This window comes from Chryseobacterium sp. StRB126, assembly GCF_000829375.1.
Classification (GTDB): domain Bacteria; phylum Bacteroidota; class Bacteroidia; order Flavobacteriales; family Weeksellaceae; genus Chryseobacterium.
The window spans coordinates 1-461,373 of record NZ_AP014624.1 but is presented as its reverse complement, the minus strand read 5'-3'; the positions used below and the strand labels follow the sequence as shown (position 1 = coordinate 461,373).

Below are 461,373 nucleotides of genomic sequence, written 5' to 3'. Positions count from 1 at the left end.
GGTAGACTTACCAGCTCCGTTTGGCCCCATAATAGCGTGAACTTCTCCTGGTTTTATTTCAAGGTTAATCCCTTTTAATATTTCTGCGCCATCTTCAATTTTGGCGTGAAGGTTTTTAATTTCTAACATTTTATTTGCTTAAACAAATTATTTTTGAATTCTATATACTAAACTTTCAGGCTGACCAGGAACGTCATTTAGCGTCCCGATTTTGATCATACCTGCCTTTTCCAAAACTTTAACAGAAGCTATATTGCTGGGGCGTACAATGGCAAAGATATCTTCTTCATTGCCCTCATTAAATCCCAGATCTATAACTTTCTTTGTGAATTCTGTGGCGTATCCTTTCCCCCATGCCTGGGAAGCAAAACGATAGCCTAAATTCAATTTTTCTTCTTCTCCATAAAGTCTGTAGCTCAGTCCTCCAAAACCTATTACATTCTCAGGGCTGTCCTTTTCAGCAATTGCCCAGCTTCCAAAATGATAGGTTTCCCAATGATCAAGCATTCTGGTAAATGTACCTTCTGCTTTTTCAAAACTCATCGGTCCGCCAGGATTATGGATATTGGTTTGAGGGTCATGATTAATTTCGAAGAATCTTTCAAAATCTTCTTTTACAGGTTTTCTTAAAATTAATCTTTCTGTAGCTATCATCTCTTTTTTATCCTACTGATCCTTCTAGTGAAATTTCAAGAAGTTTTTGTGCTTCTATAGCAAATTCCATCGGAAGTTTATTTAAAACCTCTTTACTGAAACCGTTTACGATCAAAGCAATGGCTCTTTCCGTATCAATACCTCTTTGGTTACAGTAGAAAATCTGATCTTCTCCAATTTTCGAAGTGGTTGCTTCGTGCTCCAATTGAGCAGTAGGATCTTTAATTTCAATGTAAGGGAAAGTGTGTGCCCCACATTCGTTGCCCATCAATAAAGAGTCACACTGAGAGAAGTTTCTGGCTCCTTTTGCAGAAGGCATTACTTTTACCAGTCCTCTGTATGAGTTTTGAGATTTTCCTGCAGAAATACCTTTAGAAATAATCGTTGACTTGGTGTTTTTTCCAATGTGGATCATTTTTGTTCCTGTATCTGCATATTGGTGATTGTTCGTTACCGCGATAGAGTAGAACTCTCCAATTGAATTGTCACCTTTCAGAATACAAGATGGATATTTCCATGTTACAGCAGAACCTGTTTCAACCTGTGTCCATGAGATTTTTGCATTTCTTTCGCAAAGACCTCTTTTCGTCACAAAGTTGAATACTCCCCCTTTTCCTTCTTCATTACCCGGGTACCAGTTTTGTACCGTTGAATATTTAATTTCAGCATTATCTAATGCAATCAGTTCTACTACTGCCGCGTGAAGCTGGTTTTCGTCTCTTGATGGAGCTGTACATCCTTCAAGGTAAGAAACATAACTTCCTTCATCTGCAATGACAAGCGTTCTTTCAAACTGTCCTGTTCCTGCCTGATTGATACGGAAATAAGTGGAAAGTTCCATTGGACATCTTACGCCTTTAGGAATATAACAGAAACTTCCGTCAGAGAATACTGCGGAGTTCAGTGCTGCATAGAAATTATCTCCTCTAGGAACTACTTTTCCAAGATGTTTTCTTACTAAATCTGGGTGATTTTTAATAGCTTCAGAGATAGAACAGAAAATAATTCCTTTTTCTGCCAATGTATCCTGGAAAGTGGTTTTCACAGAAACTGAATCTATTACAATATCTACAGCAACTCCTGAAAGTCTTTTTTGTTCCTCAATATTAATCCCTAGCTTTTCGAAAGTTTTCAATAATTCAGGATCTACCTGATCTAGGCTTTCCAGTTCTGGTTTAGCCTTTGGAGCAGCATAGTAACGGATTGCTTGAAAATCCGGTTTTTCATATTTGATATTAGCCCAGGTAGGCTCTACCATTTTCAACCAGATTTTGAAAGATTCCAAACGCCATTCAGTCATCCATTCCGGCTCTTCTTTTTTAGCAGAGATGGCACGGACGATATCCTCATTTAAACCAATTGGGAAATCCTCATAATCAATTTTGGTTTCCCAACCGAATTCATATTTTTTATTTTCTAGATCGACTCTTAAATCGTCTTCAGTATATTTACTCATTATAATTTTTTAGATTTCAGATTTAGGCCTCATATTTTTCTGATGCCTATGATCTTATGTCTTTTCTCTAAAGACTAAATGATTCTCCACACCCACATGTTCTGGATGCGTTCGGGTTGTTAAAAACAAACCCTTTTCCGTTCAATCCTCCTGAATATTCAAGAGTAGTTCCTGCTAAATAAAGGATGGATTTTTTATCGATAATAATCTTAATGTTATTATCTTCAAAAATCTGATCTGCGTCTGTTTTTTGGTTGTCAAACTTTAAAACATACTCTAAACCAGAGCATCCGCCGCTTTTCACCCCAACTCTTATATAATCTTCAGCAGGGTTAAAACCATCTTCTGTCATAAGTTGGATGGCTTTCTCCTTTGCATAGTCTGATACTTTTATCATTGTATTTATTTAGAATGATTTAATGACGCAAAAATACGAACAAAAATCAGGATATAAAAATCAGCATTTTTATTTTATCGATTTTTATCATTGATGAGTTTAACCTTGGTAATGTTTTGAAATCCAAAACATAAATTGACTCGAATATGAAAAGAATAGGTATTATTGCTCTGGTACTGTTTATACAGCAGGTTTCTGCACAAACTAACCGATTTGTATATCAGGTAACGATGAAGCCAGACGCTGAAAATAAAGCAGATACTAAAACTGAAAATGCATATCTTGATATTTCTCAGGATAAATCGATTTTTTATTCTGAAAACAGGATCAAAAGAGATTCTATCATGCAGAAAGCCTTTCAGGGCGGCGGCGGAAGAGGAAGTATTAACAGAGATCAGATGGAAGGCTTACGATCCAATATTAATTATTCCGTAGAAAAAGATAAAACAAATCAGAAAACGTATTTTAAAGATCGAATAGGAAGAGATATTTATTCTTATGAAGAAGATAGACCTTTAAACTGGAAAATTTCTTCGGAAACAACAAAAATAGGGGAGTATAAGGTTCAGAAAGCAGAAACAGATTTTGGGGGAAGAAAATGGACTGCATGGTTTACAACAGATCTGCCTTATCAGGATGGACCCTATAAATTTGGTGGTCTTCCAGGATTGATTGTAAAAGTGGAGGATGATAAAGGAGATTATTCTTTTGATCTGATGAAGAACTATAAGATTGGGGAACTGCCTACATTAAATCAGTTTGGAAATACTCTAAAAGTAAAAAGAAGCGATTTTATAAAACAACAGCAAAAATTTAAAACAGATCCAATGTCATTTATGAACCAGGGATCTGGCGGTATGGCTACTACGATGAGAATAGATGGCGGCGGAAGAGGTCCTGGCGGTGGGAATCAAAATCCTGCTGATATGAAAAAGAGAATGGAAGAAAGGATGAAAGAAGAAGTTAAAAAGAACAGTAACCCGATTGAACTACAATAAATAAGGAGGTATTCTAAATAAGCCTAATATAGGTTTAAAATCAATAGGAAAACGGGATGATGGATCGTCCTAATTCAACCCGATTGAAATAAAATAAAAGCGCCAGTGAATCTGTTCACTGGCGCTTATTGTATAATGTAAGTCTATCGATTATTTTAAAAGTTGGTTGAAGGTATCACCCTGTCTGATATCACCAGTGTTATATCCTTTCATAAACCATTCTTTACGTTGTGCAGATGATCCGTGGGTAAAACTTTCCTGATTCACATATCCCTGTGCTCTTCTTTGGATATTGTCATCACCTACGGCTTGTGCTGCATCTATAGCAGACTGAATATCTCCCGGTTCCAGAATTTTTTTAGAATCGTCCGTGCGTTTGGCCCAAACTCCGGCATAGAAATCTGCCTGTAATTCTGTAGCTACGGATACTCTGTTCATTTCTGCTTCGGAATATCTTCCACTTCTTCTCAAGGCATCTACTTTTTGGGTGGTTCCCAAAAGAGTTTGTACATGATGGCCCATTTCATGAGCAAGAACATAGGCCACTGTAAATTCAGTTACTTTTGCTCCGAATCTTTGTTGAAGCTCACTGAAAAATTCCATGTCCATATAAATTTTCTGATCGGCTGGACAATAAAAAGGCCCCATAGCAGATTGTGCTGTACCACATCCAGAATTGGTAGTGCTTTCGAAAAGTACAATTCTAGGTTCAGAAAAAGTCATCCCGTTTTCTTTAAAGATCTGATCCCAGGTTAGGGTATTCCATCCGGACATCATATCCACCATTTCTCCGATCTGTTTTTCCTGTGCGGTAAGTTCTCTTCTTTCTCCTGTGTTTCCTGAAGACTGTATGCTGCCGGAATTCAAAATACCGGAAGGATCACCTCCCAAAAAGAAAACAATGGCTGCTATAATTAAAGTTCCGAGCCCGCCGCCTACAATCATACCACCACCTCCGCCTCCGGAGCCACGGCGATCATCAACGTTACCGCCTCTGTCGTCTGTCCATCTCATAATAATATCTTTTTTGTGTCGTAAATTTATAAAATTAAATCTTACAATAATTAAAATGTTATGAAGGGAAAGTTTTTATCAGGATAATTATCAAACTTTTGAATGATATTTTTACTATTCTTCATTAAACTTTTCTCTGAGAACTTTTTTATAATATTCTTTATTGTGCCCATTGATGTGTTCCAGATAGTTATATTTTTGCTGAAAATACTGTTTTTGGCAGTTTTGTGGCAGGTATTGATTAATATTATCATCGTCTGTATGCTCAACAATTGGGTAAATTGGTAGTTCTGTCTGCAATAAAGACTTGTTTTTTGCTAAAACTTCAATGACGCTATAAGGTAATGATGTTGTACAGCTGAATCTGGAAATATCTGTTTCTATATATTTTTTGAAATAATAATTAATGACATCTTTTTTAAAGGCTGTTTCTCTTCGGTCAACTGTAGAAAATATTGTACTGAGCCAGTTATATTTGATATAATTTTTTAAGCTTCTGGTTGAAATTTTATCTTCCGGGGAAATCACAATGTTAGATAATTGGACTTTCTTTAAAATATCCAGAAGAAGCAACTCTGATATATTTTTTAATTCACCACTATTTTTCTTCTGACTTATTAGTTCATAAGTATTGATTTTGCCAAAAGTATCAACATTTAATGTTTCAGTAAGGTACTTGTGAAGGGCGGCTTTATCTCCGGAGTAAATCATTTCATTATTTTTACCCATGGTTATCTTTAGCTTATCTATAGGGTCAAGAAATAAATTAATATACCTAAACTTATTGTCTGATATTTTTATCTCGATTCTATTAGTCTCAGTAAACTCTTTCTTACCCTGATTGTTTAGAGTTACCTCCTTTTTGCCATTTTTTACAATGATAGGGATTCCAATGTTATTGGTAATGATAAGCGTCTGAGCTCTTACTCCTGAAAATAAAAATAAGAGGATGAAAAACATCCTCTTATGTATAAATGAATACTTCATATGCTAAAGTATAAAACTCATCAGTAATTAAATCCTGTTATTTATTTACAGTTTTTAATTCTCTTCCTGAATTTTTTATTATTGTTTTCTTCTTTCAAATATAACTAAAATACCTTCTGAAGGAAGTTTTTATTAAGCTTGTTCTTATCGGTTAAGCTGTTTGGTTTTCAGCCAATAAGATGTTGATTGGTACGCTGAAATAGCGTCATTTATCAGTTTCTGATCTTTGTTTTTCAACAGCTTTTCATCGTAATACAATTTAAACTCAGGAGCAAGATCACTTTTTTCCAGTTCCAGAGAATATTGTTTTGCCTTTTTAACAGGAGAAATAATGGTTAAACGATTGTCCTTTACAAAACCAAGATCCTGATAAGTGGCAATATATGCCTTAGGCTGGAATTCTGGTTTGAAAACATCCTGCCCCAGGAACTTAGATTGATAATTGAAATTCAGCAATCCGAAAAGGGTAGGCATTACGTCAATCTGAGACATCAATGCATCAAACTTCTGTGGCTGAATAAATCCTTCTGAAAAGATCATTGCAGGAATTCTGTATTTGTCCATTGGAAGTTCTGTTTTTCCGGCACTGGAGGCACAGTGGTCTGCAATAATAACAAAGACTGTATTTTTATACCAATCCTGCTTTTTTGCCATATCGAAGAAAAGTTTCAGTGAATAGTCTGTATATTTTACACCTCCTTCACGGGATTTTGAAGTTCCCGGAATATCAATTCTTCCATCAGGATAAGTGAAAGGTCTGTGGTTGGAAACGGTCATCCAATGGTTAAAGAATGGTTTTCCTGACTTAGCTTCAGCATTCATAACCTTAATGGCTTTTCTGGCCATATCTTCATCTGCAACCCCCCAAACATTGGCAAAGGTAATTTCTTCCGGTTTAAAGTTATTTCTGTCTACAATATCATATCCGTTTCCAACAAAAAAGTCCTGCATGTTATCAAAATAACTGTATCCACCATACAGGAATTTAACATCATATCCTTTTGATTTAAATACATTTCCTGTAGTGAATTTATTCTTGTTGTCATTTCTTTTGATGATACTTTCTCCAGCAGTAGGAGGAATACAAAGTGTTAAAGCTTCCAACCCACGTACGGTTCTGTTTCCTGTAGCATAAAGGTTAGTAAACATCAAAGATTTATCTGCAAGGCTATCCAGAAACGGAGTGATTTTTTGAGTATTTCCATAATGTTCAAGGAAATCTGCAGAAAGACTTTCTATAGAGATCAATACTACATTTTTCTTTACTTCCGGTTGTTCTGCTACAATGTTTCTTGATAAAGTATGTTGTGGATATTGGCTCAGAAAATTTTTCTCTGCCTGTTGTTGATTAAGCTGTGAATAAAACTGGAAATAATCAAGTTCATTATGGGTAAAAGCCCAGTAAAACTTAGGAAGTCCATTGGCTTCGATTTCATCAGCAAAAACATTGTCAGACTTAATTTGCATTAATGATGGAAGGGTCAGTAAACTGATGCCACAAAGTACAGCAAAAGATCCCAGTAAAATCAATTTCTGTTTAAAGTTAGGAAGCTCCAGCAATTCATCTTTAGTCTTTTTGTAGATAAACCAGGTAATGGTTAATGTAACAAGCATTATGCCTGAAAACAGGGGAATAACAGGATAGCTTTCCATGATATTTCCAATAACTTCATTGGTATAGATTAAGTAATCTACTGCAATAAAGTTATAACGCACTCCGAATTCATTATAGAAGAAGTACTCACTTACCCCATTGAAGATGATCAACAGTACATATAGCAATAATGTGATGAAATATAAACCATTACGGATTTTTATCCTTTGGGTTGGAAGGAAAAGCATTAATCCAAATAGGAAAGCCTTTATCCCTACAAAACTAAGAGCTACTTCCGTTACAGAGCCTCCGTATTGCTTGAAAATATTGTTTGGAATAAGCCAGATATACAGGAAAAAGGCAGCTAATGCTCCAAAAATAATATATCCATACGGCTTTTTATATTTCGAATTGGAAAGGAATAAAAAGTAAAGGGCAAGGATAGTACTGGCGAGGATAAAAACAAAAATATCGTTGATAAGACCTACAAACAGTACTTTAATGATCTCAAAAAATCCAAAACTGGCTGTGGTGATAGGATGGAAAAAGAATATTGTCCTTACAAGCAGGGAAATAATCAGATAAAAAACTCCTAAATATAGGAAAGGTTTTATTTTTTTTAGAAACATGGATTTATGGTCTATACGATTTTTCACAAAGATAGTTGTTGTATACAAATTTTGGGTGAAAAAAAGTAAAACCTGATATTTATTAATAAGATTTTAAGAATTATGAGGCATTATTTAAACGTACGTTTAGTAAAGATTGTTTTAGTTTTAAAGTCTTCCAACAAAAAAGGACTATTAAAAAATAGTCCTGATATATTGCTAAAATAGGTCAACGATTAAGAATGTCCAAAACCGATGTTTCCTTTTTTATCAGATAATTTCTTTTTGAAATCAATCATTCTTAAGGCTGTAACTGCTGCTTCTACACCTTTGTTTCCAAGGTCGCCCCCGCTTCTTGCGATGGATTGCTCTTTGGTATCATCTGTCAGAACACAGAAGATGGTAGGAGTATCAGTCATGACATTACAGTCTTTGATTCCCTGTGCTACAGCAGAACAAACATAATCAAAATGAGGCGTTTCTCCACGAATTACACATCCGATAGAGATTATAGCATCATATTTTCTTTCTTTGCAAAGCTGCATACTTGCATAGTTTAATTCAAAGGCTCCTGGAACAGGGAAAAGTTTGATGTTTTCTGTTTTTACTCCTTCTTTTTCAAGGATTTCCAAAGCTGCATCACGAAGCTTGTACGTTACAAAATCATTCCACTCAGAAAAAACAATGCCGATAGAAAAATCTTCGGCATTCGTTATATGAAGTGGCTTGTAATCGGAAAGATTAACTGTTGCCATTTTTTAATAATATTTAGTCATTTCAATGTAAGAATCAGACATTCCGTTGTCATAATCCTGATATTTCTCGTCAATTGAAGAGAAGTATTTTTTAGCTTCTGCATTTTTCTTTAATCCTAATGCTAAGATACCTGCTTTTCTTGTGAAGAAGTAAGTTGTATAAGGATCATCAGAAGCAGTAGCTGCTTTGTCTAATAATGATAAAGCTTCGTCATTTTTATTCAATCCTGATTTCGCATCAGCCATAGCTCCATATTTCATTGCCATTAGCGTCTTGTTGTCAGAAGAGAATTTATCTAAAAGATCGTAAGCTTCTTGGAATTTACCTTCTTTGAATTTCAATAAACCAGCATTGTAAGCAGATAGCTGACCGATGCTTGTTCCCGAATATTCGTTAGAAGTTCCGATGAAACCTGGGTTTGCAGCAGACTTTCCTCCCAAAGCTTCAGCGTTTTTATTTTCTGTAAGGTTTTTCTGAGCAGCAAGGAAGCTTTTTACAGCTTCAGCATTTTTAGGAGCAACTACAAATTGCTTATATCCGAAGAATCCTAAAACTCCCAAAACTAAAACTCCAAATACAATCCCTAAAGGTTTTGAATATTTTTCAAGAAATCTCTCAGTGTTTAAGGCCTCTCTGTCAAGATCTTTGAAGAACTCAACCGTTTCTTTACCTTCTTGCTCATTCTGAGCATTCTTTCCCAATTTTGCCATAAGTTTTTAAAAATTGAATTGCAAATTTAATTGTTTCTTAGAGATTTACAAAATACTTTTAGAGCATTATTCTATAAATGTTATGAATTATCAATCGTTAATAATAAAAATGCCTCGAAAACATAGTTTACGAAGCATTATTTTTTTATCTATACAGACTAATAGTCTAAAATGTGATAGACCTCTGCACCAAACTTTTTCAGTTTTTCATCTCCATTCAGTCCTTTTAAACCAATCAGGAAACTGAATTGAGAAACGGTTGCTCCTTGTTTTTCTACCAATTTAGCGGCTGCCTCTGTTGTTCCTCCTGTTGCCAGAAGGTCGTCATGGATTAAAACCCTTTGCCCTGGTTTTATCTGCCCTTCTCGGGTTTCAATTATAGCACTTCCATATTCCAAGTCATACTTTTCTGAAATGACAGGTGGTGGAAGTTTTCCTGCTTTTCTGATTAAGATAAAAGGAACTTCCAATGCTACGGCAATCGCAATTCCAAAAAGATAACCACGGCTTTCTATTCCGCATACTGCATCTATTTTTCCTTTACTGTTAGCCGCAAGGTCTGTAATTACATCTTCATAAAGTTTCGGATCTAAAAAAATAGGTGAAATATCCTTAAACTGAATTCCTGGAATAGGAAAGTCCGGAATATTTTCAATTGTTTCTTCTAGTCTTTTGATTAGTTCAGCTGAAGCCATTTATGGGTTGATTTTATAGCTGGAAATTTTCCAGTCTCCGTTTACATTTTTAAGTCCGAAAGTTACTTTTAATGAAGTAGTCTTTCCGTTTTTATCCGTTACATCATAAGTAGCGTTTACACTTGCCCCGTTAGCATTAGTTGCACTTGTGGTAATGTTTTTAACGCTTACATTTTTTACAGCTCCAAAACCTGAATTAGGGTTGGAGAAAGACTCATAGCTTCCCCAGCTTGGATTATTGGATGTATCATAAGCTGCTTTTAGGTTCTGAGAACTTACGCTGCTTAGAAATTTACTTACTGTATTTTTTGGATCTGCAGTTGGCTGTTTTGGAGCAGCTGGTGTTGCAGGAGTGGTAGTTCCAGGCTCTGTAGTTGCAGGTGGAGTAGTAGTGGTCGGATTATTCGGATCTACTACTGCACTTGGCTGTTGTGGTACAGCGGCTGTATCTGTTTTTGGAACGGCAGGAACCTTCAGGGCTGCTGCATTTACATCCAAGCCGATTTTAGACATTTTGAATGTCTTTGCCGTTGTTTTTACAGAAACGGTGATGTCAATTTTGTTATCTACCACTTTTGAAGCAGGAATAGAAGAGAATTTAAGGTTAAATCCTTTAAAGTTGTTATCCTGCATCAGGTTTTTAGCTGTTGAAAGTCTTACTCCATTGCTGAAGACTTCTAAAGTAGCTTCCAAACCGGCACCTGTAAATGATACTGGTTTTCCGGCAGCATCTACTAATCTTGGTACGATCTGGATTGCTGTTGGTGCACCATTTCCGTCATCACCCGTTGGGTTTGTTACAATAGATAATGCTCCTGCTTTTACGTCATTAGGATCGCTTTCTTTAGCTTTATCATCACCGAAGATATTCATTTCACCTAATGAAGGTGGATTAGTACTGGCCCATTCAATTCCGTTTTTTTGTGCAACTTCATCAGCCAGGGTCATAATCTCGGGAACTTTTTTCCCGTTAATCAGTTTTCCAAGAGCTTTAAGTTCATTTACATCCCCATCAGCCTCCACGCCAAATGTTTTAAGAATATAAAGAGCTTCATTAAACTTAATCTGTTTAATGGTAGGTAGGCTGGAAGTCATATCATTGATACTTGACTGCAGCGTTTTAGTATTCGTAGCATCTACATGATCTTTCTTACATGCTGTAAAAAGCAACAGACTGAAAACAAGTAGAAAAGAAAACTTTTTCATTTTTATTTGGTTTGTTGCAAATTTACTAAAACCTTTATTAATAGTAGATTTTATTTTTTGTTTTGTTTTTTTCATGATATCATCTTTAAAATAGTCTGTATACTTTTGACAAAAAAAAGACTGATTGTTTAAACAATCAGTCTTTTAAAGTTTTATTGTATTACAAGTCCTTAGAAAGGATACTCATAAATTTCAGATTCGTGTAAGTAAGGGTTTCCTGTAGGAATCAACTTCAGTTTAGATAAAGCTGAAAGTACAGTAAACATAAATAGTCCAGCTACGAATAGAACTGCTCCTAGGATTAACAAGAATACTTCAGGAGTGTTCCAGAATGGTCCTACTGTTCCCGGCATTACCATGTTGAAGTAATCTAAAAGGTGTCCTAAGATAACTACTACTGCCATTGTGGTAACCACTTTGTAGTTTCTCTTGATGCTGCTACTTACTAATACCAATAGTGGTAATAAGAAGTTAATAATCAGCATTGGTAAGAATGTAGTTCCATAGTGTTGGAATCTTCCAAAGAAGTAGTTAACCTCTTCCGGAACGTTGGCATACCAATAAAGCATGAACTGAGCGAACCATGTATATGTCCAAAGCATACTTGTAGCGAAAAGGAATACTCCTAAATCATGCAAGTGGTTGTCATTGAACTGTGGTAGGAATCCATTTTTCTTAAGGTAAACACTTAATAGAATGATTACAGCAATACCACTTGAAAGGCAGCTAACCATTGAATACCAGATATACATTGTAGAATACCAGTGAGGGTCAATAGACATCAACCAGTCCCAAGCCCAAGCAGCAGAAGCAAATCCGAAGAATGCAATATATCCTACTGCCCATCTGTAAAGCATTTGATACTCAACTTTAGATTTAGTATCATCCACTTTTTTAGACTGAGCTTTAAGTTTCCATGCGAAGAAAGAAGCACCTACTACATAAATGATCGTTCTGATAGCATAGAAAGGTATGTTTAGGAATCTTTTCTTTTCGAATAAAATTACGTCAAAGTGTGCTGATTCAGGATTCGTTAATTCCGGATCCATCCAGTGGAATAGGTGGCCATTATGAGTGATATTTAAAATCATCATAATAACCAGAATAGCACCTCCGTAAGGAATGTAAGAAGCGATAGCTTCCATTACTCTTGTAATAATAATTGGCCAACCAGCGTGGGCAGCATGCTGAATACAGTAAAAAAACAATACAGCACAACTTACTCCAAAGAAGAACACAGCTACAAAATGCAGCGATGCTAAAGGCTGGTTGTGGACTTGCATAGTAGCATGCTCTAAGTGAGCAGCATGATCCTGCGGTCCAACCATTTCACTTGAGTGTGTAGGAGCATCATGTCCAGAAGCATGAACCGCTTCCATCATGTGTTCTATTTGCTCAGTAGAAAGTCCTTTGTTCATAAAGAAACCAATACCAAACAGAACTAAACCTACAACAAGAAGTATGATAGAAGTTGATTTTAATTTTGGTGAAAAACTATACATTTCTTTTCTTATTTTTTAGTTTCGGTAGTCGTTTCAGTTGCTGGTGCCGCCGCTGTAGCTGCTGCCGGTGCTGCTGCTCCTTTTTTGAAAGCACTCATCACATACATAGCTACTCTCCATCTGTCTCCTGCGTTTAATTGTCCCGCATAAGATCCCATGGCATTTCTACCGTTTGTTAATACATAATGAACAGACCCTACTGTAAGTTCTCTATCTGCATAGTTCGGCACTCCAGAGAATGCTCCTGTTTGTACAATTGGTCCTTGTCCATCACCTCCTGTTCCGTGACATGCAGCACAAGTGTGGTCGAACAATACTTTCCCTCTTTCAAGATCCTTAGCTGCATTAGCTGGGTTTAGAGGAGAAGCTGTTAGTTTTTTAGAAGCATCATAACCTGCGTTGTACTCGTCAACATTCTTTGGTTTTAATCCTTCTTCAAAAACTCCATCTTTATTTTGAGCAACTGATCCTTCTACTGGAGAAAGACCTGTTGCACCATTATTTCTAACAAAAGCCGGAATTTCATTTTCATGATCTGAATACGCATCCTGAGCTTTCATCAATGGATCATAAGCTACCGGAAAATACATGTCCGGGAAATATACCAACGGAGTATTCTCCTTTGGTCCGCAAGAGTTAAGTAAAACTGTTGTTAAACCTAAAACTGCTGCAATTCTTAATACGTTCTTTTTCATTTTAAGCGTCTTTAACAGTTATTTCTTCAACTCCAGTTTCAATTAGCAACTGCTTTACAGATTCTACATCTTCAGTTACGAATTCCATCATGAATTTATCGTCAGTAGTTCTTGGATCTGGATTCTGCGCTGGAGCTCCTGGATACATTTTGTTTCTAACTAAGAAAGTTAAAGACATCATGTGAGCTGCACAGAATACCATTAATTCAAACATTGGAACTACGAATGCCGGCATGTTGTGTGCCCAGTCAAAAGCAGGTTTACCACCAATGTTCTGAGGCCAGTCATGATTCATCACATACCAAGTTATTGTAGCACCAATAGTAACACCATAACAAGCATAGATGAAAGCAGCATCAGAAATTCTGGTTTTCTTTAACCCTAAAGCTTTGTCTAGTCCGTGAACCGGAAACGGAGTATAAACCTCGTTTATTGCGATTCCTTTATCGTTGAATGCTTTAACGCCGTTCATTAAATCGTCGTCGTCAGCATAAAGTCCGTATACAATTTTAGTGGTGCTCATCTCCTTCTTTTGCTTTATAAGTTTCACCTGAGATTTTCAAAATCGATTTTAATTCAGCCTGTGCAATTACAGGGAATGTTCTTGCATATAATAAGAATAATACAGAGAAGAATCCGATTGTTCCTAAGTATACACCCACATCAATGATCGTTGGCTTAAACATTGTCCAAGATCCTGGTAAGTAGTCTCTAGAAAGGTTGATAACAATGATGTCAAAACGCTCAAACCACATCCCGATGTTAATAATCAATGCAACAATGAATGTCCAGATAATGTTCGTTCTAGCTTTTTTGAACCAGAAAGAAGCAGGAACCACAAGGTTACAGATGATTAGTGACCAGAATGCCCACCAGTAAGGTCCTACTGCAGCACCTGGAGAAAGGTAAGTAAAGTCTTCAAATCTAGATCCGGAATACCATCCGATGAAATACTCGGTAGCATAAGCTACAGTTACCATACCACCTGTAAGAACGATTACGATGTTCATAATTTCGATATGATACATTGTAATATACTCTTCTAAGTGACACACTTTTCTTGCAACCAACAATAGTGTCTGTACCATTGCAAATCCTGAGAAGATCGCACCAGCAACGAAGTAAGGAGGATAGATCGTTGAGTGCCATCCTTTAATTACTGAAGTCGCGAAGTCAAAAGATACGGTTGTGTGTACTGAGAATACAAGTGGAGTTGCTAACCCTGCAAGAACCAAAGAAAGTTCTTCGAATCTTTGCCAGTGTTTTGCTTTACCACCCCAACCGAATGCAAGGAAAGTATAAATCTTCTTAGTCCAAGGAGTCTTCGCTCTATCTCTGATCATTGCAAAGTCAGGGATCAGTCCCATGAACCAGAATACAGTTGATACTGAGAAATACGTAGAGATTGCAAATACGTCCCAAAGTAGAGGAGAGTTAAAGTTCCCCCAAAGAGAACCGAATTGGTTTGGTAATGGGAATACCCAGTATCCAACCCAAACTCTACCCATGTGAATTACAGGGAAGATTGCTGCCTGTACAACCGCAAAGATCGTCATCGCCTCTGCTGATCTGTTTACAGACATTCTCCATCTCTGTCTAAATAATAATAATACTGCTGAGATTAGGGTTCCGGCGTGACCGATACCTACCCACCATACGAAGTTGGTAATATCCCAACCCCAGTTAATAGTTCTGTTAAGCCCCCATGATCCAATACCTGTCCCGATAGTATAAGCGATACATCCGAATCCATAGATGAATAGAACTAAGGCTGCATATAATGAAATCCACCATAATTTACCTGCTCTTTCTTCGATAGGTCGTGCAATATCTTCTGTGATATCGTGATAAGTTTTGTGACCAATAATTAGAGGTTCCCTTATCGGAGCTTCGTAATGTCCTGACATTTTTTACCTATTTATTATTTAAACTTTATTTTTCTACTCTGTTTCTTACTTTAGTGTGATAGAACACGTTTGGTTTTGTTCCGATCTCCTCTAGTAAATAATATCTTCTGTTAGAGGCATATACCTTTCTAATTGAAGAATCTTTATCATTCATGTCTCCAAATGTCATTGCACCAGTAGAACAAGCTTTAGAACAAGCTGTCTGGAATTCTCCATCCTTCACTCTTCTTCCTTCTTTCTTAGCCTCAAGAATAGTATTCTGAGTCATTTGGATACACATTGAACATTTCTCCATTACCCCTCTAGTTCTTACAACTACGTCAGGGTTAAGTACCATTCTTCCTAAATCGTTGTTCATATTGTAGTCGAACTTGTCATTTAGGTTATAAGTAAACCAGTTGAAACGTCTTACTTTGTACGGACAGTTGTTTGCACAATATCTTGTACCGATACATCTGTTGTAAGCCATATGGTTTTGACCTTGCTTACCGTGTGAAGTAGCCGCTACCGGACATACAGTTTCACATGGAGCGTGGTTACAGTGCTGACACATTACTGGTTGGAAGATTACATCTGGATTATCAGCCGGGTGGTTTAATGCCCCTCCGTCTCCGAATGCAGTACCATACAATTCAGGTACAGCCATTCCTTCTTTTAATCCTTCGTATACTTCAACTTTCTGTCTTGAAGAATAGTAACGGTCAATTCTTAACCAGTACATATCTCTAGACATTCTTACTTCTTCTTTACCTACTACAGGAACGTTATTTTCAGCCTGACAAGCAATGATACATGCTCCACAACCTGTACAAGAGTTCAAGTCAATAGATAAGTTGAAGTGAGGACCGTCAGTATCATCAAATGCATCCCAAAGGTCGATTTTTCTTGCTGGAAGAGCTCCACTGATGGTGTGGTATTCCAAAGGCTTATTCCATCCTTTGTGCTCATCATCAAACGGTACGTTGATGAATTCAGCTAAAGGAACTTCCTTAGCGATTTCGTAACGACCCATTAATGTATTTTGAAGCTGGATACCTGCGAATTCGTGATCTTCTCCTGTTTTCTCGATTTTAACACCGGAAAGAACAAGGTTAGAACCATCAAATAAAGGATAAGCATTTACTCCTGTATCAGCAGTTGCTCCTGAGTTTTTCTTACCGTAACCAAGCGCAAGACCTACTGATCCTTCTGCTTGACCTGGCTGTACGAATACCGGAACATCTTTTATTGTAACTCCATTTACAGTAAGGTTTACGATAGAACCATCTAACTGCATTCTTGCATTAAGATCGTTATCGATAGCAAACTTTTCTGCGTCTTTTGGAGAAATTGTCAAGTAGTTATCCCAAGACATTCTAGTGATTGGATCAGGTAATTCTTGCAACCAAGGGTTGTTTGCCTGAGTACCATCTCCCATTGAAGTCTTAGTGTATAATACTAATTCTAATTCAGAAGCTTTGAAGTTTCCTAATTCAGCAACAGCTTGAGCAGCGTTTCCACCTGCATAAGATAATGTTGTTGAGTTCGTAGAAGCATTGATACCATTATATAATGCTTTGTTGAAAGAAGTACTACCTAAAAGAGAAGCAGAGTTTGCCTTTAAATAATCGTAGTAGTTGTTTGCAGCGTTGTTCTTACCATTCTTCCAAACCAATAGAGATTCCTCAATCTGTCTTGATTTGTAGATCTTCTGGATGGTAGGCTGCATTAATGCATATACTCCTGTCTGTGGTTCGATATCTCCCCAAGACTCTAACCAGTTAGCAACCGGAATAACAGCCTTAGCTGCTTTGTACATTTCATTTTTCTTATCAGCAACAGCAATTACGTAAGGAACTTTGGATAAAGATTTTTTGAAATCTTCTCCTTTTGGATGAGCATAGATAGGATCTACGTTGTTGGTAACTAATACTCCAACTTGTCCACCGTTTACCCAACCTAGGAATTCCTGATATCTTGCCCCGTTAAATTCTTTTAGGAAGTTTGCTTTACCAGTGAAAGCAACTGAACCTAATTTTTGGTTGATTAAGTGTGCTAAAACCTGTGCTCCTTTAGAACCGTCAGCGAAAACAACAGCTTTGCTTCCTTTTGCTTTCAATTCATTTGCAATTTCAGTAGCAGTCTTATCAGAAGTACCACCACCTACGATTGCATTGTAAACTTCAACTAAAGTTTTGTTTACTGCACTTGGCTTTAATCTGTATCTTGAGTCAGCGTTAGCCCCAGTTAATGACATGTTAGATTCCACTTGAATGTGTCTCAACATGGTTGCACTTGGTTTTCTAGCCGCTGCGTAAGAAGACTCTAAGCTGGAAGCATTATAATCTCCTAAGAAATCAGCCTGGAAAGAAACTACCAATTCAGAACCGTTAAGGTCATAAACAGGTAATGCTCTTTGTCCGAATACTTCCTGAGCAGCATCTAGTCCTGCAGCATACGGATATGCATCGAAAGTTACTAATTCAGCTGTAGGATATTTAGCTTTGAATTCAGCGAATAACTTTTTGAAAGTTGGTGAAGCAAAAGAGTGTGATAAAACCACAATCTTTTTGCCTGACGCTTTAGCTTCTTCTAAACCTTTAATAACGAAACTGTCTACTTTATCGAAAGTTTCATCTTTACCGTCTAGTTTAGGCTGTTTTACTTTATCATTATCATAAAGAGAAAGTACACTTGCCTGAGCTCTTGCGTTAGTTTTACCTAAATCGCCACCAGCCGGGTTTGGTTCAATCTTGATTGGTCTACCTTCACGAGTTTTTACTAAAACACTAGCAAAGTCGAACCCATCAAAATATGTTGAAGCGTAATAGTTAGGGATTCCCGGAATAATATCATGCGGCTTTACCACATAAGGAATCGTTTTGATTACCGGAGCTTCGCAGGCAGCTAAAGTAACTGCTGCTGTAGAGAATCCTAATAATTTAAGGAAATCTCTTCTTGAAGTACTTGATCCGTTTGTCTCAGCATCTCCAAGGAAATCTTCTACCGGAATTTCTTCCTGAAACTCTTTCTGAGCCAGCTTATTATTTAAAGCTGGATCTTTAAGTTCATGAATACTTCTGAATTGTATTTTGTTTGAAGCCATTTATACTTCTAATTTTTTAGTTATTAATAATGACATTTACCACACTCAAGACCTCCAATTGCATCTACAGTGATTTTACCTCCATCTTGTGGATATTGTTTTTTCAACTTGTCGTGTAGATTCTTGAAGTATTCTTTATTATAACCGTTGTTCATATCAACCTCAGTCGTTCTGTGGCACTCGATACACCATCCCATAGTAAAGTCGTTAGCCATTTGAACAACATTCATTGTATCAATTTTTCCGTGACAAGCTTTACAAACAACATCAATTTTGTTGTTAGGGTTCTTTTTGTTGAAAGAATTGATGATCGCTTGTTCACCAGCAATTACGTGCTGAGAGTGGTTGAAGTACACGAAGTCTGGCATATTGTGAATTCTTGTCCACTCAACCGGTTGTGTTTTTCCTGTGTACTGTTGTTTTGCAGGATCCCAACCTGTTGCGGCGTAGATCTTCTGGATTTCTCCATCATAGAATGCCTTATCTTTTCCTGGCTCCATGTAGTGATCTGCGTTGTATTCAGAAATTGTTCTGTGACAGTTCATACAAACGTTCATAGAAGGGATTTCAGATACTTTTCCGTATTTAGCACTAGAGTGACATAACTGACAGTCAATTTTCTGTTCTCCAGCGTGGATTTTGTGAGAGAAGTAGATGGGTTGCTCAGGTTTGTACCCTTTGTAAACCCCGATCCACATTAACCAGTTCCAAACTCCGTAAGCGGCAAGAATAGCAAGAATAGCTAGTAAACCTTTACCAATGTAGTGGAACTTCTCGTACATTTCACTGAAAGAACGAACTCTGGTTTCGTTAAGCCCTGATAACTCTTCAGATTGACCTAGTTTTACTAATTGTCTTAGTTTAACCAAAATCCAAACTAATAGACCCGCAATGGCTAAAAGTGAAATAATAACGATGTTTGTTGTGCTTTTGTCTGCAGGAGCTGCCGTAGCTGTGCCAGCTGCAGGAGTTGCTTCCGTTTTTTTCTCTTCCGGAGCCGGTGGATTAGTAGTGAAAGCTAAAATGTCGTCTATATCCTTATCTGTAAGATTTGGAAAGACCTGCATCTCAGTCTTATTAAACTTTTCAAAAATCTCATTGGCGTATTTATCCCCCGAAGCTCTAAGAGCTTTGTTGTCTTTGATCCACTTGTGAAGCCAATCTTTGTCTACACCACCTTCTGTCTTTACACGTTCTACAACCCCCTTCAATGGCGGTCCTACAACTTGTTTGTCCAGCGCGTGACATGCAGTACAATTCGCTTTGAAAAGTTTCTCTCCGTTTTTAGGATCGCCGTCTTGCCCGTAAAATGAAGCACTGGTTGATAGCAATAAGCCTATCGCGATCAACGTTTTTTTATAATGCTTTCTCCAACTAATCATTTAAATTATCTTATGTTAGTAAATTATTGAACATTCAATCAATTCCGCAAAAATAATATTTTTAACAGGAATTTAACGGTATATCGAAAAGGGAAAATATCATTTACGTTTAATTTGTATTGATTCTAAATAACCAGTTTGGTATAGTTTTTTAATTTGTATAAATTTGCGGAAACAAGTTTAAATGAGAAATTTGATTAAAATATTTTCGATATTATCATTATTTAGTTTTTATAGTATTGAAGCACAGCAGGTTGTTAAAAAGGATACGCTTTCAGGAACAGAGCTTGTCATCACAATGGATTCCAAAATAAATGCTGCTTTGGAAGGAGTTGAAGATAAATGTTCAAAGGTTGTTACCAATAATCCAACAAAAGATTATAGTACTAACGACTCTGGTATTTCTCCAGGAACGAGTACAAAACCAAATAAAATCTATGTGCCGAATAGGGAATTGACCAATGCTGAAATTTGTAGAAAAAATCCTCGAATTTTAGGATATAAAATTCAGATTACAACGGTTAAAAGCAATGAGGAAGCCAATGAAGTGAAATCTTATTTCAGAAAAAGATTTCCTAACCTGAAGGTGGAAACAGATGCTTCTCTAAGACCAAACTATAAAATTTTAGCAGGAAGTTATTTTACTAAACAAAGTGCAGCAGGTGATCTTTCAAGAATAAGAGAGTACTTTAAATCTGCGGTAGCTGTACAGTACAGAATTTTCTGCTCAGAGGCAAAATAATATTGAAAATTTCAAAAATATAAAAGCCGAGAATAGTCTCGGCTTTCTTTATTGATAATAGGTTTCTAAAAACTCAAAAAACTCCGACATTCTAAATAGATTATTGGAAAGCAAATAAACCAATAATAAGCAGACAATAACTGTTAAAAAAGCCATCATTTTAGTAGAGGATCTATAGGCATAAAACAGCCATCCAATAAGCAATGGGTATACAAAAACAAAGTGTCCGCCATAGATGTATGAAGTATGAAGTCCGAATCTCATAATGCAATGGATGAAGATGTCAAAGAAGAATGAGATCATAATAATCTGGACCCATTTGTTTTTAAAATTTTTAAAATAACTCCAACTTATCAGTGCCAGTAATATCACGATAAATATATAAGGAATTACAGATGAATAAAGATCCATATAAAGGCCTTTAAAGGTAAAACCCTTCATATTATGTTTGTCGGAAATAATGAAACTTGGGAATAGGATATTGCCTCCAAAAAAGAATGATAAAATCATATCCCAGGTCGGCATAGATTCTACATTTGAGAATTTTTCGTACTGCTGATTCGTCTTTGAAAAAATATTCTGGTATTTGAAATCAATCCTGTAGAGGTAGAGCAGTGCATATATCGTGAAGGCTATTATTCCTCTTAAAATGGCGCTTCCTATTTTTTTCCAGCTTTTGAAAAGACCTTTTTCGAAGAATACCGGTATGAAAACTTTTACAATGTTGGTGATGGTAAGCCCCCCAATGGTAATACCTGCCAATGACAGTGCTGCTGCTGGAGTCTTTTCGCCCTTTCTTAGTTTTATTGCTGCATAATAGTTATATAATGAAAGTAAAAACAAAGTATAGGTAAAATTTTCCGGAGTGAAGGAAAGGATAATATTGGTAGAAAATATTCCGAAAAATAATGTAATCAAAAGACTGTAAACTAGTGGAAGTCTGATGATATTCTTAAGATATTTGAAAATCTGTACAACGTTTAGGGTAATGACGATATTACTGAGCCATGCCAGGGTTAGCCTGAAAGTCATATCCATTTTTCCTCCTGAAATAAATAAACAGAATTCTCTGATCCAGTTGAAGAAATAATAGGATAGAGGGTGTCTTTCAAAGCTGCCGCCGGTCATCAGTATAGATTTGTTGTCAAAGCTGAAGTAAGCATCCCATGGAATTCTGCTGTCAAAGATGATTCTGTAATGGATGGCAATGTAAGAGCCAAGGATTCCGTAGCAGGTAATGAAGAACAGGAAAACGCCCAGTTCTGTATAAGAGGATGGAAAAACCAACCTGAAAAAGTTTAAAAATTTTGTTTTAATAAATGACACGTGTCGTTTTTTTTGCAAAAGTAAAATAAAAAACCACCAGAATTGGTGGTTTTATGAAGATTGTATACACGTGGTGATTATTGTTTGATTATACTTCTTGTAGAAGAAGTTCCATCTGTAAATATTATTTTTAATAAGTAAGTTCCTTTTGGTAGCGAAGAAATGTCTGTTTTTTCATTGTTGGTTTGTAACAATGCTTTTCCTGTCATATCAAATAGGGTTGAAGATTTAATATTCTTATCTGTTTTGATACTTATCTGTCCTTTTGTAGGATTTGGATAAATTTCTAATGAAGCTTTTTTAGACGAAACATCATGAGTTCCTAATGTTCCGTTTGTAAGAACCTGTACGTCGTCTAAGGAAACAGCGTCAGCATCTGTTGCCGCGTATTGGAATCTTATCTGAACATTAGTTTGTCCTGCATAGGCAGATAAATCTTTCTGAACCGATACAACATTGTATAAGTCGGTGTTTGCATTTCCGTCACCATCGTCAATAAATCCTGTTTCAGTATCTTCTGTCCATAATGTAGTCCAGGTTGTGCCTCCATTTGTAGATATTTGTGCAATAAGATCTCCTAAGTTCTGATTAATCATATATGACCAGCCTACCACTACTTTAAATTTTAGAAGAGGGGTTGTTGTTCCTGCTAAGCTGAAGACAGGGCTTGTGAGATTAGCTGTATTAGAACTGGAAGCATAATCAATTGCGGCAGATGTATTATTAATAGAATAGGTTGTTATGGCAGCTGATCCACTCGAAGGGAACGTTGCTGCTACATTGGAAGGTCCCCAAGGCCTTGTTGATAATGTGGCAGACCTTGTCCATCCTGTTGGTGGAAACGTAGCTCCTTCAAAATTTTCTGAAATTAAGGTTTGTGCATTGCTATAAAAGCATGATACGATTGCTAAAGAAAGTATAAGTTTTTTCATATTAAAAGATTTCTCTAAAATTAGTGAAAATATTTAATACGATATTAATAATTCAATATTTATTGTATTTTATTAATGTTTTTATTAAGAACTACACGAAAGGGTAGTGCATCCTGCAGTGTCATCATATCCAGATGGTCTTTTGATGGAAAACTCAGGAAATATTTCTTTATAAGGGTTTTCCAGTGCTTTAGTGAGTTTCTCCAGCATTGCTTTTTGGCCATTGTTGATTTCCTCAATACATTCATAGAGCAGATAGTTTCTTAGAATAAATTTTGGATTTGATTTTGCCATCATTTGTAAAGATTCTTCTCTTGAGATGGCATTTGAATTCAGTCTGGACTCATAATTTTCAATAAAGTTCTTGAGCTTCCCAAGTTTTTCTTCATTTAAAAAAGTATAAGATATATTGCTGAAATGTTCTTTTAAATCGGTACCAACCGTTAATTTTTCCAATTGACTAAAAAATAAAGTATGATCCAGCTCCAGTTCCTGCATTAATCCCTGCCAGTTGGTAAAAAATTCTTCATCGTCTTTTCTTAGTTCATCAAACCCGAACTTTCTGCAAAGCATTTTGTCATGAGCTTCCCAGAAATAGGTACCATATCTGTTTAGGGTATTCTCTAAAAATTTCTCATCCTTGATTAACGGATGAAGTGCGTTGGCAAGCTGCCAGAGATTCCATTGAGAGATCTGTCCCTGTTTTCCAAAGGCATATCTTCTTCCTGGAAGATCAGTAGTATTAGGAGTGAAATTTAAATCATATTCATCCATCATAGAATAAGGCCCGTAATCGATCGTTAGCCCCAGGATTGACATATTATCTGTATTCATCACTCCATGTACAAATCCAACCCTGAACCATTCAACCATAAGATCTGCGGTGCGGGTGCATATATTTTCAAAGAAGTCTTTATATTTTTGGGTGTCTGATGATGTGATTTCCGGATAATAATTTTCAATAATGAAATCCAAAAGGTTCTGTAGGGTTTTATACTCCTGTTGGGCAGACATCAGTTCAAAATGGCCAAAGCGGATAAAGCTTTCGGCAGTTCTGATGACTACTGCTCCTTTTTCCAATTGTGGATTTCCACTATACATCATATCACGAACAACATCTTCTCCCGTAAAAGCAAGACTTAAAGCTCTGGTTGTGGGAACGCCTAAATGATACATGGCTTCACTCATCAGATATTCTCTTACAGAAGATCTGAGTACGGCTCTTCCATCCGCATGTCGGGAATAAGGAGTTGCTCCGGCTCCTTTCCATTGAATTTCTGTTTTTTTTCCTGAGGTATTGGTGATTTCACCTGCGATGATGGCTCTTCCGTCTCCAAGCTGGCCTGCCCAGTTCCCAAACTGATGTCCTGCATAGGCAGTAGCGTAAGTCTGAACATTGTCGGTAAGGTTATTTCCAACCAGAAAATCAAGGTCTTTTTCTTCGAACGTGCCTAATCCTATTTCTTCGGATAGCGTTTCATTAAAGGCGATTAATTGAGGTTTATCAAAGCCTGCCGGTTTGATTGTTGAAAATAAAACCTTTGGAGTATTCCTTTGCATAGGGTTATTGGAAAAGTCTCCCGGAAATTTCTTTATAAAAGGCTGGCTGATGCGTTCGATATTCATGCTTCAAAGGTATTAATTATAAAAGAAAAGACCTTCCAAATTACTGAAAGGTCTTGTGTATTTCTAAAAGAGAATTTATTTATTAAAATCTACCTCATCGTTTGAATGAAGATTTTCATTGATATTTTCCTCTTTTTTTTCTGTTGGTTTCTTAGGGGTATGATCTGCCGGTCTCGGATTCTTGATCTCATCAATGGTCTGAAGACTTCCATCATCACCATATCCGCCACCTAACCCTTTAAGGTTGGAACAGCCGTCTTTCCAGTCCGAAGGTTTGATAAACTTGTCATCCGGCGTAATTCCCAATGTTTTGTCTGCCCAAACTTTCTTCATGAAGATTGCCCATATCGGTAATGCCATTCTCGCACCCTGACCTTCACCGGTTCCGAAGAAGTGGGTTGCTCTGTCTTCCCATCCTACCCAGGCTCCTGTTGCCAGTTTTGGTGTGATTCCCATGAACCAACCATCGGAGTTGTTCTGTGTGGTACCTGTTTTAGCAGCAATTTCAACACCTTTTGAGATTCCTCTTCTTCCCAGTTCTCCTGAAGCTGTACCATATTGTGCAACACCTTTCATCAATTCAATCATGGTGTAAGCATACATTGGGTTCATTACTTCTTTAGGCTCTACATTAACTTCCTTAATTACTCTACCGTTAGCATCCTCAATTCTCCAGATCATTTCCGGTTTATTGTGATTTCCGTAGTTAGCAAAAGTACTGTAAGCACCTAGCATTTCATAGATTGTAATATCTGATGAACCAAGGGCAATGGTATTGTTTCTTGGAATATCTTCTGTTACTCCCAGGTCTCTTGCCGTTTGGATAACAGCATCTACACCGGTCATTTCAATAAGTCTTGCAGCTATCGGGTTCTGAGAATGTGCTAAACCATCTTTCAGGGTAAGCATTCCTCCTCTTCCCGGAACATGCCATCCATTATGGTCATAAGTTCCGTTAGAAACAGTTGAGCAAGGAGTCATCCCCAGTTTCATAATGGCAGTTGCATATACGAAAGGCTTGAATGTAGATCCTACCTGTCTCTTACCTTGTTTAATGTGGTCATACTGGAAGTGCTGCCAATCGATACCTCCTACCCAGGCTTTGATCTCTCCGGTTCCTGGAACCATAGACATTAACCCTGCCTGTGCAATTTGTTTGTGATATCTGATAGAGTCCCAAGGTGACATTTCAACCTCTTCTTCTCCCGCCCATGTAAATCTTGAAGTTTTGATTGGTTTTTTGAACTCCATCATAATAGAATCATCAGGCATGCCATCTGCTTTTAACAGCTTGTACCGGCCGGTTCTTTTCATAGCCTGAACCATCACATCTTTGATTTGCTTGTCTGTAAGATAATAGAAAGGTCTGTTTTTTCTTCCTCTTTGTTCAGCATCAAATCTTTTCTGAAGGTCAGTTAAGTGTTCCTTGATTGCTTCCTCTGCATACTTCTGCATTTTAGAATCAAGAGTAACATAAATTTTTAAACCGTCTTTATAAAGATTGAGTTTTTTACCGGTTTCTTTTTCGTGAGACTCAAGATATTTATCAATCTCTTTTCTCAGATAGAATTTGTAGTAAGCAGAATATCCGTCAGTAATACTTTTAATAGGGTGGAAATCTACTTCCACAGGGGTATTGATTGCTTTTTCATAGGTGGCAGCATCAATATATCCGGTTTTCTGCATTTGATCCAATACAACATTTCTTCTTTCCTTTGCTTTTTCAGGATATCTGTAAGGGTTGTTCTTTCTTGGGTTTTCCAGCATTGCTACAAAAGTTGCTGCTTCCGGAAGGGTAAGTTCAGAAGTTTTTTTATTAAAATAAACTCTGGATGCCATTTCAACACCATTGGCATTGAATAAGAAGTCAAACTTATTGAAATAAAGAGTGATAATTTCTTCTTTGGTATATCTTTTTTCAAGACTTACAGCCACCACCCATTCTTTCAGTTTCTGAAATGCTCTTTCAAATTTATTCTGAGAAGCGGTTCCTGTGAAAAGAAGTTTGGCCAACTGTTGAGTGATGGTAGAACCTCCACCACGTCCTCCACCATAAGCAACGGCTCTGGCAATAGAGTATAAGTCGATTCCTGAATGTTCTTTAAAACGCTCATCTTCTTTTGCCTGAAGGGCGTAGATAAGGTAAGGAGGAAGGTCCTTATAAACGATAGGCTGAGTTTTTTCTTTCTCAAATTTACCCAACGTTACCCCATCTGAAGATATGATTTCAGAAGCTACGAAGATGTCCGGGTTCTCAAGTTCTTTAACATCGGGCATCTCTCCAAGGAATCCCTGGGAAACCGCAAAGAAAAGTCCTGAAATCCCTAAAACTACCGCAATGAGTCCAATCCAAATAAATGAGACCCATTTTTTCCAAGAGGTGTTCTTTTTTTTGGGAGGCAGAGGAAATGTTTTCCCCTTGTTTCCTGCATTTTTATTGTTTACTTCCATTTATGGTTACGGTTTAGCCGTTTCTATTTTTATCCCAACATCCTCAATTCCAGGAAGGTTATCGTTTCTCATTGCCTGAGTTAAGCCGATTTGATATTTTCCTTTCGCTGGAAACTTGTAATTTACCTTATATTGAAAAAAGGTTTCCTTTGTGTCTCCAAAGCCTGTACCAAGCCATTCTCCGTTTGGTTTGGCCAAAACGTAATTCAGGGTATCAGTTTCCTTTTTCTTGTTCTGAAGGTTGGTAAAATTCACAATAAACCTTATATTGCTGTAAGGATAATTGTTGTTATTTCTTACGACAAATATAATATTTTTAGGATTCTGCGGATCTGAAATTTCAAGATTAAATTTTTGTTCACTTTTCTTATTCCACTTATTATCAACGGAATTCATAATAACATCTTCTCCGGAAGAAGAGTTACAGCTAAAGAAAAGGATAAAGGTGAATAATCCTAAAATTTTACGCATTTTTATCTTTTTTTGGAGGATATTTCTTTTTAAATTTTTTCTTGTGTGGGTTGCTTTGTTGTGCTTTATCTGCATCAGGATTTGCTTCAGCTTTTACCTTTTCCGCAGGTACTTTTGGTTGTTGCTGTTGCGGTTTTGGTTGTCTTGGCTGATTCCCGGAATTTGCATTAGGATTTTCAGATTTCTCAGGTCTGCTAGGTCTTTCCTGTCTTTCAGACCTGTTTTTCTTTTGTCCCTGTGGTTGTCCTTGTCTTTGTTCCTGTCCCTGATTTTGATTGTTGTTTGGTTTGTTCTGATTGTTTCTGTTTCTGTTGTTTCTGTTTTTCTTCTCAAAGCGGTCTACATTGTTTTCCTGAATCAGGTCAATGCTTTGAGATGGTGTTTCAGGTTGTTTCAAATCTTCTAAAGGAAGAATTTTTTCTCCTCTTTTGTTCTTTGAAATCAGTTTTTTAACAAGATCAATATCAAAATCATACCATGCAATGGAATTGTCCACATAGGCAAACCACATTTTCTTTTTGAAAACATCTATTTTAATACAGAATGCTCTTCCTTTTTCTGTATCAAGTGTTGTAGACGAAGACGGGAAGTTGCTTAATGCATCCAGATAACTATCAAGTTCGTAGTTAAGACAACATTTTAGCTTACCACACTGTCCTGCAAGTTTCTGAGGGTTAATACTTAATTGCTGGTATCTTGCTACGTTAGTATTTACGGATCTGAAATCTGTTAACCATGTAGAGCAGCAAAGTTCACGTCCACAAGACCCTATTCCTCCTACTTTTGCAGCTTCCTGTCTGAACCCGATTTGTTTCATGTCAATCTTGGTTCTGAAAGCTCCGGCGTAATCTTTAATCAACTGTCTGAAGTCTATACGGCTATCAGCCGTATAATAAAACGTGATTTTTGAAGAATCACCCTGATATTCAACATCAGTTACCTTCATTTCAAGGCCTAATCTTTGAGCAATTTTTCTTGCTTCAAGCTTTACACCGTCTTCTTTTTTTCTTGCTTCCTGCCATACCTCAAGATCCTTTTGGTTGGCCTGTCTGTATATTTTAAGGGCCGATTCTTCAGAAAACTTTTTCTTTTTCATCTGAATCTTTACTAATTCTCCCGTAAGGCTTACTACGCCTACATCGTGTCCCGGACTAGATTCTACTGTAATTACGCTACCTATATGTAAAGGGATATTATTTACATTCTTATAAAACGATTTTCTGTCATTTTTAAACCTAACTTCTACAAAATCACACCTGTTTGGTGCTGGATTGTTGATGTTAGAAAGCCAGTCAAAAACACTTAATTTATAACTATTCCCGCAGGTATTTACATTTTCACAGCCATTTGCGGTTTTTTTAGGACCACAAGAATGTGCAGAATCGCCGGATGTTTTGCATCCACAACTCATATTACTATTATTTATAATCTTGCAAATTTATGTATTTTTATCTTTATGCAATTCTAAAATACTTAAATAACCCGAATTCAGGCCAAAACATTTCTATATTTTAATGAGATCATGATTGAGGAGTTGCAAAAAAGTTAAGTTGGGTGGGTTTTACGAACGTTTTTTGAGTAATTTAAATTTGCTGAAATATCTCGCCAATAATTTTAACTTTTTTTCAGACTTTATCTCATTTCGGAATTTATAATGAAGATAATTCACTTACGTTAAACACTTGTTTAATGTTAAACGGTTTTACTATTGTTTGATTTGTCTATTTATAATCATTTGTAAATTATAGTTTTGTGGTTTATTATGTCTAGAATGCTATTTTAAACATAGTTTTCTTTTTGTATATTGTTTAAAATGTTATGAAATATTAACAGGGGTATTCAAAATAATTTTATATTTGGGTTATATAATAATAGTCTATGAAAAAAATATTAGTATCAACTGCTTTATTGGCGGGCGTTTTATCCTATGCGGGGGGCTTCAGAGTTTCTTTGCAAGGGGTAAAGCAATTGGCAATGGCGCATACTAGTGCTCATGCCGAAGATGCCAGTGTGACATTCTTCAACCCGGCAGGTATGTCATTTATTCCTTCCAAGCTGAGTGTAGTAGCAGGAGGGTTTGGTGCAAGTAATAAAGTTACTTTTCAAAACTTAAATACTTTGCAGAGTACAGAAACGGATAACCCTTTGGGAACCCCTATCTATGCTGCGATTACTTATAAACCAATAGAAAAACTATCCGTAGGTTTCAGTTTTTCAACCCCTTTCGGAAGTACGGTTAAATGGCCGGAAAACTGGGAAGGTAAGGAGATGGTGCAGAAAATGGAGTTGAAAAGTTATTACTTCCAACCGATGGTTTCTGTGAAGTTAGCTCCTTGGTTGGCTTTCGGGGCAAGTTATATCTACGCAAGAGGAAAGGTAGACTGGGATAAAGCGGTAACACAATTTAATGGAACGGTTAATATCAATGATGAAAAAGCAAGCGGACACGGATATGGGTTCGGTTTTTATTTCAGACCTGATCCAAAATTGGATGTGAGTATTGCTTATCGTTCAGCAATTGATATGAAGGCTAAAAATGGAACAGCTACATTTAAGTTCCCAACTCAAACACCTTATTCATTATTAAAATTAAATGCTGCAGGTCAGGATGGATTCTCTGCTACCCTTCCATTAGTTGAAGAATATACAATTGGTCTTACCTATAAAGTAACGCCGAAGTGGCAGGTTTCTGCAGACTTTAACTATCACGGATGGGAAAGATATAGCAAGCTGGTGTTGGATTTCGACAATGCACCACTTGCAACCAATAATCCATCAGATCCTACGGTTCTTGTAAATCCTAAGAATTTCAGAAATTCTAAAACTTTCAGACTGGGTACTCAATATGCATTCACTAATATGATCTACGGACGTTTAGGAGCATATTATGATGAGTCTCCTTATACTAATGAGAACTTTATTCCGGAAACACCTTCTTTTGATACTTATGTAATTACTGGTGGGGTAGGATTTAAACTGAAGCAGTTTGGAGTTGACATTGCAGGAGGATATGCAATGCCTCAATATAGAAATGTAAATAATGCTAATCTTGGATTTTACGGACAAGCAAAAGCAAGAGCATTCTATTTTGGTCTAGGTTTATCTTATAATCCTTTTTAATTTAAAAGACTATGAAAAAAATTATAATATCGACAGTAGCAGTTTCTGCGCTTCTTTTTACCGTAACAAGCTGTAAAACGGATTTTGATACTGATGTAAAAGATATACAAGTGTCAAAAGGAAGTGCTGATTTCTCAAAGTATGTTGCTTTAGGAAATTCACTGACTTCCGGATATAGAGATGGAGCTCTTTATATAGATGGACAAAATGAATCTTATCCTTCAATGTTGGCAGGGCAAATGAAACTTGTAGGAGGAGGAGAGTTTAAGCAACCTTTAATGGGGGATAACAACGGAGGATTACTTCTGCCTATAGGAGGGGGTGCTACAGCTCAGATTCAGGATACAAAACTTTATATAAAAGGTTTTGTTGATGGAGCACCTGATATTGGTCCAATTAATAATAATAAGGCGGCAAATTTAGTTAGTAATATTCTTAAGGGGCCCTTTAATAATATGGGGGTTCCTGGAGCAAAGGTAGCTCATTTGTTAGCTCCAAAATATGGTGATATCGCAGGAATAGCAGGAAAAACTGCAAATCCTTATTTTGTTAGATTTGCTTCGTCACCTAATGCTTCTGTAATAGAAGATTTTGCCAGCCAAAATCCTACATTCTTCTCATTGTGGATTGGGAATAACGATGCTTTACTATATGCTTTAGCAGGTGCGGACAATTCTATTGAAACTTTAACGCCTCCCGCTCAGTTTAAAACATATTATGATATGTTGATTTCTAAAATTGAAGCGACAAAAGCGAAAGGAGTTATTGCTAATATTCCAAGTGTAACATCTATTCCTTCTTTAACAACAATACCAACAAATCCTTTGACAGCAGCTGTTTTAGGAAAAGGGAATGTTGCTGCTGGAGAGGCTGCAATTGATGATTTAAATAAAAATGTATATGGGCCATTAAGCCAGATTTTAACAGCATTAGGAGCTGGAGACAGAATTAAACCTCTTTCTAAAACAGCAGCTAATCCATTGTTGATTAAAGACGAAAGTATTCCAAATTTAGGCGCGCAAATTACTGCAGCAGCAGCTGGTTCTGGAAATCCAACTTTAGTGATGCTTTCTGCTTACCTTGGTGCTACTTATGGGCAGGCAAGACAGGCGAAGTCCGGAGATCTTATTCCTTTAACAACAAAGGCGGCCATTGGCACACTTGAGACACTTCCTGCACCTATTCCTGCATCTCTTGGTGCTAGAGGAGTAGCTTATCCGTTTGCAGATAAATATGTTCTGATTCCGTCTGAGGTTAAGGAAATCAATGATGCTATTGATGCTTATAACGTAACTATTAAGGCAGCAGCCACTGCAAAAGGATATGCTTTTGTAGATGCTAATGCTAAACTTAAGCAGTTAGCTGGAGATTCTGGTATTTCATGGGATGGTGTAAAATACACCGCTAAATTTGTATCTGGAGGTGCATTTTCATTAGATGGAGTGCATTTGACAGGTAGAGGATATGGTGTTATTGCTAATGAATTTATTACTGCAATTAATGCAACTTATAATTCGTCATTACCTCTTGTAGATCCTAATAAATACTCGGGAGTTACACTACCATAATTATTGATTAAATAAAAACTTAGAAACCACAGGAGTAAATCTTGTGGTTTTTTTTTAAATTTGCAAAATCTTTTAAAAAGTAAAAATGGCCGATCAGTTAAGTTATCTATTTTGTACAAGAACCAGCAGGGACTTGGCAGAGAAAATTGCCCAGAGTTATGGGAAAGAATTAGGAAAAATCAACTTTCAGGAGTTCAGTGACGGGGAATTTGAGCCTGTTTTGGACGAATCTGTAAGAGGAGGAAGGGTTTTCCTAATCGGATCTACATTCCCGCCTGCAGACAATCTTTTAGAACTTCTTCTAATGATTGATGCAGCGAAAAGAGCTTCTGCAAAGAGCATTACCGTTGTAATTCCTTACTTCGGACTTGCCAGACAGGACAGAAAAGACAAACCAAGAGCGCCGATCGGTGCTAAGTTAGTTGCAAACCTTCTTACTGCAGCGGGTGCAACAAGAGTAATGACAATGGATCTTCACGCAGATCAGATTCAAGGATTCTTCGAAATTCCGGTAGATCATCTTTATGCTTCTTCAATTTTCGTTGATTACATTAAGTCTTTGCATCTTGATAATCTTACGATTGCTTCTCCGGATATGGGAGGTGCAAAAAGAGCAAAAAATTACGCTGGTCACCTGGGTGCAGAAGTAGTAATTGCTTATAAGGAAAGAAAGAAAGCAAATGTTGTAGAAGAAATGTTCCTTATTGGAGATGTTACAGGTAAGAACGTAATTCTTATTGATGATATGATTGATACTGCAGGAACACTTTGTAAAGCAGCTGATATCCTTATAGAGAAAGGAGCAAAAACAGTAAGAGCGATGGCAACTCACGGAGTGCTTTCGGGTAAAGCTTATGAGAATATTGAGAACTCAAAACTTTTGGAAGTTATTGTAACTGACTCAATTCCTGTTAAAAATAATTTGTCATCTAAAATAAAAGTGCTATCTTGCGCCCCATTATTTGCGGACGTTATGACGATGGTTCATGAGCACAAATCAATCAGTAGCAAGTTTGTTATTTAATTGATTTTAAATAGTTTGCAAATTAAAATGACAACAATTTTTTAAATTTTTATAAATGAAATCTATTACAATTCAAGGTACAAAAAGAGAAAGCGTGGGCAAAAAGTCTACAAAAGCTTTACGTGATGCTGAATTAGTTCCTTGTGTTGTTTATGGAGGTGAGGCGCCTTTAAACTTCTCTGCTGAAGAGAAAGCTTTCAAAGGATTAGTATACACTCCTGAAGCACACACGGTATCTATTGAAGTTGACGGAAAAACAATTCCAGCAGTTCTTCAAGATATTCAGTTCCACCCAATTACTGACAAAATTCTTCACATTGACTTCTACCAACTATCTGACGATAAGCCAGTGGTTATGGAAGTTCCAGTAAGAATTACAGGACGTTCTAAAGGTGTTGTTGCTGGTGGTGTTTTACGTCAGTCTTTCAGAAAGTTAAAAGTAAAGGCTATCCCTGCTAACCTACCAGACGAAATCGTTGTAGATGTTACTCCATTAAGAATTGGTAACAAACTTTACATCGGTGGTATCAAAACTGAAGGATATTCTTTCATGCACCCAGACAATGCAGTAGTAGTTGCTGTTAAGATGTCTAGAAATGCAATGAAAGGAGGTGCAGCTGCAATGGATGATGAAGATGAAGAAGAAGTTGCAACTGAAGAAGGAGCAGCTCCAGCAGAAGAAACTGCAGCAGAATAAGAATTACTTATTTAAACAATATAAGACCCGTCATTTTTTTGACGGGTTTTTTATTGATGTTATTATTAGGAAAGGCTATAAGTAATTTTAGTTTTTCTCTCTTAATTTTCCTTGCTTCATCAGCTTCCTTCGTTATTCCTTATTGAATATTTCTATTAACTGACAAGTATCAGCTCGTATCTCCATGCTTCCTTTCGAAAAAAAAGCCGTAAATTTGAAGAGTTCTAAATAAGAACGTTTTAATTTTAAAAAATAAATAAATGTTTGACATTCAGGAAATAAGAAGCCAGTTTTCTATATTGGACAGAGAAGTGAATGGTAAGCCATTGGTTTACTTGGATAATGCAGCTACATCTCAAAAGCCAAATTCGGTTTTGGACGTCTGTCACGCATATTATACGGAACTTAATGCCAACGTTCACAGAGGGATTCATACATTAAGTCAACTAGCAACAGAAGAAATGGAGCTTTCCAGAAGAAAGATCCAAAAATTTATTAATGCAGAACATGATTTCGAAGTTATTTTTACCAAAGGAACAACAGAAGGGTTGAATCTCATCTCTTATATTCTAACACAAAAATTACAAAAAGACGATGAGATCATTATTTCTTATCTGGAGCACCATTCCAATATTGTTCCGTGGCAATTACTTTGTGAAAGAACCGGAGCGAAGCTTCGTGTAATTCCTATCGATGAAAACGGGATCCTTCAATTGGATTATCTTGATCAGTTTCTTAGTGAAAAAACAAAAGTAGTTTCTGTAAACCAGGTTTCTAATGCATTGGGAATTGTAAATCCTATTGAAGAGATCATTGCAAAAACAAGAAAAAATTCGGATGCTTATGTTGTTATTGATGGAGCGCAGTCTGCTCCCCATTTCAATGTTGATGTTCAGAAACTGGATTGTGATTTCTTTGTGTTCTCCGGACATAAAATGTATGCTCCGATGGGAACTGGGATTCTGTACGGAAAACGTGAGATACTGGAAGCTTTACCACCATTCCATGGAGGAGGAGAGATGATTGCAACATGTTCTTTTGATGGAACAACATATGCGGGACTTCCGTTTAAATATGAAGCTGGGACACCCAATGTAGGCGGAAATATTGCTTTAGGAGCGGCGGTTGATTTTATGAATAGCGTGGGACATGAAAACATTCAAAACCATGAAAATGCTTTGTTGGAATATGCTCAAAGGCATCTTTTAGAAATTGAAGGCCTGAAAGTATATGGTGAGAAAGCTAAGAGAACAGGGGTGGTTTCTTTTAATCTGGAAGGAGTAGGGATTTCCTCTGATGTAGGGATGATCCTGGATAAAATGGGGGTTGCTGTAAGAACAGGACACCATTGTACACAGCCAATTATGAACTTCTTTAATATTGCAGGAACGGTAAGAGCAAGTTTTGCAGTATATAATACCTTTGAAGAAATTGATATTCTGGTTGAAGGAGTTAAAAAAGCACAAAGAATGCTGAGCTAGTAATTAAGCAAATAAATAAAATATAAAAAGCCCTGTCGGTAATGATAGGGCTTTATTATTATCTTAAACTTTCAGGGTGAAAGTTAATTTTGTTTTTAAAGATTAGGTTTCCAGTCAACAACTGCTCTGATGAATGCCTCAGCATTTTCAACAGGAACATTGGGCAGAATTCCGTGTCCAAGGTTTGCAATATATCTATCCTTTCCGAAACGGTTAATCATTTCATTTACCATTTTCTTGATGGTTTCAGGAGTTGAATGCAATCTTGCAGGGTCAAAGTTTCCTTGTAAGGTCATGGTGTGGTTAGTCAGTGTTCTTGCGAATTCCGGCTTAATAGTCCAGTCGACACCAAGAGCAGAAGCTTTAGACATGGTCATATCTTCCAATGCAAACCAGCATCCTTTCCCGAATACTACCACATGGGTAAGTGGGCTTAATGCCTCAACAATCTGATTGATATACTGCCAAGAGAATTCCTGGTAATCCGTTGGTGAAAGCATTCCACCCCATGAATCAAAAATCTGTACAGCGGAAACCCCTTTTTCTACTTTTCTCTTAAGGTAAGCAATCGTAGTATCAGTAATCTTTTGAAGTAATAAATGAGCTGCTTCAGGCTGCTGGAAGCAGAAAGACTTAGCAATATCAAAAGCTTTACTTCCTTTTCCCTCCACACAGTAGCAAAGAATTGTCCATGGAGAACCAGCAAAGCCGATCAATGGAATATCATTATCTAATTTCTGTAGCGTTAATTCAATAGCATCAAAAACGTATCCTAAAGTATCGTTCACATCCGGAGTTACAATATTCTGAACCTGTTCCATTGTTCTGATCGGAGTATCCAACCAAGGACCAACAGATTCTTTCATTTTGAAATCAATTCCCATAGCCTGAGGAACTACCAAAATATCAGAAAACAGGATCGCAGCGTCTAGAGGAAATCTGCGGATAGGCTGTAAGGTAATTTCAGCAGCAAGTTCAGGGGTCTGACATCTTGTAAAGAAATCATATTGGTCTCTTAAAGCAATGAATTCCGGCAGATATCTTCCAGCCTGCCTCATCATCCAGACAGGAGGTCTTTCAACGGTTTCTCCGCGAAGTGCTTTTAAATATAGGTCGTTTTTTATCATAATCTATTTAAACTAATATCACCGTCTAAATCCGGTAACAGATATTCTAAAGTTTGCTCACAATTTCCTGTCTTATCAGCTCAAATATAGAGCTCAGCGTGTTTTCTTCAGACGTAAAAATGTTCTTGTGAGTATAATTTCTTAATTCCCCGGATGTAGTTTCTCCAATCGAAAACAGCTTCATATCTTCTAGGGAATTTTGCTTTGCAAAACTACGAACTCCGCTTGGACTAAAAAATACTGCAGCATGATATTTTTCAGGAATTAAAGGATTGATTTCCTCGGTATTGTAGATCGTAATCTTTTTATACTTAATATTTTGAAGAGGAAGTTCCTTGTCCAGTACATTAATGGCAAGATTGCCGCAGAAGTGGAGAAACTGTTCGTGTTGGCAGTGTCCTATAATAAATCTTGAAAGTGCATCAGCATTCCTTAATACCTTAAAGGTTCCAAAGCCATGTTTCCTCAATGCTTTCTTAGTTTTTTCACCTACACAGTAGATCTTGTTGTAGTTTTTAGCCGTGAAATTCTCATTAGGCTTAAATCTGTTTTTAAAAAAAGAAGCTACTCCATTTACGCTGGTGAAAATCAAAGAATAATTTTTCAGATCAAACGGGCTGATCAAAATAGGTTTGGTCTTAATTACCTCAACACAGTCAACCGAAATATCCTCTCCTAGTTCTTTGGATATTGTTGATAGGTCTATATTTTTGGTAAATAAGATTTTCATGTTTATGGGTTGGAAGATAAAAAAGGAGTTAAAAAAGAATCTGAAATCTAAAGATAGAATAATCTTAGATTTGGCTTTTGATTTCTGTCATCAATTCTTTTCCACCATTTTCCAGCACTACTTTTGCAAATTTTTCTCCAAAATCTTCTGTAGAATTATACTTGAAGTTCTCGTCAATCGCAATGCAGTTTTTACCGTCCAGTGAGCAAAGTGCTGCTGTAAAGCGGATCTGATCCTCAATAATTTCTGCAAAAGCTCCAATAGGTGCTGTACATCCACCTTCTAAAGTACTTAGGAAGTTTCTTTCAATCTCTACACAGACCTGGGTTGGCTGGTGATTGATTTGTCTTAGTATTTCATTGATCTCCGGTTTGTGGGAATGTCCTGCAACAGCAATAACGCCCTGAGATGGGGCAGAAATCATTACCGGAAGCATTTCATAATCAATTTCCATTTTCATTCTTTTGATCCCGGCCAAAGATAAAATGGTCGCGTCGAAGTCTCCATCTTCAAGTTTTTGAAGACGGGTCTGGATATTTCCACGGATATCTGAAAACTCAGTATTTGGGAAATGTCTTAACCAGAAAGCTCTTCTTCTCAAGCTGCTTGTAGCAAGCTTTAGCTCGTGAAGTTCTTTGTTTTTAGCAGATTTTTTTCTGATCAAAATGTCCTGTGGATAGTCTCTTTCCAGATAGGCTATCATCTCAATATTCTGAGGTAACAGGGTAGGGACATCCTTTAAAGAGTGAACAGCAATATCAATCTCATCATTCAATAAGGCTACATCAAGGTCTCTTGTGAAAACCCCGGTGATTCCTAATGAATATAAAGGCTGATTAAGGTTCTTATCGCCAGAAGAAACGATAGGAACGATTTCCGTTAAATAATTGTTGTTCTGTAGGTGCCTCGCAACCTCTCTAGCCTGCCAAAGTGCAAGTGCGGAATTTCTTGTTCCGATTCTAATGCTTTTCATTGAATTCGTTGTTTGGTTGTTCAACTAATATTTCGTGCATTAATTTACTAATTTCTTCGGCTTTTAAAGGGTTATCGATGATATATTTTGCAAAACGGTTGGTAATTTTCTGGATCATCTTGTCAGAAAGTTCCATGTCCGTGATGTCTATATATTTATTTTTCTTATAAAAGTTATGCATTTCATTGCGTTCCATGTTCTTTAAAACAGCTTTGAAATGATGAATGTTTGGTGCTAGTTTTCTTTTTTTCTCCCACTCAATAAAATCTTTCATCAGCTCCTTAATGATCTTTTCAGCTTTAGGAATTTCTTTTTCCCTCTGTTGAATTGTTTCCTGGATCTGTTTTGAAAGCTCATCAACATCAATTAAGGTTACATTTTTATTTTCTGTAACATTCTTTTCAACGTTGTGAGGGATAGAAAGGTCAATCACCAATGTTTCTTTTCCGTTCGGGAAATGAGACTGGTTGATGATTGGATGTTTTGCCCCAGTAGCCACTATAAGAATATCCGTGTTTCTTAATTCCTTGTCAACATCAGAATAATCAACGTGAGGAATATTATATTTCTGGGAAATCTTTTCAGCTTTCTCCTGAGTTCTGTTGGCGATTTTAATTTTCGGCTGATAAACATGTTTTACCAGGTTTTCCACTGTATTCTGTCCAATCTCACCTACTCCAAGAAGAAGAATGTTCTTTTCGGTAATTTTCTTTTGGCTGTTTAGGATATAATGAACGGCCGCATAAGAAACAGAAGCGGCTCCATTGGATATTCCGGTTTCGTTCTTTATCCTTTTGGAAATCTGAATAGCAGCATTAATGGCTCTCTCAAGATAGGGATTAGAATTCTGTCTTTCCTTTTTAAAGCGGCTGTATGCTTTTTTGATCTGACCGATAATCTCAAAATCTCCGATAATCTGGCTTTCAAGACCGGCAGCTACTCTGAAAAGATGTATTAATGCCTCTTCTTTAGTCAGTATATTAGCAAACTGAAGAAAATCTGTAAGGTTTACTCCGATGGTTTTGCAATACTCTTCTGCTACTAAAAGATAATTAGACGAAGTAGTGTAGATCTCGGTCCTGTTACATGTGGAAACCACAAATGCATCCCCAAGGTCTTCCTGATGGACGCGGGAAACAAAGTTTTTGATGTTTTCATCAAAGAATGCAAACTTTCCTCTCGTTTCTACATCGGCCTTTTCGTAGCTTATAGAAAGCACGGCAAAATTCGATGTTTGATGGATGTTGGAATACTGTAACATAAGCAGTCGCAAATTTACGCTTTTTTTAATTAATCATCCTCTGATAGTATATATGATAATTATCGTAAAAAACTATAGAGTGGAAGTAAATCGTACAAATAAAGAGAATGCTCAAAACTAAGGTTGTTAGAGAAAATTTTACAAATCCATTTATTTTCTGCTTTTCTTTATGTTTTTATGGTCCAAATTCCCCGGTTAATTTTAGTTGAAATCAAACTCTGTAATTATCTAAACAGAAAGTTAATAAAGAATTATAAATTTTAATAAAATTTTAACCAAATTAAGTTGTGATGAAATTTCTTTAGTGGTGTTAAATTTATATCTTTGTAAACTTAAAATCAGAAGAAAAATATGAGTTTATTTGATATGTTTACGCAAGAAATTGCGATAGACCTGGGAACAGCCAATACCCTTATCATCCATAATAATAAAATTGTTATAGATCAACCGTCAATTGTTGCAATTGAACGCTCTACGGGTAAACCCATTGCTGTAGGTGAACAGGCGAAGCATATGCAAGGCAAAACTCACGAGGATATCAAGACGATCCGTCCTTTGAAAGATGGGGTTATTGCAGACTTCCACGCTTCTGAACACATGATTAAGGAGTTCATTAAAAAAATTCCCGGAATCAAAGGTAAATTCATACAGCCTGCATTAAGAATTGTAATCTGTATTCCTTCTGGTATTACTGAAGTTGAAAAAAGGGCGGTAAGAGATTCTGCTCAGAAAGTAAACGCAAAAGAGGTAAGATTGATCTACGAACCAATGGCAGCTGCTATAGGAGTTGGGATTGACGTACAGAAGCCTGAAGGGAACATGATTATTGATATAGGTGGAGGTACTACTGAAATTGCTGTAGTAGCTTTAGGAGGTATCGTATGTGATAAATCTGTAAAGATTGCAGGAGATGTATTTACCAATGATATTGCGTATTACTTAAGAACTCACCATAATCTTTATATCGGAGAAAGAACTGCTGAAAGAATTAAAATTGAAGTAGGTTCTGCCGTAGAAGATCTTGATGTAGATATCGAGGATATCCCGGTGCAAGGTAGAGACCTTATTACAGGTAAGCCTAAAGAAATTATGGTTGGGTATAAGGAAATTGCCCGTGCATTAGACAAGTCTATCATCAGAATTGAAGATGCTGTAATGGAAACGCTTTCCCTTACGCCACCGGAATTGGCTGCTGATATTTATAAAACGGGTATTTATCTTGCCGGAGGAGGAGCGTTGTTAAGAGGTCTTGCGGACAGAATCCACAAAAAGACAGGTCTTCCTGTATTTGTTGCAGAAGATCCGTTGAGAGCTGTAGTTCGTGGAACTGGTATTGCCCTTAAGAATATGGATAAATTCAATTTCTTAATTAAATAATTTTAACTTTTTACGACTATATATCTGAATGGGATTTTTGCTGAGATTATTTTCGAAGAACACACTTTTTGTCTTCTTTATATTCCTGCAAATTATTGCTCTGGTTCTGATATTCTCTAGAAATGCCATGCAGAGATCCTGGGTTGCAGGTCAAACGGCTGCGTTAAACTCATGGATTTCCGGGTATATCGATGAAGGGGTTTCTTACCTGAAGCTAAAACAGATTAATGAAGATCTTGTCGTTCAGAATAAAGCTCTTATGACAGAGCTCTATGGAAAAGATGGAACTAAAAACCCTGTTTTCAAAAGAGTACATGATACCATTGGAGGTGGTCAAATCTATACTTTTGTTGATGGAGAAATTGTTTTCAATAGTATCAACAGAAGAAATAACTATTTTACAATCAACCGTGGCCGTAGAGACGGAGTTTTCCCTCAGATGGGGGTAATGGCGCCTAGAGGTATTGCGGGGATTGTTATCAATTCTACAGACAGTTATGCATTGGTTCAGTCAGTATTGAGTGTCAATAAGATCAGAATTAATGCGGCACTAAAAAATTCCGGATATTTTGGAACCTTAACGTGGAACGGAGATAACTCCAGGGTAATGCACCTTGCAGATATTCCTAAATATGTTGCTTTAAAAGTAGGAGATACCGTTGTTACAGACGGCAAATCAGCCATCTTTCCGAAAGGGGTGATGATTGGAACCATTGCCGGATACTCAGTAGATAACAAAACCGGTTTCTGGGATATTTCCGTGGAGCTGAGTGAAAAAATGGGTGCATTGAATAAAGTGTATGTCGTGAAAAACCTGAAAAAAGCCGAAGTGCAGAAAATCCAGGACACGATGCAGGCTGTAATAAAAAAAGAAAATGATTAGCAGGACTTTATTTACCGATATATTAATCATGATTTTTCTTGTTGCATTACAGATTTTTGTATTGAACAGGATTACCATTTTCGGGAAGTATACTCCGGTATTATATCCTGTATTTGTTATGTTCTATCCTTTTTTCAGAAACAGATTTCAATTTCTGGCATTAAGCTTTTTAATAGGATTGTCTATTGATGGTTTCCTCTATTCATGGGGGATTAATGCCTTTGCAACAACGTTGATTGCTTATTTCAGAACGTTGATATTCAGAACGTCTACAGATACGTCTACAGACTTTTTCTCTTTTCAGTCCTTGCAATGGGCGCAGTTTTTGCTGTTTTTATTTTCAAGTATCTTCCTGCATCAGCTTTTAGTACAATATATTGAGTTCTTTAAGTTTAGTAGGTTTTTTGAAATATTATTTAATGTTTTGGTGACTAGTGTAATTTCATTTATATTTATCGTTATCTACGCATTAATATTTAAAATCAAACAAAAAGTTTGAACACACGTTATTTAAAAATTTTTTCCATTCTTATTGTAATCGCCCTTATTTTTGTGGCGAGGCTTGCATATTTACAGCTGTTTACAGACCGTTATGCACTGAATGCAGCCAATACTTCCATTAAAATTGAATATGTAATTCCTCAGCGTGGGGTTATTTTTGACCGAAACGGTAAGATCATGGTAGGAAACCAGCCTGCTTATGAAATTTCCTTTACGCAAGGTTTGATGAAACCTGATTTTGATACATTGGGCTTTTGTAGCCTTATGAAGATTTCTAAAGCGGATTTCATCAACAAAATCAATTTTATTAAAAAAGAAAAATATTATTCTAAGCTGACTCCTATGACCTTTTTAAAGGATCTTAGCAGAGAAGATATTGCCAGAGTACAGGAGATTATTTTTAAATATCCGGCTTTTAATATTGTACAGAGACCTCAGCGTCAATACGAAGTTTCTACTTCCGGAAACCTGTTAGGATATACCAGTGAAGTAAATGAAAAAGAGATTAAAAAAGATTCTATTTACTATTTACCGGGAGATTTTATCGGAAAAACAGGAGTGGAAAAGTCTTATGAAAAGGAACTTCGCGGGGTAAAAGGAATGAAGTACATCCAAAAAGATATCAGGCTTCGAAATATCGGCTCTTATAAAAATGGAACGTTGGATAAAGACGTAGTGACCGGTAAAGATATTACCCTGACTATTGATTATGATCTTCAGAGAACGGCTGAAGAAATGCTTGTCAACAAACACGGTGCAGTGGTTGCGATAGATCCTAATAACGGCGAAGTATTAGTGGCTGCAACCGGACCTGATATCGATCCGAACCTTTTCACCGGACCTTATAAATCTAAAAACTTATATGCTTTGTCAAAAGATACGCTTTATGAAAATAAACCTACTTTTGACCGTTCTTTACAGGCAGGATATCCTCCGGGTTCCACTTTCAAATTATTAACGGCCTTGGCTGCAATGCAAATGGGAGTAATGGATGAAAAGACGATCTTCCCTTGTGGAGGTGGATTTTTCTATAAAGGAAAAAGAATTAAAGGGCACGGTGGAGCAGATCCGCTGATTCCTTCCATTCAGGTTTCCAGTAACTGTTTCTTTACGTATGCATTTATTGCCATCATTAAAAAATATCCTGGAAATCCTTCAAAAGGTGTTGATGAATGGAAAAAGATCATGAGCAGCTTTGGAGTTGGAGAGTTTTTAAATAATGACTTTGCAGTGGGTGCGAAAGGAAGAATACCTTCCGGAGATTTTTATGAAAAAAGATTTAAAGCCATCATGAAAGCAAGCGGATCCCAGAGAACAGATTTTAAAAACTGGGATGAAATGTCAACGGGTGCTATTTATAACGGAATGGGACAGGGAGATGTGTTGGTAACTCCTATTCAGCTGGCCAATTATGTAGCTGCTATCGCAAATAAAGGATGGTATTACACTCCTCATATCGTAAAAGCAATTGACGGAAAACCAAATCCTGATCCAAGATTTAAGGTTAAGCATAAAACTTTAGTAGATCCAAAACATTTTGAACCTGTTCTAAAAGGGATGGAAGCTGTAGTTTTGAGAGGAACAGCAAGAGGATTGAAATCCAATGATTTTACCCAGTTAGCTAAAACAGGTACGGCACAGGTTCCACAAGGAAAGGATAATTCTATCTTTGTATTGATTGCTCCTGCTGATAAGCCTAAAATTGTTGTAGTTGCAGTAATGGAGCATGCAGGATTCGGAGCTACTTGGGCAGGACCAGCTTGTACAGTGATTGCGGAAAAATATATTACCGGTGATTTGAAGAGGGAGAATTTGTATAAGAAAATGATTACCTCGAGTTTCATGCCGGAATACAAAAGGCAATGGATTGCAGATTTGAAACGTAAAGGGCTTTATAAAGACCCTAAACCTGATTCAATTAAACAAAAAAGAATAAAGGATAGTCTGGATCTTATTAAGCAACAAAAAGCCAAGCTCCAAAAGAAAATAGAAGAAGAGAAGGCTAAAAGTAATAACACTGCTAAAAAAACTGTGAAGCAATGAAATGGACAGAAGGAATAGATAAACTTGGTCTAGGGCTGTACTTCATGCTTTGCATTTTTGCTATTGCTAATATTTACAGTGTTGACCAGAAGCTGGGAGAAAAACAGTTGATGTTTTTCTGTATCTCTGTATTTGTAGGGCTTATCATATTTGTGGGGAGAAGTAAGTTCTTCGAAAATATGGCAGGTATTATTTATATAGGTGGAGTACTCCTGTTGATAGGACTTTTCCCTTTTGGAAAAGAAATCTTGGGGCAGAAGAACTGGTATAAGTTTGGAAGTTTTACCATGCAGCCTGTAGAATTCGCAAAAATTGGGACGGCGTTAATGTTGGCCAACTATGTTTCAGGACCTGATTTTAATCTTAAAAATAGAAAATCTTTATTTACAGCTTTGGGAATCATTGGAGTCCCGGCCGCTGTCGTACTGGCTATTCCGGATGTAGGCTCCATGTTGGTGTTTATTGCATTCTTTATTGCATTATACAGAGAAGGATTAAGTGGAATGTTGTTTGGAGTAGGTTTCATTTTCGCTGCTGTTTTTTTAGTAGCTCTAGCCATTCCGCCAATATATGTAGCAGGAGCTATTTTAATCATCGCTGGTGTTTTGATTGCGATGAATTATCATAGAATGTCATGGGACGTGATTTCAATTTCTGGAATTTCCGGATCTATTCTTTTATTATGCGGACTAGCATTTGGTTCTCCTTATATTTTAGAAAAATTACCCAAACACCAGAGAGAGAGAATTGAGGTTCTTTATAAAGGTGAAAAGGCATTTAGAGATACTTCAGGATACAACTTATTATATTCCAAAACAGCAATCGGATCCGGAGGTCTCTTAGGAAAAGGATACCGTGAAGGATCAGTTACCCAGGGGAAGTTCGTTCCGGAACAGGAAACCGATTATATTTTCTGTACGGTAGGAGAAGAATGGGGATTTCTGGGAAGCGCTATCCTTATTTTATGCTATATGGTATACATCGGACGAATCTATTACTTAGCAGAACGACAGAAGTCTACTTTTAACCGCGTATTTGGATATTGTTTTGCTTCGATCCTTTTGATGCACTTTTCCATCAATTTGGGGATGGTTATGGGGCTTTTCCCGACGGTAGGTATTCCGCTTCCGTATTTCAGTTATGGAGGAAGTTCTTTGCTGGCATTTTCCATGATGACTTTTATTTTCTTTAAACTTAATTATTCAGATAAGAACAGCTTAGTATAGCTATTTCCCAAACGATTTGTCTTACTTTTAGATCTGCAAAATTTGTGGACGCTATTGTTATAACTATAAATCACTACTATTAATGAAAGACACTTATATTTTAGATCAAAATTTTGAAAATACAGATTTTATACAATTCACATTGGAAAAAGGTGAGTATGAGAATTGTACTTTTAAGAATTGCAGTTTTGAATATGGAAACCTATCCGGTTTTAGTTTTACAGACTGTGAATTTATAGGGTGCAACCTCAGCATGGCAAAGCTTGTTTCAACTGCCTTTCGAGATACTTCTTTCAAAGAGTGTAAAATGCTTGGGCTGCCTTTTAATGATTGTAATGCCTTTGGACTTTCTTTTAAGTTTGATGGCTGTGTACTCAATAATTCTGTTTTCTACAAGACCTCCATAAAGAAAACTGTTTTTAAGAACTCTAAACTGATTGAGGTGGATTTTGCAGAATGTGACCTTTCTGGTGCTATCTTTAATAACTGTGATCTTTCAGGAGCTGTTTTTGAGACCACTAATCTTGAAAAGGCAGATTTGAGAACTTCTGTTAACTATTCTATAGATCCTGCTTTAAATAGGCTTAAAAAGGCCAAATTTTCGCTTTCGGAAGTGTATGGGCTGTTGTATAAGTTAGATATTGAAATAGACAGAAATAGCTAGGTTTTAGGAGTTGATGCTAAGACATCAAGGCTTCTTTATAAAAGAGCCTTACTATTATCAATAATAAAATTCAATAGGAGCGGGCTTTAGCCTGCTTTTTTATATGAATCTATTCCATTGGCTTTAGCCAAAACTTAATAAGAAAGTATGATACATAAAAAAGCCATCAGAATTCTGATGGCTTCATTATTTAAATCAATTATTTATAAAATTAAAAATTTGCTGGGGTAGCTTGAGTAGTAGAAGCTAGATTGTTGTAAGCTTCTCCTTCTGCATTGATAACTCTTTTTGCGAATCTGAATTTAGGTCCCCAATAAGAATCATTCAGAGAAGAAACCATTACTCCTTTAGATGTTGCTGCGTGAATAAATTTAATCTCTCCTTCTTCAGTAACACTTTCTACAATACCTACGTGAGAAATTCTTCTTCCATGAGAAAAGAAGATTAGGTCTCCTTTTTGTAATTCTCCTTTTTCAACTCTTTCACCCTCCTGAGCCTGAGAAGCCGCTACTCTTGGTAAAGTAAGACCTGCTGCAGCCCCGAAAACAGAAAGAACGAAAGCTGAACAATCAATACCTCTTCTTGTCGTTCCTCCATATCTGTAAGGAGTTCCAAGGTATGTTTCAGCTTCTTCAAGTATACCGTCAATGGTTTTATTGTGTTTGATTGCTTTTGCAATCTCAGAATTCTTAACAGTTTTTTTAGCGTTTGCTATAGAGGCAGCCTTTTCAGCAAGAAAAGAGTCGATTAATTTCTGCTTATCCTGCTCCATTTTTTTGTTATCAATAGAAGCTAGTTTGGCATCTGTTTTGTATTCTTTACTGTAAGTTGCTGGTTTTGACACTACATAATTGGTAGCACACGATTGCAATGATACTGTAGTAACTAAAGCGACTAAATAAAACAAAACTCTTTTCTTCATATATATTTGATTAACCGTGTTAAAATGGAATATTTATTTTCAAAAGCAATACAAAAGTAGAGATTCCGAGCAAAAGACCCCTGATATGATAATTGTCAGGATCTTATTTTAACACTATTTAACATATTGTTTGCATATGTTAAAGAAAAATAAACCGCAACTGCCTCTTTTTGGCAAGCCTGCGGTTTTTTTTATTAAGATTCTTTAACAAAATCTATCGATTTTCTTCTATAAATCACGTTTTGTATTTTAAAACTCTAATTTTTATGGTTGTTAAAAAAACAAAATAAATTTCTTTAAAATTCTTTATTGATGGGGCTTTTGTGAATGTTTTATAGGTGGCTTTAAATCTTATGTCTCTTTTCCATATAAAACCAGATTTGAAAAAAATGTTTCAGTGAAGAGATTATAAGATCTCAACAAAGAGAATCTGTTATGCAGAGGCTGGGTAATAAAAAATTCCTCAGAAAAACTGAGGAATTTGAACTAATATGGAACTTTACAGAGTTATTTTGTAAATAACATCTCTCTGTATTTTGTCATCGGCCAAAGCTCATCGTCTACCATCATTTCAAGGTTATCAGAAGCTTCTCTGATACCGTCAAATAAAGGTTTTACTTTGTTGCAGTATGTTTCTGCCTGCTTTTGGCTGTCTGATATGCTTTTGGCCGCTTCTCTGGCTTTGATAAGATCTTCAACACCCAGCTTGATTTTAGAAACATTTTCAGAAATACTGGTGATTAGGCTCATTTGTTCTTTTGCCAACGGTTTAAACTCTTTCTCTCCGAAGATATCCTTAAGGCCTCTAACGTTCTCAATTAATCGGTTCTGATAATTTAAAGCGGAAGGAATAATGTGGTTTCTTGCGATATCACTTAACACTCTTGCTTCAATATCAATAACGGTAGAGTATTTCTCTAATTTGATTTCGTTTCTTGCTTCCACCTCTCTGTGATTAAAGATTCCCATTTCCTCATAAAGATCAAGGAATTTTTTATCCATTTCTTGTTTAAGAGCTTCTGGAGTGGTTTTCAGATTGTTTAATCCTCTTTTCTTAGCTTCTTTAGCCCAGTCATCAGAATATCCGTCACCTTCAAACATAATGTTTTTACACTGCTTGATGTATTCTCTTAATACATTGAAAATAGCTTCGTCTTTCTTCAGTCCTGTTTCGATTAAAGCATCTACTTCTTTTTTGAAATCACCTAATTGTTTTGCTGCAATCGTGTTCATTACCGTCATAGATTCTGCACAGTTTGCTGATGATCCTACCGCTCTGATTTCAAATTTATTTCCTGTAAATGCAAATGGAGAAGTTCTGTTTCTATCTGTATTGTCCAGTAAAATTTCAGGGATTTTTCCAACTACATTTAATTTTAGTTCTGTTTTTTCTTCCGGAGATAGTTTTCCGCTGGTTACTTTTTCAAGCTCTTCTAAAACACTGAACAACTGACTTCCGATAAATACGGAGATAATTGCCGGCGGAGCTTCGTTGGCCCCTAATCTGTGATCGTTGCTTGCTGAAGCAATACTTGCTCTTAAAAGGTCTGCATATTCATGAACAGCTTTAATCGTATTCACGAAGAATGTTAAGAACTGTAAGTTTTTCTTAGGGTTTTTTCCCGGGCTTAAAAGGTTTTCACCAGTGTCAGTAGCTAAAGACCAGTTGTTGTGTTTTCCACTTCCGTTTACTCCAGCGAATGGTTTTTCGTGGAATAAGATGTGGAAGTGGTGCTTGTGAGCTACTCTTGCCATGATATCCATCAATAAAGAGTTATGATCTACAGCAACGTTTACTTCTTCAAACATTGGAGCCAGCTCGAATTGGTTTGGCGCAACCTCGTTGTGTCTTGTTGTTGCAGGAATTCCTAACTTCATACATTCAATTTCCAACTCTTTCATGAAGTTCATTACCCTTGTTGGGATAGAACCGAAGTAGTGGTCGTCTAATTGCTGTCCTTTTGCAGGAGAGTGTCCTAATAATGTTTTTCCTGTTAATACAAGATCCGGACGTGATTGGTATAGCGCCGAATCAACAAGGAAATATTCTTGCTCCCAACCTAAAGTAGGAGTTACCTTAGTTACATTTTTATCAAAATACTGCATTACATTGGTTGCGGCCTCATCCACAGCATTCAAAGCTCTTAATAAAGGAGCTTTATAATCCAACGTCTCTCCGGTATAAGAAATGAAGATGGAGGGGATACATAATGTTGTTCCCATAATAAATGCAGGAGAAGTAGGGTCCCAAGCTGTATAACCTCTAGCTTCGAAAGTATTTCTAATTCCTCCATTCGGGAAAGAAGATGCATCAGGTTCCTGCTGAATCAATAAGTTACCGCTGAATCTTTCGATAGCTCTACCTCCTTCGATGGGGGTGAAGAAAGAATCGTGCTTTTCTGCAGTTGTACCCGTCAAAGGCTGAAACCAGTGAGTATAGTGAGTTACTCCTTTGCTCATTGCCCAGTCTTTCATTGCTACGGCAACCTGATCTGCAATGTGTCTCTGGATTTTAGTCCCTTTTTTTACCGCATCCATAATAGACTGGAATGCTTCTTTCGTTAAATATTCTCTCATTGTTTCTTCAGAGAAAACATTTTGACAGAATAGTTCTGATAATTTCGCAGGGACTTCGATATTGTTGTCTTTTCTGAAATCCTTAAATGGAAGGGTTTCTAATGCTTTGAATCTTAAGGTTGACATATTTGGGTGAATTTTGATAGGGCAAATTTACAAAAAAAATGAATAGAAAATTATTTGACCCTAAAATTTTTAGGGGTGTTTGTGGATTTTGTATAAATTAAACAGTTGTTTGGTGTGTTTTGAATAGGGGTGTTTGTTTTTGTAAGGATTAAAATGTAATATTCATGGGTGTTTTTAAAGGATTCAGACCATAAATGCATTTTACATGAAACATCCTGCAATCCTATGCGGATTTAAGCTACTTATTAAAAGATAGTTAAAATAAAATGCACAAAGATTTTGTATATTTGTGTGAAATTTATTTTATGACAAATTCTAGAGCAAGAGAAACAACGGAGGCTATTGAAAGATTATACATTTCTATGAGACACTTATTTTATAGAGGATTTTTCAAACCAGGAGGTGTTTCAGGAGAAAGTATCAGAAGCTTGTTGAAAACCATCAATCCGGAAATTTATGGTACCATGAATATCCCGAACAAATTGGAACTTGATGGTTTAATGTATGTACTAGACAGGCTTCCGGAAGGGATTGAAGAATGTGCTTTTATTCATCTTACATCTGATGAAGGGTTTGATAAAGGAAGTTTCGAACCTATTGTTCCAAAGAAAAGAAGAAGAAACTGTTATAGAATAGACGAACACCAGATGAATATTGAGGTTCTTTTGGGCCGTTCCGAAATTTATGACATTCTTACCCACCTTACATTCCTATTTATAGAAGCTGATAAAATCCGTAACCTGGCATTCATTCAGGATGAAAACTGGAAACCGATACGTGCCTTCAAAATTATTGAAGAAGTAGTGAAGGGTGAAAAGAAATTCAGCAGAAAAGAAAAAGAAGTGGCTTTAATCCACCTTTCTTCTTTAATAGGAAGATCTTTTGATGAAACCTTAAGAGCTTATAATACTTTTGGAGATGATGATAATCCTGACCGTTTATTTAAAATCATCTATAACTTGGGAAAAGTAAGTCTTGAAGATGCAAAAGGATCAAGAGAAAGAGAAATTCATTTCAGCGCGATATTAAAGGAAAGAGTAGGGCACCACTATTTTGGTGAGAAATGGGCTAATAAAGTGAAAGAAGTTTTATTTGAAAACAATCTTCATACTCGTCCGTTGCATATCATTTCTGCCAACATGCACTCTGTGAAAAATATGCTGTATGCAAATGATGCTCTTAAAAAGAAGCACAACAATGAGGTGGATTATAAACTGTACGAAGAGATTTCCAATAAAAAAGAGCTTCGTGACAAGGTATTAAAATTTGCCATGGATGAAGGGATGATCCATATTACTGATAAAAGCGGAAGTAATATTGATGTACAGATCATTGACCTTAGTAAAATGAATCTGAAAAATACTCCATTTGCAGATATTAAATTTTCAGGCGATGATGTGGTGATGGTATTTGATTATGCTTTCGGAGAACAGGCTTTTGAAGTAATGGATGAATTGCTGAAACCTTACGAACATAACGGAGAAGTATACATGATGCATGTAAGATCTGTTTCCATTATGGGGAAAGCGGGAATACTTACCGGAGCAAAAGGAGATATTATGATCCCCACTTCTCACATTTTTGAAGGAACTGCTGATAACTATCCTTTTGAAAATGCATTGAAGCTTGATGATTTTAAAGATAATGAACTGAAAGCTTTTGAAGGTCCAATGATTACGGTTTTAGGAACTTCTCTTCAGAATAAAGATATCCTTTCGTACTTTATGAATACTTCATGGAAAGCGATTGGTCTTGAAATGGAAGGTGCTCACTATCAGAAAGCCATTCAGGTAGCCTCTAAGATCAGACATCATATTTCACCGGATCTGTTCGTTTGTTATGCGTATTACGCATCGGATAATCCTTTGGAAACAGGAAGTACTCTGTCCTCAGGTGGTTTAGGTCTTACAGGAGTAAAACCAACATATCTGATTACTTTAAGAATCCTTGAAAAGATATTAAGAAGCGGAAAGAAAGAGATTTCTGCTAAGAAATAATTTTGATTTCTAATGATAATATAAGCCTCAAGTGTAAAAACACTTGAGGCTTATTGTTTTTAAACATAGGGAGGTATTTAAATGAGCCTTGTCAAGGTTTTAAACCTTGACAAGGCTCTTCAGGGTTCCCAAAGATCTGCATTATCTGCAAAATCCGTGAGAGCTTAAAAATCAATGCTTTAATTTTTTATCTTTAGAAAAACATATCGATTATGAGTTCAGTATCACAATTAGCTAAAAGGTTCAGAGAAGTTCTTCTTGAGGGTCTTTGGATTGCCAATACCAATTTTAAAGATCAGCTTTCTGATGTAACCTGGGAACAGGCGATAACCAGGGTGGGTTCTTTAAATACCATTGCCTTGCTCACTTTTCATATTGATTATTATATTGCCGGAATTATTCCTGTTTTTGAAGGCGGAACACTGGAAATAAAAGACAAATACAGTTTTGATCTAGCACCTATTGGGTCTCAGGAACAATGGGAAACGTTGTTGAACAAGCTATGGTCAGATTCTGAAAAGTTTGCAGAATTATTAGAAAAGATGCCGGATTCGAAACTCAACGAGGTATTTGTAGATGAAAAATATGGAACCTATCAGAGAAATATTGACGGGATGATAGAGCATGCCTATTATCATTTGGGGCAGATTAGATTGATAAAAAAACTGTTGAAAAATTAAGACTTTCAATACAAATGATAAAACTATATTTTCTTCTTATATTAATATTGCCCTGCTGCTGTTTTTCCCAATTCAAAATTCCCAAAGGGTTTTCAGAGTTTACTGAAAGTCCTTCTAATGGGAAAGAAATGAAAAGGATGGTTGTAGATTTTGATAAAGATAAAAAAGATGATGTTATAACGGTTATCTACCAATCAGAATATGAACTGCATTCTGCTAAAAAATATTTAATCATCTATCTTTCTTCAAAAAATAAAATCTTCAGTATTGATTTTGATCTGTTCAATGGTGTTTTTGTTATCCCATTACGATATAAAAATGATGTACTGGATTTTTTAGTATACCAGGAAGGAACCGGAGTGTATGGACATGGTTTAAAATTAAGATTTAATCAAAAGGGTAAAGAGATACAGCTCATAGGGTATGATTATAGTTACCGAACTCCAGGCGGGCATTGTTATAAAACTTATAATCTTCTTACCGGAAACTACACGGTGACCAATGATTATTACAATATACAAACAGGAAAGACTGAGATCGAAAATTTTAAAGGGTATAAAAAACCGGCTGGGAAAATATTGATTAATATGTTCTCGCACAAGCTATTTGACGATTTAAGTTCAGTAGGAAAAGAGTTTGAAAGAGATTAAGAAAGTGTGACTCAAGATCTGTGAAAATTTTTGTAATCCACAGCCAAAAAATAATTTTATACTCTTTTAACCCTTCAGAATTATATTCATCTAAAACGATATAAAAACAGAACAAAACCTTGTTATAACTCCATATTTGAGGGTTTTGTTTAAATTACCTACCTTTAGAAAAAATAAAATTTTAAATGAGAAAATCGGCTGCAATCCTTTTTGCGTTTATCATTTCACAATTTCAGGCTCAGCAAGGAGCTTATTATCAGCAGGCTGCGAAGTACAAGATGGATATTGATGTCAATGCTGAAAAATTTACCTATCAGGGAAAACAAACTTTAGAATACACCAATAACTCTCCAGATGAGCTTAATGTGGTGTATTTCCATCTGTATTGGAACGCTTTTAAGCCCAATTCTATGATGGACCAGAGAGTCTCTTCTCAAGGGAAAAATGGTGACGGAAGGTTGCAGAAAAACGGTATCTCAACACTGTCTACTATTCCGAAAGATCAGGAAGGGGCACAGAATATTCACTGGATCAAACAAAATGGCAAGGACTTGAAATTTGAAGTTCAGGAAACCATTATGAAAGTGTATCTGGCAGAACCTATCAAACCAAATTCTACTACAACCTTTACCATGGATTGGGATGCGGTGATTCCTCAGCAGATCAGAAGAAGTGGAAGAAACAACAGAGAAGGAGTGGATATGACGATGACGCAATGGTACCCTAAAATTGCGGAGTATGATTATGATGGATGGGCAACTTTTGATTACCTGGGAAGGGAATTTCATGCGCCATTCTCAGATTTTGATGTGACCATTAAAATTAACAAAGACTATGTTGTTGGAGCAGGAGGAATTCTTGAAAATCCAACAGAAGTAAAAGGGTACGATGCTGCTGCTAAGATTAAAGCAGAAAAAGATAAAAAAGCAACCTGGAAATGGACTGCTAAAAATATCCTTGATTTTGCATGGAGTGCAGACAGGGATTATTCTGTAGAAAGCTTCAATGTTCCGGAAGGTCCAAAAGTATATTTAGTCTATCAGAAAAATGATAAAACTAAAGTGTGGGGTGAGGCTCAGCCTTATATTACCAAGTATTTCCAGATCATGAATTCTCATTTCGGGAAATATGTATATCCAACGTATGCTTTCATCCAGGGTGGTGATGGTGGAATGGAGTACGGAATGTGTACCATGATTCTTGGAGAGGCTAAAAATATTAAAGACTTAATGGGCTTAATGGCTCACGAAGGTTCTCACTCTTGGTATCAGCAGATGCTCGCTACTAATGAATCTGTACGTCCATGGATGGATGAAGGGTTTACGAGCTATGCGGAAGGGTACACGATGTATCAATTGTTTCCAGAGCAACTGCCAAATCCTTTTATGGAAAGATTGGATGCTTACAGAAACTTTATTAAAAAAGGAATTGAAGAACCTGCAGTTTGGTTAGGAGACCATCACGATAACGGAACATCTTATACTTATGCTTCTTATGTGAAAGGAGAGTTGTACCTGGTACAGTTAGGGTATATTATGGGAGAACAAAACCTTGCAGAAACTTTAAAACAATATTATGACCAATGGAATATGAAACATCCTTCAGACAGAGATTTTCTTCACATTGCTCAAAAGGTTTCAGGAATGGATTTAAAATGGTTCCATAATTACTGGATCAATACCACCAAAACAATTGATTATGGAATTAAAGATGTAAAGTATGATGTTAAATCTACCACAATTACCCTTATCAATAACGGGCAGGTTCCTATGCCGATAGATTTCAGTGTAATGACTACAGATAAAAAGGTAGTTACGTATCAGATTCCATTGAATATGACACATACTTGGAAGGAAAAAGATGCTTACGGTGAATTCAAGACAATGCCTTACTGGCCTTGGACCCAGAAAGAATATACAATCACCATTCCTTATACAAAATCTCAATTGTCTGTACTGGGAATTGATTTCAGCCAGAGAATTGCAGATGTAAATATGGCGGATAACTTTGTAGAAGTAAAATAAAAAGATAAACATAGAGATAAAAGGAGTATTTGCAAGTACTCCTTTTATTTTTTTATAAATTTGGGACTCAAATTTTTTTAAATCATAGCCTGTTTAAATATAAATGAATTCAATTGTAATTAACGTAGGGAACAGCAATATCAGATTCGGTCTTTTTAATGGTGATAATTGTGATATTTCATGGGTAATCAATACAAAACCTTACAGAACGGCAGACGAGCTTTATGTACAGATGCTGATGCTTTATCAGACTTATAAAGTTGAACCAAAAGATATAGAGAAAGTAATCATAGGATCTGTAGTCCCTCAGCTTACCAAGGTAATGAGCTCGGGAATTAAGAAGATCCATGGAATTACTCCGGTTATTGTTGACCGCGCTACCCCATCTGGGGTACAGGCAAAGTCAAAGCAGATGGGAACAGATATTTATGCCAACCTGGTAGCTGCCCATAATCTTTACCCAAACAGAAAGAAGATCGTTATTGATTTCGGAACAGCGCTTACAGCAAGTTGTGTAGCTGAAACAGGCGAAACACTGGGGGTAATTATTGCTCCGGGGATTGTAACGTCTTTAAATTCTTTAATCAGCCAGACAGCTCAGCTTCCTGAAATTGAACTGAAAAAACCGAAATCTGTGCTTGGATTGGATACCGTAACCTGCATGCAGAGTGGAATGGTATATGGTTTTCTGGGTATGGTGGAAGGTTTCATTGATCGTATCAATGATGAGGTGAATGATGATTGCTTTGTTGTGGCAACAGGTGGTGTTTCCCATGTATATAAGCCTTTAACGGACAAAATTCATGTGATGGACAGACTGCATACTTTGAAAGGACTTTATTTCCTTGGAAAAGATTTATAAATATAATCCGAAGCCTTTGGGCTCCAATATAACCATGAACAAAATGAAAAAATTGAAAGAGTTTCCAAGAATAGAAACCGAAAGATTGATCCTCTCTCAATTAGAAGAGAAGGATATTCCTTTTATTGTAGAATTTCTTAAACATAGAATTTATTCAGATCTTACTTCCAATATTCCTTATCCCTATACTGAAAATGATGCTAAGCTCTGGGTAAAAATGTCCAAAGAAGCTTTTGAAAGCAAAACTGGCTTTACATTCGGGATCAGAAATAAGGAAGAAGGGCTTATCGGAGCGATCGGGCTTCATGACAGGGATGATGATAAGGCAGAATTAGGTTATTGGATAGGAATTCCTTACTGGAACAAGGGATATGTTACGGAAGCAGCGAGGGCTATTGTAGATTTTGGTTTTAAGGATTTAGATCTTAATAAAATTTATGCTACTCATTTTCTTCACAATCCTGCCTCAGGGAAAATTATGGAAAAAATAGGAATGGAGCAGGAGGCAATTTTGAAACAACATGCCAAGAAAGATGAAGAATATTTTGACCTTGCGATGTATTCCATCTTTAAAGATTAATCTGTATAACACTTTATAAAAGAGAAATCAGAGAACATTATATTCTCTGATTTTTTTATGTTTGTCAAAAGGACTTTTAAAGAAAAAACTATCTTTTACTTTTAAAAAAGTCTTTAACAATAGAGGAACATTCGTGTTCCATAATACCTGTAATTACTTCTGTTTTCGGATGAAGGGTAAGATGTTTATTGATAAAACCTCTTTGTTCATCCCTGGCTCCAATCACTACTTTGGAAATCTGTGACCATGATAAGGCTCCTGAGCACATCACACAGGGTTCCATCGTAACGTAGAGTGTACAATCTTTTAAATATTTACCTCCTAAAAAGTTAGCAGCAGAGGTTATAGCCTGCATTTCTGCATGGGCAGTAACGTCGTTTAATGTTTCAGTGAGATTATGGGCTCTTGCAATGACACGGTTGTTGGAAACTATCACGCATCCAATTGGCACTTCATCCTGTTCCAAAGCCGCCTCTGCTTCCTGCAGGGCTATTTTCATATAATATTCGTCTGTAAACATCTAATCTGTCATCGTTAAAGTGAGAGGAATTCTGAAACGGAATCTTGCCGGATCCCCTTTGACCACAGCGGGAGAGAACTTTTCAGAAATAGAGTAGAGGGCAATTTCAGCTTGTCTGTTGAAGGTGAAATTATCTCCCTGAGCATGAACATTGCTGATGCTTCCATCTTTTTCTACAATAAAGACAACATCTGTTTTTACTGTTTTGGAGTCAGAATTCACACCATCTACATACAAAAGATCTGCAACCTCCTGTCGTAGAGTATTGATCCCGCCGGGATAGTCTGCCATCTTTTCTACATTCGCAGATTTATCATTAAAATCCTGAGAGATTCCTATGGTTGTTTTTAAAATCTGAAGGTCCTCAATATTCCTTACTCTCAAGAGGGCTCCAATTAAGGCTGTATTTTCAATACTATCCATCTTTTTCATAAAAAAGAGAAAATCTCCTTTGATCACATTCTTTTTAATAACATTGGATTCTGCATCAAATTTTTTCTTGAATTCGTTATTCAGCATACCTCTGTGCTGGTTGTAATAATTTTTCACCAACCGAAATTCTTCCTTCTGCTGAGATAAGCAAAATGAAGAAATAAAACAAAGGATACAAATGAATAAAGTTCTCAATAGCGTATATTTATGTAAATATAACTAAAAAATATGAGATTGATTCACGATCTGTTAACTTTCAAGATAGCGGTTTAAAGACTCCTGGAGATGGGTTCGAATGTCATCAACTAAACCTTTCGGTTCTAGAACGGTTACCTCTTTTCCATAAGATAAAATCTCCTGCATGAAATCATAAGTAGGGTGAAGAAAAAACTCAAAATAGATTTCTTCCGGAGTTTCTTTCGTCTCTTTTTGGGATTGATGAAGCGGAAAACTTCTGATGTATTCTCCCTGATGACGGCTGCATTTTAATACAATGTTCTGAGGTTTCTGTTCTGCCAGATTCATTACTCCGAAAGCATTTTTAAAGTGTTCTCTGAAGTTGTATTTATACTTTTCTCTGTATTGGTTTTTAGCCACATCCAGATAATTGATTCTGTCTAATCCGAAGGATTTTAAAACCTTATCCTTGGTATCAATCGCGATGAGGTACCATCTGTCTTTGGATTCTTTTAAGGCCAAAGGATGAACCTTTCTGGAGGTCATCAGTTTGTTTTTGTAATTGTAATGTTCAAAGCTTACCACTCTTTTATTACGGATGGCAAAGAACAGATCATAAAAATGTTCTATACCGGTTGGTTTACGGCTTTCAAAGAAAATAAAATTTGAAAAATCCGGATGAAGATTCAGGGCATTGCTTACCTGGAAGGATTCCAATAGTTTTTGATTGTATTCATCCACTTCCATAATCGGGCGGCTTTCGATATAGTAGCGGTTGTCCCCTTTTTTCTTATTGTGAATGGAAAGGTTGAAAAGATCGGAAATCTCACGAATATCTCTCTGCAAGGTACGGATAGAGTAGCTTTTGATCCCTGCATCCTGAAATTCAAAAGAATTTAAAAGATAGTCCTCCAGCTGAGAATAGGTAGCCGGAGAACTTTCTAATCTTTTAATAATTAGGGCATATCTTGTCAGATAAAAATCTTTCTTCATGGTAAAATTTTGTACCACAAATATATGGGCTTAATGCGACAAAACGTGTCGTGTTTTATTTTTTTCGTGAAGTATTTTTATGAAAAAACACTTTATGATTCTGGATTTGTTTAAGCATTTATCCAGTATTATTTTGATGGTTTTACAGTTTATCTTATTTAATGAAATATTCTATATCTTGTGCATAACTATAGTTATTATCTGTAACTTCTTTGTTTGTTGGTCTTACATTTTTAACACGAAGTATTTTCTCTGTTTTGCCATTAGAAACCAAGTACAAAATAGCGTGTTGCTGATCCCTTTCAATTTCTAGTTTTAAATGAATTTGTTTTAATTTTTTTAGCTCTATCCAGTTGTTAAAGGTTTTTGGTAGAGGTATTTTGCAACAATAATCATTGTCTGATTCATCTAGCCAGCATAATTCTATTTCAGTAGGAAGCTTTTGATAACACTTTTCAGCTACTCCCTGATAAAAAGTACCATCCTTAGAAACATAGCTGAGGCCAATTTTTCTTTTATTGGGTTGATTAAAATCAAAATACAGATCATATTCCTTCTCATTATTTGCCCAAGCATCATAAGGAATACCGTGATATTGCCAGTAGGTATAATATTTACCCCAATTTTCAAAGTTTTTCACCTTATATTTTTCATTGGTAGTGTCATCATATTGGCCTTTTAGCTGGGATTTTACCACTTCAACTTGTTTGTCAATAGTTTTGAACCAAACCCGTATCCATCCTCCAGGGGCCATTCCAACTACTAAGTGAGCCCATTTGTTTTCACCAATATCATATTTTTTAAACAGACTGAATATTTTTTCTTGTGGGAGCTTTATTTTACCTTTATAGACATAATTTTCAGCACTGCTATTATATCTTATTGTAACTTCTTTAGGAATATCCTTATATTCATCTCCTGAAACCACTCCACCATACTCAGTACCCCAGCCGCTGTCAAAAGGCATTTGGGTACCATTTCCTGCATTTTCAAAATTTATAGCAACATCTGCTATCGGGTAATACTTTGGTGCTGAGAGGCCGGGTTGCCATTTGAATTTTGTTTTTTGACAAGAGGATAGTACTAGGTTAAGAAATATCATACCTATCCAGTATAGGTGTATAGGATTCCCTTTGATAAGGTGGAGTTTTAAATTCTTTTTCATCAGTAAAATGAGGTACGTTTGCATAGGCTAAATTATAATGATCTAACATATCTGCTAAAGGAGTATTGAAGTTGGCTGATAAATGTACAAAATTGCCCATAATATATTCATACATTCCTGAAGAAATAGTATAAAGATTATTTTTATCTATCAGATCTGGATAAGTAATGATTTTTCCATTTTTATCTGTCCACCCATGCTCTGCAACCTTTATCAATAACTTTTGATAATTTTCAAGATCATTTTCTTTTTTATCACCTTCTGGTAGTTGATATTCTTTGGGATGAGGAGGAGGAGGAACCAAACTAATACTATTGGGCTCTAAAAATGGAACGTTAGCATATTGTGAAGCAATATATTTCATCACATTCATATACACCAAGGACAGTTTATTATTCAGTGGGCGTGTTGAAAGAAGTTTATGATGATAACCTTGTAATACATAAGTTCTATTTCCTACAATTTTTTTGGTATCATTTCCCATGAAACTCTCTTCCAATAATTCTTTTTTTTGCGTAGATGGATGTTCACCAATATATCCTTCAAAAGATAATACATGATGAAAAACTTCCCATTTTATTTCGTATTGATTGTTCTTGCAAAGTTTTTGAGAAATATACCAATTACGTAATAGCTCTTTTTGTTGCTCAATTCTTTGTTTTTCTGTAGGATCAGCATCGACTCCCAAATCAAAAAAATGTAAGGTATTCATCTCTGCTTTGGTTTGCCAGTATGCTCCTCCCACATCGGAATGGGCACCAAGTACAGAAATTTCTCTTGCAAATATGCCATTAAATTCTCCTATAGGAGTAACAGGGAAGTTATCCCGCCATTCAGTTTGAGCTTTGAGATGTAATATTTTCTTAATATTCGGGTTAGAAAGATCTGGATTTACTTTTTGAATCAAAGCGATTTCTTTTGCTGCAATGGGTAATACTGGACTGAATGGAGCGAGTAATGCTTGAACAATGGGGTTTCTTGCCCCATCTATAATTCCCTTTTTCTCTAACATCTGTGAGATTACTGTGTCAAATATCCCTAAAAACTCTATACTTACATAATATTTTGGATATTTAATGTTTTTTTTCTGTAGAAGTTTTCCTAAAGCACCTCCAGTAAAAACATTCCGGACAGGGGCATTGATTTGGCGTACAACTTTTGTATTATCTGCTAACTTTTTAGTTCCTTCAGCTTTATACTGTTTAATTGTTGGATGAGTATCTTTCGTACTCTCATTCTTTTGTATGACAGGTCTTTTTATGTTAACAGGGGTTGTAACTTTCTTTTGCTGGCTTTTGTCTATTCCGGACTTTAAAACTTCATTACTGAAATGTCTGGCAGCAGCAGCTCCTCGGCTAAATCCAAATACATCAAATTGTATAGAAATAATTTCCAAAGGTTTTTTAGTGTTTTTATCTTGTATGTCCTTTAATACTATTTCTATTCTGTCTGCAATTTGTTCACATGCTTGCTGAACTCTTAAGATAACTCCTCTGTTGCCTTCTCCCATTCCTGAACCTAGCATATCATCTTCTTTATCTTGTAGAGTGCCTATTCCCTCAATATAAAATTTCAATTGAAGAGCTTGATATTCAACATTCTGTTTGTTATTTCTTGTGAGTTTCTCTTCATACAAATCGTGAAGTAACGCTATATTAGAATAAGAGTTCCAATAGCTGCTTCCAGATTCAATTACAAAACTCTTAAGGTTTTTAATCTTGGCAATCTTGTCTTCTTCAAGGGGAAGAGTACTGTATTTTTTATTGTAATAAACACTATCAGAATTAAATCTATTATTTCCAGTGCCATCAAAAAATACCCCAATCCGCAATTTTACTTTTTCAGTTTCCTGAAGGATTGCTTTTACCTCAGTTTCATTAATATTAGTAACTCCAATTCTTGCCGGTTTTTTGATGTCTATTTTTTCCATTTTTCATTTTTGGGTTAAAATTTTGAAAAAAATAGCGGTGATATTTCACACCGCCATGTAAGGTTATTACTATCCAACGATGGTTGTAGGTAATGTTGTTGTTTTTTCGTCTGCTCCTTTAAGTGTAACATTATCTAAAGAGAAAGAAGTTGTGGATTCAAGCTCTTTAGGATTTTCACAGTTTTCAGGTTGATCTTCACGGAATATTGGTAAAGGTTGATCCGGACTTACTTTTAATCCTACAGATTCAGCCTGTAGAATGGTTAAAGTAGTAGGTATTCTGGTAATCCAGTATTTACCCTGTGCAACTCCTGTAGGTTGTCTCAATTCATCTACAATAGACATGTATAGTGGATCTCCGATTACCGGAACTTCTCCGCCATTCCAGATTTTTCCTGTAGACATAAAGAACTGTACAGCATCTTCAAAGCCAGGTTTTACGGTAACAACCACTCTTGCCATACCTGCCTGAAGGAAGCTTCTGAACAATGAATCTGTACTTTGCGATAAATACATTTCCTGCCATTTTGCTCTATTTCCCCAGTAATATGGATAGAATGTATAATCCATGATGCTCCATTCAAAAGCCTGTTCCATAAATTTGGCCAAAGCTGTATATTGTTCAAGATCTTCACTCAGAACAATACTGAAATCCTGCATTCTTTTGGCTCCGTTCGTAAAGTTTACTCCCAATGCTCCATAATCCTGTAACAGATAAGCGATACAGTTGTGCTTCAGAATAACAGATTCCATATCACGGTAGAAATTATTGGAATTAAGTTTTTCTCTGTTCTTTTCTTCCTCTTCTTTCGCTTTGTCTTCAAATTCTTTCTGTTTCTCAAGGAAGATGGCATAAGCCTCGTCATAAGCTTTGATAATTGCTTTGAAATTTTCAAGGAACCATGACTGCAGATAAGCTGCTGAAAGTTTACATGTGATTTCAAATGCAATATTTACGGAGTCAATATTTTGACATTTGTACACGAAATCATATGAACCTGTAACATTCTGTGGCGTAAAATAAGCTGTCCTGTCAATTGAAGGTCCACCGGTATCGTTTGGTAAAGCGATCATAGTACCGGCAAAGTTACTTACGTGCAGAACATTTGCCCCTCTACTATTTCTTTCGAATCCATAGAACATTTTTACTGCACTGGCTTCGTAATTATCAGGGATGTCAATCTGTCTGTGTCTGTATTCTTCATTTCCGTCAACTTTTTCCCACACTTTTCCTAAAACAAGGTTAATTGGAGATTTAGGCTGCTCTGTAAGTTTAACATTATAGTAGTTTGCCCAGAATTCGATCTGCAGTTTTGTTGCTTTCTGAGGGGTAAGCATTTCCCATTCATCTTTCGAAGCTCTTGGATCTATTGGTGGAACCAAAGTGTTTGCTCTTGAAGTATTGGCTGCTAATGTGTGTAATCTTGCAGGTTCAGGAACCATAAATTCAAACATGGTACGTTTTCCATAATTGTAAATCTGGTTCTTCATCTTTTTATCTACCCATCTGTATACTCCGGTAATGTGCTGAGGAGGGACAGTTCCTGTTTTGCTTCCTCTGTTGTCAAATTCATGAACGTTGGTTTCTGTAAATTCTTTGATGATTTTTTGAACACGCTCTTTATTTACTTTTGTAAGAACACGTTCCATAGCACGTTCTGTAATTTCCTGGGATTTGGCAACTGCCTGTCTCGTACTGTCATGCTGTGCCGTATTGTTGGCATATCCTGCTGAGATGTCAAGCGTATATCCTCCACTGTATCCAAAATGAGTACTTCCGGTAAAACTTTGTTGTTTTTCAAGCTCTTTAGCCACTTCTGTTTGCATTTCGGCTCTCTCAGCTTTTGAGGTATCAGAAATTTTTTCTGTTTCAATGCTTTCTGAAACGGTATCTGTTATTTCAGAATAATCTCTTGCAACGGAAGATTTGTGACGCAGCTCACTTGCCATTACGTTTTCAATATTTGAAACTTCACCTGGTACATAAGCATGAACACTCTGTTCTACTTTCAGATAATCGGCAATACCTAATCTCTTTACTCCAAAATGCTTAGGAATGAAAACACCAGGCTGGGAAGTTCCGCCTTCAGAAGGTACTTCTGTTTCGTCTTTTGTTTCTTCGGTATATAAGATTCCTGTAAAAGGTTGGTTGATGGCTAATTCACTAAGTTTTAATGACGCTTCTTTCCCATTATTGAAATAGATTTTTATCTCCAATGATCTGATGAATTTTCCAAACTTATCAATCAGAAATAATGGTAAAGTAACTTTATTATCTACAACATCAATATTTGAAAAGCTTTCTTCATATAATCCAAAGTCTGTGCTGGCACTTACCTTTACAGAAGCAGCTCCCCAGGCATTACTGTCTGCCTGATAATAGAATGTAGCAGTAGCCGGCATTCTGGAATGTATTGGTTCATAAGATGTTTTTAAATAATATGATTTTGAAACAATTCTGGCAGCTGCACTATATGAATCTACAATAGGAACAAGAACTCCTCCAATACTGGCATACGTTTTTTCCTGAAGTGGAGTTTTCTCAAACAAAGCCTGTGTTGTAGCAGATGTTTCTTCATCCAGTTTTTCATAGATCTCTGGATAAGTATCAAATTCTTCAGTAATAGAGACTACAACATTTCCGAGTTGAAGGGTCTTATCTGTTAATACAGTGATTCTTGAGAAATCAAATCCATCTTGTGGTTTTTCACCGCTGGTGACTTTGGTGAAAATATTAACGAATAACTTGAAGGAATTTAATGAAAGCTTATCTTTCATATCTCCAAAGTTAATCTCGTTTTTATATTCAAAAATGAATGGTGGAACTTTGATTCTTTCCAATGAGGTGTAAAGTGCATCAATTTGTTCTTTAGTTAACCCACCCTGGGCAATCTGTTCCTTAATACTTTCAGATAATTCATTATATTTCTGAATACTTTCCTGATTAGCTTCTAGGTAGGATTTATGAGCAGCAGCATATGCTTTAGCTCTTAAATTGTTGAATGTTTTTTGAACACTTTCCAGTTCAGTTCTTAATTGAATTAAACCGTCTTTTTCAAAAGAAAGATAGGATAGTTCAGAGATTCTTTGCCCTTCATCCTTTAATTGTTCTTTTTCTGCAACGGAAAGTGAAGTTCCACTAATCACTCCATCTCCAATTTTAGAAACATTTACCTGAAAAGCGTTTCCGGTAGGATTGGAAGTTGGCCCGTCTCCTTCATAACCGTCTCCGAAGAACTTCATAGGGAGTACAACTCTGGCTTCGAGAGCCTTAGCTTTTAAGTCATCACCATTAATTTTTACTAATTCTGGTGTTGCAGGAAGATCAGCGACATATCCGTAATGAATTGCTTTTAAAATGTGAATTAAAGCTTCTTTTACATAAAAATTCTTTTGGGTTACAGTCTGATAAATCAAATTGTCCCATACTTGTCCCATTTTGTTTTGAACAGCACTGCTATTGTATAGGTTTTTGGCTGTATTTTCATCAACCGAAGAAAGCACTTCTTTTTTTGCAATTTTTCTGCCAATTTTAAGTGCTTCAGAAAGGCTTCCTGTCTCAATCTGGTTTTCGCTTTCATATCCTGTAGCATTGAATGATTTTGCAACACGCTCTAATGCTTTAAACTTTAAAAGAGCTGTGTCTCCGGGGTTGATTGCTGCATCAAAAGAGCTGGATAAAGTTGAAGGTCTGTGAATAAAACCTAAGTTTTTTGTCTTAGTTTCTGTTAACTGTGGATTCCTTAAACTTACAAATCTGAACAGAGTTTGTGATGCATTATTTTGTGTATCGTTTGTTGCCATTTTTAATATTTTGTTTTTTGATTGTTTTGTTGTAGCTTTTCTGTGATTTTATACCACAGGGAGATCACTTTTTTTCGTGTATTCAAGGGTTAGGGTGAAGGAATTAATTGCAGAATAATTATAATTAGGATTGCTCTTAAGCAGAAACTGTACATACTCTTTCTGTAGTGAGATAAATGCTTCTCCTCTTAATTGATTACCCGAAAAGTCTGCTTTCATATCATACCATTCTGTAAACATTTGATTGGAAACAATCATTTCCATATCTTCGAAAATCTTGTCTATCCTAATGATTCCTTCATCCGGAATCTGAGAGAAAACAACTGTTTTTCTATAGATTGGTTTATTATCAATCCACAATCCTTCAGTTTTTACCTCTTCTTTTGTATAGGAATGTTGTTTGTCTGCATATTTTTTCTGGATATAATCGAGATCTTTTACGTTGTAAGTATAATCAGAAGCACCGGAGATACCTCTGGGGTTAGATCCATTAGATGTAATTAGATAAGATTCTCCAGCAGTGATTCCTGTTGGTGAGATTTCTGCTATAGTACCTGTTCCTGCCTCAAGAAATTTAATGGAGGATGGATCTACAAAAGTTCCGTTATTCATAACATCTGAGCAGAAAATGTTTCCTGAAGATAATCTTGTAGAGCCCAGGCTGGTGCTGCCACCGCCTTTGATAAGGATATCTCCTGTTACAGGTTTTTTGAAACTTGTTCCGGCTAAAGGAATAAATTCAGAAAAGACTTTATCTTCCCATCCAAAAGTTCCATCTGGTCTTGCAACAATATTTTTAGTATAACTTGAGTCTGCTGTTGGAATCTGATCTGGAGTAATTGAAAACTTACCATTCAGATTGACATATCGATCTACGAAGTTTCCAGAAATTAAAGCATCAGATAATGTAGTAGGATTGCCTGAATTGTTATTATGGAGGTATAAACTATTTTGTAATTGTGAGTTATTAAAATGTGAATTATTTCCAATAATGATATTGTTTCTGGAATCTTCTGAAAGATAAGAACCTGCACTTTGTCCCAGAATAATATTTAAGCTCTTTTTATCTCCACCTCCACTACCTGCGTAAGATCCAATAATTGTATTATTGTTGGAATTTTTAGCATTGTTAAAAGAGGAATATCCAATTACAGTGTTTTCATTTGAATACAAACTATTTGAATAGCTTGAATGACCAATAATTGTATTTCCAATAGAACTGCTATCTGCAAACATATTTGAGGAGTTTCCAATAACAATATTGTCTGTACCGTAAGGCCTTGTATTGATTCCAATAGAAATGGTATTGTTTGAATTTTTATTCAAATTTTCTACATTATCACTAATCAGAATATTAGTCACCTGAGAAGATCCACCATAGTTTATCCCCTGTACTTTAATAGATTTTGTGGTTTCGTTTCCTCTATCCGTAACAGACTGCAGAGTACCAAGCTCTCCTTGGGTAATATCAATATATCTTGCACCTGTCCATCTATAGATTTTGTTTGAATCTTTAGTGATGTAAATTTTTCCGGATTCACCTTGCTGAGGTAAATTGGAAAGAGAGTCAAACTCTAAGACATCATCTACATAACTTGGTAGTTGTGAAGCGGGAACCACTCCGTTTACAAGATCTGCCTTTTGAGAAAAATCATAGGCTAATTTGTCTGATGGAATCTTTTCCTCTTTATGCCAGTATGAATCCTGCCAATCCCAGAATTCTTCCTGTTTGGGAATATCTCCGTTTTCGAAATATTGTTTTAATTCTTGTTTTGTCTTCATTTTTTATTGATTTGTTTTTACATTTCACTAATGAGCGTTCCCCCTGATACTGTTGTTTTAGGATCAAATGAATCAGGATAATACTGGGTGTATTTGTCCAGCTTCACCATGCTTAAATTCGGGTTGTTATTGAATGCTTTAGGGCCAATTTTTGATACTGTAGCCGGAATGTATAGCGAGGTAAGCTTATTGTATTCGAAAGCAGATTCTTTAATTTCGGTTACGCCTTCAGGAATGATTAATGAGGCAAGCTCGTTACCCATAAAGGCTTTTTCATTAATCGTTTTCAACTGCTGAGGAAGTGTTACTGATTTGAAAGAATTAACAGCGAAAGCTTCTACCCCAATGCGGGTGACACTATTGGCAAAATATACTTCATTGATATAATTGGCATAGACAAAGCGGTCAGGAATATATAATGTTCCAGGTTCGATGTATAATTTTTTGACTAGAAGATGGGCGAAAGTAGCATTGCCTTCAGCATCTATTTTTGCATAATAATCATTGAGACGGGGAAATCCATTTTCAAGACCTGCGATTTTAGTCATGTCAATTTTTTCCTCTTTATGCCAGTATGAGTCCTGCCACGCCCAGAAATCTTCCTGCCTTGGGATATCTCCATTTTCGAAATAGAGCTTTAGTTCTTCTTTTGTTTTCATAAAAGATTGTGATTTGGTTAATGAATAGGTTATATATGAAGCTTTATAAGATCGCTTCAGAATCTTTGGCCTTGTTTTTAGTGGTCACAAACCGAATTTCCACATGATTTATATTTTCAGACATAGCTCTGGCTGTCCAGCATTTTGTGAATGGTGAATTCAAAGGTGTTGAGAATGTTTAATGAGACTGCTGTACGCGTATTATAGAGATTTCAAAGGTAATGGTGGACAGCGTCAGAACTTGTCGTGTTTTAAAACTTTATTTAAAAGACATCTTCTTCAAGAATGTCTTCTTCAAAATCTTCTCTGAAGAAATTTTCAATGTCATTGAGATAGTTTTCATAATCCATCTCAGCATTTTCGATGTCACTCCATTCCACGGTGTAGAGATCTTCATCGAAGAGTATATCTGTATTGTGATTGGGTGTTTCCATGTTGGGTGTTGTGATTGGTTGGTGGTTATATTTTGAACATATTTTTGGCTGTTCAGCATAAATGAATGTTGAATTCAAAGGCGTTTTTAAGTTTTTGTTGATGATTGTTTTGTGTCTTTTTTGATACTCCAAAGATAGTGGGGGAAAGCGACAAAACTTGACGTGTTAAAAAGTGATTTTAATTTTTTTTTGAAAAATATAATCTCCAGGGCTTATATTGATTTATTATAAGTTAAAAAGCTTATACTTTGTTCCTGATGAGCTTCTGGACAATCTGATTCAAGGTTTCCCTGTTATCATCAATATAGCTTAATCCAGCCTGTATCAAATTCTCAATATTAGAGCGCCTTACATTATCCATGGCCGGAGAAGCATTTTTTAATGATGGATTCAGACGGTAGTAATTTTTCTGATTTCTCAATCCTAAAGTCTGGAACATTTGAGAAAGCTGATAATCTACGGTTTCTGCGTTGGCAGACATTAAAATATCGATGATTGGGCTTACCCAGCCAATTTTTCCAGCCTTTTCCAGCCTTTTAAAAGGATAAGGTCTGGCTTCAATTCCTGTTCCGATAGATATCATAATCATATCGTTTACTCCGGGATGATTGGCTTTCTGATGATTTTTTAAAACCTCTGCAAAAGGAATCTTTCTGGCTTCCGCATAAGCACAAAGAGCAGGATTATTGGCAAACATACCCCCATCAATCAGGCTGAAGATCTGCCCATACATAGATTTGATCTGTACCGGGCTGAAATAGGTAGGCGCTGCGGATGTTGCTCTGCAAACATCTTTTACATAGAAATTATCTGTGCTGAGATGGGCTTCACATGAGTTGAAAAGCTTTGCTCTTCTGTTTTCTATATCATAACTTGTTATTAAACAGGGTTTTATTAATTCTTTTAGTTCTAAATTTCCAAAAAAGTCGTTCAGGTTTTTCTCAAGTGCTTCCTGAGAAATTTTTTCATTCAATAATCCAAATGGATTAACCAGTTTTTCCCAAAAGGAAACCTGGAAGATATCACCGCCCTTTTCAGCATACAATTCTAATCCTTTCTGGATAGAATACTTTGCTTTACGAACTTCATCGGGACATAGAATAATAGAAGCAATCAGCCCTCCTGTGCTGCTGCCTGCCACCAGATCAAAATAATCTCCAAGTTTAGCACTTGGTTTATCATAATACTGGAGCTGTTCTTCTATGTAACGCAGAATAATACAGGTAATAATTCCCCTTATTCCGCCCCCGTCCAAAGAAAGAATGGTTGTCTTTTTCATGTTATTTTGTTAATTGTTTTTTTAAGAATACATTGCAATATGACCCCTGAGGAATTGATGATTTTGGTCAGAAAAATAATTGAATTTCATGCTTGGATCTTCTTGCTTTTAATGATTTTCTTATAAAACAAAGGTAGGGCGGGGAAGCGACAGAACTTGACGTGTTTTATTTAATTTCCAATAAAAAAGTATTAAAAAACAACATAATTTTGTGGATCTCTGGGCATCTTCAAAAGTGCTCTCCAGCTTGTTTTTACAAGTCCTTTTTTCGATGGAATTGTCTTTTTTTCAAAGTGGGGAAGGTCTTTAAACGTTTTCCAGTTTCCGCCCCAATCCCAGCCATGTTTTGCGAAAATTTTCACACATTCATACCAATCGGCTACCTTATCATTATCCCAGTCTTTTACAGTGTCCCAGCTGGCTGTTTTTCCATCAATCATCAGGCAGATGTCTACGGCAAGACCATAATTGTGAATACTTTGTCCTGCTTTGGCATTTGTCACCTTTTTTCCGGATGTTATTCTTCCGATCGCGTAAAGTTTTTCCTGCTCTTCAAAAGATCTTAATCCCTGGGTGATTCTTATCTTGGCTCTGCCGGTAAGTGCTTGGTCACATTCTTTAATGATCTGCTTTACTTCTTCCCTGACCAGTGGGTGAAGGAATTGGATTCTTTCTGATGTTACTTTGTCCATATTTTTTATTATTATAGAACAAAAGTATAGGATGGAAGCGACGAAACTTGACGTGTTTTAATTGATTTTTTACTATTTTAAATCTTCTTTTTTATAAGGAAAGATCGTATTGTACAGTTTTTATTTAAGTTTGGATAAGGTTGAAAAAACGATAGTAAAAGTATAGATTGATTGTATATTTGTAATAGAAATTGTCTTCAGATAGGGAATAAAGATAATAGATGAAAAATTAAAAAACACAATATCAATGCACACCGTTTTACCCTTTTTATTGGCCATGATAGCTGCTATTGTATTATTAAACATGTGGGCTGCTAAATTAAAAATTGCTTATCCGATTTTGCTGGTTGTATTTGGACTTCTTGTAAGTTTTATACCCGGTTTACCCGCTGTAAAGATCAATCCGGATCTTATCTTTTTTATATTTTTACCCCCATTATTATTTGAGGCTGCTTGGTCAATTTCCTTTAAAGAAATGAAGAGATGGTGGCGTATCATTGGAAGCTTTGCTTTCCTTGTTGTATTTTTTACTGCGTTCTCAGTTGCCATCGCTGCCAATTATTTTATTCCGGGATTTACTATTGCTCTGGGGTTCTTATTGGGAGGCATAGTGTCTCCGCCAGATGCTGTAAGTACAGGAGCTATTATGAAATTTGTGAAAATCCCCAATACGACTGCCGCTGTTTTGGAAGGAGAAAGTTTACTTAATGATGCTTCTTCACTTATTATTTTTCGTTTTGCATTAATCGCTGTAGGAACCGGACAGTTTGTATGGGAGGATGCTTCTTTAGAGTTCTTATGGATGATGATCGGAGGATCAGGAATTGGACTATTACTGGCCTGGATTTTTGTACAGGCCCATAAAAATCTCCCTACGGATGCTTCTTCAGATATTGCATTAACTTTAATTGAACCTTACTTAATGTATTGGGTGGCAGAACAGTTCCATAGCTCCGGAGTATTGGCTGTTGTATGTGGTGGATTATATATGTCTGGTAAAAGATTGATATTTTTAAACAGTACCAGTCGCATTAGAGGATATAGTGTCTGGGAAAGTTTTGTATTTATACTGAATGGGATTGTATTTTTAATTATCGGATTGGAGCTTCCCGAAATTGTAGGAGGGTTGCGCTCTGAGGGAATAGCTTTAAAAACGGCAATTAATTATGGAGTATTAGTGACTGTTATTCTTATTGCAGCCAGAATAATAAGCTCCTATGCTGCAATGATTGCCACGATTATTTTTCGTCCCTCTGTAGCTCTCAGAGCGTCTTCCATGAGAAGACGCCTGATGATGCCTATTTTACTTGGATGGACGGGAATGCGAGGAGTGGTATCTCTGGCAGCTGCACTGGCTATTCCTATAACTCTCGAAAATGGGACTCCTTTTCCAAATAGGAATCTTATATTATTCATCACTTTTGTAGTGATACTACTTACCCTTTTGGTACAAGGGCTTACATTACCTTATTTTATAAAATATGGAAAAGTATTTGAGGATTTTATAGATGAAGAAAAAGAAGAACTGGCCCGGAAGGAAATCAAACAAAAATTAAGACAACATGTTTATCATTTTCTTAAGAATAAACATGAAAGTGAACTTTATAGCGATGCAGGAATAGAACGCTTGTTAAGACACTGGGAAGAAAAAAATAAAGCCAATGATGCAGAATGGATGAACGAGAAAGTGAAAGCTGTTTTTATCGAAATGCTTGAAAGCCAGAGACAGTTTCTCACAGAACTTAATAAGGATGTATCAATTGATGAAGAGATCATTCGTCATCAGCTTTTCCAGCTTGATTTGGAAGAAGAGCGTTTGAAAATGATTTAATCTACGGTATTGAGGTGAATAAATAATGTTTTTGAAGACAAAATTAAAGTGCTAATACGACAAAACATGTCGTGTTTGAAAATAATATTTAGTTGTTTTTCAATGTGTTAAATATGATGTTAATTCAGGATTAAAAAGTGATTTTATTCCTGAAAAATAATAATTTTGTAGTGATAATTCACGATCATCATGTATGCTCTGGTAGATTGTAATAACTTTTTTGTTTCCTGTGAAAGGACTCTGGATCCTGACCTTGAAGGCAAACCCGTTGTGGTACTTTCCAACAACGACGGATGCGTTGTGTCCCGAAGTAAGGAAGCAAAAGATCTGGGAATCCCTATGGCTGCTCCGGCCTTTAAATACAAAGATCTTTTCAGAGAGCATGATGTAAAAAGCTTTTCTGCAAAATTTGAACTTTATAATTACAAGAGTCAGCAGGTCATCAATATAGCCCGTTCTTATGTTCTGGATTATGAAATATACAGTATTGATGAGCTTTTCCTTGATTTAACAGGCTTCAAATATATTGATATACACGAATACTGTACTAAAATCAAAAATGAAATTCAGGAAAAAGAAAATATTCCTGTAAGTATAGGCATTGCTCCCAGTAAAACCTTATGTAAAGTGGCTAACAGAATTGTAAAGGATTTTCCGGAACAATTTAATGGGGTTTATATCATGGACACTCCGGAAAAAATAGAAAAAGCATTGAAATGGCTGAATATAGGAGATGTTTGGGGAATAGGAAGAAAGTTGGCTGCCAAAATGAATGACAGTGGGGTTTATAAAGCCTGGGATCTTCTTCAAAAACCGGAAATGTGGGTTCGGAAAGTGATGGGAATTCATGGGGTGAGAATGATTCATGAATTAAGAGGAGTTCGCCAGCTGGAATTGGATGCACCATCTTCTAAAAAATCAATTGCCGTTACCCGAAGCTTTATGGAAATGCTTACTGATAAAGAAGCGGTCCGGGAACGGGTAGAAACCTTTGGAATGTATTGTTCGGAAAGATTACGAAAGCAGAATACCTGCTGTAAAATGATAACGGTCTTCGTACAGACCAACCGATTCAGAAAAGATCTTCCTGAATATAGAAATGCAATGACTCAGATTCTTCCCAATCCAACCAATTCTTCCATATTAATCGGAAGAGTGGTGAATAAACTTTTTGAAGCTGTTTACAGAGAAGGATTTCATTATAAAAGGGCAGGAGTGATGGTGAATGATTTTGTACCGGAAGATCAGAGACAGATCAGTCTTTTTGAAGAAGATATACAAAACCAGCACCTTCCCGTGATGAAAGCCATGGATGCCATGAACAAGAAATTCGGAAAAGATAAAGTCCGTCTCGGAAGCATGAGCGGTGAAAATACATTTGGCCGCGCACAATTATCTCCGGAATATGAAGCGTTCCTGAAAAAAAATACGCTGCCTGAAGCTAATTTTAGATTTCATTAGATTTCATTATTCTTTATCAGTATATGGGTTATTGTACAAAATTGAATATTAATATTGGGAAGCTTATCATGTATGTCCTATAATTAAATGAATAGGGGCATTTTCTTGTGTATTAAATTTTATTATTGGCTGAAAAATATTTTGTATTGTGGAAATTATGACATGATAAAATTCAGGTTTAAGCAATATATTAAATCTTTTTACAGTGAGGTAAAAAAGATATTTTTGTGAGAAATTAGTAACTACTTAAACTAAAAACTGACATGAAGAATCGATGCATTATTCGTTGTTTCTATAGTATATTCTTAAAAATTATCCTTCGGGAAAATATTAAATTCTTTTTTATAGGGTGAGTTTCTCAAACAACTGTCTGATTTTCATTTTCAATACTTTTATACGGGTTATACTCACATAATAAAATATTCATATTGAGAAATATTTTAAAGCCGCTTATAGTGTGCTAAAAAAACTAATAACAACTTAAATTAAATACTGACATGAAGAAATTCTATATCAGTGCACTATTCTTATGCACTGTTTCAGGGTTGTATGCTCAGGAAGTAGTCTGGCAAAAAGATATAAAGTCCTCTACTCAGGACTTTTTAAATCAGGTCACTACAACCATCGATCAGCAATACCTTATTACGGGGAGCTCTATTCAGAGCGATGATAAATCCCAGACTTCCGAGAATAAACAGAACAATGGTTATGATTTTCACCTGATAAAACTGAACCAACAGGGTGAAAAGGCCTGGGAAAAATATTTTTCCGGACAAAACCATGATTATTTAACAGCTACAGTGTCCACTCAAGATGGTGGTTTTTTACTTGCCGGGACTTCTTATTCAGGAAAAGGGCTTGATAAAAAAGAAGATTCCAAAGGAGGATCAGACATCTGGCTTATCAGAATCAATGAATTTGGAGATGAATTATGGCAAAAGACCTTAGGTACTTATTCGGATGAAGAGGCCCGAGCTGTCATTCAAACAACAGATTTGGGGTTCATGGTGGCAGGAAATGTACAAGGGGCATCCAAAGGTTATGGTTCAAAAGATGTCTGGATTACCAGATTGGATAAGGATGGAAAGGAATTGTCTCAATTGATTTTAGGTGGAAGAGGACTTGATGAGGTTGAAAAGATGATTCCAACGAAAGATGGGGGAGCTTTACTTGGGATTTATTCAAGAAGTTCTGAAGTTCGTGTTTCGGGATCAGGTGACAAGTCTCGTGGGAACATATCATCTTCCGAATCCCGTACTCCGAATCTTGTATCCCGCACCGGAAAATCCACAGAAAATTTCGGTGAAGGTGATTATTGGATCGTTAAACTTGATAAAAACGGAAAGGTAGAATGGGAAAAGAATTTTGGAGGTAAAGGAGATGATCATATCAGAACGCTGGCCCTTGCTTCAAATGGCTTTATCATTGGAGGAGAATCCAGATCAGACAGGTCCGGAAACAAATCTGTGGGAATAGAAGAAGGTACAGATCTGTGGCTGATTTCTTTGAATGAAAGAGGCGAAGAAAAATGGCAAAAATCATACAATTTCAAGAACAGAGATATTCTGATGAGTATGAGTGTTCTTCATTCAGCAGATGATGGAACTTCAAAAGGAATACTGTTAGGCGGTTACACCCAGGCAGAAGGAAGAATTGAAGAAAATGATGAAACGTTCTGGATGCTGTACCTGGACCATAGCGGAAATGAACAGTGGAGAAAGCATGTGAAAGGAGAATCCAGAAAGAGAGAGGAACGGCTTTCAGATTTGAAATTAAACAAAGATGGCTCTATTGTACTGGCAGGAACCAGTGCAAAGGAATTAGGTAAGGAAAACTGGAAGATTGTAAAGCTGGGAGATCAACAGGTAAAAGAGCTTGTAGAGAAGTATGATATCAAAATCTATCCTAATCCAGTATCTGACTATGCGTATGTGGAGATTGGTTTTGACTTCAAGGAAGCTGATATTATGCTCTATGATATGAGTGGAAGACAGATTCAGAATTTGAAGACTAAAAATAATATAACTAAAATCAATACAAATTCTCTAGTACAGGGAGCTTATCTGATTACAATAAAAACGGATAGTAACAAAACAGCGAATGCTAAGCTGATAAAAAAATAACCAGTGAAAAGAAAAATTATAACCTTAGGAACAATCTTATTTTTAACTACAGTTGTTCAGGCTCAGCAAAATCCAAGAGCCAGCTCTATAACAAATAATCTTCAGGAGTTATCAAGAATTAGTGAAGCTTCAGGAAGTCCCAATGTTGAGATTCCAATTGCAAAGCTGGAAATTAAAGACTATACTCTTCCATTGTCTCTTAGATATGATGGAAGAGGGGTAAAAGTGAGTTCAGAAGCCAGTAATATTGGGCTTAATTGGGATGTGAATGGAGTGGGTGTTATTACTAGGTTAAGAAGAGGGGTTCAGGATGAATCTTCAGATGGTGTTGTATATGCTACATATAAGACATATCAAATTCCTATAGGAACACCTCCTGGTCAGGTTAATCCTACAATAGAATGCATGGGATTGAGTTATTATCCGGAAAACAAAGGACTTCTGGGAGTGCTTGCGAATAATATTAGCATGATTAATCAATATAAAACCAACCCCAGGCCGATTACAGGAAACACAACTGTTAGTTCTAAATTTTTTAGTGCTTATCATGACAATAATGATCTTTTTGTAGTAACAATCCCAGGAAAAGAAACCTTCGAGTTCTATTTTGGATTAGATGGTAATATACATGTTATTAATGATGAAAATTATAAAGTTGTAGGAGATAAAAAAGGAGCAGACATATTTCAGGAATTTACTCTTACAGATGAGAATGGAGTGAAATATATATTTGCAGCTATCGAATTAGATTTACCGGGAACAGATTATGTCAATTTCACTCAGAAGACTTTTGGGGGGGTAATTATGCCTGTAACTTCTGCTAATGATATTAAGCCGACGAATACAGACTTTACGGTAGATCATCCTTATTGTGCTCCCAATGATCCGATATATCCTGCACCATTGGATTTAAGAGCAAGATATGAGAAAAATAAAAAAATACCGATTAGCTGGTATTTATCAAAAATTGAAAATAGGTATGGTGAAGTTATATCTTTTGATTATGAAACAAAAAAATCTCTAACATTTAAAAGAGCATCAGGATCTTATTATCCCTACCCTGCAAATTCGTGGAGCACTAGTAAAATAACATTGGAAACGAAGCGGAAACTGAATATGGTACCTATCATTAAGAGTATTCAATCTTCATCTTCAAAAATTGCATTTAATTATGGGGAGGTTCGAAAAGATATTTATGATGCAGGTAGATCCAGTACCTTACAGAAACTCAATGAGATCGTGGTGTCCAGTATTAATAAAACAAATAATACAGAGACTGTTGTTAATAAAGCTCGTTTAGTACAGGTGGATATTGAATCTACTGAAAAGAATATTCATGCAGATCCTGGAATAGATAAGGCAGTATATACCAGGATGTTTTTAACAGAAATAGCGCTTAGTGATAAAAACGGAGTCCCTGTTAATAAATATAATTTTAAATATAAGACCCCTCGAAACCTTCCTAATAAACAGTCTTTCCAGATTGACCATTGGGGCTTTTATAAAGCAGGAGATCCTAAACGTTTCATACCCAACCTATTTTATTACCCAACTGATAATAAAATAAATATTGATATTTCTCCTTTTTCTCTCTATAAAAGAGATCAGTTTACAGGAACAGAGCTTCAAACAGCTGGTACTTCATATACCAAAGATAGTACCCCAAAGCTAGAAGATGCAGTCTCGGGATCATTAGAAAGTATCTCAAGTTTAGGAGGGAAAGTGTTGTATACTTATGATTTGAATTATTTTACTTATTACAATCAAAAAAGAGAAGGACCTGGTCTTAGAGTGAAAGAATCTACTACAGATTCAGGAAATGGGCAGTTTACAGAGGAATACACATATGGTGCTAATGGAGATGGTACAGGTACTTTACTGGAAGTTCCTAAAATCAGCGGTGTAACCTGGGGCGGGCAGTCCGAGTATGCTGAACCTGAGAAATATGTAAGTGCAAGTGGAGATAATGAGTATTCTTTCTATTATGGTTCTGTAAAGAAAACAAGAAAAAAAGATAATACAACTCTTGGATATACCATTAATGAGTATAGTACATTTACCCCAATCTATACAAAGCAGATTGATATAGATGACTTTCATTATAAATCCCCAATGATTTATGATTCCTATGCAACCAGAACAACAAATATAGATACGGGGAATGGGGGTATTATTTATATTGGGCTAGACAACAGGTATTATTATTATATTCCGGAAGCAGATTTTAAAGGAATTAATGGAAAACTAAAATCCAGTAAAGTTTATAATTCAGGCAATCAGATTGTTAAGTCTGTTTTACATGATTATAAGTTAAAATGGAAAGAAACTGACCTTATTGTTGATGGCTGGTATGGAGGAGGATTAGGAAAGTTCTATTCTTTCAATTATGATCTCAGTAAAACAGAAACTACGGAATATTTTGGTAATGGAAGTGTTTCGTCGTCAGTTAATTATGTGAGAAATAATGAAAGGAAAATTAAAGATATTTTCAAAACAATCGGAGGAGCAAACGAGGAAGAACATATCAAATATGCATATGAAGGAAACGATAGTAATGCATTGACGATTAAAAATGAGAATAGGTTAAATGAAATAAGCGAGCATACTATTATAGATCAGGGAAAAACTACTTATACTAAGAATGTATTGAATCAATTTTCAGTTCCATTTTTAGTTCCAACAGGTGGTTTTGTCAATAAACCTCTTATTGAAAAAGCATATAGTCAGAAAAGTTTTGACGGAGTAGATTACAGAAAGGGAGCCCAAACATTACGACAAGGTATCTATGGAAATGTGATTGAATCAATCAATGAACAGGAGGTATCTTCTACAACTATTTGGGGATACAACCATACTCAGCCTATCGCAAAAATAGAGGGAGCAAGTTATGCACAGGTAATGCAGGCTTTTGGCTTGGATGGAAACGATAATAAAGCTTATCTGCAACTGGAAATCGTAAAGAAATCTGATGTAGATATTGATGAAAATTCGGAGAATGCTCTGGCTTTGGAGCTGAATAACTTTAAAAATAAGCCGGAACTGAAAGATTTTCAGATTACCACCTATACCTATGATCCGCTTATAGGAGCAAAAAAAGATTACACCCCCTTCTGGAGTTAGCGAGCAATATAAATATGATGATGCAGGGAGGCTTGAAAAAGTTATCAATGCTGATAATAATATCGTAAAAGAATATAAATATAATATTACTCCTACTTATTATTACAGTGACGAAGCAAGCAAAACTTTTACAAGTGTTTGTGGGCCCGGGACTCTGCCTTCACCTGTAACTTATGTTGTTCCTGCGGCTAAATATGTATCTACAGTAAGCCAGGTAGAGGCAGATCAGATGGCACAGAATGATATTAATGCTAATGGACTTAATTATGCCACTACTAATGGAATCTGTACTCCATATGTATGTACTATTACTCCTACCCATCTTGCCGATATCTATTATTCTTCTTTCCAGGAAACTGCTTTTGGCCATATAAAAGTAACTCTAAGCTTTCCTATAACTGGGTATAACGGATCTACACCTAATTGGTCTAATGGAGTGTTTATAGGAACATTAGATAGTTTATGCAGACCAACTTCTTATAAAAATTTCAATGTATCCTCAAATGGTGGAGGCTGGAGTGTATCATTGGGGCCAGCTGGAGATGTTACAGTAAGGTCTACAGGAGGAAACTCAGGAAGTTCAGCCACTTTATATTTTGAATATGATAAATAAAAACTAGCCATGAAAAAAATAATAATCCCAATCGGTTTAGTGCTTTCTATAAGTACTTTAAAATCACAATCAAACCTCGAGAATTATGTACAGGCCCGTACCTATCTTGAACCCGTAACCACCTCCCAGCCCAACGCAAAGCAAATGCGTAAAGTTGAGTATTATGATGGATTAGGAAAATTAAAACAAATTGTAAATGTAAAAATAACTCCGCAGGGAAGAGATGTTGTGATCCCGGTTATCTATGATGGATTTGGAAGACAAACAAGAGAATATCTTCCCGTACCTCAGTCAGGAACACAAGATGGACTTATTTATACCCAGAACTCTGGATTAGTTCCGTTCCCGGTAGGAGATCCACAAAACCTTTATACAAATGAGAGAGCATTTTCAGAAAAAGTATTGGAAAGCTCTCCGCTGGATAGGCTTCAGCAGCAGATCCAGATAGGGACTGATTGGATGGGAAAACCGATAAAATATGATAATGAGGCCAATACAGCAGCCGATGCAGTAAAGAAATTTACTACTTCTACAAGCTGGGTAGGAGGAGCTACCAAAAGTATTCCTTCTAATGCTGGTGTCTATGGAGCCAATCAGTTATATAAGAACACAGTTACCGATGAAGATGGAAACAAGACGATTGAGTTTAAAAATGGTAAAGGACAGGTTATTCTGATAAGGAATGTCGTAAGCAGTTCAGAAAATGCAGATACTTATTATATTTATAACGAATATAACCAGTTAGCTTTTGTAGTTCCGCCAATGCTATCCAAAATCCAGAGCTGGACTCCTGCAGATCAGGACAATCTGGCTTACGAATATCGGTATAATGGTGGAAACCTTATGGTAGAAAAAAAGCTTCCGGGAAAAGACTGGGAGTATATGGTATATGATAAATCGGACAGACTAATATTATCTCAGGATGCTAATTTGAGAGCTCAAAATAAATGGGTGATCTCTAAGTATGATAAGTTGGGAAGAGTAGTGTACACAGGCTATTTAACAGGAGGAGAAAGGGCTGACAGACAAAATGAAATAAAAGATCTACTGATTATCGAAAGCAGAAATTCCACCGGATTTACCCGAAATGGAATAACTGTTTATTATACAGATAATAATTTTGTTGGGCAAATTCCTACTCTACTAAGTGTCAATTATTATGACAGCTATCCTCCATATAATTTTAATCCTGATCTTACTATTCCGGGAAAGACTGTGCTTACAGAGGTTCCTAATGCAGACGGAAGAAGCACCAAAGGATTACCTGTAGCAACTCTGTTGAAGAATGTTGAAGATGATAATTGGACGAAGAATTACACTCTTTATGATGATAAAGCAAGAGTGATAGGATCCCATTCTATTAACTATTTGGGGGGATATACCAGAATAGAAACGGATCTGGATTTTTCCGGAGTTACTCTGAGTACAAAAACAAAGCATTTCAGAAGAACTACTGAACCAGAGGTTAATGTGAAAGAACGTTTTGAATATGATAATCAGAACAGATTGTTAAAACATTATCACCAGGTAGATTATTGGCCGGAACAGTTATTGGCAGAGAATATTTATAACGAGTTTGCTCAGTTAGCTACCAAAAAGGTGGGAAACAACCTGCAAAGTATTGATTATGCTTACAATGTTAAAGGCTGGTTGACAGATGTCAACAAAGATCAGATGGGAATTCCTGACTTGGGTGGAAAACTATTTGCATATAAAATTAAATATAACCAGAAGAATGGTATCACAAAGCCGGACCCTGTTTTATTTGCAGGAAAAGATGTGCAGGCTAGATATAACGGAAATATTGCAGAAGTAGACTGGAGGGCTGTGGAATCGATAGGAGCAAATCCTCCAATGGAGCCTAAAAGATATGGATATGTTTATGATAGCTTAAACAGAGTGACAGCCGGATATTATCAAAATCCGAATAATCCCTATTCCAGAGAGCATACAGAATCCATCGACTATGACTTAAACGGAAATATTACAAACCTTTACAGAACATCTGTGATGGAAAACGGGAATACAACAGCTACTGTAATTGACAATATCGAATATACCAATGTAGGAAACCATGCGGTAAAAATGAAAGACCTCAGTAAGAATAAATCCGGGTATGAAGGTACTGTAGGATCTCTTATTGAATACGACCTGAATGGGAATATGAAAAATATGTTCGATAAACAGATCTCAGATATTGGTTATAATCATTTAAATTTACAGAATTCATTGGTGATAGGTGGTGGACAAGTCACTACAGAGATAAATAGTAAGTTCCGATCTGATGGGGTAAAAGTTCGTAAAGAGAATACCCTCACAAGTATAGGAATTACGAGTACAACCTGGACTAAAGAGATTACAGACTATCTTGACGGATTTCAGTATTTAAATAAAACCGCTTCAAATAATGGCGGCGGCGGTAGTACTGATATGTTTTCTAAAACATCTTCGGAATCTCAGGTCGCTCTTGAGATGGAAGCCTTCAAAAAAATACCACCAATTGATCTGGATCCTCTACCGATTGATCCTATTGTTAAAAACCCTCATAATCCAGAGCTCCAATTCTTTGCAACAACCGAAGGATTCTATGATTATCAGAAAAAATCCTATATTTACCAGTACAAAGACCATTTGGGGAATGTAAGGGTAAGTTTCAGTAGAAATAACCAGAATGGGGCTTTTGAAATCACTGATGCCAATGATTACTATCCTTTTGGAATGAATCATTTAAAAACAGGAGGAGCTTATTTTGGAGCAGGAAGTTATAAAAACTATAAGTATAACAGAAAAGAGCTCCAGGAGACAGGAATGTATGATTACGGATGGCGTCATTATATGCCTGATGTTGGTAGATGGACTACATCAGATCCGCTGATAAAAGATCTTGATTTTACCTTTAATCCAAATGAAGCAGATGATGATGATGACGATGATATCTCTGCAGGAATACTTCTTGCTAATGGGGGCGGAGTATTTAACGTAAAGAACCTAAACCCATACGCCTATGGATATAATGATCCGATCAGGTATGATGATCCGGATGGAAGATGTCCCAACTGTCTGACTGCACTGGGAGGAGCTCTGATTGGGGGTGGTCTGGAATTAGGTGGACAGCTTTTGTCAGGAAAATCATTCAAAGAAGTAGACTGGGCTGATGTTGCTATAGAAACAGGTAAAGGAGCATTAGCCGGTGCAGGCCTTGGTGTTGGAGCCAAATTCCTTGTAGAGGCAGGATCAGTAGTCGCTAAAGCAGCTGTAGATTATTCCGGAAATGAAGGAAATCAGAATATTTTCAATGGTAAAAAGTCTGGTAGTAAAGCTTGGGCTGACGGTTTAATGGATGTTGCAGCTGGAAAAGCAGGCGGGGCTGCAGCGAAACAGTTAAATAAAGTATCAGGTAAGTTTTTGGCAAAAGCCACTGTAGCAGAAACAAAGGCCTTAAGAAATGTAACGCTGGCTACCAATAATTTTAATAGACTAACCAATGGAGGAAGGAATATGTATGGAGTAAATGCAACGTTAGCTACCTCTAAATTAGCGAAATCAAAGGCTGTAGCTCAAGTAGCAAGAAAAAATGCTGCTGCTGCCAAAATAACGAAAACCGTAGTGAAAAATGGAGAAATTGTTAATAAAGCCATTCAAGGATCGTTAGGAGATAAAATAAAATCATGGTTTGGGTTTTAATAATATGAAAGATAAATTAAAAGTTTTTGCTACTATAGCAGTCTTAATGTTAGGAATATATTTTATAGCAACTACAATCCGAAAGAATGTATTGGAAGATATTGACTATGTGAACCAAGACTATGAAATTACCAATGGAATAGTAACAAAAAAGTCTACATACAAAGGTAATAATGTATGGGTAAAATATACTGTTAATGGAACCGAATATATCGAATCAGATGGTTTTTCTGAGTCTGAAAACTTTAAAGTGGGAGATACAGTCAAGGTAAAGTACTCAAAAACTAAACCTGAATTAATGATAACCCAGTTTAATGATCAGTTTTAATGGATAGTATGAAAAATATATTGAGAATCTTGCTGATATGTTTGTCAGGAATTTTACACTCACAAAATTTCAAAGGAGAAATAGTGTATTCCAATACTTATGAAAGTAAAGTGGCACAGCTTAGTAATAACCAGCTGAATGTAATGCTGGGAACCACTCAGAATTACTTTACCCAAAATGGAAATTATAAATCTATTTCCAATGGAAAACTTATTCTTTGGCAATTGTATATCAATAAAGAAAATAAGCTTTACAACAAGATGGGAAACTCTGAAACGGTATACTGGAATGATTGTAGCATACAAGGAGATGAGGTATTGAAAGCAGAAGTCAAAAAGAATGCTGCTACAATACTTGGTAAAACATGTGATGAAGTGATCTTAGTATGTAAAAGTGGAATTCAGAAATATTATTTCAATTCCTCAGTTAGTGTAGATCCGAATCTTTTCAAGAATCATAAATTCGGTAATTGGTATGATTATATTTCCAAAGCAAGAGCTTTTCCATTAAAAATGATTATTGAAAATCAACAGTTTAAAATGGTAAGTATTGCAACCAAGATAGATAATAAAGATGTAGCCGATTCTTTTTTTGATCTTCCGAAAGATGTAAAACTTGAACAGAGTAAATAATAATACTATTATTCAAATCAATAAAGATCCCCCTAAATTTGGGGGATCTTTTGTTTGATGTTAGTATAAATTTTGAAACTCTTACTTCCTCTCATACTTCCAATTCCTTCCTTTTCCTTCTGCAATCCATTCCAAAGCCTGCTCCATTCTTTTATTGCGGGTAGTTTCTGTTTTCGCATCTATAATCCATGTGATATATTCTTTTCTGAAGGATGGTGAGGCTTTTTCAAAAATGGCTAATGTTTTTGACTGAGCTTCTAATGCAGATTGAAAATAATCAGGAATTTCTACTTCTGTTTTGGAAGGGGCTGCTTTTTTCATGGTAACCCCCATATCTGTAAGCTCCATAGCTTCTTTAATGGCTTTTTTCAGCTGAGGTTTTGAGGGAAGATCTTCAATCCTGGTGATTCTGCCTAAGCTAAACATAGAGCTCTTCTCAATATCTTGAGTAATTTCCTGAATGGTTTTTATCTCTTTTTCCAGCCAGAACCCGAAGGTACAGTGTTGTTTGAAAGAAGCCATAGCACAAAGGTTTTTCCCTTTGTAAATAAAATGTGGAAAACTCCACTTCATGGTTTCTTCTGCGTCTGGGCAGTACTCATGAACGGTTTCGCGTAAATAATTCAGAATCGGCCTTGCAAAATCCTGCGACTTTTCAATATAAGTATCTATTGTTGAGCTGTATTTTTCCATGTTTTTATTGGAATAATTGTACGGCTTCATTAACCAAAAACTTCACCTGATCCGGTCTTCCTCTATCATTTTTAGGATTATTAGCATAGCTTCCTGTTTTCACGATCACCATATTATGTTCCGGAACCATAATGATATATTGCCCCTGAAGACCTAGAAAATAATAATGTTTGATTGGGTTGTCATGATTGGTCCAAAGCCCCATTCCGTAAATGTTTTCCGATTTTTCTGTCGGAGTTCTCATCTGCTCAATAAAATCTGTATTAAGGATCTGCTGATCTCCAATTTTGCCATCATTCAGAAACAGCTGTCCAATTTTTGCAAAGTCCCTTGTATTGGAATGAATACAGCAATAGGTTTTTTCCATTCCATGGTCATCAGTGCTCCATTTCGCATTTTGTTCCATTCCCATTGGAATCCAGAATTTTTCAGATAGATAGCTTGCCAATGGCTGCTTCAGTGCTTTTTTCAGAGCAAAACCAAGAAGCTGAGTGGTTCCGCTTTGATATTCAAATCTTGTTCCCGGCTGCTCTTTGAATTTTCGTGAAAATACAGCCTTTACCAGACTCTTTCCATAATAAGCTTTGGCATTGGGCAGAAACGGATTATTATAGTTTTCATCCCAATCGAGGCCGGATTCCATCTGAGCCAGATTTTTAAGAGTGACTTCATTTCCGAAAGTTTTCTCTTTAAATTCAGCATGAAAGTCAGAAAGCTTTTCATCAATGTTGTTGATAAGTCCTTCTTCCAGAGCTTTCCCCAAAAGCATGACAGTCACAGCTTTGGCCATAGAAAAAGAATTGGTTTGTGAAAGCTGATTATAGCCGTCCCAATATTGTTCGTGAATAATTTCACCATTCTTTATCACTATAAAAGATGCTGTTTTAGACTGTTTTAAATCATCAACTAAAACTTTAGGTAGTTCTTTTTTATTATATTCAGCATGTTCTTCCCATTGTTTGGGAGATCCTGCAGCAATAGAATTACTGGGAAATAGATTTCCATCATCAATATGGGCACTTGATCTTCCTTTAAGGTAGGTTTTGGAAATACCACTGAATAAATAATCATATCCGAAAAAGTAAGCTGCCGCAGCTCCGGCTGCAGCTCCTCCTATCATGTATTTTAGTATTCTCATTTTTTGTCAATCGGTCTTTAACAAATTTAAAATAATTTGGGTGAAAAAATAAAAATGAATCATCAAATACATTATTTTTGTTTAATTGATGAAAAACATGACCAGAAAACTTATTGTATTGATGTGCTTCCTGCTGTCAGCAGCAGGGATTTCCCAGACCTATAAAGCGATAGATACTGCAGATTACCTTCAGCGGAAAGAATTCTTGAAAAATTTTACAGCTCACAACGAAAGCCTGATAAAAGGGCTAAGGTCACAATATTCAGGAAGAACGGGTTCTGAAATGTCTAAAATTTATAAAGAATTCGGAACTGATTTTGAAAATCAGGTGAAAAACAAAGACTTTGTGTTCAAGTCTGAATTTGATGCGGTCATTAAATCTTTGGTAGAACGTCTCAGAAAAAATAACCCAAAAATACCTCAGGATCTTAAAATTTTGATTGCAAGAGATAATACTCCTAATGCTTATTGTCTGGCAGATGGAACTTTTGTTATTAACATGGGACTGTATAACTGGATGGATAATGAAGCTCAGGTAGCGGGTGTAATTTCCCATGAACTAGGGCATAAAATAGAAGATCATACGCTGAAATCTGTCCTGAATATTGTTGAACAGAATACATTGGATAAATCTGCAGTACAAAATATCAAGGAAACAACAGATCGACTCAGCCTGGGGCGTAATGAAAAAGCATTTGATATTCTTAAAAACAGGATTTACAAAAAAAGTGTAGAGAAGAGAAAGCTTGAAATGCAGGCAGACAATCTGGGATATGTTATTTTTAAAAACAGTGATTTTAAGAAGAGTGAATTTATCAACGGACTACAAAAACTTCAAATATTTGATACAATCTCTCCAAGAGAACTTAAAATAGAGACCTATAAGAAGCTTTTTGATCTTCCAAAGCAGGCTTTCAGTGAGAAGTGGATGAAGAAAGAAGATTTTTCACTCTACAATTATAACTTTTATAAAGAAAAACTGAATAAAGACTCTTTAGCATCTCACCCTGAAATGGTAAAAAGAATAGAGAGTCTTAAAAAAACTTTTCCTGAGCTGAATATTTCCGAAGAACCGGAAAAACCGTCAGAGGCTTATCTTGCTCTGAAAAAGACCGCAAGAATGGAGATCCTTCCAAATTATTTTCATTCAGAAGATTATGGATTGGGGATTTATGTAGCGATGCAATTCCTTCAGGATGGTGAAGAAGAAAAATACTATAAAAATTGGCTGGGAAAATGTTTTTCTAAAATTTATGAAGCCCGAAAAAATTATAATCTGAACCGCTATCTGGACAGGGTGGAGCCTAAGGGTCAAAGTGAAAGCTATCAACAATTTCTGAATTTCATGTGGAACCTAAGCCTGGATGAGATTAAAAATATTTCAGATTATTATCAGGCTGCCGGAATTGCTACAACATCAAAATGATAGTAAAGACGAATAATGCTCCCACAAATCTGCGTGATCTCCTTGATCTGTCAGGCCATTAAAACAGCAGCGAATTTTTAGAAATAAAAAGCTATCTCAAACAGGAGATAGCTTTTGTTTTAGCAACGAATGCACGAATAGAAAATGCTGTGGATTAGTAGTTCAGTTTTTCTAAACGGATCTTATTGTATTTGTCTTTTGTGTTGTATTCGCGGAGAAGAATATAGCCTTCTTTGGCAACATAAGGTGTTACCTGATAGTTGTCTTTTTCGGAGATAGGAATAATTTCCTGCTTGAACTTCCCATCAATAACCGTATTGATGAATAGATTCCACTTTTTCTGTCTTGTTACTTCATCTTTCTGGTAATCGCGGTAGAAGAAAACCACGTCTTTTCCACCGTTGAGGTATTGTGAGAACAGATAATCACTGTTTACCCATTTTGATTTTTCTTTTTCAAAAACCTGAACATTTTTCACCTTGAAATCTTTATCTGTATAGATGTAAACGAGATCTGTTGTTTTGGGAGCATTATATTGTCCTGCTGGTTTATATTTTTCAGATAAAATTCCCACACTTCCATCATTCATAAAATACATATCCTTGGTCTGAAGGATATAACCGTTTTCCACCATTCCGTTTTTATTCACTTTTGGAAGGAAGGCTGCAATATTAGGCTCATAATTGATTGTTTTAGTATCTGTAGTAAAATCTTTTTTGTCTACCATCATTCTTGCAAATCCTACAGACTGAGAGTCATCATAGTTTCTTCCCACAAGAACTACTTTATCATCGAAAGTTTTGTCATTATCTATTTTTCTGTAATCAGAGTAGAAAGAATCAATATTAGCTGTTGTATCATCAGACAGTCCGGTAACCAGTTTGTTGGAAGTTTCTTTTCCGGTTTTCATATCAAGAACCAAGAGAGTGAATGTTTTCTGCTTTTCATTTACTTTTTTCATGATGCAGTACATATAATTATCATCTCTTTCCAGAACAGATAAGGTGGTGTAAATTTTCTTGGTTCCGTCAGTATTGTATTTATATCTCCAGACCTCCTTTTTATTTTCATCAAACTTCATAAGGCTGTTGTTATTTTCATACTTTCCATAATCTTTGTACTCTACAGCAAAATAACCGCCTTCTTTTAGCTCACCTACGGCAGAAACGTAGTTGTACCCTTTATCTTTTTTCTCATCACGGTTTTCCTTACGCTGTTCCTTCCAACTTTTAGGTTCGTTGATTTCTTTGAAGCTTCCATCTTCGAGATAATCATAATATACCTTTCTGGTAATGGTATTGGTTTTCGGATTGATGACCATGGAAACAGGAGTGAAGACTTCTCTGCTTTTTATCAGAGAATAATCCATCATGGATGGCTTTAGAATAATTTGTCCTTTGAAGTCCACATATCCCCAATAAGAGGTTGCGGTGATATCGCCTTCAAATTCCTTATTGGCAACAGGATTGAGGTTCTTATCCAATATAACGTATTCAAATTTCTTGGTTTTATCCCCAGATTTTCCGTAAGAATAGATGGAAACATAGCCGTAAAGATTGTCTTTATCATCAAACAGCGCATTCATTCCTACATGGTCTCCTGCCGCTAATGTTGTTAAATCCTGGGTTTGGGAAAATGCAAATGTCTGGATGAGCCCAAACACCAATAAAGTGATTTTTTTCATGGTTGAATTTTGGACTAAAATAATAAATTATAGGATATATTGAAGAAAAATAAAAAAGCTCTGAAACCAGAGCTTTTTATTTGAAAAATTATTTATTGTATTCGTAGTTATATGTATGAATATTTGTCCCGAAAGTTGAGGTTGTGTAAGTCATGACACTCTTAGTAGGGTAAGCAGCATTATTAAAAGTATGAGCTGCAGTTGTTTTGTTTTTACCATTTACAGTTCCTGTATAATCTTCATTTCTGCTAATTAAATTATTATAACTCAGTTCGCCGTCACTTAAATAAAATAAATCAATTTTCACATAGCCCTTTACATTTTTCATTGGATGATTGGAGCTATCATAGGTATTAGCAACATTATAGGTTGTTCCATGATAAGTATAGTTTGTGGAAGCCACATTCCCATTATTGGTTAGATATGCATCTACTTGGGCAAATTCAATATTTGAATATGTTCCTGTTGATGGGTTATACGTAGATCCTTTATATTCATTAAACTTAACGTGAGTATCACTTACGTATTGATAGTTTTTTGTGTAAACCAATGTACCGAAATCTGTTCGGGTTACTTTTTCAGAGGCTATCTTTCCATTAGAATAAGTGAATTCTCTTACTTGTCTTATTTTTCCACCTTCAAATTCCTCAGTTTTTACAATGTTATCACCACTATAGGTATATACTGTTTTTTCATCATCCGTAGTACTGAAAGATTCTGTGATCTTGTCACCATTGTATTTGAATTCAAGTATAAAAGTATCTCCATCATCTGTAGTTTCGGTGACCTTTTTTAGAAGATAAGGAGTTGGAGTGGTATTATTGTCATTGGTAGTATCATCGTTTGAAGAGCTACAGCTTACAATTACGGCTATAGTTAGCGATGAAATGATTAATTTCTTCATAGTTTATAATTAGTTTTTTTTTAATAGCTTCAAAAGTAATCATTTTCACAATATGGATATATTTTTTTTGAAAATGAAAAAAGCCCTGAAAAATCAGGGCTTTAATGTTATATTTTAGAAAGTAGATTTCTGAAGTTGGTTTTCTCATCAATGATTCTTCTCAATTCTGAAACCGGAACTCTTTCCTGCTGCATTGTATCTCTGTCTCTGATGGTCACCGTATGATCCGTTAATGAGTCGTGATCTACAGTGATACAATATGGAGTACCAATAGCATCCTGTCTTCTGTAACGTTTTCCGATCGCATCTTTTTCTTCGTAGAATAAGTTGAAATCATATTTCAGATCGTTAAAGATCTTCTCAGCATATTCAGCTAAACCGTCCTTCTTCATCAATGGAAGGATAGCAGCCTTAATTGGCGCTAATGCCGGAGGTAAGGATAAAACTGTTCTTTCTGAACCGTCTTCCAATACTTCATCTCTTAAGCAATGGGAGAAGATAGATAAGAATAATCTGTCTAAACCTACAGAAGTCTCCACTACATAAGGAACATAGTTTTCGTTTCTTTCAGGATCAAAGTATTGAAGTTTTCTTCCTGAGAACTTTTCATGAGCTTTAAGGTCAAAATCTGTTCTGGAGTGAATACCTTCCAATTCTTTGAAACCAAATGGGAAGTTGAATTCAATATCCGCTGCAGCATTGGCATAGTGAGCTAATTTTTCGTGATCGTGGAATCTGTAGTTGTCACTACCTAATCCTAATGCCAAGTGCCAGTTCAGACGTTTTTGTTTCCATTGCTCGTAGAATTCAAGTTCTGTACCCGGAGCTACGAAGAACTGCATTTCCATTTGTTCGAATTCACGCATTCTGAAGATGAACTGTCTTGCAACAATCTCATTTCTGAAGGCTTTACCAATCTGGGCAATACCGAAAGGAAGCTTATGACGTGAAGTTTTCTGAACATTCAAGTAGTTTACGAAAATACCCTGAGCCGTTTCTGGTCTCAAATAAAGATCCATAGCGCTGTCTGCAGAAGCTCCTAATTTAGTTCCGAACATTAAGTTGAACTGTCTTACTTCCGTCCAGTTTTTAGAACCTGTATCCGGATCAGCAATTTCAAGCTCTTCAATTAAAGCTTTTACATCAGCAAGGTCTTCATTTTCTAAAGACTTTGCCAGTCTTGAAAGAATAGCTTCTCTTTTTGCTCTGTATTCTAAAATTTTTGGATTCGTAGCAACAAACTGATCTTTATCGAAAGCTTCCCCGAATCTCTTCGCTGCCTTTTCGATTTCTTTATTCTCTTTATCTTCAATTTTCGCGCAGTAGTCTTCCACCAAAACATCTGCTCTGAATCGTTTTTTAGAATCTTTATTATCAATCAATGGATCGTTGAAAGCATCTACGTGGCCTGATGCTTTCCATGTTGTTGGATGCATAAGGATCGCCGAATCAATACCCACAATATTTTCGTTAAGCTGTACCATAGCTTTCCACCAGTATTGTTTGATATTATTTTTAAGTTCAGCCCCATTCTGTCCATAATCATAAACAGCGGATAAACCATCATAGATCTCACTGGAAGGGAAAATAAATCCATATTCTTTAGCGTGAGAAATTACTTTCTTGAAAACATCTTCTTGCTTTGCCATAATTTTTTTACGTCTGATGTGCAAAAATATGAATTTGGATTCCAAAATCATGAAATTCAACAAAAAAAGCTATTAATAATACTGTAAATACTTTTATTTTCATTTTTAGAAGCCGGGAACCTGCTTTCGCTACTCGCTTTTTCTGGAGTTTCGCGGCGGCAAAGCCGCCGCGAAACTCCAGAAAAGAGCTCAAACATACCGCTCAATCAGGGCTAATAAAACCTAACGGGTTTCAAAAACCCGTTAGGTTTAGAATAAATCTATCATTAAACGTTGAAGGTTTTCTCATCTGAAATAAGAATCAGTAGAAAAATTTCTACTTTTGCCCCATGTTAGAAATTCTTTATCGTGACGAGCATATTATTGCCATCAACAAACCCAGCGGACTATTGGTTCATAAATCCTTTTATGCCGGAGAAGCAGATACTTATGCTATTCAGGAACTGAGAAACCAGATTGGGCAAAAAGTGTTTCCTGTACATCGGTTAGACCGAAAAACTTCGGGTGTTCTGCTGTTTACTTTAGATAAAGATACCCTTAGAATCATGAGCGAACAATTTGCATCACGCGAAGTGGAGAAGAAATATCTGGCCATTCTTCGTGGTTGGACAACAGAAGAAGAAACCATCGATTACGACTTGGTTAATGAAAATGAAGTTACACAAAATGCAGTTACATACTACCGTCGTTTGCAGACTTCGGAAATAGATTTACCCTTTTTAAAGCATCAGACTTCGAGATATTCTTTGGTAGAAGCAATTCCTGAAACGGGAAGGTTTCATCAGTTAAGAAAACATTTTAAACATATTCTGCATCCTATTTTAGGCTGCCGTAAACATGGCTGCAATAAACAAAATAAGTTGTGGCTTCAAACATTTGGTATCAACAAAATGACACTTCATGCTCATCAATTAATATTCAATCATCCTGTTTCTGACGAAAGAATTACCGTCAATGCAACTATAGATGAAGAGTTCAGAAGAGTAGGAGATATTTTGAATTTTGATTTGAGTCAGTATTCTTAATTTATAACGAAAGGGAAAGTCAATCCTTGTCAAGGTTTTAAACCTTGACAAGGATCCAGGGACAAACTCTGTAATTAGTTTTTAAGCTGCTGCTTAGAGATAATGATAATGAAATTCCTTTATTTACCGTGACGTTCACAAAATTTTATTGCGAAGTGATTTTTATTTTTCAGTTGCTAAAGCACTTCGTTCAGCAAATGGGAACAGATTCTTAGCTTTGTGAAACACCCTTGCGAATAAAAATGTTTTCAGGATGGTCATGCTCTTTTGCGATCAAAGCATTTAAAAAAATCACTGAGTTTGCAGAGTATATAGATCTTATTAGCCTTATAGATGTTATGTATTAATCATTTTGATAAAATATCATAGGTTAATCCACGATTAATTTTAAAATGAGTAATTTTGTAAAACTTTTTTTCAATGTACAAATCGCTCATTCGTCCAATTCTTTTCAAATTTGATCCCGAAGAAGTGCATCACTTTACTTTTTCGATGCTTAAAAATTTTGGATTCCTTACTAAATTATTTTTCCCAAAACCTATTGAAGACAAACGTCTGGAAAGAGAAGTTTTCGGATTGAAGTTTAAAAATCCTGTAGGATTGGCTGCCGGTTTTGATAAAAATGCTGTTTTATTCAACGAATTGGGAGACTTAGGTTTCGGATTTGTAGAAATCGGGACTGTAACACCAAGGGCTCAGGCAGGAAATCCTAAGAAAAGATTATTCCGTCTTATTGAAGATGGGGGGATCATCAACAGAATGGGATTCAACAATGATGGTCTTCAGGCTGCTATTGAAAAGTTAAAATCTAATAAAGGGAAAATAATCATCGGCGGAAACATCGGAAAAAATACAGATACAAAACCTGAAAACTATACACAGGATTATCTGGATTGTTTTGAAGGTCTTCATCCTCATGTAGATTATTTTGTACTCAATGTAAGCTGTCCGAATGTAGGAAGCCACGCGAAATTGGAAGATGTGGAATACCTTCGTGAGCTAATTACGGAAGTAAAGAAAATCAATCTGTCAAAATCTGTACAGAAACCCATACTACTTAAAATTGCTCCCGATCTTAATAACACCCAGTTGGACGAAATTGTAGAGCTGATTGCAGAAACAAAAATAGATGGAGTAATTGTTTCCAATACTTCAGTAAACAGAGAAGGGCTGAAAACATCTCCTGAAGTTTTAGAGCAAATAGGAAATGGGGGATTAAGCGGAAAACCTATTCGTGAGAGAAGTACAAAAATGATTAAGTATCTTTCCGATAAAAGTAACAGAGCATTCCCAATCATTGGAGTAGGAGGAATTCACTCAGCCAAAGATGCTATTGAAAAATTAGATGCCGGTGCAAGTCTGGTTCAGTTGTATACCGGATTTATCTATGAAGGCCCGGAATTGATTAACGAAATCAACAAAGAGATTTTAAAAAGAGCAAGCAGATTGCCTAGATAATATAAAAAGAGGGCTCAGAAAATGAGCCCTCTTTTATTTTGATTTTATTACAGATGCATTTTTAAGATCAACCGTCAATGTATGAGACGGAGAAGAATCCGATTTTCTTATTTTATACTGTATCGTTTTACCATCCTTTGATTTTATCTGTGTAGTATCATACATATTTTCCAGGCAGCTTTCGGTAAGGAATTCCTCATAGTGTTTATAATTCCAGTCTTTGGTAAAATAAAGAACCCTGTAGCCTTTTTCTCCTTCGCTGGCCCCACACCTTCCACACGCATTAAGGTTGGAAGAGTGATCAAAATATAATAAAACTCGGTTTCCTTTCTCGCCGGAAACGTAAGAGATTAGTTCATTTCCGCCATACAGATTAATAACATCAAAGGTGTTGATTCTTTTGTTATTGGGTAAAATCAGATAATTATTGTAACGGTAGATCATATCATTACCGGTAAATAGCTTTGCAGGTTGAACTTTGTCTTTATTCCCTAAATAAAAACTCCCAGGAATAGGGTTTTCCTGAGTTTGATATTGCCCAAATAAGATGGTTTCTTTTGGAGTAAGAGCTTTTGCCATTTCAGCTACTTTTTCCACATCCTGTGGCGACTTGATTTTTTCTTTAAACTGTTTGGAATTCTGTTGATGCTTCGGTCCGAAATTGTATAATGACAGTTTCCCATAATCATAAAGTCCGGTTAGTGGAATTTTCTTCTGATATTTATCATAATAATACCAGCCATCTACAAAATGCTGATATAAGTTACAATCCGGAATGCCATCATAATGAAGCTGTAACGTAACAGGAACTCCTGCAATTTCTCCCTTAAAGATCTGGGAAGAGTCTGTAATCTGCTTTAACTGAACTTTCTGGCAGAAGAAAAACGTCAGATAGAAAGATAATAATAGAGTGAAAATCTTTGTCATAGCTGGATATTGCTGTTTTAAATAAAAAAGTGAGCAATGGTATAGATAATCAAACCTACCAGACCACCTACTAATGTCCCATTAACACGGATGAACTGGAGATCTTTTCCTACTTCCAGTTCCAGTTTTTCACTTAGCTCTTTACCCTGCCAGTTGCCCACAGTGGTACTGATGAGGTTCCCAAATTGATGGGTATTTTTGAGAATATATTTATAAGCCGTTACCCGAACCCAATGATCGATTTTATTCTGAAGATTTTCATCCGTTTTTAAGTTTTGTGAAAACTCATTCAGATTTTTGGAAAGATAACTTTTCAATGCAGAATGATCTTCCTGAAGTTCTTTCATCAGTGTTTTCTTGATGGAAACCCAAATGTCATTGGAATATTCTTCAAGCTTATCATTTTTAAGAAGCCCGTTTTTGATGGTTTTAAATTCCTCATCCCATTTGGGATCTTCTTTAAGGTCTACAGAAAATTCATGAATTTTTTGAGTAATCAACCCTCTCACTTCATGTTCTGGATTCTCTTCTATTTCTTTGAAAAAATCAGATAAGCCATCCGCGATCTTATCGGCAATTTTATTATCAACAAAAGATGGGATAAAAGTATAACTTCCTTTTTTTACCCGGTCCTTAATCATTTCATCATTTTGAATAATGTATTCCTTGATCTGTTTGGAAAGGTTGGTGATGATTCTCTGATGGTCATTCTTTTCCAGAATATAATGGATTCCGTTTCCTACCACCTTGTTGAGCTTAATATCATCCGTCATTTCTGATACCTTTTTACTAATGAACTGACTCACGGTAGAATCATCAAGCTTAGTGAGAATATCAAGAACAATATCAGACAGGTTTCGAATCAGAATATCCTGGTTTTTTTCTTTAGCCAGCCACTCTCCGGCAAAACCGGAAACTTTTATTTTTTGAATATACGGCCGGATATTTTGAGGAGAAAGAAAATTGCTGACTACAAAACTTCCCAGATTATCTCCCAGCTTTTGCTTACTGTTTTCAATCAGATTGGTATGAGGAATCGGAAGTCCGAGTGGATGACGGAATAACGCGGTAACTGCAAACCAATCGGCCAACGCTCCTACCATGGCCGCTTCTGCAAAAGCACGAACATACCCAATCCAATGAGAGGAGCTGGACTTCTGCATAATGGTTGTCACAATGAAAATAAGGGCCATCAGAACAAATAGGCCTGTGGCAAATGCCTTATATTTTCTAAGCTGTTTTCTTTTTGCTTCGTCATTCATATTCTCAAATTTACTAAATTTGGTTATCAAATCATTCAATATTTGAACTACAAAAGGTCCAAGAGTTTTATTTTAAACAGTTTAGAGTACTTTAGGATGTTTAATATGATGTCTCATGAGTTTGCATAAGATGAAAATCAAAGATTTTCATAAACTAAAGTGCACTTTAAAACAGTTAGTATGTTACTTCTTAAACTTAAGTGTTTTAAATAGGCCATCACTTTTGTCGTTAAGAAATAAATGATTAAAATTTACGATGAAATTTTTAGTTTCAGCTATCATATTAATTTTTCTGCAGGAATGTACGCAGAAACAGAAACCTATTAAAATCACTTCTATGGAAAATACAGAAGCAAAAAACAATCCATACTATTCGAGAATCGATACTGCCAAGCTAAATATCTCCAATGAGGAATGGAAGAAAATTCTGCCCCCGGATCTTTATGCAATCTCAAGAGAAGCTGCTACAGAAAGAGCTTTTACTGGAAAATATAATGATTTCGATGAGTTAGGAGATTATTATTGTGCGGTTTGTGGTAATCATTTATTTCGCTCCACTTCAAAATTTTCAAGCAGCTGTGGATGGCCAAGTTTCTTTGAAGCAGATAAGGAAGGGGTTTACTATAAAAGAGATACGGCCTATGGAATGGAAAGAGTAGAAGTGCTTTGCAAAAGATGTGATTCCCATCTGGGGCATGTCTTTGATGATGGTCCAAAACCTACAGGATTGAGGTATTGTATGAATTCTATTAGCTTGGAATTTGTTGGCGATTCGCAAAAATAATGGGCTTTATTTCACAGAATCAGGACGTTAAAGTTTCTTAAATTCAGTTAAACTTTTTAGACTTATAAGTGGCTGATAGCGATGTTTTTATAATTTTGCCCCACTAATTTGGTACTAATATATTATTGAATGAAAGGATTTTATGGCGTAATAGGCCTTCTTTACATGGTGACGACCTCATTCTACATTTCTCCAAGAGCAGAGGTGAAGAATGTAAGTATCACCACAACAAAAACAAAAAGAGTAACGGACACGAAATCTGAAAAGAGTGCTGCAGAAACAGTCTCTTCGGCAGAAGCATTATACAAAACAATTGAATTTGATCCTGAACATGAACTGAACTATGAAGTTTTTTCCAAGGCATTAACAGGATTTGAAAATCTCAAGAAAGCAGGATTGCTTACGGATGAGTCGCATTTATTAACGGTATGCGATTTTTCTATGTCTTCCAATACCAAAAGACTTTGGGTTATTGATCTTAACGACAAAAAAGTACTGTTCAACTCACTAGTTGCCCACGGTAAAAATACAGGTGAAGAATTTGCTACGAATTTTTCTAACACGGAAAGTTCGCAGCAAAGCAGCATGGGGTTTTATATCACGGATGCAACTTATCAGGGAGATAACGGTTATTCATTGAGATTATTAGGAATGGATAAGGGATTCAATGATGCAGCGTATAAAAGAGCTATTGTAATGCATGGAGCCGATTATGTAAGTGATACATTTGCAGCAGTGCATAAAAGAATCGGAAGAAGCTGGGGCTGCCCTGCAGTACCTAGAGAGCTGTCGCAATCCATGATTAATACGATAAAAGGTAGAAATTTATTATTCATCTATTATCCCGATCAAAATTACCTTTCCTCTTCGGAATGGTTAAAAGCGTAGTAAAAAGCAGTCGTTCAGACTGCTTTTTATTTTTTTGAAAAAAAATCTACCGTAAATACACTTCCTTTAGACATCTCAGAATCTACATAAAGGCTTCCTTCATGAATTTCCACAATTCTTTTTACAATAGAAAGTCCTATTCCGTTCCCTTTTTCAAAACTTTTATTGGAGCCCCTATAGAACAAATCAAATATTTTTGAAAGATCCTGTTCTGAAATTCCTACACCATGATCTACAAAGCGGATTTTTATAGATGGGCTGTACGCTTCAATTTCTACACGGCAACTTTTATCTTTGGAATACTTGCAGGCATTTTCCATAAGATTTGAAAAGGCAACTTGTAATAAATAAGGGTTACCATACCAATCGTAATTGCTTTTCTCTTCGTCATTACTTATATAGTTGATTCCAATTTTATAATGGACATTTTTTTTGATCAGTGCCAGCTTCGCCTCTGCTAAAATTTCATCTAAACGAATATGGGTAAAGCTGATCTGTGAAACATCATAACTGGCTCTGGCAAAGTCTAGAAGTGCTGATGATAGTTCTGAGGCATCATTAGCATCCTGAAGGGCATTGTCAATGGAAATTTTATAGTCATCTAGTGTCACATTCAGTTCTTTTGCAAGCTCTAATTCTGCAATAAGTGTAGATAACGGTGTCCGGAATTCATGGGAAATGGTCGTAACAAATTGTTTATGATTGTTAAATGATTTTTCCAATCGGTTAAAGGTAGAATTGAAAGTTTCGGTAAGTTCGTAAATTTCATCTTTGGCCTTTGGCACATCAAGGCGCCTGTTGAGATTGTGTTCTGAAATATCACGAATTTGAAGGATGATATCTTTTAAAGGTTTCAAAGTATAATAGGAAAAAAGAAACCCGATAATGAAAATAAAAATAATCGAACTGACGTAAATGATAATAATATCTTTCTTAAACTCTGCGATATGCGCATTTCCCGTTACATCCACGGCACTTCCGATGATATAATAATCTTCTCCTGCTGATTTGAATTTGATGGCAATATACTGACGGTCACCCTGCTGCCAGAATATTCTGTTTTTGTTGGATTTAATAATTTTATCTAGATACTTTTCATTGCTTTTCAATGGCGGAATATCCGTAAATGTCAGTTTTTTTTGGCTGTTGTAAACGCTGATATCAGCTTCATTCAGCAATTTTTGATTTCTCTGATGAAGTTCACGGATCTTTTCATCACTGATTCGTACATCAAAAATAAATTCAGAGCGCCAGATGACTTTATATCCCAAACGATCATTAAACTCATCTTCCCTGTTTTTTTCAGAGACAACATACAGTACATAAGCAAACATAAAGAGAATGCCTGCCGTAAGAATGGCATAAATTAATGCTGTTCTGGTTGCTATTTTCATAATTGTGAGGCAAAAATAAATCCGACACCCGGTTTGGTGTGAATGAGTTTGGTATCGAAATTCTTGTCTATTTTTTTTCTTAAATAGGCAATGTACACATCAATATAGTTAGTTCCGGTATCAAAATGATTTCCCCATACATTATCAGCAATTTCTTCACGGGTGAGAATTCTTTCTGCATTGCTTACAAGAAAAACCAGGAGTTTGAATTCTTTCGGAGTAAGTTCTATTTCTTCATCATTTCTAAAGACACGATTAATTTTTCGATTAATCTTAAGATCATGATATTCCAGATCAGTAAGGTAAGTTTCTTTGGCTTTGTTTGAGCTTCTTTGGAGAATAGCCTTTATTCTGACAAAAAGCTCCCTTATTTCAAATGGTTTTACCATATAGTCATCGGCTCCGGCATCAAACCCTTCTACCTTCTCATCAATTGTTCCTAATGCTGTAAGCATGATAATTGGGAGATCAGTATATTTCTGTTTAATGAATTTACATAGGTCTATGCCGTTCATTTTGGGAAGCATAATATCTGTAATAGCCAGATCAAAAGTTAATTTACCAAGCAGCGTAATAGCATCCTCTGCATCTTCAGAAATATATACCTGATAGCCCTGGCTTTCCAGCCCTCGCTTTAACAGACTTGAAACACGTGAATTATCTTCAATTATTAAAATTCTCATAAGGAAATAGTAAGCAGGTTGAAGGCTGATATTCAGTTCAGTATTTTGTTTTTAAAATATTGATTTCCAGATTGCCTTAAGCCCTTTGCAAAGGTATTTCTTATTTTCTTTTTATAATAGTGGATTAACTCTTTTAATAGTTTTCTATAAGGTTTCTAATAGATTTCTAATAATGGTCCCGGCTTTCCCTATCTAATTTTGTCCTGTTGAAATCAACAAAAAGATTAGAACAGAAAAATATGAAGACAAGATCTTTCAGAACCGGAATCGCTTTATTTGCCCTATTGGGAATGATGGGAAAATTAGAAGCTCAGAAAAAAAATGACTTTAATAACCCGGGATTGACGCATTATTTTAATGATGAACACTCACGTTATATCTCCCTAAGTGGTTATGCAGAATTATGGGCAAGATATACCCAGCTTAACCCTGGGAGCCTTATCAATAACGAAGCTAAATCAGATGTTTCAGACCTTTCTCTTCGAAGAGTCCGTGTCAAAATGACGTACAAGCCTACTGAAAAACTAATGTTTGTCCTACAGGGTGGAACTACCAATGTGAATGCCAATGCAAAAGGGAGTAATTATTTTGACCTATTGGATGCTTATGCAGAGTATGCTTTCAGTGATAAAATAGCTTTTGGAGCAGGGCGTTCTACCTGGAGAGGACTTTCAAGATTCACCACAGGTCCTTTGAATACATTACTGTATGATTTGCCGGCTTATGCAACATCCAACGCAGGGGCTACTGATTATACCGTACGTGAGCTCAGTGCATATATTAAAGGACAACTGGGTAAATTTGATTATCGGTTGGTGGTTGCAGATCCATATACCATGGCCACTTCAGATCCTAAATTTAATGTGGCCACTTTCAGTAAGAATTCTCCGGGGAAAGATTTTTCAGGGTATTTCAGATATGCTTTTTTAGATAACGAAAATATTTCAACACCTTTTAATTCAGGTACCTATGTTGGGAAAAAGAATGTGTTAAGCTTAGGAGCCGGTTTTGATTATATCCACAATGCGTTATGGCATCAGGATGCTGCCAAAAATACGGTGAATGACGATATGAAGAGCTTTGCTGTAGATTTATTTTATGATGCTCCTTTAAATAAAGAGAAAGGAACCTCAATAAGTGCTTATGGAATGGCTATGCATAATGACTACGGCCCTAATTACATCCGCTACGTAGGAACGAATAATCCGGCTACTTCCGTAGATGTTACACAAGCGAGTCTAAACGGTGCTGGAAATGCAATGCCGGTTATTGGAACAGGAAATACGTATTATGTACAATTAGGAGGAACGCTTCCTTACCTGAATAAAGAAAAGAAAAATCTACAGCTTCAGCCTGCTGTTGGGGTGCAGTTGTCTGATCTAAAAGGACTTCATGATAATGCTGTAGTCTATGATGCAGGAATATCATTGCTGATGAATGGAATGTCTTCCAGATTAACTTTTGATGCTCAGAATAGGCCTGTTTATACCAATGATCCATCAAATAATGCAGTTGTTTCAGATAGAAAATGGCAGTTTGTCCTTAAATACAGAATTGATTTTAATTAAAATATATGACTATGGAAAGAAGAAAGTTTTTATTCCGGTCAGTACAAGCTTCAGCTTTGCTACTTATTTCCGGAAATATGTTCGCATCTGCTTTACCTATGTTTAATCCTATAAAAAAGAAAAAAATGTACTTCCATTATTTATTATTCTGGCTGCGAAAAGATCTTTCAGAGCTAGAAATGAAAGAATTTGAAAATTTCTTTGAAGGTCTTAAAAAACTTCCTTATCAGAAGAATCTCCGTTATGGAAAACCTGCAGCATCAAGCCCTAGAAATGTGCTGGATAATACGTTTACCTATAACGCATCTATGGAATTTGACAGCCTGGAAGAGCTGGAAGCTTATGGCCAACTTCCTGAGCATCTTGCATTGGTACAAAAATATAAACCATTCTTTGAGAGGATGTTAGTTCACGATACTGTATATAATTAAAAATAAAAGTTAAATTTATAATGAAAAATATCATTAAAGGCCTTAGCCTTGTTTTAGTAGTAAGCACCGTAGGATTTATGAATGGACAGCATAAGAATCATAAAAATGTGAGTGTAACTCCGGAAACCTCTACAGAGTTTATTCCTGCTATAAGATTAATTAATAATCCGGATGGTTCATGTACTTTCGAAAAAGGGAAAATCCCAACTCTTAAACATATGAATACAACTACTTTCTGGATGAGTAATAAGACGGAAGAGTGGGAGAAAAATGCTCATCCAGCTCCAAGAAGGCAGTATGTTATTACCATCAAAGGCAATATCAGATTTAAAGTAACAGATGGTTCTACTTTTATGATTAAGCCGGGGGTGGTACTTCTTGCTGAAGACCTTAAAGGAACGGGACACAGCTGGGATATGGTGAAGAGTAAAGAATGGGAAAGATTGTACATTCCTATTTCAGAAAATGCAGATGACTTTTTTGTGCGTGATGCTCAATAGTCTTTAATATAACTCTTTTTAAAGAATATATAAACTCGTTATGTTTTGAAGCAGCCAACCGGCTGCTTTTTCTTTTAAATAAAATATAAGGTATTTGTTATCCGTTTAATTGAAGAGATAAAATAAAAAATCCCTATGCAAAAAAGCATAAGGATTACAAATTATCTTCATTTCAGAACTAGCTGAACTTTTTGAAAACTAAAGTAGCATTATGGCCTCCAAAACCAAAAGCATTACTCATTGCAAAATTGATTTCTTTTTCCTTAGCTTCACCGAATACAATATTAATATCCTTCGGAATGCTCTCATCAATACTGTGAAGATTGATGGTTGGTGGAATAATACCATTCTGAATTGCCTTAATAGAAAGGATCGCTTCAACTGCTCCGGCAGCACCTAATAAATGCCCAGTCATTGACTTCGTTGCACTGATATCAAGATTTTTGCTTCCTTTAAATGCATTATTGATAGCTTTTAACTCGATAAGATCTCCTAATGGAGTAGAAGTGGCATGTGGATTAATATAATCTATATCTTCCATATTTACACCAGCTTCTTTTACGGCTAATTGCATAGCTTTGATGGCTCCAACACCTTCCGGATGAGGTGCTGTCATGTGATAGGCATCTGCAGTCATGGCTGCCCCTGCTAATTCTGCATAGATTGTTGCTCCTCTCGCTACTGCATGTTCATATTCTTCAAGAACTAATGCACCTGCGCCTTCACCCATTACGAAACCGTCTCTGTCTGCATCATATGGACGGCTGGCTGTAGCAAAGTCATCGTTTCTCGTAGACATAGCTTTCATAATAGAGAAGCCCCCTATTGAAGCAGGAGTAATAGCTGCTTCAGAACCGCCACTGATGATTACTTTCGCTTTTCCAAGACGGATATAGTTGAAAGCATCCATTAAGGCAGTATTTCCTGTAGCACATGCAGAAACTGTTGTATAGTTGATTCCTTGAAGTCCATATTTCATGGAGATCATTCCTGAAGCCATATTGGCAATAAACTTAGGGACAAAGAACGGATTAAAACGTGGGGTTCCATCACCATGTGCAAAATCCATTACTTCCTTTTCAAAAGTCCACATTCCACCCTGTCCTGTTCCCCAGATTACTCCTGAGTCAAAAGGATCCATATTCTCAAGATCTAAACCTGAATCCTGTATTGCTTCTGCTGAAGCGTACATTGCATATTGTGTAAAAAGGTCACTTCTTTTAATTTCGTTGTGGGTAAGATATAGCTTTGGATCAAAACCTTTTACCTCACAGGCAAAGTGTACCTTAAATTTTTCTGAATCGAAATGAGTGATTAATCCCGCTCCGCTAGCTCCGTTAATACTGTTGTGCCAAAATTCTTCGACATTATTTCCCAAGGGTGTCACTGCGCCCAATCCTGTAATGACAACTCTTTTCATATTAGTTAATTATTTAAAACTGATTAGATTTTCATGAGGTAAAGTGTTTTTACCCATGTTTCATTTCACTACTTTTCTTTATCATTCTGTTTTCCGTTTGCAATATTATCATTTTTCTTTCGCTATGAACGAATAAAGGAGTGTATTATTTATAGCATAATGAATATTTTATCGATAAAATAGCTGGAAATTATTTTTCTAAGATCATTGTTACACCTTGCCCACGAGCCGCACAGATAGAAATAAAGCCTTTTCCGCTGCCTTTTTCATTCAGGAGTTTGGCTAAGGTGGCTATCACTCTTCCGCCTGTTGCTGCAAAAGGGTGAGCTGCTGCAAGACTGCCACCTTTTACATTAAGCTTGCTTCGGTCTATTTTTCCAAGGGCTTTTTCCAATCCGAACTGTTGAGCCAGATCATCATTTTCCCAAATCTTAATGGTTGCTAAAACCTGAGCAGCAAAAGCTTCATGAATTTCGTAATAATCAAAATCTTCCAGATTCATTCCTGCTTTTTTCAACATTCTTTCAGCTGCAAAAACAGGAGCTAATAATAAATTCTGTTGGTTTTCTACATATTCTATCCCTGCAAGTTCTGAAAATGTAATGTAGGCCAGAATAGGAAGATTATTGGCTTTTGCCCATTCTTCACTTGCTAATAAAACAGCGGAGGCACCATCTGTAAAGGGGGTTGAATTTCCGGCTGTTAAAGTTCCGTTTTGCTTATCAAAAGCAGGTTTGAGTTGAGAAAGCTTTTCAAGGCTGGTATCACGACGCAGATTATTGTCTTTTTCGAGGCCAAAGGCTGGAGTTATCATATCTTCAAAAAATCCTTCATCATAAGCTTTTGCCATATTTTGATGACTTTTAAAAGCCAGTTCATCCTGATCTTCTCTTGTGATTTTATAATATTTTGCGGTTATTTCAGTATGTTCTCCCATCACAAGACCTGTTTTAGGCTCCTGACCCTTGTATGGAATAGGCATCCAGTCTTTGAGTTTTGGGCTTAATAATTGTTTGAGTTTTCCAAAGGTAGATTTCTCTTTATTAGCCTTTAAAAGAGCTTTTCTTAATCGGGGGGAAGATTCAAAAGGAATATTACTCATAGCTTCTACACCACAGGCAATACCACTTTCTATTTGTCCGAGGGCAATCTTATTCCCAATATAAATTGCAGCTTCAATTCCTGTATCACAAGCCTGTTGAAGATCACAGGCAGGAGTTGCCGGATTCAGGGAGGTATTCATTACGGTTTCTCTGATGAGATTACTCTCAGAAATGTGTTTGATGACGGCACCGCCAGCAACTTCGCCAAGTAATTTACCTTTTAATTGATAGCGATCTATCAATCCATTTAAGGCAACCAGTAAAAGATCTTGGTTCCCTTTTTCGGAATAGGCGGTATTCATTCTGGCAAATGGGATTCTGTTGTATCCTACGATAGCCACTTTTTTTGTTTCCATATTATATAATTTATGATGGAAGAATGGTGAGTTCATGATCGATCATATCTTTGACCTTATCTAGCGCTTGATTCAGGAATCGTTCGTCATCCATTGTTTTGGAAAGTAGGATTCCCCCTTCAATAAGCATAATAAAAAGAGAAGCGTATTCATCAGCATTCACTGAAGTTTTCAATTCTTCATTTTTTTGCCCCTGAACAATTACTGAAGATATTCTTTCTGTCCATAGGGTGAATGATTTCTGAACATGTTGTTTAAGCTCAGGAAAAGAATCATCGGCTTCTGTGGCTGCATTCATTAAAGGGCAGCCTCCATTTGAAAAGACAGTTCGCCAGTTTTTTCTGTAAAATACTACAAAAGCATGCAGTTTATCCGTTGAGGTTGGGTACTGATCTCCAAGCGAATGGCTCATTATCTTACTTAGAAGTCCAGCATTGTATTTATATACTTCAATAGCTACCTGATCCTTATTCTGAAAGTTTCCATAGATACTTCCTTTGGTAAGTCCCGTGGCCTGGGTGATATCTGACAGGGATGTAGCATTATAACCTTTGGTGTTGAACAAAGTGGCTGTTTTCTCAATGATAAATTGTTTTGTCTTTTCTGCCTTTGACATTTTAAATGCTTAATTATAATGCAAATATACAAAAATATACCAAATGGTATATTTTATTTTAAAATTAAGCCTGAATCCTTTTCAGAACTCAGACTTATTGCATGGGTAGGTATGCTTTTTTAAGCTAAAGTTGCATTCAGAGTGATCTCAAAGTTGAATGCTGCACTTACCGGGCATCCTTCTTCTGCGATCTTGGCATATTTCTGAAATTCTTCTTCAGTAATTCCTGGAATCTTTGCAGTAAGAGTGAGCTCAGATTTTGTAATTTTTCCAATGCTTGGATCAAGGGTGATTACCGAAGTCGTAGTTAATTCTTCAGGAGCATAACCGGCTTGGGAAAGTTCAGCGCTTAATTTCATTGTAAAGCATCCGGCATGGGCAGCCGCCAGTAATTCTTCAGGATTGGTTCCCACGCCATCTGCAAAACGGCTGTTGAAAGAATATTGAGTTTGGTTTAAAGTTGTACTTTGAGTAGTGATATGTCCTTTTCCTTCTTTAATGGTACCGTTCCAAACGGCTGTTGCATTACGTCTCATATTATTGGGTTTTGATTAATATTAATTGATGTTGATGTAAAAAATTATTTTCCTGATTAAAAACTGTTCTGTATAAAGATACGAAAAAGCATTGTTTGAAGCATATTAAATTACATAAGCCGGATTTTATTCTGATAGGCATTTCAAAAATGAGATGAAAAAAACAGCAAATCTGTTTTTACATTGATATTATTTTATCAAATTTACAAATAATTGTACTGCGAACAATATCTTAACCCTTTTTCAAAAATGCCTTCATGAACGGACTAGAAAATATTCTTAGAGAAATAACTCCACTATCTCCAGAAGATAGTTTTCTGGTATTTGACAGGATTAAAGAGTCTTTTGATTTTCCTTACCATTATCATCCGGAGATTGAAATTAACTTTGTGTATAAAGGAAAAGGGTATCGCAGGATGATTGGAGATCATACAGGGGAAATTGGAGATCTGGAATTGGTATTGGTTGGTCCTAATTTACCACATTGTTGGGCAAATTATAGATGTAAGTACGAAAAGACTCACGAAATTACCATACAGTTTAATCAGGACTTTTTTAATCAGGCACTGATGCAGAAAAACATCCTGAAACCTATTAATAATCTAATTAAGGATTCGATTAAAGGAATTTTATTTTCTACAGCAACGGCTGAAAAACTAAAAGATTCGTTTCTTAACCTTTCTAAGATGAATAGTTTTGAATCCTTCATAGAAATTATGAAGATTCTCAATGAATTAGCTGTTGCAGAGGATAAGATACTTTTGTCTTCCTACAGCATTGATTCTGAAACTTTTGATGATAATGATAAGATGAAGGTCATCCATGATTTTGTTCATAAGCATTTTGAAAATAAAATAACCCTGGACAATGTAGCTTCATTGGCTAATATGAGTAATGTGACCTTCAACAGATTTATTAAAAAAAGAACGGGGAAAACGTTTATCAATTATCTTAATGAAATCAGAATAAGTTATGCTGCCCGCTGGCTGATGGAAAAGAACCTTACCGTTTTTGAAATTGCTTTTGAAGCCGGGTTTAATAATATTGCTAATTTCAATAAAGTCTTTAAATCTATTAAAAAGACCACTCCAACCGAGTTCAGGGAACAATTTAAAGGAGTGAAAAAGATTGAATAATTTCTTTTCAGATATTTTTTTACTGCTTGAAAGTTTTTCATAAAATTCTTCTCTCATTCTGAATACAGACTAAAGATCTGCGAACGTAGTTCAGAAGTTGGGTGAAGAATCTCTATGTAAAAACCGATGTTCAGCTCTAGTATTGTTCATTTTTATGTTTCAAAATACAACCGATTCCTAGATTGTGTTTTCTTATTTCAATTTTAAAAAAAACAAAATAATTCCTCTTTTTTTAATTCCTGTAATTGTATTTTAATTAATTGATATATAATTGTTTATGTATTGTTAAATTAAAGCACTGAAAAAATAATATCGTTTTATGATAAAATAGTATTATATCGGACTGATTACAAAATTTAGATTTGTTAATGTGAATTAAATCTTAACAAAACTTTAAATAATTTAATACATAAACCGCAAAATATTGCTAAAAAAACAATAAACTTTTTAGTATTAAAATATAAAGTAATGTCATTGATTCTCAATTAAATCTAACTAATCTAAACCTTATGAGAAAAGCAGTTATACCGGTTCTATTTGTTTTTTCCCTTTCTGCCACTGCACAGGAAAAAAAAGCGGCCGACACTACGAAGACAACCGATATTCAGGAGGTCGTAGTTACCTCTTTGGGGATTAAAAAGCAGGCCCGTGCTCTTACTTATTCCAGTCAGCAGATTGGCGGAGATGAGCTGACAGAAGTGAAAACGCCCAATTTTTTAAACTCTATCAGTGGAAAAGTTTCCAATGTACAGATCAATAGAACTAACGGTGTAGGAAGCTCGGTTAGGGTTTTAATGAGAGGGAATAAATCAGCAAGTAGCAGTCAGCCTCTATATGTAATAGATGGTATTCCCATTATTAACAGTGTTGGGAAATCTGCCGAGGCCAGCCAATATTCTACAATGCCAGACGCAGGAGATGTTTTAAGTTCCATCAATCCTGATGACATTGAAAGCATCAACTTCTTAAAAGGAGCTTCGGCTTCTGCTCTTTATGGCTCTATTGGGGGAAATGGCGTTATTCTGATTACCACTAAAAAAGGAAAAGTAGGTAAAAGCTCTATAAGTTATAATACAAGTTTTACAGTAGATCAGGCATATAGTCTTCCCAAGCTGCAGCATAGTTATCTTTCTTATGATCCTGCAGTTTCTGGCCAGGCTCCTGGTGTTTCGAATGAAAGCTGGGGAGCAAAAGGAGCTTCTAAGGATTATTTAAAAGACTTTCTGCAAACAGGTACAACATGGGTTAATAGTCTTTCTTTCCAGTCAGGAACCGAAAAATCAACAAATTATTTCTCAATAGGAAATACTACCAATAAAGGGATTGTTCCTTCTTCTTATTTCGATCAGTACAACATCTCTTTTAGAAATTCCAGTAAATATCTGAATGATAAATTAACGTTGGATGCTAATTTTATTGGTTCTATACAAAACAGTATCAACAGACAGACTCCCGGTGTTTCTTTTTCACCGTTAGTAGGTTTATACTGGTTGCCAAGAGGAGTAGATTTTGATCAATATAATAATAGTAACTACTACTACATAGATAAATCGAGATTATTGCCAGGTCAAAACTGGTGGGCTATAGGACCAGACGGGAAGTTCAATGGAAACCCTGCAACACAAAACCCTTACTGGATATTAAACAGAAATAAAGTTACTGTTAATAACAAAAATACATATAGTGCTTTATCATTGGCATATCAAATCAATCCATGGTTGTCAGCAAGAGTAAGAGGGAACTATAGCTGGAATATTACGGATAGCCAAAGAGGCGTTTCGGCATATTCTGATCCAAATCTTATAACGAGCAATGGAGAAAATGGAAGATTTCTTCAAAATAAATACGAAAACTCTTCTACTTATGGGGATGTTTTATTGGTAGGGAGTCCAAAATTAAGTGAAGACATTTCATTAGATTTTACAGTAGGAGGAAGTATCAATACTTCAAGAAATACAGTTACAGAAATTGATAATGCCTATTTAGCAGCTCCAAATTTGTTTACTGTAAGTAATCTGCAATGGAATGTAAACAGAGGGGTAGGAGATGGCTTTCATAATATAATTTATAGTACTAAAAAACAAATCCAGTCGGTTTTTGCAAGTGCATCTTTGGGGTATAAAAATATGTTCTTTGTGGATATGACTTTTAGAAATGACTGGGATTCCAGTTTGGCTTATACAGGAACCAGTGGATATGATTATGAATCTGTGGGTGCTAATGCTGTATTATCTTCAATTTTTAAACTTCCTGAAGCCATTAGCTTTTGGAAAATAAGAGGTTCCTATGCTACCGTAGGATTAGGATTGCCTCCCAATTTAACAACTGCAACAAATCCATATAATACTGCTTATGGATATATTGTTGATGCCGGTCAGATTATATATCCTAAATATTCACTTGTGACAGATCCAGCTTTCAAGGAATTATTTGTAAAGCCAGAGCTTAATAAAACTTTTGAAGTTGGTACTGAATTAAGATTGTTTAAAAACCGGTTAAGTTTTGATATCACTTATTACAATTCAAATGCAACCAACCAGCTTTTACCTATTACCATTTCTTCTAACTTAGGAGGGTTGCCGTCTGGTTCATACTATGTAAATGCTGGAAAGATACAAAATACAGGTTTTGAAGCTTCTCTATCCTATAAAATATTGGATTCAGAAAAATTAGGTTGGACGGCCAGTTTAAATGGTTCTGCAAACAAAAACAAAATTGTAGAATTATTTCCTGATCGATTAAATGTTAAGGAAGATTTGCTCCTTGCGCTTACTGGTGGTGGAGCTTATACAAAACTTAGAGTTGGCGGGTCTTTCGGAGATATCTATGGTATTAAGTTCCTGAGAGATGGCCAGGGAAGAATTTTAGTAGATGCTCAGGGAAAGCCAATAGCAGATAAACAACAAATTGGTTATTTGGGTAATCCGAACCCTAAGTTTATGTTAGGGTTTAATAACTCTTTTAATATTGGAAAATTGGGGATCTCTTTTCTTATTGATGGGAAGTTCGGAGGTCAGGTTCTGTCTCTTACAGAAAAAGCAAATGATATGCTTGGGGTAAGCCAGAACAGTGCTTCTGCCAGGGATGCGGGTGGAGTATCTATTCCGAATGCGGTATATGCACCAGGAACTCCAAATGCAGGAGGTGCCTATACTGGGTTAACTGATGCCCAAGCTTATTATAAAGCGGTAGGCGCAAATCAGGAAGGAGCAGGAATTGATGAAGCCTATATCTACAGCGCAACCACTGTAAGATTGCGTCAGGCATCTATAGGATATACTTTTGATATTAACTCTAGCTACCTGAGGAATGCAACGGTAAGTATCGTGGGAACAAATCTATTTTTCTTTTATAAAAAAGCACCGTTTGATCCTGAGCAGGTTTCAGGAAACACACCTGGGGGGGTAGGAGTGGATTCTTTTGGTATACCTATTACCAGATCTATTGGATTATCGCTAAAAGCTAACTTCTAAATTACAATACTACAATGAAAATAATTAATATAAAAACCTATATGCTTGGAATGGCAGTGTTTCTCTCTGCCTCCAGTTGTACCGGAGATTTTGAACAGTTTAATCAAGAGAAGGTTGGCGGTCCGGAAAATTTTTATGCAGACTTTAAGGCAATTGTAGATCCTATGAAATCCATGCAAAGAGGTTTTCAAGCAGATTATCAGTTAGCTACCAATCTCAATGCAGATATGTATAGTGGAATGTTTAGTACAGCATCACAGTTTAATGGAGGTACAAATAATCTTACTTATCTAATGATGGATAACTGGAACAATAGGATCATTTCGAAACAGCAGGATACTTTTAATAATTCTATTATCATTGATAACGCTGCAAAAAATAACTATCCAGGGATAGATTTTACTGCAACTTTCGCCGTTAAAAAAATATTGAAAATCCTTACGGCGGCAAGAGTTTCAGACCGCCATGGACCAGTAGTATACAGTAAATATGACACTCCTAATGCAAACGGGGTTACAGATTTCGATTCTCAACAGGACGCCTACAACAATTTTATTAATGATCTTAGCATTGCCATTTCTGATTTGCAAAAAGTACAAAATACTTCAGCAACACAGAATGTAGAAGATAAAAGTGTTGTGAAAAAAGCAGATTTGATCTATGGTGGAGACATCGCCAAGTGGGCAAAATTAGCCAACTCTCTTAAACTGAGATTTGCTTTGCGTATGAGCTATGCTGATCCGGCAAAATCAAAAAAATATGCTGAGGAAGTCTTTGCTTCGTCCGCAGGATTAATCTCTGATAATGCAGACAATGCATTGATAAGTGTTGGTCAGCATGAATTAAGTTTTATTATCTATTCGTGGGGTGACTGTTATATTGGAGCTCCAATAATGGCTTATATGAATGGTTTTAAAGATCCCAGGCTTGCTGCGTACGCTAATCCGGCAACAGATCCGGCAACATTTGTAAATAATAAGCCACAATATATAGGAATACGTCAAGGAATTGATTTAATTAATGGGAAACCAACCTATGGTGGTTATTCCCAACCTGCTGCAAGATCTGCAAGTGGAGATTATTTCTCAAGTAGTGATGGAAAATTCAAATTATTTACTGCTGCTGAAACCTGGTTCCTGAAAGCTGAAGCGGCTCTCAGAGGATATGCGGGAGCAGGTGACATCCAGACTAATTATACAACCGGCGTTCAACAGTCCTTTGGAGAATGGGGGAAAAGTTCTGATGTAGCGGCTTATCTTGCAGATAATGTTTCTACAGAAGCTCCTTATATTGATCCTAAAAATGCAGCCAATAACATCCTTGCCGGAGATTCTCAATTAAGTACGATAACAATTGCTTGGAACAACAGCGATTCTAACGAGAAGAAATTGGAAAGAATCATTACTCAAAAATGGTTGGCCCTTTACCCGGATGGTCCTGAAGCATGGGCTGAACAAAGAAGAACAGGATATCCGGTTTTATTCAAGGTCAGAAAAAATGATAGTGGAGGACTAATTAGCACAGATCAGATGATCAGAAGAATTCCGTTTACAAATGATACAAAAAATTCAACTTTTAATTACTCACAGGCAGTTCAGCAATTAGGCGGCCCGGATAACGGAGCTACCAAGCTATGGTGGGATAAAAAATAATCAAATCACTTCAATAATACAGAGACATCTCATAAAGGATAATCATTCAGGTAGGGGGTGAGCGTAGGATCTCCAAAAAATTTATAGTTTCGTTTTTTAGCCAGAATGAACCTGAGATGTTCTCTTTTTCTTTTGAATTTTATTTTTAAATATGGGAAAAAACAACTCCGGAACCCGTCGGATTCAGCCTATTCTCTGGATATCCACATTATATTTTGCAATGGGTGTGCCCTTTGTAACCATTAATGCAGTTTCAGGAATTATGTATAAAGACATGGGTGTTTCGGATTCACAGATCACTTTTTGGACGGCTCTTATCATGTTTTCATGGACGTTAAAGCCACTCTGGAGCCCTTTTTTGGAAATCTATAAAACCAAAAAATTCTTTGTTGTTACTACCCAGTTTGCCATAGGAATTCTGTTTGCTCTCGTTGCATTAAGTCTGCCTATGCATGATTTTTTCAAATACAGCATTGCTCTTTTTGCATTAGTTGCATTTTGTGGAGCTACCCATGATGTAGTAGCAGACGGAACCTATATTGGTTTTCTTACCAATAAGGAACAGGCCAAATACATTGGTTGGCAGGGAGCATTTTATAACCTTGCCAAAATTATCAGCAGTGGTGCTTTAGTGTATGTGGCCGGAGTTTTAGAAAAAACAAAAGGAGTTACCAATGCCTGGATGATCATTATGATAATCTATGCATTATTATTCTTTGCGTTAGCCATTTATCACTATCTGATTTTGCCTAAAGAAGATAAAGAGGCTCAGAAAGATGAAAAGACCGCAGGAAATGTCCGTAAAGAATTGTTGGAAGTCATTACCTCTTTCTTTACCAAAAAGAAAATACTGTGGTGTATCCTGTTCATTATTTTGTATCGCTTTGCAGAGGGATTCGCCATAAAAATTGCGCCTTTATTTTTTAAAGCACCAAGAACTTCAGGAGGGCTAGGATTATCAACTTCAGATATCGGGCTTATCTATGGAACGTATGGTTCTGCAGCGTTTATTCTGGGTTCTGTTTTAGCTGGATATTTTATTTCAGCCCGTGGATTGAAGAAATCTTTGATATGGCTTTGCTGTGCATTCAATATTCCATTTGTGGTATATGCATTACTGGCTTATTATCAGCCGGTGGATCTTTTACCCGTAGGAATTGCTGTTGTAGTAGAATATTTCGGTTACGGATTCGGTTTTGTGGGGTTAATGCTTTATATGATGCAGCAGATTGCTCCCGGAAAACATAAAACAGCCCATTATGCCTTTGCAACAGGAATTATGAACCTTGGAGTAATGATTCCGGGGATGTTCAGTGGGATGATTAGTGACTGGATCGGATATAAAATGTTCTTTATCTGGGTGCTGATTGCTACAATTCCTGCGTTTCTTGTCACCCTGTTTGTACCTTTCCCTTATTCAGAAAATCAAAAGGAAGAACCTATCAATTAATAAACAAATTTTAAATAAAAAGTAAAAATACTTTATGACAGCTCAATCAGTAATGATCCCTTGGCAGGATCGCCCGGAAGATTGTAATGATATCATGTGGAGGTTTTCCGAAAACCCGATCATTAACAGATATGCAATACCTACCTCCAACAGTGTATTCAACAGCGCCGTAATTCCATTCGAAGACGGATTTGCCGGAGTGTTCCGTTGCGACAATAAAGCGGTGCAGATGAACATTTTTGCAGGGTTCAGTAAAGACGGAATCAATTGGGAAATCAATCACGATCCTATTGAAATGCAGGCAGGAAATACCGATATGATTGAATCCGATTACAAATATGATCCCCGAGTTACCTTTATCGAAGACCGGTATTGGATCACATGGTGTAATGGATATAACGGACCTACCATTGGAATTGGGTATACTTTTGATTTTAAAGAATTTTTCCAATGCGAAAATGCATTCCTGCCTTTTAACAGAAATGGGGTTTTGTTTCCAGAAAAGATCAATGGTAAATATGCCATGTTGAGCCGTCCGAGTGATAACGGGCATACCCCTTTCGGAGATATTTATATCAGTTACAGTCCTGATATGAAATATTGGGGAGAACACCGTTGTGTAATGAAAGTAACGCCTTTCGAGGACAGTGCATGGCAGTGTACAAAGATCGGTGGCGGGCCGGTTCCTATCAGAACAGAAGAAGGGTGGCTGCTTTTCTATCATGGAGTAATCAATACCTGTAGAGGTTTCAGATACTCAATGGGAGCAGCTTTGCTTGATCTTGAGGATCCTACGAAAGTATTGTACAGAACAAAACCTTATTTATTAGCTCCGGCAGAGTTGTATGAACTTACAGGCGATGTGCCTAACGTGGTTTTCCCTTGTGCAGCATTAACAGAAGGCGATAAAGTGACCGTATATTATGGAGCTGCTGATACTGTAGTAGCTATTGCTTTCGGATATATTTCAGAAATTATCGATTTTATGAAAAAGAATTCAATATAAGTGAATGATGTAAGTTTTAAAGGCATGTAAATTCGTTTATTTTTCCCATTTTTGGGAAGTTTATAATGGTTTTCATAATTTTAAACCACCTTTTAAATTTTAAAAAATCCCTGATACCTCTTATCATGAAAAAAGAATTGTTGATCTGCTTTTTTACCTCTCTGATTTCCATAACCAACGCCCAGCAAAATAAAAATGACATTTTATCCTGGGTAGACCCATTCATTGGAACAGGAGGGCACGGGCATACATTTCCGGGGGCCACTACACCCTTCGGGATGATTCAGCTGAGTCCGGATCAGAATACCAAAAGTGGAGACTGGGACTGGTGTTCCGGATATCATTACAGCAGCAAAACGATCATGGGATTCAGTCATAATCACCTTAGCGGAACTGGTTGGGCAGATCTTGGAGATATTCTGGTGATGCCAACGGTAGGGCAGGTAAAAATGGTTCCGGGGTCAGAAGATAAGCCTGAAACAGGATACCGCTCAGCATTCACTCATGATAAAGAAACTGCAGCACCGGGATATTATTCCGTAATGCTGGACAGCTATGGAGTTAAAGCAGAACTTACAGCTTCTCCAAGAGTAGGATTTCACAAATATACCTTTCCGAAGACTGATGAAGCTAATATCATTATTGATCCTACGAATAAGATCTTCGGAAATATTTATCACACATTGGTAAGTATTGAAGGCAATAACAAGATTAAAGGATATTGTTATAGCAACGGCTGGGGCGGAAAGAGATTTGCTTATTTTGTGATGGAGTTTTCCAAACCATTTAAATCTTATGGAGTGTATGCTGAAGGAAAAATAAAAGATAACGAAAAAATTGCGTTGGCTAAAGATGCAAAAGCATTTGTAAGATTCGCTACGGAAGATCAGGAAAGTATTGAAGTGAAAGTATCTCTATCTCCGGTAAGCACGGAAAATGCTCAGGAAAACTTTGATGCGGAAGCAAAAAACGTGGATTTTGCAAAAGCGAAAGAAACCGCACAAAAGACATGGCGCGACCTTATTGGAAGATTTCAGGTAACCGGAGGTACAGATAATCAGAGAAAGATATTCTACACAGGAGTATATCACACATTTATCGCTCCGAACCTTTATATGGACGTGAACGGAGATTATGTAGCTGCTCAGGAAAATATGAATACAAAATGGTTTACGAATTACAGTACATATTCATACTGGGACGGATTCCGAGCAACTCACCCATTGCTGACCATTATGGATCAGAAACATACAAAAGAATTTGCCAACTCTCTCATCAGCAGATATACAGATCGTAAGGATCACATGCCAATTTGGGAACTATGCGGATATGATAACTTCTGTATGTTGGGCTATCACAGTGCATCCGTAATTTGGGATGCTATTTCAAAAGGAGTACCTGGTATTGACCCTGAAAAAGCATTTGCAGCTATGAAAGATGCTTCTCTTACTGATAAAATGAGCAGCAGCGATGGTGGTGGCGGCCTTAATGATTATATTAAACTTGGGTATACTCCTTCAGAAAACGGAGCCTCTGTTTCGGCAACCTTAGAATATTCTTATGACGATTGGTGTATCCAACAGTTGGCAGAAAAACTAGGAAAGAAAAATGAAGCAGAAGTGTACAAAAAACGTTCAATGAACTTTCTGAATACTTTCAATAAAGAAAATAATCACTTTTGGCCAAGACAGAAAGATGGCAAATTCTTAACAGACTTTACTCTTAATGACTGGAAGAAACTTCAGCCACACTGGGTTTCCGGAAATATCTGGGCATATGATTTCTTTGTTCCCCATCAGATTGATGAAATGATGAATCTGTACGGTGGGAAGAAAGGATTTGAAGAAAAACTGGATAAAACATTTACTGAAAATCTTAAAATGGAGGGAGAGCAGCATGTTGACATTTCGGGATTCATCGGATCTTTAGGATTTGGAGACGAGCCGGGACATCATGTTCCTTATCTGTATAATTATGCAGGAAGCCCTTACAAAACACAGAAAATGGTAAAATACATCCGTGATAATATGTATGCTGCCAAACCTGATGGAATTGTGAATAACGAAGACTGCGGACAAATGTCAGCATGGTATATTTTCTCTTCATTAGGATTCTATCCTGTAACTCCGGGAAAACCGGTGTATGCCATTGGAGCTCCTCAATTCCCGAAAGCTTCATTGCAGCTGGAAAATGGGAAAACATTCACGGTAGTTGCAGATAAAATTTCAGATAAAAATATCTATGTACAGAAAATGTTCCTGAACGGAAAAGAGTACAAGAGCTGGGAACTGAACCACAGTGATATCATGAACGGTGGTGAGCTGAGATTTGTAATGGGAAGCAAACCTGTAAAATAAAGATTTATAAAAAATAAACGAAATAAAAGTATCAATGGAAAGGAGAGATTTTATTAAAACAAGTGCATTGGCAGGAGCCGGATTGCTGTTTACTCAGAATGTTTTTGCAAAAACCCTTACTACGGAAGGTTTTCCTGTGGTTCGTGTTCCTAAAGATAAAAGACATTTTACCAGTGAATCCGTAGAAAATGCTATTGCAGCCTTTAAAAAGAAAGTAAACAATAAGGAGCTAAGCTGGCTTTTTGAAAACTGCTTTCCGAATACATTAGATACTACTGTTTTCTACAATGAAACCAATGGTACACCGGATACTTATGTGATTACAGGAGATATTGATGCGATGTGGCTTCGTGACAGTTCTGCGCAGGTTTTCCCTTATCTGCAGTTCTCGAAGAAAGACGAGAAGCTTCACAAATTGATTTCCGGAGTGATCCATAAGCAAACAACTTTCATCCTTAAAGATCCTTATGCGAATGCGTTCTATAACGATGATAAAAAGATCAGCAAATGGAAAGAATATGACCATACTGATATGAAACCGGGAACTCATGAAAGAAAATGGGAAATCGACTCTCTGTGTTATCCTATCCGTTTGGCATATCACTTCTGGAAAACAACAGGAGATACAAAACCTTTCGATGCTAGCTGGCTGCAGGGAATTAAACTTACTTTGCAGACTTTCATTGAGCAGCAAAGGAAAAAAGATTTAGGACCATACAAATTTGAGCGTACAACATCCTGGGCTACTGACGGAGTTCCTATGGGCGGATATGGCTATCCAACAAAGCCGGTAGGTCTTATCAGCTCTATGTTCCGTCCAAGTGATGATGCTACGATCTATGGATTTTTAATTCCATCCAACTTATTTGCCGTAGTAAGTTTGCGCCAGGCAGCAGAAATGGTGTCTCAGATTAAAAATGAAAAGACTCTGGCTCAACAGCTGAACAACCTTGCTGATGAGGTAGATGCAGCCATTAAAAAATACGGAATTTACAATCATCCTGAATTTGGGAAAATATATGCTTTTGAAGTCAATGGCTTTGGAAGTTATAACCTGATGGATGATGCGAACTGCCCAAGTTTGCTGGGATTACCTTATCTGGATGCGGTGAAAACAGACGACCCTGTTTATCAGAATACGAGAAAATTCGTGTGGTCGGAAAATAACCCGTTCTTTTTCAAAGGAAAGCTGGCAGAAGGGATAGGAGGTCCACATATTGGACTGGATATGATCTGGCCAATGAGTATCATTATGAAAGCGCTCACTACAAAAGATAAAAGTGAGATCAGATGGTGTATAGATACCTTACAGAAAACGCACGGCGGGACAGGCTTTATGCATGAGTCCTTCCATAAAGACAATGACAAAAAATTCACCAGAGAATGGTTTGCATGGGCCAATACTTTATTTGGAGAATTGCTATGGAAAACCTTTAACGAAAATCCTGAGCTACTGAGCTAACCCATTCATGTATATGGCTTATTTACTTAAGATACTTTCCTAAAAAAGAAAGGATCAGGGGAATGCTATATCAGATTCACACACCAAAACACCTTAAAAAAATTATACAATGAAAAAAAAATCAATTCTTACTGCACTGATGGCCATGGCGCTTCAGTCTGGCGCTTTTCTTAACGCACAACAGCTTAATCCTAAAGGAATATGCTATGTGGAAGTGAACAACAACAACATCCTGAATGCAGGAGCGTACAAACTGCAAACATCCAACAGTTACCTGTTTAATGTGGTAAATATTTTCGCGGCTAATATTAATTACGATACCAGTCGCGGAAGAGCTTATCTGTATTCTAACAATAATGTCACCAAGGTTCTCACCAATGCAGATACTTACATAAAACCACTGCAGCAAAAAGGAATGAAAGTGGTGTTAACCATTCTTGGAAACCACCAAGGGGCCGGGATCTGTAATTTTCCTACCCGTGAGGCAGCTAAGGACTTTGCATTACAGTTGGCGAACACAGTAAATACGTATGGTCTGGATGGAATTGATTTTGATGATGAATATTCGGACTATGGAAATAACGGAACAGGACAGCCTAATGACAGCTCCTTCGTCATGCTTGTTCAAGAATTAAGGGCGTTACTTCCAGATAAAATCATCTCATTCTATTATTATGGAGATGCTGCTTCAAGGCTTTCCTGGAACGGTACCAGAGTAGGAGATCATATCAACTACAGCTGGAATGCCATGTACGGAACATTCTCTGCACCTAATGTTCCTCCCCTTACTAAAGCTCAGATTTCTCCTGCGGCAGTCTGGTTGGGAAATACATCTAATTCTACCACAACAAGTTTGGCTACTCAAACGAAAAACGGAGGTTATGGATTATATCTTTGGTATGACCTTAAAGGAACCAATCAGACATCACAGCTTACAGCAGGGACCCAAACATTATATGGGGAAGCAACCGTGCTAAGCGGTACTTTACAATCATGGACACAAGGGACCAATTGTGATGCTCCTATCGGATTATACACCAGCAATCTTACCGGAACAAGTGCAAAACTAAACTGGTCTACCGTAGGAACCAATACTTATGATATTGATTATAAACCAGCCTCTTCAACAACTTGGACGAGTGTTGCCACAGCTGTTAACACTAATTCATTAACAGTTTCAGGATTAACTGCTAATACCGAATACGACTGGAGAATCAGAACAAACTGCAGTGTAAAAAGTGCATATATGTTCGCTCCAAGATTCAATAGTGGATCGGGAACAACAACGCCTACAGGTTCTTATGCTCTTTCTTTGGACGGAAGCACTGAATCTGGAGCTGCCGGAAATATGAATTTAAACAGTTCAGCATTATCTTTTGAGGGCTGGATCAAACCTTCATCCTTCAAAGCTGCTTCTCCATACATTTCATCCATTATGGGAACAGAAGCAGGTGATGCTAATTCAGCGCTATTAAGACTTGGAGATGCCGGTCTTGCCAATAATAAGCTTCAGTTTGTATTAAGCATTAATAATGTACAGCAAAAACTGGCTTCTGCTACAGCTTTGAATGCCAATACTTGGTATCATGTGGCAGCAACTTATGATGGAAGTTCTATGAAACTTTACATCAATGGGGTGTTGGATGCCAGCAAAGCACAAACCGGAAACGTAAGTTCTAATGGAGCATTCAATGTAGGATATTTATATAATACTTCCAGAAACTTCAATGGTAAAATTGATGAGGTCAGAGTTTGGAAACGGGCATTAAGCCAAACGGAGATCAGTCAGAATATGTGTAACGTGTCTGTTCCGGCTACTTCTCTTGCAGCCTATTGGAAATTCAATGAAGGAAGCGGTTCTACTGTTCAGGATAGCTCTGGAAATGGGGTTAGTTTAAGTTTAACAGGAGTGGATGCCTCCAATTGGGGAACAGATTTACCATGTGCAACCGGAACTTCAATAGTAGCAAAAACGATAGCCACCCAGAGAGGAATAAGTTCAGGAGAAATTCAGACTAAGAATCAGATCAAACTATATCCGAATCCTGTCAGTAAGTCTTCTTCATTTACAGTCTCTGTTCCTGATGAATACAATAAAGGAAAATTGACCATCTATGATTTTAACGGAAGAGTTGTAGGGACAAAATCGTTGAATGCCGGAGATAATCATTATGAATCTTCAGGATTTTCAACCGGAAATTACATCCTCCAGTTTGAATCCCTAAATGGAAGTAAAAAGCAGACAGAAAAACTAATAGTAAAATAATAAATCAGTCATTGGGCTTAGGCCCAATGGCTTTTCCTATTCTAATAAAATTAATATACAATGAAAAAAAAATCCTTTCTTATTCCCTTGATGGCCTTGATGATTCAGGCAGGATCGCAACTTAAAGCACAGCAGCTAAACCCTTTGGGAGTCTGTTATGTGGAAGTCAATAACAACAACATGCTGAATGCAGGTTCTTATACTTTGCAGAATACCAACAGGCAGCTTTTTGATGTGGCCATTATCTTTGCAGCTAATATCAATTATGACGTTTCTAAAAGCAGAGCCTATATCTCAAGTAATAATAATGTTACTAAAGTACTGAACGATGTAAATACCTATGTAAAACCTTTACAGCAAAAAGGAATTAAAGTATTGCTGGATATTTTAGGAAACCATCAGGGAGCCGGAATCTCCAACTTTCCCAATCGTGAAGCAGCCAAAGATTTTGCTCTACAGGTAGCTCACACAGTATATACTTATGGTCTGGATGGTGTAGATCTGGATGATGAATATGCAGGATATGGAAACAACGGAACAGGACAACCTAATAACAGCTCTTTCGTGATGTTGTTACAAGAGCTTAAAGCAGCAATGCCTGATAAACTAATTACATTTTACTATTATGGACCTGCCACCTCAAGACAAAGTTATAATGGGGATCTGGCAGGAAATTATATCAACTATAGCTGGAATGCGATGTATGGTACTTATGTAGCTCCAAATATTCCTGGTCTCGACAAAACAAAGCTTTCTCCTGCCGCAATCTGGATACAAAATACAAACCCTCAGTCTACTCCTGCATCTGTTGTTGCCTCTTCAGCAACCAGCACCAAAAATGACGACTATGGTGTTTTCATGTGGTACGATTTAGCAGGAACTGATGTAGCCAGCTATCTCAGTACAGGCTCCAATATTCTTTATAATGAAAATACCCAGTTAAGCGGACAGCTCTATTCATGGAGTCAAGGGCAATCTTGTGATCCGCCGTTAGGATTGGACGTTACCAATGTAACAGGAACTTCTGCTAAATTAAACTGGATATCTAATGGCTCTCAAACTTATAATATTGATTATAAACCAGCCAGTTCAACAACATGGACTAACGTTGCCAGCAGCTATTCCGGCAGCAGTGTGGTGATCAATAATCTTACGATGAATACGGATTATGACTGGAGAATACAGTCTAACTGCTCTTCAACCTTAACAAGTACCTATCTTTTTGCTCCAAGATTCAATTCAGGAAACGGATGTACAACGCCTTCAGGATTGGTATCAGGAAGCTATCTGGGAAATTCAACTCAATTGTCATGGGATGCAGGAACCGCATCTTCTTATACATTGCAATACAAAACAGCAGCAGCTACTGCATGGACTGAAGTTCAGAATATTACCACCAATAATTATTCACTGCAAAATCTTTTGCCTAATACAAACTATATATGGAAAGTACAGGCAGCATGTAATGGCGGAACGGTAAGTACTTATTCAGCAGAAGGAGTATTCAACAGTGGTTTTGCTTCGGTTATAAGCCCTGGTCCAAGATCACTTTCTTTTAACGGAAGCACAAATTATCTGAATGCCGGACAGTTTAACCTGAGCGGAAATGCAGTAACCATTGAAGGTTGGGTAAAAGTAAATGCATTTAAAACAGCTTTCCCTAACATTTCATCAGTGCTTGGGATTGAAGTGGGAGATAGCAACTCTGCAATGCTTAGATTCGGGGATGGTAACCTGGCCAATAACAAACTTCAGTTTATCTTGAGCTTCGGTTCTTCTCAAACGAAAATTAACACCAATACAGCATTCAACACTAATACATGGTATCATATAGCAGCAACCTATGACGGAACTGCGATGAAGCTGTATGTTAACGGAAGTCTAGATACAAGTACCCCGGTTACAGGCAATTTTACAGCAAACGGTATTATGTACTTAGCAAGAAATTACGATAATTCCCGCGCACTCAACGGGTCTTTGGATGAATTCAGAGTATGGAAAAGAGCATTATCAGCTCAGGAAATTTTGGATAACAGCTGTAATGTGCCGGCAAACTCACAAGGTTTGGAAGCGAATTGGAAGATGGATGAAGGAAGCGGAATAGGAGCTTTGGATGCTACAGCAAATACTCATTTTGCAACCTTAGTCAATATGACCAATACCAATTGGAAAACGGAAGTTCCCTGTAACACCTCATTATTTGTAAGAGATGTTGAGAATATAAAAGACAACCATTCAGTGTATCCGAATCCTCTAAAAAGAGGAAGTGATATTCACTTTACGGTTACCGATAATTCCAGCGAGGTTTCTTTTTACGATATTTCAGGAAAACTCTTGAAAAAACAGGAGATTAATCAAAATAATAACACCGTGAATACACAGGATTTCGCTACAGGTACTTATATTTACAAAATCACATCTTCAAAAAATAAAGGAGTATCATCAGGTAAGATCATAGTGAAATAAAACTCATTGAATGAAGATTTTATCTGAAAAACAGATAACATATTGCAAAGCAGGCAGACAGGCAGTATCTACTTGTTTGTCTGTTTTTCGATACAATAAAACAGTTTGAATTTAAATTAAAAATGATGCAGAATATACTCGGAATCGATATTGGAGGGTCACATATTACACTCGCGCAGGTGAATCCTGAAAAACGTGAAATTATCACTTCAACGTATGTAAGAGAACATGTTAATTCCTTTGATGACAGAGAAACAATTTTCTCCGCCTGGGCTTCAGCCATTGAAAAAGGAGCCCATAATCTGGCGAAATCAGATCTTTTAATAGGAATTGCTATGCCGGGACCTTTCGATTATGAAAACGGAATATCGTTAATGGAGCAAGGGAAGTTTATTGATATCCTTCATGTCAACATAAAAGAAGAACTGGCCAAAAGATTATCCATTTCTACAAAGCAGATTTACTTTGTTAATGATGCGGCGGCCTTTATGGAAGGAGAAGTATTTGGGGGCTGTGTGCAGGGTTTTCAAAAGGTTTTTGGAGTCACTCTCGGAACAGGATTAGGAACAACATTTTATAACGGAGAGTTGGCTACCGATGAAGACCTTTGGGATTCCCCTTTTAAAGAATCCATCTTTGAAGATTATCTGGCCACACGTTGGTTTGTTAAACGGTATGAAGAACTTACCGGAGAGCAGATATCAGGAACGAAAGACCTGTTGGATAAACCTTTGGAAATACAGAAGCAGATATTTGATGAATATGCAGACACCTTTTCTGAATTCGTAGTGAAATATGTAGATCATTACAAACCGGAAGTTTTAGTTATAGGAGGAAATATTGCAAAAGCTTACCCTCATTTTGAGCAAAGATTTATTCAGAATCTAACAGCGAATAATATTAACTTGCAGGTCAAAATTTCTGCCATTTTTGAAGATGCAGCCATTCTGGGAGCTGCCAGTTATGCACTAAAAAAGCTTATATAAATTGATAAAACGAAACGATACAATGAAGTCTATTTTTTCTACTTGCTTTCTTTTATTACAGGCCCTGGTTTTTGGTCAGAACACATCTCCCGTAGACTATGTAAACCCATTGATGGGAACCCAGTCCAAACCTTCATTATCCAACGGAAACACTTATCCGGCAGTCGGACTTCCATGGGGAATGAATATTTGGACGGCACAAACCGGAAAGATGGGTGACGGATGGGCCTACACTTACGATGCTGATAAAATAAAAGGATTCAAACAAACCCATCAGCCTTCTCCCTGGATGAATGATTATGGAGCATTTTCCATGATGCCGGGAGTGGGGAAGTTGAAATTTAAAGAAGACGACAGAGCGAGCTGGTTCAGCCATAAAGCTGAGGTTACCACTCCTTATTTCTACAGTGTTTATTTAGCGGACATTAATGTAACCACTGAATTTACGCCTACCGAAAGAGCCTCTTTTTTCAAATTTGATTTTCCGAAAACAGATAGTGCTTATGTAGTGATTGATGCCTTGAATAAAGGTTCATACATCAAAATTTTGCCGAAAGAAAGAAAAATTCTGGGCTATACTACCAGATATTCTACCGGGAAATATGACAATTTTAAAAACTATTTTGTAGTTCAGTTTGATAAAGACTTTGAGCTTACAAAAACCTGGAAAGACGATAAACTGGTTAATGATAAGCTTGAAATTACCAGCGATCACACCGGAGCGATAGTAGGCTTTAAACTGAAAAATAAAGAAACAGTGTACGCAAAAGTAGCCTCTTCATTCATCAGCTTTGAACAGGCTGAAATCAATCTTAAAAGAGAGATTGGAAACCGAAATTTTGAACAGGTAAAAACCGATGCTAAAAATGTCTGGAACAAAACCTTAGGAAAAATAGAAGTAAAAGGAGGAACAGATCAACAGATGAGAACCTTTTATTCCTCACTGTACAGAACATTATTCTTTCCTCAGAAATTATACGAGATTGATGCTCAGAATAAAATAAAGCACTGGAGTCCATACAACGGAAAAATTACAGACGGAAAAATGTTCGGAGGAACAGGTTTCTGGGATACTTTCCGTGCATTGTATCCTTTCCTGAACCTGGTATATCCAAGTATCAATGTAGAAATGCAGGAAGGATTAGTTAATGCTTACAAAGAAGGAGGATTCTTACCGGAGTGGAGCAGTCCTGGATATTCCGATATTATGATCGGAAACAATTCTGCTTCCGTGGTGGCAGATGCTTATATCAAAGGTCTTCGCGGATATGATGTAGAAACCCTTTGGCAGGCTGTAAAACATGGGGCCAATAACGAAGGTCCTTTAAAAGCAGTCGGCCGTGCGGGAGTAAAATATTACAATGAATTGGGCTATGTTCCTTACGATGTAAAAATTAATGAGAATGCAGCCAGAACATTAGAATACGCTTATGATGACTTTTCAATTTATCAATTAGGAAAAGCACTAGGAAAACCTGCCTCAGAAATTGATATTTACAAAAAAAGAGCGTATAATTACAAAAATCTGTTCGACAGGGAAACAGGATTGATGCGCGGTAAAAATAAAGACGGTAATTTCCAGAAACCATTCAATCCTTTTAAATGGGGCGATGCCTTTACAGAAGGGAACAGCTGGCATTACAGCTGGTCCGTTTTCCAGGATATTGATGGCCTAGCTGAATTGATGGGCGGTAAAAAGAAATTTGAAGCCAAACTGGATGAGGTATTTTCTTTACCACCGGTTTTTGATGACAGCTATTACGGTGGAGTGATCCATGAGATCAGAGAAATGCAGATTATGAATATGGGGCAGTATGCCCACGGAAATCAACCGATACAGCATATGATCTATCTGTATAATTATGCAGGAGCACCATATAAAACCCAATATTGGGCAAGACAGGTGATGAATAAGCTATATCAGGCTACTCCGGACGGTTATTGCGGTGATGAAGATAACGGGCAAACCTCTGCATGGTATATTTTCTCAGCATTAGGTTTTTATCCGGTAACACCGGCAACAGATCAGTATGTATTGGGAGCGCCGTTGTTTAAAGAGGCAACCATTCATCTTGAAAACGGCAAGAAAATTGAAGTAAAGGCAGCAGAAAACAGGGCTGAAAATTTATATGTAAAATCATTGAATGTAAATGGACAGCCATATTCCAAAAACTGGTTGAGTCATAAAAATTTAATGAATGGAGCTGTTCTGGATTTTAAAATGGACAGTAAGCCAAATACAGACCGGGGATCACAGGAAAAAGATTTCCCTTATTCAATGTCAAAAGAAGAGTCAGATCAATAATTTTAATTAAGAGAAACAAGATATATGAGCACGGAAAAAAAAGAAATATTTGATAGAGTTGAACAGACTCTACAAAGCCAGGGGTTTACCATTGCGGCAAAAGACGAAACCAGACCATGGGGAGGTTTTTTTGTGATTGATGAAGCTCAGGCACAGGATTTTGCCAACCAGTACTTTGATGGAATTGATGTGGAAAACCTTAGAATAGGAGGAAAGTTAAGTCCGAAAATTCTTATTGTGGCTCCGGAAGCAAGACTAAGCTGGCAATATCACCACAGAAGAGCAGAAATCTGGCAGGTAGTGGAAGGAACAGTAGGAATCAAAAGAAGTACTACAGATGAAGAAGGAGAAGTAGCAGAATATAAACCAAAAGATCAGGTAAAACTTCAGCAGGGCGAGAGACACAGATTAATAGGGTTGTCAGGCTGGGGAATCGTAGCCGAAATCTGGCAGCATACCGATGCATCCAATCCTTCGGACGAAGATGATATCGTAAGAGTACAGGATGACTTTGGAAGATAAATAAAAAAGCAGCATCAATTCTGATGCTGCTTTTTTATTTTGGTAAGGAAGCTGGAAGAGGGAAGAGGGAAGTTACTGAAGGTTTTCAAAAGCATTATTTCAGCTATTGAATTGATGCTTCAAAGAGAATTAAACAGATAAAAAAACAAACGTTATAGAAGTCCTATAACGTTTTGTTTATATTAATTTATCCTAGCTAAAGAAGTATGTCGGCGAAAAGTACTTCCAGGCTCCATCTTCCAGCTTTTAAAATGTTACATCCAGTCCCACATAGAAATTTGCTTTCATAATTGGAGCATATACCATTCCACCATCAAAATAATTTCCGAAAGGATTTCTAAAATCGATGATTGCATTTTTCTGATAATATGAAGTAAGGTTTTCTCCGCCTACATAAGCCCTGATCTTTTTGTTGAAATTTCTTGAGATCTGTGCATTTAATACTGCATAAGAATCAGAGTATGTTGATAACTGAAACTCTGCTGGATTGTCTGACATATCAGGAAGTCTTTGCTTTCCTACCCAGTTTAAAGTAGTATCAAAGCTCCAGAAACCACCTTTGTCATTCTTATTGGTTGCATAGGCAAGGTTTATAAATCCTCTGTGTTTTGCCATAAAAGGAACCTCTCTTCTTCCGCCAATATAATCTGCCTGTACATCATAATATTTATAAGCCAGTCTTACATCAAAGTTCTTGAAAGGCGTAAAATCCCATTGTGTCTGGAATGAATTGGCAAAAGATTTACCCTCCAGATTATAGAATGTAAGTTGCTGAGGGGATCTGTCTAAATCCACTAATACCTGATCTTGGAAGTCTGTTCTGAAAAAGTCTGCAATGATCGTAGATTTTCTTCCGAAAAGTTTAAACTCCTGTTGTAAACTTGCTCCATAGTTCCATGCAATTTCAGGTTTTAAACCATAAATATTTCCTCCGTTAGGTAAAATATTAATGGCTCTGTTGGATGCAAAATACTGTTGGCTTTCTGCAAATACATTCGCCGTTCTAAATCCTCTTCCTGCAGAAAGTCTTAAAATAGTCTGTGGTGTAAAATCATATTTAAAATTCACTCTTGGAGTAAACTGAGTTCCTGCAAGATTGTGGAAATCGACTCGGGTTCCTGCTACTAAAGTATATTTTAAACCTGTTAAAGTATATTCAGTAAAGATCCCCGGAACAATTTCGTTTCTTTTAATATTATCTACCAAATAAGTCTCCTCATAACCATCATATAAGAAACTTGCTCCCGCTTTATATTTGTGGTTGGTATTTCCAATAATACTTTCAAAGATTAAATTTGAATAATAGGTATGCTGATTTCCAGAATAATTTCTCAATCCAAAGAAGCTATCCTGCTGGTGATAAACATATTGGTTCATCCAACCGATACTTTGATAAGGCTTTCCTTTAAAAACATATCCTGTTTTGTTCCAAATCTGAAATCTTGAAATATCAATTCCAACACCATAAGCCGGTTGCTTGTCCTGCGCTAGTTTCTTGTCAAAAGCCGTTTGCCCTGCAGTTCTTTCATCACGGATAAAATTAATCCCGAAATGAGATCCGAACCCAGACTTTTCAAGGTCATTATAATTCAAGAGATAAGCGGCATTGATCTGTGTTCCTTTGGGTCTGTCAAGAAAACCGTCATCATTCATATCCGTATCTCCGAAAGTTCCGTTTCCGTGAAGTAGGAAAGTTTGTGACCATTTATCATTAATGGGAGAAACATTGGTAATATTTATTTCAGCTCTTCCGTTAAAATCCGAAAAAAGATTTAGAGAAGTTTCAGGCTCCTTAGCATTCTTCAACAATTCAGTATTGATCTGCCCTGTAATACTTTCATACCCGTTAGTTACTGTACTTCCGCCTTTTGTCAGCTGAATACTTTCAATCCATCTTCCCGGAATAAAATTCAATCCATAAGCAGAAGCCAATCCTCTGATTTCAGGCAGCTGTTCTTTCGTTAAGCTGGTATATTTTTGATCCAACCCAAGCATTTTAAGCTGCTTTGTACCTGTTACAGCATTGCTGAAAGATACATCTACAGTTGCATTGGTTTCAAAACTTTCAGATAAATTACAACATGCCGCTTTTAACAGTTCTTTTTTATCAATATTAAAAACAAGTCCTGCTTCTTTCTTGCTTAAAGATGTAGCCGCTTTAGAGCCTGTTACTACTACTCCGTCAATACTCTTCTCATGGTTGTTGTGAGAATCATTTTCAGCTGGAGCTGCATGATCTTTATGGTCTTCATGTTTTGCCTCTTCTTCATAATGAACCTTTGGATTAGCCTCTCCAAAAGTGAAATCTCTGTCATAAAGGCAACATCCCGGAAGACCATTATATGTGGTGTCTAAAGCCTTGTATTTCTCGTTATCATGTCCCGCATCGGCAATAGCCTTTAAGATCTTATCTGATGAGGTTTTGGAAGCATCAAAATGTAAAGCAACCGTTTGCTTTTCTGCATTCCACTCTGCTGAATCTGCACCTGCACCTTTAGCTGCTTTTTCAATTCTGGCTTTGCATGACGCACAGTTTCCTCTTACGTAGAACTCGTTATCCTTTTTAGCAGGAGTTGTAGCTGTGGGGTGATGATCATGGTGAGATTCCGCTTGTACTGGCTGTAGATCTCTGTCATACAAACAACATCCCGGAAGACTTTTGTAAACATCATCAGAAGCTTTGAATTTTTCATTATCGTGGCCAGCTTCCGCTACTTTTTTAAGAATATCGTCAGCAGAAACCTTATCCGTTTCTAGAGTTAGTGTTTGGAGGTCAATAGAATAAACAGCAGTTTTCGCTCCTGCTTTTTTGGCAGCTCCTTCAATTCTTGTTTTGCACATTTCACAGTTCCCTTTTACTTTGAACTGATTTTTCTGAAGATTTTGAGCCGATATAAATTGGGTAAATAAGAATAATGCACCAAGTATGAACCTGGAAATATATAATTTCATTTGTTTAAAGTTTAGATTAAATAAAATACGGTTCGATATAATGTATAACGAACTCACAATGTTTTAATTAACCTATTTTAGGCGGTTGCCAGATTTCCTTTAAACGGTCGGAAAGGTAAGGGTCTGAATGCTGAAACTGAGGATTCTTATTCGCTTTGTAATAAGACAGTTCCAGACGCAGGTTTTTTGAAAAAGGAGTCTCAATAAAAGTAAAGCAGGCAATACATGACGAACAACAATCATCATTACATGACTTTGTAGCATCATCTTTACCCTCTTTTTTTGAGGAATGATTTTTACAGCAGTCGCTCTTCTTTCCGGATTCTGCTTTGCAGCAGGTTTCCTGCATAGATTGAGCGTAGAAACTATCCTTAGGAACCAGAAAAATTCCCAAACAAAATACTATTGCCAGTATGTGAAATAGCTTCATAGCTGCAAAAATACAAAATTTATGGCAAAGGATCACCAACTTTTAGAGAACAGCTGTGCCAAGGTTCTCCGTGAGCAGGGTTCACTTTAGGCTTTTCTCCCATAGCCAGATTCTGCGAAGCGGCTTGAGCCTGAGCTGGAGTTGGTGTAGGAGTAACCTGTATATTGTTTTGTGCAGATTGAGGGGCAGCAGCCGGTTTACTGCTCAAAGGCTGTCCTACAGGGATGTCACATCGGTGTCCCGGTTGTCCGTGTGCAGGATTCATTCCCGGAGCTGTTTTCACTGATTGAGCACTGTTATTCATCGTTACTTTTGCTGGAGATGCTGTACCAGGGTCAATTTGAATAGTGTTGTTCGCTCCTACACTGATATTTTGAGATGCAGGAGTTGCTGTTGGCTGGCTGTTTAAAGGCTGTCCTACAGGAATATCACATCGGTGTCCCGGTTGTCCGTGTGCAGGATTCATTCCCGGAGCAGTGGCCATTGCAGCTGGAGCCGTGTTGGACTGGATTCCCGCCTGATCCAGCAGTGAAGCTTTTGGAGCATTGTTGAGAGCTACAGAAGGCTGTTGCGAACCAGCTTCTTCTTTTAAATAAGTTGCTTTCTCATCTTTCTTACAAGAGACAGCTAATATTGATACTGAGATCAAACCTAAAAACGTATTCTTCATATCCTTGATTGGGTATGAAACAAAATTAGCAAAACATTTTCAATTGTTTTGCTAATTTTATATTTATAATACGATTTTTAGATTAATTTTTAACTAAAAGTCTGAATCCTTCTCCGTGAACGTTGATAATCTCCAATCCTTCGTCATCTTTCAATAGTTTACGAAGCTTGGCGATATATACATCCATACTTCTTGCAGTAAAGTAATTTTCCTTTTTCCAGATCTTTCTCAGTGCAAGATCTCTCGGCATAAAATCGTTTCTGTGGATGCAAAGAAGCTTCAATAACTCATTTTCTTTTGGAGAAAGTTTATATTCTTTATCACCTACTTTCAGCTGTCTCAGCATAGAATCGAAGAAGATATTGCTGATTTTAAACTGCTCCTGCTCTTCATTTTCAAGAGTAGAGCTTCTTTGAAGAATTGCTTTGATCTTGTATAAAAGAAGTTCTGTATCAAATGGTTTTGTGATATAGTCATCAGCTCCCAGTTGGTACCCTTTCAGGATATCTTCTCTCATATTTCTTGCAGTAAGGAATATGATTGGTGTATTTTTATCAATCTTTTTTACATCTTCAGCTAATGAAAACCCATCTTTTTTAGGCATCATCACGTCAAATATACAGATGTCGAATTCATTTTCTGTAAATTCTTTCAATCCCTGTTCTCCATCAGTAGCAAGGGTTACTTCAAAATTATTGATGGTTAAATAATCTTTAAGCACCGCACCGAAACTCTGATCGTCCTCTACTAATAATATTCTGTTGCTCATAACTTTTACTAATTAATAATTAACAATTAAGAATGAACTGTCTCACTCTCTCTTCTTATATTTTGTTTTTTGGTTTCTTATTTTATAATTGATGAATGTATGGTTGATGTGAAATATTTTTTTATCACCAATATATTATCACTCATCACTTATCATTTATATCTTAGCTCATTGGCAGCTTAATTGTAAACGTACTTCCATCGCCTTTGTTGGATTCTACAATAATTTGCCCTTTGTGCAGTTCTACAATTTTTTTCACGTAGGAAAGGCCTAATCCCTGTCCCTTTACATTGTGAATATTTCCTGTTTCTTCTCTGAAGAATTTTTCGAAAATTTTTGTTTTATTCTGGGTTTCCATTCCCATTCCTTTATCTGATATTTCGATAACATACCAGTGCCCTTCATTTCTGGTTTCCACATGAATTTCCGGGGCTTCAGGAGAATACTTGTTGGCATTATCTAATAAGTTGACCAACATATTCGAGATGTGGAATTCATCAATTTTGAAATTATAATGAGTGGCATTGAATTTTTGAGTCAGACTACCGTTTCTCTGCTGTACAATCAGATTGAAGGATTCTGTTGTCCTTTTAATCAATTCCCTTACATTCGTTTCTTTCAGAAATAGTTCTACCTCATTTCGTTCAAGCTTAGACATGTTCAGAACATTTTCTACCTGCTTTTTCATCCTTAGATTCTCCTGTTTAATCAATTCTGAATAATACTTTACTTTATCCGGATTGGTAGCAATTTTATCATTGGCTAATGAATCAGTTGCCACAGAAATGGTTGCCAGCGGGGTCTTGAATTCGTGAGACATATTATTGATGAAGTCTGTTTTCACTTCAGCCAATTTTTTCTGTCTCATCATATAATTAATAGAAATAATATAAATCCCAAGAATCGTAAGCAATGAAAGGAAAGTTCCCAACAGCATCGGCCAATTGTTCATCGCTAAAGAATATTCTTTCTTAGGAAAAACTAAAGCCAGATTATATAGGGTATTGTACTTTTTATCAGTAAAAAGAGGATAGCTATAGGTATTGTTGTCCTTTTTTTCTTTGTAGGCTTTATTGGCAATACTGGTAAGTTTGTTGTCTTTATCAACAATTCCATATCCGAACTTGGCTGTAATTCCTCTGATTTTCAATTCTTTTGTGATCACTGAATCTAGAGTAGCCGGGCTCACCCTTTGTGCAATGGGTAAATTGTTTCCGTATACCTTTACAAATTCTTTTACAGCATAATCCCCGGTTTCAATATCCTGATTGATATCCGAAGTGAGAATTTCACGGTTGGTGGTATCTCTTTTTATCTTGTAAGCAGCTTCATCCGTGTATAGAGTAGTCAGTTTTACAGAATCTCCTTTTTTAGAAATAGGAAGCTGTGCGTTCGAGATAATATTTTTGGAATAGATAATTTGTCTCTGCGTTCCGGAATCTTCTACCTGTTGAATGGTAGTAAGCGAAGGATTTTTGCTGTTGGCAAGAATGGTGTTTCTGTTATCCTTGGTCAGATATTTATCGGCTTCAATTTCTTCAATTGTCTTTGAAGTGCTTTCCAAAACGGAATAAACTTTATTTGAAAAGTCCTGTTCCAGTACTCCGTAATAGCCTTTCAACCAATAAAATTGGAGCGTAACGAAGACAATAAGCGAGATCGTCATAAACACCGAAATTATTGGGATGAATTTATTATTCATTATTTAATTATATATGTTTTGGAAAAATGAATGTTAAAATTAATTGTTTTAAGACTACGTAAACAAAAAACGAGCCAAAAAATTATGTTTTTTTTCTTAAAAGACTGTTTTTTAACAATTATTTATGAATTATTGTTTACTTGTCATAGGAAAAGTCCTTTCTGTAAATAAAGAGCTAACTTTAATCAAAATTATTACTTTATGGAATCTAATATCATTTTCAACAAAGACTTTGATTCGAAAAGCGTCTATGTAATGGTTATTTACAAGGCTGATGTTTCGAAAGTGTGGAACTATTTTACCCAATCCGAATTATTGGATCAGTGGTGGGGGCCGAGACCCTGGAAATCTGAAACGGTAAAACAGGATTTTAAAGAAGGCGGAATCTGGCTGTATGCTATGGTAGGTCCGAATGGTGAAAAAGGATATTCTCAATCCCAATACGGAGAAATCATAGAACATAGAAGTTTTGATTGGACGAGTGCCTTCTGCAATGAAAAGGGAGAGGTTAACGAGGATGGCCCAAGATCAAAATGGCTGATCGGTTTTACTGGAGTAGAAGAAGGTACCAAGGTAACGGTTAATATTCACTACCAATCTGAAGAAGTAATGAGGAAAATGCTGGATATGGGATTTGAAGAAGGCTTTAAAATGGGGCTCAGCCAGCTTAAGGAAATTATTGAATAATAGATTCTTACTTTTATAAAAAATGAAAATCGGGTGCCTCAATTGAAGTACCCGATTTAATGAAATATGGAATAAAAAATGTTTTGTGTTATTTCAGACTTATAGTTTTTCTATGCTGATAAAAGTTCCGTCTGTTGGGACAATTTTGTAGACATCGGCAACCGTCAGGATAGAAACCCCTCCAGAAACCTGAACTTTAAGTTTATCTCCTTTGTCGAACATGGCTAAGAACTCCATCGTTCCCACTCTGTTGGCCCCAGCTGTAATCAGGATCGCTTCATTTAAAGGAATATCATTTCGGGCAAGGATCGCTCCATTTTTTAAAGCCCTGAACGAAATCACGGGTGGGCTCACATGGATACCTGAAGTTTTTACTTTTAAACTGATAAGAATCTTATAAAATCCGGATTCCTTGAATGTGAAATTGTTGAAGTCGCTGTTTACCGCTCCCTGAGGATCAATAATACCAAGCTTATCTCCATCCAATGTGTTATTATAGAATCCAAAAGGAACATCTTTTTGTCCACATCCGATAAGAATACATCCTACAGTTGGAAAGTCACTTTCAGCGGTGCTCGGATTCATGCTGGCACGGGTTGTTCTTCCTCCACTTTCATAAAAAGTAGGCTTCCATATATCGCCATCATATACTACCACTCTTTGAATGTCTTTTCTGTACATAATCATACCCTGCATAGAAGGATCCTTGTCAAAACGATTAGATTGACTGGCATTGTACAAGGGTAATTCTGTTTCATTGTTTACCGTGGGGATCATTATACCTTTAGATTGTGCTGAATTATCTTCTTTATTTACAACACTGAACATGGAATTGGAACTTGGATTGGATGCACTACCAATGATAACCTGGGAAAATGCCATCTTGGCTGTGATTAAAAGTGCTGCGATATATATTTTCTTTCTCATTTTAGTTCAATTTTTCTATATAGATAAAAGTATCTTTATCATTCATTTTAAAATTTACACCAGCTCCCACATTTAATCCTGTGTCAGCCTGAATGCCGGCTCTTATTCGAATCTGGTCTCCTGCATGCAGATATTTTGTTGTGGAAAAATTGTTTACAGAGTTTGAACTGCCGCCTGTTACCAATAATCCGTAAAGTAGAAAACTGTTTTCATGAATTTTTTGCCATCCTTCTCCAGAGGCATTGGCATATAGAGCCTGTAACGAAACAATGGTAGCGGCATTTCCCACAGAAAGTCCTCCGGCACTGCTTGTTTTTATAGATGGATTGATTCTGTAAAAACCATCTGCCGGAATTGTAATTTCTCCATTAGCATTTACTGTAACCCCTAAATTATTTATATTATTTCTATCAAAATCGTTTAAAATATTAAAAGGAAGGGTAGGGCGTCCTGTAATTCCCAATACATTGGCAACAGATACATCAGATGAATTGGATCCCAGAATACTTACGTTTTTATAATTTTTGATACTTCTCTCTGTTGCAGCAATCCATCTGTAACCATCATATTTTACTACATCTTTAACCTCCTTGTTGTAAAATACCAAACCATTATCTTCAGGTTTGTTTTCATACAGATCCGGATGTGCTGCATTGTAATTAGGAAGTTCAGTATGGTTTTCAACAACAGGAAGCATAATTCCTTTTGCATTGTGCTCTATCTGTAAAACTGCTCTTGGATGAACTGTTTCAGGTTTATTACCCATTTTTACCTGAGCAAATCCCAGTGTGCTTATTGCTGTTACAATAAAAACTTGGAGCGTAATCGTTTTTCTGATCATTTTAATCACTTACTTTGGTGAACATTATTTCTCTTGGATAGTATTTGGCGATATTGGTACTGGTGGCAGCCGTAAGAGTAACCACTACAGATACTGTTGCCAATGGGGAATGTATTCTTGATACAATATAATCTCCAGGATTCAAGCGGATTCTTGTAGTGGTGAAAGCTGCTGTATTGGTGTCCCCGCCAATTCCCAGAATACCATAATAATCAGGGAAGAATGTGGTAAGTTTTACTTCATTGTAGCTTCCATTACTTTGTTTCAGGTAGGCTCTCAGCTGATATTGAGGACCACTTGTCAGGGATACGGCTCCTCCTGTTTTAGAAGGGACATTCAGGTAAATGTCATAAACACCCGGTTCATTAATGATGAATTTGGCATTGTCAAAGCTTTTGTCTCCGTAAAGACCTCCTCCTGCCACTACTGCAGTTTCCCTTGTTATATTAAGACTATTATAGGATTGTTTCCCGTCAACAGGAGCGCTGAAACCCAATCCTACATGTCTTCCACATCCAAGAAGTATACATACAACACTGGTCTCTTCATCTGCATTGGATAAAAATCTGGATTGTTTCATTTTGAATTCGGCGGCGGTAGGCTCATTGTTCCATTTTTCTCCGTCATAGGAATAAAATGTAGCATGCGTTTTTTCGAACATCATCATTCCTGTCATCTCAGAATCTGGGGTAGTGGTGTTATATAATGGAAGGTTCTCCGGTGCTGATACTTCAGGAAGCATCATCCCGTAATTTTTTCCTTCATATTTTCCGTCTACCTGTAAAATGGCCTTGTTGTGGATTTCGACCGTTGGGTTTTTCGAAATACCTACTTGTGAAAAGGCCATACTGACAATGAGCAACATTAAAGAAGTGCTAATTTTTTTCATGGTTTGATTTCTATTTAAATTGTAATCTGTCTTATTCAGAAGAATTTTTTTGAAATACATAGTTCTTCAGTCATTAATTTTTTCTGTTTTTTCAAATTTTTATCCTGCCCGGCTCATGGTGAGTCGGGGTAATCATTTGGCTGTGTCTTTTTTCAGTACTATACATAAAGTGTAAGTCTGAAGAATTGACCATAGTATTCTGAGGGAAATTGACCATAGTAGCAGGTCAAAAGAATGTGGTCTGGAAGCCTCTAAATTACAACTCTAATACGGAATATGCCTAGCAAATCCTGAATATTTATAAAATATGAATAAGTAATTCGTAAAAATATTTGTAAGGGCTTGGGAATGAAATTGTTTAAAAAATTAATCAAAAATAAAACAATTTAAATTTTTTTTAAACGATGATGTTGTTCTTGTTTAAAAAAAATAGAGACAAGTTTTTGACTTGTCTCTATTTGTATAAAGGATGCTGTGTTTTAGCTGGGTTTTGGCAATGATGGTATGGTTTCATTGTCAAATTTCTAAACGACTGCATTTTTGGATTTAAATCAGCTCCTCTTCCTGAAAGTATTGGATAATCGCCTTTTTCATAAGCAAGGTCTGCTCATTAGGTTTTAACTCCGGAAGATCTTCCAATTTTTCAAACTGTGGCCACCCATCTTCATAGTGCGTAAATTTGTAATATCCAAAAGGCTCAAGCAACCTGCAAACAGCAATATGGATGAGATTTACTTTGTCTTCTTTTGTGTATTTCTGCTGCCCGCTGCCAAGTTCCTGTAGCCCTATTAAAAACAGTAAAGTCTCAATAGGTGGGTTCTTCTCAGTCTCGAAATTATCTTCGAAGAACTGTTCTATTTTTTTCCAATATTCGGACTCGTTCATATAATTGATAAATGATGATTGATAATTGATGTTGTTTAACGTTTAAGTTCTTCTCCTAGTTTCTTTTTATAGGCTGAAGTTGCTTTTAAAATTTCACTGGCTTCATTAATAAGGTATTCCATTTTATCTTTTTTAAGTAAATGAAGTTCATCTATTAATTCCAGCCAAAATAAGGTTTCATCGGCTTCTTCCACAACAATACATATCTTAGAGTATTTTTCTTTTGTGGACCGTGCCCGGCACATTGCTCTGTAATTGCTTGCTGTTGATGAGACAGATCTGAAAATTTGTTTTCTGATATTTGATATCTTATCGGAATATGGAATTTCAGACAACTCATTAATAATTGTAATTGTTAATGTTTTAGTTCTTTTTGAAAAGATCTGGTTATAGTCGTTCATGAAATCCATATCAATTATCATTTATCGATGATCATTTATCTTCAATAAGAACGCATACTCAAGTGCATCTTCTTTTAGAGATTCAAATCTTCCACTTGCACCTCCATGACCTGAACTCATATCTGTTTTAAAGATCAGAATGTTGTTATCTGTCTTTAGTTCTCTAAGTTTTGCCGTCCACTTTGCCGGCTCCCAGTATTGTACCTGAGAATCATGGAACCCTGTTGTGACAAGAATGTGTGGATAGTCTTTGGCTTCTACATTGTCATAAGGAGAATAACCTTTCATATAATGATAGTATTCTTTGTCATTAGGATTTCCCCATTCATCATATTCCCCGGTTGTTAATGGAATAGTGTCATCTAACATAGTAGTAACAACATCCACAAAAGGAACCTGTGCTACAATACCGTTGAATAATTGAGGTTCATAGTTGACAACAGCTCCTACCAAAAGACCTCCGGCACTTCCTCCCATAGCATACATATGATTGGATGAAGTATAGTTTTCCTTAACCAGATATTTTCCTGCATCAATAAAATCAAAGAAGGTATTTTTCTTGAACAGCATCTTCCCATCCTCATACCATTCTCTTCCCAGATATTCACCACCACGGATGTGAGCAATGGCGTAAATAAAGCCACGATCAAGGATAGATAATCTTACATTTGAAAAGCTGGCATCCACGGTATGTCCGTAACTCCCATATCCATATAATAAAAGTGGAGTATCTGCTGATTTCTTTGTGTCTTTGTGGTAAACAAGAGAAATAGGGATTTTTGTTTCCCCATCTCTGGAATCTGCCCATATTCTTTCCGAAATATAATTTTCCGGGAAGAACTTACCTCCTAAAACCTCTTGTTGTTTCAGAAGTTTTGTAGTTTTGTCCTTCATGTTGTACTCGTATGTTGAACCAGGCTGAGTAAGGGAAGTGTAGCCGTAGCGTAGAACTTCGGTGTCAAATTCCAGATTAATTCCGATATAAGCTGTATAAGTTGGATCTGAGAAAGGAAGGTAATAAGACTCTTGAGTTTTTTCATCAATAATCTTGATTTGAAGCAGTCCTTTTTCTCTTTCTTCAAGAACCAGATAATCCTGGAAGATTTCAAAGCCTTCCAATAAAACTTCAGGACGGTGAGGGATAACGTCTACCCAGTTTTCCATACCACAATTGTCAATCTTAGTTTTTGCAATTTTGAAGTTCGTAGCATCATCAGCATTGGTAATAATGTAGAATTCATCTTTGTAATGCTCTACGGAATATTCAAGGTCGTCTATTCTTGGCTGAATTACTTTCCAGTCTGCAAAAACATTATCTGCAGGGATAAAATGATGCTCATCAGAAATGGTGCTTGAGCTTGCAATGAAAATATATTGCAGGGATTTTGTTTTGAAAACATTTACATCAAATGTGTCATCTTCTTCATGGAAGACCAGAACGTCTTCCGAAGCATCAGTTCCCAGTTTGTGTCTGTAAACCTGGAATGCACGAAGGCTTTTGTCTTTTCTGATGTAAAATACATGTTGATTGTCATTTGCCCAAACAGCCTTTCCTGTAGTGTTCAGAATTTTATCGGGAAGAATTTCTCCGGTCTTTAAGTTTTTGAAGTTTAAAGAGTAGATTCTTCTTCCTACATTGTCTGAAGAAAAAGAAGCCAATTCATTATTAGGGCTTACCGCAACGCTTCCTACCTCGAAGAAATCTTCACCTTCTGCCAAGCTATTAACGTTAAGTACAATCTCTTCCTCGTTATCCAGACTTTTATACTTTCTGCAGAAAATAGGATATTCTTGGCCTTCTTCGTAGCGTACAATATACCAGTATTCATTAAAGAAATAGGGAAGGGATTCATCGTCCTTTTTATAACGGGCTTTCATTTCTTCGAAGAGTTCTTCCTGTAGTTCTTCGGTGTCTTTCATGATGAATTCTTCGTAAGCATTTTCTTCTTCAAGATATTGGATAACTTCCGGATTTTCTCTTTCATTAAGCCAGAAGTAATTATCAATTCTTCTGTCCCCGTGGGTTTCTAGTATTTTTTCTATTTTTTTTGCCTGTGGAGCTTTCATCAGAATATTTATTTTTTTGCAGAGTCTGATATGCTTTATCAGATCATGCTATGTAATGTTAATTTTTGTTCAAATGTAGTTAAAAAAAAACCATCTTTTCTGTATTGAAAAGATGGTTGAGCTTATTTTTTTGTATTAAAGACTATTTGTGTAGCGCTTTAATATATTTTTCTAGGGCCATAGTCATAGAAGGTGTTTCCTTTGTAGGAGCCATTAGATCTACTTTTAATCCCGCTTCTTCCGCTGCAGCCAAAGTAGTGTTTCCGAAAACTCCGATCTTTGTTTCATCCTGTTTGAAGCCAGGGAAATTCTGTTGCAGAGATTTGATTCCTTGTGGGCTGAAGAAAATCAACATATCATAATCTTGAATGTTGATATCTGTCAGGTCACTACATACAGTACGGTACATAATTGCTCTTGTCCATTCAATATTTGCAGAATCCAAAGTTTTTACAATATCCGGACTTAAAACATCTGAAGATGGCAACAGATATTTTTCAGTAGGAAACTTCTTGAACAGAGGAAGTAGATCTGAGAAGTTTTTCTCCCCAAAGCTAATCTTTCTTTTTCTATACACAATGTGCTTCTGAAGATAATTGGCAATTGCTTCCGACTGGCAGATGTATCTCATTGTATCTGGAACTGCAAAACGCAATTCTTCTGCAAGTCTGAAATAATGGTCAATAGCATTTTTACTGGTAAAAATGATACCGGTATATTGCGTCAGATCTATTTTCTGAGTTCTGAGCTCTTTATTGTCAACCCCTTCGACGTGGATAAATGGACGGAAATCAATCTTTATTTTTTCCTTCTTCGCTATATCCAGATATGGAGAAGACTCACTAGGCGCTGGTTGAGAAACCAATATAGACTTTATTCTCATCTTTGACTTTATTAAAAAAATAACAACTTCCAAAGCAGTAATAATGGTGCGATTTGGAGCGTGCAAATATACAAAAATTTATAATACCATTTCTCCGGAAGAATCTTGTTCTTGTGAAATAAATAGAAAAAAACTTTGAAAATGAATACAAAAGAAAAGAAGAAGAAATAATATAGGAAGATTTTATTTCTGTCTATAGGGAAGTAATAATGGGTAATACACAAAATTATCAGCAAAAAAGACAGGATAAAATAGAACTTGGTGGAGGTGAAATAAAAAATAGCCCATTTTTTTCCATCCCCTATACTTTGATAAAATAAATAACCTAATGTTGATTTTATCAGATAAAAAAACATAACTGCCAGCAGGGTATACCCAAACTTATTAAGCTGGTATCCCAAAATCTGCAGATCTGCAATAAACTTAGGAACTACTGGAATATACTGAGAGATCAGTACGGATAAAGTAAGCGTAACTACACAGGATGTAATAATCCAGCTCGGAAGGTTATTGCTTGCATCAAAATACTTTTGAAGCAGAAAATCTTTAAGACTGGCATCTCTCTCTATAATGTTCATCATAAAAACATATAAAAAGATACAGCCTATAAGTATAAAAATTACCCAATCGTTATTCTCAGGTATTCTTACATGATTGATGTAGTTTGGTGATGACGGCAAATTTTAAGTTTTTTATTTTTTTATTTAACTATAAATAACACAACTTGGCATAGAATTTCTTTATTGCTTCATCTGTTAAATCTAATCTTACAATCTGTTTTTCATTGATGATACGGAGCATTCAAAACTGCAGAAAACAATTTTTGTCTAATACCAGGATCTTTGAAAAAGATTTTTGCAAAATTATAGATTATTTTGTATAAAATAAAAAGGTTAAATAAACTATCTTTGCAAACTGAAATGAAAAAACTCGTCATAATCCCAACATATAACGAAAAGGAAAATATTGAAAATATTATTTCCGCGGTTTTTGCATTGGAGGATGACTTTCATATCTTAGTAGTGGATGATTCTTCTCCAGACGGAACTGCGGATGTAGTAAAGGAATTACAGAATAAATATCCACATTATCTGCATCTTTCGATAAGACATATTAAAGATGGTTTAGGGAAAGCCTATATTCATGGGTTTAAGTGGGCAATCGAAAATAAATATGACTACATTTTTGAAATGGATGCCGATTTTTCGCATAACCCTAATGATCTACCTAAACTTTTTGAAGCCTGTCTGAATGCAGATATGGCCATCGGTTCCCGTTATTCAAAAGGAGTGAATGTGGTGAATTGGCCAATGGGAAGAGTTTTGCTATCTTATTTTGCATCAAAATATGTGAGATTTATTCTAGGACTTTCTATCCATGATACCACAGCCGGTTTTGTCTGCTTTTCACGAAAAGTATTAGAAGAAATCGGATTGGATAATGTAAGATTGAAAGGATATGGATTTCAGATAGAAATGAAATTCAGAGCCTTTAAAAAAGGGTTCAGAATTGTAGAAGTTCCTATTATATTTACCAATAGAATTTTAGGAGAAAGTAAAATGAACGGTGGAATTATCCATGAAGCTGTTTTTGGTGTTTTAAACTTAAAATGGAAGTCAATCATCAATAGATTATAAAATAAAACATGACCAATTCTTCCGATAAAAAATTTAAAAATAAGCTGATGAAAAATTTGATCCTTGTTTTTGTTTTTCTGGGGCTGTTTTCATGTAGTGATTATATTGATAAGCCTAAAAATCTGATTGATCAGGACGTGATGGCAGAAGTTATTGCAGAGCTTGTAATGAACGATCAGGTTAACTTTATGTATCAGAACAGAAATATGGAAGCTGGTACAAGGTTTATTTTAAAATCTCATAATATAAAACCGGATGACTTTGTGGAAAGTTTTAAATATTATGTGATTAAAGAAGAAATGGAAGGTATCGCAAATGATGCCCAGCAAATTTTACTAAAGAAAGATCCCAAGGCGGATCAATATGTAAAAGATAAACTGAAAAAGGCTGAATTGGGAATGCCTCAAAAATAAATAATGATGTAGCGGGTTTTGCCCGGACAATGATAATTGCTGATCGCAGTGAGCTAAAAAAGTGTACAGATGAAATTTTTTAATATCGAAAAAACCTCTGAAGGAAAAGCTAGGGCAGGGGAGATTACTACAGACCACGGGAAGATTCAAACTCCCATTTTTATGCCGGTAGGAACTGTTGCAAGTGTAAAAACAGTTCATCAGAGAGAATTAAAAGAAGACATTAAAGCCCAGATTATTTTGGGGAATACTTACCACCTTTATCTTCGCCCAGGAATGGAAACAATGCAGGATGCCGGTGGTCTACATAAATTCATGAACTGGGATCTTCCTATTCTTACAGATTCAGGAGGTTTTCAGGTATTCTCGTTAGCGAGTAACAGAAAAATGACCGAAGAAGGAGCAAGATTCAAGTCTCATATTGACGGAAGCTATCACATGTTCTCTCCTGAAAGATCAATGGAAATTCAAAGACAGATTGGAGCAGATATTTTCATGGCTTTTGACGAATGTACACCTTATCCATGTGATTACAACCAGGCGAAATCATCTATGGAGCTTACCCACCGTTGGCTGAAAAGATGTATCGAATGGACTAATGATAATCCTGAATTATATGGACATAAGCAAAGACTTTTCCCAATTGTTCAGGGATCTACCTATTCAGACTTAAGAAAAATTTCTGCGGAAGTAATTTCTGAAGCAGGAGCTGAAGGAAATGCTATCGGAGGACTTTCTGTAGGAGAGCCTGAAGAAGAAATGTACAGGATTACTGATGAAGTAACGGATATCCTTCCAAAAGAAAAGCCGAGATATCTGATGGGAGTAGGAACTCCTTGGAATATTCTGGAATCTATTGGATTAGGAATTGATATGATGGATTGCGTTATGCCTACCAGAAATGCCAGAAATGCAATGCTTTTCACATGGCAGGGGGTAATGAATCTTAAAAACGAAAAATGGAAGCGTGACTTCTCGCCTTTGGATGAATTCGGAACCAGCTTTGTGGATCGTGAATATTCAAAAGCGTATCTTCGTCACCTGTTTGTATCCAAAGAATATCTGGCAAAACAGATTGCTTCAATTCATAACCTTGCATTTTATCTTGATCTGGTAAAAGTAGCAAGAGAGCACATTGTAGCAGGAGACTTCTATGAGTGGAAAAATTCTATAGTACCTGTTCTTAGACAAAGACTGTAAAAGACGTATGCTTAAGATTGTAGACAGATATATCATTAAAAAATACCTTGGAACTTTTAGTTTCATGCTGGTACTATTGTCTATAGTGGTACTTGTTATTGATGTTCAGCAGAAGATCCCAAGGATAGAAAATGCAAAAGCTCTTGATCCCAAATTAGATCTGGGGTATTTTCTGATTCATTTTTATCCTTTCTGGATTATTAATCTTGTGGTGACATTCCTTTCCATTCTGGTATTTATCACTGTGATCTATTTCACGTCCAGAATGGCCAATAACACTGAAATTGTGGCTATTATTAGTAGTGGTGCCAGTTTTTACAGATTTTCAAAACCTTATCTCTATACTTCGATTCTGATTGCATTGATGGCGCTCTTGGTGTATCATTTGGTGCTTCCTTGGGCAAATATCAAGAAAAATGAGCTGGAAGCATATACTTATAATGCTGCTAATAAAGAAAAAATACTTGGAACAGCTCCGGCCTCTTCACAGCTAAGCAGAACTGAATATATCTTTGTAGATTCCTGGAATAAAAGAGAAAAAAGAGGATCCAGTTTTGTATATCAAAAATTCGATACCCATAGAAAAATGGTGTACGAATTAAAAGCCAGTGAAGTATATTGGGATCAGGATAAAAAACAATTTGTCTTAAATAATTATCTTGAAAAGACCATCAATAAAGATAATACAGAAAAGTTGAATAATGGGATAGAACTTAGAAAAAACTACAGCCATTCTCCTGAAGAACTTTTTCCGAATGAACTTTTAGGACAAAATAAAACCACACCGGAACTTTTAAAATTCATAGAAAGAGAAAAAGCCAGAGGAAACAGTAACCTGAATTCTTATCTGAATGAGCTTCATCAAAGAACTTCAATGCCTGTTTCTATTATTATTCTTACCTTCCTTGCTCTTTCCCTTTCTTCTCAAAAGAAAAGAGGAGGTTTGGGGATTAATCTTGCTATAGGAATTTCATTGGCCTTCCTTTTTGTCTTTTCATTTGAAGCTTTAAAGGTGGTTTCAGAGAATAAGAGTTTGTCACCGGCTTTGGCGATGTGGCTGCCTAATTTGGTATTTCTTCCGCTTACTCTATATCTTTATATCAAAAGAGCGAATCAATAAAGGAGTTTTACTTCTTTGTGGTAGAAAGAACGCAGACCGTCATTTTCCAATTCGATCCAAAGTTCACCCTTTTTATCGGCATTTCGGATGATGCCATTTTGTCTCTCTTTTTCAATTTCAAAGACTGAAATCTCATCCTTTCGGAATAAGTTTTTATTGAAGTTGTCTAGAATTTCCTGGTCAGAAGGAATATTTTTCAGTTTTTCTGACAAGAATTCATGAAGGTTTAAACTGAGCTTTTCAAGATCAAATTCCTTTCCTGTCTGCGTCAGAAGTGAACCAGCATTCGATATTTCTTCAAATTTGTCCTGAAGAATATTAATTCCCGTTCCGATAATGAAGTAATTATTTTGATTAATTTTTTTCTTTTCAATCAAAATTCCAACGATTTTTTTACCTTTAAGGATAATATCATTCGGCCATTTGATTTTTACATCATTATCAGCCAAATTGGCAAGGAAATCCCTTACAAGCATTGCGGTATAATAATTGAAGATAAAGTAGGAGCACAAGATGTTTTGAGTATTCACAGCCAGCGTATAAGCCAGATTTTTTCCGGCGGTAGGAGCCCAGATATTTCCATACTGACCACGGCCTTTAGTTTGATTGAAAGTATGCAATCCAATAAAATCTGAATCTTCGTAAAGTAAAAACTTTGATATTTCGTCATTAGTAGAAGAACATTCTTTCAGATAGAAGAGTTGGCTCATTTAAGAAAACTTTAAGACATTAAGGGGGTAAAAGTAAGGTTAAAGTAAAGAAAAAACAATAAATTTGCAGATTATAGTATTTTTTTAATGAATAAAACAGCAGAAAAACAAGCACTAATAGATAAAATCGTTGAAGCACTTCAAGATGTAAAGGGAGAAGATATCATGATCTTTGATCTTTCAAACATTGAAAACTCAGTAGCGGAGACGTTCGTAATATGTAGCGGTAACTCAAATACACAAGTTTCAGCATTAGCTGGAAGTGTAGAGAAAAAAGTGAGGAACGATCTGAAAGATAGACCTTGGCACGTTGAAGGAACTGAAAATGCAATGTGGGTATTGGTAGATTATGTTTCAGTAGTGGTTCACATTTTCCAGAAAGATGTACGTGAATATTACGATATCGAAGAACTTTGGGGTGACGCGGTCATTACCAAAATTGAAAATGAATAATAAAAATTTTAAAAAGTCTAAATGAATAACAAAGGATTCAATTGGTTCTTTCCTATTGCAATCATAGCTCTTTTGCTTTTCTTTGGTTCCAATTTCCTTGGTGGAGATACAGCAAAAACTATTGATGAAGATGGTTTCTTTAGAGAAATGCAGGCGGGGAAAGTCCAAAATATTATTATATACAAAGACATAGAGAAAGCTGATGTTTTCCTTACCAAAGAAGCAAAGTCAGCAATGGTTTCCAAAACCGGAAAGGAAAATAATCCTTTTTCAGCTTTAGATATGGCTCCAAAAGCAGATTATTCTGTAAAATATGGAGATCTTCAACTTTTCTTACAGAAATTTGAACAGATCAAAGCAACCAATCCGGCTATTAAAACAGCTAAAGATTATGGAACAGGTAAGAGTCCTTTCACGGATATTCTTATATCTGCACTAATCTGGATTGCTATTTTGGGATTATTCTACTTCCTTCTTTTCAGAAAGATGGGTGGTGGCGGAGGCCCTGGCGGACAGATCTTCTCAATCGGGAAATCTAAAGCTAAGCTTTTCGACGAAAAAGAAAGAATTCAGGTAACATTTAAAGATGTTGCAGGATTGGAAGGTGCTAAAGAAGAAGTACAGGAAGTGGTAGACTTCTTGAAAAACTCTGAAAAATATACAAAATTAGGAGGTAAGATTCCTAAAGGTGTACTATTGGTAGGACCTCCGGGAACAGGTAAAACTTTATTGGCAAAAGCTGTTGCAGGAGAAGCTAAAGTTCCTTTCTTCTCTCTTTCAGGATCTGATTTCGTGGAAATGTTTGTTGGAGTAGGAGCTTCAAGAGTAAGAGACCTTTTTGCTCAGGCTAAAGCTAAATCTCCGGCGATCATCTTTATTGATGAGATTGATGCCATCGGACGTGCAAGAGGAAAAAATAATTTCTCAGGCGGAAACGATGAAAGAGAAAACACCCTGAACCAGCTTCTTACTGAAATGGATGGTTTCGGAACAGATGTGAATGTGATTGTAATGGCGGCTACCAACAGAGCGGATATCCTTGATAAAGCCTTGATGAGAGCAGGACGTTTTGACCGTTCAATCTATGTAGACCTTCCGGAATTACACGAAAGAAAAGACATTTTTGATGTTCATTTAAAGAAAATCAAACTTGATGATAATGTAGACAGAGATTTCTTAGCAAAACAAACTCCTGGATTCAGTGGAGCGGATATTGCTAATGTTTGTAACGAAGCAGCGCTGATTGCGGCAAGATACAACCATACCTCTGTTACAAAACAGGACTTCCTGGATGCGGTAGATAGAATTATCGGTGGACTAGAAAAGAAAAATATGGCGATTAAGCCATCTGAGAAAAGAAGAGTGGCTTATCATGAGGCAGGTCACGCTACAATCTCTTGGCTGGTTGAACATGCATCACCACTTTTAAAGGTAACCATTGTTCCAAGAGGACGTTCATTAGGTGCAGCATGGTATCTTCCGGAAGAAAGACAACTTACCACTACTGAACAGATGCTGGATGAAATGTGTGCAACATTAGGAGGTAGAGCAGCAGAGCAGGTGATCTTCAATAATATTTCAACAGGAGCACTTTCTGATCTGGAAACTGTTACGAAAAGAGCGCAGGCTATGGTTACGATCTATGGTTTAAGCCCAAATATCGGAAACATTTCTTATTACGACAGTTCAGGCCAGTCTGAATACTCTTTTGGAAAGCCTTATTCTGAAGAAACGGCTACAAAAATTGATGTAGAGATCAAAGCGATCATCGAAAATCAATATGAGAGAGCGGTAAGAATCTTGGATGAGAACAAAGATAAATTAGATGCTTTAGCGAATAAACTTTTAGAAAAAGAAGTGATCTTCCGTGAAGACTTAGAGGAAATCTTTGGTAAAAGAGCTTGGGATCCTGAATTGACAGAGAAACCGGTTACCAATACAATTCCTGAAAAAGATCAGCCTGAAGTGTTGGAAGCGCCTCAGATTAAAGAAAAAGAGGAGGAAAGCGAAATACAGGCTCCAGAAAGCCCAACGCAGCTTTAAAATCCTTAAAAAATAGGAAATATAAAACCTGACAACTTTAAAATTGTCAGGTTTTTTCATATTTAAGGAGATATTTTGGAATCTATTGTAATTTATTTTCTATTTTTGTATAAAGTTGACTAAAAATAGATTAAGTTGAATTTATTCAAGAGGATTGTAAGCAAACTTACCAACCAGCCTGAGGAAGAAGAAAAACAGAGCCTGGAGAAGCTTGGGGATTCGCTAAAAAATGCGGATCTCGACTATAAGTTTGCGCAATTATTTACGCATTCGGGGGGATTTTTTAATTATTGTGCAGATGAAGCGGAGGCTCTACAAACTTTAAATCAAATTATTAAAATAGAAGGTATTAACAATCTTTTCTGTTGGGATAAGGAACTTCAGAACTTCTTAAACGTTGTGAAATCTCCTTATACTTCAGAATTACAGTCATCCAATGATGCTGCATTTATTACTTGTGAATATCTGATTGCATATGATGGCAGAATTATGCTTTCACACAATAATATTCTTCATTATCATTCTTCAAGGCTGCCGGATAGAATTATCATCATTGCCAATGTTTCACAGATTGTAAACAACCTGAATGATGCCATGGGGAAGATAAAAAGAAACGGAAATATCAAGAACCTTACTTCCATCAGTGGAAGCCAGAATAAAATGGACAGTTCTTCGAATTCCAATACAAAACTGTTTTTATTGCTGCTTGAAGATTAAGCACCCACTATTAAATTTTAAATTTTGGACAAAAACCTCATTCAAAGAACCGTTTCAGGTCTCGTTTATGTAGCCATTATCATTCTTTGTTCGACTCCGTTAGGGGCGCAACTTATCAACAGCATTCTTCCTGGCCTTATTCAGCAACAATATCTTTATCATGGTTTGATAAGTCTTTTATTGATTGTTGGTACATGGGAGTGTGTGAAAATAATGAAGTTTGGAAAAGGGTATGAAAAATGGGTGGTATATCCATTGGTCATTTTTATATTTTATATTTTTTCCAAAAGATACTTCCATCATGATTTCTTTTTTGATTTCAGATTGAGTGAGATATTAGCTCTTGCCTTAATTGGCATTGCTGTAGTCACCTTATTTAAGTTTCCTAACGAATTATACTTTGACAGCGGAAAATTGATTTTTACTGTCATTTACGTGGCTCTACCGTTCAGTTTTGCATTAGGATTACCAAAGTATTCCAGTTATAGCGATAGTTTTTCTCTGGAAGTTCTTTTCCTTTTTATTCTGATATGGAGTAGTGACACTTTTGCTTACCTTGTTGGAAAGTTCTTCGGAAAACATAAGATGGCTCCTAAGATTTCTCCTAAAAAAACATGGGAAGGTTATATAGGAGGAGTTGTTCTTACATTGGTGTTGTCTTATTTTGTAGAGCACTATCAACCTGAGCTCAGAGGAAACTGGATGGTTGTAGGATTTTTAGTGGCAGCTTTTGCTCCACTGGGAGATTTGGTAGAAAGCCAGCTGAAGAGAAACTTCGGTGTGAAGGACAGTGGAAACATCATTCCAGGGCATGGCGGAGTATTAGATAGGTTGGATAGTTTTATTATCTGCGTTCCTGTCGTATATTTGTACTTTATTTTAGAAAAATTTATTTAGTCTCATGAAATTGCATAGAGAATCAAAAGGAACGATTACGGTAGCAACAGTACTTTTTTTTGTATTGGGAGCTTTAGCCATCTATTTCCTTAAAATATGGTCTTTGTTGATCATCGTACCTTTGTTGGTAATTTACGGTCTTATATTCTGGTTTTTCAGAGTTCCAAACCGTAGTATTCTTGACCACAGAGAGAATGTGATAGCTCCGGTTGACGGAAAAGTGGTAATGATCAAAGAAGTGGAAGAAAATGAATTCATTAAAGGGAAGGCCATTCAGGTTTCTATCTTCATGTCTCCATTGAACGTACACATCTGTAGATATCCGGTAACCGGAAAAGTGATCTATAAAAAATACCATCCGGGAAAATATCTGGTAGCATGGCATGAAAAGTCTTCTACAGAGAATGAAAGAACAACGGTAGCTGTTGAAACGGAAACCAATCATAAAGTAGTTTTCAGACAGATTGCAGGATACGTAGCCAGAAGGATCGTATTCTACTGTAATGAAGGAGATCAGGCGAAAGCCGGGCATGAGTTCGGGTTTATCAAATTTGGGTCAAGAATGGATGTATTCCTGCCTTTAGATACTGAAATCATCTGTAAGATCGGAGACATCACCAAAGGAGGTTTAGATGTCATCGCTAAATTGAAAGATTAAGATTTTTATCATCATATATAAGACTGTTCTGAAAAGAATGGTCTTTTTTTGTTTTTAAGCACAACATGCACAAATACATTTACACGAATACCACAAATAAAAACCCGAGGATAAATCCCCGGGTTTCATCTTTTATCCTGTTTTAATTGAAGGTTATTTCCTTATCACTTAGGCCTTAATATATTGTTTTATCTCATCCAGTAAGCTCAATATGAATTCTATTGGCAAATCTTCTTCCACATCAATTAAAAGAATCTTAAACTTTTTCCTTCCATCCTGTGTCAGTTCCGGATAATCCAGTTTATCGCCATGATAAAAACTGAGGTAGTGTTTTTTATATTTTTTGCTGTAATAAAAATAGCACAGCATTTTCTTTTTGTATTTGATGAACGGAAGCCCGAAACTGAAAGTTTCTGTAATATTTTCAGGGTCGGAAGCCAGAATGGTTTCCCGTAAAAAAAGAAGAGTACTTCTTTCAGGCTCTTCGATTCTGTAGAAATACTCTTGTATAGGATTCATTTTTATTTTGATTTAAAAATATTAGTCAAAGTTTTGAAGTTCAACCAGTTTGTTGTACATACCTTTTTTAGCAATAAGGTCATGATGGGTTCCTTGTTCTACAATAGTTCCTTTTTCCATGACTACAATCCAGTCTGCTTTTTGGATCGTTGAAAGTCTATGGGCAATCACAAGGGAAGTTCTGTTTTCCATCATTTTTTCCAAAGCGTCCTGTACAAATCTTTCAGACTCTGTATCTAACGCTGAAGTGGCTTCATCCAGAATCATAATCGGTGGATTTTTCAATACAGCTCTTGCAATGGAAACCCTTTGTTTCTGACCTCCGGAAAGTTTATTTCCGTCATCTCCGATATTGGTGTCATAACCTTCAGAAAGCCCCGTAATGAATGCATCCGCATTAGCGATTTTCGCTGCTGCAACCACTTCTTCCCTGGTAGCATCAGGTTTACCCATCAGGATATTATTGTAAACAGAGTCGTTAAACAATACAGATTCCTGAGTTACCATTCCCAGAAGCTGGCGGTATTCCTGTAATTTCAAATGTTTGATATCTACACCATCAATAAGAATTTGTCCTTCAGAAACATCATAGAATCTTGCTAAAAGGTTGGCAATGGTTGTTTTTCCACTTCCACTTTGCCCTACCAAAGCAACGGTTTTTCCTTTCGGAATTGTTAAATCAAAATTTTTAAGAATCAGATTGGCTTTATCATAATAGAATCCAATATTTTTGAATTCAATATTTCTGTTAAGGGTTGAAATAGAAACCGGCTCAGCTATCTCTTCAATTTTTACATCTGCGTCAAGAATTTCCAATACTCTTTTTAAAGAAGCTTCTCCTTTCTGTACATTGGAAATGGATGTTGATAAGGTTTTTGCCGGAGGTAAGATCTGGAAGAACATTCCTAAGAAAACCAGAAAACCTGCAGGGGATAAACTTTGGTCAACAATAATTTGTTTTCCTCCATACCATGCAATAATCAAGAAGGTAATAGAACCTAGAAATTCACTCATTGGCGATGCTAATTCTTTCTTTCTTCCCAAACTCATTGAGCTTGAAATCCATCTTCCCATAGATTGCATAAAACGGGTATCCATGATCTTCTCAGCATTGAATATCTTAATAACTTTTGAAGATTTCAGTGTTTCATCTACAATAGAGAAAATAGTTCCCAATTCGTGCTGTGCTTCATGAGAGTCTTTTTTAAGACTTTTCCCGATCAGGGCGATCATTGTTCCCATTACAGGAAGTACCAGTAAAGAGAAAAGAGTCATTTCTGGGCTTACAATAAATAAAGAGATCAAAGTACTGATCAACATAAAAGGAGCATTGATTAGCTCAACTAAGCTACCTAGAATGTTTCCTTCAACTTCTCCCACATCATTAGACATACGGGACATCATATCTCCTTTTCTGCTTTCTGTAAAAAATGAAACAGGTAATGATAGTATTTTTCTATACATTGCACCACGTAGATCTTTGGTAACACCTACACGGTAATTAATCAAAAGTAATGCTCCTAAATATCTGAAAACATTTCTTAAAAGGAACATAAAGGCTGTAATGATACACAACCAGGCAAGAACTTTCAGAGAACCATGTTCAACAACTAAAGATTGTATATAGTAAGTGGAATATTCTTTTGCATAGGAGAATAAATCTATGATCTCACCGGAATAAACAGGTTCTGTTTCTTGTTTTTCTGATGCGATAGTACCGAAAAGCATTCCTAAAACCGGTAAAATAGTCCCTAAGGAAGCAATCTGAAATAAAGAATACAGAATGTTGAAAAATAAACTTCCGTAGATATATTTTTGATGGGGCCTTGCGAACCTCAGAATTTTTTTATACTCATTCATTCAATGAAAAATTTGGATAGCAAAATTACGTAAAATTAGAAGATAAGACGTTCTTAATCCTGTTTTACTTTAATTGATAAGTTTCAAAATGAAGTTTTTTGTTACAACATGCTGAAATAAAGTGGAAAAGAAGTGAAAAACACTACAAAATCTGAAGAATAAAGACATCAGGTTCTCAGATAAAGTCAAAGTCAAAATAAAACCGCCCAATAGGCGGTTGTTGCATGAAGGTCAAAAATTAATTGAATTTTACCTGATCGTTATACTGAGGTGTAAAATTTTTAGGATTTAGCTTCTCCAATGTCTTGCCAAAATTATTGATGATTTGGGTCATATTATCTACATCCACAATGTTGATATCATCATTTACGTGGTGATAGTGAGTCGCTTTAGTCATGTCAACTGTTGAAAATGAATGAGCGATGATTTTCTTTTTTACAAAGCTGACATTATCTGAACGATAGAAGAGTTGCTGCTTTGCATACGGATCAGCATTGATTTTTAAACCATTGACAGCATATGTATTGAAGAGTTCATCAAGATCTGAAAAGCCGTCTCCAGTCATATATAATGCATTTTTCCCCCATTGTGATTCTGTGGCAACCATTTCAAAATTGAAAAGAGCCGTCATGTTTTTGTATATTTTCTCAAGGTTTTTGTCCTCAGAGATAGCTTTTGACCCAAGCATTCCTTTTTCTTCTCCATTAAAAGCCATGAAAGCCATAGAAAAATCAGGTTCCTTATCTTTGAAATAATCTGCGATCCCTACCAATGTGGTAATTCCGCTGGCATCATCATCAGCGCCATTATAAATATTGTCACCACTTTTTTTGTTGGTTCCGATATGGTCAAAATGTCCTGAAAAGCCGAGAGTTTTATCAGATTTACCTTTTTTTATGCCACAAACATTATAAGCTGTTTTACCATTATAATCAAAGGGAATCAGATACGAATTTCCTGTACAGTATTTAAGATTATTTTCTTTGAAAAGAATGGCAATATAATTAGCTGCATTTTCATTTTCAGGAGTTCCGATTTCACGGCCTTTCATTTCATCAGAGGCCAAAGTGGAAATAACGGTTTTTACCCTTTCTTTTGAAATTTCCTGTGCAAAAACAGATATAGAGAATAGTGATAAAGTAAGATACGTTAGCTTTTTCATAGTCTTTAATTAAAAGTTATAGGATCTGTCGTCTTTTATATTAAAATGTTGCAGGAAAGGTACATAAATTAATTGATCAGTATAGATTACTGTTTGGAATAACGGAATACAGATAGGGCAAATAAAAAACAGCTCCTAAAAGGAACTGTTCTTACTCAAAAAATCGTTGTAAGGTTATCGAAGTCTGTCTACAGATTTCACGAGCCTCTCATCTTTACGGATGTATACATTTGCTATCAGCAGACATATCATCGCGATTAATGGGAAAATCGGCTCAATACCCTTCTCAGGAAACTGAATTCCTCCGGATAAGCTTAGCAGCCAGTACGCCAATACACCAATCAACAAAGCGTTTATAATGATGCTGATGGTATTCAGCAAAATTTGTCTTTTTCTGTTTTTAAAACTGAAGATACTTAATGATCCAATAATGACAAGGATAATGCATCCTATATTAAGTACAGGAATACTGTCGGAAATCACAACATCCTGTCCTGTTATAAAAAGGAAAACAGCAGCTATAACTGCTAATAAGGTCCATATAGTTTGTATTCTCTGTAGCATTGAATATTAAATTCTTGGCAAAAATAACATAAATTTTGCACAATTCAAAAATAAGTGTAGATTTGCATTATACAATGTACTTGAAAACCAAAGTCACCGGACTTACTTTTCTTACTCACAATTAATTACATTTTTACATTAAATATGTTTAACATAGAAACGTTAAGGTCAAAATCCGTAACGGAACTGACTAAAATCTTGAAGGATTTGGGCGTTAAAGTTGCAAGAAATAGCAATGATAATGACAAAATCTTTGCAATTCTTGACTTTCAGGCTTCCAATCCTAAAGTTGCGAAAGATTATTTCAACGCCACGGAAACCAGCTCCAATACTGAAGAAGCCCCAGCAGAAAAAACGGCAAAGGCTCCTGTAAAAAAAGCTGCTCCAAAGAAAACCCCAGCAAAGCCTAAGGTAACTGCTAAAGTTCCGGAAGAACAGAAAGTAGAGGAAAAAGCAGAAGAAACAATGCCGGTTGCTGAAGAAGTAAAAGCTGAAGAGCCTAAAACTGAAGCAGTAATAGCAACAACAAATGAAGAAGCATCTGCAGTTAACGCAGCTAAGAAGAAAAGAAAAAGAGTTTCTCCCAATACAGGAAATATAGAAACTTCTCAGGAAAAACCTGAAGCTCCTAAAAACACAGAACCTCAAGAGCCTGCACAGGCAGAAGAAAAGCCTCACAACCCTCAACAACAACCACAGGCTAACAGACCTCAGAAGGGACACAACCATCCACAGAACAGTGGAAACCAACATAAAAATCAAAACCAGCATCAGAATCCTAACCAAAATCAGAATCAAAACAGACATTCTGAAAGAGTAGAGGAACAGCAAGACCATAAGAAGGAATTTAATTTCGACGGAATGGTAAGCATTGAAGGTGTTTTGGAAATTTTACCTGATAACTACGGATTTTTACGTTCGTCAGATTTCAGTTATATTTCTTCTCCTGATGATGTGTATGTATCTACAGCACAGATTAGAAATTATGGATTAAAAACCGGAGATACCGTAAAAGGTATTGTAAGGCTTCCAAAAGAAGGTGAGAAATATTTTTCATTATTAAAACCTACAGAAGTAAACGGACGTGACCTTGCATTCATCAAGGACCGTGTAGCTTTTGAATATCTTACTCCGCTTTTCCCTGAAGAGAAATTTAATCTGGCGGGAAGTGATTCTACAATTTCTACTAGAATTGTTGATTTATTTGCACCTATTGGAAAAGGACAAAGAGCAATGATTGTTGCTCAGCCTAAAACGGGTAAGACGATGTTGCTTAAAGATATTGCTAATTCTATTGCAGCTAACCACCCGGAAGTATACATGATGGTTCTTCTTATCGATGAGCGTCCGGAAGAGGTTACCGATATGGAAAGAAGCGTAAATGCAGAAGTAATTGCTTCTACGTTTGACGAAGCAGCTGAAAAACACGTAAAAGTGGCTAACCTTGTTTTAGCAAAAGCTCAAAGAATGGTAGAATGTGGTCATGATGTTGTTATTTTGTTAGACTCTATCACCAGATTGGCAAGAGCATACAACACGGTAACTCCTGCATCAGGTAAGGTTCTTTCCGGAGGGGTGGATGCTAATGCGCTTCACAAGCCGAAGAGATTCTTCGGGGCAGCAAGAAAGATTGAAGGAGGTGGTTCTTTAACGATTATTGCAACTGCACTTATTGATACAGGTTCTAAAATGGATGAAGTGATCTTTGAAGAATTCAAAGGTACAGGTAACATGGAACTTCAGTTAGACAGAAAAATTGCCAACAGAAGAATCTATCCTGCAATCGACTTAATTTCTTCAAGTACTCGTAGAGATGATCTTCTTCTGGATGAAGTAACTTCTCAGAGAATGTGGATTTTTAGAAAATATCTTTCTGAAATGAATCCTGTAGAAGCAATGGAATTTGTAAATAAAAATATCAAAGGAACTCTTAACAATGAAGAATTCCTGATGTCTATGAATAAATAAATTTAATATTGTTAAATAGAAAGCACGGGTCTCAGGATTCGTGCTTTTTAGTTTTAATAATTTACATGGTGAAAAAAATATTTTAGAATTTAATTCATTCTAAATCAATATATCAATGTTAAAGATTTATTAAAGTAATCCCCAATCTTTGATAATACCTTAAATATTGGCTAATTTTGAAGTATAACATTAAAAATAAAAATTATGTCATTTGAATTACCAAAATTAGGATATGCATACGATGCATTAGAGCCTACGATCGATGCAAGAACTATGGAAATCCACTATACGAAGCACCACCAAGCGTATATTGACAATTTAAATAAAGCAATCGAAGGAACTGATCTAGCAGGAAAATCTATTGAAGAAATCTGCAAGACAGGAACTGATAAACCAGCTGTAAGAAACAATGGAGGTGGACACTTTAACCACTCTTTGTTCTGGGAAATTTTAACTCCTGGTGGAAGCAAAGAACCGGTAGGAAACGTGAAAGCTGCTATCGAAAACTATGGCGGTCTTGAAAAATTCAAAACTGATTTCTCTGAGGCTGCTAAAACAAGATTTGGTTCAGGATGGGCTTGGTTGGTAAAAAATGCTGACGGGTCTGTTTCTATTTCTTCAACTCCCAATCAGGATAACCCATTAATGCCTGTAGCAGACGTTAAAGGAACTCCTGTTTTAGGGCTTGACGTTTGGGAGCACGCTTACTACCTAAACTATCAAAACAGAAGACCTGATTATATTTCTGCATTCTTTGAGGTAGTAAACTGGGATAAAGTAGAAGAATTATTCAATAAATAATTTTCAGCTATTATAAAAATAAAAGGTTCAGAATTTTCTGAACCTTTTTTAGTTTTATATTTTAAAAATTTATCTTTTTATCATTTTCTGTGTGAACACTTCGTTCCCTGAATTTACTTTTATAATGTATGTATTAGATGGTAATGAATGAATATCAACAGCTATTTCTCTTTCATTGCTAAAAGTCTTTTCAAAGACTACCTTACCATTAATATCATTAATGTGTAATGATCCTGAACGTACTTTGTCAAGCGACACTATAAATACCCCATTGTTAGGGTTTGGTGAAACCTGAATATTTTTCTGCTGAACTTTTTCTTTAAGCATCGATTTCGTGTTGTTAGGATCTGCATTAAGATCAATATGATACTCTTTATCTTTTGGTTTTGCAAATTTGGCCGCAGGATTGGAAATATTTGTGTTAGTACGAAGAGTCTCACAGTACATGAAATCATATGGCGAGTTGATGCTGTTTTCAGCATGAATGCCGTCATTATTACCACCTAGAGAGTAAACCAATTCAATAAGGAATTTGTATTGTCCAGAAGGTGGATTGGTGAGATCTGCCTGATTTACGGTAAAATCAAATTCATTAGGGTTAGGGAAATTAACCGCTGCAGATGTTGGATAAACTGTACTTGTTGCAATATCTAAAAGCAATAGCTGAAAGTTTACGATGCTTGCGCCTTGTGGAATGGCGTAATTCCCATTTATATGTAACGGAAAGCCTATAGGATCTTTACACGAGCGGGTCTGATAGGTGAAATCAACATAAGCAGTGTTCATTTTGCAAATGTCATTACTTAATGAAGATATTTCAGAATTCGTTAACGTAAAATTTGTCTTGTTCAGATAGAATCTAGGGAGCAGATTGTGATCCGGGTCATCATTATACTGTTCAATAGGTCCGTTGTATGAACCTCCACGGCTTGCAATGTTGGCTGCAGCTTCTATGTATGGCGAATAATCGCTTACATGTACTACAATAAATTTTGCATTTCTGTCCGTTTTAAACTTTGTAAAAGTAGCAAAAGCATTGTCCTCATGTAATCCGTTTGGAGGATTGAAATTAACAAGATAAGAACCACTGCTTAAGTTACCATTAGCCCTTTCAGCATCAGAGAACAAGACAATCACTAATGGTCTCTCACGATGCTTATCTAAGGTTTTTTGTGGACTTACAATATCAGGATGAGGATTATGATCAAGAGCTGCTCCTATTAAGTTAACTGCATCATGAAAATGATCACCGTTTTTTAATCTTCTTGAGAACGTTTGAGCTGTTGCCAGATCACTGGTGAAATTAGATTCTATATAGATCCGTGGAAGAGAAGGGCTCATGTCCTTATAGTCTGTTCCATAATGAACAACAGAAACCCGATTATCACGATTGCACTTTAAAACCTGCTCCATAAGTTTCATCGTAGAAACAGTCATTTGATTGAAAGCTACATCACTTATGGAACCACTGTTGTCCAGGCAGAAAATGATATCACTTCCTGTTTGTGAGTAGAGAGGTTTCCAGGATAATAGAATTGAAAACAGAATAAGTTTAATTGTATTTCTCATATTTCATTGATTTTCAAGCATTGTTAATTTGAGAATTGATTAAATCGCTTATCCGATATTTGGATGTTGACAGAGGAAAATGTCTGTAGGGTAGAACATGGCATGGCTGAAAAGCATGCTGTACAAGATGTTTTTTTCATGGTTTTAACTTTTGTTATGGTTAGTAGACACTGAAATATAAAAATTCAGTGAGATACAAATATATTAAAACCTGAATAAAATGTTAAAAATATTTTTAAAAATTAAATAATTATAGAATTTATTTTTGTTTTTCTTTTGAAATAATATTTTTTGTTAATATGTTTTGATTTTTTTCTGTATGAAAAGGATTGGTTGATCATCTTACCTCACTTCCAGACAATCCATTCATTTTTAATCCATATTTCCAGCTTACGTAAGAAAATACTTGGTAAAGCTTGTACTCAAATTTTATCCCATAATTTTCTCTGGGATTATAATCTATTCCGGATTCTATGATATTTCTATATTTTCCGGTGTTATAATAGCTGTTCCATTCATTCACCAGGAAGGTGTTTTTTGTTTTCAGAAAAGATTCTGAATATTGGCTGATAGGTTTAGCTATGGCATTGAGAAAATAATCAAATTGGGTATCCATAACGGTAAGATCCCATTCTCCGTCGTCATTTTTAGACGGTTTCATCTCATGCTGTTCTTTATCCTTTTTAGAATTGTTTTGCTGTGAAAGGCAACTGAAAGGAATAAGAGCAATAAACAGTAGTAGAATAAAATTTCTCATGACTCAATTATTTATTAAAAAAGCACTCCAATAAGAGTGCCTTTCTGTGTTATTTTTTAATATATTCTTTCTGAACTACGGAAACCGCAGGGAAGTGGTCACTGTACCCACCGGTGAATCGATCACCATCCCAAGAGCGTAAAGGATATCCTTTCCATTGTCCTTCTTTGTTTACCAGATAAGCCGGAGCATAGATCTCAGCTTTGAAAATAGTATAAGTAGGAGTAATTTTTTCAGGAGAATAAAGGTTTCTTGAAACAATAATCTGGTCAAACAAGTTCGGAGCATCTCTATAAGCAAGAGAAGCAACACCCGCCTTATATAATTTATACATTAAGTTATAATAAGGCGTTTTATCAGATAATTCACTTGGGTCACCTACGGCTGCTAGATGTTTTTTCAAACTTGGGCTTACTGGGTCATCATTATAGTCACCCATTGAGAATAATTTAATACCTGGATTTTCAGCTGTTACTTTGTCCATTTCTTCTTTCAATACAGTAGCGGCTGTATTTCTTTTAGCAAGAGAAATAGCTTCTCCGCCTCTTCTGGACGGCCAGTGGTTCATAAAGATCCCTACTTTTTCTCCGTCTAATAATCCGATAGCTATCACAATATCTCTGGTGTATTCTCTTTTTCCGTTTTCGTCATAAATCTTAATTTCTTTTTTATAAGAATCTAAAACAGAGAATCTTCCTTTCTGATAAATAATGGCTACATCAATTCCTCTGGCATCATAAGAGTTGAAATGTACAATTCCATAGTTGCTTTTTGCTAGAGCCGGCTGTTTGATAAGGTCTTCAATGACCTGTCTGTTTTCCACCTCAATCAATCCACAGATGGCTGGGTTATCGTTGGTGTATTGTCTTCCAAGTTCGGAAATAACCTTAGCTTCATTAGCTAGTTTTTGGTTATAATATTTGGTACCCCATCTTTTAGGGCTGTTCGCAGTAAAATCTTCAGATAAAAACTGTTTTCTGATAACTTTTTTTCCAATTAAAAGATCATCACTCCATTCCCCTTTATAATCTTCTGTAGTTTCAAGATATTTAAGAGAATCTACGGGTACACTTCTGTGGAATTTAGGGTTGGAACGCGGTAGGGTCCCATCAATATAATCTGCAGAAGGGATTGTGTCCCAAAGGTTTTCAACGTTCAGGAATGCGACAGCTGCTCTCTTTACCTGCCTCTGTTGTGAGAAAGCAGAACCAACGCAAAATAGGGCGGCGATGATTAAATATTTTTTCATATTCTTAGTATATTCAAAAATTGAGGGGTAAAATTACTAATTTTATATAAGAATAAAGATTAAAATAATCTGAGTTTAATTTAATAAAAGGTTAAGGTTGAGATGGAAAGTGTGAAACAAATGTAGTATCATTCATTATTTTGATATTGCGAAGTGTTATTTATTATTTATATAATGCTAAAAAATAGGCTGTTTGTTTGGGATTAAAAATATTCTATCATGATTGTTGAATACTTTTCCTAAAATCTATTATCCTTTTTTGTGATTGATTAAAATTGCCCCATTTTTTTAGGATAATGAATGCAGGTTAAGAAAAATTAATAGAATAAATAGCTAAAAATGTTTGAGTTAATGAAAATAGTCCTAAATTTGTTGCCCCTTAAATAAAGAAGGAGTTAAAAATAAGTTTATTATGATTAAAAAACTATCCCTAATCTCTTTGTTTACTTTAATGCCTGCCTCTTTTTATTTTGCGCAAACTACTGTTTTTGCGTATGTTAAAGATCAGGATGGTAAGCCTTTAGAGAAAGCAGAAGTAGATCTAGCACAGTCCACCGATGATACATCTGTGGATAAAATTGGATACTTCCAGTTTGTGGATTTAAAACCTGGCCACTATCTTATCACAGTGACAAAACCAAATTTTGAGTCTAAAATCTTAGAGTTTGATGTTACTGCAGATGAGAAGAAAAAAGATTTAGGTGTTATTACACTTAATTACAACTTAGGATCAGATGCAGGAGTAATAGTTATTGACGACTCGGCAAATGATACTGAAGATGGAGGCTCATCCATGCAGCCTACTGTAGGACTTTTAAGCTCAGGAAGAGATGCTTTCCAAAACGTTTCCGCTTTTGAATTAGGTGCTTACTGGTTCAGACCAAGAGGAGTAGACAACAGATTTGAGGATGTACTTTTTAATGGGGTATCCATGTCTAAAAATGATGACGGAAAAGTAGATTTTAACAATTGGGGAGGGCTTAACGATGTAACAAGATATCCTTATGAAAACGTTGATAATATCACTCCTTCAGAATATACATTTGGTAATTTAGGTGGTGCTGTTTATTATAATACTAGAGCATCCAGCTATAGAAAGCAAACTTCATTAGCTTATTCATTTACAAACAGAAGTTATTTACACAGAGCAATTGCTACTTATTCTTCTGGCCTTTCTAAAAATGGTTGGGCATTCACGTTCTCTGCAAGTAGAAGATGGGGAGACAGAGCGATCCTGGATGGTGTATATCAAGATGCTTATGCTTACTTTGCATCTATTGAGAAAAAATTCAGTGACAGACACTCTCTTAATCTAACAGCCTTTGGATCTCCTACTTACAGAGCTTCCAATGCGCCAAATACTCAGGAGGTTTACGACCTTATGGGTAAAAATTATAATTCATACTGGGGATGGCAGGATGGAGAAAAAAGAAACTCCAGAATCAGGAATGTGTATGAACCGGTATTCATGTTAACGGATTATCTAAAAATAGGTAAAAACTCTAACTGGATCAATACGGTTTCCTATCAGTTTGGTAGCGATGCGAGAAGTAGATTAGACTGGTTCCACGCTGCTGATCCAAACCCAACATATTACAGAAAATTACCAAGTTACGGCCTTCTGACAGCTGACGAGTTCAGACAACAGTCTCAGATCGACTGGAATTATCTATATAACACCAACCGTATTAATAAAACTAATATGGATGGTTCTGAGAGAGGAGCATCTTATACATTGATTGATGATGTGAATAAAGATAAAACTTTCAATTTTTCATCACACTTTGATACAAAGCTAAAAGATAACTGGAAGTTGAACGTTAACTTTAACTATCAGAATTTAAAATCAGACAATTTCAGAAGAATTAATGATTTATTAGGAGCAAACTATGCTAATAATCTTAATCCTTTTAATAATGATGTAAGATATAACCTTGATGATGAGAATACTAAAGTAAGAGTAGGAGACAGAACTCAATATTCTTATCAGTTGACCAGAAATCATTATTCATTAAATGTTTCTACTGAAATTGATTTCAATAAATGGAATGTCGTAGCTTCCGTATTTGCATCACAATCTGAGTCTTATAGAAATGGAGATTACAGAAGTGGAATTGCACAGTTTACAGACAATTCCAAAGGGAAAAGTGCAGTATATAATGCTTTAGATGCTGGTATTAAAGGAAAAATCACCTATAAGATCAATGGTAAAAACTTTATTGTATATAATGGAGCTTTCTTTAGCCTGGCACCAACACTTAATGAAATTTATATCAACCCTAGGGTTTCGGATTTCTTAACCCCGGGTGTTAAAAATCAAATTATCAACTCTAATGATATCAGTTATATCATGAGAGGCCAGATCTTAAAATTAAGATTATCAGGATACTATACTACAATCAGTAACTCTACCGAATTAGCAAGATATTACGCAGCAGTTTCTACAGACTCAGGATCATACAATACACTGATTAATGAGGCAATGAGTGGTGCTGATAAGAGATATATCGGTGCTGAATTAGGCTTTGATGTAAAAATCACACCTACTATTAATGCTGTAGGGGTAGCAAGTGTTGGGGAATACAAATTTACAAACACTCCGCAGGTATATTCAGTTGATGATCTTAATGGTTTCAGAAGCTATGGTGCTGCCAATGTAAAAGATTATAAAGTGGCTGGTACCCCTCAAAAAGCATTCTCTTTAGGATTAAAATATAATTCACCTAAATACTGGTGGGTAGGAGCTTCCGCTAATTATCTGATGGATCAGTATCTTGATTTTTCTGCATTGAACAAGACAGCTGCAATGTATACAATCCCTGATTCAGGCGGTCTTATTTATGATGGCGCTACACCGGAAGTTATTCAGCAACTTACTGCTCAGAAGAAGTTTGATGATCAGTTTATGCTGAACGCTAATGCCGGTAAATCTTTCCAATTTGGAAAATATAGAATTGGGGTAAGTATTTCTGTGAATAACATCTTAAATAATAGAAATTATGTAACAGGTGGTTTTGAACAGGGAAGAGCTGCTAACTTCACGGATGCACTTGCAGAATCCCAAAGAGCAATTCCCTATTTCGGACCAAAGCTTTGGTATGACAGAGGAAGAACTTTCTTTACTAATGTTTATTTAAGATTCTAACAAAGACTACAATGAAAAAATATAATTCAATTTTAAAATATATTTTTATCACGGCAGCTTCTCTATGGATCACCGTAGGATGTGTACATGATGATAAATATGATGAACCCAATCTTGACGGGTATGCGTGTGTTGCCGATTTTAAGGCTAATGTAACCCTAAGTGAGTTAAAAAAGAAGTTTACTGAAAATAATCCTTCAGGAGCTGCGTATGTGTTCCCGGCAGATAAACCTAATGACCCAAGTGATGATTTGTTTATCGAAGGATATGTTTCTTCCACAGACGAAACTGGGAACATCTATAAAACAATCTATATTCAGGATGCATTGAAAAATCCTACTCATGGTTTTACCATTAGTGTAGATATGGTAAGTTCTTATACAAGATTTCCTCAGGGATCTAAAATATATGTAAAGCTTAACGGGCTTGCAGTAGGTACTTATGGAGGTGTAGTTCAGCTTGGTGTAAAGACAGGTGCTGAATCTGCTGCAAATGGAGTATCCAGAATTCCTGAGAAATTAGCTCCAAGTGTAATTTCAAGATCTTGTACTACAAGAGGGGAAATCACCCCAAGAGTAATCTCTATAGCAGATCTTAAAGCTAATGAAGATCTAATCGGTTGTTTAGTTCAATTGGATAAGGTAGAATTTGATGCAAGAGCATTATGCTCAAACTATGCACCTAATGGTCAGACCGTAGATAAAGTAATCGGTCAGGAATGGGATAAGGATAAAAAAGCTTATAAAAATACTGCGGTAGTAAGAAACAGTGGATATTCTTCTTTTGCGAATCAATATATTCCAGCTGGACAAGGAACTTTTAAAGGAATATTCAGTAAGTTCCAGTCAGGATCCAATACAACGTATCAATTCTATATCAATAAAGTAACTGATCTTGATATGGAAGGTGGCCCACTGAATGCTGAAGGAAAAGATCCGCATTTTCCACGTCAGGACGAAATTAAAGAAAATCCTTGTAAATTCACTAATGCCAATCTTACAGCTAAAACTGTTGCAGATATTAAGCAACTTGCCGCTGGATTAGCTCCAAACGGATTGGTACAGATTACAGGAGATTTCTACTTGAAAGCTCAGGTTACTGCCAATGATGAAGCAGGAAACTTATTTAAATATTTTTATGTAGAAGATGCAACCGGAGGGATTAAAGTAAATATCAATAAAACAGACTTATTCCAGGATGCAAGATTTAAAGTAGGAAAAGATCTGAATATTAAATTGAATGGATTGTATATTAGAAATGTTGCTGGTGAATTGCAATTAGGATCTAATGATGCTGCCTCTGCTATTGCATATAGAATTAAAGAAGAAGATGTTTATAAATATTTATATGACTCCAATGAACCCGCTAGAGCAGTTGTAGCTTCCGAGAGAGCAATTTCTCAGTTAACAACAGCAGATGTAGGAAGATGGATTAAAATAAAAGATATTGAATTCATTAATGGAGACCTAGGTAAAACATATGCAGACGGTACAGCTGTTTCAAACAGAACATTAGAAGATTGTTCAGGAAAGACAATCATTCTGAGAACCAGCGGAAGAGCTGTATTTGCAGGAAAAGCGGCAAGTACTATTGAAGTAGCAGGTGGAAAAGGTGATGTATATGCTATTTTAAGTGTATTCAATGGTACATATCAATTATGGTTCACAAAACTTCCGGATCTTCAATTAACTAATCCTAGATGCGATGGAAGCATTTACACACCACTTCCAGTTCTTTATAAGGATGATTTTGCTTCAGGAGGATTTAATAATACCGAGTGGACAGCCGTTAATAAAATAGGACCAAACCAATTCTGGAATACATCCAACCAAGGAAACGGAACAAATTATTATGCCATGATGAATGGGAATGCAGGAGGTGCAGGTAATAATTTTGCTAACGAAGACTGGTTAATTTCTAAAGCGGTAAGTTTAGCTGGAAAATCTAAAGCTATAGTAACGTTTACTACAGATGTAAGATATGCAGGAAATCCTTTAGAAGTATATGCTACTGATAACTACACTGGAGATGTTGCAACTACTAACTGGACTAAGCTTCCGGCAGTACTTGATACGAATTCCAATGCATTTGGAGATTGGATCAGTTCTGGAAATGTAGACTTAAGTGCTTTCTTAGGTAAGAATGTAAGAATTGCATTCAAATATACATCTACAACAGCTGCTGCTGCAACATGGGAAGTAGATGATTTCAAAATCAAAGGACAATAATTATTGTTGCTATAAAATATGAAGCCGGCTCGGAAGAGCCGGCTTTTTGATGTTATAATTTTGAACATTCTGTTGTTTCATTAATTTATATTTCTTGTATTTTAGTATTGGTTACCAGCTTATTGTTATAACCACGTATTCTTAAATAAATATGACTAATAAAGCCAAAATGATCATCACATTTGTATGTTTTATAGGATGGATTTTTTACATCTATAAATTTGTCTATATAGGTCCTCCCAAAGAAGACATGCTTAAAAATACAAAGTATACCATAGGAAAAGTAACGTCTGAATATTATAATGCAAAACCAAACGGATACGGATATGATTACAGATTTAAGTATCAATCAGAAGTAAGGAAAGGCCATCGCAATGGGGAATTTAAATTAGGAGGGCGATATCTTATATAGCCTATGATTCTACTACTATTAAGAATGGTTATGTAATACTAGACAAATTTGATATAACAGATTCTCTAGCAAAATATCATATTGAAGAAAAGTATGGAGATTATCCACAAAGCTGGTCTTTAGAAAAAATACCTTTTCAGTATGATAAAAGTGATATTGAATATGAGGTAAGAATGTATGTATTGAGTAAACAATAAGTCTAGAACAAAAAACCACTGCAAAGCAGTGGTTTTTATATTACAAAATTATTTATTTAAAAAGAAACCTCATTCACTTCTTTTCCTCTTTGGAAGTTCATCATTTTCTGGCTGCCTTTGTAGGCGATACTCACCAGGTTGATTTGCTTCGGAAAAGCGCTTAAAAGGATTGTATTTTTAATTTTTAAGGTACTGATATCCGAAACCCCTCCGGTCTCAAAATATACCCATACAGTTTCTCCGCTGATCTGACTTCCCGTGAAGGTAATTGTTTTGGGAGCACCATTGACAAATACATCAAAATTATTGTTCACATATTTTTTCACTTCAGCTTCAAATCCTGCTGTGTTAGGATTAATCTTAATAGCGTCCGAGATATGGCTTGTATTCATTTTTGTGGTAAACTTCAATGTCTTGCTTCCATCAATATAATCCACTTTGGTCATTGAAGAGAAAAAGTCTACATACATAAAACTCATTAACACAAAAAATGTTAAAATTCCTGATATATATAAAAGTTTTTTCATCTTAATTAATAGATTTACAATCATTCTTGCTAGTTATAGTTCACAAATAATATGCCAATTAAAAGTTTACGTTCACAGAATATTTATCATAGAAAGCCTTAATGTGTGCTACCGCTTCATCAGCACTGTCTACGACTCTGTAAAGTTCAAGATCATCTTCTGCAATCATACCTTCTTTCAGTAGGGTAGCTTTGAACCAGTCTAATAATCCACCCCAGAATTCACTTCCTACCAAAACGATCGGGAATTTACCAATTTTATTGGTTTGAATTAAAGTCATAGCCTCAGTCAGTTCATCCAAAGTTCCAAAACCTCCGGGCATTACAATAAAACCCTGAGAATATTTTACAAACATTACTTTTCTCACGAAAAAGTAATCGAAGTTCATGGAATAGGACCTGTTGATATAAGGATTGAAATGCTGCTCAAAAGGAAGGTCAATATTAAGTCCTATCGATTTTCCTTTAGCATTGAAAGCTCCTTTATTTCCGGCTTCCATAACTCCAGGGCCTCCACCGGTAATAATTCCGAAACCTAGTTTGGTGATTTTCTCAGCAATTTCCACCGCCATTTCATAGTATTTATTTTCCGGCTTCAGACGTGCTGAACCGAATATAGATACACATGGTCCTATTTTGGCCAATTTTTCGTAGCCATCTACAAATTCAGCCATGATTTTGAAGACCATCCAGCTGTCTTTGGTAAGTGTTTCATCCCATGTCTTTTGTCTGAAACTGTTGTGTAGCTTTGTTTCGTTGATATCTAATTCCGGGTTTACCAGGCTTTCATCCCTAATTCCATCCATTTCCATTTGCATAAATTATTTAAAATGTTTTTCGGCTTCTATTACAGATTCAGGTCTTCCAACATCTATAAGAATGCTGTCATGCAGAAAACCATGTATATGTTCGGTCTGCATCAGATCCAGATATTCTTCCATAACAGAGAATTTGCCTTTTCTTTTTATTTTTCCAAAGATGACAGGGTTAATACAGTGAACCCCACTGAAAGCAAAAGCTTTAAAGCCTTTATTGAATTCAGCAAGCCTCTGTTCACCTGTTTGTACATTCAGCCAACCTCTTAACACCATATCATCATTGAAAAGAAGCTTTCTCGAACTTTCACGGTCCGATACCGCTAAAGTAGCAAAATCTTTTATTTTTTTGTGATATTCTACCAATTCATTAATATTGAGATCAGTTAAAATATCAGCATTTAAAATTAAAAAATCTTCTCCATGATCAAGAAATCTTCTGGCAAAAATCAAGCCGCCTCCGGTTTCCAATAGTTCGTTGGTCTCATCAGAGATTTCAATCTTACAGCCGAAGTTATCATTTTTATTTAAAAAATCAACAATCTGATCCCCAAAATGATGAATATTAATCACAAAATCCTTTATTCCGTAGCTTTTAAGATAATTGATATTTCTCTCCAGAAGGGGAATATCATTTACCTTAGCCAAGGCTTTAGGGTGATGGTTTGTAAATGGTTTAAGCCTGGTGCCTTTTCCGGCAGCGAAAATAAGAGCCTTCATATTGTATAAATGATAATAGATGAATGATAATGTTTCTGTACATTAATAAATGAGCGTTAAAATTAAAGGATTACGCTATCATTTATCAATGATCGCTTATCCTTTATTGATTCAGTTGTGGTTGTTCGTCGTGATGAATCGTTATCAGAGTTCCGTTAGGGTATTTTTCTCTGATGAATTCAGCGATTTTTATCGCAGAATAAACAGATCTGTGCTGCCCGCCAGTACATCCGAAATTGATCTGAAGGTTTTCAAATCCTCTTTCCAGGTAATTGTCAATATTGATAGATACAAGAGATTTTATGAGCTCTAAGAACTTTGGCATTTCAGTTTGGGTTTCTAGATATTCCTGAACGCCGATGTCATTTCCGGTTTGAGTTTTATATTCTTCAACTCTTCCGGGATTTAAAATTCCTCTGCAGTCAAAAGCAAAACCTCCTCCGTTTCCTGAATTGTCTTTAGGGATTCCTCCTTTTTTATACGAAAAACTGTGTATGTCTATGTGTAGCATTTTCTTCTTTATTTTATTTTAAACCATTAAGGTATTTTAAGTTTTTAAGGTAAGTTAAGATTTTGATAAATCAAAATTTAGTCAGGAAGTTCCCTGAAATATTCATTGATAAATGGTTTTAATGACTTTGTAATGTTGTTGGTGAAAAAGTTAATTAATAATCCTTGTGGCTTTTTAAGAACTTTCATATAAGTGAGTAGTTGGGCTTCATGAATCGGTAGTAACTCTTCTACAGCTTTTAATTCTATAATAAGAGTATCATTAACAAGCAAATCTACAATAAGGTTTGTTTCAATTTCAACTCCTTCATAATTAATAGAGGTTACTAATTGTTGTTGAACATTATAACCATTTTTAAGGAGCTCAATTTTTAAACATTCTTCATAAACGCTTTCAAGAAGACCCGGACCAAGAATTTTATGGACTTTAATAGCAAAGCCAGTAATTTCAGATGATAGCTGTGTAATTTCTTTTTTGGTCATTCTCTTAATATTCTTAAAACCTTAAAGCAGCTTAATGGTTCAAATTTAATATTTCTTTAATCTTCTGTTCTGTTTTAGAAGAAGACAACTGTTCTATGACTTTGCTAAGCTCCGGATAGTTTTTCATATTCTCCCAGGATGAGGCAAATTCTGTGATATTTTGGATTCCCTTTTCAAGGCTTGCTATAAAATGTTGCTTCCTTTGAATTAATCCCCTAAAGCCGTATGCTCCTAAGACTTGAAGGAATCTCATCATCTGTATTGGCTTAACTGAATCTTTTAGTTGAAGCTGAGTTTTTTGATCTTCAAAGAGTTGGATGTAAAAATCCAGCATTTCATTTTTAAAGCTTTCAGGGAAATTGGCTTTGGCTTGAAACAGAAATGAAATGACATCGTACATCAAAGGGCCTTTCATTGCCGATTGATAATCAATAAATGAAACTTCATCTTTTTCATTAACCATGATGTTTCTGGCCTGAAAATCCCGAATCATGATACCTTTAGGTTCAAGGTTCTCTACCAATGCTGCAATTTTTTTAAATTCTTTCAGTAAGGTAGATTTATTATATTCCAGCTCCAGAACATCAGCCACAAAGTTTTTAAAATAATACAGATCATGAATCACCGGAAGTTCATCATAAATTTCGTATTCAAATGTTTTGGAAAAATCAATTTTATCCTGTGTCTGGATCTGTAATCTGAAAAGTTTTTCAAGGGTTTGCTTTACCAAAGATTTTACGTGAGGTGATACATGTTCTTTTGTAATTACCTCCGATAAAGTTTTTGCCCCTAAAAATTCCTGTACATACATTTTCCTGTCTTCTGAGATCGCAAGAATGGCAGGTGTATTCAGGTTAAGTGCAGAAAATAGCTCGGAATAATAAAGAAAACTTTCATTTTCCGGAAGGTTCTCATTGTAGGTGATGATGTATTTTTCAGTATCGGTTATGGCCAGAAAGTTGACCCTAGCAGAACCGCTTTGAGCTAATGTGATGAATTCAGTGGATTTTTTGCCTAATTGGCTTTCAAAAAATCGATTTGCGTTTTCAGAAGTCATAATTAATATGGAAACAAATATACTAATTTAACATGAATAGTTTTTAAGAGGAAAACTGGAAGCTGGGAGAGGGAAGGACTGGAGGCTTAAATAACGGGTAGTATATATTTTATAGGCTTTATTTGATGTTTTTTGACCGATTTATCACTTAAGAGTGTAATGTAGGTTCTCTGTGTCCGGTATTCTGCTTTATATTTTAACTTTCTTACTTCTGCTTCAGGTTATTACAACCTAATTTTTATCTTTGTAGTATGTTAAAGGACTTTAAGCCGGTGTTAGGAATTTTACTGCGCTTCATCATGATCTATCTGGTGTTGCTTTTTGCGTATCAATTTTACCTGAATTCGAATAAGGATTCCGGTTTGGATCCTTTTTCTACAATTATTGCCAACCAGGTAAATGCGGTACAAAATGTTTTAGGCTATCCCTCTCAACTTTACAACGATGTGAGTAACGAACAGGTGTGGTTTTATGTAAAGAAGCAATATGTAACAAGAATGGTGGAAGGGTGTAATGCTATTTCTGTCATGATCTTGTTTGTGTCCTTTATTTTTGCTTTTTATAAAGGTTCCAAGACCTTTGTTTTTGTTTTGGCAGGACTGGTTTTATTGTATATTATGAATCTTTTACGGATTGTAGGATTGAATATTGTAATGGCAGAGCACAAAGAATATGGTAAAATGTTCCATGATTTTGTTTTCCCGGCAGCTATTTACGGCAGCGTTGTTTTACTTTGGTTAATCTGGATTAAATTCTTTGCTTTAAAACATGAAAATTCTTAGCTGGCTTCTTGTTATTTTAGGAATCTGCGGTCTGATAGGAGTCAGAATGGTGGAAAATAAGATGTTTTATGATCCTTTTCTGGATTATTTTCATGAGGGTAATAAAAACATTAGTTTTCCTGCGTTTGAGTGGGGAAAATTAATGGGTGGGCATGTGCTTAGATTTGTCCTTAACCTCTTTTTTTCCTGTCTGATTATTCAGGGATTATTTAAAAATAAACGGTGGACGATGCAAGGGGCTTTAATGATGGTTATCGTTTTCGCGATTGCGTTTCCTATTTATCTGTTTTGTATTCAAAATAAATTCGAAATAGGGTATCTCTTTTCTTTTTATATGCGAAGGTTTGTGATTCAGCCTTTAATCATACTTCTGATCGTTCCGATGTTTTATTACAGGAAACAGATGGAAAGAAGATAAAAAAGAAGGCTGAGAAAGCTATTAGGGCTGTAATGTGCCTGTATTTTTTGCTTTCTCAGCCTTTTTTTTATAGTATGCCTTCTATTCTAGAGAATGTTTATCCACCCTTGTTACATTTTCTGCGGTCCATTCCACTCTTTTTATGAAGTTCTTTTGACGAACAGGGCAGTTTTCTATCTGACATACCGGACATGAAATGGGTTTGCAGTCATCCATATGAAAATTGAATTCAATGCTTCTTTTGATATTGTTAGCCAAAAGGATGATAACTTTTTCCATTTCGTTATGGGCATCCCGAAGATCATAATACCAGGGTAGGGTGATGTGGGCATCAATATGCAGAGATGCTCCAAACTGTTGAATTTTCATATTGTGAACATCAATCCACTCTGTATGCCTGTTTGCTTCAAGGATTCTGATGACCTGATGCAGTATTTCCGGATCCTGTTCGTCCATGATACCGCTTAATGATTTTCTTACAATTTTATAGCCTACGAATATGATATAAAGCCCAAATATCAAGGCAACAACAGAATCCAGCCAATAAATTTTGGTGAAATAAACAATCACTAAACTGGCGACTACTCCAAGGGTTGTGATGGTATCAGACTGAAGGTGCTTTCCGGAGGAAATAAGAACAAGGGAGTTCTCTCTTTCCCCTTTCTTTATGGAAATATAGCCCAACAGATAATTGATAATAGCCGTGGCCAGAATGATCCAGATTCCTAAATCAATTTTGCTTAGGGTTTTTCCTATAATAAGACTGTTTATACCTTCATAAATAATCATTAACCCGGCAATGGAAATTAAAGCACCTTCAATACCGGAAGTAACAAATTCAACCTTTCCATGACCGTAAGGATGGTCTTCATCCTTTGGTTTTGCTGCGAGATGAAGTGAATACAATCCCATAAATGCACTGATGACATTCACAATGCTTTCCATGGCATCGGAGAACACAGCATCGGAATTGGTAAGCTTCCATGCAATAATCTTTCCTACAAAAAGAATAACTCCAAATGCTGCAATGATTTTCTGGAATCCTATTTTTTCTTTGTGGGTACTCATAAATGTGTTTGATAAAAAAAAGAATCTCAATTCTGAGACTCTTTTTTATTTTGTTAGTTTATACTAAGTTATTTGCTACAAGGTATTCTGCAATTTGTACAGCGTTTGTTGCTGCTCCTTTCCTCAGATTGTCTGCTACAATCCAAAGGTTGAGCGTTTTCGGCTGAGACAGGTCTCGTCTTATTCTTCCTACAAAGACTTCATCTTTTCCTTCTGAATACAGCGGCATCGGGTAGTGGTTGTTTTTTACATCATCCATTACGACTACGCCAGGAGTTTCAGATAAAATTTTTCTTACTTCATCTAACTCAAATTCGTTTTCAAATTCGATGTTTACACTTTCTGAGTGACCTCCCTGAACCGGAACTCTTACTGCAGTAGCTGTTAAATTGAATGTATCGTCACCCAGAATTTTCTTAGGCTCTTTCATTAATTTAATTTCTTCTTTAGTATAATCATCATCAGCAAATACATCACAATGAGGCAATGCGTTCTTGAAGATCTGATATGGATATACTTTAGCAGCAGAATCATCCCCGTTGATTTCTCCGTTTAATTGGTCAACAGCAGCTTTCCCTGTACCTGTTACAGATTGGTAAGTAGAAACAACTACTCTTTTTAAATCATATTTTTTGTTCAAAGGTCCTAAAACCATTACCAACTGAATGGTAGAACAGTTCGGATTTGCAATGATCTTGTCTTCTTTAGTCAGTACATCTGCATTAATTTCAGGAACGACTAATTTTTTATCAGGATCCATTCTCCATGCTGAAGAGTTGTCAATAACTGTTACTCCAGCTTCTGCAAATAAGGGGGCAAATTCCAGAGAAGTAGAACCTCCGGCAGAAAAGATAGCAATGTCCGGTTTGGCAGCTATAGCGTCTTTCATGCTTACAATCGTAAATTCCTTCTGTTTATACTTCACCTTTTTACCTACAGATTTTTCGGAAGCTACCGGAATTAATTCTGTTACAGGGAAGTTCCTTTCTTCCAAAACTTTCAGCATAACTTCTCCAACCATTCCTGTTGAACCTACTACAGCTACTTTCATTGATTTAATTAAAAATTTAAGATTAAACTATTTATAAATTATAACGCATATAATTTCTTTATCTTTTTTAAGCCCCAAAGACTCTTGTCCAAGGGAAAGCGAATGCAAATAAACCTACTGCAATTAATCCCATAATGGTAATACCCAGAGAAATTGTATCGTTTGATTTTACTTTTTTGTTGATGATGGTCATTAATATTGCTGCAATTAACATAGAGAACGGATGTTCAACAAATGTCTGTCTGCTGTAGGCATCCTTCATTAATGTTCCTGAATCTAATGCAGCTTTGAAACCTGGTGAAAATATGAATAACAAGCATATTCCTAATAGAAACTGAACGTGGAAGAAAATCATTGTGAAGAGAGTGGTCTTCTTTAAAAATTTGTTCACTTTTCCACTGTAACCGAACATTGTAGCTAAAAGTGCAATAGTAAATAATGCCACTAAAAGTAGTTCTAAATATCCGAATCCTTTGTGTGCACTAAGAAAAATCTTGTAAAAATCCATAATCCTATTTTTTTTGTACACAAAGATAACAAAAATCCCGGCTCAAAGCCGGGATTCATATTTATAAAATCTAATATTGTGATAATTAGAAGTTGAAAGATAAGGTTGTAGACCAAGTTCTTCCGAATCCGAAGAATACTCTGTTTCCATCTGCAATACCTTTATAAACTCTTCCAGCTTGTTCATAAGTAACACCATAATCAGCTGCTCCCGGCTTAGCTGTTGGATTTACTAGATCCGTTGTTTTGATATTTGTTACACCATCCTGGATATAAGTAATATCAAACAGGTTGTTTACGTTAACACCAAGAGTAAAATATTGATTTGGGTTTTTCAATTTAAGTTTGTAAGATGCCCCTACGTTAAATAAATTGAAATCAGGTAATTGTAAAGCTGTTTTATCAGGAGTAAGGAAATCTGTCATATTAACAGTAGAGTAAAGTTTTCCTACATATTGCCAGTTACCATATATTTTAAGGTCTGTAACAGGAGTTGCTGTAAAGCCTAATGAAGCCGTAGTTTGTGGGATACTGTTGTTGTTTGTACCTCCCACTTTTACTTTATCTAGATAAAGTGTAGATGTATTTTTCCCATTTGTTGCAATTGGGGTATTGTCATCCTGGAAGTTAGCACCTGTAGCATTTCCTTTGAATTGATAATCTCCCCAAGAGAACATACCTTGGAATTCTATGAATTTGTTTAGTCTGTAGTTCGCTTCAAATTCTGCTCCTTGGTGAAGTTGGGTAATTCCACTGATTTCCGAGTATCCTCTAACATTGTTGTCGAAAATTACATTGCTTCTTCTGAACCATCTGTCTTTCCACTCAGTTCTATATAAGTTAACTTTAGCGTTGAAGTTAGATGTTTTGAATCCATAACCTAGTTCCACAGAGAAAATTTTCTCATTAGTTAAAGTAGGGTTTACTACTTGCTGGTTACTTGGATATACAGAGCTCATTAAAGGTTGCTTACTATAATATCCAACATTAGCAAACACGTTATGATTGTTGTTGATGTTATAGTTGGCCCCCCCTTTAATATTAAATCCGAAAAGGTTTTTAAATCCTGTCTTTCTGTCAACAGTTTGACCTTGTTGAGTTGATCCCGGTTTTATAAAGTCATCAATTCTCTGGTAAGCCTGGTTAGATACTGATCCTTGTACATAAGCCGTTAACTTTTCAGTAGAATATTCTACCTGTCCGAAACCACTGTACCAAAGAACCTCACCATCATTACTGAATGAAACTCTATCTTGTAGTGGTGCATTTGATCCACCGAAAGGATTCCATGTTAGTTTTTTGTAGTCATATGTATTACTAACAATATTGTTTGTTGGTAAGTTCTTGTTGGTGTCATCTGTATATCCTTTTGCTCCGTATAGATCAGAAAGCACCTGATAGTGATATCCATAGTAATATCTATCATCTGTTCCTACAGAGAAATTCCAGTTATCGTTGATTTTGTGTTGGAAGTTCATCAAGATACCATACCAGTTGTGAGAGTTCACACTTGAAGTACGTACTAGTGTATTTCTTGCAGCACCAAGAGTAGGGGTTACAGCTCCGTTAGCAGCAAAGATTGCATCATAGTTATAATGTCCGTCTGTATTATCAACAAAGCCACTCATTCCCTGTCCACCAACAGCACCAAGGTTTCTTGCTCCACCACCACGTCCGTTAGACATGTAAGCTACTGTACTTAAAGTAGATTTTTCACTCATTGTCCAGTCCCAGTTTACCATTATTACAGGCTTGGCATAATAGTTCATAGCATTTGCTATTGGAGTTCTTTGCCCGTCTATTGTACGGTAACCATAGTCGGCATTGTATGGTCTATATGGTGAACCATCATGATCAGGATTATATTTGATATAATTACCAATTGTTGGAGCGAAAGATCTTTGGTCATGCCATTGTGGAGAAGAAGTGATCATAAACTGTACGTTATGCTTCTTGTTTGGCTGATATCCTAATGCAAAGAAATAAGTATATGATTCGTAATCTGTATTTTGTACGTATGTACCTCCTGCCTGTCTTGCCATTAAGAATGAAGCAGCCCATCCGTTTTCAGATTTACCTGTGTTATAAGCGAAAGATGTTTTTAAGAAATCATTATTACCAATACCTAATCTTATAGCTCCACCTTGTTTCATATCTGCAGAACGGGTAAGGAAGTTCATTGTTCCTCCTACAGAAGCAATTGCTAATTTGGAAGAACCAAGTCCTCTTTGTACCTGCATAGTACTTGTTACATCTGATAAACCTGTCCAGTTTGACATGTACACAGCACCTGTTTCCATATCATTTACTGGCATACCGTTTACCATTACGGCAATGTTTCTGGTTTCAAAACCACGAATAGTAAGTTGTGAATCCCCAAAACCACCACCACCTTTTGTTGCATATATTGATGGTGTTGTGTTCAATAATTCTACAAGCTCCTGGTTACCTTGTCTTTCAAGAATCTGTGCAGCTTTAATAGTAGAAACTGCTACCGGTGTCTTTCTATCTTTAGCGATATCTGTAACACCTCTTAGGATTACCTCCTCAATGTCTTTAGATTTAGCTTTCGCTGAATCCTGAACTTCTTGAGCGTAATAGACGCTAGCTGTTGATAATGTAATTACAGCAGTTAGAATCGATTTGTTGATTAATTTCATAATCGTTAGTAATAATTAGATTTAATTTTCTGCAAAATTCGCAAAATATATTTTAACTATTATTAACTCAATGTTAATTTTTAATCAGTCTTAATAGTGTTAAGTGTTTGATAGTCAGGTTTATCAATAAAAAACGGTTTTTTATATGAAAAAAGTCATGTTATTGAGTTTTTAATAAAGGGGGGATGTTTTTGTTAAAAATTCAACGCTATTTCACAGCTTTGAGACTCAAATCTATATTCTCAGCCGAGTGTGTTAAAGCTCCCACAGAGATATAGGTTACTCCTGTAGATGCAATTTCTTTAAGCATATCACGGGTAATTCCTCCTGATGCTTCAGACTCACATGAGCCGTTGATCATTTTTACAGCTTTCTTCATGGTCTTAACATCCATGTTATCAAGCATAATTCTGTCAACTTTGGCATTAATGGCTTCCTGAACTTCTTCTAGATTTCTGGTTTCCACTTCAATTTTTAACTTTTTCTTAGTTTTTTTAACGTAGTCTTTAGCCATTTTTACAGCATTGGTGATGCTTCCGTTGTAGTCGATATGATTATCTTTAAGCATAATCATGTCATAAAGACCATATCTGTGGTTGGTTCCACCGCCAATAGCCACTGCCCATTTTTCACACATTCTGAAATTTGGGGTTGTTTTTCTGGTATCTAAAAGCTTAGTTTTTGTTCCTATCAACCTTGAATCCCAGTCATGAGTAAGCGTTGCAATTCCACTCATTCTTTGCATACAGTTAAGAACAAATCTCTCAGTAGAAAGAATTGATCTGGCACTTCCAGTTACAATAAGGGCAATATCTCCTACTTTACAAGGGGTACCATCTTTAATGAAAGTTTCAATCTTAAGCTTTTTATCGAAAGCTTTAAAAATAATTTCTGCCAATTCTACACCTGCAAGGATGCAATCCTGCTTTACCAACAATTTCGCACTTTGCTGAAGGTCTTCAGGAATCGTGGAAAGGGTAGAGTGATCTCCATCCTGGATGTCTTCTTCAAGGGCATTTTTTATAAATGTTTTTAATGCTTTATCTGTAACGTATACTGGTCTTTTCATATTTTTGATTTTAGTAATAAAAGGAAGATCTTTTTCCGAATAATAAATCATGAATGATGAAGAGCAAAAGAACTTCATTTTCCTTTGCATCTATTTTTTCAAAATCTATACTATCTTTTATTTTTATATTGTTTTGATTAGTACCTTGAAATTCTAATATTTGTTTTTCATTTCGTCCTTGGGGGATGACTTTATAACTCCATTTAAAATTATTCCAATTGTATTCTTGAGTATAATAAATGATTTTCTCTCTATTGAATGTTAGAATTGGATATTGAGGATTATTGACATAATATAGAGTTAAGTTTAGCTTATTGTCTTTAATTATATTATTTAAATTGAATTTTAAACTTCCATAATAATCCGGTTTTCCTAACCCTTTCATATTACATAACAGGTTTAAAACTAAAGGATATTTAGATGTGGGAACAATAATTTTTTTTAATAATGTTATTCCATATAATCCCAAAATAGCTCCTAAAAGTATTATCACTGCAAGGATGACTATATTTGAAAAGTTATCATTTTTTCCAACTTTCACCCAAAAACTTAATAATGCAAAACCACAAATCAATGAAAGAATCATTCTTGAATAGAATAAAATATTGACTGTTGTAAGAATATTTAAATTCAGGGCCTTCATTTGTTTGATTAAAATTAAACCAAATCTTTATTGTAAAATGCTCCTTTATTTTCTGTCATTTCCATAGATTGGGTAATGATGAGATGAGCAACAGTGGTAAGGTTTCTTAGTTCGGATAATTGAGGAGAAAGAATAGAGTAGTGGTAAATTTCATCAACGGCTGCCGCAATTTCCTGGTGTTTTTGTAAAGCCATGTTCAGACGTCTGTTGCTTCTTACAATCCCTACCAGATCGCTCATCATTTCCTGAAGCTGTTTTCTCAGGTAGCTGACAATGACCATTTCATCCATGATTTTCATTCCCTCTTCATTCCACTCCGGAACTGCTTTTAAATCATCAAAATTGAATAAATTTTCATTAAGAAGAGCTACTGTTTTCATCGCAGCATTATGTCCGAAAACCAATCCTTCAAGTAAGGAGTTTGAAGCTAATCTGTTGGCTCCGTGCAATCCGGAATTTGTACATTCTCCTACCGCAAAAAGATTTCTGATGGAAGATTGTCCGTCTCTGTCTACTTCTATGCCTCCCATCAGATAATGGCAGGCTGGAACAACAGGGATTAATTGAGTGAAGGGATCAATACCTTCGTCTTTACATTTTTTATAGATATTGGGGAAGTGTTCAAGGAATCTTTCCTGATTCATTTCTCGGCAATCCAGGCCTACATATTCATCTCCTGAAATTTTCATTTCATTATCAATGGCTCGGGCGACAATATCTCTGGAGGCTAATTCTTCACGTTCATCATATTTCTGCATGAACTTTTCACCTCTTTTGGTTCTTAGTTTTGCGCCGTCTCCTCTTACTGCTTCAGAAATAAGGAAAAGCATTCCGTCAATCTTACTATAAAGAGCGGTAGGATGAAACTGGTAATACTGCATATTGGAAACCTTTCCTTTTGCACGGGCTACGAAAGCAATTCCGTCTCCTGTTGCAATAGAAGGATTGGTGGTGTTTTTATAAACATGCCCGGCCCCGCCTGTAGCAGCCAGTGTAATTTTGGATGTGATTTTTTTGATGGTTTTGGATTTTTCATCCAATATATAAGCACCATAGCAGTGGATATCTCCTTCATTAAGTTCTTTCCCCGGAACATGGTGCTGAGTAATGATATCAATTACATAGTGGTGGTCTAGAATTTCAATATTCGGGCTGTTGTTGGCCGTTTCCAATAATGCTCTTTCAATTTCAAAACCTGTAATGTCTTTATGATGGACGATTCTGTTTTCGGTATGGCCTCCTTCTCTTCCCAGTGCAAATTTGCCATTTTTCATATCGAATTGGGCACCCCATTCTACAATTTCATTGAATCTTGCAGGGGCTTCCTTTACCACCATTTCTACAACATCACGTTTGTTTTCACCGTCTCCGGCACGCATGGTATCTTCTATATGTTTTTCAAAATTATCGTTCTGAAAGTCAGTCACTACAGCAAGACCGCCCTGTGCGTATTTGGTATTGCTTTCGTCTTCATCAGACTTTGTTACAATGATGATTTTGGCATCAGGGAGTTGTTCAGAAACTTTAATGGCATAAGAAAGTCCGGAAATGCCGGAACCGATTACTAATACATCCGCTTTTATCATGTGCTTGCTTTAGGTACAATCATTTAAATATTAAATAAATTTAAACAATTTTTCGTTTGGTTTTCTTACTTTTTTCATGTACTGGAAGTGATCTTCCTCAGAACGGTAGCCTAAAGCGAGGGTAACGGTTACTTTTTCTGTTTCTGGATTAATATTCAGAATTTCTTCTATTACATCCTGTCTGAAGCCTTCCATAGGGCATGAGTCTATGTTTTCTATAGCAGCGGCGTACATCAGATTGGCTAATACGATATATGACTGCTTTTCTGCCCAGTTGAAAATTTCATCCTGTGTTTTTTGATTAATATGCTGATTGATGCTGTTCTTGAATGGACCAAGTTTCTCAAGAGGAGTTTCTCTTACCTCAGAAATGTGTTTGAAATATCCTTGGATATAATTTTCCTCAATGTTTTTCTTTGAAATAATCACAACAAGATGGGAGCATGTGGAAATTTGGGATGGATTATAGAAAGCGGGAATCAGTTTCTGTTTCATATCCTCGCTTTCAACAATAATAATCTTATAAGGTTGAAGTCCCAGAGAGCTTGCAGACAGTTTTCCTGACTCAAGAATGTTGTGAAGGGTCTCCTGAGGAATAATTTGATTATTAAATTTTTTCACAGAATATCTTCTGCTTAAAGCTTCCAAATAATTCATAGCACAAATTTAAGAATTGAATATGAATAAAGGGTCTTTAAAATGAAATATATCCTTTTAAATTAATACAAAAAAATCACCCCGCATAACGGAGTGACTCTTCTAATATGAATGATAAACGTGATTAATTTCTGTTTTTAACAATAATCCAGCCTGCAAAGTTGATAGGTGTTGTTCTGTTCATGTTGTTTTTTTCATTCCATGAAACGGAATACCAATAACTTCCTGTAGGAACCCTTCTGCCGTTGGCTGTCCCATTCCATCTGTATCCGTTGCTTTTGTCTGCCCTGAAAACCTGTACGCCGTACCTGTCGAAAATATTAACTTCAAAATTAGGTTTGATAGCCAGTGCTGAGTAATCAATGAAATCATTGATGCCGTCATCGTTAGGGGTAATAATATTAATGAGGTTAGGTATAGTGACATTAATCATAATGGGCTCACAATTGTAACTGTCTTTTACATATATTTTGGCAACGCCTCTCGTAACATTGGTGAACACGTTAGAATCCTGCCAGGTGATATTGTCTGTAGAATATTGATAAGGAGGCATTCCGCCATTTACGTGAACAGTAACAGTTTCTCCTGAAACATCTACACTGGAGATGACAGGGATTTCTGATGGGAATACCGTTACAGTCTGAGTAGTGAAGCATTCTCCGGTTTTTAGTTTCACCCAATAAATACCAACGCCCACATCTTTGATAGATTGTGTTGTGGCTCCGGTACTCCATTCATAACTTTTGAATCCTGGGCCGGCATCCAGCGTTGTTTTGCTTTCTACACAAATAATTTTGTCTTTTAAAACTCTGGACGGAGCCGGAGCCTTGACTGTTAGAGTAACTTTAGCGATTGAAAAGCATCCGGTAGCATTGAAAACTTTAACATAGGCTACCCCATTGGGAGCAATATAAGCGCCCGGAGTGGTTATTTCATTGGTTCCGTTAAGAGCGTCTGTTATGGATGGGTAGTATTTTTTTGTAAATCCTGCCGGATTTGGAACAACGCCGGCATTAATAAGATTAAAAGAGGCTGTTAATGGGTTGCTCTCTATAAAGCATGATTCTATCGGAACATCATAAACGGTTATAACAGGATGGGTATTCAGTGTGATTTTTGCAGTGCTTACACATCCCTGTGCTGTAATAACCCTTACGTATATAATCCCTGGAGGAGAAACATAGGCAGAGGGCGTTGTGATCTGATTGGTGCTGGCGTTCAGATCGTGTATACTTGGATAGAACTCTTTAGTAACGCCGGTTAATGTGGTTACTGCTGCGGTATTGAGATCAAAGATACCGACTCCTCCATTATTATTGTTACATTCTGTAAGGCTTGCATCGGTTGCTGCAAATGGAGTGGGGTTCAGTTCTATAATGCCGTCTCCATTATCACAAAGTGTTGATGTAGGGTCTTTAACAACTACTTTAATGGTGGTGTTTCCCGTATATTGAAAACTAGTAGGGTTGGCTATAGGAGTAGCAACTCCCAATAGGTAATAGGTGAAAACATAATTTCCGGGATTATTTACAAATTGGGTATTGTATGAAGTAAGGTCTACAGTTCCACTTCCGGTTGCAGGGTTGGTGCAAACGAAAGGTTTTATGGTATTATTTAAAATAGGAACTTTATCTACAAAAACTTTGGCATTCTGGATGGAATGTCGGGCGCTGGCCCCTCCTGTTGCTGCAGAAAAACCAAAATATCCTTGTGTCATTCCTACTGCATTCCCGGAAGGAGCAAATGATTGATCAGTAATAAGTACTCCGTCTATTTTAATTTTAATAATCCAGTTGGTTGGATTAGTAAGATCTGTTTCTCCATTTACTTCAACGTGTTTGTAGTTGTTGCCTACAAATGGCTGAGTGGCATTCAGATCTGGGGAGTGAAAGGTACTGCCGGGAGTATTGTTGAATTCTATATTGTTGCCGGCGGTATTGTTTGTGCCATATAAAACATGTACTTTACTCATCTGGCCTTCAGTGGTATTGTTAAAGATATCAAAACCAACCATTAGTCCTGATGCATTGGCCGGAATTCCAAGACCACCACCTGATACAAATCCTGTGGGTGGGTTGGCCAGATACCAGAATGTAAAACCATCTCCACGTCCAAATTGGGTTGTTCCGTTTCCGTCAATTCTGAAATCAAATTCTACCTTCCATTTATCACAATAGCTTAAGGTAATTGGAGTGGATAATTTTATAGCCCCATACTTGCTTGTTTGGTCAGTAGTAAGTCTTATGAAATCTCCGCTTACGATAGCATCTGAAACAAGATCCCAACCTGTAGTATTTACAGGGTTTCCAGTAAGTTGATAGGTTTGGGAGTGCATTTTTCCTGACAGACATAATAAAATACCCAGAAGAAAAAAGAGTAGATTTTTTTTCATAGTGGAAGGATTGTGATGTTGTTATTTGTATTAATGTTTATTCCATATTTTTTACCAATACCCAACCTGAGTATTTTGTTTCAGTGTTGTTTTTATTGTTTTCATTCCATGAGATTGTATACCAATAAGTAGCGGAAGGAATTTTTTTACCGTAAGCTCTTCCATCCCAGGTGTAATTTCTTATTTTGTTAGCTTCATACAGTTTGTTTCCATATCGGTCATACACCGTGAAGATTAGGTTTTTCTTGTATGCCAAAGCAGAATAATCAATGAAGTCATTTTTGTTGTCCCCATTAGGTGTAATAGCATTGATGAGGTTAGGAACAGTAATCTGAACTTCAATAGGGGAGCAGTTGTAGAAGTCTTTTACAAAAACCTTTACTTCTCCTCTGGCCAGACCTGTGAAAATATTTGACGTCTGCCAATGAGTTCCGTCCAATGAATATTGATAAGGAGGTTTTCCACCTATCACGTTAGCTACAATTGTATTGTTATGGATATCAATGCTGGCAATTACAGGATTAGGAGATGGTTGTACGTTGACAGTTTGTGTAGTGGTACAGTTCCCTGTTCTGAGTTTAACCCAATAAGTTCCTACACTTACATCTTCAATAGCGGGAGTTTTAGCCCCGGTGCTCCATAGGTATTCATCAAAACCAGGACCTGCGTCTAAATCGGTTTTATTTTCTATACAGATGGTTTTATCTTTAAGAATTGAAGATTTAATAGGTGGAAGCACCACAAGGTTAATTTTAGCAATAGCAAAACATCCGTTGGTGTCTGTTACCTTTGCATATACAGGTGTACTTGTTGAGGTGTACAGATAAATGTCAGTAATCTCGTTGGTATTATTAAGGGCGTTGGCTACGGTAGTGTAATATTTTTTAACAGCTCCGGTAAGTGAAGTCACATTAGCTGTTGTTAAATTAAATACACCATTAAGTATATTATTTTCAATAAAGCAGGATTGGATCGTGGCGTCTTTTACTTCGGTTTCGGGATAAAAAGTAAGATTAATCTTTGCAGTACCTGTACATCCCAGTGGAGTAGTTACTTTTACATAAACTGTTCCAGGTGAAGATTGGTATGTGTCCGGATATAAAATTTCATTCGTTCCTGAATTTAAGTCGTTGAGTGTTTTGTAGTATTTCTTTGTAACTCCAAGTACATCAGTTACGTTGGCGGAATTTAAGTTGAAAATGGCTGTTCCTGTTTTATTGTTATTACACTCGGTAAGTGTTTTGTCATTAGCTTTAAAAGGAGCCAGGTCCAACTGGATTTTTCCATCAGGATTATCGCAAAGCACTCCGGCGTTATCCTTAATAACTACAGTTACTGTGGTGTTGGCGTTAAATTCATAATTGGAGGGATTGGAAATAGGAGTAGAGCTGCCTGGAGGATAATATTTGAATGTGTAATTGCCGGGATTGGCAACAAACTGAGCATTGAAATCAGTTAAATTTACACTGCTATATCCGGTAGTAGGATTGGGGCAGAAAGACTGGGTTACTAAGTTTTTTAGAATCGATACTTTATCTGTGTATATTTTTACATTTTTAATGGAATTTCTTGCTGAAGCTCCACCTGTAGATGCTGAGAAACCAAAATATCCCTGTGTCATTGTAGCAGCTCCGCCTGAAGGAGCGAACGATTGTGAGGTAATTGTTGTTCCATCCATTTTTACGGTAATGATCCAGCTTGTAGGGTTAGAAGGATCTGTTTCACCAGTTACTTCAACGTGTTTATAGGTGTCTCCTACGAAAGGTTGGGTTGAGTTGAGGTCTGCGGAGTGAAATGAACTTCCGGGAGTGTTAAAAAATTCAATATTGTTAGTGTCCGTAGTGTTGGGAACTACCCCGTAGGCAATGTGTACTTTGCTCATTTGAGCACTGGTTGTATTGTTGTAAATATCAAAACCAACCATGAAACCAATTGCATTCTGTGGAATTCCTAATCCTGACCCTTGTTGGCTTGTTACAGGCGGATTGGCAAGATACCAAAAGGCAAATCCATCCCCTTTTCCAAATCCTGGTATTCCGTTTCCATTAATTCTGAAATCGAATTCTACTTTCCATTTATCGCAGTATTTCAGATTAATGGGATCATTAAGTTTTATTGCTCCGGATTTGTTTCCTACATCATCAGTAAGCATAATAAAATCACCGCTTGTAGTGGCGCTGGGAACCACAGTCCATCCTGTAGTGTTGATGGGATTTCCGGTGAGTTGATAGGTCTGGGCGAAAGATGTTCCAGATAGGGATAGTAAAAGAATTGAGAAGTAAAATAATAAAGTTTTATTCATTTCACTGAGAATTTAATTCATGGTAAATATATTAAATCCTAAGTAATAAATGGTTATTTTGTGTTAATTTTGTTAAAAAAATTAATTATTATTCAAAAAATAATATTTATTATGATAAAGTAGTGAAAGATGTACGCGTTATTTCGGATTTGTATTAATTAAATTAAAAGAGAGAATTGCTATCCAATCCTTCAAAATAAGTATCAATTTCAAGATTGGGAGAGCTGGCAGCTGCTACTGCTAGTTTGTCGCAAAGTTCATTTTCGAAATGGCCTGCGTGTCCCTTTACCCAGTGCATAGTAGGTTTGTGTTGGTTGTACAACTCAATGAATTTTTTCCAGAGATCAGGGTTTTTTACATTTTTCCAGCCTCGTTTAATCCATCCGGTAATCCAATTCTGATTAACAGCATCCGCTACATATTTACTGTCTGTATAAACATGAATGTCGTTTTCTGTAGATTTTAGTTTTTCCAGAGCAGAAATTACAGCAAGGAGTTCCATTCTGTTGTTGGTGGTTTTTCGGAAGCCTTTAGAAAAAGTTTTCTGATAATTTTTTTCAGGAACGCGCATAAGAATTCCATATCCCCCTTTTCCGGGATTTCCACTGCATGCACCGTCTGTATAAATTTCGATTTTCAAATCTGTTTTATAAAATTGAATTATTTAAAACGGGAAATCATCATCATCATCATCAAAATCATTCATAGAAGATCCTGAAAGTTTAGAACTGTCCGGAAGATCAAATGCTGCTCCAGGTTGAATCGTTGTTTTGATTTTGTCAAAACCACTAGGCTCACCAAAGTTCGATGGATAGCCGCCTCCCATACCGCCGTCAAGGGCAGCTTCAATATCACCGAATTTTGCAAAATGTTTTAAGAAAGATAATCTCACATCAGCTGTAGCGCCATTTCTGTGTTTTGCAATAATTAATTCGGCTTGGTTTTCTGTAGAAGTTTCCTGTCCTTCCTCATCATTATCCCAAACGGTGATTTTATAATACTCCGGTCTGAAAATGAAAGATACAATATCCGCATCCTGCTCAATTGCTCCGGATTCCCTTAGATCTGAAAGCTGAGGTCTTTTTCCGGGACGTGTTTCCACACTACGGGAAAGCTGGGAAAGAGCAATTACGGGAACATTCAATTCTTTTGCAATTGCTTTTAATGAACGGGAGATCATGGAAATTTCCTGTTCACGGTTTCCAACTCCTTTTCCACTGCTGCCAGCGGTCATCAGCTGAAGGTAGTCAACCATTATCAGTCTTACTCCGTGTTGCATTACCAGTCTTCGGCATTTTGCACGGAAGTCGAAAATGGAAAGTGATGGAGTTTCGTCAATATATAAAGGAGCATTTTCCAGTTCGGATACGTTGGAGAATAATCTTTGCCATTCTTCGTCGTCAAGCGTTCCTTTTCTTAATTTTTCGGATGAAATTCTTGTTTCAGAAGCAATCATCCTGGTGATAAGCTGTACCGAAGCCATCTCGAGAGAGAATAAAGCCATTGGGATTTTGTGACCTACGGCAATATTTCTTGCCATCGAAAGAAGGAATGCGGTTTTTCCCATCGCGGGACGTGCTGCAATGATAATAAGGTCAGAATTTTGCCAGCCTCCGGTTTCTTTATCTACATCCCGGAATCCTGAAGGAACCCCTGAAAGTCCTTGTTTGTCCTTTAAAGATTTAATGGTGTCAATCGCTTGTTTTACCAATGAGTTGGCAGTATCAAACCCTTTTTTTATCGTTCCGTTGGTAATCTCAAAGAAAGACTGTTCCGCTTTATCCAGAAGTTCAAATACATCGGTTGATTCTTTATAGGAAGAATCAATTACATTCGCTGAAACATTAATAAGACTTCTTAAAATATATTTTTCAAGAATAACACGAACGTGATATTCAATATGGGCAGATGAACTTACTCCCATGGTAAGGTCAATGATATAATGATCTCCCCCTGCCTGGCTTAATTTGTCCTCTTTTTTAAGATCTTGGATAATGGTCATTAAATCTACCGGATGATTACCTTCATAAAGTTTTAAGATAGTAGAAAAAATAACCTGGTGTCTGGGATCGTAAAATACTTCCGGAGTAAGGAGGTCAATGGAATGGTCAAGACCTTTTTTGTCAATCAAAAAAGTTCCGATAACAAGTCTTTCGAAGTCCACTGCATTAGGAGGCATTTTCCCATCCGCAATAGACAGCTCTTTTGCAAAGTTTCCGTGGGTAAGGGATGATAATGTTTCTTTCTGCGCCATGGTGCAAAGATAGCTTATTTAAAAAATATTTAAAAAATAGTATTCAACAAATTATTAGCAGTCTTTGTGAAAATGCGGTTAATAGGGGATTGGGTATGTTGATAAAAAAAATCACCTCAATTGAGGTGATTTTCTATGATATGATTGAGAGGTTACTCTCTGTTTTTCACAATGATCCATCCTGAGAATTTGAATGGAGTTTTCTTGCTGTTATTCTCGTTCCATGTTAAAGAATACCAGTAAGTGCCCGTAGGTATTTTCTTACCTGCAATGGTTCCGTCCCATTTGTATCCGTTAGATTTATCAGCCTGGTGGATTTTTACGCCATATCTGTCGAAAATATTCAATGTAAGGTTTTGCTTACCTGCAATTGCAGAATAATCAAGAACATCATTGATACCGTCTCCGTTAGGTGTAATAACATTTACAATATTAGGAACTATTGCTTCAATGATGATAGGATCACAATCGTAGGCGTCTTTTACATATATCTTATAATTACCTCTTGGGACATCGTTAAATACATTAGAATCCTGCCATACAACATTGTCTATGGAGTATTTATAGTCAGGAGTTCCGCCTATTACATTTACAGTGATGTTTGTAGTAGATACATCAATACTGGAGATAACCGGCTGTTCAGCAGGATATACTTTTACAGTTTGAGTGGTAGTACATTCTTGAACTTTAGATGTTAGTTTTACCCAGTATGTTCCTACCCCTACATCACTGATGCTTTGAGTAGTTGCTCCGGTGCTCCATTCGTATTTTTTGAATCCAGGCCCTGCATCCAGTGTGGTTTTATCTTCCATACAGATGATTTTATCTTTAAGTACGCTGGATTTTACCGGAGGAAGTACCTGAAGTGTTATTTTAGCAACAGTGAAGCATCCAAGGTCATCATATACTCTTACATATACTACGCCATTAGGTGCCATATAGGTTTTATAATTAGTTATTTCATTGGTAGCATCTACTGCATCAGCCATTGAAGGGTAGTATTTTTTCTTCGTGCCGTCAGCTGGTACGGTAATGGGAGCGTTGTCAAGATTGAACATCCCCATAGAAGGATTTGTTTCCAGGTGGCACTCGGTTATTGTAGGGTCAGGAAGAGCTTTTACCAGTGGGTGGAATTTTAATTTAATTTCAGTAATCGTAATACATCCATATTCATTGGTTGCTTTTACAAAGACTGATCCCTCTGCAGAAACATATTGATAAGGATTGGTTATTTCATTGATGACATGATCGAGATCATACATTGAAGGATAGTACTTTACATTAAGGTTAGGAGTTAGTCCTATATCAGCTGATGATAAGTCATATAAAGCTGTTCCGGAGTTATTGTTACTACATGAAGTGAGTTCTCCAGGAGTCAGTTTGAATGATCTGTCAAAAAACCTGATATCTCCAAATTCCCTACATTGATTTAAAAAGGTAACAGGCTTAGTAGGGTCAGCATAAGAAATAGAATAGGTGTATTTAGTAGTCGTATTAACGGGAATAGGGGTTGTTATAGGATCATAATCACTTGCTGCATCAGCTGCACTGCGATAATATTTTATAATAAAATTTGGATTGTTATTTCTGATGTGATTTGATAGGGTCGCAAAATCAAAAGTTACAGGATTGCCACAAATGTCAATATCTCCATCATTTTTTGCACCAGGTTTTAAGAATGGGAAGGGTTGGTAAATTTTTAATGAATTATTATCGAATGGGGTAAGCAATGTTGCTGTTCCGCCAAAGCTTAATTTAAAAGGTGCAATTTCAGCGGAATAGTTGTTTAAAAGCAAATGATATACTTGTCCCGGAAGTACATCAATATATTTTACAAAGCCAATTCCACCGCCGTCTTCTGTGGTGTCTGTGGCGGTCATACTAAGACCGGTAAGAGGTCTGCTTATTAAGTTGCTCATTCCGGCATAGGAGCATCTTAAAGGGAGCTCTCTGATGTTGTTACAGTCGTGATTGGGTCCATATAATGCGAAATCATAATCAATGTCGTAAGCGTTGGGTCCCATAGGGGTAATAAGGAAGGTTAATGTTCCTGCTGTTTGTATGCTGAAGGTAAACCAGATAGAGTTACTTTCGCTGCTTAAACAACCGCTTCCTTCTTTTACACTTCCGCTTCCATTAGGTTTTAATGAGATTTCTGCGTCGCTGCATATAGGGATAGCAGTGATACAGTCCTGTTGTGCAAAAACCATTTGGGTGATGAAAATTAGAAAAATCAGTAGATATTTTTTCATTTTTTTGACCGATTTAAAATTGAATACTTAAAGTAAATTATTTATTTCCAGGGATAAGTTGCTTACCCCATCCAGGTACAGAGCTCAAGGTTGTGAATCCTGTTGCAGCTTTTTGATATTGAGCTTCAGCTTCGGTCGTGTTACCAGATTTTTCAGCTGATTTTGCTTTTAGGATCGCTAATCTTGGATTGTTCGGATCAGAACTTTCTGCTTTCGCAATATATTTTGAAACCTCTTGTGTTGCTTTTGCCGGATCATTGTACACTCCTAATTGTATGCTCTGTAATGTAATGAGCCCTAGAAGAATGTTGTTTTCCAGATTGTCAGGTTGGGAAAGTGACCCCCCAAGAGCAAATTTTTCTGCTGTAACACTTGCAGGAATAGCTGAAGCAGTGGATTTTTTTGATAAAAGTTCCGCTTTAAGATACATAGAAACAGCGGCATAATAAAAAGCATGCCATTTTTCAGAAGTGTTAGTTTCTGTGAATTTCTTAAATAGTTTGTCGTAATCACCTTCGGTGTTGGTGGTGTTGAGCTGTGAAGCGCTTTGTTGTAATGCTTTGTCGGTGAAAGTTTGAGCGCTTGCCCAGAAACCGGTCACGAAAAAGCTTAAAATAAATAAAATTTTATTCATAAAGAGGATATTTGTAGCAAATATATGAAATTATTAATGTTTGATGATGTATTTTGATATATATTTAAATAATATGTATTCTTGTTTTATAATACTGTATTTCTGTTGTTAAGTTGTAATATGTGAAGATTGCAATAGAAGAGTGTTTGGGGTTTTTGATTTGAAATAGGAATGGTGGGTTGTTTTACAATAAATAAGGTATAAAATGAAAATAAGGATAAAAAATCTTCTATCCTTATTTTGTATATATTTAATTTTAATTGATTTAGGTGTTTTTAAATCAATTGGTAATAAGTTTATTAATATTGCATCTTTCTTAGCTTTGAGTTAGTGCTTCCAACAATTAGAGCAATCAGAACGGTCATGCATCCACCAAATACTACAGAACGAACCACCCCCAATACTTTAGCCATTAATCCACTTTCAAATTGTCCCATTTCATTGCTGGACATGATGAATATGGAATTCACACTCAATACACGTCCTCTTATATGGTCAGGTGTTTTAAGTTGTACAATCGTTCCTCGGATCACTACAGAAATACCGTCAAGCATTCCGCTTAAGACCAGGAACATAAATGAAAGCCAGTAAAGTTTGGATAACCCAAATCCAATAATACAGATTCCAAACCCTGTAACAACTGCAAGAAGTATTTTTCCTTGGTTTTTTCGTAAAGGAACAATAGATAAAAGAGTAATGATGCACATAGAACCAATATCAGAAGCAGCATTCAGTAACCCGAAACCTTCTGCTCCTGAATTCAGGATGTCTGTTGCAAATACAGGGATCATTGCTACGGCACCTCCAAAAAGTACAGCAAACATGTCTAAGCATAAGGCTCCCAGAATTTCCTTTGTCTTAAAGATATAGGAGATCCCTTCACGCATGCTCTCCACAACATTTACAGTCTCTTTTTTATATTCTGAATATTGTTTATTGAGCTGCCAGAAAAACAGAGAGGCAATAAATATCAGTGATAAAATTGCAACCAGTGTCCATGGTACTCCAATATATCCGATAAGAAGTCCGCCTATGGCGTGCCCACATACAGAAGAGATAAGGAATGTAGCCTGATTAAGGGTGACTGCATTCGGAAGGTTCTCTTTCTTTACAATTTTAGGAATCATAGAAGGAACAATAGGACCGATAAAGGCTCTTGCGATTCCTGTAAAGAATATAACTCCATAAATATAGTAAGTGACCTCGTGCCCTGTAAAATGCATTTGTACGTTGAAGAAAGCCGGAATTAAAAGAAGCCCGATCAGAAAAATATAAGCGTAATTGCAGATGAGCAACAGCCTCTTTTTTTCATTCATATCAATAACATGTCCTGCATACAGGGCACAGCTTACGGCAGGAATAACCTCCGAAAGTCCGATAAGACCAATTGAAAAAGGATCTTTGGTTAATTGATATACCCACCATCCTAATAAAGTGGCAAGCATTCTGAAGGCTAAAACAATAAAAAATCTCCCGGTAAGAAGATTTCTGAACTCAATATTTTGTAAAGTTTGTAAGGGGATAAAGGAAATCATGAACAAAAATAGCCCTAAAAATTTATTTAAGGCTATCTGTATATCATTTTTTAACAGATATATTGAATATATATCAAAAGATAAAATCTATTTTAGTCTGCTCTTGAAGAACTAAGTACAATAGCAGCAACTCCTGCCGCTCCGATAATCGTGGCACCTGCCGCAATTCTTGCCTTCCTTCTGTCTTTCACAGCTGCAACATTAGACTTAGGAATAATTACCTCTGTACTGTCTTTTTTTCCAGCTGTGCCTACAAGATTATCTCCAACAATGTTTCTGAATAATATTTTTTGTTTCGGAGACCCGTCTCTCATGGTAACTTTGTAAACTTTTCCGGCTTCCAGATTGGAATAGTTGTTTTTTGAAATATCTTCGCTGTATTTTGTAGTAGCGCAAGATGTAATCACAAATAAAGACGTTAATAAAGACGATTTCAACAGTACAGATGCTTTCATTATTTTCGTTTAGTTTTTCAAATTTATAATTTTTTTCGAATATACGTTTTTGGAATTGAAAAAATATCTCTAAAATTTGTAAATTTCTAATAAATCAGCGATATTTCTGTCGTTGGCTAATCGTGGAGTCTTATTCTGTCCACCCAGCTTACCCTGAGACTTTGCATATTCATGGAAGGCATTTTTCTTCAGTTTTGTAATATGAAGCTTTTGAAGAATATTTCCGGAAATCAGATCATCATAATAGGTGTTTCTGTTTCGAAGCTGCTGATCCAGCTCATTTCTGAATGCTTCCTCATTTGCAGGATCTTTTTCAAATTCAATCAGCCATTCATGATAAGGAAGACCTTCACTCGGATTAACCTGCGGTGCCAAATGGAATTCAGTAATCTGTGCCGGGTATTTTTCTAGAGTTGTTTTCAGAGCTTCCTCTACCTCAAAAGCAATTACATGTTCTCCGAATGCGGATGTGAAATGTTTGGTTCTTCCGCTAACCAGAACCCTGTAAGGATTTTTATCAATAAATCTCACAACATCACCAATGGAGTAGGCCCATAGCCCTGAATTGGTAGTTAAAATCAGGGCATAATCTTTGTTAAGTTCAATTTCTTTTAGGGTTAATCTTCTTGCATTGGGTTTTCCATATTCCTCCAATGGAATAAATTCATAGAAAATCCCATGGTTGGTTAGCAGTAAAAGTCCTTCCTTCGTATAGTCGTCCTGAAATGCAAAGAATCCTTCAGATGCAGGAAAGGTTTGAATAATATCTACTTTTCCACCCAGTAAATCTTCCATTTTATCACGGTAGGGTTCATAATTTACTCCACCTGTAACGATAAGCTGCAGGTTAGGGAAAAGTTGTTTTATTTTTTTTCCGTTTTTCTCAGTCAGTTTCTCAAAATACATAATAAGCCAAGGCGGTATCCCTGAAATCAAGGTCATGTCCTGATGTTCTGTTTCTTCAACAATCTTGTCTACTTTCGCCTCCCAGTCTTCCATGATGTTGGTTTCCCAGCTTGGCAATCTGTTTTTCTGAAGATAATTAGGAATATGATGTGCTACAATTCCGGATAATCTTCCGGTTTTAATCCCAAAAACTTCTTCCAGTTCCGGACTTCCCTGCAGAAAAATCATTTTTCCGGTAACAAAATCCGCACTGTTCTTTTTGCTTATATAATGGAATAAAGCACTTTGAGCTCCTGCAATCTGATAAGGCATTCCTTCTTTAGATATAGGAATGTATTTTGATCCAGAGGTTGTTCCTGAAGTTTTCGCGAAATATTCAGGAGTATCCGTCCAAAGAATATTTCCCTGTCCTCTTTTTACTCTTTCAATGTAAGGTTTTAAATCTTCGTAGTCGGACACAGGAACTCTTTCCTGAAAATCTTTTACAGAACGGATGTTTTCAAAGTCATGTTCCCGCCCGAAAAGTGTTTTTTGAGCTGTGGTGACAAGGGAAATCAATAGATCCTCTTGGTTTTTTTCTGCATTTTTTTTGAATTCCTCCGCCTTTTGAACATGTTTTTTTGCCCAGATAAGCGCAGCGTTTTTCTTGAAGAAGTTTAACATGGTTCAAATTTATAAATAAGTAGACAACTATGGAATCATTTTTAGAGAGGAAAGTATAAAAAAACCGATGAAATAAATCCCATCGGCTTTTCTCGAAATTTGATTATGAAAATAACAACTATATGTTGATGTTATGCTTATTTGTTTGCTTTGTACCTTTTGTCAGGAGTACCATCTTTTTTCAGATGTTTGTTTTCTTTGTATCTCTTGTCCGGAGTGCCGTCTTTTTTCATTTTAGCAGCAGGGGCAGGCTGAGCTGGTTTCGCCTCTGCCGGTTTTGCTGTTTTCGCAACCATTGGTTTTGCAGCTTTTACTTCTGCTGGTTTAGTGGCTGTAGTTTTTACAGGGGCAGGAGTGGTATGGGTGGCGGGAGCAGTCTGCTGAGCAGTAGCAAGGCCTAGTCCTAAAACTAATGACATTGCTGATAATAATTTTTTCATAGGAATACTGTTTATTTTTTGTTGAATAAAGATATACAAAAAGCAGGCTAAAAATTTTGGTTTTTTAAACTTAACTAAAGTTTATTACAGCTTAAAAAAAAATTAAAGCAGTTTTATGTAGAATAAAAAAAGCCTGTTTTCGATTAGGAGAACAGGCTTTTGCACAGATAGAAGATGGCTTAGCGTGTACAGTTGGCTGTCCATGTTTTACCATCCTGGATGTATAAAATCTTCAATGTATTATTGTCAATTCTAATATAAGATGTTGCGGTAGATCCTACCATTACCAAAGTGTTATCTCCTTGTTTATTGAATTCTATTCCGTTTAGACTCGGAATGCTGTTTGAGAAGGAGAAGTTGTATTTTGTACCACTTGCAATCTTTGTTACAAATACGCTTCCGGCATCAGTGCTGATGTTGGTAGATCCTCCATCCTTATAAGATACACTTCCTTTGTAGGTTCCTGCAAAGAAGTCGTTGTCTGCAGGGTCATCATCCTTGCTGCACGACGAAAAAGATACTGCTGTAAAAATAAACAGCATCAACACTCCTAGAATTTTCATTGCTTTTTTCATAATACTACTTTTAATGTTTGGTTTATTTAAAGTCCCAAACACTATGCCATGAGAAAATATTCGATTTTTTTTAACAGGTAATTAATTAAATTAATAAAAATTAAGATTTAAATGGCTAAGTAATTCATTTTAAATCTGAAAGTCTAAAGGTTGCGATTCGAAGAAAAAAATATCATTACCTTTGTATTGTATTAATGCGGTTTCGGAAAACTCCCGAAATCGTTTTTGTCGTTTATACCATTACTATTTATGCAGTTAAAATCCATCAATGAAAAGTTCCTGCCGGATCTTATGCAAAAAGAATTCGGGAAAGAAATTTTTACCCAATTAGAAAATAGTGAACATGTTTCCGTGAGGGGAAGTGCGGGATCTTCAGTTTCTGTTTTTGTGGCTGAGCTTTTTTTGGTTCAGAAAAAAAATATTCTTTATCTGGTAGATGATAAAGAGGATGCATTGTATGCCAATACTGAAATGGAAGATTTGCTGGGGAAAGAAAAAGTACTGTATTTTCCGGCTACCCACCTTGAGCCTTACCAGGTAGAAAAGACACAGAATGCTAATCTTGTGTTGAGAACTGAAGTGCTGAATAAAATAAACTCCGGAAGATCTCCAAAAGTAATTGTTGCCTATGCTGGAGCTTTATCAGAAAAGGTATTAAAGAAAGAAGACTTTAAAGCTATTTCTCATCATATAAAAGTAGGGGATCAGCTTGATTTTGATTTTGTGGATGAGCTGCTTAATCATTATCATTTTCAGCAAACAGATTTTGTTTCAGAACCAGGAGAATTTTCTGTAAGAGGTGGAATTGTAGATGTATTCTCTTATTCCTACGAAAAGCCCTACAGAATTACGTTCTTTGGTAATGAGGTTGAAAATATTAAAACGTTTGATATAGAAACTCAGCTTTCGGTAGATAAAGTGAAAGATTTTCAGTTGGTATCCAATATGAATTTCTCGGTTACGGGAAGCAGGGTTTCATTGCTGCAGCTGCTGCCTAAGGAAAGTTATGTGATTTCCAAAAACGGAATGGTAGGAATGCAGAAGATTAAAATATTCTATGAAAAGTCCCTGGAAAAGTTTGAAACATTAAGTAAAGATATTGCTCATAGAGCTCCACAGGAACTCTTTATTTCTGATCAGGAGTTTTTATTTGATTATAAAAAATTCAAAACCATTGACTTTGGAAATGCGGTTATTGAAGGATTAAAGGATATTGCTGAAATTAAAATGGAGCAGCTTCCACAACCTTCTTTCCATAAAAACTTTGAGCTTTTGATTGAAGATATGGAAGAAAAGCAGAAAGACGGATTTGATACCTGGATTTCATTTTCAACGGAAAAACAGAAAGAAAGGCTTGAATCTATCTTTGAAGAGCTTGAACATGAACTTCCTTTTAAAAGCTTTAAGTCTGAATTGCATGAAGGGTTTGTAGACAATGGACATAAACTTTTGGTATATACCGATCACCAGATCTTTGACCGTTATCAGAGATATAAAGCTAAAAATACCTTTGCAAAATCAGAACAGCTTACCCTGAAAGACCTGATGAGCTTGAAGATTGGAGACTATATTGCCCATATTGATCATGGAATCGGGAAATTTATGGGATTGGTGAAGGTAAATAATGACGGAAAGATTCAGGAATGTTTTAAACTGACCTATAAAAACGGAGATTTACTATATGTAAGCATTCATTCATTACATAAGATCTCCAAATATAACGGACCTGATGGAAGAGAGATTGTGTTAAGCAAACTTGGTTCTCCAGCATGGAAGTCGTTAAAGCAAAAAACGAAAGCTAAGGTAAAACAGATTGCATTTGACCTTATACAGCTATACGCCCAAAGAAAAACGGCAAAAGGATTTGCTTACACACCAGATTCTTACCTGCAGAATGAGCTGGAAGCAAGTTTTATTTACGAAGATACTCCGGATCAGGAAAAAGCTACTGTAGATGTGAAAAAAGATATGGAAGCGGATACGGTGATGGACCGGCTGGTTTGTGGTGATGTAGGATTCGGTAAAACGGAGGTCGCAATTCGCGCTGCATTTAAGGCCGCTACAGATGGTAAACAGGTGGCGGTATTGGTTCCTACTACTATTCTGGCATTCCAGCATTACAGAAGCTTTAAGGAAAGGCTTAAAGATTTTCCGGTCAATGTTGCCTATGTTAACAGGTTCAGAACGGCTAAGCAGAAGTCTGAAACTCTGGATGCATTGAAAAACGGAAAAGTAGATATTATTATTGGAACGCATCAGTTGGTGAGCAGTTCGGTTAAATTTAAAGATCTTGGATTATTGATTATTGATGAGGAACACAAGTTCGGTGTTTCTGTAAAAGATAAGCTGAAGACGCTTAAAAATAATGTAGATACGCTTACATTAACCGCAACCCCAATTCCAAGAACATTGCAGTTCTCTCTAATGGCGGCAAGAGATTTATCTGTCATTAAAACGCCGCCACCCAACAGGCAGCCGGTAGATACCCAACTGATAGGTTTCAATGAAGAGATACTTCGGGATGCTATTTCTTATGAAATTCAGAGAGACGGGCAGGTGTATTTTATTAACAACAGGATTGAAAACCTTAAAGATATTGCCGGACTTATCCAGCGCCTGGTTCCTGATGCAAGGGTGATTACCGGGCATGGCCAGATGGATGGTAAACAGTTGGAGAAAAATGTTCTGGATTTCATGGAAGGAAAGTATGATGTACTTGTTTCTACTACCATTGTCGAAAGTGGGGTAGATGTTCCAAATGCCAATACAATCTTTATCAACGATGCTCAACGATTCGGAATGGCAGATCTTCATCAGATGAGAGGAAGGGTAGGACGAAGCAACAGGAAAGCTTTCTGTTATCTGATTACTCCGCCTTATGATATGATGACAGCAGATGCCAGAAAACGTTTGGAAGCTATTGAACAGTTTTCTGATCTTGGAAGTGGTTTCCAGATTGCAATGAAAGATCTAGAGATTCGTGGTGCCGGAGATTTATTAGGTGCAGAGCAGAGTGGGTTTATCAATGAGATGGGTTTTGAAACCTATCAGAAACTAATGCAGGAAGCTCTTGAAGAATTGAAAGATGATGCTGATTTTGAAAATTTATTTGAAAACGAAGAAGACAGACAAAAACTTTTCAAATCTGTAAAAGATGTTAATATTGATACAGATTTGGAATTGATGCTGCCAGATTTCTATATTTCTAATACAGAAGAGAGATTGCTGCTGTATCAGAAAATCGCAGAGATTAATAATGAAAAAGATATTCATCAGTTTGAACTTGAACTGATTGATAGATTTGGGGCATTGCCAAAAGAAGCTGTGAATCTGTTGAAAAGTGTTTCCTTAAAATGGCTGGCTGCAGATATAGGTTTTGAAAAGATTGTAATGAAAAATGGTGTATTCTTAGGATACTTCCCGAGCAATCCTCAGGATAAATTCTATCAGACAGACAGATTTAGGCATATCATTAATTATCTGACAAAAAATCCTGCTGAAGCTCAGCTCAAGGAGAAAGCCGGTAAGGAAGGGAATCAGCTGATGATGAGAAAAGAAAGGGTGAAAAATGTAGATGAGGTTAATATCTTACTAAAAGCTATCATTGAACATAATTAAGATTTAGATTTAAAAAATTATTAAGTTTCCGGTAAATTGCATAAAACCATATAAGAATTTATTTTTTTTATATGGTTTTTTTATGATTGTTATCATATTTTTATTTTCATAATATTCATCCTTAAGAGAAATACCTCATTAAAGTCACTTTTAAATGAGAAAACGCTATTGATTAAATTGCTTTACAGAAGCTGTTTAAGCGTTTTTAATATTTTATTCTCTTCTGAAATAATTAGAAATGTAGAAATAATTCTACTTTTTATTACAAATAATTCTATTGCGTAATATGTTTATTTCTATAGGTTTAACTAATATAACTGGGATTTTTTCGATTCGTAATTTGTACATTTGCAGTCCTTATTATGAAAAAAATTATTTTTAGTTATGTAGTTGGACTTTTGTCTTTCAACGCCAACGCACAGGTGGGAATCGGGACCACAAAGCCAAAATCAACGCTCGATGTGAATGGAAAAACTACTTTAAGAAAAGAACTTAGAGTAGGTGGAACTTCTACTACAGTTGGGGATGCAGGTCTTAACGGACAGGTATTAGTATCCCAGGGAGAAGGTAAATCTCCAGTTTGGAAATCATTAACGCTTACTTTTATGGAAGAAGGTCAGTATAAACTGATCAATTCCTATTTATCATCGGATCAGGTAGGAATAACAGTTCTTTCCAATACTGTGCAGGGAGATGGTGTTTCTAGAAATAGTGTCGGAGATGACATCAATGACGCTTCTAAAGGTAAATGGGTGAAAATTGATGGCCTTAAAAATACCTTTACCATTAAAAATGGTAAAAACAGACTTACGTATCAATTTCAAACCGGAATTGAAATGAAAGCTCCACAATCTACTACTTCAGAGAATGTACGCTTTGCTTGTGCTGTTTTTAGAAATAATAAGCTGGTAGCAGTGCGTCCTGATAGAGTTGCTTCCACTAATAATAGCGGAAAAGCAGGGATTCAGGATTATATTTTTACTCTTAATTATACTGAACTTAATGTTCCGGTTGGAGTACAGAATCTTGAAATTGCATGCAGAAAAATCAGTACTTCAAATGTGAATTCTCAGTTTGCTATAGGTCGTGACGTTCAAAGTTCTAATGGAGCATCCAATGCATTTACATTAGAGTCTAACATGAAGATTGATGTGATTGAGTATGTAACCTATAAATCTAATTAAAACGAACTGATGAAAAATATATTATCGACTTTATTTCTTGCCTCGGGATTAATGCTTTCTGCCCAGGTGGGTATTAATACAGAATCTCCAAAATCGAAATTAGATGTAAACGGAGATTTGAACCTAAGGGATAAAATTGCTGTACTAGATGCTACAGATAATAGTCTTTCTTTAGGAAACAATGACCAGTTATTGGTTTCTCAGGGAGAAGGATATGCTCCTATTTGGAAAACTCTTCGTATTCCTGAATATGAACCAAATAAATTTTATTTGATCTTTAATAACTCTTTTTCAGATAAAGTTGGGGTTGACTTTACATTTGGTGAACAACCTCCAGCAACAAGTACTGGTAAAGCAGCAGCTTTTGTAAAAGGAGCTAATTTTTCTACTCTTCCTACATTTAAAAAAATTGTTGATCTATCTAATAAAATTCAGGTTTTCAGCGATGAGAACAAGACGTATTTTCAGTTTGAAACTGTAGTTCAGGCCAATTTCACGGCCAATGGAACTCCTGATACCGCAATAGATTATGCCTGTGGGATTTTTGTAGATGATAAACTAATCAGCTTGAGACAGAATAATCTGAAGGCAAGTAGTGCACAGTTTACTTTCCTTACTCATAATCAAATCGGAATGGTGACAAACCTTACTAAAGGGGAGCATGATGTGAGTGTAGCATGCTCAAGAATTTCATCCTATGGAGATGCTCAAAACAGAAAACTGGCTATAGGAGTCAATACAAGTAGCAATCTTAATAAATTTATTACTCAATCATCGCTGAAAGTAGATGTATATGAAATTCCACAAGTGTTTAATCCGATTATAAAGTAAGACCAATTATGAAAAAAATATTTTTTGTTCAATTTTTATTGATTGTAGGGCTCATGGAGGCTCAGGTCGGTATTGATACTCCCAATCCTGTTAATAAGTTAGATGTAAATGGAGATATTAATGTTAGACGGGAACTAAGAACTAATGGTACAGATATATTAAAGGGATCAGCAGGGAATAGCGGAGATATCTTTCATAATAATTCTACAATGACTGCTAATGATTGGAAAAGTATAAAAATAGCAGATGGACAGGGAAGTATGTCTCTGTATTCTATTAATACAGTGTCGGATCAAACAGGGGTTGTATTTAATAGTAACGGGAACCCGATACCATATAATTTAGATGATGATTTGACAAGTAGCTGGACGGTGATCCCTCAGGCTGTTGATACATTCTCTGTAACAAATGGTTCCAATAAAGTAACATTTTCATTTCAGACTACTGCGCAAAAAGCAAACAACGGTACATCATCTGCAGGTTTTGCCTGTGGCGTTTTTGTAGATAATAAACTTAAAGCAGTGAGAGCGGATGTATTGCAGGGAGAGAGTGGGGCTTATAAGATTTTTAATCTTAATGCAACACTTGAGAATCTTATTCAAAAAAACAAGTATTCAGTTAAAGTAGCCTGTACAAACAGAACGTTAAATAATAATGTACTGGGAATAGGAACTGCTGTAGATACTGGAGCCCTTAATTCTGATATGTCACAATCTGTTTTAACAACATCAGTATTGCAGCCTTATTAATTGTCAGGCTCATATAATAAATAGGAATCTAAAAACGTTATGTTTTTAGATTTTTTTATTTATTGACTCTATTCTTTGTGAATTTGTTGATTGGAATAGTCTGTATTGTACAAAATTGAATTATATTTGAACAAATTAAAAATATATGGTAAAAAACTATTTTCTTAATGTGATTGCCGGTATTGTTCCGTTTGGTTTGCTGGCTTCACTTCATACAATACGAGAATATCGAAATCCACATTCAATTATGATGGCAACCCTCAGAATCTGAATTTTATCTATTAAAAATTATAGGTGAACTATTATTGTTAATCTTATCAGAATATAAATAATCATATAATTTTTATGCAAAAAAAAATTATATTTGTGAAAAAATAATCAATTACCAGGAAATGAAACAAATTTTCTATTTTATCTTATTAATTGCAGGCTTTTCTTCAATACATTCCTGCAAAGATTTATTGGATGAAGACGGGAATCCTCTTTTGGATCTGAATAATACAGGCGGACTGAGTGGCCCAAGAGCTTTATATAAAGAAATTACGGATAAAACTACTTTGGCAGAATATCAGTACAGCGGATTACTTGTGAACAGAGTTATCACAGACAGCGCTTCTATTACAGATATTATGTACAGCGGAGACCGAATCAGTCAAATTAATTTCAGAGGTTTTCTTGATCTTAATGGGGACGGAAAACTGGATAAAGACAGTATATCTTATGATAGACAGTTTAATTATGGAAATAACAGCCGACTGCAGTCAATTTCTGAAACCCGTTCGGTTTTCAGAAGACCACCGCCGGTTCCACCTTCCACTAAACCTGGACCTCAAACCTTATTTGCTTCAGAAAAGTACATTCATACTTTAACCTATAATGCAGGTACTTCAAAATTAGAGTCTATTGTTACAATAAAAGGTGAAGAGACTATAGGAGGTCCTATTAATTATAAAGAATATTCAAAATCAGATTTTACTTATGTGGGAGATAACGTGTCCAAAGTACTTAATGTTTCTGGACCGGTAACATCCAATAACCCAATTGTGTATGGTACTCCTACTAAAAAATATGGTTATGAATATTATGCTTATGATCAGCAGATCAGCCCGTTCACTTTATTGCCTCAGGTATATAAAATCTCAAGATTATTGGCTACTAACAATAGTATTAAAGAGAGTTTAATTCTATCTCCCAATAGCCCTAAGAGATGGTCGGTAACAGATCTTACAGCAAATATTCCACAACCTATTGTAATGAGTACAAATTATGTATATGATCTACAGACTTACATGACAAAAGGCTATGGTGTAAACTATATTTATAAACCACAATAGAAAAGTTTTTCAACAATATTTAAACTCAATCTTCCTAAGGTTGAGTTTTTTATTTTTTATCTCTTAATTTTGCAAAAAATTTCTGATGAAATATTTAATCGTTGGGCTGGGAAATAAAGGCTCAGAATATGAAAATACACGACATAATATAGGCTTTAAAGTTGCTGAAAAAATAGCTGAAAAACTAGAAGTATCATTTAATACTGCTAATTTCGGCTGGATGGCAGAAGGCAAATATAAGGGCAGAAAAGTTTTTGTTCTTAAACCAGATACCTATATGAATTTATCCGGAAATGCTGTGAGATACTGGATGCAGAAAGAAAATATTCCTTTGGAAAATGTACTGATTGTAACAGATGATCTGGCACTGCCTTTCGGAACTCTGAGACTGAAAGGTAAAGGCTCGGATGCAGGTCACAATGGGCTTAAGAATATCAATGAAGTTTTACAGACTCAGAACTACGCAAGACTTCGTTTTGGAATTTCAGCAGATTTTTCGGCAGGGCGCCAGGTAGATTATGTATTAGGAACATGGAATGAAGAAGAAACAGAAAAGCTTGCAGAAAGAATCGATACTTTTTCAAAAGCAGGTCTTTCCTTTGTATTTGCAGGAATCAACAATACAATGTCCGGATTTAACGGAAAGTAATTCGCCATTTTTCTGCTTCAGTTTTTATAAGAATAAATAAAGGCCATCGGATTTCCGATGGCCTTCTGCTATGCATTTAAATTAATTTCCAATCAATTTATCTGAGCTATGTTTTATACTTTTTTAATAAGTAGCTTAAGGCTCTTGATTATTCTATAACCAGCTTACTGCGCCGGTCTCAACATCGTAGTTAGCACCAACAATCTTAATTTTTCCTTCTTCTTCTAGCCTTTTAAGTGTTGAGCTTTGGTTACGGATGTCTTCTATAGCACTTTTTACGTTCTGGTGATTAAGTCTTTCTAAAAGAGAACTGTTTTTTGATGAACGTTCTTCATTTTCTTCAATGATGTCATTGATAATTGGGTTAAAATGATTGATAAGGTGGTTTAGGTTATCCATGCCCATCCCTTCAATCTGTGCTGCATCAAGACCTCCTTTCAGAGCTCCACATTTAGTGTGTCCTAAGACCACTATCAGTTTAGAACCTGCAACGTTACAGCCAAATTCCATAGAACCTAAAATGTCCTGATTTACAAAATTACCAGCAATTCTGATACTGAAAACGTCACCCAATCCTTGGTCGAAAATCAATTCTGCAGAAGTACGGCTGTCTATGCAGCTCAAAACTACTGCAAAAGGCCACTGTCCTTCACGGGTTGCATTTACCTGCTCCAGAAGGTCTCTGTTGGCTTTAAGGTTATTAACGAACCTTTGGTTTCCTTCCTTTAAAAATTCTAATGCTTTTTCAGGAGTAATGGTAGACTGAGTTTCGTATGTATGTGCTTTCATATAATTTTAGTTGTTTGTTGAATTGTTAAGTTTAAAATAAAATGGGTTTGAGCTTACATCGCTCTTTTGTGAGTAATCAAAATGTGAGAATCTTCGCTTCTTTCATAATCTTTGTATGAGGTTTTGAAGCCCAGAAGTTCCACATTGATGTCTTCTTCTTTTGCGCGGATGTTAGCAAAATCCTGGATCATTTCCAGTACATCTGTCGCGATATATGAAGTTTCTCTTGCGTCAATAATTACAGTAGAGTTAGATTTAATGTTTTTCAATGTTTTTTTGATGGCTGCCTTATTTAAGAATGATACTTCTTCAGCCAGTTTGATCTTGATGCCATCTGCATCATCCAGTTTTTCTCTGCTCAGATAATAAGCTCTTTTCATATTTCCCTGAAGGATATAGAATACAGAGATTGCAAGACCAATTCCAACGCCTTTTAACAAGTCTGTTGCTACAACCGCTACAACCGTTGCCACAAATGGTACAAACTGGAATTTTCCAAGATGCCAGAAATGTTTGAAGGTTGCAGGCTTTGCCAGTTTATATCCTACAAGGATTAAAACAGCAGCAAGAGTTGCCAACGGGATAAGGTTCAGAATAAAAGGAATGGTAAGTACACACACCAATAGAAGAACACCGTGGATCATCGCGGATGATTTAGAAGTAGCTCCTGCGTTGGCATTAGCAGAACTTCTCACTACTACGGAAGTCATAGGAAGTCCACCAATAAATGAACTTATTAAGTTCCCTATTCCCTGTGCCTTAAGCTCAAGATTGGTATCTGTAATTCTTCTTTGCTTATCTAATCTGTCCGAAGCCTCAATACAAAGTAATGTTTCAATAGAAGCTACAATAGCAATAGTTGCTCCCACGATCCATACTTTAGGATTGGTAAAACCTCCAAAATCCGGCATGGTAATCAGATTCTTAAAATCATCCAATGATTTCGGGACAGGTAATGATACTAAGTGCTCTGTACCAATCGCCAATGAGCTGGCTGATAATTTGAATAATTCATTTAATAATATTCCGGCAACTACTGCTACTAAAGCTCCAGGAAGCATTTTCATTCTTTTAAGAGCAGGAAATTTATCCCACGCAATGAGAATCCCAACGGATACAAGTGTTACAAGAATAGCTCCGGGATGAGTAGCTCCGAATAGTTCTGTAAAATAATTGAAATTCAAGCCATTGCTGAACAAAGATTGGTTTCCTTCATAATCCTTATCAAACCCCAGTGCGTGAGGAATTTGTTTTAAAATAATAATGATACCAATGGCTGCAAGCATTCCTTCAATAACGTTATTGGGAAAATAATTGGAAATACTACCAGCTCTTACAAAGCCTAAGATCAATTGAATTAAGCCAGCAATGATTCCGGCACATAAGAACAGTTCAAACGCTCCAAGGTCCGTAATTGCAGTTAATACAATAGCGGTAAGACCTGCTGCAGGTCCGGAAACCGATATGTTTGAATTACTAAGAAATCCTACAACAAGACCACCTACAATTCCGGAAATAACCCCGGATAATGGTGGCGCTCCAGATGCTAAAGCGATTCCTAAGCACAATGGAAGTGCTACTAAGAATACAACGAGTCCGGAAGGGAAATTCTCCTTGATTCCTCCTAATAATGATGTTTTTTTCATGATATTTTTGAAAATATTATAACCGATTGATTTATTCTTAAATAATCAATTATAAAAGATTGGAAAATTAATTTTAAAGCATAAACAGCTTATCCACTACCTGAAAAGGCATGAATAACTATAAAAAAATCTAACTACTACTTTAAAATTAAGCTTCCGGAGGCGGAGAAAATATACTAAGTAAAGGAGACAGATGAAAGGAATCATCTACCAGTACGAAAGACATAGACTGAGGTGCAGGCTCAGAAAACTTCAGATAGTCGAAAACATCTAAAGGCTTTGGAAGCGTCTTTTCGTAAACAATAAAAGAGGAGGGATGAGAGTGGGGTTCTTCTTCATTTACTATTATATTCGTTCTAAGAATGTCCCAGCCTGCCACCGCAGCAATGCTTGGCAGCGCTGTAAAATTCAGAAAAAACGTTAATACAATAATACTCCAGAATTTCATTTTACATTCTTTTTTAGAAAAACTATTTAGTCTTTCTGCTCATTACCCAATCAGAGCTGGTAAGGTTGTAGATCTTTTGGATGTCTTTTAAGATTTTCTCAAAATCAATCTCCAGATCAATAATTTTACCTGTTCTAAGGTCAAATACCCAGCCATGTACAACAGGTTGTTCTTCTAGAATATACCTTTCCTGTACGCAGGCCATTTTGATGACGTTGATACATTGTTCCTGAACATTCAGTTCAACCAATCTATCATAACGCTTATCTTCATCTTCGATAGAATCAAGTTCTGCCTGGTGTAATCTGTAAACATCACGAATATTTCTCAACCAGGGATTCAATAATCCTAAATCCTGAGGAGTCATCGCTGCTTTTACACCGCCACAGTTATAATGTCCACATACGATAATGTGTTTTACCTTAAGATGTTCTACAGCATATTGAATAACTGCGGTGGAACTCATATCTAAAGTATTCACAACATTTGCGATGTTTCTGTGAACAAAAACTTCTCCTGGTTTTGCTCCCATCAGTTCTTCAGCTGTAGCTCTACTGTCTGAACATCCTATATAAAGATAGTCAGGGTGTTGAGTTTTTGCCAGCTCTTTGAAGAAATTTGGATCTGCTGAAACCTTAGATTCTACCCATTTCTTATTGTTCTCAAAAATAACTTCGTACGATTGTGACATAATTTTAAATTTTAAAAGGTTTATAATTATTTATTTCGTTTAAATTATTTTCGAAATCAATAGATCGAATCAATAATTATGCAAAAATATACTTTTTGCAGAAAAACTCTCCACTTTTAACAAAGTTTAATATTAAAATATGCTTAAAATCATGTCTAATATTCCGATATCCTTTGCCTTAGCGTGAATAAGGGTTCTTCAATAATCCAAACGTTTAAAACTAAGATAAAATTACAAAGTATAAATCATAAAATAAAATCTGAAGATTAAAATATTTTTAAATTTTTAAATTTTTCAAAGGAATTGGGTATACCTATTGAAAATAAATAGTCATTTACTGTAGAAAAATGAATAAATTCAAACTCTGATTTTAACCCTATAATGGTAATGGCAGATTTTGATCTGGGAATATTGTATTGGGCAGGCATTTTTATCGCCTGTTTTTCATCTTTACTGATACTAGGAAAGCAGAAAAAGAAAACACAGGATTTTCTTTTAGCCATCTGGTTTTTGATAATCGGTGTTCATCTTGTTTTTTTCATATTATTACGTTCAGAAGGGTATTTAAAATATCCTTATCTCCTCGGATACGAACTGCTTTTACCCTTTATTCATGGGCCTATGCTGTATTTGTATATTTTATATGTAACGGGAAGAAATCCGGGTAAAAAGGGCTGGCTATTAAATTGGGCTCCTGTTCTGATCATTTATCTGATCCTGTTTCAGTTTCTGATGCTGTCTCCTCAAGATAGAATGACGGTTTATCAAAACAAAGGAAAAGGATATGAAATATTGAGCGATGTGATTAAAGTTTTAATGAATTTTTCAGGAGTATTGTATGTATTGCTGAGTCTTCTTGCGATCAAAAAATACAAGCAGAAAATTTCCAATCAATATTCCAATACCGAAAAGATTAACCTGAACTGGTCATACTATCTTATTACGGGAATTGCGTTGATATGGATGGCCGTTATCATAAGAAATGATATTCTTATTTTTTCAATGGTGGTTCTGTTTATTCTTGTTGCTGCTTATTTTGGCATCAGCCGTGTTGGTATTTTGGATTTGCCTATTGCTGAAAAAACAGTTGGAAATGAATTTGTAAAGTATCAGAAAAACTCTCCTGGAGATAATATTATAAAGACTGTTTATGAAAAACTGATAGCGAGAATGGCGCAAGAAAAACTGTATAAAGATCCTGACCTTAACCTGAATTATGTGGCGCAATTGCTGGATGTTCATCCAAATATATTATCCCAGGTAATTAATTCAGTGGAGAACAAAAATTTTTATGACTATATCAACCGTCAGCGGGTTGAAGAGTTTAAAAGAATAGCAAGCCTTCCTGAAAATCATAAATACACGATTCTGTCATTAGCCTTTGAAAGTGGTTTCAATTCAAAGACATCTTTTAACCGGAATTTTAAGAAATATATGAATTGTTCTCCCAGAGATTTTATAAAAAGCAAAAATCTCACTCTGGAATCGTAAGTATCAGATAATAAGTAATATAATATTGGTTTCATCTTTCATTTTGGAACAGTTGAGCCTTTCTTTATGCCCAATTTTGTAAAAAAAATCAATGGACATGAGGAAACCCTTATTTATTATCATCTGTATTTTAGCATTGCTGATTGGTGCCTATCCTTTAATTTATGCTTTTGTTGAACATAAAAATACTTTTCTGGGATCCAAATCTTTGGAAATTCTCCAAAACCAAATCTGGAAATTTGCATTCTTCGTCCATATTATTTTTGGAGGAATCTCTCTTTTTATTGGCTGGCGTCAGTTTGGCAGCAAGTTTCGAAATAAGTATCTAACACTTCACCGGATCATTGGGAAATCCTATGTTGTTTCTGTATTGATAAGTTCTGTTTCTGCTATTTACATGGGAATATATGCCAATGGAGGAATTATATCCTCTGTAGGATTTATAATGTTGGGATTTACATGGTTTATTACAACGCTAGCCGGAGTAATTCAGATTAGAAAAAGGAACGTGATAAAACACCAACAGTTTATGGTTTACAGTTATGCCTGTACCTTTGCTGCGGTAACGTTAAGACTTTGGTATCCTTTATTGCAGAGTATCAGCCATGATCCCGACAAATCCTACCTTGCGGTAGCATGGCTATGCTGGCTTCCCAACTTGTTGGTAGCTTATTGGATTAATAAAAAGAATCTTGAAATTAATTAAGATACTTTATTATTAATATATCCTTGGGTGGCGTTTTCTGCCGCGTAAATCTTGCCGGGATTTCCCATAACCATAGAATTTTCAGGAACATCAAAATTTACATATGCATTGGGTGCAATCAAAACATTGTTTCCTATGTTTACACTGCCGACAATGACGGCGTTTGGACCTATCCATACTTCATCACCAATAACAGGATAGCCTTCATTTTTACCTCTGTTCTGCTGTCCGATCGTAACACCTTGGGCAATATTACAGTTTTTACCGATTTTAGCTTTAGGGTTGATAACAAGTGTGCCCCAATGCCCCAAATACAAACCTTCTCCGATCTGTGTTTCAGGATAAATCTGGAATCCATACTTGATCTGGTAATGCCTTAAAATAAATCTCCAGAATAAGCCGGAAACAGATTTTTTCTGATGTTTCTGAGCTTTTCTGAGGATATAGAGATAATGAAGATTAGGATTGATGAATTTTTTCCAAATCCCCACTGTAGAAAGCCATTTACCGCTTTCCCTGTAAAAATCTTTCTGTATTGCTGTATATTCTGGCATAACAAAATATTTTATACATTATCAATGATTTCCTGAAGATGCGCTACTGATTTTTCAAGCACAAACGGAAGATCTGTATGAGCTATTTCCCTTTCATATTGTTTGGAAAGCTCATTGTTAGTTAAGAACTGTTTCATTCCTTCATAAATTCCGTCCTCAGAATTAGGGGTAATGAGACCTAGCTTTCCATCCTGAAGCAGGTCTTTGATTCCCGAAACATCTGTGGAAACTACAGGTTTATTCAGGATAAGAGCTTCTGCAATAATGGTGGGGAATCCTTCATGTCGGGATGACATTATATAAAAATCCGATTTTTTAAGATAGGGATAAGGATTGCTTCTGAAGCCAAGCATTTTTACCGTCTCCTGAAGTCCCAATTGATTAAGTTTTGCATGGATATTGTCAAAGTCAAATCCATCTCCAATAATGATAATCTGATGTTTCAAGCCCTCATCCATTAATCTTTTATGAACATCCAAAAGCCTGTCATAACCCTTTTGTGGATATACCGTGCCTATAGTTACAAAGGTTGGAAGATCCTTGGAAAAAGGGTAGTCGTCAATTTTAACTTCTGCTTTATGGAGTGTATCCTGAGAGTCAATAGGGTTGAAGATCTTAACAACAGCCTGTTTTTCTTTTTCAGTACGGGACAGCTTCTGCATTTCCTCTTTAAGCTTGTTGGAAATGACCAGGATTCTGTCAAATTTAAAAAACTGTCTGATTACGTCAGGAGTGTATTCTTTCAGATTAAAGATGTCATTCTGAACCCATACGATCTTTTTGGAATCCTTTTGCGGACTGGATAATACTTCTTTGTACATCCCATGAATAGCCGCAATTTCTACATCGTATTTTTTATTTTTTAATATAAACTTATAGAGAAGAGAAGGGAATATCAGGAACATTTTCTGATACAATACCCTGAATGCCTTTACAGGAATTTCATGAGGTTTATTGGTGGTAATCATTTCCCCTTTCAGGAGATAATGCAATTTTACCCAAGAAGGAACTTCTTGGATGTACATTCCTGTATAGAGGTTAATCAAAAGATCAACTTCATATTTATCTTTGGGAAGGTTTTTAAGAAAGTTGACTAGAACTTTTTCTGCACCACCATGGCGAAGGGAACCGATTCTAATGAGAATTTTCTTTTTTTCAGACATTTATTTTTTTATAGGTTTATAAGTATGAGGAAGATGCTCACTTACATAAGCTTCCAGTTTAGGTCTGTCTGCTTCGAGCTCTCTTGGATACATGACATTGTTTTTTAATGCTTTGTCACCATATTCTTCAATAGTGCAGATAAATTTTGCAGGAATTCCGGCATACACCGTTCCGTTTGGCATAGAGGAAGTTAAAATGGAACCTGCTCCCAATACACAGTTATCACCTATTTCTGAGCCGAGCATGATGATGGTGTCTGCACCAATAAAGCACTGTTTCCCAATTTTTATGCGCCCGAAAGCTCTTACATCCTTATATTTTTCGAAAAAATGTAAGGCATTATATCCGCCGTCATGATTAATGAATCTAACATTATTAGAAAGTGTTGTTTCGTCACCTATTTCAATTAAAAAAGGTTCCGTACCTAATTCGGGAACTTCTACAAAACGAACATTTTTTCCTACCTTTAATCCTTTAGCAATACAAATTTTGAGATAGATTCTCTTGATAAGGTACTGATAAGTGGTATGAATTTTTAATATGATACGATATATAAATATCATTATTCTAAATTTGTTTTTCTCATACAAAGAAAAGAATTTATATGATAAGAATTTCTAAAATAGAATATTATTTGCCCGAATTGGTTCTTACTAATATGGATTTGGAAAAGGAATTCCCAGAATGGAGTTCCGAAAGAATCCGTGAAAAAGTAGGGATTGTACAGCGTCATATTTCTTCAGAAAATGAGACAGTGCTGGACCTGGCTATACAATCATCAGAAAAGGTTTTTGAGAACTATGACAGGAGTAAAATAGACTTTATTCTTTTCTGTACCCAAAGCCCGGATTATTTCCTTCCAACCACCGCCTGTATTTTACAGGATAAGCTTGGGCTGAGAAAAAATATCGGGGCAACAGATTTCAATTTGGGGTGTTCCGGGTTTGTATATGGATTGGCTTTTGCTAAAGGGTTAATTGTTTCAGGAATTGCCAACAGCATTTTGTTAATTACTTCAGAAACGTACACCAAACATATTCATCCGAAAGATAAAGGAAACCGTTGCATATTCGGAGATGCCTCTGCCTCTGCAATTATTGAGAAAGATACCAATGTAGGCGATTATAAGTTTTGTTTGGGAACTGATGGCAGTGGAGCTGAAAATCTAATGGTTAAAAAGGGAGGTTTCAAGAGATATTTTACACTAAACCCAAATCATGAGTTTGATCCTGAGAATCTTTATATGAACGGACCTGAGATTTTTAATTTTACCATAGAAAAGATTCCGGGATTGATTAAAGAAACGATGGCTGAAAACGACCTTACCATGGATGATATTGATTATTTTGTTTTTCATCAGGCTAATTCTTTTATGCTGAATTATCTGAGACGGAAAACTAAAATTCCCACCGAAAGATTCTATATTGATATGGAAACAACGGGAAATACCGTTTCTGCAACCATTCCCATTGCCCTGAAAAATATGCAGAATAAAGGCCTGTTGAAAAGAGGAAATAAGATTTTACTGGCTGGTTTTGGAGTAGGATATTCATGGGGAGCCACTATAATTGACTTTTAATTTTCAAATCACAAATCACAAAATTTAAAATATATGAAAATTTCCGTCTTTTTAGAAAAGCTGCAAGAGGAACTAGAAGAAAAACAAACGCTGAACCAGGAAACTAAGCTAAAGGATCTGGAAAACTATGATTCTATAAGTTTACTCTCGGTTATTGCTTTTGTAGATGAAAACTTTAATCAACAGCTTGATCCGGATCAGTTTAAAAATATGGAAACCGTTTCTGATCTGATGAGTATTATTGGGCTTGAAAATTTTGAAGATGAATGATGATGGTTAGATCATCATCATTCACTTTGTTTTTGTTGGTAAAGATTCTCAAGGATCTGTTCAACGGCATTGAAGATTTTTTGATTATCAAACTGATCTTCAATAGTAAGAATATTCTTTCTGATTCTGGAGATCAATTCCGGATCGGAAAGGAATTTTTTCATGGCTTCATACATTTCGCTGGTTTCATATTTGATGAGATATCCCGTTTCGCGGTCTTTAATCATAATTCCAACATCGCCGGTATCCGTTGCAATAATCGGTTTTTGAAGGATCAATGCTTCAGCAATTACAAGTGGCCATGCTTCAGATTCGGAAGGAAGAATAAAATAATCTGCCTTTTTAATGTAAGGATATGGATTCATTTTATTGCCACATAAAATAAATGTCTTCTGAACATTATTGGTGTTGATTTGCTCTGTCAGATTTCCCATTTCTTCTCCGTTTCCAAGGATTAAGATGCTGTGATGGAAGCCTTCGTCTATCAATCTTTTGTGAGCATCAATAAGTTTGTGGTACCCTTTTCTGTGATGAAGTCTGCCTACGGAAACAAAAACGGGTCCCTGAGGGAAATTTTCTAATTTTTCTTCTGCCTTTTTCTTAATTTCTTCAATAGGGATAGCGTTGATGACAACACTTTCTGCAGGATATTTTAAATCCGGATAATACAGATGCATCATTTCTTTGATCCTTTGCGAACAATAGATCATATGGTCAAACTTTTGAAAGTTGTTTATGATCTCCGGAACAGCTGGCTGTAAGGCCGGTAAATTGATCTCGGAGTGAAACCAGCCTATTTTTTTTGAATATTTATTGCTTGAATTGTTTACAGAGGAGAAGGTAGCATAAGAGGGAGAAATCTCTATATCAAATTTTTTATTTCCTAAAATACGATCAGCAATTCTTGGATTTTTTAATATGCGCATCAGTTGTAGCCTTCTGCGGACCAGCTGGAGCTTATTGATGAAAGGATTTTTAGAAAAACTCTCTTTACCTTCAGTAAGGTAAACTTTTTTTACATGACTCGGGATTTCATTTCGAAGCTCTCCCTGATTCATGTTTAGGCATATGGTTAATTCAAATTTATCAGGATTCAGATTGTTGAGCATGCTCAATACCACTTTTTCCACCCCTCCCATTTCCATAGAGCGGTGTCTGAAAAGAACCTGTATTTTCTTGTTTTCTGACATTATCTGAAAAGTTTTTGTAAAGTAATGGCTATATTTTTTTTAATCCTGTACCAAATTCCATGCTGATATTCCAAAAGAGCAAAAATCTCCTGATGATGGGTGTATTTTTCAGGGATCTTTTTTCCGTTGATGGTGGTAAGATTTCTTCTTTTCATGGTTGCTAAGACAACCTGAGCAAAATAGTCATAAGACTTACCTTTATTATTATTCTGGGAAATACCTCCTGCATGGGCTCTGTAAAGATAATTGGTGTCATCTATGAAATAAACATCTCCTTTTTCATACATTTTTAAATACAGATCCTGATCCTCTGCAATTCTTAATTCAGTATTCATTTTTTCTGTCTGTTCATAAATATCCTTTCTGAATGTGACAAAATGATTGATCTGATTGGGATAATTGAAGAAATAAGGATCACCGTTTCTCACTTGCATTGCAGATTTAAAGGGGGCAATAGGTTTTAGGTCTTTATCGCATCCCATAAATCGGGAGTAGGTGAGTACTACCTTCTTGTTGTCTTTAAAAACCTGAACTGCCTTTTCAATAGCTGTGGGAAGTAGGGCATCATCAGGATCTACAAAGCCACAAATTTCCCCGGTAGCCAGGTCTATCAATCTGCTTTTTGTAACGCCTACCCCACTGTTCTTTTCATTTTCAAAAAAAATAAATCTTTCATCTCCTGCAATAATGGCCTTTACCAGCTCTTTTTCAGCTTCTGAAGAAGCGTCATCCACAATAACGGCTTCCCAATCGGGATAGGTTTGCTTCAGTAGAGAATCATAGCAATCTCTGAATAATGTGGCATTATTGTAATGAGCAATAAGTATGGAAAACTTCATATTGATTTATAAAGAATGTTGGCAATTAGCTTCTGTATGGTCATCATGACTAAAGGACCTGGTATTTTTATCAGTTGTCGCTGACGGATATTTCAGAAAATAAACTGAAAGAAAATTGTTCATTGAAAAATGAAATTCTGATGATAAACTGGCATTTTTCATAATAGGAATAGGGTAATGCTTTTTTTTCACTTGAGTTACACAAATATAATTTGTTTTTATATAAATGAGAAAAAAAACTTTATTTTTGCTTCATTAAAAACAACACAGTGGGTGAAATAACAAGAGTTCTCAAAACATTTATCGGGTATTTGAAAAGGCCCGATCTTTATCCGGAATTGGGCCGGAAAATTATTAAAAATACAGTCAACAGAGGTAATGCCTTTAAGGGGAAAGAAAAAACCAATTCCTGGGCAGCCGAAAGGGCAGTATCACAGAAAGAAGCCGTTTCAAAGCTTTTTGGGCTTGAAATAGATGCTTTTCGTAAAGATTATCAGAAAATTTTAGCGAATGCAGCTCAAAGAGAAAAGGAATGTCCCGTGAAAATGGGTGGTCCCGGTGCTTTGGAACTGATCTACTATGCATGTGAGTTTGCTAATGCTCAGTATGTTGTGGAAACAGGAGTTGCTTACGGATGGTCTTCATTGGCTTCCCTTTTATCATTGGTGAAAAGAAACGGAACGTTATACAGTTCGGATATGCCTTATCTGGCTCAGGATGGAGATCAGTATGTAGGATATGTGGTTCCTGAAACTCTTAGAGGCAGTTGGAAGTTATTCCGCTTTGCAGACAGGGAATCATTGCCAAAGATCTTCGCTGAAAATGCAACCTTTGATGTTCTTCACTATGATTCTGATAAGAGTTATAACGGAAGGATGTGGGCATATGGGGAGCTTTACAATCATTTGAAAAAAGGAGGTGTTTTCATCAGTGATGATATTGGTGACAATTCTTCATATCAGGATTTTTGTGAAAAAAATAATATAGAAACTACCGTAGTAGAGTACGAAGGAAAATATATTGGTGTTTTTATTAAAAGATAGAATACCCTTTTGTTCAATGATTTGATAAGAAATACTGTAAATCCTATAGATAAGATTTCTGAATAAAAAATGTGTTTATAAATTTATGATACAGTTGTTTAGACGGTTTCTATGAAGATAAGTCAGATTACATTTACCAGATTTCTTGCGGCTATGGCTATTGTCATTTCCCATTTCAATAAAGATCTGTTTTTATATAAAATCAATTATATTTCAAAAATTTTCCTGAACGCCAATGTAGGAGTCAGTTACTTCTTCATTCTTTCAGGTTTTATTATGATTGTGGCTTATCACAAAAAAGATAAGATTGAATATTTTGATTATTATAAAAACCGGTTTGCAAGGATTTATCCCTTGTATGTACTGGGGCTTCTGCTGTATTTGGTAACCAGATATTCCAGCTTCAGTATCTATAAAGGATTTTTATATTTGTTTGGGTTCCAGAGCTGGATTCCGGGTGAGGCAATGATTCTGAATTTTCCAGGCTGGTCTATTTCTGTAGAGTTTCTTTTTTACCTGTTGTTTCCTTTGCTGTATAATCATTTTTATTCTAAAGGAAATAAAAGTATCTGGGTAATCACTGTTATTATTTGGATCATAACACAGGTATTTTGCAGCTTATATTCAGACTCATCTTATTATAAAGGGCCTCATACAGAAAGCCATGAACTTCTGTATTATTTTCCACTGATGCATATCAATGAATTTCTGATGGGAAATCTGGCAGGATTATATTTCGTGAAAAACTCAGGTCAGAAGAATTATGATGTACCGGTAGTTATTATTTTCGGACTCTTATTATTGTCCTTAATTTTTGTTCCGCTGTTCTATCATAATGGACTGATGGCAATGCTCTTTATCCCTCTTATTATTTTGATATCCAAAAATAATGGGGCATTAACGAGGATATTTTCATTGAAACCTCTGGAATATTTAGGGGAAGCAAGCTATGCTGTGTATATTACCCATATCCCTGTTCTCTATATCCTGAGAGAGCTTTTAAAGTGGGGGAATTATAATTTTTCCATTGATATTGTATTCGGGATTTATATCGTAGTTCTTATTATAACCTGTATTCTGTTTTATCAATTTATTGAAAAGCCGTTAAGAGATTATCTGAAAAGGTTGAAGATCAGATAAAAATCTTTATTTTTGTAACAAAGCAACACAATTATGGAAATGAGAAAAGTTCCCGATATCTATATTCCAGATGAAAATCTGATATTGCAATCCATCTGCAAAAAAAATAATAAAAAGGTGCTAACTGCACTGGTAGAGTATCCATTGATGTTTTAATAAAAAAGTATATGTATAAAACATTTTCGGAGCTTAAAAAAGAACTTCGCAAAGATTCTGAGGGATTAAAGAACGTAAAAGTTGCCTTACTAGGAGATACTGCCACTCAGCTTTTGAATGTTGCTTTAAAAGGAACAGCTATTTCTGAAGGGATTAATCTTGAAATTTTTGAAGCCGATTTTGGACAGATATCCCGTCAGATTCTGGATCCTTCCTCGGAATACTACGAGTTTAATGCAGATTATACTATTATTTTTGAATCCTCTCACAAATTGTTGGGACAATACTATAAATCGTACCACTCACAGTCTGTTTTTGCTGAAAATAAGATCAATTATATTGATGAACTTTATCGTACCATCCAAAACAGGACAAAAAGCAGAGTCATCTATTGTAATTTTCCAGGCATTAACAACCATGTTTTTGGAAATTTTTCAAATAAAGTAGAATCTTCCTTTGTTTTTCAGCAAAATAAACTGAACTATCTTCTTTCGGCAGAATTAGCCATTAAGAATGATAATTTTTTTATTGCTGATTTGCTTTCCATTCAAGATAAATGGGGTCGGGATTTTATGTTTTCTCCCAATATTTATATCAATACGGAAATGGTTCTTTCTTTAGATGCACTCCCTATTATTGCTCATCATATGGTAAGTATCATCTCTTCTTTGGAAGGGAAATTTAAGAAATGCCTTATTTTGGATCTTGATAATACAACCTGGGGAGGAATTATTGGTGATGATGGTCTTGAAAAAATTCAAATCGGAAGCCTGGGAATCGGAAAAGCATTTACAGAGTTTCAATATTGGGTAAAAGCCCTTCAAAAAAGAGGGATTATTCTGGCTGTTTGCAGTAAGAATGATGAAGATAAAGCAAAAGAACCTTTTGAAAAACATCCGGATATGGTTCTTAAGTTGGACGATATAGCGGTATTTGTTGCTAACTGGGAGAATAAAGCAGATAATATCAGAAAAATCCAGCAGATTTTAAATATAGGATTTGATTCCATGGTTTTTCTGGATGATAATCCGTTTGAAAGAAACATTGTGAGAGAAAATCTTCCTGAAGTCTGTGTGCCGGAACTTCCAGAAGATCCAGCCGAATATCTGGAATATTTATACAGCTTAAATCTTTTTGAGACTGCAAGTTTTTCTGAGAATGATACCGAAAGAACCAAACAATATCAGGTTGAAGCACAGCGTGCCATTGCTTTGGAAAGTTTTACCAATGTGGAAGATTTTCTTGAAAGCATGAATATGGTTTCTGATGTTCAGTCTTTCAACAATTTTTCAAAGCCAAGAGTTTCTCAGCTCACGCAGCGTTCCAATCAATTTAATCTGAGAACAATAAGATATACAGAGCAGGATGTAGACCATTTAATAAAATCCGAAAATCACTTTACCATGTCCTTTACATTAGAAGATAAATATGGGGATAATGGGCTTATCTGCGTTGTTGTTATGGAAAGGAGAGATCCTGAAACTCTTTTCATTGATACATGGCTGATGAGCTGCCGTGTCCTGAAAAGAGGAATGGAAGATTTCACCCTGAATACCATTGTAGAAACCGCCAGAAATAACGGCTATAAATATGTAGTAGGAGAATATATTCCTACTGCTAAAAATCAAATGGTTGCAGATCATTATGAGAGACTTGGGTTTACCATGCAGGATGAAAGATGGATATTAGCCGTAGATGATTACACATATAAAAACGTATATATTAATAACAAGTTATAAACACATTGAAACATTATGAATAAAGATGAAATTTTAAGTAAACTGACCGGTATTTTTCGTGAAGAGCTGGATAATGATGAAATTGTACTGACTCCTGAAACCACAGCGGAAGATGTTGAAGAATGGGATTCGCTTTCTCATATTCAGTTAATTGTAGCTGTAGAAAAAGCCTTTGGAATACGTTTTACTTCATCGGAAATTAGAAGCTGGAATGATGTAGGAGAAATGATAGACTCTATAACTTCAAAATAAGATAGATTGAATGCTGCTTAATTCATACAGTTTTATATTTTTCTTTATTGCGCTCTATTTTATTTATTATCTCTGTGGAAAAACCTCTAAGATTCAAAATATAATTCTGCTCATAGGAAGCTATGTCTTTTACAGCAGCTGGAGCTGGGAATTTTTATCATTGCTGGTTGCTACTACAGGGGTTACTTATTTTATTGGGAATAAAATAAAATCTGCTCAAAAGGAGAAATCTAAGGTATTGTGGCTAAGATCGGGTGTTTTTATTGTTCTGATTCAGCTTCTGTATTTTAAGTATTTTAATTTCTTCATTGAGAATTTTAATGATTTTCTGCATCTTTTTGGAGTGAAGGATCAATTAGGGTTGCTGAAGATTATTTTCCCGATAGGAATCAGTTTCTATTCGTTCAGAATGATAAGCTATTTATTGGATATCAGGAATAATAAATTGAAGGAAATTCCATCTCTGCTGGATTATGCTGTTTTTATTGCCTTTTTTCCATGTATTATTGCTGGACCCATTGACAGAGCCACACCGTTTTTGAAAAATCTAAAAATAAAAAGAGAATTTTCTTCATCTCAATTTACAGACGGATTAAAGCAAATTTTATGGGGTCTTTTCAAAAAATTGGTGGTAGCAGATAATATTGCGGGGATTACTTCTCAGCTCTTTGAGTCCTATCATACTTTAAATGGAAGCGCTTTATTTATCGGAGCCGTATTGTACTTTATCCAGTTATATTCAGATTTCTCAGGGTATACAGATATGGCTATAGGTCTTTCTAAGCTGCTGGGTATTAAAATTCAGCCGAACTTTAATTATCCGTTGTTTGCACAGAATGTTGCCGACTACTGGAGAAGGTGGCATATTTCTTTAACCTCGTGGCTTACTGAGTATGTTTTTACCCCCCTATCTATTCACTTCAGGGATTATGATAAGTATGGGTTGATTATGGCCATTATCATTAACTTTTTGGTGGTAGGTTTATGGCATGGCGCCGAATGGCATTATATTGTTCATGGATTGGTAAGTGGTATTATGTTTATTCCATTGATTCTGAATGGGAAAATGAATAAAAAGATTAAGGCATCTAACAACTTCATTCCAACAAAGGAGGAAATGAAGAACATTCCTGTAACATTTATTCTTTTCGCTTTATTGATGATCCTTTTCTTTTCAAAAGATATGGAAATGGCTACGAAATATTATCAGGGAATTTTTTCATTATCATTTTTCCAGTTACCTAATTTCCCAATCCAGAAAGAAATTATAATAGTCACTTTATTTATGTTATTGCTAGAGTGGGGGAATCGGGATAAAGAATATGCTATTAAGGAAATTCTTGTAGAGAAAAATATTGTTTTGCGATGGGGCTTTTATTATGTTCTGGTGTTTTTGGTCTTTCTGTTTTATATTGCTCCTAAAGGGTTTATATATGCTATGTTTTAATATGCTATCAAAAAACTATAGACAAAATTCAGCAAGCTCAAGTATAATTTGAATTATGAAAAGATCACTTTTAAAATTGATGCTATTTTCTGTACTGCCTTTATTGGTATTAGGATATGCTATCTTTTTTTTAGCAAAAAATTCGGATGATTTTTATAGAAGATTTACATCTCCTCAACAGAACTCTTTTATATTGGGAAGTTCCAGGGCTGCATTGATGGATCCTGCTATTATTGACAATATACTACATCAAAAATTCCCAAATACAGGGATGTATAATTATTCCTTTACTTGGGCACATTCCCCCTATGGCCCTAAATATCTGGAGTCTATTGAGAAAAAAATAAAACCGGACACCAAGGATGGGGTTTTTATTGTTACTGTAGAGCCAACAGCTTTAATGATAGATAAAAAGAAACCGGATAGCCCGGAATTTTATATTGAAAATGATAAAAGTGTTGCAAAGACTTCAAGGGTTGCTATAAACCCCAATATTGAATATTTATTTGAAAGCTATGAACCTTCGATTACCCATGAGCTTAACAAAAAAATAATACTTCCTAAAAACATAGTTGGAGTACCTGTTATTTTGGATAATGGAAGATATTATCTGAAAATTATAAAAAAGACTGCTCCGGAAAAACAGAAGATGTCTAACAAAAAAAATATGAGGTTATTCCAGGAAAGGGTAGATGGTTTAAAGGTATCTGAAAACAGAATTCTATATCTTGAAAAGACAATTGAGTTTCTTAGTAACCATGGGAAGGTGATTATAGTAAGAATGCCTATCAATAAAGAACCTTACTCAATAGAAAATAAAGCGTTTCCGGATTTTGATAATCGTATGAAGGCTGTTGCTTCTAAAACAAAGGTTTCCTATATCAATTACAATATATTGGAGAATCAGTATCAATGGTTGGATGAGGTTCATTTGGATGAAAAATCAGTTGAAGCATTTTCAGCAGTAGTAGCCAGAGATATTTTATCACATTGATAGTAAATATTTTCTGGGATTCCTTTTAATATTGAAAAAACAGAATATGTAGAGTTTTCGTTAAAAGAATTGTAAATTTATTAACTTAAATCCTTGCTTTTATTTCTTGGAATGTCCAGAAAAATTAAAATAAAAACAAAAAATGTAATCCAAAGCACTCACCATGATTGAAATAACAAATGTTCCACTAAAAATAAAGAGGATTTTCTCAGGAAAGAACTCTGTATCTATATCGGTTTATAACAAATATAATATTGAAGCAGAAGTTATAAAGAAACAGGGAAATATAACCATCATTAACTTCTAAAAACACACGATGTTATTCAATTCAATAGGATTTCTTATTTTTTTACCAATAGTATTTTGTCTCTATTGGTTTATTTTCAACAGAAAATTTCAGGAACAGAACAGGTTGCTGCTATTGGCGAGTTTCTACTTTTATGCCTGTTGGGATTGGAGATTCCTTTTTTTACTCATGTTTTCCATTGGCCTAGATTATGTTTCAGGAATTAAAATAGAGAACAGTAAGACGAATCGGGAAGCTAAATTCTGGCTTACTCTGAGTATTGTTATTAACCTTGGTTTCCTAGGTTTCTTCAAATATTATAATTTCTTTGTAGAGAGTTTTGCAGACCTTCTTGATGGTTTCGGCTTCAAGGTCAACGTTTGGTTGCTTAGTATTATACTTCCGGTAGGAATTTCGTTTTACACATTTCACGGACTGTCTTATGTAATTGATGTCTATAAAAAAAGAATAAAAGCTGAGAGAAGCTTCACAGACTATGCTGTCTTTGTAAGTTATTTCCCTCTTCTTGTGGCTGGTCCAATAGAAAGAGCCACCCATCTTTTGCCCCAGATACAGCGGGAGAGAATATTCAATTATGAGCAGGCAGTAGATGGGATGCGGCAAATCCTGTGGGGCTTTTTCAAAAAGATGGTTATTGCAGATAACTGTGCACCGCTGGTGAATGAAATCTTTAACAATTATCAAACGGAAAGTCCCGGAACCCTTGTGATAGGTGCTGTTTTATTTGCTTTTCAGATCTACGGGGATTTCTCCGGATACTCTGATATTGCATTGGGAGTTTCAAGATTATTTGGAATAGAATTGCTGAAAAACTTTGCGTTTCCTTATTTCTCCAGAGATATTGCTGAATTCTGGCGAAGATGGCATATTTCACTTTCTTCATGGTTCAGGGATTATCTGTATATTCCATTGGGAGGAAGTAAAGGCGGGCTTTTGATGAAAGTCAGAAACACATTTATTATTTTCCTGGTATCAGGGTTCTGGCATGGGGCAAATTGGACGTTTATGATCTGGGGTGGCCTCAATGCTTTGTACTTTATGCCTTTGCTTATTATGAATAAAAACCGTCAGAATATGGAAGTCGCGGCTCAGGGTAAGTTTCTGCCATCCTTTAGGGAATGCGTTCAAATTCTGATTACTTTTCTGATTACCTGTATCGCATGGATATTTTTCAGAGCTGAATCTGTAAGTCAGGCGATTCACTATATCGGTAGGATTTTTAGCCGCGAATTGCTTTCTATTCCCCATCCATTACCAGTAAAAGTATTGGCTTTGATCGGGTTTATGATGATTGTGGAATGGCTCAACAGAGAAAAGTTCCACGGATTGGAAATTAAAAGATTCCAACCCTGGATAAGGCGTATTTCCTATTTGATCGTTATTTATATCATTCTCCGTTATGCCAATTTCGGGAATAATGAATTTATTTATTTTCAGTTTTAGCATGAAGAAGTTTTTAATTAAAATAGTGCCTTATTTTGTTGCAGTACTTATTGTATTTGCAATTCTTGGATCTTATGCAGATGGCAATACGGATGATAACTATATGCATTTTGCGGTTAAAAAACCACAGAATATCATCTTGGGAGATTCCCGTGGCTCTCAGGGAGTGGTTCCGGGAATTTTAAAAAATAAGCTTTCTGCCAATTTTGATAACTTTTCTTTGAATATTGTGCAGTCTCCCTATGGTCAGGTTTATTTTAAAGCCTTAAAAAGAAAATTAGATCCTGAAACCAAAAATGGTATTTTTATTTTAACAGTAGGTCCATGGAATCTTTCATTGAATAAGAACATTAAAAGCGAAAAGGACTTTCCAGAAGTACATTCTCCTCTGAATGATATGTATTTTTATGACAGATCACCCAATTATGAATATCTTTTGAAACATTATACGAGAAGCTGGTTTAAAATTTACAGCGAAAGAGCGGAGGCAGGAAGATCAAATAGTTTTCTTCATGACGATGGCTGGATGGAAATTACCATAGATATGAATGCAGATTCTGTAGCTGCAAGAACCCGTGTAAAGGAAATGGATTATAAAATTCTGGCTAATGCGGTAGAACTGTCGCCTGCTCGTTTAAAAGCTTTTAATGAAATTATTAATTATTTAAGAACAAAAGGTTCTGTTTATATTGTTCGTATACCAACATCCAAAAGCCTTACGACAATTGAGAATAAAAAATATCCCCATTTCAGCAAATTATTGAAAGATATAGGCCATAAACAGAATGTTAAGGTATTTGATTTTTCAAAAAATTATGCAGATTACGATTATACTGATGGAAATCACATGTATAAGGAATCCAGTAAGAAACTCACTGCTCAGATTGCAGATTCTATTGTAATGAGTAGAAGCCAATAGAGTTGTAAAATTAGAACAGGTTATTCCTAAAATTAATGTTATAAATCCCAGACCGGATGCTTTTATAGTCTGTTACAAGATACTTCAGAATCATCCCCCATTTTTTTAAATTGGGAGAGTTGGCAATCTGAAAACTTCGGTACATTCTGTTGATGTGAAGTTTTATATTCTCAGGAAGTGTAGCTTCGTTTTCAGCCCAGGCATCCACTTCTTTCCATAATAGAACACGGGTAGTTGCTGGATTTACCTTTTTAGAATCTACCAGTGTAATTCTGTTATCTTCGTGTACGCCTCTTACTGCAATAGCTTTATCTAAAATGCCGGGGTAGAGATTGAGATAATAAGACAGTCTGAACAAAAATTCTGTATCCTGATGCAGTCTTAGACTGGATTTAAATAAAAAATCCATTTTTTTCATTAAAGAATCTTTACGGATTGTTAATGCATCAATACTAAAGAGTCCAAAGCTTCCAAGCATATAGATTTGCCCTGGGAAAACGTCTTTAGGCTCATGTTTTTTATATACGGTGGTTAATCGGTATTCAAATATAGAATAATATTGTTCTTTTGCTTTTTCAGTGTAATAATGTACACCAAGCGCTCCATACACGCCTTCTACTTCAGGTCTTTTGAAAAGTTCTTTTTCGGCATCAAATCTGTTAGGAAGAAAATAATCATCTGCATCCAGGAACGCAATAAAATCCCCACTGGATTTTTCTATTCCCAAATTCCTTGTGGGACCTGCTCCATGATTTTCTTTATCCGGATGTTGATAAAGTTTTACTCTGTCATATTTTTCGGCAAGCTGTTTACATACCTTTAATGCTTGATCCGGCGATTTGTCTTCCACCAGAATGATTTCACAAACTTCATCAAACTGCAGAGCAGATTCCACCGCCTGAGAAACATATTTTTCGGCATTATAAACGGGAATAATTACTGAAATTTTCATTTTTTTGTTTACTTAACTTTTTATATCATATGTGTGTAAAAGCGTTGCAAGATAGTTAATTATAAAGACTTATTCCTGAATTTTTTCGTATTAAAAAATAGATGTATTCTTTATTAAAATTCTGATTCAAAAAGTCTGCTGAACAAAGTATTTTCAGACGGCTTTAACTAGGAATTTGCAAAGATTTTTTTTGATTTGTATTTTAATTTAAATTTCGAAAGTTTATGGTTATTGTTTTAAGAGATCAATGTATGCCGGAAATTGATATTGTATAAACCGGACCTTATGCTTTTATAATCGGTAAAGAAATATTTAATAATCATTCCCCATTTTTTCGGAAATGGAGCTTTTGCAATTTCAAAACTTCGGTGCATCCTTTTGATGTGAATTTTTACCTCTTCAGAAATCTTGCTTTCAGTTTGAGACCAAAGATCAACCTCTTTCCAAAGCATAGCCCTGGAGACGGAAGGATCTATGACCCGTAGGTCTACTTTTGTAATTCTGTTATTTTCATGTACCCCTCTTACCGCAATAGCTTTGTCCAGAATTCCAGGATAAAGATCAAGATAATAAGAAAGGCGGAACAGGAATTCTGTATCCTCATGAAGTCTTAAATGGGGTTTAAATAGGGGCTTTACTTTGCTCATTAAAGCTTCTCTGCGTATCGTTAAAGTATCAATACTGAAGAGTCCAAAAGGTCCCAGCATATGAAGTTGACCAGGAAAAACATCTTTAGGATCGTGTTTTTTATAAACAGTGGTCAGCCTGTCCCCAAATAGCTGATAATATTGTTCTCTTGCTTTTTCGGAATAATAATGTACTCCAAGGGCTCCATAAACACCTTCTACTTTTGGATCTTTAAATAATTCCTTTTCAGCGTCGAATCTATTGGGTAGAAAATAGTCGTCTGCATCAAGAAAGGCTATCAGCTCACCCGTTGCTTTTTCAATACCCAAATTCCTACTTGGGCCAGCTCCGTGGTTTTGTTTGTCTGGGTGCTGATAAAGTTTTATTCTTTCATGTTTTTCTGCTAGCTGCTGACATATCTGTAATGCATTGTCAGGGGATTTGTCTTCAATCAGAATAATCTCTTGCACTTCATCAAACTGAAGAACAGATTCTACTGCCTGGGAAACATACTTTTCTGCATTATAAACGGGAATAACTACTGAGATTCTCATTTCTTCTCCTTTTTACAATAAATTTAGAATTACAATTGCGTTTTTATTAGTACCTTTTGAATTCGAAATTTAAGCTTTTAATTTTATTTTAAGCTATTAAGATCTTCTTTTTTTCTATAAAATGATAGGAAACATCATAGACGTAACCAGAGTGATGATTTTAAATAATAAATTCTTTTTTTAAGTATAAAAAAATTGTAAAATTCTCCTTTGTGGGAAATTATTATTCCCATTTTGTTCCTGATTTTAGAAAGAAACTTGATGTGAGCATTAATGAAAATAAGTAAATCTATATTTTGTCCTAAGGATATTTGGATTTTTTAAAATAGCTGCCAACAATCCTATTTTTTTTGAAATACCCTTTTTTCCTGAAAGTTCAAATGCTTTTTTTTGGAGATAGATATGTTGTGTAATATCCGTTTCGAGGGATAAGGTATTAGCCCATTCGTAGAGAGAGTTCCAGAAAAGGAATTGGCGTTGGTTATATTGTGGAGAATACTTTATTATTTTAGTGATTCTGTTATCATCATGCATACCTCGCATCGCCACAGGAAGATCTATAATACCTGATCTTAGATGGCACAGATATGAAAGTTTAATGATGAAATCTGAATCCTGATGAAGGCGGAGAGCTTCATTAAATCGTAACTTTTTAGATTCAAGTGAATGTCTTCTTACAGTAAGGGCGTCTAAAGTGAAAAATGAGCCAAAAACCTTAGATGTAAATCCTAGCAGCCCTCTGAATACCTCCTTTCCTTCCGCCGCATAGTTAACAGTTAGAAGCTCACTATCATTAATATTGGACATGAACTCTTCCTTACCTTTCTCCGTAAGATATTCCGTACCAATAGCATTAAAAACACCATCTATTTTTGGGTCTTTAAAAAGTTCTTTTTCAGCTGTAAATCTATTGGGTAGGAAATAATCATCAGCATCAAGAAATGCAATGAAATCTCCGGTAACTTTATTCAGACCAAGGTTTCTGCTTGCCCCGGCACCATGATTCCCATGGTCAGGATGTTGAAAAAGTTTTACTCTATCATATTTTTGAGCCAGTTCTTGGCAAACCTGCAGAGCATTGTCAGGAGAACGGTCCTCTATCAGAATTACTTCATAGACTTCATCCAGTTGTAAGGCTGATTCCACAGCTTTTGATACATATTTTTCTGCGTTGTATACAGGAATAATTACAGAGATCTTCATTTTCATCTATTGTAGTAAGTGAAACGGTATTTTGTCTTTAATATTTCAGGGTTTTTAAGAGCTTCCCCCAAGATATTACAGTATTTGATGAGACCTTTCTTTAGAGCAAGATCAAATGATTTATAGAGTAAATAAATTCTTTTTCTGGCTTCAGGCGGAATCTGTTTGGAAATAGCCCATTCATTCAGGGATTTCCATAAAAGAAACTGTCTTTGATTATATTGCGGCGAGTATTTTACAATTTTAGTGATTCTGTTATCATCATGAATACCTCTCATGGCAACAGCTTCTGTTATATTACCTGTTTTTAAGTGACAATGATAAGCCAGTTTGATGATAAAATCCGAATCCTGATGTACTCGAAGATCCTTATTAAACCGGAGATGATGAGCTTCCAAAGAGGCTCTTCTTATAGTAAGTGAATTAAGATGAAAAGATGTACCGAAAGTTTTAGTTGTTAAACTTAAAAGCCCTTTAAATACTTCCTCTCCTTCGGTTGGATAATTGACTGTGCTAAGAGATGTTTCTTTAAATTTAGATTGAAATTCTTCTTTCCCTTTTTGTGTTAAATATTCCGTACCAATAGCGTTGAAAACTCCTTCTACCTTTGGATTTTTGAAAAGTTCTTTTTCAGCATCAAATCGGTTGGGTAGATAATAATCGTCTGCATCCAAAAATGCAATAAAATCGCCGGTTGCTTTTTCAATTCCCAGATTCCTGCTGGCTCCTGCACCATGATTTCCCTGATCCGGATGTTGAAAAAGTCTCACCCTGCTGTGTTTTTGGGTCAATTCACGACATACCTGAAGCGCATTATCCGGTGATTGGTCTTCTACTAACACTATTTCATAAACTTCATCAAACTGTAAAGCTGATTCTACAGCTTTCGAAATGTATTTTTCTGCATTGTATACGGGAATGATTACTGATATCTTCATGAGCCTAAAGGGGCGTAATAATTAGGTTATCATTAACGAACAGTTCCTGGCTGATAGCAAAGAATTCTTTTTCATGTATTCTGCTGTATACCTTAAAATTATTATCAAAAAAGAATTGAAGCAGGTCTTTAGAGGTATGATCTCCCTGTTCATCAATCGCAGCAGGACAAAATTCCATAAAGAAAATTGGTCTGTTTTTTAAGAAAATATCTTTGTTTTCCAGAATAACAACCGCTTCATATCCTTCAACATCCATTTTCACAACATCAAACTTTGCATCGGATATCATTTTATTCAAAGGCTCTATTTGTACATTAATCAGTTTTTTTCCAGGATTTTTGGTTTCAATAAATGAACTCATTCCTGCATGCCCTGCAACATAGTTAAATGATTTTACTGCAGAGGAACCTCCAATAGCTGTATTGAAAAGCTTGATGTTCTGGTAATTATTTTTTTTGATGCTCTCATTAAATTCATGATATACATCGGGAATAGGTTCAAATGAATAAACCTGTTGGCAGTAAGGGGCTAAAAGTAAGCTGTGCTGCCCAATATTGGCTCCTATATCCAACAATACCTTGTCTTTGGTAAGAACAGATCTTATATCATCAATGATATACTTTTCATAAATACCATTTTCAAAAATATAGAAATCAACGAAACCAAATTTTTTATTAAGATAAATCTTGGTCTTTCTATTATTATAATGAATGGTAAAGAGCTTACGATTATCAAGATACGAAATATTCAGCTTTCTTTTAATGAAGCGGATAGGTGTTTCTTTAAATAATATGCTTTGAAGGGATTTTAAGTAATTGGACATATGAATTTTTTTAGGTTTTGTGTTTAAAAATAATTTTAGCTTTATAAGTATGATTGATTATTATCTGCCCATAATGCAAGCTGTAAAAGATTCCAGTGCCTTTCATCCTTGTCAAGGAAATTCTGAGCTGCTTTAAAATCAATAAAATTAAATACCTTATGGTTCGGGTTTTTTAGTAGATCATTTGAGAAATTCATCAGGTTTTCTTCTGCAAACCAGCTCTTTACTCCAAGTCCGAATCCTTGTTTATGGCGTTTTCTGATGGTTTCTGTCCAATAAGAACCCATTGCTTCACGAAGAATAATTTTATCATTACTGTTATTCAGTTTCAGCTGATCTGGTAATTGAATACAAAATTCTGCAAAATCCATATCCAGGAATGGAGTTCTCACTTCCAAAGAATTAGCCATTGCCATTCTGTCGGATTTCACCATCATATTGGCAGGAACATAATTTTCCAGATCTACTCTCATAATATCGTTAAGGGAGTCAGGATTAGGCTTAAAACTATAAGTCTGCAGATAATCTGAAGAAACCCCCAAAAGATCACGTTCTTTCTTGTTAAATGCATTTCTTACATCATTCAGATGGAAATCCATAATAGATGAAAACTCTCCGTTTTTCCGGCTAAGGAACGAAGTTGGCCTTATTTGCTGGTATAACTTTAATCCGAATTGAGCGATGATGTTTTTATAACTGAAATGCTGTTTCAATTTATTTTCAACGGTATAAAAGTGATACCCTCCGAATAATTCATCTCCTACATCTCCTGATAATACAACGGTAAGATTCTTTCTGGCTGCTCTGCAAATTTCATAATGAGGGATAAATGAAGCATCTGCAAAAGGTTCATCAAAAAATGGAGATATTTTTAGTAAAGAAGCGACAAGATCAGATTTCTTCTCATGAACTTCTATATGATTGGTTTTGTATTTGTCTGCAATTTCCTTTGCATATTTCAACTCATTGTCTTTGTGGTCGTATCCGAAGCTGATGGTGGTTTGATGAGGTAAAAATTCATCTACTAACGCTACAACGGATGAGGAATCTAATCCGCCACTCAGGAAGCTTCCTACTTCTACATCTGCAATAAGCTGCTTCTTTACTGCATTTTTCAACAGATACAGAAACTCTTCTTTTGCATCGGAAAGGCCTATTACCCTGTCTTTGGCCGGCAAGCTATAATAACGGGAAACGGTGAATTTTCCATCTTTCCAGATCAATTGGTGTGCGGGTGGAAGTGTATAAATATTGCTGTAAATACTCTGATGAGAACTTACATACCCATATTGAAGGTAGTGGGAGAGTGCCTGGGAACTTACTTTAGGCTGGATAAGCCCAGAAGCTAAAATGGCCTTAATTTCTGAGGCAAAAATAAATTCATTGTTCTTCCCAATGGCATAATAAAAAGGTTTTTCTCCAAAGCGGTCTCTGGCACAGAATAACTGTTGTTTCTGCTCATCCCAAATGGCAAATGCAAACATTCCCGGAAGATCATGGATGAGGTTTTCCTGTTTTCTCTGATACATGGCAAGAATAACTTCTGTATCAGAACCCCCATGATAAGGATACGCTGCGTGTTGTCTTTTTATGTCCAGGTAACCGTAGATTTCCCCATTGAGTACAATACATTCATTTTTAGTATTGGAGAACATAGGCTGCTTTCCATTATCAGACAAGTCTATAATAGAAAGTCGGCGGTGGCCTAGTGCGGCATTTTCATAAAATTCATAGTGAGAAGAATCCGGACCACGATGAACCAATGCATCTGTCATCTTTCGGATTTCCTCCTGATAATTTCTGGCATTACTGCTTATAATTCCCGCTATTCCACACATAATATATTATTTTTCATCATTAATTTTCATTTTTTTGTACAGCTAATTTACGACAGATTCAGAAAACTTGGGCCTGGTTGAATCAATTGACTTCGTAAGCTGCTTAATTTTTCACTATCTCCTGCAATTTTTTTATACTTCAGAGAAAGTTCTTTGTATCGGGCAAAATTTCCTGTTATAAAATTCTTCAGCATACTTTGCTTTAATGATTTCTTTTCCCGCTGTAAAGCATCTGGCAGGCTAGGATTCAAAGTGTTGATTTCTACCCGAACATCTTCGTACTTGGTAAAATCTATTTTATGGAGAAGCTGTACTCCGTCATGAACCACCTTACTACCCGGAACCAGCAAAACTTTCTTTTGATGGAAATGAATTCTGTTGACGTACTCGTCATCTTCCCCATAATGGAAAAAATAAGGATTAAATCCTCCTATGGTTTCTATAGTTTTTTTCGGTAACAGCCAATGAGCAGCATTTACAAAGTGAATTTCGTAGTAAGGTTTTAAAGTCTGAAAATACAGATCTGAAATCATTCTTGTCTTTTCATAATTCTTGGCGATATACTGATCCAGAAAGATGTCAAGATATTTTTCTGACCCATCAATGTGAATAGGACTTATAATCCCGATTTCGTCTTTGTTGGGATGGCTGTTATATACTTCCAACATCTTTTCCATACTGTCTTCATAGAGCCACGCATCCTGATTCATCAGATAGAAGAAATCAGCCCCATTTTTATAAGCTTTTTCAATGCCTATATTATTGGCTTTTCCAAATCCGAGATTAGATTCGGACTGAGTGAAGTCTACTTCCGGGAAATGCTTTTGTATGTATTCCTGAGTACCATCTTTAGATCCGTTATCTATTACAAAGCATTTTACAGGAACAGATGATTTTCTTAAACTGGTAAAACATCGTTCTGCCCATTTCATGGCATTGTAGGTAACAATAATAATATGAATCTGAGGCATTTTTTAATATTTTTTTGTTTCGGATATTAAATAGAAACAGGTTTTTGTGAGCTTTTTTTAATCAATAAAAACTTTTTTAAATGTATCCATCACCGGATGCGGGAGAAATTTTTTATAAAGTTCTTTTGCAGATAAAGTAAGGTCTGCATCCAGTATAATATTCTGTAGTTCTTTACTGTCGTTGTAATAATAGGCCTGATCTTGTAAATGGGTGATATGGGCTTTTTCGGGAGGGTTGGCAAAAGCAATCACCGGTTTATCCATAATAGCAAATTCAGCAACGGTAATTCCGAAAGTTTCTCCTCTTTCCCGTGCATGAAGTAAGGCATTGCAAGTATTGATGAACTTTTGCTTCATGATAATATCCGAACTTGGCGGAAGAAAGATAATGTTAGACGGAACAGATTTCCACCATTTCTTTTTGATGAAAGAATCTACTCCCATAAAAATGAAATAGATATCTTTATATTTTGATGCTATTTTTTCAATAGTTTTTTGAGCAAAAAGAATATTAAAGCTAATATGGCCACCATAATATCCGAAAACCTTTGCATTCTTGGGAATGTTAAGTTCTGCCCTTAAATTCTCATGAGTTTGGGAATCGAAATTGACCATGTGGGGAACATAAGGATATTTTGAACCCGTCATCTCTTGGCTCAGCCATTCAGAAACATAGGCATATACGTCTCCATGAGGTTCAAAATGTTTGAAAACACTATGGATTACGGATTTACATTCCTTGGTATCTATACCATCTATATTTCCATTTTTAATAGCATAAAAAAGATCTATATTATCCTCACGGATAAGCTGATCCACTTCACTGAAGTCTGAATAACCATGTATACGGAATCTTTTTTCAAATTTTTCAACACCTAATGGGTGATTGGTCTTTGAATTTTTATTGTAGACAATTATAGATTCATTGCCCAGATATCTCTCATTGAAATCTGCGTAATCATATACTGCTATGGAAGTCCCTCTGTAGTTGAGTTCATCCTCATGGAAAAGAATCTTCATCTTTGGTGTGTTATTTAAATATATTTTTCAGTCTTCCTATGATCTTCTGAATAATGGTTTTCTTCGGATACTTGGTAAGGTCATTGTGTTTAAAAAGCCCTTCCCCTTGGGCAATCCTGAAGTTTTGCTTTACCCACCATGCAGCAATATTTCTTTCCAAAGAAGCTGTTTCTCCTGAGAAAGGGATAATGGTATCAAGTAAGAATTTTTTTCTGACAAGGTAAGGATTATTGGTCCAGTTGGCCCAGCGTGAGGTGGTAATAAAATACTCACCCTGTTTTTGTATTTTATCAGGAAATTCTACTGCAGGATCAAGCCAGTGCAGGGATTCCAGGAGGTGAGGTGAAGTACACTCATGCCAGTCGTCATAATAATTCAGCTCATTTCCTTTATGCCTGATGGAAATAAGAGGATAACCAGGTGTATTTCTGCTTCGGTAGCGTACTACATCAAAACCATTGTCAAGCATTTTCAATCCGCTTTTAAGACGGGAAAATACGGTTTCCTGATCTTCAACAAGTTCAAAGTCATGTTCCAGAAAAAGAATATTTTCGCAAGCTGCATTTTCGGCCAGCATTTTCATTCCTTTTCCGATTCCGATATTCTCTTTTAGTCCTATATATCTGATGTTATACTGATCTGCCAGTTTTTTATCGGACTCACTTACTTCCTGAAAAAGAATTACAATATCATCAATCATATCCAGAAGACCATACTTCCGATAGGACTTTAATGTATTTCTCAGTGTTTTTCCTGTTTTCCAGGAGAGAATGCAAATGCTGATAGGGAGTGATTTCAAAGGATTAATTTTTATTTACTACATTATTCATCAGTTCAATTACTTTCTTTGTGTAACTTTCCCAAGTTTGATCTTTTACTAGTTCATGCGCTCTTACACATAGTTTCGTATACTCCTCTTCATTCATCATAAGAATTGTTCGTATACTATCTACAATATCACTTACTTCAGTATTTTGAAGATAAATACCGAAGTCATTGTTCTCTCCATAATCTAAAGCAAAAGCTTCATAAGGTTTTATAATGATAGGCGTGTAGTAAAACATACATTCAATTGTACTAGAATATGCTGCCCAAATTTCGGAAGGATTTACAAGAATTTTTGCTTTAGTAATAAGATTATAGTATTGGGTATTTTGTTCCGGATCTCCCTTATCCAAATATTCATAACAAATTATATTTTGATCTGTATTTTGTAACAACAATCTATCTTTAGGAATATTAATTATATTTAAAGTTAAATTGGGGAAATCTTTTTGTAAAATTCTTACCGCTTCTACCAACTTTCTTGCCCCTAATAAATATTTCATCGATCCAATAAGCAGCAGTTCTTCCGATTTTTTTTTCTTATCTAAAATTTCTTGAATAGTAGGTTTATTAAAGTTTATATCATTAACAACATTACTGCCGAGGTGATGTACTTTTTTACCATGGCGTTCAGAAATTATTTTTTGTGCATCTTTAAAAAGTGAAATTACTAATTCGGAATTGTTAAATGCTTCATGTTGATATTTGATAAACCATTTTTCAAAGAAATAGGGTTTCCTCTTTAAGCGATCTAAGATAACCATGTCATAACTCCAATCGTGAAATAATAGCGATGGTGTGTTGCTGAATTTATTATAAAAATCGAAACTCAATATAATAACAAAATAAAGATCCGGGTTATTTTTTACAACCTTCTTGATCTTCTTATAAGCTAACATCCTTGAAATAGGAGTTTTAATAAATTCATATTGTTGACTCGGGAAAAATCGGGATAAAATTCTTCCTGGGTATTTATTCCATAATGTTTCGTATTTTTTTGTTGGTGAGAGGTCTACACGCAGAATTTCATATCCCTGCATTTTTAAATTTTCAGAAAAAAGAAACGGTACATTAGACCAGGCTTTTGGAGAGTTTGAATCTCCGTAACAAACAAAAAGAATTTTTTTACTCATTTAGAAATTTTTATATATTTAAAAATGGGTGTGACGAGTTGATGATTTTTTGGCGATGCTCATGAATTTCTTGTAAGCGAGGTAAAAAATATTGATTCATTTCACGTTGCTCAATACGCTCTTTTGTATAACCTTTTAATGCGAATTTATAAAAATCCCTTAATAATTGCTTTTTTATTTTTATAGGATCAAATTCGAATGCAGGATTCATAAATTGGGTTTGTTTTTGTAACCTCAATGAAAGCCATTTTTCTTTATAAGCGTCCTCGGGACTTTGAAAAGTTTTATGCTGTTTAGTATCATGAACCACAAGGCTATCCAGACAAAGTATAACTTTCTTTTTATTATACAAAACACGATTTAAATAGTCATAGTCTTCGCCATAGTGGAAATAAAACGGATTGAACCCCCCAACGATTTCAATGGTAGACTTAGGTAATAACCAATGTGCAGCGTTTACAAAATCTATTTCGTACCATTTACTTCGCTGTTTTAAAAATAGGTCAGAAATTAAGCGGTTTGTTTTGGCATATTTACCCAGATAATTTTCAAAATGGAGATCTAATTTTTTTTCGCTTCCGTCTAAATGCATCGGACTTATGATACCGATTTGCTCTTTGTTGGGATAATGATGATAAACTTCCAACAATTGTTCCAGGCTGTCTGGGAAAATCCATGCATCCTGATTCATTAGATAAAAAAAATCGGCTCCTTCTTTATAAGCTTTTTCAATACCAATATTATTCGCTTTACCAAAACCTAAATTTTCCGGAGACTGAATAAAATCAACTTCTGGAAAGTTGGTTTTAATATAATCCTGAGTACCGTCCGTAGAGCCGTTATCAATAGCGATTGATTGTACCGGAATATTGGAGTTTCGTAAACTGGTAAAACATCTTTCTGCCCATTTCATGGCATTGTAAGTTGCAATAATAACATAAATATTAGCCATCTTAAATATACTTTCTGGTTAATGCTTCTAAATATTCTGTTGGTGTTTTTTCTGAGAAAAAAATCATAATATTTTCATCAAAATCTACTTGGTAGAAATCACCTTCATCGGTTTCATGATAAAGTCCTTTTTTATTGGTTTCTTTTTCAATGGCATTAATGATCTGCTTTAAATCGTAATAATAGGGAAAGGAAAAATTAATGGTCTTATTGTGAGCCTGTAGTCCCTGAGATTCTACAAATCTGCAGATATCATCAATATCTAAAAGAAGTCTTCTCGCTTTAAGGTGCAGTGTGAATTTATTATTGTTGCCAATCTGTGTTTTAAGAAAGTTGAACAGTGTATTGGGATTTCCGCCTTTTCCTACAATATTTCCAATTCTCAGGATGAGGTAATTACCAATATTGTTTTCTATGTAATTTTCAATTTCTTTTTTGTGAATGACATAAGGGCTGTTTTGCTTGGATTGGTCATGAATGCTCAGGGTAGAAAAATAGATCAGTTTCTTTTCTCTGTTATCTTCATACACTGTTTTTAAAAGAGAAGATTCTCTTTCAAACTCCGAAGCTCTCGTTTCAAGGGAGTTTGAAACTCCTGAGGCAAAAAAAATAATGTCTTCTCTGTCATAAGATTTTACAGCGTTTGCTATAATACCGTTGCCAATAATCATATGTTAGTTATTTCATTAATTGTGTTATAGAGGGAATAATATTTCATATCTGAAAAATATAAAATATTTATTTCAGGTAATCAAATATATGAAAATAGTATTTCATTTTGAGTTTGGTAATCACCCGTTCGAAAAAAGAAATATTTTTGAGATAATTTTTATACTGTTCAAGGCAGTATATGATGTGTCCTTTTTCAAGCTCAGTATTTAAGCTGAGGCCTTTAATTGTTTTTTTAACAAAAGGATGCCTTTGAAAGATGGTAAATAAGGTTTCTCGGGTGAAGATTGGTTTTTCAGAGGGTTTAAAATGGGAAAATGTTTTATAGCCGATACTTTGTTTCGGATGTATACGATATTCTCCTAAAATTTGGTCCTCTGCCCAAACGGCATTTTTATCTGCGGCAAGCAGCAAAAGCTCATAATCGTGAATGATAACCGGATTGATTTTTTTAAGGGGAAGATGTTCCTTCAGAAAAGTATTACGGATGGCCATACTCATTCCGGGAAATAAATTACCCTGATATAAAATTCTTTTGATGATATCTTGTGGCTGTGTAAATGTGCTTGGGCCAGTAGAATCTAAATCCCAATAGGTTATTTCTTCTGAAGGGTTAATGGCTTCACCGAAAAGTTTAATGTTATGACATACAATGTCAATATTGGGATGTTTTTCAAAAATCTCAATAATTGCAGAGGTTTTATTTGTAAACCATCGGTCATCCTGGTCACAAAGAAAGACAATATTTCCGGTGCACAGGGTCATTGCTTTTTCAAAATTGCCTACATAGCCTAGGTTTTCCGGGTTTTGATATACTTTGATAATGTCCGGAAACTGATTTTCATAATGTGAAATAATCCTTAAAGTGTCATCGGTAGAGCGATCATCACAGATGATGATTTCATATACGGATTTCTTCTGGTTGAGAATACTTTCCAGCTGTTCTGCGATATATTTTTCACCGTTATAGGTACAGAGGGCCACGGATATTTTCATCGGTTGAAGATATTAAAATTTTATACAACGTAATAAGAAGATTCTTGTTTATAGCAAAGTTTTGTTTTTTCAAATGAAATGGATAATTAGGATATGCATTAAGGTATTCTTCCAGAAGCTCTTTTTCTTTCATGTGAAATTTTTGGAGTTGTGTCATTGATGCTTCCTTTTGTAATTCCTTTTTTATCAAATATTATCTGAAGCAAAGCTGCTTCAATTTCAATTCTGTCTGCTTTTATTTTGAAAAAGTTTATAATAGTATTTTTTCAAATTCAGATAGCCGGATATAAACCTGCCGCCTGTTATTTTATTAAATTCAGATCTCATTTCAATAAATTGAGAGGAGCGTACATCAATGATGTGATAAGCTAACCGGTCATGAACATCATCACCATACAATTTTTTTAATATAGGGAGAATCTTTATTCTTTGATGAAGAATTTTGTATAGATCTGAAGACATACTATTATTATTGTCTTCTTTACGGTAATGGGCCAGTGGTTCATCTACCAGAAGAACCTTTGGATTATCTCTTGTAACATAAATCCACATCAGCCAGTCTTCACAGCTTTTTAAGGAAGTATCAAAAAGGAATCCTTTAAGAAGCTCTTTGGATATCAGCGAACAGTGAATCGGTATACTGAATTTTAGATCCCATCCGAATACGATCTCTTCAAAAGACAGGTATTCCTGCTCGACGCGGTTATAACCGGGATCATGAGTATGGTTTCTGTAAATGGTAAATTGACTTACCATTAATGGGTATTCTGAATGATGATTCAGACTTTTTGAGAATTTTTCACGATGAATCATGTCATCACTATCTAAAAACTGGATGTAATCTCCCTGTGCTTTTTCAAGTCCTGCATTTCTTGCAGAAGATAGCCCACCATTTTCTTTATAAACATAACTGAAGCGAGGGTCTTTTGTAACCCATTTTTTTGCTGTCTCTTCTGTGTTATCTGTAGAACCATCATTGACAATAATACACTCCCAGTTTTGATAGGTCTGATCAAGAACAGATTGAAGGCATTCATCAAGATATTGGGCCTGATTGTAACAAGGTACGATAACAGATACTTTGGCAGTCATAATTATTGAATTTTTGCTTCTTGGTTTTTAAGTGCGTTTAATAGGTATTGTTCATAATGGCTTATATTCTTCTCAAGATCATGTTGAGATAAGAATTTGTCAGTTTCCAACTGTTGTAACTCTTCTAACTTGTTGTTGGATAGAATATAATGAGTGTGTTTTGCTAATTCTGAAGGGGTATAAAAATAAGGCGGAATAGATGTTTCATTATCAATAGGCTTTATCGAATTATTTCCATCAATATTGTCCAGAATAATAGGAATATTGTTCATGCATAATTCAGTGGCTGCATAGCCTACGTATTCATAGATAGAAACAATCCATGCAAGGGAAACATTTTTTTCTTTAATGCTTTCCAGCATATTTTCAGCATGGCCCTCAAATGAGATATGATTAATAAGTCCTTTATTTTTGATGATTTCCATTAATTCTTGATGATAATCAGGATCCTGGATGTGACCAAAAATCTTAAGTTTTACCTCAGAATTTAAATTTTTTAAAACCTCAAAAGCTTCCAGGATTTTATCAATAGGTTTAATTCGATTGATTCTTGTAAAGACTCCAATATTAAATTCCTTCTGTTCTAGGATCTTGTTGTAGTTTACGGGTGCTAAATCATGAACATTAATGGATAACGGGAATCCAAAGGTGTTCTTTATTCTGACTTCCTGAGCCTCTATTTCTTTTAATTGATATTCATCAGCGTATACAAAATTATATGCAGTTGAATTTTTGTCATAGGCCTCATAGATTTTGAAATCACGATTAAATTGGGCCTGATGGCACATCAAATGGGTTTCAAAATAAATGTTAGGATTAAGATTATTTTTTATATGATGAAAGAATAAGGCATCCACCAGAATTACAGCGTCAAAAGAACTGAGAAGTTTATTGAGCCTTTTGTGATACAGGCTGCTTCTTCTATACCTGTTAATTCTGAACAGGATATAATTTGAAATTTTTTTGAAAGGAAGACGATGGATGAATTGAGGCTGAATTTCTCCTGGTCTATGAAGATTGGTGTGAATTTTAATCCCCAGTTTTTTAAGTTCAAAATAATAAACGTGCGGAAATTTTTTATTTATATGAACATCAGCAGTGGTTAATACCTCCACATCAAATAATGATTTGTCTATATGCTTTACAATTTCAAAAGTATATTTTTCAGATCCTGCTTTTTGTAATGAATTGGTTACAAATAAAACTTTTTTCCTTTTTAGCATTTAGAACTTGTTTATGACTTCAATTATGGTAGATATATCTTCTTCATTCATTACTGAAGATATAGGGAGACTTAAAACTTCCTGATGTATTTTTTCACTGATAGGGAATGAAAGGTTTTCCCATTCTTTATAGGCTTCCTGTTGGTGAGGCGGAATAGGGTAGTGGATCAGAGTTTGAACTCCATTTTCTGTAAGATATGCCTGAAGTTCATCTCTTCTTGATGATCTGATGACAAATACATGCCATACATGTTCCTTTTCATTTTCAGGATATTCAGGAAGAATGATGTCTGGATGGGTAATTTCATTGATGAAACGTTGGGCAATAATTCTTCTGCTTTCATTTTCACGATCAATATATTTCAATTTTATATCTAAAACGGCAGCCTGAATTTCATCCAATCTGGAATTTAATCCTTTGTAAATATTAACATACTTCTGATTGGAGCCATAGTTAGCTAATGCTCTGATCGTCTTAGCCAAATCGTCATCATTAGTGGTAACAGCACCGGCATCTCCCAGAGCGCCTAAGTTTTTACCTGGGTAGAAGCTGAATCCGGCAGCATCTCCAAGATTTCCGGATTTTATATCATTCCATTCAGCACCAATAGCTTGGGCATTATCTTCAATGATTTTAAGACGATGTTGGTGAGCAAGTTCTTTAAGCTGATCCGAAAAGACAACCCTTCCCTGTAAATGCACAAGCAGAATTCCTTTTGTTTTAGGAGTGATTTTTTCCTGAATTTTGGAAATATCAATATTGTAAGTATTGATTTCCGGTTCTACCAAAACAGGAACTAATCCATTATCTGAAATGGCAAGAATGGAAGCAATATAAGTATTGGATGGAACAATGATTTCATCACCGTGACTCATCACACCCAACTCAATATAACCTCGAAGAATAAGGCGAAGGGCATCTAATCCATTGGCTACTCCGATGGCATGTTTTGCTCCAATATAATTGGCAAGATTAGCTTCAAAACTCAATAGCTCCTTACCCATTAAATACCATCCGGAACGGAAGACATCTATAAGCTTAGCCTCTATTTCCTGTTGGTATTCTAAATTAATTTTCTGAAGATCTAAAAACTTAATCATTAGCGTTTGTATATAGTATTTCTCCGTTATTATTAATGGTTCCTCTTTGTTTTGCAGGATTTCCAAACCAAACTGTATTGGCAGGAACATCTTTTGTTATAACACTTCCTGCACCAATTAGAGCGTTTTCTCCAATGGTATTGCCTGCAATGATTGTTGCGTTAGCCCCAATAGAAGCACCTTTCTTTACGAGCGTTTTGCTAAATTCTATGGGATATTGTTTAGAACGTGGAATCAGGTCATTAGTAAAGGTTACATTAGGACCAATAAAAACATTATCCTCTAAAGTAACTCCATCCCATACCTGAACTCCCGGCTTTATGGTGACATTATCTCCAATTACAACATCATTCTCTATGAAAACATTACAGTTGATATTACAATTGCTGCCAATTTTAGCGTTTTTTAAAATAACACAAAACTGCCAGATCATTGTATCGGTACCAATATTTTCAGTCTGGACATCTGCCAGAGAGTGTATTTTATAATTCATTCTGTATCTTTAAAAAAGTATCATAGTCTCTCACATAATCTTTTTCATTATAATGGTGAGAAGCTAAAACCAAACAAATTGCTCCCGAAGAAAAATTAATTTCCGAGGCCCAGATTCCTGGAGGAATGTGTAGACCCAGATCGGGGCGGTTGAGAAATACCTGTCTTTTAAACTTTCCGTCATCCAAAGATACTTCAAAGCTTCCACTTGCTGCAATCAGAAACTGATGACACTCTCGATGGGAATGTGCTCCACGACTTTCGCCACCTGCAATATCATACAGGTAAAAGACTCTTTTCACATTAAAAGGAAAGTGTGAATCATTTTCAACAACTGTTAGATTACCTTCATCGAAACCAACTTTGCCCAAATCGATTACACTGCAATCAAAAACTGAAACTTTATCTTTCATCTGTAAGTTGTTTAAATATTTCGAAATCCCTTATGTAATCTTTCTCATCATAAGATTTATCAGAAACAATGAGTGCCAGAGAGTTAGTTGAGAAATTTTCCAGTCTTCTCCAATACATTTTAGGAATGTATAACCCGTAATAGGAACGGTTTAATGAATAAACTTTCTCTTCCTTTCCATCATGTATAACCACATCAAGGCTTCCTGATAAAGCGATGATCACTTCCTGTTGTTCTTTAAAAGCATGGCTGCCCCTCAGTTCTCCTCCCGGAACATCATAGATCCAATAGGTTCTGGCAATTTCAAAAGGAAGCTGATTAGGGTGTTCTAAAAATGAAAGATTTCCACGCTTATCATATATTTTTGGAAACTGTATTATCTGAGGTATCATGGTGTTTTTACATTATATTCAAAATTAGGTCTTGTAATCCCAGGGTATATATGCATTTTGCTTCCTACCTTTACATTTTCAACTTCAAAACCAACAGAGTTATCAAGAATAAACAAGGCTTCAGTCTGGTCTTTTCCGAAAAATAGTTTGAAGTAGTAATTTCCGGCATTTAATAATCCTGCAGGAATATCGAACTCAATAGAATACTCTCCAGTCTTAGAATCCTGATTTTTGGTAAGGATTTTTCCTACATGGAAAACAATAAGTTCTTCATAATTTCGTAATTCAAATGTTGCATCAAGATTGATATTGGGACGGTAATTATGGAAAACCAGTTTAACTCTTATTCCAGAATTAATATCAAGAAGTTTACCCTGCAGAGCAGATACGGAAAACTCCTTTATTCTAATGTTTTCATTTCCTATGGCATCATCAAGGTTTCCATTATATTGATAATGAGAGGTAGATGCACTGTTTTTTTGATATTCTATAATGGTGCTCAGCATATCTCCTTCATACTCCAGAGTTCCCTGAGTGAGAAGAATGCCTTTGTTGCAAAGCTCTTTTACAGCGGTCATATTATGACTTACAAAAAGGATTGTTCTTCCTTCTCCTTTGGCAACATCATTCATTTTTCCTAAACATTTTTTCTGAAAATCGGCGTCTCCTACGGCAAGAACTTCGTCTACAATTAAGATTTCAGATTCCAGGTGGGCAGCAACAGCAAATGCAAGACGTACATACATTCCCGAAGAATATCTTTTAACAGGGGTATCAATATACCTTTCAACGCCTGAAAAATCTACAATCTCATCAAATTTACGTTTGATTTCTTTTCGGGTCATCCCCAGAATAGCTCCGTTTAGAAATACATTTTCGCGACCGGTCATTTCAGGATGAAAACCGGTTCCTACCTCTAATAGAGAGGCTATTCTACCGTTTGTATAGATCTTGCCTGTGGTGGGTTTAGTTACTTTACTTAAAAGTTTTAGCAGGGTAGATTTTCCAGCACCATTTCTCCCTATAATTCCTATAGCATCTCCTTGCTCAATTTCAAAGTTGATATCACGGAGTGACCATACGTAGTCAGAGTTTCCTTTTGAGGTTCTGTCATTAGCTTCCCCAATCTTTAAATAGGGGTCTTCTTTGCCTCTTACCTTATGCCAAAGCCTGTTGAGGTCATGAGAAAGAGTTCCTGTTCCCACTTCCCCCAGGCGATATTGTTTTGATATGTTTTCTGCTTTTAAAGCTAGCATTTTTTTCAGTTTTAAATTTTTATTCTAGTGTTTTTATCTTCAACTATACTGTATCCATGAAGGTTTTCTCTACTTTGTTAAAGGTAATGACTCCTATTACTAGAAGAATCAGAATGATAACAGTACTGGCCACCAGCATTACCGGAGAAAAATCTCCCACTCCTAGCCAACCATATTTGAAACATTCAAAAATACCCGTTAGTGGATTGAATTTTGCCAGCTTTTTGAAATACCCCGGAAGCATAGATACCGGGTAAATTACCGGAGTAGCATACATATATAAGCTTATGCCGAATGTTAAAAGCATACTTAAATCCTTATATTTTGTAGTAAGTGCTGAAAATATCATTCCAACCCCCAGAGCAAAAAGAGCCATAAGGATGAGTAAAAAAGGAGTTACTAAGAGCCACCAGTTGGGAGAAATTTCATTGTTGATAAAATAATATACCCATACAATCAGGAATAAGATAAACTGAACGCTTAAACGCATCAAGTTTGAAATAACAATCGAAATGGGTGTTACCAATCTTGGGAAATATACTTTACCAAAGATATTGGCATTTCCTGTAAAGGTTGCTGTAGTGCCCAGCAGGGCTCCGGAAAAATAATTCCATAAAGTAACCCCGGAAAGATAAAATATAATGCCGGGAGCACCATCTGTAGGCAATTTCGCAAATCTTCCAAAAATAATCAGGTAAGTGATTGTTGTAAAGATAGGATTGATAAAAAACCAGATTGGTCCCAAAATGGTTTGCTTGAAGCTTGATATGAAGTCCCTCTTCACAAACATGTAAATAAGATCCTTATATCGCCATACTTCCTTGAGTTTTAAGTCAAATAAAGAGTGATTTGCTTCAATGGTTTCTGTCCACTTTTGCTGTGGTTCATTCATCTGTGTAAGTTTTTACAAATTTATAATAATTAATTCTTACCGGATTTCCTAGTTTGTAAATTTTTGTTTACATAAAACTAAAAAATAACAACTAATATATTGATATTTGTTATTATGAACAAAAACTATTGACTATAAAGCCAATAGTTTGTAAAGTTTATAAATGATATGGTTATTGACCAACGAGTTGTTTCAAATACTGACCGTAGCCACTTTTTCCATATTTTACTGCTGTTTCCAGTAATTTTTCCTCATTGATGAATTTATTTCTGAAAGCAATCTCTTCAATACATCCAATCTTAAAGCCTTGTCTTTTTTCAATAACACTTACAAATTCAGAAGCGTCGTGAAGAGAGTCAAAAGTTCCTGTGTCCAGCCATGCTGTCCCCCTGTCCAGAACACCTACTTCAAGTTTTTCATTTTTCAGATAAACATTGTTGATGTCTGTGATCTCCAATTCTCCTCTTTCAGATGGTTTTATATTTTTAGCGATTTCCACTACATGGTTATCGTAAAAATATAATCCAGGAACTGCGTAGTTAGATTTAGGCTTTAAAGGTTTTTCTTCAATAGAAACAGCTTTAAAATTATTATCAAATTCTACAACACCATACCTTTCAGGGTCTGCAACGTGGTAAGCAAAAACAACACCTCCATCCGGATTAGTTTTGTTTTTTAATAAAGTCCCCATTTCAGAACCGTAGAAGATATTATCCCCTAAAACAAGTGCTGCAGGATCATTACCTATAAATTTGTCACCCAAGATAAAGGCTTGCGCTAGTCCATCCGGGCTTGGTTGTACAACATATTCTATATTACAACCTATCTGAGAACCATCACCCAATAGTTTAATGAACCCAGCTTGGTCATGCGGAGTGGTAATAATCAGGATATCCTTAATTCCAGCTAAAAGTAAGGTGGATAATGGATAGTAAATCATTGGTTTATCATAAACAGGCATTAATTGCTTGCTTACGGCAATGGTTAGAGGGTAAAGTCTTGTTCCGGATCCTCCGGCTAATATTATTCCTTTCATCTTTTTTATTATTTGGTATTCTCTATTGCATAGTCCATCTGATTTTTGATATTGAGATCGATAGCAGGAGTCATTAAAAGAGCGGAGTTGTTTTTGGACAATTGACCTCCAATACTTTTATGAAACTTTATCAGCTCTTTTAAATGGTCTTCTGATATAAAAGAGAATGAACTATATAACGAAATTTTAAAATCATCAAAATTGAAATTGCTGATGATGGTATGAGCCTGTTCTTTAGTGAGTAGTTCTTTTGGGGGATCTACACTGTAATCGAACATTTTTAGCTCAAGATATTCTTTAGCATAATTGATCAATGCTCTTTGGTAATGAGATGCTTCTATAAACTCATCTATCAGCCGTTGCTTTGATGAATTGGACATCGCTGGCGGAGCTGGCAACTCCTGCGCAGATATCAGATAAGAAAACATTACAAAAAGCAATGATGCAATATACTTCATTATTTTAGTTATACTGGTTTTCGTAATATTTTTGATAATCTCCGTTGGTTATGTTTTCCAGCCATTCTTTGTTTTCAAGATACCAGTCGATCGTTTTACCTAATCCTTCTTCAAATGTTACAGATGGTTTCCAGCCTAATTCTTTGTTTAATTTATTAGCATCAATAGCATAACGTTTATCATGGCCAGGTCTGTCTTTTACAAAAGTGATTAGCTTTTCAGAGTGCCCTTCAGGTTTTCCTAATTTAGCATCCATTTGCTTAATTAATTCTTTTACCAGATCAATATTTTGCCATTCGTTGAATCCTCCGATATTGTAAGTTTCTCCAGTTTTAGCTTCATTAAATATCTGGTGAATGGCTCTTGCGTGATCAATAACAAATAACCAGTCTCTTGTGTATTTTCCATCTCCATAAATAGGTAAGGGTCTTTCGTTAATGATATTGGAAATACAAAGTGGAATTAATTTTTCAGGGAAATGGTTGGGTCCGTAGTTATTTGAACAGTTTGAAACAATAAACGGCATTCCGTATGTATTTCCATAAGCCCTTACCAAATGATCTGAAGCCGCTTTTGATGCTGAATATGGAGATTGTGGATCATAAGATGTTGTTTCAAGGAAGAACCCTGTTTCTCCTAAACTTCCGTATACTTCATCTGTTGAAACATGGTAGAATAGGTTTGTTCTTTTTTCGTCCGGGAATCTGCCATGCGTGTGATCAGGATTTAATGTCCAGAATTCTTTGCAAAGGTTAAGAAGATTTGCAGTACCATTTACATTGGTATTGATAAATGCCATCGGATCAGTAATACTTCTGTCAACATGGCTTTCTGCAGCTAAATGAACAACTGCATCCGGATTATATTTTTCAAAAACCCTTCTTAATTCTTCAGGTTTTGTAATATCTGCTTTTTCGAAAACATAATTAGGTTCATTTTCAATGTCCTTTAGGTTCTCAAGATTTCCGGCGTAAGTTAATGCATCAAGATTGATGATGGTTATATCCGGATTGTTTTTTACAAATTCTCTTACAACATGGGATCCAATGAATCCTGCTCCTCCCGTAATAATGATATTTTTCATTTCTTTATTTTGTAATTGTTTTTCTGCCTATACTTTTATAATAAAACCCATTTTGCTCTGGGATTTCAAGTGGATACATATTCCTTCCATCAAAAATAACTTTATTTTTCATTTTATTAGCCATAAGTTCAAAATTAGGATTTTTGAATTCCGGCCATTCTGTAGCAATAAATAAAGCATCTACATCTTCCAGTGCATCATACATTCCTTTAGCATATTGTATTTTGTCTCCCAGAAGTTTTTGTACATTGTTTTCAGCAACAGCATCATAAGCTACTACTGTTGCTCCTTTTTCTAATAAAAGAGCAATGTTATCTAAAGAAGACGCTTCTCTGATGTCATCTGTGTTGGCTTTGAAAGCAAGTCCCCACATTGCGATCTTTTTTCCTTCAATATTCCCCCCGAAGTATTTTTCAATTTCAGAGACAAGGATTACCTTTTGTGAAGTATTTACGTTTTCTGTAGCTTCCAGAATCTGGAAGTTGAAATTTTCCTGTTTTCCAGATTTTATAAGGGCTTTTACATCCTTAGGGAAGCAGCTTCCACCATATCCGATTCCTGGGAACAGGAATCTGTGCCCGATTCTGTCATCACTGCCCATTCCTAATCTTACTTTATCTACATCCGCACCCACTTTTTCACAGTAGTTGGCGATTTCATTCATAAAGGTAATCTTTACAGCTAAGAATGAATTGGCCGCGTATTTTGTAAGTTCAGATGATTTTTCATCCATGAAAATAATTGGGATCCCTGTATTGGTAAATGGCTGGTAAATTTTAGCCATAATATTTTTAGCCTTTTCAGAACTAGCACCTACAACTACTCTTGAAGGGTTCATAGAATCTTCAACAGCAAAACCTTCTCTTAAAAATTCAGGATTAGAAACAACATCAAAAGGAATGTCCGTTTTAGAAGATATGGCTTCCCTTACTCTGTCTGCAGTACCTACAGGAACGGTGCTTTTGTTCACGACAACCTTGTATTCGGTCATCATTTCTCCAATGTCATTTGCTACCTTTAATACATAGGAAAGGTCTGCTGAACCATCCTCGCCGGGAGGGGTAGGGAGTGCCAGATAGATCACTTCACTTTTGTCTAAAGCTTCTTTTAAATTGGTGGTGAAAAATAATCTTTCAGATTGGATATTTCTTAGAAACATCTCTTCAAGGTTCGGCTCATAGATGGGAACGATGCCGTTTTTCATACCTTCTACTTTTTTTTCATCAATATCAACACAGTATACTGAATTGCCAAGTTCTGCAAGCGTAGTTCCTGTAACTAACCCTACATAACCTGTTCCTACAATCGTTATATTCAAAATGTTTGTTTTTTAAATTCAAAGACAAAAATAATAAAAATACCTTCATGTGCTTGTTTAATTTAATGTAAATGAATTTCGGTGTATTTGCTTGATAATAAGATAATTTTGCATTTTTGGAAAAAAAGCGTATATTTGCAATGGATTTACGGAAAAAATGGGAAGGCTTCGCAAGAAAGCCTTTTTTCGTACTGTAAATCAAGATAAAAGAATGTATGGAGTTTAAGAAAAGAATTGAAGAATTATTAAATGAATTCCTTGAAGCTAGAAAAGATCTTTTCCTTATAGATCTTAAGATTTCTGCAGGGGATGATGTTACAGTGATTTTAGATGGAGATAATGGAGTTTCTTTGCAGGACTGTCTTGATGCAAGCCGTGCTATAGAATTCAATATGGATCGTGAAGAGCATGACTTTAGCCTTCAGGTGATGTCTGCAGGATTAAGCGAGCCATTAGTAACACCAAGACAGTTCAATAAAAATATAGGAAGAGAGATTGAGGTGATGTTGGAGGATTCTTCTAAAATTGAAGGAGAATTGTCAAAAGTAGACGAAGAGAAGATCACTCTTGTTTTACGTTACCGTAAACCGAAAGACATTGGGAAAGGAAAGGTGGATGTGGAAGAGGAAAAAGAAATTCCTTACACTGATATCAAAAAGGCATTAGTAGTAATTAAATTTTAAAAAAGAAAAAAGAATAGATGGATAATATAGCGTTGATTGAATCCTTTGGTGATTTTAAAGACGAAAAGGGGATCAGTAAGATTGATCTTATGGCAATTATTGAGGATTCACTGAAGACACTTTTGAGAAAAAGATTCGATTCAGATGACCACTTTGATGTGATTGTAAACCCGGATAAAGGAGATTTTCAGATATTTTTGAATAAAACAATTGTAGAGGACGAAATGTCTGAAGATGACGATTTGGAAATTGAAATTTCTGAAGCGAAGAAGATTGACCCTACCTTCGAAGTAGGTGAGGACTTTACAATGGAAATTCCTGTTGCTCAGTTGGGAAGAAGAAATATTCTTACCCTCAAGCAGATTCTGGCTACAAAACTTCAGGAGCATAATAATGCAATGCTGTACGAACAGTTTAGAGATAAAATTGGTGAAATTGTTGTGGGGGAAATCCATCACATCCGTCACAAACATGTAATTTTGTTAGATGACGAAGGAAACGAATTCATTTTACCAAAAGAAAACCAGATCCCATCCGATTTCTTTAAAAAGGGTGAGAATATCAGAGCTATTGTTGAGACAGTAGATTTTAAAGGTTCAAAACCGCAGATTATTATTTCCAGAACTGCACCTAAATTCCTAGAGAAATTATTAGAGCTGGAAATTCCTGAAATTCAGGACGGAACTATCATTCTTAAAAAAGTAGTGAGAATTCCGGGAGAAAAGGCGAAGATCGCAGTAGATGCTTATGATGACAGAATTGATCCTGTAGGAGCTTGTGTGGGAGTGAAAGGATCCAGAATTCATGGAGTAGTAAGAGAATTGAGAAATGAAAACATCGATGTTATTCAGTGGTCTAAAAACCCTGAGATTTTGGTGAAGAGAGCTTTAGGTAATGTTACGGTTAATAAAATTGACATCAACGAAGAGGCTAACTATGCGTTAGTATATACTCCTGTTGAAGAAATTTCTAAAGTAATTGGAAAACAAGGACAAAATATCAGACTGGCTTCTTGGTTGTCAGGATATGAGATTGATGTTTATAGGGAGTCCAGCGAGGATGACGATGTTGAATTGAGAGAATTTAATGACGATATCGAGCAGTGGATTTTGGATGAGTTTAAGAAAGTAGGCCTTACGACTGCAAAATCAGTATTGGATAAAGAAACTGAGAGTCTTTTAAATATGGTTGACCTTGAAGAAGAAACAATTGAAGAGGTTAAACGTATTCTGAGAGAAGAATTTGAAGATTAAGATGTGAAATAAATCTTAATAAGACAGTAAAAAGGAAATACTTTAATTTTAAAAATTAAAAAACAGTAAATAATATAGATGCCAAAAATTAGATTAAATAAAGCGGTTAAGGAATTCAATATTTCGATGTCCAGATTAGTAGAGTTTTTACAGTCAAGGGGGTTCGAAGTTGAAGGCAATCCTAACGCTCAATTGGAAGAATCGGCATATTCTGCATTGGAAGCTGAGTTTGCCAAAGATGGCGAACAAAGAAAGGCTTCCCATGAGGTGGTGATCACTAAAGTTCCGGAAGAAAAGCTGGAAATTGAAGAGAAGAAAACCCCTGAAGTGATAAGAGCTAAAGCAAATAAACCAGAAACTAAAATTTTAGGTAAAATAGATTTAGAACCTGCTAAGCCTGAAGTTGAAGAAATACCTGCTGCTCCTGTAGCAACACCGGTTGAAGAAAAGAAAGAAGTAATAGTGAAAGAAGAACCGGAAGTTAAAGCTGCTCCTGAAAAGCAGGAATTTAAAGTTTTGGATAAAATTGATTTGTCTCAGATAGAATCTAGAAATAGACCTGTGAAAAAAGACAAACCAAAAATGGAGGAGAAAAAAGAAGAAGCAAAACCGGTTGAACCTGTAAAAGAAACTCCAAAACCAGTGGTAGAAGAGAAAAAAATAGAAGCTCCAAAAGTGGAGGCTGAACCTGAATCTCAGGAACCTCAAAAAATTGAAACTGTTTATCAGAAACTGGACGGTCCTAAGATCGTAGGTGAAAAAATTGACTTAACTCAGTTTGCTCCAAAACCAGGTGCTGGTGCTAAAAAGAAAAGAAAGAGAATTGAAAAGCCAGGTGGTGGAGGTCAGAATAACCAAGGCCAAGGTGGAAACAATCAAAACTCTGGAAATAACCAAGGTGGCCAAGGCGGAAACCGTCCACACAATAATAATGGTGGTGGACAAGGTGGAAACCGTCAAGGTCAAGGTGGACAAGGAAACCGTCCACCGGGTCAAGGAGGAGGCCAAGGTGGAAACCGTTTCGGAAATAACCAAGGAGGAAACCGTCCAGGTGGCCAAGGTGGTGGCGGCTTCAAAAAAGGAGGTCAAAACAACAGACCTGGTCAAAGAGTTATGCCAGTTGAATTAACTGACGAACAAGTTAAAAACCAGATCAAAGAAACCTTAGAAAAACTTACCAACAAAGGAGGTAAATCTAAATCTGCAAAACACAGAAAAGATAAGAGAACTTACCGAAGAGAGCAAGATGAGCGTCAACAAGAGCTTGAAGCACAAGACAGAACTCTTAAAGTAACAGAATTCATTACAGTAGGTGAATTAGCCAGCTTAATGAATGTTTCTCCAACTGAAGTAATTTCTGCATGTTTCTCACTTGGGGTAATGGTTACCATGAACCAAAGACTGGAAGCAGATACCTTATTATTAGTAGCTGATGAATTCGGTTATAAAATTGAATTCTCTGATGCAGATCTTGAAGATACAGAATCGGAAGATGAAATTGATACTGAAGAAAGCTTAGTATCAAGAGCACCAGTAGTTACTGTAATGGGACACGTTGACCACGGTAAAACTTCATTACTGGATTATGTTAGAAAAACTAATGTAATTGCAGGTGAATCCGGAGGTATTACTCAGCATATCGGTGCTTATAACGTGAAACTGGAAAATGGTCAGAGAATTACATTCTTGGATACACCTGGTCACGAAGCGTTTACAGCGATGAGAGCAAGAGGTGCACAGATCACGGATATTGCGATTATTGTAATTGCAGCCGATGATGATGTAATGCCACAGACCAAAGAAGCAATTGCCCACGCGCAGGCTGCACAGGTACCAATGATTATTGCAATCAACAAAGTTGATAAGCCAAATGCTAACCCAGATAACATTCGTCAGCAACTTTCAGGATTGAACCCTCCGGTTCTTGTGGAAGAATGGGGTGGAAATGTTCAGGCGCAGGAGATCTCAGCTAAGTTTGGTAATAATGTAGATGTACTATTGGAGAAAGTTTTATTACAGGCTGAAATGCTTGAATTAAAAGCAAATCCTGAACGTACAGCAAACGGTGTTGTTATTGAAGCATCTCTAGATAAAGGTAGAGGTTATGTGGCTACAATGTTAGTACAGACCGGAACCTTAAGAGTAGGAGACTATGTAGTAGCAGGTAAAAACCACGGTAAAGTAAAAGCTTTGCTGGATGAGAGAGGGAAAAACCTTGCGGAAGCAGGTCCTTCAATTCCGGCAACAATCTTAGGATTAGACGGAGCGCCAACAGCTGGTGATAAATTCCGTGTGTATGCTGACGAAAGTGAAGGTAAAGCTATTGCAAACAAGAGAGAACAACTTCAGAGAGAACTTTCTATCAGAACGAAAAAACATACAACGCTTGAAGAATTAGGTAGACGTATTGCTTTAGGAGAGTTCAAAGAATTGAACATTATCCTTAAAGGAGACGTGGATGGTTCTGTTGAAGCACTTTCTGACCAGTTACAAAGATTATCAACAGAAGAAATCAGCGTTAAAATTCTTCACTCAGGTGTAGGACAGATCACAGAATCTGATATCAACTTAGCGGCAGCATCTGATGCTATTATCATAGGATTCAACGTAAGAGCTGGTGCTAATGCAAAAGACCTTGCAGACCGTGAGGAAATTGAAATCAGAACATATTCTGTAATCTATAAAGCAATCGATGAAGTAAAAGAAGCAATGGAAGGAATGCTTTCTCCGGAAATTCAGGAGCAGGTAATAGGAAATGTCGAGATCCGTGAGGTATTCAAGATTTCTAAAGTTGGTTCAATTGCTGGTTGTATGGTTCTTACCGGAAAAGTAACAAGGCAGTCTAAGGTACGTCTGTTAAGAGATGGTATCGTGAAATTCGACGGAGAGCTTGAAAGCTTGAAGCGTTTCAAAGATGATGTAAAAGAAGTAACAAAAGGTTACGAATGTGGATTGAACTTAAAAGGTTATAACGATATTGAAATCGGAGATATTCTTGAAGTTTACGAAGAAGTAGCTGTTAAGAAAAAGCTGAAATAATTTCAGATAAATAGATAAAAAAAGTCGTCTCATTGAGACGACTTTTTTTTTGCTTATACTCACTTTGTTAAAGTGTTTTTTATAAAATACCCCAAGTTCGGAATCATAAAATTAAGGATAATAGGCTGTAAGCTGGAAGAGAGAGGCTGGAAGTTACTATCGGAACTACAATTTCTGACGTTGCCGTAAAATTTGATGAAGCAGTCTTTAAAGGAAGAATAAATTACATGGTTTTAAGTTTTTTTTAAACCTCAACTTACTTACTTCTCCCAGCTCCAGGCTTTCTTACTTACTAAAAACAGAAATATCTTAATCCGAACTCAGGTTAAAATAAATCGAAACTCTTTAATAAAAAATTTTAGTTTTCAATCCACGCATTTGTGGTATTTCTAATCTGTTTCTAGATATGAGAAAATGTTAAAATAGTTTTTTACTGATAATAATGTTGTTATGCGATTAATGAGTTGCTTAATAGGATTTTTAACTGAAAAAAGAAGATATATCATGTACTATATAAAACTTTGCATATTGCTAAAATTGATTAATTTTTTTTATTTTAAATATCTATTTAGCTGAAAATTAGCACTATTATAATTTAGATTTATTATAAATAATTTTTTTTACATCGAATTATTAATTGTTAATTCCTTTTTTGGAAGGTTTATTTTTTATTTTCAATAATAAAGGTGTGTAAATATTGTGAATCTTTCTGTTTTGGAGGGGGTGTTTCTATTGTATTGTGAATGAAAATCACTAATCTGTGCATATAAAATTTGCTAGTGTTAATATTTATTAACATATTTGCCTCTAAAATATATTAAAATTTGTTAATATGAATGTTAAACTACGTGTATTAAGTGCTGGAGCATTGTTCTTCTTGGGGCAAGCAGCTTTTGCGCAAAAAGCAAAGAAAGATACCATAACTTCAAAAACAATTGATGAAGTTGTTATTACAGGATCTTATGGTATTAAACAAATACCAGAACAGGTAACCGGATCCGTGGGAGTAGTGAAGGGAGATATTTTGGATAAGCCAACTGCTGTTTCGCTAGATAACTTATTGCAAGGACAGTCTCCGGGATTAATGTCAACTGCTAGTAGTGGACAGCCTGGTGCAAATTCTATTACATTAATTAGAGGTCTAACTTCCCTTACAGGAGATAATAATCCTTTATATGTTATTGATGGAGTTCCAATCCCATCAGGAGATATTTCTGGATTGTTAGCTTCTCAAAGTGCATTGTCAATGATTAACCCAAGTGACATTGCTGATATTAAAGTATTGAAAGATGCAGTTGCAACAGCACTATACGGATCAAGGGGTGCGAATGGTGTAATCTTAATTACAACTAAATCTGGGAAGAAAGGAAGATCTCAAATAAATTATACCAGCGAATTAGGAGCATCTGATGTTGCTTTTGATAAAATGAAGATGCTAAACGCTGAAGAGAGTACTAAATTATTTGGATTGTCACTTTATAATTCTGGTGATGCTTCATCTCTTCAAGAAGGTTATGATATTGCAAAGTCTGAGTTTGGATGGGATGGAAAATCAGATACAGATTGGAATAGCTTAGTAAGACGTAAGAATCCATTTTATACTAGACATAACTTAAGTTATTCAGGAGGATCTGAAGGTTTCAATATCTTTGCATCATTAGGATATTTAAAGCAAGAAGGTTTAGCTAGAGATGCCTCATTTGATAGATATACAGGAAGCTTAAGAGCTGACTGGAAGGCCAGTGATAAATTAAACCTTAAGTTTAGTACGAACATGGCTAGAACGGTACAAAAAGGACCTACAGATGGATCTTCTTTCTCTAACCCAGTGTTCGCGGGACGTATTATGTCTCCCACTCAAAATGCGTATAACGCTGATGGGACATATAAGGTAACTGATTTGTATTTTACAAACCCAACCTTTAATCCAGCTGCTCTTCAGGATAATAACATCAATAAAGGAACATTTAATAAAGTTTTATCAAGTGTAGATTTAGATTATAAGTTTTTACCAAATTTTAGATTTAACTCAAATTTTGGTATAGATTACACTACATCTTCAGAAATTACATTTTGGAATCCTGACTTTGGAGATGGTTTGAATACAGGAGATCCTAACGGAAACGGAAACTTATATAACGCTGTTAGAAATAGATTAACTTGGAACTGGTATAACTTTGTTCACTACAGTAATGTTTTTGCAGAAAAGCATGATGTCAACATTTCAGTAGGTACAGAAAGTACACACAGAAATACTGAAGCAATTGATATGGGAACTCAAGGATTTGCCAGTGGTGTACGTCTTCCTTATGCGAATGCAGGTGTGAATCCTGTATCATCTAGTTCTAGTGCAACAAATACTGCCTTGATGGGGTATATTGCGAGAGCTAGCTATACTTATGATAAATTCGTAACAATATCCGGGTCAATTAGACGTGATGGTTATTCAGGATTTACAAAAGAATGGGGAACATTTTATGGGGTAGGTGCAAGTGTAGATGTTTCTAAATTCATAGGAGATGGATTTGTTAAAAAACTTTCTGTAAGAGGAAGTTATGGGGAAAATGGTAACCCGGCAGCAGGAGCTTATGATAAATATGCTCAAGCAGCATTAAATGGAGCTTATTTGTCGGCAAACGGAAGTTTCTTATATAATGCAGTAGGTGTTGAAGGGGTGAACTGGGAAAAATCTGTTAAGAGTGATATCGGATTAGAATTTACTTTAGGTAAAAAAAGCTTCTTAAAAGGTACATTTGATATTTATAGAAATAAAAATGCCGATTTGGTATATAGAGTTCCATTGCCAGGAAGTATCGGGATTCCTAATTATACATCCAACATCGCTAGTCTAATCTCTAAAGGGTTTGAAGCTTCATTAACAGCAAGAATTCTTAATAATGAAAACTTCAACTGGAGTGTAACTGGTAATTATAGTTATAATGCTGGGGAAATCTCTAAATTGAATAATGATGGTGTTATTCAGCCAGGAGGATTAAAAGGATGGGCTGTAGGACATAACCCTACAGAGTACTATACAAGATTATGGGCTGGAGTTGATCCTAAGAATGGAGATCCATTATGGTATACAGATGATACTATGACTAAGACTACGAATAATTCAGGTCTTGCAAAATTATCATTTACTGGTAAAAAATCTCTTCCAACGCATATGGCAAGTTTCATAAATGATTTTAATTATAAGAATTTTAAGTTATCATTTATGTTTACTTATCAGGGAGATTACTATGTGTATGACAACTGGGCGTTTGTATATGGAAGTGATGGAGCTTATGCTTATTTAAATCAATTAAGTAGTACATTGTATGATTCTTGGACACCTGAAAATCCAAATGCTTCTAGACCTAAATATATTTATGGAGGAAATAAAAACTCTACAGCTGCATCTACCAGAGATTTATTCAAAGGAGATCACATCAGACTTAAAAATATTGAAGTTGGGTATAGATTTAATAAAGATTTCTTGAATATCAAAGGACTTAATGGTCTTTATGTATATGCAAGAGGGGTGAATTTATGGACATATGCATTTGATAAAAAATTATATTTTGATCCGGAATCTAACTCAAATGCGAATGCAAGTGTAGCTGCTAATTTAGGGGTCTATGACCAAACACAGCCAAACTTGAGACAGTATATTTTTGGTATATCACTAGACTTTTAAAAAAAAAAAATGAAAAATTATAAATTAAAAATAGCTTTATTAGCATCAACGGTTTTCTTTGCTTCTTGTAGCAATGACTTTTTAGATGAAAAACCTACGACTACTCTCCCTTTAGAGACGGCTATAACGAGTGAGCTTACTCTTAAGACTGCAGTTAATGGTTTATATAATATGATGCAGAATACAGGTGACTTATCATTAAATAGTTCTCTTGTTACACAATCATCTTATGGTGGTCTTATTTTAACTTTTAATGAATTATTAGCAGATAATGGTTTTGTAGGATTAAAAAATTCAAACAGATTTTCAACTACAAGAAGTAAAGACTTGTCTTTTTATGTAGCTACGAACGGAGATGTTGCAAATTTATGGAATTCATTATATAGAATTATTAGTAATGCCAATTTGGTTATAGAAAAAGATGGTCAAATTGGAGATGATTTAAATACTTCAATTAAACCTGAAAATTATTTTGCACAAGCTTATACTGTTAGAGCATTAGCATATCTTCAGCTAGCTTCATTATATTGTGATAACTATGGAGAAACTAACCAAGAGTTAGGATTGCCATTAGTTGATAAGTTTGATATTCAGGTTAAGAAAAGTAGATCAACTGTAAAGCAGACTTATGATTTTATTTTAGCAGATTTGAAGAAAGCTGAAAAAAGTATTCTTACAGTTTATCCTGATTCACCAGCAGGTGAGAATAGTAAGAGACTTACTTTAAATGCATTAAACATGATCTATGCTAGATATTACCTTGCTGTTAAAGATTATCCTAATGCTCAATTATATGCTGAGAAAGTATTGCCTAATTTTAAAGGGTTGTCTATTGATAAAGTGAAAGATTATTTTAGCGTAAGTTCTGAAGGAGAATTAGACGAAACAATTTTCCAGCTTGATAATAATTCAAAAGATTTACCAAGTTCTAATGATGGTTTGTTGGCAACGTGGTCATCGGCAGGGACTTATAAACAAAACTTTGCAACAAGAGCTTTCTATAATAAGCTTGGTAGTGATGATGTTAGAAAAGATACTTGGTATCAGAATAATACATTTGTACAGACTTTAGGTGATAATCCTAAACCGATTGACGTTTTGAAGTATACATCTTTTGAAAGAGATATTGTAGTATTCAGAAGAAGTGAGGCTGTATTTATCAGATTAGAGGCGCTTTATCACACTAATCCAGCTCTTGCTCTTACTGAGCTTAATACTTGGGTTAAAACAAATAGAGCTCCTTCTTATGCTTATGCAGGTGCTGGTTCAGCTCTATTAGATGAAATTCTTTTCCAGAAAAATGCTGAATTATTCTTGGAAGGAACTAGAAGAACTGACTTGAAGAGAAACAACATTGGGTTTACAAACTCACAGACTCAGGTTGCTATAACTTCAGATAAAAAACAATTTAGATTTTTGCCAATTCCTCAATCAGAGTTGAACAACAATCCAAATATGGTACAAAATCCTGGTTACTAATCAAACATAGTATTATATATAACCCCTGCTCACAGCAGGGGTTTTTTATTTACTATTATTTCTTATTTTTGCTGAACAATAATGAATAATGAAGTATATCCTTTTCATAATCACTTTCTTCGGCTTCGCTGCCAATGCACAGGTTGTTAAAACAGAAGATGTTAAAACATCCAAGAAACCTGAAGATACTCTGGTCATAGACTCCGGGAAGAAAGATTCCTTGAAAATTTTCAAACCTACCATCAATGATTATCAATATCAGACTCAGTTTTCAGAAAAGAAAGTTTTTGATACGGTAATGACTTTTGATAAAACGTATATTTTTTCACAATATAATAACAACGATAACTTCGGAAGAGTACAACCTGCAAACATTGGGTCAGGTTTTAATCCATTGGTGTTTGAAGTAAATGCAGAGCAAAATTTATCTTTGTTGCCTTCCAATAAATCTTATATGATTCTTGGAGCAAATGATGTGAAGTATTACGATGTGAAAACACCCACGGCAACATTTATCTATCATAATGCAATGAGAAATGGAGCTGCATTAAGATCAACGTACACTCAGAATATTGGAAAAAGATTCAATTTTGCGATTGAATATATGGGACTTCGTTCTCAGGGACTTTATAGAAATTCCCTGTCTGCGAACAACAATACTATATTTTCAGGACATTATGTTTCGAAAAGTGGAAACTATGAATTGTTTGCACATTACCTTCATCAGAATGTCAACAATCAGGAGAGTGGGGGAATTACAGAAGATAACCTGTTTCAAAGTGGAGACAGCAATTATAAAAACAGACAGAATGCCCAGGTTTATCTTGCATCCACAAGTTCACAGTTTGCTTACAGAAGATATTATCTGAGCCATCAGTTTACCCCTTTCAATGCTGAAAAGTTTCCATTCCGTATCAGGCACACAATTTTCCATCAGGGGAATAAATATTATTATAATCAGGGAGGGCTGGAAGATTATTGGTATGAGACAGCAGCTGATTTAGTCAATGGATTTCCTTTGACAACGAAAAAATATTCCAGCAATCTGAGCAATACTTTAAGTTTAGTTTTTGATAATGAAAAATTCAAGTTAGATGCAGGAGTTCGTTACCAGATGATTAAGTTTGGAATCAATGATATTGTAACAATTAATAATGTGCCTTTTCCTTCAGAACTTAAAGAAAGCAGAATTGGGGCTGTAGGTAATCTACAGGTGAAACTTTGGGATAAAGTTCAGTTGAACTCATTCCTTGAGTTCTCAAACGGAAGTCAGTTTAAAAGTTACTTAAGAACTACGAATAATCTGAAATTTGAGCCGATAAAAGATTATTTTGTGAATGCAAAAGTAAACTTCCAGAGTGCTTATCCATCATTCAACTACTTATTGAATACTTCTGTGTATAATAACTTCAATTATTATCTTGAAAATGCGAAAAACCAATCTGTAATGGAACTTGGTGGAAGTATTAATCTTAAATGGTTTAAAACAGAAATCTTTGCGAACTATTTCAGAATCGATAATTATACTTATTTTGACAGCAGTCACGCTCCAAAACAAAGCGAAAATTCATTGAATATTTCTCAGATTGGAGGAGATGCAACTTTCAGTTATGGAAAATTCCATTTGAATACAAGATTGCATTTCCAAAATGCATTAACCAATAAAAATCTGCTTCCAATGCCAAGTTTTGTAGGGAGAGCTAATTTCTTTTATCAGACTCAGGCATTTAAAAAGGCGGCAGAAATTCAGGCAGGGCTTAAAGTATATTATTTCTCTAAATTTAATTCCAGAGAATACTTCCCGGTTCTTAATGAATATGTTCTTGCTGGCAATAATTCGTTTGCTATCGGAGGGCAGCCTATTGCCGATTTATATATTAATATGAAGGTGAAAAAAATGTTCTTCTTTATAGAAGGACAGCAAATTGGAACTGTTATTTCTACTAACAAAGCTTATGCATTTCCACATTATCCGGTCTATGATTTCAGACTGAATATCGGAATTGTGTGGTATTTGTTCAACTAAAAACTATACAGGTTGAAAACAATTAATAAAATATCATTTAATGATATAGAAAGCATACCTCAATTAGTAAAAGATTTTTTGAATCAAGATATTGAGGGTTTTGAAAATAAAACATTTTCTGTGGAGCATTTCAGCCAGCAGATTCACCTAAAAAAAGATTCCTTTTCTTCAGAACAGAGGAATATATTGTCTAATGTATTTGAAAAGCAGTTATCAGAGCTTACTCTTTCTTCAAAACAGAAAGAAAATATTGAAAACCTGAAGCTGCCCAATACTTTTACCATTACAACCGGGCATCAGCTGAATTTGTTTTCAGGACCGGTTTTCTTTGTCTATAAAATTTTACAGACCATAAAAACCTGCACCTATCTTAAGGAGCATTTTCCGGACTTTAATTTTGTTCCGGTATATTGGATGGCTTCTGAAGATCATGATTTTGCCGAGATCAATCACTTTAAAACGGAAAATAATTATTATGAGATTAATGAGAAATCCGGTGGACCTGTAGGAAGGATTAAGATTAGCGACACTTACTTTATTTCTGAATTTGAAAAAGAATTCAAAGATTCTGTTTTCGGTACAGAACTGATCTTAATGCTGAAAGAAGCCTATAAGGTTGGAAATACTTTGACACAGGCTATCCAGATTCTGGTGAATCGTCTTTTTTCAAAATTTGGATTATTGATATTAGACGGAGATTCAAAGGAGCTTAAAGAACAGATTAAAGATGTCTTTAAAGATGAGCTGCTAAATTTCAGTTTACAGGAAACTTCAAAAGATAAAGTGGATTTCTTGACTGACAAATATGGAAAAGTTCAGGTGAATCCTCGTGAAATTAATCTTTTTTACCTTTCTGAAACAAGAGACAGAATTGATTTTAATGGACAGAAATATTTTGTTGTAGATACAGATATTCAGTTTACAGAACAAGAAATCATCACTGAGCTTGAAAATTATCCTGAAAAATTCAGTCCGAATGCTTTAATGCGTCCGGTATATCAGGAAAAAGTATTGCCGAATCTTGCCTATATCGGAGGGAATGCCGAAATTATGTATTGGCTGGAACTGAAAGATTATTTCTCAAAATTAAATATTCCGTTCCCAATCCTGATTCCAAGAAACTCCATGCTTTTCCTGAAAGAGAAAACATTGGGGAAAATTGAAAAACTTGATCTTACAATAGAAGACTTCTTCCAGAATTTTACAGTAATTACCAACCGCAAGATTTTAAAAGATAATTCTATTTTAGAATTACTGGATAAAAAAGAAGAAATGTTCACCAGCAGCTTTGCTGAATTAAAAGCATCTGCCGAAACTACTGAGAAATCCTTTGGTAATATGGTGAAAGCAGAAGAAGTAAGACAGCTGAAATCATTTAAAAGAATGAAAAAACGCCTTCTTCATGCTGAAAAAATAAAGCAAAACGAATTGTTGGAAAGGCTTGAAAATCTGTTTTTAGATGTACACCCTTCCAAAACATGGCAGGAAAGAATTTATAACTTTAGTGTATTCTTTTCAGATGAAGGCTATCCATGGCTTGAAAATTGTTTGGAAGAGATGGTGGTTCAAGATTCCAAATTAATAATTGTTGCCATTTAATTTTAAAGAAGTATTTTTGTAAATTATAATTATCGAATATGATAAAGAGGTTTTTTATTCTTTCCAGTTTATGTATGGTTTTGGGAGTTTCAGCCCAGAAATCGCATACCGTTGTACAAGGTGACAATCCTTACAACATTGCAAAGAAGTATGGAATAACTGTAGATGAATTGCTGAAGCTAAACCCTAAACATAAAGATGGCAAGCTGGCTATCGGAGATGTTTTAACCGTAAAAACAGAAAAAGCAGCAGCTGCAGTTGCTCCTAAAACTGTTGCACCTGAAAAAGTGGGTACAATTGCGGGAACTCCGGTGGGTAAAATTATTTTGCAGCCTAAGCAAACAATCTATGGAATTACAAAACAATACAGAATCTCTGAAACAGATCTGAGAAAACTGAATCCTGAATTGGATTCTCACATGAAGATCGGGGATGAGATCACATTGCCTCTTACCAGTATCAAAAAATATGGTGGAGATCAGCCTACAGTAACGGCAACAGCAACAAAACCTGTAGAGACTCCTGTTGAAAAAACAGTAACAGCTACACCTACACCTGCTGTAGAAGGAGAAAATTACGTGATCCAGGCCAAAGATAATTATTACAGAATTACAAAACAGTTTGGAATCAGCCAACAAGACCTTTATACTTTAAATCCAGGATTGGAAGAAAAAGGATTAAAGCCTGGTGAGACTATCAAAATAAAAAGATCAAATACAGAAACTGTAGTTGAAACTACCAATTCAAAAGCAAAAATGGATGCAGGGAATGATAATCCTTCACCGGCTTCCAATAATGTAGTGATTGGTGATGACTATGTTACCTATACCGTTCAGCAGGGAGATACTGTATTCTCCATTGTAAATAAGTTTGGAGTAAGTATTGATGAATTAATCGCTCTTAACCCAGATCTTTCAAAAGGATTGAAAACTGGTATGGTTTTAAGAATCAAAAAGCAGGATCCGGTATACGTTAAGAAAAACGGAGATGCATTAAGTGTAGTATTGATGCTTCCTTTCGGATACAGTACCAACGAAACTCAATACAGAGGCATGGCTCTTGATTTCTTAACAGGTGCTAAACTTGCTATTGAAAGAAATGCAAGAGGAGGTCAGAAACTGGATGTGAAAATTGTAGATTCAGGGAATGAAGCTTCTTTCAAGAATTCTCTAACGCAGATCAATCCTGAAAATACAGATCTTATTATTGGTCCATTCTTTAAGTCCAATGTAATTGACGTATTAGATTTTACTAAAAATCAAAAAATTCCTGTAGTTGCACCATTTGCCAATACACCGGAATTGTACAACTATAACAATTTGATTATCGTTGAAACAAATAATCAAACCTATGCAGATAAACTTGTAGAAGAAGTTAAAGCAGTATATTCAGATCAAAAAATATATGTAGTAACAGACGCTAAAAAAGAAAATGCAAACTACATTAAATCAGGTCTTGAAAAAGCAGTAAAAAATCCTAATATCGTTATTGTAAACTCTCCGGCAGATATTCAGCTGGATCAAAATATGATGACTGGGCAATCGGCACCGGTAATTGCTGTTTTAGCCAATGAGGATATGGGTGACGTTTTTGCAAATAAAGTGATTGCTCTTTCTAAAGAAGTACAGGGGATAAAAGCATTCAGTATGTTCTACTCTCCGGTTTTTGAGAAGAAAGTAGATGATTTGAGCCAGGCAAGCCTGGTATATCTGATGGACAGAAAGATCAATACAGACGGGAACTTTGAAAAAGAGATTCTGGCAGCTTATAAAAGTAAATACTGCAAGACCCCTCCAAAATATGCTATCGTAGGTTTTGATGTGGTTAATGATATGTTGACAAGAGAAAATAAAAAAGGAGAAATTTTCAAACAGATGAATAAAGTGCAGACTCAGCTTGCAACAAAATTCGAGTTTGTAAAATCTAAAGCAAACGGAGCTTATGTAAACACAGGGTACAGAGTCATCCGATTGGTACCTTAGATGATTTATCTTTGTTTAAAAGGATATTGTTAACATTATAGTTATATTTGCATAATATTTAATTCAATACATGAAAGCACTTGTATTTCCAGGGCAGGGTTCTCAGTTCGTAGGAATGGGAAAAGAATTGTATGATTCTAGAAAAGATATTAAAGATCTGATGGAATCTGCCAATGAAATTTTAGGTTTCGATATTCTTTCCATTATGTTTCACGGAACGGATGCGGATCTTAAGAAAACAGAGGTTACCCAGCCTTCAATTTTTATACACTCAGTAGCAGCATTAAAAGCAGTAAACGGTCTTGGGGCTGAAATGGTAGCAGGACACTCTTTAGGAGAGTTCTCAGCATTGGTCGCTAATGGCGTTTTGTCTTTTGATGACGGTTTGAAATTGGTTTCTGAAAGAGCCAAGGCAATGCAGGAAGCTTGTGATGCTAATCCAAGTTCTATGGCAGCTATTTTAGGTCTTGAAGATGCTAAAGTTGAAGAAATCTGTGCACAGATCAATGGAATCGTGGTTCCGGCAAACTATAACTGTCCGGGGCAATTGGTAATTTCAGGAGAAACTTCTGCAGTAGAAGAAGCTTGTGTGAAATTAAAAGAAGCTGGAGCAAAAAGAGCATTATTATTACCGGTAAACGGAGCTTTCCATTCACCATTGATGCAGCCGGCTCAGGAAAGATTAGCAGCTGCTATCGAAAATACAAAATTCAGAAAAGCTACTATTCCTGTATATCAGAATATCACTACTACAGCAGTAACGAATCCTGATGAGATTAAACAAAATCTTATCGATCAGCTTACAGGCCCTGTAAAATGGACTCAGTCTGTACAGAATATGATTAAAGATGGTGCATCTAATTTCATAGAAGTAGGCCCAGGAAAAACCCTTCAGGGATTAATTAAAAAAATTGACGGATCTGTAGACTCTGCTTCTGCAATCTAATTCATAAAAAATATGAGCGCGATATTTTCACCGGGCAAGCTTATGCTTACTTCAGAATATTTCGCAATTGATGGAGCTCTTGTCTTAGCGGTACCTACCAAGCTAGGACAAGAGCTTTTCTTTGAAGAAAAAGATGATAACCAATCTTTAATTCTTTGGGAAGCCCTTCATCAAAACAGAACCTGGTTAAAAGCTGTCATTGATTATAAGACATGGCAAATTCTGGAAACCAATATTCCGTCAAGCGCTGAATTTATTGTCAAGACACTAAAGAACGTTCAGCAGCTTTCTGCTATAAAATTCAAAAACGATTTTACTTACCATTTAAAAACCAATCTTCAATTTCCGGCTGATTTTGGCCTTGGAAGCAGTTCTACATTAATGAACAACCTTGCAGAATGGTCGGATATTGATCCATTTTACTTAAATACAATCAGTTTAGGAGGCAGCGGTTATGATATTGCGGTTGCCAAAGAAAAGTCTGCAATTCTTTTTCAGAGCAAACCGGAGATCAGATATGAGAGGGTAGATTTTAATCCATCCTTTAAAAATGAACTGATTTTTATTCATTTAAATCAGAAACAAGATAGCCGGGAAGGAATCAACCTTTATAAATCAAAAAAGAAGTCTCAGGAATTGGTTAATGAATTTTCAGATATCACAAAGAAAATTTTATTATGCAATGAATTGGAAAATTTTTCTGAGTTAATGATGATTCATGAGCGTAAAATTTCCGATTTTATTGAAATTCCTACAGTTAAAGAAAAAATATTTTCAGACTGCCCTGTATTTGTCAAAAGTTTAGGTGCCTGGGGCGGAGATTTCGTGATGAGTGCCAAATTTGGGGGCTTTAAAGACTATTTTTGGGAGAAAGGTTTTACTACTATTTTTGAATGGGCTGATTTAATTAATTTATAATCAGTATTTTACACGTCCGTTTTTTTATTTGTCATTCTGACTTATATCAGTATATTTAAACCACCTTTAACAAATAATTAATATTATTTTTGTTGAAGTCAATAAAGAAATAGAAAATATAAGTAAAATGAAAAACACTAAAATCATCCATGATTTAGAGAAATTAGGGATTAAAGGAAACTATGAAGTAGTGTGTAATCCATCTTATGAAGAATTATACCAGGCTGAAGTTTCTCCTGAAAATCAGGGGTTTGAGAAAGCGGAACTTACAGAATCGGGCGCGGTATCAGTAAAAACAGGAATTTTCACAGGTCGTTCACCTAAAGACAGATATATTGTTCAGGATGATGTTACAAGAGATACAATTTTCTGGGATGGTAAAGTAAATTTACCAACGACAACAGAGATTTTCGGGTCTTGTAAAGAACTAGTGATGAATCAGCTTTCAGAAGCTAAGAAAATTTATGTTGTAGATGCATTCTGTGGAACGAATGCAGATACAAGACTTAAGGTAAGATTTATCATGGAAGTAGCGTGGCAGGCACATTTTGTTACGAATATGTTTATCCGTCCTTCTCACTTTGAGCTTGAGAACTTTGGAGAGCCAGATTTCACAGTAATCAATGGTTCTAAAACAACAAATCCTAACTGGGAAGCTCAAGGATTGAACTCTGAGAACTTCGTTATGTTTAACCTTACTGAAAAACTACAGATCATCGGAGGTACTTGGTATGGAGGTGAAATGAAGAAAGGGATGTTCGCGATGATGAACTATTATCTTCCATTAAAAGGTATGGCTTCTATGCACTGTTCAGCTAATGTAGGTGAAAAAGGGGATGTCGCTTTATTCTTTGGTCTTTCAGGAACAGGTAAAACGACTTTATCAGCAGATCCGAAAAGATACCTTATCGGTGATGATGAGCATGGTTGGGATAACAACGGAGTATTCAACTATGAAGGTGGATGCTACGCTAAAGTAATTGACCTTTCAGAAGAAAAAGAACCGGATATATTCAGAGCAATCAAGAGAGATGCACTTCTTGAAAACGTAGTAGTACATGATGGAGTAGCGGATTATACTGACGGATCTATCACTGAAAATACAAGAGTTTCTTATCCAATCTATCATATCAATAAGATTGTATTGCCATCTAAGGCTGGGCATGCGAAGAAGATCGTTTATCTTTCAGCAGATGCATTCGGAGTACTTCCTCCGGTTTCTATCCTGAATGAAGATCAGGCTCAATACCATTTCCTTTGCGGATATACCTCTAAATTAGCAGGAACTGAAAGAGGAATTACTGAGCCTCAGCCATCTTTCTCTCCGGCATTTGGTGAAGCGTTCCTTACATTACATCCAACAATGTACTCTAAAACATTGATCGGAAAAATGAAAGAACACGGAGCTAAAGCATATTTAGTCAACACAGGTTGGAATGGTACTGGTAAGAGAATTTCTCTAAAAGATACAAGAGCTATTATTGATGCAATCATTGATGGTTCTATTGATAACGCTCCTAGAGTTCAGGTTCCAATCATGAACCTTGAAATTCCTGCTGAACTTCCAAATGTTTCTAAAGGGATCCTAGATCCTAGAGATACGTATGAAAATGCTTCAGAATGGGAAGAAAAAGCAAAAGATCTTGCTGCAAGATATATCAAGAACTTTGAGCAGTATTGTAATACTGAAGAAGGTAAGAGATTGATCTCTTCCGGGCCTCAATTACAGGAACAAACTATCTAATCAGATATTATATAAATAGAAAGCCTCATCATTGATGAGGCTTTTTTATTTGTATTTCCCACAGATAGCACAAATTTCACAAATGAAAAATTTGTGTCATCTGTGAAATTTGTAGGAATTTATTTTAAACTAAGGATAGCTAATCTGTATCCTTCCATTCCAAAACCGGATAAAACGGCATCGGTATTGGCGGCAGTAACAGATTTTTGTCTGAATTCTTCTCTTTTGTAAATATTACTGATATGAACTTCTACTTTAGGTTTTCTGATGTTCTTTAAACAGTCAGCGATAGCGTAGGAGTAATGGGTGAACGCTCCGGGGTTAATCACCACTGCGTCAAAATCATCCTGTTGAAGCCTGTTGATAAGCTCTCCTTCAATATTGGATTGGTAATAACTTAATTCATGAGCACGAAACTCAGATTTTAAGTTGTCCAGATAGGTTTCCATAGAAACAGTTCCATAGATTTCAGGTTCGCGGGTACCTAAGAGATTAAGGTTAGGTCCATTTATAATCAAAACTTTCATTCTATAAAATTAAAAAGTTTTTTCGATTAAAAATCAAAAACTTCTGTCAATTCACTGCTTTTCTTTATTGAATTATTAATAATGATATTTGTCATGTTTGTTAAAATGATAATTGATGAAAGCCCTTTTTGTAATGGCTTTTAATAAAAACTTATGTTAATTTTAGAAAAATTATCATGAAAAAATGATAAGTCTACTTGTTTTATAGACTAAAAGTTTATAGCTTTGCAACCATATTTCGATCGGCTTATAAAGAAAGATGGAGGGAACTGACCCTAAGATATCTTAACAACCTGCATTGTGTAAGGTGTTACATTCAGCCTTTAAAGGAAAAATAAGCATTTGGTTTATCGTATTTATCGATGCCCTTTGCTGACTTTTCGGCAAAGGGCTAAATTTTAATATATGGTAAACAAAATTGATTATGATTAATAAAAATATATTTAACTCTAAAGTTTGGATTCCGCCAGTTGCAGTATTTTTCCTGGGAATTGTAAGTGTAAGTGCACAGAATTCCAAACCGAAAAAAGATACACTTAAAGAAAAGGAAATTGATGAAGTAGTTGTGGTTGCCTATGGTAAGGCAAAAAGAAATAGCTATACCGGTTCAGTGGCCACTATTTCCAGCGATAAAATCAATTACAGGCCTGTCACCAATGTAACGAAAGCATTGGAAGGTCAGGTACCCGGAATTCAGGTTACTGGTGCTTCAGGACAGCCTGGGGCAACTTCTACGATCAGGATCAGAGGAGTAGGTTCGGTAAGTGCTTCCAGTGAGCCTTTATATGTTGTGGATGGAATTCCTTTTGATGGAAATATCAATGCAATCAGCCCTAACGATATAGAATCGATCAGTGTTCTGAAAGATGCTACAGCAAGTGCTTTATATGGTTCAAGAGGAGCGAACGGTATTATTATCATTACCACAAAGTCAGGTAAAAAAGGGGAAGCCAGAGTAAATCTAAATATCAGTCAGGGATTCTCAGGCAGAGCAGTAAAAGATTACGAGAAGGTTAACACAGACCAGTATTTCCAATTGTATTGGGAAGCCATGAGAAACGGATATCAATCAGGTTCAATATCTGCGCAACAGGCAGGTCAAATGGCAACAGACAATATTATTTCTAATTTAGGAGTTAATCCTTATGGAGCTAATTATCCAAAACCTGTAGGAACTGACGGAAAATTATTACCTGGAGCAAAAGCTTTATGGAATGATGACTGGAGAGATATTCTACAGAGAGTGGCTTCCAGAAATCAGGTAGATCTGGACATTAGTGGGGGAAGTGAAAAAAGTAACTATTTCTTTTCATTAGGATATCTGGATGATAAAGGAATGGCGATTGAATCGGGATTTAAAAGATATAATACAAGATTAAAGCTTAATTCTGAGGTTAAAAGCTGGCTGAATGTTGGGGTTAATTTAAGTTATACCAACAGTATTCAGCAGGCTCCAACTTCTTCGGATTCTAAATCAAGTAATATTATTCAGGCAGCAAGAGTAGTTCCGTCTTTCTATCCTTATTATGAAAGAAATCCTGATGGTTCTTATGTCTTGGATGCTGAAGGAAACAAGGTTTATGATTTTGGAAAATACAGACCTACTGCAGCACTTCAGAATCAAAATCAGGCAGCAAGCTTACCATTGGATAAAAATGAAAATAAGATTGATAACTTTTCAGGAAAAGGGTTTATAGAATTGACATTCCTTCCGGAACTGAAGTTTAGATCAAGCTTTTCTGTTGATTTAGTTAGCTATAATGAACATTATTATACAAATCCGGTTCTTGGCCAAGGAAAAGAGACAGGTGGTTCTGTATCAAAATCCAATAGCAGAACCCTTTCTTATACCACCAGTAATATTTTAACTTACGATAAGAGATTTGGAAAACACCATATTAATGTATTGGGGGGTCATGAATTTTATAAATATGATTACCAGATCATTTCCGGTAGCAGACAAGGCTTTTCATTGCCTAACTATTATGAGCCTGATGCAGCCTCTCTATTAGTAAGTTTTGGAGGTAAAAGTGATAAATTAAGTTTATTAAGTTTCCTTGGAAAGGTTGAGTATGATTTTGACAATAAATATTTCTTATCTGCATCAACAAGAGCAGACAGTTCTTCAAGATTTGCAAATGAAAACAGATGGGGTACGTTCTGGTCTGTAGGAGGATCGTGGAAGCTTTCAAGCGAAGAATTTATCAGAAATCTGGATTTCTTCAATCTGTTGACATTACGTGCAAGTTACGGAGGTCAGGGGAATGATAAATTACAGAAACCAAATGGTTCAGCACTGTATTATGCCTATCAGGAATTATATAAAAACTTTCCTCTTGCCGGTGAACCTGGAACAACTCTGGAAAAAGTGGGAACTCCTAATCTAAAGTGGGAAACTAACCTTAACCTGAATGTAGGTTTGGAGTTTGCGATTCTTAATAACAGAATTAAAGGTAACGTGGAGTATTTTGAAAGACAAAGTAAAGATCTCCTGTTTAATGTGCCAGTAGCACCATCTTTAGGGATTAGTGATTATCCAGCTAACGTTGGAACCATAAAGAATACAGGTTTTGAATTTTCATTGTTCACAACGCCTATTAAAACGAGTGATTTCCAGTGGAATGTTGACATTAACCTGAGTACTTTAAATAATAAAATTACAAAATTACCTGGAGGGCCACTTGTTGTAGGAACAACTAAACAGTTAAACTTAGGAGGTTCTGTATATGATTTTTACCTTCAGGAATGGGCTGGGGTAGACCCAAGTAACGGAAAGCCATTGTGGAAAACAATTACGAAGGATGCTAACGGAAATCTGGTAGAAGGAACCACTTCAGAATATGCTAAGGCTACGAAGATTTTACAAGGTTCTGCTTTACCTAAATTAACAGGGGGAGTGAGTACAAGTGTCAATTATAAAAACTTTGATTTTTCAGCCTTACTAACGTTTAAAATAGGCGGAAAGATTCTGGATACAGATTATGCTTCCATTCTACATAGCGGAAACTTAGGTGGACGTGCTTGGGGTACAGAAATGCTAAACAGATGGACTCCGGAAAATCCTTATACAGATGTTCCTGCTTTAAGCACGAAAACGAATAACTGGACTTCGCAGTCTACAAGATTCCTTTATTCAGGAACCTATGCGAGACTTAAAAATGTAAGTTTAGGATATACACTGCCATCGGATTATTTTGAAACTATTGGGTTAAAGAAATTCAGAATTTATGTGCAGGCGGAAAACCTTCTGACTTTCTATAAACATAAAGGAATGGATCCTGAGCAGGCGCTGGACGGAACAACGTATTACAGATATCCGGCGATGAGAACCATTACTTTTGGTCTTCAGGCAACATTCTAACTTTTAAAATTTGAACAATGAAAAATTTAAAATATTTATCTTTTGCTTTACTAGGATTATGGTCACTTTCAAGTTGTGAAAGTGAAATGGATACCGCTCCTACAGATCAGGCCAACAGTGTAGAAGTTTTCAAAACGGCTGAAAGTGCAGAAACGGTTATCAACGGAACCTGGGCAAAATTCAATAATGATGGAACGACTTTTGCGAACATCGGATATTCAACTGTTTTAAGAGCCAGTGATGCCATGGGAAGTGATGTAGCGGTATTAACCAATAAATATGGTTTCTCATCTACTTATGATTTTACGGAAATGGTGAACAATACAGTAGGCCGTCCATTATTTATCTGGACAATGTTGTATTCCACCATCAATAATATGAATAATGTTATTGCTAAAATTGATGCTACAGAGGGAACGCAGGCAAAAAAAGACCAGGTAAAAGGTCAGGCAAAAGCATTACGTGCTTTCTGTTATCTGAATATTGCCAGCTTTTATCAATTCAGTTACCTTAAAGACAAGTCGGCATTGGTGGCTCCCATTTATACGGAACCTTCCACAACAAGTAGTGTTGCAAAGAAAAAATCCAGCCTGGAGGATGTTTATACTTTAATTAAAAGTGACCTTACAGATGCGGATAACCTATTGAAGAATTATACAAGAAATAACAAGGATAAGATTAACCGCAATGTAGTGAACGGTATCCTTGCAAGAGTATATCTGAATACCGGAGAATGGAGTAAGGCTGCAGCAGCGGCAAAAACAGCAAGAGAAAATTTTGCATTGATGACTCCGGAAAAGTATAAAGAAGGATTCAATGACATTAATAATGGAGAGTGGATTTGGGGACATGCACAAACCCAGGAGATGTCAGATGCAAGTTATGCTTTCCATTATCTGGATGTATCTTCATCGGGAAGTTATTATTACAGCTTTATGGCAGATCCTTATTTTAAAAAACTGTTTGATTCCAATGATATCAGATCTCAATTATTCTCATGGGATGGCCTTCCGGGAAGAGAAGGATTGCTGAGATATGCTAAGTTCAAGTTTAAGCCAACACTTATCGCAGATATTGTGTATATGAGAGCAGCTGAAATGTACCTGATTGAAGCAGAATCTGAAGCAAGAAACGGAAACCCAGCTCAGGCGGTAACCATTTTAAATCAGTTAAGAGCTGCCAGAAATGCTGATGCTTATACAGGATCATTGGCACAGAATGATGTGGTAAAGGAAATCTTAATTGAAAGAAGAAAAGAATTGTTTGGAGAAGGATTCTCACTTTCCGATATTATCAGAACGCAGGGAACTGTGGAAAGAAAACCGTTTACAGATGCGGAAGGAAAACCAATCAAAGTTCAGATAACAACCCCAAACGGAACTGTCAAAACCGTTGATGGGAAAGGACATACTGTTTTTGATCTTCCGAACAAGACTCCGTTTGTTCCGAACAGTCCTTATTATTTATTCAGTATTCCACTGAAAGAGATTGAAAATAATCCCAATCTATAATCACAGTCCATATTAGATTTGATTTTTTGAGCCACTGCTTTTGCGGTGGTTTTTATATAAAATGACTGCCTTAAAAATAAGGCAGTCATTTGTCATTCTATCAGTAAAAATATTCTGTTTGTATTGAACCCTTTATACGCTTTGAGAAAAGGTGATACAAGCATCACTTTCGTCAAAGAACCCTGCTCCCGAAGTTTCCCAACTTTGGAGAACGTTTATAGAATTGCTTTTATTTATTGGCTCAAAGTCTCCGGACTTTGAGCCGCGGGGGAAAATGCCTTTATAAAATTTTTAGGATCATTAATTGTAAACTCATAAATACTCTTTAAACATATTTTCACCCTTGTGGTAAATAGTATATTCTGTATTTGGAGCATCCCATATTTGAATATAAATAGTTCCATCATCATTTTTTCCAACATTCAAATATATATTTTCTTCTTGCTCGTTTGTTTCTACTTCTATTTCATCATTTGAATTAATAAATGACTCTAAAGCCTCAGGCTCTTTTGTTATAGTCATTTTTTCATTACTACAATTTTGAATTGTTATTTTAATTTTCATTGTTATTTAACCTGAGTTCGGGATAATAATTGAGATAAACTTTGTAAAAAATAGCAATAATTCGTATATTTAAGTTTCTGACATTCAAATATTTAAACGATTTATTGCTATGAATTTGAAAGACCAAATTACAAATATTTTTGTACAAATTGATGATTTCTGTAAAGAGTTTGATGTTCAAATTAAAAAATTAAAGCTGGAGGCCTTGGGAGACAGCAAGAAAAGAAGAAACAGAAATTCAAAAATGTCTAATTCTGAAATTATCACAATTATGATAGGCTTTCATTTAGGAGCCCACAAAACGTTTAAACATTATTATCAGGAAATCGTTTGTGGATATTGGAAAGATCTGTTTCCCAACAGACTTTCCTATAACAGGTTTATCGAGCTTCAACAAAGATATTTTGTTGTTTTTGGTTTATTCTTAAAAGAGAAATGCCTGGAAAATGCACAGGAATCAGCTTTATGGACAGTACAACTTTGAAAGTGTGTAGAAATCAAAGAATACATAATCATAAAATTTTCAAAGGTTTGGCAGAACGCGGAAAGTCTTCAATGGGTTGGTTTTACGGTTTCAAACTACATTTGATATGCAATGAAAGAGGAGAACTTTTATCTTTCTATTTGACGAAAGGAAATGTGGACGATAGAAATCCAAAGCATATCAAGAAGATGGCTCAGCAACTGTTTGGAAAATTGTTTGCCGATAAAGGATATCTCTCAAAAGCTTTGTGGGAGATGCTTTTTGCAGATGGAATCTAGCTTTTTACAAAACTTAGAAAGAATATGAAAAATCATATCATGACAATGGAAGACAAAATTTTGCTCAGAAAAAGAGCTATCATTGAAACCATAAATGACGAATTGAAGAATCATTGTCAGGTTGAGCACACCAGACACCGAAGTGTGAACAATTTTATAATAAATATTTTGGGAGGACTAACAGCATATTGTTTCTTTCCAAAGAAACCGTCACTCAACTTGAAAAAGGTAAATGACGGTCAACTATTTTTTAACTTTGCTTAAACCGAACTCAGGTTATTTAATTAAAAATGTGTTTTTAAAATTTGCTTAATTTGAGTTGCTCTTGCGACTGATGCTGGATTTAATTGGCCTGTCGTTTCCGGTGGTTTTTTTATATAAAATGGCTGCCTTATTTTTGAGGCAGCCATTTATCATTGTGTCAATAAAAATATTCTGTTTGTATGGAATTTTTATATACCTTGAGAAAAGATGATACAAAAATCACTTTCGCTAAAGAACGCTGCTCTCCGACATCTCCTAACTTTGGAGAATGTTTATAAATTACTTTATTTATTTGCTCGAAGCCTGGATACTTTGTGCAGCGGGGGGCTTTGTAAAGTAAATTTATTTTTTGTTTAGAAATGTACGTTTATTGGTTCTGGATCAAATTTCTTCTTCATCATTATTTGTGCAATTAATTCTTCTAAGCTTATAATCCTTCTATAAGAGTCACTGCTAAAGTTACTTTGATAATTATAATTATCAAAAATAAAATGTTGCTTTCTACCAGATTTATATACTATTGTAATTTCAGACAAACAACCTCTTTTGCATAATTCAACAAATGTTAAAGAATCATCTAATTTAAATATTTCTTCCTTAATAATTTTTTTCTTAATAATATTAATTTCTTGAGATGTCATCATTAGATTATGCTTACCAGGTTCTTTAAACCTGTTGTCAAGAATATAAAAGTTATCAGTTATATTATTTACGATTTGATTGTTTTCATAAATTATTTTTATAATTTCATCATCTTTTATTTTATTTTTTTCTTGTTTACAGTTTAATAAAAGAAAGAAAAATATCCATATAAAATATTTCATAGTTTATTTTTTAAAATTAACAATATTTTTTATGGCATCTGTCCAGTTAAAAATTCCCGGAAACCTGCCCCCATAATTATAAAATTGGTTAAAAAATCCACTATAATCTTGGCCATGAGCTTTTACTAGATTAATTGTAAAATGATATGCAGATGATTCTGTATAATCTGAATATTTACGTCCATATATTGCTCTCAAACCAAGGTATCGGTGATAGGCGTGGATGTATTCATGTCCAAACACTGCTTGCTTAATGACATCACTTTTTAATCCAAGATTGGGTGCGATAAGTACTGTTGATTTTTCTCCATTAATCATAAAATCCCACCAGTTTTTATTTCTATTTGTTGTATATCCTAATACATATCCAGCTTCTTTTGGATCATTTGTTATAATTTGCTTCCAAGAAGACAAACTACTTCCTTTTGGTAGATTTTGATTTGTTGCAACCTTATATTCAGTATTAATGTTATCTACAGAAGCTTGATAATCTCCTGTAGTCCTGTTAAAATCATTTTGTACTTGCTGATCATTAGTATAATAATCATTAAAATTATTATCTGATAAATCATGTCCTGCAGCTTGTAATTCCGTAGATGTAATTGCATTGGGAGTTTTGGATCTATAATATGTTACTGTTTTTGAAATTATCCATCCCATTCCAGCTAAAGCTCCGCCCATCACAGCTCCCTTTAAAACTCCCTCAAGAAAATTCTGTCCCGTAATCAATGCTGTAACACCTCCAGTAGCTGCACCAGATAGAGCTCCTACACCTACAGGTCCCCAAAAGCCGCTAGCGGCAACGAAAACTTGTCCTATTCCCGCTGAAATAGCTCCAGTAGCAGCACCAACTAAAATAGATCTGGCAAAACCTCCTAAAGAAAAATTGTTATTGATTGTAGCCAGTGTAATATATATAGCTGCACTTATACCAATCCCAATACCTGCTGCTGGTATAGCATATGCTAAGATAGTAAGAAAAAGACCTGCTTCAAAATATTCTCCACTCGGGTCATTAAACATTAATGGATTATTCATTACATACCCATATTTATTATAATTCTGGGTATTGGTAGGGTCCTGGATGTTTTCATCTGCATTTAAGAATCGTCTCAATAATGGATCATACAATCTTCCGTTCATGTGGATAATACCAACTTCCATAAAATGTTCATGAGAAGTATATCCTCTGTCAAGGATGAGATTCTTTGCAGCATTCAGAATGGCAGCCCGGTCTGTCATAATTACTCCATTTCCAATCTGCAGGTGAGTGAAATTACCCCAGGCATCAAAATGCCTTTGTTCGAGCTTATTTCCAGTTTCATCACTGATGGCGAGAATACTTCTGATATAATCTTTATGCAAAAATCTATAAGAACCGCTGCTCTGCGTAAAGTCTTTTAAATATATGATATTACTTTCATAAGGTCTCCCGCCAATGTAAAGAATATGTTTTTCCTGGCCTGTGGCATTATTTTTTACCACCTCAAAACTACCATCTTCACTATAGAATTTGGTGAACTGACCTTCCTGATCGCTTCCGAAATTTCCACCATATGTCACTTGTTGCCTCATTGAAGTTAATCCATACTGGAGAGCAACAGTAAACTTCCCTGTTTTTGATCTTCCAAACAACACTCCGTTTGTACCGAACAGCAATTACTATTTATTCAGTATTCCAGTGAAAGAGATTGAAAATAATCCCAATTTATAATCTACAGTCCATATTAGATTTGATTTTTTAGCCACCGCTTTGCGGTAGTTTTTTTTATATAAAATGGCTGCCTTATTTTTGAGGCAGCCATTTATCATTGTGTTAAAAAAAATTCTGTTTGTATTGAATTTATCAGTTTTTTTATTTGGTAAAACTCTAATAAAACTTTCATAAGTATATTTTCTTACTTTATAACGCACAATGGATTTTAATTAGTAATATCTTTGCTAGAGAGTTTTAATATTAAACTGTCTTCTATTACAGGCTGGGCTACAAACTTTGATTTTCCAAAATTGAGTTTGGAAAATCTTCGTAAATATTCTGAATCAGTAAAGTTACCTTTTAAAGCTTTATTATATGGGTAATAGTTTTGTTTGAAATGACTAATATATAAGCCATTTTCAAAATTATTTTTGACAAATAATTTATACTTTATTTTTAAACTACTTTTTCTTTTTATTAATATAACATTGTTTTGGCTTTCATGTTTACTATCTATTGAAAGTTCGTTTTCAATTACATATTGATTAAAAATACTGTCTAGCTTTCTTTGATAAAAAGAATTTTGCTGGTTTTTTATAATTTCTGCATAAACAGTAATTGGAAAACCTTCTTCTTTTGTACCAAATGTTGATGGTGAAGATTTATAATTTTTATCTCCGAAAATAAGTGTATTTGGTATTAAAAATATTAGATCATTATTTGTATTATTATTAAAATATAAACTAATATACTTTTTATCAGATTTATATTTTAATAAGAAGTCTATTTTATTGTTTTCTTTACATGAAATGAATACAAAGAAAATCATTAAAAGAAGTTTTTTCATTTCAGCGTACTTTTTAAATAATTATTAAAAATTGGTGTAATTTTATTTATTAGCCCTTTAAGTCCTATATCAGATAAAACGGTATCATCGAGATTCATTACATTCAAATTTAATGTCTTCCAATTTCTAAACTTAACATATGCATTTTCCCATTTAGCTGTAAAATGTTCATGAACATAGTGTTTGGCATTAGTAGCACCCAGGGTATAGGTTTCAAATAGCCTTGCATTGTTTAAAATAGAATGAAAAATTTCATGTCCCATGGTTAAATCCAATTGCTCTAAACTCACAAAGGTTCCTTTGGGAAGGTATATTCTTTGCCAAACCAATTTCCCTTTATTTGTAAGGCTTTCTGTTAATCCATAGGCTTTTCCTCTTGGACCGTCTAATAAACCGGAAGTTTTATCAAAGGTATAACCTTCCGACACAAGTTTTGGGCTCAAGTCACTCGTCTCGTCAACAATTTTATAAGAACCTCTAATCAATTGTCCTTTATATCTTGTTTGGTCAATTTTTTTTACTGTATCATAAGAGAAGTCAGCTTTTGTACCACTCTGCAATGTATTATTGTTATTGGCTGGCATTTCATTAACTTGATATTCATAATTATTAGTAAGTTCATTTATTACCCAGCTTACTCCAGCTACAGCACCACCAATAACTGCTCCTTTTAAAACTCCTTCAAGGAAATTCTGACCAGTAATTAATGCTGTAACACCTCCTGTTCCAGCACCTGTTAGAGCTCCTACTCCTACTCCTCCCCAAAAACCGCTTGCGGCAATGAAAACTTGTCCTATTCCCGTTGAAATCGCTCCAGTAGCTGCACCAACTAAAATAGATCTGGCAAATCCTCCTAAAGAAAAATTGTTATTTATTGTAGCAAATGTAATATATATGGCTGCTCCTATGGCAGCCCCAATAGCTGCTGCTGGTATAGCGTATGCTAAGATGGTAAGGAAAAGACCTGCTTCCCAAAATTCTCCACTCGGGTCGTTAAACATCAGTGGATTGTTCATTACATACCCATATTTATTATAATTCTGGGTATTGGTAGGGTCCTGGATGTTGTCATCTGCATTTAAAAATCGTCTCAATAAAGGATCGTACAATCTACCATTCATGTGGATAATTCCTACTTCCATAAAATGTTCATGAGAAGTATATCCTCTGTCAATGATGAGATTCTTTGCTGCACTCAGAATAGCATCATGGTCTGTCATAATTGCTCCATTCCCAATCTGTAGATGAGTGAAGTTGCCCCATGCATCAAAGTGTCTTTGTTCCAGTTTATTTCCTGCTTCATCACTTATGGCAAGGATACTGCCGATGTAATCTTTGTGTAAAAATGTATAAGAACCACTGCTCTGTGTAAAATCTTTTAAATATACAATATTACTTTCATAAGGAGTTCCCCCAATGTATAGAATATGTTTTTCCTGGCCTGTGGCATTATTTTTTACCACCTCAAAACTACCATCTTCACTATAGAATTTGGTGAACTGACCTTCCTGATCGCTTCCGAAATTTCCACCATATGTCACTTGTTGCCTCATTGAAGTTAATCCATACTGGAAAGCAACAGTAAACTTCCCTGTTTTTGATCTTCCAAACAACACTCCGTTTGTACCGAACAGCAATTACTATTTATTCAGTATTCCACTGAAAGAGCTTGAAAATAATCCCAATTTATAATCTATATTCCATATTAGATTTTTTAACCACCGCTTTTTTTGGTGATTTTTTATATAAAATGGCTGCCTCAAAAACAAGGCAGCCATTTATCATTGTGTCAATAAAAATATTCTGTTTGTATTGAATTTTATATACTTTGACAAAAGATAATACAAACATTATTTTCTTCCAAGAACCCTACTCTCCGAGGTCTCCCGACTTTGGAAAATGTTAATAAATTACTTTTATTTATTTGCTCAAAGTCTGGAGACTTTGCGCAGCGGGGGAATCAGGAAGCTTTTTTATGAATTCTTTGATTTTAATGTCCTGTAGCCCATCATGTTGCAAGTAATGTTCAATTTTTAATGCTTTATTATAATCTTTACGGGATATTTTATACCTAAGCATTCCTAAAGAGAATTTTGATATTTCAACTCTTAAATTTTCCATTTCCAATCGATGAACCTCATCATCTCTTTCAAGCATTTTTTCAAGATCTATCAACCTTTGACATATATAATAAATTTCATCCTTAAGGAATACAGGAGAAAATCCAAGTAAAGAAAATATTCGTGAAAAGATAATTTTTTTAAAACCATACTCTTTTATTCCGTAATAATATTCTAATTGATTAACATTTATATCCGCATTTAATATTAAAAAGTTCACTACTTTTTTAGGGTCTACCTGATGTGAATAAAAATTTTTCAATTCTCTGATACTTGTCCATCCTGCTCTGTGTAATGATAAGTCTGCTTGATTTAAATAAGCAAATAAAAATACACAGAAGTTATATTCTAATTTTATTTTTTTCATCTTTTCATTAAAAAGGCTACCACCAACGTTTAACATATTTTGGGTTCAAACTTCTTATATCCAGTTGCATACGTCCTTCTATCATAATTCTACCAGAATTTCCCGTGCCACCAATATGAGGAGTAGGGGTTACCCCCCATTTAGGGACTGTAAATTCTATATATCCACCACCACGAGAACCACCTGCTGCCTGTCCCAATTGTACTTTCGATGGACTTATAAAAGGTTCCATTTCAACATCAACTCCATATGGTCTAGGCGATGAAACATTTATAGAACCACTTTTTTTGATAGCATTAACAGCTGAATTAGATGTATGATGGCGTACTCTGATACTTCCTTCAGGTACATTAGGCTTATCCCATCTAGTAATAGGAGTCATTTGCTCACTTACAGGATCAATATTGTAGCCAATCGTTTCTTCAATTCCAAGAAATTCTGGATCTCCAGTTGTAAGCTTACCTACCTTAGGAGCTCCAACTGTAGTTGTTTTAGGAGCTGCCTTTGCTGTATTGTTTAAGGTCCAGGCACTTCTCCCTTCAGCAATAGGAGCGCCTTTTAATATTGTTCCCTGGGGTGCACCTATTTTAGCAGCCTGTATATTAGCAGCTATCTGCTGTACTCCTCCTGCAATTCCACCTATAACGCCCCCCATAGCTGCTCCGGATAAACCTCCCATTAGAGTTCCTTTCAAAACATTTTCGCCAAACATTACTGCACTTGCAAATCCACTAACTGCACCTGCAACAGCACCTCCTGCTGCACCTACTATGGCACCTCCTAAGATTCCACCTGATATTCCCCATGAAGTAGCTGCAATGCTGGCGGCAGTCATACCTACGGCGGAACCTAACCCACCTGTAAATGCACCAATAGCACCACCCATTGCAATTTTACCCCAAGTAGCTCCCCAGTTCCATTGGGTAGGATTCCATGAGCCATTAGCTTTTACGCCTGTGAAATAAGCTCCAGCTAATGCACCTACAGCTATCCAAATAAATTCTCCACTTGGATCGGCATACATTAAAGGATTATTCAGTACATACCCATACTTATTATAGTTTTGAGTATTAAATGGTGCCTGAATGTTTTCATCTGCACTTAAGAACCTTCGCAATAACGGATCGTATAATCTTCCGTTCATGTGAATGAGACCTACTTCAGCAAAATGCTCATGGCCTGTATAGCCTCTATTAATTAACAAATCAGTATTTGCTAATTGCTGCTTGTCGGTTATAATTGCTGCACTTCCTATCTGCAGGTGAGTGAGGTTCCCCCATGCATCAAAATGTCTCTGTTCAAGTTTATTTCCAGCTTCATCGCTTATTGCTAAGATACTACCTAAATAATCCTTATGCAAAAATTTATATGAGCCTGTTGATTCATCATAATTCTTTAAATAGACTATGTTACTTTCATAAGGTGAGCCTTCGATATATAAAATATGCTTTTCTTTCCCGGTGGTATTATCTTTTACCACTTCAAAGCTTCCGTCTTCACTGTAGAATTTCGTGAACTTACCTTCTCCATCAGCAGTAAAGTTTCCTCCATAGGTAGCTCTCTGTCTCATGGCTGTTAATCCATACTGAAATGCAACATCTCCTTTTTCTCCATCAATAAATACAGGATCATTATTTTCATTGTAAATAATGCTTTGGATCAGATCATTATTATAATTTTCCATTCCTGCTGCATTAAGGGTCATTCCTGTTGGCTGATAGATTTTAGCAGAGTTTTCAAATTTAATTTTTCCTATCTGATCATTTTCAATAATTCTTCCTTTAACATCATAAACATTAAGAATAGCAAGAGGGTCTTTAATTCCGGTCATCGGATTAGCCCAATTGGTCAGTCGGTTGTTATCATCATAACTAAAAGATTCCGTAATATTGAAATCTCCTCCCGTTGAGCGGCTTGTAAGTTCATTCTTAAGAGCGTCAAATGAATATGAAAGCTGAAGGATTCCACTTTTTACAGGTGAAGAATGATTAACACTTGTTAAAAACCCATTATCATCATAGAAGCTATTGAGTTCAGAAGTACCAAGTTTAGCTCTCCATACTCTTCCCTTAGCATCTGTCTCTTTTAGCTCCCATAGATTTTTACCTGTTTCCTTATCTTTTACCAGATATAGATCTCCATTCCATGGATGATATAAATTCTCAATCTGTACTTTGCTAAGTACGCCGGAAGAATATAAGTGCTTTTCATAAGAAACTACTCTCGCTTTATCATCATAGGTAATTCCTTTCTGCATAAAATATTTACCATTGCTGCTTTCAGATGATGATAAAAGCCTTCCTTGAGGATCATAAGAAGCATTTGAACTAAACGACTTTCCTTTAGATGTTCCAGCCTTTGAAATGAGTCTACCCTTATTATCATAGGTGAAAGAAATAATCTTATCAGTAGCAGCTCCGCCGTCTGTTGTAGAAAATTCTTTTTGTGTGATTAACTGTCCTAAAGCGTTATAAGTATATTCTTTAGTTCCCTTTGGACTAATAATCTTATTAGGCTGACCAAAGCCATTGTAATCATATTTATATAGTCCATTGGAAGGATCATTAAATTCAGATCTTCTTCCCCAAGAGTCATATTTTGTAGTTACTATATTTTCTGCATATTGAGCTTTGATTTGTTCACCTGCAGCATTATAAGAAAATAGAATAGTTCCACCTTTATCTGTTGTGGAAATTATATTTCCTAAAGCATCTGTTGTTTGGGAGTTTGTCCTTCCATTTCCGTTGATTTCATGGACAGTTGTTGTTAACCCGGTAACAAAAGTTTCTGTTTCTTTACCAGTAAAAGCTTTAGCTTTAACTTTAGCAGGAAATACAGAGTCATCATATTCTATTGTATTCCAACCAGAAGGGCCTAGGCTTTGTTCATAATAGGGTTCAGACTCTTTTACAATTCTTCCCAGAATGTCATAATATGTTTCTTTGGCAATAAACCGTCCCTGTCTAAAGGTTTTATTGGATACTTGATATGTTTGACCTAATTTATTGATATACTTTTTAGATATATCATTGTCAGGATCATATTGAGTTATGGTAATATTGGAGTCGTCATCCCTATAATACTGATAACTGGTTGTTCCTCCTAAATTAGTTTTTGAGGTAAGAAGCATTCCCCAACGGTCATAGGTATTAGTAAGAGTATTTCCCAGTGGATCTGTTTGCTTTTCAATTTGTCCCCAATCATTATAAAGGATATTAGTCTCCAATCCTAGATTGTCAATCCTTTTGATCACAAATCTTCCCTTTGGATCATATTCTGCTTTGCTTGTTTGGGTTTGATTATCTATGCTATTAGCTACTTCTTTTTGAATAATATTACCAAATCCATCATAACTATAAGTTTCTTGGAAAAACTCTGTGTTATCTCTGTTCCAATTTTTTTGATTTTTTAATAAATTATTTTCATACGTGTACTCCTGTTTAACAGATTTATTATCACCATAAGCATAAATAATATCAGTTTTAGTCTTTGGACGGCCAATATAATAATCAGCTCCTGTTCCTGTTGGATTGTGGATATACTCAAATGAAGATCGAGTAGTTGCTAAGTCATCATTTACAATAGATGTAGTACTGGTTGGAAGATAATAATCTCCATAGCTAGTACCATTTGAAGTAATGGTACCTGTTAAAAAGTCTTTTTCTCTGCTTCTTAAAGGGAGTACTACTTTTACAACTTTCGGTTTTTCATCATCAGATACTACAGATACTGCTTGTCCATTGACAAGTTGTGTAGATTGATAGGATGTAGATTTGAAGGTTAATAGTTGAGTATTGTTTTCAGAAAGATCCGCAGGGAAAATTTTAGATTCGTCATTAGTTCTGATTGACCATAATTTTACAGGAGCACCATCTTTTAAGGGATCAATCTCTATTCCTGACCAAATTTTTGTTTTTTCAAATCCGTTGGCATACCATGAGGAATTTGCAGTCTGATGATATCCAACCATTCTTTTCCCTGGCATGTTTCCTGTAACGCCTCTATATCTGAAATCTTGTTTTCTGCCGTCTTGCTCAAGCTGTGAGACGGCATACATTTGATCGGCTCTGCTTAAAGAATAATATGGATATACTACTTTTTTATCCTTCTTATAAAAATCAGGATTATTGATGTTATCCGGAACCATTTCTAAGTATTTTATCCTAGTAGTGATTCCTCCTTGTTTAATTGAACTTATTCTTGCCAGTTGAGCAATTGGAGTGGGCCCTTGGATTTTGTGTAGAATATCTTTCCAGTATATAAAAACATTATAATAATTATTACCGGATTTGACAGGATTAGTCATAGGGGCAAACAGGGTCAGATCAAGAAGATCAGGGACTTGAAACTTAGGACTCTGGAATGACCAGTTGGGAGCGAAGTTAGGAGTTCCGTCAATGTCAGAACCATTAGCAATCTTGGCGCTTACGACATACCCAAAATCTCTGGAGCCATTCGCATTCATCATGTTAATCTGATTGTATGAGAAAACCTGAACAATATCAGACTTTCCATCTTTGTTCATATCAGTAACAGAGAAGAAATATTGTTTGGCAAATTTTGCATAATTCCCATTTACTTCTTTCTGGAATTTTCTATAGGTGAAAAATTCATTCTTTAAGTAAGGGGTAAATCCTTTTTCTGTTCCCATATAAAACCTCCAATCGTCAGGTTTCCCAATGGCGTAATCTGTAATAGGAATAGCAAAGTCAAGTTTCCCGTCACCATTGAAATCTCCATATAAGACTGGAAATTCAGGATCTTTGTTTTCCAGTAATGATCCTGAGAATTTTATTTTCTTCTCGTAAGCGTAGGAGTTGAATTTTGTAAATTCAAAGACAGTATATTGTGACCCTGATACACTGATGATTTCCACTTTCCCGTCACCATCAATATCCATATATTTTTGATCAGGATATAAATCATCATTGATTGTTGAAATAATACCATTAATTGGTGTGTCTGGATATTTAAGGTCTGCAACAGCTCTTGATTTATTAGGAGGTGAGAAGCCATCATCAAGAAATACATCAGGGATACCATCTCCGTTGAAATCACCAACTTCTAGAATAATATGGTCATCTTTATAACCAAACCATGTACTTTCTAAGTTTTTTTCAAATACTTTTACAAAGTTATTATCTCTAAAAATATACCCTAAAATTCTACTATCTTTATATTCAATAATCCCATTTCCACTATATACCTGGCCGTCTTCATCTAACAATGTATTGACCACTTTAGCATTATTTGCAAAAGTCTTACCTGTAGCAATGGAAGTGAAAGTCTCATTAAGGGCACCTAGTTTTACGGTACCGTTGTTCATTAAGAAATCCAGATAAGAGTCTCCATTGAAATCTCCTACAAATCTTACATTATTAAAAGGATCGGGTTCAGTATCATATGATGCGGCATAAGAGTTTACCATACCTGGGTATTTTAGAATGACAGGATCTGATGGTACTCCGTCCGCATTATGTTCTGTAATCTTATTGGCAAACTGGTAACTTGTTCCATTGTTTGTATATTCTATACTGTATCTCTTAAAAGGATTACCATTTGAAGTTACTTTAATTTCCGATAAGAGATTGGTTTGAGTATATCTTACACCATTTATATAAGATTGCTCATTTAAGGTCCTTGACGTAGAATAGTTAAACTCAATGCTATTGAAGTGAGGGGTGTTTAGGGTTTTATTTCCACCCCATTTTATATTATTTATAGTAGCAATATTGTTTTCTAATATATACTCATAAGAAATATAATTTCCTTGTGCGTCTTTCCATTCGCTTATATTATATTCTGTTGGGGTTTTTGCGCTCAAATTACGACCAAACCAGGCTTGTGAACCATCTTCAAAAGTAACTTCCCAATATTCAGGGCCTTGCCATCCCTGTGCCGGATTAATAGATCCTATGGATTTAATCTTTACATTAGAATATTTTTCTGTTACATATTCAGATCCATCTTTTCCATATTCTCCATTTTTTAAGATTAATCTTTGTCCGTTAAAGCTATAACGGTCTGAATAATCTAGTTTAATTCCTTTTGTTTCTGCATCGCTTTCAACGTTTTTTCCTACCCTTGAAATAGAGGAGATTCCTGATATGTTCCATCCATATCCGGCACTGCCATTTCCTGTGCCACTAGTGTATACAAGATTGGTTTGTGGAGCAATGTTTTTTACTCCCGGTGGCAGAGCAATAGGGAGTGTAAATTGTAATTGTCCAGATCCTGAAACGTCTATATTACCCTTGGTGTCATGAAAAGGTTGTCCTTTTGATGTTGTGGCTCCGGAGGGATTATTACCTCCTGCTCCTGAATCCACTGGGCCACCGCCTGAACTTCCTGTGGCAGGACCTATTTTTGCTATAAATGGATTTGAAACATTTGATGTAGCATGAAATCCTTGTGCCATAACAACCGATTGTGGGTCCTGAACAGTACGGGATATGGTTTCCGCCTGATACAGTATGGTCTGCGAAAAGCCCAATACAGAACACAAGGATAATATCAATGATGAAAATAATTTCATTGTTGTATTAGTTGTTTTATAAATGATAAATAATGATTTTCTTATCGCTTGGTTACATTTCTACCAAAGACTCTTCCGTCTTTTAAAGTAAACCTAAGGATGTATACTCCCCAGTCATAACCGGTCATATTGATTTTTACCTGACGGTTTAGATCTGGCATATTCTGTTGTTGAAATTTCCAGTGAGTAGTACTATGCTGGTACAATGAAACAGATTCAATAAGACCATCTACTTCTTCAGTCCAGTCTATCGTAAGAAAATCGTTGACAGGAACCGGGTACAATCTGATGTTTTTCAGAAATGTTTTTTCATCCATTTGAGGTTCTTGCTTTGCAATAGCAGTTTTTGCTGCCTCAGCTTCTTGTTTTACTATTTCTTCAGGTGCTTTTTTAGCAGCAGCATTCGTTCCTCTATATCGTTGGTTTCCGGCTTCATCATATTTAAAATAGACTTCTGTCTGAGAATATCCCAGAAAACCGATCAATAGAGAAAATGCAGAAAGTAATTTTCTTTTCATGTTTATCTTTTTGTGGTTAATATTTGTTGTACCTGTTTTTTTAATTCTTTAATTTCTTCTGATTGAGATTTTAGCTGCTTATTTTGTTCAATTGAATAAAGAGTCAGCTCTTCAATCTTTTCAAGAAGTTTAGCATCCATTTCACCAAGGTTAATTCCATTTTTCATGACCTCATCTGTAGAAGGAATATTCGGCAAATGACCTTTTTCTTCAATATGCTTTTCAACCTCTTCTAAAGTTCTAAGTCTATAGTTTTTGTTAAATACATAATCTGCCCAACCGTTGGCTGTGGCAACATCAATCTTTACCTTTTCTGTTCGGATTCCGTCTTTCACAAACATTCTGAATTCGCTGCAATCCCCACATGTAGCATCAGGATTGGTTCCTAAAAAAAGTTTTCCGTTTGCTCGTAGTGACATAATCCATCCGTAAGTCGTAGAAGTTGGCCATCCTGCTACATCTAATATCCCTGGGTTATTGGGCTGATAAAGACTGTATCTTAGGAAAACAAGGGAGTTTCCACCCGGGTGATTGGCAGCAGTATTTCCTACATAGAACGTATCAGATAAGGCACTTGCTGTGATTAGAGTTCTCCCAGATACATTAAGAGCAATTCCATCCGAAGAAGCTCCAGTAATCCCTACAGCTCCATTGGCATTCAAACGGATTCTTTCCATGTTATTGGTTTTTAAAACTAAGTCTTTTGCATCCGATGTTCCCAAGAAATTGGTAGAAGAATCTGTGCCTGAATTTCCTGTAGTGTTCCAGCTTTGTGCGAAAATACTGGACGCAGCTATAGTGCAAACCAATAGTAGTGTTCGTTTCATATATAAAAAATTAATTTTGTTTAGAGATTGAAATAAATGAGAATATTTCTTATGGATTGTGAATTGTTGTATTACTTTAATAACGGTTATTTAATTTTTCACAAAGGTAGTAAAAGCCTGTTTGAAAGAGTGGGGAACTGTTTATTAATAGGGGTTTTTGGAAGATTTATGGATTTGTTAATTATCTTAATGGATGCAATAATAAGTATGGCATTTTTTTTGAAAATATATAACAGTTGAGTGATAAATATAATTTTTGAAAAACCTGTAAGGATGAGGGGGGAATGATTTTTGTCATGTTTAAAACGTTGAAGATTCACCCATTTTATAAAAAAACTTTACCTTTGTAGCAATGAACCTCTTAAGATGGATATTGGCAATTTATTTCATGGCGTTATCTTTAATGCCATGTGAAGACGTGTCTCATCCATTAAATTCAGGAAACAAAGTAATTTCTTTAAGCATTTCTGAGAGTCATTCCACAGACAAAGGGGATATTTGCTCGCCATTGTGTGCTTGTAGTTGTTGCCAGATGACTGTTTCTGCTTTTAAAATGGATCCATTACTGGAACTCCCTGAACAGATTCCTGCTTATTTTTCAAAGAAAATCTTATTTCACAAAAACGACTTTGCCTATCAGATATACGATCCTATCTGGCAACCTCCTAAAATTTAATTGTATTGATTGTTAGAAAGTTATGCTTTCTGCACCTACTTGAAACTTTGCAATACCATTGCAGAGGTTTTCAGGATATTTTTGCTGCAGTATTCTATGCTGTATGCTTATATTTTCAATAAAATTAAATAAAAATCGTGTTAGATAAAATCATAAAATTCAGTATCAAGAACAAGGCTGTTATTGGTATTATGACCCTGCTATTGGTCATCTGGGGAGTATGGAGTGCCTCCAAATTACCTATAGATGCCGTACCGGATATTACCAACAATCAGGTTCAAATCATTACCGCTTGCCCTACACTGGCAGGGCAGGAAGTAGAACAACTGGTAACCTTTCCCATTGAGCAAAGTATTGCCAATGTTCCGGATATTCAGGAAACAAGAAGTATTTCAAGATTCGGACTTTCTGTTATTACAGTAGTCTTCAAAGAAAATGTTGACATATATTTTGCCAGACAGCTTATCAATGAACAGTTAAAAAATGCTGTGGAAGAAATTCCCAAAGGAGTGGGAACTCCCGAATTAGCTCCAGTAAGTACAGGTCTTGGAGAAGTATATCAATATATTCTTCACCCTAAAAAAGGCAGTGAGAAGAAATATGATGCTAAGGAACTAAGAACCATGCAGGACTGGATTGTTCGCAGACAGCTCAACGGAACTCCGGGAGTAGCTGAGATCAACAGTTTTGGAGGTGAGCTTAAACAATACGAAGTGGCTATCGATCCTAATCGATTGAAGGCTATGGGAACCAGTATTACCGAAATCTTTACAGCCCTTGAAAAAAATAATCAAAATACAGGAGGTGCTTATATTGACAAGAAACCCAATGCCTATTTTATCCGTGGAATCGGACTGGTAACTTCTCTGGAAGATATTAAAAATATTGCCGTTAAAAATGAAACCGGAAGTGTTCCAATCTTCATCAAAGATGTTGCGGATGTTCGTTTAGGAAGTGCCGTACGTTATGGAGCATTAACCTATGACGGAAAGGTAGATGCGGTAGGTGGAGTAGTGATGATGCTCAAAGGAGCTAACAGTAATGAAGTTGTCAACAATATTAAAGCAAAAATTCCTACCATTCAGAAGTCTCTTCCGGATGATGTGGTGATAGAACCGTTTTTGGACAGAACAGACTTAGTAGGAAGAGCCATCAGTACTGTTGAAAAGAATCTGATTGAAGGAGCTTTGATTGTTATATTCGTTCTTGTGGTTTTCCTTGGAAATTTAAGAGCAGGTCTTATTGTAGCTTCAGCCATTCCACTTTCTCTTTTATTTGCTCTGGGAATGATGAATGTTTTTGGAGTAAGTGCCAACCTGATGAGTCTTGGAGCTATAGACTTCGGACTCATTGTGGATGGAGCCGTTATCATTGTGGAAGCCACCTTGCATCATTTAGGCGTAAGGAAATCAATGCGGACGTTAACGCAGTCTGAAATGGATGAAGAAGTGTTTCTTTCAGCATCAAAAATTAGAAGCAGTGCAGCATTTGGGGAAATTATTATCCTGATTGTATATATTCCAATCCTTACTCTGGCTGGGGTGGAAGGAAAAATGTTTACACCAATGGCTAAAACAGTTGGATTCGCCATTCTTGGAGCACTGATCCTTTCATTGACTTACATTCCGATGATGAGTGCTCTATTCTTGTCTAAAAAAGTATCACACAAAGAAACTTTTTCAGATAAAATGATGAATTTTCTGCAGAAGATTTATCAGCCCTTATTACAGAAAGCTATTAAAGTAAAATATATTATTGTTTCGACAACAGTAGCGGTTTTTGTGATTGCAGCTTTCGTCTTTAAAAATATGGGTGGTGAGTTTATTCCTCAATTACAGGAAGGAGATTTTGCGTTCCACTGTATTTTGCCACAGGGAAGCTCACTCAGCCAGAGTATAGAAACCTCTATGCAGGCTTCCAGAATTATCAAACAGTTTGATGAGGTGAAAATGGTTGTTGGAAAAACCGGATCAGCTGAAGTTCCCACAGATCCAATGCCACCGGAAGCAACGGATATGATTGTAGTATTAAAACCACAAAGTGAATGGAAGACCAAAAAATCCTATAACGAACTGGCCGATGAGATCAGTGAAAAGCTGGAAACGATTCCCGGAGTATTCTTTGAGAAAAATCAGCCTATTCAGATGCGTTTTAATGAATTGATGACAGGGATCAGACAGGATGTTGCCGTGAAGATTTTTGGGGAAAACCTAGATTCACTGGCTGTGTATGCTGATAAAGTGGGAAAAATTATTCAAACCGTTGGTGGGGCAACTGCTCCTCAGATTGAAAGAGTAAGTGGGCTTCCGCAAATCAATGTACAATATGACAGAACAAGAATTGCTAATTACGGGCTCAATATAGAAGATGTCAACAATGCGGTAAGTACTGCCTTTGCAGGGAAAGCTGCCGGACAGGTTTTTGAAAATGAAAGGCGTTTTGATTTGGTGGTCCGCTTGGATAGCCTTCACAGAACCGATATCTCAGATGTAAATAACCTGATGATAACCTCGGCTTCCGGAGCTCAGATTCCATTGTCACAGGTTGCGAATGTGAGCTATAAACTTGGTCCGGCACAGATCAGCCGTGAACAGGGAAAACGTAGAATCGTAATAGGTTTTAACGTGAAAGGGAGAGATGTGGAAAGTGTGGTAAAAGATATTCAGGCCAAACTGGATAAAGTGAAATTACCATCCGGATACTATTTTACCTATGGTGGGCAGTTTGAAAACCTTCAGGAAGCAAGTAAGCGTCTGATGATTGCAGTTCCAGTATCACTGTTGCTTATTTTCATGTTGCTGTATTTCACGTTTAAATCATTCAAGCAGGCCGCTTTGATCTTTACGGCCATTCCAATGAGTGCTATCGGAGGTGTTTTTGCGCTTGTAATAAGAGATATGCCGTTCAGTATCAGTGCCGGAATTGGGTTCATTGCCCTGTTTGGAGTCGCAGTACTTAACGGAATTGTATTGATAGGAACCTTTAACCAGTTGGAGAAAGAAGGAGAAACAGACATTTTAAAACGAGTTTTTGAAGGAACCAAAACCAGATTAAGACCCGTTCTGATGACCGCAACAGTTGCTTCTTTAGGATTTTTACCGATGGCCATTTCTACAGGAGCAGGAGCGGAAGTGCAGAAGCCTTTGGCAACCGTAGTCATTGGAGGGCTTGTAACTGCTACATTCCTTACATTATTTGTGCTGCCAATGTTGTATATCATTTTTAACACAAAGATTTTGAAAAGAAAGAATAATAATATGCAGTCATTAACCGTAGTTCTTATTTTTGGATTAATGATATTGGGGCAGACCTTCAAAGCTCAGTCCAGACCAATATCTGTTGAGGAGGCTGTACAAATGGCGATGGATAATAATTTAACCTTGCAGTCAAAAGATTTAAGCATTAAATCAGCAGAAGCTTTGAGACCAACTGCTAAAGAACTGCCCAAATTAAGCTTTGATGCTCAGTTAGGACAATACAACAGCCCTAAATTTGACCAGTCATTTGCCATTTCACAAAGTATTCCTTTTCCAACCCTATTTAAAGCGAGAAAGGAACTCATCAATGAAACGATTAAAAGCAAGCAGATTGATAAAGAGATCACAACCAATGAACTGATTAAAGATGTTCGTACCTATTATTATGAGATTGAATATTTTCAGTATAACAAAGAAAAACTCACTAATCTTGCCGGGTATTATGAAGATTTTATCAGAATTGCAACGGTAAGATTTAAGGCGGGTGATATCAAAAAGATTGAGATTAACACGGCAGAAACCCAAAAAGGAGAAGTAGATCTGCTGCTGAGACAGAATGAAGTGTACTTAAATAATGCCTATAAAAATTTAAAAACACTTTTAAATACCTCCGAGAATCTGGAAGTTCCATTCAAAACAAACTATGAACCTTTAAAAGCGGAAAATGTATTGGATAGTACCGTGGTAGCCAATAATCCTACGGTAAAAGCATTTTATCATGAAATGGAAATTGCGGAGAAGAATAAAAAAGTTGAAAAAGCTACAGGGTTACCGGATTTTAGCTTAGGATATACCAACCAGTCACTGATAGGTTTCCATACCATCAACGGGCAAGAGAATTTTTACGATTCCGGAAAACGTTTTCAATCGGCAACAGTAGGAGTAGCCATTCCATTAACATTTGGAGCTACGAAAGCAAGAATGCGGGCGTTGGAATATGATAAACAAGTAGCGGAAACCAATGCGAGGATGCAAAAAAAGCAACTTACAGCACAGTTAGAAAACGCTTTTAATCAATACCAGCAGGATATCCAGCAGTATGATTATTATATCAATCAGGCGTTGCCCAATGCTGAAAAAATTGTAAAAGCCGCTCAATTAGGATATAAAACAGGTGAAATTTCCTATGTGGAATATCTTTTTGCGCTGCAGACGGCAACGAATATTCAGTTGAAATATCTGGAATCTATTCAGCAGGTGAATCAAGCTGTAGTAACCATTAATTCAATCATTAATAAATAATATGAAGTCGATTGTAAAAGACCTTAGCATCCATAAAAATTCAAATATGAAATTCAAATATAATATCGTAGCCCTTGTACTCATCTCTCTGTTTGCTGTAAGCTGCGGAAAAAAAGAAGCTAAAGAAGAAAAAGCTCCTGAAAAGACAGAACAGAAAGAGCAGGCACATGAAGAAGAACCACAAACCATTGCCTCTTTAACCGAAGAGCAAATGAAATCGGTTGGTGTGGCTTTAGGAACTGTAGAAATGAAAGAACTTACTTCCACCATCAAAGCCAACGGTCTTCTGAGTGTACCGAACAGCAATAAAGCAACCATTACTTCTTTGTATGGCGGAATCATCAAAACGATAAATATTCAGGTAGGAAGTATTGTGAAAAAGGGTCAGGTGATTGCCACCATTGCCAATCCGGAATACATCCAGCTGCAGGAAGATTATTTAACGACCAACAGCAGAATTACCTATGCAGAACAGGAGTTCAGAAGACAACGAGAGCTTTTTGATAACGATGCCGGAGCCAAGAAGAATCTTCAAAGTGCCGATGCAGAGCTGAAAACATTAAGAACCAAAAGAGCATCTCTTTTAAAACAGCTTCAGATGATGGGAATCAATCCCGGAAATGTAAACAACGGTAATATGAGGTCCGGTTTGGTGATTACAGCTCCGATCAGTGGAACCATCAGCAGTATTACCGCTCAGATAGGAAGCTATGTAGATATTTCGTCTCCTGTGGCTACAGTAATTGATAACGGTTCTATTCATCTGGATCTTCAGGTATTTGAAAAAGATCTTCCAAAGATGAGAGTAGGGCAGATTGTTCACTTCAAGTTAACCAATAATCCGGAAACCGAATATGATGCGAAGATTTATAGTATTGGTTCTTCCTTTGAAAATGAGAGTAAAACCATTTCCATGCACTGCGAGGTGATCGGAAATAAAGCAGGACTAATTGACGGAATGAATATCACCGGGATCGTAAGCCTTGATAAAAGTGTTACTCCAGCTGTCCCTACCGAAGCCATCGTAGAAGCAGACGGGAAGTTCTATATCTTTATTCAAACTGATAAAAAAGTAGAAGAAGAACATGACGAAAAAGGGAAACCTCATCCTAAAACGTTGAATTTTGAAAAAGTAGAAGTGGTGAAAGGAACTTCAGATATGGGATATACAGCCATTACTCCTGTCGGGAATATTCCGGATAATGCTAAAATCGTAGTAAAATCTGCCTTTTTTGTGAATGCCAAATTAGTGAATTCAGGAGAACACGAACACTAGGACAAGAGATCAGAATCAGCGAAATGTTGATTTTTATACGTAAATTAGAGCTGTTTACGGGCTTATTATATTGAAGTATAAAAACCGACTGAGGGAAAAGTAAAGAGTATCTTACAATATTTAATACATGAATTATTATGCTATTAAACAAAAAAATATCAGTTTGGTATTTCATCCGTGAAATAAAATCTCAGATTCTGTTCATCGGAATATTTGCTGTAGCCATTGGCCTTTTGGATATGCTGCCATGGTTCCGGAAAATTTCACTTCCCCTGAATATTCCTGCGCTCTTGGGAACAGCAGTATCATTGTTGCTGGCATTCAGAACCTCTCAGTCTTATGAAAGATGGTGGGAAGCAAGAACTGTTTGGGGGGCTATCGTAAATGATTCCAGAAGCTTCGTAAGGCTGGTCATTCAGTTTTTACCTGCTGAAGATCATAAAACAGTCCGGGAATTTGCAGAGAGACAGATCATTTGGACCTATGCTTTAGGAGAATCATTGAGAAAATTACCTTTTTCAGATAAAGTTCAGAACTATTTGAAAGAAAATCAGATCAATGGCGCTAATATTCCAAATGCTCTTCTGGATGCACATTCTAAGCAGCTTAAAGAGATAGGAAATTCAAAATTGACAGATTTCCAGCAAATGCAGCTGAATGATATGGTAACCAGGCTTTGCGACAGTATGGGAAAATGTGAAAGATTAAAGAATACGGTATTTCCCAGGTCTTACAGTATTCTGGTTCATACCTTGATCTATGTATTTGCGATTATATTACCATTTGGATTGGATGACTCTCAGCTAATCATAGAGATTCTCATTACTTTCCTGATTCCGATCGTGTTCATTACCATCGAAAAGACCTCTATCATGATGCAGGATCCCTTTGAAAACAGACCTGTAGATACTCCGGTAACCTCGCTGGCACAAACCATAGAGATTAATATCAGACAAATGATTGGGGAACAAAACGTTCCACCTAAAAAAGAAAATACATCCTATTATGAAATGTAATTAATTCATGAGCTATGGAAAATACCAAAACACCAATACAAACTCCATCCGCAGCAAGCAGGCACAAAAAAAATCTGCTGATTGTATTATGCCTGAGCGGAACTTATCTTATTGCTGAGGTCATAGGCGGAATTGTAACGAACAGTCTTGCCTTATTAGCCGATGCAGCACATATGCTGACGGATGTTGTGGGCTTATTGCTGGCATTTATAGCCATAAAGATAGGAGAGAAAAAAGCAGACCCTTCAAGAACCTACGGATATTACCGTACCGAAATATTAGCAGCCGTAATCAATGCTGTTGTTCTTTTAGGAATTTCAATCTATGTATTGTTCGAGGCCTATCAAAGATTTCAGAATCCACCGGAAGTGCAGAGCAAATCAATGCTGATTGTAGCCGGAATCGGATTATTGGTGAATGTTGCTGGTATGATGATTCTCAGAAAAGATTCAGAAGGAAGCCTGAACATGAAAGGCGCTTATTTTGAAGTATTGTCCGATATGTTAACTTCTGTGGGAGTAATGATTGCCGGAGTGATTATGCTGACAACCGGCTGGTATTATGCAGATCCATTAATTTCCGCAGCCATTGGATTATTAATATTTCCACGAACATGGAGACTGTTGAAAGAAGCCATCAATGTATTGCTGGAAGGAACTCCGGCTGATGTAGATATTCAAGACCTTCGAAAATCTCTGGAACAGATTCCGGGAGTGAAGGATGTTCATGATCTGCATGTATGGTCACTGACTTCCAGTGTGAATGCAATGAGCGCCCATGTTGTTAAGGATGATGGAGCTTCCCAGAATCAACTATTAAAAACATTGAGAGATACAACGATTGAGAATTTTAAAATAAGCCATACCACTTTTCAGATTGAAGAAGAAGGATATGAGGAAAATGAAGTACATCTGTAATATTTTAAAGGATTAACAATGAAAAAAGATATAGAAAACAAACTCATCGATAAAAATACCAAGCCTACAAGCATGAGGATTCTGGTGTATGATTTTCTAAGCTCACAGGATGCTGCAATGTCTCTGTCTGAAATAGAAAATCACTTTGAAAATGCAGATAGGATTACCATTTACAGAACCTTAAAAACCTTTGAGGAAAAAGGAATTGTTCACAGCATTCAGGAAAATACCACTACAAAATACAAATTGTGTGATGATGATTGTGACGAAAAAACCCATAAAGACTGGCATCTTCATTTCTATTGCAAAATATGTAAACAGACCACCTGCAAAGAAGATATTTCCTTTCCGGAAAATAGACAGACCAATTTCCGGATTGATGAAATAAGGCTTTTTGCTAAAGGAATCTGTGAAAATTGTCTGGAAAGTTTGCAATAGCATTGCATCTGTCTCACCATTAAATTTGTATAAAAATTTCAGTTATGGAAAAATGCTGTAGTAGAACCCCGGAAAAAGAAACAAAAGGACACCCACATAATCATTCAGCAGGAGATGGGCATGACCACGATCATGACGGACACGATCATTCTCATGATACTGGAGATCAAAGTATTTTTCAGATGTTTCTCCCGGCGATTATATCCTTTGTAATTTTATTATTAGGAATTGCTTTTGACAACTATATAAAACCCACATGGTTTACAGGATGGGTACGCTTAGTTTGGTTTTTGGCAGCCTATATCCCTGTAGGATTTCCAGTTCTGAAAGATGCTTATAAAAGCATGATCAAAGGAGATGTATTTTCAGAATTCTTTCTGATGAGTATTGCTACCATTGGAGCCTTTGCCATCGGAGAATATCCTGAAGGTGTTGCGGTGATGTTGTTTTATGCAGTAGGAGAAGTTTTCCAATCCATGGCAGTTTCCAGAGCTAAAGGAAATATCAAAGCATTACTGGATCAAAGACCTGATGAGGTTACGATTATGGACAATAATCAGCCTAAAACCATCAAAGCAAAAGAAGCAAAAGTGGGTGATGTCATTCAATTGAAACCTGGTGAAAAACTGGCATTAGATGGAGAACTATTGTCCGACTCTGCATCATTCAATACAGCTGCCTTGACGGGTGAAAGTAAACCGGACACCAAAAATAAAGGTGAAGTAGTATTGGCAGGGATGATTAATATGAACAGTATTGCCCTTGTGAAGGTAACTACAGCGTATGAAGACAGTAAATTAAGCAAAATATTAGAATTGGTTCAGAATGCAACAGCCCAGAAAGCTCCTACTGAATTATTCATCAGAAAATTTGCAAAAGTATACACTCCGATTGTTGTATTTCTGGCCATAGGAATTACTTTTTTACCATACTTCTTTGTGGGTGATTACCAATTCAGAGATTGGTTATACAGAGCATTGATCTTCCTTGTAATTTCATGTCCTTGTGCCTTGGTAATCTCTATTCCATTAGGATATTTTGGAGGAATTGGAGCAGCCAGCCGAAACGGAATTTTATTCAAAGGAAGTAACTTCCTGGACAGCATTGCAGAGATTCAGAATGTAGTAATGGATAAAACCGGAACAATGACAGAAGGAGTCTTCAAAGTTCAGGAAGTAAGCATTAGCCCTGAATTTAATAAAGATGAAATCATGCAGCTGGTTAATCTGCTGGAAAGTAAAAGTACACACCCTGTAGCCACGGCTATTCACAACTATGTAGGAGATGTCAATTATTCTATTCCAATGGAAAATGTAGAAGAAATTGCCGGGCATGGATTAAAAGCAACCGTCAACGGAAAAGAACTTCTGGTAGGAAACTTCAAACTAATGGATAAGTTCAATATAAGCTATGATATCAACCATGCTAATATTGTATACACCCTAATTGCAGTAGCATATGATAAGAAGTTTGCAGGCTATATCACGATTGCAGACAGCATTAAAACAGATGCCAAAGAAACGGTTGATAACCTTCATAAAATGGGAGTAAAAGCAACCATGTTGAGTGGAGATAAAGGAACCGTTGTAAAATATGTAGCCGATCAGTTGGGTATTGATAATGCATTCGGAGATCTTTTACCGGAAGATAAAGTGAATAAAGTAAAAGAAATCAAAGCAAAAAATCAGACGGTAGCTTTTGTAGGAGATGGAGTGAATGATGCCCCTGTAGTTGCTTTAAGTGATGTGGGAATAGCGATGGGAGGCTTAGGAAGTGACGCCACCATTGAAACAGCAGATGTCGTTATTCAGGATGATAAACCAAGTAAAATTCCGATGGCGATTAATATCGGTAAACAAACGAAAAAGATCGTTTGGCAGAATATTATTCTTGCCTTTGCTGTAAAAGCGGTAGTTCTTGTACTTGGTGCCGGAGGTTTGGCAACAATGTGGGAAGCCGTATTTGCAGATGTGGGAGTTGCTTTGTTGGCAATTTTAAATGCCGTGAGAATTCAGAGGATGAAATTTTAACCCAAAAAAACATACAACTATATTATATTAACGAAGGCTCTGCTGGTTACAGCGGAGTCTTTTTTGTGATGTAGAGGAAAAAGGTTGTTGGGAGACGCAAGGACGCAAAGGTTTCTACTTATGTTGTGCATATTTAAGGCGCAAGAAAATCGAAAATTTTCAGCAAGTACATAGATTTTATACATAAAAAATCATCCGTGTATTCGTAGCCATAAATATGCAGCATTCAATTTTATTGCAGATAAAATCCTAGCGCCTTAAAAACATAATCTTTTAAAAACTCTTAGCACCTTGGTGTATTCCAACAACTTCTGTATCATCCTCAAAAAAAGCTCTGCTGAAATATCAACAGAGCTTAACAAGATTAAACTTTTATAAAGAACTAAATTTTTTGTTTTGATAAGGCAAAGAAATCAAACTCCTCTTTCCCTATACTGAACTGATGCTCTCCAACCTTTGAAAACCCATTTCTATCATAAAATTGTAATGCCCTTTCATTGGAGTTCAGAACAGATAACCAGATATACTGCTGGTCAGAATTTTCAAAAGAAGTCATCATTTCATCCATTAAAGTTCTCCCCACTTTTTTATCCAAAAATTCTTTGAGTACATAGATCTTTTGTAATTGGGAAACAGCAGCTGAATCAATAAATTCAGTAGGAGAGTGTACTTTCAGTTTTGCATATCCAATAGGAAGCTCGTTCCAGAATGCTATCCAAAATTTATTATTATGATTTCGTATACTGTTTCTGATCTTGGCAACACTGAAGGTCCGTTCAAAATAATCAAACAAATCCTGTTGATCCCGGAAATGTTCTGAAAATGTTTCGGTGAAAGTTATTCTTCCCAGTAATGCAATATGTTGTGCATCTTCTGGTGTTGCGGTTCTGATCTGAATCATGACATACATTCTGAAGCCTTGTAATCAAAGTTCGTTATAATATTAGGATGATGACAGATACAGTTTTGTTAATTTTATAGGTAACAGATTATTGGTGATGGTTAAAATTTTTCGCAGGTTTTGCTGATTACGCAGATTGTTATCCACAATCATCTGTGGAAGTCTGTACTATCTGTGGTTAAATATAAACGCAATCCTAAAAGTTTTCTTCGTCTTCGTGTATTCCAACCAAACATAAGAAACCAATCAAAACCATCAATGACATTCATCATAAATAGAACAGAAAACAATTTTGAAGTAGTATATTTGTAACAGAGAACTGAAGAATTGAGATTATTAATTTCCATATTTATCATTTTTACGGTTGCGGTACGTCCTGTTCTGCCTCTGGTAAACTATGCGGTAAATTATAATTATATTGTGAAAAACCTTTGTGAAAAGAGAGAAATTCCTCAGTCAACCTGTAAAGGAAAATGCTATATTGAAAAAGAACTGGCAAAAACAGAAAGGCAGTCTAGTACTTCACAGACTATAAAGATTGCAGGACTGGATGTCTTTCTTTCTCATGAGATTCTTTCTTTTTCAGATAACAATGATACTGAATTAAAAGATGAAACTCCAGATTCATATTATTTTGATTCACATTCTTCAGATTATTTTTCAAGGATATTCCATCCACCATTAGTTTAATTCTATGTTGAACTAAATTTTTAGTTTTAAGCTAAGAAGCATTTAAACAATTCATTATAAATTAACCTGAAAAACTTTGTCAATAGGTTTTTTATACGATTTCAACTGATCGTATGGTTATTTTGATGTATCGTTTAATCCCGTAATTTTATTTAACATTTATTAATTTCAATTATCATTAAATGAAATCTCCAATTATTTTGATGGCGCTGCTGTCAATAACCCTGTTTTCCTGTGCAAAAGAACCTCAGGTAAAACATAAAAGCCATATGGATTCTTCCGGAGAAAATATAAAAAATGTTCAGGTGGTGAACGAAGAAGATCCTATCTGCCATATGAAAACGGCAGGTTCTTTAAAAGATACTGCAGTATATAAAACTAAGGTATATGGCTTCTGCAGTTCGTATTGTAAAGATGAATTCAAGAAAAATCCTGAAAGTTATGCCCAAAAATAATCAGAAGAATAACAAGAACAAAATCATTATTCCGATTGCAGTGTTCGCTTTACTGTTCTTAGGAATAGGAGTTGGAATGAGTTATTTTAAAAAGAATCTTTATACGGTGATGAAGGTTCCTGATTTTGAACTGACAGATCAGAACGGTAAAAAAATTACCAATAAAGATATGCTGGGGAAAGTGTATCTGGTAGAGTTTTTCTTCAGTAAATGTCCTACAATTTGTCCGGTTATGAATACGAATATGAAAGCCGTTCAAAACCAAATTAACAATCCAGATTTTGGAATTATTTCCATCAGTATTGATCCTGAAAATGATACTCCGCAAACTTTAAAAGAGCATGCCCAAAGAATCGGAGCAAAATCTCCTAACTGGCATTTCCTGACAGGTGACAGAACCTACATCGGGAAACTTGCAGATCAGTTCAATATTTATGTAGGAGATAAGGAAGATGAGGCGGAAAGTCTTAATCACAGTGGAATGATTGCCCTTGTAGATGAGAAAGGTAACATCCGCTGCAGATACAATAAAGAAAATATGCCTATCCTTTATTACTCTGGATTGAATTACGAAGACCCTGAAGGAAAAGTACCAAGACTGAACGGAAAATATCATCCGGACAGAGAGATCCTGATTGAGGATATTAAAAAGTTATTAGATTAGAATGGAAGATGGAAGCACGAAGATGGAAGTATTCTTCGTTTATAGAAGAAAAGGAGTGCAGATTATTAACTAATATAACTCCCAGCTTCAAGCATCCTTACTTCCTTTCTAAAGAAATATTGTTTAACCATACAACAAAACATTATGAAGATTATGAAAATAGCTGCTTTAGGAGCAGTATTCGCGGCTCAGTTTACACTGGCACAATTTAAGCAAACACCTTTACCCTATGCTTATAATGCATTGGAAGGATCAATAGATGCGCAAACAATGGAGATTCATTATTCAAAACATGGGGCAGCCTATGCCAGTAACCTGAATAAAGCGATTGCAGGAACTCCACAGGAAAAAGAAACTTTGATTAAGATTCTTTCTGAGACTTCAAAATTAAGTCCTGCGGTAAGAAATAATGCTGGTGGGCATTATAACCACGAACTTTTCTGGACGATTCTTACTCCGGAGAAGAATACCCAACCTTCTGCAAAATTAGCAAAGGCTATTACCGAAACTTTTGGAAGTATGGATGCTTTCAAAGAAAAGATAAGTAAAGCAGGAGCAGATCGTTTCGGATCAGGATGGGCTTGGCTTTCTGTGGATAAAAACGGAAAACTTTTCGTTTCCTCTACTCCTAATCAGGACAATCCATTGATGGATATCACTGAAGAAAAGGGAACTCCAATTCTGGGAATTGATGTTTGGGAGCATGCTTATTATCTGAAATATCAGAACAAAAGAGCAGATTATCTTTCAGCCATCTGGAATGTGCTGAACTGGAAAGAAGTGAGCAAAAGATATGATGACGCTTTAAGCAAAAAATAATTTATGAAATTAATTTACAGCATACTCTTTATTAGCTATATGGTGTTCAGACCTCTGATACCACTGGCTGAGTATGCTGTAAATTATGATTATATTGTTAATACACTCTGTGTTAACAAAAGCAAACCGGAGCTCCACTGTAATGGAAAATGTTATTTGAGCAAAGAGGTAGCAAAAACCAATGCTGATGCAGAATCTACTCCTTTCAATAAAGCAAAAAGCTCAGGGCAGAAAATTCTTGATATGTATACACTGCCTGAAATTGCAGAGATAGCTCACACTGGAAAAATGATAGTTTCCAAAACTAATTTCATCTACGAAACAGCTTATTCTTTTCTGTTTCTGAAACACATTTTCAAACCACCGGTTTTTTAGTATTCTCCTATAGAAAATTAACCACAACAGTTTATTTAAGAAATCTTGAATAAGCTTATAATCCTATGGCGTAGAAAGCTCACAAAACTTGAAATTTTTTGATTTTCAAAAGTGTTATGTGTACTTATCAACACTCTGTGGATAACTTTAAAATACCCTAAGTGTTATAAAAGTCTTTTGTGCCTTTTTGTGGTAAAAAATATTGAATGTCTCTTCATTCAAGGTATTTCTATTGTATTCACCCAACTAAAAAATCAACAATGAAAATGTATCAACTTTTCATAATGAGTTTCCTGTTGACGGCAGTTTCCTGCACTCTCGACAAAACGGATTATGAAAGCGAAATCAACACAGCCGTTCCGGAACATTACGAATTTAAAGAAGCTGCCACCGTAAATAAAGATGGTTATACAATAAGCATCGAGACTTTAAACGGAACATTTTATCAAGGGTATAATGAAATCAGATTAAAGATTACTGATACCCAAACACATGAAAATATCAATGTTTCGGATGTTACTTTTTTACCGATCATGACGAAGGCTGATGGAAGCAAAGCTTCATGCCCTTATCAATATAACCTAGAATATAAACCGGATGGAAAATATTATTCAGGATATTCCGTATTTACTGATAAAAGCAATACCGCAGCGAACTGGAAACTTTATCTGAGTTTCACGGTGAACCAAACAATATACACGGTCAGCAAAGATGTTACTGTGAATGAACAGAGTAATAAGAATCTTAATATGACCTCGTTTACAGGAAATGATGGTGAACAGTATTATATTGCACTTATTTCTCCTCAAAAACCGAAAGTGGCGGAAAATAAACTGGTAGCAGGGATTTATAAATACAACAAGCCTACTGCTTCTACAGGTGTTTTTCCTGATCCTTCACAGTTTTATTATTCGGAAGTGAAAGGCTACACACTACAATTGGATCCAAGAATGCCGGAACCATCTATGGGAAATCATTCTTCTCCTAATAATCAGGATTTAAAACAAGAAAATGATGGTTTATATCATGGAGTTGTCAATTATACCATGACGGGGAACTGGACCTTAAACTTTATCCTGCTTAATCAAAATGGAAAAATTATCAAGGGAACTAAGGTTTCTACAGATTTTACGCCAGGGGTTCCGGGAGCTAAAAGTGAACTTTTTATTGACACCTTATTCTAGTTTCATGAAGCAGTTCGGAATGATATTGATGTTTTTGGGAGTTATAATACATGCTCAAAACAGAAAGGCACGAAAAGACAGTATTACGCTTTTAGATAAGGTAGAAGTAAAGAGCGGTAAAAAGAAAATGGAGACCGATATGAAAATGTCAGTTTCAGTGGACGAATTTCTGGCATCATCAGATAAAATAAGCTTTATAAAACGGGGAGCGTATGCCTGGGAACCTTTACTCAATAACATGAGTACGGAACGTTCTGTTGTTACCATTGATGGAATGCGGATTTTTGGAGCCTGCACCGATAAAATGGATCCGGTGACTTCTTATCTGGAGAGCAATACTCTTTCATCGATAGATATAAAATCAGGTCAGGAAGGGAGTTCGCATGGAGCTACAGTAGCCGGAAGTATTGATTTAAAAAGAAAAAGCACTCCTTTTGGTCTTGAGAAAAAGTGGAATGGAGCTTATCAGACAGGTTTTGAATTTAATAATAAACAGTTTTTCAATCTTGGGAATATTTCCTATTCCGGGAAAAAACTTGTGGTGGATGGAAGTATTTCCTTAAGAAAAGCACAAAATTATTATGACGGAAATGACGTTGAGGTCAATCATTCACAATATAATAAATTCAATACGGGAATTGGGATAGCCTATAAAACAAGTCCTTTATCTTCAGTAAGAGTAGATGCAATTTTCGATATGGCAAAAAATGTAGGATTTCCTGCATTACCAATGGATTTATGGCTTTCCAGAGCAATGATTACATCTGCTTCCTACAGGCAATTGTTTAATGAAGGATGGATTAAATCCTGGGATACCAAAGTCTATTACAATACCATAGAACATTATATGGATGATACAAAGCGTCCTGAAAATCTTGTACACATGGATATGCCCGGATGGAGTACTACTTATGGATTGGTTTCTTCGGTGAATCTGAAAAAAGAACGGTATACCTCAGCCATAGAACTCAATATGTACAATAATACATCCATTGCAGAAATGCGGATGTATCCGCAGGATCGAAAGAACAGAACCATGTTTGCCTACAGCTGGCCTTGGGTAACTACCCGTTTTGCAGGGCTTTCGATGAATAACAGCTGGGAAATATCGGATAAAAGCAATGTAAGCTTTGGAGGATCTTTAGGATTAAATTACAATGAGTCCAAATATGCAGAGTTCAACTGGATCTTTCACCCGGGAGCACCTCCGCAAAAAACGAGGATTCTTCCCAGCTTACATGCAGGATATCAATTTACGGAGAATCATTTTAGCTTTTCTGTAGGAACCGGCTACGGACATAGAGCGCCTTCTGTTTCAGAAGGCTATGGATATTATATCTACAATAGTTTTGACCGGTATGATTATATCGGAAATCCTGATTTAAAAAACGAAATTTCCTATGAAACCAACGCCAGTGCAGGTTTTAAAAATGAAAAAATGAGTATTGAAGCCAAAGTGAATTACTTCTATATTCAGAATTACATCATTGGGAAAATTTTAAGTCTGGGAAGCCCTATGAATTATCAATCGGTAGGAGTGAAGGCGTATACTTCACTGGATCATGCAACACTTTTTAATATGGCCCTGAATGCCGGTTATAATATTTTACCGGAACTCCATTGGAAAGGAACTTTAACCTATGCCCGTGGAAGAGATGATAAAGGAAAGAATCTACCCTTCATTCGACCTTTAAGCTATCTGACATCCTTACATTTTACCCATCATAATTTGGGAGTTCAGACTTCTGTGAATGGAGATTTCATCCAACATAATTACAGCCCGGAATATGGAGAAGATCAAACCCCGGCTTATGCTGTCTGGAATTTCTCAGTGAACTATACTTTCAATATCCAAAAATTGAAAACCGTTTTTCAGGTAGGTGCAGAAAACCTGTTGAATAAATATTACAGCACCTATGCAGATTGGGGAAACATCCCAAGAATGGGGCGCAATATCTACACCTCTTTAAAATTTAATTTTTAAGGATAACAACTTTAACTAAAACAACCACTAAAATTTTTACAATGCAAAACTTAAAAAAATATTTACTATTATCAGCTTTTTCACTGGGTATAATTTCCTGCCAGAATAGTGATGATAATCCTGTAGCGAATAATGTAACCCTTGAATTTAACAATACGTTTAAGAATACAACCATTATTCTTGGAGGATCTACGTCTGCTATGGCAACCACAAATACTTCTGCAGAAGGACAGGTTCATCACTTTTCAGAATTGAAATATGTAATCAGTAACATTCGTCTGATAAAGGCAGATGGCAATGAAGTTCCTTATAAAATTAATGATCTGGATCAGGGCGCTACAGTAATAGATCAATCAAAACCGGAGACTCTTCGTTATATTTTAAGTAATATCCCAGCAGGAGAGTATAAAAGGATCAAGTTTGGATTAGGTGTAAAAAGAGATCTGAACGTGCTGGATCAGGTGAGATTTCCCAAGTTCTATGCAACCGCAGGAGCCAATGATACACAAATGATGTGGGAATGGGGAGCCGGTTATCGTTTTACAAAAATTGAAGGTTTCTATGGGACGGATAACAAACAGATGTCTATCCATACAGGAAGTACTATAAAAGGATCTGAAGGAAATTTTACTCAGGGAGTAGATGCCTACAGGGAGGTTACCTTAGACTTGCCTAAAAATGCAATAGTAGATAACAAAGCACCTAAAATTACTGTTAAAGCAGACTTTGATAAATTATTGACAGGTAAAATCAACACCATTGTATTGGTTACCGGAACAGGATCAGATGGTAATGCCACTCCGAATATCCATACAGCCAATCAAATGATAAAGTTTGTGGATAACTTAGGTGGAAATGGTTCCAGTGATATTTCCGGAATGTTTTCTGTAAGCAGTGTTGAAAACTAGATTTATCCCAGCTGCAATGGAAAAAGGAATAAGTATTTTAGCGATTTTTATACTGTTAATCTCTTGTAATAACGATCATTATGAGCCGGTTCCGCTTGATAATCCGCAATTATCACTCAATATTCCTTTGGGGTTTCCGGAGCTCAATACTTCGGTGAATTCCAATAGACCTACAAAATATGGGGTGGAGCTGGGAGAGAAGCTATTTCATGAAAAAAGACTGAGTGCAGATAATACCATTTCCTGCTCCAGCTGTCACATTCAGGGAAATGCTTTTGCGGATAACAATGTTCAGGCGATAGGTATTCAGAATAGAGTAGGGCTGCGGAATGTACCGACTATTCAGAACATGATGTTTATGAAGTTTTATAATTGGGACGGGAATATTCTTCAATTGGAAAACCAATCGCTGGTTCCTATTATCACTCATGAAGAAATGGGTTCTTCTATTTTGGAAGTCATTGGTAAAATAAAGGATGATCTTCTATATAAAGATTTATTCAGAAAAGCCTTTGGAGATGAAACCGTTACTCCGGAAAGAATTTATAAAAGTATTGCACAGTATGAATACACGCTAATTTCCGCTAATAGCAAGTATGATAAAGTAAAACGAAATGAAGGGGAAACTTTTACAGATAACGAAGCTCAGGGGTACCGGACTTTTCAACAAAAATGTGTAAGCTGCCATAGCACAGAGCTTTTTACCGATCAGAGCTTCAGAAATATTGGATTTCCACTAAATACCAATACCAATGAGGCAGGACGTGGGAGAGTAACAGGTCTTCCGCAAGATTATATGAGCTTTAGGGTTCCTTCATTAAGAAATGTAGAATATACGGCTCCTTATGGAAGTTTCGGGCAGTTTCCAACTTTAAAAGCCGTTCTTGATTATTTTGATAAAGGGGTTCTGGATGCTGATAATCTTGATCCTATCTTTAAAAACAATGGAAACACAATTCCTCTCACAGAACAGGAAAAGACTAATCTTATCTTGTTTATGAAAACTTTGAGCGACCGTGAATTTGTGAAAGATAAGCAAAGAAACTCCAATAGAAATTGATTGTTTAAATCCCGTTACAAGCTAACGGGATTTTTCATGTTTATGCATTGATAATCATTTTATTCTGCATCACATTGTATCTGGCAGGATTTTTATATCTTTGCCGAAATTTGGTGAGCCGTAACAGGCTCTTAAAAGGGAATCCGGTGAAAATCCGGAACAGACCCGCTGCTGTAAGCTCCACGCCAAAGTTTTTGAAGAATATATCCACTGTTTTTACGAATGGGAAGGATTTCAAAAATGGAGTAAGTCAGAAGACCTGCCAGAATAAATAAACGTTTGACGCTTTCGTGGAATAAAGCTTAGGACTACAATGATGCTGTGCAGTAAATGCTGTGCTTTGTCATTGCTTTTCTTATATCCATTAGCGTCATCATTATCCCTGAATGAGCTAATGGTGGCAAAACTGACTACATCTCAACTTCATAAAATTGTTTTCACAATAAGTGTGTTAACATCACAATTCTTGTTTTCTCAAACCAAGAAAAAAGATACTATTAAAGAAGAAGCTATAAAGGCGGTCAATATTTACAAAAAGAACTTTAAGGAGATCTTACCGGCCCAGACTTTACAGGGCGAAGAGCTCGAAAGGCTGAACAGCCACTCTGTTGCCGATGCGTTGAGGTACTTTTCAGGAATTCAGATCAAAGATTATGGTGGAATGGGTGGTTTGAAGACCGTCAATATCCGAAGTATGGGCAGCCAGCATGTAGGAGTATTCTATGATGGTATTCAATTAGGTAATGCCCAAAACGGATTGGTAGACCTGGGAAGATATTCTCTGGATGATCTGGAAGAAATTTCATTGTACAACGGGCAGAAAAGTGAGATTTTCCAACCCGCAAAAGACTTCGGGTCATCAGGATCAATTTATTTACAACCCAAAACACCAGTATTTACAGGAAATAGAAAAACCAATCTTACCATAAGAGCCAAAAGTGCCTCCATTGATTTATTTAATCCTTCTTTTCGGTTAGAGCAGAAGATATCAAAACGGATAGCAGCAAGCTTTAGTGCAGAATTTCTCCAGAGCGATGGTCTTTACAAATTTCGTTATGGCAGGAAGTTTCCCAATGGTACAACAGCTTCTGATACCATTTCTAAAAGATATGATTCAGATATTAAAGCAAAACGCTTTGAAACATCTGTGAATGGAACTTTGAATAACGGAAACTGGAATATTCGAGGTTATGGTTATATTTCAAACCGTGGGATTCCTGCCCCTATTGTGAAAAATCGCTTTAAGGCCAGAGGAGCAAGAATGTTGGATGAAAATTATTTTGTACAGGCCAATTTCAGGAAAAAGCTGTTTCCTAAGTTTGAAACACAGCTGAAGGCAAAATTTGCCTATGATTACACTTATTTCAATGATACGGTACGATCTCAATCCGGGATGCCTGCGAAAAATACTTATATTCAAAGGGAGGTTTATGTTTCCTCTTCCAATTTATATTCAATTACCCCTAATTGGGATGTCAGTTTAAACGGAGATTTCCAGTACAATAACCTTGATGCTGATTTGTATAATTTTTCTTATCCTACCCGTTATACAAGCCTGGTTGCATTGGCCACAACCTATCAGTGGAACAGATTTAAATTCTTGGGAAGCTTGTTAGGTACATTTACTTCAGAAAAGGTCAAAATGAATATCAAACCTGATGACAGAAGAGAATGGACTCCTGCTTTCTTCATGAGCTATCAGCCTGCTTCTATACCGGAACTTACCCTTAGAGCTTTCTATAAAAATATCTTCAGGCTCCCAACATTTAACGATTTGTATTATACCAGCGTTGGAAATACTTTTCTGAAACCGGAATTTACCCATCAGTATGATCTTGGTTTTACCTATCAGAAAAAGTATGACAAGTCTTTATTCAAAGGGCTGTATGTAAAGGTTGATGGGTATTATAACAGGGTAACAGATAAGATCGTGGCCATCCCTACCACCAATATGTTTCGTTGGATGATGCTCAATCTGGGAAAGGTTGAAATTATAGGAGCAGACGTAAATGTTCAGACGGAATTAATGCTTGGGAAGGTGAAACTTAGGCCATTATTAGCTTATACTTATCAGAGTGCCCAGGATAAAACAATCACTAAAGGGGTTAAGGAAACCTATTTCGGGGAGCAGATTCCGTATACACCAAAGCATAGCGGATCTTTTACCCTAATGGCAGATTATAAAGACTGGAGTTTTAATTATAGTACAATCTATGTTGGGGAAAGATATGACGGACAGCAGGATAATATCCGCTATAACTATATTCAGCCCTGGTATACCCACGATCTTTCTGTTCAGAGAAAACTAAGCCTTGCCGGGCATCCTTTTAAAATAAACCTTGAAATGAACAATGTCTTTAATCAATATTATGACGTTGTCCTGAATTATCCCATGCCGGGAAGAAATTTCAGACTCACTTTAAATTTTACACTATGAAGAAGCTAAATCTGTGTTTTTTATTTTTTGTATTCATTGCCCTTACTTCCTGTCGTACAGATGACACGATCATTCCTATGGAAGTAGTGGAGGGACTTAATCCCGTTGAGAAAACAACCATAAAAGGATTCTATGTATTAAACGAAGGGAACATGGGAAGTAATAAATGTACCCTTGATTTCTTTGATTATACCAAAGGAACCTATTTCAGAAATATCTATTCCGAAATCAATCCGAATGTTTTGAAAGAACTGGGAGATGTAGGAAATGATATTAAGATTTATGGAAGCAAAATGTACATTGTGGTGAATGTTTCCAATACCATCGAAGTCCTTGAGGCGAAAACAGCCAAGCACATTAAATCGATCTATTTACAGAACTGTAGATATTTAACCTTCAAGGATGGAAATGCTTATGCCAGCAGCTATGCAGGCCCTGTAGATATCAACCCATTAGCTCCCAAAGGAAAAGTTGTGGAAATAGACACTTTATCCCTGTCTATCAAAAGAGATGTAACTGTAGGATATCAGCCTGAAGAAATGGAAGTGGTAGGGAATCAGTTATTTGTAGCTAATTCCGGAGGATATATGGTTCCGAATTATGATAAAACTGTTTCAGTAATCGATCTGAACACTTTCACAGAAAAGAAAAAAATTGATGTCGCCATTAATCTTCATCGTCTTAAAAAAGATAATTACGGGGATCTGTATATAACATCAAGAGGAGATTATTATAATGTTCCTTCCAATTTATATCTGGTAGATGCAGCAACAGGAAACATTAAAAAAGATTTTCATATTGCAGTGAGCGAGATGACTATCGTGAACGATAAGCTGTATTACTATGGAAATGAATTCAACTACAATACCCATTCCTACGTAAAAACATATGGAATTATAGATGTAAAGACAGAGCAGGTCATTTCCAACCGGATTATTGATAAGGAATATGAAGACCTGATTAAAACACCATACGGAATTGCCGTCAATCCTATCACAGAAGACATTTATATTACAGATGCCCGAAACTATGTATCCATGGGATTTGTATACTGCTTTGATAAAAACGGACATTTTAAATGGAAAACCGAAGGCGGAAATATCCCTGCCCACTTTGCCTTTTTATACAATTAAACAAAACTGATAGACATGAATAAAAAAACAATTAAGTACATAACAACCGGGCTTTTATCCTTTTTTTTAGCAGGGATGGTAACCTCCTGTCAAAATGATGATGAGGTTACAGCGATTCCTACCGATCCGGAAGTAATCCCCCCTTCTTTTAAATTAGATACAGCCTATACTATTGAGCGTTTCAGAGTATTGAGTATTCCTACCAATATTTCCGGAAAAGTTACCTGGAGTATTAAAGATTCTATTATTTCTGAAAATGCTGAGCTGGAATTCATCAGTACAAAGACCGCTACTTATCCTTTGACATTAAAGGTGGGAGCTAATAAAATATTTCAAACCAAAATAGTGGTAACCAAGGAAGCAGGAACGCTGAGTAAATATATCTCCAAAGTATTTGATTTCCGTCCGGCTGTTGGCCAGTTCACGAATGATATTCCTGAATATGAATTGGGCAATACTGAGGCAGATATGCTTAAGAGAGTTAATGGATACCTTGTAGGCTCTAATCCATCAATGGTTAGTCTGGGAGGTTACGGAGGTTATGTTGTATTTGGTTTCGATCATACGATTCCGAATATGGAAGGAAGAGATTTTAAGGTCTTGGGAAATGCATTCTTTGGAAACTCTGCCAATGATCCCCGCTCAGGAAACTGTGAGCCGGGAATTATAATGGTAGCTTATGACAAAAACAAAAATGGTAAACCGGATGATAATGAGTGGTATGAAATTGCAGGGAGTGAATACTTTAAAAATGAAACCCTGAAAAATTATGGTATTACTTATTTCAAACCTGATGAAAATAAAACTCCAGTTCCCGGAAACGATAGCTGGCAAACTGATGTGGAATACATCAAATGGCAGGATAATATCGGAAATACAGGATTTAAAACAAAAATGGCCTTCCATACACAAAGCTATTATCCGCTATGGCTGTCAGGGGCTTCCTATGGTTTTACAGGAACCAGACTTAAAGATAATTATTACGACCAAAGCGGGGCAGGGAACTATTGGGTAGGAAAGTCTTATGATTTCGGATATGCAGATAATGCACCCAACAATGATGAAGCTTCCAATATTGATATTTCCTGGGCTGTTGACAAAACCGGTAAATATGTAAAACTTCCGGGAATCGATTTTGTGAAAGTATACACAGGAGTAAACCAGGAAGCCGGTTGGCTGGGAGAAGTGTCTACAGAAGTGGCAGGTGCTTACGATTTACATCTGAAAAAATAACAAGCGTAACATATATTTAAATTAGTAAGAATGAAAAAGTTTTACCTTTTTACCGTGCTTTTTCTATTGGCATTTTTTACAAATGCCCAGATAAAAGTACAGGGAGTACCCCGGAATGATATTTCGGTAAATACTCCTTTAGCTACCAATAATATTACTACCAATATTAGTTTTTCTGATATTCAGTATTGGGTAGGAACAGGTTGCAATCAGGCAGCATTTGTAGTGCAGTGGAATGATAGCAAAAATCCTGATGCCCTGGTATGGGGGTTTAGATGGGATGGTAATGCTACAGGAGAAGATATGCTTAAGGCAATTGCAAAAGCTGATCACAGATTTTTTTCACTATTGTATCCGGGAACTCCATACGGTACTGCTGTAGGTGGAATTGGATTTGACCTTAACGGGCAGGACTCTAATGCACTTATTAAAAATGGAAATACAAGCTACCCTTTATACCCGATGGATGGAGTTATAAAGACTACAGCATACGATTTCGATGATTACACAGCAAAAGATGTGAATGACCATTGGGTGTCTGGCTGGAATGATGGTTTTTGGTCTTATCTGGTGAAAAATCCGGCAGATAATGACTTTTCGCCTTCAGGCACAGGATTTACGGGACGTATTCTTCAAAACGGATCATGGGATGTATGGAATTATAGCCCCGCTTTTCAAACTCCACCAATATCTACTTTAACTCCGGTTTCTCCTTATGTAGGTACCACGAATTTTACCAATGGATTTTTTATGGTCAATGAAGATTGGTTTGGACATGGCAATGGCTCTGTTAATTTTATTGATAACAATGGGCAGATCAACTATCGTGCTTACAGCAGTGTAAATAATAACCATGCTTTCGGAGCTACTACGTCACACGGAACCATTTATGGGGATAAATTCTATTTTGTTTCCAAGCAGGCTGCTGATGGTGGAGATACTCAGTATACACCAGGAGGAAGATTGGTAGTGGCCAATGCAAAGACTTTACAGAAAATCGCAACATTTGATAAGATTGGGGATGCAGATGGAAGATCATTCCTTGGGGTTAATGAACATAAAGGATACCTTGGTACATCTAAAGGGATCTATTTATTCGATATTGATAATCTGCAGATTGGAAGTGTAATCAGCGGAACAGGCACAGCGCAGATTGGAAATATGATCCGTACTTCAAAATATGTTTTTGCGGTGAATCAAACTGCAGGAATTCAGATTATTGATCCTAATACCAATACAATAATCAATACCATTGCAGGTTCTTTCCATTCTATTGTTCAGGCTAAAGACGGAAGTATCTGGGCTATTCAGAATCAGAAGTTAGCCAATATTGATCCTGCTACTTTTGCTCTGCAGTATTATAACATTCCAACTTCATCCTATTCAGGCTCTTGGGGGGCATGGAATGCAGGAAGTTTTATAGCGAGTAATACTGAGAATACATTATATTGGATGAAATCGGGAAATCAGATTGCAAAATTTGATGTAACCAGCAAAGTATTTAATGAAACATTTATTACGCTGCCAGGACAGACCGGAAATTATAAGCAGGTACCTTATGGAGCTGCGCTTCGTGTAAATCCTGCTACTGGAAATCTTATTGCGAGTACCACAGAAAGCGGATTTGGAGCTCATTTCCAAAAGAATTGGATTCACACATTTAATGCAAATGGAGCTCTTATTGATACCAAAGTGTTGAATGATTATTACTGGTTTCCTTCTGTAGCAGTTTTCCCGGATAATACTGCTCCGGTAGTAAGCAATACATTCCCATCGCAGGTTACTGCATCGGGTATTACAACTATTGATTTGAAAACATTGGTTTACGATGGAGACAGTTTTGGAGCATCTATTGTGAAATCTGTTAAGTCAAATAGCAATCCATCGGTAGTTTCTGCTGATATCAGCGTTAATGAAGAGCTGGTGCTTACTCCGATAGGTTCAGGAACAGCTGATATTGTAATCAGCTTCAATTCGAACGGTAAAGTGGTGGAAGGTACACTTAAAGTAAACAGTATTACTTCTACATTAGCGACTGCAGAGGTTAAAAAGATAGGATTCAGTATTTATCCCAACCCTGTTACTGATATTCTGTATATCAAAACACAGGAAAAAGTAGTAAGTGTTGCCATTTATGATGTTTCTGGTAAACTTATCAATACCCAGTACAATAATGGGAAGGTAAATGTAAGCATGTTACCAAAGGGAATGTACATTCTAAAAGCGACAACTGATAAAGCCGTATACCAGCAAAAGCTGATTAAAAATTAATTTTAGCATAGCTAATTTTTGTTTCACTCTGACCCGGCCAGGAATTGGCCGGGTTTTTTTTGAGGAAATCGGACGTATTTTTTTAGGATTGCCAGAAAAAAGATCAAAATTTTAAGTTTTTATTCGAAAACCTATACAACGTTGGTGATAAAAAATACAAAGGTTGCACCCTTTCAGTTATTGAGAGTGTAGAATACGTGTAGAGTGCTTGGTGTACGATGGTTATTGCAGCTGTTGTATATAAGGCGTACATCTATTTTTGGAGATCAGGATACCGAAATATACTTTTGTTCAAACCAAATGAGAAACAGGGAAAATTATGTATTCCCTTTGATATTCTTTGTGAATCGAATATCTTATTCTCTCAGGTAGGTATAGGTGCGGCCAACCCCAGGGGTGTGTTAGACATCAATAAACCACCAATAATATGGGGTTGGTTTTTACTACCAATACAGATTAATTGTACAAAAGTGCGGAGAAGATAGGTTTTATATAACCTGTTTTATTTTTTATTTTAAAGAGTTTTTTAGAGATTAAAAATGTATTACGCTTCTGAAGGCTTTCTGCTGCTTAATGTAGCATGTACGTGATGCAGACAAAATAGACAAGGCAGGTCGATGTAACCTGCCTTTTATATGATCTTAAATGATTTTCAAGTTTATCTTGTAAGAATAAACTTACGGGTGTGCTTTTTCCCATCTTTAGTCTGCACGGTAAGTAAGTAAACACCGCCTGGCATGGTAGAAGGTACATTAAAAGTTTTTGATCTGAATTGAAAGCGGTGCATTTCCATTCCTGATGTATTTCTGATGGAAATTTCAGAATCCAGAAGGAGAATGTTTCCATCCAAAGTAATCTGTCCCGTAGTTGGATTAGGAGTAATGATAAGCCTCTCTTCAGGGAGTGTTGCTTTCATTGTTGTAGATGAAGAGGTAGATGAAACTGCAGGCGTTCCATAAATTGAAGCCAGATTTTCAATTTCTTCTTTAGAAAGAGCCCTGTCATAAATAATAAGTTGGTCAAGTGTAGAATAGCCAGTATGAATTTCGAATTGTTTATTTTGATATTCAAAAGCTTCCCGAGGTAAACATTGTGGAGAGGGGCTGTCTGAAATATTTCCATTAATGTATAAACAAACGCTATCATGAGTATAACGTAGTGCATAGTGATTGATACCCGGAAGGGTTGAAGAATCAGTACCAAAATGTATTTTTTGAGAGTCCATTGATAGTGCCTTTCCAAACGCATTTAATTGAATAGATGGAACTAATGCTGTTTTAATTTCAGCCCAAAAAGATAATGTCAAGTCATAGTCAGTATTAGGAAGAGGGAATACCGGACTTTTGAATATATGAGAACTTTCACTAAATATATAAGGATCACCAGTTACAAGCATTTTGTCACAGGAAAGATCTTTTACATAATCAAATGATAGATTTGAAGTCTGATTAACTAAATTTAATCCCAAGATAGTATCATTGAGGTTTCCATCAAAAGGATAATAGGCTATAGGATTAGCCGGTGGAGTACCACATATTATTTGTGGAGTGGATACATGGTAAGCATAATATATTGCTATGATATCACTATAGCCATTATTAAGATATATCCGAACACGGTCAAAACTTTTTTGAGGAATAAATTCTATAGTTCCCCTGTTTAATTGTGTTCCAATTTTTAACATACTATCTGTGATGAAAGTTAAGTCATTATTGGAAGTATTTCCCAAAAATGTTTCCACAGAAACTTTACTTAATTGTTGCGGCGATAAATTACTGGTGCCTATACCAATCACTACCTTTCTGAACTTCCTGGTGGTGGTAGCTGGAAAAATTAAAGACTGTCCTGTTTTTCCGGTTTCACCTACGGGTATTATTAATGAAGAATAATCCTCTTCATTAGCTCCTACTGCATTTTGAGGATTTTGTATTGAACAACCGCCACAGAATCCAATGGTGTGGCTGGCTTGCCCAGAGGCATAGATTTTATCCGGATTGGATGAGATTGATGGTGGTGGGCAGCTTGGAAATTTGTCATAAGAGCAAAATAGCAGTCGGATTTCTTCGGGAGTTAGCTTTCTGTCATAGATGATAAGTTCATCAATGAGGGCTTTGTTGAGAACCAGGTTGATATTGTGTTCAAATGCTTCATCATTTCCAAAGGAATAAGTATGGCCAATACAGGGTACATTTATAGAGTTTGTAGACTGTACCAGAACCCCATTTTTGTAAATACACAACATTCCGTCTTCTGGATAATCTGTGCTTTTATCATCATAATCATATGCTACCACATAGTGATTCAGCTGCCCTGGAGTATTATTTACCTGAGCATAAGTAGGATCATTTTCCCCTACAGGATATGGATACATTGCCGCTTTTGCTGTTTCCGGAGTTATAATGATCTCGTTTCCGGGAACTCCGATTCTCAGATTTCCGGAATTTTCAACACGGGCCCAGAATGAAATGGTTTTTGGGCTATCCATGATAGGGTGGGGAAGAGGTTTGTCAGCCATAAGTTTTTTTTCAGTTGTTAAAGCTTCTAAAGCCTGGCCACATACTAACCCATTTTGGAATGTGTTTGGTGTACTACCTATAAGATGCATATCTGATATCGCATCATTCGTATTGCCATTAAATGAATAATAATAAAGCGGGTTAAGTGGCGGAGCCCCGCATTCCGTAAAAAAGCCGGGTAAATAAGCATAATAAATTCTGAATTCATCATTCAGGTCAAGAAGCTTACCGTCCAAAACGATTTTGATACGATTGAAGCGCTTGATGGGATTGATTTCAATACTTCCTTGGTGTGAACTATTGATTTTGAGCATTTCATGGTTAACAGATACCTTATCATTATTAGAGATGTTATCCAAGAAAGTTTCAATCGTAACTCCCTTCAATGTGGATACAGCGAGATTGTTGTTGAGAGTGCCGATTCCAATAATTGCCTTTAATTTGCTGACGACAGGGAAAGATAAAGTTTGCTCTACTTTACCATTAAGACCAATGCCGATTTTTAAAGCTGAATAATCATTTTCATTGCTTCCCACTGCGTTTTGTGGATTTTCTACATTACAAGCCAGGCATATTCCTGAGATTTGGTTGGTTTGGTTGCTTGCATAAATTTTACTTTGTGCAAATGAAAATGTGCTCATAAGAAGCAGAGCCGTACTCGATAAAATTACTTTTATTGAGGAAGGCCATGATGATAAATTAGTTTTCATATATTGAGATTTAGGTATTAGTTTATTATTGTCAGAGAATCATAATGTTGTATTAGTAGTATATATAGAAAAAAGCGGCAGGCTTAAAAAAGCCTGCCGCCTCTGGCATGTTTAATTATTTATTTAAGTAAAACCTTACTTGAATGTGTTTTCCCATCTTTAGTCTGAAGTTTTATAATATATAATCCTTCAGGCTGATTGGTTTCAAATGTATTCGAATTGAGTTTGGTACGGAATACCTCTTTTCCGGAAGTGTTGAAAAGAGTAACCTCTGAACCTTCGGCTTTTATATTTTTATCCAGAGTAACCTGACCATTCTGGCTGTGAGCCATCAAACTGATGAAAGGATCTCTATACTGATATCCATAATATACTCTTAGCTCTCCACCTAAACTCAATAATCCACCATTTACATTGATCTTAATACGGTCATAAGGCTTGTTCATGGTAAGTTCAATTTCACCTTTGCTTGGATCACCAGCCCCAAGCTTTAAAATGTCATTGTTAAGATTTTGATAATCATTGTTAGAAACATTTCCGTTGAATGTCTCGATAGATACACCCCCTAATACTTGTGCACTTAGAGGAGTTCCGTTAGAACCGATACCAATCACCAATTTGTTGGTGTAAGCACTGTTAGGGAAAATTAAAGTTTGTTCAGTACGGGCCAGTAAACCAATGGATACCTGTAGAACAGAATAATCACTTTCATCAGGACCAATGGCATTCAGAGGATTTACCACTCCACAGCCTATACATACACCATGTACCTGATTCGTTTGAGCACTTGCATAATATTTTACAATTTGTGCAAATGACATGTTGCTTGCCAGAAACAATAAAGAAACAAAAACAGCAGTCTTAAGACTGCGCGGACTCAATAATAAATTAGTTTTCATATATAAAGATTTTGATTTTTAGTTTTGTGTAAATTTATAAATAAAATAATTATGTTAAATAATTTATTTCAATTTTTTGTGATATGTTAAAATTTAACTTATATAATATGTTTTATTTAATGATATATTAATGTATTCTATACTCTTAGGCATAAAAAAACGGCAGCCTTTTTAAAGACTGCCGTTTTCTATTTTTATCAATTTATTTAATAATGATTTTTTTAGAATATGTTTTTCCTTCCTTAGTCTGAAGATTCATAATGTAAACTCCTTCAGGCTGGTTAGAATCAAATGTATTGTTTCTAAGCTTTGAACGGAAAACTTCTTTTCCTGAAGTATTCGTTAAGGAAACCTCAGAACCTTCTACACTAACATTTCCGCTCAGAGTGACCTGTCCGTTCTGGCTATGAGCCAATAGGTGGATCAATGGATCCTGATAAGCATAATAAATTCTGAATCCACCTCCAAGACTTAACACTCCTCCGGTTAAACCAATTCTTATTCCATCATAAGGTTTGGTAGGCTTAAATTCTACTGTACCTCTATTAGGAGTTGCTCCTAATTTTAGAAGACTGATGTCTATCGTTCTGCGGTCCTCGTTAGAAGTACCTCCATTCATCGTTTCAAGAGTTACACCACTTAAGAGTTGTACAGATAAAGGTATGCTATCTGTTCCTATTCCTACAACAAGCCTTGTATCGGCTCTAAGATCAGGGAAAATTAAGGTTTGCTGAATCCCGCCTAATAATGCAGTTCCCAATACCATTGTAGAATAATCATCTTCATTACCTCCCACTGCATTCAATGGATTATCTACACGGCATCCTAAACAGGCTACACCAAATACACCAGAACTTTGAGCATGAGCATAAATTCTGTCCTGGCCCAATAAAAACTGAGCGGAGAATAAGCAGAATGCAACTAAGGCAGCTTGAAAGGAGAATTTATCTCTCAGAAGTAAATTAAATTTCATGTTATTATTTTTTATATGAATAGTTTTAGCCAAATTTAAGGAATTAAAGAAGATACAAAAAATAATATTTCTTTTTTTGGTGATATTTTTAATGAAATTTAATATTCCTCAAAACCCTTTCTCAATTAAGAATGGCTGTAGAGGCTTAAAGCTATTGAAATAAATAGATATTGAGATAGGGAAGGGTGTAAAAACAAAAAAAGGACTTTTGAAAAAGTCCTTTTTAGTAGCCCGTAGGGGAATCGAACCCCTCTTACCAGAATGAAAATCTGAGGTCCTAACCGATAGACGAACGGGCCCTCTATCTTCCACTACCGAAATAGTGTGCTAGGTTTGTTTTTATAAGTATCAACTCTTAATTTGTAGCCCGTAGGGGAATCGAACCCCTCTTACCAGAATGAAAATCTGAGGTCCTAACCGATAGACGAACGGGCCGGTTAGATTTATTTAAGTATTAGCTTTCCACTTTGTTTTTAAAAACCACTATAAAACAAGTGGTTTTTAAAAATTAAGTAGCCCGTAGGGGAATCGAACCCCTCTTACCAGAATGAAAATCTGAGGTCCTAACCGATAGACGAACGGGCCGCTATACTTATTACGCTAATTTATTAACGTGCTTTGTTAATTTGCTTTTCAAGTTAGCCGCTTTGTTTTTGTGGATAATATTTTTCTTAGCTAATTTATCCAATAAAGCGATAACTTTTGGCAGTTGCTCTGTTGCAGCAGCTTTGTTCTCCTCATTTCTTAAGGCTTTCAATGCTGTTCTAGCAGTCTTGTGATAATATCTATTACGAAGTCTTCTAGTTTCGTTCTGTCTGATTCTCTTTAATGCTGATTTATGATTTGCCATATCGTTCAAATGTGAGTGCAAAACTATAAACTTTTTTTGAAACTACCAAATTTATTTTTAAAAAAATTAATTTTCTTCTGAAAGGTACTTTCTAAGCTTATCTATTGCTTGTTCTATTTTTAAATTTTCTTGTTCTTTTTCAATTTTTTTGATCGTATTTCCTAGCATGATCAGTGCATTATTCCATTCTCCAGTAGTATTGGTGAAAGTAAGTCCGTCTATTGTTACTTCAAAAGCAACCCTTTCTCCTGTCCTGTAAAGCCTGAAACTTATTTTATCATCCTTGCCTGTAATCCCTTCTTCATTGATTTGTAAATCATAACTTTTTGGGTTAGAGTGGATTTTCTTAAAAAGCAATTTTGCTTCTTGTATTTTTAAATCCGGCATGATATAAAATTTGATAATCTGTAGTCTCCTACAGACTGAGGGTTATCAATAATATTTTTCATCAGTGTCACCATATTTGTTTGACCAATTATGGTTAAATTTATTAAAAAATTTTTGCAAATATAAGACTTTTGTGAAATATAACGTATACAGATTGGTTTTTTAGAGTAAAAACCATGATATTTTTATTTGAATAATAATAAGTTATTCAGTACCAGTGTACTATTGTTTTCGGAATTTTCATATCTGATTATAAATCTTAATTTAGAAATATCAGGAGGATAAATAAGATAAAGGGGGTGTTGGTATTTTATACTAAGTTTATTAGTGAAGAAATGGGCTTTACAATCTAATTAAAAGGACATTGCTGTTAAAAACAGTTGTCAGGGTAATTTTTGTAAGAAAGCAGGTCCTGTGCAACAAAATATCAAATCACCAGAATAATACTTTCATAATAACTTGATTGTATTAAAATAAAAAAGGAGAAATGATCATGATCATTTCTCCTTTTTTGTAGCCTATAGGGGAATCGAACCCCTGTTGCAAGAATGAAAATCTTGAGTCCTGACCACTAGACGAATAGGCCGAATTTTGAGGTTGCAAAAGTAGAAAAACCTTTTGAAACTTCAAAATTATTTTTTAGTTATTTATAAACTTTTTGAATCACTGTATTCTTAATTCCTTTGGCCTCAACCTCTTTTTGTAATTTTACGGCATCCTCCAAAGTATAAGCCTTTCCATAGGTATAATAAAATACACCGCTGTCTTTCTCCCTTTCCACATCTTTAAGGGTCTGAAGTATGTATGAATTACCATTCAGTTTTTCTCCGGTATATACTTCCAGCGTATAATATCCCATGTTTATTCTCTGATTAGGCATGAATCCTACCGCAAATGCGTTCCTGAACCCGGCATCTTTAGCTGTTTTAAGATTAATATCTTTCACAGAAGCCATATTGGTTACTGCGTAATAGTATTTATATTGTCCGTTTTCTTTAAGGGTAAGGACATAGTTCAGTCCTTTTAACGCAGGGTCGTTCTCATTGTATTTCGTAGGAGAACTCATCAGTAATATTCTGAAATCATTTTTCAACGGTGTTTCTGCAGGTTTTTCCGGTTCTTGTTTTTTAGTAGTAAAAGACCCTCCTGTTTTTCTGTCAACCGCTTTTTTATAGTCAATGATAGCATTGTAGATACTTTCTGCAATTTCAGTCTGTCCTTTTTCGGAGGCGATATAGTGGCTCTCTTCCGGATGGTTAATGAAACCTGTTTCTATGAGAACAGAAGGCATGGCATTCATACGGAGAACGTGAAGATTCTTCTGGAATACTCCCCTTGAAGATCTTTTATCTTTATTTACAAAGTTATCTTCTACCAATCCGCCTAAAAGAAGGCTGGATTCAAGATATTTACTCTGTTGAAGCTTTAATGCAATTAAAGATTCCGGAGAATCGGGGTTATAGGATCCGAAGGTCTGTTTATCCTTTTCATCCAGAAAGATCACGTCGTTTTCCCTTTTGGCAACCTCCAGATTTTCATTATTCTGGTTGGGTCCCTGTACATAAGTTTCGGTACCATAAGCTGTAGGTCTCGCAGAAGAATTACAGTGAATGGATACAAAAAGATCTGCCTTGCTTCTGTTAGCGAGGTTGGTTCTGTCGGATAGGGAAGGGTACTCATCAATCTTTCGGGTATAGATTACTTTGAAGTCCCTGTTTTTTTCCAGCATGGCTCCAACCTTTAAGGTAATGGCAAGAGTAATGTCCTTTTCTGCAATTCTTCCAATGTCCGAATAAGTCCTGTTGGCTCCATGGTCACTTCCTCCGTGTCCCGCATCAAGAACTAGTGTAAACTTCTTTTGAGAGAAGATAAAGTTACTGATTAGGAGTAGGAGAAATGATAAAATTATTTTAAAATTTTGTTTGCGCATCTTACAGTTATAAAAATTATATTAATTTTGGGCCTTAATTATATAGAACAAAATTGGCCAAAACCGTCTTCAAAAATATATTACAAATTTTAATTATCCTAATTTTTAACAATTTTTTAGCACAGAAAACGCCTGAAAAATTGCCTAAAAATACGGTTAAAGATACTATTTCCAAAAAGGATACCATTGTTGCTAAAAAAGAAGCTTTAGATGATATACTTCATACAAAAGCAGACGATCAGCGAAGAGATATCCCTAAAAAGATGACATTCCTTAATAAGAATGCCCAGGTAAAGTATCAGGATATGCAGATTGATGCAGATTATATTTCCATTGATGATAATAAAAACCTGATCTATGCCAGAGGGAAATTAGATTCTTTAGGAAAGATCATAGAGCCTGTAGTAACTACCCAGGCCGGGAAAAAATACGAAACCAACGAGTTCAGCTATAATACAAAAACCAAGCAGGCTATTGCTTTTAATGCAAGAACAGAGGAAAGTGAAGGAGTAATTATAGCCCAAAAAACAAAAAAATACAATGATTCGGTGTTTGCTATGAGAAAAGCAGATTATACCACCGATGAATATTTTGTTAAGAAAAAAGATACGGCAGCGGATTATTTCATGAGAGCTTCTAATATCAAGCTGATAAAATCAAAAAATAAATCCCAAATCGTTACAGGACCTATTCAAATGTACATAGAGCAGGTTCCTACTCCGCTTATTATGCCTTTTGCCATTCTTCCTTTCTCGGATAAAAGAGCAGCAGGTATTTTGATTCCGAGTTTCGGGGAAAGAGAAGATGTTGGATTTTTCCTGAACGGTATTGGATATTATCAGCCGATTGGAGAACATTTTGATCTTAAAGTGCTTGCAGATATTTATACCAAAGGAAGCTGGAACTTGCGTCCACAAATGAATTATCAGAAAAAATACCGTTATTCGGGAAGCTTCAATGCAGACATTGGAACTATGGTAAGAGGAATCAAGGGACTGGATGATTATACTAAGAATAGCACTTACCGTATCAGCTGGACCCATTCTCAGGATTCAAAGGCAAATCCTTTTCTTACCTTCAGTGCCTCGGTGGATATTGTAAGTACAAAGTTCTATAATAACCCGCTTAACAACAATTATATTTTCAACCAGAATGTATTGAATACCCAGCAGAATTCAACGGTAACAGTTACCAAAAGATTTCTGAAACTTCCGGTAACCATTACAGGAACGGCATCTTACTCACAGAACTTTGCAACAGGATTGGCCGATCTTCGTCTTCCGCAGATGAACGTAGCAGTTAATCAGTTTTATCTCTTTAAATCGAAATCCGGAGTAAGACAAGGGCTTCTTGAAAATATTACGGTGAATACCGGTTTTAACCTTACGAATTTTGTGAACACTCAGGAAAATGAACTGTTCAAAAAAGAAATGTGGGATAAAATGCAGACGGGGCTTAAGAATAATATCGCTTTAGCTACCAATACTACTTTGGCCAAATATTTTACATTCAGTTTAAGTGCTAATATTGATAATGCTTTAACTACAAAAACATTAAACAGATATTATGATCCTGTAAAGAATGTAACCGTGGATGAAATCAATAAAAAATTCGCAGGATATTCTTCATTCTCTACTACTGCCAGTCTTCAGACAACATTGTATGGAATGATGAAGTTCAAAAAAGGATCTATTGTGGAAGCGGTGAGACATATGGTAACTCCAAGTATTGGGTTTACTTATTCTCCGGATTTTTCAAGCCCTAATTTCGGATATTACAAGAACTATTACAATGCAAACGGAGCGCTTACTCCTTATTCCATCTTTGAAAAAGGAATTATTGGAAGTCCATCAAACAATTTGGTGGGTGCATTAGGTTTCAATATCGGAAACAATATCGAAATGAAGGTGAAATCTAAAAGTGATTCTACAGGGGTGAAAAAAGTGAAGATCTTTGAATCTTTAAACCTTTCGGGAAACTACAACTTTGCTGCTAAAGATCACCCTTGGTCTATTTTTACTATTAATGGACAGTCTTCTTTCTTTAATAATAAACTTACTGTTAATACCAGCCTTTCTCTTGATCCATATAAAATTGAATTCATTCCAGGACAAGATCAAGGAATCAGAACAGAGAAGTTTGGAGCTTTTGGAGTACAGGGATTCAATGTTCAGTTATCTTACCCTTTAAGCAGTGAAATCTTTGGAGAAAAAACCGATTATGCTAAAAAATATAGTTCAAAAGGAGAAGTAAGAAATGAGAACTATTATTTTGATGATGATAACTACTCACGTTTCGATCAGGCATGGACATTGAATATTAATGCTAATTATGCGTATTCTAAAGGAACTAGCAGGTTTGGAAATAAAATTGCCTCTCTAGGTCTTGATGGAAGTATTAAGCTTACTCCTTATTGGAATGTTACAGGAAGTACCCATTATGACTTGGTGACTAAAGAATTGGCGTATACAAGAATTGGTTTTTCAAGAGATCAGCGAAGTTTTACCATTAATTTTAACTGGGTGCCTTTTGGACAATATAAGGTATATGACTTCTTTATTGGGATCAAAGCCAATATCTTAAGTGATGCATTGAAGTATAAAGACAGAAGCTTTACCCAGCCAAATGCACCTTTCTAATATCAGATTGGCATTTGACAATATAAATTTTATATTTGCATCCAAAATAAATCTAACGAGATTATCATGAAATTGCTTAACTTATGGTTGGTAATGAAAGATAATTTTACAAAAAAATAAATATCCGTATATGAAACAAATAATCAATACAGTTAATGCACCTGCGGCTATCGGTCCTTATTCACAAGCTAATATGGCTAACGGAGTTTTATACATCTCCGGACAGATTCCTGTAGATCCTGCAACTGGTAAACTGGTAGAAGGAATTGAAAAGGAAACCCATCAGGTAATGAAAAATCTTGAGGCAATCCTTACAGAAGCTGGAATGACTTTTAAAAATGTTGTAAAAGCAACTATCTTTCTTAAGAGCATGGATGATTTTGCTGTAATGAACGATATTTACGCTTCTTATTTAGATGCAGAAAGCTATCCGGCACGTGAAACTGTACAGGTTTCTTGCCTGCCTAAAAATGTGGATATTGAAATTTCTATGATCGCACATCAGGATTAATGAACTTTATAAGAAATACATTTGCGATATTGATAGGCCTTGGGATAACTGGGCTTATTATCACTCTTGGTATAAGAGCTTTTCCGCAATGGGTTACTTTTGAAGCTTTTGCTCCGTTTGAGCATTGGCAGAGATTTCTTTTCAGTATGAAGGACGATAAAGCCTTTTTCGGCTTTCTTTTGTTTATTTCCGGACTGGGAACTACCATTGGTGGAGTAGCAACCGCAATCATCGTTAAATACGCTAAAGTGGCCTATGCTATTCTAATCGGTTTCATTATGCTTTTTATCGCAATGCTGGATGTCATTATATTTCCTTATCATCCTACATTTTATAAGATTTCAATCTTTCTTACCTTTTTCCCTTTTTCCTGGATAGGAGGTAAAATTGTAGAAGTGATCTATGAGCGAAACAAGAAGAAAAGAATCGCTGAGAAAATGAATAAATCCAAATAAATAATAAAAAAACGCTGCAAATCTTTGCAGCGTTTTTCTTTGATATGAAAATAACTATTGTTTAGTTGTTGATTACGGCATTTTAAATCCTTTCGTGTACATTCTTCCATAGTCATCCACAAACTTCACCTGTACATTTCCTTGGTATTTACTCAATATGCTTTCGATGTCTTTCTGTGAATTTACCGGCTTGCCATTTATTTCAATGATGATATAGTTGTCTACGATTCCGATCTTGGCCATTTCACCTCCTTCAGATACGTTTTTAGTCACTACACCACTATTCAAACCATATTCGGTTTTGAATCTTTCAGTAAGAGGATCAAATTCAGCTCCGATTTTTTCGGTTACGCTAAGATCTGCTTTGGTTCTTGTAGATGTACCCCCTTTCTGATCTCTCAAAGTTACGTTGGTTGTTGCTTCTTTACCATTTCTTGAATAGGTTACCTGAACTTTATCACCAGGACGCTTGCTTCCGATAGACATAGAAAGATCAGCAAAATCAGTAATATCGTAGTTGTCTATTTTTGTAATGATATCTCCTTTTTTCAGTCCCGCATCTTCTGCCCCACTGTTATCCCCAAATCCGGTTACATAAATTCCGCTACCAGACTTAATGGTGGTTTTGAATTGTTTGTTATAGGACTGAACCTGTTGGTCATTGGAAAGGTCTAAAGACTGAACGCCTAAGAATCCTCTTTGTACGATACCAAACTTCTTAATATCCTCAACAATTTTTCTTGCTAAATTGGATGGAACGGCAAATCCGTACCCTTGGTAATATCCTGTTGTAGACTGGATCGCAGAGTTGATCCCGATAAGTTCCCCATTAGTATTCACCAAAGCTCCTCCAGAGTTACCAGGGTTGATGGCAGCATCTGTCTGAATAAAACTTTCAATAGGATTACTTGCTTTCCCCTGGCTTCCTAAAATACCAATCCCTCTTCCTTTAGCAGAAACAATACCTGCTGTTACGGTAGAGTTTAATCCCAATGGATTTCCTACAGCCAATACCCATTGTCCCACATCAATATTGTCAGAGTTAGCAAAGTTTAAGTAAGGAAGCCCTTTTTCTTCAATCTTTAATAAAGAAATATCTGTGTTGGGGTCAGTTCCCACTAAGGTTGCGATATATGATTTTTTGTTGCTTAGAACCACTTCAAGTTTATTAGCACCTGCCACTACGTGGTTATTCGAGATAATATATCCGTCAGGAGAAATAATTACTCCAGAACCCATTCCTGAAGGCATATTGTCCGGAGCCTGTTGTTGCTTCTGTCTTTGCTGGCCTCTTCCACCAAACGGATCTCCGAAGAAATAATCGAATAGATCCTGTTCAGTAGCCCTGCTTGCTGTTCTGCTTTGATAATTTTTAATGGTAACCACAGCAGGAACAGTTGTTTTAGCTGCTTTTACAAAGTCATCACCCACTGCTCCGGTATTCATACCTGCAAATGATGTGTTAGGAGCTGATGTTGTGAAAAATGATTGATCTCCGTTATTGGAGCCGTGTCCGAAATATTGTATAGCTCCAACGGTAGTAGCCCCAGAAATAACTCCGACTACTGCAAATGGTAATAGTTTTTTTAAAGTACTCTTCATTGTATATCTTTCTTGTTTATTAATTAATTTCTTTTTATGTTTTTGAGTAAACAAATTTAATGTTAAATAAGTAAGCAATTAGCATGCTATGTTTCAATTTTAACTAAAATTTAACGGCTATTATATCATTTTATGTATTATGTCATAATTGTTAAGCCCGGTATTAACAAAACTTAAAATAAAATTAAATGAAATATGACAAAATGTTGCTATAATAAGTACAATATAAAAAGTATTTTTCATTGCTTGTCACCAACAGCTGTTAATTATCATTTAGCTAATGAAGAGGCATTAATTGGAAAATGTTTATCTTTGCAAAAATATTTTTCTCACTTAAAACGTTTATAGCATGCAACTGTATAACACCTTAAGCGCAGAAGAAAGAGCTAGACTTATTGATGAAGCTGGTAAGGAACGTCTTACTTTATCTTTCTATGCGTACGCTAAAATTGAAGACCCCAAAAAATTTCGTGATGACCTATTTGTAGCCTGGAATGCTCTTGATGCACTTGGCCGTATTTATGTTGCCCATGAAGGTATTAATGCTCAGATGAGTGTTCCTGCAGATCAATTTGATGCTTTCCGCGATACGTTAGAAGTATATGATTTTATGAAAGGAATCCGTTTGAATGTAGCGGTAGAGCAAGACAATCATTCCTTTTTAAAGCTGACCATTAAAGTAAGGCATAAAATTGTTGCTGACGGTCTTAATGATGATACTTTTGATGTAACCAACAAAGGAGTTCATTTAAAGGCTCAGGAATTTAATAATATGCTTGATGATCCTAACACTATTGTAGTTGACTTTAGAAATCACTATGAAAGTGAAGTAGGACACTTTGAAGGGGCTATTACTCCTGATGTAGAAAACTTCAGAGAAAGTTTACCCATCATCAACGAACAATTACAGGATTTCAAAGAAGATAAAAACTTATTGATGTATTGTACTGGAGGTATTCGTTGTGAAAAAGCGAGTGCATATTTCAAACATCAAGGGTTTAAAAACGTTTTCCAGTTGGAAGGCGGAATTATTGAATATACCCGTCAGATTAAAGAAGAAGGGATAGACAGTAAATTTATTGGGAAGAACTTTGTTTTCGATCACCGTTTAGGAGAAAGAATCACAGATGATATTATTTCTCAGTGCCACCAATGTGGGAAACCTTGTGATAATCATACCAATTGTGCTAATGATGCCTGTCACCTGTTATTTATTCAGTGTGATGAATGTAAGGCAGCAATGGAAAACTGCTGTTCTACGGAATGTTTAGATACTATCCATTTACCTTTGGAAGAGCAGCTGAAATTGAGGAAGGGATTGCAAGTTGGAAATAAAGTATTCAGAAAAGGAAAATCTGATGCTTTGAAATTTAAAAACTCAGGTGATCTGCCTAAAACTCCATTAGCAAAAGCTGAAACCAAAAACATTCGTCAGAAAATAGCTGTTAAAAAAGTGTTGGTTGGAAAAGCGGAACATTACTTCTCAAAATCAAAAATTGGACAGTTTCTAATTGAAAATAAAGAAGTTTCTGTAGGTGATAAAGTATTAATTTCCGGTCCTACAACTGGTGATCAGGAATTTACGATTACTCAGATTTATGCAAACGGAGGGCCTTGCGAAACTGCAAAACTGGGAGATCAGATCACTTTTGAAATTCCGTTCAGAGTTCGTTTGTCAGATAAACTCTATAAAATTCTTGAGCCTGCTGAAAACGCATAATGTATAAAGAAACTGTTCAGTAAAAATAATATAATTGTTATGTTGAAAGCTGAGCTTAGAAAAAAATATATGCAACAAAGAAAAGCCTTGTCTCGCGATGAGGCTTTCTTGTTATCTGAAAAAATTTTTCATAATTTCATTACTTACTTTAGCCCTCATGCAGGACAGAAGATCCATATTTTCGTTCCGATTGAGAAGTTTAATGAGATTGATACTCGAATCTTCATCAAGTATTTTTTAGCACAAAATATACGCGTTTATGTGCCTAAAGTTGTAGGAAATCAACTGATTAATATTGAGGTTTTCAATGACAGTGTATTTGAAATGAACAGTTGGGGGATTTCAGAACCTGTTTCTAATGAAGATTCCGGAGAGGTTGAGTTTCATTATGTGATTACTCCGCTTTTATACTGTGACCGCAATGGGAATAGAGTAGGATATGGAAAAGGTTTCTATGACGGACTCTTCCAAAGTATTTCTCCAGCAACAAAAAAAATCGGAGTCAATTACTTTGACCCCGATGATTCTATTGATGATGTCTGGGAAAATGATATTCCCCTCGACTATTTGGTTACGCCTACAGAAATACTGTCTTTTTTAAGCGGTTTCGAATAAAAATCTAAAAAGTAAAATTTAAACTCCTTTTTCATTTTGGAGGTTGATAGTAATATATATTGGGCATTCTTTTCAAAGCTTCCCAAAGACTTATTCTTATCATCAAAATATTCTACATTGAATTTAGCATAGTCTAAGGTGTCTTTTTTATAGAATTCTTTATAAACACTTAGCTCATTTACCTTTGCAGCCTTCACTTTCATACTGTCCAGTTCCTTAAACATTCTTTTGAAGGTGAGAGAATCCGGTTTGTGGAAATAACTTTCAATTTGCGAATAAATAAAACTGTCTACTTCAGTATTTCTGTTACCACTCACATAAAGGGTGGAAAGATCAAGAAGCTCCTGAACTTTTTGTTTGGTAATAGAATTAATAGCCTGCATGCTATCCATTTGTACAGCCGGATAACTTCTTGTGTTATTACTGTTTCGTAGTTTATCTAGGTCGCTAGCTTCTGTTTTTTTATTACAGGCAGCAAATAAAGTAAGAAGTATAGTGAGGATTAAAAAATTATTTATTCTTTTCATCTGTAGTCGCAATTTTGAATTTAATGGATACGATCTTACCGTTGTCTTTTTTCATTTCTATTACATTCAGATTTTTCAGAGATGTAGTAGGAGTAGTAACGAGGGTGATATACTTTTGTTTGTCTATTTTTTCAATACCATAGGTGTTATTGTCATATACCTGGTAGATAACAGCATTGTTGCTGATCAGGTTCTCCAGTTGATTTCTTTTCTGCTTAATAAGGGCTACCTGTTCTTCTGAGTTCCCTGTAATATCTTTTCTGGAGAAATAATAAGCAGCCATTTTATAATCATCAGGCTTAAGCTCAATTTTTTCTTCTTCAGGAGCATTTTCAAGATTCCTGCTTACTTCCAGTGGCTCATAAAAGGCAGCACTGATTTTCATTTTCAGATTTTTATCCTTGGTTGAATAAGAGAAGCATTCTCCAGGTTTTATTTTGTACATCAAAGGAGATTCATTTTCCTTGATAACCATAATGTCTAAGGTGTTAATAACAAAGGTTCCTCTATCTTTATCAATAAAGCAATAAGTATAGGTTTTTGAAAAAAGGACGTCTTTGAATCCCAATAAACCTGTTATGGCAATTAAAACGGAAGTAATAAGTGCCCAGGCATTCTTTTTTAAGAAATTTTTCTTAGCTGGAATGGTTGAAATTTCAACTTCACTGGATGTAATTTGATTTTTATTAACTACTTGATTTTCAGTATTTGTTTTTTGTAAATCAGGGTTTTCAGCGGGTTTTATTTCAATGTTTTTAGGCTGAATTTCAGTTTTTGGAAGTTCCGGAGCTGCAGAAACTATTTTTTCCAATTCATTAACCTCTTCTTCTTCCAGATTTTCATTTTCCTGTAGTAATTCTCCCGCAAAAAGATGCTGCTTCTTGAATTCATACCATGAGTCGTATCCTGCATAAATACTCAATAAATTGAGCATATCTATTCTTGGCAATTTAGTAACTGGTGAAGTTTTGAAATAGGTGTAAAATGACTTTTCGCTGATGTTACCTTTCGCTTTTTTGCGCAGGTCTTCCTGAAAATATATGATATCAATACCCTTCCATTTGGATATGTCATCCTGTGAAGGGGTATATTCTTTTAAATATTGACCTTGGACATCCTTTTTTAGCTGTTCAAAGTGTAATAGATCTAAATCTGTCAATTTTTTTTAAATAATTAAATTGTTGATTATCAGTTATGTTTTTTTGTAAAACTATTTTACAAAGGTATTACAATTATTTTTCATAAACAAACTTTCTAACTGCTATACCTTTGTCTTGTTCAAATAACAGAACAGAAGAAAATTTTATAAAACAATATTAACAAAATTAAATTTAATTTATTATGAAAAAGTCATTATTCGTAGCTGCTATCGCTGCAATCTCTCTAGTTGCTTGTAAAAAAACTGACGCTACAGCTACTGAAGGTACAACTGATTCTGCTGCTGCTACTGTAGCTGATTCTGCTGCAACTGTAGTTGATTCAACTGCTAAAGTTGTTGATTCTGCTGCTACTACTGCTGTAGAAGCTACTAAAGATGCTGCTGCTGCTACTACTGCTGCTGGAGCTGAAGTTGCTAAAGATGCTGCTAAAGGTGCTGCTGACGCTGCTAAAGGTGCTGCTGATGCTGCTAAAGGAGCTGCTAACGCTGCTAAAGATGCTGCAAAAGACGCTGCTAAGAAATAATTTTAGCTTAAGCTTAAAAATAAAAGGACCGTTTCACCCAGTGAAACGGTTTTTTTATGCTTTATCATCAACCTCTCCTCTAACTTGTCATTGCGAACTGAAGGTGAAGCAGTCTCATTATAGAACAAAACAAGGATGCTGATCTGTAAGGAAATAATCAGTCAGATTAAAAATTGTCTTTATCCTTTCTTTTGTTTCAAAGACTCATAGCAGGTTATCGCTACGGCATTACTTAAATTCAAAGAATCTATACTGCCGGCCATCGGAATTAATGTATTTTTACCTTTCCCGATCCAGAAATCACTTAATCCGGAATGTTCTGTTCCGAATAATACTGCAGAACGTTGCGTGAAATCTCTTTTATAAAGATCTTCAGCCGTTTTATCCATCAATGTTGTATAGATATTGAAACTGTTGTTCTGAAGGAACTCCAAGGTCTCTTCATTTTCTGCCTGATAAACTTCCATCCCGAAAAGACATCCTACGCTGGATCTGATAACATTCGGATTGTAAAAATCGGTTTTTCCATCAGCAACAATCAATGCATCAATCCCAAATGCTTCGCAGCTTCTTAGGATAGCCCCCAGATTACCCGGTTTTTCTACACCTTCAACAATAATAACAGTAGAGTTCTCTTTGGGAACATAAGAAGAAAGCGGAGTTTCTTTTGCTTGGTATACTCCGATAATCCCTTCTGAACTACCTCTGTAAGCTATCTTTTCATAAACTTTATCACTTACATAGTGGATTTTTCCCTCAGGAAGTTTCTCCTTAAAAATATTTTCACAGATAAAGAATTCTACGGGCTCAAAATCATATTGCAAGGCTCTGGCGTTTTCCTGCTGCCCTTCTACAACAAAAACCTTTGATTTTTTACGGAATCTATTGTCAGTAAGTAGCTTAGTGACGTTTTTTATTTTTTCGTTTTGAAAACTTTCTATCAACATGTTGCAAAATTATGCAAAATTTATGATTGTACTTATCTGCTTTTTATAAAAAGGTTTTTCCATGTGACTTGAAATGGGCTTTTCTCCTTTTTTTTAAGATAAACAATAATACCTATTATCAGAATTATGGATGAAAACTTATAAAGATTTCCATATAGATTTCCGGAAGCGTTCTCTGATACATTGAATACTTCCCAATAAAGATTCATGAAGAAATGAAGAAAGATGGCTGCCCAGATATTAAATCCCTGTTCAAAATATACCCAGGTAAAAAATATAGAGCCCAAAAATGTAATGGCAAATATTTCAACAAGTTCTATGGTATTTTGACTCTGATATAAATGAACCTGTGCAAATAATAATGACCCAAACAGAATAGATGAAAGGAAACCCAACCTTGTGAATCTATATAATATTCCAATGAGAAAGGATCTGAATAGGAGTTCTTCAAAAAAAGCCGATGAAATGGTATTGATAAATAATGATTCAAAATTGATTGTATTGACGAGTTTGAAATGTATGAGGTATCCGATCAACATGGGGAAGGTTCCAATAAAAGCTATGGTAGAACCTTTTACAACAGATTGATCTAAAGAAAACAGATTTAAGATTTTCTTTTGGGGAAATAAGATTTTCAAAGTAATGATTATTGGAATCATAGTAACGGAATAGGCTAATACATGGGCTATAGCCTTACTGTGAAACAGTTCTTTGGTAAAATGCTGTATGCTTTTAAAACAATAAAGGTCAAAGAAATAATAGGTGATGAATCCTAAGATAAAGATCAGAAAGAAGCGTATGTTTTTACTCATGTTAATTATTTTGAGCAAAAATGTGGCTTTCCGAAAAGGAAATCAATTTAATGTGACAAACATCAAGAAATAGTGACCAATGACAAGCATTTATTTTTTAAGATGCTTTAGTTGGGGAATGATAATGGATATAAAGCTCCTTGATACAGGAATATCAAAATCTATATCAGGCAAAGTCAATTTGTAACCTTGAGCATTTCCTTTGATTTTTTTTACTTTTCCAAGATTGATAATATAAGAGCGATGACACCTTTTGATTGTAGGAGTTTGTACCTGTGTCAGTATATTGGATAAACTTATTCTGAGCCATAGTTTTTTCACCTGATAGTTATCCAAGTAGTATAATGTGCAGTAATTTTCCATAGACTGAATACATAGGAAATCACCTTCAGAAATTATCAATTCAGTAGTATTCACTGAAATTTTAAGATTAGTTTTTGTTGAATTTAAAGAAGTTTCAATGAGTTGCGGAGCCCTATTTCTGGCAGTATTCTCATGAGCTTTTTTTAAATAAATATATCTTGACAAAATATAAATAGCGGAGATCGGTATACCTAAAGCCAGAGAATAAAGAAACATATACCCGTAGTTTTGAAAACTAAGTGTTACATGGCTTATGAACAATGAATTATAAAAATAAGAAAGAATGGACCCGAGAAATAGAATCCCTATTATTTTTAAGAGCTCTGATGCAATACTCCAATCCTTGAATCGGAAGACACAAAGATTCGAAGTAAAAAATGCAGCTCCAAAAATAATAGTATATGGAAAGAGAATAAGGTATTTGTAAGGATGATGAAAATTTTCCGTACCAAAAGGCTGGAAGATAATCAGAAAAAGATATACCAGAATTCCTGCTGCCAATGAAGAAATTAATATCTCCTTAACTGATTTTGAGGTGGGATATGAGGAAGCTGTAAGAGAAAACATATCAATCACTTTATTGAATTAATCGTTTATTTATCCCGGATTTTGATCCTGAACTTTCTTTGATGTAATCATCAAAACAATATTTCCGAGTAACAGTGTGAAGCAGCTTGCCATCCATAGAAAATATCCTGGGCCATATCCTGTTATGGGAAATTGATGCCCTGCTTCATTCACAGTAATTTCACCAACAGATAAATAACAAAAAGTAAGACCAAAGGCAATAAGGCTGATAACAGCCGATATTTTTATTTGTTTTAACAACAGAAAGAACACTCCAATAAATAGCAGAGGGTTAGCCATCCAGGCTATTCCGCCACCTTTCATTTCTGCCCAACCTAACAATGCACAGGCCAGTCCACTCATTTCATGACCCTTGGCATATACTGCTGTGAAAGGAAGTGAAGCTAAATAGAGAATAAGACATATTAACAGGATGAGATTTGATTTTTTCATGGTGTTTCGATTTTTATTCTATCAAATTACTATTGTCAATAAGGCTCTGAGGAAGATCCTTTTTATTTTTAATTCCCAGTGATTTCAGTTTTTGAGTTTGAATCACAAGGTTGTCATTCCCTGTATAAAGTTGTTTGTAGGCATCATTATAAACATTCTTAGCAAGGTCAAGATTACGTCCTACTTTTTCAAGGTTATCCACAAATCCTACAAATTTATCATACAATCTGGCTCCTCTTTCTGCGATTTCCAGGGCATTTTTGTTTTGGTATTCACGTTTCCATAGATCGGCAATCAGTTTTAAGGAAGTGATTAGGTTGCTTGGATTTAATAACAGAATTCTTCTTTCATAAGCATAGTTCCAAAGATTTTGATCTGCCTGCATAGCGGCAATATAAGCCGGTTCACTAGGAATGAACATCATCACAAAATCCAGAGATTTCCCATAATCATCATACGCTTTTTGGCTAAGCTGAATAATATGGTTTTTGATGGAACTTAAATGTTGATTAAGTTTCATGGTATAAATCTCTTGGTCGGTTTCATCCACCAATTCTGTGAAAGCCGTAAGAGAAACTTTGGAATCAACGATGACATTTCTCTCATCGGGATATTTTATCACAGCATCCGGGCGCATTTTTTTACCCGAAAATTCAGAGAAAAGAGCTTTGTTGTCTTCATCACGAAGTTCATGTTCCAGGAAATATTCTCTGCCTTTTACCAGTCCTGATTTTTCAAGAATGCTTTCAAGGATCATCTCCCCCCAATTTCCCTGGGTTTTACTTTCACCCTTCAAAGCTCTGGTTAGTTTTTTTGCATCTTCGGAAATCTGTTGGTTGAGCTCGGCAAGTTCTTTTACTTTTTCAGCAAGAGAGAATCGCTCTTTATTTTCCTTTTCATAAGCTTCATTCACTCTGTTTTTTAAATCAGTAATTTTCTCTTGGAAAGGCTCAAGGATATTTTTCAGGTTATTCTGATTTAAAGTCGTGAACTTTTCGGTTTTCTCTTCTAATATCTTATTGGCAAGATTTTCAAATTGGAGTTTGGATTCCTCCTGTATTTTCGTGATCTCTTCTTTTTGAGTGTTGAGTGATTTTTGAAGACTTTCATTCTGAGCAGAAAGTTCAGCATTTTTAGCAAAAAAATCCTGTTTTTCGGCAATAAGGGTCTCAATCTGGAAATCCTGTTTTAAAGACAATTGTCTTTGATCCTGAAATTGATTGTTCAGTGAAGAATGTTGTGCAGAAAGCTTGGCAAATTCATTCTTCAGGTCGTTCAAAAGATCTTGCTGCTGTATATTGAGTTCCTTTTCTTTATTGAGATGCTGACTCAGTTCCTGAACTTTTGTGTTTGAATTTTCAAGATCAGATTTGTTTTTAATATGTAAGAAGTTTAATTCATCAAAAGTACTTCTTGAAACCGTAGACGATTTCAAGGCAAAATATAAAATAATGGCTCCCAAGGCTCCACCAACAATACATCCAATAATTAAATAGGTCATCTCCATTCTTCAAAATTAGGAAAAAAGGCTGGAAGTTAATGCTGAGTATTGAATTTCCGGAAGGAGTTTCAAATGATAATCAATTATTTTCTTAATATCTTGAAAAATACTGCTTCCTTCTTCAAACTTCCTTTCTTCAACCAGAATCCCTATATTTATGGGAAATTTCAGAAACATTATGAATATCTTATTGGTAGAGGACGATCAGAGAATTAGCAGTTTCCTGTTAAAAGGACTTTCTGAAGCCGGCTATACGATGACGCTTGCAGATTCGGGTGAAAAAGCCAGAGAAATTCTTCATAGCTATGATTTTGATATTATACTAATGGATATTATGCTTCCGGGATTGGATGGAATGCAGCTTACACAGATTATAAGGTTTAAAGGAAATTATACTCCAATTTTAGTTCTGAGTGCACTGAACAGTCCGGATGATAAAATTAAAATGCTGGACCTTGGCGCGGATGATTATTTATCCAAACCCTTTCATTTTGAAGAACTGATTTCAAGAATTAAAGCATTAACAAGAAGAAATAAATTAAGCTATCAGAAAGAAGATCAACAGCTCTCTTGTGGCAATATTACAATTGATACGGATCTTCATAAGGTTACTCAAAATGAGAAGGAGATTGAATTTTCTCCTACTGAATACAAGCTTTTTACTTTCCTGATGGAGAATAAAAATAAAGTGCTGAGCAGAACCCAGATTTTACATAACGTCTGGGGAATAGATTTTGACAGTTCAACGAATGTAGTGGATGTATATATTTCCTATGTTCGTAACAAGATTGATGAATCTGAACAGAAAATTATTCATACTGTAAAAGGTACAGGGTATTTAATTAGAGATTAGAATGACGCTCAGGAACAGGTTTACCCTTATTTCAAGCCTTTCGTTCGGCATTGTTTCTATCATCACATCTGCGGTGATATTTTTTGCCTATTATGACAGTACGAAGATCTTTTATTTTGAAAAACTTAGGAATACAGCTCTGATTTCCGCCATTTATTATCTTGAAAAAGACGAATTACCCAAAGACAGACATGCCCAGATTAAACAGGAGTATAAACATCTGATTCAGAATAATCAGGTTGCAGTATATAATCAGAATAATGAAGTGACGTTTGGGCAAAATCTGAATGATAAAAATATTAGACCTTCTCATTTACAGGCTGCCAGAAATAACAAAGGCACCCAGTTTATGTCTGATAATCAGTTCTATTATGGTATTTTCTATCCGGATAATCAGGGGGATTTTGTTGTTTTTGTAAAATCTCCGAATGACTCATTCCAATCACAGATATGGAGGCTTTCCATTATTATGCTCTCTGTGTTGATTATTGGATTGTTAGCTATTTATTTTTTGAGCCGCTATCTTTCAAAAGTGGTGTATAAACCTATCTCTAATGTGGTGGAGCGAATTAATAAAGTAGAGTATAATAATATTTCTACCGCTATTACCTCTACTAATACCAATGATGAAATTGAAGATTTAATTAAATCCTATAATAAATTACTGGGAAGAATTTCTGAAAATGTATTGCTCCAACAGAATTTTATCAACTACGTTTCTCACGAATTTAAAACTCCGTTAGCTGCTATTTCCGGAAATCTGGAAGTATTCGCGCAAAAAGACAGAACCCCCGAAGAATATAAAAAAGTAGCCAAAGAATCTCTGGATAACGTCTATGAGATTGAAAATATTCTCAACAACCTTCTGCTGATGTCCGGGATGACAAAGCTTGAATCTTCCCATAAACAGGTAAGAGTGGATGAATTGATCTGGAAAATGTATGAAAAACTGGATTCCAAAGCCAAAGAAAATAATTCAGCTATTAAGATCAAGCTTCAGGTAACCCAACCTTCTTTACTGGAGTTTCCGGGTAATGAAACGCTTTTGTATCTGGCATTATATAATATTGTAGAGAATGCCATCAAGTATTCTCAGGGTCATCCTGTGGAAATCATTTTAACAGAAAATGGAGGACAATTGAATGTTGAAGTGAAAGATCAGGGAAAAGGAATTCCTTCAGACGATCTTATCAAAATTACAGATACATTCTACAGAGGAAAGAATGTAGATGGGATCAAAGGAAGCGGCATTGGGCTGTCTTTATCTAAAAGTATTTTTAATCATCATCATATTATCATGAAAATTGACTCTAAAGTAGATGTGGGCACAAATGTTCTGCTTGTTTTTCCTTCTAATTTCTAACCTCCTACAGATTGCTCAGATTTCCACAGATGCTTGCTGATAATTTTATTGTGTTGAATAATAAAATAGTGTTATTTGTGAATGCATTAGTGTAATTTGTGTTTAATGTTTCCCACAGATTTCACGGATTTTCACAGATCTTTGCGAATAAATTTCACATAATATAAAATGGTGTTATTTGTGAAAAACATTAGTGTAATTCGTGTTAAAAATCTGCGTAATCTCCATAATCTGCGAGCACCTTTAAAATCTATTCCAACCTATTCTAATCAAACTCTAATGTGGGCCTAATTGAATTTTAATTTCATTCGAAATTGGCTCTAATATTAGGAGAATAGCTTTGTGGTCTTAAATAAGAGACCTTGAAGAAGATTTTTTTTACCCTATTTTATATTCATTGTTTTAGTTTCTTTTCTGCACAGACTTCAGATACTTTGAAGATCAGCAGAAAGGAGGCTGAAACGATCTTTCTTGCCAATAACCTTGATATTATTGCCCAAAAACTGGAGATTTCCCAGGCAGAAGCCAGAACGCTTCAGGCTAAGTATTGGCCTAATCCTAAATTAAGCATCAGTGAAGTTAATCTCTGGAGAACTTATGATATTGAAGAGCAGCCTGCACTCATCGGAAATTGGGGAAAGAATACCCAGATCTCTGCGGAAATAGAACAGGTGATTCAGACGGCAGGGAAACGGAGAAAAAATATAGAATTACAGAAAATTGAAGTAGAAGGCGAAAAATACGAACTACAGGAAGTATTGCGTGAACTTAAAAAGACTTTAAGAAATTCAGTTACTGAGGTTTTATACAATCAGGAGCAACAGAAAATTTACCAAGGTCAAATTGCTTCTATTGAGAAACTAACAAAATCTTACAACAACCAATTAAACCTTGGGAACATCAGTAAGGCAGAATATATCCGTTTAAAGGCGCAGGAAATTGAATTCAAGAAAAAGCTTGTGTCCTTGAAACAGGAAATTGAAGACCAGCAGGCAGAACTGAAAGCCTTACTGATGATTCCGTCTCATTCTTATCTTGTGATTTCAGATTCGTTTACTCTGCCAGAGAAACAGCTTTCAGAAATTGAACTTACACAATGGTTGGAAAAAGCAAAAGAAAACCGTCCGGATATTATGATCGCTAAAAATAAAGAGAAGCATGCTGCCAAGAGCCTTGAAATTCAGAACGCCATGAAAACTCCGGATGTGGCTGTTTCTATTGGCTATGATCGTGGTGGAAATATTATGAAAGACTTTATCGGATTAGGCGTTTCAGTAGATCTTCCCATCTTCGACAGAAATAAAGGAAACATTCAGGAGGCCAGACTCGAAATTGAAAAAAGTAAAAATGAAACCCGTAAAAACCAGTTGAAATCTGAGAATGAAATTGTTTCCGTTTTCAGAAACTATATCCGTACCCAAGAAGTCTCAGAAGAAATTGATGAAGCCTACGAATCTACATTAGATGGTTTATTGGTAAGCCATGAAAAAAACTTCAGACTCAGAAATATCAGCATGCTGGAATACATGGACTTTCTGGAGACCTATATCGGTAATAAAATGATCATACTGGATACTAAAAAAGAGCTTAATCAATATTATGAGAACCTGCAATATGTTGTTGGGCAGGATTTATAAATAACCCTTAAGCATGACCTTAAAAAATATGAACATCTACTTATGAAAATGAACACTACTAAATATATCGCAGTTATTTATCTGTCTGCTTTGATAACCCTTACGGGCTGTAAAGATCAGAAACCAGCCAATGAAGCTGAAAAAGGATATTGCATCAGTCAGGAACTTAAAAAAGATATTAAACTGGCTAAAGCAGAAATGCTTCCTATTGAAGAAAGCATTACTCTTACCGGAGAAGTGGAAAGCAATTCTGATAAAACAGTTCCCTTTGTAAGCCTTGTGGATGGAGTTGTTACGGATACTTATTTTTCCCTTGGAGATTATGTGAAAAAAGGACAGGTTTTGGCTTCCATAAAAAGTACAGCAGTGAATGAAATGCAGGATGATACCCAGACATTACATGCTCAGCTTGCTGTGGCTAAGAGAAAACTGGCCTCTGTAGAAGCAATGTACAAAGATGATATTGCCTCTCAGAAAGATCTTCAGGAAGCAAGAGCCGAAGTCACGATTCTTCAGTCTAATATTTCTAAAACGCAAAAGAATATGCAGTTGTATTCTGCCGGTGGGAGTACATTACAAATTAAAGCTCCTGCAGATGGCTATGTGATAAGCAAGAATGTCTCTAAAGGAATGCCCATAACTGCCGGTGGCGACCAGCTTTTTACCATTTCCAATCTGGATAAAGTTTGGGTAATGGCGAATGTATATGCTACCAATATGAGACATGTATACGTAGATCAGCCGGTAGTGGTGAAGACTTTAGCATATCCGGATGACAGTTTTCCAGGAAAGATCAACACTATTTCTCAGGTTTTTAATGAAAATGAAAGAGTCTTAAAGGCGAAGATCATTATGGATAACAACGGAATGAAGTTAAGACCGGGAATGTCGGCAGATGTTGTTTTACCTGTTAATGCACAAAATAAAAGTGCTTTGGCAATTCCTGCAAAAGCTTTGATTTTCGATAATAATCAGAGTTATGTAGTGGTGTATAAAAAAGACTGCGAGCTGGAAATAAGACCTGTAACAGAAATTGCTTCTAATAGCCAATATATTTATGTAGAAGGAAATCTTAAGCAAGGAGAAAATGTAATTGCTTCCAACGGATTGTTGATTTATGAGAACCTGAAAAACCAATTAAATACCTCTAAGAAGTAATGCGAAAATTTGTACAGAATATAGTTTCCTTCTCCTTAAAAAACTCACTGATTGTTCTTTTAGGAACTTTCCTGTTGCTGGCTGGGGGAATCTATTCCTATATACATACTCCGATTGAAGCATTTCCGGATGTAACCAATACCAGAGTAAGAGTCATTACCCAATGGCCTGGAAGAAGTGCAGAAGAGATAGAGAAGTTTGTCACATTGCCAATTTCCAAGGAAATGAATGCTATTCCGAATAAAACATCGGTAAGATCTATTTCCTTGTTCGGATTATCGGTAGTTACTGTCATTTTTGATGACCATGTCAATGATTTTTATGCACAGCAGTATGCTTCCAATAAACTAGGTAATGTAGATCTTCCTGCAGGAGCAGAATACAGCATTGAACCTCCTTCAGGAGCCACGGGAGAGATTTATCGCTATATTATTAAGAGTAAGTTGCCCATTAAAGAGGTGACTGCTATTCAGGATTGGGTAGTTGAAAGAGAATTGTTGGCAGTTCCCGGAGTGGCAGATGTGGTAAGCTTCGGTGGCGAGGAAAAAACATATGAAATAAAAATTAATCCTACGGAATTACACAATTACGACCTTTCCCCCCTGGATGTGTATGAAGCAGTTTCGAAGAGTAATATTAATGTAGGCGGAGATGTAGTGGCAAAAGGAGATCAGGCTTATGTAGTGCGGGGGATTGGTCTTTTGGAAAAGAAGGAGGATATTGAAAATATTCAGATTGAAGTAAAAGGTTCTACCCCTATTTTGGTGAAGCACGTTGCTGAAGTTAAAATATCAGCAAAACCAAGATTAGGGCAGGTAGGATACAATAAGGAAAATGATGTAGTAGAAGGCATTGTTATTATGCTTCGTGGTGAAAATCCAAATGAAGTCATTGCAAGGCTTAAAGACAGAATAGAGGAATTGAATGGCGGAGAATTGCCGGGCGATGTTCAGATTGTTCCGATCATTGACCGTACAGAATTGGTAAATACAACCGTTCATACCGTTTCCAAAAACCTGATTGAAGGGGTTATTCTGGTTTCCATTATTGTATTCATCTTCCTTTACAATTGGAGAACTACATTTATTGTAGCGTCAGTAATTCCGTTGGCATTCCTTTTCGCAATCATCATGTTGAAAATTCAAGGACTTCCGGCGAACCTTATTTCCATGGGAGCCCTAGACTTTGGATTGTTATTGGAAGGAACATTGGTTATTGTTGAACATGTATTTGTTGCCCTCGAATTGAAGGCCAAGAAAATCGGCCTCAGAAGATTTAATAAGATTTCCAAGCTGGGAATCATCAAGAAGAGTGCAGGAAGTGTGGCAGGTTATATTTTCTTTGCCTTACTGATTTTGATTGTAGCGTTGATGCCGATTTTCTCTTTCCAGAAAGTGGAAGGAAAAATGTTCTCTCCTTTAGCATTTACACTAGGGTATGCTCTGCTTGGTTCATTAATATTGAGTTTAACCTATGTTCCGGCGATGTGTAAACTTTTATTAACCAAAAATATTGAGGAAAAAGAAAACTTTATTTCCAGATTCTTCAGAGTGAATATCTTTAGCATTTATGAATTCAGTGTTCGCCATAAAAAAGGGTTTATGATTGGTTTTGTTGCCTTACTTGTTTTATGTGGCTGGAGGTTTTCAAACTACGGTTCAGAATTCTTACCTAAGCTGAATGAAGGAGCTATTTATGTACGTGCCACTCTTCCGAATAGCGTCAATCTGGATGAATCTGTACGATTAACCAAAGATATGAAGGAGATTCTGATGAAATATGATGAAGTGAAATTCGTCATGACTCAAACCGGTCGCCCCAATGATGGAACAGACCCTACAGGATTCTTTAATATTGAATTTAATATCCAGCTGAAACCGGAAAATGAGTGGAAGAAGAAAATCTCCAAAGAAGAACTTCTCGAACAGATGAGGGTTTCCCTTGAAAAGTATCCAGGAATCAATTTTGGATTTAGCCAGCCGATTCAGGATAACGTAGAAGAATATGTAGCGGGAGTAAAAGCACCATTGGTAATTAAAATATTTGGGAATGACTTATTCCAACTGGAAAATTATGCCAATCAGGTTGCGAATTCCATCAGAACTGTTCCGGGAATCTCAGATGTGAATGTCTTTAAAAACATAGGACTTCCGGAACTCAGAATACAGCTTCACGATTCCAAAATGGCCAAATATGGAGTTTCTATGGCGGATGCTCAGGCAGTAATTGAAATGACGATTGGCGGGCAGGCCGCTACCAAGTTCTATGAAGAAGAAAGAATGTTTGACGTAATGCTGAGATTCGAAAAAGAATATCGTGACACTCCGGAAAAAATGGGAAATATTCTGATCCCCACTCAGGATAATAAAAAAGTACCATTGAAGGAAATTGCAACCATTGATTATCATACCGGACCGTCATTCATCTATCGTGAAGGAAACAGCAGATACATTGGAGTAGGATTCAATATTGAAGGGCGTGATCTGGGAAGTACCATTAAAGAAGCCAAAGAAAAAGTGGATAAAGAAGTAAAACTTCCGAAAAACCATAAAATGACTTGGGCTGGTGAATTTGAAAGTAAAGAAAGAGCTGCCAAGCAATTGGCCATGGTAGTTCCTATTTCGCTGGTGCTTATTCTGATGCTGTTGTATTTCAATTTTGGGAATGTAAAAGATACTTTAATTTCTTCTATTACATTAGCCTTTGCATTCATAGGTGGATTTTTATCCCTTTGGTTTACGGGAACAATTTTTGGAATCTCAGCAGGGATCGGCTTTATCATCCTTTTTGGCGTAGCTACTATTGATGGTATTGTACTGATTGGAGTGATGAAAGAAAATCTTCAGAACAGAATGTCACTTAAAGAATCTATTTCTGAAGGCGTAAAAAGCAGAATTCGTCCGGTTGTGATGATCGCATTGATGGGATCTATGGGACTTCTTCCGGCAGCTATGTCTAATGGGATGGGCTCTGAAATTCAAAAACCGTTGGCTATTATGATTGTAGGTGGATTAATTATCTGTATGCTGCTTTCATTTACCATATTACCGATTGTGTTCTATTATGCTTATCGTAAAAAGCATAAGGAAACAATATAGTTTCTTTTTATTTGTTCATTATGAGGCCGGGATCCGTGAGGAAGATCCCGGCCTTTTTGTTTTAGTTTATGTGGTTTTAGATAATTCCAGGATTTCAATATTCTTTACAATATCATTGCTCTCACATTTTTTCAGTTCTTTAAGCAGGGCAGAGGTAAGAATTTTTGGATTTAAAATTTGGGTAGCAACCTTTGCCGCAGCATAATCCACTATGTTAATAACCTGTTCTCTTAGAAAATTAGGAGTATTAGATGCAATAACTGCTGTTGCCCATGAAGTATCTCTTGCTCTGGAAATAGCAAAATCCAATATGGCGTTGTCTTTTCCATTGGAAAGCTGATCGATGAGTTGTACCGGATAACATATTTTGTTCAGAGAATCCTGTACTTTCTGATTGATGGATGCAATCACATAATTAATATTTTCAAAATCCTTTTTTAATGGATTGATTTTTCGATAAGGTACGATAGAAGCTGCAGAAATTCCAAGGTCGAGGTTAATATGGGCGTTCATTCCAAGAAAAATATGCTGTAATATCAGCAGATCTTTATTTTTGGTTGCTTCAAAGGCAATATACCATGAATTGGTACACTTTTTACCTTTACTATAACTTTCCCATGCTTCAAGATAGCGTTGTGCAAATGCGATATCCAGCATGGTCATTCGTGGATTGTCTTCAAATTTATTTTGTTGAATCCCTTTTAAAACCTGTGCAGTCATAATGCGGTAAGTACAGGCAAAATATCCTGCCGAGCTTTTGTTTTCTTTGCACCAAATGATAATTTCATCAAGTTTTTTCAGGACTTCTTCAATAGTTTTCATGGTAGGTTTTATTTATTTAAAGATAATAAAAAAGTGAGCCGGTACGGCTCACTGAATGTATCAAATACTAAGGGATTAAAATAGGTTCGGGATCAATAGGATCAATGGGTCCTATGACTATAGGTTTGCACATTGCGGCTACTTCGCATCTTCCCCCCATGCATATATAATTTGTCATAGTGGTTGAGCCGTCAGGACATCTAATCATGGCTTCACCATGGCATCCTCCGGGACATTCTGGCAGGTGTAAATACCCTCCGAATACCTCTTTAAGTTCTGTTCTCGAAAGCTGAGATAAGTTCATTTTTTTCATGGAATTAATTTTTTAGTGTAATGATATTTGTAACTTGCTTACATTCAGTTTTGTAAGTTTGTTTTTGCTTTAGCTAAAGTAATGAAAAATAATTCTTTGTACTAGGAAATATTATTAAATTAAATGAGTTTGTTTATTTATATTTATTTGAAATATAGATGATTATCAAAAGTTTGTGTATTTGATTATTTAAAAAAAATAATTAAATGAAGTATCTGAAAATATTAAAGAGTAGGAATAAAACAAAAAAAGAATTGCTATGAAAAATTTAAAAAGCCTGAACAGAGGAGAATTGAAAGAGGTAATAGGAGGTGCATTTTCTAGGTGTGAGCCTCCGTTTGAGGATGGAAGCTGCAGAATTGGTTATGCTTATTGTAGTTATCCTTCCGACTGCTGTTATCCGATAAAAATAACAACTGTCTGTAGTGACTAATCATAAAAAGAGGCTGTCTCAAAAAGTGAGACAGCCTCTTTATCAATATATTTTAAGGTATATTACTTCTTAATTGCTTTCAAAGTTTTTACACTTCCATCTTCCATTTGAAGGCCAATCAGATAAAGCCCTGAACCAAGATCAGAAAGATTAATTTCTTTGCTGGCTTTAAGTGTTTTCAGCTGTCTGCCGGCAACATCAGTTACAGTGATTGATTTTACTCCTTTCGTATCAGAAATTTGTAGAATATCTTTAAATGGATTAGGATAAATAGAGATTTCTGCCTTTTTGTTCATGCCTATTTCAGACGTTGCCAATGAAGCATCATTCACTGTAATGGTATAATCTTCTACTTGCCCTTCACTTACATCAGCGCATGGGTTTGATAATTCTGTTCTTACGGATGTAGTTGAGCTGTTAAATTGATATTTAACTCTCATTCGGGTATTACCTAAAGTAGCAGTAGTTGGTATTAGGATATTTTTATTGACCGTAATTGTACTACCTGATGCTGCTGCGCCTCCTGCAAAATCAGAGGTTACAAAATATGCCTCTCCCGCATCAGTAAAGCTTCCATTTTGGTTCCAATCTATAAATACTGTAAATCCAAATCGGTTATTGGTTCCTAAACCGGCTCCTTGAAGGGTAATCGGATAAGAAGTTCCTCTGTTAACGGTAGCTATTTTAGTAGTGAAATCCTCATGAGGAACTGTTGTTGATGTAGATGCGTTGGTCATATTGCTAAATTGGATATTAGAAATTGCATAAGTTCCAAGTTTAGATGCAAGAGGGCCACAATAAGGAAGAAGTGCATTAGTTCCAGTTGTGAAAGATATTTCCTGACATCCTGAAGCATCTCCTAAAGAATTAGTTGGGGTAACCGTTACATAGAGAAGTGTATTTTGTGGGAAAGAACCAGCAAGTGTTGGTGTAAATGAGGTATCAGAAATAGTTCCTGAATAAATATTTGAACCTCCTGATGTGGTGCCAATTTTTATTTTATACGATTCAGCTCCTGCTACGGCCCCCCATGTAATTTTGGGGCGCACAGAAACGCCTGTTGCACCGTTCATAGGATTGCTTATTGTAGCACAGGCCGGAGCGGCAGTTACTTCTTGTTTAATACGTATATTATCTATAAAACTATAAAAATCATAAGTATCGCCTGTAGTTCCTAGAGTCTGTATCCTCAACTTGAAATTTCCATTTACATTCGCACTTTCCGGAATTGTTCCGGTAAATGTTGCGCAGGATGTATCAGTGGCTGCAAGTGTAATTGCACTGCCTACTGATGTATAAGTAGTACCTCCATCGGTAGAATAGCCCACATTTAAAGTGCCTCCTATTAGACTCGCATTATCATAAGCAAGTATAGAATACGAAAAAGTGATGTCTATTTTTTTACCATTAGCCGTTAGAGTTGAAGGCTTGGTATAAACTAAGTTAACAGTTTTGCTTGTAGTGCCACCTCCCCATACTTCTGCACCTATAAATCCGGTACCATCACAAGCGGCGGAGCCTGTATAGATACTTGCTGTCCCAGTATATCCTCCTGATATTACAAATGCAGGGTTAGGAGCATTTTCAAAGCTCTCTGCCACTAAAATCTGTGCACTGCCCATTATTGACAATGCGGTGAAACTCAAAAATAGTAGTTTTTTCATAAAATAAAGTTTTTGTTTTTCCGAATGTAACAATATTTTATGTAATTAACAAATAATTAGAAATTTTAATAATTGATAATCAGTTATTTATTAAATTATTATTGTGTTTTGTGAGTTTTTAATAATTTATATTTTGATCTGAAGGTGTTAAAAACTGTAATAGTGCAGATGCTTTGCTCTACCTGCACTAATTATCACAGAGATGTTAGACTTTATTTGTGTATAAATAACCAAAGTTCGGGATAATAAAGCTGGAAGCTGGAAGAGAGAGGCTGGAAGTTACTATCGGAACTACCATTTCTGACGTTGCCGTAAAAATTTGATGAAGCAGTCTTTAAAGGAATAATAAATTAGAGGGTTATAAGTGGTTTTTTAAACTCAACTCACTTCCCTCTCCCAGCTCCAGGCTTCCTTCCTTACTAAAAACAAAAATGTCTTATCCAGAACTCGGGTTAAATAAGTATCGGAGAAATAGAATGATGATGGAATTTTTTCATCATTTTAGTTTATAGCTAATTTTTTATTCTTAAGAATTCTTTAGCCAGTTCAATCATTTTTGGATCACCTGTATATTTTCCATGTTCATCAGAAAGTTTCACAGTTGGGATCCATTCTTTATTCGGAGCCTGTACCCCGATAAGTTTCATTACGATATTCATTGGTTTTAGGCCTACATCATTGGTAAGGTTGGTTCCTATACCGAAAGAAATTCCTATTTTTCCTCTGCAGTAGTTCGTGATTTCTTCTACCTTTTCAAGATTTAAAGCATCAGAGAAAATAATATATTTAAACATCGGGTTAATACCGTTTTTCTGGTAGTGGGCAATGGTCTTATCTGCAAATTCCAGAGCGTCACCACTGTCGTGGCGTACACCATCAAAAAGCTTAGCGAATTTTTTATCAAACTGCTGAAAGAAAACATCCGTAGTATAAGTGTCTGAAAGGGCTACACCAAGATCTCCTCTGTATACATCCACCCAGTGTTCCAGAGCCAGTTCATTAGCCATTTTAAAACCATATTCAGCAGCATGGAACATGAACCATTCATGAGCATGGGTTCCGATTGGTTTTACTCCGTACTTCATGGCAAAATGGACATTAGAACTTCCGATGAAGGTAGAATCTTTTTTCTGTGTTAAAGCCTCCATTACCAGATTTTGTACCTTATAAGAATGTCTTCTTCTGGTCCCGAATTCTGCAAATGTTACCCCAAGTCGGCCCAAAGAATCAGCTTTCTCAATAGTTTTGCTCATCACTACTTCATTGGAATCTCTCTCCATATGATTCATTTCATAATGCAGCTCACTGATTAATGCCAACAGAGGAACTTCCCAAAGAATTGTTCTGTACCAAAGACCTTCAACAATTACAGAAAGATCTCCGCCTTCCTGACGAATTTTCACTTCAGATGGATCATAATGGTAACCTTCCAAGAAATCCAGATAAGGAAGATCAATATAAGGACATGTTCTGGCCATGAATTTCTTTTCATCTTTAGTAAGTTTAAGTTCAGCCATTTTATTAACAGCCTCTCTTAAAGCAACATCAAAACCTTCCGGAAAATGGTGTTTCCCTCTGTTGATGAATTCATATTTAACAATAGAACCAGGAAAAAGTTTTACCACTGCATTTTGCATGGTTATTTTATAGAAATCGTTATCTAGGATAGAGTTGAGTCTTACGTCGTTCATAATATGTGTAATTTTAACGCAAATATAAAAATTAAAAATAAAATCGCCTAAATGTAAGGCGATTTTTTTGAAATATTTTGATGATTTTACCGGTTTATTTCCCCAAATAAGAATTGTACATCCAAACTTCTTTCTCCTGCTCGGTAATGTAATCGCTCATCTGAGAGTTGGTTCCTTCATCACCAGCCTGATCTGTAATATCTAAAAGCTCTCTCTGAAGATCAATTACTACTTTGAATGAATTTAGGATTTGTTCAACACTTTTAGTTCCATCAGTTACTTCCTTGCTTTCTTTGATGGTGGCTACTTTTAGATAATCAGAGTAGTTGTGTGCAGGAGTGGCTCCCAATGTAAGGATTCTTTCTGCAATTTCATCAATTTTTAAGACTAAGCTATTATAAAGTTCTTCAAACTTCGGGTGAAGAGTAAAAAACTGATCTCCTTTGATGTTCCAGTGAGAACCTCTTGTGTTCTGGTAAAATACAGAATAGTTGGCTAAAAGTGCATTTAATTTTTCTGCTATTTTCTTGCAGTCGGTTTCTTTAAGTCCAATAATACTAGCGTTTTTCATAAGTTTATCTTTTATATATCTCAAATTTACGAAATATCGTGCCGAATAACCCGGGATATTAATAGATGATAACTATAAGAAAATTTTTTAAAATAGTTTGGAAGTATTAATATTGCCAAATATAAAATTTACAGCAGAAAATTATACAATATGCTTTTTGATATAGCTATAAACATTCCAGAAAATAAAAGAGGATCTCTTGTGAAATATTTTAGTATTGGAGTTATATTAATTTATATAGGGGTTTTCATAGCTCTATATTTTATGGCTGAAGATCCGGTTTCGGGTTGGACTATTTCTGACTGGTTAGTTAATTATACAGATGGGGGGTTCAAGAGAAGAGGCCTTTTGGGGAATGTTTTGTTTTATATACAGGATGCGACGGGATTGAAATTACAATATCAAATTCTTATTTTTCAAATCTTATGTCTTTCTATGATTCTATATGGTATACTTTTGTGCATCAGGAAGTATACAATAGATCTTTTTTACTTGTGTATAATGGTGTCTCCCTACATTTTGCTATTTCCGGCATTAACTATCAGAAACGCAGGGAGAAGAGAGATGATATTAATTCTCATTATGCTTTGGTATTCATTTGCAAAAAAATCTAAGCTCAATGATGCTCTTTTATGGATTTTTTTTATAATTTTTCTTTTTATACATGAACTGGGACTTTTCTTCTTGCCCTTTTTAATTTGGATTAATTACTCCAAATGGGAAAAAATTAATATCAGGTATATCCTGTCTTTAGTTATTGCTGCTTTCATATGTATTGGGGTTATTTATTTTTGGGGAGGAAATGTTAATCAGGGAGAAAGTTTATCTATTTTAAAAAGCAGGGGAGTGGTTTTTCAAAGAGAAAATATTTTTGATCTGGAATATTACTTTAATTTTAATTTTGTCCTTCAGTATAAATTGTCTTTTTTCATTCATGGTATAGAGCTTCTTATAATGATTTTTCAAATAGGATTTTATATCTATATGTTTAAAAGAGAATCATTGTACACTTATATTTTTTGTAATATCATCTGTCTTTTCTGGGTAGCTCCTTTATATTATCTTGGAATTGACTGGATGAGGTGGAACTATATTTATTCTACATTATTATTTATTGTTTTTACATCCTTATTAAATGCAAATACTTCTGGAACCGCATCATTCAATAATAATCCGGTAAAATCCTCATATCTGATTTTTTCTGGAGTATTTTATTTGCTTATTCTTTTGCATCTTCAACACGATACCATGATTAAATGGATCCAAACTTATCTCGCATAAGATTGACGATAACAACTATGTTTTCTCTTATTGTAGTTTTATTATCTTTGAGATCTTATATTTATTCTTAAAATGGAAGTAGTCCGAAGTATTGGTTTACGCAGTTTCTTACTGTCTTTTATCCTTTTTTTCTCAGTTTGTCTGTTGTATTATATCAATTCTGTTCTGAAAACTGACAGCCATTACATCTATCCATTGGATGATGCCTACATTCATCTTGCCATGGCCAAGAACTTTGCATTGTATGAAGTGTGGGGAATGACAAAATATCAGTTCTCCTCAACTTCCTCTTCTCCATTGTTTACTTACATACTGAGTATGTTGATTAAAATTTTTGGAAACAGTGATCAGATTCCGTTGTATTTCAATGTTATTTTTAGCATTGGAATTCTTTATGGTCTTTCTGAATATTATGCTGAAGTTTTTAAAGAAGTTAAAAAAACAGCTTTAGCCGTACTTTTTACTGTCTTCTTTATTGTGCTCCCTTTGAATATTCTTTCAGGAATGGAACATGTTTTCCAGGTGTTTCTTTTTGTTATTAATATTTTTTGTTTTTCCCATTATAAAGATAAAAAGCTTGCTGTATTTGGTTTTTATTTCAGTTTATTGTTAATGGGATTAGTCCGTTTCGAAAGCATGTTTTATTTTGTAATCCTTGCTTTTATGTTTACTCTTGTCAGAAAATGGAAGGAGGCATCATTTGTTTTATTGTTGGGATTTATACCTATTATAGCATTCTGTGCTTATAATTATCAGCAGGATGGTTATTTCTTTCCTAACTCAGTAGTGGTAAAAGGAACAAAATTAAGCCTTGATGCAAATATTTTAGGACAGCTTAAAGTGATTTTACTGGATAATCTTTTGCTGAATATCAGTTTTTATAAAATAGGTTTTTTTCCTCTCTTTTTGTGTGCAATATTCATTTACAGAGACCTTAGAACGAAAAAGGTAAAAGAAATATTGAAAGATAACTTTTTATTAATTGTATTCTCACTGGTAATGATCTGTCATGCTATGTTTGCAGATTTAAAAGGACTCTTACGATATGAAGCATATATTCTTACAGGCTTTTGTATGATATTAATACCGAAATGTAAAGATCTGTTCTTCAATTTTACTGATTATATTAAAAAAGAAAAGCTGGTGAGTCTGTTTATTGCTGCAAATGTTTTTCTTATGCTATACAAATGTTGGGCGGCTCACCCTATTATGAGTAATGGGGGAAAGAATATTTATGAACAGCAGATGCAGTCTGCAAAATTCTTACATCAGTTTTATAATACTTCTAAGGTAGTAGCTAATGATATTGGAGCGATCAGTTACTATACAAATATTCATTTATTGGATATTGCCGGTCTTGGTTCTGTAGAAACAATTCATTTTAATGAAAATAAAAAAGGGTTTGACCAAAACTTCGGGAACTTTCTTAGTAAATATTGTCTGAATCATCAATACGATATTGCTGTTGTATATGAAGGCTGGCTGCAAGGCTATGTTCCTTCTTATTGGAAAAAAGCAGGCACCTTAAAAATTGAAGACAAGATAACCGTAGCAAGACTGGAAGTTTCCATATATTCTATAAATACGAAGAATCTGGAAGAACTGAAACAAAACATTAAAAAATTTAATTGGAATAAAAACGTTATTGTTACGATAATAGAATAGAGATCGGGTATAGTCTTCTTTTCATAAATTCTTTATTTCCCGTTTTGTTGATTTTCGTCTTAAATTCTTAAGGAATAGATAACAATTTGTTAATGAACCCGGAGATTGAGTTTTCTAGCTTTGCACTCGAAATATAATATAAAGTAAAAAGCAATGAAGAAGTTTTTCCTGTATTCTATCTTATCAGTATTCATGCTGTCATGCAGCAGTAACGATACGGATGCACAAACCCATACATCAAAACCGGAATCCAAATATCAAACTAAAAATGTAGTTCTTCTTGTTGTTGACGGGCCTCGTATTTCTGAAACCTGGGAAGCGGCCAATAAAGAAAATATTCCTAATAGAGTAAGTTTACTGAACCAGGGTGTTTTTATCAGTAATTTTAAAAACAACGGAACAACAAATACAAATCCTGGACATAGTGCCATGTGTTCGGGTGTCTATGAAAATATTAAAAATAATGGAACTGAATTACCTGGCTTTCCATCGGTAATGCAACAGTGGCTTAAGTTCACGGGAGCCGATAAAACAAAGGCATGGGTTATTGCTTCTAAAGATAAACTGGAAGTTTTGAACGATTGTAAATTGTTAGACTGGAAAGGGAAATTCCAGCCCAGCGTAGATTGCGGAGTGAGCGGAAACGGAACAGGATACCGGGATGATCTTGTTACCATGACGAAGACAAAAGAAGTTATGGCGAAATACAGCCCGAATGTAATGGTCATCAACCTTAAAGATGTAGATTCTTACGGTCATGCTAATAAATGGGATGAATACATCAAAGCCATTAAAACTACTGATGCTTCTATCAAGGAAATCTGGGATTATATCCAGTCACTGCCTGCTTATAAAGATAAAACTACACTTATCGTGTCTAACGACCACGGTAGGCATATAGATGCTAACGGAGGTTTTGCGGAACATGGAGACGATTGCGCAGGATGCAGACATATTGAGTTCTTCGCCATGGGCCCGGATTTTAAAAAGAATGCGACCATCAGTACAGGAAACTATGAGCAAATTGATATTGCAAGTACAATGGCCGAACTTTTAGGAGTTCCTACACAATACATGAAAGGAAAAATAATAAAGGATGCCTTTAAATAAAACTTTGATTTTTTGATACTAATCTCCATTACTTAAAATGATTCAATAACATAAAAGTAATGGAGGTTTTCGATGGTTTTGGAAACAAATGAATAAAATTTCTTATAAAATAAAATTCCATAACTGCTTGTCAATTAAAAAAATATTATTATTTTTGCACCCTAAAATAAAAAGCAATTAAATGCCTACTATTCAACAATTAGTAAGAAAAGGAAGAGCCACGCTTGCCAAGAAGAGCAAATCGGCTGCCCTTGATTCTTGTCCACAAAGACGTGGTGTATGTACGAGAGTATATACAACTACACCTAAGAAACCTAACTCTGCACTTAGAAAAGTGGCAAGGGTAAGACTTTCTAACGGTAAAGAAGTTAACGCCTATATCCCGGGCGAAGGACATAATCTTCAAGAGCACTCGATAGTATTGGTTAGAGGCGGAAGGGTGAAAGACCTACCGGGAGTACGTTACCACATCGTAAGAGGTGCATTAGACACAGCTGGTGTAAATGGAAGAACTCAGAGAAGATCTAAGTACGGAGCTAAGAGACCTAAACCAGGACAAGCAGCTGCTGCTCCTGCAAAAGGAAAGAAAAAATAATCATTAAATAAGGTACAAAAGCAATGAGAAAGACAAAAGCGAAAAAAAGACCGTTGTTACCAGATCCGAAATTTAATGATCAATTGGTAACGAGATTCGTAAACAACTTAATGCTTGACGGTAAGAAGTCAATCGCATTCAAAATTTTCTATGATGCATTAGATATCGTAGAAACTAAAAAAGGGGAAACTGAAAAAACTGCACTAGAAATCTGGAAAGATGCATTAACAAATGTTATGCCTCACGTAGAAGTACGTTCTAGAAGAGTAGGTGGAGCTAACTTCCAGATTCCTATGCCAATCAGAGCTGATAGAAAAATTTCTATGGCAATGAAATGGTTAATTAGCTACTCTAAAAAGAGAAATGATAAGTCTATGGCTTTGAAATTAGCTAATGAAGTTGTAGCTGCTTCAAGAGAAGAAGGTGCTGCTTTCAAAAAGAAATCTGATACTCACAAAATGGCGGAAGCTAACAAAGCTTTCTCACACTTCAAATTCTAATCTGAAATGGGAAGAGATCTTAAATTTACAAGAAATATTGGTATCGCTGCTCACATTGATGCAGGTAAGACTACCACTACAGAAAGGATTTTATTCTATACAGGTGTAAACCACAAAATTGGAGAAGTTCACGATGGTGCTTCTACAATGGACTGGATGGAGCAGGAAGCGGAAAGAGGTATTACTATTACTTCTGCTGCAACTACTTGTTCTTGGAACTTTCCAACAGATCAAGGAAAACCTTTAGCAGATACTAAACCTTACCACTTCAACATCATTGATACACCGGGACACGTTGACTTCACTGTAGAAGTAAACAGATCTTTAAGAGTATTAGATGGATTGGTATTCTTATTCTCAGCAGTAGATGGAGTAGAGCCTCAGTCTGAAACAAACTGGAGACTTGCTGACAACTACAAAGTTGCTAGAATGGGATTCGTAAACAAAATGGACAGACAAGGTGCTGACTTCCTTAACGTGGTAAACCAGGTTAAAGACATGTTAGGATCTAACGCAGTTCCAATCGTTTTACCAATCGGTGCTGAAGAAGACTTCAAAGGGGTTGTAGACTTAATTAAAAACAGAGCGATCATCTGGGATGAAGCAGGACAAGGAGCTACTTTCGAAGTAGTGCCAATTCCTGAAGACATGAAGGCTGAAGTTCTTGAATATAGAGAGAAATTAGTAGAAGCTGTAGCTGACTACGATGAGACTTTGATGGAGAAATTCTTCGAAGATCCGGATTCAATCTCTGAAGACGAAATTAACGAAGCGCTTAGAAAAGCTACTATCGATTTATCTATTATCCCAATGACTTGTGGTTCTTCATTCAAGAACAAAGGAGTACAGTTTATGTTGGATGCAGTATGTAAATACTTGCCTTCTCCATTGGATAAAGATGATATCAAAGGTACTGACCCAAGAACAGACGCTGAAATTACAAGAAAGCCATCTGTAGATGAGCCTTTCTCTGCATTAGCATTTAAGATTGCTACTGACCCATTCGTGGGAAGATTAGCATTCTTCAGAGCTTACTCTGGAAGACTAGATGCTGGTTCTTATATCTTGAACACTCGTTCAGGAGATAAAGAAAGAATCTCTAGAATCTATCAGATGCACGCTAATAAGCAAAACCCAGTAGAATATATTGAAGCTGGTGATATTGGTGCTGCGGTAGGTTTCAAATCTATCAAAACTGGTGATACAATGTGTGACGAGAAAAACCCAATCGTTCTTGAATCGATGGTTTTCCCTGATCCGGTAATTGGTATAGCTGTTGAGCCTAAAACTAAAGCTGACCAGGATAAAATGGGTAACGCTTTAGCTAAATTGGCTGAAGAAGATCCAACGTTTACTGTTAGAACTGACGAGGCTTCTGGACAAACGATCATCTCTGGTATGGGTGAGCTTCACTTAGATATCATTGTAGACCGTATGAAGAGAGAATTCAAGGTTGAAGTAAACCAAGGACAACCTCAGGTAGAGTACAAAGAAAACTTAACAAAAGTTGCCAACCACAGAGAAGTTTACAAAAAGCAATCTGGAGGTAAAGGTAAATTTGCTGACATTGTATTTGAACTAGGACCTGCTGACGAAGGTAAAATTGGTTTAGAATTCATCAATGAGATCAAAGGTGGTAACGTTCCTAGAGAATTTGTTCCTGCCATTGAAAAAGGCTTTAAAGCTGCAATGAAGAACGGTCCTTTGGCTGGTTTCGAAGTTGAAGGTATTAAAGTTGTTCTTAAAGACGGATCTTTCCACGCGGTGGATTCTGATGCACTTTCTTTCGAAATGGCTGCTAAATTAGGATTTAAAGAAGCGGGACGTGCTGCTAAGCCAGTAATCATGGAGCCTATTATGAAACTGGAAGTTGTAACTCCAGAAGAATATATGGGTAACATCATTGGTGACCTTAACAAAAGAAGAGGTACTATCAGTGGTCAGGAAGAGAAAAATGGAGCTGTTGTAATCAAAGGTTCTGTTCCACTTTCTGAAATGTTTGGATATGTAACTACTCTAAGAACACTTTCATCAGGAAGAGCTACTTCTTCTATGGAATTAGAGAAGTACCAAGCTACTCCACAAAACGTTGCTGAAGAAATCATAGCTAAAGCAAAAGGTTAATTTTTAAATTAAAGAAATGTCACAAAGAATCAGAATAAAACTAAAATCTTACGATTACAACTTGGTAGACAAGTCTGCTGAGAAAATCGTAAAAACGGTAAAGGCTACTGGTGCTGTTGTAAACGGTCCAATTCCATTGCCAACGAATAAGAGAATCTTCACAGTATTGAGATCTCCGCACGTAAACAAGAAAGCAAGAGAGCAGTTCCAATTATCAGCTCACAAGAGACTAATGGATATCTACTCTTCTTCTTCTAAAACTGTTGATGCTCTAATGAAATTAGAACTTCCTTCAGGAGTAGACGTTGAAATTAAAGTGTGATAACTGCATACTTTGCAATGATTATACAATCCGTTCCTTTTTAGGGACGGATTTTTTTATTCCTATCAATCCTTTTAATGAAGGTATACAAGCCATTTGAAAGCAAATTTATCCAATGTTAATTTGCTTTTTTTTGCTTTTTATTATTGATAATCATGAGACAGCGTTGAGGGTTTATCTTTAACAGTGGGGGAGCTCTTTTGGTATATTGTCACCATAATGGTAGTGATATTATTGATCTCTTATTAGGGGTATAGTTAAGGTGACATATCTCATCTTAGTTTGTTTATTTAGAATTATTAAAAATAATAATTTTGCAAAAAAATTATTGATGTTTAGAACAGTATCTTTTTCCTTGCTTGTTTTAGGATCAGCTTTAATAAGCGGTCAGAAGACGAAGGACACGTTAAAAAGCAACCAAATTAATGAAGTAGTCATAACGGGTTCCGGGTATGCTCAGAAGATCAAGGATACTCCAGCAACTATTTCTGTAATTTCCCAGGCAGATCTTAAAAAAAGAGCCTATAGAGATATTACAGATGCTTTACAGGATGTTCCGGGTGTGTTCGTTACAGGAGGAGGAAGTACAAGTGATTTCTCAATAAGAGGAGCTGAATCTGGCCAAACATTAGTCTTAATTGATGGTAAAAGAATCAATACAAGAGAGACAAGACCAAATTCTGACGGTCCTGGTATCGAACAAGGATGGATGCCTCCATTGGAAACTATTGAAAGAATTGAAGTGGTAAAAGGACCAATGTCTTCATTATATGGTTCTGATGCAATGGGTGGAGTAATCAATATCATCACTAAAAAACTGAGTAACGGTTGGAGAGGATCTATTGGAACCAGCTTAATACAGCAGGTACATAAAGAATCTGGAAATACTTACCAAATTGACGGATATGCTGCCGGTTCTTTAGTGAAAAACCTTCTTCAGATGAAAGTCACCGGAAGTTATTCAGATAGAAATGAAGATAAATTTGTAGGAGGATTTACCGAAAGAATAATCAAAGCTTTTGGTACAGAATTCAGCCTTACTCCAAATACAAAAAATACATTTAAGCTAAGTTACGACTATAACCGTCAGGAAAGAAATCAGAATCCGGGGTATTCATTGGGACCTAAAGCAAAAAGCTCACGGAACAACTACGAGAGAAATGTTTTGGCATTAAGCCATAAAGGAGATTACTCAAACTTCCATACGAACTCTTATATCCAGTATGACAATACCAACAACCCGAACAGGGATATGAGATATGAAACGTTCTCGGCATACAGCCTTAATAATTTCAATATTAAAGATCATGTGATCAGCTTTGGCGCAGAATACAGATATGAAAGACTAAATGACTTAGGAAATAAAATGAAGTCAGATAATGGAGAAGTGGTAACCAAACTGACGCGTTGGAACTGGTCTGCTTTTGCAGAAGGAAACTGGAAGTTGGTTGATAAATTACACTTGGTTACAGGAGCACGTTGGGATAATGATGAGAACTATGGTTCTAATTTTACTCCAAGAGGATATTTAGTATGGAGTGCTACTAATAACTTTACTTTTAAAGGAGGGGCTTCATGGGGATATAAAGCTCCGGGTCTAAGAGCTGTAAATCCAGGATGGGGACAGGTAACTGGTGGTGGAACTCAGGATGGAGTAATCATCGGAAACAAAGACCTTAAACCGGAGAAAAGCTTCAATCAGGAACTAACAGTTATGTTTGAAGATAATAAGAAGGTGATTAACCTGAGTGTAACGGGATTTAACACAGACTTTAAAAACAAGCTGGTTGAAGTTAGAAAATGTAACAATACTGAAGAATGTAAACAGTTTGAAGCCCTGTATAATCATATCTATGACTTTATCTCAACAAGAGAAAATCTTGGTAAGGCAAACAGCATGGGCCTTGAAGCGAATCTTGGGGTAAATGTATCAAAGGATATTGTATTAAAAGCAAACTATACCTATACGGATACAAAGATTAAATCTGATGAGATCCCTGCATTGTACAATAAACCATATGCTAGAATCCCTAAGCACATGGCTAATGTAAACCTATCCTGGAAAGCTAATGACAGTTTCGAATTCTGGTCAAGAGGAAACTATAGAAGCGAAAGCCAACCGGGAGTAAGCAGGGGAAGAGCGCAGGAATATCCAATCCCATCTTACTTCTTGCTAGATTTAGGAACGGTGTACAGACTGAACAAGCATGTTCGTTTTACATTTGGAGTATACAATCTGTTGGATAAAGATATCCGTAATGATGTAACAGATCCTGCCAGTAATTTTGGTTTCAGAATCGATGGAATCAGATATCAGTTCGGAGTAAATTACTTTTTCTAAAATAGAATAAAACCTTAACATACAATATCAATGAAAAGTAATGATATCAAAACTCTTGTAATGGTATTGGCAACCTTAGTGGTAGTTTCATGTTCAGGTGACAAAAAGAAGAGAGTAGATTATCACCAATTTAAAACGGCAGTAGAATTTACCCCTGCGCGGTAGAAAAGCTTTGATGAGATCACAGCAAAGTATCAACAGTTGCAAGAGCAAAACTTTCAGGCTGCAACAGCTTGGGGTGGGAATATGGACCGTGTGGTATTGGGAATAAAAGGAGACAAACTGAGAGTTCAGCAGGCTGTTGAAATGGCCAAAGTATTTAAAAAGCAATAACTCCGGAACGCTATCCAAAGTTCTAGGAGATTGTAAAAGAAATCCAGTTTAAAGGAAGAAAATAAACGATATTAATACCGGTTTAGAAAGGAGGAATTACTACAGAATCCTTTCACAAATTTGTATTAACTTTTTAATTTATTCATATCAAATTAATTTTGCAAACATTAAGATGGCTTAACCGTCTTAATGTTTTTGTTATAATACCCAAATGAAAACATTGTTTAAAAGCCTTTACAGGAAAGACAAAAGAATGAATCTGCCATTAAATATCTAATGTGGATCATTCATCTTTGAGTGGGGCTTTTATCATGTGTCATTGTTTTTGTGGCGTGTCTTACCGGATACCTGTATGCCTTCAAAAATCAGATTATTGATTTTACGAACAGGAAGAAAGTCTATATCAGTGAGACTTCCACTCAGGTAAAAAAAGCTGAAGTTTCTGGAACAGGGATTAACTGTAATGTTCCGGGCAAAATTCCAACGTGTGAATTACGACCTTCATAATACCCTTGGTTTTTATACCTTCCTGATGCTGTTCTTTATGGCTGTTACCGGATTGTATATGACCTATCCTTGGGTGAAGAATGATCTTATCGTAAGTTTAAGAGGATCACCCATTGATAATATTTCAAAAAATAAAGAGAGTGGCGATGACGTATTTGGTGGGTTATTGGAGGTTATGCTCCAGAAGCAGGATGAAAAGAAAAACCTTAAAGACACCAAGCCAGCTTCCCTTGATAAAATTGTACAACTGTAAGATCAGCATCTTCCTTATTCTGCTGTTACCAGCATAGAGCTCCCAATAAAGATAATCCGAGATATGTTGTCGTTAAAGCCAATATCCAAAACTTTCTGGGGATGATGCTTCCGGATGAAGTTACTTTTGATAAAACCGGAAACTTTAAAGTCAAAGAGCTGTCCTCAGATTAGCCATTGAATAAAAAAATTATTGCATTAGCCAAGCCACATTGCACAAAGGGGGAATTATGAAACTGCCGAGTATTATTCTTTATTTTATCGTTTCGTTAATCGGGTGCTCATTATCAGTCACAGGATTTCTGATCTGGGGTATAGATTTAGAAAAATGAGGTAGAATAGAAGGGAGTACAAGCATTTATTAATTGATGTAGTTTTTCATGAAACCTTACAATAAGATATTGTATTGAATGGCTTCATGAGTTGTATTCTCAACAATACTTCCATCCTCCAGTTTCAAACTTCCATCCTTATTTCACTATTCTTTTTATTCGTTCAGGTTAATTATATACATTTATTATAAAATAATCTGACCTATGGTTCATAAAAATAACAATCTCTTTGAAAAATTTTCAAACTATGCCGTAAAATTTACGGGAAGCCAGTATGCTTTTATTGGAGCAACATTTGTGGTTGTGGCTTGGGCCGTTACTGGACCTTTTTTTGATTATTCCGAAACCTGGCAGCTGGTCATCAATACTGGAACTACCATTATCACTTTTCTCATGGTTTTCCTCATTCAGAAAGCTCAAAATAAAGATTCAAAAGCCATACAGATTAAACTTAACGAACTCCTTGCAGCTCATGAAAAGGCCAGTAACAGAATTGTAGATATTGAAGATCTTACAGAAATGGAACTGGATCAGCTTCATCATTATTACGAAAATCTGGCTCAGTTTGCAAAAAAGGATGCGGATATTCATACCTCGCATTCTATTGATGCAGCAAAAAGGAATCAGAATTACAAACATGAGTTCTTCAAAAAGAAACATGAGGAATGGTTACAGAAAAAAGACCAAAAAAAGGAATCTGAGTGATCCCTTTTTTTAATATTATTTGCTGTTATATTCACCTTCTACATACCCTCCATTTACATAACGGGTTGTGTCATTCGTATGCCAGGCATATACGCCGGCTACCATAATCCCAAGATCCTGTACATAATTTCGGGTCATATCCTGCCATTGCCCAAAAGAAGGTAAATGTTCCTGCAATACCAAAAATTCTTTTAAATAATTATCATGCACTTCCAGAGCCATCATATAAGCCTCTTTTATTGAAGTTTTATGCTCTTGTTGCAATACTTTCACCAGATTCATGGTATCCTCTTCTCTATGAAGCTCCTTGGGTAAAGAAATAATATCATTATGTATTCCGATCATCAGAGCAGAAATTGTATGAAGGCGTTGAATATGTAAATGCTCGAGTATGCTGTCAGGGAGGTGACGATAATCTTTTTGCATCGCCACATACTTACAAAAAGGCTGTCCTCCGCTTGTTGCTTCTCGAATTAATAAATAAATAGGGAGAGGAGGGATGGTATTTGATCTGTAGTATACTCTTTCATCCGCATATCCAATAAGTACTTCGTGCAATGATTTTAAGAATTTTTTATAGAGCCGTTCTGGCATTTCACATGTAATGATGTTCTGTCTTAATGTCCAAAATTGATGAAATATACCATTGTCAGCCGGTTCGTTAGGATCATCACCAGTGAGTAAAGCCATAATACGGGTTGCTATTTCTGCCATCTCATCATGTGAGCAACGATCAAAATAATCGTCCATCATAGCCCCATCAGCAGCATAACTGGCTAATGGTCTCAATTCTGCAAGGTTCTTTAAAAAAGGACAGCCCCGTGCTGCAATATCGGTCAGGTTATGCTGCTTATGTTTTTCACGGGCTTCTTGGCTGTGGAAAATATACTTCCTGTCAATCCAATCATAATATTCTTCCCTTTGAAGTTGAAAATCGGGGTGAATAGAATCGGTGAAGGGATACTTAGGCTTGGGTAACTGTTGTAACCCGGCATAAAATTCATCGTCTGAAATTGTTGTTTTCATGTTATTTTGATTTTGGGTTGATGGTTTTGTTTTTAATAAATCATTATTGATGATGAAATAATAAAAATAGTAATAAAATGATTGTGAGGCAATTGCGTGTTGTGAAATTTTGTTAAAGACTGTTGATTTTGAACATGTAAGAGGGAAACCTGAGTATAAAATCTTTTTAGGATCATTGGAGAGGAGATCGTAAAGAGAAAGGTAGAGAGTCTGCCTCATTACCATAAATGATAATGGGAAGAATACCAAAGCCAAGTGCACATGAAAAATTATATGAAATTCAAAACCTATAAAAAACAAAATCAGAATAGGAAAATTCCTACTCTGATTTAAGTATATCTGAGTTATTAAACTAGTCAACCTTTTTCAGGACTGGTCAATTTGATGTTATCTCATAAAGTAACTAAAATAAGAACAGCTTCCCATCAGGCTTTTGGTGGTTTCAGCATCTGAATACTGTGCCTTCAGCTGAGCAAAATAGGTTCTGTATTTTTGATTCTTAAGATTGTCCATTTCCTTCTGGCGGGCATCTTCTTTTTCAGACCATTTCGGGTCAGAATAATCGAAATCTTTCGGAGCTTTGGCTTCATACTGATAATATTTCCCTTGCTCGGCACTTGCCATCTGGAATAGAATTCTAGCCTTTTCTTCTTTATTGTTCGAAAGCTTAAGCGCTTTTTGGTAATAGTTGATCGCTAGATCAAAATTATCAGGTTCAATATAAGATGTGTCAAGGAAGTTCTTATAGTAATACTTGTAAGGATTTCCTTTATCATTATTCCAGAAGTAGTATTTTCCGCCATTGCTGTTATCAATATCCATAACGAATACATGACGATAATATCCTAAAATGGAAGTATTATATAAAAGGTTTCCGATAAGTTGATTCGCTCTTGCTGCCTTTTCATCATTACCATTTCCGATTTTCTTAAGCTGGATCAAAACATCCGTCAGTTCCAGTTTATTCATCTTATCTTTGATGAAAGGGAATTCGGTATATCCTTCAGATTTCATAGATTCAGCATCCGGACTTTGGTAGCTTTCCCATACATTATGTCCGAAAACAAGACCTGGAATATTATTGAAACCATTATATTCAGAAGAAGCATATTGTTTTGGGGTAATCTTTTGACCGTCTTTTTCAGTCCAATCATAATTTTCCCTTGGAATTCCGCTAAACTTCTGAACCTTTTCATAATAAGATTTAGCCTTTTCAAAATCTGCAAGTCTCACTGCTCTGTCACCATAGATGGTATTGAAGAATGCATCAACATTTCCTACGCTGTCCATATTTTTAGCAATGATCTGTTGCTCAAACTGGGTTTTGTTAGGCTTTCTGTAAAACTCTTCAACACTTTTCACCAGACTTGAGTTCGGGTTGTACTGAAGGTCAGAAAGTTTGTTATTCATCAGGAATGATTTTCCGTCTTCTCCCTGAAGGAAGTAACGGTTGGCCATTACATCTTTTAAGAAATCAGCTGTGGAAGGTGCCGTTCCGTAATAATCGTAATCACTGTTGACATTAGCCGTATCTTTTTTAACCTCTTTTTCCACAAAATATTCAGCATAATCCTTCATCAGATGATCTTCAAAAGCAGCATCCACTTTAGGTTGCGAAACAATATCATTCAGAACCTTCATCCTTTTGATTTCCTCCAGATATTCAGGATTGGTGGTTTTGATTTCGTTCAGAATTTCGGTACTTTCTTTATAATCTTTCTTTAAAAACTTAAGGTAGGCATCTGCAATCTGCCAGTATTCATCTTTGGATTTCTCTTTAGCCTTTGAAGTGAACTTTTCAAGATCATCAAGGTAATCCTTTGTGTTATCATCATATCCGCTATATCCCGTGGTGTAGAAAGGAATTCTGTTAGGGTTATTTAATAGCTCATCATCACTCTGGTCGGCTTTATTTCCATCACCGGATGCATCAGATTTTGAACCTCCAAAAAGATTTTTGAAGAACCTTACAATTTTCTGCCAGAAGGATACTTTCTCTTCTTTTATCTCTTTTACTTCTGTTGTTTTCTTATCAGAAGTAGCATCTTTTGAATTATGGGTTTCGGTATTTCCCCTGTAGACAGATACTCTGCCGTAAGCATCAGAAGTGTAATAATAGATTGGAAGGTAGCTTCTTTCCAGTTCGTTGATACTTCTTACCGCCATTACCTTCAGGATTTCCGAATCCGGATTAATGTCAAACATCTTTTCCATAATAGGAATAGGGTTGTTGAAGTCTTCATATCCTAAAAGGAAATAAGCCATGTTCTTTTCCTCATTTGTATTGGCTCTTTTCATAATGTTGCTGAAAGAAGCTGTATCCGAAAGTTTCATAGAAACAAAAGAGGATTCCTTACGGTCTTTACTGTTCATAAATACCTGGAAGAAGTTCCAGTTGGCATCACTATTCATTTCCAACCCTCTTTGGGCTCCTGCCAGTTGATCCAGAGCCATATAATACACTGTACCCTTTAACTTGATAGGTTCAATATATGTTTTAAAGGCTTGTAATGCAGAGTCATAGTTTCTGGTATAGTGGTTCAGACGGACAAGCTGATATCCGTAGCGTTGTTTGATCTCGGGATTTCTGGCAGCATTATATAAAGAGGTTAGGGCTGCGATGGTTTTATTATAATCAAGAGAGGTCGCATTTTTCTTGTTCTCGTCTCTGTTATAGTAAAATGAATTTTCACTTTCAACATAATTGATGCTCATGAAAGGCTCCAGATATTTAGCCTCAATCAGATAATCAATTCCTTCTTTATATTTTTGATAAAATCTAGTTCCAAGTTTTTGTAAAAGCGGGTTGGCAGGAGTTCCATTTTTAAGAGCATTAAGATCATTCATGCTTACCTTATACACCAGATTCTGTGTCTCGGCATAATTAAGCTGATTGTTGAAATACTTTTTCCATGTTTCAATATTGTCATCAGGAATCATAGATGGATTGTAGTCACCGAAGAATCTTGAAGAGTAGGTATGAAGAAAAGGAAGATAAGACTTATCCTTAATAATACTCTGTGTAAATAGGTTGAAGTATTCATAATCCGGATCCGACCACGCACAGGCGTTAGAGTTCGTGTAGAAAAGAGATACAACCGCAAGTGAAAGAATATACTTTTTCATAGGGTTTGTAGTGTTTTTTTAGTTTTTTATATAGTTGTTTTGTAATCAATGGTGCTGGCAGAAAATAGCATAAGATACTGAATCTCTATTCTCTGTCTTAATCTATGGCAGATTTAAAATTTTCGATCTAACACAAATTTACTATCTAATTGATAATAAATAATGTTAAAATGCGGTATTTTTTTCTGAAGAAATTGAGTTACATCTTCTAACTGCTCTTTCGATATTTCTTCTACCTTTATGGTAAAGCCTTTGTTCAGATAATTTCCGAAATAAAAGCCGTCTTTCAGTATTTCAACCTTATATTCGGAGATCTTTTTAAAGTTGGGATTTTCCAGATCCTTTTTAGACAAAGCATTGATGAGTTTATGCTTATCTAGATGATTCGTGATAATTCCCCATGAATAAATAGGGAGAGCAACTTCAACTTTCTTGATAGGATAATCTTCCATTCTAGCAAGGTAACTTTTCAGAACATTTACATCCAAGATAGAATTTTTATTAGATTTTTCCAATGGGGAAGAAGTAGAGTAGCACATCAGATACACTTTATCCACTGGGGGAATTCCAGTTTGTTTTTTATCTTTAACCTGATGAAGACGTAAAGTACAGGTGATCTCCTTTCCTGAAATTCTTTTAAGTTCTTTCAAAAATTTAAAATAATCATCCCGTGTACCGGCAGTCCAGTCACAGTCAATCTGAATTTCATTGTTTATTTTTAAATGATATTCTTCCGCTTTCTTTTGAACCAAATGATGAATGCTTTCTGCCAGAAACTTGATTTCGTCTTGGGAAATTCCCAGCATCGTCTGATTGGTGATAAAAACAGTGGGTACAATCTGCTTATCTGTCTGAAAACTCTGATCTTTTGTAATGACGGCAACAGACTGAAACTTTCCGCCTGCTTTATCAACATCAAAAAATCTTGTGTATAAATAAGGAACAGTTGCCTGATCTAAAACTTTCTTTTCTTCCTGATTCAGTTTCAGATTCGTTTTCCAATAATAAAATGTGTAAGGATGGTTCTCATTTTTACTGCAGGAAACAATAAAAAATAAAACCCATAAAATATGTAAGATCTTCATACGTAATAGTACATGATTAATCTTTTAAAAATAAAGATATTGATACAGATCGTAAACCGTAAAATCCAGGTGATCCTGTATTCTTGGGATATTAAAATTAGGTAATTATATACAATTTTACACTGACCCTAATATTTTACTATTTTGACCCTGTCATTCTGAATACAGGCTGAAGGCTTGCGAACGTAGTTCAGAAATGAAATGAAGAATCTAAGCCAAATATGAGATTCTTCCTTCGTCAGAATGACAATGGTGTAAAATTGTATATAGACTCCTAAAATTATTCTAAAGGAATAGCTATATGTGATTATTCATAGAGTTCACTTTCACAAGTACAGGTTTCTTTATCTATGCTTTCTGTGGAAGAACAACAGCCTTCAAGATTTTGAATATTTCCTTTTTCGTCAGTCATCAAGATTTTATTTTTATCAAACTTAACAAAGAAAGTTTCATCATACTTTTTAAACTGTACTTTCATGACTTTATTCGGGGCGTATTTACCTGCATTGATTTCTTCTGTAGTTTCTTTTCCGTTAGCCTGATTAACCTGAACATATCCAAAAAGTACATCGCCGTTCTTTTTTACATTCAGATAATAATGGGGGGTGCCGGTACCGCTGTAGCCTTTTAGAATGTCAAAACTTCTATGTCCGGTAAAAGGTAACTTTACCTGTGCAAAAGTGAAAATGCCGATACATAAGATCATTAAACTGAAAATCTTTTTCATATTATTTTTTTTTCAAAGGTAAAGATATCTGCTGAACTCATAAATAGTGGAATCCCGGTAATTTTAACCAAACAAAAGACCACTCCAAAAAGAGTGGTCCCTATATAATTTAGTTTAAAAATCAAATTTAAAAAACAGTTGCTGCCAGTTGAATTCTTGCATATTTATTAGAAGGATTCCACATGGCCATCATAGAAACAGGTAAACTGTAATGCTCTGTAATCTTAAGAACTTTTCCAGCTTTTACTCCTACGTTCACGATATCAAAGTTGTTTTTGCCATTTCCATATAAAAAGGTATTTCCATTTAATGAAAATCCAGCTCCTACAAAAGCATCCAGATTCACTTTCTGTCCGCTGATTACAGGGTAACTAGCCTGAACATAGGTAGAATATCTGTTCTTTTTATAACTTCCGTCCGGTTCCAGAATCACTTCTCCTGCATTAGCGCCTCCATACAACATAATATCTGCTTCAATATTGATCGGGAATGAAGGTCCAAAAGTATAGTTGGTTCTTAAATCAATAATATGGGCTGTTCTTCTCTGAGAATAACTGAAGATGTCATCTGCAGCAACAGCAGTATTGATGTTTCGGGAATTATAAAGGTCCCATAATCCAATATAAAAGCGCCCATTAGAATATTGAACATAGTAATTGATCTCCTTATAATGCGTATTGTCCTTATCATCGGCAAGAGCAGAAGCTCCCCAGATCCCCACTTTCCATTTCTTTTCCGCATCCAAGGCATAAGAAAGATTTCCCATGACAACAGGTTTGTCTGTAATAATTAGCCCTCTCCACAAATGGTTGTTCTGAATGTTGGCAGTAAAATCCAGTCTCCCTTCTTTGGATTCCTTAGGCTCACTGCCTTCCTGTGAAAATAACCTTCCTGCACCTAAAGTAAGCAGGAAGATCCCTTTTAATATTTTCATCATCTGTATTTTATTTTAATGTTACGAATAATATTGCAGCAATAACAGCTCCTATCACAGGACCTATCACAGGAATCCATGCGTAACCCCAGTCACTGCTTCCTTTTACCGGAAGAATGGCATGCATAATTCTCGGAGCTAGATCTCTGGCAGGGTTAATAGCATATCCGGTAGTTCCTCCTAAGGAAAGTCCTATTACCCAAACTAAGAATGTTACAGGAATGGCTCCTATAGAACCTAATCCTACTTTTGCATTAGGATCTGCCTGTACATAAATACTCGGATCCGAAAAGTGAAAAATAACAAATACCAGTACAAATGTTCCGATAATTTCGCTGATAAGATTAGATGAAACTTTTCTGATCGCAGGCCCCGTACTGAAACAGGCCAGCTTTGCCCCTTCATCCTCTGTAATGGCAAAATGATCTTTATGGAATAGCCATACTAAAAAGGCCCCCAACATACCTCCAATCATCTGAGCCGCAATATAAGACGGAACCAGATCCCATGAAAATTTTCCTGCAGCAGCCAGCCCAATTGTAACAGCCGGATTCAGGTGGGCTCCACTTACAGGCCCAGCAACGGTTACCCCTACAAAAACGGCTAATGCCCAAGCGGTGGTAATAACAATCCATCCGGAATTATTTCCTTTGGTATCCTTCAAGACAACATTGGCTACAACGCCGTTGCCTAACAAAATAAGAAGCATCGTCCCGATCACTTCTGCGATAAATGGAGTCATATGTGTATTTTTAAGGTCAGTGAATTAATCTTCAATCCAGCTTTGAGCACGAGATACAGCTTTGTTCCATGAGTGAACCATAGCATCTACTTTTTCCTTTTCCAATTGAGGATGGAAATCTTTGTCTACAATCCATTGCTCCTGTATCTCATCAATATTTTTCCAGTATCCTACAGCAAGACCTGCTAAATAAGCTGCTCCTAATGCTGTTGTTTCTAATGTTTTTGGTCTGGTTATTTTAAATCCGAAAAGGTTAGACTGTATCTGCATCAATAAATTACTTGCTGAAGCTCCTCCATCTACTCGTAGCTCAAGACTTGCTCTTCCAGAATCTGCCTCCATAGATTTTACAATATCGTACACCTGAAATGCAATTCCTTCCAATGTTGCTCTGGCAATATGTCCATCTGTTGTACCACGCGTAATTCCTACGATAGTTCCGCGGGCATACTGATCCCAATGAGGAGCACCTAAACCTGTAAGGGCAGGAACAAAGTAAACGCCGCCGTTATCTTCAACCGAAGCAGCAAGATCATTTACTTCATCAGAAGAGTGAATAAGTTTAAGGCCATCTCTTAGCCATTGAATAGCTGCACCGCCTACAAATACACTTCCTTCCAATGCATAATTAACTTCCCCGTTAATTTTCCACGCAACAGTTGTCAAAAGATTGTTTTTTGAGGAAACAGCTTCTTTTCCTGTATTCATTAATAGGAAGCAGCCTGTTCCGTAAGTATTTTTTACCATTCCAGGACTGGTGCACATTTGGCCAAATAAAGCAGCCTGCTGATCTCCAGCAATTCCTGCAATCGGAATTTTAGTAGAGAATAGGGTAGTAGCTGTCTCGCCATATACTTCACTGCTTTGTTTCACTTCAGGAAGAATAGCTTTAGGAATGTTGAATAGCTCCAATAGATCATTGTCCCATTCTAACGTATGAATATTCAAAAGCATGGTTCTGCTGGCATTCGAAACATCCGTAATAAACATTTTTCCACGGGTTAATTTCCATACTAGCCAGGTATCAACAGTTCCGAAGCACAGTTCTCCGGCTTCTGCCTTTTCTCTTGCCCCGTCTACATTGTCAAGGATCCATTTTAATTTGGTAGCAGAAAAATAAGCATCCAAAACAAGACCTGTTTTCTCCTTGATAATTTCTGCGTGTCCCTGATCTTTCAGTTCATCACAATATTTTGAGGTTCTTCGGTCCTGCCATACAATAGCGTTATAAATAGGTTCCCCGGTTTCTTTATCCCAAACTATTGTTGTTTCACGTTGGTTGGTAATCCCAATAGCGGCTACTTCCAGTCCGGAGATGCCAGCTTTGGCGATACTTTCTGCTGCAACGGAGATTTGTGATGACCAGATTTCATTAGGATCATGCTCTACCCAACCTGGTGTTGGGTATATCTGTCTGAAGTCTTTTTGAGATACATACTTGATCTCTCCGCTATGGTTGAATAGAATCGCTCTGGAGGAAGTTGTTCCCTGATCTAAAGCGAGGATTAACTTTTCATTCATATGGTGATTAATTAAGGTTGATAACTTTAGGTGAATAAGGAGTTAATAAATATCCTTTTGCCAATTCAATAAATTCATTTTCCTGTTGCTGTGCCCATTCTTCAGAATATCCTTTTTCTTCAGCAATGATTCTCGCAACATTGTGCGCGCTGTCTATAGCGGCTCTTGCATCAAGGAACAACAGACGGGCTCTTCTTGCCAATACATCCTCGATGGTTTCTGCCATTTCATTTCTTGCAGCCCAAACTACTTCTGCTACGGTGAATGGATGGTCAGGATGTATTTTTTGCGAAAAGCGTGAATTGCTTTCCTGTAAAGCTTTTATTGCAGGAATGTCAGATCCGTATACATATAGATGGTTTGTTCTATCTACTTGCTCAGGTTTTACATTTCCATGAATAGACATGTTTTCTGTTTTAGAAGTGCTGTTGCCCAGCTTGTGTACCTGCATGGCTTTATCAATTGTATCTTCAGCCATTTTACGGTAAGTAGTCCACTTTCCGCCAATGATGGAAATTAATCCAGTGTCAGATGCAATAACCTTATGGCTTCGGGAAACTTCTTTGGTGCTCTTGCTTCCATCTTTTGGAGCTGCAAGAGGACGAAGTCCGGCAAAAACAGACTTTACATCATCACGGGTTGGTTTTTTAGACAGATATTGTCTTGCTGTATTCAAAACGAAACTGATTTCTTCTTCCAAAGCACGGGGCTCGAAACTTTCGTTTTCTAAAAGAGTATCTGTAGTTCCTACCAAAGCTCTGTCATGCCAAGGTACAACGAACAATACTCTTCCGTCAGAAGTTTTCGGAATCATGATGGCATCATCACTTTTCAGGAATGATTTATCCAATACCAAGTGAATTCCCTGACTTGGTACTACAAGTTTACCATGTTTAGGGTTATTCATATTAAGGATGTCGTTGGTGAAAACACCGGTAGCATTAACAACCACTTTTGCATGAATCTGATATTGCTGTTTGGAGATCTGATCTTCAGCAACCACTCCAATTACTTTATCTTTATCATCTTTCAGAAGATTAACTACCTTCACGTAGTTTACTGCACTTCCTCCTTTTTCAATAATGGTTTGAGCTAAGTTGACTGCAAGTCTTGCATCATCAAACTGTCCGTCCTGGTAAACAACACCACTTGCTAAGTGATTTTGTTCAATAGTAGGCAGCTTTTCAATGGTTTTTGATTTGCTGATGTATTTTGTTTTACCCAAACTTAATTTCCCTGCAAGGAAATCATATACAGACAAGCCTATCTTATAATAGATTCCGCCCCACCAGGTATAATTAGGGATAATGAAAGATTGATTTTTTACAATATGTGCTGCATTTTTGGCTAAAAGACCTCTTTCTTTTAAAGCTTCTTTCACTAAACCTATATCTCCCTGTGCTAAATATCTTACTCCGCCGTGTACCAGTTTGGTACTTCTGCTGGATGTTGCTTTCGCAAAGTCATGAGATTCAAGCAATAAAGTTTTGAATCCTCTGCTTACTGCGTCTAATGCTGAACCTAAACCACTGGCTCCTCCTCCTATGACAATAAAGTCCCATTCTTTTACATTGGTTAATTTACTGAGTTCTTCGTTTCGTTTCATAAATGTTTCGTTTATGTTTCGTTTTCAAATATATAAATTATAAATGAAAGCAAAAAGAAAATAAATGAAATTTTAAAATGTGAAATCACTATGATTTGAAATTGCCTTTTGTGGCTGAGGATGATGCTGTTGTATATGATCTTTAAAAACAATAAAAATTATATGTGAAAAAAAAGCGGTAATTTTGATGAAACGAATAAAATGGAGAAGCTAATACCAAGGCAAGATGAAATATTAAAAGAACTGGACGATAAAGGGCATGTTCTTGTTCAGGAATTGTGCGAAAAACTAAATGTTTCTTCGGTTACGATACGAAAGGATCTGAACTATCTCGAAAGTCTGGGGCTTCTTTTTAGAAATCATGGGGGAGCAAGTAAGCAGGTAAGGTATGCTTATGAAAAAAATGTGGGAGAGAAAGAGAATATTAATGTGGAGGCTAAACAGGCTATTGCGAGAGCGGCGCTGCCACTGATTCAGGAGAATGATTGTATCATATTAGCCTCAGGAACTACCATGCACTATCTTGCAAGGATGCTGATGAACTTCGGTCCACTTACTGTTTTAACTTCTTCATTGAGAGTGGCTATTGAACTATGTAATAATCCTAATATTAATGTGATTCAATTAGGAGGAGAGGTGAGGAAAAGCTCAACTTCAATTGTAGGATCTATTTCAGAAGGTATTCTTAAGCAGTTTTCTTGTAATAAGCTCTTTCTTGGGGTAGATGGGATTGATCTGGAGTTTGGGATCAGTACTTCCAATGCTGCAGAAGCCCACCTTAATCAGGTCATGATTGATTGTGCAGATAAAACAGTAGTTCTTGCAGATTCCTCAAAATTGAATAAGAAAGGTTTTGGTAAAATTGCCTCACTGGATCAGGTGGATTATCTGATCACGGATGATGGGATTGCTGCCGAAGATCAGGTCCGACTGGAGGAAATTGGAGTAAATGTGATTAAATAATCCTTGTTAATTCTTTAAATCTATATAATAATAGACCCGTTGTGCATTATGAATGCAAAGAAATAAGTTGTTCATTCGATTGAAAATCAGCAAATTGTATTTGCTACAAAACATTTACAATGAACAACTTAATTGCAAATCATGATATTCACTTTTTGAAGGACATTAAAGAACAGTTGTCTGATTGTATCTTGCTTGGTGATAAAGGGTATCTCTCATCAGAGGCACAGGTAGATTTGTTTAATTAAGCTAATATTACCTTGGGAACTCCGAAAAGAATCAACCAAAAAGACTACAAACCACAGTTTTGCTTGTTTAAAAAGCACAGAAAAAGAATTGAAACATTATTCTCTCAGCTATGTGACCAATTTATGATAAGAAGGAATTATGCAAAAACATTTGAAGGATTCAAAACAAGAGTTTTAGCAAAGATTACAGCTCTTACAATTGTTCAATTTATTAATAAAAACTATTTTTAAAAAAAAATCAACAATTTAAAGTCAAGCATAATTTAAAACGCACAACGGATTATTTTTAAGGACAACTGTTTTTGATAATAAATGACTCATATTCTCTATTTAAAAATAGAATCAGTGTGTCTATCGTGTAATTTCGTTTTATTTTGATTTTCAAGCTCTATAATAGTTTCTATAAAGGTCATTAGCAACTACTTTTTACACCAAAAAAGTCAAGCGTATTTGTAATTGAAAGAGCGCATTTATTAGGTTCACTGACAGCCGTTCTTTAACAGCTTGTTTGATAGGTATAATTAAAAGAATTTAAGAGTTTTAATAAAATATAAAAGAAGTTATCCATTGGTTATTTACAATTTTTTTTATTATCCTGCTCTAGGTTGATGTTTTTTTTAATAAAATTTATGTGAGAGACACACTCCATTTAATTATGACCGGAGTCGTCTACGTGATTACATGTTGTGTTGTTAATTCGGATTGAACTGAATATTGAAATACTTTAAATAATCCTCTATTGGTTCCATTCCCATTTCTTTTCTTCTTTCGTTCACAGTTTCAGGATTTTCTAATTTATACAATTTACCATTTTCTATTTGTGAACCATATATTTGGGGTTTTCCTTCGTCCATTAACATCCTATCTTTCATCAATGCGTATTGTTGTTTAGATAAGTCTCCATTTTCAACCGCTTTCTCTATTTGTGGAAAATACTTTTTTCTGATTTCTTCAGTACTATGTTGCAGTCCCAACCAGATTGCATCCATTCGTCGTTGACCCACCTCCTTTAATGTTGGCATACCACACTTTTCAATAATGCTAATCACTAATTCTTGATTCCTATGATCTTCTTTTGCGTATTTGATGAGTTCATTTGATTTTCTAATCCTTTGGTCACTTTCAAAAACTTCACTCAAGATTTGAAGTTTTTTGCTGCAATCTACTTCAATAATATCTACTGAACCTACATAGACAAATTTATCCTTATTCATGTAAAGGAATATTGATATGATTAAAACAAGAGCGGTTAATATGCTAAATAATACTTTTTTTATTTTCATTTCTATTTTTTTGTCTTATTCCAAAACAGATTGACCATTTTTGGTTAAAAATTAATTGTAAAAATAGAAATTATTTTTAAGCGCACGCTCTAAAATATGTAAAGATGAACAGTATTGTTATCCAAACAGTGGTTTTTGCGCATCATAGCAAATGTCTTTTTATGGCTACAACTTCACGCGGTTTGTTCTGTGAACGGTGTTTTTTAAAGTATAGACCTAAGTCCGGCATCTATTCATGATATTCACTTTGTGAAGGACATTAAAGAACGATTGTCTGATTGTATCTTGCTTGGTGATAAAGGGTATCTCTCATCAGAGGCACAGGTAGATTTGTTTAATTAAGCTAATATTACCTTGGGAACTCCGAAAAGAATCAACCAAAAAGACTACAAACCACAGTTTTGCTTGTTTAAAAAGCACAGAAAAAGAATTGAAACATTATTCTCTCAGCTATGTGACCAATTTATGATAAGAAGGAATTATGCAAAAACATTTGAAGGATTCAAAACAAGAGTTTTAGCAAAGATTACAGCTTTTACAATTGTTCAATTTATTAATAAAAACTATTAAACAAAAAAATCAACAATCTAAAGTCAAGTATATTTAAAAATTCACAACGGGTAATAATAGATTAAAATATAAAGCTTGTGAGTAATCATGAGGCTTTTGTTTTTTTATGGATTGTTCTAATTATCTAGTTTGATTTTTTTTGAGAAAATGAGATTAGGCGTTTCTTTTGTGATGTAAAATGGGTAAACAGAAATTTTATGCTGGAAATTGTGAAAAGTTTCATTATCCTATAGTTATGGCATTTTTTTTGTTTATGGCTGCTGGCTTTGAATTGATGAAACAGACAATGAAAAGAAAATGTTTGTTTTTTTATATTGGATTCATTTTTGCAAACCGGTTATTTTTTTTCTGAAAATGATCTAAATGATTAAAAATCAAAATATTTTACTCGAAATATTTGTCGGTTACAAAATTATTCATAAATTTGCACACTCATTTTAGGAGCGTAGTGTGCCTATATCAAAAGTAGAAATCACTTCAGACTTCCGAAAAATGGGAGAAAATAAAGGATAAATTTTATTATAATATAAACAATGTCAGGTATTATTGGTAAAAAAATCGGTATGACATCTTTGTTTAACGAAGAAGGGAAAAATATTCCTTGTACAGTTATTCAAGCTGGTCCATGCTCGATTTTACAGGTCAGAACCTTAGAAGTTGACGGTTATTCAGCTGTTCAATTAGGTTTCGATGACAAGAGTGAGAAGAACGTTGGTAAAGCGTTAGCTGGTCATTTTAAAAAGGCTGGTTCTGCTCCTAAAGCTAAATTAGTAGAATTCCACGATGGATTCTCAGATGCTAAAGTAGGAGAAGAAGTGAAAGTTGATCTATTCATCGAAGGTGAATATGTAGACGTAACAGGAACTTCAAAAGGTAAAGGTTTCCAAGGTGTTGTTAAAAGACACGGATTTGGAGGTGTAATGCAGGCAACTCATGGTCAGCACAACAGACTTAGAGCTCCAGGTTCTATCGGTGCTGGTTCAGACCCTTCAAGAGTATTCAAAGGGATGAGAATGGCTGGAAGAATGGGAGGTGAGCAGGTAACTGTTCAAAACCTTCAAGTGTTAAAAGTTGATCAAGAACAAAATCTTTTAGTAGTAAAAGGTGCTGTTCCGGGAGCTAAAAATTCTTATGTAATTATCAGAAAATGGAACTAGTAGTATTAAATACATCAGGAAAAGAGACCGGAAGAAAAGTAACTCTAGACGAAACAGTATTCGGAATTGAGCCAAATCAGCACGCGGTTTACTTAGAGGTTAAACAGTACCTTGCTGCACAAAGACAAGGAACTCATAAAGCAAAAGAAAGAAGCGAAATTACTGCTTCTACTAAAAAGCTTAAGAAGCAAAAAGGATCAGGATCTGCTAGATATGGTGATATTAAATCTCCAACTTTCAGAGGTGGAGGTAGAGTATTCGGACCAAAACCAAGAGACTACAGGTTCAAATTGAACAAAGCTCTTAAGAGATTAGCTAAGAAATCTGTTTTATCTCAGAAAATGAGAGACAACAGCATTAAAGTTTTAGAAGATTTGAGCTTTGGTGCTCCTAAGACTAAAGATTTCATCAATGTATTAAACGCATTGGAACTTAACGGTAAAAAATCTTTATTCGTTCTTCCTGAAGCTAACAAGAATGTGTATTTATCTTCAAGAAACTTGCCTAAAACTAAAGTAATGAACTTCAACGAAATTAGTTCTTACGATTTAGTAAATGCAGGCGAGATCATTTTCTTCGAAGGTGCAGTTGAAAAATTCCAGGAAAATTTAAAGAAATAAGTCATGTCAGTTATTATTAAACCAGTTATTTCAGAAAAGGCTAACTACCTTACAGATTTAAGAGGTACTTATTCTTTCTTAGTTAACCCTAAGGCGAATAAGATCGAGATCAAAAAGGCTGTTGAAGCAGCTTACGGTGTAAAAGTAGCAGACGTTAACACAATGATTTATGCTCCGAAGGTTTCTTCAAAGTACACTAAAAAAGGTCTTCAAGTAGGAAAGACAAACAAATTGAAAAAAGCGGTAATCAAACTTGCTGAAGGTGAGGTTATCGATATTTTTGCTGTAAATTAATTATTAATTATAAATAATAGTAATGTCTGTTAGAAAATTAAAACCTATCACCCCGGGACAGAGATTCAGAATTGTAAACAATTTTGAGGAAATTACTACTAACAAGCCAGAGAAATCTCTGACAGTTGGTATTAAAAAGTCAGGTGGACGTAACCAAACAGGTAAAATGACCATGCGTTACACCGGAGGTGGACACAAAAAGAAATACAGAATTATTGACTTCAAAAGAAACAAAGCAAACGTTGAAGCAACTGTAAAATCTGTAGAATACGATCCAAACAGAACTGCATTTATCGCTTTATTAGAGTATGCTGACGGAGAGAAGAGATATATCATCGCTCCAAACGGTATCAAAGTTGATCAGAAAGTAATTTCTGGTGACAGCGTAGAACCAAATGTAGGGAACGCAATGAAGTTGAAAAACATTCCTTTAGGTACTGTAATTTCTTGTGTTGAAATGAAGCCTGGTCAAGGTGCTATTTTAGCAAGAAGTGCTGGTTCTTCAGCTCAATTAACTTCTAGAGATGGTAAATATGCAATCATCAAGTTGCCTTCAGGAGAATCTAGAATGATCCTTACTGAATGTTATGCAATGATTGGATCAGTTTCCAACTCAGATCACCAATTAACTGTATCAGGTAAGGCTGGTAGAAGCAGATGGTTAGGTAGAAGACCTAGAACAAGAGCGGTTGTAATGAACCCAGTAGATCACCCAATGGGTGGTGGGGAAGGACGTTCTTCAGGAGGTCACCCAAGATCTAGAAACGGTATGCCGTCTAAAGGTTACAAAACTAGAAAGAAAAACAAAGTGTCTAACCGTTACATCGTATCTAAAAGAAAATAATTATGGCAAGATCACTTAAAAAAGGACCGTTCATTCATCATACTTTAGATAAGAAGGTTCAGGCAAATATAGAGTCTGGTAAGAAGACAGTTATCAAAACTTGGTCTAGAGCATCGATGATCTCTCCGGACTTCGTAGGACAAACTATTGCTGTACACAACGGGAAATCTTTTATCCCAGTTTATGTTACAGAAAACATGGTTGGTCACAAGTTAGGCGAATTTTCTCCAACAAGATCTTTCAGAGGTCATGGTGGTAACAAAAACAAAGGAAGCAGATAATCATGGGATCAAGAAAACAAGATAGTTCAATCGCAAGAAAAGAAGCTAACAAAGACGTTGTAAAAGCTTCATTAAATAATTGCCCATCTTCTCCAAGAAAAATGAGATTAGTAGTTGATATCATTAGAGGAGAACAGGTAGATAAAGCTCTTTATATCCTAAAATATTCAAAGAAGGATGCATCTAACAAGTTAGAGAAATTACTTCTTTCTGCTATGGCAAACTGGCAGGCAAAAAACGAAGGTGCTGATATTGAAGAAGCTAACCTTATCGTTAAAGAAATCTTCGTGGATAGTGCAAGACAATTGAAGAGACTAAGACCAGCTCCACAAGGTAGAGGGTATAGAATCAGAAAAAGATCTAACCACGTTACATTAATCTTAGGTAATAAAGAAAATTAATCAAGGTATGGGACAGAAGACAAATCCAATTGGTAATAGATTAGGTATCATCAGAGGATGGGATTCTAACTGGTTTGGTGGAAACGATTATGGAGACAGAATCGCTGAAGACTACAAAATCAGAAGATACCTTGAGGCTAGATTATCTAAAGGTGGTATTTCAAAAATCTATATTGAAAGAACATTAAAATTAGTAACAGTTACAATTACTACTGCTAGACCGGGACTTATCATCGGTAAAGGAGGTCAGGAAGTTGATAAATTGAAGGAAGAATTGAAGAAACTTACAGGTAAGGATATTCAAATCAACATCTTCGAAATCAAAAGACCTGAATTAGATGCTGTACTAGTAGCTGATAGTATTTCTAAGCAAATTGAAAACAGAATTTCTTACAGAAGAGCTGTTAAAATGGCAATGGCAAGTACTATGAGAATGGGTGCTGAAGGTATCAAAGTTCAAATCTCTGGTAGATTGAACGGAGCTGAAATGGCAAGATCAGAATCTTTCAAAGAAGGAAGAATTCCATTGTCAACTTTCAGAGCTGATATCGATTATCACTGGGCAGAAGCTCACACTACTTACGGTAGACTAGGGGTTAAAGTTTGGATCATGAAAGGGGAAGTTTACGGTAAAAGAGAACTTTCTCCACTAGTGGGACAACAGAAAAAAGGAGGTCAGTCAGACAGAGGAAACAGAGGAGGAGACAGAGACAACAGAAGACCTAGAAAAAACAACAACAATAACAATAATAATTAAAATTTTAGATTAGAAATTTTGAATTTTAAATTACCGTTACTTTTTTAAAATTAAAAAAAATCTAAAATCTAAAATCTAAAATCTAAAATTTAGAAATTATGTTACAACCAAAAAGAACCAAATTCCGTAGAGTTCACAAGATGAAGATGAAGGGGAATGCCCAAAGAGGTAGTCAACTTGCTTACGGAACTTTTGGGATCAAAGCAACTGAGGGAGCTTGGATCACTGCAAGACAAATTGAAGCTGCGCGTATTGCTGCGACAAGATATATGAAGAGAGAAGGTCAACTATGGATCAAAATCTTCCCAGATAAGCCAATTACAAAGAAACCAGCGGAAGTACGTATGGGTAAAGGTAAAGGTGCTGTTGAATACTGGGTAGCTGTAGTAAAACCAGGTAAGATTATGTTCGAGATCGGAGGTGTACCTTACGAAATTGCTAAGGAAGCTTTAAGACTTGCTGCACAAAAATTACCAGTAGTTACTAAATTCATCGTTGCTAACGATTTTGTTAAACCTCTATAATCTTTGAATACAATGAAAAAAGCTGATATTAAAAATTTAAGCGCGGGTGATATTCAAACTCAATTAACTGAAGCAAAAGCTCAATATTCTAAATTGAAATTGGCTCATGCAATCAGCCCAATTGAAAACCCGATTCAAATCAGAGATTTGAGAAAAGCAATCGCAAGACTAAACACTGAGTTAACTAACAAACAATAATTTCATTTTACAATGGATAGAAATTTAAGAAAAGAAAGAATCGGAGTGGTTTCCAGCAATAAAATGGAAAAAACTATTGTTGTTAGTGAAACTACAAGAGTAAAGCACCCGATGTACGGTAAATTCGTTTTGAAAACGAAAAAATATACTGCACACGACGAGAACAACGAATGCACAGAAGGTGATACAGTTCTTATCCAAGAAACTAGACCTTTAAGCAAGAGCAAGAGATGGAGATTAGTAAGAATCATTGAAAAAGCTAAGTAATAATGTTACAAACAGAATCAAGATTAAAAGTTGCTGATAACACAGGTGCTAAAGAAGTACTAGTTATTAGAGTTCTGGGAGGAACCAGAAGAAGATATGCTTCAGTTGGTGATAAAATCGTTGTTACGATCAAAGATTCTACACCATCAGGAAACGCAAAAAAAGGTCAGGTATCTAAAGCTGTAGTAGTAAGAACTAAAAAAGCGGTAAGAAGAAAAGATGGTTCATACATCAAATTCGACGACAATGCTTGTGTATTACTAAACGCAGCGGGAGAAATGAGAGGAACACGTGTTTTCGGACCGGTTGCTCGTGAGTTGAGAGACAAAGAATATATGAAAATCATTTCATTAGCTCCTGAAGTACTTTAATTTTTAAAATTTTTAAAAGAAATGTCAAAGTTAAAAATAAAAAGAGGAGATAACGTAATCATTACTACTGGTAAGAAAGATATCAAAGGTAAGACTGGTGAAGTTATTGAAGTGATCAAGAAAGAAGGAAGAGACCCTAGAGTAATTGTTGCAGGACTTAACATCATCAAAAAGCACGTTAAGCCTTCAGCTTCTAATCCTCAAGGAGGAATCGTTGAAAAAGAAGCTTCAATCCATATCTCAAACATAGCTTTAGTTGGTAAAGACGGAAAAGCTATCAAAATCGGTTACAAAATCGAAGGAGATAAGAAAGTAAGAATCAACAAAAAAACGGGTGAAACTTTATAATTTGAATTAACATGGAATTTATAGCAAGACCCAAAAAAATATACAAAGAGACAATTGTTCCTGCAATGATGGAAGAATTCGGGTACAAGTCAATCATGCAAGTACCTAGATTAGAGAAAATCGTTGTATCACAAGGTTTAGGAGACGCTACTGCAGATAAGAAAATTATCGATTATGCTGTAGAAGAACTTACAAACATCACTGGTCAGAAAGCAGTAGGTACAATCTCTAAGAAAGACGAAGCTGCATTCAAACTTAGAAAAGGGATGCCTGTAGGAGCTAAAGTAACTTTAAGAGCTCACAGAATGTATGAGTTCTTAGACAGACTTACTTCTTCTGCTTTACCACGTATCAGAGATTTCTCTGGTATCAAAGCAGATGGTTTCGATGGTAGAGGTAACTACAACTTAGGTATTACTGAGCAAATTATCTTCCCTGAAATCGTAATTGACAAAGTGAAAAAAATCCAAGGGATGGACATCACTTTCGTAACTACTGCGAAAACAGATAAAGAAGCTAAAGCATTATTAACTCACTTCGGTTTACCATTTAAAAAGAACTAAGAAATGGCTAAAGAATCAATGAAAGCGCGTGAGCGCAAAAGAGAAGCACTAGTTGCTAAATACGCTGCTAAAAGACAAGCTCTTAAAGAAGCTGGTGATTACGAAGGACTTCAAAAATTGCCGAAAAATGCTTCTCCTGTAAGATTACACAACAGATGTAAACTAACAGGTAGACCAAGAGGATACATGAGAACGTTTGGTATTTCCAGAGTAACTTTCAGAGAAATGGCTAACAACGGTCTTATCCCAGGTGTAAGAAAAGCTAGTTGGTAATAATTACTAATTAAAAATCGGGACAATTAAGTTGTCGAGATACTAAAGAATAATAATATCAGACCGAAGTTTTCTGAAGTCTGATATTTTTCTCTTCAAGTCTTTTCAAAACTGATTGTTCTTTAACCAATAATTTATAAAAGAAAAATGGTAACAGATCCAATTTCAGATTTCCTAACAAGAGTAAGGAACGCACAAAGCGCAGGCCACAAAGTGGTGGAAATTCCTGCATCGAAAATCAAAAAGGAGATTACTAAGATCCTATTTGATCAAGGGTATATCTTAAACTATAAGTTTGAAGATAACGCTGTTCAAGGAGTGATCAAAATCGCTTTAAAGTACGATAAGCAAACTAACAAACCTGCTATTAAGTCTATCCAAAGAGCTTCAAGACCAGGTTTAAGACAGTACAAAGGTTCTACTGAACTTCCAAGAGTACTAAACGGTTTGGGTATTTCTATCATCTCTACTTCTAAAGGAGTAATGACTGACAAGAAAGCTAGAGAAGAGAAAGTAGGCGGTGAAGTAATCTGCTATGTTTATTAATTTTTAATCAGAGGAAAATGTCAAGAATTGGTAAAGCAATTATAACAATTCCAGCTGGAGTTACAGTCACTGAAAACAACGGTGTAGTAACTGTAAAAGGAGCAAAAGGAGAACTTTCTCAAGAGCTTACAGCAGGAATTACTTTAGAACAAAAAGATGGTGAACTTAATGTTAACAGACCATCTGATTCTAAACAACACAAAGCGCTTCACGGTTTATACAGAGCGTTAATCAACAACATGATTGTTGGTGTAAATACAGGTTTCGAAAAGAAACTAGAACTAGTAGGGGTAGGATATAGAGCTTCACACGCAGGTCAAAAACTTGAGTTAGCTTTAGGATTCTCTCACGGTATCGTATTAGAACTTCCAAGTGAAGTAAAAGTTGATACATTGACTGAAAAAGGTAAAAACCCAATTATTACTTTAACGTCTCACGACAACCAACTTCTAGGAATGGTAGCTGCAAAGATCCGTTCTTTCAGAAAGCCTGAACCATACAAAGGAAAAGGTGTAAGATTCGTAGGAGAAATTGTTAGACGTAAAGCTGGTAAATCTGCTTAATAAATTATAAGTATTATGGCATTAAGTAAATTAGAAAAAAGAATAAGAATTAAAAGAAGAGTAAGAGGGAAAATCTCTGGATCTTCTGAATTGCCAAGATTATCTGTATACAAAAGTAATAAGGAAATTTACGCTCAGTTAATCGACGATAAAAATGGTAAAACTTTAGCATCAGCTTCTTCTAGAGAAAAAGGTGTAGACGCTAAAGGTACTAAGACTGAAATTTCTGCTGCTGTTGGTAAAGCTATCGCTGTTAAAGCTATCGCTGCAGGAATTGAAAGTATTGTATTTGACAGAAACGGTTTCGTATACCACGGTAGAGTAAAAGCTCTAGCGGATGGTGCGAGAGAAGGTGGACTTAAATTCTAATCATTAAATTTCGGAAAATATGTTAGGACTAGATAATATAGAAAGAGTAAAACCGGGAGGATTAGAATTAAAAGATCGTCTCGTAGCTGTTAACAGAGTAACAAAAGTAACTAAAGGAGGTAGAGCTTTCGGATTTTCTGCTATTGTTGTAGTAGGAAATGAAGAAGGTATTATCGGTTTTGGTTTGGGAAAATCTAAAGAGGTTGCTTCTGCAATTGCTAAAGCAGTTGAAGACGCTAAGAAAAACCTTGTTAAAGTTCCAGTAATGAACCACACTATTCCTCACCAAACTACTGCTAGATACGGTGGTGCAGATATCTTCTTAAGACCTGCTTCTCACGGTACAGGACTTATCGCCGGTGGTGCGGTAAGAGCGGTATTGGAATCAGCTGGTATTCACGATATCCTTTCAAAATCTAAAGGATCTTCTAACCCTCACAACGTAGTGAAAGCTACTTTCAAAGCGTTATTAGATATCAGAAGACCTGAAGAGATCGCAAGAATGAGAGGAGTTTCTCTAAGTAAAGTGTTTAACGGTTAATATATAAACAATGGCAACAATTAAAGTAAAGCAAGTAAGAAGCGCTATTGGTAGAACAAAAACCCAAAAGAGAACGCTTGAAGCATTAGGATTAAAAAAACTTCACCAAGTTGTAGAACATGAAGCGACTCCTTCTATCTTAGGAATGATCGCTGCAGTGGGTCACTTACTTGAAGTTCAAAAATAATTTTATAAAAGAGAATTTAAAATGAATTTAAACAATATACAACCAGCAGCAGGTTCTACATTCAATTCAAAAAGAATTGGTAGAGGACAAGGTACTGGAAAAGGAGGTACTTCAACAAAAGGACACAAAGGTCAGAAAGCTAGAGCTGGTTATTCTCAGAAGATCGGTTTCGAAGGTGGACAGATGCCTTTACAAAGAAGATTACCTAAATTCGGATTCAAAAACGTAAACAGAAAAGAGTTTAGAGGAGTTAACCTTGATACTATCCAAATTTTAATCGAGAACAAATCCATCACTGGTGAGATCACGAAAGAAGTTTTAGTAGCAAACGGGATAGTTTCTAAAAACGAATTAGTGAAAATTATGGGTAGAGGAGAATTGAAATCTGCGGTTTCAATCTCTGCTGACAAATTCACTAAATCTGCTGAAGAGCTTATTGCTAAGGCAGGTGGAAAAGCAATTACCTTATAATACTTACTAATGAAAGAATTTATACAAACACTTAAAAATATTTGGAGTCTTAAAGAATTGAGAGATAAAATTCTCTTCACTTTAGGTATTATCCTTGTGTATAGATTCGCATCTTATATCTCACTTCCCGCAATTAATCTTGCAGAGGTGGGAGATCTCTTAGAGCATTATAAAAATCAAGGCGGTAACAAGCAAGGAGCAGGTCTCCTTGGCTTGCTTTCGTCGTTTACGGGGGGGGCTTTCAGCCACGCTTCCGTAATGGCGTTAGGAATCATGCCTTATATTTCTGCTTCTATTATTGTTCAGTTGATGGGGATGGCTATTCCTTATCTTCAGAAGCTTCAGAAAGATGGAGAGTCAGGTAGAAATACATTGAACCAAATTACAAGATGGTTAACGATTGGGGTTTGTCTGGTACAGGCACCTTCTTACTTAACTTCTATTACTCAATTATTCTTACCGTATGCTCAGTTCCAATCTGCATATTTTGTAGAACCAAATTCAATCATGTTCTGGTTACCAAGTATTGTTATCCTGGTAGGTGGTTCAGTGTTTGCAATGTGGTTAGGTGAAAAGATTACCGATAAGGGAATCGGAAATGGTATCTCTATCCTTATTATGGTGGGGATTCTTTCAAGATTACCTGAGGCATTCGTTCAGGAGATGGCCGTGCAGAACGGAAAAGGAGGAATGGGATCTATCATGATCCTTATTGAAGTATTATTCTGGATGTTGGTTGTTCTTTTAGCAGTGATTTTATCAGTGGCTGTTAGAAAAATTCCAATTCAGTATGTAAGCAGGGCTCAAGCAAGAGGAGGTGTAAACAAGAATCTTATGCAGGGCGCAAGACAATGGATTCCATTGAAAGTAAATGCTGCTGGTGTAATGCCGATTATCTTTGCTCAGGCATTGATGTTCGTACCAGGATTATTAACAAAATTCGATGAGTCTAACACTTTTCTTGCAGGTTTCAAGAATGTTTTTAGCTGGCAATACAATGTATTGTTTGCGCTATTAATTATTATCTTCTCGTTTTTCTATACTGCAATTACAATTCCGGTGAACCAAATGGCTGATGATTTGAAGAGAAATGGAGGTTTAGTACCGAAAGTAAGACCCGGAAAAGAGACAGCAGATTACTTAGATGATATTTTATCAAAAATTACCTTGCCAGGTGCAATTTTTTTATCTATCTTTGCAGTCCTTCCAGCAATTGTGCATGGAAGCTTTGTTCAGACAGATGCGTTTGCCCTATTTTTCGGGGGAACGTCACTATTAATTATGGTAGGTGTAATTTTAGATACTGTTCAACAGATTAATACTTATCTGCTGAATCATCATTATGATGGCTTAATGCAGTCTAAACTGTCTAGAACGACTGGATATTAATTTATGGCAAAACAAAAACATATTGAACAAGACGGCGTTATAACGGAAGCACTTTCGAACGCTCAGTTCCGTGTAGAACTAGAGAATGGGCATATACTTATCGCTCATATTTCTGGTAAAATGCGAATGCACTATATTAAACTTTTACCTGGTGATAAGGTGAAACTAGAAATGTCTCCCTATGATTTAACAAAAGGGAGGATCACATTTAGATATTAAAACAAGTAGCCAAATGGAATTCTCATTCCATTTGGCATTTGTAAAAAATAAATACTATCAAAATGAAAGTAAGAGCATCAATTAAAAAAAGAAGCGCTGATTGCAAAATCGTACGCAGAAAAGGTGTACTGTTCGTAATCAACAAGAAGAACCCAAAATTTAAACAAAGACAAGGTTAATTAAATTATGGCGAGAATTGCAGGTATTGATTTACCAAAAAACAAAAGAGGAGTTATCGGTTTAACTTACATCTACGGAGTTGGAAGAAATACTTCTTCTGAAATCCTTAAAGCTGCCGGTATCAGCGAAGACAAAAAAGTCAACGAATGGAATGACGATGAATTGGCTGCCATCAGAACTTATATCTCAGAAAACGTAAAAGTAGAAGGAGAATTAAGATCTGAAGTGCAATTGAACATTAAGAGATTAATGGACATAGGATGCCAACGAGGAATACGTCACAGACTTGGATTACCTTTAAGAGGCCAGAGAACGAAAAACAACTCTAGAACCCGAAAAGGAAAGAGAAAAACTGTTGCTAACAAGAAAAAAGCTAGTAAATAATCGTTAGGAATTATGGCAAAACAAACTAAAGTAGTTAAGAAGAGAAAAGTAAAAGTTGAAGCTATTGGTGAAGCGCATATTCAAGCTTCTTTCAATAACATCATCATTTCTTTAACAAATAAAAACGGAGAGGTTATCTCTTGGGCTTCTGCCGGTAAAATGGGATTCAGAGGTTCTAAAAAGAATACTCCATTTGCTGCTCAGATGGCAGCTGAAAATTGCTCTGCTGTAGCTCACGAAGCTGGTTTAAGAAGAGTAAAGGTGTTTGTGAAAGGTCCAGGTGCAGGTAGAGAATCTGCTATCAGATCTATCCACAATTCAGGAATTGAAGTTAGCGAAATCGTTGATGTGACTCCAATGCCACACAACGGATGTAGACCACCAAAAAGAAGAAGAGTTTAATTTTTAGAATTTACCCATTATGGCAAGATATATTGGACCTAAAACTAAGATTGCTAGAAAGTTTGGTGCTGCAATCTACGGAGATGACAAAAACTTCGAAAAGAGAAAAAACCAACCGCCAGGACAACACGGTCCTAACAAAAGAAGAGGTGCTAAAAAATCAGAATACGCAGTTCAGTTAGCTGAAAAACAAAAAGCTAAATATACTTACGGTATTTTAGAAAGACAGTTTGCTAACTTATTTGAAAAAGCACACAGAAGCAAAGGAGTAACAGGGGAAGTTCTATTACAACTTTGTGAATCAAGATTGGATAACGTTGTATACAGATTAGGTTTTGCTAAAACTAGATCTGGTGCAAGACAATTAGTTTCTCACAGACACATCACTGTGAACGGAGAGATTCTTAATATCCCTTCTTACTTGGTAAAAGCTGGTGATGTAATCGCTGTAAGAGAAAAGTCTAAGTCTCTTGAAGTTGTTACCAATGCATTGGCTTCTAAGTCAAACTATGAGTGGTTACAATTCAACGATGAGAAGAAAGAAGGTACCTTCATTTCTGCTCCTGAAAGAATCCAAATTCCGGAGGACATTAAGGAGAACCTTATCGTCGAACTTTACTCTAAATAATTTTTTAATCAAATTTTTGCTCAACCCAATAATATGGCAATTTTACAATTCATAAAACCCGATAAAGTAATTTTACTTAACTCTGATGAATTTAAAGGTCAATTTGAATTCAGACCTTTAGAACCAGGTTTCGGGCTTACAATCGGTAATGCTTTGAGAAGAGTGTTGCTTTCTTCTCTGGAAGGATACGCTATTTCATCTATCAAAATAGAAGGTGTAGAGCACGAATTTTCAACTATTCCAGGAGTAATCGAAGACGTTACCGAAATTATTCTTAACCTAAAGCAGGTTAGATTAAAAGCTTCAGCAGAAGGCCAGGCTAACGAGCAGGTTGTTGCTAAAGTTTCAGGTCAAACGGTTATTACTGCTGGAGATTTAGGAAAATCGATCAACGGATTCGAGGTTTTAAACCCGGATTTAGTGATTTGTAACCTAAATACTGATGTAACTTTCGAAATTACTTTCAATATTGAAAAAGGTAGAGGATATGTTCCTTCAGAACAAAATAAGTCAAACAACGCACCTGTAGGTACTATTGCTATTGACTCTATTTTCACGCCAATCAAGAAAGTACAGTACAGTATTGAAAATTATCGTGTAGAGCAAAAAACAGACTACGAAAAACTTGTATTAGATATTGAAACTGATGGGTCTATTAGCCCTCAGAATGCTTTAACAGAAGCTTCTAAGATATTAATTTATCACTTCATGTTGTTCTCTGATGAGAGAATCACTTTGGAGACTGAAGCTGTAAAAGCATCTATCCAATATGATGAAGAAACTCTTCACACAAGACAATTACTTAAGTCTAAATTAGCAGATATGGATCTTTCTGTAAGAGCCCTTAACTGTCTGAAAGCGGCTGAAGTGGAAACTCTTGGAGAATTAGTTTCTTACAGTAAGTCTGATTTGATGAAATTCAGAAATTTTGGTAAAAAATCTTTGACAGAACTAGAAGAATTAGTGCATTCAAAAGGTCTTAACTTCGGTTTCGACGTTGCAAAATATAAGTTAGACGCTGATAAATAATTAATAATGAGACACGGTAAAAAATTCAATCACTTAGGAAGAACAGCTTCTCACAGAAGTGCTTTACTTTCTAATATGGCTTGTTCTCTAATTGAGCATAAAAGAATCAACACTACTGTAGCTAAAGCTAAAGCTTTAAGAGTATATGTTGAGCCTCTATTAACAAAAGCAAAAGAAGATACTACACATAACAGAAGAGTAGTATTCTCTTACCTTCAAAATAAATTTGCGGTTGCTGAATTATTCAGAACTGTAGCTCCTAAAATCGCTGAAAGAAACGGTGGTTATACAAGAATCATTAAGACAGGTTTCAGACCAGGTGATGCTGCTGATATGGCTCTTATCGAATTAGTAGATTTCAACGAGCTTTACAACCCTAATGCTGAAGAGAAAAAGACTACAAGAAGAAGCAGAAGATCAACTGCTGCTCCTAAGAAAGCAGAAGTAGCTGATGCTCCTGCAGTAGAAGAAGCTAAAGCTGACACTACTGAAGAGAAAACTGAAGAATAATATTCATTCAGATATCAATGAGAAGCCATCCGAATTTCGGATGGCTTTTTTTGTGATGATAGTTGTTTTCAAATAGTAGACTGGGGAGAATTTTGAGAAGTGTATCTATATCCCTTTAAATAAAAAAACGTCCAAATCATTGGACGTTTTTGATATATTATATCTTTGTTCTCTTCAACGGAATGATATTATTTCCTTGCTCTAGGTGAAGGCTATCTCCCTTTACTCTTGCGGTCATATCATCTTTCTTATAAATTGTTTCATCTCCTTTGGTCTCTTCCTTAGTAAGAACAAATGTTTTTTTATTGCTGGTAATGGTTAGAGTATTTTCTTTCGGATCGTTTTTGAATACTACTTTTACCAATGTTCCATCCATTGCTTTATAGACGAAATCTGTTTTTTCAGTTTTCTGTCCATTAACGTCAACTGTTGATGAACTCTGGGTTACAGAATCAACTTTTCCGTTGTTATCAGTAACCACTGTTTCTGAGCTGTCTGTCTTAATGATACTCTTATTTCCACTTTCACTTTTTTTGCAGCTGATTACAGTTAATGTAAGAACAGCGCTCAGTGCTAAAAGACTTTTTTTCATGATTATATTATTTGATATTCAATATGATTTTTATCCTTTAATTTTACAAAAATCATGCCTTACAATATGATGAATTTTTGCTATTTTTTATACAAATAATTTCTCTTTTTCTTTTAATAATACGAAAACCATCCCCGAGTTTTACTAACGAAATCATTATCAGTACAATGATAGATAGATTTGTTAAAATTTATTAAAAAAATATCACTTTGAAATCAAAAAATAATTAATTTTAATAAGACTAAAAACGAACCATAACCCTAAACTCAATTCCTAAGATTACACAAATGTGTAATTGATTCTCATTTGTTTTCTGTTGAAATTTGTTTCAAATAAAAAAGACATGAGCATTTCCATTGCCATAGTAGAAGACGAAAAGAACTACAACAATGCGTTGAAGAAGGTGATCAATTATCAGCAGGATATGAGAGTCGTTGCACAGTTCTTTGATGGTAACGATGCTTTAAAGAACCTTCCGAATATTTCTCCCAATGTTGTTATGATGGATATCCAGCTACAGGATATGCTGGGCATTGAAATCATTGAAAAGCTTAAAAAAGAAATGCCCGAAACCCAGTTCATCATGTGTACCAGTTTTGAAGATGATGAGAAGATCTTTAATTCTTTAAAAGCCGGTGCAATGGGATATCTTGTTAAGGGAGAAAGTATGGATAAAATTCTCTCGTCAATCAGAGATGTTTATAATGGAGGTGCTCCCATGAGTTTTTCTATTGCCCGAAAAGTGTTGCAGCATTTTGAAAAAAAACTTCCCGAGATTAAAGGTTTGGATGAACTTACAGAACGGGAAAAAGAAATTCTTGAGCTTCTTTCACAGGGACTTCTATACAAAGAAATTGCGGATAAAAGCTGCATCAGTATAGATACAGTGAAAAAACATGTCGGAAATATCTATAGAAAACTTCACGTCAGTAATAAAGTGGAGGCTATTAATAAATTTAACCATTTTAAAAACTAAGAACTATGAGAACAATTAAAATTTTATTTGGAGTATTATTTTTTGTCACCATGACTGGTTGTGAAAAATATTTCTTCTCTGTTTATAAACCACATTTTGAGGATAGTGTACCTCGTAAAGATGAAAGTGCAGGAACCCTTACTTATCAACAGAAAAATCCGACGACTAAAAAAGATTTTGAAATAGATTTTGTAAGCTTTAATGGCTTGATACAGGACAATATTTCAAAGAAGTATTGTAAGTTTTATTATGTACAAGAAAATAATGAATTAAATATTGTTATGACTTTTTCAGAGCTTCAGGGAGAATATGAATATACTGAAGGAGATATATATTATGAATTAGATAATGGTTTTTTTAAAGAAATCACCGATATAGAGAAATTAAAAAATGGTAGAAGCTTTTATAAAGCGAATCTAGGTAAAAGTATGTACACTGAAATGATTGAGTATACAACAAACAATGTTAACTCATATAATTATAATGTGAGTAACCTTATTTATGATGTCACCAAGCTAAAATTTGTTATGATGTTTAAAACAAAGAGTAAGCAAGAATATGCTGTTTTTGCTGTACATCCAGTGAACAAGAATAACTCAATAAATGAGACAAATACATTTGGATATGATGCAGGAACGTTATATCCATAATTATGAATATTCTATTGATTATATATTATATCACATTATTTTTATGCCTGATTAAAGCATTGGGTTTAAAATTGAAGTATAAAAATTCTAGCCAAAATTTCTTTCTTTATTATTTTTTTATAGCATTTATTTTAGAAAGCTATGGCTTATATAAAATAATGATGAATGAATATGATTATTCATTTTTGTTCAATTATTTTTTTTTGTTCAATATTGTTTATTTTTTATTTCAATATAATAAAGAATTTCAGATTAGAATAAAAACTATAGCTAGTATTTCCGCTTCAATAGCTAGTACGATTACAATTTATCTTATCTTTAATAATACTGTTTTCAGTAATAAGATAGGGTTAGTTTTATCCTTCTTTTATATTTTGCTTTCTCTATTATGGTTTTATCAGAAAAATATAAATATTTCAGAAGAAATTTTGACAGAGCTTCCCTTTTTTTGGATTTCTATAGCAATCTTACTTTGGAGTGTTTTCTTTATATTTAGAATAATGCCAATGTATATACTGGATTCATTAGATACCAAGTTTAAAATTCAAATCAATAATATTTTTATGGGAATCAATATTATTACATACTTATTATTATTGATCTCTCTTTTTAAATTTCAAAAATTAAATGAACGGTCTGCCTGAAGAGATTAAAAATACATACATTATTGCTATGGCTTTAATGGGATTTTTTATTGGATTTATTATTTTTTTGATTCTACTTCATAATAAAAAACAAACACTTTTTATTAGAGAGAAGCAGCTCAAAGAAGCAGAATATCAAAACCAGCTTCTCCAAAAAGAACTCCAACAACAAAGATCTATTGAAAAAGAGCGAGAGCGCATTTCCCATGATATGCATGATGATCTCGGAGCAGGAATTTCAGCATTAAAACTCCAGGCAGAATTTTTAAAATATAAAATTGAGGACAATGACCTTCAACATGACATTGACGAATTGTTGAAAACCTCAGATGAAATGAACATCTCCATGCGGGAAATGCTTTGGAGCCTGAACTCAGGAAATGATACGCTAGGAAGCTTTGTTGATTATGCCATCCTTTATACCGGAAATTTTTTAAAGAAAACAAAAATTACCCTTCATTCAGAATGCGAAGATATTATTTCTGATACTCCCATTTCTACAGAACTGAGGCGCAACCTGTTTTTATGCTTGAAAGAGGCGGTTAATAATGTGTATAAGCACAGCCAGGCAACTGCTTTAAAACTTTCCTTTTCGCAGCATAAACATAAATTCTTAATAACTATCGAAGATAACGGAATAGGTATTCCTGATAATCAATCAGAAGGAAATGGACTCCGTAATATGAAACGAAGGATGAAAGAGGCAGAAGGAGAGTGTAAAATCTTACTCAAAAGCTCAGGAACTTGTCTGACTTTTGAAATAATACTCTAGTTATTATCATAAATTTTATAAACAGCACCATTTCTAATGGTGCTGTTTTGCTTGTATAATCACCCTTTTGTGTAATTGACAGATGTGTTTTTTAGAAGGAACTTTGAGGTATAAACTTTAAAAATTACAGCCATGAAAAAAGAAATTAAAATTGTAGCTGATGGAAATGTAACTGTCAATGTAAAAATTACCGGTGTAGTAGGTGCAGGGTATTACTTAGACCTTTTTGAAAAGAAAAGTAACAATGTTATTTTTAGTTACTCGGGTACGAATGTGTATTCTCATGATGATAACAGAGTTCTTCCAAATTCTGCAAAAATGAATTTGGGTAGAGTGCTTATGCTTAACACTACAGTTGTATCTATAGATGATGATACAGATGAAGAAAAGAACTTTAAAATTAGTTTACAGATATTTCAAAATAACAAACTTGTAGATGAGGCAATTATATCAGATAAACTAAAGAAAGAACATAAGAACTTTTTAACAATCGTAAAACTAGTATCATCATGAAAACTTTAATTGTACTTATTTTTATGCTGTTTCCAATGATTGCATTAAGTCAGTTTGCAGAAGATAGTGAATTAGTCAAAAATTATAAATTAAATTTTGCATTACCTGATATCCCTGCTTTTAAAGCATTAGGAACAGAACCGAGCAATATATTAAGACCATCTATAGCACAAGATTTTTCTTTTGTTTCTTCAGAATTTTTCAATGGGAAAAATTTAATTATACCAACATCTTTTGGTCTTGAGATCAGTCCCATTCTACTGATGAAAACAAATGATATGACATTAGGAGAGTTTAGAAAGCATAATGCATTAAAAACATCTCGCTTCTCTTTGGGAACATTTAAGGATTCTCTGAAAACCATGAATATTTCAGTTGGATATAGAATAACAGTTATTAATAAAGGTGATTTAAGAACTGATATTGGTGCTTTAGAAAACTTTCTTGATATGGCGAAGGTTCATGCGGAAAGACGATCCTTTTTAATAAAAAGATATCTTAAAAGTAAAAATTTAATTTTAATTGATATGAATGATGAACAGATTAAAGAAATGGATGAGTATGTTAACAAAAATATAGTTGAATCTGAGGAAGATTTTGAAAAAAGACTAGATGAATTTAAAAAACAGTATAAAAATAACAACTGGAATGCAGAAAAACTTGATTTTGCGGTTGCTTATGTTGGAAAATCTCCTGACTCTTTGCTATCCAATGTTTCATTTAGGAACTTTTCTTTATGGGGGACCTATGCTATACCCATTAAAAAATTTGCACAGATATTATTAGGGGTAAATTATCAATTAAATAATTTTCATGATAAGAACTATAATTCTTTTAGTTTTTCTAATAGGAACTATTTTGGAAGTAATAGAATTAAGGTTTTCGTCGAAGAACAAATTGAGTCTAATAAATATTTAGGAGAAAAAATTAGCCTTCTTCTAAACTGTGGCGCAGAAGTTAACTTGAAAAATGGGTTTTGGATTGATTTAAATGCGGGGCTAGTAAAAAATTATAATAATAATTCATCCGACTTTATATCACAATTAAGGTTTAGGTATACCTTACCAGAATAATTATAACTAAAACTAATAACCATGTATTTAATCGATATTTTAAAGATCATGCTTGTTACCGGGCTTCTGGGAGGAATCGTTAATTACTGCTCGGATGCCAATATAGTAACCGAAACCCAAGTGAAAAAAAGGCCTGTTCTGGAATGTTTACTATTGGGTATTGCAGCAACTCTTATCGTTCCTTTATTTTTAAAAATTGCAGATAGTAAACTCATTGAAAATATCCAGATTCCAGCTGAAAATTTGATTAAAAAAACTAAGGCAGACATTCACTCGTACAATGTGTATAATAGAATAGACAGTACTGGAAAGACAATAAAAATTGATACCATAAAAAATAACAATCCGACTATTAATCAAAAGGAACCTATAAAACAAAGTGAGAAACTGTATGCAGAATCTGCAGCAAGAGATTATCTTTTATGGATCGCTTATTGTATGCTTGCTGCAGCGGCAGGAATGAGATTTATAGATCTGTTAATTAATAAATTTCTGACGCAGGAATATATTAATAAAGTGGAAGAAGCTAAAAATGTTGCTGTGCATGAGAAAGAGAATCTGGAAGGTGAAATCGCAAAAAAAGATGAAAAGAAAATTCAACACATTATAGCAAATGAAAGATTAGAATTTGAAACGCTGCCAGATGAGGCCAACATTGATGGAAAAATAATTCCGGATATGATTTTACCCAAGCTTCCCCCTATAACAAATCCCGATGATCCTCAAAAAGGAAGGTTTGGAGGAAGAGATCACATGAATGGACGTACGCTTTCTGTTAGTTACCGAGACTCAAATATCCCAGGCTTTCTTGATTTGATTATTCGGGTTACAGCAGATCACGAGGAAAATAAACTGAAAGGATACCTGTATTTGTTTCTACATGACTCATTTCCTAAATCTTTAATAAAAATTGAAGCAGAAGGTAAAACGGAAGTTTCTTATGATGTAGTTTCGTATGGCGCCTTTACAGTAGGAGCAATTGTTGATAATGGAGCTACCTATTTAGAATGTGATATCGCAGAATTAAAACATTTCCCGAACGATTTTAGAAACAGATAGATGATGTGAAAAAGGTAAAACACAAATGGCTCTCCAGTATTCTAAGATCTGGGGAGTTTTTTAGTGTAAATCATACTCATTAATTTTTTGATTTAAGAGAAAGAAATTCCCCAGTTTATCATAATATAAATTAACTAAAATTTAACTTGGATTTATCTCAAAAAAATCCCCCGAAATACCCCTAAAAGTTAAATTTTGATTAAATTTGTCTAAACTAAAAAAATAAAAAATGAGTGCAATTTCTTACATAGAAGCAAGACAAATTTTAGATTCCAGAGGTAATCCTACCATTGAAGTGGATGTATTTACAGAAAACGGTGCGATGGGTCGTGCAGCTGTTCCTTCGGGAGCATCTACAGGAGAACATGAAGCTGTAGAATTACGTGACGGAGGTTCAGAATACCAGGGAAAGGGAGTTTTGAAAGCTGTTGAAAATGTAAAAGAAGTAATTGCAGAGAATTTAGTTGGGCAGCCGGTTTTTGAACAAAACTATATCGATCAGATTATGATTGAGCTTGACGGTACACCTAATAAAGGAAATTTAGGAGCTAATGCAATTCTTGGTGTTTCTTTAGCAGTAGCAAGAGCTGCCGCTGCAGAACTGGGAATGCCACTTTATAAATATGTAGGTGGTGTAAATGCAAACACCCTTCCTGTTCCAATGATGAACGTAATCAACGGTGGTTCTCACTCTGATGCCCCTATCGCATTCCAGGAATTTATGATTATGCCGGTAAAAGCTGATTCTTTCTCTCACGCATTGAGAAAAGGAACAGAAATTTTCCACAACCTTAAATCAATCCTTAAAGGAAGAGGTCTTTCTACAGCAGTAGGAGACGAAGGAGGTTTTGCTCCAACTTTCAACGGAACCGAAGATGCTTTGGACACTTTACTTCAAGCAATTGAAAAAGCAGGATATAAGCCTGGTGACGACATTATGTTGGCATTAGATTGTGCTGCTTCGGAATTCTACAAAGACGGAACTTACGATTACAGAAAGTTCGAAGGAGATAAAGGAGCTCACAGATCAAGAGAAGAACAGGTTTCTTATCTTGCTGAATTAGCAGCTAAATATCCTATCATCTCTATCGAAGACGGTATGCAGGAAGATGACTGGGAAGGATGGAAAATGTTAACTGATAAAATCGGTGACAGAGTACAGTTAGTAGGGGATGACTTATTTGTAACTAACGTAGACAGATTATCAAGAGGAGTAAAAGAAGGAATTGCTAACTCAATCCTTGTAAAAGTTAACCAGATTGGTTCTCTTTCTGAAACAATGGCAGCAGTACAGATGGCTCAGAACAATAAGTTCACTTCAGTAATGTCTCACAGATCAGGAGAAACTGAAGATTCTACTATCGCTGATTTAGCAGTAGCAATGAACTGTGGTCAAATTAAAACAGGTTCAGCTTCAAGATCAGACAGAATGGCAAAATACAACCAGTTGTTGAGAATCGAAGAAGCTCTTGGTGAAACTGCAATTTTCCCAGGTTTAGAAGCATTCAAAATTAAAAGATAATTGAATTTATAAATAACGGCAAGCGATAATTTTTGTTTGCCGTATTTTATGGAAAGTGGTATATTTAAAAAAAATAAATAAATAATGTCAGACAACAAAGTAATATTGAATTACGACGGTAATTCATATGAATATCCAATCGTGGATAGTACTATCGGAGACAGAGGGATTGATATTTCAAAATTAAGAGACCAGACAGGTTTAATCACTCTGGATTTAGGTTACAAAAATACAGGAGCTACTATTAGCGACATCACTTACTTAGACGGAGATAAAGGAGAATTATTCTACAGAGGTTATCCAATTGAGCAAATTGCTGAGAAATCTAACTTCACAGAAGTAATGTATCTTTTATTACATGGAGAATTACCTACTCAGGATCAATTTACTTCTTTCGACAACAACATTAAAAAATATAACTTCATCGCAGACGAAATGAAAAAAATCATTGATGTTTTTCCTCGTTCTGCTCACCCTATGGGAGTTCTATCTTCTATGACGTCTGCTTTAACAGCTTTCAATCCAAAAGCGGTTAACGTAAACTCTAAAGAAGAAATGGATCACGCTGCAGAGCTTATGATCGCTAAGTTCTCTCACCTTTGTGCTTGGACTTACAGAAAAACTCAAGGTTTACCATTAAACCACGGTGATAACAACCTAAACTACGTAGAGAACTTCTACAAAATGGCATTCAGATTACCAAACGCAGATTTCGAAATCGATCCGGTAGTTGTAAATGCTTTAGATAAATTATTAATTCTTCACGCTGACCACGAGCAAAACTGTTCTACTTCTACAGTAAGAATGGTAGGTTCTGCTCACACAGGTCTTTTTGCTTCTATCTCTGCTGGGGTATCTGCACTTTGGGGACCACTTCACGGTGGAGCTAACCAGGCTGTAATCGAAATGCTTGAGCTTATCGAGAAAGATGGTGGTGATGTATCTAAATATGTTGCTAAAGCTAAAGATAAAACGGACAACTTCCGTCTAATGGGATTCGGACACAGAGTTTACAAAAACTTCGACCCAAGAGCGAAAATTATCAAGAAAGCTGCTGATGATATCCTTAAGGCATTAGGTATCCAGGATAAAGCTCTAGATATTGCAATGCAGTTAGAAAGAGTAGCTCTTGAAGACGAGTACTTCGTAGAAAGAAAACTATATCCAAACGTAGACTTCTATTCAGGTATTATCTACAGAGCACTAGGAATTCCTACAGAAATGTTCACCGTAATGTTTGCATTAGGAAGACTACCGGGGTGGATCTCTCAGTGGAAAGAAATGAGATTGAAAGGAGACCCAATCGGAAGACCAAGACAGGTTTACCAAGGTGCTCAGGAAAGAAACTACATCGACATCGCAAGCAGATAATATCTGTTTATACCATAAAAGAATCCCAAAGCTTGCTTTGGGATTTTTCATTATGAAATAGGAGGACTGCTGAAAATTTTATTTTAAATGTTCTTTGAAAAAAATAAAATGATGTTCAATAGATTTCTTCCAATATTCTGTATTATGATTTCCTGGTTGAGAAATAAATGTTATTGGGATTTTTAAACTGTTAGCCAGTTTTTTAACTTCGAGTGTAGAAGAATAAAGTATATCATCAGTCCCACAATCTATTAGAAAAGGATTTCCTTTGTTATAAGCTTTTAAAAGACTTGAAATGCTATATTGATTCCATTCTTTTGAAGATGATCCTAATGAGCGTGATAGATCGTTAATTATTCTTGTAGTTTGAAAGAATGATAAACTTGCCTTTGTAAGAATATTTATATCTAAAGAAAATGCACCACTTGTACTGCCAGCAGTATTAAAATACTCCTGATGAAGCAGAAAATAGCGTATGGCTCCATAGCCCCCCATACTCAGTCCGCTTATAAAGATATTTCTGTCATCAATATTAAATTTGGTATGCAGCTTGGGAACAAGCTCTTTAAAAAAGAAATCTTCAGCTTGTGAACCTTTATCATAAGGACTGTTAATATACCATGTCACAAAACCATCAGGACATACAATAATCATTTTATATCGATCGGATAACTTTTGAAGGTCTGTCGTTTGTGACCATTGTCGATAATTTTCACTATATCCATGGAGTAAATACACCAAAGGATATTTTTCCTTTGGCATATAGGTTTTAGGTTTAAAAATTAATACCGTATCGGATTTTGAAAGGAATTCAGATTTAAAAACCCATTTTTCCTGGGCCTTTACTAATGAAATGCTTGTAATTATACTGATTATCAGTATTGTATTCTTTATACTCATTTTTTTGTATTTTAGTGTAAATTTCTGTAAGTCCTTTGTGAGGTACAATAACTAACAAAATTGTGAGTCGTAAAATCTTTGAATTATGAGAAAGGAAAATTCAACCAATGCCATAAATGAAGAGTTTTTGTTTGGGATATGCGAATTAAATTCTGCGGTGAGCATCATCAGCGGACGTTGGAAATCTCAGATTATCTATTCTATATCAGAAGGGAACAACCGGTTTCATTTATTGAAAAAAGAATTAACGAATATTTCAGAACAGGTACTGGGAAGACAGTTAAAAGAACTGGAAACTCATCAACTTATTATAAAGAAGGAAATCCCTGGCAGTATCCCAGCAGGAATTGAGTATATACTTACAAACAAAGGCAAAGATGTGGTTCCGATTCTAAGGAACTTATGTGAGTGGGGGAAAACATACGCTGAAGGAAAAGAGATATTAATTACTACTTTTTTATAGAAAATACAACTGGAACTGAAATTGAATTCAATAATTTATTACATTTACTCTAGTTAGATTAATAAGTTTCGGTAAAGCCAGTTTGTTGATTAAACAGACTGAAATCTGTTACAGTTAATCTGATATTAGTACAATGGAAACAATCATTAGTGTAATTTGCGTAAAAAAATAAAAAACTAGTTGACAATGACTTTTGGGGAACAGATGCTATTTTTCTTCAGTGCAGTAGGAGCATTCAATGGGCTTTTGCTTGGAATTTATCTGTTGTTTATCAAAAAGTTGAAATATCTCCCGGATTTTTTCTTAGGACTTCTTCTATTGATGTTAAGTACAAGAGTAGGGATTTCCGTATGCATTTATTTTTATCCTGATCTGCCCAGAATTATTCCACATTTAGGATTATCTGCCTTATTTTTTACTGGGCCAGCTCTATATTATTACATTAAATCTTCCTTTCAGCAAGATCAGTTTGATTGGAAGAACTGTCAGAAATGGTTTGGAATATTAACCCTTATTCTAGGAATGGTAGGTTTATTATATCTGATCTTCCCCATTACATGGGATCACTACTTTGGTACTTTTATCTATACCGTTTGGTCTGCATTTGTGTTCCTTACGGTTTATCAGTATTATATTTTTATTAAACAGAATCATAAAAGCCAAAACAAATTTGTCTTTCCTGTTCTGGCGAGTAATGTGATTATCTTTTTGACCTATCAGCTGATTTCTACGGGTTGGGTACAGATTTATTGTGCCGGGGGAAGTCTGGTTTTTTCATTTGTTCTGTATGCTAACTTTTTAATTCTATTCAATAAAAAATATCATCAGGTTGCTGTAAAAGAAACCAATAATAGGTATTCTAATAAAAAGATTTCAGAAGAGCAGGCAGATAATTTTGTTTCCAGATTAGAAAGACTCATGGTGACTGAAGAACTCTATAAAAATGCCAATCTTAAATTAAGTGATCTTGCTTCCCGAATGAATATGCCTGCTCATCAGCTTTCCCAACTGCTGAATGATAATTTAGAAAAAAGCTTTTCCATTTACATCAATGAGTACAGAATCAATGAAGCCTGTGAAAAAATAGAAAATGGCTCCTATTTGAAGATTGAAGAGATTGGTTATGAAGTAGGATTTAATTCTAAATCCACTTTCTTTTCAACATTCAAAAAAATCAAGAATACAACACCACTTTTATACAAACAGTCACAAACCTTTGCTGAGCCGGGGTTTCAGAGTTCAAATTTATAATTTCGTACTGCGGAATTTATATTTCAAAACCTTATTTTTAGGTTAAGCCAATACTTTTGACTTCATAAAATTAAAAATTATGATTGTCAAATTATGGCTCCTGTTACTGCTGTTATTCTTATCTTTTTTGGGAAAAGCACAGGATATTGCAAAAAGAAAAGGTGCAGATTCTCTAACTGAGACTAAAACGTCTGCAACATCTATTTCTGAAGTGGTTATTCAGTCCACTTCACGAAAGATAAAGCTTAATGATGGAAATTTGGTAATGGCAGTTTCCGGAAATAAAGACTTTAAAACATCCACCCACCTGCTTGATGTTTTAAGAAAAACAGCAGGAGTCACCATCGATCAGGAAGGAGGAATTTTTATTGGGGGAAGAATATCTCCGGCTATTTTTATAAATGGAAAGGTTACAGTAATGAGTAATCAGGAGCTGCAGGCTTACCTGCTGTCCCTGTCTCCTGAAATGGTAGAATCTATAGAGGTGAATACAAATCCATCTTCAAAATATGATGCAGAATTTAAAGGAATTATTGATATCAGATTAAAAAAGAACACCAATCTCGGTTGGAAAGGGAATTATAATGGAAATCTATACATCAATAAGTTTAATTACAGAGAAAATGCTTTAAATCTGTCATACAATACTGAAAAAGTTACCTATACTATACAGATGGGATTAAATGATGGAATTTCCAGCTATCGGTACAGCGCTTTACAGCGATTGGCTAACACGAATGTCATGCGTACCAATACCAATCAAAAAGATATAGGAAGTGTATATAGTATTCAGGCAGGAGCTGATTTTAGATTAAATGCTAAAAATAGGTTGAGCCTAAATCTGAGAAGTAATTTTAGAAAAAATGACCGTATTCGGACAGGATCATTATTTACCACTAATAAAAGTGAAACAGATGTTATTTTTAATACCGAAAGCTTAAATCCAATAGACTATTCACAGAATAATCTGGGGATGACTACAGACTATTCGTTTCAAAATAAAGGATTTAAATTAACCTTCTTAGGCAATTATCTTGCTGTAAAAAACAAGCAAAAAGATGAATTTATCAATAGAGAGCAGCCATCTTCTGAATTATTATCCTATTGGAAATCTGACCTTTTTAATGAGATTGAAATTTATACTGGACAGGTTGATGCCTCTCAAAAAATGGGAAATGCAGATATAGAAGCAGGATTTAAGTACAGTTATTCACTCACTAACAATAATATCAGATATGATACTTTATCAACGAATAATCAGTTTGTATTTGATCCTTCAAGAAGCAATATTTTCTCTTACAGGGAAAAAATAATGGCGGGTTATATTGCTTACAGACAAAAATTTGGAAAACTTCAGATCAATGCAGGAATAAGAGCTGAAAATACACAGAGTATTTCAGATGCTGTTACTGCTGATTCTATTGTTTCAAGAAATTACCTTGAATGGCTGCCTTCTTTCAGTGCAAGTTATTCTTTTAATAAATCTAATGAACTTTCCTTTTCCTATAGCAGGAGAATTACAAGACCTGTTTTTTCACAACTCAATCCATTTCGTTTTTACTTTAGCCCTTTGAATTATTGGATAGGAAATCCTTATCTGTTACCTTCTTTTACCAGCCAAATTAAAGCAACTTACCGGTATAAAAACTGGATTACAAGTTTCAGCATTGGAAAAGAAAAAGATGTAATGACCCGCTATCCCATATATCATCCAGAAACCAATGTATTGGAATACCTTGGAACCAATCTTCCATATAGGAATTTTGCTGTTCTTGAAACGAGTTTTCCTGTAAAAATTACAAAATGGTGGAATATAACGGGACAGTTCACAGGATATTATAATGATGAATTCAGGCCTTATCTTGATGAAGTTTTTGCACTGGATATCTATAATTATGAAATAAGGCTGAACCAGGTCTTTACTTTACCCAAAGGATATACAGTTAATCTATTTGCAAATTATGAATCCAAAACTGGAAATAGTCTCTACATTATTAAACCACGCTATAGTATCGACCTATCATTTCAGAAATCATGGTTGGATAATAAACTGAATACAAAGTTGGGGTATAATAATATTTTTGATTCCAATGACCAGAGTCTGGAGTTCAGACATAAACAGATTATGGACAACCGTTTGAGGCATTGGTGGGATAGCAGCCGTTTTTTCTTCTCGTTGAGCTATGTTTTTGGGGGATCAAAATATCAGGCACAAGAAATTCTGAGAACAGAAGAAGAAAACAGAGCAAGATAAAAGAAAACCTGCTTGGAGAAGCAGGTTTATTATTTTTATGGGCAAACGCAGTTACCACATGTCCAAATTCTGCAGCTTCCATCATCATTCCACTCACAGCAGTATCTTGGTCTGTTGATACCAATTCCTCCGGTTACTGATTTTTGTTGCTCTCTTCCTAATTTTTGTGCGTTTTTAAGCACTGGATTGTTCTTGTTCATGATTTTGATTTTTTGATGTTAATAGTTAAGTTTTAAACAATATAATTTTATGAAAAATTATATCACTAATATATGAATTTATTTTGTTTTAAAAATAAAATTTTATCATTATAGGTATGAAATATAATAAGTTGTATTGAAATAGATAGTCCCTTCATAATTTTATTAAATAAAAAATGAAATTTATTATAGCTCATGGAATATGAGAAATAAAATTTTTATATTGAAGGGAATAGGTGACAATATAATAAAAAAGCCGTTTCACAAATCGTAGAAACGGCCTTTAAGGTTTTATGGACACATACATCTGTCGCATGTCCAGATGAAACATTTTCCTGTTACGTCATCCCATTCGCAGCATCTTCTGCCGGCGATTGCTCCTCCCATAACTGATTTTTGTTGCTCTCTTCCTAATTTTTGTGCATTTTTCAGCACTGGATTTTTCTTGTTCATGACTTTGTTTTTTTGATGTTAATAGTTAAGTTTTAATCTATATAATTTCGCGAAAATTATATCACAAATGTAGGAAATTACATTATAAAAAAATCTGTTTTTTCATCCTTATGTAGATGAAATATAGTAGGTTGTAGATGTTTTTGTATGCTTTATACTATAGTTTGTTGAATAAGGGGAGTATTTTGCTAAAAGGGGATGTTTGCGAAGACCAAATTTCAGGCATAAAATAATTCAAAAGTTTTCTAGATAGAGACCTTTACTTATATTTGTAGTATTGCATAAATCTTTATGAGACTAAACATTAAAAACGAAACGGGTAGGCTGAGATCAGTAGTTCTAGGCCAGCCTAATTCATTGGGACCGGTTCCCACACTAGAGGAAAGTTATGACGCCAAGTCATATTACTCAATCGAACACAACATTTATCCTAAAGAAGAGGATATCATTAATGAAATGAACGCTTTTGAAGCGGTATTAAAAAAGTATGACGTTGAAGTACTTCGTCCAAGCATCATTCAAGATTACAATCAGGTCTTTTCAAGAGACGTTGCTTTTGTGATTGATGATAAAATGATTATTTCCAACGTAATTGCAGACAGAGCTGACGAACAGGAAGCATATAAAAGTGTTTTCGAGAAAGTTGCCTGGAGAAAGATCATTAATCTTCCGGAAACGGCCCATATCGAAGGCGGAGATGTTATCGTATGGAATGATTTTATTTTCATCGGAACCTGCTTCAGCGAAGATTACAGAAACTATAAAACGGCAAGAACCAACGAGTATGCCATTGAAATTTTAAAAGAATACTTCCCAAAGAAAAGAATCATTGATCTTGAACTGAAGAAAAATGATAAAGTTCCTTTTGAGGGAATCTTACACCTGGATTGTACTTTCAACCCGGTGGGAGAAGATAAATGTATTATCTATAAAAACGGATTTGTAGACGAAAGCGACTACCGTCTAATCATCGATATTTTCGGAGAAGAAAACTGTTTCCATATCAATGATGAAGAAATGTTTGAAATGTTCCCGAACATTTTCTCTATCTCTCCTGATGTTGTGGTTTCCGACAAAACATTTACAAGAATGAACAACCATTTAAGAAACGAATGGGGGATGACTGTAGAAGAAATTCCTTACAGAGAAATCTCTAAAATGGGTGGTCTACTGAGATGTTCTACAATGCCGCTTATAAGAGAGTAGTTGAGTTGTAGCGCTATAGGGTAGGAGAGTAGAGTCTTAGAGTGGGAGAGTCTTAGTACAATTTTTTAATCTTAAATAAGTAATTATGTCAACGATTAAATTTCATCAGGATCTAAAAGTGTATCAAAAATCTTTTGAAGTTGCACAGCAGATTTATGAACTCTCAAAAGCTTTTCCTAAAGAAGAACTCTATTCTCTTGCAGATCAGATACGAAGATCATCAAGATCGGTAACAGCTAATGTAAGTGAAGCTTGGGGAAAAAGAAGGCATGAAAAATCCTTTATTGCTAGACTTACAGACTCTGAAGGCGAGGCCAGGGAAACCCAAACATGGAATCAGTTTGCCTATGCCTGCAACTATTCAATGAAGAGCAATTTAACAATTTGCATAATCAGTATAATCAAATAATAGGGATGTTAGTGAATATGATTAATCAGTCAGAAAAATGGTGTTCATTTTCTTCATTCAATACTGAATAGAAGAATTGATAAGATGTATTGACAACTCTCAAACCCTCACACACTAACACCCTCAAACTTAAAAGAAATGCAAACAACAGATACAGTATTAATGATAGAACCGATTGCTTTCGGTTACAATGCAGAAACTGCAAAAAACAATTATTTTCAGGTAGAACAGACAGGTTCCGATATTCAGTCAAAAGCTTTGGCAGAATTCAATACCTTCGTCGGGAAACTGAGAGAAAAAGGAATCAATGTTATTACTATAAAAGATACATTAGACCCTCATACACCGGATTCTATTTTCCCTAATAACTGGGTAAGTTTCCACAAAGACGGAAAAGTGGTTTTATATCCTATGTTCGCTTCCAACAGAAGGGTGGAAAGAAGAGATGATATTCTTGAAAGCATCAAGGATCAAGGATTTGAGATTACTGAAATTGATGATTGGTCATTTCCTGAAACCCAGGGACATTTCCTGGAAGGAACAGGAAGTATGATTTTCGATCACGATAATAAGATTGCTTACGGATCGGTATCTTTAAGATTAGATGAAAATTTATTCAGAGAATTCTGTGTAAAATATGGTTTCACACCAGTGGTTTTCCATTCTTATCAGACCGTAGGTACAGAAAGACTTCCCATTTATCACACCAATGTAATGATGTGTGTAGCAGATAAATTTGTAGTGATCTGCCTTGATTGTATTGATGATGAGCTGGAAAGAGAAAAAGTAATTGAAACCATCAAGAATTCAGGAAAAGAAATCGTTGAAATTTCTGAAGAGCAAATGCAGCAATTTGCTGGAAATATGCTTCAGGTTCAGAATAAGGACGGAGAAAAATTCCTTGTGATGAGCCAGACTGCCTACCAATCTTTAAATAAGGAACAGGTAGCTGCTATTGAAAAGTATTGTGGAATTATTTATTCTGATTTAAATACGATCGAGGTAAACGGAGGCGGAAGTGCAAGATGTATGCTCGCAGAAGTTTTTCTTCCAAAAAAATAATATATTTACGAAAAAATTAATTGAACCCATTATCAAATAAAGGTTTACATATTCTTCTGACTTTGGAAACAGAGTCAGAAGATTTGTTATTGGACAGCAAAGGTTTTCTTGCTTTTACAGAAAGTATTCTGAAAACCAAAGAAGTAGAAGTTGTAGGAATTACCAATCATGTTTTTGAAAATCAGAGTTTCACATCGGCAGTGTGCCTTAAAGAATCCCATCTCTGTATTCATACATGGCCGGAGTTTAAGCAGCTAACTTTCGACGTTTTTCTTTGTAACTATACTCAAGATAATACTGCAAAAGTAGAGCAGATTGCAGATGAGGTTGTTCAATATTTTAAAGCTAATACCATTCAAAAACACAAAATTTACAGATAAAAATGGATCACATTTGTCCCCATTGCCGGACTAACAACAATGAAATGGCCATAAATTTTGCCATTGAAGAATTTATTTGTAGCCATTGTGATAATCTTATTACCGTAGGACAGTCTGTCCAAAGAAAGATTGTTAAAAAGCCTGTGGAAAATGTTGTGTTGGAAGTTGGACGTAAAGGAATGCTCTATGGTACAGAATACTGGGTGATTAATATTGTTATTAAGAAATACGGCTCAGATACCTTTTGGAGAGAATATTCATTAAAAGACAGTGCCGGAAACAATGTATACCTCAGTGAAAGTGATGGGCATTGGGTTTTTCTTTACCCTGTAGATTTTGCTTTTAAAGAATTCAAATATTATGCTGAAGCAAATGGCAAGAATTACAGATGGTATGAAACCACCCCCTGTACAGTGTATGCTGCTACCGGTTTTTTTGAAGATAAACTACAGTTTGGACTGGCTACTTACAAAGAATATGTAAATGGCACTGAAATGATCTCCCGTGAAGAATATGGGAAATCAGTGCAGTTTTTCAAAGGAAATCATATTTCAAGGTCTGAAATTAAAAAAGCATTTGGCATTACAGATATGCCTTACTGCTCCGGAACCGGAATTGTTCAGCCATTTTATTATAATGTTAAGCAATGTACCAATATTATGGCAATTACGGCCTTACTGATATGTGCTTTGCAGTTGTATGTGGTAACCTCAAGAAGTAATCAGACGGTCTTTGAACAGAACATCAATTTTGCCGATGTTACGGATAAAGAAGTGGTAAGTAAAAGTTTTACTCTTTCAGGCGGATCCGCACCATTAAAAATACATGCATTTTCTGATGTGGATAACTCCTGGGCAAGTATAGGACTCAGTCTTGTGAATGAGAAAACCAACGAAGTGATTTATGCTTCTAAGGATATTGAAAAGTATTCAGGGTATGAAGATGGAGAAAGCTGGAGCGAAGGAAGTCAGTCAGAAGATTTCAACTTATGTGGAATTCCTGCAGGAACTTATCATTTTCTGATATCAGCAGAAAAAGAAGGCGGAACTAAAGATCCGTTTAAATCCGGCTATAGACCTCAGAATGCAGATTTTTCAATTCTTAAAAATAATGAAGGAGGTTTCTCTCTCAAAAATGATAAAGATGAAACAATCAGGACCTATAATGACCTGGAAGTTTTGACAAGTGAAATCATACTGAGGACCGGCCTTCAGAATACTATAAAAGAGACTGGGAAATTAGATTCTATACTTCTCAATATGACTCAGGAGTATGGTGATCCTGTCAATTTTGAGAAAAACCCAGCCGTAAATATTACAGCCACCTGGCTGCCGGTTTCCTTCTGGAATTTTGGGATTGTCCTTGTTTGTCTCATCCTATTTACGGTATTGAGCTATTGGATGAAACGTACTTTCGAATCAGGAAAATGGAGTAATAGTTCTAATTCACCTTATTCAAGCAATTAAACCATGGAAACAATAATCAATTATATCAAAAGCAATTGGCTGTTAGTGGCTATCGGAGGATTTTTTATGGGTTTGTTTGTTTATCTTACATTTTCGGGAAATCAATTCTGCGATTGTGTAAAAACAGAAAAATATCGCGATGGAACTACAAAAAGCCATTCCAGAGCAGGGTTTTACAGATACTATCACAAATAAAAATTAAAAACTATGGACAATATCAATTTCTTACCAATATTAAACTCGGTTCTTTACTCATTTTTAGGAATCGCTATTCTGCTCGTATGCTATTTCATTATTGAAAAGCTTACTCCGGAAAAGACATGGCATGAGATTGCTCAAAATAAAAATATAGCGTTGGCTATTGTATTCGGAGCATTTATTATTGGAATTTCAATGATTATAAGCGCGGCAATTCATGGATAAGAAGAGGATCCCTCTTGAGCTGCTTTTATTATTTTCTGTATTTGTCATTGCGACATGTGGATTGATCTATGAACTGGTGGCGGGAGCATTGGCAAGTTATCTTTTAGGAGACTCTGTAAAGCAGTTTTCTTTTATCATTGGGGTTTACCTGTTTTCTATGGGGGTAGGCTCCTATCTGGCCAAATTCATTAAGGGAAACCTTATTGATAAATTCGTTGAGATTGAAATTCTGGTCGGAATTGTTGGAGGAGTAAGCTCTGTGGTGCTGTTTGTTTTATTCAATACGCTCGCACATTTTGAAAGTGTACTTTACCTTTTTGTTTTTTTTACGGGATGTTTGGTAGGTGTGGAAATTCCGCTACTTATGAACATTCTGAAGGATAGGGTTCAGTTTAAAGATTTAGTTTCAAATGTATTCGCCTTTGACTATATCGGGGCTTTGCTGGCATCTATTCTTTTCCCATTGGTTTTAATTCCGCAGCTGGGAATTGTGAAGACCCCTTTGTTCTTCGGGCTTATTAATATTTCCATTGCTATATTCCTGTGCTTTTATCTTAAGAAAGAATTATCAAAACCTTTCTCATTAAAAATAAAATCAATTGCTGCATTTATTCTGCTGGTTGGTCTTTTCGTCTTTTCAGATAAAATTTTGTCTTATTCAGAAGAGAAACTTTATGGGGAAAATGTTGTTTATACAAAGAGTTCTCCTTACCAAAGGATTGTTTTAACAAGAAATAATCGTGAATTCAGATTGTATCTGAATAATAACCTGCAGTTTTCCTCAACCGATGAGTATCGTTATCACGAGGCATTGGTTCATCCGGCAATGTCCATGGCCAAAAATATTGATAATGTACTGATTCTTGGAGGAGGTGATGGTTTTGCTGTACGTGAAGTCCTGAAATATAAAGAAGTGAAAAAGATTCAGCTTGTTGATCTGGATGGAGAAATGACTGATTTCTTCAAAACCAATGAAACCATGCGAAGACTGAATCAAAGTGCTTTGTCCAATCCAAAGGTGAAAGTTATCAACAAAGACGCTTACATCTGGGTAAAGGAAAACAAAAAGAAATTTGATGTCATCATTATAGACTTTCCGGATCCGTCCAATTACAGCTTAGGAAAACTGTATTCTCTGCAGTTTTATAAAGAGCTTGAAAGACTCACTGCCCCGGATACTAAAATTGTTGTACAAACCACCTCTCCTTATTTTGCTCCGAAATCTTTCTGGTGCATAGAGAAAACCCTTAATCAGATTTTTCCTTTTACTTCGGCATATCATACCTATGTTCCGTCATTTGGGGAATGGGGATTTTCAATGGCTTCCTTTGAACCTGTGAATAATAAGATCTACAGAAGGCTTCCGAACCTAAAATACTACGATTATGATTTCTCAAAAATATCCTACTTCAGCAAAGATATGAAAGTGAATGAGGTAGAAGTTAACCGTCTGGATAACCAGATATTAGTCCGTTATTTCGATGAAGAGTGGGGAAAAGTTCAGTAGAAAAGATTTCCTGAAAACAATAGTGTTGGGTGGATTGATGCTCCCTTTTCTGCAGTATTGCGGAAAGAAGGTAAAATCTTTGTTGTTAAAGATCACAGGAACCAACCATGTTTTGGGGCACAAATTATGGGCAAAGGACTTTCCACAATTTTCTGAAGTTATCCATACCAAGTATCTTGTGGTAGGAGGTGGAATTTCCGGGCTTTCTGCCTGCAGGTTTTTCAGTCAGCATCATGAGGAGGACTATCTTTTGTTGGAAATGGAAGATCATTTAGGTGGAAACTCCTCTAATGGGCAGAACAAATTTTCAAAATTTCCTCTGGGAGCACATTATTTGCCTTTGCCCAATAAAGAAAATAAAGAGATCATCGAATTTCTTACAGAATGTGGTATCTGCCAGGGAACGGAAGAGAATGGAGAGCCTATTCTGGATGAATATCAGATGACTTTTCCACAGCAGGAAAGACTGTTCTATAAAAACTCTTGGCAGAACGATATTGTTCCCCAAAAAGGAATTTCTTCAGAAATACAGAGTGAGCTTGATCGTTTTTTTAAAATGATGGATGGTTTCCGTCAAAAGAAAGATGCTCTTGGTAATTATTGGTTTGCGATTCCGGTTCATGATTCCAGTAGGGAGGATGAGGCTCTAAACCTTGAGAAAACTATTTTTAAAGATTGGCTGCAACAACATGACTTCAAGTCTGAAGAACTTCTTTGGCTATTGGATTATTCCTGTAGAGATGATTACGGTTTAGGTATTGATTATGTTTCTGCCTGGGCTGGAATTCATTATTTTTCAGGAAGAAAAAACAACTGGAGTAAAAAATATAAGGATCAGGTATTCACATGGCCGGAAGGAAATGCGAAATTAACTCATTATCTTTCAAAGTATACGGAGGAAAAAAACTTAACGGATAATTTAGTGTTTAATATTGAGGTTGCTGATAAAGTTGAAGTTTTAAGTTTTGATAATGCTCACAAGAAGACCAGAAAGATTATTGCTGATAAAGTTTTACTGGCTACACCCCAGTTCGTCAATGAAAGAATTTTTAGCAACAGAAAAGCATCATCATTCCATTATGTTCCCTGGTTATTAACAACCATTACTCTAAAAAATGAATTTGGAGGAGATGAAGAACTAGCATGGGATAATGTCATTTACGGATCCTCAGGATTAGGATATATTTTTGATCAGCATCAGAATATCAACCAGATCATGGGTGAAAAAGTGATTACATATTATAAAAGCTTTTCCACAAATGACTGTAAAAAAGCAAGGAAGAAGCTGTATGCCATGAAAGAAACAGAACTTAAAAGTTTAGTTTTAGAAGATCTGAAGAAAGCCCATCCGTTGATTGAAGACTTTATCCTTGAAATGCAGTTTCATAAAATAGGACATGCAATGATTGCTCCCGTTCCGGATCAGATTTTTGGTGAAAATGCAAAAGTGGCAAAAGAACCTATTCATGGAAAAGTATTTTTTGCCCATTCGGATCTTTCAGGAATTTCTATTTTTGAAGAAGCTTTTTATCAGGGAATAAGGGCAGCAGCACAAATGTTTTGAAGCCCTCATGATGGGGATATGATCTCAAGAAAAAACCTTGACAAGGCTGATTGATTTTAAAATAAATAGCTATATACAGATGAAACAACCTTGGATACATAATGCAAAAACAGACTGGTGGTTTATTTTATCTCCACCTTTTTTGGTATTGCTGATTATTTTTCTTTTTCAGAAAGAGATTCAGGGGCTTGAAAATCATTATTCTTTTTATACATGGCTCTTTCTGATTGTTTTTGTAGACGTAGCACATGTCTATTCCACATTATTCAAAACGTATTTCGTAAAAGCCGAAGTACAGAGAAGAAAGCTGTTGTATTTTGGAGTACCACTCATAAGCTGGTGTTTGGGGATTGCTTTGTTTCAGCTGGGAAGTTTGACATTCTGGTCGGTGCTGGCGCTGATAGCTGTTTTTCACTTTATCCGCCAACAGTACGGCTTTATGAGAATCTACGCTCGTTTTGAACCGGATAACTGGAGTAAGAAAATAGATGAGGTTGCGGTGTATGCGGCTACCATTTTTCCAATGTTGTATTGGTTTCAGACTCCGCGTGCCTTTACCTGGTTTGTGAATAATGAATTTGACTGGCTTAAAAACTTACCCGATTATATGGGTCTTATTACGGTTTTATATCTTCTGGTTCTAGTGGTTTGGCTTATAAAAACAATTGTTGAAGCGGTTAAAACCAAGACGATAAATATTCCGAAAACAGCTCTTATTTCCGGAACCTATCTATCATGGTATTTTGGGATCGTGTATTTTAATAATGATTTACTTTTTACCTTCCTGAATGTTGTCTCTCATGGTATTCCTTATATCGCCCTGATCTATATCGGTGAGATCAAACAGAAAGATCACCAGCAGTTAAACCGGATGCAGATATTTAAATCATTTTCAGGGATCTTTTTATTTATAGGAATCATTTTAGGTTTGGCTTTATTGGAAGAACTCCTGTGGGAAACTCTGGTGTGGAATGAACATTTTTCTCTAAACCTGGCTGTTTCTGAAAAACTGCTTCAGTTTTTAGTTCCCTTATTAGTTGTGCCACAGCTTACTCACTATCTTCTTGATGGCTTTATTTGGAGAAAACCCAAAAAAGTTAGCTAACTTTGCCATTATCTTTAAAATCTAAAAATGAGACAATATATTCTCTTATTAGCCATTTTTCTTGGAATAATGGTAGGTGCTCAGCAAAAAACTTTTTGTAATCCTATTAACATTGATTATGGATATACTCCTTTTGAAGTTTTTTCGAAACAGGGAAAACACCGCGCCACGGCGGATCCTGTCATCGTTAACTTTAAGAATAAACTGTTTCTTTTTTCTACCAATCAGGAAGGATACTGGTACAGTGATGATATGCTGGACTGGAAGTTTGTTAAAAGAAAATTTCTCAGAGATAATAAATATATTCATGATCTTAATGCTCCGGCTGTCTGGGCTATGAAAGATACACTCTATGTTTATGGTTCTACATGGGAACAGGATTTTCCAATTTGGAAAAGTACAAATCCAACCAAAGACGACTGGAAGATTGCTGTAGATACTTTAAAAGTAGGAGCATGGGATCCGGCATTCCATTATGATGAAGATAAAAATAAGTTATATCTATATTGGGGTTCAAGTAATGAATGGCCATTACTGGGAACAGAAGTGAAAGTGAAAAATCTTCAGTCTGAAGGTTTCGTAAAACCCATTATCAAACTAAAACCCGAAGATCACGGCTGGGAAAGGTTTGGGGAATACAATGATAATGTTTTTCTTCAGCCTTTTGTAGAAGGAGCATGGATGACGAAACATAACGGGAAATATTATATGCAGTATGGTGCTCCGGCAACAGAGTTCAGTGGATATTCCGATGGAGTCTATGTAAGCAAGAACCCTTTGGAGGGTTTCGAATATCAGCAGCATAATCCATTCTCTTATAAACCGGGAGGTTTTGCAAGAGGAGCAGGTCACGGAGCAACTTTTGAAGACAATTATAAAAACTGGTGGCACGTTTCCACCATCTTTATTTCTACCAAAAATAATTTTGAAAGAAGGCTGGGTATCTGGCCGGCAGGTTTTGATAAAGATGATGTGATGTATTGCAATACAGCTTATGGAGATTATCCTACTTACCTTCCGCAGTATGCACAGGCGAAAGATTTTACAAAAGGTCTTTTTGCCGGATGGATGTTGCTGAATTATAATAAACCGGTTCAGGTTTCATCTACCTTTGGAAGTTATCAGCCCAATTATGCTGTAGATGAAGACATCAAGACCTATTGGAGTGCTAAAACAGGAAATTCCGGAGAGTGGTTCCAGACTGATCTTGGTGAAGTTTCTACAATCAATGCCATTCAGATCAATTATGCGGATCAGGATGCCGAGTTCATGGGCAAAACCTTAGGAAAAATGCACCAGTATAAAATCTATGGCTCCAATGATGGTAAAAAATGGAATGTAATTGTTGATAAAAGTAAGAACACAAAAGATGTTCCTCACGATTATGTTGAGCTTGAGCAGCCCGCAAAAGCCCGTTTCCTGAAAATGGAAAACCTTAAAATGCCTACAGGAAAATTTGCATTAAGTGGTTTCAGAGTGTTTGGGAAAGGAGCTGGAAAACAGCCTGCTAAGGTAGAAGGCTTTGTCCCTTTAAGAGCTGATCCTAAAAAATATGGAGAAAGAAGAAGTATCTGGATGAAATGGCAGCAAAATCCTGAGGCAGACGGCTATGTAATCTATTGGGGAAAATCTCCTGATAAAATGTATGGAAGCATAATGGTGTACGGAAAGAATGAATACTTCTTTACAGGCGCAGACCGAACAGATGCTTATTACTTCCAGATTGAAGCATTCAATTCCAATGGTGTTTCCGCCAGAACAGATGTTGTAAGATCTGAGTAAATCCAATTAAAATAAAATATGCTCACCTAAAATTAAAAGAATAACACGTTTTGATCTATCAGAACGTGTTATTTTTTGTCTATCTTTTCAAGAAAAGCTTCAATCTTATCAACAAGAAAAGTATTGTTTGGTAATTTATCCCAATCCAAATGACCTCCACTGAACTCATAAGATTCATGAAAAACATTGTTTTTACTCAAAACAGAATCCAGAATCTTATTTTGACTTAAAGGAACCACGCGGTCTGTTTTTCCATAGTAAGCAAGAGTGGGGGATGAGGTCGTATTAATCCAATGTACAGGACTTGCAAAGTTGCCTGCTGCGGTTGTTGTTGGCAGTATTTTAGGATCAATCAGGTGCTTTTCTATAAAAGAATATTCTTCATAGCTCTTGAAACCTTCATCTGAAAGGTCAGCAGGACCTACAATATTGATCACTGCCTTCACGTTTTTATCAGCATCAAAATGATAAGCATAAAGCATAGATAAATGCCCGCCGGCACTATTCCCCATAAGAATTAACCTAGGTTTATAGTTGAGTCTCTTTTTCAGATAAACAATAACATTTTTAATATCATCCGTCTGATTGGGAATAGCATATTGTATAGTGGAAGCCAATCTATAATTCATATTGATAAAAATGTGATCCGGAAATCTTTGCATCATAGAAAGGGTAAAGAAGGTAAGCTGGGATTTATTCCCGCCGCGCCAGCCACCACCATGAATAATAACAAAGACTTCTTCTTCTCCGGATAATTTTTTATTGGGAATATAAAGATCCATAACCTGTTCCGGACTATTTCCATAATGAAGATTTTCCTCTTTATTAAAGCTGATATTATTTCCAAGATGGATCCTGCTTTCTTTACAGGCTGTCAATAACAGAAAGATAAAGCAGATGATAAATACTAACCCTTTTTTCATATAATTAAAGATAAAAAACCTGCTGAAAAATCAACAGGTTCGTGTACAAAATAATTTGATTGAATATGAAGAAAGATAGTTTTATCTTGTTCTGCTTTTGATAGAATCTGAAGCTCCTTCAATATCCCTTACCTTTTTCAGTTTTTTATTCCCGAAATTGTAAGTAAGGCTTACTGTTAAACTTCTTGGGTACTGATTCTGGTGGATATAGTTATAATTTCCATTGGATTGATAATCATCAATTTCCACAATATTGGTTCTCAAAACATCATTTACATTCAGAGCAAAGGTCCAGTCGTTCCAGTTTTTCTTGATACTAAGATCTAAACTTGATAAACTTCGCAGCCTACCCAGCTCTATCTGTTGTTTGTCTATGTAGAAAAAGTTTACCCCAAGGAACCATGTTTTAGCCTTATCAAGACGAATGGTATTATTGGTTTGAATTAAAAGACTAGTAGTGTTTATGTTATTGACATAGACAAAATCAGTGCCGTCCTCAGCTTTAAATCTGTCTCCTGTGGTAGGATCTATATCAAGACTTCCGTTGTTTCTGTTATGCTGAACTCCGATGCTGAAGTTTGTAGTCCAATATTGTTTAAAAAATGATTTTTGAATTCCCACCATGGCAGACATTTCCTGTTTATCTCCAAAATTCGTTCTGATATATCGTAAGGCAAGATTTTTTTCTGTTGTCCCATCAGGGTGGGTTGGGTAGCCCTGTAAAGGAACCTGAGTGATCGCATCTTTAATGTAAGACTGGTTTAAAACTACAAAATAGGAATTCTTATACATATACATCAGCTCCTGGTTATACGTAGAGGAAGCTTTAACAAAAGGATTATTTTGGGTATAATTGTCATCAGTAAGTTTATTCTTTACAGGATTTATTTCCCAAAAACTAGGTCTTCTCATTCTGCTTGAGAATGAATATGAGATATTGTTTTTATCATTAATCGTATAGTTAATGCTTAAATAAGGCAGAAAATTATTGTAGTTTCTTTCAATCCTTTTAAGAGCTTCTGCTCCTTCTGGCGGATTATCCGAAGTTCCTAAACTATTGGTGATCTCATATCTTGCTCCAACTTTTCCAGAGAATTTTTCTGAAAATTTCTTTTCCACGGTCAGATAAAAACCATAGATGTTTTCATCATAGACAAAATGGTTGGGAGCCGATTTTGTTGGCTCTGCAGGATCAATAAAATAAGTGTCGCTTTTAGTATCGTTATCTGTTTTGGTCTTATTATAATTTCCTCCCACAGAAATAGTCAGATCATTCTTGAATTTCTGAATATAATCTACCATTCCGGAGAAATTATTGATGACCTGTGGCAGATCCTGAATCAATTGTGTACTCCATCCTAATACTTCTCTATTGATATTAGAGTTGTACGTCATATTATTGATATACTGAAATTTTTTATAGTTCAGATAAGATGCATTTACATTCAATTTACTCCCTAAAGAATCTGTTTTTAATTCGTAATTTAAGTTCAGTGAGTTATTGTAATTCCTCGCATCCTCTTTGTTTTTAGACCAGGTATATTTGGGGTCTTTTTGGGGAGTAATAATCGTATTGAAAAGATTGACCGTAGAATTATAACTTTTATTGGCCCATGTATTCCAGGATAATGCTAAGTTGCTCTTATCATTTAATTGATAGTCTATATTCAGATAGCCCCCAATGTTTTTATTTGGATCATCAATATCACCAGTAGATTCATTGGATGAACTATCACTACTGTTTTTCAGAGTGTAGGTTTGGGCTTCAATATTTTCACCGCCACTAAGGCTGGCGCTTATTCCCAGTTTATCTTTTCTGTAATTAGCCGAAAAGCTTGCTTGGCTGCCATTATATTTACCTTGGGTATTAGAGAATCTCATGTTTCCGTTAAGACCATCGCTCATTTTCTTCTTTAAAACAATGTTGATGATCCCGTCCGAAGATTCCACCTGATATTCACTTCCGGGAACCGTAATCACCTCAATTTTCTGAATGTTTTCTGCCGGGGTGTTTTTCAGAAACTGAGCCAATGATTCTGCATCCATATTGGATTTTCGTCCGTTGATGTAGATTAATACATTATTTTTTCCTGCAATCTTTAATGTTTTATCATCCGTGGAAGACAATAAGGGAGTCTGTTTCAGGATATCGAAAGTTGTATTCCCTTTCGCTATAGGAGAAGATGCAACATCATATACCAGACGGTCACTTTGTTTTTTGAAAACCTGTTTAGTGATGGTAACACCTTCTATATTTTTAGTTTTTGTCGAGTCAGATTTCTTTTCCTGAGCAAAAGCACAGGTTCCGAATATGACGGCTATTGACAAAAGTATACGTTTCATGTTTGTTTTTTTTAAGGGTAGTTAAGAGAGATAAGTTTTTATAGATTAGGTTCTTGATTTTACAGCATCATTCGCTGATTTCATTTCCCTTGCTTTTTTCAGTTTCTGATTTCCGAAATTGTAGGTTACTCCAATACTTATTAATCGAGGATAACTGAAGTTGGTTATATTATTGTATTTTCCATTAGGCTGTACCCCATTAACTCTGTAGAAACTCTGATTAAATATGTCATTACCTTCTGCAAGGATCGTCCAGTCACCAATAATTTTCTTCACACTGATATCAAAGCTTTGTCTTACCCCTATTGTTCCGCCTTCCATGGCTACTTTGCTTCCGAAATAATAATTAACTCCTAAAAACCAGTCTTTTTTAGAAGAAAGACGAATGATATTGTTAAGGGTTACAGACATATTATAGTTTTTAACATCTACGATATAAGGTTCCAGTTCTTCCGACTCATATGGACCCAGTTGAGAAGTGGGATCTTGCCATACTCCGCCCGTATAAGTATTATATGCGAGATTTACAGAATAGTTGGTTGTCCAGATCTCTTTAAACCAGGATTTGTTCATCCCAAGTGTTAAACCTATTTCTCTGTTCTTCCCATAATTGGTTCTGATGTATCTCAGGAATCTTATTTTGTCCATAAGCATATTACCTGCTGCATCGTATACGTAATTACCATTTTCATCCTTTTGTGGAGTGGTTAAAATTCCCTGTAAAGGAAGCAGGTCAGAAGCTGCGGCATCGTCTACCATTGTATAACTAAGATTGGCATAGAATGCATTTTTGTACATATAGTTCAACTCTTGATTATAAAACTTAGCAGCAAGCACAAATGGATTATTCTGAGTATAATTGGTTGGAGTGAAATATGTTCTGGATGGATTCAGTTCCCAGAATCTCGGCCTTCTGATTCTGCTGGAGAAAGTGTAACTTAAATTGTGATCAGAATTGATAGCATAATTTAAATTCAGATAAGGAAGCAGATTATTATAATTTCTTTCAAATCCTGTTTTTCCAAGGATATCTCCTGTACTTCTTGTCATTTCATAACGGGCTCCAATTTTTCCGGATAACTTTTCAGTCAGCTTTCTTTCATAGTTCAGATAAATACCTAAAATATTTTCTTTGTAAATGAAATGATTGGTTTGTTTTGGATCCATTACAAATTCACCACCTATTAATTTATCCTGTTGAGTATCATTATCTGTATTAGTGTAATTATAACTTATTCCCATTAACCATGTTGCTCCTTTAGCTGTTTTTTTCAGGAAGTCTATATTAGCAGCATAATTGTTGATGATTTGCGGTACAGACTGTTGTAAAGCAGAGTATCTCTTTTTATACTCTTCAGTTGAAGGATCAATACCCAATGGGATGCTTTCATTAAAGCTTACTTTATCCCTGTTAAACCATAAATAGGAAACATTAGAAGTAAGTTTACTGCCTATAGAATCTGTTTTTATTTCATAATTTAAATTGAAAGAGTGATTTCTTGTCTGGGCATTTTCATGATTCACTGTTCTGTCGGATAATTGTCCGTTTTGCCAGTTCGTCATATCCAGAATAGAATTGAAACTTTTATTATATCTCATGTTATAAGAAAGTCCCAGACTTTGTTTTTTGTTGATCTCGTAATCAACATTAAATCCACCACCGAAGTTTTTATTAGGATCATCATTAGTCCCATAAGACTCATTTCTGAAGGTTGGGTCTCCGTTAGAAAGCGTATATCTTTGTCTTTCCGTCCAGCTTCCCATTCTGAAATTAGAATTTCCTGACCATTTTCCCTGTCTGAAGTTAAAAGATCCTCCTGCATTAGGATTGTTGTAATAAGCCTGCTCGTTCTGCATTTTCAAAGTTCCATTGTAGCCATTATTTTTGTTCTTCTTCATTACAATATTGATAACCCCTTCCTTAGATTCCACCTGAAACTCACTTCCGGGAACCGTAATCACCTCAATTTTTTGGATATCTTCTGATGGAGTAGACTTTAGCATTTCAATTAATGCCTCAGCATCCATGTTGCTTTTTTTATTGTTGATGTAAATAATTGCATCAGATTTTCCAAGAATCTTCAATGTTTTACCATCAATGCTGGAAATCATAGGAGTTTGCTTCAAAAGGTTAAAAGTATTGGTGCCTTTAGCAATAGGAGATGCGGCTACATCGTAAACAAGACGGTCTCCCTGTTTTTTGAAAACCTGTTTCTTGATATTAACGGACTCAATAGCATTTACTTTCAAACTATCTTTTTTCTGCTGGGCGGCAACAAGCCCGCTGAAGAATAGAGCTGCAATGAGAATTTGAGTTTTCATGATTATTATTTTTTAATTAATAGCTTGTATGGTTTGTTATTTAACATTACAAAGATATATAATAAATATAGTATCATGCAATACAAAGTACTGAAAAATAATTGTAAACAATTTTAACTTGCTGATTTTCAGCTATTAAATTTTTTATTTAAAAAATGATTGCTTGATCTTTCTGTATAATAAGACAACTGTAACAATAAATTTGTTACAGCAAAACATGAAATTTTATGAAAAATAATTTTATTCTCTGTCGAATTTAGCTAGTTTTTTATCCACCCATACCGTAGCAAAGGGGAAAAATGCAGCTAATAGGGCGAACACAAAATCTTCATCGTCCCAATTGTAAATTTTTCTTGCAGGAATGCAAAGTAAAAGATAAACCGTAAAAAATAATCCATGTAAACTGCCCACAACGCTGATGAAAATAATAGAATACAAATTTTCATCATACCGAATCCAGATCATAGCAATACAATACAATAAAATACATGAAATGGCCTCTGCAAGGCAAATCTGTTTAAACCATTTGATAAGCCTTTCCTGGGAATATTTTGAGAAAAATTTTTCGATGAAGTCCATTTCTTGTATGATAAGTAGAGCGTTAAAAGCTAAGATATTTTAGGTTCTAATTTCTAACCTCTGATTTTTAGTTTTGCAAAATTACTTATAAAAATTACTACCATCCAAATATTCAAAAACTTCAGGTGGCAACATAGGTCTTACATTCTTACCGTCTTTTATCATATTACGAATTTCAGTAGCAGAAAGTTCTATCACTGGAGCTTTTATCATAGAGATATTCTCATGCTGAAGATACTCAGAATCTTTCTTTTCTCCTTCAAATACCCTTGGGTAAACAATGATATGATGATTTTTAATCAGGGCATCAGCATTTTTCCATTTGTTAAGGCTATCCAGATTGTCTTCTCCCATAATCAGGCTGAAAGAGTAGTCCGGATACTTCTCATGAAGATAAGTAAGGGTATCAATAGTATAACTTGGCTTCGGAAGAGAAAACTCTACATTGGAAGCACGCATATTCGGATAGTTTTTCACTGCTAGTTGTACCATATCCAACCTGTTGTGGTCTTTTAGCAACGACTTTTTATCCTTAAACGGATTTTGAGGACTCACTACAAACCATAGTTCATCCATATCCGTATTTTCCAGAATATAATTAGCTAAAATAAGATGTCCGATATGGATCGGGTTAAAAGATCCGAAGAATAGACCAATTTTTTTCATATTTGTTGATAGCAGGCAGCAGATAATAAGTAATAGCTATTATCTAATCCCTAAACTTTACATCTTTTATATTGAGATAATGAGTCACATTGCCTTTCCAGTGATTTTCTTCCAGAGTAAAAGCAAGATCAAAACTTTTATTTTTAAAATCCTCTACAAACTGCCCTAGTTTGAAACCAACACATTCAATATTTCTTCCTGTAGCTTCCTGTTTAATGTAAAACTTCAGGTGATTATTATCTTTACCCATTGTTTTTACATAACCCGAAAGTTTCTGGTCGGTTAGGGTGAAGATAGGCTTCATATTATGAGGCCCGAAAGGGGCCAGTTTTCTGTGAAAATTGATGAACTCTCTGTTGATATCATCAACCTCGATTTCTGAATCAATCGTAATGGAAGGTTCCTTTTGATGGTCCTGAATTTTTTCAGAAACAATTTTTTCAAACTTTATTTTGAACGCTTCAAATTTTTCCTTCTCCATAGAAAGTCCTGCTGCTGCATGATGCCCTCCGAATTTAAGGAAATATTCAGAACACAAATCCAGGGCTTCATGAACATCAAAATCTGAAACAGATCTTGCGGAAGCTACCATTTCACCGTTATTTCCGTCTGTAAATACCAGGGTAGGTTTATAATACGTTTCAATAAGTCTTGAAGCTACAATTCCGATTACCCCTTTGTTCCACTCAGGATGATAAACAATCGTGGTATGTTTCGTTTCCTGCTGAGATTCTATGATCTGGTTCAAAGCAGAAAGAGTAGAGTTCATATCCAGTTCGCGTCTTTCATCGTTGAGGTTCATAATGTCACTCACGATCTGGTTGGCATGTTTCAGATTTTCAGAAACCATAAGCTCTACAGCGGCTTTTCCATGGGAAATTCTTCCGGCAGCATTTATTTTAGGAGCAATTTCAAAAACAATATTTGAAATTTCAAAATGCGACAGTTTATCCTCAGGAATTAATAATCTTAGTCCAAGATTTCTTGTTTTTCTAAGGGTTTTCAATCCCATTTTTGCAAGAACCCTGTTTTCTCCGGTCATTGAAACAATATCGGCGGCGATGGAGATCGCCAAAAGATCTGTGAGTTCAAATAACTCAGCATCCGGAAGTTTATAGATGGTATTCAGACCCTGACAAAGCTTAAAGCCTACGCCACATCCGGAAAGTTCCTTGAATGGATATCGGCAGTCACTTCTTTTAGGATCAAGTACTGCTGCAGCATTAGGAATCTCTTCACCGGGAAGGTGGTGATCGCAGATAATAAAATCTATTTCCAGACTGGAGGCATAATTAATCATATCAAGAGCCTTAATTCCGCAGTCCAGAGCAATGATTAATGAAAAACCATTCTCTTTGGCAAAATCAATTCCCTCTGTAGAAATTCCGTATCCTTCAGAATTTCTGTCCGGAATATAATAATCCAGATATTTTTTCTCAACAATTTTGCTGAGGTAAAGGTACATCAAAGCAACTGCTGTAGTTCCATCCACATCATAATCACCATATACCAATATTTTTTCGCCATTTTCAATTGCAGTGGCAATACGCTCTACAGCTTTTTGCATATCTGCCATTAAAAATGGACTGTGTATATCATTAAGGTTTGGTTTGAAAAATTCTCTCGCCTTCTGATAATTGTCAATTCCTCTTAGAACGAGAAGTTTAGATTCAAAAGTACCAAAACCAAGTGACGAACTTAGTCCGTCCACAACTTCCTCATCGGGTTCGGGCTTGTAAATCCATTTTTGACTCATGTTCACAAAAATAAGGAAAAAAAATAGCATTTTGATTGGATAGGGAACGAAGTTTTGACTTAATAATTGTTAAAAATTGATTACCTTCGTCCTCCAAATTTAAATGACTATGAAAAAAATTATCATATGCCTTACTTTTTTAGGCGCAATGAACTCGATGAATGCACAATTTAATCTCGGAAAAGCTGCCGGGGTTGTTACAAAGGGTGCAAAAGCTTTAACGTTTACGAACGAAGATGCCATTAAATTATCCAAAGAATCTGTAGACTGGATGGATAAAAACAATCCTGTAGCAGGGCCAAAAGATCCTTATACAGTAAGATTGAATAAACTGTTTGGAAAACACAAATCACAAGACGGCCTGAACCTGAATTATAAAGTATATAAAGTAAAAGACATCAATGCTTTTGCTTGTGCAGATGGAAGTGTTCGTGTATTTTCGTCTCTGATGGATATTATGACAGACAACGAATTATTGGCTGTAATTGGTCATGAAATTGGTCACGTTAAAAATCAAGATACAAAAGATGCCATGAAATCTGCTTATTTAAAAGCAGCAGCATTAGATGCAGCTTCATCAGCATCTGGTACGGTAGCCACTCTTAATGACAGTCAGATAGGGAAAATGGCCAATGCATTTTTAGATGCTTCTCATAGCAAAAAACAGGAATCTGAAGCAGATACTTATTCTTATGATTTTATGAAAGCTAACAAATATGACGTAGTAGGTTCTTACACCGCTTTCAAGAAATTAGCTTTATTATCGGAAGGAAATACACAATCTGGTTTTGAAAAAATGTTCAACTCTCATCCTGACAGTGAAAAAAGAGCTCAGGCAATCAAAAAGAGAGCCGAAAAAGACGGATTATGGAAAGATCCGGGAACGGTAGCTATTCCCACAACAAAACTTACAAAATAATTATTTTATTTATTGTTTAAACAAAAATACCTCAAAGCAATGCTTTGAGGTATTTTTATATTTGTTGAATGTATCAGACTAAGAATACATTTTTTCTCTTAATTCCTTTACTTTTTTATCAGCAAGGTATTCGTCATAAGTCATTTCTCTGTCAATAATTCCGTTTGGAGTCAGTTCAATGATTCTGTTACAGACAGTTGACAACATTTCGTGGTCATGAGATGCCAATAAAAGATTTCCCTTGAAGTTAGACAATGAGTTGTTCAAAGTCGTGATACTTTCAAGGTCTAAGTGGTTGGTAGGTTCATCTAATAAAAGAACGTTAGCTTTCTGAAGCATCATTCTGCTGAACATACATCTCATTTTTTCACCCCCTGAAAGTACTTTACAAGATTTCAACGCTTCATCACCAGAGAAAAGCATTCTTCCTAGGAATCCTCTTACGAACTCTTCGTGACGCTCCTCATCATTTTTAGTGAATTGTCTCAACCAATCAACCAGGCTTAAATCTTCCTGGAAGAAATTGGTGTTATCTAAAGGCATGTGAGATTGGTTCGTAGTAACTCCCCAAGCAACAGTTCCTTTGTCTGCCTCAACATTTCCAGCAAGAATTTCGAAAAATTCAGTGATTGCTAAAGAGTTTTTAGAAAGTACTGCTACTTTGTCTCCTTTTTTAAGGTTTAAATCAATATTAGAGAATAATAATTCTCCGTCTTTTGTTTTTTCAAGACCTTTTACATCAAGGATCTGATCCCCAGCTTCTCTTTCCATTTCAAAAATGATGGCAGGGTATCTTCTTGAAGAAGGCTTAATGTCGTCAATATTTAATTTGTCGATCATTTTCTTTCTTGCAGTAGCCTGTTTAGCCTTAGCAACGTTAGAACTGAATCTAGCGATGAAGTCCTGAAGTTCTTTTTTCTTCTCTTCAGCTTTCTTGTTAGCCTGAGCTCTTTGTCTTGTTGCTAACTGAGATGCTTGGTACCAGAAAGAGTAGTTACCGGTATAAAGGTTAAGTTTAGCGTAATCTAAATCTCCAATATGTGTACAAACCGTATCCAAGAAGTGACGGTCGTGAGATACTACGATTACAGTATTCTCATAATCAGCAAGGAAATCTTCAAGCCAAGATATTGTATCAATATCAAGGTCATTGGTAGGCTCATCCAGGATTAGCACATCAGGATTTCCGAAAAGTGCCTGAGCTAAAAGAACCTTTACTTTGTCCTTGTTCTCAAGTTCACTCATCATTTGCCAGTGCATATCATCTTTGATTCCTACATTGGAAAGCATGGTCTGTGCATCAGATTCTGCAGTCCATCCACCCATTTCATCATAGATTACACCTAGCTCCCCAGCTTTAATTCCATCTGCGTCAGAGAAATCTTCTTTTGCGTATAACGCATCCATTTCCTCCTTTATCTCAAATAATTTTTTATTACCTCTTAGTACAGCTTCAAGAACAGTATACTGATCAAAAGCAAAGTGATCCTGTTCCAAAACTGACATTCTCTTCCCTGGTTCCAGAGATACGTTACCTGTTGTAGGATCCTGCTTTCCTGTTAATATTTTAAGGAATGTAGACTTTCCCGCCCCGTTTGCTCCGATGATTCCGTAGCAGTTTCCTTTGGTAAACATAATATTTACCTCGTCAAAAAGAACTCTTTTCCCGAATTGTAAAGATAAGTTAGATACTGTTAACATATAGTTTTGTAAATTTGGCGCAAAAATACAAAAAGAATTTGGGTATTTTGTAATAATATAATAGTCAAGTTTTTAAATGTATGATATTTTTTATATATTTCATTAACGAAATTTTAAAATGATGAAGATTGAAAAAACAGTTAGTATATTAAATAGAAGAGCCCGCTTTGAATATGAAATTCTTGAAGAATATGAAGCCGGAATGGTTTTGACAGGTACAGAAATAAAATCTTTACGTTCTTCTAAGGCATCTATCACAGAATCGTTCTGTCAGTTTATTGATGGGGAGTTATACATCATCAACATGATGATTGATGAGTATAAATTGGGAACTTTTTACAATCATAAAACAAAAAGGGAACGGAAATTGCTCTTGCACAAAAAAGAATTGCAGAAACTTGAAAAAAAGTTAAAGGATGCAGGAAATACGATTATACCTTTGAAATTATATATCACTGATCGAGGGAAAGCAAAGGTGCTGATAGCGCTGGGTAGAGGGAAAAAGCTTTTTGATAAAAGAGAGGCCATTAAAGATAGAGAAAATAAGCGGAACCTGGACAGAATATTAAAGAAAAGTTAAAAATCATTTGAAAAACTTTGTATATAAAGAAAAATTATATTTATTTTGCATTATCAATTATTTAATCATTTAATTCTATGAAAAATCTAAAATTAGGAATTTCAGCATTGGCGCTTACCGTTGCCTCTACTGTTTTCGCACAGACTACCAACAATCCGTGGTTAATCGGAGTTGGTGCTCACGCAGAAAACCATGTAGCTGCACGTGCAGGTTTCAGTAATACGTTCTCTGCGAAAAATTTAACAAAGAATCTGTTCAATATGAACAGCTATTCTATTACACCTCCATTATCTAAGTTAACAGTTGCTAGAAACGTTGGTAAAGGTTTAGTTATTGACTGGCAAACTTCTGTTGGAAATGTTGAAAACAAAAGATTCAACATGGGGAAAGAATTTTTCTTGATGACAGGTATTGGTTTCCAGGCTAAAGCTGCGGGTCTTTTATGGAACGAAGAATCTTGGTTCGATCCATATTTAAGAGTTGGTGCTAACTACCTAAGACATGACTATACAGGGCAATCTTTCCCTAAAAATGGTCTTGATGCTAACGGTAATGTATTAGATGCTAACGTACTAAACGGAAAAGATGGTAACGAGAATGGTAAAGCTAATCACTTTGCTGTATCTACAGGTGCTGGTGCTAACTTTTGGGTAACTAAAAACTTCGGTCTTGGTATCCAAGGAGATTACGTATCAACTCCAGGTGATAAGTCTACTGTTGCTAACTTCTGGCAAGCTTCTGCTTCTATCTTATTCAGATTCGGAAACAGAGATAGAGATAAGGATGGTATCCTAGATAAAGACGATCTTTGTCCAGATACTCCAGGTTTACCAGAATTCCAGGGATGTCCTGATACAGACGGTGACGGAGTTCCAGATAAAGACGATCAATGTCCAGATGTAGCTGGTCCAGTTGAAAACAACGGTTGTCCTTGGCCAGATACAGACGGTGATGGTGTTATCGACAAAGATGATGCTTGTCCTACAGTTGCAGGTCCTGCTGAAAACAAAGGTTGTCCTTGGCCAGATACAGACGGTGACGGTATCTTAGATAAAGATGATGCTTGTCCTACTGTTCCAGGTCTTCCAGAATACAACGGATGTCCTAAACCAAAAGGTCAAACAGCTATCGATGTTGAAACTAAATTGAAGAGTGTTTACTTCGATTTCAACAAAGCTACTATCAAAGCTGAATCTAAAGATGCTTTAGATGCTGCTGCTACTATCATCAAGAAAGACGGAGGTAACTATCTATTAGAAGGTAGAACTGATGCTAAAGGTGCTGCTGCTTACAACTTAAAATTATCTAGAGAAAGAGCTGCTTCTGTAGTTGCTGCTTTAGATTCAAGAGGTGTAGATGCTAATGCTCTTAAATCTATCGGTGTAGGTGCTACTAAAGCGACTGTATCTGCTAAAGCTACAGATGCTGAAAGACAAGTTGACAGAAAAGTAGTTGTTAAAGCTATCGAAAACGATGCTGAGTGGAATGCTATCGCTAAGAAAGATTACGCTGATGCTCCAGTGAAGAAAGCTACTGCTAAAAAAGCAACTAAAAAAGCTCCAGCTAAGAAAAAAGCTGTTGCTAAAAAGAAAAAATAATTAATTTTTCTAAATAATGAATACCTCCAATTTTTTTGGAGGTATTTTTTTTTGTAGACTTTTAAGTAATTTTGTTGAAAATTTAAAATTTAAAAATGGGAAGAGCATTTGAATATAGAAAAGCTTCTAAAATGGCCAGATGGGATAAAATGGCCAAAACTTTCTCTAAAATAGGTAAGGATATTGCATTGGCAGTAAAAGCTGGTGGAACAGATCCGGAAGCTAACCCGGCATTGAGAAGATGTATCCAAAACGCTAAAGGGGCAAACATGCCTAAGGATAACGTAGAAAGAGCAATTAAAAAAGCTAGTGGTGCAGATGCTGAAAACTATGAAGAAGTTACTTATGAAGGATACGGACAGGGAGGAGTTGCTTTCTTTGTAGAATGTACTACAAACAATACAACCAGAACTGTAGCCAACGTAAGAGCTATTTTCAACAAATTTGACGGAAATCTTGGTAAAAATGGTGAGCTTGCCTTTATCTTCGACAGAAAAGGAATTTTTACAATCGATTTAGCTCAAGTGAAGATGGAATGGGATGACTTCGAAATGGAAATGATTGATGGTGGAGCTGAAGATGTAGAAAAAGATGAAGAAGAAGTAATGATTACAACTGCTTTTGAAGATTTCGGGTCTTTATCTCATAAATTGGATGAGCTTGGAATTGAAGCAAAGAGTGCAGAATTACAAAGAATTCCAAACAATACAAAAGAAGTAAACGAAGAGCAGTTTAAAGCAAATATGAAAATGCTTGAGCGTTTTGAGGATGATGATGATGTACAAAACGTTTACCATAATATGGAAATCACTGAAGAGTTAATGAACTCTTTATAAAAAATAATATAGCATTCATATACAGTTAACTTTCAATTAGTTTCTTTGTAAAAAACTATGAAACGCCTTACCATGTTTTCGATTCGGAAATAACAGGCGTTCCGTCCAGCAAATTTTAAAGCTGAAAAATATACGGATGAAAAGAAACGTTGAGTTAGTTGTCATATCGGATGTTCATTTGGGAACTTATGGATGTAAGGCTAAGGAATTGCTGAGATACCTCAATTCTATCCAGCCTAAAACTTTGGTTTTGAATGGTGATATTATTGATATCTGGCAATTCAAAAAGTCTTACTTCCCTAAACCTCATTTGAAAGTGATCCGGAAGATCCTTTCATTTGCGACCAAGAATACGGATGTTTATTATATCACAGGCAATCATGATGAAATGTTCCGTAAGTTTACCGACTTTGAATTGGGAAAACTGAAAGTCTGTAATAAAATATGCCTGACTATTGACCAGAAGAAAACCTGGATCTTTCACGGTGATGTTTTCGATGCCTCAGTTCAGCATTCCAAATGGATCGCCAAACTCGGTGGAAAAGGATATGATCTTTTAATTATCATCAATAATGTTGTAAATTGGTTTTTAGAGAAGATGGGTAAAGAAAAATATTCATTTTCAAAAAAAATTAAAAATAATGTAAAGAAAGCGGTAAAGTACATTGGAGACTTTGAACTTACAGCTTCTGAACTGGCCATTGATAACCAATACGACTATGTAGTGTGTGGGCATATTCATCAACCTCAGATTCGGGAGGTTGTTAATAAAAAAGGGTCCTGTACTTATCTTAATTCCGGGGATTGGATTGAAAACCTGTCTGCATTGGAATATCATGATAAAGAATGGAATATCTTTTACTATGACGATCATAAACATTTACTAAAAGATGATGAAGCAGAAGAAATACAGGAGATGGATAATTCTGAGCTTTTAAAAATCGTAACCAATTTTACTTAATGAAAATTTTGTATGCATTTCAGGGTACCGGAAACGGTCATGTGGCCAGAGCACAGGAGATTATTCCGATACTCAAGAAGTATGCTTCGGTGGATACACTCATCAGTGGACATCAATCGCAATTAAAGGCTGATTTTCCCATTGATTTTCAATATAGGGGTATTTCCCTTCTTTATAACAAAACGGGTGGTTTATCCTATCGAAAAACATTTACTGATAATAAATTCATTGATGCAGCAAAGACGATAATAAATTTAGAGCTTTCCCAATACGATCTCATCATCAATGATTATGAACCTTTAACGGGCTGGGCCTCAAAATTGAAGAAGCTACCCATGATTGAGCTTAGTCATCAGGCATCCATGAGTTTTCCGGAAACCCCTAAACCTGAAAAAAAAGATTTTCTGGGGGAAATGATTTTAAAATATTATGTTCCCAGCGAAAGAAAGATTGGTTTTCATTTTGAAAATTATCATCCACAGATTAAAAAACCAGTCATTCGAAGAAAAATCAGAAATCTTACCCCCTACAAGCAAGGTTATTATCTTGTCTATCTTCCAAGTTTTGCAGATGAAAATATAATTAAAGTTCTGCGGAAAATCCCGGTAGAATGGAAAGTGTTTTCAAAATACAGTAAAGTACAGGTTAAAGTAAAAAATGTTGAAGTATTTCCTATTGATGAAACCCAATATCTGAAATATTTTGAGGGTTGTGAAGGAATTTTGTGCAATGCAGGTTTCGAAACGCCTGCTGAAGCACTTTTTATGGATAAAAAATTATTTGTTATCCCTATTCATAACCAGTATGAACAGGAATGTAATGCCTGTGCTCTTGATAAGATGGGCATTCCTAATTCTAAATCTTTAAATCTGCAGGAGATTATGGAGTGGGTTGCATCAGATTACCATCTGACAGTAGATTATCCGGATAATATTGAAGAGATTCTGGTGAAGGATGTCTTAGCTCTTTAAGAAAATATCCTCCACATCGTTCATTCTCATCATAACAGATCTCGCATAAGAACAGTGAGGATAAACGTTCCAGTTATTTTCCCTTGCAAATTTGATAGCTTCTTCCACTAAGTATTTTCCCATTCCTCTTCCTTCAAACTCAGGATGAACCAATACAAAAGAAATAATCAGTTTTTGATCTTCCGGGAAAATGGTATAGGTTAATCTTCCTACTTCTTTTATTTCGTTATTCAGGGTAAGAACTCCGCCGTTTCCGGATCTGTTGTTTTCAAATTTCATGATAAAGGGCTTTATTGTTATTAAAGGTACGAAAATTATGAGGATTGATAAAATGTATTCGCTTCAAGAGTTTCTTATTCACCATTCATTTGCGAAGCAAAATTGATTATTGACAAGGGCATTAATTATCCTTTCCAGTATAATAGTTATAGTCTTTAATAATAACATTGATAAACTGCTTTTCCGTCATTTTAGTAGGATCTATTTCCAGTTTCAGAATGCTTTTAATCTTATCGGAAAGCTTACCGATAATCTGACGGTCATCGGCTTTTACAGCTTTGGTATAATTATCTTTGATGATTCTCATATCATTATCACTCAAAGCAATCACCTGAGGAAATGAAGGAACATAATCTTCGTTGATGTTCTCAAGAATAGTATGAGAAATATTAATGTTGTTTTTTAAAGAAATAACAGCTGTACCGGAAGCAATATCTCCCAAACGCTGATTATTTTTGGAGACAATCATTGAAATTAAACCTACCACTCCGGCAAAAGATACATCAATCAACCTGAATACCCAGCGGATCATATAATCTGGAAAACTGGCCTGATATCCATCAATCTTTACCACTCTGATTTTCATAAGTTTCTTTCCAGGGGTCTGTCCTTCCATTAAACTCTCCAAAACAACAGGATAAATGTAAGTAGGAAAAGTAAGGATAATATAAACGGCCATTATAGACCAGCTATCCAGACCATTAAGCAAGTATCCCAGGTCCAGGATGTTGAAAAACAAATACAGAACGATGACAATGTAGGCAACCCTTATCAGAAGATCAATGATAAATGCAAGCATTCTTTCTCCAACACTGGCTGTATTGAAGTTAATATTTACATTTTGTGAGGTATTTATCGCGATCTGAGACATATTTTTTATTATTTTAGCCTTACAATTATGAGAGAAGTTTATTTCATTAAACAAAATAAAGAAAAATGGTTGGGAATAGAACAGGTTATTGATGGGAAAATTAAAAAAAATCCCGATGACCTGTCATCATTGTATATAAACCTGATCAATGATCTTTCTTTTGCTCAGACCTACTATCCTAAAAGTAATACTACTGTTTATCTGAATCACCTATCTTCCCAAATCTTTCAAAAGATTTATAAAACCAAAAGAGTAGAGGAAAACAGGTTAGTATATTTCTTTAAAACAGAGGTGCCGTTGCTGGTGTATCAGTATCGGAGATATTTACTGTATGCTTTTCTGTTTTTTGTTCTTTTCACTTCCATAGGAGTGCTTTCTGCCATGTATGATAAAGATTTTGTAAATATTATTCTTGGAGAAAGCTATGTAAACGAAACCATCGAAAATATTAAAAAGAATAATGCAGTTGGAGTCTATCAGAGTGGAACAACCTGGGGAACAACCATTGGGATTATTTTCAACAATATTCAGGTAGGCACTAAATTATATATTTATGGAATTGCCGGTGGGGTGGGAACTCTATTTGCTTTGCTCTCCAATAGTGTAATGTTAGGATCTTTCCAGTACTTTTTCTATGATTATGGAGCTTTAAAAGACAGTGCAAGAGGCATCTGGCTTCACGGTGTTTTTGAAATATTCGCTATGGTTGTGGAAGCTATGTGTGGATTGATTTTAGGAGCCTCTATTCTTTTTCCAAGAACTTTTTCAAGATTTAATTCTTTTAAAAAAGGATTTAAGGATTCTTTTAAAATATTTTTAAGTACGGTTCCTTTCACCATTTGTGCCGGAATTATCGAGGGGTATGTGACAAGGCATGCTTTAAAAATGCCTGTCATTTTAAATCTGATTATTATTCTGGGATCTCTGGCAGTGATAGGATTTTACTATTTTGTATATCCGGCAATAGTCAATAAAAAAACTAATAAGTACATCAATGATACAATTTTATAAAAAAAGAGATTTTGGAACTTTCATTAGTGACAGTTTCAACTTTTTTAAATTATACGGAAAGAATTATTTTAAAAACTACATTCTTATCAATGGCCTGCTGTTGATTTTAATGGTAACGGTTTTTATTTTCGGATATAAAGAACTTTTTTCTCAAATTTTCGGCTCCAATCTGGGTGGAGATACTTATTATTTTGAAAGATATTTTTCAGAGAATGCCGGAATGCTGATTGGGGTAGGGGTTCTTACATTCCTGCTTTTTATGATCCTGGCGATCATCAATTATCTTTATCCGGTATTTTATCTGAAAAGGGTTGCTAATGGCGCAAAAAATATAAAGGCAGATGAGATTTTAGGTGACTTTAAAGAAAATATAGGGAAAATTGCTAAGCTATGCCTTGGGATGACATTTATTGTAATTCCTTTATCATTATTTGTGATAGGATTCTCTTATCTTCTTATCTTAGTGCTTATCGGAATTTTTCTTATTATGATTGTGTATCCTACATTATTTAATGTGATTACATTTCTGATGTATGATTATTTTAATTCAGGCAGAGGTTTTATGGAAAGCCTGAGCCGTTCTATCCGTTCACAGTTTTCTTATCCTAACGGAAGTGAAAAATCACCTTTTTGGAAATATTGGGGAGCATCATTTGTGATGTTTATTATAATGTCACTGGTCAGTTCTGTATTTACCTATATTCCGATGATCTTTTTCTATAGTTCGGTACTCACCAATACACCCGATGGAAATTTTGAGCAAAACCCTTTCACAGGGGCTTTTGGAGTCGCATTTTTTGTATTTTATGGAATCTCAATGCTGCTTTCATTCTTCCTTTCAAATCTGTTGTATGTGAATGCCGGATTGATGTATTATGACAGCAGAACAGATCTTCATCAGAAAGTAGAATTGGAAGAAATAGACACTATTGGAATCAATGAATAAGATTCTTTTTTTCATAGTATTAGTCTTCTCTCTAAGCTTAGTTAAAGCTCAGGATGATTATACGGCAGATTCACTGTATACAACCGGGCATTATCATAATATGCTGCGGGCAGATTCTGTACTGATGAAGAATCCGGTTTCAGAAAATCAGCTGTATCCTAAAGAATTTAAGGAGAATGTTCCATCAAGATATAAAGGAAATGAATTTGATTATACCGTATCAAAACCCAGAGAATCTTTCTGGCAGAAATTGCTGAGAAAAGTTGACCATATTTTCAGGAGTATTTTCGGAGAAACGGTTTTTGAAAAATCTTCCAAAGTAACGGTAGCACTTGTGAGGCTTTTTGCGATTATTCTGGTAGGATTTCTTTTATATTTTATCATTAAATATATCCTTGGAAAAGACGGGAACCTTATTTTCGGTAAAAAGAATAAAAAGCTAAATCTGAATGTAGAGGAACTTCATGAAAATATCCATGAAATTAATTTCCCTGAAAGTATTGCAAAATTTGAACATTCAGGAGATTATCGTTCTGCAGTACGTTATCAGTTCTTATTCATTCTTAAAAAACTAAATGATAAAAAACTGATTAACTGGAATCCTGAAAAGACCAATAAAGATTATGTGGCAGAATTAAAAGCGCCTCATCTTAAGAATGAATTCTTCAATCTGTCTTATATTTTCGATTATGTATGGTATGGCGAATTCAATATAGATGAGCAAAGTTATCAGAAATTTAAAAATCAATATCAGACATTCAAACCATAACTCCATTAACCATGAATAAGACTTTCAGAATATATGCTGTGATCTTCATCGTTGTGATGGTTATTTTGGCGGTGCTTGAAGTGAATAAAAAAGAGACCACAGACTGGCGTAAAAATTTTGATGTCAGCGAGAAATCCCCGTTTGGCCTTTTTGTTTTTGATAACGAAGCTAGAGATCTTTTTAAAAATAATCTGAAGAAGATCAATCAGGCACCCTACGAATATTATAATCAGCATAAAAAAGAAGCCCATAATATTGTCATTATTGAAAAAGATATTGATACAGAATCTTGGAAGAAAGTGATGGATCAGGTTTCAAAAGGTTCAGATGCCATGCTGGTGATAAGCCAGATGCCTAAAGAAGTTTCAGACAGTATAGGATTTTATGATTCAGAGATTTCTTTTGAAGAAGAGAATGTTCTTAAGCTTACGGATAAAAAATACAAGAATGATTTCATTCAGTTGGATAAATTTCCATCAGGAAGAGGATTTTCATTTATTAAACCCGGAGTGGAAGTACTGGGAAAAACGGTAGAGAAGAAAAATACAGATCAGGCTAACTTTATCAAAGTAAAATTCGGAAAAGGAAACTTCTATGTTCATAGCGAGCCACTTTTTCTTACCAATTATTATCTGTTGAAACCAGGAAATGTAAAATATGTTCAAGATGTATTCTCTTATCTTCAGGATCGGGAAACGGTTTGGTTTGTGGAGAGTAATACGAAGGCTTCACGTTTCTTCATGAGATTTATATTGGGAAATCCAGCCTTGAAATATGCATGGTGGGTATTTCTGGGTGGTCTTGTTCTTTTAATTTTCTTTAATGCAAAAAGAAAACAGAGAATTGTACCCGTGATAGAACCCTTGAGAAATACATCACTGGATTTTGTGAAAAGCATTGGAAATCTCTATCTTCAGGAAGGCGATTTTCATGATATGATGGCTAAAAAAGCCCAATATTTCCTGAACAAAGTAAGATTAGACCTTCTGATTGATACTCAGAACATCGATGAAGAGTTTGCCAAGAAGTTACAGATGAAAACCGGACAACCAATGGAGAAGATTAATGAGGCCATCAGTCTTATCAAAAGAGCACAGGATCCATATGCGAGTGTGACGAAGGAAGACCTGGCAAGAATCAATAAATTGCTTGATGAGCTATTAAAATAAAAGAAGAGTACCAACGGGACGATTTAGCCAAAGATAGAACGAAGTCGAAGTCCTATCAAACCAAAAAATAAAAATTATGGAAAATCTTGATAATCCAAACATAGAAAATCAATCTTCTATCAATCTAAATAAAAACGAAGATCAGTTTCAGTCGAGAATTGATATGATAGAACTTCGTGCAAGCCTGGATAAGGTAAAAGCTGAAATAGGAAAAGTAATTGTAGGACAGGAAAACATGATAGAGCACCTTTTGGCGGCATTGCTTTCAAACGGACACGTTCTCATTGAAGGAGTTCCGGGAGTTGCTAAAACTATTACGGCAAAATTATTAGCGAAAACCATTGATGTAGGTTTCAGCAGAATTCAATTTACACCGGATTTGATGCCTTCAGATATTCTGGGAACTTCGGTATTCAGTATGAAAAACTCTGAATTTGAATTTAAAAAAGGACCTATTTTCTCCAACTTTATACTCATTGATGAGATCAACAGGTCACCAGCAAAAACTCAGGCTGCATTATTTGAAGTAATGGAAGAAAGACAGATCACAATGGATGGTACCCGCTACATTATGGAGGAACCATTTCTGGTGGTAGCTACTCAAAACCCAATAGAACATGAAGGAACATACAGACTTCCGGAAGCGCAGCTAGACCGTTTCTTGTTCAAAATTAACGTGGGTTATCCGAATCTTGAGCAGGAAATCACGATCATTAAAAATCAGCACGAAAGTAAAAAAGAAGATAAAACAGAAGGGATAAACCATGTTATTACAGCAGAACAATTGAAATCTTACCAGCATTTGGTAAAAGAAATCATTGTAGAGTCCCAGTTGATGGAATATATTGCAAAAATTATTATCAACACCAGAGAAAATCAGTTTCTGTATTTGGGGGCTTCACCACGAGCTTCATTGGCACTTCTTACTGCTTCCAAAGCTTTTGCAGCATTAAGAGGAAGAGATTTTGTGACTCCTGAAGATATCAAGGAGGCAAGTTATGCAGTATTAAGACACAGAGTAATCGTTTCTCCGGAAAGAGAAATGGAAGGGCTTACTGCAGATGAAATTATCCGTCAAATCTTAGAAGGAATAGAGATTCCGAGATAGATGGTAGAAATAAGAGGTCGGGCGATAATTCCTAATTCCTTCATTCCTAATCCCTATAACCTGCAACCTAAACAATGAAAAACCTATACATCAATACCCGTTTCTTCTTTACGCTCATTGGAGTGGGGATACTGTATGTTCTGGCATTTTTCTTTCCGGTGCTGATGTGGGCAGCCCACATTGTATTGCTGATATGTTTTCTTGCCGTTATGGTAGATTATTTGTTAATCTTTAATCAGAAAAATGCTGTACAGGCGCAAAGAATATTACCGGAAAAGCTTTCGAATGGGGATGAAAATTTTGTAAAGATTGATATTAAAAATAATTACAACTTTAAGATCTCCACTAAGATCATTGATGAAATACCGTTTCAGTTTCAGAAAAGAGATTTTTTAATTGAAAAGTCTATTAATGCAGGAACAAACACTTTCTTTCAATACAGTTTAGAGCCTAAAGAAAGAGGAGAATATCATTTCGGAAGTCTCAATGTTTATGTTTCATCACCTTTAGGGTTTGTTGCCAAAAGATTCAGTTTTCAGAAAGATGCCATGTTGCCATCTTATCCGTCTTTTATTCATCTCAGAAAATATGAGTTGATGGCGTTGCAGAGTGAGTTTCTGTTAGGCGGAATCAAAAAGGTCAGAAAGCTGGGGCATACCATGGAATTTGAACAAATTAAAGAGTATGTTCCGGGAGACGATATCAGAACCATCAACTGGAAAGCAACTTCGAAGGCCAACCGTTTAATGGTGAATCAATTTCAGGATGAGAAATCACAGCGTATTTTTATGCTGATTGATAAAGGACGAACCATGAAGATGCCTTTCAAAGGATTGAGCCTTTTAGATTATTCCATCAATGCAACCATGGCGTTGTCTCATATTATTCTAAGAAAAGGAGATAGGGCAGGGATGATGACTTTCTCCAAAAAAGCTGAAAACAAAATTGCTGCAGAGAATAAATCCGGGCAGCTTAAGAAAATATCAGAATCGCTTTATAATATTAAAACTGATTTCTTTGAAAGTGATTTCAACCGATTGTACCAGGATGTTAAATATTCAATCAATCAAAGAAGTTTGATTTTGCTGTTTACTAACTTTGAAACATTAGACGGATTAAACCGTCAGTTAAAATATCTTCGCGGAATTGCCAAGAACCATCTGTTGGTAGTTGTTTTCTTCAAAAACTCGGAACTCCAGACGCTCATTAACAAAAACCCTGAAAGTATGCAGGAAATCTATGATGAAATTGTTGCTGAAAAATTTGAATTTGAAAAGAAACTGATTATTCAGGAACTCCGCAAATACGGAATTTATACAGTATATACACTTCCCGAGAATTTGAATATCGACGTTATCAATAAATATTTGGAGATAAAAGCCAGAGGAATTTTATAATTTTGTAAGAACAATAAGCAACAATGAAAATAACACTTAATAGAATTAACGACGACTTTTTATTTGAATGTACAAACGGACAGGGAAATTCTATCCTTTTAGACAATACCTCACAGCCGGGAGCTAAAGGAGTTTCTCCAATGGAAAGTGTCCTGATGGCAGTGGCAGGATGCAGTGGAATAGACGTAGTTTCTATTTTAAAGAAGCAGCGCCAGGAAATTAAAAGCTTTCAGGCAGAAGTAGAAGGGGAGAGAGTTCAGGTAGATGATGCGAAACCTTTCAAATCCATTAAAGTGAAATTCATTTTGGAAGGAGAAATTGATCCTAAAAAAGCTTTAAAGGCAGCAGAATTATCATTCGAAAAATACTGTTCCGTATCAAAGACGTTGGAACCCAATGTAGAAATAGGATACGAAGTATTTGTGAACGGAGAGAAAATTTAAAACTATAGATGGGGCTTGAAAGCCTCATTTTTATTTAGCAACTAATGCACGAATAATTTTATAAAGCTTATGTAGTAAAGAGTTTAGATAAATAATTTTTAGGCATTTATTATTTTATTCTAACATTCGTGGCAAAAAAAACCGTTCCAAAAATGGAACGGTTTTCTATTTCATTACTGATTGCTCATTAAAAGGTAAGTCTTGGTTTTATCAATTTCGCCACAGTAGCCGTCCATCCTGTTTGATGAGAAGCCCCTACACCTCGTCCATTATCTCCATGGAAGTATTCAAAGAATGTGATATAATCTCTAAAATGCTCATCATAGTTAAACTTTGGATTTCCACCATTGAAGGCACGCTGTCCATGCTCATCCTTTAAAAAGATAGAACAAAGTCTTTTGCTGATATTCTGAGCTACTTCATCCAGGTTTTTCTTTTCACCACTTCCGGTAGGGAATTCTACCTTCAGGCTGTTTCCGTAATAATAATGAAAACGTTGTAAACTTTCTACAATCAGAAAATTAATAGGAAACCAGATAGGCCCGCGCCAGTTACTGTTTCCACCAAACATTCTGCTGTCACTTTCTGCAGGAGTATAATACACAACATTTTCATGACCATGAACAGAGAATACAAAAGGATTTTCTTCATATACCTTAGACATAGCCCGGATTCCATAAGAACTTAAAAATTCTTTCTCATCAAGCATTCTGGTTAATACCTTGGTCAATCGGTTTTTACGGAGAATGCTCATTAAGTGTTTTCTGCCTTGTCCTTCCTCATCCCAGTGAGAAACCAGTTTGGTGAGTTCCGGTTTATTCTTTAAGATCCATTCCATTCGGGTTTTGAAATTCGGCATTTTTTCCAGAAGTCTGTGATCTACGATTTCCACCGCAAACAAAGGAATTAATCCAACAATACTTCTCAATCGTAAAGAAACACTATTTCCGTTTCCGAGTTGGAGAACATCATAGAAAAATCCGTCTTCTTCATTCCATAAACCTTTTGTTCCTTCACCCAGATTCTCCATGGCTTCGGCGATATAAAGATAATGTTCAAAGAATTTGATGGCCATATCTTCATATACCTGGTAATACTGGGCAAGTTCCATGGCAATTCGCATCATGTTCAGCGCATACATGGCCATCCAGCTTGTTCCGTCTGCCTGTTCCAGATGCTGCCCATCCTCTAAAACCATATTTCGGTCAAAGGCTCCGATATTATCCAATCCAAGAAAACCGCCACCGAAAATATTTTTTCCGTTTTTATCCTTTCGGTTGACCCACCAGGTGAAATTCAAAAGAAGTTTTTGGAAGACTTTTTCAAGGAATAATAAATCAGGTTTTCCATTGTTTTTTTCGTCAATTTTAAAAACTCTGAAGCAAGACCAGGCATGTACAGGCGGATTCACATCACTCATATTCCACTCATAGGCTGGCAGCTGTCCGTTAGGATGCATATACCATTCCTTGGTGAGGAGTAAAAGTTGTCCTTTAGCAAACTCAGCATCAATGATGGATAAAGGAACACAATGAAAAGCAAGATCCCATGTTGCATACCACGGGTATTCCCATTTATCAGGCATGGAAATAATGTCTTTATTATGGAGGTGGTTCCATTCTGTATTTCTTACATAATTATGAAAGTTTCTTGGTGCTTCGAAGTTCGGATCTCCTTTCAGCCATTTTCCAATATTATAATGATAGAATTGTTTATTCCAAAGAAGTCCTGCAAAAGCCTGTCTTTGAACATTTCTTTCATCTTCATTGGAAGTGTCGTTTTGAACATCACTATAAAATTCCTCTGCTTCAGCCTGTCTGGTATCAAAAATCTCATCAAAATTGTCAAAAGGCTCATCACTTTCATGAGGACACAACCTGAATTCAAAAATCTGGGATTGCCCAGCTTCAATGAGTTCATCAATTAAGAAAGAAGCTTTAGTTCCTCTTTTCTCAGGATTTATGGTGTTATCGCGGTAAATGATATAGTTATTGATTCCATCTTTGAAATAAGTATTTTCTGCCTGAGGAGCCCCATACAACTTGGGGGTATTGGTTTCATTTTCACAGAATACACTCTTAGCATTTCTGTTTCTAGAGTAAAACTTTTTGATGGAAATACTGTCGTGCCCAATATTGATACTTCCGTCATGCGAAGCATTCATTTCTCCTTTATAGGTATTGTAACCCCATTTCCAGTTATTTCTGAACCATGTAGTAGGAGCCACAACAATAGGTGCATCAGACTGACTCCGGTTACAAACGGTTACTCTTACGAGAATATCATTGTGATCGGCTTTACAGTATTCAATAAAAATATCAAAATAGGCATCGTTATCAAAAATTCCCGTATCAAAGATCTCATACTCCGGTTCCTGTTTGCTGCGGCTTCCATTTACGGCAACAAGCTCATCATAAGGGAATTCATTGATTGGATATTTGTAAACCATTTTCATATAACTATGAGTAGGCGTATTATCCAGATAGTAGAAAATCTCCTTGATATCTTCACCATGGTTTCCCTGTGGATTACTCAACCCAAAGAAACGTTCCTTAACAATTTTATCTTTTTTATTCCAGAACGAAAGGGCAAAGCAGAACAGTTGCTTTACATCAGAAATTCCTGCAATACCTTCTTCACCCCAGCGATAAGTATAGCTTTCTGCATTATTATGATTGGTGTAGTTCCACGCATTTCCGTCCGGGCTATAATCTTCCCGTACATTTCCCCATTGCCGGTTGCTTACATAAGGTCCCCAGTTTTTCCATTTGGTATCTTGTAATCTTTCTTTTTCGGCGATCATATTTCATCATTTTTCAATACGAAGTTAGTTTTTTTGTAAAATAATTCCAATTCCTTTTATCTGAAGAATAATTAATATAGGCTTGTAATACTTGTGTTTAAGGGCTTTTTTTAATATTAAATTAATTTTTTTTTGATTTTAAAAGAAAAGAACTACCTTTGCACCATTCGTTCATTCAAATATTGAAAATGTTATCAAGAAAGGTTGAGGGATTAGACCCTATGAAACCTTAGCAACCCTTTGCGCAAGCAAAGAAGGTGCTACGTTCTACCAAAGTAATTTTGGACAGATAACTTACTGAAGTTCTTTTCAGCCATTTCCTGTGGCATTTTCAATTGTATTAAAATTTAATAGAATTGAAAACAGAACTAAACTATATTAATCTTTCGTATCAAACCAATTCCCAAAAGGAATACAGTATCTCGTTGAGCTATGAGCTTTTCGGGAAAGATCTGTTTACAGCCCCTATCATTTTAATCAATCATGCCCTTACTGGAAATTCAAACGTATCTGGTGAAAAAGGCTGGTGGAAACAATTAGTGGGAGAAGATCAGGTGGTTGATACCAATAAGTACACGGTTTTGTGTTTCAATATTCCCGGAAACGGATACGATCATTTTTTAATTGAAAACTATGAAGACTTCACCCCTTCAGAGATTGCGAGTATATTTCTGAAAGGATTAGAAGCTTTACATATTACAAACCTATACGCCATTATTGGAGGCTCCCTTGGAGGAGGAATTGCATGGGAAATGTTAGCAAAACAACCCAAGCTTGCAGAAATTTTCATTCCCATTGCCTGTGATTATAGAACTCACGATTGGCTTCATGCACAATGTCTGGTTCAGAAATTTTTATTGAATGATAAAGATGAGCCATTACAAAAAGCAAGAATTCATGCTATGTTATGCTATAGAACTCCGGAATCACTTAACAACAGATTTCAAAATAAATACAATCAGGAAAAACAACGCTTAGAATCGGAAGATTGGCTGGTTTATCACGGTAATGCATTAAACGAAAGGTTTAGTTTACAAGCCTACAAGCTGATGAATCATTTGCTGATGAATATAAATACTGAAGAAAAAGCTCTGGAGCGCATAGAAGCACGAATGCACATGATCTCCGTAGATACAGATTTATTCTTCCCGGCTTCTGAAATCCGAATGTGTTTTGAAAAGCTGAAAAAGAAAAAGGAGAATGTTTCTTATCACGAGATCCAATCTATACACGGGCATGATGCCTTCCTAATGGAATATCAACAATTAAATAATATCATAAAAAACATTTTATAGAGTCATGAAAAATGCTAACGAAATAAAATTTTTAAAGAACAGATCAATTGTCAAATTTGAAGGAGAAGATTTCTTAGGAGAAATCGGAATTGACGGACGAATTTTTAAAGCGCTTACTTTAGCGCGTATCAGTGTTGGAGTAATCTCTCAGCAAGCCATAGAAAACGGAATTTCTATTTTGGTTCACGAAAATGATGCTGAAAAAGCAGTAGCTTGCCTTATTGATGAATTTGAAGGAGAAAGAAAATCAGGAAAAGTATCCCAAATATATAGTATTAATAATGTTTCTGTTATTGGTTTTGTAGCAGAAGATTCCAATAAAGTTTTTGCAGAGTTGGCGAGAAACAATGTTTTTCCATTGCTTTTAAACAAAGTTGCCGGTGAGAACAGAGTAAACATCGTAGTTACTTCTTCACAGGACGAAAAAACAAAAAATATCATAGAATCTGAGATCTTCAAAAAGCCGAAGACTGTTCATCTGGCTATCATTGGTCATGGAAATGTGGGGAAAACATTAATCGAGCAGGTTTTAGAATCTTCGGAAGAAATTAAAAGACGTAAAAAAATAGATCTTAAAGTTGTTGCTGTAGCCAATTCAAAGAAAATAGCATTCAATAAAAAAGGTTTTGATACCAACTGGTCTGATGAGGTTCTAACAGCAGAGCAGCCATCCAATGTAGAGGAGCTAATTAACTTTTCCAATGAAAACCAATTGGAGAATCTGATTGTCGTAGATAACACAGCAAGCAAGGATTTTGTGAAAAACTACCATGCCTTAGCAGAAAATGGATTCGATCTGGTTTCTTCTAATAAAATTTTCAACACTCTTCCAATTGAAGAATACCGTAAACTAAGATATACGTTGAGTAAAAACAACAGACGTTATCTGTATGAAACCAATGTAGGAGCTGGTCTTCCGCTAATTGATACCATCAAACTATTACACCTTTCAGGAGAAAATATCACAAGAATTAAAGGAGTATTCTCAGGAACATTAAGCTATGTTTTCAACAATTTCTCTTTGAGAGATGATAAATTTTCAACAATTGTGAATGAAGCTTTGGAAAAAGGATACACAGAACCAGACCCAAGAGAAGATCTTTCAGGAAATGATGTAGCAAGAAAACTATTGATTTTAGCAAGAGAATTAGATCTAATCAATGAATTTGAAGATATCAACATTCAAAATCTGGTTCCGGAAAACTTATTATCAGTTTCAAAATCAGAATTCCTTTCAAGATTAGAAGAACTGGATGAAGAATATCAGAAGATTAAGGGGAATCAGGAGCCTGGTCATGTATTGCGTTATGTAGGAGATCTTCACGGAAACTTACAGGAAGAAAAAGGTCAGCTTGATGTAAAATTGGTTTCAGTGCCGGGAAGTTCTGCGCTAGGACAACTGAAAGGTTCAGATTCCATCTTTGAGATCTACACAGAAAGTTATGGTGAAAATCCAATCGTGATTATGGGAGCCGGAGCCGGAGCGCAGGTAACTGCAAGAGGAGTATTCGGTGATATTTTAAGACTAAGTGAAACAAAATAATCGTACAAAATAAATCAACAATGTATCAAATGATATCAATCCCGAAGGGATGATTTAGCCAAGGATAGAATAAAATTCTATCAAACATAATCACATCGCATTTATAAAAATGTACCCATTTTAAAACAAATACACCGTGATTAAACATTGGAACAAGCATCATAAAGATACATTGTACATCAATTAAAACTATATGGAAAATTTCGAAACATCAGCAATAAGAACCCAGACTGAAAGATCTCAGTTTGATGAGCATTCCACACCATTATATCTTACCTCCAGTTTTATTTTTCAGGATGCTGAAGATATGAGGGCAAGCTTTGCTGAAGAAAAACCTAAAAACCTGTACAGCCGTTTCTCCAACCCGAATGTAACTGAATTTACTGAAAAGATCGCTAAAATGGAAGGTGCAGAAGCAGGATATGCCTTTGCAACAGGAATGGCAGCCATCTACTCTACATTTGCTGCTTTATTAAGTGCAGGAGATCATATTGTAAGCTGTCAGTCGGTTTTCGGATCTACACACACTTTATTCACAAAATATTTCCCGAAATGGAATATTGAAACGACTTACTTCAAGGCAGAAGATGCAGAGAATGTTGAAAAGTATATTCAACCCAATACAAAGATCTTATACCTGGAAACGCCTACCAATCCGGCAATTGAAATTCTGGATCTTGAGTTTTTCGGTCAGATTGCAAAGAAACATAACTTAATATTTATTGTAGATAACTGTTTTGCAACACCTTATCTTCAACAGCCAATTAAATATGGTGCAGATGTTGTTGTACATTCAGCAACGAAATTGATTGACGGACAGGGAAGAGTATTAGGCGGAATCGCAGTAGGAAAAGCAGACCTAATCAGAGAAATCTATCTTTTTGCAAGAAATACAGGACCTGCTTTGTCTCCATTTAATGCATGGGTATTGTCAAAAAGCCTTGAAACATTGGCAATCCGTGTTGAAAAGCACTGTGAAAATGCATTGAAGGTAGCAGAGTTTTTAGAAAGTCATCCTAATGTAGAACTGGTAAAATATCCATTCCTGAAATCCCATCCAAGCTATGAAGTGGCCAAAAAACAGATGAAACTTGGTGGAAACATTGTTGCTTTTGAAATAAAAGGTGGAATAGAAGGCGGAAGAAGCTTCTTAGATAAGATCCAAATGTGTTCACTTTCTGCAAACTTAGGTGATACAAGAACGATTGTTACCCATCCGGCATCTACCACCCATTCTAAACTGTCAGACGAAGAAAGAAACGAAGTAGGAATTACGGCAGGATTAGTTCGCTGTTCAGTAGGTTTAGAAAACGTAGACGACATCATCGCAGATTTAAAACAAGCCTTAGATTAATCACAAAGTGAGCCCCAACGGGGCGATTTAACCCAAGATAGAACGAAGTCCTATCAACTCCTATCAGTCTCACTCAACAACTATAAAAAGAGATGACAAATATAGAATTACTAAACAAAGCCCTCAAAGAACGTATCCTAGTGCTGGACGGTGCTATGGGAACCATGCTTCAACGCTACAAGTTCGAAGAAGAAGACTACCGTGGCGAGCGTTTCAAAGACTGGGAACATCCGGTAAAAGGGAATAATGACCTGCTTTCCCTTACGCAGCCTCAGGCTATTGAAGAAGTACATAAGAAATATCTGGAAGCAGGTGCTGATATTATTGAAACCAATACATTCTCCGGAACTACCATTGCAATGGCAGATTACCATATGGAAGAATTGGTGTATGAGTTGAACTATGAGTCTGCAAAAATTGCCAGAAAAGCCTGTGATGAATACACTGCAAAAAATCCGGATAAACCGAGATTCGTAGCCGGATCTATTGGACCAACCAACAGAACAGCAAGTTTAAGCCCTGATGTGAATGATCCTGGGTACAGGGCCATTACTTTTGAAGAACTGAGAGTCGCTTACAAACAGCAATGTGAAGCTTTATTAGACGGAGGTTCAGATATTCTACTGGTAGAAACCATCTTTGATACCCTGAATGCTAAAGCAGCTCTTTTTGCTATTGATGAGCTTCAGGATGAAAGAGGAATAAAAATTCCGATCATGGTTTCAGGAACCATTACCGATGCATCAGGAAGAACATTGAGTGGACAGACAGCAGAAGCCTTTTTGATCTCTGTTTCTCATCTGAATTTATTAAGCGTTGGTTTTAACTGCGCATTAGGAGCTGATCAGTTGACACCCTATCTGGAAACACTGGCCCATAATTCAGAATTTTATATTTCAGCATATCCGAATGCAGGGTTACCAAATGCCTTTGGAAAATACGATGAGACACCGGAAGATATGGCCAGACAGATCAAAGAATATGTGGAAAAAGGATTGATTAATATTATCGGAGGATGTTGCGGTACTACTCCGGAACATATCAAGGCCATTGCTGAGCTGGTAGAAAAATATCAGCCAAGAAAATTGAGAGAATTTGTGTGATTTGATAGATTTTTTTAATTAAAATCAAGAATAAAGACTCGGTTATAAACATTATCTTTAAGTAGGTTTCAAAATTTAATTATGATGGAAAAGCCGATTTACTTAAAAGATTCAGATGATGTCAAGCTGTTTAATGAGCTGAGAAAGAAAGTAAACCAACGGGTAGAAGCTATTTCTGAAAACAGGGATGTTTATATTAAGATTAAAGCGGTAATTCTCCCCTTGATCTATGTAGGTTTATATTTTTTCGCGGTCTTTAATGCTGAAAAACATTGGGTTTATATTCTGAGTTTTGTTTTGATGGGAATTTCTTTGGTTTTAATTTATTTAAACCTGATCCATGAAGCAGCCCATAACAACATCTTTAAAAGTAAAAAACTTAATGGAGTGGTGTTGCACATTTTTGATTTCATAGGAGCCAATTCCTATATCTGGAAGAAAAGACATATCGCAAGTCATCATGCTTATCCAAATGTGGATGGTTGGGATACCGATATTGAACAGAGTGGTTTGCTGTTAATAGTGCCTTGGATTAAGGCAAAAGGAGTACAGAAGTATCAGCATAGGTTTTTCTTTTTAGTATATCCGTTGTATTTGTTCAACTGGATGTTCATAAGAGATTTCAGAGACTTCTTTGATAAGGAAAGAGTGATTTTGAAAACTCAGGGAAGAATACCTGTTGTGGAGAAAGTAAAAATGGTGAGTTATAAACTGTTTTACTTTTTTTATCAGATTGTGATTCCTATGTTGTTCTTTAAAGTATCAATCGGTTTAGCTTTAGGAGCTTGGTTCTTACAGATGATCGCAGCAAGCATTTTCGCACTGTTTGTTTTATTGCCTCTGCATCCGCTTCCTGATAATGCTTTTCCAAGATTGAATAAAGATAACGGGCTTCCGTTCAGCTGGCTTCGTCATCAATTGGAAGTGACCAATGATTTAGAAGAAAATAACTGGTTGGTAAGAAATGTACTAGGGAATTTTAATTTCCATGTGGCTCATCACCTTTTTCCCAATTACAGTTATATGTATTACAATGAGATCACGGAAGAGATAGAAGAATTTGCTAAAGAACATGGTTTGGCCTACAAAAGATTTCCATTGTTCACTGCTTTAGGCAAGCATAGGGATTTATTAAGGCAGAATGCAAATAATGCCTACTATATTTTAGAAGAATAAAATGAAATATTTAAGATTATCAGGCCTTGAGCCTCTTATCATAACACCGGAAAGTAATTTCATCAACGTTGGTGAAAGGACGAATGTTGCCGGTTCCAAAAAGTTTTTAAGACTCATCAAAGAAGAGAAATTTTCTGAAGCGTTAGATATTGCCCGCCATCAGGTAGAAGGAGGTGCCCAGATTCTGGATGTAAACTTTGATGATGGTTTGATTGATGGAAAAGCATCAATGATTAAATTTCTGAACCTTATTGCATCAGAACCGGATATTGCAAGAATTCCGATCATGGTAGACTCTTCCAAATGGGAAATTCTGGAAGCAGGTCTTCAGGTAGCACAAGGAAAATGTGTAGTAAATTCCATCAGTTTAAAAGAAGGCGAAGAAGAATTTATCAAACACGCCAAAGCCATCAAAAGGTATGGAGCTGCAGTTATTGTAATGGCTTTTGATGAGGTAGGGCAGGCAGACAATCTTGAACGAAGAATTGAAATTTCAAAACGATCTTACGACATTCTGGTAAACCAAATTGGATTTCCGGCAGAAGACATCATTTTCGACTTAAATATCTTCCCCGTAGCTACAGGAATGGATGAACACAGAAAAAATGCCATCGATTTTATTGAAGCTACACGCTGGGTAAGACAGAATCTGCCTTATGCATCCGTAAGTGGAGGAGTAAGTAACGTCTCCTTCTCGTTCCGTGGAAATGACACGGTAAGAGAAGCTATGCACTCTGTATTCCTCTATCATGCCATTCAGGCGGGAATGAACATCGGTATTGTAAACCCTGCCATGCTGGAAGTTTATGATGAGATCAATAAAGAATTGCTGGAGCTTGTAGAAGACGTGATCCTTGATAAGAGAGAAGATGCTACAGAAAGACTTCTTGATTATTCCGAAAAACATAAATCAGTCAAAAAAGAAAAGACTGAAGATCTGGAATGGAGAAACAATCCATTACAGGAAAGAATTACCTATGCTCTGGTAAAAGGAATTGACCGTTTTATTGAAGAAGATGTAGAAGAAGCAAGACTATTGGCAGAAAGACCACTTCATGTCATAGAAATTAATCTCATGACGGGAATGGGAGTAGTAGGAGATTTATTCGGAAGCGGAAAAATGTTCCTGCCACAGGTGGTAAAATCAGCAAGGGTAATGAAAAAAGCTGTTGCTTACTTACAACCATATATTGAAGCTGAAAAAGACGGATCAAGGCCAGCTAATGGAAAAATCCTTATGGCAACCGTAAAAGGAGATGTTCACGATATTGGAAAGAACATTGTAAGTGTAGTGTTGGGTTGTAATAACTATGAGATTGTAGATCTTGGAGTAATGGTTCCGGCTGAAAAGATCATTCAGACTGCCATCGCAGAAAAAGTAGATGTGATCGGATTAAGCGGATTGATTACACCAAGTCTGGACGAGATGGTGTATATCGCTTCAGAATTAGAAAGACAAAATCTTGATTTTCCTTTATTAATTGGTGGTGCAACCACTTCGAAAGCACATACCGCAGTAAAAATCGATTTAAAATATAAAAATGCAGTGGTTCACGTTAATGATGCTTCAAGAGCCGTAAACGTGGTGAGCTCATTATTAGGAGACAGAAATAAAGAATATGTTTCCGATTTGAAAAACGACTACTCAGATTTTAGAGAAAAGTTTCTGAACAGACAGGTGGATAAAGATTATGTTTCCATTGAAGAAGCAAGAGAAAATAAGTTCAAAATAGATTGGGAAAACGAAGATATTTTCTCACCGAACAATTTAGGGATAACCGTAGTTGAAAATCAGGATTTGAGAGAATTATTACCTTTCATCGACTGGTCTCCATTCTTCAGAAGCTGGGATCTTCACGGGAAATACCCAAATATCTTAGAAGATGAGGTGGTGGGAGTACAGGCGAAGGAATTGTTCAAAGATGCTCAGGTTATTTTAAATAGAATTCTGGATGAAAAGCTGTTAACAGCAAAAGCCATCTTCGGAATCTTCAAAGCTAACTCCAATGAAACTGATGATATTCTGATTTTTGATGAAAACAATAACGAACAGGCTAAGTTTTTAACCCTTAGACAGCAGGCTCAAAGATCAAAAGGAAAAGATTATCTGGCATTAAGTGATTTTATCGCTCCACAAAGTACAGGGAAAACTGATTATATGGGCGTTTTCTGTGTGACTACAGGTTTCGGAACTGATGAATTGGCAGAAGAATATGAAAAAGCCAATGATGATTACAATGCCATCATGGTAAAAGCCCTGGCAGATCGTTTTGCAGAAGCTTATGCCGAATTTTTACATAAAAAAGTAAGAACAGAATATTGGGGCTATGCCGTTCAGGAAGAATTAAGCAATGAAGAATTAATTGCAGAAAAATATAAAGGAATCCGTCCTGCACCAGGATATCCGGCTTGCCCGGACCATTTGGAGAAGAGTACCATTTGGGATCTTTTAAAAGTAAAAGAAAATATAGGAGTATACCTTACAGAAAGCTTAGCCATGTTCCCGACTGCAGCCGTTTCAGGATATTATTTCGGAAGCCCGCATGCCAAGTATTTCGGATTAGGAAAAATTACAGAAGACCAGCTTAAGGATTATGCAGACAGAAGAAGTTGTAGCATCCAGGAAGCTAGAAAATGGTTGTCACCGAATTTAGCAGATTAAAATTGATATGAAGATAACAGAACACATTAAAAACGCAAATGGAAAAACTTTATTCTCCTTAGAAGTGGTTCCGCCACAAAAGGGGATTGGTATTGAAGATCTGTACACGAACATAGATCCGTTAATGGAATTCAAGCCACCATTCATTGATGTTACCACGTCAAGAGAAGAATATATCTATCTGGATAAAGGAAATGGATTGATGGAGCGTCGTATCACAAGAATGCGTCCCGGAACATTGGGAATTTGTGCAGCCATTCAGCATAAATATAATGTGGATACCGTTCCACACCTATTATGTGGAGGTTTTACCAAAGAAGAAACAGAATATCTTTTGGTAGACTGTATGTACCTAGGTATTGATAATGTGATGGCATTAAGAGGAGATGCAATGAAAGGGCATCAATATTTTGAACCCACTCAGGGTGGCCATGCGAGTGCTATGGATCTTGTGAACCAGATTAACAACCTGGGAAGAGGGAAATACCTTCACAATGAAGAACAGATTTGTGATGAACTCAATAAATTCTGCATCGGAGTAGCTGGATATCCTGAAAAGCATATGGAGGCCCCTTCGATGAATTATGACTTGAAATGGCTGAAGCAAAAAGTAGATGCCGGAGCAGATTATATCGTAACCCAAATGTTTTTTGACAATAAAAAGTATATTGAATTCGTTCAGAAAGCAAGAGAGATGGGAATTACCGTTCCAATCATTCCGGGAATTAAGCCAATCGCCACCAAAAAGCATTTGAAAATTCTGCCGCAGGTATTTAAAATAGACCTTCCGGAAGAGTTGATCAATGAAGTAGAGAATGCAAAAAATAATGAAGCTGTTAAGCAGATCGGAATAGAGTGGGCCATTGCCCAATGCAAAGAATTGCTGGATTTCGGAGTTCCTGTTCTACACTTTTACTCAATGGGAAAAAGTGATAATATCAAAAAAGTAGCCGGTGAGCTATTCTAATAAAAGTACCAAAAATGAAGGAACCCTGTCTTAATCGGCAGGGTTTTTATTTTAATAATCTGTACAGAATTTTTTATTAAAGATAAAACTAGGATAAAAAAGCCGTAGGCTACCCACCCGCTTAGAAAGAATCAATGCCATTGATTCCATCTTTGCCCCCTCAAAACTACAACAGCAAGCTAATAAAAACTTTGCGTCAAATAATACACAGCTTCCAGAAAAAAGCAAACTGAATCTTTAGGTAATCAAAAATATCAACACCTTTCATCTTCCTAACTAAAGAATTGGATGTCTCTCAAACTCCTTATTCTGATCAAACAGATATCGGTAAGTTGCAAGTTTCCTGGTTACAGTAGTATCAAGAGTTTCCGCAATCTTAATCATCTTTGGATTAAAATCACCAATCCACTGAAGTTCCGTAATCGTAAAATCTGTATGTTTTCTCAAATGTTGAGTACCTTCCCAGATCATATAGCCGTCAATCCCTTTCCTCTGCCATTCCGGAACAACACCGAAAACAAGACCAACCATTTTTTCATTTTTCTTAAATCGTTTTAAAAACAAGAACTTAAGCTTTTCAAAAACCCCAAATTTTCCGTTGAGGTATTTAAACCACTGGTTGAGGTCCGGAAGATTGATCCACATGGCAATAGGTTGATCATTCTCATATACAAACCATGAGATATGTTCATTCATAATAGGTTTCATGGTATTGAACATTTTCAGTACCTTGGCTTCTTCCAGTTGCTTTCCCTCTCCATGACCAGCCCATGCCTTATTATAAACCTCTGTAAAGTCTTTAGCAAACTTAGGAAGGTTATTCTTTTTCATAGGTTGAGCAGAAATTGCCGGATTCCTTCTGTTTTTCTCGTGAGCAATGGTGAAAATACGCGAAACTTCAGCAAATACCGGTCTGGTAAAACAAAGCTGTTCAAAATAGACCTTCAGCCCATAATTTTCAAAAAGATCTTTATAGTAAGGGAAATTATAGTTCATTCCATACAGTGGTTCAATGAAACCCTCAATCAAAAGTCCCCAGAACTTATCCCGTTCTCCGAAATTGATAGGCCCATCCATGGCTTCCATCCCTCTTTCCTGAAGCCAATTTTTACAATGGTCAAAAATGAAATTAGCCGTTTCCTGATGATTGATACAGTCGAAAAATCCAAAACCACCGGTAGGCTGCTTCTGTTCATAACAATTGTTGATAAAAACAGCTACTTTTCCAACCGTCTTATCCTCTTTTTTAAATAGAAACCTTTTACATTCTCCACTCTTGAAGAACTTATTTTTTTCAGGATCAAAAATCTCCTCAATATGCTTATCTAAAGGGCGAATATAATTTTTGTCGTGTTGATAAAGTTGTGCCGGAAATTCCAGAAATTCCCTTTTGTGATCTTTGTTTTGTATTTCTTCGACAATAATCATATAGTTTTTAATCAGAGTAGGTTATAAAAGATAATGATTTCACCAAGATGAAATCTCCATGATTTAAAAGTATTCAATGACCATAGAAATCATAGAGGTTCCCGTCAATCCAAAAAATAAATAAAAACTTTTCGGAAAAAATAGAGGAAACAATATTATCCGTATTTTTGCTGCAAATTAAATAAAAATGGTTGATTTTACTGATAACGACGATGATATTTTCACTGGAAAAGAACATACGCCTATAAGGGAAGATGCTTTTGATAAATCGCCACAGGAAAAAATTGAAAAAATTACTGAGCTTTTTGGAGAGATTATGGAAACATTAGGACTGGATATGACTGATGATTCCCTGAAAGACTCACCAAAGCGTGTTGCCAAAATGTATGTGAATGAGATTTTCGGGGGACTTCTTCCGGAAAATAAACCGGGTATCTCTACATTTTCCAATAAATATAAATACCGTCAGATGTTGGTGGAAAAAGATATCACTGTATACTCTTTTTGTGAACACCACTTTTTACCGATTATAGGAAGAGCACACGTTGCTTATATCTCAAACGGAGAAGTAATTGGTCTTTCAAAAATTAACAGAATTGTGGATTACTATGCAAAAAGACCACAGGTTCAGGAAAGACTGACAATGCAGATTGTAGAAGCTCTGAAGGAAGCTTTAGGAACAAAAAATGTAGCATGTATCATTGATGCAAAACACCTTTGTGTAAACTGTAGAGGAATTAAAGATACAGCAAGTTCTACCATTACGGCAGAATTAAGCGGAATCTTCAGAACAAACCCTATTACAAGACAGGAATTCTTACATTATGTGGGAAGCCATGCAAAACTAGATTAATCAATGAACTATCAGATCCTTAAAAATATTGTAGATGCCGAAGTTCAGAGGTTTCAGACATTCTCTGCGGAAGACTGGGAATATAAAGCCAGTCCGGAAAAATGGTCCAAAAAAGAAATTATTGGCCACCTTTGTGACAGTGCTTTTACAAATATCCGTAGATTTGTAGTCACTCAATATAAAGAGAACGAGAATATCGTATACGATCAGAACATTTGGGTGAAAGCCCAGAACTATCAGAATGTTCCAACTTCCGAATTAATTAATCTTTGGAAAGCATTGAATGAGCAGATTGTTCATGTGGTAGAAAATATTCCCGATGAAGCACTGCAAAGAACTTGTGATACTACTAAAACAGAACCTCAGAGGTTTACTTTAGAGTTTATCATTAAGGATTATGTAGATCATTTGCAGCATCATTTAAAAGCGATTTAATAATGATAAAGTTTAAAAAAGTTTCCCATAAAATCTTTATCACAACAATTATTTGTTGTGACAGATTTTTATTTTAACTAATTTTTGAATCTTAAAACTATTGAATCTTTTAATAAAAAATAAATGCAACTAAAAATATACAACTCGCTTACAGCGGAAAAAGAAATATTCAAACCCATCTTAGAAGGAAATGTAGGAATGTATGTCTGCGGACCTACAGTGTACAGCAATGTGCACTTGGGAAATGTAAGAACTTTCCTTTCTTTCGATTTTATCTACCGTACCCTAATGCATTTAGGTTATAAAGTAAGATATGTAAGAAACATTACGGATGCCGGTCACCTTACTGATGATGGTGATGTAAATAACGACAGGTTCGTTAAACAAACCAGATTAGAAAAGCTGGAACCTATGGAAATTGTACAAAAGTACACCGTTGATTTCCATAAAGTTCTTGAGATGTTTAATCTGCTTCCACCAAATATCGAACCCACAGCTACAGGACATATTGTAGAACAGATTGAGCTTACTCAAAAACTAATAGATACAGGTTTTGCGTACGAAAGTAATGGTTCCGTATACTTTGATGTATTGGAATACAATAAAAGAGGGCTGAACTACGGTGAACTTTCAAAACGTAATATAGAAGAGCTTTTTGCAAATACCCGTGATCTTGATGGGCAAGGCGAGAAGAAGAATCCACAGGATTTTGCCCTTTGGAAAAAAGCATCTCCCGCTCACATCATGAGATGGAACTCTCCTTGGGGAGAAGGTTTTCCGGGATGGCACCTTGAATGTACTGCAATGAGTACTAAATATTTAGGTGAAACTTTCGATATTCACGGAGGAGGAATGGACTTGAAATTCCCTCACCACGAATGCGAAATTGCTCAAGGAAAAGCTTGCAATGGAGCCGCACCGGTAAATTACTGGATGCATGCCAATATGTTGACGATGAATTCCCAGCGTATGAGTAAGTCTACAGGGAACTATATCCTTCCAATGCAGTTGGTAACAGGAGATAATGACTTCTTTGAAAAATCTTTCCACCCGTCAATTGTACGTTTCTGCTTCCTGCAGGCACATTACAGAAGTGTTTTAGACATTTCTAATGATGCTATGATTGCTAGTGAAAAAGGATTTATCAGATTGATGGAAGCTGTGAAAGTATTGAATTCCATTACTCCTGATGACAGCAAACAGTCAGAATTCAGCCTTACAGAATGGAAGAACAAATGTTATGATGCATTAACAGATGATTTCAACTCTCCGATTCTGATCGCTCATTTATTTGAAGCCGTAAAATATATTTTCGCTTTAAATGACGGCAAAGAAACGATTTCAACAGCAGATCTTGAAGATTTAAAGTCAACATTGAATGCTTTTATCTTTGATGTTCTTGGATTGCAGACTGTAGAGGAGAACAATAACGAGAAACTCGATCAGACCCTAAAAGTTTTAATCGAACTTAGAAATCAGGCCAGAAAATCCAAAAACTTTGAACTTTCAGATCAAATCAGAGACAAACTGCTTGCTGAAGGCATCGAATTAAAAGACGGAAGAGACGGAACATCCTACGTTCTGAACTAAAAATATAAACTTCGGTTTTACAATCATTCCGTAAGAGTCCTATCACTTAGGATTTCTTACGGAATTTTTTTATCCGCTTTCGAGGAACCTTATTCAAATAGGTATTCTTTAGTTTCCTCTATATATTCTTTATTCTTCATCTTTTCTCTTTTATATGTCTCCTTGCCGTTTCTTTACCTTCTTTCAATCTTTTTTAGCCCCAAACTCTCAAACTCTCAAACTCTCAAACTCTCAAACCCTCAAACCCTCGAACTCTCAAACTTCATCAGGAGCTTTATCCCGCTATCTACTCATACTCCTCGCTCCAAAGCATCCCAATGCTCACCCCTTCAACTTTCCAACTCTTGCTGCGGGGTAACCGTTTCTATCGGGGCTAGGGTAGGGGACATATATTATAAATGATGAGTAATAGGTAATAGGTAATAGGTAATAGGTAATAGGTAATAGGTAATAGGTAATAGGTAATAGGTAATAGGTAATAGGGTGGCATTAATTAATACTTTAACCTATTATCTATAAGGAAAGGCATCCATCATTCCCATCCTTTGGAGGGGTGTCAAAAATTCAAAGAATTTTTGACGGGGTGGTTATCCAATTATTTCCAGTCCTCTGTGCCAATCTGTGCCATCTGTGGGAAAATTAAAAAACACTTACCTATAA

398 protein-coding genes, 4 tRNA genes, 3 pseudogenes and 3 riboswitches (1 of these 408 only partly in view) are annotated in these 461,373 nt (G+C 35.7%); of the genes and pseudogenes, 215 read left to right on the top strand and 190 right to left on the bottom strand.

The window, feature by feature from the left end; translation table 11 throughout:
* From sufC to CHSO_RS02025, 4 genes are all read right to left on the bottom strand, one after another.
* Positions 1-129, bottom strand: the 5' end (the start) of a protein-coding gene (sufC, locus tag CHSO_RS02040; RefSeq protein WP_045491828.1) for a Fe-S cluster assembly ATPase SufC. It extends 615 nt beyond the left edge of the window; 129 of the gene's 744 nt are visible here — the first part of the coding sequence; the start codon lies at positions 127-129; the stop codon falls past the left edge of the window.
* An 18-nt stretch (positions 130-147) separates the two neighbouring features.
* Positions 148-654: a GNAT family N-acetyltransferase gene (locus CHSO_RS02035; RefSeq protein ID WP_045491826.1), complete on the bottom strand. Its 507-nt coding sequence runs from the start codon at positions 652-654 to the stop codon at positions 148-150.
* 7 nt (positions 655-661) lie between these two features.
* Positions 662-2,110: a Fe-S cluster assembly protein SufB gene (gene sufB / locus CHSO_RS02030; RefSeq protein WP_045491824.1), complete on the bottom strand. Its 1,449-nt coding sequence runs from the start codon at positions 2,108-2,110 to the stop codon at positions 662-664.
* A gap of 67 nt (positions 2,111-2,177) precedes the next feature.
* Positions 2,178-2,507 carry a HesB/IscA family protein gene (locus CHSO_RS02025; protein WP_045491822.1) on the bottom strand — a complete coding sequence of 110 codons (330 nt, stop codon included), beginning with the start codon at positions 2,505-2,507 and terminating at the stop codon, positions 2,178-2,180.
* A 146-nt stretch (positions 2,508-2,653) separates the two neighbouring features.
* Here CHSO_RS02025 and CHSO_RS02020 point away from each other — a divergent pair, with 146 nt between their 5' ends.
* Complete coding sequence (locus tag CHSO_RS02020) at positions 2,654-3,505, top strand: GLPGLI family protein (protein WP_045491820.1); 852 nt, start codon at positions 2,654-2,656, stop codon at positions 3,503-3,505.
* Positions 3,506-3,655: 150 nt separating this feature from the next.
* Here CHSO_RS02020 and CHSO_RS02015 read toward each other — a convergent pair whose 3' ends face one another.
* The 13 genes from CHSO_RS02015 to CHSO_RS01955 all read right to left on the bottom strand — a co-directional run bounded on the left by CHSO_RS02015 (position 3,656) and on the right by CHSO_RS01955 (position 19,646).
* Positions 3,656-4,519 (bottom strand): neutral zinc metallopeptidase, encoded by an 864-nt coding sequence (locus tag CHSO_RS02015; RefSeq protein WP_045491815.1) that lies wholly within the window; start codon positions 4,517-4,519, stop codon positions 3,656-3,658.
* A 114-nt stretch (positions 4,520-4,633) separates the two neighbouring features.
* The gene (locus CHSO_RS02010) at positions 4,634-5,479 is read right to left on the bottom strand and encodes a hypothetical protein (protein WP_045491808.1); all 846 of its coding nucleotides are present in this window, start codon (positions 5,477-5,479) and stop codon (positions 4,634-4,636) included.
* A gap of 171 nt (positions 5,480-5,650) precedes the next feature.
* The gene (locus CHSO_RS02005; RefSeq protein ID WP_045491806.1) at positions 5,651-7,729 is read right to left on the bottom strand and encodes an LTA synthase family protein; all 2,079 of its coding nucleotides are present in this window, start codon (positions 7,727-7,729) and stop codon (positions 5,651-5,653) included.
* A gap of 215 nt (positions 7,730-7,944) precedes the next feature.
* A complete protein-coding gene (gene ribH, locus CHSO_RS02000) occupies positions 7,945-8,463 on the bottom strand; it encodes a 6,7-dimethyl-8-ribityllumazine synthase (RefSeq protein ID WP_045491804.1) in 519 nt (172 codons plus the stop codon).
* 3 nt (positions 8,464-8,466) lie between these two features.
* A complete protein-coding gene (locus CHSO_RS01995; protein WP_045491802.1) occupies positions 8,467-9,174 on the bottom strand; it encodes a tetratricopeptide repeat protein in 708 nt (235 codons plus the stop codon).
* 158 nt (positions 9,175-9,332) lie between these two features.
* Complete coding sequence (locus CHSO_RS01990; RefSeq protein ID WP_045491799.1) at positions 9,333-9,869, bottom strand: adenine phosphoribosyltransferase; 537 nt, start codon at positions 9,867-9,869, stop codon at positions 9,333-9,335.
* Positions 9,870-11,075: an NTF2-like transpeptidase gene (locus CHSO_RS01985; RefSeq protein WP_045501726.1), complete on the bottom strand. Its 1,206-nt coding sequence runs from the start codon at positions 11,073-11,075 to the stop codon at positions 9,870-9,872.
* A 170-nt stretch (positions 11,076-11,245) separates the two neighbouring features.
* The gene (locus CHSO_RS01980; protein ID WP_045491796.1) at positions 11,246-12,577 is read right to left on the bottom strand and encodes a hypothetical protein; all 1,332 of its coding nucleotides are present in this window, start codon (positions 12,575-12,577) and stop codon (positions 11,246-11,248) included.
* Between the two features lie 8 nt (positions 12,578-12,585).
* Entirely contained in the window at positions 12,586-13,272 is a 687-nt protein-coding gene (locus CHSO_RS01975; protein WP_045491793.1) for a c-type cytochrome, read from the bottom strand.
* A gap of 1 nt (position 13,273) precedes the next feature.
* Entirely contained in the window at positions 13,274-13,795 is a 522-nt protein-coding gene (locus CHSO_RS01970; protein ID WP_045491790.1) for a DUF3341 domain-containing protein, read from the bottom strand.
* Positions 13,782-15,179 carry an NrfD/PsrC family molybdoenzyme membrane anchor subunit gene (gene nrfD / locus CHSO_RS01965; protein WP_045491788.1) on the bottom strand — a complete coding sequence of 466 codons (1,398 nt, stop codon included), beginning with the start codon at positions 15,177-15,179 and terminating at the stop codon, positions 13,782-13,784. Before nrfD ends, CHSO_RS01970 begins: the two co-directional genes overlap by 14 nt.
* 25 nt (positions 15,180-15,204) lie before the next feature.
* Complete coding sequence (locus CHSO_RS01960) at positions 15,205-18,264, bottom strand: TAT-variant-translocated molybdopterin oxidoreductase (RefSeq protein ID WP_045491786.1); 3,060 nt, start codon at positions 18,262-18,264, stop codon at positions 15,205-15,207.
* Positions 18,265-18,287: 23 nt separating this feature from the next.
* On the bottom strand, positions 18,288-19,646 hold the full coding sequence (locus tag CHSO_RS01955; protein WP_045491784.1) for a c-type cytochrome: 1,359 nt from the start codon (positions 19,644-19,646) through the stop codon (positions 18,288-18,290).
* Positions 19,647-19,830: 184 nt separating this feature from the next.
* On the opposite strand from CHSO_RS01955, the gene CHSO_RS01950 reads away from it, so the two are divergent.
* On the top strand, positions 19,831-20,388 hold the full coding sequence (locus CHSO_RS01950) for an SPOR domain-containing protein (RefSeq protein ID WP_045491782.1): 558 nt from the start codon (positions 19,831-19,833) through the stop codon (positions 20,386-20,388).
* Between the two features lie 48 nt (positions 20,389-20,436).
* Here CHSO_RS01950 and CHSO_RS01945 read toward each other — a convergent pair whose 3' ends face one another.
* The 6 genes from CHSO_RS01945 to CHSO_RS01920 all read right to left on the bottom strand — a co-directional run bounded on the left by CHSO_RS01945 (position 20,437) and on the right by CHSO_RS01920 (position 28,605).
* Positions 20,437-21,714, bottom strand: coding sequence for a DUF6080 domain-containing protein (locus CHSO_RS01945; protein WP_232509138.1), 1,278 nt, complete (start codon positions 21,712-21,714; stop codon positions 20,437-20,439).
* 77 nt (positions 21,715-21,791) lie between these two features.
* Positions 21,792-22,646: a T9SS type A sorting domain-containing protein gene (locus CHSO_RS01940; protein ID WP_045491780.1), complete on the bottom strand. Its 855-nt coding sequence runs from the start codon at positions 22,644-22,646 to the stop codon at positions 21,792-21,794.
* A gap of 84 nt (positions 22,647-22,730) precedes the next feature.
* On the bottom strand, positions 22,731-24,272 hold the full coding sequence (locus tag CHSO_RS01935) for a protein adenylyltransferase SelO (RefSeq protein WP_045491777.1): 1,542 nt from the start codon (positions 24,270-24,272) through the stop codon (positions 22,731-22,733).
* A gap of 75 nt (positions 24,273-24,347) precedes the next feature.
* Complete coding sequence (locus tag CHSO_RS01930; RefSeq protein ID WP_045491775.1) at positions 24,348-26,723, bottom strand: transglycosylase domain-containing protein; 2,376 nt, start codon at positions 26,721-26,723, stop codon at positions 24,348-24,350.
* A gap of 6 nt (positions 26,724-26,729) precedes the next feature.
* Entirely contained in the window at positions 26,730-27,194 is a 465-nt protein-coding gene (locus CHSO_RS01925) for a gliding motility lipoprotein GldH (protein WP_045491773.1), read from the bottom strand.
* A complete protein-coding gene (locus tag CHSO_RS01920; protein ID WP_045491770.1) occupies positions 27,187-28,605 on the bottom strand; it encodes a stage 0 sporulation family protein in 1,419 nt (472 codons plus the stop codon). The genes CHSO_RS01925 and CHSO_RS01920 overlap by 8 nt, the downstream gene beginning before the upstream one ends.
* A gap of 467 nt (positions 28,606-29,072) precedes the next feature.
* Between CHSO_RS01920 and CHSO_RS01915 the strand changes: the two genes are divergently transcribed.
* The 5 genes from CHSO_RS01915 (at position 29,073) to CHSO_RS01895 (ending at position 35,084) form a co-directional block, all read left to right on the top strand.
* Positions 29,073-30,314: an OmpP1/FadL family transporter gene (locus CHSO_RS01915; RefSeq protein ID WP_045491767.1), complete on the top strand. Its 1,242-nt coding sequence runs from the start codon at positions 29,073-29,075 to the stop codon at positions 30,312-30,314.
* Between the two features lie 11 nt (positions 30,315-30,325).
* On the top strand, positions 30,326-31,882 hold the full coding sequence (locus tag CHSO_RS01910; RefSeq protein ID WP_045491764.1) for a lipase: 1,557 nt from the start codon (positions 30,326-30,328) through the stop codon (positions 31,880-31,882).
* 85 nt (positions 31,883-31,967) lie between these two features.
* Positions 31,968-32,906: a ribose-phosphate pyrophosphokinase gene (locus tag CHSO_RS01905; protein WP_045491761.1), complete on the top strand. Its 939-nt coding sequence runs from the start codon at positions 31,968-31,970 to the stop codon at positions 32,904-32,906.
* A gap of 55 nt (positions 32,907-32,961) precedes the next feature.
* Positions 32,962-33,603 (top strand): 50S ribosomal protein L25/general stress protein Ctc, encoded by a 642-nt coding sequence (locus CHSO_RS01900; RefSeq protein WP_045491758.1) that lies wholly within the window; start codon positions 32,962-32,964, stop codon positions 33,601-33,603.
* A gap of 260 nt (positions 33,604-33,863) precedes the next feature.
* Positions 33,864-35,084, top strand: a complete 1,221-nt coding sequence (locus tag CHSO_RS01895; RefSeq protein ID WP_045491755.1) for an aminotransferase class V-fold PLP-dependent enzyme — start codon at positions 33,864-33,866, stop codon at positions 35,082-35,084.
* Positions 35,085-35,179: 95 nt separating this feature from the next.
* On the opposite strand, the gene hemE is transcribed toward CHSO_RS01895, so the two are convergent.
* The 4 genes from hemE to hemA form a co-directional block, all read right to left on the bottom strand.
* Positions 35,180-36,211, bottom strand: coding sequence for a uroporphyrinogen decarboxylase (gene hemE / locus CHSO_RS01890; protein ID WP_045491753.1), 1,032 nt, complete (start codon positions 36,209-36,211; stop codon positions 35,180-35,182).
* A gap of 46 nt (positions 36,212-36,257) precedes the next feature.
* The gene (locus tag CHSO_RS01885; protein ID WP_045491750.1) at positions 36,258-36,941 is read right to left on the bottom strand and encodes a uroporphyrinogen-III synthase; all 684 of its coding nucleotides are present in this window, start codon (positions 36,939-36,941) and stop codon (positions 36,258-36,260) included.
* 64 nt (positions 36,942-37,005) lie between these two features.
* Positions 37,006-37,914 (bottom strand): hydroxymethylbilane synthase, encoded by a 909-nt coding sequence (hemC, locus tag CHSO_RS01880; RefSeq protein WP_045491747.1) that lies wholly within the window; start codon positions 37,912-37,914, stop codon positions 37,006-37,008.
* Positions 37,901-39,175, bottom strand: a complete 1,275-nt coding sequence (gene hemA, locus CHSO_RS01875; RefSeq protein WP_045491744.1) for a glutamyl-tRNA reductase — start codon at positions 39,173-39,175, stop codon at positions 37,901-37,903. The genes hemC and hemA overlap by 14 nt, the downstream gene beginning before the upstream one ends.
* A 351-nt stretch (positions 39,176-39,526) precedes the next feature.
* Between hemA and CHSO_RS01870 the strand changes: the two genes are divergently transcribed.
* The 6 genes from CHSO_RS01870 (at position 39,527) to CHSO_RS01845 (ending at position 45,869) form a co-directional block, all read left to right on the top strand.
* Positions 39,527-40,552, top strand: a complete 1,026-nt coding sequence (locus CHSO_RS01870) for a rod shape-determining protein (protein WP_045491741.1) — start codon at positions 39,527-39,529, stop codon at positions 40,550-40,552.
* 28 nt (positions 40,553-40,580) lie between these two features.
* Positions 40,581-41,435, top strand: a complete 855-nt coding sequence (gene mreC, locus CHSO_RS01865; RefSeq protein WP_045491738.1) for a rod shape-determining protein MreC — start codon at positions 40,581-40,583, stop codon at positions 41,433-41,435.
* Positions 41,428-41,934 carry a hypothetical protein gene (locus CHSO_RS01860; RefSeq protein WP_045491736.1) on the top strand — a complete coding sequence of 169 codons (507 nt, stop codon included), beginning with the start codon at positions 41,428-41,430 and terminating at the stop codon, positions 41,932-41,934. Before mreC ends, CHSO_RS01860 begins: the two co-directional genes overlap by 8 nt.
* Positions 41,931-43,979: a peptidoglycan D,D-transpeptidase FtsI family protein gene (locus tag CHSO_RS01855; RefSeq protein ID WP_045491733.1), complete on the top strand. Its 2,049-nt coding sequence runs from the start codon at positions 41,931-41,933 to the stop codon at positions 43,977-43,979. Before CHSO_RS01860 ends, CHSO_RS01855 begins: the two co-directional genes overlap by 4 nt.
* Entirely contained in the window at positions 43,976-45,205 is a 1,230-nt protein-coding gene (gene rodA / locus CHSO_RS01850) for a rod shape-determining protein RodA (RefSeq protein WP_045491730.1), read from the top strand. The genes CHSO_RS01855 and rodA overlap by 4 nt, the downstream gene beginning before the upstream one ends.
* Before the next feature lie 82 nt (positions 45,206-45,287).
* The gene (locus tag CHSO_RS01845; RefSeq protein WP_045491727.1) at positions 45,288-45,869 is read left to right on the top strand and encodes a pentapeptide repeat-containing protein; all 582 of its coding nucleotides are present in this window, start codon (positions 45,288-45,290) and stop codon (positions 45,867-45,869) included.
* A 211-nt stretch (positions 45,870-46,080) separates the two neighbouring features.
* Here CHSO_RS01845 and CHSO_RS01840 read toward each other — a convergent pair whose 3' ends face one another.
* Positions 46,081-46,791 (bottom strand): C40 family peptidase, encoded by a 711-nt coding sequence (locus CHSO_RS01840; RefSeq protein ID WP_045491724.1) that lies wholly within the window; start codon positions 46,789-46,791, stop codon positions 46,081-46,083.
* A gap of 507 nt (positions 46,792-47,298) precedes the next feature.
* On the bottom strand, positions 47,299-49,494 hold the full coding sequence (locus CHSO_RS01835; protein WP_045491721.1) for a glutamine synthetase III: 2,196 nt from the start codon (positions 49,492-49,494) through the stop codon (positions 47,299-47,301).
* Between the two features lie 305 nt (positions 49,495-49,799).
* Between CHSO_RS01835 and CHSO_RS01830 the strand changes: the two genes are divergently transcribed.
* The 6 genes from CHSO_RS01830 to CHSO_RS01805 all read left to right on the top strand — a co-directional run bounded on the left by CHSO_RS01830 (position 49,800) and on the right by CHSO_RS01805 (position 56,287).
* Positions 49,800-51,491, top strand: a complete 1,692-nt coding sequence (locus CHSO_RS01830) for a DUF6909 family protein (RefSeq protein WP_045491718.1) — start codon at positions 49,800-49,802, stop codon at positions 51,489-51,491.
* Positions 51,492-51,703: 212 nt separating this feature from the next.
* Positions 51,704-52,171, top strand: coding sequence for a hypothetical protein (locus CHSO_RS01825; protein WP_045491716.1), 468 nt, complete (start codon positions 51,704-51,706; stop codon positions 52,169-52,171).
* Between the two features lie 128 nt (positions 52,172-52,299).
* Positions 52,300-52,821, top strand: coding sequence for a hypothetical protein (locus CHSO_RS01820; RefSeq protein WP_144428839.1), 522 nt, complete (start codon positions 52,300-52,302; stop codon positions 52,819-52,821).
* A 185-nt stretch (positions 52,822-53,006) separates the two neighbouring features.
* Positions 53,007-54,845 (top strand): M1 family metallopeptidase, encoded by a 1,839-nt coding sequence (locus CHSO_RS01815; protein ID WP_045491712.1) that lies wholly within the window; start codon positions 53,007-53,009, stop codon positions 54,843-54,845.
* A gap of 103 nt (positions 54,846-54,948) precedes the next feature.
* A complete protein-coding gene (locus CHSO_RS01810; RefSeq protein ID WP_045491710.1) occupies positions 54,949-55,707 on the top strand; it encodes a type III pantothenate kinase in 759 nt (252 codons plus the stop codon).
* A 43-nt stretch (positions 55,708-55,750) separates the two neighbouring features.
* A complete protein-coding gene (locus CHSO_RS01805; protein ID WP_045501723.1) occupies positions 55,751-56,287 on the top strand; it encodes a GNAT family N-acetyltransferase in 537 nt (178 codons plus the stop codon).
* 88 nt (positions 56,288-56,375) lie between these two features.
* On the opposite strand, the gene CHSO_RS01800 is transcribed toward CHSO_RS01805, so the two are convergent.
* The 11 genes from CHSO_RS01800 to CHSO_RS01750 all read right to left on the bottom strand — a co-directional run bounded on the left by CHSO_RS01800 (position 56,376) and on the right by CHSO_RS01750 (position 70,154).
* Positions 56,376-56,807 (bottom strand): nucleoside deaminase, encoded by a 432-nt coding sequence (locus CHSO_RS01800; RefSeq protein ID WP_045491708.1) that lies wholly within the window; start codon positions 56,805-56,807, stop codon positions 56,376-56,378.
* The gene (locus CHSO_RS01795) at positions 56,808-57,356 is read right to left on the bottom strand and encodes a hypothetical protein (protein WP_232509137.1); all 549 of its coding nucleotides are present in this window, start codon (positions 57,354-57,356) and stop codon (positions 56,808-56,810) included.
* A 132-nt stretch (positions 57,357-57,488) separates the two neighbouring features.
* The gene (locus tag CHSO_RS01790; protein WP_045491706.1) at positions 57,489-58,409 is read right to left on the bottom strand and encodes a helix-turn-helix transcriptional regulator; all 921 of its coding nucleotides are present in this window, start codon (positions 58,407-58,409) and stop codon (positions 57,489-57,491) included.
* Positions 58,410-58,563: 154 nt separating this feature from the next.
* Complete coding sequence (locus CHSO_RS01785; RefSeq protein WP_171817585.1) at positions 58,564-59,574, bottom strand: DUF2931 family protein; 1,011 nt, start codon at positions 59,572-59,574, stop codon at positions 58,564-58,566.
* The gene (locus CHSO_RS24860; protein ID WP_052480464.1) at positions 59,498-61,504 is read right to left on the bottom strand and encodes a phospholipase effector Tle1 domain-containing protein; all 2,007 of its coding nucleotides are present in this window, start codon (positions 61,502-61,504) and stop codon (positions 59,498-59,500) included. The genes CHSO_RS01785 and CHSO_RS24860 overlap by 77 nt, the downstream gene beginning before the upstream one ends.
* A gap of 69 nt (positions 61,505-61,573) precedes the next feature.
* Positions 61,574-65,308: a hypothetical protein gene (locus CHSO_RS26085; protein ID WP_185114275.1), complete on the bottom strand. Its 3,735-nt coding sequence runs from the start codon at positions 65,306-65,308 to the stop codon at positions 61,574-61,576.
* A 48-nt stretch (positions 65,309-65,356) separates the two neighbouring features.
* Positions 65,357-67,090 carry a hypothetical protein gene (locus CHSO_RS01770; protein WP_045491701.1) on the bottom strand — a complete coding sequence of 578 codons (1,734 nt, stop codon included), beginning with the start codon at positions 67,088-67,090 and terminating at the stop codon, positions 65,357-65,359.
* A gap of 17 nt (positions 67,091-67,107) precedes the next feature.
* On the bottom strand, positions 67,108-67,749 hold the full coding sequence (locus CHSO_RS24855; protein ID WP_052480463.1) for a leucine-rich repeat domain-containing protein: 642 nt from the start codon (positions 67,747-67,749) through the stop codon (positions 67,108-67,110).
* 263 nt (positions 67,750-68,012) lie between these two features.
* Entirely contained in the window at positions 68,013-68,261 is a 249-nt protein-coding gene (locus CHSO_RS01760) for a hypothetical protein (RefSeq protein WP_144428838.1), read from the bottom strand.
* Between the two features lie 163 nt (positions 68,262-68,424).
* Entirely contained in the window at positions 68,425-69,462 is a 1,038-nt protein-coding gene (locus CHSO_RS01755) for a patatin-like phospholipase family protein (RefSeq protein WP_045491695.1), read from the bottom strand.
* A 191-nt stretch (positions 69,463-69,653) separates the two neighbouring features.
* The gene (locus CHSO_RS01750; protein WP_045491693.1) at positions 69,654-70,154 is read right to left on the bottom strand and encodes a M15 family metallopeptidase; all 501 of its coding nucleotides are present in this window, start codon (positions 70,152-70,154) and stop codon (positions 69,654-69,656) included.
* 247 nt (positions 70,155-70,401) lie between these two features.
* Here CHSO_RS01750 and CHSO_RS01745 point away from each other — a divergent pair, with 247 nt between their 5' ends.
* From CHSO_RS01745 to CHSO_RS01710, 8 genes are all read left to right on the top strand, one after another.
* Positions 70,402-71,985 (top strand): Na+/H+ antiporter, encoded by a 1,584-nt coding sequence (locus CHSO_RS01745; RefSeq protein ID WP_045491691.1) that lies wholly within the window; start codon positions 70,402-70,404, stop codon positions 71,983-71,985.
* Between the two features lie 189 nt (positions 71,986-72,174).
* Positions 72,175-73,446, top strand: a complete 1,272-nt coding sequence (locus CHSO_RS01740) for a Y-family DNA polymerase (RefSeq protein ID WP_045491689.1) — start codon at positions 72,175-72,177, stop codon at positions 73,444-73,446.
* A 497-nt stretch (positions 73,447-73,943) separates the two neighbouring features.
* Complete coding sequence (locus CHSO_RS01735) at positions 73,944-75,569, top strand: T9SS type A sorting domain-containing protein (RefSeq protein ID WP_045491687.1); 1,626 nt, start codon at positions 73,944-73,946, stop codon at positions 75,567-75,569.
* Between the two features lie 3 nt (positions 75,570-75,572).
* Positions 75,573-78,689: a hypothetical protein gene (locus tag CHSO_RS01730; RefSeq protein ID WP_045491685.1), complete on the top strand. Its 3,117-nt coding sequence runs from the start codon at positions 75,573-75,575 to the stop codon at positions 78,687-78,689.
* A complete protein-coding gene (locus CHSO_RS01725; protein ID WP_316932471.1) occupies positions 78,667-79,302 on the top strand; it encodes a DUF5977 domain-containing protein in 636 nt (211 codons plus the stop codon). Before CHSO_RS01730 ends, CHSO_RS01725 begins: the two co-directional genes overlap by 23 nt.
* 9 nt (positions 79,303-79,311) lie before the next feature.
* Positions 79,312-82,986 (top strand): DUF6443 domain-containing protein, encoded by a 3,675-nt coding sequence (locus tag CHSO_RS24850; protein ID WP_052480462.1) that lies wholly within the window; start codon positions 79,312-79,314, stop codon positions 82,984-82,986.
* 46 nt (positions 82,987-83,032) lie between these two features.
* Positions 83,033-83,314 (top strand): hypothetical protein, encoded by a 282-nt coding sequence (locus tag CHSO_RS01715; protein WP_144428837.1) that lies wholly within the window; start codon positions 83,033-83,035, stop codon positions 83,312-83,314.
* Positions 83,315-83,322: 8 nt separating this feature from the next.
* Positions 83,323-83,946, top strand: coding sequence for a hypothetical protein (locus CHSO_RS01710; RefSeq protein WP_045501708.1), 624 nt, complete (start codon positions 83,323-83,325; stop codon positions 83,944-83,946).
* An 81-nt stretch (positions 83,947-84,027) separates the two neighbouring features.
* Here CHSO_RS01710 and CHSO_RS01705 read toward each other — a convergent pair whose 3' ends face one another.
* Both CHSO_RS01705 and CHSO_RS01700 read right to left on the bottom strand, forming a co-directional pair.
* Positions 84,028-84,639 carry a YdeI/OmpD-associated family protein gene (locus CHSO_RS01705; RefSeq protein WP_045501706.1) on the bottom strand — a complete coding sequence of 204 codons (612 nt, stop codon included), beginning with the start codon at positions 84,637-84,639 and terminating at the stop codon, positions 84,028-84,030.
* A 4-nt stretch (positions 84,640-84,643) separates the two neighbouring features.
* Positions 84,644-85,777 (bottom strand): serine hydrolase domain-containing protein, encoded by a 1,134-nt coding sequence (locus CHSO_RS01700; protein WP_084220913.1) that lies wholly within the window; start codon positions 85,775-85,777, stop codon positions 84,644-84,646.
* Between the two features lie 97 nt (positions 85,778-85,874).
* On the opposite strand from CHSO_RS01700, the gene CHSO_RS01695 reads away from it, so the two are divergent.
* Positions 85,875-87,203: a M48 family metalloprotease gene (locus tag CHSO_RS01695; RefSeq protein WP_232509136.1), complete on the top strand. Its 1,329-nt coding sequence runs from the start codon at positions 85,875-85,877 to the stop codon at positions 87,201-87,203.
* A gap of 154 nt (positions 87,204-87,357) precedes the next feature.
* Here CHSO_RS01695 and CHSO_RS01690 read toward each other — a convergent pair whose 3' ends face one another.
* The 3 genes from CHSO_RS01690 to CHSO_RS01680 form a co-directional block, all read right to left on the bottom strand.
* Positions 87,358-88,887: a hypothetical protein gene (locus CHSO_RS01690; protein WP_045491677.1), complete on the bottom strand. Its 1,530-nt coding sequence runs from the start codon at positions 88,885-88,887 to the stop codon at positions 87,358-87,360.
* Between the two features lie 88 nt (positions 88,888-88,975).
* Positions 88,976-89,791 carry a hypothetical protein gene (locus CHSO_RS01685; RefSeq protein ID WP_045491675.1) on the bottom strand — a complete coding sequence of 272 codons (816 nt, stop codon included), beginning with the start codon at positions 89,789-89,791 and terminating at the stop codon, positions 88,976-88,978.
* Between the two features lie 107 nt (positions 89,792-89,898).
* Complete coding sequence (locus CHSO_RS01680; RefSeq protein WP_045491672.1) at positions 89,899-91,440, bottom strand: glycine--tRNA ligase; 1,542 nt, start codon at positions 91,438-91,440, stop codon at positions 89,899-89,901.
* 329 nt (positions 91,441-91,769) lie between these two features.
* On the opposite strand from CHSO_RS01680, the gene CHSO_RS01670 reads away from it, so the two are divergent.
* Both CHSO_RS01670 and CHSO_RS01665 read left to right on the top strand, forming a co-directional pair.
* Positions 91,770-92,465 (top strand): pseudouridine synthase, encoded by a 696-nt coding sequence (locus CHSO_RS01670; protein ID WP_045491666.1) that lies wholly within the window; start codon positions 91,770-91,772, stop codon positions 92,463-92,465.
* Positions 92,466-92,885: 420 nt separating this feature from the next.
* Positions 92,886-93,923 (top strand): quinone-dependent dihydroorotate dehydrogenase, encoded by a 1,038-nt coding sequence (locus tag CHSO_RS01665; RefSeq protein WP_045491663.1) that lies wholly within the window; start codon positions 92,886-92,888, stop codon positions 93,921-93,923.
* Positions 93,924-93,956: 33 nt separating this feature from the next.
* On the opposite strand, the gene CHSO_RS01660 is transcribed toward CHSO_RS01665, so the two are convergent.
* The gene (locus CHSO_RS01660; RefSeq protein ID WP_045491660.1) at positions 93,957-94,850 is read right to left on the bottom strand and encodes a hypothetical protein; all 894 of its coding nucleotides are present in this window, start codon (positions 94,848-94,850) and stop codon (positions 93,957-93,959) included.
* A 17-nt stretch (positions 94,851-94,867) separates the two neighbouring features.
* Positions 94,868-96,112 (bottom strand): DUF445 domain-containing protein, encoded by a 1,245-nt coding sequence (locus CHSO_RS01655; RefSeq protein ID WP_045491657.1) that lies wholly within the window; start codon positions 96,110-96,112, stop codon positions 94,868-94,870.
* Positions 96,113-96,368: 256 nt separating this feature from the next.
* Between CHSO_RS01655 and msrB the strand changes: the two genes are divergently transcribed.
* Positions 96,369-96,896: a peptide-methionine (R)-S-oxide reductase MsrB gene (msrB, locus tag CHSO_RS01650; RefSeq protein WP_045491654.1), complete on the top strand. Its 528-nt coding sequence runs from the start codon at positions 96,369-96,371 to the stop codon at positions 96,894-96,896.
* A gap of 129 nt (positions 96,897-97,025) precedes the next feature.
* Positions 97,026-97,784, top strand: a complete 759-nt coding sequence (locus tag CHSO_RS01645; RefSeq protein WP_045491651.1) for a murein L,D-transpeptidase catalytic domain family protein — start codon at positions 97,026-97,028, stop codon at positions 97,782-97,784.
* 26 nt (positions 97,785-97,810) lie between these two features.
* Here the strand turns inward: CHSO_RS01645 and CHSO_RS01640 are convergent, their stop codons facing one another.
* Both CHSO_RS01640 and CHSO_RS01635 read right to left on the bottom strand, forming a co-directional pair.
* Positions 97,811-99,178, bottom strand: a complete 1,368-nt coding sequence (locus CHSO_RS01640) for a sensor histidine kinase (RefSeq protein WP_045491648.1) — start codon at positions 99,176-99,178, stop codon at positions 97,811-97,813.
* Positions 99,175-99,861: a response regulator transcription factor gene (locus tag CHSO_RS01635; RefSeq protein WP_045491645.1), complete on the bottom strand. Its 687-nt coding sequence runs from the start codon at positions 99,859-99,861 to the stop codon at positions 99,175-99,177. The genes CHSO_RS01640 and CHSO_RS01635 overlap by 4 nt, the downstream gene beginning before the upstream one ends.
* A gap of 239 nt (positions 99,862-100,100) precedes the next feature.
* Between CHSO_RS01635 and CHSO_RS01630 the strand changes: the two genes are divergently transcribed.
* From CHSO_RS01630 to CHSO_RS01620, 3 genes are read left to right on the top strand one after another with little or no spacing between them, the layout of a single operon-like run.
* Complete coding sequence (locus tag CHSO_RS01630) at positions 100,101-101,429, top strand: hypothetical protein (RefSeq protein ID WP_144428836.1); 1,329 nt, start codon at positions 100,101-100,103, stop codon at positions 101,427-101,429.
* Positions 101,430-101,440: 11 nt separating this feature from the next.
* A complete protein-coding gene (locus CHSO_RS01625; RefSeq protein ID WP_045501702.1) occupies positions 101,441-101,860 on the top strand; it encodes a Dabb family protein in 420 nt (139 codons plus the stop codon).
* A 20-nt stretch (positions 101,861-101,880) separates the two neighbouring features.
* Positions 101,881-102,360, top strand: a complete 480-nt coding sequence (locus CHSO_RS01620; RefSeq protein ID WP_232509135.1) for a hypothetical protein — start codon at positions 101,881-101,883, stop codon at positions 102,358-102,360.
* Positions 102,361-102,538: 178 nt separating this feature from the next.
* On the opposite strand, the gene fabF is transcribed toward CHSO_RS01620, so the two are convergent.
* The 4 genes from fabF to CHSO_RS01600 all read right to left on the bottom strand — a co-directional run bounded on the left by fabF (position 102,539) and on the right by CHSO_RS01600 (position 106,391).
* A complete protein-coding gene (gene fabF / locus CHSO_RS01615) occupies positions 102,539-103,780 on the bottom strand; it encodes a beta-ketoacyl-ACP synthase II (protein WP_045491641.1) in 1,242 nt (413 codons plus the stop codon).
* A gap of 190 nt (positions 103,781-103,970) precedes the next feature.
* Positions 103,971-105,239 (bottom strand): acetyl-CoA C-acetyltransferase, encoded by a 1,269-nt coding sequence (locus CHSO_RS01610; protein WP_045491639.1) that lies wholly within the window; start codon positions 105,237-105,239, stop codon positions 103,971-103,973.
* Between the two features lie 10 nt (positions 105,240-105,249).
* Positions 105,250-105,855, bottom strand: a complete 606-nt coding sequence (locus tag CHSO_RS01605; RefSeq protein WP_045491637.1) for a TetR/AcrR family transcriptional regulator — start codon at positions 105,853-105,855, stop codon at positions 105,250-105,252.
* Positions 105,856-105,974: 119 nt separating this feature from the next.
* A complete protein-coding gene (locus CHSO_RS01600; protein WP_045491635.1) occupies positions 105,975-106,391 on the bottom strand; it encodes an OsmC family protein in 417 nt (138 codons plus the stop codon).
* Positions 106,392-106,648: 257 nt separating this feature from the next.
* On the opposite strand from CHSO_RS01600, the gene CHSO_RS01595 reads away from it, so the two are divergent.
* The 12 genes from CHSO_RS01595 (at position 106,649) to CHSO_RS01540 (ending at position 127,472) form a co-directional block, all read left to right on the top strand.
* Positions 106,649-107,527, top strand: coding sequence for an AraC family transcriptional regulator (locus CHSO_RS01595; protein ID WP_045491632.1), 879 nt, complete (start codon positions 106,649-106,651; stop codon positions 107,525-107,527).
* Between the two features lie 509 nt (positions 107,528-108,036).
* Positions 108,037-111,000 carry a SusC/RagA family TonB-linked outer membrane protein gene (locus tag CHSO_RS01590; protein ID WP_084220912.1) on the top strand — a complete coding sequence of 988 codons (2,964 nt, stop codon included), beginning with the start codon at positions 108,037-108,039 and terminating at the stop codon, positions 110,998-111,000.
* A gap of 14 nt (positions 111,001-111,014) precedes the next feature.
* Positions 111,015-112,652: a SusD/RagB family nutrient-binding outer membrane lipoprotein gene (locus CHSO_RS01585; protein WP_045491630.1), complete on the top strand. Its 1,638-nt coding sequence runs from the start codon at positions 111,015-111,017 to the stop codon at positions 112,650-112,652.
* Between the two features lie 151 nt (positions 112,653-112,803).
* The gene (locus CHSO_RS01580; protein ID WP_045491628.1) at positions 112,804-114,102 is read left to right on the top strand and encodes an MFS transporter; all 1,299 of its coding nucleotides are present in this window, start codon (positions 112,804-112,806) and stop codon (positions 114,100-114,102) included.
* Between the two features lie 34 nt (positions 114,103-114,136).
* Positions 114,137-115,108, top strand: a complete 972-nt coding sequence (locus tag CHSO_RS01575) for a glycoside hydrolase family 130 protein (RefSeq protein ID WP_045491626.1) — start codon at positions 114,137-114,139, stop codon at positions 115,106-115,108.
* 125 nt (positions 115,109-115,233) lie between these two features.
* Positions 115,234-117,465, top strand: a complete 2,232-nt coding sequence (locus CHSO_RS01570) for a GH92 family glycosyl hydrolase (RefSeq protein WP_045501682.1) — start codon at positions 115,234-115,236, stop codon at positions 117,463-117,465.
* Between the two features lie 34 nt (positions 117,466-117,499).
* A complete protein-coding gene (locus tag CHSO_RS01565; RefSeq protein WP_045491624.1) occupies positions 117,500-118,927 on the top strand; it encodes a glycoside hydrolase family 125 protein in 1,428 nt (475 codons plus the stop codon).
* Positions 118,928-119,036: 109 nt separating this feature from the next.
* Positions 119,037-121,193: an endo-beta-N-acetylglucosaminidase H gene (locus tag CHSO_RS25280; RefSeq protein WP_084220911.1), complete on the top strand. Its 2,157-nt coding sequence runs from the start codon at positions 119,037-119,039 to the stop codon at positions 121,191-121,193.
* Positions 121,194-121,253: 60 nt separating this feature from the next.
* Positions 121,254-123,659 (top strand): endo-beta-N-acetylglucosaminidase H, encoded by a 2,406-nt coding sequence (locus tag CHSO_RS24845; protein WP_052480460.1) that lies wholly within the window; start codon positions 121,254-121,256, stop codon positions 123,657-123,659.
* Positions 123,660-123,781: 122 nt separating this feature from the next.
* A complete protein-coding gene (locus CHSO_RS01550; RefSeq protein ID WP_232509134.1) occupies positions 123,782-124,645 on the top strand; it encodes an ROK family protein in 864 nt (287 codons plus the stop codon).
* A gap of 22 nt (positions 124,646-124,667) precedes the next feature.
* Positions 124,668-126,950, top strand: coding sequence for a GH92 family glycosyl hydrolase (locus CHSO_RS01545; protein ID WP_045491620.1), 2,283 nt, complete (start codon positions 124,668-124,670; stop codon positions 126,948-126,950).
* A gap of 24 nt (positions 126,951-126,974) precedes the next feature.
* Entirely contained in the window at positions 126,975-127,472 is a 498-nt protein-coding gene (locus CHSO_RS01540) for a phosphoheptose isomerase (protein ID WP_045491618.1), read from the top strand.
* A gap of 246 nt (positions 127,473-127,718) precedes the next feature.
* On the opposite strand, the gene CHSO_RS01535 is transcribed toward CHSO_RS01540, so the two are convergent.
* From CHSO_RS01535 to CHSO_RS01515, 5 genes are all read right to left on the bottom strand, one after another.
* Positions 127,719-130,424 carry a TonB-dependent receptor domain-containing protein gene (locus CHSO_RS01535; protein ID WP_045491616.1) on the bottom strand — a complete coding sequence of 902 codons (2,706 nt, stop codon included), beginning with the start codon at positions 130,422-130,424 and terminating at the stop codon, positions 127,719-127,721.
* Between the two features lie 67 nt (positions 130,425-130,491).
* Positions 130,492-130,854 (bottom strand): hypothetical protein, encoded by a 363-nt coding sequence (locus CHSO_RS01530; RefSeq protein WP_045491613.1) that lies wholly within the window; start codon positions 130,852-130,854, stop codon positions 130,492-130,494.
* Between the two features lie 19 nt (positions 130,855-130,873).
* The gene (locus tag CHSO_RS01525) at positions 130,874-131,524 is read right to left on the bottom strand and encodes a hypothetical protein (protein WP_045491611.1); all 651 of its coding nucleotides are present in this window, start codon (positions 131,522-131,524) and stop codon (positions 130,874-130,876) included.
* A gap of 82 nt (positions 131,525-131,606) precedes the next feature.
* Positions 131,607-132,293: a response regulator transcription factor gene (locus CHSO_RS01520; RefSeq protein WP_002982671.1), complete on the bottom strand. Its 687-nt coding sequence runs from the start codon at positions 132,291-132,293 to the stop codon at positions 131,607-131,609.
* A 163-nt stretch (positions 132,294-132,456) separates the two neighbouring features.
* A complete protein-coding gene (locus tag CHSO_RS01515; protein ID WP_045491609.1) occupies positions 132,457-133,995 on the bottom strand; it encodes a sensor histidine kinase in 1,539 nt (512 codons plus the stop codon).
* Between the two features lie 201 nt (positions 133,996-134,196).
* On the opposite strand from CHSO_RS01515, the gene CHSO_RS01510 reads away from it, so the two are divergent.
* Positions 134,197-134,682: an SRPBCC domain-containing protein gene (locus CHSO_RS01510; RefSeq protein WP_045491607.1), complete on the top strand. Its 486-nt coding sequence runs from the start codon at positions 134,197-134,199 to the stop codon at positions 134,680-134,682.
* Positions 134,683-134,781: 99 nt separating this feature from the next.
* On the opposite strand, the gene CHSO_RS01505 is transcribed toward CHSO_RS01510, so the two are convergent.
* The 8 genes from CHSO_RS01505 to CHSO_RS01470 form a co-directional block, all read right to left on the bottom strand.
* Positions 134,782-135,609 (bottom strand): hypothetical protein, encoded by an 828-nt coding sequence (locus CHSO_RS01505; RefSeq protein ID WP_045491605.1) that lies wholly within the window; start codon positions 135,607-135,609, stop codon positions 134,782-134,784.
* A gap of 1 nt (position 135,610) precedes the next feature.
* The gene (locus CHSO_RS01500; RefSeq protein ID WP_045491603.1) at positions 135,611-136,450 is read right to left on the bottom strand and encodes a hypothetical protein; all 840 of its coding nucleotides are present in this window, start codon (positions 136,448-136,450) and stop codon (positions 135,611-135,613) included.
* A gap of 1 nt (position 136,451) precedes the next feature.
* Positions 136,452-137,339: a hypothetical protein gene (locus CHSO_RS01495; RefSeq protein ID WP_144428835.1), complete on the bottom strand. Its 888-nt coding sequence runs from the start codon at positions 137,337-137,339 to the stop codon at positions 136,452-136,454.
* 546 nt (positions 137,340-137,885) lie between these two features.
* A complete protein-coding gene (locus CHSO_RS01490; RefSeq protein WP_045491598.1) occupies positions 137,886-138,224 on the bottom strand; it encodes a hypothetical protein in 339 nt (112 codons plus the stop codon).
* A gap of 35 nt (positions 138,225-138,259) precedes the next feature.
* Positions 138,260-138,625, bottom strand: coding sequence for a four helix bundle protein (locus tag CHSO_RS01485; protein WP_045501675.1), 366 nt, complete (start codon positions 138,623-138,625; stop codon positions 138,260-138,262).
* A 21-nt stretch (positions 138,626-138,646) separates the two neighbouring features.
* Positions 138,647-140,692: a S9 family peptidase gene (locus CHSO_RS01480; RefSeq protein WP_045491595.1), complete on the bottom strand. Its 2,046-nt coding sequence runs from the start codon at positions 140,690-140,692 to the stop codon at positions 138,647-138,649.
* Positions 140,693-140,834: 142 nt separating this feature from the next.
* Positions 140,835-141,575 (bottom strand): uroporphyrinogen-III synthase, encoded by a 741-nt coding sequence (locus tag CHSO_RS01475; protein WP_045501673.1) that lies wholly within the window; start codon positions 141,573-141,575, stop codon positions 140,835-140,837.
* 11 nt (positions 141,576-141,586) lie between these two features.
* A complete protein-coding gene (locus CHSO_RS01470) occupies positions 141,587-142,255 on the bottom strand; it encodes a DUF4271 domain-containing protein (protein ID WP_084220910.1) in 669 nt (222 codons plus the stop codon).
* Positions 142,256-142,495: 240 nt separating this feature from the next.
* Here CHSO_RS01470 and CHSO_RS01465 point away from each other — a divergent pair, with 240 nt between their 5' ends.
* From CHSO_RS01465 to CHSO_RS01450, 4 genes are all read left to right on the top strand, one after another.
* Positions 142,496-143,212, top strand: coding sequence for a polyprenol monophosphomannose synthase (locus CHSO_RS01465; RefSeq protein WP_045491593.1), 717 nt, complete (start codon positions 142,496-142,498; stop codon positions 143,210-143,212).
* A 47-nt stretch (positions 143,213-143,259) separates the two neighbouring features.
* A complete protein-coding gene (locus CHSO_RS01460) occupies positions 143,260-143,625 on the top strand; it encodes a DUF4296 domain-containing protein (RefSeq protein ID WP_045501670.1) in 366 nt (121 codons plus the stop codon).
* Positions 143,626-143,694: 69 nt separating this feature from the next.
* Entirely contained in the window at positions 143,695-144,825 is a 1,131-nt protein-coding gene (gene tgt / locus CHSO_RS01455; RefSeq protein ID WP_045491591.1) for a tRNA guanosine(34) transglycosylase Tgt, read from the top strand.
* Positions 144,826-144,832: 7 nt separating this feature from the next.
* Complete coding sequence (locus tag CHSO_RS01450) at positions 144,833-145,945, top strand: LptF/LptG family permease (RefSeq protein WP_045491590.1); 1,113 nt, start codon at positions 144,833-144,835, stop codon at positions 145,943-145,945.
* On the opposite strand, the gene CHSO_RS01445 is transcribed toward CHSO_RS01450, so the two are convergent.
* The gene (locus CHSO_RS01445) at positions 145,939-146,655 is read right to left on the bottom strand and encodes a biotin--[acetyl-CoA-carboxylase] ligase (RefSeq protein ID WP_045491588.1); all 717 of its coding nucleotides are present in this window, start codon (positions 146,653-146,655) and stop codon (positions 145,939-145,941) included. The genes CHSO_RS01450 and CHSO_RS01445 overlap by 7 nt on opposite strands.
* 87 nt (positions 146,656-146,742) lie before the next feature.
* On the opposite strand from CHSO_RS01445, the gene rsfS reads away from it, so the two are divergent.
* The 5 genes from rsfS (at position 146,743) to CHSO_RS01420 (ending at position 151,423) form a co-directional block, all read left to right on the top strand.
* Positions 146,743-147,108 carry a ribosome silencing factor gene (rsfS, locus tag CHSO_RS01440; protein WP_045491586.1) on the top strand — a complete coding sequence of 122 codons (366 nt, stop codon included), beginning with the start codon at positions 146,743-146,745 and terminating at the stop codon, positions 147,106-147,108.
* A gap of 21 nt (positions 147,109-147,129) precedes the next feature.
* Positions 147,130-149,151: an ATP-dependent zinc metalloprotease FtsH gene (gene ftsH, locus CHSO_RS01435; protein WP_045491584.1), complete on the top strand. Its 2,022-nt coding sequence runs from the start codon at positions 147,130-147,132 to the stop codon at positions 149,149-149,151.
* Positions 149,152-149,286: 135 nt separating this feature from the next.
* Positions 149,287-149,868 carry an LUD domain-containing protein gene (locus tag CHSO_RS01430; protein ID WP_045491582.1) on the top strand — a complete coding sequence of 194 codons (582 nt, stop codon included), beginning with the start codon at positions 149,287-149,289 and terminating at the stop codon, positions 149,866-149,868.
* 24 nt (positions 149,869-149,892) lie between these two features.
* Complete coding sequence (locus CHSO_RS01425; protein WP_045491580.1) at positions 149,893-150,765, top strand: phosphatidate cytidylyltransferase; 873 nt, start codon at positions 149,893-149,895, stop codon at positions 150,763-150,765.
* Positions 150,766-150,769: 4 nt separating this feature from the next.
* Positions 150,770-151,423 (top strand): phosphatidylserine decarboxylase family protein, encoded by a 654-nt coding sequence (locus CHSO_RS01420; protein WP_045491578.1) that lies wholly within the window; start codon positions 150,770-150,772, stop codon positions 151,421-151,423.
* A 168-nt stretch (positions 151,424-151,591) separates the two neighbouring features.
* On the opposite strand, the gene CHSO_RS01415 is transcribed toward CHSO_RS01420, so the two are convergent.
* From CHSO_RS01415 to CHSO_RS01400, 4 genes are all read right to left on the bottom strand, one after another.
* Positions 151,592-151,942, bottom strand: coding sequence for a DUF1801 domain-containing protein (locus tag CHSO_RS01415; protein WP_045491576.1), 351 nt, complete (start codon positions 151,940-151,942; stop codon positions 151,592-151,594).
* 21 nt (positions 151,943-151,963) lie between these two features.
* A complete protein-coding gene (locus CHSO_RS01410; protein ID WP_045491574.1) occupies positions 151,964-153,802 on the bottom strand; it encodes an ABC transporter ATP-binding protein in 1,839 nt (612 codons plus the stop codon).
* 238 nt (positions 153,803-154,040) lie between these two features.
* Positions 154,041-154,964 (bottom strand): M28 family metallopeptidase, encoded by a 924-nt coding sequence (locus CHSO_RS01405; RefSeq protein WP_045491572.1) that lies wholly within the window; start codon positions 154,962-154,964, stop codon positions 154,041-154,043.
* Between the two features lie 174 nt (positions 154,965-155,138).
* On the bottom strand, positions 155,139-155,528 hold the full coding sequence (locus tag CHSO_RS01400) for a DUF4293 family protein (protein ID WP_045491570.1): 390 nt from the start codon (positions 155,526-155,528) through the stop codon (positions 155,139-155,141).
* 144 nt (positions 155,529-155,672) lie between these two features.
* On the opposite strand from CHSO_RS01400, the gene rho reads away from it, so the two are divergent.
* The gene (rho, locus tag CHSO_RS01395) at positions 155,673-157,496 is read left to right on the top strand and encodes a transcription termination factor Rho (RefSeq protein WP_045491568.1); all 1,824 of its coding nucleotides are present in this window, start codon (positions 155,673-155,675) and stop codon (positions 157,494-157,496) included.
* A 204-nt stretch (positions 157,497-157,700) separates the two neighbouring features.
* A complete protein-coding gene (locus CHSO_RS01390; RefSeq protein ID WP_045491566.1) occupies positions 157,701-158,297 on the top strand; it encodes a superoxide dismutase in 597 nt (198 codons plus the stop codon).
* 69 nt (positions 158,298-158,366) lie between these two features.
* On the opposite strand, the gene CHSO_RS01385 is transcribed toward CHSO_RS01390, so the two are convergent.
* From CHSO_RS01385 to CHSO_RS01375, 3 genes are all read right to left on the bottom strand, one after another.
* Positions 158,367-159,866, bottom strand: coding sequence for a T9SS type A sorting domain-containing protein (locus CHSO_RS01385; RefSeq protein WP_045491562.1), 1,500 nt, complete (start codon positions 159,864-159,866; stop codon positions 158,367-158,369).
* A gap of 337 nt (positions 159,867-160,203) precedes the next feature.
* Positions 160,204-160,623, bottom strand: a complete 420-nt coding sequence (locus CHSO_RS01380) for a DUF6146 family protein (protein WP_045491559.1) — start codon at positions 160,621-160,623, stop codon at positions 160,204-160,206.
* 49 nt (positions 160,624-160,672) lie between these two features.
* Positions 160,673-161,872, bottom strand: a complete 1,200-nt coding sequence (locus CHSO_RS01375; RefSeq protein ID WP_045491557.1) for an endonuclease — start codon at positions 161,870-161,872, stop codon at positions 160,673-160,675.
* A 412-nt stretch (positions 161,873-162,284) separates the two neighbouring features.
* Between CHSO_RS01375 and CHSO_RS01370 the strand changes: the two genes are divergently transcribed.
* The 3 genes from CHSO_RS01370 to CHSO_RS01360 all read left to right on the top strand — a co-directional run bounded on the left by CHSO_RS01370 (position 162,285) and on the right by CHSO_RS01360 (position 167,657).
* Positions 162,285-165,017 carry a TonB-dependent receptor gene (locus CHSO_RS01370; protein WP_045491555.1) on the top strand — a complete coding sequence of 911 codons (2,733 nt, stop codon included), beginning with the start codon at positions 162,285-162,287 and terminating at the stop codon, positions 165,015-165,017.
* A gap of 11 nt (positions 165,018-165,028) precedes the next feature.
* Positions 165,029-167,245 (top strand): DUF5689 domain-containing protein, encoded by a 2,217-nt coding sequence (locus tag CHSO_RS01365; protein WP_045491553.1) that lies wholly within the window; start codon positions 165,029-165,031, stop codon positions 167,243-167,245.
* A 169-nt stretch (positions 167,246-167,414) separates the two neighbouring features.
* Complete coding sequence (locus tag CHSO_RS01360) at positions 167,415-167,657, top strand: hypothetical protein (RefSeq protein WP_171817584.1); 243 nt, start codon at positions 167,415-167,417, stop codon at positions 167,655-167,657.
* A gap of 253 nt (positions 167,658-167,910) precedes the next feature.
* Here the strand turns inward: CHSO_RS01360 and CHSO_RS01355 are convergent, their stop codons facing one another.
* The 6 genes from CHSO_RS01355 to CHSO_RS01330 all read right to left on the bottom strand — a co-directional run bounded on the left by CHSO_RS01355 (position 167,911) and on the right by CHSO_RS01330 (position 171,965).
* Positions 167,911-168,381, bottom strand: a complete 471-nt coding sequence (locus CHSO_RS01355) for a DUF6702 family protein (RefSeq protein WP_232509133.1) — start codon at positions 168,379-168,381, stop codon at positions 167,911-167,913.
* 58 nt (positions 168,382-168,439) lie between these two features.
* On the bottom strand, positions 168,440-169,192 hold the full coding sequence (locus CHSO_RS01350) for a TIGR00730 family Rossman fold protein (RefSeq protein WP_084221062.1): 753 nt from the start codon (positions 169,190-169,192) through the stop codon (positions 168,440-168,442).
* 9 nt (positions 169,193-169,201) lie between these two features.
* Positions 169,202-169,915: a nucleotidyltransferase family protein gene (locus tag CHSO_RS01345; RefSeq protein WP_045491547.1), complete on the bottom strand. Its 714-nt coding sequence runs from the start codon at positions 169,913-169,915 to the stop codon at positions 169,202-169,204.
* A gap of 103 nt (positions 169,916-170,018) precedes the next feature.
* A complete protein-coding gene (locus CHSO_RS01340) occupies positions 170,019-170,426 on the bottom strand; it encodes an RNase adapter RapZ (protein ID WP_084220908.1) in 408 nt (135 codons plus the stop codon).
* Positions 170,427-170,503: 77 nt separating this feature from the next.
* Positions 170,504-170,908 carry a GxxExxY protein gene (locus CHSO_RS01335; protein ID WP_045491543.1) on the bottom strand — a complete coding sequence of 135 codons (405 nt, stop codon included), beginning with the start codon at positions 170,906-170,908 and terminating at the stop codon, positions 170,504-170,506.
* A gap of 31 nt (positions 170,909-170,939) precedes the next feature.
* Complete coding sequence (locus CHSO_RS01330; RefSeq protein WP_045491541.1) at positions 170,940-171,965, bottom strand: aminoglycoside phosphotransferase family protein; 1,026 nt, start codon at positions 171,963-171,965, stop codon at positions 170,940-170,942.
* Positions 171,966-172,216: 251 nt separating this feature from the next.
* On the opposite strand from CHSO_RS01330, the gene xrtF reads away from it, so the two are divergent.
* Both xrtF and CHSO_RS01320 read left to right on the top strand, forming a co-directional pair.
* Positions 172,217-172,747, top strand: a complete 531-nt coding sequence (gene xrtF, locus CHSO_RS01325; RefSeq protein WP_045491539.1) for an exosortase family protein XrtF — start codon at positions 172,217-172,219, stop codon at positions 172,745-172,747.
* Positions 172,734-173,165, top strand: a complete 432-nt coding sequence (locus CHSO_RS01320; RefSeq protein WP_045491535.1) for an exosortase F system-associated membrane protein — start codon at positions 172,734-172,736, stop codon at positions 173,163-173,165. Before xrtF ends, CHSO_RS01320 begins: the two co-directional genes overlap by 14 nt.
* Before the next feature lie 81 nt (positions 173,166-173,246).
* Here CHSO_RS01320 and CHSO_RS01315 read toward each other — a convergent pair whose 3' ends face one another.
* From CHSO_RS01315 to CHSO_RS01225, 19 genes are all read right to left on the bottom strand, one after another.
* Entirely contained in the window at positions 173,247-174,233 is a 987-nt protein-coding gene (locus CHSO_RS01315; RefSeq protein ID WP_045491532.1) for a cation diffusion facilitator family transporter, read from the bottom strand.
* Positions 174,234-174,291: 58 nt separating this feature from the next.
* Entirely contained in the window at positions 174,292-175,284 is a 993-nt protein-coding gene (locus CHSO_RS01310) for an aspartate-semialdehyde dehydrogenase (RefSeq protein WP_045491530.1), read from the bottom strand.
* A gap of 67 nt (positions 175,285-175,351) precedes the next feature.
* A complete protein-coding gene (locus CHSO_RS01305; RefSeq protein WP_045491527.1) occupies positions 175,352-175,792 on the bottom strand; it encodes a hypothetical protein in 441 nt (146 codons plus the stop codon).
* A gap of 85 nt (positions 175,793-175,877) precedes the next feature.
* Positions 175,878-178,451 carry a TonB-dependent receptor gene (locus CHSO_RS01300; protein ID WP_045491525.1) on the bottom strand — a complete coding sequence of 858 codons (2,574 nt, stop codon included), beginning with the start codon at positions 178,449-178,451 and terminating at the stop codon, positions 175,878-175,880.
* Between the two features lie 208 nt (positions 178,452-178,659).
* Positions 178,660-179,520, bottom strand: coding sequence for a carboxylating nicotinate-nucleotide diphosphorylase (gene nadC, locus CHSO_RS01295; RefSeq protein ID WP_045501666.1), 861 nt, complete (start codon positions 179,518-179,520; stop codon positions 178,660-178,662).
* 10 nt (positions 179,521-179,530) lie between these two features.
* Positions 179,531-180,163, bottom strand: coding sequence for a hypothetical protein (locus tag CHSO_RS01290; RefSeq protein WP_045491522.1), 633 nt, complete (start codon positions 180,161-180,163; stop codon positions 179,531-179,533).
* A gap of 14 nt (positions 180,164-180,177) precedes the next feature.
* On the bottom strand, positions 180,178-181,749 hold the full coding sequence (gene nadB, locus CHSO_RS01285) for an L-aspartate oxidase (protein WP_045491518.1): 1,572 nt from the start codon (positions 181,747-181,749) through the stop codon (positions 180,178-180,180).
* A gap of 30 nt (positions 181,750-181,779) precedes the next feature.
* Entirely contained in the window at positions 181,780-182,406 is a 627-nt protein-coding gene (locus CHSO_RS01280; protein ID WP_045491515.1) for an NAD(P)H-dependent oxidoreductase, read from the bottom strand.
* Positions 182,407-182,530: 124 nt separating this feature from the next.
* Positions 182,531-184,798, bottom strand: a complete 2,268-nt coding sequence (locus CHSO_RS24840; protein ID WP_084220907.1) for a T9SS type B sorting domain-containing protein — start codon at positions 184,796-184,798, stop codon at positions 182,531-182,533.
* Positions 184,799-184,835: 37 nt separating this feature from the next.
* Positions 184,836-187,100: a T9SS type B sorting domain-containing protein gene (locus tag CHSO_RS24835; protein ID WP_052480457.1), complete on the bottom strand. Its 2,265-nt coding sequence runs from the start codon at positions 187,098-187,100 to the stop codon at positions 184,836-184,838.
* Positions 187,101-187,263: 163 nt separating this feature from the next.
* On the bottom strand, positions 187,264-187,740 hold the full coding sequence (gene rnhA / locus CHSO_RS01265; RefSeq protein ID WP_045491513.1) for a ribonuclease HI: 477 nt from the start codon (positions 187,738-187,740) through the stop codon (positions 187,264-187,266).
* Between the two features lie 24 nt (positions 187,741-187,764).
* On the bottom strand, positions 187,765-189,354 hold the full coding sequence (gene dnaB, locus CHSO_RS01260; protein ID WP_045491512.1) for a replicative DNA helicase: 1,590 nt from the start codon (positions 189,352-189,354) through the stop codon (positions 187,765-187,767).
* Between the two features lie 152 nt (positions 189,355-189,506).
* Positions 189,507-191,606 (bottom strand): T9SS type B sorting domain-containing protein, encoded by a 2,100-nt coding sequence (locus tag CHSO_RS01255; protein ID WP_045491509.1) that lies wholly within the window; start codon positions 191,604-191,606, stop codon positions 189,507-189,509.
* Between the two features lie 37 nt (positions 191,607-191,643).
* Positions 191,644-192,240, bottom strand: a complete 597-nt coding sequence (locus CHSO_RS01250; protein ID WP_045491506.1) for a tetratricopeptide repeat protein — start codon at positions 192,238-192,240, stop codon at positions 191,644-191,646.
* Positions 192,241-192,539: 299 nt separating this feature from the next.
* A complete protein-coding gene (locus tag CHSO_RS01245; protein ID WP_045491504.1) occupies positions 192,540-193,775 on the bottom strand; it encodes an MFS transporter in 1,236 nt (411 codons plus the stop codon).
* 92 nt (positions 193,776-193,867) lie between these two features.
* Positions 193,868-194,230, bottom strand: coding sequence for a hypothetical protein (locus CHSO_RS01240; RefSeq protein ID WP_045491502.1), 363 nt, complete (start codon positions 194,228-194,230; stop codon positions 193,868-193,870).
* Between the two features lie 69 nt (positions 194,231-194,299).
* A complete protein-coding gene (locus CHSO_RS01235) occupies positions 194,300-195,799 on the bottom strand; it encodes a GH3 auxin-responsive promoter family protein (RefSeq protein WP_045491500.1) in 1,500 nt (499 codons plus the stop codon).
* Positions 195,800-195,936: 137 nt separating this feature from the next.
* Positions 195,937-196,239: a hypothetical protein gene (locus tag CHSO_RS01230; RefSeq protein WP_045491498.1), complete on the bottom strand. Its 303-nt coding sequence runs from the start codon at positions 196,237-196,239 to the stop codon at positions 195,937-195,939.
* 179 nt (positions 196,240-196,418) lie between these two features.
* Positions 196,419-196,814 carry a hypothetical protein gene (locus CHSO_RS01225; protein ID WP_045491496.1) on the bottom strand — a complete coding sequence of 132 codons (396 nt, stop codon included), beginning with the start codon at positions 196,812-196,814 and terminating at the stop codon, positions 196,419-196,421.
* Between the two features lie 249 nt (positions 196,815-197,063).
* Between CHSO_RS01225 and mfd the strand changes: the two genes are divergently transcribed.
* From mfd to pth, 6 genes are all read left to right on the top strand, one after another.
* Positions 197,064-200,432, top strand: a complete 3,369-nt coding sequence (gene mfd, locus CHSO_RS01220) for a transcription-repair coupling factor (protein ID WP_045491492.1) — start codon at positions 197,064-197,066, stop codon at positions 200,430-200,432.
* A 362-nt stretch (positions 200,433-200,794) separates the two neighbouring features.
* The gene (locus CHSO_RS01215; protein WP_045491490.1) at positions 200,795-201,616 is read left to right on the top strand and encodes a hypothetical protein; all 822 of its coding nucleotides are present in this window, start codon (positions 200,795-200,797) and stop codon (positions 201,614-201,616) included.
* 9 nt (positions 201,617-201,625) lie between these two features.
* Positions 201,626-202,447 (top strand): hypothetical protein, encoded by an 822-nt coding sequence (locus CHSO_RS01210; protein ID WP_045491489.1) that lies wholly within the window; start codon positions 201,626-201,628, stop codon positions 202,445-202,447.
* An 8-nt stretch (positions 202,448-202,455) separates the two neighbouring features.
* Entirely contained in the window at positions 202,456-203,196 is a 741-nt protein-coding gene (locus CHSO_RS01205; protein ID WP_045491487.1) for a hypothetical protein, read from the top strand.
* Positions 203,197-203,588: 392 nt separating this feature from the next.
* Complete coding sequence (locus CHSO_RS01200; RefSeq protein ID WP_045491485.1) at positions 203,589-204,530, top strand: hypothetical protein; 942 nt, start codon at positions 203,589-203,591, stop codon at positions 204,528-204,530.
* An 85-nt stretch (positions 204,531-204,615) separates the two neighbouring features.
* Complete coding sequence (gene pth, locus CHSO_RS01195) at positions 204,616-205,179, top strand: aminoacyl-tRNA hydrolase (RefSeq protein WP_045491484.1); 564 nt, start codon at positions 204,616-204,618, stop codon at positions 205,177-205,179.
* A gap of 153 nt (positions 205,180-205,332) precedes the next feature.
* On the opposite strand, the gene CHSO_RS01190 is transcribed toward pth, so the two are convergent.
* From CHSO_RS01190 to CHSO_RS01175, 4 genes are all read right to left on the bottom strand, one after another.
* Positions 205,333-205,968 (bottom strand): carbonic anhydrase, encoded by a 636-nt coding sequence (locus CHSO_RS01190; protein ID WP_045491482.1) that lies wholly within the window; start codon positions 205,966-205,968, stop codon positions 205,333-205,335.
* 53 nt (positions 205,969-206,021) lie between these two features.
* Complete coding sequence (locus CHSO_RS01185; RefSeq protein ID WP_045491480.1) at positions 206,022-207,614, bottom strand: SulP family inorganic anion transporter; 1,593 nt, start codon at positions 207,612-207,614, stop codon at positions 206,022-206,024.
* Between the two features lie 148 nt (positions 207,615-207,762).
* Entirely contained in the window at positions 207,763-208,062 is a 300-nt protein-coding gene (locus CHSO_RS01180; protein WP_045491478.1) for a hypothetical protein, read from the bottom strand.
* Positions 208,063-208,084: 22 nt separating this feature from the next.
* Positions 208,085-208,753, bottom strand: coding sequence for a carbonic anhydrase (locus tag CHSO_RS01175; protein ID WP_045491476.1), 669 nt, complete (start codon positions 208,751-208,753; stop codon positions 208,085-208,087).
* Positions 208,754-209,140: 387 nt separating this feature from the next.
* On the opposite strand from CHSO_RS01175, the gene CHSO_RS01170 reads away from it, so the two are divergent.
* Both CHSO_RS01170 and CHSO_RS01165 read left to right on the top strand, forming a co-directional pair.
* A complete protein-coding gene (locus CHSO_RS01170) occupies positions 209,141-210,244 on the top strand; it encodes a helix-turn-helix domain-containing protein (protein WP_045491473.1) in 1,104 nt (367 codons plus the stop codon).
* 97 nt (positions 210,245-210,341) lie between these two features.
* Complete coding sequence (locus CHSO_RS01165; protein WP_045491470.1) at positions 210,342-210,950, top strand: DUF2306 domain-containing protein; 609 nt, start codon at positions 210,342-210,344, stop codon at positions 210,948-210,950.
* Here CHSO_RS01165 and CHSO_RS01160 read toward each other — a convergent pair.
* From CHSO_RS01160 to CHSO_RS01150, 3 genes are read right to left on the bottom strand one after another with little or no spacing between them, the layout of a single operon-like run.
* Positions 210,947-211,504 (bottom strand): serine O-acetyltransferase, encoded by a 558-nt coding sequence (locus tag CHSO_RS01160; protein WP_045491467.1) that lies wholly within the window; start codon positions 211,502-211,504, stop codon positions 210,947-210,949. The two genes, CHSO_RS01165 and CHSO_RS01160, sit on opposite strands and share 4 nt — an antisense overlap.
* Positions 211,505-211,515: 11 nt before the next feature.
* Entirely contained in the window at positions 211,516-212,667 is a 1,152-nt protein-coding gene (locus CHSO_RS01155; protein WP_045491463.1) for a glycosyltransferase, read from the bottom strand.
* The gene (locus CHSO_RS01150; protein WP_045491460.1) at positions 212,668-213,231 is read right to left on the bottom strand and encodes an acyltransferase; all 564 of its coding nucleotides are present in this window, start codon (positions 213,229-213,231) and stop codon (positions 212,668-212,670) included.
* 41 nt (positions 213,232-213,272) lie between these two features.
* Here CHSO_RS01150 and CHSO_RS01145 point away from each other — a divergent pair, with 41 nt between their 5' ends.
* Together CHSO_RS01145 and CHSO_RS01140 are read left to right on the top strand one after the other, a co-directional pair.
* A complete protein-coding gene (locus tag CHSO_RS01145) occupies positions 213,273-214,247 on the top strand; it encodes a 3-oxoacyl-ACP synthase III family protein (RefSeq protein ID WP_045491457.1) in 975 nt (324 codons plus the stop codon).
* A gap of 33 nt (positions 214,248-214,280) precedes the next feature.
* Positions 214,281-214,517 carry a phosphopantetheine-binding protein gene (locus CHSO_RS01140; RefSeq protein WP_045491450.1) on the top strand — a complete coding sequence of 79 codons (237 nt, stop codon included), beginning with the start codon at positions 214,281-214,283 and terminating at the stop codon, positions 214,515-214,517.
* A gap of 17 nt (positions 214,518-214,534) precedes the next feature.
* Here the strand turns inward: CHSO_RS01140 and CHSO_RS01135 are convergent, their stop codons facing one another.
* Both CHSO_RS01135 and CHSO_RS01130 read right to left on the bottom strand, forming a co-directional pair.
* Entirely contained in the window at positions 214,535-215,707 is a 1,173-nt protein-coding gene (locus CHSO_RS01135) for a glycosyltransferase (protein ID WP_045491446.1), read from the bottom strand.
* The gene (locus CHSO_RS01130) at positions 215,707-216,546 is read right to left on the bottom strand and encodes a glycosyltransferase family 2 protein (protein WP_045491443.1); all 840 of its coding nucleotides are present in this window, start codon (positions 216,544-216,546) and stop codon (positions 215,707-215,709) included. The genes CHSO_RS01135 and CHSO_RS01130 overlap by 1 nt, the downstream gene beginning before the upstream one ends.
* Positions 216,547-216,815: 269 nt before the next feature.
* On the opposite strand from CHSO_RS01130, the gene CHSO_RS01125 reads away from it, so the two are divergent.
* The 8 genes from CHSO_RS01125 (at position 216,816) to CHSO_RS01090 (ending at position 225,986) form a co-directional block, all read left to right on the top strand.
* Positions 216,816-217,589 carry a class I SAM-dependent methyltransferase gene (locus CHSO_RS01125; protein ID WP_045491440.1) on the top strand — a complete coding sequence of 258 codons (774 nt, stop codon included), beginning with the start codon at positions 216,816-216,818 and terminating at the stop codon, positions 217,587-217,589.
* Between the two features lie 111 nt (positions 217,590-217,700).
* Positions 217,701-218,729 carry an acyltransferase family protein gene (locus CHSO_RS25275; RefSeq protein ID WP_084220906.1) on the top strand — a complete coding sequence of 343 codons (1,029 nt, stop codon included), beginning with the start codon at positions 217,701-217,703 and terminating at the stop codon, positions 218,727-218,729.
* A 167-nt stretch (positions 218,730-218,896) separates the two neighbouring features.
* Positions 218,897-220,624: an HAD-IIIC family phosphatase gene (locus CHSO_RS01115; RefSeq protein ID WP_045491437.1), complete on the top strand. Its 1,728-nt coding sequence runs from the start codon at positions 218,897-218,899 to the stop codon at positions 220,622-220,624.
* A gap of 15 nt (positions 220,625-220,639) precedes the next feature.
* The gene (locus CHSO_RS01110) at positions 220,640-220,876 is read left to right on the top strand and encodes an acyl carrier protein (RefSeq protein WP_045491434.1); all 237 of its coding nucleotides are present in this window, start codon (positions 220,640-220,642) and stop codon (positions 220,874-220,876) included.
* Positions 220,877-220,886: 10 nt separating this feature from the next.
* Positions 220,887-222,323 (top strand): MBOAT family O-acyltransferase, encoded by a 1,437-nt coding sequence (locus tag CHSO_RS01105; protein WP_045491431.1) that lies wholly within the window; start codon positions 220,887-220,889, stop codon positions 222,321-222,323.
* Positions 222,324-222,378: 55 nt separating this feature from the next.
* Positions 222,379-223,317 carry a hypothetical protein gene (locus tag CHSO_RS01100; protein WP_045491428.1) on the top strand — a complete coding sequence of 313 codons (939 nt, stop codon included), beginning with the start codon at positions 222,379-222,381 and terminating at the stop codon, positions 223,315-223,317.
* A 316-nt stretch (positions 223,318-223,633) separates the two neighbouring features.
* Positions 223,634-225,067, top strand: coding sequence for an MBOAT family O-acyltransferase (locus tag CHSO_RS01095; RefSeq protein ID WP_045491425.1), 1,434 nt, complete (start codon positions 223,634-223,636; stop codon positions 225,065-225,067).
* A gap of 1 nt (position 225,068) precedes the next feature.
* Positions 225,069-225,986: a hypothetical protein gene (locus CHSO_RS01090; RefSeq protein WP_232509132.1), complete on the top strand. Its 918-nt coding sequence runs from the start codon at positions 225,069-225,071 to the stop codon at positions 225,984-225,986.
* A gap of 10 nt (positions 225,987-225,996) precedes the next feature.
* Here CHSO_RS01090 and CHSO_RS01085 read toward each other — a convergent pair whose 3' ends face one another.
* From CHSO_RS01085 to CHSO_RS00960, 25 genes are all read right to left on the bottom strand, one after another.
* Entirely contained in the window at positions 225,997-226,938 is a 942-nt protein-coding gene (locus CHSO_RS01085; RefSeq protein ID WP_045491419.1) for a glycosyltransferase family 2 protein, read from the bottom strand.
* A gap of 236 nt (positions 226,939-227,174) precedes the next feature.
* Positions 227,175-228,119 (bottom strand): glycosyltransferase family 2 protein, encoded by a 945-nt coding sequence (locus tag CHSO_RS01080; RefSeq protein ID WP_045491417.1) that lies wholly within the window; start codon positions 228,117-228,119, stop codon positions 227,175-227,177.
* A 270-nt stretch (positions 228,120-228,389) separates the two neighbouring features.
* Entirely contained in the window at positions 228,390-229,322 is a 933-nt protein-coding gene (locus tag CHSO_RS01075; RefSeq protein ID WP_045501658.1) for a glycosyltransferase family 2 protein, read from the bottom strand.
* A gap of 2 nt (positions 229,323-229,324) precedes the next feature.
* Positions 229,325-230,260 carry a glycosyltransferase family 2 protein gene (locus CHSO_RS01070; protein ID WP_045491415.1) on the bottom strand — a complete coding sequence of 312 codons (936 nt, stop codon included), beginning with the start codon at positions 230,258-230,260 and terminating at the stop codon, positions 229,325-229,327.
* A 4-nt stretch (positions 230,261-230,264) separates the two neighbouring features.
* Positions 230,265-231,083, bottom strand: coding sequence for an FkbM family methyltransferase (locus tag CHSO_RS01065; RefSeq protein WP_045491413.1), 819 nt, complete (start codon positions 231,081-231,083; stop codon positions 230,265-230,267).
* Between the two features lie 41 nt (positions 231,084-231,124).
* Positions 231,125-232,921, bottom strand: coding sequence for an asparagine synthase (glutamine-hydrolyzing) (asnB, locus tag CHSO_RS01060; RefSeq protein WP_045491411.1), 1,797 nt, complete (start codon positions 232,919-232,921; stop codon positions 231,125-231,127).
* 47 nt (positions 232,922-232,968) lie between these two features.
* A complete protein-coding gene (locus CHSO_RS01055) occupies positions 232,969-233,892 on the bottom strand; it encodes a glycosyltransferase family 2 protein (protein WP_045491409.1) in 924 nt (307 codons plus the stop codon).
* Between the two features lie 57 nt (positions 233,893-233,949).
* Positions 233,950-234,912 carry a hypothetical protein gene (locus CHSO_RS01050; RefSeq protein WP_052480456.1) on the bottom strand — a complete coding sequence of 321 codons (963 nt, stop codon included), beginning with the start codon at positions 234,910-234,912 and terminating at the stop codon, positions 233,950-233,952.
* 10 nt (positions 234,913-234,922) lie between these two features.
* Positions 234,923-235,711 carry a glycosyltransferase family 2 protein gene (locus CHSO_RS01045; protein WP_144428833.1) on the bottom strand — a complete coding sequence of 263 codons (789 nt, stop codon included), beginning with the start codon at positions 235,709-235,711 and terminating at the stop codon, positions 234,923-234,925.
* A 4-nt stretch (positions 235,712-235,715) separates the two neighbouring features.
* Positions 235,716-236,870 (bottom strand): glycosyltransferase, encoded by a 1,155-nt coding sequence (locus CHSO_RS01040; RefSeq protein ID WP_045491405.1) that lies wholly within the window; start codon positions 236,868-236,870, stop codon positions 235,716-235,718.
* 10 nt (positions 236,871-236,880) lie between these two features.
* A complete protein-coding gene (locus tag CHSO_RS01035; RefSeq protein ID WP_084220905.1) occupies positions 236,881-237,822 on the bottom strand; it encodes a glycosyltransferase family 2 protein in 942 nt (313 codons plus the stop codon).
* A 1-nt stretch (position 237,823) separates the two neighbouring features.
* Entirely contained in the window at positions 237,824-238,492 is a 669-nt protein-coding gene (locus tag CHSO_RS01030) for an NAD(P)-dependent oxidoreductase (protein WP_045491403.1), read from the bottom strand.
* A gap of 67 nt (positions 238,493-238,559) precedes the next feature.
* The gene (locus CHSO_RS24830; RefSeq protein ID WP_052480455.1) at positions 238,560-239,486 is read right to left on the bottom strand and encodes a glycosyltransferase; all 927 of its coding nucleotides are present in this window, start codon (positions 239,484-239,486) and stop codon (positions 238,560-238,562) included.
* Between the two features lie 219 nt (positions 239,487-239,705).
* Complete coding sequence (locus CHSO_RS01015) at positions 239,706-240,578, bottom strand: glycosyltransferase family 2 protein (protein WP_052480454.1); 873 nt, start codon at positions 240,576-240,578, stop codon at positions 239,706-239,708.
* 2 nt (positions 240,579-240,580) lie between these two features.
* Positions 240,581-241,801 carry a glycosyltransferase gene (locus CHSO_RS01010; protein WP_045491397.1) on the bottom strand — a complete coding sequence of 407 codons (1,221 nt, stop codon included), beginning with the start codon at positions 241,799-241,801 and terminating at the stop codon, positions 240,581-240,583.
* Positions 241,802-242,902 carry a DegT/DnrJ/EryC1/StrS family aminotransferase gene (locus tag CHSO_RS01005; RefSeq protein ID WP_045491386.1) on the bottom strand — a complete coding sequence of 367 codons (1,101 nt, stop codon included), beginning with the start codon at positions 242,900-242,902 and terminating at the stop codon, positions 241,802-241,804.
* The gene (locus tag CHSO_RS01000; RefSeq protein ID WP_045491383.1) at positions 242,895-243,395 is read right to left on the bottom strand and encodes an acyltransferase; all 501 of its coding nucleotides are present in this window, start codon (positions 243,393-243,395) and stop codon (positions 242,895-242,897) included. Before CHSO_RS01000 ends, CHSO_RS01005 begins: the two co-directional genes overlap by 8 nt.
* Positions 243,385-243,807 carry a sugar 3,4-ketoisomerase gene (locus CHSO_RS00995; RefSeq protein WP_045491380.1) on the bottom strand — a complete coding sequence of 141 codons (423 nt, stop codon included), beginning with the start codon at positions 243,805-243,807 and terminating at the stop codon, positions 243,385-243,387. Before CHSO_RS00995 ends, CHSO_RS01000 begins: the two co-directional genes overlap by 11 nt.
* Positions 243,797-244,198, bottom strand: a complete 402-nt coding sequence (locus CHSO_RS00990) for a sugar 3,4-ketoisomerase (RefSeq protein WP_045491377.1) — start codon at positions 244,196-244,198, stop codon at positions 243,797-243,799. The genes CHSO_RS00995 and CHSO_RS00990 overlap by 11 nt, the downstream gene beginning before the upstream one ends.
* Positions 244,195-245,454 carry an ABC transporter ATP-binding protein gene (locus CHSO_RS00985; RefSeq protein WP_045491373.1) on the bottom strand — a complete coding sequence of 420 codons (1,260 nt, stop codon included), beginning with the start codon at positions 245,452-245,454 and terminating at the stop codon, positions 244,195-244,197. Before CHSO_RS00985 ends, CHSO_RS00990 begins: the two co-directional genes overlap by 4 nt.
* Positions 245,455-245,497: 43 nt before the next feature.
* Positions 245,498-246,346: an ABC transporter permease gene (locus tag CHSO_RS00980; RefSeq protein WP_045491370.1), complete on the bottom strand. Its 849-nt coding sequence runs from the start codon at positions 246,344-246,346 to the stop codon at positions 245,498-245,500.
* 172 nt (positions 246,347-246,518) lie between these two features.
* The gene (gene rfbA / locus CHSO_RS00975; RefSeq protein ID WP_045491367.1) at positions 246,519-247,382 is read right to left on the bottom strand and encodes a glucose-1-phosphate thymidylyltransferase RfbA; all 864 of its coding nucleotides are present in this window, start codon (positions 247,380-247,382) and stop codon (positions 246,519-246,521) included.
* Between the two features lie 8 nt (positions 247,383-247,390).
* Positions 247,391-247,840 (bottom strand): hypothetical protein, encoded by a 450-nt coding sequence (locus tag CHSO_RS00970; RefSeq protein ID WP_045491364.1) that lies wholly within the window; start codon positions 247,838-247,840, stop codon positions 247,391-247,393.
* A gap of 4 nt (positions 247,841-247,844) precedes the next feature.
* Positions 247,845-248,924, bottom strand: a complete 1,080-nt coding sequence (gene rfbB / locus CHSO_RS00965) for a dTDP-glucose 4,6-dehydratase (protein WP_045491361.1) — start codon at positions 248,922-248,924, stop codon at positions 247,845-247,847.
* Positions 248,925-248,928: 4 nt separating this feature from the next.
* A complete protein-coding gene (locus CHSO_RS00960; RefSeq protein ID WP_045491358.1) occupies positions 248,929-250,242 on the bottom strand; it encodes a UDP-glucose dehydrogenase family protein in 1,314 nt (437 codons plus the stop codon).
* 215 nt (positions 250,243-250,457) lie between these two features.
* Here CHSO_RS00960 and rimP point away from each other — a divergent pair, with 215 nt between their 5' ends.
* From rimP to pckA, 11 genes are all read left to right on the top strand, one after another.
* Positions 250,458-250,925 (top strand): ribosome assembly cofactor RimP, encoded by a 468-nt coding sequence (gene rimP, locus CHSO_RS00955; RefSeq protein WP_045491356.1) that lies wholly within the window; start codon positions 250,458-250,460, stop codon positions 250,923-250,925.
* A 17-nt stretch (positions 250,926-250,942) separates the two neighbouring features.
* The gene (gene nusA, locus CHSO_RS00950) at positions 250,943-252,178 is read left to right on the top strand and encodes a transcription termination factor NusA (RefSeq protein WP_045491354.1); all 1,236 of its coding nucleotides are present in this window, start codon (positions 250,943-250,945) and stop codon (positions 252,176-252,178) included.
* Positions 252,179-252,256: 78 nt separating this feature from the next.
* A complete protein-coding gene (gene infB / locus CHSO_RS00945) occupies positions 252,257-255,217 on the top strand; it encodes a translation initiation factor IF-2 (protein ID WP_045491352.1) in 2,961 nt (986 codons plus the stop codon).
* A gap of 832 nt (positions 255,218-256,049) precedes the next feature.
* Positions 256,050-258,899, top strand: coding sequence for a SusC/RagA family TonB-linked outer membrane protein (locus tag CHSO_RS00940; RefSeq protein ID WP_045491351.1), 2,850 nt, complete (start codon positions 256,050-256,052; stop codon positions 258,897-258,899).
* Between the two features lie 9 nt (positions 258,900-258,908).
* A complete protein-coding gene (locus CHSO_RS00935; RefSeq protein ID WP_045491349.1) occupies positions 258,909-260,378 on the top strand; it encodes a RagB/SusD family nutrient uptake outer membrane protein in 1,470 nt (489 codons plus the stop codon).
* 88 nt (positions 260,379-260,466) lie between these two features.
* Positions 260,467-262,404, top strand: coding sequence for a putative porin (locus CHSO_RS00930; protein WP_045491347.1), 1,938 nt, complete (start codon positions 260,467-260,469; stop codon positions 262,402-262,404).
* A 12-nt stretch (positions 262,405-262,416) separates the two neighbouring features.
* Entirely contained in the window at positions 262,417-264,003 is a 1,587-nt protein-coding gene (bshC, locus tag CHSO_RS00925) for a bacillithiol biosynthesis cysteine-adding enzyme BshC (protein ID WP_045491345.1), read from the top strand.
* 38 nt (positions 264,004-264,041) lie between these two features.
* A complete protein-coding gene (locus CHSO_RS00920; protein ID WP_045491343.1) occupies positions 264,042-265,985 on the top strand; it encodes a LysM peptidoglycan-binding domain-containing protein in 1,944 nt (647 codons plus the stop codon).
* A gap of 70 nt (positions 265,986-266,055) precedes the next feature.
* On the top strand, positions 266,056-266,931 hold the full coding sequence (gene fabD / locus CHSO_RS00915) for an ACP S-malonyltransferase (RefSeq protein ID WP_045491341.1): 876 nt from the start codon (positions 266,056-266,058) through the stop codon (positions 266,929-266,931).
* Between the two features lie 12 nt (positions 266,932-266,943).
* Positions 266,944-267,849, top strand: a complete 906-nt coding sequence (locus CHSO_RS00910; RefSeq protein WP_045491339.1) for a GYDIA family GHMP kinase — start codon at positions 266,944-266,946, stop codon at positions 267,847-267,849.
* A gap of 127 nt (positions 267,850-267,976) precedes the next feature.
* Positions 267,977-269,593 carry a phosphoenolpyruvate carboxykinase (ATP) gene (gene pckA, locus CHSO_RS00905; protein ID WP_045491337.1) on the top strand — a complete coding sequence of 539 codons (1,617 nt, stop codon included), beginning with the start codon at positions 267,977-267,979 and terminating at the stop codon, positions 269,591-269,593.
* A gap of 119 nt (positions 269,594-269,712) precedes the next feature.
* Here the strand turns inward: pckA and CHSO_RS00900 are convergent, their stop codons facing one another.
* Complete coding sequence (locus tag CHSO_RS00900) at positions 269,713-270,120, bottom strand: type II 3-dehydroquinate dehydratase (RefSeq protein ID WP_045491335.1); 408 nt, start codon at positions 270,118-270,120, stop codon at positions 269,713-269,715.
* A 244-nt stretch (positions 270,121-270,364) separates the two neighbouring features.
* A riboswitch (SAM riboswitch) is annotated at positions 270,365-270,461 on the top strand.
* Positions 270,462-270,544: 83 nt separating this feature from the next.
* On the opposite strand from CHSO_RS00900, the gene CHSO_RS00895 reads away from it, so the two are divergent.
* Both CHSO_RS00895 and CHSO_RS00890 read left to right on the top strand, forming a co-directional pair.
* Positions 270,545-273,481 (top strand): SusC/RagA family TonB-linked outer membrane protein, encoded by a 2,937-nt coding sequence (locus CHSO_RS00895; protein ID WP_045491333.1) that lies wholly within the window; start codon positions 270,545-270,547, stop codon positions 273,479-273,481.
* A gap of 17 nt (positions 273,482-273,498) precedes the next feature.
* Entirely contained in the window at positions 273,499-274,992 is a 1,494-nt protein-coding gene (locus tag CHSO_RS00890) for a RagB/SusD family nutrient uptake outer membrane protein (RefSeq protein WP_045491331.1), read from the top strand.
* 312 nt (positions 274,993-275,304) lie between these two features.
* On the opposite strand, the gene CHSO_RS00885 is transcribed toward CHSO_RS00890, so the two are convergent.
* Complete coding sequence (locus CHSO_RS00885) at positions 275,305-275,556, bottom strand: hypothetical protein (protein WP_045491329.1); 252 nt, start codon at positions 275,554-275,556, stop codon at positions 275,305-275,307.
* Positions 275,557-275,665: 109 nt separating this feature from the next.
* Here CHSO_RS00885 and CHSO_RS25270 point away from each other — a divergent pair.
* Positions 275,666-276,582: pseudogene (locus tag CHSO_RS25270) on the top strand (IS982 family transposase).
* Between the two features lie 353 nt (positions 276,583-276,935).
* Here the strand turns inward: CHSO_RS25270 and CHSO_RS00870 are convergent.
* From CHSO_RS00870 to CHSO_RS24820, 8 genes are all read right to left on the bottom strand, one after another.
* The gene (locus tag CHSO_RS00870) at positions 276,936-277,406 is read right to left on the bottom strand and encodes a hypothetical protein (protein ID WP_045491325.1); all 471 of its coding nucleotides are present in this window, start codon (positions 277,404-277,406) and stop codon (positions 276,936-276,938) included.
* Positions 277,407-277,409: 3 nt separating this feature from the next.
* Entirely contained in the window at positions 277,410-279,065 is a 1,656-nt protein-coding gene (locus CHSO_RS24825; RefSeq protein ID WP_052480453.1) for an RHS repeat domain-containing protein, read from the bottom strand.
* Positions 279,066-279,328: 263 nt separating this feature from the next.
* Positions 279,329-279,949 carry a hypothetical protein gene (locus tag CHSO_RS00855; RefSeq protein WP_045491321.1) on the bottom strand — a complete coding sequence of 207 codons (621 nt, stop codon included), beginning with the start codon at positions 279,947-279,949 and terminating at the stop codon, positions 279,329-279,331.
* Positions 279,946-281,586, bottom strand: a complete 1,641-nt coding sequence (locus tag CHSO_RS00850) for an RHS repeat domain-containing protein (protein ID WP_045491319.1) — start codon at positions 281,584-281,586, stop codon at positions 279,946-279,948. The genes CHSO_RS00855 and CHSO_RS00850 overlap by 4 nt, the downstream gene beginning before the upstream one ends.
* A gap of 283 nt (positions 281,587-281,869) precedes the next feature.
* Positions 281,870-282,472, bottom strand: coding sequence for a hypothetical protein (locus CHSO_RS00845; RefSeq protein ID WP_045491317.1), 603 nt, complete (start codon positions 282,470-282,472; stop codon positions 281,870-281,872).
* Positions 282,453-288,971 (bottom strand): RHS repeat-associated core domain-containing protein, encoded by a 6,519-nt coding sequence (locus CHSO_RS00840; protein WP_084220903.1) that lies wholly within the window; start codon positions 288,969-288,971, stop codon positions 282,453-282,455. The genes CHSO_RS00845 and CHSO_RS00840 overlap by 20 nt, the downstream gene beginning before the upstream one ends.
* A gap of 41 nt (positions 288,972-289,012) precedes the next feature.
* Complete coding sequence (locus CHSO_RS00835) at positions 289,013-289,489, bottom strand: hypothetical protein (protein ID WP_045491315.1); 477 nt, start codon at positions 289,487-289,489, stop codon at positions 289,013-289,015.
* Between the two features lie 2 nt (positions 289,490-289,491).
* On the bottom strand, positions 289,492-290,316 hold the full coding sequence (locus tag CHSO_RS24820) for a hypothetical protein (protein ID WP_052480451.1): 825 nt from the start codon (positions 290,314-290,316) through the stop codon (positions 289,492-289,494).
* 352 nt (positions 290,317-290,668) lie between these two features.
* On the opposite strand from CHSO_RS24820, the gene CHSO_RS25265 reads away from it, so the two are divergent.
* The 7 genes from CHSO_RS25265 to CHSO_RS00795 all read left to right on the top strand — a co-directional run bounded on the left by CHSO_RS25265 (position 290,669) and on the right by CHSO_RS00795 (position 301,168).
* Positions 290,669-290,992 (top strand): DUF6660 family protein, encoded by a 324-nt coding sequence (locus tag CHSO_RS25265; protein WP_084220902.1) that lies wholly within the window; start codon positions 290,669-290,671, stop codon positions 290,990-290,992.
* 137 nt (positions 290,993-291,129) lie between these two features.
* A complete protein-coding gene (locus CHSO_RS00820; RefSeq protein ID WP_084220901.1) occupies positions 291,130-295,491 on the top strand; it encodes a CusA/CzcA family heavy metal efflux RND transporter in 4,362 nt (1,453 codons plus the stop codon).
* 46 nt (positions 295,492-295,537) lie between these two features.
* Positions 295,538-296,767 (top strand): efflux RND transporter periplasmic adaptor subunit, encoded by a 1,230-nt coding sequence (locus CHSO_RS00815; RefSeq protein WP_045491311.1) that lies wholly within the window; start codon positions 295,538-295,540, stop codon positions 296,765-296,767.
* 137 nt (positions 296,768-296,904) lie between these two features.
* A complete protein-coding gene (locus CHSO_RS00810; protein WP_045491308.1) occupies positions 296,905-297,783 on the top strand; it encodes a bestrophin family protein in 879 nt (292 codons plus the stop codon).
* A gap of 14 nt (positions 297,784-297,797) precedes the next feature.
* Positions 297,798-298,700, top strand: coding sequence for a cation diffusion facilitator family transporter (locus CHSO_RS00805; RefSeq protein WP_045491305.1), 903 nt, complete (start codon positions 297,798-297,800; stop codon positions 298,698-298,700).
* An 18-nt stretch (positions 298,701-298,718) separates the two neighbouring features.
* Positions 298,719-299,138 carry a Fur family transcriptional regulator gene (locus CHSO_RS00800; protein ID WP_045491302.1) on the top strand — a complete coding sequence of 140 codons (420 nt, stop codon included), beginning with the start codon at positions 298,719-298,721 and terminating at the stop codon, positions 299,136-299,138.
* A gap of 44 nt (positions 299,139-299,182) precedes the next feature.
* Positions 299,183-301,168, top strand: a complete 1,986-nt coding sequence (locus CHSO_RS00795) for a heavy metal translocating P-type ATPase (protein WP_045491299.1) — start codon at positions 299,183-299,185, stop codon at positions 301,166-301,168.
* Between the two features lie 382 nt (positions 301,169-301,550).
* Here the strand turns inward: CHSO_RS00795 and CHSO_RS00790 are convergent, their stop codons facing one another.
* Positions 301,551-302,069 carry a GNAT family N-acetyltransferase gene (locus tag CHSO_RS00790; RefSeq protein WP_045491291.1) on the bottom strand — a complete coding sequence of 173 codons (519 nt, stop codon included), beginning with the start codon at positions 302,067-302,069 and terminating at the stop codon, positions 301,551-301,553.
* A gap of 327 nt (positions 302,070-302,396) precedes the next feature.
* Here CHSO_RS00790 and CHSO_RS00785 point away from each other — a divergent pair, with 327 nt between their 5' ends.
* The 13 genes from CHSO_RS00785 (at position 302,397) to CHSO_RS00725 (ending at position 317,282) form a co-directional block, all read left to right on the top strand.
* Positions 302,397-302,759, top strand: coding sequence for a hypothetical protein (locus tag CHSO_RS00785; RefSeq protein WP_045491288.1), 363 nt, complete (start codon positions 302,397-302,399; stop codon positions 302,757-302,759).
* A 182-nt stretch (positions 302,760-302,941) separates the two neighbouring features.
* Positions 302,942-303,214 carry a YHS domain-containing protein gene (locus tag CHSO_RS00780; protein WP_045491285.1) on the top strand — a complete coding sequence of 91 codons (273 nt, stop codon included), beginning with the start codon at positions 302,942-302,944 and terminating at the stop codon, positions 303,212-303,214.
* Positions 303,201-303,878: an SCO family protein gene (locus CHSO_RS00775; protein ID WP_045501640.1), complete on the top strand. Its 678-nt coding sequence runs from the start codon at positions 303,201-303,203 to the stop codon at positions 303,876-303,878. The genes CHSO_RS00780 and CHSO_RS00775 overlap by 14 nt, the downstream gene beginning before the upstream one ends.
* Positions 303,879-304,022: 144 nt before the next feature.
* Positions 304,023-304,697 carry a superoxide dismutase gene (locus tag CHSO_RS00770; RefSeq protein ID WP_045491282.1) on the top strand — a complete coding sequence of 225 codons (675 nt, stop codon included), beginning with the start codon at positions 304,023-304,025 and terminating at the stop codon, positions 304,695-304,697.
* A gap of 3 nt (positions 304,698-304,700) precedes the next feature.
* A complete protein-coding gene (locus tag CHSO_RS00765; protein ID WP_052480450.1) occupies positions 304,701-305,072 on the top strand; it encodes a hypothetical protein in 372 nt (123 codons plus the stop codon).
* A gap of 260 nt (positions 305,073-305,332) precedes the next feature.
* Positions 305,333-306,256, top strand: coding sequence for a hypothetical protein (locus tag CHSO_RS00760; protein ID WP_045491277.1), 924 nt, complete (start codon positions 305,333-305,335; stop codon positions 306,254-306,256).
* 4 nt (positions 306,257-306,260) lie between these two features.
* Positions 306,261-308,240, top strand: coding sequence for a TonB-dependent receptor plug domain-containing protein (locus CHSO_RS00755; RefSeq protein WP_045491274.1), 1,980 nt, complete (start codon positions 306,261-306,263; stop codon positions 308,238-308,240).
* Between the two features lie 41 nt (positions 308,241-308,281).
* Complete coding sequence (locus tag CHSO_RS00750; RefSeq protein ID WP_045491271.1) at positions 308,282-309,148, top strand: MbnP family protein; 867 nt, start codon at positions 308,282-308,284, stop codon at positions 309,146-309,148.
* Positions 309,149-309,164: 16 nt separating this feature from the next.
* Complete coding sequence (locus tag CHSO_RS00745) at positions 309,165-310,208, top strand: cytochrome-c peroxidase (RefSeq protein WP_045491268.1); 1,044 nt, start codon at positions 309,165-309,167, stop codon at positions 310,206-310,208.
* A 94-nt stretch (positions 310,209-310,302) separates the two neighbouring features.
* Positions 310,303-310,490: riboswitch (cobalamin riboswitch) on the top strand.
* A 58-nt stretch (positions 310,491-310,548) separates the two neighbouring features.
* Positions 310,549-312,645: a TonB-dependent receptor plug domain-containing protein gene (locus CHSO_RS00740; RefSeq protein ID WP_316932462.1), complete on the top strand. Its 2,097-nt coding sequence runs from the start codon at positions 310,549-310,551 to the stop codon at positions 312,643-312,645.
* Positions 312,642-313,778 (top strand): YncE family protein, encoded by a 1,137-nt coding sequence (locus tag CHSO_RS00735; RefSeq protein ID WP_045491263.1) that lies wholly within the window; start codon positions 312,642-312,644, stop codon positions 313,776-313,778. The genes CHSO_RS00740 and CHSO_RS00735 overlap by 4 nt, the downstream gene beginning before the upstream one ends.
* A 15-nt stretch (positions 313,779-313,793) precedes the next feature.
* Complete coding sequence (locus CHSO_RS00730) at positions 313,794-315,011, top strand: hypothetical protein (protein ID WP_045491260.1); 1,218 nt, start codon at positions 313,794-313,796, stop codon at positions 315,009-315,011.
* A 30-nt stretch (positions 315,012-315,041) separates the two neighbouring features.
* A complete protein-coding gene (locus CHSO_RS00725; protein ID WP_045491256.1) occupies positions 315,042-317,282 on the top strand; it encodes a DUF5074 domain-containing protein in 2,241 nt (746 codons plus the stop codon).
* 658 nt (positions 317,283-317,940) lie between these two features.
* Here CHSO_RS00725 and CHSO_RS00715 read toward each other — a convergent pair.
* The 10 genes from CHSO_RS00715 to CHSO_RS00670 form a co-directional block, all read right to left on the bottom strand.
* Positions 317,941-320,508: a T9SS type A sorting domain-containing protein gene (locus tag CHSO_RS00715; RefSeq protein ID WP_084220899.1), complete on the bottom strand. Its 2,568-nt coding sequence runs from the start codon at positions 320,506-320,508 to the stop codon at positions 317,941-317,943.
* 119 nt (positions 320,509-320,627) lie between these two features.
* The gene (locus CHSO_RS00710) at positions 320,628-321,407 is read right to left on the bottom strand and encodes a T9SS type A sorting domain-containing protein (RefSeq protein ID WP_084220898.1); all 780 of its coding nucleotides are present in this window, start codon (positions 321,405-321,407) and stop codon (positions 320,628-320,630) included.
* Positions 321,408-321,609: 202 nt separating this feature from the next.
* Entirely contained in the window at positions 321,610-322,380 is a 771-nt protein-coding gene (locus tag CHSO_RS00705; RefSeq protein WP_144428832.1) for a T9SS type A sorting domain-containing protein, read from the bottom strand.
* Between the two features lie 227 nt (positions 322,381-322,607).
* Positions 322,608-322,679: transfer RNA gene (locus CHSO_RS00700), tRNA-Glu, on the bottom strand.
* Between the two features lie 64 nt (positions 322,680-322,743).
* Positions 322,744-322,815, bottom strand: a tRNA-Glu gene (locus CHSO_RS00695).
* Between the two features lie 78 nt (positions 322,816-322,893).
* Positions 322,894-322,965: transfer RNA gene (locus CHSO_RS00690), tRNA-Glu, on the bottom strand.
* 10 nt (positions 322,966-322,975) lie between these two features.
* Positions 322,976-323,230: a 30S ribosomal protein S20 gene (rpsT, locus tag CHSO_RS00685; RefSeq protein ID WP_002983073.1), complete on the bottom strand. Its 255-nt coding sequence runs from the start codon at positions 323,228-323,230 to the stop codon at positions 322,976-322,978.
* Positions 323,231-323,296: 66 nt separating this feature from the next.
* Positions 323,297-323,617, bottom strand: coding sequence for a hypothetical protein (locus CHSO_RS00680; RefSeq protein WP_045491242.1), 321 nt, complete (start codon positions 323,615-323,617; stop codon positions 323,297-323,299).
* 514 nt (positions 323,618-324,131) lie between these two features.
* Positions 324,132-324,203 (bottom strand) — tRNA-Glu (locus CHSO_RS00675).
* A gap of 57 nt (positions 324,204-324,260) precedes the next feature.
* A complete protein-coding gene (locus CHSO_RS00670; protein WP_045491240.1) occupies positions 324,261-325,547 on the bottom strand; it encodes an N-acetylmuramoyl-L-alanine amidase in 1,287 nt (428 codons plus the stop codon).
* Positions 325,548-325,600: 53 nt separating this feature from the next.
* Between CHSO_RS00670 and CHSO_RS00665 the strand changes: the two genes are divergently transcribed.
* From CHSO_RS00665 to CHSO_RS00655, 3 genes are all read left to right on the top strand, one after another.
* On the top strand, positions 325,601-328,186 hold the full coding sequence (locus tag CHSO_RS00665; protein WP_045491238.1) for a putative LPS assembly protein LptD: 2,586 nt from the start codon (positions 325,601-325,603) through the stop codon (positions 328,184-328,186).
* A 130-nt stretch (positions 328,187-328,316) separates the two neighbouring features.
* Entirely contained in the window at positions 328,317-328,697 is a 381-nt protein-coding gene (locus CHSO_RS00660; protein ID WP_045491236.1) for a RidA family protein, read from the top strand.
* On the top strand, positions 328,697-329,152 hold the full coding sequence (locus CHSO_RS00655; protein ID WP_045491234.1) for a hypothetical protein: 456 nt from the start codon (positions 328,697-328,699) through the stop codon (positions 329,150-329,152). Before CHSO_RS00660 ends, CHSO_RS00655 begins: the two co-directional genes overlap by 1 nt.
* A gap of 72 nt (positions 329,153-329,224) precedes the next feature.
* Here the strand turns inward: CHSO_RS00655 and CHSO_RS00650 are convergent, their stop codons facing one another.
* Positions 329,225-330,754 carry a trypsin-like peptidase domain-containing protein gene (locus CHSO_RS00650; RefSeq protein ID WP_045501638.1) on the bottom strand — a complete coding sequence of 510 codons (1,530 nt, stop codon included), beginning with the start codon at positions 330,752-330,754 and terminating at the stop codon, positions 329,225-329,227.
* Between the two features lie 349 nt (positions 330,755-331,103).
* On the opposite strand from CHSO_RS00650, the gene CHSO_RS00645 reads away from it, so the two are divergent.
* Complete coding sequence (locus CHSO_RS00645; RefSeq protein WP_045491232.1) at positions 331,104-332,474, top strand: rhodanese-related sulfurtransferase; 1,371 nt, start codon at positions 331,104-331,106, stop codon at positions 332,472-332,474.
* Positions 332,475-332,513: 39 nt separating this feature from the next.
* Positions 332,514-333,089 carry a 5-formyltetrahydrofolate cyclo-ligase gene (locus CHSO_RS00640; protein WP_045491230.1) on the top strand — a complete coding sequence of 192 codons (576 nt, stop codon included), beginning with the start codon at positions 332,514-332,516 and terminating at the stop codon, positions 333,087-333,089.
* Here CHSO_RS00640 and CHSO_RS00635 read toward each other — a convergent pair.
* Both CHSO_RS00635 and CHSO_RS00630 read right to left on the bottom strand, forming a co-directional pair.
* Positions 333,038-333,616: a hypothetical protein gene (locus CHSO_RS00635; protein WP_045491227.1), complete on the bottom strand. Its 579-nt coding sequence runs from the start codon at positions 333,614-333,616 to the stop codon at positions 333,038-333,040. The two genes, CHSO_RS00640 and CHSO_RS00635, sit on opposite strands and share 52 nt — an antisense overlap.
* A complete protein-coding gene (locus CHSO_RS00630; RefSeq protein ID WP_045491225.1) occupies positions 333,600-334,775 on the bottom strand; it encodes a hypothetical protein in 1,176 nt (391 codons plus the stop codon). The genes CHSO_RS00635 and CHSO_RS00630 overlap by 17 nt, the downstream gene beginning before the upstream one ends.
* Positions 334,776-334,957: 182 nt before the next feature.
* Between CHSO_RS00630 and CHSO_RS00625 the strand changes: the two genes are divergently transcribed.
* A complete protein-coding gene (locus CHSO_RS00625; protein WP_045491222.1) occupies positions 334,958-335,299 on the top strand; it encodes a hypothetical protein in 342 nt (113 codons plus the stop codon).
* Positions 335,300-335,478: 179 nt separating this feature from the next.
* Here CHSO_RS00625 and CHSO_RS00620 read toward each other — a convergent pair whose 3' ends face one another.
* The 5 genes from CHSO_RS00620 to rmuC form a co-directional block, all read right to left on the bottom strand.
* A complete protein-coding gene (locus CHSO_RS00620) occupies positions 335,479-336,246 on the bottom strand; it encodes a TrmH family RNA methyltransferase (RefSeq protein WP_045491219.1) in 768 nt (255 codons plus the stop codon).
* A 32-nt stretch (positions 336,247-336,278) separates the two neighbouring features.
* Positions 336,279-337,058, bottom strand: a complete 780-nt coding sequence (locus tag CHSO_RS00615; protein ID WP_045491215.1) for a CPBP family intramembrane glutamic endopeptidase — start codon at positions 337,056-337,058, stop codon at positions 336,279-336,281.
* Positions 337,059-337,148: 90 nt separating this feature from the next.
* Complete coding sequence (locus CHSO_RS24815) at positions 337,149-337,988, bottom strand: LytTR family DNA-binding domain-containing protein (RefSeq protein WP_052480449.1); 840 nt, start codon at positions 337,986-337,988, stop codon at positions 337,149-337,151.
* Between the two features lie 30 nt (positions 337,989-338,018).
* The gene (locus CHSO_RS00605) at positions 338,019-338,441 is read right to left on the bottom strand and encodes a hypothetical protein (protein WP_045491213.1); all 423 of its coding nucleotides are present in this window, start codon (positions 338,439-338,441) and stop codon (positions 338,019-338,021) included.
* Between the two features lie 13 nt (positions 338,442-338,454).
* On the bottom strand, positions 338,455-339,942 hold the full coding sequence (gene rmuC, locus CHSO_RS00600; RefSeq protein WP_045501634.1) for a DNA recombination protein RmuC: 1,488 nt from the start codon (positions 339,940-339,942) through the stop codon (positions 338,455-338,457).
* Positions 339,943-340,120: 178 nt separating this feature from the next.
* Between rmuC and CHSO_RS00595 the strand changes: the two genes are divergently transcribed.
* From CHSO_RS00595 to CHSO_RS00575, 5 genes are all read left to right on the top strand, one after another.
* On the top strand, positions 340,121-340,795 hold the full coding sequence (locus CHSO_RS00595) for a response regulator transcription factor (protein ID WP_045501632.1): 675 nt from the start codon (positions 340,121-340,123) through the stop codon (positions 340,793-340,795).
* Position 340,796: 1 nt separating this feature from the next.
* Complete coding sequence (locus CHSO_RS00590; RefSeq protein WP_045491210.1) at positions 340,797-342,158, top strand: sensor histidine kinase; 1,362 nt, start codon at positions 340,797-340,799, stop codon at positions 342,156-342,158.
* 362 nt (positions 342,159-342,520) lie between these two features.
* Positions 342,521-343,795 (top strand): TolC family protein, encoded by a 1,275-nt coding sequence (locus CHSO_RS00585; protein ID WP_052480448.1) that lies wholly within the window; start codon positions 342,521-342,523, stop codon positions 343,793-343,795.
* Between the two features lie 42 nt (positions 343,796-343,837).
* Positions 343,838-344,953, top strand: coding sequence for an efflux RND transporter periplasmic adaptor subunit (locus CHSO_RS00580; RefSeq protein WP_045491207.1), 1,116 nt, complete (start codon positions 343,838-343,840; stop codon positions 344,951-344,953).
* Entirely contained in the window at positions 344,953-348,051 is a 3,099-nt protein-coding gene (locus CHSO_RS00575; protein ID WP_045491204.1) for an efflux RND transporter permease subunit, read from the top strand. The genes CHSO_RS00580 and CHSO_RS00575 overlap by 1 nt, the downstream gene beginning before the upstream one ends.
* A gap of 66 nt (positions 348,052-348,117) precedes the next feature.
* On the opposite strand, the gene CHSO_RS00570 is transcribed toward CHSO_RS00575, so the two are convergent.
* The 4 genes from CHSO_RS00570 to CHSO_RS00550 form a co-directional block, all read right to left on the bottom strand.
* Entirely contained in the window at positions 348,118-348,873 is a 756-nt protein-coding gene (locus CHSO_RS00570; RefSeq protein WP_045491201.1) for a DUF5995 family protein, read from the bottom strand.
* Positions 348,874-349,681: 808 nt separating this feature from the next.
* A complete protein-coding gene (locus CHSO_RS00560; protein WP_084220897.1) occupies positions 349,682-351,283 on the bottom strand; it encodes a GEVED domain-containing protein in 1,602 nt (533 codons plus the stop codon).
* A 512-nt stretch (positions 351,284-351,795) separates the two neighbouring features.
* Positions 351,796-352,974 (bottom strand): nicotinate phosphoribosyltransferase, encoded by a 1,179-nt coding sequence (pncB, locus tag CHSO_RS00555; RefSeq protein ID WP_045491193.1) that lies wholly within the window; start codon positions 352,972-352,974, stop codon positions 351,796-351,798.
* A gap of 94 nt (positions 352,975-353,068) precedes the next feature.
* Complete coding sequence (locus CHSO_RS00550) at positions 353,069-353,545, bottom strand: Dps family protein (RefSeq protein ID WP_045491191.1); 477 nt, start codon at positions 353,543-353,545, stop codon at positions 353,069-353,071.
* A 1,353-nt stretch (positions 353,546-354,898) separates the two neighbouring features.
* On the opposite strand from CHSO_RS00550, the gene CHSO_RS00540 reads away from it, so the two are divergent.
* The 12 genes from CHSO_RS00540 to CHSO_RS00500 all read left to right on the top strand — a co-directional run bounded on the left by CHSO_RS00540 (position 354,899) and on the right by CHSO_RS00500 (position 365,612).
* Positions 354,899-356,491: a hypothetical protein gene (locus CHSO_RS00540; RefSeq protein WP_144428831.1), complete on the top strand. Its 1,593-nt coding sequence runs from the start codon at positions 354,899-354,901 to the stop codon at positions 356,489-356,491.
* A gap of 153 nt (positions 356,492-356,644) precedes the next feature.
* A complete protein-coding gene (locus tag CHSO_RS00535) occupies positions 356,645-357,601 on the top strand; it encodes an alkaline phosphatase family protein (protein WP_045491185.1) in 957 nt (318 codons plus the stop codon).
* Between the two features lie 181 nt (positions 357,602-357,782).
* Positions 357,783-358,196, top strand: coding sequence for a 30S ribosomal protein S12 (rpsL, locus tag CHSO_RS00530; RefSeq protein ID WP_002983146.1), 414 nt, complete (start codon positions 357,783-357,785; stop codon positions 358,194-358,196).
* Positions 358,197-358,219: 23 nt separating this feature from the next.
* Positions 358,220-358,696, top strand: a complete 477-nt coding sequence (rpsG, locus tag CHSO_RS00525; RefSeq protein ID WP_034677991.1) for a 30S ribosomal protein S7 — start codon at positions 358,220-358,222, stop codon at positions 358,694-358,696.
* 6 nt (positions 358,697-358,702) lie between these two features.
* A complete protein-coding gene (gene fusA / locus CHSO_RS00520; RefSeq protein WP_045491183.1) occupies positions 358,703-360,820 on the top strand; it encodes an elongation factor G in 2,118 nt (705 codons plus the stop codon).
* A gap of 16 nt (positions 360,821-360,836) precedes the next feature.
* Positions 360,837-361,142, top strand: coding sequence for a 30S ribosomal protein S10 (gene rpsJ / locus CHSO_RS00515; protein ID WP_002661363.1), 306 nt, complete (start codon positions 360,837-360,839; stop codon positions 361,140-361,142).
* Positions 361,143-361,473: 331 nt separating this feature from the next.
* On the top strand, positions 361,474-363,483 hold the full coding sequence (locus CHSO_RS00510) for a TonB-dependent receptor domain-containing protein (RefSeq protein WP_045491179.1): 2,010 nt from the start codon (positions 361,474-361,476) through the stop codon (positions 363,481-363,483).
* A gap of 30 nt (positions 363,484-363,513) precedes the next feature.
* Positions 363,514-363,648 carry a hypothetical protein gene (locus tag CHSO_RS26400; protein ID WP_262483765.1) on the top strand — a complete coding sequence of 45 codons (135 nt, stop codon included), beginning with the start codon at positions 363,514-363,516 and terminating at the stop codon, positions 363,646-363,648.
* 36 nt (positions 363,649-363,684) lie between these two features.
* On the top strand, positions 363,685-363,816 hold the full coding sequence (locus CHSO_RS26395; protein ID WP_262483764.1) for a hypothetical protein: 132 nt from the start codon (positions 363,685-363,687) through the stop codon (positions 363,814-363,816).
* 297 nt (positions 363,817-364,113) lie between these two features.
* Positions 364,114-364,323, top strand: a complete 210-nt coding sequence (locus tag CHSO_RS25780) for a hypothetical protein (protein ID WP_171817583.1) — start codon at positions 364,114-364,116, stop codon at positions 364,321-364,323.
* Complete coding sequence (locus CHSO_RS00505; RefSeq protein WP_171817582.1) at positions 364,304-364,576, top strand: PepSY-associated TM helix domain-containing protein; 273 nt, start codon at positions 364,304-364,306, stop codon at positions 364,574-364,576. Before CHSO_RS25780 ends, CHSO_RS00505 begins: the two co-directional genes overlap by 20 nt.
* A 535-nt stretch (positions 364,577-365,111) precedes the next feature.
* The gene (locus CHSO_RS00500; protein ID WP_045491176.1) at positions 365,112-365,612 is read left to right on the top strand and encodes a low affinity iron permease family protein; all 501 of its coding nucleotides are present in this window, start codon (positions 365,112-365,114) and stop codon (positions 365,610-365,612) included.
* A 15-nt stretch (positions 365,613-365,627) separates the two neighbouring features.
* Here the strand turns inward: CHSO_RS00500 and CHSO_RS00495 are convergent, their stop codons facing one another.
* The 8 genes from CHSO_RS00495 to CHSO_RS00460 all read right to left on the bottom strand — a co-directional run bounded on the left by CHSO_RS00495 (position 365,628) and on the right by CHSO_RS00460 (position 376,379).
* A complete protein-coding gene (locus CHSO_RS00495) occupies positions 365,628-366,857 on the bottom strand; it encodes a terpene synthase family protein (protein ID WP_232509131.1) in 1,230 nt (409 codons plus the stop codon).
* Positions 366,858-367,025: 168 nt separating this feature from the next.
* Positions 367,026-369,764 carry a hypothetical protein gene (locus CHSO_RS00490; RefSeq protein WP_045491175.1) on the bottom strand — a complete coding sequence of 913 codons (2,739 nt, stop codon included), beginning with the start codon at positions 369,762-369,764 and terminating at the stop codon, positions 367,026-367,028.
* A gap of 113 nt (positions 369,765-369,877) precedes the next feature.
* The gene (locus CHSO_RS00485; protein ID WP_045491174.1) at positions 369,878-370,849 is read right to left on the bottom strand and encodes a hypothetical protein; all 972 of its coding nucleotides are present in this window, start codon (positions 370,847-370,849) and stop codon (positions 369,878-369,880) included.
* 307 nt (positions 370,850-371,156) lie between these two features.
* Entirely contained in the window at positions 371,157-371,576 is a 420-nt protein-coding gene (locus tag CHSO_RS00480) for a hypothetical protein (RefSeq protein WP_045491172.1), read from the bottom strand.
* A 127-nt stretch (positions 371,577-371,703) separates the two neighbouring features.
* On the bottom strand, positions 371,704-372,513 hold the full coding sequence (locus CHSO_RS00475; protein WP_045491170.1) for a hypothetical protein: 810 nt from the start codon (positions 372,511-372,513) through the stop codon (positions 371,704-371,706).
* 7 nt (positions 372,514-372,520) lie between these two features.
* Positions 372,521-373,252: an MIP/aquaporin family protein gene (locus tag CHSO_RS00470; RefSeq protein WP_045491168.1), complete on the bottom strand. Its 732-nt coding sequence runs from the start codon at positions 373,250-373,252 to the stop codon at positions 372,521-372,523.
* Positions 373,253-373,276: 24 nt separating this feature from the next.
* Complete coding sequence (gene glpK, locus CHSO_RS00465) at positions 373,277-374,773, bottom strand: glycerol kinase GlpK (protein ID WP_045491167.1); 1,497 nt, start codon at positions 374,771-374,773, stop codon at positions 373,277-373,279.
* A 7-nt stretch (positions 374,774-374,780) separates the two neighbouring features.
* Entirely contained in the window at positions 374,781-376,379 is a 1,599-nt protein-coding gene (locus tag CHSO_RS00460; RefSeq protein WP_045491165.1) for a glycerol-3-phosphate dehydrogenase/oxidase, read from the bottom strand.
* Positions 376,380-376,580: 201 nt separating this feature from the next.
* Here CHSO_RS00460 and CHSO_RS00455 point away from each other — a divergent pair, with 201 nt between their 5' ends.
* Both CHSO_RS00455 and CHSO_RS25260 read left to right on the top strand, forming a co-directional pair.
* Positions 376,581-377,342 carry a DeoR/GlpR family DNA-binding transcription regulator gene (locus CHSO_RS00455; RefSeq protein WP_045491164.1) on the top strand — a complete coding sequence of 254 codons (762 nt, stop codon included), beginning with the start codon at positions 376,581-376,583 and terminating at the stop codon, positions 377,340-377,342.
* Between the two features lie 140 nt (positions 377,343-377,482).
* Positions 377,483-377,821, top strand: a pseudogene (locus CHSO_RS25260) (transposase); the annotation flags it as partial.
* A gap of 461 nt (positions 377,822-378,282) precedes the next feature.
* Here the strand turns inward: CHSO_RS25260 and CHSO_RS24810 are convergent.
* Positions 378,283-378,873 (bottom strand): DUF6624 domain-containing protein, encoded by a 591-nt coding sequence (locus CHSO_RS24810; protein WP_052480447.1) that lies wholly within the window; start codon positions 378,871-378,873, stop codon positions 378,283-378,285.
* Positions 378,874-378,952: 79 nt separating this feature from the next.
* Here CHSO_RS24810 and CHSO_RS26155 point away from each other — a divergent pair.
* From CHSO_RS26155 to rplQ, 29 genes and pseudogenes are all read left to right on the top strand, one after another.
* Positions 378,953-379,508, top strand: a pseudogene (locus tag CHSO_RS26155) (IS982 family transposase); the annotation flags it as partial.
* 468 nt (positions 379,509-379,976) lie between these two features.
* On the top strand, positions 379,977-380,600 hold the full coding sequence (rplC, locus tag CHSO_RS00435; protein WP_045491158.1) for a 50S ribosomal protein L3: 624 nt from the start codon (positions 379,977-379,979) through the stop codon (positions 380,598-380,600).
* Complete coding sequence (gene rplD / locus CHSO_RS00430) at positions 380,591-381,220, top strand: 50S ribosomal protein L4 (protein WP_045491156.1); 630 nt, start codon at positions 380,591-380,593, stop codon at positions 381,218-381,220. Before rplC ends, rplD begins: the two co-directional genes overlap by 10 nt.
* 3 nt (positions 381,221-381,223) lie before the next feature.
* On the top strand, positions 381,224-381,514 hold the full coding sequence (rplW, locus tag CHSO_RS00425) for a 50S ribosomal protein L23 (RefSeq protein WP_045491154.1): 291 nt from the start codon (positions 381,224-381,226) through the stop codon (positions 381,512-381,514).
* A 22-nt stretch (positions 381,515-381,536) separates the two neighbouring features.
* Positions 381,537-382,358: a 50S ribosomal protein L2 gene (rplB, locus tag CHSO_RS00420; RefSeq protein ID WP_045491152.1), complete on the top strand. Its 822-nt coding sequence runs from the start codon at positions 381,537-381,539 to the stop codon at positions 382,356-382,358.
* Positions 382,359-382,360: 2 nt separating this feature from the next.
* On the top strand, positions 382,361-382,639 hold the full coding sequence (gene rpsS / locus CHSO_RS00415) for a 30S ribosomal protein S19 (RefSeq protein WP_002983209.1): 279 nt from the start codon (positions 382,361-382,363) through the stop codon (positions 382,637-382,639).
* A 2-nt stretch (positions 382,640-382,641) separates the two neighbouring features.
* Positions 382,642-383,040, top strand: a complete 399-nt coding sequence (gene rplV, locus CHSO_RS00410) for a 50S ribosomal protein L22 (RefSeq protein ID WP_045491150.1) — start codon at positions 382,642-382,644, stop codon at positions 383,038-383,040.
* 7 nt (positions 383,041-383,047) lie between these two features.
* Entirely contained in the window at positions 383,048-383,797 is a 750-nt protein-coding gene (gene rpsC, locus CHSO_RS00405; protein WP_034694675.1) for a 30S ribosomal protein S3, read from the top strand.
* 98 nt (positions 383,798-383,895) lie between these two features.
* Positions 383,896-384,321 (top strand): 50S ribosomal protein L16, encoded by a 426-nt coding sequence (gene rplP / locus CHSO_RS00400; RefSeq protein WP_042720939.1) that lies wholly within the window; start codon positions 383,896-383,898, stop codon positions 384,319-384,321.
* A 12-nt stretch (positions 384,322-384,333) separates the two neighbouring features.
* A complete protein-coding gene (gene rpmC, locus CHSO_RS00395; RefSeq protein WP_045491147.1) occupies positions 384,334-384,519 on the top strand; it encodes a 50S ribosomal protein L29 in 186 nt (61 codons plus the stop codon).
* Positions 384,520-384,531: 12 nt separating this feature from the next.
* The gene (gene rpsQ, locus CHSO_RS00390; RefSeq protein WP_027371715.1) at positions 384,532-384,786 is read left to right on the top strand and encodes a 30S ribosomal protein S17; all 255 of its coding nucleotides are present in this window, start codon (positions 384,532-384,534) and stop codon (positions 384,784-384,786) included.
* Between the two features lie 2 nt (positions 384,787-384,788).
* Positions 384,789-385,157: a 50S ribosomal protein L14 gene (gene rplN, locus CHSO_RS00385; RefSeq protein WP_002983226.1), complete on the top strand. Its 369-nt coding sequence runs from the start codon at positions 384,789-384,791 to the stop codon at positions 385,155-385,157.
* Positions 385,158-385,178: 21 nt separating this feature from the next.
* Complete coding sequence (gene rplX / locus CHSO_RS00380) at positions 385,179-385,505, top strand: 50S ribosomal protein L24 (protein ID WP_045491145.1); 327 nt, start codon at positions 385,179-385,181, stop codon at positions 385,503-385,505.
* Positions 385,506-385,516: 11 nt separating this feature from the next.
* Positions 385,517-386,068, top strand: coding sequence for a 50S ribosomal protein L5 (gene rplE / locus CHSO_RS00375; protein WP_045491142.1), 552 nt, complete (start codon positions 385,517-385,519; stop codon positions 386,066-386,068).
* Between the two features lie 3 nt (positions 386,069-386,071).
* Complete coding sequence (gene rpsN, locus CHSO_RS00370; RefSeq protein ID WP_002983233.1) at positions 386,072-386,341, top strand: 30S ribosomal protein S14; 270 nt, start codon at positions 386,072-386,074, stop codon at positions 386,339-386,341.
* A 147-nt stretch (positions 386,342-386,488) separates the two neighbouring features.
* Entirely contained in the window at positions 386,489-386,887 is a 399-nt protein-coding gene (rpsH, locus tag CHSO_RS00365) for a 30S ribosomal protein S8 (RefSeq protein WP_034694686.1), read from the top strand.
* A 17-nt stretch (positions 386,888-386,904) separates the two neighbouring features.
* Positions 386,905-387,450: a 50S ribosomal protein L6 gene (rplF, locus tag CHSO_RS00360; RefSeq protein ID WP_045491138.1), complete on the top strand. Its 546-nt coding sequence runs from the start codon at positions 386,905-386,907 to the stop codon at positions 387,448-387,450.
* A 15-nt stretch (positions 387,451-387,465) separates the two neighbouring features.
* Positions 387,466-387,819 (top strand): 50S ribosomal protein L18, encoded by a 354-nt coding sequence (rplR, locus tag CHSO_RS00355; RefSeq protein WP_045491135.1) that lies wholly within the window; start codon positions 387,466-387,468, stop codon positions 387,817-387,819.
* Between the two features lie 19 nt (positions 387,820-387,838).
* Entirely contained in the window at positions 387,839-388,360 is a 522-nt protein-coding gene (gene rpsE, locus CHSO_RS00350) for a 30S ribosomal protein S5 (protein WP_045491132.1), read from the top strand.
* 10 nt (positions 388,361-388,370) lie between these two features.
* On the top strand, positions 388,371-388,547 hold the full coding sequence (gene rpmD / locus CHSO_RS00345; RefSeq protein WP_027371710.1) for a 50S ribosomal protein L30: 177 nt from the start codon (positions 388,371-388,373) through the stop codon (positions 388,545-388,547).
* A gap of 21 nt (positions 388,548-388,568) precedes the next feature.
* Positions 388,569-389,018: a 50S ribosomal protein L15 gene (gene rplO, locus CHSO_RS00340; RefSeq protein ID WP_045491127.1), complete on the top strand. Its 450-nt coding sequence runs from the start codon at positions 388,569-388,571 to the stop codon at positions 389,016-389,018.
* A gap of 9 nt (positions 389,019-389,027) precedes the next feature.
* Positions 389,028-390,407, top strand: coding sequence for a preprotein translocase subunit SecY (secY, locus tag CHSO_RS00335; protein ID WP_045491124.1), 1,380 nt, complete (start codon positions 389,028-389,030; stop codon positions 390,405-390,407).
* A gap of 3 nt (positions 390,408-390,410) precedes the next feature.
* Entirely contained in the window at positions 390,411-390,626 is a 216-nt protein-coding gene (gene infA, locus CHSO_RS00330) for a translation initiation factor IF-1 (RefSeq protein WP_034684855.1), read from the top strand.
* 62 nt (positions 390,627-390,688) lie between these two features.
* Positions 390,689-390,805, top strand: coding sequence for a 50S ribosomal protein L36 (rpmJ, locus tag CHSO_RS00325; protein WP_007839480.1), 117 nt, complete (start codon positions 390,689-390,691; stop codon positions 390,803-390,805).
* 7 nt (positions 390,806-390,812) lie between these two features.
* Positions 390,813-391,190, top strand: coding sequence for a 30S ribosomal protein S13 (gene rpsM / locus CHSO_RS00320; RefSeq protein ID WP_034738759.1), 378 nt, complete (start codon positions 390,813-390,815; stop codon positions 391,188-391,190).
* A gap of 12 nt (positions 391,191-391,202) precedes the next feature.
* The gene (gene rpsK / locus CHSO_RS00315) at positions 391,203-391,592 is read left to right on the top strand and encodes a 30S ribosomal protein S11 (RefSeq protein ID WP_034694697.1); all 390 of its coding nucleotides are present in this window, start codon (positions 391,203-391,205) and stop codon (positions 391,590-391,592) included.
* Positions 391,593-391,611: 19 nt separating this feature from the next.
* Positions 391,612-392,220 carry a 30S ribosomal protein S4 gene (gene rpsD, locus CHSO_RS00310; RefSeq protein WP_045491111.1) on the top strand — a complete coding sequence of 203 codons (609 nt, stop codon included), beginning with the start codon at positions 391,612-391,614 and terminating at the stop codon, positions 392,218-392,220.
* 33 nt (positions 392,221-392,253) lie between these two features.
* Complete coding sequence (locus tag CHSO_RS00305; RefSeq protein WP_045491108.1) at positions 392,254-393,249, top strand: DNA-directed RNA polymerase subunit alpha; 996 nt, start codon at positions 392,254-392,256, stop codon at positions 393,247-393,249.
* A 6-nt stretch (positions 393,250-393,255) separates the two neighbouring features.
* Entirely contained in the window at positions 393,256-393,759 is a 504-nt protein-coding gene (rplQ, locus tag CHSO_RS00300; RefSeq protein ID WP_045491105.1) for a 50S ribosomal protein L17, read from the top strand.
* Between the two features lie 157 nt (positions 393,760-393,916).
* Here the strand turns inward: rplQ and CHSO_RS00295 are convergent, their stop codons facing one another.
* Positions 393,917-394,351 carry a hypothetical protein gene (locus CHSO_RS00295; RefSeq protein ID WP_045491101.1) on the bottom strand — a complete coding sequence of 145 codons (435 nt, stop codon included), beginning with the start codon at positions 394,349-394,351 and terminating at the stop codon, positions 393,917-393,919.
* Between the two features lie 343 nt (positions 394,352-394,694).
* Here CHSO_RS00295 and CHSO_RS00290 point away from each other — a divergent pair, with 343 nt between their 5' ends.
* From CHSO_RS00290 to CHSO_RS00250, 8 genes are all read left to right on the top strand, one after another.
* Positions 394,695-395,327, top strand: a complete 633-nt coding sequence (locus CHSO_RS00290) for a response regulator transcription factor (protein WP_045491098.1) — start codon at positions 394,695-394,697, stop codon at positions 395,325-395,327.
* A gap of 5 nt (positions 395,328-395,332) precedes the next feature.
* On the top strand, positions 395,333-395,977 hold the full coding sequence (locus CHSO_RS00285; RefSeq protein ID WP_045491095.1) for a hypothetical protein: 645 nt from the start codon (positions 395,333-395,335) through the stop codon (positions 395,975-395,977).
* A 627-nt stretch (positions 395,978-396,604) separates the two neighbouring features.
* On the top strand, positions 396,605-397,393 hold the full coding sequence (locus CHSO_RS00275; RefSeq protein WP_045491091.1) for a sensor histidine kinase: 789 nt from the start codon (positions 396,605-396,607) through the stop codon (positions 397,391-397,393).
* A 132-nt stretch (positions 397,394-397,525) separates the two neighbouring features.
* Positions 397,526-397,906: a hypothetical protein gene (locus CHSO_RS00270; protein ID WP_045491088.1), complete on the top strand. Its 381-nt coding sequence runs from the start codon at positions 397,526-397,528 to the stop codon at positions 397,904-397,906.
* Positions 397,903-398,979 (top strand): hypothetical protein, encoded by a 1,077-nt coding sequence (locus CHSO_RS00265; protein WP_045491086.1) that lies wholly within the window; start codon positions 397,903-397,905, stop codon positions 398,977-398,979. Before CHSO_RS00270 ends, CHSO_RS00265 begins: the two co-directional genes overlap by 4 nt.
* A gap of 21 nt (positions 398,980-399,000) precedes the next feature.
* Positions 399,001-400,038 carry a YEATS-associated helix-containing protein gene (locus CHSO_RS00260; RefSeq protein ID WP_144428829.1) on the top strand — a complete coding sequence of 346 codons (1,038 nt, stop codon included), beginning with the start codon at positions 399,001-399,003 and terminating at the stop codon, positions 400,036-400,038.
* A gap of 229 nt (positions 400,039-400,267) precedes the next feature.
* The gene (gene eno / locus CHSO_RS00255) at positions 400,268-401,560 is read left to right on the top strand and encodes a phosphopyruvate hydratase (RefSeq protein ID WP_045491082.1); all 1,293 of its coding nucleotides are present in this window, start codon (positions 400,268-400,270) and stop codon (positions 401,558-401,560) included.
* A gap of 84 nt (positions 401,561-401,644) precedes the next feature.
* The gene (locus CHSO_RS00250) at positions 401,645-402,931 is read left to right on the top strand and encodes a citrate synthase (protein ID WP_045491080.1); all 1,287 of its coding nucleotides are present in this window, start codon (positions 401,645-401,647) and stop codon (positions 402,929-402,931) included.
* Between the two features lie 78 nt (positions 402,932-403,009).
* Here the strand turns inward: CHSO_RS00250 and CHSO_RS00245 are convergent, their stop codons facing one another.
* Positions 403,010-403,831 carry an alpha/beta hydrolase gene (locus tag CHSO_RS00245; protein ID WP_045491078.1) on the bottom strand — a complete coding sequence of 274 codons (822 nt, stop codon included), beginning with the start codon at positions 403,829-403,831 and terminating at the stop codon, positions 403,010-403,012.
* An 85-nt stretch (positions 403,832-403,916) separates the two neighbouring features.
* On the opposite strand from CHSO_RS00245, the gene CHSO_RS00240 reads away from it, so the two are divergent.
* The 3 genes from CHSO_RS00240 to CHSO_RS00230 all read left to right on the top strand — a co-directional run bounded on the left by CHSO_RS00240 (position 403,917) and on the right by CHSO_RS00230 (position 407,799).
* Positions 403,917-404,294, top strand: coding sequence for a winged helix-turn-helix transcriptional regulator (locus CHSO_RS00240; RefSeq protein WP_045491075.1), 378 nt, complete (start codon positions 403,917-403,919; stop codon positions 404,292-404,294).
* 186 nt (positions 404,295-404,480) lie between these two features.
* Positions 404,481-405,545: a helix-turn-helix domain-containing protein gene (locus CHSO_RS00235; protein ID WP_045491072.1), complete on the top strand. Its 1,065-nt coding sequence runs from the start codon at positions 404,481-404,483 to the stop codon at positions 405,543-405,545.
* Positions 405,546-405,624: 79 nt separating this feature from the next.
* Positions 405,625-407,799 carry a TonB-dependent receptor domain-containing protein gene (locus CHSO_RS00230; RefSeq protein WP_045491069.1) on the top strand — a complete coding sequence of 725 codons (2,175 nt, stop codon included), beginning with the start codon at positions 405,625-405,627 and terminating at the stop codon, positions 407,797-407,799.
* 35 nt (positions 407,800-407,834) lie between these two features.
* Here CHSO_RS00230 and CHSO_RS25775 read toward each other — a convergent pair whose 3' ends face one another.
* Together CHSO_RS25775 and CHSO_RS25770 are read right to left on the bottom strand one after the other, a co-directional pair.
* A complete protein-coding gene (locus tag CHSO_RS25775) occupies positions 407,835-407,999 on the bottom strand; it encodes a hypothetical protein (protein ID WP_171817581.1) in 165 nt (54 codons plus the stop codon).
* Positions 408,000-408,290: 291 nt separating this feature from the next.
* Positions 408,291-408,452 (bottom strand): hypothetical protein, encoded by a 162-nt coding sequence (locus tag CHSO_RS25770; protein ID WP_171817580.1) that lies wholly within the window; start codon positions 408,450-408,452, stop codon positions 408,291-408,293.
* A 291-nt stretch (positions 408,453-408,743) separates the two neighbouring features.
* Between CHSO_RS25770 and CHSO_RS00225 the strand changes: the two genes are divergently transcribed.
* The 11 genes from CHSO_RS00225 to CHSO_RS00175 all read left to right on the top strand — a co-directional run bounded on the left by CHSO_RS00225 (position 408,744) and on the right by CHSO_RS00175 (position 419,356).
* Positions 408,744-409,658 carry a dimethylarginine dimethylaminohydrolase family protein gene (locus tag CHSO_RS00225; RefSeq protein ID WP_045491065.1) on the top strand — a complete coding sequence of 305 codons (915 nt, stop codon included), beginning with the start codon at positions 408,744-408,746 and terminating at the stop codon, positions 409,656-409,658.
* A gap of 85 nt (positions 409,659-409,743) precedes the next feature.
* Positions 409,744-410,067: a four helix bundle protein gene (locus tag CHSO_RS00220; protein WP_316932461.1), complete on the top strand. Its 324-nt coding sequence runs from the start codon at positions 409,744-409,746 to the stop codon at positions 410,065-410,067.
* 138 nt (positions 410,068-410,205) lie between these two features.
* A complete protein-coding gene (ctlX, locus tag CHSO_RS00215) occupies positions 410,206-411,129 on the top strand; it encodes a citrulline utilization hydrolase CtlX (RefSeq protein WP_045491062.1) in 924 nt (307 codons plus the stop codon).
* A gap of 20 nt (positions 411,130-411,149) precedes the next feature.
* On the top strand, positions 411,150-411,509 hold the full coding sequence (locus CHSO_RS00210) for an S-adenosylmethionine decarboxylase family protein (protein ID WP_045491058.1): 360 nt from the start codon (positions 411,150-411,152) through the stop codon (positions 411,507-411,509).
* Positions 411,510-411,553: 44 nt separating this feature from the next.
* Positions 411,554-412,975 (top strand): DUF4178 domain-containing protein, encoded by a 1,422-nt coding sequence (locus tag CHSO_RS00205; RefSeq protein ID WP_232509130.1) that lies wholly within the window; start codon positions 411,554-411,556, stop codon positions 412,973-412,975.
* Between the two features lie 3 nt (positions 412,976-412,978).
* Positions 412,979-413,170: a hypothetical protein gene (locus CHSO_RS00200; protein WP_232509129.1), complete on the top strand. Its 192-nt coding sequence runs from the start codon at positions 412,979-412,981 to the stop codon at positions 413,168-413,170.
* Positions 413,171-413,182: 12 nt separating this feature from the next.
* Positions 413,183-413,398, top strand: coding sequence for a DUF350 domain-containing protein (locus tag CHSO_RS00195; RefSeq protein ID WP_045491052.1), 216 nt, complete (start codon positions 413,183-413,185; stop codon positions 413,396-413,398).
* Positions 413,391-414,905 (top strand): polyamine aminopropyltransferase, encoded by a 1,515-nt coding sequence (locus CHSO_RS00190; protein ID WP_045491050.1) that lies wholly within the window; start codon positions 413,391-413,393, stop codon positions 414,903-414,905. The genes CHSO_RS00195 and CHSO_RS00190 overlap by 8 nt, the downstream gene beginning before the upstream one ends.
* On the top strand, positions 414,880-416,469 hold the full coding sequence (locus tag CHSO_RS00185) for an NAD(P)/FAD-dependent oxidoreductase (RefSeq protein ID WP_084220895.1): 1,590 nt from the start codon (positions 414,880-414,882) through the stop codon (positions 416,467-416,469). The genes CHSO_RS00190 and CHSO_RS00185 overlap by 26 nt, the downstream gene beginning before the upstream one ends.
* A 79-nt stretch (positions 416,470-416,548) precedes the next feature.
* Positions 416,549-417,574, top strand: coding sequence for a hypothetical protein (locus CHSO_RS00180; protein ID WP_045491049.1), 1,026 nt, complete (start codon positions 416,549-416,551; stop codon positions 417,572-417,574).
* Positions 417,575-417,601: 27 nt separating this feature from the next.
* Positions 417,602-419,356, top strand: coding sequence for a discoidin domain-containing protein (locus CHSO_RS00175; RefSeq protein WP_045491047.1), 1,755 nt, complete (start codon positions 417,602-417,604; stop codon positions 419,354-419,356).
* A gap of 68 nt (positions 419,357-419,424) precedes the next feature.
* Here CHSO_RS00175 and CHSO_RS00170 read toward each other — a convergent pair whose 3' ends face one another.
* The 6 genes from CHSO_RS00170 to recJ form a co-directional block, all read right to left on the bottom strand.
* Complete coding sequence (locus CHSO_RS00170) at positions 419,425-420,279, bottom strand: alpha/beta hydrolase (protein ID WP_045491046.1); 855 nt, start codon at positions 420,277-420,279, stop codon at positions 419,425-419,427.
* An 81-nt stretch (positions 420,280-420,360) separates the two neighbouring features.
* Positions 420,361-422,622 (bottom strand): outer membrane beta-barrel family protein, encoded by a 2,262-nt coding sequence (locus tag CHSO_RS00165; protein ID WP_045491045.1) that lies wholly within the window; start codon positions 422,620-422,622, stop codon positions 420,361-420,363.
* Positions 422,623-422,667: 45 nt separating this feature from the next.
* Positions 422,668-424,944 (bottom strand): outer membrane beta-barrel family protein, encoded by a 2,277-nt coding sequence (locus tag CHSO_RS00160; RefSeq protein WP_045491044.1) that lies wholly within the window; start codon positions 424,942-424,944, stop codon positions 422,668-422,670.
* Positions 424,945-425,184: 240 nt separating this feature from the next.
* Positions 425,185-425,523, bottom strand: a complete 339-nt coding sequence (locus CHSO_RS00155; RefSeq protein ID WP_045491043.1) for a DUF3817 domain-containing protein — start codon at positions 425,521-425,523, stop codon at positions 425,185-425,187.
* A gap of 81 nt (positions 425,524-425,604) precedes the next feature.
* Positions 425,605-426,189 carry a nicotinate (nicotinamide) nucleotide adenylyltransferase gene (gene nadD, locus CHSO_RS00150; RefSeq protein WP_045491042.1) on the bottom strand — a complete coding sequence of 195 codons (585 nt, stop codon included), beginning with the start codon at positions 426,187-426,189 and terminating at the stop codon, positions 425,605-425,607.
* Between the two features lie 43 nt (positions 426,190-426,232).
* Positions 426,233-427,945 (bottom strand): single-stranded-DNA-specific exonuclease RecJ, encoded by a 1,713-nt coding sequence (gene recJ / locus CHSO_RS00145; RefSeq protein ID WP_045491040.1) that lies wholly within the window; start codon positions 427,943-427,945, stop codon positions 426,233-426,235.
* A gap of 109 nt (positions 427,946-428,054) precedes the next feature.
* Here recJ and CHSO_RS00140 point away from each other — a divergent pair, with 109 nt between their 5' ends.
* Positions 428,055-428,864 carry a M48 family metallopeptidase gene (locus tag CHSO_RS00140; RefSeq protein ID WP_045491037.1) on the top strand — a complete coding sequence of 270 codons (810 nt, stop codon included), beginning with the start codon at positions 428,055-428,057 and terminating at the stop codon, positions 428,862-428,864.
* Between the two features lie 78 nt (positions 428,865-428,942).
* Here the strand turns inward: CHSO_RS00140 and CHSO_RS00135 are convergent, their stop codons facing one another.
* A complete protein-coding gene (locus CHSO_RS00135; RefSeq protein WP_045491034.1) occupies positions 428,943-430,565 on the bottom strand; it encodes an ABC-F family ATP-binding cassette domain-containing protein in 1,623 nt (540 codons plus the stop codon).
* Between the two features lie 121 nt (positions 430,566-430,686).
* On the opposite strand from CHSO_RS00135, the gene smpB reads away from it, so the two are divergent.
* From smpB to CHSO_RS00110, 5 genes are all read left to right on the top strand, one after another.
* Positions 430,687-431,145, top strand: a complete 459-nt coding sequence (gene smpB / locus CHSO_RS00130) for an SsrA-binding protein SmpB (protein WP_045501613.1) — start codon at positions 430,687-430,689, stop codon at positions 431,143-431,145.
* Between the two features lie 77 nt (positions 431,146-431,222).
* A complete protein-coding gene (locus CHSO_RS00125) occupies positions 431,223-432,743 on the top strand; it encodes an OmpA family protein (RefSeq protein ID WP_045491031.1) in 1,521 nt (506 codons plus the stop codon).
* 95 nt (positions 432,744-432,838) lie between these two features.
* Entirely contained in the window at positions 432,839-433,579 is a 741-nt protein-coding gene (locus tag CHSO_RS00120; protein ID WP_045491025.1) for a YebC/PmpR family DNA-binding transcriptional regulator, read from the top strand.
* Positions 433,580-433,715: 136 nt separating this feature from the next.
* Positions 433,716-434,540 carry a UDP-2,3-diacylglucosamine diphosphatase gene (locus CHSO_RS00115; RefSeq protein ID WP_045491022.1) on the top strand — a complete coding sequence of 275 codons (825 nt, stop codon included), beginning with the start codon at positions 433,716-433,718 and terminating at the stop codon, positions 434,538-434,540.
* Positions 434,540-435,511, top strand: a complete 972-nt coding sequence (locus tag CHSO_RS00110; protein ID WP_045491019.1) for a glycosyltransferase family protein — start codon at positions 434,540-434,542, stop codon at positions 435,509-435,511. The genes CHSO_RS00115 and CHSO_RS00110 overlap by 1 nt, the downstream gene beginning before the upstream one ends.
* Here CHSO_RS00110 and CHSO_RS00105 read toward each other — a convergent pair.
* Positions 435,500-435,790: a GNAT family N-acetyltransferase gene (locus CHSO_RS00105; RefSeq protein ID WP_045491016.1), complete on the bottom strand. Its 291-nt coding sequence runs from the start codon at positions 435,788-435,790 to the stop codon at positions 435,500-435,502. The genes CHSO_RS00110 and CHSO_RS00105 overlap by 12 nt on opposite strands.
* A gap of 121 nt (positions 435,791-435,911) precedes the next feature.
* Positions 435,912-436,661: an RDD family protein gene (locus tag CHSO_RS00100; protein WP_045491013.1), complete on the bottom strand. Its 750-nt coding sequence runs from the start codon at positions 436,659-436,661 to the stop codon at positions 435,912-435,914.
* Between the two features lie 27 nt (positions 436,662-436,688).
* Between CHSO_RS00100 and CHSO_RS00095 the strand changes: the two genes are divergently transcribed.
* The 7 genes from CHSO_RS00095 (at position 436,689) to CHSO_RS00065 (ending at position 443,504) form a co-directional block, all read left to right on the top strand.
* Complete coding sequence (locus tag CHSO_RS00095) at positions 436,689-437,672, top strand: stage II sporulation protein M (RefSeq protein WP_045491010.1); 984 nt, start codon at positions 436,689-436,691, stop codon at positions 437,670-437,672.
* Positions 437,656-438,618: a DUF4013 domain-containing protein gene (locus CHSO_RS00090; protein ID WP_045491007.1), complete on the top strand. Its 963-nt coding sequence runs from the start codon at positions 437,656-437,658 to the stop codon at positions 438,616-438,618. Before CHSO_RS00095 ends, CHSO_RS00090 begins: the two co-directional genes overlap by 17 nt.
* Positions 438,611-439,387 carry a DUF4129 domain-containing protein gene (locus tag CHSO_RS00085; protein ID WP_045491004.1) on the top strand — a complete coding sequence of 259 codons (777 nt, stop codon included), beginning with the start codon at positions 438,611-438,613 and terminating at the stop codon, positions 439,385-439,387. The genes CHSO_RS00090 and CHSO_RS00085 overlap by 8 nt, the downstream gene beginning before the upstream one ends.
* An 11-nt stretch (positions 439,388-439,398) precedes the next feature.
* Positions 439,399-440,556, top strand: coding sequence for a hypothetical protein (locus tag CHSO_RS00080; RefSeq protein ID WP_045491001.1), 1,158 nt, complete (start codon positions 439,399-439,401; stop codon positions 440,554-440,556).
* Between the two features lie 76 nt (positions 440,557-440,632).
* The gene (locus CHSO_RS00075) at positions 440,633-441,664 is read left to right on the top strand and encodes an AAA family ATPase (protein WP_045490998.1); all 1,032 of its coding nucleotides are present in this window, start codon (positions 440,633-440,635) and stop codon (positions 441,662-441,664) included.
* A 74-nt stretch (positions 441,665-441,738) separates the two neighbouring features.
* A complete protein-coding gene (locus tag CHSO_RS00070) occupies positions 441,739-443,061 on the top strand; it encodes a DUF58 domain-containing protein (RefSeq protein ID WP_045490995.1) in 1,323 nt (440 codons plus the stop codon).
* A gap of 23 nt (positions 443,062-443,084) precedes the next feature.
* A complete protein-coding gene (locus tag CHSO_RS00065; RefSeq protein WP_045490992.1) occupies positions 443,085-443,504 on the top strand; it encodes an OsmC family protein in 420 nt (139 codons plus the stop codon).
* Between the two features lie 187 nt (positions 443,505-443,691).
* Here CHSO_RS00065 and CHSO_RS00060 read toward each other — a convergent pair whose 3' ends face one another.
* Complete coding sequence (locus CHSO_RS00060; protein ID WP_045490989.1) at positions 443,692-446,307, bottom strand: MGH1-like glycoside hydrolase domain-containing protein; 2,616 nt, start codon at positions 446,305-446,307, stop codon at positions 443,692-443,694.
* A gap of 188 nt (positions 446,308-446,495) precedes the next feature.
* A riboswitch (SAM riboswitch) is annotated at positions 446,496-446,603 on the top strand.
* A 60-nt stretch (positions 446,604-446,663) separates the two neighbouring features.
* Here CHSO_RS00060 and CHSO_RS00055 point away from each other — a divergent pair.
* The 7 genes from CHSO_RS00055 to metF all read left to right on the top strand — a co-directional run bounded on the left by CHSO_RS00055 (position 446,664) and on the right by metF (position 456,407).
* Positions 446,664-447,602: an alpha/beta fold hydrolase gene (locus tag CHSO_RS00055; protein WP_045490986.1), complete on the top strand. Its 939-nt coding sequence runs from the start codon at positions 446,664-446,666 to the stop codon at positions 447,600-447,602.
* A 4-nt stretch (positions 447,603-447,606) separates the two neighbouring features.
* A complete protein-coding gene (locus CHSO_RS00050) occupies positions 447,607-449,145 on the top strand; it encodes an ACT domain-containing protein (protein ID WP_045490983.1) in 1,539 nt (512 codons plus the stop codon).
* Positions 449,146-449,338: 193 nt separating this feature from the next.
* Positions 449,339-450,499, top strand: coding sequence for an O-succinylhomoserine sulfhydrylase (locus CHSO_RS00045; RefSeq protein ID WP_045490980.1), 1,161 nt, complete (start codon positions 449,339-449,341; stop codon positions 450,497-450,499).
* A gap of 92 nt (positions 450,500-450,591) precedes the next feature.
* Positions 450,592-451,602, top strand: coding sequence for a homocysteine S-methyltransferase family protein (locus CHSO_RS00040; protein ID WP_045490977.1), 1,011 nt, complete (start codon positions 450,592-450,594; stop codon positions 451,600-451,602).
* An 81-nt stretch (positions 451,603-451,683) separates the two neighbouring features.
* A complete protein-coding gene (locus CHSO_RS00035) occupies positions 451,684-452,778 on the top strand; it encodes a fatty acid desaturase family protein (RefSeq protein WP_232509128.1) in 1,095 nt (364 codons plus the stop codon).
* Between the two features lies 1 nt (position 452,779).
* Positions 452,780-455,440 (top strand): methionine synthase, encoded by a 2,661-nt coding sequence (metH, locus tag CHSO_RS00030; RefSeq protein WP_052480446.1) that lies wholly within the window; start codon positions 452,780-452,782, stop codon positions 455,438-455,440.
* A gap of 7 nt (positions 455,441-455,447) precedes the next feature.
* Positions 455,448-456,407 carry a methylenetetrahydrofolate reductase [NAD(P)H] gene (gene metF, locus CHSO_RS00025; RefSeq protein WP_045490974.1) on the top strand — a complete coding sequence of 320 codons (960 nt, stop codon included), beginning with the start codon at positions 455,448-455,450 and terminating at the stop codon, positions 456,405-456,407.
* A 276-nt stretch (positions 456,408-456,683) separates the two neighbouring features.
* Here metF and CHSO_RS00020 read toward each other — a convergent pair whose 3' ends face one another.
* Complete coding sequence (locus tag CHSO_RS00020; RefSeq protein WP_045490965.1) at positions 456,684-457,835, bottom strand: hypothetical protein; 1,152 nt, start codon at positions 457,833-457,835, stop codon at positions 456,684-456,686.
* A gap of 187 nt (positions 457,836-458,022) precedes the next feature.
* Here CHSO_RS00020 and folE point away from each other — a divergent pair, with 187 nt between their 5' ends.
* The 3 genes from folE (at position 458,023) to cysS (ending at position 460,713) form a co-directional block, all read left to right on the top strand.
* Positions 458,023-458,688 (top strand): GTP cyclohydrolase I FolE, encoded by a 666-nt coding sequence (gene folE / locus CHSO_RS00015; RefSeq protein ID WP_045490962.1) that lies wholly within the window; start codon positions 458,023-458,025, stop codon positions 458,686-458,688.
* A gap of 3 nt (positions 458,689-458,691) precedes the next feature.
* Positions 458,692-459,123 (top strand): DinB family protein, encoded by a 432-nt coding sequence (locus tag CHSO_RS00010; protein ID WP_045490959.1) that lies wholly within the window; start codon positions 458,692-458,694, stop codon positions 459,121-459,123.
* A 123-nt stretch (positions 459,124-459,246) separates the two neighbouring features.
* Entirely contained in the window at positions 459,247-460,713 is a 1,467-nt protein-coding gene (gene cysS, locus CHSO_RS00005) for a cysteine--tRNA ligase (protein WP_045490955.1), read from the top strand.
* Positions 460,714-461,373 lie beyond the last annotated feature (660 nt).

What these genes read in the sequence shown, in the direction of transcription:
- CHSO_RS02035 (WP_045491826.1), bottom strand. Translation starts at nt 654, where the DNA reads ATGATAGCTACAGAAAGATTAATTTTAAGAAAACCTGTAAAAGAAGAT.
- sufB (WP_045491824.1), bottom strand. Translation starts at nt 2,110, where the DNA reads ATGAGTAAATATACTGAAGACGATTTAAGAGTCGATCTAGAAAATAAA.
- CHSO_RS02025 (WP_045491822.1), bottom strand. Translation starts at nt 2,507, where the DNA reads ATGATAAAAGTATCAGACTATGCAAAGGAGAAAGCCATCCAACTTATG.
- CHSO_RS02020 (WP_045491820.1), top strand. Translation starts at nt 2,654, where the DNA reads ATGAAAAGAATAGGTATTATTGCTCTGGTACTGTTTATACAGCAGGTT.
- CHSO_RS02015 (WP_045491815.1), bottom strand. Translation starts at nt 4,519, where the DNA reads ATGAGATGGACAGACGACAGAGGCGGTAACGTTGATGATCGCCGTGGC.
- CHSO_RS02010 (WP_045491808.1), bottom strand. Translation starts at nt 5,479, where the DNA reads ATGTTTTTCATCCTCTTATTTTTATTTTCAGGAGTAAGAGCTCAGACG.
- CHSO_RS02005 (WP_045491806.1), bottom strand. Translation starts at nt 7,729, where the DNA reads ATGTTTCTAAAAAAAATAAAACCTTTCCTATATTTAGGAGTTTTTTAT.
- ribH (WP_045491804.1), bottom strand. Translation starts at nt 8,463, where the DNA reads ATGGCAACAGTTAATCTTTCCGATTACAAGCCACTTCATATAACGAAT.
- CHSO_RS01995 (WP_045491802.1), bottom strand. Translation starts at nt 9,174, where the DNA reads ATGGCAAAATTGGGAAAGAATGCTCAGAATGAGCAAGAAGGTAAAGAA.
- CHSO_RS01990 (WP_045491799.1), bottom strand. Translation starts at nt 9,869, where the DNA reads ATGGCTTCAGCTGAACTAATCAAAAGACTAGAAGAAACAATTGAAAAT.
- CHSO_RS01985 (WP_045501726.1), bottom strand. Translation starts at nt 11,075, where the DNA reads ATGAAAAAGTTTTCTTTTCTACTTGTTTTCAGTCTGTTGCTTTTTACA.
- CHSO_RS01980 (WP_045491796.1), bottom strand. Translation starts at nt 12,577, where the DNA reads ATGTATAGTTTTTCACCAAAATTAAAATCAACTTCTATCATACTTCTT.
- CHSO_RS01975 (WP_045491793.1), bottom strand. Translation starts at nt 13,272, where the DNA reads ATGAAAAAGAACGTATTAAGAATTGCAGCAGTTTTAGGTTTAACAACA.
- CHSO_RS01970 (WP_045491790.1), bottom strand. Translation starts at nt 13,795, where the DNA reads ATGAGCACCACTAAAATTGTATACGGACTTTATGCTGACGACGACGAT.
- nrfD (WP_045491788.1), bottom strand. Translation starts at nt 15,179, where the DNA reads ATGTCAGGACATTACGAAGCTCCGATAAGGGAACCTCTAATTATTGGT.
- CHSO_RS01960 (WP_045491786.1), bottom strand. Translation starts at nt 18,264, where the DNA reads ATGGCTTCAAACAAAATACAATTCAGAAGTATTCATGAACTTAAAGAT.
- CHSO_RS01955 (WP_045491784.1), bottom strand. Translation starts at nt 19,646, where the DNA reads ATGATTAGTTGGAGAAAGCATTATAAAAAAACGTTGATCGCGATAGGC.
- CHSO_RS01950 (WP_045491782.1), top strand. Translation starts at nt 19,831, where the DNA reads ATGAGAAATTTGATTAAAATATTTTCGATATTATCATTATTTAGTTTT.
- CHSO_RS01940 (WP_045491780.1), bottom strand. Translation starts at nt 22,646, where the DNA reads ATGAAAAAACTTATACTTTCTTTAGCAATCGTATCATGCTTTTATAGC.
- CHSO_RS01935 (WP_045491777.1), bottom strand. Translation starts at nt 24,272, where the DNA reads ATGAATATCGAACGCATCAGCCAGCCTTTTATAAAGAAATTTCCGGGA.
- CHSO_RS01930 (WP_045491775.1), bottom strand. Translation starts at nt 26,723, where the DNA reads ATGGAAGTAAACAATAAAAATGCAGGAAACAAGGGGAAAACATTTCCT.
- CHSO_RS01925 (WP_045491773.1), bottom strand. Translation starts at nt 27,194, where the DNA reads ATGCGTAAAATTTTAGGATTATTCACCTTTATCCTTTTCTTTAGCTGT.
- CHSO_RS01920 (WP_045491770.1), bottom strand. Translation starts at nt 28,605, where the DNA reads ATGAGTTGTGGATGCAAAACATCCGGCGATTCTGCACATTCTTGTGGT.
- CHSO_RS01915 (WP_045491767.1), top strand. Translation starts at nt 29,073, where the DNA reads ATGAAAAAAATATTAGTATCAACTGCTTTATTGGCGGGCGTTTTATCC.
- CHSO_RS01910 (WP_045491764.1), top strand. Translation starts at nt 30,326, where the DNA reads ATGAAAAAAATTATAATATCGACAGTAGCAGTTTCTGCGCTTCTTTTT.
- CHSO_RS01905 (WP_045491761.1), top strand. Translation starts at nt 31,968, where the DNA reads ATGGCCGATCAGTTAAGTTATCTATTTTGTACAAGAACCAGCAGGGAC.
- CHSO_RS01900 (WP_045491758.1), top strand. Translation starts at nt 32,962, where the DNA reads ATGAAATCTATTACAATTCAAGGTACAAAAAGAGAAAGCGTGGGCAAA.
- CHSO_RS01895 (WP_045491755.1), top strand. Translation starts at nt 33,864, where the DNA reads ATGTTTGACATTCAGGAAATAAGAAGCCAGTTTTCTATATTGGACAGA.
- hemE (WP_045491753.1), bottom strand. Translation starts at nt 36,211, where the DNA reads ATGATAAAAAACGACCTATATTTAAAAGCACTTCGCGGAGAAACCGTT.
- CHSO_RS01885 (WP_045491750.1), bottom strand. Translation starts at nt 36,941, where the DNA reads ATGAAAATCTTATTTACCAAAAATATAGACCTATCAACAATATCCAAA.
- hemC (WP_045491747.1), bottom strand. Translation starts at nt 37,914, where the DNA reads ATGAAAAGCATTAGAATCGGAACAAGAAATTCCGCACTTGCACTTTGG.
- hemA (WP_045491744.1), bottom strand. Translation starts at nt 39,175, where the DNA reads ATGTTACAGTATTCCAACATCCATCAAACATCGAATTTTGCCGTGCTT.
- CHSO_RS01870 (WP_045491741.1), top strand. Translation starts at nt 39,527, where the DNA reads ATGAGTTTATTTGATATGTTTACGCAAGAAATTGCGATAGACCTGGGA.
- mreC (WP_045491738.1), top strand. Translation starts at nt 40,581, where the DNA reads ATGGGATTTTTGCTGAGATTATTTTCGAAGAACACACTTTTTGTCTTC.
- CHSO_RS01860 (WP_045491736.1), top strand. Translation starts at nt 41,428, where the DNA reads ATGATTAGCAGGACTTTATTTACCGATATATTAATCATGATTTTTCTT.
- rodA (WP_045491730.1), top strand. Translation starts at nt 43,976, where the DNA reads ATGAAATGGACAGAAGGAATAGATAAACTTGGTCTAGGGCTGTACTTC.
- CHSO_RS01845 (WP_045491727.1), top strand. Translation starts at nt 45,288, where the DNA reads ATGAAAGACACTTATATTTTAGATCAAAATTTTGAAAATACAGATTTT.
- CHSO_RS01840 (WP_045491724.1), bottom strand. Translation starts at nt 46,791, where the DNA reads ATGAAGAAAAGAGTTTTGTTTTATTTAGTCGCTTTAGTTACTACAGTA.
- CHSO_RS01835 (WP_045491721.1), bottom strand. Translation starts at nt 49,494, where the DNA reads ATGTCAACCTTAAGATTCAAAGCATTAGAAACCCTTCCATTTAAGGAT.
- CHSO_RS01830 (WP_045491718.1), top strand. Translation starts at nt 49,800, where the DNA reads ATGACAAATTCTAGAGCAAGAGAAACAACGGAGGCTATTGAAAGATTA.
- CHSO_RS01825 (WP_045491716.1), top strand. Translation starts at nt 51,704, where the DNA reads ATGAGTTCAGTATCACAATTAGCTAAAAGGTTCAGAGAAGTTCTTCTT.
- CHSO_RS01820 (WP_144428839.1), top strand. Translation starts at nt 52,300, where the DNA reads ATGAAAAGGATGGTTGTAGATTTTGATAAAGATAAAAAAGATGATGTT.
- CHSO_RS01815 (WP_045491712.1), top strand. Translation starts at nt 53,007, where the DNA reads ATGAGAAAATCGGCTGCAATCCTTTTTGCGTTTATCATTTCACAATTT.
- CHSO_RS01810 (WP_045491710.1), top strand. Translation starts at nt 54,949, where the DNA reads ATGAATTCAATTGTAATTAACGTAGGGAACAGCAATATCAGATTCGGT.
- CHSO_RS01805 (WP_045501723.1), top strand. Translation starts at nt 55,751, where the DNA reads ATGAAAAAATTGAAAGAGTTTCCAAGAATAGAAACCGAAAGATTGATC.
- CHSO_RS01800 (WP_045491708.1), bottom strand. Translation starts at nt 56,807, where the DNA reads ATGTTTACAGACGAATATTATATGAAAATAGCCCTGCAGGAAGCAGAG.
- CHSO_RS01790 (WP_045491706.1), bottom strand. Translation starts at nt 58,409, where the DNA reads ATGAAGAAAGATTTTTATCTGACAAGATATGCCCTAATTATTAAAAGA.
- CHSO_RS01785 (WP_171817585.1), bottom strand. Translation starts at nt 59,574, where the DNA reads ATGAAAAAGAATTTAAAACTCCACCTTATCAAAGGGAATCCTATACAC.
- CHSO_RS24860 (WP_052480464.1), bottom strand. Translation starts at nt 61,504, where the DNA reads ATGGAAAAAATAGACATCAAAAAACCGGCAAGAATTGGAGTTACTAAT.
- CHSO_RS26085 (WP_185114275.1), bottom strand. Translation starts at nt 65,308, where the DNA reads ATGGCAACAAACGATACACAAAATAATGCATCACAAACTCTGTTCAGA.
- CHSO_RS01770 (WP_045491701.1), bottom strand. Translation starts at nt 67,090, where the DNA reads ATGAAGACAAAACAAGAATTAAAACAATATTTCGAAAACGGAGATATT.
- CHSO_RS24855 (WP_052480463.1), bottom strand. Translation starts at nt 67,749, where the DNA reads ATGAAAACAAAAGAAGAACTAAAGCTCTATTTCGAAAATGGAGATATC.
- CHSO_RS01755 (WP_045491695.1), bottom strand. Translation starts at nt 69,462, where the DNA reads ATGAAAAAGACAACCATTCTTTCTTTGGACGGGGGCGGAATAAGGGGA.
- CHSO_RS01750 (WP_045491693.1), bottom strand. Translation starts at nt 70,154, where the DNA reads ATGGACAAAGTAACATCAGAAAGAATCCAATTCCTTCACCCACTGGTC.
- CHSO_RS01745 (WP_045491691.1), top strand. Translation starts at nt 70,402, where the DNA reads ATGCACACCGTTTTACCCTTTTTATTGGCCATGATAGCTGCTATTGTA.
- CHSO_RS01740 (WP_045491689.1), top strand. Translation starts at nt 72,175, where the DNA reads ATGTATGCTCTGGTAGATTGTAATAACTTTTTTGTTTCCTGTGAAAGG.
- CHSO_RS01735 (WP_045491687.1), top strand. Translation starts at nt 73,944, where the DNA reads ATGAAGAAATTCTATATCAGTGCACTATTCTTATGCACTGTTTCAGGG.
- CHSO_RS24850 (WP_052480462.1), top strand. Translation starts at nt 79,312, where the DNA reads ATGAAAAAAATAATAATCCCAATCGGTTTAGTGCTTTCTATAAGTACT.
- CHSO_RS01715 (WP_144428837.1), top strand. Translation starts at nt 83,033, where the DNA reads ATGTTAGGAATATATTTTATAGCAACTACAATCCGAAAGAATGTATTG.
- CHSO_RS01710 (WP_045501708.1), top strand. Translation starts at nt 83,323, where the DNA reads ATGAAAAATATATTGAGAATCTTGCTGATATGTTTGTCAGGAATTTTA.
- CHSO_RS01705 (WP_045501706.1), bottom strand. Translation starts at nt 84,639, where the DNA reads ATGGAAAAATACAGCTCAACAATAGATACTTATATTGAAAAGTCGCAG.
- CHSO_RS01700 (WP_084220913.1), bottom strand. Translation starts at nt 85,777, where the DNA reads ATGAGAATACTAAAATACATGATAGGAGGAGCTGCAGCCGGAGCTGCG.
- CHSO_RS01695 (WP_232509136.1), top strand. Translation starts at nt 85,875, where the DNA reads ATGACCAGAAAACTTATTGTATTGATGTGCTTCCTGCTGTCAGCAGCA.
- CHSO_RS01690 (WP_045491677.1), bottom strand. Translation starts at nt 88,887, where the DNA reads ATGAAAAAAATCACTTTATTGGTGTTTGGGCTCATCCAGACATTTGCA.
- CHSO_RS01685 (WP_045491675.1), bottom strand. Translation starts at nt 89,791, where the DNA reads ATGAAGAAATTAATCATTTCATCGCTAACTATAGCCGTAATTGTAAGC.
- CHSO_RS01680 (WP_045491672.1), bottom strand. Translation starts at nt 91,440, where the DNA reads ATGGCAAAGCAAGAAGATGTTTTCAAGAAAGTAATTTCTCACGCTAAA.
- CHSO_RS01670 (WP_045491666.1), top strand. Translation starts at nt 91,770, where the DNA reads ATGTTAGAAATTCTTTATCGTGACGAGCATATTATTGCCATCAACAAA.
- CHSO_RS01665 (WP_045491663.1), top strand. Translation starts at nt 92,886, where the DNA reads ATGTACAAATCGCTCATTCGTCCAATTCTTTTCAAATTTGATCCCGAA.
- CHSO_RS01660 (WP_045491660.1), bottom strand. Translation starts at nt 94,850, where the DNA reads ATGACAAAGATTTTCACTCTATTATTATCTTTCTATCTGACGTTTTTC.
- CHSO_RS01655 (WP_045491657.1), bottom strand. Translation starts at nt 96,112, where the DNA reads ATGAATGACGAAGCAAAAAGAAAACAGCTTAGAAAATATAAGGCATTT.
- msrB (WP_045491654.1), top strand. Translation starts at nt 96,369, where the DNA reads ATGAAATTTTTAGTTTCAGCTATCATATTAATTTTTCTGCAGGAATGT.
- CHSO_RS01645 (WP_045491651.1), top strand. Translation starts at nt 97,026, where the DNA reads ATGAAAGGATTTTATGGCGTAATAGGCCTTCTTTACATGGTGACGACC.
- CHSO_RS01640 (WP_045491648.1), bottom strand. Translation starts at nt 99,178, where the DNA reads ATGAAAATAGCAACCAGAACAGCATTAATTTATGCCATTCTTACGGCA.
- CHSO_RS01635 (WP_045491645.1), bottom strand. Translation starts at nt 99,861, where the DNA reads ATGAGAATTTTAATAATTGAAGATAATTCACGTGTTTCAAGTCTGTTA.
- CHSO_RS01630 (WP_144428836.1), top strand. Translation starts at nt 100,101, where the DNA reads ATGAAGACAAGATCTTTCAGAACCGGAATCGCTTTATTTGCCCTATTG.
- CHSO_RS01625 (WP_045501702.1), top strand. Translation starts at nt 101,441, where the DNA reads ATGGAAAGAAGAAAGTTTTTATTCCGGTCAGTACAAGCTTCAGCTTTG.
- CHSO_RS01620 (WP_232509135.1), top strand. Translation starts at nt 101,881, where the DNA reads ATGAAAAATATCATTAAAGGCCTTAGCCTTGTTTTAGTAGTAAGCACC.
- fabF (WP_045491641.1), bottom strand. Translation starts at nt 103,780, where the DNA reads ATGAAAAGAGTTGTCATTACAGGATTGGGCGCAGTGACACCCTTGGGA.
- CHSO_RS01610 (WP_045491639.1), bottom strand. Translation starts at nt 105,239, where the DNA reads ATGGAAACAAAAAAAGTGGCTATCGTAGGATACAACAGAATCCCATTT.
- CHSO_RS01605 (WP_045491637.1), bottom strand. Translation starts at nt 105,855, where the DNA reads ATGTCAAAGGCAGAAAAGACAAAACAATTTATCATTGAGAAAACAGCC.
- CHSO_RS01600 (WP_045491635.1), bottom strand. Translation starts at nt 106,391, where the DNA reads ATGAGACGTAATGCAACAGCCGTTTGGAACGGTACCATTAAAGAAGGA.
- CHSO_RS01595 (WP_045491632.1), top strand. Translation starts at nt 106,649, where the DNA reads ATGAACGGACTAGAAAATATTCTTAGAGAAATAACTCCACTATCTCCA.
- CHSO_RS01590 (WP_084220912.1), top strand. Translation starts at nt 108,037, where the DNA reads ATGAGAAAAGCAGTTATACCGGTTCTATTTGTTTTTTCCCTTTCTGCC.
- CHSO_RS01585 (WP_045491630.1), top strand. Translation starts at nt 111,015, where the DNA reads ATGAAAATAATTAATATAAAAACCTATATGCTTGGAATGGCAGTGTTT.
- CHSO_RS01580 (WP_045491628.1), top strand. Translation starts at nt 112,804, where the DNA reads ATGGGAAAAAACAACTCCGGAACCCGTCGGATTCAGCCTATTCTCTGG.
- CHSO_RS01575 (WP_045491626.1), top strand. Translation starts at nt 114,137, where the DNA reads ATGACAGCTCAATCAGTAATGATCCCTTGGCAGGATCGCCCGGAAGAT.
- CHSO_RS01570 (WP_045501682.1), top strand. Translation starts at nt 115,234, where the DNA reads ATGAAAAAAGAATTGTTGATCTGCTTTTTTACCTCTCTGATTTCCATA.
- CHSO_RS01565 (WP_045491624.1), top strand. Translation starts at nt 117,500, where the DNA reads ATGGAAAGGAGAGATTTTATTAAAACAAGTGCATTGGCAGGAGCCGGA.
- CHSO_RS25280 (WP_084220911.1), top strand. Translation starts at nt 119,037, where the DNA reads ATGAAAAAAAAATCAATTCTTACTGCACTGATGGCCATGGCGCTTCAG.
- CHSO_RS24845 (WP_052480460.1), top strand. Translation starts at nt 121,254, where the DNA reads ATGAAAAAAAAATCCTTTCTTATTCCCTTGATGGCCTTGATGATTCAG.
- CHSO_RS01550 (WP_232509134.1), top strand. Translation starts at nt 123,782, where the DNA reads ATGATGCAGAATATACTCGGAATCGATATTGGAGGGTCACATATTACA.
- CHSO_RS01545 (WP_045491620.1), top strand. Translation starts at nt 124,668, where the DNA reads ATGAAGTCTATTTTTTCTACTTGCTTTCTTTTATTACAGGCCCTGGTT.
- CHSO_RS01540 (WP_045491618.1), top strand. Translation starts at nt 126,975, where the DNA reads ATGAGCACGGAAAAAAAAGAAATATTTGATAGAGTTGAACAGACTCTA.
- CHSO_RS01535 (WP_045491616.1), bottom strand. Translation starts at nt 130,424, where the DNA reads ATGAAATTATATATTTCCAGGTTCATACTTGGTGCATTATTCTTATTT.
- CHSO_RS01530 (WP_045491613.1), bottom strand. Translation starts at nt 130,854, where the DNA reads ATGAAGCTATTTCACATACTGGCAATAGTATTTTGTTTGGGAATTTTT.
- CHSO_RS01525 (WP_045491611.1), bottom strand. Translation starts at nt 131,524, where the DNA reads ATGAAGAATACGTTTTTAGGTTTGATCTCAGTATCAATATTAGCTGTC.
- CHSO_RS01520 (WP_002982671.1), bottom strand. Translation starts at nt 132,293, where the DNA reads ATGAGCAACAGAATATTATTAGTAGAGGACGATCAGAGTTTCGGTGCG.
- CHSO_RS01515 (WP_045491609.1), bottom strand. Translation starts at nt 133,995, where the DNA reads ATGAATAATAAATTCATCCCAATAATTTCGGTGTTTATGACGATCTCG.
- CHSO_RS01510 (WP_045491607.1), top strand. Translation starts at nt 134,197, where the DNA reads ATGGAATCTAATATCATTTTCAACAAAGACTTTGATTCGAAAAGCGTC.
- CHSO_RS01505 (WP_045491605.1), bottom strand. Translation starts at nt 135,609, where the DNA reads ATGAGAAAGAAAATATATATCGCAGCACTTTTAATCACAGCCAAGATG.
- CHSO_RS01500 (WP_045491603.1), bottom strand. Translation starts at nt 136,450, where the DNA reads ATGATCAGAAAAACGATTACGCTCCAAGTTTTTATTGTAACAGCAATA.
- CHSO_RS01495 (WP_144428835.1), bottom strand. Translation starts at nt 137,339, where the DNA reads ATGAAAAAAATTAGCACTTCTTTAATGTTGCTCATTGTCAGTATGGCC.
- CHSO_RS01490 (WP_045491598.1), bottom strand. Translation starts at nt 138,224, where the DNA reads ATGAACGAGTCCGAATATTGGAAAAAAATAGAACAGTTCTTCGAAGAT.
- CHSO_RS01485 (WP_045501675.1), bottom strand. Translation starts at nt 138,625, where the DNA reads ATGAACGACTATAACCAGATCTTTTCAAAAAGAACTAAAACATTAACA.
- CHSO_RS01480 (WP_045491595.1), bottom strand. Translation starts at nt 140,692, where the DNA reads ATGAAAGCTCCACAGGCAAAAAAAATAGAAAAAATACTAGAAACCCAC.
- CHSO_RS01475 (WP_045501673.1), bottom strand. Translation starts at nt 141,575, where the DNA reads ATGAGAATAAAGTCTATATTGGTTTCTCAACCAGCGCCTAGTGAGTCT.
- CHSO_RS01465 (WP_045491593.1), top strand. Translation starts at nt 142,496, where the DNA reads ATGAAAAAACTCGTCATAATCCCAACATATAACGAAAAGGAAAATATT.
- CHSO_RS01460 (WP_045501670.1), top strand. Translation starts at nt 143,260, where the DNA reads ATGAAAAATTTGATCCTTGTTTTTGTTTTTCTGGGGCTGTTTTCATGT.
- tgt (WP_045491591.1), top strand. Translation starts at nt 143,695, where the DNA reads ATGAAATTTTTTAATATCGAAAAAACCTCTGAAGGAAAAGCTAGGGCA.
- CHSO_RS01450 (WP_045491590.1), top strand. Translation starts at nt 144,833, where the DNA reads ATGCTTAAGATTGTAGACAGATATATCATTAAAAAATACCTTGGAACT.
- CHSO_RS01445 (WP_045491588.1), bottom strand. Translation starts at nt 146,655, where the DNA reads ATGAGCCAACTCTTCTATCTGAAAGAATGTTCTTCTACTAATGACGAA.
- rsfS (WP_045491586.1), top strand. Translation starts at nt 146,743, where the DNA reads ATGAATAAAACAGCAGAAAAACAAGCACTAATAGATAAAATCGTTGAA.
- ftsH (WP_045491584.1), top strand. Translation starts at nt 147,130, where the DNA reads ATGAATAACAAAGGATTCAATTGGTTCTTTCCTATTGCAATCATAGCT.
- CHSO_RS01420 (WP_045491578.1), top strand. Translation starts at nt 150,770, where the DNA reads ATGAAATTGCATAGAGAATCAAAAGGAACGATTACGGTAGCAACAGTA.
- CHSO_RS01415 (WP_045491576.1), bottom strand. Translation starts at nt 151,942, where the DNA reads ATGAATCCTATACAAGAGTATTTCTACAGAATCGAAGAGCCTGAAAGA.
- CHSO_RS01410 (WP_045491574.1), bottom strand. Translation starts at nt 153,802, where the DNA reads ATGAATGAGTATAAAAAAATTCTGAGGTTCGCAAGGCCCCATCAAAAA.
- CHSO_RS01405 (WP_045491572.1), bottom strand. Translation starts at nt 154,964, where the DNA reads ATGAAAAAGCTAACGTATCTTACTTTATCACTATTCTCTATATCTGTT.
- CHSO_RS01400 (WP_045491570.1), bottom strand. Translation starts at nt 155,528, where the DNA reads ATGCTACAGAGAATACAAACTATATGGACCTTATTAGCAGTTATAGCT.
- rho (WP_045491568.1), top strand. Translation starts at nt 155,673, where the DNA reads ATGTTTAACATAGAAACGTTAAGGTCAAAATCCGTAACGGAACTGACT.
- CHSO_RS01390 (WP_045491566.1), top strand. Translation starts at nt 157,701, where the DNA reads ATGTCATTTGAATTACCAAAATTAGGATATGCATACGATGCATTAGAG.
- CHSO_RS01385 (WP_045491562.1), bottom strand. Translation starts at nt 159,866, where the DNA reads ATGAGAAATACAATTAAACTTATTCTGTTTTCAATTCTATTATCCTGG.
- CHSO_RS01380 (WP_045491559.1), bottom strand. Translation starts at nt 160,623, where the DNA reads ATGAGAAATTTTATTCTACTACTGTTTATTGCTCTTATTCCTTTCAGT.
- CHSO_RS01375 (WP_045491557.1), bottom strand. Translation starts at nt 161,872, where the DNA reads ATGAAAAAATATTTAATCATCGCCGCCCTATTTTGCGTTGGTTCTGCT.
- CHSO_RS01370 (WP_045491555.1), top strand. Translation starts at nt 162,285, where the DNA reads ATGATTAAAAAACTATCCCTAATCTCTTTGTTTACTTTAATGCCTGCC.
- CHSO_RS01365 (WP_045491553.1), top strand. Translation starts at nt 165,029, where the DNA reads ATGAAAAAATATAATTCAATTTTAAAATATATTTTTATCACGGCAGCT.
- CHSO_RS01360 (WP_171817584.1), top strand. Translation starts at nt 167,415, where the DNA reads ATGATCATCACATTTGTATGTTTTATAGGATGGATTTTTTACATCTAT.
- CHSO_RS01355 (WP_232509133.1), bottom strand. Translation starts at nt 168,381, where the DNA reads ATGAAAAAACTTTTATATATATCAGGAATTTTAACATTTTTTGTGTTA.
- CHSO_RS01350 (WP_084221062.1), bottom strand. Translation starts at nt 169,192, where the DNA reads ATGGAAATGGATGGAATTAGGGATGAAAGCCTGGTAAACCCGGAATTA.
- CHSO_RS01345 (WP_045491547.1), bottom strand. Translation starts at nt 169,915, where the DNA reads ATGAAGGCTCTTATTTTCGCTGCCGGAAAAGGCACCAGGCTTAAACCA.
- CHSO_RS01340 (WP_084220908.1), bottom strand. Translation starts at nt 170,426, where the DNA reads ATGCTACACATAGACATACACAGTTTTTCGTATAAAAAAGGAGGAATC.
- CHSO_RS01335 (WP_045491543.1), bottom strand. Translation starts at nt 170,908, where the DNA reads ATGACCAAAAAAGAAATTACACAGCTATCATCTGAAATTACTGGCTTT.
- CHSO_RS01330 (WP_045491541.1), bottom strand. Translation starts at nt 171,965, where the DNA reads ATGACTTCTGAAAACGCAAATCGATTTTTTGAAAGCCAATTAGGCAAA.
- xrtF (WP_045491539.1), top strand. Translation starts at nt 172,217, where the DNA reads ATGTTAAAGGACTTTAAGCCGGTGTTAGGAATTTTACTGCGCTTCATC.
- CHSO_RS01320 (WP_045491535.1), top strand. Translation starts at nt 172,734, where the DNA reads ATGAAAATTCTTAGCTGGCTTCTTGTTATTTTAGGAATCTGCGGTCTG.
- CHSO_RS01315 (WP_045491532.1), bottom strand. Translation starts at nt 174,233, where the DNA reads ATGAGTACCCACAAAGAAAAAATAGGATTCCAGAAAATCATTGCAGCA.
- CHSO_RS01310 (WP_045491530.1), bottom strand. Translation starts at nt 175,284, where the DNA reads ATGAAAGTAGCTGTAGTAGGTTCAACAGGAATGGTTGGAGAAGTTATG.
- CHSO_RS01305 (WP_045491527.1), bottom strand. Translation starts at nt 175,792, where the DNA reads ATGGATTTTTACAAGATTTTTCTTAGTGCACACAAAGGATTCGGATAT.
- CHSO_RS01300 (WP_045491525.1), bottom strand. Translation starts at nt 178,451, where the DNA reads ATGAAATTAATCAACAAATCGATTCTAACTGCTGTAATTACATTATCA.
- nadC (WP_045501666.1), bottom strand. Translation starts at nt 179,520, where the DNA reads ATGAAAAGACCAGTATACGTTACAGATAAAGCATTAAAAACATTTATA.
- CHSO_RS01290 (WP_045491522.1), bottom strand. Translation starts at nt 180,163, where the DNA reads ATGAAGGCCCTGAATTTAAATATTCTTACAACAGTCAATATTTTATTC.
- nadB (WP_045491518.1), bottom strand. Translation starts at nt 181,749, where the DNA reads ATGATAAAAGCGGATGTATTAGTAATCGGTTCCGGCATTTCCGGACTT.
- CHSO_RS01280 (WP_045491515.1), bottom strand. Translation starts at nt 182,406, where the DNA reads ATGAATTATTTGGAAGCTTTAAGCAGAAGATATTCTGTGAAAAAATTT.
- CHSO_RS24840 (WP_084220907.1), bottom strand. Translation starts at nt 184,798, where the DNA reads ATGAAAAAAAATCTACTCTTTTTTCTTCTGGGTATTTTATTATGTCTG.
- CHSO_RS24835 (WP_052480457.1), bottom strand. Translation starts at nt 187,100, where the DNA reads ATGAATAAAACTTTATTATTTTACTTCTCAATTCTTTTACTATCCCTA.
- dnaB (WP_045491512.1), bottom strand. Translation starts at nt 189,354, where the DNA reads ATGGCGCAGAAAGAAACATTATCATCCCTTACCCACGGAAACTTTGCA.
- CHSO_RS01255 (WP_045491509.1), bottom strand. Translation starts at nt 191,606, where the DNA reads ATGAAAAAATATCTACTGATTTTTCTAATTTTCATCACCCAAATGGTT.
- CHSO_RS01250 (WP_045491506.1), bottom strand. Translation starts at nt 192,240, where the DNA reads ATGAATAAAATTTTATTTATTTTAAGCTTTTTCGTGACCGGTTTCTGG.
- CHSO_RS01245 (WP_045491504.1), bottom strand. Translation starts at nt 193,775, where the DNA reads ATGATTTCCTTTATCCCCTTACAAACTTTACAAAATATTGAGTTCAGA.
- CHSO_RS01240 (WP_045491502.1), bottom strand. Translation starts at nt 194,230, where the DNA reads ATGAAAGCATCTGTACTGTTGAAATCGTCTTTATTAACGTCTTTATTT.
- CHSO_RS01235 (WP_045491500.1), bottom strand. Translation starts at nt 195,799, where the DNA reads ATGTTAAACTTCTTCAAGAAAAACGCTGCGCTTATCTGGGCAAAAAAA.
- CHSO_RS01230 (WP_045491498.1), bottom strand. Translation starts at nt 196,239, where the DNA reads ATGAAAAAATTATTATCAGCAATGTCATTAGTTTTAGGACTAGGCCTT.
- CHSO_RS01225 (WP_045491496.1), bottom strand. Translation starts at nt 196,814, where the DNA reads ATGAAAAAAGCAATGAAAATTCTAGGAGTGTTGATGCTGTTTATTTTT.
- mfd (WP_045491492.1), top strand. Translation starts at nt 197,064, where the DNA reads ATGCAGTTAAAATCCATCAATGAAAAGTTCCTGCCGGATCTTATGCAA.
- CHSO_RS01215 (WP_045491490.1), top strand. Translation starts at nt 200,795, where the DNA reads ATGAAAAAAATTATTTTTAGTTATGTAGTTGGACTTTTGTCTTTCAAC.
- CHSO_RS01210 (WP_045491489.1), top strand. Translation starts at nt 201,626, where the DNA reads ATGAAAAATATATTATCGACTTTATTTCTTGCCTCGGGATTAATGCTT.
- CHSO_RS01205 (WP_045491487.1), top strand. Translation starts at nt 202,456, where the DNA reads ATGAAAAAAATATTTTTTGTTCAATTTTTATTGATTGTAGGGCTCATG.
- CHSO_RS01200 (WP_045491485.1), top strand. Translation starts at nt 203,589, where the DNA reads ATGAAACAAATTTTCTATTTTATCTTATTAATTGCAGGCTTTTCTTCA.
- pth (WP_045491484.1), top strand. Translation starts at nt 204,616, where the DNA reads ATGAAATATTTAATCGTTGGGCTGGGAAATAAAGGCTCAGAATATGAA.
- CHSO_RS01190 (WP_045491482.1), bottom strand. Translation starts at nt 205,968, where the DNA reads ATGAAAGCACATACATACGAAACTCAGTCTACCATTACTCCTGAAAAA.
- CHSO_RS01185 (WP_045491480.1), bottom strand. Translation starts at nt 207,614, where the DNA reads ATGAAAAAAACATCATTATTAGGAGGAATCAAGGAGAATTTCCCTTCC.
- CHSO_RS01180 (WP_045491478.1), bottom strand. Translation starts at nt 208,062, where the DNA reads ATGAAATTCTGGAGTATTATTGTATTAACGTTTTTTCTGAATTTTACA.
- CHSO_RS01175 (WP_045491476.1), bottom strand. Translation starts at nt 208,753, where the DNA reads ATGTCACAATCGTACGAAGTTATTTTTGAGAACAATAAGAAATGGGTA.
- CHSO_RS01170 (WP_045491473.1), top strand. Translation starts at nt 209,141, where the DNA reads ATGGCAGATTTTGATCTGGGAATATTGTATTGGGCAGGCATTTTTATC.
- CHSO_RS01165 (WP_045491470.1), top strand. Translation starts at nt 210,342, where the DNA reads ATGAGGAAACCCTTATTTATTATCATCTGTATTTTAGCATTGCTGATT.
- CHSO_RS01160 (WP_045491467.1), bottom strand. Translation starts at nt 211,504, where the DNA reads ATGCCAGAATATACAGCAATACAGAAAGATTTTTACAGGGAAAGCGGT.
- CHSO_RS01155 (WP_045491463.1), bottom strand. Translation starts at nt 212,667, where the DNA reads ATGTCTGAAAAAAAGAAAATTCTCATTAGAATCGGTTCCCTTCGCCAT.
- CHSO_RS01150 (WP_045491460.1), bottom strand. Translation starts at nt 213,231, where the DNA reads ATGATATTTATATATCGTATCATATTAAAAATTCATACCACTTATCAG.
- CHSO_RS01145 (WP_045491457.1), top strand. Translation starts at nt 213,273, where the DNA reads ATGATAAGAATTTCTAAAATAGAATATTATTTGCCCGAATTGGTTCTT.
- CHSO_RS01140 (WP_045491450.1), top strand. Translation starts at nt 214,281, where the DNA reads ATGAAAATTTCCGTCTTTTTAGAAAAGCTGCAAGAGGAACTAGAAGAA.
- CHSO_RS01135 (WP_045491446.1), bottom strand. Translation starts at nt 215,707, where the DNA reads ATGTCAGAAAACAAGAAAATACAGGTTCTTTTCAGACACCGCTCTATG.
- CHSO_RS01130 (WP_045491443.1), bottom strand. Translation starts at nt 216,546, where the DNA reads ATGAAGTTTTCCATACTTATTGCTCATTACAATAATGCCACATTATTC.
- CHSO_RS25275 (WP_084220906.1), top strand. Translation starts at nt 217,701, where the DNA reads ATGAAGATAAGTCAGATTACATTTACCAGATTTCTTGCGGCTATGGCT.
- CHSO_RS01115 (WP_045491437.1), top strand. Translation starts at nt 218,897, where the DNA reads ATGTATAAAACATTTTCGGAGCTTAAAAAAGAACTTCGCAAAGATTCT.
- CHSO_RS01110 (WP_045491434.1), top strand. Translation starts at nt 220,640, where the DNA reads ATGAATAAAGATGAAATTTTAAGTAAACTGACCGGTATTTTTCGTGAA.
- CHSO_RS01105 (WP_045491431.1), top strand. Translation starts at nt 220,887, where the DNA reads ATGCTGCTTAATTCATACAGTTTTATATTTTTCTTTATTGCGCTCTAT.
- CHSO_RS01100 (WP_045491428.1), top strand. Translation starts at nt 222,379, where the DNA reads ATGAAAAGATCACTTTTAAAATTGATGCTATTTTCTGTACTGCCTTTA.
- CHSO_RS01095 (WP_045491425.1), top strand. Translation starts at nt 223,634, where the DNA reads ATGTTATTCAATTCAATAGGATTTCTTATTTTTTTACCAATAGTATTT.
- CHSO_RS01090 (WP_232509132.1), top strand. Translation starts at nt 225,069, where the DNA reads ATGAAGAAGTTTTTAATTAAAATAGTGCCTTATTTTGTTGCAGTACTT.
- CHSO_RS01085 (WP_045491419.1), bottom strand. Translation starts at nt 226,938, where the DNA reads ATGAAAATTTCAGTAATTATTCCCGTTTATAATGCCGAAAAATATGTT.
- CHSO_RS01080 (WP_045491417.1), bottom strand. Translation starts at nt 228,119, where the DNA reads ATGAGAATCTCAGTAGTTATTCCCGTTTATAATGCAGAAAAGTATGTT.
- CHSO_RS01075 (WP_045501658.1), bottom strand. Translation starts at nt 229,322, where the DNA reads ATGAAGATCTCTGTAATTATTCCTGTATACAACGCAGAAAAATATGTA.
- CHSO_RS01070 (WP_045491415.1), bottom strand. Translation starts at nt 230,260, where the DNA reads ATGAAGATATCAGTAATCATTCCCGTATACAATGCAGAAAAATACATT.
- CHSO_RS01065 (WP_045491413.1), bottom strand. Translation starts at nt 231,083, where the DNA reads ATGTCCAATTACTTAAAATCCCTTCAAAGCATATTATTTAAAGAAACA.
- asnB (WP_045491411.1), bottom strand. Translation starts at nt 232,921, where the DNA reads ATGTGTGGAATAGCGGGAATTATAAGCAGTAATGCCAGAAATTATCAG.
- CHSO_RS01055 (WP_045491409.1), bottom strand. Translation starts at nt 233,892, where the DNA reads ATGCCTCAGATTCATATTATTATTGTTACCTACAATGCCATGAAATGG.
- CHSO_RS01050 (WP_052480456.1), bottom strand. Translation starts at nt 234,912, where the DNA reads ATGAAGATTCTTTTCCATGAGGATGAACTCAACTACAGAGGGACTTCC.
- CHSO_RS01040 (WP_045491405.1), bottom strand. Translation starts at nt 236,870, where the DNA reads ATGAGTAAAAAAATTCTTTTTGTTTGTTACGGAGATTCAAACTCTCCA.
- CHSO_RS01035 (WP_084220905.1), bottom strand. Translation starts at nt 237,822, where the DNA reads ATGGCTAATATTTATGTTATTATTGCAACTTACAATGCCATGAAATGG.
- CHSO_RS01030 (WP_045491403.1), bottom strand. Translation starts at nt 238,492, where the DNA reads ATGATTATTGGCAACGGTATTATAGCAAACGCTGTAAAATCTTATGAC.
- CHSO_RS24830 (WP_052480455.1), bottom strand. Translation starts at nt 239,486, where the DNA reads ATGAAAATATCCGTGGCCCTCTGTACCTATAACGGTGAAAAATATATC.
- CHSO_RS01015 (WP_052480454.1), bottom strand. Translation starts at nt 240,578, where the DNA reads ATGACTGCCAAAGTATCTGTTATCGTACCTTGTTACAATCAGGCCCAA.
- CHSO_RS01010 (WP_045491397.1), bottom strand. Translation starts at nt 241,801, where the DNA reads ATGCTAAAAAGGAAAAAAGTTTTATTTGTAACCAATTCATTACAAAAA.
- CHSO_RS01005 (WP_045491386.1), bottom strand. Translation starts at nt 242,902, where the DNA reads ATGATTAAGTTTTTAGATCTTCAGAAAATTAATTTAGAATACCAACAG.
- CHSO_RS01000 (WP_045491383.1), bottom strand. Translation starts at nt 243,395, where the DNA reads ATGAATTATAAAATACACTCTCTGGCAGATGTCCAGACTGAAAATATT.
- CHSO_RS00995 (WP_045491380.1), bottom strand. Translation starts at nt 243,807, where the DNA reads ATGAAAGATAAAGTTTCAGTTTTTGATTGCAGTGTAATCGATTTGGGC.
- CHSO_RS00990 (WP_045491377.1), bottom strand. Translation starts at nt 244,198, where the DNA reads ATGATACCTCAGATAATACAGTTTCCAAAAATATATGATAAGCGTGGA.
- CHSO_RS00985 (WP_045491373.1), bottom strand. Translation starts at nt 245,454, where the DNA reads ATGCTAGCTTTAAAAGCAGAAAACATATCAAAACAATATCGCCTGGGG.
- CHSO_RS00980 (WP_045491370.1), bottom strand. Translation starts at nt 246,346, where the DNA reads ATGAATGAACCACAGCAAAAGTGGACAGAAACCATTGAAGCAAATCAC.
- rfbA (WP_045491367.1), bottom strand. Translation starts at nt 247,382, where the DNA reads ATGAAAGGAATAATATTAGCCGGAGGATCCGGAACAAGACTTTACCCT.
- CHSO_RS00970 (WP_045491364.1), bottom strand. Translation starts at nt 247,840, where the DNA reads ATGAAGTATATTGCATCATTGCTTTTTGTAATGTTTTCTTATCTGATA.
- rfbB (WP_045491361.1), bottom strand. Translation starts at nt 248,924, where the DNA reads ATGAAAAATATCATTATTACGGGAGGAGCAGGATTCATTGGATCCCAT.
- rimP (WP_045491356.1), top strand. Translation starts at nt 250,458, where the DNA reads ATGGAGTTTAAGAAAAGAATTGAAGAATTATTAAATGAATTCCTTGAA.
- nusA (WP_045491354.1), top strand. Translation starts at nt 250,943, where the DNA reads ATGGATAATATAGCGTTGATTGAATCCTTTGGTGATTTTAAAGACGAA.
- infB (WP_045491352.1), top strand. Translation starts at nt 252,257, where the DNA reads ATGCCAAAAATTAGATTAAATAAAGCGGTTAAGGAATTCAATATTTCG.
- CHSO_RS00940 (WP_045491351.1), top strand. Translation starts at nt 256,050, where the DNA reads ATGAATGTTAAACTACGTGTATTAAGTGCTGGAGCATTGTTCTTCTTG.
- CHSO_RS00935 (WP_045491349.1), top strand. Translation starts at nt 258,909, where the DNA reads ATGAAAAATTATAAATTAAAAATAGCTTTATTAGCATCAACGGTTTTC.
- CHSO_RS00930 (WP_045491347.1), top strand. Translation starts at nt 260,467, where the DNA reads ATGAAGTATATCCTTTTCATAATCACTTTCTTCGGCTTCGCTGCCAAT.
- CHSO_RS00920 (WP_045491343.1), top strand. Translation starts at nt 264,042, where the DNA reads ATGATAAAGAGGTTTTTTATTCTTTCCAGTTTATGTATGGTTTTGGGA.
- fabD (WP_045491341.1), top strand. Translation starts at nt 266,056, where the DNA reads ATGAAAGCACTTGTATTTCCAGGGCAGGGTTCTCAGTTCGTAGGAATG.
- CHSO_RS00910 (WP_045491339.1), top strand. Translation starts at nt 266,944, where the DNA reads ATGAGCGCGATATTTTCACCGGGCAAGCTTATGCTTACTTCAGAATAT.
- pckA (WP_045491337.1), top strand. Translation starts at nt 267,977, where the DNA reads ATGAAAAACACTAAAATCATCCATGATTTAGAGAAATTAGGGATTAAA.
- CHSO_RS00900 (WP_045491335.1), bottom strand. Translation starts at nt 270,120, where the DNA reads ATGAAAGTTTTGATTATAAATGGACCTAACCTTAATCTCTTAGGTACC.
- CHSO_RS00895 (WP_045491333.1), top strand. Translation starts at nt 270,545, where the DNA reads ATGATTAATAAAAATATATTTAACTCTAAAGTTTGGATTCCGCCAGTT.
- CHSO_RS00890 (WP_045491331.1), top strand. Translation starts at nt 273,499, where the DNA reads ATGAAAAATTTAAAATATTTATCTTTTGCTTTACTAGGATTATGGTCA.
- CHSO_RS00885 (WP_045491329.1), bottom strand. Translation starts at nt 275,556, where the DNA reads ATGAAAATTAAAATAACAATTCAAAATTGTAGTAATGAAAAAATGACT.
- CHSO_RS00870 (WP_045491325.1), bottom strand. Translation starts at nt 277,406, where the DNA reads ATGAAATATTTTATATGGATATTTTTCTTTCTTTTATTAAACTGTAAA.
- CHSO_RS00855 (WP_045491321.1), bottom strand. Translation starts at nt 279,949, where the DNA reads ATGAAAAAACTTCTTTTAATGATTTTCTTTGTATTCATTTCATGTAAA.
- CHSO_RS00845 (WP_045491317.1), bottom strand. Translation starts at nt 282,472, where the DNA reads ATGTTAAACGTTGGTGGTAGCCTTTTTAATGAAAAGATGAAAAAAATA.
- CHSO_RS00840 (WP_084220903.1), bottom strand. Translation starts at nt 288,971, where the DNA reads ATGAAATTATTTTCATCATTGATATTATCCTTGTGTTCTGTATTGGGC.
- CHSO_RS00835 (WP_045491315.1), bottom strand. Translation starts at nt 289,489, where the DNA reads ATGAAAAGAAAATTACTTTCTGCATTTTCTCTATTGATCGGTTTTCTG.
- CHSO_RS24820 (WP_052480451.1), bottom strand. Translation starts at nt 290,316, where the DNA reads ATGAAACGAACACTACTATTGGTTTGCACTATAGCTGCGTCCAGTATT.
- CHSO_RS25265 (WP_084220902.1), top strand. Translation starts at nt 290,669, where the DNA reads ATGAACCTCTTAAGATGGATATTGGCAATTTATTTCATGGCGTTATCT.
- CHSO_RS00815 (WP_045491311.1), top strand. Translation starts at nt 295,538, where the DNA reads ATGAAATTCAAATATAATATCGTAGCCCTTGTACTCATCTCTCTGTTT.
- CHSO_RS00810 (WP_045491308.1), top strand. Translation starts at nt 296,905, where the DNA reads ATGCTATTAAACAAAAAAATATCAGTTTGGTATTTCATCCGTGAAATA.
- CHSO_RS00805 (WP_045491305.1), top strand. Translation starts at nt 297,798, where the DNA reads ATGGAAAATACCAAAACACCAATACAAACTCCATCCGCAGCAAGCAGG.
- CHSO_RS00800 (WP_045491302.1), top strand. Translation starts at nt 298,719, where the DNA reads ATGAAAAAAGATATAGAAAACAAACTCATCGATAAAAATACCAAGCCT.
- CHSO_RS00795 (WP_045491299.1), top strand. Translation starts at nt 299,183, where the DNA reads ATGGAAAAATGCTGTAGTAGAACCCCGGAAAAAGAAACAAAAGGACAC.
- CHSO_RS00790 (WP_045491291.1), bottom strand. Translation starts at nt 302,069, where the DNA reads ATGATTCAGATCAGAACCGCAACACCAGAAGATGCACAACATATTGCA.
- CHSO_RS00780 (WP_045491285.1), top strand. Translation starts at nt 302,942, where the DNA reads ATGAAATCTCCAATTATTTTGATGGCGCTGCTGTCAATAACCCTGTTT.
- CHSO_RS00775 (WP_045501640.1), top strand. Translation starts at nt 303,201, where the DNA reads ATGCCCAAAAATAATCAGAAGAATAACAAGAACAAAATCATTATTCCG.
- CHSO_RS00770 (WP_045491282.1), top strand. Translation starts at nt 304,023, where the DNA reads ATGAAGATTATGAAAATAGCTGCTTTAGGAGCAGTATTCGCGGCTCAG.
- CHSO_RS00765 (WP_052480450.1), top strand. Translation starts at nt 304,701, where the DNA reads ATGAAATTAATTTACAGCATACTCTTTATTAGCTATATGGTGTTCAGA.
- CHSO_RS00760 (WP_045491277.1), top strand. Translation starts at nt 305,333, where the DNA reads ATGAAAATGTATCAACTTTTCATAATGAGTTTCCTGTTGACGGCAGTT.
- CHSO_RS00755 (WP_045491274.1), top strand. Translation starts at nt 306,261, where the DNA reads ATGAAGCAGTTCGGAATGATATTGATGTTTTTGGGAGTTATAATACAT.
- CHSO_RS00750 (WP_045491271.1), top strand. Translation starts at nt 308,282, where the DNA reads ATGCAAAACTTAAAAAAATATTTACTATTATCAGCTTTTTCACTGGGT.
- CHSO_RS00745 (WP_045491268.1), top strand. Translation starts at nt 309,165, where the DNA reads ATGGAAAAAGGAATAAGTATTTTAGCGATTTTTATACTGTTAATCTCT.
- CHSO_RS00735 (WP_045491263.1), top strand. Translation starts at nt 312,642, where the DNA reads ATGAAGAAGCTAAATCTGTGTTTTTTATTTTTTGTATTCATTGCCCTT.
- CHSO_RS00730 (WP_045491260.1), top strand. Translation starts at nt 313,794, where the DNA reads ATGAATAAAAAAACAATTAAGTACATAACAACCGGGCTTTTATCCTTT.
- CHSO_RS00725 (WP_045491256.1), top strand. Translation starts at nt 315,042, where the DNA reads ATGAAAAAGTTTTACCTTTTTACCGTGCTTTTTCTATTGGCATTTTTT.
- CHSO_RS00715 (WP_084220899.1), bottom strand. Translation starts at nt 320,508, where the DNA reads ATGAAAACTAATTTATCATCATGGCCTTCCTCAATAAAAGTAATTTTA.
- CHSO_RS00710 (WP_084220898.1), bottom strand. Translation starts at nt 321,407, where the DNA reads ATGAAAACTAATTTATTATTGAGTCCGCGCAGTCTTAAGACTGCTGTT.
- CHSO_RS00705 (WP_144428832.1), bottom strand. Translation starts at nt 322,380, where the DNA reads ATGAAATTTAATTTACTTCTGAGAGATAAATTCTCCTTTCAAGCTGCC.
- rpsT (WP_002983073.1), bottom strand. Translation starts at nt 323,230, where the DNA reads ATGGCAAATCATAAATCAGCATTAAAGAGAATCAGACAGAACGAAACT.
- CHSO_RS00680 (WP_045491242.1), bottom strand. Translation starts at nt 323,617, where the DNA reads ATGCCGGATTTAAAAATACAAGAAGCAAAATTGCTTTTTAAGAAAATC.
- CHSO_RS00670 (WP_045491240.1), bottom strand. Translation starts at nt 325,547, where the DNA reads ATGCGCAAACAAAATTTTAAAATAATTTTATCATTTCTCCTACTCCTA.
- CHSO_RS00660 (WP_045491236.1), top strand. Translation starts at nt 328,317, where the DNA reads ATGAAACAAATAATCAATACAGTTAATGCACCTGCGGCTATCGGTCCT.
- CHSO_RS00655 (WP_045491234.1), top strand. Translation starts at nt 328,697, where the DNA reads ATGAACTTTATAAGAAATACATTTGCGATATTGATAGGCCTTGGGATA.
- CHSO_RS00650 (WP_045501638.1), bottom strand. Translation starts at nt 330,754, where the DNA reads ATGAAGAGTACTTTAAAAAAACTATTACCATTTGCAGTAGTCGGAGTT.
- CHSO_RS00645 (WP_045491232.1), top strand. Translation starts at nt 331,104, where the DNA reads ATGCAACTGTATAACACCTTAAGCGCAGAAGAAAGAGCTAGACTTATT.
- CHSO_RS00640 (WP_045491230.1), top strand. Translation starts at nt 332,514, where the DNA reads ATGTTGAAAGCTGAGCTTAGAAAAAAATATATGCAACAAAGAAAAGCC.
- CHSO_RS00635 (WP_045491227.1), bottom strand. Translation starts at nt 333,616, where the DNA reads ATGAAAAGAATAAATAATTTTTTAATCCTCACTATACTTCTTACTTTA.
- CHSO_RS00625 (WP_045491222.1), top strand. Translation starts at nt 334,958, where the DNA reads ATGAAAAAGTCATTATTCGTAGCTGCTATCGCTGCAATCTCTCTAGTT.
- CHSO_RS00620 (WP_045491219.1), bottom strand. Translation starts at nt 336,246, where the DNA reads ATGTTGATAGAAAGTTTTCAAAACGAAAAAATAAAAAACGTCACTAAG.
- CHSO_RS00615 (WP_045491215.1), bottom strand. Translation starts at nt 337,058, where the DNA reads ATGAGTAAAAACATACGCTTCTTTCTGATCTTTATCTTAGGATTCATC.
- CHSO_RS24815 (WP_052480449.1), bottom strand. Translation starts at nt 337,988, where the DNA reads ATGTTTTCTCTTACAGCTTCCTCATATCCCACCTCAAAATCAGTTAAG.
- CHSO_RS00605 (WP_045491213.1), bottom strand. Translation starts at nt 338,441, where the DNA reads ATGAAAAAATCAAATCTCATCCTGTTAATATGTCTTATTCTCTATTTA.
- rmuC (WP_045501634.1), bottom strand. Translation starts at nt 339,942, where the DNA reads ATGACCTATTTAATTATTGGATGTATTGTTGGTGGAGCCTTGGGAGCC.
- CHSO_RS00595 (WP_045501632.1), top strand. Translation starts at nt 340,121, where the DNA reads ATGAATATCTTATTGGTAGAGGACGATCAGAGAATTAGCAGTTTCCTG.
- CHSO_RS00590 (WP_045491210.1), top strand. Translation starts at nt 340,797, where the DNA reads ATGACGCTCAGGAACAGGTTTACCCTTATTTCAAGCCTTTCGTTCGGC.
- CHSO_RS00580 (WP_045491207.1), top strand. Translation starts at nt 343,838, where the DNA reads ATGAAAATGAACACTACTAAATATATCGCAGTTATTTATCTGTCTGCT.
- CHSO_RS00575 (WP_045491204.1), top strand. Translation starts at nt 344,953, where the DNA reads ATGCGAAAATTTGTACAGAATATAGTTTCCTTCTCCTTAAAAAACTCA.
- CHSO_RS00570 (WP_045491201.1), bottom strand. Translation starts at nt 348,873, where the DNA reads ATGAAAACTATTGAAGAAGTCCTGAAAAAACTTGATGAAATTATCATT.
- CHSO_RS00560 (WP_084220897.1), bottom strand. Translation starts at nt 351,283, where the DNA reads ATGAAAAAACTACTATTTTTGAGTTTCACCGCATTGTCAATAATGGGC.
- pncB (WP_045491193.1), bottom strand. Translation starts at nt 352,974, where the DNA reads ATGAACGACGTAAGACTCAACTCTATCCTAGATAACGATTTCTATAAA.
- CHSO_RS00550 (WP_045491191.1), bottom strand. Translation starts at nt 353,545, where the DNA reads ATGAAAAACGCTAGTATTATTGGACTTAAAGAAACCGACTGCAAGAAA.
- CHSO_RS00540 (WP_144428831.1), top strand. Translation starts at nt 354,899, where the DNA reads ATGGAAGTAGTCCGAAGTATTGGTTTACGCAGTTTCTTACTGTCTTTT.
- CHSO_RS00535 (WP_045491185.1), top strand. Translation starts at nt 356,645, where the DNA reads ATGAAGAAGTTTTTCCTGTATTCTATCTTATCAGTATTCATGCTGTCA.
- rpsL (WP_002983146.1), top strand. Translation starts at nt 357,783, where the DNA reads ATGCCTACTATTCAACAATTAGTAAGAAAAGGAAGAGCCACGCTTGCC.
- rpsG (WP_034677991.1), top strand. Translation starts at nt 358,220, where the DNA reads ATGAGAAAGACAAAAGCGAAAAAAAGACCGTTGTTACCAGATCCGAAA.
- fusA (WP_045491183.1), top strand. Translation starts at nt 358,703, where the DNA reads ATGGGAAGAGATCTTAAATTTACAAGAAATATTGGTATCGCTGCTCAC.
- rpsJ (WP_002661363.1), top strand. Translation starts at nt 360,837, where the DNA reads ATGTCACAAAGAATCAGAATAAAACTAAAATCTTACGATTACAACTTG.
- CHSO_RS00510 (WP_045491179.1), top strand. Translation starts at nt 361,474, where the DNA reads ATGTTTAGAACAGTATCTTTTTCCTTGCTTGTTTTAGGATCAGCTTTA.
- CHSO_RS26400 (WP_262483765.1), top strand. Translation starts at nt 363,514, where the DNA reads ATGAAAAGTAATGATATCAAAACTCTTGTAATGGTATTGGCAACCTTA.
- CHSO_RS00500 (WP_045491176.1), top strand. Translation starts at nt 365,112, where the DNA reads ATGGTTCATAAAAATAACAATCTCTTTGAAAAATTTTCAAACTATGCC.
- CHSO_RS00495 (WP_232509131.1), bottom strand. Translation starts at nt 366,857, where the DNA reads ATGAGGCAGACTCTCTACCTTTCTCTTTACGATCTCCTCTCCAATGAT.
- CHSO_RS00490 (WP_045491175.1), bottom strand. Translation starts at nt 369,764, where the DNA reads ATGAAAAAGTATATTCTTTCACTTGCGGTTGTATCTCTTTTCTACACG.
- CHSO_RS00485 (WP_045491174.1), bottom strand. Translation starts at nt 370,849, where the DNA reads ATGAAGATCTTACATATTTTATGGGTTTTATTTTTTATTGTTTCCTGC.
- CHSO_RS00480 (WP_045491172.1), bottom strand. Translation starts at nt 371,576, where the DNA reads ATGAAAAAGATTTTCAGTTTAATGATCTTATGTATCGGCATTTTCACT.
- CHSO_RS00475 (WP_045491170.1), bottom strand. Translation starts at nt 372,513, where the DNA reads ATGATGAAAATATTAAAAGGGATCTTCCTGCTTACTTTAGGTGCAGGA.
- CHSO_RS00470 (WP_045491168.1), bottom strand. Translation starts at nt 373,252, where the DNA reads ATGACTCCATTTATCGCAGAAGTGATCGGGACGATGCTTCTTATTTTG.
- glpK (WP_045491167.1), bottom strand. Translation starts at nt 374,773, where the DNA reads ATGAATGAAAAGTTAATCCTCGCTTTAGATCAGGGAACAACTTCCTCC.
- CHSO_RS00460 (WP_045491165.1), bottom strand. Translation starts at nt 376,379, where the DNA reads ATGAAACGAAACGAAGAACTCAGTAAATTAACCAATGTAAAAGAATGG.
- CHSO_RS00455 (WP_045491164.1), top strand. Translation starts at nt 376,581, where the DNA reads ATGGAGAAGCTAATACCAAGGCAAGATGAAATATTAAAAGAACTGGAC.
- CHSO_RS24810 (WP_052480447.1), bottom strand. Translation starts at nt 378,873, where the DNA reads ATGAAAATAAAAAAAGTATTATTTAGCATATTAACCGCTCTTGTTTTA.
- rplC (WP_045491158.1), top strand. Translation starts at nt 379,977, where the DNA reads ATGTCAGGTATTATTGGTAAAAAAATCGGTATGACATCTTTGTTTAAC.
- rplD (WP_045491156.1), top strand. Translation starts at nt 380,591, where the DNA reads ATGGAACTAGTAGTATTAAATACATCAGGAAAAGAGACCGGAAGAAAA.
- rplW (WP_045491154.1), top strand. Translation starts at nt 381,224, where the DNA reads ATGTCAGTTATTATTAAACCAGTTATTTCAGAAAAGGCTAACTACCTT.
- rplB (WP_045491152.1), top strand. Translation starts at nt 381,537, where the DNA reads ATGTCTGTTAGAAAATTAAAACCTATCACCCCGGGACAGAGATTCAGA.
- rpsS (WP_002983209.1), top strand. Translation starts at nt 382,361, where the DNA reads ATGGCAAGATCACTTAAAAAAGGACCGTTCATTCATCATACTTTAGAT.
- rplV (WP_045491150.1), top strand. Translation starts at nt 382,642, where the DNA reads ATGGGATCAAGAAAACAAGATAGTTCAATCGCAAGAAAAGAAGCTAAC.
- rpsC (WP_034694675.1), top strand. Translation starts at nt 383,048, where the DNA reads ATGGGACAGAAGACAAATCCAATTGGTAATAGATTAGGTATCATCAGA.
- rplP (WP_042720939.1), top strand. Translation starts at nt 383,896, where the DNA reads ATGTTACAACCAAAAAGAACCAAATTCCGTAGAGTTCACAAGATGAAG.
- rpmC (WP_045491147.1), top strand. Translation starts at nt 384,334, where the DNA reads ATGAAAAAAGCTGATATTAAAAATTTAAGCGCGGGTGATATTCAAACT.
- rpsQ (WP_027371715.1), top strand. Translation starts at nt 384,532, where the DNA reads ATGGATAGAAATTTAAGAAAAGAAAGAATCGGAGTGGTTTCCAGCAAT.
- rplN (WP_002983226.1), top strand. Translation starts at nt 384,789, where the DNA reads ATGTTACAAACAGAATCAAGATTAAAAGTTGCTGATAACACAGGTGCT.
- rplX (WP_045491145.1), top strand. Translation starts at nt 385,179, where the DNA reads ATGTCAAAGTTAAAAATAAAAAGAGGAGATAACGTAATCATTACTACT.
- rplE (WP_045491142.1), top strand. Translation starts at nt 385,517, where the DNA reads ATGGAATTTATAGCAAGACCCAAAAAAATATACAAAGAGACAATTGTT.
- rpsN (WP_002983233.1), top strand. Translation starts at nt 386,072, where the DNA reads ATGGCTAAAGAATCAATGAAAGCGCGTGAGCGCAAAAGAGAAGCACTA.
- rpsH (WP_034694686.1), top strand. Translation starts at nt 386,489, where the DNA reads ATGGTAACAGATCCAATTTCAGATTTCCTAACAAGAGTAAGGAACGCA.
- rplF (WP_045491138.1), top strand. Translation starts at nt 386,905, where the DNA reads ATGTCAAGAATTGGTAAAGCAATTATAACAATTCCAGCTGGAGTTACA.
- rplR (WP_045491135.1), top strand. Translation starts at nt 387,466, where the DNA reads ATGGCATTAAGTAAATTAGAAAAAAGAATAAGAATTAAAAGAAGAGTA.
- rpsE (WP_045491132.1), top strand. Translation starts at nt 387,839, where the DNA reads ATGTTAGGACTAGATAATATAGAAAGAGTAAAACCGGGAGGATTAGAA.
- rpmD (WP_027371710.1), top strand. Translation starts at nt 388,371, where the DNA reads ATGGCAACAATTAAAGTAAAGCAAGTAAGAAGCGCTATTGGTAGAACA.
- rplO (WP_045491127.1), top strand. Translation starts at nt 388,569, where the DNA reads ATGAATTTAAACAATATACAACCAGCAGCAGGTTCTACATTCAATTCA.
- secY (WP_045491124.1), top strand. Translation starts at nt 389,028, where the DNA reads ATGAAAGAATTTATACAAACACTTAAAAATATTTGGAGTCTTAAAGAA.
- infA (WP_034684855.1), top strand. Translation starts at nt 390,411, where the DNA reads ATGGCAAAACAAAAACATATTGAACAAGACGGCGTTATAACGGAAGCA.
- rpmJ (WP_007839480.1), top strand. Translation starts at nt 390,689, where the DNA reads ATGAAAGTAAGAGCATCAATTAAAAAAAGAAGCGCTGATTGCAAAATC.
- rpsM (WP_034738759.1), top strand. Translation starts at nt 390,813, where the DNA reads ATGGCGAGAATTGCAGGTATTGATTTACCAAAAAACAAAAGAGGAGTT.
- rpsK (WP_034694697.1), top strand. Translation starts at nt 391,203, where the DNA reads ATGGCAAAACAAACTAAAGTAGTTAAGAAGAGAAAAGTAAAAGTTGAA.
- rpsD (WP_045491111.1), top strand. Translation starts at nt 391,612, where the DNA reads ATGGCAAGATATATTGGACCTAAAACTAAGATTGCTAGAAAGTTTGGT.
- CHSO_RS00305 (WP_045491108.1), top strand. Translation starts at nt 392,254, where the DNA reads ATGGCAATTTTACAATTCATAAAACCCGATAAAGTAATTTTACTTAAC.
- rplQ (WP_045491105.1), top strand. Translation starts at nt 393,256, where the DNA reads ATGAGACACGGTAAAAAATTCAATCACTTAGGAAGAACAGCTTCTCAC.
- CHSO_RS00295 (WP_045491101.1), bottom strand. Translation starts at nt 394,351, where the DNA reads ATGAAAAAAAGTCTTTTAGCACTGAGCGCTGTTCTTACATTAACTGTA.
- CHSO_RS00290 (WP_045491098.1), top strand. Translation starts at nt 394,695, where the DNA reads ATGAGCATTTCCATTGCCATAGTAGAAGACGAAAAGAACTACAACAAT.
- CHSO_RS00285 (WP_045491095.1), top strand. Translation starts at nt 395,333, where the DNA reads ATGAGAACAATTAAAATTTTATTTGGAGTATTATTTTTTGTCACCATG.
- CHSO_RS00275 (WP_045491091.1), top strand. Translation starts at nt 396,605, where the DNA reads ATGAACGGTCTGCCTGAAGAGATTAAAAATACATACATTATTGCTATG.
- CHSO_RS00270 (WP_045491088.1), top strand. Translation starts at nt 397,526, where the DNA reads ATGAAAAAAGAAATTAAAATTGTAGCTGATGGAAATGTAACTGTCAAT.
- CHSO_RS00265 (WP_045491086.1), top strand. Translation starts at nt 397,903, where the DNA reads ATGAAAACTTTAATTGTACTTATTTTTATGCTGTTTCCAATGATTGCA.
- CHSO_RS00260 (WP_144428829.1), top strand. Translation starts at nt 399,001, where the DNA reads ATGTATTTAATCGATATTTTAAAGATCATGCTTGTTACCGGGCTTCTG.
- eno (WP_045491082.1), top strand. Translation starts at nt 400,268, where the DNA reads ATGAGTGCAATTTCTTACATAGAAGCAAGACAAATTTTAGATTCCAGA.
- CHSO_RS00250 (WP_045491080.1), top strand. Translation starts at nt 401,645, where the DNA reads ATGTCAGACAACAAAGTAATATTGAATTACGACGGTAATTCATATGAA.
- CHSO_RS00245 (WP_045491078.1), bottom strand. Translation starts at nt 403,831, where the DNA reads ATGAGTATAAAGAATACAATACTGATAATCAGTATAATTACAAGCATT.
- CHSO_RS00240 (WP_045491075.1), top strand. Translation starts at nt 403,917, where the DNA reads ATGAGAAAGGAAAATTCAACCAATGCCATAAATGAAGAGTTTTTGTTT.
- CHSO_RS00235 (WP_045491072.1), top strand. Translation starts at nt 404,481, where the DNA reads ATGACTTTTGGGGAACAGATGCTATTTTTCTTCAGTGCAGTAGGAGCA.
- CHSO_RS00230 (WP_045491069.1), top strand. Translation starts at nt 405,625, where the DNA reads ATGATTGTCAAATTATGGCTCCTGTTACTGCTGTTATTCTTATCTTTT.
- CHSO_RS25775 (WP_171817581.1), bottom strand. Translation starts at nt 407,999, where the DNA reads ATGAACAAGAACAATCCAGTGCTTAAAAACGCACAAAAATTAGGAAGA.
- CHSO_RS25770 (WP_171817580.1), bottom strand. Translation starts at nt 408,452, where the DNA reads ATGAACAAGAAAAATCCAGTGCTGAAAAATGCACAAAAATTAGGAAGA.
- CHSO_RS00225 (WP_045491065.1), top strand. Translation starts at nt 408,744, where the DNA reads ATGAGACTAAACATTAAAAACGAAACGGGTAGGCTGAGATCAGTAGTT.
- CHSO_RS00220 (WP_316932461.1), top strand. Translation starts at nt 409,744, where the DNA reads ATGTCAACGATTAAATTTCATCAGGATCTAAAAGTGTATCAAAAATCT.
- ctlX (WP_045491062.1), top strand. Translation starts at nt 410,206, where the DNA reads ATGCAAACAACAGATACAGTATTAATGATAGAACCGATTGCTTTCGGT.
- CHSO_RS00205 (WP_232509130.1), top strand. Translation starts at nt 411,554, where the DNA reads ATGGCCATAAATTTTGCCATTGAAGAATTTATTTGTAGCCATTGTGAT.
- CHSO_RS00200 (WP_232509129.1), top strand. Translation starts at nt 412,979, where the DNA reads ATGGAAACAATAATCAATTATATCAAAAGCAATTGGCTGTTAGTGGCT.
- CHSO_RS00195 (WP_045491052.1), top strand. Translation starts at nt 413,183, where the DNA reads ATGGACAATATCAATTTCTTACCAATATTAAACTCGGTTCTTTACTCA.
- CHSO_RS00190 (WP_045491050.1), top strand. Translation starts at nt 413,391, where the DNA reads ATGGATAAGAAGAGGATCCCTCTTGAGCTGCTTTTATTATTTTCTGTA.
- CHSO_RS00185 (WP_084220895.1), top strand. Translation starts at nt 414,880, where the DNA reads ATGAAGAGTGGGGAAAAGTTCAGTAGAAAAGATTTCCTGAAAACAATA.
- CHSO_RS00180 (WP_045491049.1), top strand. Translation starts at nt 416,549, where the DNA reads ATGAAACAACCTTGGATACATAATGCAAAAACAGACTGGTGGTTTATT.
- CHSO_RS00175 (WP_045491047.1), top strand. Translation starts at nt 417,602, where the DNA reads ATGAGACAATATATTCTCTTATTAGCCATTTTTCTTGGAATAATGGTA.
- CHSO_RS00170 (WP_045491046.1), bottom strand. Translation starts at nt 420,279, where the DNA reads ATGAAAAAAGGGTTAGTATTTATCATCTGCTTTATCTTTCTGTTATTG.
- CHSO_RS00165 (WP_045491045.1), bottom strand. Translation starts at nt 422,622, where the DNA reads ATGAAACGTATACTTTTGTCAATAGCCGTCATATTCGGAACCTGTGCT.
- CHSO_RS00160 (WP_045491044.1), bottom strand. Translation starts at nt 424,944, where the DNA reads ATGAAAACTCAAATTCTCATTGCAGCTCTATTCTTCAGCGGGCTTGTT.
- CHSO_RS00155 (WP_045491043.1), bottom strand. Translation starts at nt 425,523, where the DNA reads ATGGACTTCATCGAAAAATTTTTCTCAAAATATTCCCAGGAAAGGCTT.
- nadD (WP_045491042.1), bottom strand. Translation starts at nt 426,189, where the DNA reads ATGAAAAAAATTGGTCTATTCTTCGGATCTTTTAACCCGATCCATATC.
- recJ (WP_045491040.1), bottom strand. Translation starts at nt 427,945, where the DNA reads ATGAGTCAAAAATGGATTTACAAGCCCGAACCCGATGAGGAAGTTGTG.
- CHSO_RS00140 (WP_045491037.1), top strand. Translation starts at nt 428,055, where the DNA reads ATGAAAAAAATTATCATATGCCTTACTTTTTTAGGCGCAATGAACTCG.
- CHSO_RS00135 (WP_045491034.1), bottom strand. Translation starts at nt 430,565, where the DNA reads ATGTTAACAGTATCTAACTTATCTTTACAATTCGGGAAAAGAGTTCTT.
- smpB (WP_045501613.1), top strand. Translation starts at nt 430,687, where the DNA reads ATGAAGATTGAAAAAACAGTTAGTATATTAAATAGAAGAGCCCGCTTT.
- CHSO_RS00125 (WP_045491031.1), top strand. Translation starts at nt 431,223, where the DNA reads ATGAAAAATCTAAAATTAGGAATTTCAGCATTGGCGCTTACCGTTGCC.
- CHSO_RS00120 (WP_045491025.1), top strand. Translation starts at nt 432,839, where the DNA reads ATGGGAAGAGCATTTGAATATAGAAAAGCTTCTAAAATGGCCAGATGG.
- CHSO_RS00115 (WP_045491022.1), top strand. Translation starts at nt 433,716, where the DNA reads ATGAAAAGAAACGTTGAGTTAGTTGTCATATCGGATGTTCATTTGGGA.
- CHSO_RS00110 (WP_045491019.1), top strand. Translation starts at nt 434,540, where the DNA reads ATGAAAATTTTGTATGCATTTCAGGGTACCGGAAACGGTCATGTGGCC.
- CHSO_RS00105 (WP_045491016.1), bottom strand. Translation starts at nt 435,790, where the DNA reads ATGAAATTTGAAAACAACAGATCCGGAAACGGCGGAGTTCTTACCCTG.
- CHSO_RS00100 (WP_045491013.1), bottom strand. Translation starts at nt 436,661, where the DNA reads ATGTCTCAGATCGCGATAAATACCTCACAAAATGTAAATATTAACTTC.
- CHSO_RS00095 (WP_045491010.1), top strand. Translation starts at nt 436,689, where the DNA reads ATGAGAGAAGTTTATTTCATTAAACAAAATAAAGAAAAATGGTTGGGA.
- CHSO_RS00090 (WP_045491007.1), top strand. Translation starts at nt 437,656, where the DNA reads ATGATACAATTTTATAAAAAAAGAGATTTTGGAACTTTCATTAGTGAC.
- CHSO_RS00085 (WP_045491004.1), top strand. Translation starts at nt 438,611, where the DNA reads ATGAATAAGATTCTTTTTTTCATAGTATTAGTCTTCTCTCTAAGCTTA.
- CHSO_RS00080 (WP_045491001.1), top strand. Translation starts at nt 439,399, where the DNA reads ATGAATAAGACTTTCAGAATATATGCTGTGATCTTCATCGTTGTGATG.
- CHSO_RS00075 (WP_045490998.1), top strand. Translation starts at nt 440,633, where the DNA reads ATGGAAAATCTTGATAATCCAAACATAGAAAATCAATCTTCTATCAAT.
- CHSO_RS00070 (WP_045490995.1), top strand. Translation starts at nt 441,739, where the DNA reads ATGAAAAACCTATACATCAATACCCGTTTCTTCTTTACGCTCATTGGA.
- CHSO_RS00065 (WP_045490992.1), top strand. Translation starts at nt 443,085, where the DNA reads ATGAAAATAACACTTAATAGAATTAACGACGACTTTTTATTTGAATGT.
- CHSO_RS00060 (WP_045490989.1), bottom strand. Translation starts at nt 446,307, where the DNA reads ATGATCGCCGAAAAAGAAAGATTACAAGATACCAAATGGAAAAACTGG.
- CHSO_RS00050 (WP_045490983.1), top strand. Translation starts at nt 447,607, where the DNA reads ATGAAAAATGCTAACGAAATAAAATTTTTAAAGAACAGATCAATTGTC.
- CHSO_RS00045 (WP_045490980.1), top strand. Translation starts at nt 449,339, where the DNA reads ATGGAAAATTTCGAAACATCAGCAATAAGAACCCAGACTGAAAGATCT.
- CHSO_RS00040 (WP_045490977.1), top strand. Translation starts at nt 450,592, where the DNA reads ATGACAAATATAGAATTACTAAACAAAGCCCTCAAAGAACGTATCCTA.
- CHSO_RS00035 (WP_232509128.1), top strand. Translation starts at nt 451,684, where the DNA reads ATGATGGAAAAGCCGATTTACTTAAAAGATTCAGATGATGTCAAGCTG.
- metH (WP_052480446.1), top strand. Translation starts at nt 452,780, where the DNA reads ATGAAATATTTAAGATTATCAGGCCTTGAGCCTCTTATCATAACACCG.
- metF (WP_045490974.1), top strand. Translation starts at nt 455,448, where the DNA reads ATGAAGATAACAGAACACATTAAAAACGCAAATGGAAAAACTTTATTC.
- CHSO_RS00020 (WP_045490965.1), bottom strand. Translation starts at nt 457,835, where the DNA reads ATGATTATTGTCGAAGAAATACAAAACAAAGATCACAAAAGGGAATTT.
- folE (WP_045490962.1), top strand. Translation starts at nt 458,023, where the DNA reads ATGGTTGATTTTACTGATAACGACGATGATATTTTCACTGGAAAAGAA.
- CHSO_RS00010 (WP_045490959.1), top strand. Translation starts at nt 458,692, where the DNA reads ATGAACTATCAGATCCTTAAAAATATTGTAGATGCCGAAGTTCAGAGG.
- cysS (WP_045490955.1), top strand. Translation starts at nt 459,247, where the DNA reads ATGCAACTAAAAATATACAACTCGCTTACAGCGGAAAAAGAAATATTC.